Raw genomic sequence first — 461373 nt, forward strand, 5'->3', positions numbered from 1 at the left:
GCCAGGTCGGCTGGCTGGAATGTGAACTCGACGGCGGCGACTTCAGCGGCGCCTTGTTGGAGCGCACGGTGTTCCATCGCGCCGACCTGCGCCGCGCGCAGCTGGGGCCCGCGCCGCAGGCGTGGCAGTGCGTGTTCACCGAATGCGACCTGAGCGGCATGGCACTGCCCGGCAGCCGCTTCGAGCGCTGCCAGTTCATGGAAGCCAAGCTGGCCGGGTGCGACCTGTCGCAGGCCCTGCTGGACGGCAGCAACTTCAAGGGCGCCGACGTGCGCCAGGCCAACTTCGCCGGCAGCCGCGCAACCCAAAGCCTGTGGGTGCAAGCGGTGGCCGATGGCGCGCGTTTCGACGCTGCGCGCTTGACCCAGTCGGTGTGGATGGACGCGAGTGCGGTGCAGGCCAGCTTTCGCGGTGCCTGGCTCGAAGAGTCGGTGCTGCAGCGCCTGCGCGCCGCGCGAGCCGATTTCGACGGCGCCACCTTGCGCTACGCCGACCTGAGCCATGCCGACCTGAGCGGCGCGCGTTTCGAAGGTGCGGTGATCGAGCGCGCCTCGCTGCGCGGCGCGCAATGCGACCAAGCGTGGCGTTTGCGCCGCGAACAAGCGGCGCCCGACGACGCCGACCATGCTGCCGCGGAAGCGTGGCAACCGATGTTGTGACGGTGCGTGCACCGTGGACCGGGAGATCTGGATGTTGATGCAAGCCGACGACGAACTGTTCGTGCAGGGGGTGATCCACGAGATCGGGGAGGTGGAGCGCACGCTCGATGCCACCGTCACGGTGTCGACACCTTACGGCCTGCGCCGTGCCCGGCTGGCCGCTTCGTGCCTGGTCCGGCCCGGCCCCGGCGACACGGTGCTGGTGGCCGGCCGCGGCGATGCCTGCTTCGTGCTGTCGGTGCTCGAGCGCCATGCCGAGGGCCCGCTCGAACTGCACCTCGATCGCGACACCCGCCTCGACGTGCAAGGCCAGCTGAGCGTGCAGACCACCGGTGCGACCCGCTTCGGCTCGGCCACCGAGGTGGCGATCGACGCGCCCAGCGTCGAGCTGCGCGGTGACAAGGTGGCGCTGACCGGCGCGCAGGTGAGCATCGCCGCGCAAAGCCTGACCTGGATGGCCGACACGCTGGAAGCCACGGCCCGCTGGTGCCGCCAGGTGGCCGACGTCTGGTCGCTGCGCGCACGGCACCACCAGCGCGAGGTCGAGGAGATGGAGCTGGTGCGTGTCGGCCATCTCGACCTCCAGGCCCAGCAGGTGATGAATCTGCGGGCGCGCCACACGGTGCTGCGCTCCGACGAGTTGACCAAGGTCGACGGCAAACAAGTCCAGGTGGGGTGACCGACGATGTTCGCGAACAACCAGATGGGCGGCATCGACATGGCGTTCCCGGACGTCTGCCTGACGCCGATGCCGGCCCCGGTGCCAATCCCCTATCCCAACATCGCGGCCGGCCCGATGGGCGTGCCGGCGGCCTACAACGTGTTGTGGGGCCTGGCGCCGGCGCACAACCTCAGCACCATGGTGCCGCTGACCAATGGCGACAACGCCGGTGTCGCGATGGGGGTGGCGTCGGGCATGGTGATGGGGCCGTCGCGCCACCTGACGGCAGCGTTCACGGTGCTGGTCGGCGGCATGCCCGCCACCCGCATGACCAGCATGTCGCTGCAGAACAGCACCAACGCGCCAGGCATGCGCATTGCGCCGAGCCAGGTCAAGGTGCTGCTGCTCGCTCCCTGAGGCGCGAGAAACCGGCCTGCACCTAGTGAATCACCGGCGGCGGGCGCCTCGACCTCAAGTTAGGGGAGGGGCCTTGCGCCTGCCGGGGGGCTTCGTTAGCCTCGAAAGCCAACCGGGCCAGCGGTGGGACGGCATGGTGCCCGCCGAGAGGCGACACCTGACGCAGCGCGGGCCCTGAAACCGAGCCAAATTCAACCATGCTCCAGATCCGAGTTGTAAGCGTGGCCGGCCATGCACCGACGGCGCCGATGGGCGCCCAGTTCGGCCCGGCGGGCGGCACCATCGGCCGCAACGAGGGCAACACCCTGGTATTGCCCGACGACGCCAAGACGATTTCCCGGCAGCAAGCCCTGATCCAGATGCAGGGCGGGCAATACGTGCTCATCGACAAAGGCGCCAACCCGACGCTGCGCAACCGCGCACCGGTCGGCGCCGGGCAGAGCGTGCCCCTGGTGCCCGGCGACGAGCTGCGCATCGGGCCTTATGTGCTGCTGGTGGAGGGGCCGGCGACACGTCCGGTCGATCCGCACAGCACGCAGGTGAACCCGGGCGGTCTGGCCGCCGTGGCGAGCACACCGGGCCGTCCGGCGACAGCGCCGGGGGCGGCCTTCGATCCTTTCGCGCTGCCGCCGGCCGGCGCACCGGGCGGTGCGCATACCGACCCCTTCGCCGACCTGTTCAGCACGCCGCCCGCCGCGCCGGGGAGCAGCCCTCCGGCACGTCCCGCACCCGAGGCGTTCGGTCTCGGCCCTGCCCCGGCGCCGCCGGCGGTGCGTCCGCCGTCGCCGTCGGCCGGTGCGGCGGCCATCCCGGACGATTTCGACCCCTTCGCCAGTTTCTCGGGCAGGAGTGCGGGGGCGGCACCTGCGCCCGCCCCCGGCTTTGCGAGCACCGGCATCCCGACCACTGGCAGCTTCAACCCGTTGAGTTCCGGGGCGCGCCGCATGCCGCCCCCGATCCCGTTCAATCCGCAGGCAGGCCACGAAGACCTGCTCGGCCCGGCGGTCGAGAAATCGGCGTCGATCGACGAGCTGTTCGGCCTGGGCGGCGCGCCGGCCAACCCGCTCGACGTGCTCGGCCCCGGCATCGGCTCGGCGCCCGGCAATTCGCAGCCGGTGGACGACCCGCTCGCGTTGTTCGGCGGCACGCCTGCCGGCGCCCGCGGCGCCGGGGCGGCACAGCCGGATGACACGCCGGCGATCAACTCGGCCTTTGCGCTACCCGACCCGATCGCGCCGGGCGCTCCCGGTGGGCGGGCCACGGTGCCCCCGCCGCCCCCGGCGTCTCGCCCCGCCGCTGCGCCCCTCCCGCCGCCACCCGGCGGTGTGAGTGCCAAGGCGATCGACGACTTGCTGGCCTCGGTCGGCCCGCTCGACCCCAAGGGTGCCACCGGACAGTTCCGCGTGGCACAGCCCGCCCATCCGACTGCGCCCCTGCCACCCGCGGCAGCGCCGGCGCCGGCGGCACCGTCCGCGGCAGTGCCGCCGGCACCGGGTGCTGCGGCGGGCGCTGCTGCACCGGGGGCCGCAACGCCGGCCGGGTCCCAGGTCTCCGTCGACGCGTTGATGTCGGCCTTTTGCGAAGGATTGGGCAGCCCGGTGAACCTGCCGGACGGCGTGACCGAGGAGTTCATGTTTCGCATGGGCGGCCTGGTGCGCGAAGCCGTGCAGGGCACGGTGGACCTGCTCAGGGCGCGTGCCGTGACGAAACGCGAGGTCAAGGCCAGCGCGACCATGATCATGGAGCGCAACAACAACCCGCTGAAGTTCTCGCCCGACGCCAAAACGGCCATGCTGTACCTGGTGTCTGGCCGGCTCAACCCGGCCTTCATGCCCCCGATCACGGCGATGCGCGACGCGTATTACGACCTGCGCTCGCATCAGTTCGGTTTCATGGCGGGCACCAAGGCCGCGCTCGAAGGGGTGTTGGAACGCTTCGAGCCGCAGCGGCTCGAGGGGCGCCTTTCAACCCGTGGCTTGGTCGAATCGCTGATCCCGGCGGCCCGCAAGGCGCGGCTGTGGGACCTGTTCACCGAGCTGTACAAGGAGATCGCGCGCGAAGCGGAAGACGATTTCCACGCGCTGTTCGGCCAGGCTTTCCTGAAGGCCTACGAAGAACACGTCGAGGCGCTGCGGCGCGACGTGCCGCAAGAGTAAGAAGATGCTTGAACTCAACGCCCACCTCCTGCACAGCCAAGGCGGGCGGTCCTATCAAGAAGACGCCTACGGCCTGCGCACCGCCGGTGACATCGCCTGCCTGGTGGTGGCCGACGGCGCCGGCGGCCACGGAGGCGGCGACCTGGCCTCCAAGCTGGTGGTGCGCGCCATCCTCGAGCAGCATGTGCTGCGGCCGGCGTGCTCGCTCGAGGCCGCGGCGGCGCTGATCCAGCATGCCCAGCAGGTGGTGCTGGCCGGCCAGAGCCGGTTCGCCCAATACCCGGACATGCGCTCCACCGTCATCATGGCGTTGGTCGACCTGGCCAGCGGGCGCGCCGTGCTCGGCAACGTCGGCGACTCGCGGGCTTATTGGTTCCGCCATGGCGACCTGCTGTTGCAGACCCGCGACCACAGCCTGGTGCAGCAGATGGTCGAGGCCGGCATGATCCCCCCCGAGGAGATGCGCACGCGCAAGGAGCGCAGTGTGCTGACCAGCTCGCTGGGCAGCCAGATGGGGATCGAGCCCTACGTCTATGAACTGGACTCGTTGGCCGACGCCGGCGACACCTTGCTGCTGTGCACCGACGGCGTCTGGGAATATGTGAGCGAAGACGACATGCAGCAGGTGCTGCGCCTCGACCAGGGTGGCGACCGCTACCTGGCCTACTTCGAGCATTGGGTCGACCAGCGGGCGCCGCAGAACCGTGACAACTTCACCGCCTTGCTGGCCACGTTCGCGGTCCAGCCCGACGACCAGCAGACCGTGATCGACCCCGACGCCACGTTGATCGCGCGGCTCGACGCGCTGGACGGCGGGAGCGGCGTTTGACCCCCGCCGGCACGGCCCCGGCAGCCCTCAGGAGCAACCACCCGATGAGACCTACTTCGCCCCGTGCCACGCGTGCTGCGCTGGCCCTCGCCGTCGTCGCCGTGCTGGCGAGCGCCTGCGGTGACAAGCAAACAGCCGACAGCGCCTCGCCGTCGGCCACCACCGCGGCGGGCAGCACCGCGCCATCGGGCACCGCCGTGCTGTTCGAGCCGAACCAAACGGTGGCCGTCACCGGGCCCGAGTTCGTCGCGTGGCGGGACCGCATGTTGAGCGAAGGCGGCAACACCAAGCTGCTGCAGGTGACCGGCCGTGCCTATGCCAACGAGAAGGCCGGGCAGGGCGAGGACCTGGGCCGCGCGCGCGCCGAGGCGGCCAGCATCCTGTTCATGGAGGCCTTGCCACCCGAACGCATCCTGCTGCGTTCGCAGCCGGCGGCGGGCGAGGCGCCGTCCGGGCGTTTCGAGGCGGTGGCGTTCGAATGGGTGGAGGCGCCGCCGGCGGTGGTCGCCGCGGCGTCGGATGCGCAAGCGGGCACTGCGTCGGCGCCTGCCGCGAGCGTCGCAGCACCGGCTTCGGCGGGCGCTGCGCCTGCCGTGGTCGCTGCGGCGCCTGCCCCGGCAGCGCCAGCCTCGGCTGCGCCGGCTGCCGGTACGACGGCGGCCACGCCCGCGACTACCGCGGCGGCCACCAGCGCCACGCCGGCGGCGGCAGCCGAGCCGGTGCGTTCGCTGGTGCTCTATTTCAACAGCGGCAGCGGCAGTCCCAAGCTGGGCAAGGCGGAGCGGCAGCAACTGCAGGCGCTGGTGAAATCGGCCGGCGACGCTGCCATCTCGGTCGTCGGACATGCCGACAACCAGGGCGCCCGCGAGCGCAACCAGGCGCTCAGCGAAACGCGCGCACAGGCGGTGCAGCGGCTGCTGGTGCAGCTGGGGGCGCGCGCCAATACCCTGCAAGTGGCGGGTGTCGGCGACCGCGAGCCGGCGCAGGCCAACGATGCGGCCCAAGGCCGCGCGCAGAACCGTCGCGTCGAAATCAAGGTGCTGTGACGATGGCACAGCTGTCTCCGCGCCGGGCCTCACGGGCAGGCCTGGCCCTGGCGACTGCCTGCACGCTGGCGTGGAGCGGCTGCGCGACGCCTCCCTCGGCGTCCGCGCCGGCGCCTGCTGCCGCGCCGCAGGTGGCGGAGCCACGTCCCGCCGAGACGCCGGCCGCGACGGCGCCCGCTGCGGGCCTGAAGCCGATCGAGACCGACGCCGGGCGGCTGGTGCCGGTGGACTGGAGCGAGGTGCCCGATTTCGAGGTCGACCCGCTCGACGACGTGCACAAAAGCTTCCGCTTCAGCTGCCCCTATCTCAGCCGTACGCCGCACTGGCGCCCGGTGTGTGCGCAGGTCGCGAAGCTGAAGCCCAACGATGCCGCAGGCCTGCGCCAGCTGCTGCAGAGCTTGCAGCCGTATCGGCTGGAGTCGAAGCAGGGCGAGCGCTCGGGCCCGATCACCGGTTATTACGAACCGGTGCTGCGCGGCTCGCGGGTGGCGCGCAACCCGTACTTCTATCCGCTGTATTCGCGCCCGGTCGACCTGGTGCCGCTCGATGCCAAGCGCGGCAAGGGCGTGACGCGGGGCCGCCGCGAGGGCGAGCAGGTGGTGCCGTACTGGACGCGTGCGCAGATCCCGACACCGCAAGGCCAACGCTCGATGAGCGGGCGCGAGATCGTCTGGGTCGACGACCCGATGGACGTCATCCTGATCGAGGTGCAGGGCTCGGGCCGGGTGGCCCTGCCCGACGGCACGGCGCTCAGGCTGTCGTTCGCCGATCACAACGGCCATCCCTACCGGCCGCTGAGCGCTTGGTTCCGCGACAAAGGGGAGCTCCCATCGCCCGGCATGCTGCAGATCCGGCAGTGGGCGCGGCGCAATCCGCCGGCGCGGGTGCAGGAGATGTTGTACAGCAACCCGCAGGTGGTGTTCTTCCGCGCCGAGCCGGTCACCGACGTCACCGTGGGCCCGCGCGGCGCCTCGGGCGCACCGGTGGTGCCGATGCGCTCGCTCGCGGTCGACCCCAAGGCGGTGCCGCTGGGCGCGCCGATGTACATCGAGTTTGCGTCGCCGCTGGCGGGCAACGTACTGAACCGGCGTGTCGTGTTCGGCCACGACACCGGCGGCGCGATCAAGGGCCCGGTGCGGGCCGACTTCTTCTGGGGCTTCGGCGAGCATGCCGGAGAGGTGGCGGCCAAGACGCGCCAGAACGGGCGGCTGTGGGTGTTCCTGCCGAAACCGTGAGCCGCGACGGCGGGCGGCGAGGGCCGGCGCTGGGCTGATGCCCCGCACCCCGGAGGGCGGGGGCTGCCGCCAGCCGCGCTTTAGTCGGTCGGCTTGAACTTCGCGATGAAGACCCGGCACTCGATGCCCTGCGGCATCACCTCGCGCCACTCGACCTCACCGCCGAGCTGTTTGACACGCTTGCGGATGCCGCCCAGCCCCAGCCCGTGCGACCACGAGGCGGGATTCTTGCCGATGCCGTTGTCACGCACCACGAGCTCGAACCGGTCGCCGTGCAAGGTCATCGCCACATCCACCCGCGTGGCCCGCGAATGCGCGATGGCATTGTTGGCCAGCTCGCGCAGCACCCGCGTCAGCGCTGACCACTGCACCACGCCCAGCGGCACGTTGCGGTCGAGGCCGACGTTCCAGGTCAGCTCGCACTCGGCGGCGTTGAGCCGGTGCACCAGGTCGCTTTTCCATTCGGCCGCGGCGTCGGACAAATGGTGGTTCTGCGCCGCCAGGCCGCGGGTCAGCGTCTTCAGGTCCTGCAGCGTGTGGCGGATGTAGTCTTCCATTTCGGGCGACTGGGCCTGGTACATCAGCGTCAGCAGCCGCGCGCCGATGTCGTCGTGGAGGTCTTGTGCCAGCCGCATGCGCTCTTCGCTGCGGCCTTGTTCGACGGCTTTGTCGAACGCCACCGCACGACGCAGCTGCTCGAAGATGCGGTCGGTCAGCCGCGCGTCTTCGGCGGTGAACAGCTTGCGGCCGCGGTGTGCAAAGCGGATCACGATCGAGCCCATGGTCGGCGCGCTCGGCTGCGGATTGACCATGTTGGGCACCGGCACCACCAGCGTGGAGCCGTCGGCGACCACCCGTGAGCGGGCGGTGAGCTTGTCGACCACCAGGATTTCCAGCGGCTCGAACAGCTCGCGCAGCAATCGCGTCAGCAGCGAGGAGGTGCGGTCGGGCCGGGCCTCGACTTCGCGCGCGATCTTGTAGAGCTGCTCGAACATGCGTTCGGTGGTGGCCACGCTGCTGCCCATCAGGCGGTCGAGCAGCCATTGGCGCGCGCCGACGTACAGCCCGAGCGAGACGAACAGGGCCAGCGTGACCGAGGTCACCTGACCGAGCGAGAAGGTGGCCACGAACAGCAGGTCGAGCGAGGTCGCGACCGTGGTGATGGCCGCCAGCAGCGAAAACTCGCGCATCATCTGCTGCGACTTCGACAAAAACGGGATCAGCAGCAACAGCGACGCGAAGAACACGTACCAGATCATCGACCCGATGATCGAGATGTTCTGCTGCACCCCGGATTCGCCGCGCGCCATCGCGACGGCGATGCTGAGCAGCACCCAGGTGGTGACGGCGATGATGCCGAAGCGCCGCAGCACCAGCGCGAAGGGGTGCGGTTCGACGCCGTGCGACCACGTCAGCAGCGCGATGGCCGCCATGCCGAGCAGCGCGCAGGCGCCCTGGACCCACCACCAGGCGGCCGGCAACCAGTCGAGCGTGGTGAGCACGACCAGCGCGGCGGTGGCGACCCAGACCGGCAGCAGCCACCAACCCGCATGCGCGACCTTGCGTGGGTAGACCGCCGTGGCGTGCACCACCGCGGCGGCGGTCACGAGGTCGAGTGCCACGCGCCCGTAGTAGTCCCAATCGGCCAGGCCCAGCGGCCAGGCGAGATCGAGCGTCGACTCGACGGCGATGAACACCAGGTTGGCGGCCTGGCAGCAGGCCATCACGGCGTAGACGCTGTTCAGCCGGTTGGGCCGCGCCAGCAAGACGGCCATCGCGACGCCGTAGACCACCAGTGCCAACGAGCACAGCAGCCAGAACAGCAGCCCGAGCCCCATGAACCCGCGCGGATGGGTGCGCAGGTCGAGCATGGTCCCGTCTGAAAAACGCAGCTGCACCTGCTCGCTCTGCAGCAGTTGGCCCAATTGGCGCTGCGTCGACAGATAGCGCCTGCCCTCGACGTCGTCGATCAGCCAGCGGGCGGAGCGTTGCAGCGCCAGGCCGTCCACCGGCACCAGCTTGCCGTCGCGCCCGGCCAGGCCCTCCAGGGTCTTGCCCTGTGCGGGCTTGAGCAAGGGGTCGCGCGCGAGGTTGAGCTCGACCTGGCCGTTGCCGGTGAGCCGCCAGGCCGCGCCGACCAGCGGCTGCTGGGCCAGCCAGTAGGCCAGGAAAAACACGCCGAGGCAGCCGAGCAGCGCGGTGGTGACCAGCAGCCGCAGCCGCCAGCCCAGCCAGCGCGAGGTCGGCGACTGGCGGCCCAGGCTGCGGTCGAAGGCGTTCCATTGCCCGGTGCTCAGCAATGCGTCCTGCGCGAAACCGCTGGTCTGCGGGGCGGCGGTGGGCGGCGGCACCGGGGTGGGGGAGGTCGGCGGAGGGCTCATCGCAAGGCGGCCCTGCTGCAGGCTACCGCGGCACGCCGGAGGCGGCCGGCCCGCAAGGGCGTTGGCGCGGGCGGGCGTGGCAAACAGGTCGGAACGGAATGTCTCATCGGGGCAGGGCGGGGAACGCGAGCCGGCGGCGCCGCAGCGCCCACGCAGCTCAGACCAGGCCTTGCTTGCTGGCCAGCACCGCCGCCTCGGCGCGGCTGGAGACGTTGAGCTTCTTGTAGATGGACTTGATGTGGTCGTTCACGGTGAACCACTTGATGCCCATCAGGCTCGCGATTTCCTTGATTGTGAAACCCTTGCTCAGGTAGGTGAGCACCTCGTTCTCGCGCGGCGTCAGGCGCTCGTAGTCGAGTTTGTCGGCCGGGTCCATCGGGATCGGCGGATGGGCCGGCTGAGTGTGGGCGACCGGCGGTTGCGGTGCCGATTCCGCCGGGGTGAAGCCGGAATCGCCATAACGGGTGTTGCCGAAGCCGCCATGGCGGAAGTGGGTCAGCAAGCGGCGCGCGATGGCCGGCGACAACGGCGGCTGCCCGCGCACGATCTTCTGCAATTCCTCGACCAGTACCTCGAAACGGTCTTCTTTCAGCAAATAACCGTCGGCGCCGCACTGCAGCGCGGGGAACAGATGGTCGTCGTCGGAGTAGAGCGTCGTGACGACCTTGGTCGCCGGGTACTGCGTCAGCTGGGCGAGCAGCTCGAGGCCGTTGCCGTCGGGCAACTCGAGGTCGAGCAGCATCAGCTTGAAGGGATCGGGGCCGGGCGCAACGGGGCGGCCGGGTTGCAGGCCGATGTGGCGGCGTGCGGATTCGAGGTCGCCGGCTTCGGTGATCTCGATCGCGTCGCTGAAGCTGTCCCGCACGACGCGACACAGAAAGGCCCGTGCGACCGGGTTGTCTTCAACGATCAAGACCTTGACTGCCATGTTGTGCGCCTTCCCTCAATTGGCGCAATGGTAGCGCACGCCCTGCCTTGGGCGGAGCATCTGTCACATCATGCAGGGACACCGACGGCCACACGGCCGCCGGCGCACCCGCGTCACGCCTCGGGAGGGCGCGTGCGGTGGATCAGTTCGTCAACACGACTTTGCCGCGCACCTGGCGCGCCGCCATCAAGTCGAAGGCGCGCTGCAGCTCGCTCATTTGCAACTGGTGCTCGATCACCGGTTTGATCTTGCCCTGCGCATACCAGGTGGCCAGCTGGGTCAATGCCTGCACGTTGTTCTTCGGCTCGCGGCGCGCGAATTCACCCCAGAACACGCCCATGATCGACGCGCCCTTCAGCAGCGGCAGGTTCAGCGGCAACGACGGGATGGTGCCTTGCGCAAAACCGATCACCAGGTAGCGCCCGCGCCAGGCGATCGAGCGGAACACCGGCTCGGCGAGGTCGCCGCCGACCGGGTCGTAGACCACGTCCGGGCCCTTGCCGCCGGTCAGCGACTTGATCTCGTCGCGCACGTTGCCGGTGCTGTAGTTGATGGTCGCGTCGGCGCCCAACTCGCGGCACAGGGCGCACTTCTCGTCGGTCGAGGCGGCCGCGATCACCCGGGCGCCGGCGGCCTTCGCAATCTGGATCGCCGCGGTGCCCACGCCGCCGGCGGCGCCGAGCACCAGCACGGTCTCGCCGGGCTGCAGGGCGGCGCGGTCCATCAGGCCGTGGTAGGTGGTCCCATAGGTGCACAGAAATGCCGCGGCGTCGGGGAAGGAGAAACCCTTGGGCAGCGGCATCAGCAAGGCCGCCTGCACGGTGGCGTGGGTGGCGAAGCCGCCCAGGCCGGCGAAAGCCGCGACGGCGTCACCCGGCTTCAGGTGGGTGACGCCCTCGCCGACCGCTTCGACCACACCCGAATACTCGGCGCCCGGCACGAACGGCAGCGGCGGCTTCATCTGGTATTTGTTCTGGACGATCAGCAGGTCCGGGAAGTTCAGCCCGGCGGCCTTGATCGCGACGAGCACTTCGCCGGCCTTGGGGCTTGGGGTGGGCACTTCTTTCCACGTCAGCGCTTCGGGGCCGATCGGGTTGTCGCAGATCCATGCTTGCATGTCGTGTCTCCTTCAAGAGTTCACGGATCATAGGCAGCCCTCAGGTGAGCGGGCGTCACCGAGGTGACGAGTCAATACAATCGCGCCATGCGTATTCTTGTTGCCAACGACGACGGCTATCTGGCGCCCGGCCTGCAGGCGCTGGTCGAGGCCTGTCGGGGCCTGGGCGAGGTCGAGGTGGTGGCGCCCGAGCAAAATGCCAGCGGCACCTCCAACTCGCTGACCCTGCACCGCCCGCTGTCGGTCTACACGGCGTCCAACGGTTACCGGTTCATCAACGGCACGCCATCCGACTGCGTGCACGTGGCGTTGACCGGGCTGCTCGAGCAACGGCCCGACCTGGTCGTCTCGGGCATCAACAACGGCGCCAACATGGGCGAAGACACCTTGTATTCGGGCACGGTCGCGGCCGCCATGGAAGGGTTTCTGTTCGGCGTGCCGGCGATTGCCTTTTCGCTGGTCGACAAGGGCTGGGCCCACCTGGACGCCGCGGCCGCGGTGGCCCGCGACGTGATCCAGCAGGTGGTGGCGCGGCCACCGGCCACCGGCCCGTTCCTGTTGAACGTCAACATTCCCAACCGGCCTCACGCGGACTTGCGTGGCCACGCGCTGACACGCCTCGGCCGGCGCCATGCGAGCGAAGGTGTGATCCGCCAGCAAGACCCGCGCGGCGAGCCGATCTACTGGATCGGGCCAGCCGGCGGCGTTCGTGAAGCCGGCGAGGGCACCGATTTTCATGCTGTCGAACAGGGCCGCGTCTCGATCACGCCGCTGCAGATCGACCTGACCGACCACCAGCGGCTGCCGATGTGGCGCCGCTGGTTCGATGGGTCTGCCGGCGATGAATGACGCCACCAAACCGCGTGTCGCCCCCAAGGCCTTCCCGCTCAGCCTCGACAAGGTGGTGCCGGGTGGCAAGGGCGCGGCGCCCGGGCGGGCCGAGGTGACCCCCGCGCCCGCCAAGCAGCGGCCGGCGGCCGCCGCGGCGAGCGCCTTGTTGCGCCCGCAGCGTCCGCTGCACGAGGCCGCCCAGGACAAGGCGCGGGCTGTCGCGCCGGTGGGCATCGGGCTCGACTCCGAGCTGGTGCGCATGCGCATGGTGCAGAAGCTGCGCCAGCAGGGCGTGCGCGACGAACAGGTGTTGAGCGCGATGCAGCGCGTGCCGCGCCACTTGTTCGTCGACTCGGCACTCGCGACCCAGGCTTACGAGGACACCAGCCTGCCGATCGGCCTGCAGCAGACCATCTCCAAGCCCAGCGTGGTGGCGCGCATGCTCGAGTTGATGCGGGGCCCGCGCGACGCGGCGCCGCTGCCTCGCATCCTGGAGATCGGCACCGGTTGCGGTTACCAAGCAGCGGTGTTGTCGCTGCTGGGGCGCCAGGTGATCTCGGTCGAGCGGCTCAAACCCTTGCACGAGAAGGCGCGCACGCTGCTGCGCGGGATGCGGGTCGACAACGTGCGGCTGGTGTGGGGCGACGGCATGCTGGGGCACGGCCCCAACGCGCCCTACGACGGCATTGTCAGCGCCGCCGGCGGCGACGCGATTCCGCCGGCCTGGCTCGACCAGCTGGCCGTCGGGGGCCGCCTGGTGGCGCCGGTGCTGCGCGGCAGCGGGCAGGTCATCGTGCTGGTGCAGCGCACCGAGAGCGGCTACACGCGCTCGGAGCATGAGGCGGTGCACTTTGTCCCTTTAAAATCGGGCACCACCTGAGCGCCCAGTCCTCATGGTTTCCACTTCTGGAGGTTTGATGAGTTTCAAGACCGGCGTTTGCATTGCAGTCGCCTTGCTGCTGACGGCCTGCGCCACTCCTCGGCACCGGGCCCCGGTCGAAGACCGCAATTCAGCGTCTGGTCGCGCGTCGACGGGCTCTGCTGTGGCCGATCCGAACAAGCCGCCGCCGCCGGGCATCGAGAACGCGGGCAAGCCCGGTTACTACACCGTCAAGCCGGGCGACACCTTGATCCGTGTCGGCCTGGAGTCGGGTCAGAACTGGCGCGACATCATGCGATGGAACAACATCGACAACCCCAACATCCTGGAAGTGGGGCAGGTGCTGCGGGTGGTGCCGCCGGGCTTCGACCCGACCGGCGCGGCCACCAAGCCGGTGGCCGCGGCCAAGGTTGAACCTCGCCCGCTCGACGTCAAACCCGGCATCGGGGCGCTGCCTCCGGCGCTCGAGGCGAGCGCGCCGGTCGTCGTGGCATCGGCCGCGTCGGCACCGGTGGCGCCGCCGCCCGTCCTGCCGCCGCCCACGCCGCCGCGTGAGGGCGACGACAACATCAACTGGATGTGGCCGGCCGGCGGCGCCGTGGTGTCAGGCTTCGACGAGTCGCGCAACAAGGGCCTGGGCATCTCGGGCAAGCCGGGCGACCCGGTATACGCCGCGGCGGATGGGCGAGTGGTGTACGCCGGTTCGGGGTTGCGGGGATATGGCAACCTCGTGATTGTCAAGCACAATAATAGTTACCTTACCGCCTACGCGCACAATCAAACGCTTCTCGTGAAGGAGGATCAAACTGTGCGCCGCGGTCAGAAGATCGCCGAGATGGGCGCCACGGATTCCGATCGCGTGAAGCTGCATTTCGAGATACGCAAGCAGGGCAAGCCGGTCGACCCGGCCAAGTTCCTTCCACCGCGCTGAGCGCACATCGGACTCCGGAGCCGAACATGATGATGAGGAAGCACGCCGAATTGAATGGACGCGAGCTTCCTGAATCAGGACTCGAACCCTTTCTCGAGTCCGATCATGTGGTTCCGGCCGAGACCCCGCCCGATGTGGCCGATGCGGTCCCCGCAGGCCCCGCGAAGACGGTCAACGAGTTTTCCGCCGGCGAGCCGGATATCGGCAACACGCTGCAGACCTATCTGCGCGAGATCCGCCGCACACCGCTGCTGACGCCGGAAGAAGAGTTCGCCACCGCCACACGGGCGCGCAGCGGCGACTTCAGCGCCCGTCAGGCGATGATCGAGCACAACCTGCGCCTGGTCGTGAGCATCGCCAAGAACTACCTCGGCCGCGGGCTGCCGCTCACCGATTTGATCGAAGAGGGCAATCTGGGCCTGATGCATGCGATCGGCAAGTTCGAGCCCGAACGCGGCTTCCGCTTCTCGACCTATGCCTCGTGGTGGATTCGCCAAAGCATCGAGCGGGCCATCATGCATCAGGCGCGGCTGGTGCGGCTGCCGGTGCACGTGGTGCGCGAGCTCAACCAGGTGCTGAAGGCACGCCGCCACCTCGAGGCGGAACTGTCGCGGCGGCCCGACGGCGACAAGCCGGTGCGGGTGGAAGACGTCGCTGCGATGTTGGGGCGGCCGGTGCAGGAGGTGGCGGAACTGCTGAAGTTCGCCGAAACCCCGACCTCGCTCGACGCGCCGCTCGAGCGCGACAACTCCGAATCGATGATCGACATGGTGGCCGACGAACAGGCCACCGACCCGATGGGCAGCACGCTCAACCGGGAGGTCGAGCACCTGTTGAACACCTGGCTCGGTGACTTGAGCGAGCGTGAGCGCGAGGTGCTGGCCGGCCGCTACGGTCTGCACGACCGCGACCCGGAAACGCTGGAAGTGCTGGCCGAACGGCTCGGCCTGACCCGCGAGCGCATCCGGCAGATCCAGCAGGAAGCTTTGCTCAAGCTGAAGCGCCGCATGATCCGCAACGGCGTCGACCGGGACTCGATCTTCTGAGCCCGGTCTTCCGGGTTTCGCTTTCGAACCCCCGCCGGGGCGTCGCGCAGTTGGCGCCGCGCCCTGTCGTTTTCCCGTTTGTTCCCCTGTTTGTTCCCCTGTTCCTGCTGCAGTCGCAGCTTTGACGAGAGGCGCCATGGTCTGGCCGGTCCTAGTTTTCGACATTGAATCGATTCCCGACATTGCCGGCTTGCGCGCCTTGCGTGCCGCGCCGGCCGAGCAGAGCGACGAGGAGTTCTTCGCCCAGGTGCTCGCCGAACGGGCGGCGGCCGGGCAGAGCGACTTCATGCCCCACTACTTGCAACGGGTGCTGGTGATCAGCTGCGTGTTCCGCAATGCCGAGGGTTTGCGCGTGCATTCCTTCGTCGACCGGGAGCCCGACGGCGTGAGCCAGGAAGGCAAGATCATCCAGACCTTCTTCAACACGATCGAGAAGCACGTGCCCCAGCTGGTCAGCTGGAACGGCGGCGGCTTCGATCTGCCGGTGCTGCACTACCGCGGTCTGCGCCACGGCGTCACGGCCAACCGTTATTGGGATCTGGGCGAGGACGACCGCGAGTTCAAGTGGAACAACTACATCTCGCGTTACCACCTGCGCCACCTCGACCTGATGGATCTGTTGGCGCTGTACCAGCCGCGCGCCAACGCGCCGCTGGACGCAATGGCGAAGCTGTGCGGCTTTCCCGGCAAGCTGGGCATGGACGGATCGGCCGTGTTCGGCGCTTACAAGGCGGGCCAGCTGGAAGAGATCCGGCGCTATTGCGAAACCGACGTGATGAACACGTATTTGCTGTACTGCCGGTTCCAGCAGATGCGCGGCGGCTTCACCGAAGCTGAGTACGCCCGTGAAATCGAGCACGTGAAACAGACCCTGGCACAGACCGACGAGCCGCACTGGCAGGAGTACCTGGACGCCTGGGGCCGATAATTCGGTTCATGACGCAAGTAAATGAATGGCTCAAGATCGAATCGCTCGATCTCGAGGCGCAAGGCGTGGCTCACAACGCCGAAGGCAAGGTGGTGTTCGTCGAAGGCGCGCTGCCGGGCGAGGAAGTCCAGGTCAGCACGGGGCGCCGCAAGAACAACTGGGAACAGGCGACGCTGCGGGCGCTGCGGCAGGAAAGCTCGCAGCGTGTGACGCCGCGCTGTGTCTATTTCGGCACCTGCGGCGGCTGCAAGATGCAGCACTTCCATGTCGGCGCGCAGGTGGCGGTCAAGCAGCGTGTGCTGGAAGACAACCTGTGGCACCTCGGCAAAGTGAAACCCGAGACGATGCTGCGGCCGATCGAGGGGCCCACCTGGGGCTATCGCTACCGCGCCCGGCTCTCGGTGCGCCACGTGGTGAAGAAGGGCGCCGTGCTGGTGGGCTTTCACGAGCGCAAGTCGAGCTATGTGGCCGACATGCGCAGCTGCGAGGTGCTGCCGCCCCACATGAGCCGCATGTTGGTGCCGCTGCGCGAGCTGATCGCGTCGATGGACACCCGCGACCGGCTGCCGCAGATCGAAGTGGCGATCGGCAACCTCGACGGCCAGCTCATCACGGCGCTGGTGCTGCGCCATCTCGAGCCGCTCGGGCCTGCAGATCTGGCGCGGCTGCGCGAGTTCGCGGCGCAGCACGAGGTGCAATGGTGGTTGCAGCCCAAGGGCCCCGACAGCGTGCACCTGCTCGACGAACAGGTCCAGCAGCTGGCCTACACGCTGCCCGAGTTCGGCATCACGATGCCGTTCAAGCCGACCGACTTCACGCAGGTCAACCACCAGATCAACCGGGTGCTGGTCAACCGCGCCTTGCGCTTGCTCGACGCGCAGCCGCATGAGCGGGTGATCGACTGGTTTTGCGGCCTCGGCAATTTCACCTTGCCGATCGCGCGCACGGCCCGGGAGGTACTGGGCGTGGAGGGCAGCGAGGCGCTGGTGCAGCGCTCGCGTGAGAACGCGCGCTACAACGGCCTGGCCGACAAGACCCGCTTCGAGGCGCGCAACCTGTTCGAGATCGCCCCGACCGAGCTGGCAGCCTATGGCGCCGCGGACAAATGGCTGGTGGATCCGCCGCGCGAAGGTGCTTTCGCGCTGGCCAAGGCGCTGGCTGATGTGCACCAGCAACCGGACCTGACACCCGACTACCGGCCGCCGCAGCGTATCGTCTACGTGTCGTGCAATCCCGCCACGCTGGCCCGCGACGCCGGGCTGCTGGTGCACCAGGCCGGCTATCGATGCGTGGCGGCCGGCGCGGTCAACATGTTCCCGCACACGGCGCACGTTGAAAGCATGGCCGTGTTCGAGAGAAGCAGCTGAGCTTCTTCTTCTGTCGACCGGACAACGAAATCGGGGCCCGCGGGCCCCGATTTTTGTCATGCGACTGCGATGTTTCGCGTCGCGCCGACGGGCGTCAGTCGTTGTCGCCGCCGAAGATGCCGAGCAGGCTCAGCAGCGACTGGAAGACGTTGTAGACGTCCAGGTAGATGGCCAGCGTCGCGGTGACGTAGTTCGTCTCGCCGCCGTCGACCACACGCTTGATGTCGTACAGCATGAACGCCGAGAAGATCACGATCGCGAGTGCCGAGATGGTGGCCATCAGGGCGGGCATCTGCAGAAAGATGTTGGCCACGGCCGCGACGATCAGCATCACCGCACCGACCATCAGCCACTTGCCCATGCCGGACAGGTCGCGCTTGATCGTCGTCGCCAATGTCGCCATGCCGCCGAACACCAGCGCGGTGCCGCCGAAGGCCATCATGATCAACTGGGCACCATTGGAAAAGCCGAGTACCGCACCGATCAGGCGGGACAGCATCAGCCCCATGAAGAAGGTGAAGCCGAGTAGCAGCACGACGCCCAGGCTCGAATTCTTGAACTTCTCGATCGCGAAGAAGAAGCCGAAGGCCACGCCCATGAACACCATGAAGCCGATCAGCGGGCTGCCGCGGAAAAAGCTGAAGCCGGTCGTGACCCCGATCCAGGCGCCCAGCACCGTCGGTACCAGCGACAACGCCAGCAGCCAGTAGGTGTTGCGCAGCACCCGGTTGCGCTGCTCGACCAGTACGCCGGCGCCGGAATAGGCTCGCTGCAAGCTCTCGTTCATCTGTTCTCTCCTCTAGACAGTGGCCGCCATTCGACCCCTCGACGCGGATTCTAGTTCCAGTGCTGCCGGGCGGGCCAAGAGGGGGGCGCCTCGTCCGGCGCTGGTCGCGCTGGCACCATGGGGGCGCGGCAGTCGCCGCGCTGACCTTGGCCTCGCAAGAAAGGTTCCTGCCATGAAAACCAAGCCGCAAATGACCAGCTCGGACGTCGAGCGCATCGCCGCCGCAGCGCGTGCGGAAGCTCAGGCGAACGGCTGGGCCGTGTCGGTCGCCATCGTCGACGAGGGCGGTCACCTGCTGTGGTTCCAGCGCCTGGATGGCGCCTCCCCGATCTCGGCACGCCTGGCTCCCGCCAAGGCGCATGCCGCGGCAATGGGAAGACGGGAAAGTAAAGTCTACGAAGACATCGTCAACCAGGGGCGCATGTCGTTCTTGAGCGCGCCGGCGCTCGAGGGGCTGCTCGAGGGGGGGGTTCCGATCATGGCCGCCGGCGAGTGTGTCGGCGCCATCGGCGTCAGCGGAGTGAAATCGGCTGAGGATGTGCAGGTGGCCAGGGCAGGTATCGCCGCCCTGGGCCTTTGAGACAGCGCGCAGACCGAGAGGGGCCCGGTGCGCAGTTGAGGTGGCGGCGGGACGGGCTCCGCGCACCCAGAGCGTGGGGAAAAAAGAGCGTGGCTGGCGCCAGTTGCTGGCACGTGGCTGCGCAAACACGACCGGAGGCGCTCCATCAGGAGCCGCCACCGCGGTCGCCCCACGATGATCTATTTGGTCAGGATCAGCTTACCGAGTTTGGTCGTTCGCAATTGGTAGAGCGCGCCGTTGTGCTCGATCTGCACCGATTTGTGGCCGCCGAGCAGGCTGCTGCTGGGCAGGGTTGGCAGGGCCGATGGCAACGACACTGCGGAACCGGTGGCCAAGGCGCCGGGCGGCAGCGCGCCGGCCGGCATGGAAAGGGTGGACTCTCGGACGGTGGCCAGGGCGGAAGTGGATTTCATCGGGCTAGGCTTTCGTGAAGAGAGGGTGGGGTCGGATTGCTGCAGGTGCAGGCGCATGGGCTTCGCGAACCAGGGGGCTGACCGCAAGCGTCAGGGGCGCGTGACCGCCCACCAGGCGCCGACCAGCACCACGGCCAGGCTCAGCAGCAGGACCATCACGCCACCGCCAACTCGTTGCTCGCGCAACTGTTGTGGTTAGCGGCCGCGCCGCCGCGGCGATGGGCAGACTCGAGTGCATGCCGGGCGCAATCGGCGCAGCGGCCGCAGCAGGTCGCCACGCCCAACTCCATCTGCAATTCGTCGAACGACGCGCAACCCGTGCGGGCCAAACGCTCGATGTCGCGGTCCGAGACCTTGCGGCAGACGCACACAATCATTCGATGTCCTTCCGATCAACTTGTGACCAGTATAAATACGAATGATTCGCAATTCAATGGGTTGTTGCCGGCAGGGATATTAGAAGGGTGCAGCCACCATGGCGCGGCGCCGGCGAGCTCGGGGACACGTCGCCCGAGAGGGGGGTGCAAGTTCCCACCTTTGGGGGAGGCTGGCAATTGTTGCAGCTACCGCATACTCATATCCACGAGATGCTCCTCGGCAAAAAGAGTGCCGCGGCCTCGGCCGTACGCGAAAGGAACTACAACAATGACCGCGCTTGTCCGTGTGCGCCGTGCCGCTGCCGGTGGTGGCCTCGTCCGCAACCCGCGATGCCGCCCGCTGCAAGGTGCGTCTACCCAAGGCCGGCGCGTTGGTACAGCGGCATGAAACTGTTTCGAGCTGCAGCTGCTCCGCGCCATAACGCGACGGCCGGGGTGTATGGGGCGCGCTTGCGCCTGTGGTTGCCCATCCTGCTGTTCGCGTTCGTACTGGGCGTCTACGTCTGGCGGCGCGGCGAGGCGGTGCGGTGGTACGAAATCTCCTGGGCGCTGGCCTCGCTCGCGCAGTTGGCCATCCGCTGGCCGCACGTGGAGGCCAATCGTGCCAACCGGGTGGCGCGCAGCCGGGTCGGACGGGGTGAGCAGTGGCTGATGTTCCTGGTGTTTCTCACGCTGCTGGGCCTGCCGATGTTGTTCCTGGCGACACCGTGGTTCGGCCGCTTCGACTATCGCTTGCCCTCGGCCTGGCTGCCGGTGCTGGGCTCCTTGCTGATGGCGGCATCGCTGTGGCTGTTCTATCTGTCGCACGCCCATCTGGGCCGGCAGTGGTCGCCGTCGCTCGAGGTGCACGCCGAGCACCAGCTGGTCACCAGCGGCGTGTACCGGCGGGTACGCCATCCGATGTATGCGTCGATCTGGCTGTTCGCGCTCGCGCAGCCTTTGTTGATCCACAACTGGGTGGCGGGTGCGCTGGCGGTGCCCGGATTCGGGCTGCTGTACTTCCTGCGCGTGCCGCGCGAGGAGGCGTTGATGCTGGAGACGTTCGGCGAGGCGTATCGCGCTTACTTGCAGCGCACGGGGCGGGTGTGGCCCAAGCGCACGTCGTGAGAGGAAAGCGGGCCGAGGGCCTTGCGGGAGGCCCGGGGCCCGGTCTTTGCCGTCAGTTCACCTCGCCCATCACGGACTGCAGGTAGTTCTGCAGGCCCACCTTGCCGCAGAGGTCGAGCTGGGTTTCGAGGAAGTCGACATGCTCTTCGGTGTCGTCGAGGATGTCTTGCAGCAGGTCGCGCGAGACATAGTCACGCACCGACTCGCAGTAGGCAATGCCGTCCTTGATGGTGCCCTGCGCCGCCTGTTCGAGCTGCAGGTCGCACTGGAGGATCTCGACCACTTCCTCTCCCACCAGCAATTTGCCGAGGTCCTGCAGATTGGGCAGCCCGTCGAGCATCAAGATGCGCTGCATCAGGCGGTCGGCGTGTTTCATCTCGCCGATCGACTCCTCGTATTCCTTCTTCGCCAGCTTGTCGAGGCCCCAGTGCTTCAGGATGCGGTAGTGCAGGAAGTACTGGTTGACGGCGGTCAGTTCGTTCTTCAGCTGCGCGTTGAGGTATTCGATGACCTTCGGGTCGCCTTTCATCGGGGCTCCATTGCTTGTTGTAGTGGGAGGGCCCGATTGTGGCCCCAGCGGCCACCGCATCCAAGCTGCCGCGCCAATCCTGCAGAACCCTGGTTTTGCTGCGTGTGAGAGCGAGAAGCTTTCGCGTTCAAGGTGGCGTAAAGCGTGTCCCGGGTGGCCTGCAGCGCAGGCGGCGGCGGGCGAGTGAGAGCAGCAGGCTATAATCCCGCGGTTTACCCGCAACCACCCCCGCCTAGCGAAACCCTCTGCCGTTTCCTCACCGGACTCCTGCTGGCCGAGCGGAGCTGGGCGCGCACCCAAAACGGAGAGTATCCCGTGCTGCCGCAACTGCCCCTAGCACTCCTCGCACTCGCAGACGGCACGGTCTTTCGTGGCACTTCGATCGGCGCGGCCGGTCGGACCGTCGGTGAAGTCGTATTCAATACCGCACTCACCGGCTACCAAGAAATTCTCACCGACCCGAGCTACTGCCGGCAGATCGTCACGCTGACGTATCCGCACATCGGCAACGTCGGCGTCAACGAAGAGGATATCGAGGCGCCCAAAGTCCATGCCGCCGGGCTGATCATCAAGGACCTGCCGGTCCTCGAATCCAACTTCCGCATGACGCGCACGCTGCCGCAGTATCTGCAAGAGCAGGGTTGCGTCGCCATCGCCGACATCGACACGCGTCGACTGACCCGCATCCTGCGCACCAGCGGCGCGCAAAACGGCTGCATCCTCGCGCTGCCGGCCGGCCAGACGATCACGCAGCAGCACATCGACGAAGCGCTGGCCCAGGCGCGCAGCGCCCCGAGCATGGCGGGGCAGGACCTGGCCAAGGTGGTCAGTGCGACCGAGCGCTACGACTGGAGCGAAACCGAGTGGAAGCTCGGCGAGGGCTACGGCCAGGTGCAAGCCCCGCGCTTTCACGTCGTCGCCTACGACTTCGGCGTGAAACGCAACATCCTGCGCATGCTGGCGGAGCGCGGCTGCAAGGTCACCGTGGTGCCGGCCACCACGCCCGCGGCCGAAGCGCTGCAATACAACCCCGATGGCATCTTCCTGAGCAACGGCCCGGGTGACCCCGAGCCCTGCGACTACGCCATCGCCGCCTCGCGCGAGCTGATCGAGCGCGGCATCCCCACCTTCGGCATTTGTCTGGGCCACCAGATCATGGCGCTGGCGTCGGGCGCCAAGACCTTCAAGATGAAGTTCGGCCACCACGGCGCCAACCACCCGGTCAAGGACCTCGACAGCGGTCGCGTCAGCATCACCAGCCAGAACCACGGCTTCGCGGTCGACGACCAGACGCTGCCGGCGACGCTGCGGCCCACCCACGTCAGCCTGTTCGACGGCACGCTACAAGGCCTGGCCCGTACCGACAAGCCCGCGTTCTGTTTCCAGGGGCACCCCGAGGCGTCGCCCGGCCCCGGCGACATTGGATACCTCTTCGACCGCTTCGTGGCGTTGATGGAGAAGCACAATGCCTAAGCGCAACGACCTGAAGACCATCCTCATCATCGGGGCCGGCCCCATCATCATCGGCCAGGCCTGCGAATTCGACTACTCGGGTGCGCAAGCTTGCAAGGCGCTGCGCCAAGAGGGCTACAAGGTGGTGCTGGTCAACAGCAACCCGGCGACCATCATGACCGACCCCGAGATGGCCGATGTGACCTACATCGAGCCGATCACGTGGCAGGTGGTCGAGCGCATCATCGCCAAGGAGCGGCCCGACGCGATCCTGCCGACGATGGGCGGCCAGACCGCGCTGAACTGCGCGCTCGACCTGCACAAGCACGGCGTGCTGGCCAAGTACGGCGTCGAAATGATCGGCGCCAACGAACACGCGATCGAGAAGGCCGAGGACCGCCTCAAGTTCAAGGACGCGATGACCAAGATCGGCCTGGACTCGGCCAAGTCGGGCATCGCGCACTCGATGGAAGAAGCCTGGGCGGTGCAAAAGCGCATCGCCGCGGAAACCGGCAGCCCCGGCTTCCCCACGGTGATCCGGCCCAGCTTCACGCTCGGCGGCACCGGCGGCGGCATCGCCTACAACCCGGAAGAGTTCGAAGAGATCTGCAAGCGCGGGCTCGACTTGTCGCCGACGCGCGAGCTGCTGATCGAGGAATCGCTGATCGGCTGGAAAGAGTACGAGATGGAGGTCGTGCGCGACAAGGCCGACAACTGCATCATCGTCTGCTCGATCGAGAACCTCGACCCGATGGGCGTCCACACCGGTGACTCGATCACCATCGCCCCCGCGCAGACGCTGACCGACAAGGAATACCAGCTGATGCGCAACGCGTCGGTCGCGATCCTACGCGAGATCGGCGTCGACACTGGCGGCTCCAACGTCCAGTTCTCGATCAACCCGGTCAACGGCCGCATGATCGTGATCGAGATGAACCCGCGGGTGTCGCGTTCGTCGGCGCTCGCGTCCAAGGCCACCGGCTTCCCGATCGCCAAGGTGGCGGCCAAGCTGGCCGTGGGCTACACGCTCGACGAGTTGCGCAACGAGATCACCGGCGGTGCGACGCCGGCGAGCTTCGAGCCGAGCATCGATTACGTTGTCACCAAGATCCCGCGCTTCGCGTTCGAGAAGTTCCGCGAGGCCGATTCGCGCCTGACGACGCAGATGAAGTCGGTCGGCGAGGTGATGGCGATGGGCCGCACCTTCCAGGAGAGCTTCCAGAAGGCGTTGCGCGGTCTTGAGACCGGCATCGACGGGCTGACCGAGCGCAGCACCGACCGTGAAGAGATCGTCCAGGAGATCGGCGAGCCGGGCCCCGAGCGCATCCTCTTCGTCGGCGACGCCTTCCGCATCGGCATGAGCCTGCAGGAGGTCTATGAAGAGACCGCCATCGATCCGTGGTTCCTGGCCCAGATCGAGCAGATCATCAAGACCGAGCAGCAGCTGGCCGGCCGCAGCCTGACCAGCCTGAGCGCCGAGGAACTGCGTTTCCTCAAGCGCCGCGGCTTCTCGGACAAGCGTTTGGCCAAGCTGCTGGGCACCAACCAGCACGAGGTGCGCCGCCGCCGCCACGCTGAAGGTATCCGCCCGGTCTACAAGCGGGTCGACACCTGCGCCGCCGAGTTCGCCACGCAGACCGCCTACATGTACTCCAGCTACGACGAGGAGTGCGAGGCACAGCCGACCGACAAGAAGAAGATCATGGTGCTGGGCGGCGGGCCCAACCGCATCGGCCAGGGCATCGAGTTCGACTACTGCTGCGTGCACGCAGCGCTGGCGATGCGCGAAGACGGGTACGAGACCATCATGGTCAACTGCAACCCCGAGACCGTCTCGACCGACTACGACACCTCCGACCGCCTGTACTTCGAGCCGGTGACGCTGGAAGACGTGCTCGAGATCGTCGACAAGGAAAAGCCCGTCGGCGTGATCGTGCAGTACGGCGGCCAGACGCCGCTGAAGCTCGCGCTCGACCTCGAGGCCAACGGCGTGCCCATCATCGGCACCTCGCCGGACAGCATCGACATTGCCGAAGACCGCGAACGTTTCCAGCAGCTGTTGCACGGGCTGGGCCTGAAGCAGCCGCCCAACCGCACCGCTCGCACCGAAGAGCAGGCGCTGCAGCTGGCCCACGAGATCGGCTACCCGCTGGTGGTGCGCCCGAGCTACGTGCTGGGCGGCCGTGCGATGGAGATCGTGCACGGCGACCGCGACCTGGAGCGCTACATGCGCGAGGCGGTCAAGGTGTCCGAGAAGTCGCCGGTGCTGCTCGACCGCTTCCTCGACGATGCGATCGAGGTCGATGTCGATTGCATCAGCGACGGCGACGCCGTGATGATCGGCGGCATCATGGAGCACATCGAGCAGGCCGGCGTGCACTCGGGCGACTCCGCCTGCTCGCTGCCGCCGTACACACTGCCGAAGGCGCTGCAGGACGAGCTGCGCCGCCAGACCACGGTGATGGCCAAGGCCCTCAAGGTGGTCGGCCTGATGAACGTGCAGTTCGCGATCCAGGGCGAGGGCGACCAGGCGGTGGTCTACGTGCTCGAGGTCAACCCGCGCGCGTCGCGCACCGTGCCGTATGTCTCCAAGGCCACCGGCCAGCCGCTCGCCAAGATTGCGGCCCGCTGCATGGCCGGCCAGCGCCTGAAGGACCAGAAGGGCGTCAAGGGAGAGGTGATCCCGCCGTACTTCAGCGTCAAGGAAGCCGTGTTCCCGTTCAACAAGTTCCCCGGCGTCGACCCGGTGCTGGGCCCCGAGATGCGCTCCACCGGCGAGGTGATGGGCGTGGGCAAGACCTTCGGCGAGGCGATGCTCAAGAGCCAGCTGGCCGCCGGGTCACGCCTGCCGGCGCAGGGCACGGTGTGCATCACCGTGAAGAACAGCGACAAGGCGCGTGCCGTCGCGGTGGCCCGCGACCTGCACGGTCTGGGCTTCCAACTGGTCGCGACCAAGGGCACGGCCGCGGCCATCGCCGAAGCCGGCGTGCCGGTGCGCACGGTCAACAAGGTCAAGGACGGCCGCCCGCACATCGCCGACATGATCAAGGCCGGCGAGATCCAGCTGGTCTTCACGACGGTCGATGAAACGCGCACCGCGATCGCCGACTCGCGCTACATCCGCACCGCCGCGCTCGCCAACCGCGTCACCTACTACACCACCATGGCCGGCTGCGAGGCCGCTGTCGAGGCGCTCAAGCACCTGGACGACCTGGTGGTCTATTCGGTGCAGGAATTGCACAAAGAGCTAAACTAACTTCAAACTTCAAACCAGCGGCCGCCGCCGCCCTCCTGAAAAGGAGAGTGGCGGCGGCTGATTTTTTGCTGCCGGAGAGAACCTGATGGCCACCATTCCATTGACCAAGCGCGGCGCCGAAAAGCTCAAGGAAGAGCTGCACCGCCTGAAGACGGTCGAGCGCCCGGCCGTGATCAACGCGATCGCCGAGGCCCGCGCCCAGGGCGACCTGTCCGAGAACGCCGAGTACGACGCGGCGAAAGACAAACAAGGCTTCATCGAAGGCCGCATCCTCGAGATCGAAGGCAAGCTGGCCGCTGCCCAGGTGATCGACCCGTCGGCGCTGGATGCCGGTGGCCGCGTCGTGTTTGGCGCCACCGTGGACCTCGAAGAAGAGGAGTCGGGCGACGCCGTCACCTACCAGATCGTCGGCGACGACGAGGCGGACCTGAAGCACGGGCTGATTTCCGTCAGCTCGCCGATCGCCCGGGCCCTGATCGGCAAGGAAGCCGGCGATGTGGCCGAGGTGCAGGCGCCCGGCGGCATCAAGCGCTACGAGGTCGTCGAAGTCCGCTATCGCTGATCGACGACCCTCCGCACCCCTGCTGCTCGCTCTCGATGTCAGTGCAACGTTTGCGCGGCTGGCTGTCCGGCTTATGGGCCGGCATGGTGCTGTTTCTGGGTGGCGCCGCGGCACCCTCGTTGTTCGCCGCGCTCGACCGGGTCTCTGCGGGCCGGGCAGCGGCGCGTCTGTTCCAGACCGAGGCCTACGCCAGCTTGGCGCTGGCGGTGCTGCTGATCGTGGTCGAGCGTCGCTGCACCGGCGCCCGCCGGGCGGCGGAGCCGGCGCGCTCGCCGATGAGCCCGGAGTTGCTGCTGGCCCTGTTCGCCCTGTTTTGCACGGTGGCCGGCTACTTTGCGATCCAACCCATGATGGAGCAGGCGCGCGCCGGGCAGGGCAGCTGGTCGTTCGGCGCGCTGCACGCCGTCTCCAGCGCATTCTTCCTGGGGAAAGGGGCGGCGCTCCTGGTGCTGGCCTGGCGTTGTGCCCCCCGTTGAGCGCTGCCGGGTCAGGCCGACGAGGCCTTCTTCTTCAGGCTGGTGACGCGCGGCTTGGCGCGCTTGATCGTGCCGCCCGGCGTCAATCGCTGGTTGCCCAGCACCGTGAGCTTCTTCACTTCAGGCCGCTGCCCGCCGCGCTTCGAGTATTTGACGACCTTCACCGTCTTGGGCGCCGGCTTGCGGTCTTCGCGCTCTGTTTTCTCTTTCGGCGGGATGGGGCGCCACAGCACCAGCAGCTTGCCGATGTGCTGCACCGGGGCGGCGTTGAGCTGCTCGGAGAGCTGGGCGAGGATGTCTTCGCGTGTTTGCCGTTCGTCCGAGAACACACGCACCTTGATCAGGCCGTGGGCCTTGAGCGCGGCGTCGACTTCCTTGGCCACCGCGGGCGTCAGGCCGTCGGCCCCGATGAGCACGACGGGGTCGAGATGATGGGCTTCCGAGCGCTTTTCTTTGCGCTGGGCGGGGGTCAAATTGATGGCAGGCATACACGTATTATCGTTGGGCAATGAAGATCAAAACCAAAAGCAAGAAAGTGAACAAGGCGTGGCTGCACGACCACCTCACCGATCCCTATGTGCGGCTGGCCCAGAAGGAGGGGTACCGGGCGCGTGCGGCCTACAAGCTGAAAGAGATCGATGAAGAGCTGGGCCTGCTGAAGCCGGGTCAGCTGGTGGTCGACCTGGGCGCGGCGCCGGGCGCGTGGAGTCAGTACGTGCGCCGCAAGTTCGCGCCCAAGGATGCGACGGCCGCCGGTGGCGCCGCGGTGGGTGCGTTGAACGGCACCCTGATCGCGCTCGATCTGCTCGATTTCGAACCGATCGAGGGGGTGCAGTTCATCCAGGGCGATTTTCGCGAGGACACGGTGTTGCAGCAGCTGCGTGACGCGCTCGCTGGCCGTCCGGTGGACGTGGTGGTGTCGGACATGGCACCCAACCTGTCGGGCATCGAGGTGTCGGACGCCGCGCGCATCGCCCATCTGGTCGAGCTCGCGATCGAGTTTTCGGTCGCCCACCTGCGGCCGGACGGCGCGCTGGTCTGCAAGGTGTTCCACGGCAGCGGTTACAGCCAGCTGGTGGAGCTGTTCAAGCGCACCTTCCGCAGCGTCAAGCCGATCAAGCCCAAGGCTTCGCGCGACAAATCGTCGGAAACCTTTTTGGTCGGTCGGGGTCTCAAGGTGCAGAGTTGACGGTCGATAGACGGGAAGGGGCGATGGTGTGGCGCGCCGCCCGGTGCTTGCGACCTCCGCAAACACCTGTCACAAGCGTGGGAAACATCAAAGAGAGACGCCTCTTGACTCGTCTAGAATTGCCCCGATCTATTGAGTATTCGAGCTATTTTGGCTATCAGGCATCGGAGAAGGAGCCGCGGTGAACAATCAATGGTTCTCTAAAGTGGCGGTGTGGTTGGTGATTGCGCTGGTGTTGTTCACCGTGTTCAAGCAATTCGATCGCGGCGTCGCCACTTCAGGGCAAATCGGCTATTCCGATTTTCTCGAGGAAGTTCGTAACAAGCGCATCAAGGCCGTCACCTTGCAAGAGGGCACGGGCGGCACCGAGATCATCGCGGTCACCAACGACGACAAGCGCATCCGCACCACGGCCACCTACTTGGACCGTGGCCTGGTGGGCGACCTGATCAACAACAACGTCAAGTTCGACGTCAAGCCGCGCGAAGAGCCGTCGCTGCTGATGAGCATCCTGATTTCCTGGGGGCCGATGCTGCTCCTGATCGGGGTGTGGATCTATTTCATGCGACAGATGCAGGGAGGCGGCAAAGGCGGCGCCTTCAGCTTCGGCAAAAGTCGCGCGCGGATGCTCGATGAATCCAACAACTCTGTCACGTTCGCGGATGTTGCCGGCTGCGACGAAGCCAAGGAAGAAGTCAAGGAGTTGGTCGACTTCCTGAAAGACCCGCAGAAGTTCCAGAAATTGGGCGGCCGCATCCCGCGCGGCGTGCTGATGGTTGGCCCCCCGGGGACCGGCAAAACCTTGCTGGCCAAGAGCATCGCCGGCGAAGCCAAGGTGCCGTTCTTCTCGATCTCGGGCTCCGATTTCGTCGAAATGTTCGTTGGTGTCGGCGCCGCACGCGTGCGTGACATGTTCGAGCAGGCGAAGAAGAACGCGCCCTGCATCATCTTCGTCGACGAAATCGACGCCGTCGGCCGCCACCGTGGCGCCGGTCTGGGCGGCGGGAACGACGAGCGCGAGCAGACGCTGAACCAGATGCTGGTCGAGATGGACGGTTTCGAGACCAACCTCGGCGTGATCGTGATCGCCGCGACCAACCGGCCCGACATTCTCGACCCCGCGCTGCTGCGCCCGGGCCGTTTCGACCGCCAGGTCTATGTGACGCTGCCGGACGTGCGCGGCCGTGAGCAGATCCTGAACGTGCACATGCGCAAGGTGCCGATCGGCACCGACGTGCGGCCTGACATCCTGGCGCGCGGCACCCCCGGTTTCTCCGGCGCGGACCTGGCCAACCTGGTGAACGAGTCGGCCCTGTTCGCGGCTCGCCGTAACGGCCGTGTGGTGGAAATGCAGGACTTCGAGAAGGCCAAGGACAAAATCCTGATGGGCCCGGAGCGCAAGTCCATGGTGATGCCTGAGGAAGAGCGGCGCAACACGGCCTACCACGAGGCCGGCCACGCGCTGGTGGCGCGCTTGCTGCCCAAGACCGACCCGGTGCACAAGGTCACCATCATCCCGCGCGGCCGTGCGCTGGGGGTGACGATGCAGCTGCCCGAGGGCGACCGCTACAGCATGGACAAGGAGCGCATGCTCAACACGATTTCGGTGCTGTTCGGCGGGCGGATTGCGGAAGAGGTGTTCATGAACCAGATGACCACCGGCGCGAGCAACGACTTCGAGCGTGCCACCCAGATCGCGCGCGACATGGTCACGCGTTACGGCATGACCGACGAGCTCGGCCCGATGGTTTACGCCGAGAACGAGGGCGAGGTCTTCCTGGGCCGCTCGATCACCAAGCAGGTCAACGTCTCCGAGCAGACGATGCAGAAGGTCGACCACGAGATCCGCAAGATCATCGACGACCAGTACAGCACGGCGCGCAAGCTGATCGAAGACCACCAGGACAAGATGCACGCGATGGCCAAGGCCTTGCTCGAGTGGGAGACCATCGACGCCGAGCAGATCGAGGACATCATGGCCGGCCGTCCGCCGCGCCCGCCGAAAGACTGGGCCCCTTCGAGCCCGAAGAGCGGTGGCGGGGGCAGCACGCCGCCGGTCAACACCGACGGCGCACCGGCGGCCGCCTGACGCGGCGCAACACAGCGCATCTTCGCAGCGCATCTTCGCGGCCCGGCGTAGCTCGGGACGACACAACGGGGCTTCGAGCCCCGTTTTGCGTTCAAGCGTCGTTTTGATGGAGCCTTCTGCTCTGATTCTTTCCATGTTCTGGCAAACCTCGCGCTTTCGCATCGACCTCCACCGGCCCCGGGTGATGGGCATCATCAACGTCACCCCCGACTCCTTCTCGGACGGCGGGCTGCATGCCGACACCCGGGCGGCCCTGCTGCAATGTGAGCGGCTGTTGGGCGAAGGCGCCGATCTGCTGGACATCGGCGGCGAGTCGAGCCGCCCCGGCGCGGCAACCCTGCCGCTGGACGAAGAGCTGAAACGGGTGGTGCCAGTGCTGCGCGAGGCGGTGCGCCTGGGCGTGCCGATCTCGGTGGACACCTACAAGACCGAGGTGATGCAGGCGGCGCTCGACCTCGGCGTCGACATCCTCAACGACATCCATGCCCTGCGCTCGCCCGGGGCCCTCGCGCTGGCAGCGGCGCATCCCGGTTGCGGCGTCTGCCTGATGCACATGCAGGGAGAGCCGAAATCGATGCAATCGGCCCCTCGCTACGACGATGTGGTGCGGGAGGTGGCCGCTTTTCTCGAGCAGCGCGCCCGGGCACTGCAAGGCCATGGCGTGCGGGCCGAACGTATCGTGCTGGACCCGGGCATCGGTTTCGGCAAGACCGTCGAGCAAAACTTCGAGTTGCTGGCGCGCCAGCCCGAAATCGCCGCGCTCGGGTATCCGCTGCTGGCCGGCTGGTCGCGCAAGTCGTCGCTCGGGGCCGTCACCGGCCGCCCGGTCGGCGAGCGGCTCGTTGCCAGCGTCGCGGCCGCCCTCGCGGCGGTGCAACGCGGCGCGCGCATCGTGCGCGTACACGATGTCGCCGCCACTGTCGATGCCCTAAAGGTGTGGCAGCACGCCGGGCTGGCGTGACCCGAGAGCGGCGAAAATACCGATCGTTACAACAAGCACAGCACAGGCAGGAAACGCGATGAGCAGAACCTATTTCGGCACCGACGGCATCCGTGGCACGGTGGGCCAAGTGCCCATCACTCCGGACTTCATCCTCCGGCTGGGCCACGCGGTGGGACGCGTCCTCAAGCGCACCGAGCGGCGGCCCACGGTGTTGATCGGCAAAGACACGCGGATCTCCGGCTACATGCTCGAATCGGCCCTGGAGGCTGGCTTCGCCTCGGCCGGTGTCGACGTGTTGCTGAGCGGCCCCTTGCCGACGCCGGGGGTGGCCTATCTCACGCGTGCGCTGCGGCTGGATCTGGGCGTGGTGATCAGCGCGTCGCACAACCCGTTCGGCGACAACGGCATCAAGTTTTTTTCAGCCCGCGGCGAAAAGCTGCCCGACGAGTGGGAGCGTGACGTCGAGGCGGCGCTGGCCGAAGCGCCGTCATGGGTCGATTCTGCCGGCCTGGGCAAGGCGCGCCGGCTGAGCGACGCACAAGGCCGCTACATCGAGTTCTGCAAGAGCACCTTCGGCAACGATCTGTCGCTAAAAGGCCTGAAAGTGGTGGTGGACGCGGCCCACGGCGCCGCCTATCAAGTGGCGCCCGACGTCTTCCACGAGCTGGGGGCCGACGTCGTGTCGATCGGCTGCTCGCCCGACGGCTACAACATCAACGACCATGTGGGGGCGACGTCCCCGGGTGCGCTGGTCGAGGCGGTGCGGCAGCATGGCGCCGACTACGGCGTCGCGCTGGACGGCGACGCCGACCGCCTGCAATTGGTCGACCGTCACGGCCGCCTCTACAACGGCGACGAGTTGCTTTATGTGATGGTCTGCGACCGCCTAGCCCAGCAGCAGTCGGTGCCGGGGGTTGTCGGGACGCTGATGACCAACATGGCGGTCGAGTTGGCGCTGCAGGCGCGCGGGCTCGAGTTCGTGCGCGCCAAGGTCGGCGACCGTTACGTGCTCGAAGAACTGACCGCCCGCGGCTGGCAACTGGGTGGCGAAGGGTCGGGGCATCTGCTGGCGCTCGACAAGCACACCACCGGCGACGGCATCGTCAGCGCCTTGCAGGTGCTGCAGGCGACGATCCGCTCCGAGCGGTCGCTGTCGCAACTGCTCGACGGCGTCACGCTGTTTCCTCAAACGCTGATCAACGTTCGTCTGCAGCCCGGGCAGGACTGGAAGCGCAACGCCGCGCTGGCCCGTGAGCAGGAAGCCGTCACCGCCGAGTTGCACCAGCGCGGACGGGTGCTGATCCGGCCGTCGGGCACCGAGCCGCTGCTGCGGGTGATGGTCGAGGCCGAGGAGGAAGGTCTGGCCAGGCGTTGCGCAGAGCGCTTGGCAGAGACCGTGCGGGCCGGCTGAGCCCCCTCGGCAGACGCTTGCGACTTGCCGGCCGGCGCCGGTTTCCGGCGCGCGCCGCCTCGCCCGGGGCGCTCGCTGCCACCGCGCGCCGCATGAGCGGACGCCCGCGTGCATGACCGGATGGCCCGCCGAGCCGGCCATTTCAGCCCGACCCGGCAGCCCGGCAACAAATGCCCGGCAAACCGCCGGCCGGGGGGGGCGCAACGCGCTCCCGCCCTCCGCTCACTTCTTCGGCGGCACCAGCACCCGGTCGATCACGTGCACCACACCATTGCTCGCCGGCACATCGGACTGCAACACCATCGCGTCTTCCACGGTCACATAGCTGCCAGCCTTGCTCAGCGCCAATGCCGCGCCCTGCAGTGTCTTGACGCTGCCGTTCTGCACCTCCGCAGTGCTCAGTTTGCCGGCAACCACGTGATAGCTCAGCAACGACTTCAGTTGTGCCTTGTCCTGGGCCAGCGCGTCCAGGGTCGCTTTCGGCAGCTGCTTGAAGGCCTCGTCGGACGGCGCAAAGACGGTGTACGGGCCGGCGCCGCGCAAGGTGTTAGCCAGACCTGCGTCCTGCACCAGCTTGTTCAGCGTCGTCAGTTGAGGGTTGGCAGCCGTGGCGTCGGCGATCGGCGTCGACGCCGGTGACGACGCGCAGCCGATCAGCGTGGCGACCAGCGCGGCGCAGCAGGCGAGCAACCAGTTCGTTCGGTTCATGGAATCGTTCTCCTAAGCAAGGTGGTGAAGCTGCGTCCGGCCGGTCGGCGTGAGCAACACACCCGGCTGAAGGCGCCGCGGAGCTTAGAAGCGGGACATGACGGTTCCGTGACGGCGGGATGACGGTAAATGACAGCCTCCGGTGGGCCCAGCTGGCGCCGCGCCGCGCCGTGGCCCGGCCACACGTATGTCACGGGCTTGTCACAGAGCCCTTTTACAGTCCGCCCCGAGTAAGAACAACAAAGATGTTTCTTCCGTTTCCCAAAAAGGTGCAAGCAATGAACTTCTCGGTGTTTCGATCCGCTCTGGCCACCGCGGCCCTCGTCGGTGTTGCCGGCTATGCCCAGGCCCAGGACGTCACGGGCGCCGGGGCCTCTTTCCCGGCGCCTGTTTATGCCAAGTGGGCCGACGCCTACAACAAGGCGGCAGGCGTCCGTATCAATTACCAGTCCGTCGGTTCCGGCGCCGGTTTGAAGCAGATCAAGGCAAAAACGGTGGATTTCGGCGCTTCTGACGCTCCGTTGAAAGACGAAGACCTCGCCAAGGACGGTCTGGTCCAGTTTCCGACCGTGATCGGCGGTGTCGTCCCGGTGGTGAACATCAAGGGCATCGCCCCGGGCCAGATCAAGTTGACCGGCCAGGTGCTGGGTGACATCTATCTGGGCAAGATCACCAAGTGGAACGATGCCGCGGTCACCGCCCTGAACCCGGGCGTGTCGCTGCCCGACGCCACCATCGCGGTGGTGCGCCGCGCCGATGGGTCCGGCACCAGCTTCATCTTCACCAACTACCTGTCGAAGGTGAACGCCGACTGGAAGAGCAAGGTGGGCGAGGGCACCGCGGTGAACTGGCCGACCGGCGCTGGCGGCAAGGGCAACGAGGGCGTGTCGGCTTTCGTGCAGCGCCTGCCCAACTCCATCGGCTACGTCGAGTACGCCTACGCCAAGCAGAACAAGATGTCGCACGTGCTGCTGCGTAACAAGGACGGCCAGTTCGTCGCCCCCGACGAAGTGAACTTCAAGGCCGCCGCGGCCGGCGCCGACTGGTCGAAGAGCTTCTACCAAGTGCTGACCGACCAAGCCGGCAAGGACAGCTGGCCGATCACCGGCGCCACCTTCATCCTGATGCACAAGGCCCAGGACAAGCCGGCGCAAGCGGCGCACGCGCTGAAGTTCTTCGAGTGGGCCTACAGCGCCAACGGCGACAAGATGGCCTCCGACCTCGAATACGTGCCGCTGCCCGACTCGGTGAAGGCGCTGGTGCGCAAGCAGTGGGGCGAGATCAAGGACACCGGCGGCAAGACGGTCGCGTTCAAGTGAGCCGCGTCGCCCGAAGCGACACGATGATCGACGGGCCGAACTGAGGGCATAGCAGCGGGGTGGCAGCGCCACCCCGCTCGCGCATGGAGGGAAAACGGTGACCGCTACACTGCAGGCATCCCACTACAAGACTGACAATATGCAACGAACGGACCCGTTGGGCGGGCCGCCTGCCGTGCGCCGGGCTGCGCCCTGGGCGGACACGCTGTTCTCGGCGGTGGCGCACGGTGCCGCGCTGCTGACGCTCGCGTTGCTGGCCGGCATCATCATCTCGTTGTTGATCGGCGCCGCGCCTGCGATCGAGGCCTACGGCCTGAGTTTTCTGTGGCGCAGCGACTGGGACCCGGTGCAGGAGCAGTACGGCGGCCTGGTGATGATCTACGGCACGCTGATGACGTCGTTCATCGCGCTGTTGATCGCCGTGCCGGTCAGCTTCGGCATCGCCCTGTTTCTGACCGAGCTGTCGCCGCGCTGGCTGCGCCGCCCGTTGGGCACGGCGATCGAACTGCTGGCCGCGGTGCCGTCCATCGTCTACGGCATGTGGGGCTTGCTGGTGTTCGGCCCCATCCTGGCCACCTATGTCCAGCAGCCGCTGCAATCACTGGCCGGCGACGCGCCCTATCTCAGCGCCCTGGTGTCCGGCCCCCCGGTGGGCATCGGCATTCTGGCCGCCGGCATCATCCTGGCGATCATGATCATTCCCTTCATCGCCTCGGTGATGCGCGATGTGTTCGAGGTGACGCCCCCGATGCTCAAGGAGTCGGCCTACGGACTCGGTTCCACCACCTGGGAGGTGATGTGGCGGGTGGTGTTGCCCTACACCAAGACCGGTGTGATCGGCGGCATCATGCTGGGCCTCGGCCGAGCGCTCGGTGAAACCATGGCCGTGACCTTTCTGATCGGCAACATGAACCAGCTCAATTCAGCGTCGCTGTTCGAGCCGGCCAACAGCATCACCTCCGCGCTGGCGAACGAGTTCGCAGAGGCAGGCGAAGGCCTGCACCAGGCCTCGCTGATCTACCTCGGACTGGTGCTGTTCTTCATCACTTTCGTCGTGCTGTCCTGCTCCAAGATCCTGCTAATGCGCCTGAAGCGGCGTGAAGGGGCGCGGGCATGAGCCCCCGCTCGGCCGCCCCGGAGGGGGCTCGCACCGGAGTGCGCAGCACGGAGGTTTCCCGATGGAGCCCCCGCTCGGCCGCCCCGGAGGGGGCTCGCACCGGAGTGCGCAGCACGGAGGTTCTCCAATGGAGCCCCCGCTCGGCCGCCCCGGAGGGGGCTCGCACCGCAGTGCGCAGCACGGAGGTTCTCCAATGAGTTCGATCGACCGTTCTTCGCCGACCGACCTCGCCCACGCCGCCATGCCAACCGAGTCTCGGCTGTCGGAGCCTGCCCAGGCGCCTCTGTTCGATCCCGGGCGTTTGGCGATGCACCGCAGGCGCAAGCGCGTCAACGCGATCGCGCTGACGCTGTCGCTGCTGGCCATGGCGTTCGGCGTGTTCTGGCTGCTCTGGATCTTGTTCGAAACCGTGCGGCTGGGCATCGGTGGCATGACGTGGTCGTTGTTCACCGAGATGACACCGGCGCCGCAGGCCGACACCGGCGGGCTGGCCAATGCCATCTTCGGCTCGCTGGTGATGGTGACGCTGGCCACGCTGGTGGGCACGCCGGTCGGCATTCTGGCGGGCATCTACCTGGCCGAATACGGCCAGCGCGGCCTGCTCGGCAATGTCACCCGCTTCATCAACGACATCCTGCTGTCCGCACCGTCCATCGTGATCGGCCTGTTCATCTATGCCGTCATGGTCGCGCCGATGAGGGGTTTTTCCGGCTGGGCCGGGGTGCTGGCGCTGGCGCTGATCGTGATCCCGGTGGTGATCCGCACCACCGAGAACATGCTGATGCTGATTCCCAACGCGCTGCGTGAGGCCGCCTATGCGCTCGGCACGCCGAAATGGAAGGTGGTGTCCTTCGTGACGCTGAAGGCCGCCCGCGCGGGCGTCGTGACGGGCATTCTGCTGGCGGTGGCACGCATCGCGGGCGAGACCGCGCCGCTGCTGTTCACCGCGTTGAGCAACCAGTTCTGGACCGCCAACCTGAACACGCCGATGGCCAGCCTGCCGGTGACCATCTTCAAGTTCGCGATGAGCCCTTACGAGAACTGGCAGAAGCTGGCCTGGGCGGGCGTGTTCCTGATCACCCTGGGCGTGTTGCTGCTCAACATCGTCGCGCGGACGCTGTTCCGCAACAAATCCTGAGACCGAGTACCGAGGCCGCCCCATGGACAAAAAAATCGAGATGCCGGTGACCGAAAAGGCCAAGCTGTCGATCCGCAACCTCAATTTCTATTACGGCAGCTTTCGCGCGCTGAAGAACATCAACCTCGAGATTCCCGAGAAGAAGGTCACCGCCTTCATCGGCCCCTCGGGTTGCGGCAAGTCGACGCTGCTGCGCACCTTCAACCGCATGTTCGAGCTCTACCCGGAGCAGCGGGCCGAGGGCGAGATCCTGCTCGACGGCGAGAACATCCTCAAGTCCAAGCTTGACGTCTCACTGATCCGTGCCAAGGTGGGCATGGTGTTCCAGAAGCCGACGCCGTTCCCGATGTCGATCTACGACAACATCGCCTTCGGCGTGCGCTTGTTCGAGAGCCTGCCGCGCGCCGAGATGGACGAACGGGTCGAGTGGGCGCTGAAGAAGGCGGCGCTCTGGAAAGAAGTGAAAGACAAGCTCGGCCAGAGTGGCGCCGGCTTGTCGGGCGGCCAGCAGCAGCGTCTGTGCATTGCCCGCGGCATCGCGATCAAGCCCGAAGTGCTGCTGCTCGACGAACCTTGTTCTGCGCTGGACCCGATCTCGACTGGCAAGATCGAGGAGCTGATCCACGAGCTGAAGAACGACTACACGGTCGTGATCGTGACCCACAACATGCAGCAGGCGGCGCGGTGCTCGGACTACACCGCCTACATGTATTTGGGCGACCTGATCGAGTTCGGCCCCACGTCCGACCTGTTCATGAAGCCCAAGCAGAAGGACACCGAGGACTACATCACCGGCCGCTTCGGCTGAGCCGCACAGGAGACACGCGATGAGCGACAAACATCTGTCGACGCAGTTCGACGCCGAGCTGAGCGGCATCTCGACCCGGGTGCTGGAGATGGGCGGTTTGGTCGAGGCGCAGGTGGCGCAGGCCATCTATGCGCTGACGAACTTCAGCGGCGAAACCGCCAGCCAGGTGATCGCGCAGGAAGAACGCGTGAACCAGATGGAGGTCGAGATCGACCGCGATCTGTCCACCATCATCGCGCGGCGCCAACCGACCGCGCGCGACCTGCGCCTCTTGATTGCGATCTCCAAGACCATCGGCAACCTCGAGCGGGTGGGCGACGAGGCCGCCCGCATCGCCCGCACGGTGCAGCGCCTGATCAACACCGGCGTGTCGAGCCGCATGCGCTTGCCCGTGGCTGACGTGTCGTTCGAAGCCACGCTGGCCACCGAGCAGCTGCGCAAGACGCTCGACGCCTTTGCCCGCCTCGACGTGAAGAAGGCGGTCGAGGTGCTCAAGCAGGACAACCAGATCGACCAGGAGTTCGACGGCCTGATGCGCAAGCTCATCACCTACATGATGGAAGACCCGCGCACCATCTCGGCCAGCATCGACCTGGTGTTCGTCGCCAAGGCCATCGAGCGCGTGGGTGACCATGCGAAAAACCTGGCCGAGCAGATCATCTACATCGTCAAAGGCACCGACGTCCGCCACATCCCGATGGAAAGTGTCGAGTCGGTGCTGAAGTAAGCACAGCAGTCCACAACAGTCGACAGGAGAGCTCATGAGCCGTGTTCTGGTGGTGGAGGACGAAGCCGCGATCGCCGAGCTGATTTCGCTCAATCTGCGGCATACGGGCTATGAAGTCAGCGTGGCGCCTGACGCCTTGCGCGCCCAGGCCGAGGTCGACCGGGTGCTGCCCGACCTCGTGATCCTCGACTGGATGCTCCCCGGGCAGTCCGGCCTCGCGCTGGCCAAGCGCTGGCGCAGCGAAGCGCGGACCAAGGAGATGCCGGTCATCATGCTGACCGCCCGCTCCGACGAGGCCGACAAGATCGCGGGCCTCGACGCCGGCGCCGACGACTACCTCACCAAGCCGTTCTCGACCAATGAGCTGATGGCCCGCATCCGGGCCGTGCTGCGCCGCAAGGCGCCGGAAGCGCTCGATTCGGCGGTGGAAGTCGGGGCCCTGCGGCTCGACCCCGCCACCCGGCGCGTGTCGTGTGGCGAGCGCGACGTCAAGGTCGGCCCGACCGAGTTCAAGCTGCTGCACTTCTTCATGACCCATCCGGAACGTGTGCACAGCCGGGCCCAGTTGCTCGACCGGGTCTGGGGCGACCACGTGTTCATCGAGGAGCGCACGGTCGATGTCCATGTCAAGCGATTGCGTGAGGCCTTGTCACCGGTGCAGTGCGCGCAGATGATCGAGACCGTGCGCGGCGCGGGCTACCGGCTCACCCAACAGGTGTCGACCGCCGCGTGATCCGCGTCGTCGTACCCGGCCGCGAGCACTGTCACGCGGCCGCCTGGTTCACCGCCCACCGCCTCACATCCCGCAAGCGAAGGTCCCGATGAGCTGGTTGCTGTTGCGCTTGCTGTTGTCGCTGGGCGCGGTGTCGCTGGGCGGGTGGCTCGGCCATCTGGTGGGCCTCACGATGCAGTCGCCGGTGTTCGGCAGCGTCCTCGGCGGCGCGCTCGGTGCCTGCTCGGTGGTGTTGCTCGACGTCTTGCGCGGCCACCGGCTGCTGGCATGGTTGCGGGGCTCGCAAAACGGCCCGGCACCGCGCGACACCGGCTTTTGGGGTGAGTTGGGCTACCGGGTCGAGCGCGCAATCCGCACGCGTGAGATGACCGTGGTGCAGGAGAAGGCCCGGCTGGCGCAATTCCTGTCCGGGATCGAGGCCTCTCCCAACGGCGTGATGCTGCTCGACGCCAATGAGCAGATCGAGTGGTGCAACCGGCTCGCCGCCGAACATTTCGGCCTCGACCCGCAGCGCGACCTGAGCCAGCGGCTGACCAATCTGGTGCGCGCGCCGGCCTTCGTCGCCTATCTGCGTGAGCGCGATTTCACCCAGCCGGTGGTGTTCCCGAGCCCCGGCGGCCGCACCATGCTGTCGGTGCTGATCCGTCCCTATGGCGGCGGCATGAAGCTGGTGCTGTCGCAAGACATCACCGAGCGCGAGCGGACCGAAACCATGCGCCGCGACTTCGTCGCCAACGTTTCGCACGAGATGCGCACGCCGCTCACCGTGCTGTCGGGTTTCATCGAAACGCTGACCAACCTGCCGCTCACCGAAGTGGAGCGCAAGCGGGTGTTGACGCTGATGGAGCAGCAGACGACACGCATGCAAGGTCTGGTCAGCGATCTGCTGACGCTCGCGCAGCTCGAAGGCAGCCCGCGTCCGCGCGCCGACCGTTGGATCGACGTCGACAAGCTGATGCGACACGTCGAGGGCGACGCCAAGACGCTGTCGCAAGGCCGGCACCAGCTCAGCTTCACGATCGATGCACCGGCGCAACTGGCCGGTGCCGAAACCGAATTGCTGAGCGCCCTGACCAACCTCGTCACGAATGCCATCCGCTACACGCCCGATGGCGGCAGCGTGCACGTGCACTGGTTGACCAGCTCCAATGGCAGCGGCGAGTTCTGCGTCCGGGACAGCGGCATCGGCATCGAGAAAGAACACATTCCCCGCCTCACCGAGCGCTTCTACCGGGTCGACGGCAGCCGCTCCCGCGAGACCGGCGGGACTGGCCTGGGCCTGTCCATTGTGAAGCATGTGATCCAACGCCACGGCGGCGAGCTGGACGTCGAGAGCGAACCCGGCAAGGGCTCGCAGTTCAGGCTGATCTTCCCGTCGCTGCGCGTGCGCCCGGCCCAGGCCGAGCCCGCCCCGGCGCCGAGCGTGGCCGACGTCGGGTCGCAGTAGCTTTGCACGCCGGGGCGCTGCTGCGGTGCGGGCGCTATCCCACGCTGCCCGGCATGGCCACTGCGGCTTTGGCCACGCGCCGGTACAGCAGCGTCAACACCACCGACACCAGCCCCAGCGCCGTCAAATTGCCGAACCAGAAGCCGCTCGCGCCGTGCAGGATCGCGGGCACCTCACCGCCGACGTTGAAGGCCAGCGCATAACCGCCGCCCAGTCCCAAGCCCCACGAGGCGACGACATAGACGGCGGCCGGCAGCAGCGCCACGCGGAAGGACCGCAGCGCGAAGGCCGCGTTGACCTGGGTGGCGTCGAACAGCTGGTACAGCGCGATGTAGACGAACAGCGCCGCCGCGGCATCGCGCACCACCGGGTCGCGGCTGTAGACCGCCACCAGCCAGGGCCGCAGCGCGAACACGAGACCGCCGAGCAGCACCGACAAGCCCACCGCCAGCGCGATGCCTTGCCAGCCGGCCCGGCGTGCCGCGGCGACCTCGCCCGCGCCGCGCAACTGCGACACCTGTGCACCGGTGGCGATCGCGATCGACAGCGGCAGCATGTACATCACGCTGGCCAGGTTGGCCACGATCTGGTGCCCGCCCAGGGCGTTGGTGCCGAAGCGGGCGATGAACAGCGCCATCAGCGTGAAGGCGGTGACTTCGACGAAGTAGCTGGCGCCCGCAGGCAGCCCGAGCCGCAGCAGTTCTTTCTGGACCGACCAGCGCGGTCCATGCCAGCCGGTCCAGAGGGAAAACGGTCGGTAGATCGGGTGCCGCCACAACATCGTGGCGCCCACCAGCACCAACGCGGCATTGATCAGCAGCGTCGCGATGCCGCAACCTTCGATGCCCAGCGCCGGCAGGCCGGCCCCGCCGAAGATCAGCCAGGCGTTCAGGGGCAGCTTGAGCGCCAGCGCCCCGAGTTGCAGCGCCGTGACCAGCAGCGGCTTGGAGATGCCCTGGTTGAGACTGGTGTAGCAGCGAAACAGCAAGGCCAGCGGCATGCCGAAGGCCAGCCAGCCGAGATAGTCGCGCACCCGGGCCGCCACGTCCGGAGGCGCGCCGGTGAGGGCCAGCACCACGTCGGGCGAGCGCATCAGCAGCAGCCCTGGCAAGCCGAGTAGCAAGGCGAGGTAGACGGTCTGGCGGAAGGCCTCTCCGACCTCCTGGTCCTGCTGCGCGCCGCGGTGGTGGCCCACCACCGGAATCAGGGCCTGCACCACGCCGCTCGCGCCCACATAGACGCTGATGTAGATCGCCGCGCCGATCGACAAGGCCGCCAGGTCGACGCTGGCGTGGCGGCCCGCCATGATGGTGTCGGCCACGCCGAAACCGATGGTCGCCAGCTGGCCCACCAGGATGGTGGCGGCGTCACGGGCGATGCGACGCAGCGCCGGCATCAGTCCTCGTCCGCGCCGTGGCGGCGGAAGACGTAGGTGAAGTCGCTCCGGTCGGTTGGCCGCTGGGCACGCCCGAGCAGCGTCCAGCCGCCCGGCTCGGGTGCACTGCGGCCGCCCCGCACCAGCAGATAGTCACAGCGTGGCGGATACAGCGCATGGCTCGCATAGACCTGAAACCCGCCGTGCACCTCGAGCGCCGCCATCTCGCTGCGCGGCAGGCCGTGCGCCTCGAGGCACACGCCGTAGGGCAGGTAGCGGCTCAGCCGTTGCACCAGAGGCCGTTCGCTGCGGCCGTAGTCGAGTGCCGGCAACCACAGCGTCATCAGCAGCAGCCAGCCCAGCGCGACGCCGCTGGCCGGCAGCACCAGGCTGCGCCACAGCTCTTCGCGATTGCGGCCGGCACGCCAGCGCACCAGCCACAGCCATGCCAGCGTACCGGCCACCGCGAACACCAGCGCCGGCACCGAAAACAGGGGCTCGAAGCCGGGCGCGAGGCGGGCGATATTCGCCGCGGGTTTGGCCGGCACGTTGGTGTGCATCGACAAATAGATGACCCAGATCGTCAGCGCGCAGAAACTGAAGAAGAAGACCGAAAACCAGTCGATCGCCGACGCCACCCCACGGCGCAGGGTCGGCAGCGAAAAGCCGGCCAGCACCGCCAGCGACGGCAGGGCCAGCATCAAGGCACGGTCCGAGCCGTTCATCACGACACAGGCCACCAGCGCGATCAGTGCGGTGAACAGTGGCACGGCGATATGCCGCTTGAGCCAATGGCGCCGCCACACCCACAAGGTCCACGCCACCAGCGGCCAGGCGGGCCAGGTAAACCAGGCCAGCAGGCGCAACACCTGGCGCAGCTGGGGCCGCGGGTCGGCCTTCCAGGCCCAGGCATCGAAGGTGGTGGCGGTCAGCGCTGCCAGCAGCAGGGCTGCGGCCACCCAGGTGACGAAACGGCGCGTTTGCGCATCGTGCGACATCCAGCACACCGACAGGCCCACCAGCCCGAGAAACACCGCGATGTTGGGCGCGCCGCTGCCGGCCATCAACGGCAGCGCCGTCAGCACCGCCACCCGGGGCTTGAGGCTGCGGACGCCGCTGGCGGCCAGCGCGTAGATGAACAACGTGACGCCGCTGAGCTGCAGCAGCTCGGGCGTGGTTTCGTGGCCCAGTTGCAGCAGCCCGAGCGTCGCGAGCAGCGCGAGCACGGCACCGTCGGCAATCGCTCGCGCATAGTCCACCGGGGTGGCTTCGCCGCCGAACGCGAACGACACCGGCTGGGCTGCCTGCGTGCGGGCCAGGTGGTAGCAGGTGTACCAGGTCAACAGCAGCACGCCGACCAGCAGCAGGGCGAAGGGAATGCGCGCGGCCAGCGCCGGGTCGAGCACGTCGGCGAACAGCCGGATGAAGCCGGCGCCCAGCCAATACGGCAGCAGCCCGCCTTCGGGCGGCAAACCGCCGACCAGCGGATGCCACAGGTCGCTGCGGCCCGTGGCGAGGCTGTGCATGAAGCCGAACGCGGTCACGTCGGCGCTGCGCCAGGGGTCACGTCCGAACAGTCCGGGCAGCACATAGGCGGCGCAGAGCAACAGCAGCGGCAGGCGCGGCAGGCGTTGCGCGGCGCGTTGCGTGACGATGGCGGGGCTAGGGTGATTCACGTGAAGGGGGGTGCAGGGCGGTCGGCAGTCGCAAAGCCGGGATGATGCAGCAAATTGGCGCGTACGCCGGGCGGGCGACGCCCGGGGCTTGGGCACGCCGCAAACAAAAAGGGCAGCCGGTTACCCTGGCTGCCCTCTTGCAGACGATACGACGCTGCTTACTTCTTGATGCCCACGCGCGCAAACTTGTTGCGGAACTTCTCGACGCGGCCGCCGAGCGAGTCCACGCTCTTTTGCGTGCCGGTGTAGAAGGGGTGCGACTCGCTGGTGGTTTCCAGCTTGAACAGCGGCAGCTCGCGACCGTCATCCATCTTGACGGTTTCTTTGGTCTGAGCGCAAGAACGGGTCACGAACTTGAAGCCGTTGGACAGATCCACGAAGCACACTTCGCGGTAGTTGGGGTGGATGCCTTCTTTCATGCGATCGCTCTCTTTCGCTGATCCTATGCGCCGGGAGCCACCTCGACCCTTTCGAGGCACTTTCCGGAAGCGGAAAACCGCGGATTATGCCATGGAGATCAACAACTTATCCAGGGCCCAGGAGCCCGGGGAGCGCAAGGACTGCACACTCCCCTCGGGGAGGCTCGCCAGCGGCGGCGTTGTAAAGGGGCGGGCAGCGGGGCGGACCCGCCGGGTGCCGACCCGAGATTCCGCCGCGCCGGCAGGCCGCGGAAATCGCGCCCTGTAAAGCGGAAAACAGAAAAGGCCGGTCGCCCGGCCTTTTCCGCTCGATGCCCCCGGCGTTTCAGCCGCCGCGGCGCATCATGTCGAAGAAGTCCAGATTGGTCTTCGTCGACTTCATCTTGTCGAGGATGAACTCCATCGCCTCGATCTCGTCCATCGGGTAGAGCAGCTTGCGCAGGATCCAGGTCTTTTGCAGGATCTCGGGCTTGAGCAGCAGCTCTTCGCGACGCGTGCCCGACTTGTTCAGCAGGATGGACGGGTAGACGCGCTTCTCGGCCATGCGACGGTCCATGTGGATCTCGCAGTTGCCGGTGCCCTTGAACTCTTCGTAGATCACCTCGTCCATGCGGCTGCCGGTGTCGACCAGCGCGGTGCCGATGATGGTCAGCGAGCCGCCTTCCTCGATGTTGCGGGCCGCGCCGAAGAAGCGTTTGGGCCGCTGCAGCGCGTTGGCGTCGACACCGCCGGTCAACACCTTGCCCGACGAGGGCAGCACGTTGTTGTACGCACGCGCCAGACGGGTGATCGAATCGAGCAGGATCACCACGTCCTTCTTCAACTCGACCAGGCGCTTGGCACGCTCGATCACCATCTCGGCGACTTGCACGTGGCGCGCCGCCGGCTCGTCGAAGGTCGAGCTGATGACCTCGCCGCGCACGGTGCGCTGCATTTCGGTCACTTCCTCGGGCCGCTCGTCGACGAGCAGCACGATCAGGTAGACATCGGGGTGGTTGGCGATGATGGCGTGCGCGAGGTGCTGCATCATCACGGTCTTGCCGCTCTTGGGCGGCGCCACCAGCAAAGCCCGCTGGCCTTTGCCGATCGGTGCGATCAGGTCGACGATACGGCCGGTGATGTTCTCTTCGGACTTGATCTCGCGTTCGAGCTTGAACTGCTCCTTCGGGAACAGCGGCGTCAAGTTCTCGAACATGATCTTGTGCTTGTTCTCCTCGGGCGTCAGACCGTTCACGCGGTCGACCTTCACCAGCGCAAAATAGCGCTCGCCGTCCTTGGGCACGCGGACTTCGCCTTCGATGGCGTCACCGGTGTGGAGGTTGAAGCGCCGGATCTGGCTGGGCGACAGATAAATGTCGTCGGTGCTGGCCAGATAGCTCGTCTCGGGAGAGCGCAGGAAGCCAAAACCGTCCGGCAAGACCTCGAGCACGCCGTCGCCGAAGATCTGCTCGCCCTGCTTGGCGCGCCGCTTCATGATCGCGAACATCAGCTCCTGCTTGCGCATGCGGCTGGTGTTCTCGATCTCCAGCGACTCGGCCATCTTGATGAGTTCCGAGACGTGAAGGACTTTGAGTTCGGATAGTTGCATGGGTGAATACCCTTGTCGTTGACGCCGCACTGCCAACGGCGACGTCTGGATGGACTTCGGCGGCGCTCGCAGCCCGACCGGACGGATGCCGCGAGAACTGGCGCAGGACTGCGACGAGCGCGAGTCTGAAGACGCTGGAGTTGGGGGCCGAAACTACGCGGCGAACGAGGTGCGTAGTGGCGAAACTTGTGCTACCGGGAACCGGGCTTGTGGCCGCGACTCCCGATGCATTGGCAGAAATTATAGATGACCGTCGAGGAAGGCCGTCAACTGCGCTTTCGACAAAGCGCCGACCTTGGTGGCGGCGAGCTGGCCGCCCTTGAACAACATCAGGGTCGGAATGCCGCGGATGCCGAATTTGGACGGCACTTCGCGGTTTTCGTCGACGTTCATCTTGGCGATCGCGAGCCGGCCGTCATAATCCTTGGCCACTTCGTCCAGGATGGGGGCGATCATCTTGCAAGGGCCGCACCATTCGGCCCAGTAGTCCACCAGCACCGGCTTGTCGGCCTGCAGGACGTCGGCGTCAAACGACGCGTCGGAGATGTGTTTGATCAGCTCGCTGCTCATTATTCGGTCCTCGGATGGGTCGAAGCCATGCTCCGACAAAGGCACAATGATTCTGACACAAACCCTCCCGGGGCCTGCGGGGGTGGTCTGAAGTCTTTCTATCGCAGGGATATCCTTTTTCTCACAGGTACTCGAGAGCAGTCGGCATGTCGGTGCGAGAAAACTGGTCCCTGGGTGCGTCCTGCACCGATCCCTGGCCTGCCATCGTCCAGCGGGTTCGCGCCTTCGCGCAAGCGCATGCCGTGCCGCAGCGGGAATTGCTGGTGTTGCTGCCGTTTGCGCAGCACCTGCCGCTCGCGCGCAACGCCTGGGCACGCCTGGCTGGCGCCGGCTGGATGCCCCGCTTCGAAACCACCCAGACGCTGCGCGACGCACTGCCGGCGCGTCCTCAGGCGCCCGAGGGGCCCAGCGGCGATGTGGCCGCTGACCGGCTCGCGGCGGCGCGCTTGCTGGGCGAGCTGAGCTGGGCTCAGCCGGTGCGCCGCGCCGATCCGGCCCTGTTCGAGCACTGGGTGCGCGGCGTGGTCGAGATGGCGCACCAGATGCTGCACGCGGCGCATGCGCTGATGCCGGCGCGCCGTCCGGCCTACTGGGATCAAGCGCGCGAGGCGCTGCCGCCGCCGTTGGGGCCGGCGGCGACCGAGGCCGCGCTGGCGCGTGTCGCGCTCGAATGGGCCGCGCTGCAGGACGTCGGCCCGGCGGACGCGCTGTTCGACGTGCGGGCTGGCGGCTGGGTGCTGGTCAAGGCCGGCGAACCCGAGCCGTTGGCGCTGTCCCTGCTGGCGCAGGCCGACGCGCCGCAGCTGAGCATCGAAACCGACCCCGACGCACAAGCACCTTTCGCCGCGGCCGCCCCCGATGTGCAGATCCTGCAGTGCGCCGACTTCGAGCAGGAGGCGCAGGTGGCGGCCGCCCAGGTGTTGACGCATCTGTCGGCCGGCCAGGCGCCGGTGGCGGTGATTGCGCAAGACCGGGTGCTGGTGCGCCGGCTGCGGGCCCTGCTGGAACGCCGCGGAGTCGCCTTGCGCGACGAGACGGGCTGGCGGCTGTCCACCACGCGGGCCGGTGCGTGTGTCGCCGGGCTGCTCGCGCTGGCACGTTATCGCGCCAGCACCGACGACCTGCTGGACTGGCTCAAGTCGACCTTCACGGCGTGGGACGGTGAGCTGCCGGCCGGTGCCGAGGCCGGGCTCGAACAAGCGGTGCGCCGCCATCGATGGGCGCTGTTGAGCGAGGTCGTCGAGGCGCGTCTGCCAGCGCCAGCCCTGGCCCTTTGGCAACGCGTCGTGGCCTTGCGTGCCCAGCTCGGCGCGGAACCGCGGCGCGTCCGCCTGGCGGACTGGAACGCCCGGCTGCAAGCGGCCCTGCAGGCCTGCGGCGCCTGGACGACGCTGGCCGAGGACGACGCCGGACGCGAGGTGCTCGAAGCCTTGCGGCTCGACGTGGCAGGAGACGGCCTCGCGGCCGAATCGGCTTTCGAACGGCAAGCGGCCGTCACGTCGATGGACCTCGCCGACTACACCGCCTGGGTCGACAGCCTGCTCGAGGCGGGCGCCTTCATGCCGCCCGCAGCCGAAGACGCCGAGGTCGTCATCACGCCACTGGCGCGTGCGATGTTGCGGCCGTTCGCCGCGGCCGTGATGCCCGGCTGTGACGAACAACGCCTCGGCCCGGTGCCTGCATCGCTGTGGCTCAGCGAGCGCGAGCGGGCGGCGCTCGCCTTGCCGACGCGCGCGGCCGCCCAGCAGGGGCAGACCATCGCCTTTGCGCACCTGGTGCGCCAGCCCAGCGTCAGCCTGCTGTGGCGCCTCTCGCACGACGGCGAGCCGCTCGGGGCCAGCGTGCTGGTCGAGCGGCTGCTGCTCGAACGCCGCCGCGCGGCCCTGCTCGAGGCGCGCCCGGAAGACCCGCGCCCGATGCTGCTGGTGAAGCCGGCACCGACCCGGCCCAGCGCGCCGCGCGCGCCGGCGCTGGTGCCCGAACGCTTCAGTGCCACCAGCTATGAGGCGCTGCGCGACTGCCCCTACCGCTTCTTCGCGTTGCACATGCTCGGCCTGCGCGAAACGCCCGAGCTCGACGACGAGGTCGAGCGGCGCGACTACGGCACCTGGCTGCACACCGTGCTGCAGCACTTCCATCAGCAGCACGAAGAGGCGCCGCTCGACGCCGACCAGGAACTGCAGCGTTTGCTGCGCATCGGGGCCGAACAGCAGCTGGTGCTGGGGCTGGACGAGGCGGCCTTCCTCCCTTATGCCTTGCGCTTCGGCCGGGTGGCGCAGCAATACATCGATTGGCTGATGAACCACGAGCGCAACGGCGGCCACGTGCTGCGCAGTGAAGTCCCATTGCAATCGGCCTTGCCGCAGCGGCCGCAGACCCGGCTCTACGGCACGCTGGACCGGGTCGACCAGGTCCGCGGCGAGCAGGGCCCGGCGACCCTGATCCTCGACTACAAGACCGGCAACGTCGAGGCGCTCAAGCGCCGTCAGCGCGAGCCGCTCGAAGACACGCAACTGGCCTTCTATGCCGGCTTGCTGCGTCAAGCCCAGGGCGCGCCGGGCCACCAGCATCCGTTGCGCGCCTTGTACCTGGCGATGGAAGGGCGCGAGATCGAGTCGATCGAGCATGCCGACGTCGAAGCGACTGCGCAGACGCTGCTGCAAGGTCTGGCCGACGATGTCGACCGGCTGTCCGCCGGCGCCGCCTTGCCGGCACTGGGCGAAGGCGCGCTGTGCGAACACTGTGACGCGCGCGGCCTGTGTCGCAAGGCCCACTGGGCGGAAACGCCGGACCCAGCGCCGTCCGGCACGGGAGCGCAGGCATGACCGGTCCGGTTGAAACCCCTGCGGCCCACCCGCCCCAGGCCAGCCGCCCCTCCGACCCGCCACTCGGGCCCGCCTACCGCGTCAACGGCGAACTGGTCACGCGTGAGCGCTTCTATGCCTTGGCGTGCGACCCGTCGCAGAGCGTGGTGGTCGAGGCCTGCGCGGGTGCCGGCAAGACCTGGATGCTGGTGTCGCGCATCTTGCGCGGACTGCTCGACGGTTTGCAACCGCAGCAAATCCTCGCCATCACCTTCACCAAGAAGGCGGCCGCCGAGATGCGCCACCGGCTGATGTCGTGGCTCGCGCAGTTTGCCGAGTGCGGCGACGCCGAGCGCGTGCGTGCCTTGATCGACCGCGGTGTCGCGCCGGCCCAGGCGCGGGCCCAGGCCCCCGCGCTCGGCAGCCTGTACGAACGCCTGTTGGCGGGCCAGCAGCCGGTCGAGATCCGCACCTTCCACGCCTGGTTCTCGCAGCTGATGCGGGCGGCTCCGCTGCAGCTGCTCGACGAGCTGGGCCTGGCGCCTCAGGCCGAGCTGGTCGAGAACGTCGACGAGCTGAAGCCGGCCGCCTGGCGGCAGTTCCTCGGGGCAGTGGCGGGCGACGCCGACCTGCGCGCCGATTTCGAGACCCTGGTGCGCACACGCGGGCGCCATCAGGCGCAGACCTGGCTGCTGGGGGTGCTCGACAAGCGCCTCGAGTTCGAGCTGGCAGACACCGCCGGCAGCTTGCACGCCTGCGTGCCGAGCGCCGGCGAGATGGACGAGCGTTTCGCCGGCCGCGAGCATCCCGCCCTAACCCTGCGGTCGCCGGTCGTCGGCCCGTTGCTGCAGCGCGTGGCCGCTGCCTTGGGCTTGCAGCCCAAGGCCACGCCGCAAAAGTGCGGCGCTGCGCTGCAGCAAGCGCTCGAGCTGGGCAACGACCTCGCCGCCTTGTGCGCGATCGAGGCCGCCCTGTTCACCAAGGACGGCGAGCTGCGCAAGCACCTGGACGCGCCCGAACTGGACGACGCGGTGGCGTTCCTGCGTGACATCCGGCGCGCCGTGGCCCAGCAAGAGGCCCACCTGGAACATGCGCGGCTGGTGCGGCTGGTGCGCGTGCTGCTCGCCGAATACGCGCGCCTCAAACGGGCCCGCGGCCTGGCCGACATGGCCGACCTGGAACGTTGCGCGCTGCGGCTGCTGCGCGACGCCGAGCTGGCCGGCTGGGTGCTGGAGCGGCTCGACACGCGGGTCCGCCAGGTGCTGATCGACGAATTCCAGGACACCAACCCGCTGCAATGGCAGGCGCTGTCGAGCTGGCTGTCGTCATACGCTGGTGCCGGTGGCGGCGGCAGCGGCCAGCGGCCGCCGGGGGTGTTCATCGTCGGCGATCCCAAGCAGAGCATCTACCGCTTCCGGCGCGCCGAGCCGCGTGTGTTCGAGGCCGCCAAGCACCTCGTGGTCGAGGGCCTGGGGGGCGCCGTGCTGGCGTGCGACCACACCCGGCGCAATGCGCCCCAGGTGCTGCAGGCGCTCAACGGCGTTTTCACCACCGCGATGGCCGAGGCCCGCTACGCCGACTTCCGCGCGCACACCACCGAGGTCGACCCTGGCGCGCAGCCCGGGCAGGTGATGGCGCTGGAGCGTGTCGAACGCCCCCCGAAGCAGCCCAAGGAGACCGGGACGGCGGCCTGGCGCGACAGCCTGACGACACCGCGGCGCGAGCCCGAGGTGTTGTTGAAGCAGGAAGAGGCGCGCCGGGTGGCGGCGCAGATCCGGCGCTTGATCCGCGACGAGGGCTTGAAGCCGGGCCACATCTTCGTGCTCAGCCGCCGCCGCGCCCAGCTGCGCCTGGTGGCCGAGGCCTTGCGCGAGCGCCATGTGCCGTTCGCGACGCCCGAAGACACGGTGCTGATGGACGCGCTCGAGGTGCGCGACGTGGTGGCCTTGCTCGACGTGCTGGCCTCACCACAGCACGACTTGTCGCTGGCCCACGCGCTGCGCTCGCCGATCTTCGGCGCCAGCGACGACGACCTGATCGGCCTCGCACTGGCGGTGCGCGACGGCGCCGGCAGCTGGTGGGACGCGTTGCACGCCACACCGAGCGAGAGCCTCAGCCCGGCCTTGCGCCGGGCCCGAGCGCTGTTGGCGGCCTGGGCCGAGGACGCCCGCGCGCTGCCGCCGCACGATCTGCTCGACCGCATTCTTCACCAGGGCGAGTTGCGTCCCCGCTATGCCGCGGCGCTGCCGCCGGAGCTGCGCGGCGCCGCGCTGGCCCACCTCGACGCCTTGATGGCGTTGTCGCTCGAACTCGACAGCGGCCGCTATGCCACACCGTACAAGCTGGTGCGCGCGTTGCGCCGCCGGCCGCTGGCGGTCGGCGCCCGCACCGACCTGCAGGCGGTGCAGTTGCTGACCATCCACGGGGCCAAGGGGCTGGAGGCCGACGCCGTGTTCGTGGTCGATGCCGACACCCCCGCCGAGCGCAGCGAAACCGCGACGGTGCTGGTCGACTGGCCCGCCGAAGCCCCCTGGCCGACCTGTTTCGCCTTCGTCGCCAGCGAGCGCCAGATCGCGCCCAGCCTGCAGGGCGTGATGGAACGCGAGCGCCAGGCGAGGGCGCGCGAGGAGTTGAACGGCCTGTACGTGGCGATGACCCGAGCGCGCCAGCGTCTCGTGTTCAGCGCCACGCAACCCCATCTGCGGGGTGTGGAGCGCAGCTGGTGGCAACGCCTGTGCGAGGACGCGCCGCAGCTGGAACACCAGACGGCCGACGACACGGCGGAGGCGGACGGGAGCCTCTCCGCCCGCGACCCCGCGCTGCCCGTGACGCTGCGCGACCTGCCGCCGTTGCAGCGTCCGGGCGCGCCTGCCGAGGGCGCACAGGGCGAGCGCGGCCGTGCGGCGCGCAACGACCGCACTGCGCGTATCGGGGAGGCCGTGCACCGTGCCCTCGAATGGCTGACGGACCCTGCCCGGACGCCAGGGCCGCCGCCCCAGGCCGTCGCCAGCGCGGCGCGCACTTTCGGGCTCGACGCCGCCCAGCAGGCGCAAGCGCTCGACGCGGTGCGGGGGATCCTGGCCAGCCCGGCGTTTCAGCGTTTTGTCGTGCCGGGCGACACCTTGCGCTGGGCCGGCAACGAAGTGCCGCTCGCCCACGAGGGGCAGCTGCTGCGGATCGACCGCCTGGTGCAGCTGGGCAGCCCCGACGGCGACCAATGGTGGGTGCTCGATTACAAGCTCGAGCACGCGCCCGAGCAGCTGCCGGCCTACCGCGAACAGCTGGAGCGATACCGCCGTGCCGTCGCGCAGGCGATCGGCGATGGTGACACGACCCGGGTGCGCGCCGCCTTCGTGACCGGCCAGGGCGACGTGATCGAGTTGGCACCCTGAGCGTCGCCGCCTCACGCCGGCGCGAATAGCAGGAACTTTTGCCGCCACATCGGCCCACCGCGACAGGGCGGGGCAGTGTCCAATCTGGACATTCGCCCGAATTGCAACAGAACGTTTACAACGTCACCCATGTCCGCCTCCCTCCCACCCCAGCCGCCGAGCCGCACGCTAGGACGTTATGAATTGCGTCGCATGCTGGGGCAGGGCGCGCAAAGCTCGGTCTGGCGGGCCTTCGACCCGCGGCTGGACCGCGAGGTGGCGCTCAAGCTGCACCGGGCGCAGGCTTCCGACCCGCAGGCGCTGGCCCAGTGGCTGCGCGAGGCGCGGGCGGTCAGCCGGCTCACCCATCCCCACATCGTGCCGCTGTTCGAAGCCGACGTGCACGAACAGCACCCCTATTTGGTGTTCGAGCTGGTCGAAGGCGTGACGCTGGCGCAGCGGGTGCGCGACCAGGGCGCGATGCCGGCGTCCGACGCGGTGAAACTGATGCTGGGCGTGCTCGAGGGCCTGGTGCACGCGCATGCCGCCGGCGTGATCCACCGCGACCTCAAGCCCTCCAACATCCTGATCGACAGCGCCGGCCGCACGCGCGTGATGGACTTCGGCATCGCCGCCAGCCAGCGCCACGGCGGCGCCGACACCACCCTGGTCGGCACGCCCGGCTACCTCGCGCCCGAGGCGACGCACGGGCGCCTGCCGACGCCGCAGGTCGACGTCTATGCCGCCGGCCTGGTGCTGTTCGAGATGCTGGTGGGGCAGCCCGCGGTGCACGAGCGCGACCCTTACCGCGCCATCTACCGCAACGCCCATGAGGACCTGACGCTGCCGGCGCAGACCCCGCACCCGGTCGACGACGCGTTGCGCGCCATCGTGCACCGCGCCACCGCGCGCGACACCGCCGTCCGTTTCGCCAGTGCCGCCGACCTGCTCGCCGCATTGCGCCAGTGGCTGCAGCCCGGTGCCGCCGAGGCGGGCGACGACGAAGCGGCCGATGCGGCGCGCAGCGGCACGCTCGACTTTCTGCTGCGCCGCATGCGGCACAAGACCGACTTTCCGGCCCTGTCGGACTCGGTCGGCCGCATCCAGCGCATCGCCGACTCGGAGCACGAAAGCCTGCACAGCCTGGCCGACGAGGTCTTGAAGGACGTCGCGCTGACCAACAAGCTGCTGCGCCTGGTCAACAGCGCCCATTTCCGCGGCGCCGGGGGCGGCAGCATCAGCACCGTGTCGCGCGCCGCGGCGCTGGTGGGCTTCGGCGGCATCCGCAACCTGGCCTTGTCGCTGATCCTGCTCGAACACATGCAGGACAAGTCGCAGGCGGCGGTGCTGAAGGAAGACTTTTTGCGCTCGATGATGGCCGCCACGGTCGCGGCGGAACTCGCCGCCGGCAGCCGTGATGCCGAGGAAGCCTTCATCGCGGCGCTGTTCCAGAACCTCGGGCGCATGCTGACCCAGTTCTACTTCCCGGAAGAGGCCGAACAGATCCGCCGACTGGTGAGCGCCCCTGGCGACCACGATGCACCGGGTGAGGACCGCGCCGCGCTGTCGGTGCTGGGCATCGGCTTTCAGGACCTTGGCATTGCCGTCGCGCGCACCTGGGGCCTGCCGGAAACCCTGCAACGCTGCATGCGCAAGCTGCCCGCCGGCGCCCCGGTGAAGCGCGGCGACCAGCCGGGCGACCGGCTGCGTCTGCTGGCGTGCGCCGGCAATGAAGTCGCGGACGCGCTGCTGGTCACCCCCACCGCCGGCCATGCGGCCAAGGTGGCGGCGCTGGCGCAGCGTTACGCCTCGGCGCTCGGGCTGTCGTCGCAGCAGATGCAGGACGCGGTGGCCGCATCGCGCCAGCGCATGGCCGAGATGGCGCCCGCGTTGCAACTGGAGCCCAAGGCCGGCAGCCGAGCCGCCCGGTTGCTGACGACCCGCCACGGAACGGCGCCGGAAGATGCCGACACGCTGAGCCCCCACGAGCTGACCACGCTGGTGCAGGGACAGACGAACGCCGAGCTGCCGCAGGACCCGGCCGAAACCCTGGCCGCGGGTATCCAGGACATCAGCAACACCCTGGTCGAGAACTTCAAGCTCAACGAGGTGCTGCACATGATCCTCGAGACCATGTACCGGGCGCACGGTTTCCAGCGTGTCATCTTCTGCCTGCGCGACGCCCGCAGCGGCCAGTTGACCGGCCGGTTCGGGCTGGGCGCCGACGCCGAGCGGGTGGCGGCGACCTTCAAGCTGCAGTTGAGCGGTGCCAGCGACCTGTTCGCCGCGGTGTGCCTGAAAGGCGCCGACACGCTGATCGCCGACGCCAGCGCGGCCAACATCCAGCCGCGTCTGCCCGCCTGGTTTCGCCAGGGTGTCGCGGCGCCGACGTTCTTGTTGCTGCCGCTGGTGCTGCGCAACGCGCCCCTGGGCTTGATCTATGCCGACAAGGCCCAGGCCGGCGCCATCGCGGTGACGGAGCGCGAGCTGTCGCTGCTGCGCACGCTGCGCAACCAGGCCGTGATGGCCTTCAAGCAGGCCTGAGATGCAACGCCTCGCTGCGTGCCGCCCGCCCTCTGACCCTTTTTGATGCACCGTGGAAACGCTAGATCCGACCTCTGCCGCGCACCTGCCCACCCTCGGCCCTTACCGTTTGCTGCGGCCGCTGGCGCGTGGCTGGGCCAGCACCTGGTGGCAGGCACAAGACACCGACAGCCAGCGTGAGCTGCAACTGTTGGTCTGGCAACGGCTGCCCTTGCCGGGCTTGTCCAACCAGGTTTGGCGTGCCGCCTGCGGCCCGTTGATGGCGCTGCGCCATCCAAATCTGGTGACGGTGCTCGACGCCAGCATCGAGCAGGGCCAGCCCGTGCTGGTGATCGAGGCGGTGCAGGGCGTGAGCCTGGCACAGTGGCTCGCCGAGCAGGAGGCCATGGCGCCGCGCCAGGCCGTGCTGACCGTGATCGGCATGCTCGATGGGCTGGCATTTGCCCATGCCGCCGGCGTCGTGCACGGGCGGCTGGAACCCTCCTGCGTGATCCTCGACGCGGCCGGGCGTCCGCGGGTCAGCGATTTCTCGGTCCTGCCGGTGCCGGTCGATCTGCAGCAGCTGCCCACCGCGAGCGGCCTGTACCTGTCGCCGGAAGTGGTGCAGGGCGGGGCGCCCGACACGGCGGCGGACATCTTCTGCGCCGGCCTGGTGCTGTATGAGCTGCTCGCCGGCCGGCCCGCGGTGCAGGACCCCAACCCCCAGCGGGCGCGTGCGCGCCTGCTCGAGGAAGACCTGACGTTGCCGGCGGATGTGGCCAGGGGCGAACACGGGGAGGCGCAGCTGCGCAGCATCCTGGCGCACTGCCTTGCACGCGAGCCGGCACAGCGTTACGCCGGCGCCGCACAGCTGCGCGAGGCCCTGCAGGAGTGGCTGACGCCGGCGCTGCTCGAGGGCGAGGCCGACAGCCGGGGCGGGCAGACGCTGAACCGGCTGATGCAGCAGATGATGCAGCAGCCCGACCTGCCGGTGCAGGCCGAGGTGGTGCGCCGGGTGCGCCGGCTGGCCGGGGCGGAGAAGGTCAACCTCGACGAGATCAGCCGCGCGGTGCTCGACGACGTGTCGTTGACGCAGAAACTGCTGCGCATGACCAACGCCGCCTATTTCAGTTCGGTGGGCGGCGGCAGCATCACCACGGTCTCCAGGGCGGTCGCGCTGATGGGGTTCATGGCCATCCGCGACCTCGCCGGCACTTTGCCGACGCTCGAGGACATGCGCGACCGCGCGCGTGCCGAAGCGCTGCGCGAAGAGTACGAGCGCGGCCGGCTGGCCGGTCGCTACGCGGCCCGCTTGTGCCCCACCCAAGCCGAGGAAGAAGAGTCCTTCATCACCGCCTTGCTGCAGAACCTGGGTCGCACCTTGGTGCGGTTCTATCTGCCCGACGAAGCGGCCCAGATCCGGCAGCTGTCGCACAGCCAGGGAGGCAGCGAGGCGTCCGCGGTGTTGTCGGTGCTGGGCCTGAGTTTCGAGGACCTGGGCGTCAGTGTCGCCCGCAGCTGGGGGCTGCCCGAAGCGTTGGTGCGCGGCATGCGCCGGCCTGCCGCCGACCACACCCCCCGTCGGCCCGAGAAGCGTGACGACTGGTTCCGACTGCTGGCGGGCCTGGGCAACGAACTGGCCGACGTGCAAACGCGTGTGGACCGGCGTGAACACGCGCTGCGCCAGACCGCGGTGATCGACCGCTACACCAAGGCGCTGGGCGTGACCGGGTCCGAGATCTGGGCGGTCATCGACGCCTTCCAACCGCCGGCACCGCCCAAGGCGGCGGCCGGCGTGGCGGGTGCCGCCCAGCCGGCGCCCGCCATCCCGGCGGAGCAGGCCCATCCGTTGTCACGCGCCCGGGCTCGCGTGCGTGTGGCTGTGGCCCACACCCGCGAAACCGAGCTGCTGCTGAAGATCGCCGGCGAGGCGGTGTTCGATACCTTCCAGTGCCAGCATGTCGTGGTGGCCTTGCGCGAGCCGGGCACCGAGACCTTCGCGCTGCGCCTGGCCTTCGGCGTGCGCCAGGGGGTGCTGCGGCAGCACTTTCGCTTCCGCCTCGACGACGAGGGCGATCTGTTCAGCACGCTGTGCCGCAACGGGGCGGACACGCTGATCCGCGACGCCGCGTCGCCGCGCATCGCCTCGCGCCTGCCGGCCTGGTTCCACCGCCACATCCGCGCCTCCAGCCTGATGCTGCTGCCGCTGGTACAGGGCGACCGGCCGGTCGGCCTGCTGTATGCCGACAAGGTGCAGGTCGACGGCTTCCGGCTGGCCGACCGCGAACTCGCGCTGCTGCGCGGGCTGCGCGACGAACTGCAGCTCGCGCTGCCCGACAGTGTTGCCGCGACCGCGCCGCTCCGCGCTGCGCTCAAACCCGGAAATTCTTGAACTGCCAGACGTCGCTGCTGTCGACGTCTTCGCTGTAGAGGCGGTGACGCCCCTGCAGCGGCGACCAGGGCGTGTAACGCCCGCCGACCTGCCCGAGGTAGGGGCGGCAGAAGGCGAGGATCTCGTCGTAAGGCAGGTCTTCGGGTTCGACGATGCCACGGTGGGGTTCGCGTAGCGCCCAGCGCATCGCCGCGACCACCGATGCGGCCGCTTGCAGCGCGGTGGCGTTGCTGTGCGGCGCCATCCCTCGCGCTTCTTCGATCGCCAGGCGCGCGCCATACCAATAGGCGCCGCGCGCATGCCCCATCAGCAACACCCCCAGCTCCTCGCTGCCCGATTCGATCTCGTCTTGCACCACGCGGTGTTGCGGCTGGCATTCCCAATTGCGCTCGGCCAACTCGTGCAGCGACAGCAGCGCGTCGTCGCAGGGGTGGTAGGCGTAATGGACCGTGGGTCGGTAGGCCCCGCCTTCCTGGTGTGGCACCGTGAGGTAATCGGCGATCGAAATCGATTCGCCGTGGCCGAACAGATATCCGTGATAGGGGCCTGAGCCGGGGCCCCAGCTGCGCACCTGGATCGCCGCGCCCGGACGGTCGAGGTAAATCGACGCCTTGCATCCATAAGGATGGGCGCGTGCGTCGTGCGGAAACTCGTGCTCGTGCGTGCCCCATCCCAGCTCGGCCGGCTGGCAGGCGTCGCCGACAAAACCGTCGACCGACCAGGTGTTGACGAACTCGCCCGTTTTTTTGCGTGGCAGCGCCTGCTGGGTGTCCCGCTCGGCAATCTGGATCACCTTGACCTTGAGGCGGCTCGCCAAGCGCGCCCAGCCGGGGCGGTCACAAGGCCTGGGCTCGCGCGGCAGCAAGGCCGCCGCCAGGTCGACCAGGGCCTGCTTGACGAGATGCGAGACCAGGCCCGGGGCCGCCCCGTGGCCGACGATGGCGGTCGGGCCGCCCTTGAAATCGCGTCGCAACGACAGGACCTGCTCGCGCAGCGCATAGCGAGTGCGTTCGCCAGGGGGCAGGGACGTCTCCTCGGCTGCACCTGCCCAGGGGGCAAGGCCGGTGTCGAGATACAACGCGCCGAGCTGCTGGCAACGCTCGATCAACGCGTAGCTCGAGACACCGGCGGCCAGGTTGACCACGAAGTCGCCCGGCCGCAGCCGTGCCGCCAGTTCACTGCGGTAATTGCCGGGATCGAGACAGGTGTTGGTGACGGCGACGCCGTGCCGGCGCGCGTTGTTGGCGCCTGTCCCGTCGGCGGTCACCACCTGGACCCGCGCCGGGTCCAGCGCAAAATGCCGCAACAGCAGGGGAAGAACCGCTTGACCGATAGAGCCGAAACCCACCAACAGAATATTGCCGTTGAATACTGCTTCCTTCGGCATTCGGGCCTCCATGTCCATCTGCCGACTGCCGGCAGGTCATCGCAACATTTCGCGGCAACCGGCCGGTTACCGCGTGCTTACTGCATGCTGACGGGCGCGGTAATGCGTGTGGACCAAGCGCCTTGAATCAGTCGCAGTAAAACGGCCCGATTTGAAGACGCACTCTCCGACCCTTGCGCGTCGCGTCGCACTGCAGAATGGTTGCGCTGCTGGAATATGAGGCCTGAATCGTGGGAGATTCCACCAAACTTCCCCCACGCGAGGTAGCTGGAAGAAGTGCGAGGAGACAGGGGAGAAAAAAGCGGCCGCTTCAAGGCGGTTCCCGGCAGGGGTATCGGTCGAACTTCGCCGGGCGCAGCATCGCCGGCCGCACCGATCACGCGTCGACGTTCTGCAGCTTGATGCCCTTGGACGAGAGCGCTGCGAAGATGGCGTCGGTCAGCCGGACCACGGCGTCCGAGGAGGTGGTGTTACGCAGGCGGCGCAGCAGCGAGCGGTGGGGCCGCGCGAAGATGCTCCACTCGACCGGCTTGCCGGTGTATCCCGCGCCTTCCTCGGCGGCGCTGCAGCACCCCACCGTCACCTCGAGCTCGCCGTGCGTGTACTCGATGAACCAACCCCAGTCCTCTTCCATCGGATAGCTGGTGACGAAGCCTTGCGCGGCGAGCGCCCTTGCCAACCAGAACGCGAGTTCAAAACCATAGACGCCGGGGTTGGTCTGGCATTCCTCCGGCAGACAGGGCAGGAACTCATCGGAGCAGAACTCGACACGCCACATGGTTCAACTGTGAAGGGAATGCATGCCCACCAGTCTAACCATGGGCTCGTGGGGGGATGTCGAACACGCGGCAGCGCGAAGCCTGCCGTTCTCGGCTATCGGGCGATTTGAACGTGGTGCACCCCGTGCGGCAGGGGCAGCCGGCCGAGCCGCTGCAGCGTAGGCACCTCACCGCCGGTGACGCGGAACACTTCCAGGCCGGCGCCCTGCGCGCTGCCACGATGGCCCTGGAACACCGTGGCGACGAAATGCCGTCCGCTGAGGTCGAAGCTGCCGCCCTCGGGCAGCACGCCCTCGAAGTGATGGTCGCCGAGTTTGGTCAGCGAGCCGCTGGCGGGATCAAAGCGCAGCAGGCTCACGCTTGCGTCCCGGTGGTGGCGTGGCGAGTCAGGCGGAAAGCCGGTGCCGCGCATGTTGACGGTGGCGACCAGGCGCCCATCGCGGCTGACGGCCAGGCCTTCAGCGTTGTCGTCGGTCTCGACACTGCCCAGCCGTCGGTGCAGGGCGGCCGGGCCCGTGTCGTCCGCGAGGCGCACCACGCTCAGCGAGGAAGGCCGTTGCGGCAGACGTTGTTCCAACGTCTGCGCGCTGAGATCGCGTCCCCAGTCGGACGTGAGGTAGTGGCGGCCGTCGGGCGTGAACCGGCCGACGAAAGGATCACGTCCGACCTGCACCGGCGCGCCCCACGGGCGCAGCGTCGCCTCTTGCGGCGCAAGGCCGGCCTCGAAGCGCAACATCACCACGCGGTCCTGAGCCGGCACGTGGACCGCGAGCGCTTGGCCGGAAGGGTGCCACTGCACGTTGGTGGCCGAGAGGGGACCGCGCGCGGTGGCCGGGTCGCCCAAGGCGCCGAGCCCGGCGAGGGGGTAGCGGCGCACCGGGCCGAAGCGGCCGGCCTGAAACGGCACCAACTGCAATACAGGGCCGTCCCGCGGATTCGACAGCACCGCGAGCCACGCTCCGTCGGGGCTGAGCGCGAGGGCTTCGGCGAAGTCGGCCAGTGTCAGGCGGTCGGCCTGACGCACGGCCTGCGGATCCCCCAGGTCGAGTGCGATCAGTTGTCGGCCGGGCGCCAGCTCACGCACGCGCGTCTGGCCCGGCGCGCGCTGTTGCAGCCGTTCGATCACCAAGGCCCAGCGGCCGTCGCGGCTCAACGCCAGCACCTCGGGTGGCGCGGTGACCGAATTCGAGACCTCGTAGCGCAGCGTGCGCAGGTGGCCGCCCTGCAGTTTGAGCACCGTCAGGGTGTCGCGCAGGCCCTGGTCGAGCGGTGCCAGCTCGCCGGTGGCATAACCTTCGGCGCGCATGTCGCCGTCCGACACGGTGGCGATGGTGCCGGCATCGAGGTCGCGCAGGACCTCGGGCAGCGGCTCGGGCGGGACGCCGGCGCAGGCGGCCAGACCGGCGCACAGGGCCGGCGTGCACTGGCGCAGCAGACGCGGGGCGCGATGGAGCAGGGGACGAAGACGGTGCAGCAGACGCATGGCAAAGACATCGAGTGGCGGGCAGTGGCGCCATCTTCTGCGGGCGTCCTGCCGCGGGTCTAGTCATACTTTTGATCTCTGTGATTAGCATCATCGACATGGACCTCCGTACGCTCGCCTGCTTCGTTGCCGTGGTGCAGGAACTTCACTTCCGCCGTGCCGCCGAGCGGCTGCACATCACGCAACCGGCGCTGAGCATGCGCATCCGTGCACTCGAGGAGGACGTGGGCGTGCGCCTGCTGGAACGCGATCGGCGGCGTGTCAGCGTGACGGCGGCAGGTGCCGTGTTCTATGAACATGCGAGTGCCGCGGTGGCCCATGCACAGCAGGCACGGGCCGAGGCGTTGCGCGCAGCCCGCGGCGAGAGCGGGCGGCTGCGCATCGGCTTCACGGTGATTGCGCTGCACGGGTCGCTGCCACAGGCAGTGCGGGTCTATCGAGAGCGCCATCCCGGCGTGCGGGTGGAGTTGGGCGAGATGCCATCACCCGCCGTCGAAGCCGCCTTGTTGGCCGCCGAGATCGACATCGGCGTGTTGCACCCGCCAGTGCAGGCCGCCGGGCTCGTCACACAGCCCTTGCCGGACGACCCCTTGGTGCTGGCGCTGCCAGCGGGCCACGCCTTGGCTCGGCTCAAGACGGTGCCGCTGACGCGCTTGGCGGGCGAGCCCTTGCTGGTCGCCCCGCGCAGCATCGGGCCGCACATCCACGACCGGCTGATGGCGCTGTTCGACAGCGTCGGCGTGCGGCCGACCGTGGTGCAGGAGGTGAGCCCGATGACGTCCTTGATGGCGCTGGTGGCGGCGGGCCTGGGGCTCGGTTTTGTCACCCGCTCGGTGGCCGATGGGGGGCGAGCAGGCGTGCGCTTTCGGGACGTGCGCCCGCAGGCGCCACGTTTGCCACTGGCGCTTGCGTGGCGAGGGCCGGGCCCGTCGCTGGCGGCACGGCGTTTTGCCGACCTGCTGGACGAGCAGGCGCGCGAGGGAGGGGTGCCGTTCGAGCCGGTTGGAGGGACACGCTAGGGTGGGCTTGACAAGGCCACGCGCAAGGACCCGAGGATCGTGGCCGGCTTGCAGTCCGTTGCACCGGTATGCAACCGGTCCCTGGGCGTTTTTGGCACCGGCGCCCAAAGCCCGTTGCCCGAGCTGTAAAGACTCGGGAAATCACCGCTTTCAATGAACTTCAACCGCTGTAATTTGCCAGATGGCCCCGGATCCCTAGGCGCCTGCAAAGACTTGAAGCGACGCTTGCCGCTGGCCGACGGTGACGTCCGGTGTTTCATGAAGTACCGAAAACAACTCCAACGCCCTTCGCCTTTCCTGCTGCTTGCCCCGCACCGTGGGTGCGACGAGACGTGCACGACGACCCTGTGCCGCGCGATATCGGAACCGTCGCAACAACGGGAGTGACAGGGGTGGAAGAAGTTCTCTACCGCAGCGACCGTACCCTTGTCACCCGTCGACCTGCGCCGAGCACCAGCGGCGAGTGTGGCTCCAGCGCCCACCTTGTCCTCAAACAGCTGCTGGGCGCGGATGCGTCTGGTCGTCTGCGCCATGAGACCGCGATCCTGGAGCGCCTCGCCAAGGTGGACGGCGTGGTCAAGCTCGCACGTCTACCTGCGGATACACAAGTCGAGCCGAACACGCTCGCCATGCGTGATGAAGGCGGCGTACCGCTGTCCACGGTCATGCAACGCACACCTCTCGGCCTGTCCGAGGTGGTGCGCTTCGGATGTGCGCTCGCCGGGGTGCTGGCCAACGTCCACCGGGCCGGGGTCATACACAAGGACATCAACCCATCCAACATTCTGGTCAGCGGGCCACTGCAGCAACCTACGCTGATCGACTTCAGCATCTCCAGCAACGCAGCCGAAGAGCGGCCCGGCTTCACGCACCAGAGCCACATTGCCGGCACGCTGGCCTACATGTCGCCCGAGCAGACAGGACGCACCGGTCGGTCGGTCGACTCGCGCGCTGACCTGTACGCCTTGGGCGTCACGCTCTATGAACTGACCACGGGCCGCAAGCCTTTTGTGAGCGATGACCTGCTGGAGCTGGTGCATGACCATCTGGTCCAGGTGCCCGTGGCGCCGGCCAGCGTGCAACCGGACGTTCCGCAGAACTTGTCCGACGTGATCATGCGGCTGCTCGAAAAGGAGCCAGACCATCGCTACCAAAGTGCGCAAGGTCTGGCCTACGACCTGGCGCGTGTGCAAGAGGCCTTGCAGAAGGGCGACACGACACCCTTCGTGTTGGGCCAGCAAGACTTTCCCGTGCGGCTGACACCCCCTTCGCGCCTGGTCGGCCGGGACACCGAAATCGAGGCTTTGCGTGACAGCGTCGATCACTCGATCGATGGCAGCGGCTGCTGCCTGCTCGTGTCCGGTGCGCCGGGTGTCGGCAAGACCGTGCTGATCAACGAACTGCGCCCCATGGTCACCGCCCGCCACGGCTGGTTCGTGTCGGGCAAGTTCGACCAGTATCGCCAGGACGCGCCGGCGACCTCGCTGGAAGCGCTGCGCGCGCTGGGCCGACTGTTGTTGGCCGAGTCCGAAGATCAGCTCGCCAGCCACCGAGAGCGCGTCCTCGAAGGGCTGGGCAGCAACATCGGTTTCGGGCCGTCGTTGCTACCAGAGTTCGTATTGCTCCTGGGCAGGCACCCGCGCGTCACCGTCGATGACCCGCGCGAGGCGGAAGTCCGCATGATCCAGGCCACGCTGGACCTGCTGCGCAGCATCGCCTGCCCTGAACGGCCGTTGGTCATGGTGTACGACGACATGCAATGGGCGCCCAGCATCTCGCTGAGCTTCATTGACGCCGTCGTCACCGGTAGCGACCGCATCCCGGGCCTGCTCGTGGTGGTCGCCTACCGCCCCAACGAAGTGGACGCGGCGCACCCCTTGAGCGTCCTGATGGCGCGGTGGAAGGATCTGGGCCTGGCCCCGCCTCGGGTGGAGCTGAACAACCTGCCGCCGGCCGATGCCAGCACGCTGATCGGCCAAATGCTGCGTTTGCCCGAACCCGAGGCGGACAAGCTCGCCGAGACCCTCCATGAGCGCACCGAAGGCAATCCGTACGACACGGTGGAATTGATCAACGCGCTGCGCCAGGACGAGTTGCTGGTCGCGCGCAACGGCTTGTGGGAGTGGGACGCAGCCGCCATACGGCGCTATGTGGGCGACGCGAGTGTGGTGGACCTCTTGAGTCGCCGTATCGCCAAACTGCCGCCTGCCGCCAAAGCGCTGCTGGATGTCATGGCCTGCCTCGGGGGCGAAGTACAACCCGATACGCTGGCGCTGGCCGGCGGCTTGAGCGACGACGACCTGCGGCAGCGCCTGACGGCGTCCCTCGAAGATGGCTTGCTTGTCACTGAACAAGGCGACAGAACGGTGCTGCGGTTCAGGCACGATCGGGTACAGGAGGCCGTGTTCAAGGGCATGCAGCCAGCCTACCGCAGCCGATTGCACCTGGACTTGGCGCGACGTATGGTGGAGCGGCCAGAACTCGGCGCGGCCGCTGCCGAGCAGTACCTCGCGGCGGTGGATGCCCTGGAAGCATGCTGTGACGAAGCAGAACGCCGCCGGGTGGTCGGCCACTTCCACCACGCTGCGGCCCGGCTGGGCGCCCTCAACAGTGAGGTCGCCGAACGGTTTTTGAGTGCTGCAATCCGCCTGCTCAAGGCCGTTGAAACGCCTGCGGACGCCAGCTTGCTGGCCGTGCTCGAAGTCGAGCAGCACAGGGCGCTCTACAGCCTGGGCCGCCTGGACGAAGGCGACACGGTCTACACGTCCATCGTGGCCCGCGGCTCGAATCCGTTCGATCTGGTCGACCCGGCGGGTGTGCAAATGAGCAGCCTGCTCAACCGCCGCCGCTACCCGGAGTCGATGTCGATGGGCCTCGAGTTGCTGGCCGAACTGGGGTTGCCCAAGCCCGACGAGCCCGACGCGGCCATCGCCGCCGGAATTCAACGCCTGATCGCCTGGCATGGCAGCCCAGACAAGCAGCAGGACTTTGAGCGCGCCTCGGTCGATGACCCTCGCGTGCTGGCCACCGCGAAGCTCATCCTCAAGACCGCCAATGCCGCCTACTTCTGCGATGTGGTGGTGTTCGCCTGGGTGATCCTGGAAGCACACCGCCTGTGGATCGAACACGGCCCTTGCGCCGAGCTGATGCCCGGCGTTGGCGCCACACCCTTCTTGCTAGTGGGCGGGCCGCAGGACTATCGCGGCGCCTACGAAGCCGGGCGTCACCTGGTCTCGGTCGGTGATGCTCGCGGCTTCGAGCCGGGGACATCGGTCGCGCGTTGCATCTACAGCATTGCCGCGGGCCATTGGGTGGAGCCGATCGAAAACGTGGTCGATGCCTACCGCCGGGCGCGCGCTGAGCTGATGCGCGCGGGCGATTTTCCGTTTGCGTCATACACGTTTCTCGCCGGTGATTTGCTGTTTGATTGCGGCGCCACGCTGGATGCGGCCAGCGCCGAGGTGGATGCCGGGCTGGCCTTCGCGGCGCGCAGCGGCAATGAGGACTACAGGCAGCGCTACCTCCCGCGCCGCCAGCTGATTTGCGCGATGCGTGGTGAAACGCAGACGCCCGGCTGTTTCAGTGACGATGAGTTCGACGAGGTCGCCTATGTGGAAAAGCTGGGCGCTCCCGGCACCACATCGGCCACGTATCACATCGTGCGGGCAACGTCCGCAGCGATCTATGGTGATGCCGCAGCGCTGGTCCACCATGCGGGGCAAGCCATACAACTCGTGTCGCGCACACCGGGCTACTACCTCAGCGCACTCGCTCGTGTCCTTCAAGCCGTGGCCCTCGCGGAAGAAGCGCGCCGCCGGCCACTTGACGAACGTGCCCTGGTGCTGGAAGAGCTGGACCGCACCTGCCTTGAATGGCTGACCCAGCGCGCCATCGACGCGCCGCAGAACTATCGCCACTTGCAGCGCTGGGTCGAGGCTGAACGCGCCTGGGCCGCCGGCAGGACCTGGGCCGCGGGCGAGCTCTTCGATGCTGCGATGCAAGAGGTGGCGAAGCACTCGCGCCCCTGGCACCGCGCCGTGATCACGGAGCGGGCAGGGCTGTTCCACCTCGCACTCGGCATGGAGGCGACAGGGCGCCCCCTGCTGGCTCGGGCGTGCGATGTGTACGAAGCGTGGGGTGCCACGGGCAAAGCGCGTGAGATGCGCCGCGTCCATGCCTTCTTGCGCGGCGGCACCAGCCTGCTCCGTGGTGAGGGCAGCTTGCGCAGCACCATCGTGTCGACCGATGTCGTCGACATGATGGCCGTGCTGCGTGCGTCCCAAGCGCTCAGCTCGGAGACCAGCCTGGCGCGCCTGACCGACCGGGTCGGCAAGGTGCTGGGCGCGATCACGGGCGCCACCGGGGTACAACTGCTGGTGCGCCCGGACGCCGCCGCGGGCTGGTTCATGGCGGTGTCGCTGGCGAGTGGCGCCGACGCCGTCACGGTGGAGCAGGCCGGTGCGCGAGGCGATTTGCCGTTGTCGGTGTTCCGCTATGCCGAGCGCACCGGTGAAGTCTTGCTGGTCGACGATGCCACCCGTGACGATCGATTTGCTGCCGACCCGTATATTGCCAAGCTCGACCCATGCTCTTTGCTGCTGGCGCCCATCCTCAACCATGGCAAGCTGAGCGCCATGCTGATGCTGGAGAACCGCCTGCGCCGCGCGGCATTTACCGCGGAGCGGCTGGATTCGGTCACCCTGATCGCCGGGCAGCTGTCCGTGTCGCTGGACAACGCGCTGCTCTATACCTCGCTGGAGCGCAAGGTGGCCGAGCGTACGGCCGCACTCGAAGAGGCCAACCGGCGTCTGGAACAGCTCAGCCTGACCGATGCCCTCACCGGCCTCGCCAACCGCCGCCGTTTCAGCGACGCGCTCGATGCCGAATGGCTACGTGGGCTGCGCAACCGCACGCCGCTGGGCCTGGCCTTGATCGACATCGACTTCTTCAAGCCCTACAACGACCACTACGGCCATCAAGGTGGCGACGCCTGTTTGCAACTCGTGGCCAAGGCCCTGGGGACGGGCCGCCGCCGCGGCAGTGACCTGGTGGCGCGCTATGGCGGCGAAGAGTTCGTGCTCTTGCTGCCGGACACCGACCTGGTCAACACCCACATGGTGGCCGAGCGGGTGCGCGCGGCCGTCGAGGCATTGACGGAGCCGCACCTGAAGTCCCCGCTGGGGAGGGTGACCATCAGCGTCGGCGTCGCTGCCACAGTGCCTGCAGCTGACATCAAGCCCGGTGCGTTGATCGAGACGGCTGACGCCGCCCTCTATGAGGCCAAGCGCAGCGGTCGCAACTGCGTCGTCAAGGCAGCGGGCTAGGGGCGCCGGTGACGCCCGCCTGTCTGGGGCAGAGCACAGGCGGGCAACGGCGGGCGTCGACGGCACAGCGTCGGCAGGTGCTTGCGCGTGGCCTTGCCCGGCACCCAGGCAAGGCGCAGGACGGTCAGCGGTCGGCGCAGAAGCCGAACTGAACCGTGCCGCCGGCCGGCACACTGGCGTTCCAGCCGACACCCGAGGCCGTGAGGGTTTGGCCCTGTTGGCTCCACTGGGCGTTCCAGACATTCACCGCGCGGCCTTCGATGGTCAGTTGGGCCTGCCACCTCACGGCACTTCGGCCCCCGTTGCGCACATCGACGCTGGCGCAATAGCCGCTGCCCCAGTCTTTGCTCTTGGTGAGCTGCGTCGTCACGCTGCCTGGCGGTGGGGGCGGGGGCGGTGGGGGCGGTTCACCCGCCGCATCCCAGAAGCTGCGCAGCAGCGCCAGCTTGTCTTCGCGCAAGGAGACCCAGTCGTCCTTCAAGATGCCGCCGGTGTCGCCGCTGTTGGGGTTCCACGACCAATAGAAGAGGTTGCGGATGCCTTTGCGCTTGAGCCACGCGAACAGCGTGTCCTGGAAGGCCTTGTCCTTGGCCTGGCCGGTGCCGTACTGGCCGCCGGTCTCGCCGATCGCCATGGCATAACCCTGGTTCGCAAAGCGCCCGAAGTGCGCTTCCCAGACCGCCGGCAGGTTGTTCGGGAAGTCGCCGGCGTCGAAGTAGCTCTGGTGCGCGACGTCGGGGCCGTACACGTGCGGTGAGAGCACCAGGCGGTTCAGCGGGATGTCGAGGCCCGTGCAGGCCAGCGGTTCGAGGTTGCCGCCCCACCACCAGCCCGGCGTGGTGCTGCAATGGCTCTGGCCGCCGATACCTTCGACGAAGACCAGCGTGTTGGGCGCCTCGGCGAGCACGGCCTTCGATGCGCGCTCCGCCGCCAGGTTCCAGTCGGTCGCGGTGTTGCCGGTCCCCCAGGTGGCGCTGCCGTGGGGCTCGTTCTTCAGGTCGAGCCCGAGGAAATGACGGTAGCCCTTGTAGCGCTTCGCGACCGCGCGCAGGTCGGCGATCCATTGCGCCTCGGTGTAGCCGGGCACGTACCACAGCTCGGAGATCGCCTGGCAATCCGGGCGGTGGTGGTCGATCAGCACGTACATGCCGCGGCGGTCCATCTCGGCCACCAGCTTGTCGAGCACCTGCAGGCTGTTCAGGCCCTGCAGGTCCGGGTTCAGCTCGTGATCGATCGAGGTGACGGGCTCGCCGCGCAGCGAGCCCGGGCAGACGGGGATGCGCACGGCGTTGAACCCGGCCGACTGCATCTGGTCCAGCATCTGTTTCCAGTTGCGGGCCCATAGGCCTTGCACCACGCGGGTTTCGGTTTCGAAGCCGAACCAGTTCACGCCCTTGAGGGTGAGGCGGGTGCCGGCGTCGGTGTAGATCTGTCCGTCCGACACATAGAAGGCGCTGGCCGGAGGGCCGGCCAGCGTGAGCGTGGCGGCGACTGCCGCAGTGGCAGCCCAGCGAAGTCTGGATCTCATGTCTCGGTCTCCATCTAGAGTGCAAAAGTGCCGGCGAGCGGCGGCGCGGGCACGCTCAAGGCTGCGGCGGACAGCGCCAGGTTGACCGGCACCACGACCCGCCTTCAGCGACGTTGACCGACGCCGGGTCGACGACGATGGACGGCGTGCCGCTGTCGGCCACCAACGTGGCGTAGTCGGCCATCGCCAACGCGATGTCGGCCTGGGCCCAGAAGCGGTGGTAGGTCCAGCGCGGCGACGGGCCGCCGTCGAGGTAGGCCTTGAGTTTCGGCCACTGGGGGTCTTCCTGGTACTTGGGGCGGATGCTCAGGAAGGTCGCGTTCGAGTCGATCGTCGCGCCTTGCGCGTTGGTCCCGGTCCAGCCCGGCGGCACGTAGACGCCACTGCCGGTGGCAGCGTCGAAGCGGTCGTCGAAGCGCAGGTAGTCCTTGCGCTCTTCGCTGACGGCCACGCCCTTCGCATCCTGGTGTTGGTCCCACATGCGGTCGAGCAACTCCTTGGCCAGCTTTTTCGCAGCGCTGTCGTTGGCCTTGGCGCCGTAGTAGATCAAGGTGCGGGCAAAGGCGGCGGCGATGCCGACGTCGTTGGTGGTGTCGACCACCTCGACCCGCAAGCCGGCATTGGCGCCCGGCGCTGCCGCATTCCAGGTGTCGGGCTGGCCGCTCCACTTCAACGTGTTGGGGATGAGGTAGGTGCCGTCGGCGTTCAGCTGGGTGTGGCTGGAAGCCCAGCGGACCCAATTGTCGAGCACCGCCCGGGCCCGGGCGTCGCCGCTCACGTAGTAGTACTCGGCCACGCGCTGCATCGACCAGGCCTGGAAGCCGAACCAGGTGTTGGACGCCGGGTCGTGGTAGACCGGCTTCTCGTCATAGAACATGCCGTAGAAGGTGGCGGTACCGGGCGGGGGTGTGCCGTGGTCACCGCCATAACTGTTGGTGGCGCCGCCCGCGATGGCGCCGTCGGCGGATTGCAGCCAACGGTAGAACTCGAGCTGCCGCTGCAGGCTCTTGGCCCAGTCGCTCGCGCCGGTGGTCGACAGCGGCTTGAACGCGGGTTGCGTGGCCAGCGCCCAGGCCGCCAGCGGGTTCTGGTAGCCGAAGTGGGTGTGGCTGGAACTGATGCGCCACGCCCAGCCGGCATTCGTGTCGGTGGCGCCGCCCCAGGCGTAGTACCAGCTCATCAGATAGTGCTGGTTGTCGCGCAAGCCTCGTGCGTCGGGAGTGCCGGAGCCGCCGGGGCAGGCGCGCGGGTCGATGCAGTTGCCGACCTTCTTGAAGTACTTGTCGAACATGGCGTAGCGCAGGTAGTCGCCCATCTTCGACGCCTTCTTCACCAGGTCGGCCACCTCGGCCGACTTGCCTTGCTCCTTGGCCCAGACCGAGGCCCAGTAGATCGCCTGCACGGCGCGTGCGTCGGCATCGGGCGCATTGGTGTAGCGCCACTGGCGTGTGTAATTGCTGTCGCCCGTGAACAGGCTCAAGAAACCTTGCGAGCCGCCGTTGCGGCCCCAGCGGAAGGTCTCGCATGACGGGTGGGGCACCGTCTCCCACACCGACTCCTGCGATCCACGCTGGAAGGTGTTGATGTAGGCCGGACGGGTGATGCCGTCACCGCAGCGTCCGTAGCCGTACCAGTTGTCGACGTCGAGCAGCCAGTGCATGCCGTAGATGTCGCGCGTGCCATAGGCGGCTGCCAGTTCGTTGGCGAGCGGGTCCTGGCCCACCGGCACCGACCCGTCGATGGGGGAGGGGTAGTGCTGGGGCAGCGGGTGTTCCGCCGCATAGGTCGCAGGCTTGCCCGGGTTGTAGAAGCTGTTGGTGGGCTGGTCCTGGGGCGACGGGATGATGTACTGCTCCATGTTCGCCCACGCCTTCTTCAGCGGGCCCCAGTCGCCGGTGGCTCGGCCGTATTGCGCTTCCAGCCACAGCCAGAAGCTGTAGGCCTCGGAGGTGGTCTCATGGCCATGGTCGGGCGCCTCGACGATGAGCGTCTCGACCGAGTGGTAGGGCACGCCTTCGGGGCTGAAGTAGCCGTTGGCCGGGTTTTTGATCTTGTGGTACTGGGTCAGGAAGCGTTGCGCGTATTCGGCGTCGGCCGCACTGGCCTGACCGGGCAGGGTGTAGGCGAACAGCGCCAGCGAGGCCGTGGACGTCAGCGCGATGGCGCGCCGCATCCAGCGGGGAGGGCGTGTCCTCCTTGTTGTGGTCGCGGACAGGGGCGCGGCGCCACGGCGCCGTGAGGTTGCTGATGTCATGGGGTCTCCTACCTGCATGCGGATGACGTGAGAGGGCCGCGGAATGGCACTCCGATCACGTCGAAACCCATTGCCGAAGGCACTGGGCGAACACGGCGCGCGACGAGACCGCGTACCGCTCAAACTGCCGCGCTCGGTCCTCGTTCACCGACACGACAAGCAATGAAAGCGCTTTCAGAACCGTCAGCTTCGAGGGGATAGGGGGAGAGGTCAACTGACACAAATATCAGCTGCTCATGTACGTGTTTAGGAAAGGTCAGGGCGTGGGATGTGGCGTGAAAACGAACCGCCTGCCCACTCGCGTGGGCGTGGAGGGAGCGAAGGCTACGCAACTCGACCTTCTCCAGCGGCTCGACTCCAGGCCGGTGTCCAAGAAGGGGCGACTCTCCTCCGGGTGTCCTCTGTTTTTTCGTGCCGAAACGCGCGGCTACAAGCACAGAAGCGCCGGGGGCCGAGGTCGCGCCGAAGCTGCCGCAGAATGTTGCCCGTCGAGGTGACAGGGAGAGAACAACATGCCTACCTTGCTCAGCTGTGGGCCAACCATCCCAATGTGAAGGGGGATGGGCCGTTGCTCGACAAGAGCGTCTACGAGAACCAGTGCGCGATTGGCGTATCCGCTGCGCTTATGCGGTCGGGCGTCAACATGAAGGCGTACTCGGGCGTTTGGTCCTGGCAGAAGGACAAGCCCAAGTACGCGATCCGGGCCCAAGAGCTAGCCAGCTGGTTGGCAAGTGGAGCGGCTCACCTTCCGACCAGATTCCAGAAGTACACCGGAGACGATGTCAAAAACATCTGGGAAAAGGTGGAAGACAGGACCGGCGTCATCTTTTTCCGGGACTACTACGGGCCCGGCATGCAGGGAGACCACATCGACTTGCGGAACGGCAGTCGTATGACGGCCCTGAGCTCCTGGGTGCGTATCAACCTTCGCGTCGGCCCTGTCGGGCTCGGGTCAGATCACCGCAAGTCCTCTGCGGTGTGGTTCTGGGAGATGCCGTGAAGCGCCTGCTGAGCATCATTTTCGGGGCGCTGGTGGGCGGAGCAGCTGCGTTCCTAACTGCCGCGGCGCTGTCTCAATGGCACTCGTCCAGCGCCAAGAGCGAAGACGAGATGGGAACTGTGGCTCTGGTCGGCATGGCCTTTACCGTGGTGTGCTCCCTCGCGGGCGCGGGGATCGGGAACCGCCTGTACCGCAGACGGCTACGTTAGGCGGACAAAAGGGGCCAGCAGGCAGTAGGCGAATGCGTCCTCGGAGGGTATGGCGTAGATGAGCTGTGAGGGAAGCGGCTGGGAGGGGGTTGAGGGCCCGCCCGATGGCCTGGAACTTCTCAACGTACTCCACGCTTCTGCGCTGCGAGCCTGTCGGCTTCGCGGCGGTCGGAGGCATTGAGGGAGAGGAAGATTCGGGAGCGCTCCTCAAAAGGCGCCCTGACGGTCCTTGGGGATCACGATGCGGAGTTGCCAAACCCCTCCGCCGTGGACCAAGCCTAGCGGTCTTGCCATCGGCTGCGTACCAGCCGGGTCGGATCATCGAAGGAATGCAGACGAGTGAACTACAAATCGTCTTGGATACTGCGTCGGCCCTGGAAGCGCGTGCTTCCTGGCGACGCGAGAAGATGGGTGACGAGCCTTAACCCCGGCACTGGTCGCAACAGTTAGGGCTGCTTCGTTCCCGACCTGACCCGGTTGGCCGCGCTCCCATGCGGGGAGGCCCGTCACGCACGATTGTAAGCCACCTTTCATCCGCCTCGCTTTGCTTCGCCGTTTTGCTGCGGTCTGCGCCTGAGATCGCTCGGCAGCCCCACGTCCCCGGCCTCGTGCGACTGCCGCCGGCCTGGCGGCACGGCGGCGGCGGCGACGGACAAGCGGGCAGCGACTGCTGCTGCCGGCGGCCCGCAAGTCCGCCCCGTAGAATCGCGAGAATGAGTTACCTCGTGTTGGCCCGCAAATACCGACCCCGCACCTTCGAGCAGATGGTGGGTCAGGAGCATGTCGTGCAGGCCTTGAGCAATGCGCTGACGCAGCAGCGGCTGCACCATGCCTACCTGTTCACGGGCACCCGCGGTGTCGGCAAGACCACGGTGTCGCGCATCCTCGCCAAGTCGCTCAACTGCGTCGGGCCCGATGGCAGCGGCGGCATCACGGCAGCGCCTTGTGGTGCTTGCCAGGCCTGTGCCGACATCGATGCCGGCCGGTTTGTCGATTACGTCGAGTTGGACGCGGCGTCCAACCGCGGTGTCGAAGAGATCTCGCAACTGCTCGACCAGGCGGTCTACAAGCCGGTGGTGGGGCGCTTCAAGGTCTACATGATCGACGAAGTGCACATGTTGTCGAACACCGCCTTCAACGCGATGTTGAAGACGCTCGAGGAACCGCCCGAATACCTCAAGTTCGTGCTCGCGACGACCGACCCGCAAAAGGTGCCGGTGACCGTGTTGTCGCGCTGTTTGCAGTTCAACCTGCGCCCGATGGCGCCGGAAACGGTTCTCGAGCATCTGCAGCAGGTACTGCAGGCCGAGCAGATCGACGCCGACGCGGGCGCCTTGCGGCTGCTGGCGCGCGCCGCCCGCGGCTCGATGCGCGACGCGCTGTCGCTGACCGACCAGGCGATCGCCTTCGGTTCGGGCAGCTTGGGCGAGCCGAGCGTGCGTCAGATGCTGGGCGCGGTCGACCGCAGCCATGTCTACCGGCTGATCGAGGCACTCGCCGCTGGCGACGGTGCTGCCGTGGTGGAGACGGCGCAGCAGCTGCGCGCCCAAGGCCTGTCTGCCCAGGGAGCCCTCGAAGAGATGACGGTGGTGCTGCAGCAGCTCGCCGTGCTGCAGGTGGTGCCAGACGCCGCCGACCCGGCCGATCCCGAGGCCGAGGTGCTGGCCCGGCTGGCCGAACGGCTGCCGCCCGACGAGACCCAGCTGCTCTACAGCATCGCGCTGCACGGGCGCAACGAACTCGGTCTGGCACCGGACGAGTACAGCGGCCTGACCATGGTGCTGCTGCGCATGCTGGCCTTCAAGCCGGCGGCGGGGGGCAGTGCGCGGCCCCAGGCGGCTCCGCTGCAGCGCCCGCAGAACCCGGTCTTGCGCGTGGCACCGCGCAGTGCGCCGCCGGCCTCGCCGGCCCCGGCGCCCGCGGCGGCGTCTGGGGCCGCTGCGTCTGCGCCCGTGGCCAGCCCCACCGCCCGCACCTCGACCTCCGCACCGCGGTCAGTGTTGTCACCGGCGGCACCGGCGGGCGCAGCCCGTCCCCGTCCCGGCTCGGAACCGCCACCGTGGGATGACGGGCCCGCCGCAGCGCCGGCCGCGTCTCCCGCAGTGCCTGCGTCACCCGTTGCTCCGGTCGCTCGCACGGCGCCGAACGTTGCCGTGCCCCCTGTGGCGCCGGCCGTGCCCGCACCGGCCGCCGATCTGCCGGACACCCCCGGCTCGCCGCTTGGCGACCGCTGGCATGCACTGGTGCTGCAGATGTGCGAGCGTGAGTTGATCGGCGCGCTGGTGCGCGAACTGGCGATGCAGGGCGAGTGCCTGGTCGCCGGCGATGACAACGCCGCTTCGTGGCGGCTGCGGGTCGAGCGCGAGACGCTGGCCTCTGAGGCGGCGCGCGCCAAGCTGGAGGCCGCGATGAGCCAGGTGCTGGGCCATGCCGCGCGCCTGCAGTTGGAGGTCGGCCCGACCCAGGACACCCCGGCACGCCGCGAAGCCGCGAAACGTGCGCGGCGCCAGCGCCAGGCCGAAGAAGCGATCGAGAACGACCCGCTGGTCGTCGCGCTGCGACAGCAGTTCGCGACGGCACGCATCGTGCCGGGCTCGGTCAGACCGGTTTGAACCAGAATTTGCGCGGGCCGTTGCAAACCGCACCCCGCACCCCGTGACCCCGAAAGGAACACCATGCTCAAAGGACAACTCGCCGGCCTCATGAAGCAGGCCCAGCAGATGCAGGACAACCTCAAGCGCGCCCAGGACGAGCTGGCGCAGATCGAGGTCGAGGGCCAGTCGGGCGCAGGACTCGTGAAGGTCGTGATGACCTGCAAGCACGACGTCAAGCGCGTGACGATCGACCCCAGCCTGCTGGCCGACGACAAGGACATGCTCGAAGACCTGGTCGCTGCCGCCTTCAACGACGGCGTGCGGCGTGCCGAGCAGGTCAGCCAGGAAAAGATGGGCAAGCTCACCGCCGGCATGCCCTTGCCCCCCGGCATGAAGTTCCCGTTCTGATCCGCATGCCGCCGCGCACACGCCGGGAAGCTGCATGACGATGTCGTCGTTCGACGCGCTGGTGCTGGCCCTGCGCAAGCTGCCCGGCGTGGGGCCGAAGTCGTCGACGCGGATGGCGTTTCACCTGTTGCAGCATGACCGCGAGGCGGCGCACCAGATCGCGCAAGCGCTCGATGCAGCCATGCGCGACGTGCGCCACTGTCAGCGCTGCAACACCTTCACTGAGGCGGAGGTGTGCGACACCTGCCTCGACCCGCAACGCAACGCGGCGCAGCTGTGTGTTGTCGAGACGCCGGCCGACCAGGCGGCGGTCGAACGCACCGGCAGCTACCAGGGCCTGTACTTCGTGCTGATGGGCCGGCTCAGCCCCCTCGACGGCATCGGCCCGCGCGACATCGGGCTGGACCGCTTGTTCGAGCGCGCGGCCGACGGTGAGGTGCGCGAAGTGATCGTGGCGACCAATTTCACCGCCGAAGGCGAAGCGACCGCCCATGTGCTGGCCGAAGGGCTGAAGAGCCGGGGGCTCAAGGTCACGCGGCTGGCCCGCGGGGTGCCGGTCGGCAGCGAACTCGAATACGTCGATCTCGGCACCATCGCGCACGCGCTGGTCGACCGGCGATGACCCTCGTCTCCATCACGACAACCCCTCTCGGCACGACAGGAGCCACCGGATGACGATCACGCTAGGGTGTGTGCTGGCCGCGGCGATGCTGCCGATCTTGTCGGCCTGGATCGCGAAGTGGGGGCAGCTCGGCAAACGCCGCAGCGAAGGCGGCTACGACAACCACGACCCGCGCGCCTGGCTGGCACGTCAGCAAGGCTGGCGCCAACGCGCCAATGCGGCGCAGGCCAACGGCTTCGAAGCCTTGCCGTTTTTCATCGGCGCGGTGGCCATCGCGATCGCCACCGGCGCACCGGCCGGGCGCCTCGACCTGCTCGCTTCAGCCTATATCGTGTTGCGGCTGGTCTACATCGCCTGCTATGTCGGCGACCGTGCCACGTGGCGCAGCCTCGCCTGGGCACTCGCGTTCGGCGTCAACGTGGCGATCCTGTTCAGCGGCCGCGCCGGCTGAGGCCGGTGGGCATCTGGTACGACGCCTGGGTGAAACCCGCCATCCCGGGCTTTCCCTGCCCGGAAGCTCCCGAATAGGAAGGGCTGAGGTCGAGGGCTAAGCTGCCCGACCATGACAGGCCCGCGCCCCTCCGCCCTCTCGCCCGTGTTGCCCTGCGGCACCGCACGGGCGCTGGGCCGGCGCCGCGTGCTGCACACGCTCGGGCTGGGGGCCGTGTGGCTGGGGGCGCCGGGCGTCTCGCGTGCGGGCTCACGGGGCGACCGCGGCCGTTTGCGCATCAGCATGGGCCAGGAGGAGTCCTTGTGCCATCTGCCGGTCACGGTGGCGTGGCAACTGGGCTATTTCCGCGCCGAAGGCCTGGACGTGCAACTGGTCGAGCAGGCCGACCCCAAAGCGGCGGTCGCGTCGGTGGTGAGCGGCAAGGCCGAGCTGGCCTCCGGGCCCTACCTCGCGGTACTCAAGCAGCAATTGCAGGGACAGGCCCTGCAGACCATGGTGTTGCAAGGGCGCGCGCCCAAGGTCGCGTTCGGCGTGTCGACCCGCTCGCTGCCCGGCTACCGCAGCCCGGCCGATCTGCGCGGGCGGCGGGTGGGGGTGGCGGCGTCGGGCGCACTGTCGCAGGCGCTGGCGCGCGCCTGCCTGGCCAAGGGAGGCCTGCGCGCATCCGACGTGGCATGGACGGGCTACACCTCGATGGGCGAGGCGGCCCAGGCCCTGCGCCAAGGCGAGTTGGACGCCCTGAGCCATCTCGATCCGGCCATGACCCAGCTGGAGCAGCGGGGCGAGGTGAGGGTGATCGCCGACCCGCGCACACCGAAGGGCGCGCACGACGTGTTCGGCGGGCCGATGCCGGGCACCTGTGTGTTCGGGCTGCCGTCCTACATCGAGCAGCAGGCCGATGTCTGCCAGGCCGTCGTGTTCGCCGTGCTGCGAGGCCTGCGCTGGCTGCAGACGGCGCAGCCGCAGGACATCATCAAGACCGTGCCCGAGAGCCAGATGATGGGTGACCGGGCGCTGTACCTGGCGTGCTTCTACAAGGTGCGCGAGTCGTACTCGCCTAACGGCGAATTGGGCGACGCGGCGATGCGGACCGCACTGAAGGTGGCCGCGACGCTGATCGACGCCCGCGGCCACGACAGCCAGGCGCTGCTCGACCGCAGCCACACCAACGAGTTCGTGCTGAAAGCTCGGGCCCGTCTGCGGGCCTGACGCCGCCAGCCTGGCGGGGTTGCCGAGCGCCCAACAAAAAGCGCCCCGAAGGGCGCTCGTGTGGTGCCGGAGGGGGCCTCAGTTGCGGGCTACCTTGACGCGTGACTTGCCCGTCGACTTGTTGGCCTTGGCGGTGCGCCCCTTGGCGGCCGCCGCCGACGGCCGCTTCTGGGCCACCGCGCGGGTCTGCTTGGCGGCGGCTGTCCGGGTGCTGGCCGTGCGGGTGGCTGCGCCCCGCTTGGGCGTCAGATAGACCACCACCTGTTCGCCGCGCTTGAAGCGCGACGAGGGGCTGACATGGTTCCAGCGCGCCACCTGCGCGGCGTCGAGGCGGTAGCGCCTTGCGATGCTGGCGACGCTGTCGCGCGAGCCGGCCCGCACCACGGTGCGCTTCGCCGGCGGCACGTCGGGGGCCAAGGCCATCACGGCGTTGTCGGCCACCTCGGCCGACACGTCCCGGTGGTGTTTCACCGCATGGCGTTCCACCAGCAGTGTCGAGCCGCCCTTGATCAACATGAAGGGCGGGATCTTGTTCAGCTCGCGCAGTTCCTTCTCGGTCATGCCGACCTGTTTGGCGGCGACCGACGGGCGCATGGTCTTGGGCACCACCCAGGCGGTCCAGCTCGCCAGCGGGCCCTTGTGGTCGGCCAGGTTGCGGATGAATTTGCGTGCGTTGTCGTAGGGCAGCAGGATCTGGGGCGTGCCGGCGGCCAGGATGACCGGCTGGTTCATCTGCGGGTTCAGCGCGCGGAACTCGTCCTTGGCGAGGCCGGCGAGCCGCACCGCCAGGTCGACGTCCATGTCGCGCTGGATGGCGACGGTCAGGAAATAGGGGTGGTTCTCGATCGACGCGAGCGTGACGTTGTAGTCGGCCGGCTTGGCGATGATGTTCTTGATCGCCTGCAGCTTGGGCACGTAGTAGCGCGTTTCGGCCGGCATGCGCAGGCTGGCGTAGTCGGTCGGCAGGCCGTCTTTCTGGTTGCGCGCGATGGCCCGCTGCACGCTGCCTTCGCCCCAGTTGTAGGCTGCCAGCGCCAGATGCCAGTCGCCGAACATGCCGTGCAGCTTGGCCAGGTAGTCGAGCGCGGCACGCGTCGACGCCAGCACGTCACGCCGCTCGTCGCGGAAGATGTTCTGCCGCAGTTCGAAGTGGCGGCCGGTCGACGGAATGAACTGCCACATGCCCGACGCCTTGGCGACCGACATCGCCTGCGGGTTGAAGGCACTTTCGATGAAGGGCAGCAGCGCCAGCTCGGTGGGCATGCCGCGCGATTCGACTTCTTCGACGATGTGGAACAGGTAGCGGCTGGCGCGCTCGGTCATGCGCTGCAGATAGTCGGGCCGCGCCGCATACCACTGGGCGCGGTCGTGCACCAGGTCGTTGTCGAGGTTGGGCATCGCGAAGCCCTTGCGGATGCGCACCCACAAGTCGGGCACCGCGATGTCGTCCGGGGCGGGCGGCTCGGCGGAGGTGGGCGTCGAGCTGGAGCCGACGTCGGCATCGGGCACGATGACGGCAGCGTCGCCGCTGGCCGGCTGCGGCGCGGGCGCCAGCGCGTTGAGGGCGGCTTCGCTCGGTTTGGCGACAGGCGCAGGAGCGGGATTCGACGGCGCGGGAGCACTCTGCGAGACGGCGCCGGGGCCGGAGATGGGGCCGGTGGCACAGCCGGTGGCGAAAAGGCCGGCCGCCAGGCCGAGGATGGAGCCGTGGCGCAGCAGGAGATGCTTCATCGGAATTCGTTTTTCCATAGTCTGAGGGCGGCCAGCACGGCGACACCGTCGTCGCTCGTCGCGCCGTAGGCCCTCGCTGCTGCGACCACCGCCGGTTGGTCACAGCGCAAAAAAGGGTTGATCTGGAGTTCGAGGCCGAGCGTGCTGGGCAGCGTCGGCTGGCCCGCGTCGCGCAGCCGCCGGCAGTGTGCCAGGTGCTCGGCGATGTCGCGGTTGTCGGGCTCGACGGCGGCGGCGAAGCGCAGATTGCTCAAGGTGTACTCGTGTGCGCAGCACACCCGGGTGCCGCCCGGCAGGGCTGCAAGGCGGCCCAGCGAGTCGTACATCTGGGCCGGCGTGCCTTCGAACAGCCGGCCGCAGCCGGCAGAAAAGAGCGTGTCGCCACAGAACAGCACGGGCTCGTTGCCGAGCCCGTCCGTCCAGTAGGCGATGTGGCCGGCCGTGTGGCCGGGCACGTCGATCACGTCGAATCCCACCTCTCGCCACACCGCCCGATCGCCTTGCTTCAGCGCGCGGATGGCGCCGGGTATGGTTTCGCCGGCCGGGCCGAACACCGGCCCGTGCAGCAGGGGCCGCAGCGCTTGCAGGCCGCCCACATGGTCCGCGTGGTGATGGGTCACTAGAATGCCGGTCAGCTGAAGCCCGCGCGCTTGCAGGGCCTCGATCACCGGCGCAGCTTGGCCTGGATCGACGACGAGGGCCTCACGGCCATCGTGCAGCATCCAGATGTAGTTGTCGGCGAAGGCGGGTAAAGCAACCAGTTCCATGACGCAAAACGGCCGGATTATAAGTTTGGATGAGTGGTTGCTCACGCCGGCAGGCCGGTATTTGTTGGCGTGGGAGCAACAACAGCTGGACCGCACGGTGGGAGACCTGTTCGGATTTCACGCGGTGCAGCTCGGGCTGCCCCAGCTCGACGGGCTGGGCCAGAACCGCATGCCTCACCGTTGGACCGCGGTGGACCGCCTGTCACTGGGGGATCCTGCCACGATCCAGGCCCCGTGCGGACCGCCCGAGGGCGCGCCGGCCCGCGTCGCTGGACAGCCGGCGCCCCGCGCGCTCGTGACCGACTTCGACGCGTTGCCGTTCGAAACCCAGAGCCTCGACCTGGTGGTGCTGCCCCATACGCTGGAGCTGGCCCGCGACCCGCATCAGACGCTGAGGGAGGTCGACCGGGTGCTGGTGCCCGAAGGCAAGCTGGTCGCGATCGGGCTCAACCCGGCCAGCCTGTGGGGGGCCCAACAGCGCACGGCGCCGCTGTTGAGTCGGCTCGGGATGGGCACCGACTTCCTGCCACCGCGGGGCGACCTGATCGGCTACTGGCGTTTGCGCGATTGGTTGCGTCTGTTGAGCTTCGACATCGAACGCGGCCGCTTCGGTTGCTATCGCCCTGCTTTGCGCTCCCAGCAGTGGCTGGACCGTTTCGGCTGGATGGAGCCGGCCGGCGACCGCTGGTGGCCCGTGCTGGGGGCGGTCTACTTTCTGGTGGCGACCAAACGCGTGCGCGGGATGCGGTTGATCGGGCCGGCCTGGAAGCAGCGCCAGCAAAGCCAGCGTGCACGTGCCGTGGCGGCGCGGCGCGAGCCGATCAGCGAATCGAGCGATGCCAGCCGCCGTTGAGAACGCGGTCGGGCATCGCTTTTGTGCTTTATCTCTCAACATCTTTATCGGAATCGATACCACATGGCCACAACCGGCACGACAGGCATCACACGTCCCAAGGTCGTGATCTACACCGACGGCGCCTGCAAGGGCAACCCGGGGCGGGGCGGCTGGGGCGCCTGGCTGCAATCCAATGGCCACGAAAAGGAACTGTTTGGCGGCGAAGCGGTCACTACCAACAACCGCATGGAGTTGACGGCGGTCATCGAAGCGTTGGCAAGCCTAAAGCGCACCTGCGAAGTGTCGATCTACACCGACAGCGAGTACGTGCGCAAAGGCATCACCGAGTGGATCCACGGCTGGAAAAAGCGCGGCTGGAAAACAGCCGACAACAAGCCGGTGAAGAACGCGGAGTTGTGGCAGCGCCTGGAAGCCCTGGCGTCGCTGCATCACGTGCAGTGGCACTGGGTCAAAGGGCACGCCGGCGACCCGGGCAATGAGCGCGCGGACCAACTGGCCAACAAGGGCGTGGCCAGCGCGGCTTGAAACCGGGGTGCGCGGCGAGCCGCTTGCTCTGTTAAGAAGTGTGAACGCCGTCTTCGCCCAGCCACTACAGTCCACAGGGCCCCTGCTGGGCCCCATCTGATGAAGAAATTGCATGCAACCGTTGCGGTCATCGGCATCGCCGTGGCCAGCGCCGCCGCCTACTGGTGGCAACACCGCTCTGCCGCGCCCGGTGATGCCGCCGTGGCCGCCGCTGCCGTGCCCGCGTCGGGCCCGGCGCGACCAGGTAGCGCAGGCCCGCGCGCGGCTGGCGGCGGCCGGGGCGGTGGCGGGGCGGTTGCCGTCGAGGTGGCTGCAGCGCGGACGGTGAGCCTGGGCGAAGAAGCGCAGGCGGTCGGCACGCTGCGCTCGCGCCAGGGCGTGATGTTGCGGCCCGAAGTGGCAGGCCGCATTGCTGCGCTGGGGTTCAAGGACGGCCAGCCGGTGCGCCGCGGGCAGGTGCTGGTGCAACTCGACGAGACGCTGGTGGCCGCGCAGGTGCGGCAGGCCGAGGCGCAGGTGAGCATCGCCCGGGCCAACGACAAGCGCAACCGCGAGCTGCTGGCCGAGAACTTCGTCAGCCAGGCCTCGGTCGACCAGACCGCCGCCAACCTCGAAGTCGCCAACGCGCAACTCGCGCTCGCCCGGGCCCAGCAGGCACGCATGCGCATCGTCGCGCCGTTCGACGGCACGGCAGGCATTCGGCTCGTCAATGTCGGTGACTATGTCAACGCCGGAGCCGACCTGGTGAACATCGAGGACTTGCGCACCATCCTGGTCGACTTCCGCCTGCCCGAACGCTACCTGCCCCAGCTGAAGCTGGGCCAATCGGCCGACGTCACGCTCGACGCCTTGCCACAGCGCCGTTTCGAGGCCCGCATCGATGCCGTGGAGCCGCAAGTGGACGAGAACGGCCGCTCGGTGCTGGTGCGCGCGAGCATCGCCAACAGCGACGGCGTGCTGCGCCCGGGCATGTTCGCGCGCGTGGGCATCGCGCTGTCGACGCGCCAGCAGGCCGTCGTGGTGCCGGAAGAAGCCTTGCTGCCGCAAGGCGGCAAGCAATACGTCGTCAAGGCGGTCGAGGCACCGGCGGCGACTGACGGCGGTGCCGCGCCGCAGGGGCAGCGCGTGTCGCAGCGCGTGGAGGTCGCGATCGGCGCACGCCGCCAGGGCCTGGTCGAGATCGTGCGCGGCGTGAACGTGGGCGACACGGTGGTGACCGCCGGCCACCAACGGCTGGCACGCGACGGTGCGGCCTTGCGCATCGTCGAACTGGGGGCCGGCGCCGCCGAACCCGCTGCCTCTGAGCCGCAGCCGCAGCAGGGCAGCGGGGGCGCGGCGGCACGGGTGGGTGCCTTGAATGCCACGGCCACGGTGCGCTGACACGAGACGCCCGTCTTTCGACCTGTCCTGACCTCGAGACCGCACCATGCAACTCGCCGAAGTGTCTGTCCGCCGGCCGGTCTTCGCGACCGTGCTGTCGCTGTTGCTGCTGTTGATCGGCCTGGTGTCCTTCAACCGCTTGCAGGTGCGCGAATACCCGCGCATCGACGAGCCGGTGGTGACGGTGGCCACACGTTTGACCGGCGCGTCGTCGGAGGTGATCGAGTCGCAGGTGACCAAACCGCTGGAAGACTCGATCGCCGGCATCGACGGGGTGGACATCATCACCTCGATCTCGCGCTCCGAACAAAGCCAGATCTCGGTGCGCTTCAAGCTCGAGAAGAACCCCGACAACGCGGCCGCCGACGTGCGCGACCGGGTGTCCCGGGTGCGCGGCCGCCTGCCGGAGGCGGTGGACGAACCGGTCATCTCCAAGGTGGAGGCGGATGCCTCGCCGACCATCTGGCTGGCCTTCACCACCGAGGCCTTGTCGCCGCTGGAGGTCACCGACCTGGCCAACCGCATCGTCAAGCCGCGGCTCCAGACGGTGCCGGGGGTGGCCGACGTGATCGTCCGCGGTGAACGTACGCAGTCGATGCGCATCTGGCTCGACCCCGACCAATTGGCCGCCTACGCCGTCACGGTGCAGGACGTCGAAGACGCCTTGCGCAAGCAAAACCTGGAAGTGCCCGCCGGCCGCATCGAAGGCCAGCAGCGCGAGTTCAGCGTGACGGCGCAGACCGACCTGAAGACGCCGGCCCAGTTCGGCGAGGTGGCCCTGCGCCAGGTGAACGGCTACACGGTGCGGCTGCGCGACGTCGCGCGCGTCGAGCAGGGCGCCGCCAGCGAACGCTCGAGCGTGAGGTTGAACGGCAAATCGGCGGTGTCGCTCGGCGTGGTGCGCCAGGCGACCGCCAACCCGCTCGAAGTGTCGGCCGGTGTGCGCGCGATGCTGCCGCGCCTGGCCGAGGACCTGCCGCCTGGCGTGGAAGTGCAGTCCGCCAACGACAACTCCATCTTCATCGACCGCTCGGTGAAGGCGGTCTACTCGACGATCGCCGAGGCGGTGGTGCTGGTGGCGTTGGTGGTGTTCGTGTTCCTGCGCACCTTGCGCGCCTCCATCATCCCGCTGGTGACGATACCGGTCAGCCTGATCGGCGCCTTCGCGCTGATGGCGCTGGCCGGCTTCTCGATCAACACGCTGACGCTGCTGGCCCTGGTGCTCGCGATCGGCCTGGTGGTCGACGACGCCATCGTGGTGCTCGAGAACATCTATCGGCACATCGAAGAGGGCATGGCGCCGTTCGAGGCCGCCATCCGCGGGGCCAAGGAAATCGGCTTCGCGGTGGTCGCGATGACGCTGACGCTGGCCGCCGTCTATGCGCCGCTCGCCTTCACGCCGGGGCGCACCGGGCGGCTGTTCGTCGAGTTCGCGCTGACGCTGGCGGGCGCGGTGGTGGTGTCGGGTTTCGTGGCCTTGACGCTGTCGCCGATGATGTGTTCGAAGCTGCTGCGCCACAACCCCAAGCCGTCGCGCTTCGACCGCTGGATGGAGCGCAGCCTCGACCGGCTCACCGGCGCCTATGAATCGGTGCTGGGCTGGACGCTGGCCCGTCGCTGGATCGTGGTGTTGGTGATGCTGGCCAGTGCTGGCGCGAGCTGGTGGCTGTTCCAGACCACCAAAAGCGAGCTGGCGCCGATGGAGGACCGCGCGACGGTGCTTGTCAACGTCAGCGCGCCGGATGGCTCCACGCTCGGCTACACCGAGAAGTACATGCGCGAGATCGAGCGCATCGCGACGGCCTATCCCGAGTTCGACCGGGTCTTCATCGTCGCCGGCAATCCGACGGTGTCGCAGGGCATCTCCTTTCTGCGCACCCTCGACTGGGAAGACCGTGAGCGTTCCGCGATGGAACTGGCACGCGAGCTGCAGCCGAAGTTGTCCAACCTGCCGGGGGTCAACGCCTTCCCGGTGACGCCGCCATCGCTCGGCCAGGGGTTTCGGGAGCGTTCGGTCAACTTCGTGATCGTGACGTCGGACAGCTATGACAACCTGAACCAGGTGGCGCAGCAGTTCCTGGCCGAGATGAACCAGAACCCCGGCTTCGTCCAGCCCGACTCCGACCTGCGCCTGAACAAGCCCGAGATCTTCGTCGACGTGGACCGCGAACGCGCGGCCGACGCCGGCGTGGCGGTCGACCAGATCGCCCGCACCGTCGAGACCATGCTGGGCGGGCGCAACGTGACGCGGTACAAGCAGGATGCCGAGCAGTACGACGTGGTGGTGCAGACAGGGGCCGGCGGCCGGGCCCGGCCCGACGACATCGAGCGCTTGTTCGTGCGCGGCCGCGACGGCCAGATGATCCCGCTGTCGTCGCTGGTCACCGTCAAGGAGGCGGTGGCACCGCGCGAGCTGAACCACTTCAACCAGCGCCGCTCGGTCAGCCTGACCGCCAACCTGGCGCCCGGCTATTCGCTGGGCGAGGCCCTGGCCTTCATGGACGAGACCGCCGCCCGCCTGCTCGAGCCGGGCTACTCGACCGAGCTGAACGGCGTCTCGCGCGAGTTCCGGTCGTCGAGCGGGGCGCTGGCGGTGGTGTTCGTGCTGGCGCTGCTGTTCATCTTTTTGGTGCTGGCGGCGCAGTTCGAGAGCTTCGTCGACCCCTTCGTGATCCTGCTGTCGGTGCCGCTGTCGATGGCCGGCGCCTTGCTCGCGCTGAAGTTGAGCGGCGGCACGCTCAATGTCTATTCGCAGATCGGGCTGATCACGCTGGTGGGCCTGATCACCAAGCACGGCATCCTGATCGTCGAGTTCGCCAACCAGCAGCGCCAGCAGGGGCAGGGTGTGCTCGAGGCGGTGCGGCATGCCGCCGCAATGCGTTTGCGACCGATTTTGATGACCACCGGCGCCATGGTGCTGGGCGCCTTGCCGTTGGCGCTGGCCGAGGGGGCGGGCGCCGAGAGCCGTCAGCAGATCGGCTGGGTCATCGTCGGCGGCATGTCGCTCGGCACGCTGTTGACCATCTTCGTGGTGCCGACGATGTACACCTTGTTCGCACGCAAGAGCACGCCGGGCCCGATCACGACGCCCGTTGCGGTGTCGTCGGCCGAAGGGCACTGAGGCCGCGCGCCGCCCGGCTCAAGCACGGGTCACAGCAGCCCGTCGAACGGCAGCACGTCGACCCAGTCGCCGGGCGACACGCCGGCCTGGTCGTGCGGCAGCACCACCAGCGCGTTGGCCTGCGACATCGAACTGAGGATGCCCGAGCCTTGTGCGCCGGTCAGGCGCACCACCGGGACCCCGTCCTGATGGCTCAGGATGCCGCGCTGGTATTCAGTGCGCCCGGGCTTCTTGCGGATGGTGTCCTGGGACTGGGCACGCAAGCGCGGCGCCGGCGTCGGCGTGGCCCCGGCGAGCGTGAGCAAGGCGTCGCGCACGAACACATGGAACGCCACCATCGCCGCCACCGGGTTGCCGGGCAGCCCGAACAGCAGGGTGCGCCGGCCGCCGGCGTCGAGGTGGCCGGCCGCAAGCGGGCGGCCGGGCCGGATCGCCAGCTTCCAGAACGACACCTGGCCGAGGCGTTCCAGCAGCCGCCGCGTGTGATCGGCGTCACCTTCGGACACGCCGCCGGAGGTGAGCACCACGTCGACGGTCTCGGCCGCCGCGCGCAGGGTGGCCTCGAGCGCCGCCGGGTCGTCCGGCACGACCCCGAGGTCGTACGCGTCGACGACCCCCAGGCCTTGCAGCAGCGCCAGCAGCGTGTGGCGGTTGCTGTCGTGGACACAGGCCGGCGGCAGGGGTTCGCCGATGACGCGCAATTCATCGCCGGTCGAGAAGCACGCCACCTTGAGGCGCCGCCACACGGGCACCTGCGCCTGTCCGAGCGACGCCAGCAAGCCCAGGTCGGCCGGCCGCAGCCAACGGCCGGCCTTGAGCGCCGGCCGGCCCCGGGCCAGGTCTTCCCCGCGTGCGCGCACGTTGTCGCCGGGCCGAACGGCGCCCGCCGGCACCTGCAAGCGGGTGCCGGCGACGGCGACCAGTTCTTGGGGGACCACGGTGTCGACGCCTTCGGGCAGCGGCGCACCGGTCATGATGCGCACCGCTTCGCCCCGGCCCACGCGGCCGGGATAGGGCCGCCCGGCGAGCGCCGTGCCGACCACCGACAAGTCGAGCGGGACAGCGGCCGCCAGCGCGGCGCCGTCGAAGGCGTAGCCGTCCATCGCCGAGTTGTCGTGCGCCGGCACGTCGAGTTCGGACACCACGTCCGCCGCCAGGACCCGGCCGAGCGCGGCTCGCAAGCCGACCGCTTCGCGGTGCTCCACCGGGCGCAATTCCCGCGCGATCAGCGCGCGCGCCTGCTCCACGTGCAACAGGTCCGGCACGGCCCCACCGACCGGCAACAACGACACGTCGGTCATCGCCTCACAGCTCCAGCAGCATGTAGGCCTTGTCGTAGTAGTCCGCGCGCGTCCCCGATTCGACCCGGATCGCGCGCGGCAGCAGGCCGTACATGCGAAAGCCGGCGCGCTCGTACATGCGCACCGTGCGCTCGCTCGACGCGGTCACGGTCAACGTGAGGATCTCCAGGCCTTCGGCCTGCCGGGCCAACTCGATGCTGGCGGCCAGCAACTCGCGGCCGATGCCGCGGCGGGTGTGGCGTTCGCGCACATACATGCCGACGATGCTGGCCCGGTGGCGCACCTTGGGCATCAGTTCGCGCTCGCAGGCGACGGTGCCGGCCAGCTCGTCGCCGAGCCAGGCGCCGAGCAGAAAGGTGCCGCCCAGCGGTTCGGACCATCCGAGCCGGCCGAGGTAGCTCTCGGGGGACCGGACGCGTTCGGTGCGCGGGTCGGACGTGAAGGATTCGGGGTGCCGCTCGAGTGCCTCGTCGCGCAGGGCCTTGTAGGCGGACAGGTCTTCGGGATGCAGACGGCGGATCAGCACCGGTGCGGACTTATTCATGGACTCGTTCGAGCTCCTGAAGCTCTTCCAAGGTGTTGGCATTGAAAAAGGCCGATGGGGGGTCGAAGGGCACCTCGACACGGGCGTGCTGGGCGGTCCAATAGGCAATTCTGCGCTCGCCGCTGGCCAAGTAGCGCATCAGGCTGCCCGCCAGCGTTGTTTTCAGCAGGCAGAACACCGGCTGCAGTCGATCGCCGCTGCGCGCCACCGCGATGTCGGCTCCCGCATGCCCCAGGGCATCGGCCAGCCGCGCCACCAGGTCGAGCGGGAACAAAGGCGTGTCGCAGGGCACCGAGACGAGGTAGGGCGTGCGGCAGTGCTGCAGGCCCGACAGCAGGCCGGCCAGCGGGCCGGGATAGTCGGGCAGGGCGTCGGCATGCACCGGCACACCATAGCCGCGGTAGGCCGGGAGCGATCGGTTGGCGCTGATCATCAGCGCGGTGGTTTGCGGCGCGAGTCGACGCAGCGCATGGGCCACCAGCGGTTCGCCGCGAAACGGCTGCAAGCCCTTGTCGACACCACCCATGCGGGTGCCGCGACCGCCGGCCAACACGAGGCCGGTGATCTCGTGCACCGGGGGGGTGGGGTACTGCACGGCGGAGGACATGGAGCGAGAGGAGGTCTCAGCAGCCGGGCTCAACCGCCGATGTAATGCATCTCGACGCGTGGCGCTGCCGCAGCGGCCGTCGCCGGGGCCGCATCCAACGCCCCGCGCAACTCCGAATAGCGGTCGTCGCGGCCCTGCCAGATGGCCGCCAGGGTGCCGGCCAGCTGCGCATCGGACGCACCGCTGCGCAGCAGCGCCCGCAGGTCGTGGCCCTGGTGCGCGAACAAACACAGGAACAGCTGGCCCTCGGTCGACAAACGGGCCCGGTTGCAGTCGCGGCAAAAGGCCTGCGTCACGCTCGAAATCACGCCGATTTCGCCGCCGCCGTCACGGTAGGCCCAGCGCTGGGCCGTCTCGCCCTCGCGTGCGGCCGACAGCGGCTGCAGCGGATGTTCGCAATCGATGCGGCGCACCACCTCGGCCGACGGCAACACGTCGTCGAGCCGCCAGCGGTTGGTCGCGCCGACGTCCATGTATTCGATGAACCGCAGCACCATCGGTGTGCCACGGAAGTGGCGCGCCATCGGCAGGATTTCCTGGTCGTTGGTGCCGCGCTTGACCACCATGTTGATCTTGATCGGCCCCAGGCCCGCACGTTCGGCGGCTTCCAGGCCTCGCAACACCTCGGCGACCGGGAAGTCGACGTCGTTCATGCGGCGGAATACGCCGTCGTCCATCGCATCCAGGCTCACGGTGATGCGGCGCAGGCCGGCTTGCTTGAGCGCTTGCGCCTTGCGCGCGAGCAGCGAGCCGTTGGTCGTGAGGGTCAGGTCGAGGGGCTGGCCGTCGACCGTGCGCAGGTCGGCCAGCATCGCGATCAGGCGCTCGAGATCCTTGCGCAGCAACGGCTCCCCGCCCGTCAGACGGATCTTCTGCACGCCGTGCGCCACGAACACCCGGGCCAGCCGCGTGATCTCCTCGAAGCTCAGCAAGGCGCCGTGCGGCAGGAATCGATAAGACTTGTCGAACACGTCCTTCGGCATGCAGTAGCTGCAGCGGAAGTTGCACCGGTCGGTGACCGAGATGCGCAGATCGCGCAGCGGCCGGCCCAGGCTGTCCGCCAGATGCCCGTTCGGCTCCATCGGCGCGGCTGCGCGCGGCAGGGCCGCCAGGCGACGGAGGTCCGCAAGGGGAAAAACGGGGTGGGCCATACGGAGATTGTGCCGCCAATACGCCGCCCGGGCGTTGATGCGGCTCACTGGCCCTGTTTGCGCCCAGGGGGCGCGCCAGTTCGGCGGACGCCGCGGCGGGGCCTTGGCGTGGTTCGCGCCTCCGGACGCCAGCCCGACGTCGCGCCGGTCAGGGCGAGTAGTGGCTGGAGGACAAGGTGGCCTGCGGCGTCTCGGGCTCCCCCCCGGCACGCAGGCTGTTGCGCAGGCCGCTCAGCGCTTCCGCGCCCTGAACCGGCGTGCCGGCCGCTTCCAGCACCGGGGAACGCCGGGCGCCGGTGAAACGTTTGGTCCAGTACTTGATGCGCATGTCTTCGATGCGCACCTCGGACCCGCTGCGGGGGGAGTGGATGAACTTGCCTTCGCCGATGTAGATGCCGACGTGGCTGAAGGTGCGGCGCAAGGTGTTGAAGAACACCAGGTCGCCGGGTTTGAGGTCTTCGCGCTTGACCGCGATCAGGCCGGGTGCCTTGGCCTGCTCTTCGGCACGGCGCGGCAGCACCAGACCCAGGCTGTGTTCGAAGATGTAGCGGGTGAAGCCGCTGCAGTCGAAGCCTTCTTCCGCGGAGTTGCCGCCGAGGCGGTACGGCACGCCGAGGAAGTTCATCGACGTCATGACCATCTCGGACGCGGCGTCGCGCATGTGCGCCATCAACCCCTTCTTCTCGCCGGGCGCGGCGCCCGCCGGCAGCGCGGGTTGGGCGCTCCCGAACGAAGTTGGCTGCACCAGACCGCGCTCGTTCAGAAACTGGTGGACGGTGTCGGGCGTATCGGGGGCGGCCAGCACCGGCGCGCTGGCCAGCGCCAGGGCCGACAGGGCCCAGCGGACGCGTGCGAGGAGGAGGTGCTGTGACATGGGCGTGACCTTAGTCCAGCCCCTAGACAGCGTCAACCAAATATGTCGCAAACTCAAGCACTTAGAACAGATTTTTCATTCTTGTACGAAGTATGCCGGACCGATAGCGCCTTTCGCTGGACGCCCGTCGCGGGTATACCCGGGCGGGCGCGCCCCTCAGCGTCAGCGACCCGTCAGCGCCCCATCCTTCAATGGCCCGCGACTCCTCTATAAGACATAAAAGCCTTGCTCAAGGAGACGATTCGATGCACTACGAAGATTTCTATCGCCGCTCGATCGACGAGCGCGACGCCTTCTGGGCCGAACAGGCCGGCGCAATCGACTGGGAGACGCCGCCCCAGGTGATCTGTGACGACAGCCGGCCGCCCTTCGCGCGCTGGTTCGTCGGCGGCCGCACCAACCTGTGCCACAACGCGGTCGACCGCCATCTCGCCGAGCGCGCAGGCCAGAACGCGTTGATCCACGTCTCGAGCGAAACCGGGCAGGAGCGTGTCTACAGTTATGCCGAGCTGCACGCCGAGGTGGTGCGCTGCGCGGCCGTGTTGGAGTCCCTCGGGGTCGGCCTGGGCGACCGCGTGCTGATCTACATGCCGATGGTGCCCGAGGCGGTGTTCGCGATGCTGGCCTGTGTGCGGCTGGGCGCGATCCATTCGGTCGTGTTCGGCGGTTTTGCCAGCACCAGCCTGGCCAGCCGCATCGACGATGCGAAACCGTCGGTCGTGGTGGCTGCCGACGCCGGCAGCCGGGCCGGCAAGGTGCTGCCCTACAAGCCGCTGCTCGACGAGGCCATCCGCCTGGCCCGGCATGCGCCCCGCCATGTGGTGCTGGTCGACCGCGGGCTGGCGCCGGCCCCCCGAGTCGACGGCCGAGACCTCGATTACGCGGCCCTGTGCGAGGCCCAGGCGGGGAAGGATGTGCCCTGTGTGTGGGTCGACGCCACCCACCCCAGCTACACCCTCTACACCAGCGGCACGACGGGTCGGCCCAAGGGCGTGCAGCGCGACACCGGCGGGTATGCGGTGGCGCTGGCGGCGAGCATGCGCCACATCTTCTGCGGCCAGGCGGGGGAAACGTTTTTTTCCACCAGCGACATCGGCTGGGTGGTGGGGCACAGCTACATCGTCTACGGGCCGCTGTTGGCCGGCATGGCCACCATCCTGTATGAAGGCCTGCCGATCCGCCCCGACCCCGGCATCTGGTGGCAGCTGGTGGAGCGCTACCGCGTCACCGCGATGTTCAGCGCGCCCACCGCGGTGCGGGTGTTGAAGAAGCAGGACCCGAGCTTCCTCACGCGCCACGACCTGTCGTCGCTGCGCGCCTTGTTTCTGGCTGGCGAGCCCTTGGACGAGCCAACCGCCCGCTGGATCGGCGACGCCCTCGGCAAGCCGGTGGTCGACAACTACTGGCAGACCGAGACCGGCTGGCCGGTGCTGACGCTGGCGCGCGGCCTCGACCCGCGGCCCGGCAAGCCAGGCTCGCCGGGCGTGCCGATGTACGGCTACGACGTCAAGCTGCTCCACGAGGTCACCGGCGAGGAACTGACCGAGCCGCACCAGAAGGGCGTGTTGGCGATCGCCGGGCCATTGCCACCGGGCTGCATGCAGACCGTGTGGGGCGACGACGCCCGCTTCGTCGACACGTACTGGCGCAGCTTTCCCGGCCGGCTGGCCTACAACACCTTCGACTGGGGCATCCGCGATGAGGACGGCTATTTCTTCATCCTGGGGCGTACCGACGACGTGATCAACGTCGCCGGCCACCGCCTCGGCACGCGCGAGATCGAGGAGTGCATCGCCGGCCACCCGGCGGTGGCAGAAGTGGCTGTGGTGGGCGTCGCGGACACGCTCAAAGGCCAGGCCGCGATGGCCTTTGCGGTGCTGCGCGACGCTGCTGCCGCCGCCGACGCGGCCGGGCGCCAACGCCTGGAGGCCGACCTGCAGCAACATGTCGACGCGCGCCTGGGGGCGGTGGCCCGGCCCGCCGCTGTGACTTTCGTCACGGCCTTGCCGAAGACCCGTTCCGGCAAGCTGCTGCGCCGCGCCATACAGGCCTTGTGCGAAGGCCGCGACCCGGGCGACCTGACGACCATCGAGGACCCGTCGACCCTGCGGCAGATCCAGGACGCGCTGGCGGCGCGCTGAGCGTAGCGACAGGGGGCGCGGGGGGAGGGGAGAGGCGTGCCAAGTGCCCGCCTCAAGTTTTGGCGCGGCCTGCCGAAAATTCCGGAAGCTGGACTTTGACCCCTCCAGCCCTTCGGGATGAAAAACAACAACGCGCCTGCTTCTGCGATCCACGTCCACCAGCTCAAGGTCGGCATGCATGTGCATCTCGATGTCGGCTGGATGGACCACCCGTTCGCCCGCAGCAGCTTCAAGATCGCCTCGGCCGCACAGATCGAGGCGATCCGCGGCATGGGGCTGGAGCAGGTGCGTTGGGACCCACTGCGCAGCGAGCCGGGTGTGGTGCCCGAGCCGCTGCCGGCCCCGGCGCCGGCGGCCCACCCGGTGGCGGTGGTGATCGACCAGGAGGCCGCGGCCCGCGAGGCGCGCCGTGACCTGATGGCCGCCCAGCAAGCCAGCCTGGCACGGTGCGAGCGCGAGTTCGCGCAGGCCGGACGGGTGCACCGGCAGGTGTTCGAGCAGGTTCAGGCGCAGCCCGAACAGGCCGGGCGAGCCTCGGTGCAGCTGATCGACGGCTTTCTCGGTCATGTCACCGACAGCCGGGACACCTGCCTCCGCCTGCTCGGCGAGACCTCGGGTGAACGCTCTTCTTCGCACCCCGTCAACGTCGCGGTCATCGCCATGTTGCTGGGCAAGGCGATCGGCTTGTCGGGCGAAGAACTGCACGAACTGGGGGTAGGGGCCATGCTGCACGACATCGGCAAAGTCGCCTTGCCTGAACGGGTGCGATGCCGCGACGACCGCCACTCGCACGCCGACGTTCAGTTCTACCAGGAGCACGTCGCCCACGGTATCGACCTGGCCCGCAAGATGAAGCTGAGCCTGGGCGCCGCCCTCGTGATCGCGCAGCATCACGAGCATGTGGACGGCACCGGGTTCCCCCAGCGGCTGACGGGGGACCGTATCAGCAAGGCCGCGCGCATCGTGGCGCTGGCCAACTGCTTCGACAACTTGTGCAACCCGCACAACCCGATCAAGGCGCTGACGCCGCACGAGGCCTTGTCGCTGATGTTCGCTCAGATGAAGGCGCGCTTCGACGCCGTGATGCTGGGGGCTTTCATCAAGATGATGGGCGTCTACCCGCCCGGCTCGGTGGTGCAGCTGACCGACGACCGTTACGCCATGGTGGTGTCGGTCAACGCGGCCCGCCCGTTGAAGCCGCGCGTCATCGTCCACGAGCCGGGGGTGCCGCGCGAAGAGGCGCTGATCGTCGACCTCGAAGATCAGGCCGGCCTTGGCATTCGCCGCAGCCTCAAGCCGGCTCAGCTCCCCAAGGACTCGCTCGATTACCTGTCGCCGCGCGAGCGTGTGTGCTACTTCTTCGAAGGCGGCAGCCCGGTGCGCGACGAGGCAACCGAGGGGATGGCGGCATGAGCCGGGCACGACCGCCGCGAGGCGCTCGCACCGCAGTGCTTGGCACGGAGGTAACCGTATGACCCCCGCGCACCTGCAGCCCTTGCTGGACGGCATGCTCGAGGCGGCCTGGCTGGTCGACCCGGTCGAGCTGCGCGTGCTGGCCGCCAACCCCGGAGCCGCCCGGCTGCTTGGCGTCTCGGTCCAGTCGCTGGTCGGTCGTGCCGTCGTCGAGCTGGCGGCGACACCCGAAGACCTGGCTTTCTGGGAAGACGTGGCGGCGGGCCTGTCGGACCGCATCCTGTCGAACACCTTGCTGGTCCGGGCCGACGGCAGCACCGTGGCCGTCGAGCGCCGCGTGTGCCGGGTGCGCTTTCCGGACGGTACGGCCGTGTTTCTCGTCAGCGCACGCGACCGCAGCGAGCAGCAACGTGTCGAGGACGAGCTGGAAAGGCGGGTGGCCGAGCTTCGGGCCACCCTCGAATCGACGGCCGACGGGGTGCTCGCGGTCGACCTGGACGGCTCGATCCGCGGCTACAACCATCGTTTCGCCGAACTGTGGGGCCTGCCCATGCCGCTGCGCAAACGGCGCGACGGCGAGGCGGTGTCGGCCTGGATGCGCAACGCCGTGGCCGATGGCAGCGGCTATGCCGAGCGGCTGGCGCAGATCCAGGCAACCCCGCTGCTGGAGGCCACCGACACGCTGGTGCTGCGCAGCGGCAAGATCGTCGAGCGGGTCACGCTGCCGCAGTACAGCCGCGGCCAGCCGATCGGGCGCGTCTATTCGTTCCGGGACATCACGCTGCGTCTGGCCGCCGAGTCCCGTCTGCAGCTCGCCGCCAAGGTGTTCGAGGCCAGCCTCGACGCCATCGTCGTGACCGACGCCGAACACCGTCTGATGGCCGTGAACCCGAGCTGCGAGCGGCTCACCGGCTTCGCCCGCCAGGAACTGGTGGGCGGGTGCCTGCAGGACGTGCTGAGCGCCGCAGACGCGGACGTGTCGGTCGAAGCGGTCTGCACCGAACTCGGCTCGCAGGGCTATTGGGAAGGTGAGCTGCGCCACCGCCACAAGGACGGCCCCGGCGGGCCGTGCCAAGTGAGCCTGGTGCGCCTGCCCGACGAAGCCGGCAACACCCTGCACTACATCGGCTTCATCAAGGACCTGAAAGACAAGGTGGCGGCCAAGCAGCGCATCGAGGAGCTGGCTTACACCGACGCGCTCACCGGCCTGCCCAACCGGCTGGTGCTGAACGAACGGGTGGAGTTCGCGATCGCGATCGCCCGGCGCGAGCAACATCCCTTCGCGCTGCTGTTCGTCGACCTCGACCGCTTCAAGCACATCAACGATTCGCTCGGCCATGTGTTCGGCGACCGCGTGCTGGTCGAGGTGGCCGAACGCATCAAGGGCTGTGTGCGCGAGGTGGACACGCTGGCGCGGCTCGGCGGCGACGAATTCGTCCTGCTGGTGCACCAGGCCGACGCGCGCGGTGCCGAAACCGCCGCCCGGCGGGTGCTGGAGGCCTTGTCGCAGCCGTTGACGCTGGACGAGGTCAGCTTCACGGTCACGGCCAGCATCGGCATCGCGCTGTATCCCAACGACGGCGCTTCGCTCGGCGACCTGATCAAGAACGCCGATGCGGCCATGTTCCGCGTCAAGGAGCGCGGCCGGGCCAGCTTCCGCTTCTATCAGCCGCAGATGAACGTGGACCTGCTGGCCCGCATGAAGATCGACCATGCGATGCGCCAGGCCTTGCCGCGCGGGCGCTTCCGGCTGCACTACCAGCCGCAGCTCGACATGCGCGGCGGCAAGGTGATCGGCGCCGAGGCCCTGCTGCGCTGGTCCGATGACGACCTCGGCGAGGTGTCGCCAGGGCAGTTCATCCCGGTGGCCGAGGAGAGCGGCTTCATCGTGGCGCTGGGCGATTGGGTGCTGGCCGAGGCGGTGCGGCAGGCGGCCGTGTGGCATGCGCAGGGTCGCGAGCTGAGTGTCTCGATCAACGTGTCGGCACTGCAGTTCCAGCAGGCGAACTTCGTCGAGCGGGTGGCCACGGCCGTGGCGGTCTCGGGCCTGCCGCCGCAGCGGCTCGAGCTGGAGCTGACCGAATCGATCCTGGTGCAGGACGCCGACGAGGCGATGTTGCGGCTGCAGGCCCTGGCAGCGCTCGGCGTGCGCCTGTCGATCGACGATTTCGGGACCGGCTATTCGAGCCTGGGCTATCTGAAGCGTTTCCCGATCGAGAAGCTGAAGATCGACCGCTCTTTCGTGAAGGGCCTGCCGGACGACGAAAGCGACGTCGGCATCGTCACGGCCATCGTCAAGCTCGCCAAGGCCTTGCGCCTGCAAGTGATCGCGGAAGGGGTCGAGACCGAGGCCCAACGCCGCTTCCTGGTCGATGCGGGCTGCGACGAGTTCCAGGGTTTCCTGTTCTCGCCCGCGGTCGCCAGCACCGCCTTCGAAGCCTTGCTGGCCGTGCCGGCGCGCCCGCTGCTGCTGCCCGAACCCGCCGGTGCGGCCTTGCCGCCGCTGTAGAGCGCGCCGGTTTCAGCGTTGTCGTGAAGCGCGCTGCGCCGAGTCGCCAGCGCGACAGGGCGGGCGCCGCTGTGGGCCCCGGGGTGCCGCCTGCGGGTACATCCCCTCGTGGTGTGAGAAAAAGTACGCACTTCTCCCAGCTGTTGACCTCCTCAATTGACGGTATCGTTGCCGCCTTTGTCAAAAAGCCGTGATGGTTGGAGGTTGATTGTGATGGCAAACCGCAGGCAGTTTCTGCAGTCCGGCGCGAGCACCGCGGTGCTTGGGCTGGCTGCCAGCGCGGGTCTGCTCCCCGCTGCCGCTCAGGCCGCCTGGAGCAAGGCCGCATTCGAGGCCAAGGGCCTGGCCGAGGTCGCCAAGGCGCTGGGCGGTGCAGCCCCCGTCGAGAGCGCCGAGGTGCAGTTGAACGCGCCCGAAATTGCCGAGAACGGCAATGTGGTGCGGGTGGCGGCGTCCAGCAGCCTGCCCGGCACCACCCAGGTCGCGATCCTGGTCGAGAAGAACCCGAACACGCTCGCCGCGGTGTTCGACGTCGTCGACGGCACCGAAGCCAATTTCGCGACCAACATCAAGATGAGCCAGACCTCCAAGGTCTATGCGCTGGTCAAGGCGGGCGACAAGTATCACTATGCCGTCAAGGAAGTGAAGGTCACGCTCGGCGGCTGCGGCGGCTGAGCAGGCTCGGTGGAACAGGAGTAGCAAGATGGCAGATCCGATGCGCATCCGGGCACAGGCCCAGGGCGACAAGACGACGGTGCGCGTGTTGATGGCGCACGAAATGGAAAGCGGCCAGCGCAAGGACTCGGCCGGCAAGGTCATCCCCGGGTGGTACATCACCGAAGTGACCGCGCAGCACAACGGCAAGACGGTGCTGTCGGCCCAATGGGGCGGGGCCGTGTCGAAGAACCCTTACCTGCAGTTCAGCTTCAAGGGCGGCAAGGCCGGCGACAAGATCACCGTGACCTGGGTCGACAACCGCGGCGAGTCGCGCAGCGACGAAGCGGTCATCGCGTAAGCACACCGGCGGACAACCACAACAAGGAGAGACACGCGATGAAATGGCTTGCATACGGCGCAGCTTGCGCCGTCAGCTTGGCGGGCGCGAGCGCGCTCGCCCAGAAGTCGGCCGCCGACGCGATCGCCGACTACCGCGCTTCGTTGCAGGACGGCAACCCGGCCGACCTGAACGCCGCCCGTGGCGCGGCGCTCTGGAACAAGGCACGCGGACCGAAAAACGCCTCGCTGCAAGGTTGCGATCTCGGCAAAGGCCCCGGCGTGGTGGCCGGCGCCGCGGCCTCGCTGCCGCGCTACTTCGCCGATGCCGACGCGGTGATGGACGTCGAATCGCGGCTGGTGCACTGCATGGTCACGCTGCAGGGCTTCAAGCGGGAGGAGCTGACGGCCAAGCCCTATTCGTCCGACGGCCAGAAGGCGACCGAGATCGAAGACCTGGTGGCCTTCCTCTACGACGAGTCGCGCGGCATGCCGATCGCGGTGCCGACCGGGCATCCGAAAGAGCAGCAGGCCTACCAGCGCGGCAAGCAGATCTTCTTCTTCCGTGCCGGCCCCTACGACTTCTCCTGCGCTTCGTGCCACTCGGCCGATGGCCAGCGCATCCGCCTGCAGGACCTGCCCAACCTGACCAAGACTGCGCCGGCCCAGGCGGCCTTTGCCGCGTGGCCCGCATACCGCGTCTCGCAAGGGGCGGTGCGCACGATGCAATGGCGTTTGTACGACTGCTTCCGACAGCAGCGCATGCCCGAGTTGAAGTACCTCAGCCCGGCCTCGGTCGACCTGATTGCCTTCCTGGGCGTGAACGCCAACGGCGGCAAGATGGCCGCGCCGTCGATCAAGCGTTGAGGAGCGCGAGCGCATGAAAACCAACAACACCCTGATCCTGCTGGGCGCGGCGGCCATCGTGGCCGGTTGCGCGACGATGAGCGCCGGCCCCGACGTCACCGAGGTGATCAAAGCCTCGTTCCAGGAGCGCGGCATCGCCAAGCTCGACCGGCTCGAGCAGACGCCGCTGCAAAAGGCCTGCAGCCAGGCCGATGCGGCGGGCAAGCCGCTGGACGCGGCCACGGCGTCGCGCCTCGAGCAGGCCGCGCTGGCGGCGGTGAAGCCACCGGCCGACGGCACCTACCTGGGCGACTGGAAAGAGGGCGAGAAGATCGCGCAAAGCGGCCGCGGCCTGCAGTTCAACGACACGGCGCAGACCGTGGCCGGCGGCAACTGCTACGCCTGCCACCAGCTGAGCAAGGCCGAGATTTCCTTCGGCAACATCGGCCCGAGCCTGTACCAGTACGGCAAGCAGCGCGGTGTCGCCAATCCGGCCGACCCGGCCAGTGCCGAGATCGTCAAGTACACCTGGGGCAAGCTGTGGAACAGCCACGCCTACCGTGCCTGCTCGCCGATGCCCCGCTTCGGTGATGCGGGTATCCTGACCGAGGTGCAACTCAAGCACGTGATGGCGCTGCTGCTCGATCCGCAATCCCCCGTCAACACGCCCTGACCGGCGTCGGCCCCCCCGGCCGCGGGCCGGGCGGGGCTTTCCTCCTGCCGGCGCCATCGCGAGACATCCCCCATGCCTCTGTCACGCCGCGAATTCCTGAGTGTGCTGGCCGCCGCAGCGGCTGCCGGCTTTCCGCTCGACCGTGAGGCCAGCGCAGCTCAGGCCCGCTCGCTCTACGACGTCCCCCGCTACGGCAACGTGCACTTGCTGCACATGACCGACTGCCATGCGCAGTTGCTGCCGGTGTATTTCCGCGAGCCCAGCGTCAACCTGGGGCTGGGGGCTGCCGAGGGCCAGCTGCCCCACGTCGTCGGCGCGCCGCTGTTGAAGCGGCTCGGGCTGCGTCCCGGCAGCCGCGAAGCGCACGCCTTCACGTCGCTCGACTTCGAGCGCCTGGCGCGCCGCTATGGCAAGGTCGGCGGCTTCGCCCACCTGGCCACGCTGGTGCAACGCCTCAAGGCGAGCCGCCCCGGCGCCTTGCTGCTCGACGGCGGCGACACCTGGCAGGGATCTGCGACCGCGTTGTGGACCCAAGGCCAGGACATGGTCGAGGCCGCCAAGCTGCTGGGCGTCGACGTGATGACCGGGCACTGGGAGTTCACCTACGGGATGGAGCGCGTGTCCCAGTTGGTGGAACGCGAGCTGGCCGGCCACATCGATTTCATCGCCCAGAACGTCAAGACCGCCGACTTCGGCGACCCCGTGTTCAAGCCCTTCGTGATGAAGCAGGTCAACGGTGTCGACGTCGCCATCATCGGGCAGGCGTTTCCGTACACGCCGATCGCCAACCCGCGCTGGCTGATGCCCGACTGGACCTTCGGCATCCAGGAGGCCGAACTGCAGCGCCTGGTGCAGCAGGTGCGCGAGCAGGGCGCCCAGGCGGTCGTGCTGCTGTCGCACAACGGCATGGACGTCGACCTGAAGCTGGCCTCGCGCGTCAGCGGCATCGACGTGATCCTCGGCGGCCACACGCACGACGGCATGCCGGTGCCGGTGACGGTGCGCCACGAGGGCGGCCAGACGCTGGTGACCAATGCCGGCTCGAACGGCAAATTCCTCGGCGTGCTCGATCTCGACGTGCGGGGCAAGCGGGTGGCCGGCGTTCGCTACCGACTGCTGCCGGTGTTCGCCGATTTGCTACCGGCCGATACGCGGATGGCCACCTACATCGACAAGCTGCGGGAGCCCTACGCCGCCAAGCTGGCGCAGCCGCTGGCGGTGACCGAGGGCCTGCTGTGGCGCCGGGGCAATTTCAACGGCAGCTTCGACCAGCTCATCCTCGACGCGATGATGGACGTGCGAGGCGCCGAGATCGCCTTCTCGCCCGGCTTCCGCTGGGGCACCACGCTGCTGCCGGGCGAGACCATCACGCGCGAGCACCTGATGGATCAAACCGCCATCACCTACCCCTGGTGCACGCTCACCGAAATGAGCGGCGAGGCGATCAAGACCGTGCTCGAAGACGTCGCAGACAACCTCTTCAACCCCGACCCCTACTACCAGCAAGGCGGTGACATGGTGCGCGTCGGCGGGCTGACCTACACCTGCGATCCACGCGCGGCGGCCGGCCGTCGCATCCTCGACATGCGCCTCGCCGGGACGCCGATCGAGGCCGGTAAAAAGTACAAGGTCGCGGGCTGGGCGCCGGTCTCGGAGGCCGCGCGCGACAGCGGCCCGCCGATCTGGGAGGTGGTCGAAAGCTGGCTCGCGCAGCACAAGACGGTCGCGCCACGCCAGCTCAATCAGCCGCGCTTGTTGGGCGTGGACGGCAACCCGGGGCTGGCCTGATCCCCGTGTCGGCCGACGGCCGGCAGCATGACCGCGCGCCCGGCGGGGATGTGAAGAACCCCTAACATGACTGCTATGAAACGAAGCAGCCTGGTTCTCGTCATCTCTCTCGGCCTGGGGGCCTGTAGTTCGCTCGGTGTCGGTGTTTCAGTGCCCATCGGTGTGGGCAATGTCGGCATCGGCGTCGGCTCCGGTGGTCGGGTCAGCGGGGGTGTCGGCGTAGGGGTGGGCGGTGTCGGCGTCGGTGTCGGCGGCTCGACTCGGTTGCCGCCGCGTCAGCAGTCGCAGTCCGCCGTACCGGATGCGGCTTCTGCGCCGGCGACCCCGGTCTCTGCCCAACCGTGAGCAGGGCAAGAGAGAGAGAGGGAGGTGGGGTCGCGAGCCGCCCTTCGTTCAGATCAGCAGGAATCCGTTTGATGGCGATCGAATGCCATCAGTGTTAGAGTGGTAAGTCTGACAGCAGGTCCTTCCCGTCCCCTTTACTGGTTTCTGTATTGATGCCAGAGAAAGGCGGGTCGCAATCCGCCAACCGGTCAAGCCGTGTCGCGGAAGGTTGTTCAACCAGCCACAGCCCTGGAAACCGGGGTGAAAGGTGAGCGAGATGATGCAGCAATACAGGTCGAACTCGTACCTGTTCGGGGGCAATGCTCCCTACGTCGAAGAGTTGTACGAGGCCTACCTCGACAACCCCGGTTCGGTGCCCGACAACTGGCGCGCCTACTTCGACGCCCTTCAGAATGTGCCCGCGGTGGACGGCTCCGAGTCGCGCGATGTGCCGCATGCGCCGGTGATCGAGTCCTTCGCGCAGCGCGCCAAATCCAACGCCTTTGCTGTCAAGGCGAGCAGTGCCGATCTCGCGGTCGCGCGCAAACAGGTCCATGTTCAGTCGCTGATCGCTGCCTATCGTTTCCTCGGCTCGCGCTGGGCCGACCTCGATCCGCTCAAGCGCCAGGAGCGCCCCAAGATCCCCGAGCTGGAGCCGGCGTTCTACGACCTGACCGAGTCCGACATGGACATCACGTTCAGTGCGACGAACACCTACTTCACCAAAGCCGACCAGATGACCCTGCGCGAGATCGTGCAGGCCTTGCGTGAAACCTACTGCGGCACCATCGGCGCCGAGTTCATGCACATCACCGAGCCGGCCGAAAAGCGTTGGTGGCAGCAGCAGCTGGAAAGCATTCGCTCCAAGCCCACCTTCAGCGTCGAGAAGAAGAAGTCCATCCTCGAGCGCCTCACCGCCGCGGAAGGTCTCGAGCGCTACCTGCACACCAAATACGTCGGCCAGAAGCGCTTCTCGCTCGAAGGCGGCGAGTCCTTCATCGCGTCGATGGACGAGCTGATCCGCCGCGGCGGCGAGAAGGGCGTGCAGGAAATCGTGATCGGCATGGCCCACCGCGGCCGCCTCAACGTGCTGGTCAACACGCTGGGCAAGTCGCCCAAGGATTTGTTCTCGGAGTTCGAGCACACCGCGCCCGAAGACCTGCCCGCTGGCGACGTCAAGTACCACCAGGGCTTCTCGAGCGACGTGTCCACCCCCGGCGGCCCGGTGCACCTGAGCCTGGCCTTCAACCCTTCGCACCTCGAAATCGTCAACCCGGTGGTCGAAGGCTCGGTCAAGGCCCGGATGGACCGCCGCGGTGACGAGGACGGCGACCAGGTGCTGCCCGTGCTGGTGCACGGCGACGCCGCCTTCGCCGGACAGGGTGTGGTGATGGAGACGCTGGCGCTGGCGCAGACGCGCGGCTACTACACCGGCGGCACGGTGCACATCGTCATCAACAACCAGATCGGCTTCACCACCTCCGATCCGCGCGACAGCCGCTCGACGCTGTATTGCACCGACGTGGTCAAGATGATCGAAGCGCCGGTGCTGCACGTGAACGGCGACGACCCCGAAGCGGTCGTGCTCGCCACGCAGCTGGCCCTCGACTACCGCCAGGAGTTCAACAAGGACGTGGTGGTCGACATCGTGTGCTTCCGCAAGCTGGGCCACAACGAGCAGGACACGCCCTCGCTGACCCAGCCGCTGATGTACAAGAAGATCGCAGCCCACCCCGGCACCCGCAAGCTGTACGCCGACAAGCTGTCCGCCCAGGGCGCGATCCCGGCCGAAACCGCCGACGAGATGGCCAAGGCCTATCGCGCCGCGATGGACGCCGGCAAGCACACGGTCGACCCGGTGCTGACCGACTTCAAGAGCAAGTACGCGGTCGACTGGTCGCCCTTCCTCGGCAAGAAGTGGACCGACGCGGCCGACACCGCGCTGCCGCTGGCCGAGGTCAAGCGCCTGGCCGAACGCATCACCACCATCCCGAGCACCTTCAAGGTCCACCCGCTGGTCGAGAAGGTCATTGCCGACCGCGCCGCCATGGGCCGCGGCGAGATCAACGTCGACTGGGGCATGGGCGAGCACCTGGCCTATGCGTCGCTGGTCGCCAGCGGCTATCCGGTGCGGCTGTCGGGTGAAGACTGCGGCCGCGGCACCTTCGTGCACCGCCACGCCGTGCTGCACGACCAGAAGCGCGAGAAGTGGGACGAAGGCAGCTACATCCCGCTGCAGAACGTGGCCGACAACCAGGCACCGTTCGTCGTGATCGACTCCATCCTGTCGGAAGAAGCCGTGCTCGGCTTCGAGTACGGCTATGCCAGCGCCGACCCCAACACGCTGGTGATCTGGGAAGCCCAGTTCGGCGACTTCGCCAACGGCGCCCAGGTGGTGATTGACCAGTTCATCGCGTCGGGCGAGGTCAAGTGGGGCCGCGCCAACGGCCTGACGCTGATGCTGCCGCACGGCTACGAAGGCCAGGGCCCCGAGCACTCGTCGGCGCGCCTCGAGCGCTTCATGCAGCTGGCGGCAGACAACAACATCCAGGTGGTCCAGCCCACCACGGCCAGCCAGATCTTCCACGTGCTGCGCCGCCAGCAGGTGCGCATGTTCCGCAAGCCGCTGGTCATCATGACGCCCAAGTCGCTGCTGCGGAACAAGGACGCCACCTCGCCGTTGACCGAGTTCACCAAGGGTGAATTCCGCACCGTGATCGGCGAGCTGAACGCGCAGATCGACCCGGCCAAGGTCAAGCGCGTGATCGCCTGTTCGGGCAAGGTGTATTACGAGCTGGTGAAAAAGCGCGAAGAGAAGAAGTCGCAAGACGTCGCCATCCTGCGCATCGAGCAGCTCTATCCGTTCCCGCACAAGGCCTTCACCGCCGAGCTGAGGAAGTACCCCAACGTCACCGATGTCGTCTGGTGCCAAGACGAGCCGCAGAACCAGGGCGCCTGGTTCTTCGTGCAGCACTACATCCACGAGAACATGAGCGAAGGGCAGAAGCTCGGTTACGCCGGGCGTCCCGCCTCGGCCTCGCCGGCCGTGGGCTATGCCCACCTGCACCAGGAGCAGCAGAAAGCGCTGCTCGACCAGGCCTTCGCCAAGCTCAAGGGTTTCGTCCTCACCAAATAAGACCCCGGCGGTTGTCGCGAGCGCCCCGCGTCGCGATCACCGCCCGCACCGCTGCGCGCCGCTGGTTCTGGCGCCCGGTGCGGTCACACGAACATCGAAAGACAAGACATGGCAATCGTAGAAGTCAAGGTTCCGCAGCTCTCTGAATCGGTGGCCGAGGCCACCCTGCTGCAGTGGAAGAAGAAGCCCGGCGAGGCCGTGGCGCAGGACGAGATCCTGATCGAGATCGAGACCGACAAGGTCGTGCTGGAAGTCCCCGCGCCCAGCGCCGGTGTGCTGGCCGAGGTGGTGGTGGCCGACGGTGGCACCGTGGTCTCCGACCAGGTGATCGCCAAGATCGACAGCGAAGGCAAGGCCGGCGCTGCCGCCCCGGCCCCGGCGCCCGCTGCTGCGGCGCAAGCCGCGGCACCCGCGCCGGCCGCTGCGGCGACGCCGGCCGCAGGCTCGGGCAGCAAGTCGGACGTCGCGATGCCGGCGGCGGCCAAGCTGATGGCCGACAACCAGCTGGCCCCCGGCTCGGTCCCGGGCACCGGCAAGGACGGCCGCGTCACCAAGGGTGATGTGCTCGGCGTGCTCGAAGGCGGCGCTGCCGCGAAGGCCGCCCCTGCCGCGGTGCCGGCGCCCGTGCAGATCCCGCCTACCGCGGCTGCCAAGCCGCCGCTGCCGCCGGTCGCGGCCCCCGTCGCGAGCCTGGGCGACCGCCCCGAGCAGCGCGTGCCGATGAGCCGTTTGCGCGCGCGTATTGCCGAACGCCTGCTGCAGTCGCAAGCCACCAACGCCATCCTGACCACCTTCAACGAGGTCAACATGGCGCCGTTGATGGAGATGCGCAAGAAGTTCCAGGAGAAGTTCGAGAAGGAGCACGGCGTCAAGCTCGGCTTCATGAGCTTCTTCGTCAAGGCGGCGGTGCATGCGCTGAAGAAGTACCCGGTGCTGAACGCGTCGGTGGACGGCAACGACATCGTCTACCACGGCTATTTCGACATCGGCATCGCGGTCGGTTCGCCGCGCGGCCTGGTGGTGCCCATCCTGCGCAACTGCGACCAGATGACGTTCGCCGAGATCGAGAAGAAGATCGCCGAGTTCGGCCAGAAGGCCAAGGACGGCAAGCTCGGCCTCGAAGAGCTGAGCGGCGGCACGTTCTCGATCTCCAACGGCGGCGTGTTCGGCTCGATGCTGTCGACGCCCATCATCAACCCGCCGCAGTCGGCCATCCTCGGCGTGCATGCCACCAAGGACCGTGCGGTGGTCGAGAACGGCCAGATCGTCGTGCGGCCGATGAACTACCTCGCGATGTCGTATGACCACCGCATCATCGACGGCCGGGAAGCCGTGCTGGGCCTGGTGGCGATGAAAGAGGCGCTGGAAGATCCGGCCCGATTGCTGTTCGACATCTGAGAGGCGAGACGATGAGCAACAAGCAATTCGACGTCATCGTCATCGGTGGTGGTCCTGGCGGCTACATCGCCGCGATCCGCGCCGCGCAGCTGGGCTTCAACACGGCCTGCATCGACGAGTGGAAGAACGGCAAGGGCGGCCCGGCACCTGGCGGCACCTGCACCAACGTCGGCTGCATCCCGTCCAAGGCCCTGCTGCAGTCGTCCGAGCATTTCGAGCACGCCGGCCATCACTTCGCCGACCACGGCATCTCGCTGTCCAACCTGAGCATGGACGTGGCCAAGATGCTGGGCCGCAAGGACGCCGTCGTGAAGCAGAACAACGACGGCATCCTGTACCTGTTCAAGAAGAACAAGGTCAGCTTCTTCCATGGCCGCGGCTCCTTCGTGAAGGCGGGTGAGGGCGGCTACGAGATCAAGGTGGCCGGCGCGGCCGAAGAGACGCTGGTCGGCAAGCACATCATCCTGGCCACCGGCTCCAACGCCCGCGCCTTGCCGGGTGCGCCGTTCGACGAGGACAAGGTGCTGTCGAACGACGGCGCGTTGCGCATCCCGTCGGTGCCGAAGAAGTTGGGCGTGATCGGCTCCGGCGTGATCGGCCTGGAGATGGGTTCGGTCTGGCGTCGCCTGGGCGCTGACGTGACCGTGCTCGAAGCGCTGCCGACCTTCCTCGGCGCCGTCGACGAGCAGATCGCCAAAGAGGCCCACAAGGCTTTCACCAAGCAAGGCCTGAAGATCGAGCTGGGCGTGAAGATCGCCGAGGTCAAGACCGACGAGAACGGGGTCAATGTCAGCTACGTCGACAGCAAGGGCGGCTCGCAGATCCTCGAATGCGACAAGCTGATCGTGTCGATCGGCCGCGTGGCCAACACCAACGGGCTGAACCATGAGGCCGTGGGCCTGAAGCTCGACGACCGGGGTGCCATCGTCGTGGACGACGACTGCCGCACCAACCTGCCCAACGTCTGGGCGGTCGGCGATGTGGTGCGCGGGCCGATGCTGGCGCACAAGGCCGAGGAAGAGGGCGTGGCGGTGGCCGAGCGCATCGCGGGCCAGCACCCGCATGTCGACTTCAACACCGTGCCGTGGGTGATCTACACCAGCCCGGAGATTGCCTGGGTGGGCCAGACCGAGCAGCAGTTGAAGGCGGCAGGGCGTGCCTACAAGGCCGGCACCTTCCCCTTCATGGCCAACGGCCGCGCACGCGCCTTGGGTGACACGACCGGCCTGGTGAAGTTTTTGGCCGATGCCAAGACCGACGAGATCCTCGGCGTGCACATCGTCGGCCCGTATGCGTCGGAGCTGATCTCCGAGAGTGTCGTGGCCATGGAGTTCAAGGCCAGTGCCGAGGACATCGCGCGCATCTGCCACGCGCATCCGTCGCTCAGCGAAGCCACCAAGGAAGCGGCGCTGGCGGTGGACAAGCGGACGCTTAACTTCTGATCCGAAGCGGACCGCCGTCGAGCCAGGGCGACCTCACCGTCGCCCTTTTTCGTGTACGGCGGTTCAACGACTGAGTGTGGTGATGGTGACCGTCAACGAGTTGTACGAGCAGACGCTGCAGGAGCGCGGCTACAAGAGCGACCCTGCGCAGTTGCGTGCGGTGCAGGCGCTGCAGCGTTGTTATGACGAATGGGTCGACTACAAGGCGCGTCGCTCGAACGCGTTGACCAAGCTGCTGCGGCGTCCGCCGCTGCCGCGTGGCGTCTACATGTTCGGTGGTGTCGGCCGCGGCAAGAGCTTCCTGATGGACTGCTTTTTTCACGCCGTGCCGGTGCAGCGCAAGACACGGCTGCACTTCCATGAGTTCATGCGCGAGGTGCACCGCGAGCTGGCCGACCTGAAGGGCCAGCCGAACCCGCTCGACGAACTGGGGCGCCGGATCGCGCGGCGCCACCGGCTGATCTGCTTCGATGAGTTCCACGTCGCCGACGTCACCGACGCGATGATCCTGCACCGCTTGCTCGAATCGCTGTTCGAGCACCGCGTCAGCATCATCACCACCTCCAACTTCCACCCCGACGGGCTCTATCCCAACGGCCTGCACCGCGACCGCATCCTGCCGGCCATCGAGCTGCTGAAAGAGAAGCTGGAGATCATCAACGTCGACAACGGCACCGACTACCGGCGCCGCACGCTCGAGCACGTGCAGCTTTACCACACGCCGCTCGGGCCGCCCGCCGATGCGGCGATGCAGCAGGCGTTCGAGGAACTGGCCGAGCGGCGCGACGAAGACCCGCTGCTGCACATCGAACACCGCGAGATCCGTGCGCGCCGGCGCGCCGGTGGTGTGGTCTGGTTCGACTTCCAGGCGCTGTGTGGCGGCCCGCGGTCGCAGAACGACTACCTCGAGCTGGCGACCCAGTTCCACACGCTGCTGTTGTCCAACGTGCCGCGCATGCCGCCCCGGCTGGCGTCCGAGGCCCGACGCTTCACCTGGCTGGTCGACGTGCTGTACGACCGTCGGGTCAAGCTGATCTTGTCGGCCGAGGTGCCGGCGGAGCAGTTGTACACGGAGGGGCCGCTGGCGCACGAGTTCCCGCGCACCGTGTCGCGCTTGAACGAGATGCAGTCGGCGGAGTTCCTGTCTTTGGAGCACCGCGAGGTGGACACAAGGCTGACCTGAGGCACCAGAGGCAGCGCCCGACATCGCGGTGCCTGCCTTGCGGTGAAAACAGGCCGGCTTGCCGCGGGTCCGCGTGACAGAGGGGCCGGAGGGCAGCCTTGCGTGGCATCCGCCAACCCGTCACGGCCGGTCGCCCTTGGCCGGCTCCCTCCCGGATCGTCGCCCCCCTCCTGAACGGCCTCGACAACCAGCGGCAAACGGCAGTAACGTGACGCGTGTCACGCTGCCGGGCCTGGCCCTGCGCTGTGCCCGTGCGGCGCCCCGCACACGGGCCGCGTCCTCGGGTACAACGGACTGTGCGCAGCGCGACCGCGAGGTCCGTGCACAAACGCTGCGGGGTCCGGCCATGAGACTGCTCGACGAACACATCCTCAATGCCACGGCGCTGGTGGTCGATGCCAACCCGACCTCGCGCAGCATCTTGGCGGGCATGCTGCGCGACTTCGGGGTGCCCCGGGTCACGCAGACCAGCCGGGCCACGGAAGCGCGCAAGGCGCTGGAGTTCCGCCACTTCGACATCGTGCTGTGCGAGTACCACTTTCCCGACGAGCCGATGACCGGGCAGGACCTGCTGGACGATTTGCGGTTGGCGCATTTGCTCCCGCTGTCCACCGTGGTGGTGATGATCTCCAGTGAAGCCGGGTACGCGCATGTGGCCGAGGCCGCCGAGGCGGCGCTCGACGCCTACCTGATCAAACCGCACACCGAGCAGGCCCTGCGCGAGCGCCTGGTGCAGGCGCGTCAGCGCAAACGCTCGCTGCGGGACATCATCGCCTGCGTGGAAAGCGGCGACTTCCTGGGCGGTGCCGAGCTGTGTCAGGCCCGCTTCGACACTCACGGGCCGAACTGGGTGCATGCGGCCCGCATCGGCGGTGAGCTGTGGCTGCGGCTCGGCAAGCCGCACGCGGCGCAGAAGATGTTCGAGGCCATCCTCAAGATCCGTGCGCTGCCGTGGGCACGGCTCGGCGTGGCGCGCACCGAGTACGAAGCCGGGCGCGCTTTCCAGGCGCGCCGCACGCTGGAAAGCCTGCTGGGCGAGCAGCCCGGTTACGCCGATGCCTATGACGTGATGGGCCGGGTATTGCTCGACCAGGGCGAGCCAGACCAGGCCATCGACTCGCTGCGCCGCGCCTGCGGTCTGACCCCCGGATCAGTGGCCCGGCTGGTGAAGCTCGGTCTGCTGGCCTTCTACTATGGAAAGCCGAGCGAAGCTATCGACGCGCTTCAGAAGGCCAGCCGGCTGGGCGTGCAGTCGAAGGTGTTCGACTTGCAGGGACTGGTGCTGCTCGGCACGCTGCAGCACGACGCGGGTGACGCACGAGGATTGGCACGTTCGGTCGAAAGCATGCTGCAGGCTCGCGAGCAGGCGCCCGACAGTCCGCGGCTGCGACGGTTCCAGCTGGTGCTCGGTGTGCTGATGCATCTGTTGCACCGCAAGGTCGGCGACGCGCTGACCGACACGCGGCGGTTGTTGGCCGAAGTGCGTGAGCCCGACTTCGAGTTCGAAGCCGCCTGCAATCTGCTGATGTTGCTGTCCCGACTGCACTTGCAGGAGGTGCGCTTGGAAGACGCGCCGTCTCACGTCGGCGTCGTCGCACGGCGCTTTGCGGTGTCGCGGACCACGGCAGAACTGTTGGGACGAACGGTGCGGGGGCAGCCCGAGTTCGAGCAGGCGTTGCAAGCGGGCTACGCCGGCATCACGGCGGCAGCCGAGGAAGCGGTGTCGCACACGGTGGAAGGCTCGCCGCGGGAGGCGGTGCTTGCCTTGCTCGGCCATGCGCAGCAAACGCTCAACGCAAAGCTGATCGACCTGGCCAGCCACACCATCGAGCGGCACCGCGGGTCGATCGAGGAGGTCGCCACGCTGGCGGCCCAAGTGCAAGAGCTGCACGACCGCTACCGCAGCTACGGCACGCAGGTGCATCTGACCCGTGCGGAAGACCCGCGCACGATGGCGTCTGCTGCCCGGAGCCGCTAGGACGAACGGCTGCAGCGTGCGGCGCTTCGTGCCCGGATTTGTCTTCGTGTTGCAAGACCTGCCGGCGCTTGCCGCGCCGCAGGGGGCGAAAGGGGCAGGGCTCTGGGCCCGCTCGCAGGCCCTGCTCAGCTCAGCGGCTCGACCCGCACCACGGCGAGCGACAGGTTGTCGCCGCCCCCACGGGCCCGCTGACGCGCCTTGCTCACCAGCATCTCGCTCGCCTCGCGCGGCGGCAAGGTGTGGACGATGGCGCCCAACTCGCGCGGCGTGAAGTAGTGCCACAAGCCGTCGCTGCAGGCCAGCAAGGTGTCGCCCACTTCCAGGCGGGCGATGTGGTGCAGCGTCACCGGCGGGTCCTGGAAGGTACCCAGGCAGCCGGTCAGGAGGTTGGACTGCGGGTGTACGTTGGCTTCGTCTTCGGTGAGCTGGCCTTCCTCGACCAGGCGCTGCACATAGGAATGGTCGGTGGTGCGGCTCACCATGTCGGCGCCACGGAAGTGGTAGACGCGCGAATCGCCGGCGTGGATCACCGCGCACTCGCGGTTGGGGTTGACCAAAAAGGCCGCCACCGTGCTGTGAGGCTCTTCTTCCGCGGTGATCGCGGTCAACTTGATCATCAAATGCGATTCGAGCACCAGCTGCTTGAGCGTTTCCTGGGCGTCGTCGCTGGACGGCGCGTAGCGCTCAAACAACTGCCGGGCGGTCAAAATGACTTGATCGGAGGCTTTGCGACCCCCGCTTTTGCCCCCCATGCCGTCCGCCACCACCCCCATCAAACAGCCGCTGACGCGCGGGTGGGCGAGGATTTCCACCTGATCCTGCTGGTAGGCGCGGTCGCCTCGGTGGATGCCGGTGGCGGCGGTGAGGCGGTAACCTTTGGGTGGAGAGCTCATAAGCGGCCGTAGGAAAACAGTGAAAACTATAATCGACGCCGCTCGAACCCCACTCGAGTACTGACACCGATGGCCCCATGCAACAAAACCTGCACTCGCCTCAGCGTCGCCTGATCGAGCTGCGCATGGAGCACGCCGATCTCGATTGCCTGATCGACCAGACCGACGGCCAGCGTCCGATGGACGAATTCACCCTGCGCCGGCTGAAGAAGCGGCGTTTGCTGCTGCGTGACCAGATCACGCGCCTGGAGGCGCAGCTGAACCCACAAGAGCCGGCATGACGGACCCGTCGCCGAAGGTCAGCCGGCGGCCCGCCGGCCTGACCGCCGCGGGCCGGTGCCGCGCGTGTCCCAAGGAGGCCTGATGGAGGGTAATCACGAGCCGATGCCGGACGACGGCGCCCTGGTGAAGGCCGTCCTGCAGGCGTTTGCGCCCGAGGGCGCGCTGGCGCAGGCCGACCCCGGCTATCTGGAGCGGGCGCCGCAGACGGAGCTGGCGCGCGAGATCGCCCGCGCGATCGAGGCGCGCCGCCCGATCGTGGCCGAGGCCGGCACCGGGGTCGGCAAGACCTTCGCCTACCTGGTGCCAGCGCTGCTCGGCGAGGGCCGGGTGCTGGTCAGCACCGCCACCAAGAGCCTGCAGGACCAGCTGTTCCTGCGGGACCTGCCGCATGTGCGCGACGCGCTGCAGGTGCCCGTGCAGCTTGCGCTGCTGAAGGGGCGGGGCAGCTATCTGTGTTTGCACCGGCTCGAGTTGGCGCGGCGCTCGGCCGCGCTGCCGGACCGTTGGGCAGTGCGCACCTTGGCCAAGATCGAGCAGTGGTCGCAGGCCACGCGCAGCGGCGACCTGGCCGAGCTGGACGGCCTGGACGACCGCTCGCCGGTGATCCCGCTGGTGACGTCCACGCGCGACAACTGCCTCGGCTCGGAATGCCCCAGCTACCGCAGCTGCCACGTCATGAAGGCGCGTCGCGACGCTTTGGCGGCCGATGTGGTGGTGGTCAACCACCATCTGTTCTTCGCCGACCTGGCCTTGCGCGAAACCGGCGTTGCCGAGCTGCTGCCCAGCGTCGACGCGGTGATCTTCGACGAGGCGCACCAGCTGGCCGAAGCCGGGGTGCAGTTCCTGGGCAACACGCTGGCCACCGGCCAGGTGCTCGATTTCACGCGCGACCTGCTGGCTGCCGGCCTGCAACATGCGCGTGGCCTGGCGCCCTGGGCCGAGGTGGCGGGCGGCTGCGACCGCGCGGCGCGCGACCTGCGGCTGGCGGCGGCCGGGGCGCTGCGCGAGGTGCGGGGTATCGTCAAGCTGCGCTGGCAGGAGCGCGCCGGGCGCCCGGAGTTCCAACAGGCGCTGCAGGGCCTGGGCGAGAGCGCCCGGGCGGCGGTGCAAGCCTTGAAGACGGTCAGCGAGATCGCGCCCGACTTCCCGAAGCTGCAGGAACGCGCCGAACAGCTCGCGCGCAAGACCGGCACCTTTGCGGCCGACGCGGCGCTGGGCCGGGTGCGCTGGATCGACGTCGGGCCTCAACAGGCGCGTTTGGTCGAGTCACCGCTGGACATCCGCGACGCGATGCGCGAGCAGCTGGCCGGCGCGCCCAAGGCCTGGGTGTTCACGTCGGCCACGCTGGGCGAGGACGAGCGCCTGCGCTGGTTCACCGAGCCGACCGGGCTCGACGAGGCCCAGACGCTGCGCGTCGGCAGTCCCTTCGACTATGCGCAGCACGCCCGCGTCTACGTGCCCCGGGTGTTCCCGCGACCCAACGAACCCGGCCACCCGGGGGCCGTCGCCCAGCTGGCTGCGCGACTGACCGCCGCACTGGGCGGCCGCACCTTCGTGCTGACCACCACCTTGCGCGCGTTGCAGCACATCGGCGGCGAGCTGCACGATCTGCTGCAGTCGCAGCCGCGCCCGATCCAGGTGTTGGTGCAGGGCACGGCGCCCAAGCGCCAGCTGATGCAGCAGTTCCTCGCCGAGCCCCGCTCGGTGCTGGTCGGCTCGCAGAGCTTCTGGGAAGGCATCGACGTGCCGGGCGAGGCGCTGCAGTGTGTGGTGATCGACAAGCTGCCGTTCCCGCCGCCCAACGACCCGCTGGTGGAAGCGCGCGTGAAGCGGCTCGAAGGTGAGGGCCGCAGCGCCTTCAACGACTATTTCGTGCCCGAGGCCGCCGTCGCGCTCAAGCAGGGCGCCGGGCGTTTGATCCGCACTGAATCCGACCGCGGCCTGCTGGTGGTGTGCGACCCGCGTTTGGTGACGATGGGCTATGGCCGGCGGCTGTTGGCGGCCTTGCCGCCGATGGGCCGGCTGGGCACCGAGGCCGAGGCGCTCGACTGGCTGGCCGAACTGGCCGAGGTGCCCGTGTGACGTGAGGGCTGCCGCTCAGCTCAGGCGGCCGCCACGCTCACCACAGCTTCCACCACGGCTCGTCCTTCTTCGCGACGCCGCCCTTCAAATAACCGCTGTCCGGGAAGCTGGTCTTGAGCACCCGTTCGGCATCGTCGCGCAGTTGGGTCAGACCGAGCCGGTCGTAGCTGCGGCTCATCAGGTACAGCGCCTCTTCGATGGCCGGTGATTGCTGGTAGTCCAGCACCGCCTGCTGCGCCCGGTTGGCAGCCGCCAGGTAGGCACCGCGCCGGTAGTAGTAGCGCGCCACGTGCACCTCGTACGCCGCCAGCGCATTGACGATGTAGTTCATGCGCAGCCGCGCATCCGGGGCGTAGGTCGAGGCCGGAAACTGCTCGACCAGTTGCTTGAACGACTGGAAGGCGTCCTTCGAGGCTTGCTGGTCGCGTTCCGACAGGTCCTGGCGGGCCAGGTTGCCAAACAGGCCCAGGTTGTCGTTGAAGTTGATGATGCCGCGCAGGTACAGCGCGTAGTCGAGCGCCGGGCTGCTCGGGTGCAGCTTGATGAAACGGTCGATGGTGGCGAGGGCCTGGGCCTTCTCGTTGCTGCGGTAGTAGACGTAGGCCAGTTCGAGCTGGGCCTGCTGCGACAGCAAGGTGCCGGCGGCCCGGCCTTCGAGGCGTTCGTAGAACTTGGCGGCGCGTTCGTAGTTGCCGACGGCGGCCTCGTCCTTGGCCTCTGCATACAATTTCTCGGTCGACATGCCGGCCGTCTCGTCCTTCGGTGTCGAAGAACAGCCGGCCACCAGCGTTACGGCCACGACGGCAGCCCCCCAGGCAGCACCTCGAACGGTCTTCTTCGGCATTCCGGGGACGGGCTTCAGTTGAGGCATACCAGCACGCAGGCGACGCAAGCCGCCGATATCAAACCAAGGATCGCGAATTTTATATGCACCGCCTTGCGCACCCCGGGGCCGACGCAACCGAAGGCCCCACCGCCGTGCCGAATGGGCTGGCCGAGCTGGAGGACGAAGCACCGGAGCTGTCCGAGTTCGAGCGGCGCCAGGCCGTCGTCTCGGCCGAGCAGCACGGCCAGCGGCTCGACAAAGTGCTGGTGAGCCTGGCCGGCGAGTTCTCACGCAGCCATCTGCAATCGCTGATCGAGCAGGGCCTGGTCGAGCTCGACGGGCGGCAGGCCACCACCGCGAGCCGCAAGGTGCTGGCGGGCCAGCGGGTGGTCGTCGAGCTGCGGCCGACGCCGCAGAGCCAGGCCTTTCGCCCCGAGTCGATCGCGCTGTCGGTGGTGTTCGAGGACGAACACTTGATGGTGGTCGACAAGCCGGCCGGACTCGTCGTACACCCGGCAGCCGGCAACTGGTCGGGTACGCTGCTGAACGGGCTGCTGGCCCACCATGCCGGTGCCGCCGCGCTGCCGCGCGCCGGCATCGTGCACCGGCTTGACAAGGACACCAGCGGGCTGATGGTGGTCGGCAAGACGCTCGAAGCGGTGACGGCGCTGGTGCGTGCCATCGCGGCGCGCGAAGTGCACCGCGAATACCTCGCGCTGGCGCACGGCGAGGTGCTGCAACCCGAGCGGCTGGCGGTCATCGATGCACCGATCGGGCGCGATCCGCAGACACGCGTGCGGATGGCGGTGGTGCCGGGTGGCAAGACCGCCCGCACCGACGTCGAGGTGCTGGCGCGCGGGCAGGGGTGCACGGCGCTGCGCTGCCGCTTGCACACCGGCCGGACGCACCAGATCCGGGTGCATCTGGCGTCGCGTGGCTTCCCCCTGGTGGCCGATGTCCTCTACGGTGGGCGCGCTGCGCTCGACCTGGAGCGACAGGCCTTGCACGCCGCCCGCCTGGGCCTGACGCATCCTGTTTCCGGGCAGCCGCTGTCGTTCGAAGCACCGCTGCCCGGCGACCTGGCGCAGGCGTGGCAGCGTGTCACCGAGCCGCCGATGTGATGCTCCGAACCGACAAGGGACAAGCCCGCCGTGCGCCGGGCGCCGGCTTGGATACAATGCGCCCCAGGTAAGCACCACCGCCCGCCTGCGGCTTTCGCCCCTCCGGGCCACGCCAGCCAGGCCACGACCCGCCGCCCCACAGTCTCGGCGTCGTTGCTGCGGTCCCCGGAACAGCTTCCATAGACACCCGTATCCAGCGTGCGGCGCTTGTGGCCTGCGGCTGCAAGCGTCACTGCAGCCTGCCGCTCGGACCCGGATGAGGACGACACACGACAAGTCATGAACACACAGGATGCGAAGCGCGTCCTTGAGACAGCGCTGATCTGCGCTCACCAGCCGTTGCCGTTGCGCGAAATGCGCACGCTGTTCAACGACGAGCTGGGGGCCGACACCCTTCGCATGCTGCTCGATGAGCTGACACGCGACTGGGAAGATCGCGGTGTCGAGCTGGTGGCCCTGTCGAATGGCTGGCGCTTCCAGAGCCGGCCCGAAATGCGCGAATACCTCGACCGGCTCAACCCTGAAAAGCCGCCCAAGTACTCACGTGCGACGATGGAGACGCTGGCGATCATCGCCTACCGCCAGCCGGTGACCCGGGGTGACATCGAAGACATCCGAGGTGTCACGGTCAGCAGTCAGATCATCAAGCAACTCGAAGACCGCGGCTGGATCGACGCGATCGGCTACCGCGAAGCGCCCGGTCGTCCGGCCTTGTATGCGACCACCAAGCAGTTTTTGAACGACCTCGGCCTGGCGTCGCTCGACCAATTGCCGGCGCTGCAGGGGGCGACGATGACGCCGGAACTGCTGGCTCAGGGTTTGCCCGAGCAGGCCTCGCTGCTCGACGAGGTCGAAGCCGCTTCGGGCGAGGCAGCACCGGCCGGGGCCGACGAGCACTCGGCGGCACCGCCCGAGACCACGGCAGAGCCGGATGACGTCCTGCCCGCGTCCGCCGACGCCACGTCGGTGCCGTCCATGGCCGCCGAGGCGACCGAGGCAAGTGCGGAAGTGGCGGCCGACGATGGCGAGCCCGTGGTCGAGGTGTCGGACAGGCACGCCGAAGCCGAGGCGGCCGAGCCGCCGGCAGCACCGGAGCCCTCAGGCGACGACGCGCAGCCGAACCTCCACGAGACACTGTCCGCTGGTGCGGACGCGGTGATGCCGACGCCCGACACCGCGAACCCGGCTAACACCGGGGCCATAACCCCTGACCCGGCAGAGGCTGTCGCACCGCTGCCGGCACCTGCCCCCGAGCTCCCGACCGCCGATGCCGGCGGGCCGCGGAGCGACACGGCTTCGCCGGCCACGCCGGCCGAAGCCGACCCGGGTGCTCTCGCACCCGACGCAACCCAGCCCGAGGGCGACACCGCCTCCGAGGACAACCCCGCTTCCAGCGCTATCCCCCCCACTCGCCATGAACTCTGAATCGCAAGATCTGCCGCCCTCGATGCCCGAGGCCGAAGCGCCCGCCGCCCCCGCGGTGCAAGGCGAGGCGGCGGCGGCGCCGGCCGACAAGCCCAAGCGCCGCAGTCCGCGCAAGCCGAAAGCGGCGGAGGCCGCCTCTGAAACGTCGGCTGCAGCCGACGTGACGGGCGCGACCGGCGAGGCGCCGGAGACGGCAGCGCCGGTGCTCGGGATCGACCCGGCCGAAGCGACCCCGGTGCCAGCCAAGAAGGCGCCGCGTCGACGCAAACCGGCGGCTGCTACCGAAGCATCCACCGAGGCCGCCGCCGTGGCCGCACCGGCCGAGGCGGGGGCTGTACGGCAGGAGCCGCCGGCCGCCCCGCCGGTTCAGGCCGAACTCCCGCTGGAGCGGCACGCCGCCGCTGCCGAGGACGCGGGCGAGCCGCGCCATACGCCGGCGAAGGGTGACACGCAGACGGCGGTGGCTGAGGCCGGGGAGGGCGGTGCGCCGGCTGCAGGCGCCGAAGGCTCTGCGCCGACGGAAGATCAGGGCGAGGGCTCGGGGCGGCGCCGGCGCGACCGACGCGGCCGGCGGGGTGAGCGCGGGGAGCGGACGGCAGCCGCACCGGCGAACGAAGCCGGCGCAGGTGACATCGTCGGGGATCAAGCACGTGCGGGGGACGCGCCTGGCGAAGGCCGTGCAGAACGGCGCGGCGAGGGTCGCCCCGAAGGCGGCCGCGGCGGTGAGCGGCGCAACGGCGAGCCCCGCAACGGCGAAGCCCGGGGCGGTGGTCGCGGCGAGCAGCAGGGCAAGCGGGGCCAGGGGCGTGGGCCTGCCGGCCCCGGCCAGGCCGACGCGCGCCAGCGTTTTGCCGAGGTGCTGTCGGGCCAGTTCGACGTCGAGGACGAAGCGGCGCAAGAGGCCGCCAGCAAGCGCGTGCTGCAGCCCGACGCCGATGCGCCGAAGCTGCACAAGGTGCTGGCCCAGGCCGGCATCGGCTCGCGGCGCGACATGGAGCAACTGATCCTCGAAGGCCGCATCTCGGTGAACGGCGAGCCGGCGCACATCGGTCAGCGCATTTCCTTCGGCGATCAGGTGCGCGTCAACGGCAAGCCGATCAAATTCCGCATCGCCCCGCCGCCGCCCCGCGTGCTGGCCTATCACAAGCCGGTGGGCGAGGTGGTGAGCCACGACGACCCGCAGAACCGGCCCACGGTGTTCCGCCGCCTGCCCAAGCTGCCGCAAGGCAAATGGCAGTCGGTCGGGCGACTCGACCTCAACACCGAGGGTCTGTTGCTGTTCACCAGCTCGGGCGAGCTGGCCAACCAGCTGATGCATCCGCGCTTCGGCGTCGAGCGCGAGTACGCGGTGCGCGTGCTCGGCACGTTGAACGAAGAGCAGCGCGCCAAGCTGCTCGAGGGCGTAAAGATCGATGGCCAGCCGGCCAGCTTCAAGTCGATCGAAGACGGCGGCGGCGAGGGTGCCAACCACTGGTACCGTGTTGTCATCACCGAAGGTCGCAACCGCGAGGTGCGCAAGCTGTTCGACGCCGTCGGTCTGACGGTGAGCCGGCTGATTCGCATCCGCTACGGCACGGTCGTGCTGCCGCGTGGGCTCAAGCGTGGCGTCTGGGTCGAGCTCGACGAAACCGACGTGCGCTCGATGAAGCGCCTGGCGGGCGGCGAGACCGTGCGCCCACAGGAGGGCGGTCCGCGCGAGGGGCGCGGCGGCAAGCCCGGTGCCGGCGGCGGCAACAACAAGCAGCGCCAGGAGCGCGGTGGCCGCCCCGGTGGCAAAGACCGGCCGGCCGCCACGCCGCGCATCACCGGTCCCGATCCGCTGGAGCAGACCTACGACAAGCGCTTCGCCCAGTCGACCAAGGCGAAGCAGGGGCAGCCGCGTCAGCCTGACCCGATGCAGACGACCGTGGGCTATATCGGCGCCGACGCCTTCTACCGCAAGACCCATGGCAACAAGGGCGGCGGCCGTGGGGGCGGTGGCGGTGCCAACCGGGGTTTCGGCGGTGGCGGCGGCGGACCTAAGCGAGGTGGTGGCGGCGGCGGCGGCGGTGGCGGTGGCCGCGGCGGCCGCGGTCGCTGAAGCAGGGCGCGTGCAGCCGCTGCAAGCCGGCCGTACCGACGCCGCGACACAGCGCGCTCGAAGGCCTTGCCCCTGGGCGGAAAAAGCGCACGGGCAGGGGAAAACCCAGGGTTCGAGCGCTACAATTCAAAGCTTTGCCAAGTACTTGATTCAGGAGAATTTTCATGGCGGTCGAACGCACTCTGTCGATCATCAAACCCGACGCTGTGGCCAAGAATGTGATTGGCCAGATCTATGCGCGCTTCGAAGGCGCGGGTCTGAAGATCGTCGCGGCCAAGATGGCGCATCTGTCCCGCGGTGAGGCCGAGCAGTTCTATGCCGTCCACAAGGCCCGGCCCTTCTTCAAGGACCTGGTCGACTTCATGGTGTCGGGCCCGGTCATGATCCAGGTGCTCGAAGGTGAAGGCGCCATCGCCAAGAACCGCGAGCTGATGGGCGCCACCGATCCGAAGAAGGCCGACAAAGGCACCATCCGCGCCGATTTCGCCGACAGCATCGACGCCAATGCCGTGCACGGCTCCGACGCTCCCGAAACCGCCGCGGCCGAAGTGGCCTTCTTCTTCCCCGGCATGAACGTCTACAGCCGCTGAAGCAGGCTGTGGCGGCGCCGTCCCGCCTGCCTTGCAACGGGCGGGCGGCGCATGCGACGAAGGAGTGATGAACATGGCGGCCAACCTGCTGGATCACGATCTCGACGGACTGGCCGCATTTTGCGAACAGCTGGGTGAGAAGCGCTTTCGCGCGACCCAGTTGTTCCGGTGGATCCACCAGAAGGGCGCGTCGGACTTCTCCCAGATGTCCGACCTGGCCAAGTCCTTGCGCGAGAAACTCGCCGGCAAGGCCGAGATCCGCCCGCTGCCCATCCTGACCGAGCAGGCCTCGAACGACGGCACCATCAAGTGGCTGTTCGACGTCGGCGCCGGCGATGCGGTCGAGGCGGTTTTCATTCCGGAAGACGACCGGGGCACGCTGTGCGTATCGTCGCAGGCGGGCTGCGCGGTCGGCTGCCGTTTCTGTTCCACCGGCCACCAGGGCTTCAGCCGCAATCTCACCACCGGCGAGATCCTGGCCCAGCTCTGGTATGCCGAACACCACCTGCGCCAGCGCCTGAAGCTGGCGCCGGGCGAACGCGCCATCACCAACGTCGTGATGATGGGCATGGGCGAGCCGCTGCAAAACTACTCGGCGCTGGTGCCCGCACTGCGCGTGATGCTCGACGACCACGGCTATGGCCTGTCGCGGCGACGGGTGACGGTGTCGACCTCTGGCGTGGTGCCGATGATGGACCGCTTGATGGCGGACTGTCCGGTGGCGCTGGCCGTGTCGCTGCACGCGCCCAACGACGTCCTGCGCGATGAACTGGTGCCGTTGAACCGCAAGTACCCGATCGCCGAACTGCTCGACGCCTGCCGGCGCTATTTGACCGCGGCGCCGCGCGATTTCATCACCTTCGAGTACTGCATGCTCGACGGTGTCAACGACAGCGAGGCCCAGGCCCGCGAGCTGGTGGCGTTGCTGCGCGCCAAGGTGTCGTGCAAGCTGAATTTGATCCCGTTCAACCCCTTCCCGGCGTCCGGGCTCAAGTGTTCGCCGCGCGCGCAGGTGCAGGCGTTCGCCAAGGTGCTGCAGGACGCTGGTATCGTCACGACGGTCCGCAAGACGCGCGGCGATGACATCGACGCCGCCTGCGGGCAATTGGCCGGCGAGGTGCAGGATCGCACCAACGTGCAGCAGCGCCTCACCCGGCAACCCATCCGCATCCACAAGCCCGGCACCAGCCGGCAGGAGACAAGATGACCATGTTGGGGCGATGCGCATGGCCTTGGGCATCGGCGCTGGGCGTGCTGCTCGGCATCGGGCTGGTGGCCGGTTGCGCCAACCAGCCGCTTCCGGGCGGCTCGCGCGATATCGTGACCGCCTCTGACGAGACCGACGCGCAGAAGCGGGCGCGCATCCGCCTCGAGCTGGCGTCGGCCTATTACGCCCAAGGGCAGGCGACCACCGCGCTCGACGAGCTGAAGCAGGCCCTGCAGGCCGACCCCAACATGCCGCAGGCGTACAACCTGCGCGGCCTCGTCTACGCCAGCATGAACGAAGACCAGTTGGCCGAGGAAAGCTTCAGGCGCGCCTTGCAACTGAACCCTCGCGACAGCGACGTGATGCACAACTACGGCTGGTTCTTGTGCCAGCGCGGGCGCGCCCGTGATGCCGATGCGCAGTTCGACGCGGCGGTGGCGCAGCCGCAATACCGCGAGGCGACCAAAAGCCTGTTGGCCAAAGGCGTGTGCCAGGCCCGCGCGGGGGACCTGGCGGGCGCAGAGCAGACGTTGACACGCTCTTACGAACGCGACCCTGGCAACCCGGCGACGTCCGTCAACCTCGCCAACGTGTTGTTCCAGCGGCGCGAATACGAGCGCGCTCGCTTCTATATTCGACGGGTCAACAACGTGCCGCAACTCGCCAATTCCGAAACGCTTTGGCTGGCGGCTCGCATCGAACACAAGCTCGGCAATACGACGGGAGCAATGGAATACGGCAACCAATTGAAGCAGCGTTACCCCCAGTCGCGCGAGGCGGCGGCGTTTGAACGGAGGCGCTTCGATGACTGAGCCTGATCGGACCTCCGCCACCGGCGGGCAGAGCGCCGGCGAGATGCTGAAGGCGGCTCGCCTGGCCAATGGCATCCACATCGCAGCCCTCGCGGCCTCGATCAAGGTGTCGGTGCAAAAGCTCGAAGCGCTCGAGGCGGACCGCCACGAGGAATTGCCCGACCCCACCTTCGCACGCGCGCTGGCCCAGGCCGTCTGCCGCTTCTTGAAGGTGGATCCGGTGCCGGTGCTGGCCAAGTTGCCGACACCGGGCACGCCGTCCCGGCTGGAACATGTGGCGATGGGCCTGAACCAGCCCTTCCGCGATGGCGACTCGCGCCGTCGCGAGGGTTTCAAGCCCGCGGCCTTGCTGCGCCCGGCGTTCTTGCTGCCCCTCTTGCTGGTGGTGGCGGCGATCGTGCTGTGGCTGCTGCCGCAGGGCCTGCTGCGGCTGCCCGGCGTCGACACGACCACCGCCGACACGACGGCCGGGGTCGATGGCGCGTCGACCCCCGGCACCACGACGGTGACGGTGCCCGTCATGCCGCCCGGCGAAGGTGCGGCCTCCGAGACGGTTCATTCCGCCCCGCTGGTGGTCGACCCCGGTGCTTCGGCCCCGGCGTCGGCGCCCGATCCGGGTGTGCCCTTGGTCTCGGCATCGCAGGCGCTGGTGAACGTGCCGTCTACCGCACCGGTGGTGGTCAACGTCACGTCCGACAGCTGGGTCGATGCGCGCGACGCAGCCGGCAAGGTGCTGGTGTCGCGCCTGGCGCGCAAGGGCGAGATCCTGACGCTGGACGGAACCTTCCCGATGCGTGTGCGACTCGGCAATGCACGCGGCGTTGAGCTGACGGTGCGGGGTGCGCCTTTCGACATCGGCCCCCATGCGCGAGACAACGTCGCCACCCTTCAGATCAAGTAGGCACCGCCACAGGTGTTGACCATGCAAGACGCCCTTTCCGACGCCCCTGACTGTTTCACCGTGGCTGCGGCGCCTGCAGCGCGCCGTTCGCGGCAGTGCCGCGTCGCGTGGGGCGACCATGTCGTGACGGTGGGCGGTGACGCGCCGGTGCGGGTGCAGTCGATGACGAACACCGACACGGCCGACGCGATCGAGACGGCCATCCAGGTCAAGGAGCTGGCGCTGGCGGGCTCGGAGATGGTGCGCATCACCGTCAACACGCCGGAGGCAGCGCAGGCGGTGCCGGCGATCCGCGAGCAGCTCGACCGCATGGGCATCATGGTGCCGCTGATCGGCGACTTCCATTACAACGGCCACAAGCTGCTGACCGAGCACCCGGCCTGCGCCGAGGCCTTGTCGAAATACCGCATCAACCCGGGCAACGTCGGCAAGGGTGACAAGCGCGACAAGCAGTTCGCGCAGATGGTCGAGGCGGCGGCCCGCTACGGCAAGGCGGTGCGCATCGGCGTCAACTGGGGCAGCCTCGACCAGGAACTGCTGGCGGCGCTGATGGACGAGAACGCCCGCCGTGCCCGCCCCTGGGACGCCAAACAAGTGATGTACCAGGCCCTGGTGACGTCGGCGATCGAGTCGGCCCGGCGCGCCGAGGCGCTCGGCCTGCACGGCGACCAGATCACGCTGTCGTGCAAGGTCAGCGGTGTGCAGGACCTGATCTCGGTCTACCGCGCACTCGCGGCACGCTGCGACTACTCGCTGCACCTGGGCCTGACCGAAGCCGGCATGGGCACCAAAGGTACGGTGGCCTCGGCCGCGGCGCTGTCGGTGCTGCTGCAAGAGGGCATCGGCGACACCATCCGCGTCTCGCTCACGCCCCAGCCGGGCGAGGCCCGCACCCAGGAAGTGGTGGTGGCGATGGAGATCCTGCAGGCCCTGGGGCTGCGCGCCTTCGTCCCGAGCGTGACCGCCTGCCCCGGCTGCGGGCGCACCACCAGCACCGTGTTCCAGGAACTGGCCAAGCAGATCGACGACTACCTGCGGGCGCAGATGCCGGTCTGGAAGGCGCGCTTCCCGGGCGTCGAGACGATGAAAGTCGCCGTGATGGGCTGCATCGTCAACGGTCCTGGCGAGAGCAAGCATGCCGATATCGGCATCAGCCTGCCGGGCACCGGCGAAGCCCCGGCGGCGCCGGTCTTCATCGACGGCGAAAAGGCGCTCACGCTGCGCGGCGACACCATCGCGCAAGAATTCCAGAAGATCGTCGAGGACTACATCGAACGCCGTTACGGCGTCGGTGCCGAGACGGCAGCCTGAGCGCCGCGCGCGCTCGCCTTGCGTGGCGGCACCGGGTGCCGCACGGCAAGGGCCAAAAACCTCATGAAAACGACATGGCAGAACAACTCAAGGCCGAGCTGAAGGCCGTCAAGGGCATGAACGACATCCTGCCGCCGGATTCGGCGCGGTGGGAGTGGTTCGAGGACAAGGTGCGCGCGCTGATGGCCCGCTACGGCTACCTCAACCTGCGCACGCCCATTGTCGAGCCGACGACCTTGTTCGTGCGCGGCCTCGGCGAGGTGACCGACATCGTCGAGAAAGAGATGTACTCCTTCGAGGACGCGATGAACGGCGACAAGCTGACGCTGCGCCCCGAGAACACCGCGGGTGTGGTGCGCGCCGTGGCCGAACACTCCTTGCTGTACGACGGCGGCAAGCGCATCTACTACATGGGCCCCATGTTCCGGCACGAAAAGCCGCAACGCGGGCGCTACCGCCAGTTCCACCAAGTCGGCGCCGAGGCCCTCGGGTTCGCCGGCCCCGATGTCGACGCTGAACTGATCCTGATGTGCCGCGCACTGTGGCAAGACCTCGGCTTGACCGACGTGCGCCTGGAGCTCAACAGCCTGGGCCAGCCGGACGAGCGCCGCGCGCACCGGGACGCCCTGATCGCCTACTTCGAGCAGCACCGCGACCAGCTCGACGCCGACGCGCAGCGTCGCTTGCACAGCAACCCGCTGCGCATCCTCGACACCAAGAATCCGGCAATGCAAGCGCTGGTCGAGGCGGCGCCGCGGCTGATGGACTTTCTTGGCGAGGCGTCGCTGGCGCACTTCGACGCGGTGCGTGCGGTGCTCGATGCCAACGGGCTCGCCTACCGTATCAACCCGCGCCTGGTGCGCGGCATGGACTATTACAACCTGACGGTGTTCGAGTGGGTCACCGACCGGCTCGGTTCGCAAGGCACCGTCTGTGGCGGCGGCCGCTACGACTACCTGATCGAGCAGGTGGGTGGCAAGGCCGCGCCGGCGGTGGGCTGGGCGCTGGGCGTCGAGCGGGTGCTCGAACTGCTCAAGGAACTGGGCGCCGCGCCGGCGGCGCCGGTGCCCGACGCCTATGCCGTGGTGCCCGACCGGGAGTCGCTCGGCGTCGTGATGCGCACGCTCGAAGCCTTGCGCGCCGCCGGTGTTTCGGTGCTGATGCACGGCGGCGGCAAGGACGGGCAGGGCAGCATGAAGAGCCAGTTCAAGCGCGCCGACGCGAGCGGTGCCCGCTACGCGCTGGTGTTCGGCACTGACGAGCTGGCGCAAGGCATGGTGGCAGTCAAGCCCTTGCGCGACGCCACGGCAACGCAGACGTTGCGCCCCCTTGCGGACGTCTCGGCGTGGGCCGCACAGTTGCTCGACGCATAATCGCGCTTTTGGCCGCGCTGCGGCCGAAGCACTTCCATCTGCACCTGGATCGCCCGCATGGCCACCCATCTCGACTTCGAAGAACAAGAACAGCTTGAACAGTTCAAGCACTTCTGGAAGCAGTACGGCAACCTGATCACCTGGGTCTTGATCCTGGTGCTCGGTGGCTTCGCGGCCTGGAACGGCTGGAACTACTGGCAGCGCGACCAGGCCATCAAGGCCTCGGCGCTGTTCGACCAGCTCGACCAGGCGGCCCAGGCCGGCGACGCCGACAAGGTCCAGCGCGCCTTCGACGACATCAAGGAGCGTCACCCGCGCACCGTCTATGCCCAGCAGTCCGGGCTGCTGGCCGCGAAGACGCTACAGGAGAAGGGCAAGACCGACGCCGCGAAGGCAGCGCTGACCTGGGTCGCCGACAACGCCGGTGAAGACGAATACCGCGCCATCGCCCGGCTGCGCCTGGCCGCGCTGCTGATCGACCAGAAGGCCTACGACGACGCGCTCAAGCTCGTGAACAGCTCGATGCCCGAAGAGTTCGCGGCGCTGGCGGCCGACCGCCGCGGTGACGTGTTGCTCGCGCAGGGCAAGAAGGCCGAAGCCCAGGCCGAATACGAAAAAGCCTACAAGACGATGCCCGAGTCGCTCGACTACCGCCGGCTCGTCGAGGCCAAGCTGACGTCGCTCGGCGCTGCGCCCGCCCCGGACGCTGCGGCCTCCGCCGCACCTTGAGGACCGCATCGATGCGTTTGCGCTTCGAGATGATGAAACGCCTGGGGGCCGCCACGCTGCTGGCGGCCTTGCTGTCCGCCTGTTCGAGCGGCCCCGACAAACCCAAGCCGACGCCGCTGGAGATGCCGGCGCCGGCCGTGGTGCGCCTTCAGCCCCTATGGAACCAGCGCATCGGCGACGTCCGGATGCCGCTGCGCCCGGCGGTCAGCGCAGAGGTGGTGACGCTGGCTTCGAGCGACGGCACGGTGGTGGCCATGCAACTCGAGTCGGGCCGCGAGCTGTGGCGTGCGCAGCTGTCGACCCCGCTGAGTGTGGGGGTCGGCAGCGATGGGCGCTTTGCCGCTGTCGTCACGCGCGGCAATGAACTGGTCGTTCTCGAGGCCGGCAAGGTGCTCTGGCGCCAGCCCTTGAAGACGCGTGTCTACACGGCGCCCCTGGTGGCCGGCGAGCGGGTATTCGTCTATGCCGCCGACCGCTCCGTGTTGGCCTTCGACGCCGCCACCGGCGGTCGCCTGTGGACGCAACAGCGGCCGGGTGACCCGTTGATGCTGTCGCAGCCGGGTGTGCTGCTGGCGGTGCGCGACACCCTGGTGGTGGGGCAGGGGCCGCGTTTGGCCGGCCTCGATCCGCTGCGCGGCACGGTGCGCTGGGAAGTGCCGATCGCGACGCCGCGTGGCACCAACGAGGTGGAGCGGCTCGCCGACCTGGTCGGCCCGGCGGGTCGCAGTGCCGATGTGGTCTGCGCACGCGCCTTCCAGTCGGCCGTCGGCTGCGCCGATGCGCTGGGCGGCCAACTGCTCTGGTCGAAGACGTCCAGCGGTGCGGTGGGGGTGGCGACCGACGGGCGCCAGGCGTATGGCGTCGACGGCACGGACCGTGTCACCGCCTACACCCAAGGCAACGGCGACGTCGTCTGGACCTCCGAGCGCCTGCGTTTCCGGGGCCTGACGGCGCCGGTTGTGTCGGGCCGCAGTGTGATCGTCGGCGATGCCGAAGGTTATGTTCATCTGCTCGCCGTCGGTGACGGCGTCCTCCAGGGGCGCGTGGCAACCGACGGTTCGGCTATTGTTGGCGGCCCCGTGGTCGCAGGGTCCACTGTGCTCGTGGTCAGCCGCAACGGCGGCGTGTTTGCTTTCCGCGCCCCTTGAAGCCGGCAGCAGTGTCTCTTACATGGTGCGCATGAAACCCGTGATCGCCCTGGTCGGCCGGCCCAATGTCGGCAAGTCGACCTTGTTCAACCGCATGACGAAGTCGCGCGACGCGATCGTGGCCGACTTTGCCGGCCTGACCCGCGACCGCCATTACGGCGACGGTCGCCTGGGCGATCGCGAGTTCATCGTCATCGACACCGGCGGTTTCGAGCCCGACTCGTCGAGCGGCATCGTCAAGGAAATGGCCAAGCAGACCCGCCAGGCGGTCGCCGAGGCGGACGCCGTGGTGTTCGTGGTCGACGTGCGCGGCGGCCTCTCCGCGCAGGACCACGACATCGCGCGCTACCTGCGCTCGGTGAACAAGCGCGTGATCCTGGCGGTCAACAAGGCCGAGGGCATGCAGGAGTCACCGCTGCTGGCCGAGTTCTATGAGCTCGGCATCGGCGAGCCGGTGCCCATTTCGGCCGCGCACGGGCAGGGCATCCGCAGCCTGACCGAGATGGCGCTCGAACCCTTCGAATTCGAAGAAGACGAAGCGCCGGGCGACGACGACCAGGAAGGCCTGGTGGTCAAGCTCGCGGTCGCCGGCCGGCCCAACGTTGGCAAGTCGACGTTGATCAACACCTGGCTCGGTGAAGAGCGGTTGATCGCCTTCGACATGCCGGGCACCACCCGCGACGCCATCAGCGTGCCCTTTGAGCGGCATGGCCAGCGTTTCGAGCTGATCGACACCGCCGGCTTGCGCCGCAAGGGCAAGGTGTTCGAGGCGATCGAGAAGTTTTCGGTGGTCAAGACGCTGCAGGCGATCTCGGAAGCCAATGTCGTCGTGCTGCTGCTCGACGCCACCCAGGGCGTGACCGACCAGGATGCCCACATCGCCGGATACATCCTCGACAGCGGCCGCGCGGTGGTGATCGCACTCAACAAATGGGACGCGGTCGACGACTACCAGCGCGAAATGCTGCAGCGCTCGATCGAGCAGCGTTTGGCTTTTTTGAAGTTCGCCCCGATGCTTTACATCTCGGCGCTCAAACGCCAGGGGCTGGGCCCGCTTTGGAAGGCCATCGCCGACGCCCACGCCTCGGCGTTCAAGAAGATGTCAACGCCCGTGCTCACGCGCTTGCTGCACGACGCGGTGCAGCACCAGGCGCCCAAACGGGCTGGCATGTTCCGACCGAAACTGCGCTACGCTCACCAGGGCGGCATGAATCCGCCGCTGATCGTGATCCACGGCAATTCCCTCGAGCATGTGACAGATGCGTACAAGCGCTTCCTCGAAGGCCGTTTCCGGGAACACTTCAAATTGGTAGGAACCCCCTTGCGCATTGAGATGCGATCGTCTCGCAACCCCTTCATAGACAAGGATTCGTAAGGATATGGCGGGAGGGGGATAGCCCTGTGTTAACGTCCGGGTTCCAAAACTTTCAACACGGAGCATATCGTGAGTAATAAAGGGCAGCTTCTACAAGACCCCTTTCTGAACCTGCTGCGCAAAGAACATGTGCCGGTGTCGATCTATCTCGTCAACGGCATCAAGCTGCAGGGCCACATCGAGTCTTTTGATCAGTATGTGGTGCTTTTGCGCAATACCGTGACCCAGATGGTCTACAAGCACGCCATCTCCACGGTGGTTCCCGGCCGCGCGGTGAACTTCCACGCCGGCGAGTCGGCCGAGTCCAACTGAAGTGCATGAGGGCCCGGCAACGGGCCCCATGTGGACCTTCGGCGGCGCACTTTCGGCAACGGCAACGACTTTGACATCCTCTGACACGGCGAATCCGACTCCAACCCGCACGGTGCTCGTGGGCGTGGACCTCGGTCCCGGCTCGCCTTTCGATCCCACTCTCGACGAACTCGCTTTGCTGGCCGAATCGGCCGGCGACACCCCCGTTGCTCGCCTGACCGCCAAGCGCAAGGCGCCCGACGCCGCGCTGTTCGTCGGCGAGGGCAAGGCCGACGAGATCAAGGCCCTGGTCACCGCCCACGACGCCCAATCGGTGCTGTTCGACCAGGCCCTGTCCCCCGCCCAGCAACGCAATCTCGAACGCCACCTCGGCGTGCCGGTGGCGGACCGGACGATGTTGATCCTCGAGATCTTCGGCCGGCGTGCGCAAAGCCACGAAGGCAAGCTGCAGGTCGAACTGGCCCGGCTGCAATATCTGTCGACGCGGCTGGTACGCCGCTGGACCCACCTGGAGCGTCAGCGCGGCGGCGTGGGGCACCGTGGCGGCCCCGGCGAAGCGCAGATCGAACTGGACCGGCGCATGATCGCGCAGCGCATCAAGGCGCTGAAGTTCCAGCTCGAGAAGGTCAAGCGCCAGCGCAACACGCAGCGCCGCTCGCGCGAGCGCAGTGGCACCTTCCGTGTCTCGCTGGTCGGCTACACCAACGCCGGCAAGTCGACGTTGTTCAACGCGCTGGTGAAGGCGCGCAGCTACGCGGCCAACCAGCTGTTCGCGACGCTCGACACCACCACACGGCAGATGTACCTGGCCGATGCCGAGCGTTCGGTGTCGCTGTCGGACACTGTCGGCTTCATCCGCGACCTGCCGCACACGCTGGTCGAGGCTTTCCAGGCCACCCTGCAGGAGGCGGCCGATGCCGACCTGCTGCTGCATGTGGTCGACGCCGCCAGCCCGGTGTGGCGCGAGCAGATCGACGAAGTACAGCGGGTGCTGCGCGAAATCGGTGCCAACGACTTGCCGCAGCTGCTCGTGTTCAACAAGCTCGACGCCTTGCCCGACAGCCAGCGGCCTCGTCAGCGCGTCGACGCCTTCGAAATCGAACCGCACCGCCCTGCGCACCGCGTGTTCGTCAGTGCTGCCCAAGGAGAGGGGTTGGACGATTTGCGTCGTTTGATCGCCGAGGCAGCGACGGGTGCGCTGCCACTGCCCCAGCCCGGGCCGCCTGACAGCAGCGCTGAACCGCATCCAGAACAGAGCGTCGAAGGGGGCGGCGACACGGCCCCACCGGCGCAGAATTCCGTATCAAACGCACGAGCATGAACACTAGCAACTCTTATGCGTCCCGCACCTCGGCAAGCCCGCGTTTCCCAGCGCGGGCGTTGGCCGTTCTGGTCGCATTCAAAGTCGCCGTGCTGGCGACCGCGGCCCGTGGGGCGCAGCGACTGTTCAATTTGAACGACCCGCGCTGGGGCCGCAGCCTCGAGCCGCAGCGCAACGAGCCCACACGCAACCAGGGCCCGGGCGGCGGACGCAACGACGGCCCGCCCGACCTCGACGAGATCTGGCGCGACTTCAACCGCCGCCTCAGTGGCATGTTCGGCGGCCGCTCTGGCGGGCCGGGCCCGAACGGTTCGGGCGACGGTGGTTCCTTCCCTCCCGGCATGCGGGGGGCCGGCATCAGCGCCTTGTTGATCGGCGCGGTGGTGCTGCTGATCTGGCTGGTCAGCGGTTTTTTCATCGTCCAGGAAGGCCACCAGGCGGTGGTCATGTCCTTCGGCCGCTACAGCCACACGGCGGAGGCCGGGTTCAAGTGGCGCATGCCCTATCCCTTCCAGTCGCACGAGATCGTCCCCGTGACGCAGCTGCGCTCGGTCGAGGTGGGCAGCAATTCGGTGGTGCAGCAAACCGGCTTGCGCGACTCGTCGATGCTGACGCAGGACGAAAACATCGTCGACATCCGTTTCACCGTCCAATACCGCATCAAGGACGTGAAGCAGTACATCTTCGAAAACCGCCGTCCCGACGACGCAGTGGTGCAGGCAGCCGAGTCGGCGGTGCGCGAGATCGTCGGCCGCAGCAACATGGACTCGGTGCTCTATGAGCAGCGCGATGCCATCGCGGCCGATCTGGTCAAGTCCACGCAAGCGCAGCTCGACCGGCTGAATGCGGGCATCCAGGTCGCCAGCGTCAACGTGCAGAGCGTGCAGCCGCCCGAGCAGGTGCAATCCGACTTCGACGACGCCTTCCGCGCCGGCGCCGATCGCGAGCGCCTGAAGAACGAGGCGCAGGCCTACGCCAATGAAGTGATTCCCAAGGCGCAGGGCACGGCGTCGCGACTGCGCGAAGAGGCCAAGGGTTACGCGGCCCGCGTGGTGTCGCAGGCCGAAGGTGACGCCGACCGCTTCAACAGCGTGCTGACCGAGTACGCCAAGGCACCGGGCGTCACGCGCGACCGCCTCTATCTCGACACCATGACGCACATCTATTCGAATGCCACCAAGGTGTTGATCGACACGCGCAGCAACAGCAATCTGCTCTACCTGCCGCTCGACAAGCTGATCCAGCAGGCCGGTGGCGGCAATGGCAGCAGCCAGCCTGCGGCGCCGACCGCCACGCCGCCGGGCAGCACCGACCCGGTGCCCGTGCCGTCCTCGTCTGCCCCCGTCGAGACGCGTTCGCGTGACAACCAGCGCAGCCGCGAGCGCGAAAGCCGCTGAGACCGAGACCCACAAGCGAAGAGAAGCACATGAATCGCATCGGTTTGATTGTTTCGACCCTGCTGCTGCTGGTCGTCATCGCAGGCTCCACGCTGTTCGTCGTCGACCAGCGCCAGTTTGCGGTCGTCTATGCCCTAGGCGAAATCAAGGAAGTGATCGTCGCCCCCGGCCTCAAGGTCAAGATGCCGCCGCCGTTCCAGAACGTGGTCTTGCTCGACCGTCGCGTGCAGACGCTCGACAGCCCTGAAACGCGCCCCATCTTCACGGCCGAAAAGAAGAGCCTGGTGATCGACTGGCTGGTGAAGTGGCGCATCGTCGACCCGCGCCAGTTCATCCGCAACAACGGCGTCGACATGCGCAACGCCGAGTCGCGCCTGGCGCCTATCGTGCAGGCGGCCTTCAACGAAGAGGTGACGCGCCGCACCGTGCGCCAGGTGCTGGCCACCGACCGCGAGAAGGTGATGCAGGACGTGCGCAAGCGTTTGGCCGACGACGCCAAGGGCTTCGGTATCGAGATCGTCGACGTGCGCACCAAGCGCGTCGATTTCTCGTCCAACATCACCGACTCGGTCTACCGGCGTATGGGGTCCGAGCGCAAGCGCGTCGCCAGCGAGCTGCGCTCCACCGGGGCCGCCGAAGGCGAACAGATCCGCGCCGATGCCGACCGCCAGCGCGACATCATCATCGCCGAGGCGTACCGCGAGGCCGAGAAGGTCAAGGGTGAGGGCGATGCGAAGGCATCGGCCCTCTACGCCTCGGCGTTCGGGCAAGACCCCCAGTTCGCGCACTTCTACCGCAGCCTCGAGGCCTACCGCAAAAGCTTCCGCAACCGCGGCGACGTGATGGTGCTGGACCCGGCGAGCAACGACTTCTTCCGAACCATGCGCGGCGCCGGCCCCGCGGCAGCGCCACGCAAGTGATGCGCCCCAGATGACGGACGCCCTGTGGTTGGCGTTGGCGCTGGTGTTGGTCTTCGAAGGACTGCTGCCCCTGCTCAGCCCGGCGCGCTGGCGCCGCGTGTTTGAGCAGGCGCTGCGACTGCACGACGGCCAGATCCGCTTCCTGGGTCTGGCCAGTGTTTTGGCCGGCTTGCTGCTGTTGGGCCTGCTTAGCTGACGCGCCTGGCGGGGCCCGGCCTCGCGGGGTCCTTACGCCCCGGTACAATCACGTTTTCAATCCCCCGGTGGTTTTTATGTCGTCTGCTTGGCTGCTGCCCGAGCACATTGCCGATGTCTTGCCCTCCGAGGCCCGACGTATCGAGGAACTGCGCCGCACCTTGCTCGACGTGGCGCGCAGCTACGGCTATGAGCTGGTGATGCCGCCGCTGCTCGAATACCTCGAGTCGCTGCTGTCGGGCACCGGGCGCGCGCTGGATTTGCGCACCTTCAAGCTGGTGGACCAGCTCAGTGGCCGCACCATGGGTGTGCGCGCGGACACCACACCGCAAGTGGCCCGCATCGACGCCCATCTGCTGAATCGCAAAGGCGTGACGCGCTTGTGCTATTGCGGCCCGGTGCTGCACACCACACCGTCCGGCCTGCAGGCCACCCGCGAGCCGCTGCAGTTCGGGGCCGAGATCTACGGCCATGCCGGGCTGGAGGCCGACCTCGAAGCCCAGGAACTGGCCCTCGAAGGGCTGCAACGGCTCGGCCTCGGGCCGCTGATCCTCGACCTTGCCGACACCCGCATCGTGCGCGCCTTGCTGACCGGCGTGCCAGTCGATGCTGTCGTGCTCGACCAGCTCTACACGGCGCTGGCGGCCAAGGACAACGCGGTGCTCGCCGAGCTGACGCGCGACTTTCCGGCCGACAGCCGTGCTGGCCTGCTGACGCTGACACGGCTGTACGGCGACGCCGAGGTGCTGGCCGAAGCCGAGCGCGTATTGCCGGCGCACCCCGGCATCCAGGCCTCGCTGGCCGATCTGCGTTGGTTGGTCGACCGCATCCGCTATGCCCACCCCGATGTCCGCATCGGCTTCGACTTTGCCGATCTGAGCGGTTATGCCTATTACAGCGGCGCCCGTTTCGCGATCTACGCTGCGGGCTGCAGCGACGCGCTGGTGCGCGGCGGTCGCTACGACGAGGTGGGCGCGGTGTTCGGTCGCAACCGGCCGGCGGCCGGTTTCAGCACCGACCTCAAGGAATTGGCGGGTTTGGCCCGCGTCCAAGGCACCCGCGCGGCCATCCGCGCGCCGTGGGGCCAGGACGAGAGCCTTCGACAGGTGATTCGCCGACTGCGGGAGCAGGGCGAGACGGTGGTTTGCGTGCTGCCGGGGCACGAGCACGAGGTGCAAGAGTTCGAGTGCGACCGCGAGCTCGTGTCGGCGAACGGCCAATGGGCCGTTCAGCCTCTCTGAACGACGGCGGGCGTCTGCCTACCGCACACTTTCATTTTTCAGGAACGTTTCCATGACGCAGCAAGACCGTGGGCGCAACGTCGTCGTGATCGGCACCCAGTGGGGTGACGAAGGCAAGGGCAAGGTGGTGGACTGGTTGACCGACCACGCGGGTGGCGTGGTGCGCTTCCAGGGGGGGCACAACGCCGGCCATACGCTGGTCATCAAGGGCAAGAAGACCGCGCTGCAGCTGATCCCGTCGGGCATCATGCGCGACGGCGTGGCCTGCTACATCGGCAATGGTGTGGTGGTCGACCCGTCGCATCTGCTGCTCGAGATCGAGCGGCTCGAAGCCGCCGGTCTGGAGGTGCGCTCGCGCCTGTTCATCAGCGAGTCGTGCCCGCTGATCCTGCCGTTCCACGTCGAGATCGACCGTGCCCGCGAGGCGCTGCGGGAGTCGAGCGGTGCCGGCAAGATCGGCACCACCGGCAAGGGCATCGGCCCTGCCTATGAAGACAAGGTGGCCCGGCGTGCGCTGCGGGTGCAGGACCTGAAGCATCCCGAGCGTTTCGCGAAGAAGCTGCGCGAGCTGCTGGAGCTGCACAACTTCGTGCTGAAGGGCTACCTGCACGCCGAGGCGCTCGAGTTCCAACCGATCTTCGACCACGCCATGAAGGTGGCCGAGCAGCTCAAGCCCATGCTCGCCGACGTCGGCGTGCGCATCGCCGAGATCAACCAGCGCGGCGCCAACGTGCTGTTCGAAGGCGCGCAAGGCACGCTGCTGGACATCGATCACGGCACCTATCCCTACGTCACGTCGAGCAACTGCGTCGCGGGCAACGCGGCGGCCGGCTCCGGCGTCGGCCCCGACAAGCTGCACTACATCCTCGGCATCACCAAGGCCTATACCACCCGTGTGGGGAGCGGCCCGTTCCCGACCGAGTTGCCGATCGACGAGGCGGGCACGATCGGTCACCACCTGTCGACCGTGGGCCAGGAGCGGGGCACGGTGACCGGCCGCGCGCGTCGTTGCGGCTGGCTCGACGCCGCAGCCCTGAAGCGTTCGATCCTGATCAACGGCGTGTCGGGCCTGTGCATCACCAAGCTCGACGTGCTCGACGGCCTGAGCGAGATCCAGGTGTGCGTGGGCTACCAACTCGGCGCCGAACGTGTCGACATCTTGCCGTTGGATGCCGATGACATCGTGGCCTGCCGGCCGATCTACGAAAGCTTTCCGGGTTGGAGCGACAGCACCGCCGGCGTGACGCAGTGGGAGCAATTGCCGCTCAATGCACGTCGTTACCTCGAAAGGGTTCAGGAAATCGTCGGCGCGCCGATAGACATGGTGTCGACCGGCCCGGACCGCGACCACACCATCCTGCTGCGTCACCCGTACAAGGCGTGACGCGGGGCCGGCCCATCGATCCGTACGCCGCACGACGCCTGTGCTCAAGACGTTTTAGCCCGCATTAGGAATTCGCATGCTGACCGACGACGGCAAACATCTCTACGTCTCCTGGGACGAGTACCACATGCTCATCGAGCGCCTCGCGCTCAAGGTGCACAACTCGGGGTGGCAGTTCGACCAAATCCTGTGCCTGGCCCGTGGTGGCATGCGCCCCGGCGACATCCTGTCGCGCGTGTTCGACAAGCCTTTGGCCATCATGTCGACCAGTTCTTACCGGGCCGAGGCGGGCACGATCCAGGGCCGGCTCGACATGGCCAAGTACATCACGATGCCCAAGGGCGAGTTGGCCGGACGCGTGCTGCTGGTCGACGACCTGGCCGACTCCGGCATCACGCTGCGCGCGGTGGTCGAGCGCCTGCGCGGCACGCCTTCGATCCGCGAACTGCGCTCGGCGGTGATCTGGGTGAAGGGCGTGTCGACCTACACGCCCGACTATTTCGTCGAGAACCTGCCCACCAGCCCCTGGATCCATCAACCCTTCGAGGATTACGACGCGCTGCGGCCCGAGGGCTTGGCCAAGAAGTACGAAGTGTGATGCCAGCTCGGCGGTCGCTGCTGCTGCGCGATCGGGGCTGACGACGACAACAGGGCTGGTGCCGCTTGCAAGAGGGGCCCAGCCCTGTTGTCATTCGGGCCGCAGCAGAACAACGCTGATTGGCGGGCCAGCGGCGTCACCGCGCGCGGAGGTGCCGGGTGAGGAAGGAGGGCGCCGCTTGAAGGAGGGCACCGCTTCGGCACGCCGTATGCAGGCAGGGTCGTGACTTGAGCGACATCCGAGCGTCGCGCACAATCGACGCTCAGGCAGCAGCAGGAGGCTTTCGGCCCCTGCCGCCACCGGGGCAGCGCGCGCGACGACGTGCGTGTCAGCTCGGTCGCTTCCGTGTCTTTCGGACATGCTCGCTACACAAGCCGTTTTCGATGTCAGCCGCAGCCGACTCTCTCGCCCTTGGAGCCCTAGTGCTCGACGACGCACCACGAGCCCTGCTGCTCGACGACACACTAAGGTACGCCGGCCAACAAAAAAGCCCCGTATCTTGCGATACGAGGCTTTTGTGTCTGGTGCCCAGGAGAGGACTCGAACCTCCACGGAGTTACCCGCTAGTACCTGAAACTAGTGCGTCTACCAATTCCGCCACCTGGGCTATGCGGTGTTGAACTTGTTTGTTAAGCTCTGCACCGAACAGAAGGAAATTCTATCATCAAAAATTCAAACTCTGCAAGCCCCCCCGCGACGGGCGCTCTGATGAGCGAAGTCGAAGGCACAGTTCAAGGCCACCGCGATGGCCACGGCTTCTTGCTGCGGGACAATCGTGAAGCCGATGTTTATCTCTCGCCGCAGGAAATGCGCGCCGTCCTGCACCGCGACCGGGTCCGCGTGCGCATCATCCGCTACGACCGGCGCGGACGGCCCGAAGGCCGTGTGCTCGAGATCCTGGAGCGCAAGAAGTCGCCCATCATCGGCCGCCTCTTGCACGAGAGTGGCGCCTGGATCGTGGCGCCGGAAGACAAGCGCTACGGCCAGGACATCCTGATTCCGAAAAACGCCATCCTCGACGCGCAAGCCGGGCAGGTGGTGGCGGTCGAACTGACCGAGCCGCCGTCGCTGTATTCGCAACCGGTGGGCCGTGTCACCGAGGTGCTCGGCGAGATCGACGACCCGGGCATGGAGATCGAGATCGCGGTGCGCAAATACGAAGTGCCGCATCAGTTCTCGCCCGAAACGCTGGCCCAGGCCGCCAAGCTGCCCGACAGCATCCGCACCGCCGACTGCAAGCACCGCATCGACCTGCGCGACGTTCCCCTCGTGACCATCGACGGCGAAGACGCGCGCGATTTCGACGATGCCGTTTACTGCGAGCCCGCCAAGGTCGGCCGCACCAAGGGTTGGCGCCTGGTGGTGGCGATCGCCGACGTCAGCCACTATGTGAAGCCCGGCGAGCCGCTGGACGTCGACGCTTATGAGCGCGCCACCTCGGTCTACTTCCCGCGCCGCGTGATTCCCATGCTGCCCGAGAAGCTGTCCAACGGACTGTGTTCGTTGAACCCGGACGAAGACCGGCTGGCGATGGTCTGCGACATGCTGATCAACGCCAAGGGTGAGCTTCACGCCTACCAGTTCTTCCCGGCGGTGATGCGCTCGCATGCCCGCTTCACGTATACCGAAGTGGCCGCCATCCTCGGCAACACCCGAGGCCCCGAGGCCGAACGCCGTCGTGAGCTGGTGCCCCATCTGCTGCACCTGCACGAGGTCTACCGCGCGCTGCTGCGCCAGCGGGCCGAGCGCGGTGCGGTCGACTTCGAGACCACCGAAACGCAGATCGTCTGCGACGACAACGGCCGCATCGAGAAGATCGTGCCGCGGGTGCGCAACGAGGCCCACCGTCTGATCGAAGAGTCGATGCTGGCGGCCAACGTCTGCTCGGCCGACTTCATCGCCCGCGCCAACCATCCGGCGCTGTTTCGCGTGCACGAAGGCCCGACGCCCGAGAAGCGCACGATCTTGCAGAACTATCTGAAGGCGCTGGGCATCGGCATGGGCATCAGCGACGATCCCAAGCCGGCCGAGTTCCAGGCGCTGGCGCAGGCCACCAAGGAGCGGCCCGACGCCCAGCAGATCCACACCATGCTGCTGCGCTCGATGCAGCAAGCCATCTATACGCCGGCCAACAGCGGCCACTTCGGGCTGGCCTACGAGGCCTATACGCACTTCACCAGCCCGATCCGCCGCTATCCTGATCTGCTGGTGCACCGGGTCATCAAGGCCTTGCTGCTGGGCAAGCGCTACACGCTGGGCGGTGTGCCGAGCGAAGAAGCGCCCAAGCGCAGCCGCAAGACGCCCGCGCACGAGACTGCGCAGTGGGAAGCCGCTGGCATCCATTGCAGCACCTGCGAGCGGCGCGCCGACGAAGCCTCGCGTGACGTCGAAGCCTGGCTCAAGTGCAAGTTCATGCGCGAGCACCTCGGCGAGGAGTACAGCGGCACGATCAGCGCGGTCACGACCTTCGGGTTGTTTGTGCAGCTCGACGCCTTGTACGTCGAAGGCCTGGTGCACATCACCGAGCTGGGGGGCGAGTACTACCGCTTCGACGAAGTGCGCCAGGAACTGCGTGGCGAGCGCACCGGGGTGCGCTATGCCGTGGGTGGGCGGGTGCGGGTGCAGGTCAGCCGTGTCGACCTCGACGGCCGCAAGATCGACTTCCGCATGGTGCGCGAGACCGAAGACGAGCGCCTCATCTCGCGCGCGATGCGCGACAAGGGCGGTGGCAAGCAGGCCGAACTCAAGGGCGTGCAGGAGGCCGACCGTGAAGTGAAGGCGCGCGGGCGGGCGGCTGGCAAGGGCAGCACGGGCGGCAAGCGCGGGGGTGGTGCCAAGGCGCACCCGCTGCAGGCGGCCAAGAGCGCCGCGAAAAAGGCGCGCTCACGGCGGTCTTGAGAGGGCGAGAGCGACCCCCATTCGGAGTCCAGGGCGTGTCGCACATGTCGTGCGGCCTCTGGTCCCGAGACGTCGTTTGCTGCATGTTCGAGTCCCCCTTACGGGGGATCCCTCCCCTGAGGGATCGGTGGCACCCTTCATGCTTCGGTGAACCTGCATGGAACAACAAGGTGCAACACTTAGGCAAACCGGAAGCTCCCGCCGCCCTTGATTTCCAGGACGTCATGGACATCCTCGGCACCATTTTTCTTTGGTGCTTTCTCTGCCTCGTCAGCGCCATCGGCTGGTCGTGGCTCCATCAGCGCTGGATCGACGCCGAGACCATCCGCAGTGCCGAGGGCATTGCGGCGGCAGGGCTCCACGCGCTGATCGCGCTCGGCTTCTACCTGGCGGTGCAGCGGGGGCGTCTGGAGGCGTTGCGACAGAAATGTTCGATCTCATCGTTCGGGTCACTCACGAAGCGAAGCAGTGCCGAGCGACGCGGTCTGCCAGGTGCTGCCGCCACTGATCTGCCATCCGGTTCGCTCGGCGCTGGTTGAGGTACCTGAGCACGTGCTCGACGTTGTCCTGCGGGGCGGCCCATTCAACGTCTTTAGGCCCGTCCAGCGCCTGCGCCGGTCCGAGCCCGCCCTCCGACCGTTCGCACTGACACTCGCCCCAGCCGCTACCCGACGGCCCGGCCCAGCACACCGATAAGCGCACTGGCCGACAACGGGCCCCGGGTGTCTCGTCCGAGGGCCAGCCACCGGTCGGCCGCCGCGCCATGTTCGTACACCGCCAGCACCGCGGCATCGCGGGCCTCCAGGCCTTGGGCCCAGCGGCCCCCCAGCCAGCCGGCCAGCACATCGCCAGTGCCGGCGCTGGCGAGCGCGGCGTTGCCGCTGCCGTTGACGGCGGGACGTCTGCCCGGTGCCGCCACGACACTGCCCGAGCCTTTCAAGACCACCGTGCAGGTGAGCCGTTCGGCGAGCCGCACGGCCGCCTGCAGCCGGTCCGCCTGGACCTCCTGCGTGGTGCAGCCCAACAGGCGAGCGGCTTCCAATGGGTGTGGTGTCAGGATCGTCGCGAGGCCTTGCGCCGAGCGCGCCCGCAGGAGATGTGCGAGTTGGGTGTCGGCCGCCACCTGGTTGAGGGCGTCGGCATCCAGCACCACGCGAGCCGCCCGCTCCAGCACGCCGGGCAGGACGGCCGCCACCGCGTCGCCGCCCCCGCAGCCGCAGACGACGGTCAACGACGTCGCGTCCATCCGCTCGAATGCACCCGGCTCGCGAAACATCAACTCGGGTGCGAGTGCATCGTGGCGCAGGGCGGCCGGGTCGAGCAGCGCCGTGTAGACGCGTCCCGCGCCGGCGGCGAGGGCGGCCCGTGCCGCCAGCAGCGCCGCCCCCGTCATGCTCGGCGCGCCGCCCACCACCAACACGTCGCCGAAGCTGCCCTTGTGCTGCGCGTGGGCGCGTGGCGGCAGCAGGGCGAGCGCGGCAGCCTCGCCGCTCAACTCGGCAAGCGGGTCGAGGCGGGGGGTCACACCGAGATCGTCGAACCACACGGTGCCGGCGAGGTCGCGGCCGTGCCCGGTGAACAAGCCGGGCTTGAGCGTCAGCAGGGCGAGGGTATGGGTGGCCCGGACGCAGGTGGCGATGTCACCGCCCACCGGCTGGCCGGTCTCCGCGTCGAGGCCGGTCGGCAGGTCCAGGGCCAGCACCGGGCCGGGCCATGCGCGCAGCTGCGCCACAGCGCTGGCGAGCAGACCTTCCGGACGGCGGCGGCTGCTGCTGCCCAGACCCAGCAAGGCGTCGATGGCGAGGTCAGCAGGGGCGGCGGACGGCAAGGCTGCCGGGTCGCCCGGGGTGACCACCACCCCGGCCGCCCGGGCGCGCTGCAAGGCGGCTGCCGCGTCCGCCGGCAGTCGGTCGGGATCGGCCAGCAAGCTGACGCTGACCGACTTACCGGCCTGCGTGAGCCGCAGCGCCGCTTCCAGTCCGTCGCCGCCGTTGTTGCCTGGCCCGGCCGCAACCCACACCCGTCGTGCATGCGGCGCCATCGCGAGGGCGAGTCGCGCGCTGGCCTCGCCGGCCCTGCGCATCAGGGTGTGGGGTGGCAATGCCGGATGTGCGGCTGCTTCGACGGCGCGACTGTCGTCGCGGCCATACAAGGGCCACGAGCCGGTGCTGCCAGCCCCTGGTGGCAGGATGCGGCGCAGCCGCGGTGCCGAGGGCGGCGGGTCGACGGGCAGGGCCTGCAGGTCGGGTGAGTTCATGGTGCAACGATAACGCTAGGCGCCAGGCCTGCGTGCAGCGCAGTCGTCCTGGCGAACCGCTGCCGCCATGGGCACCTGCCTCCAGGCCGTTCACATGGACATGAAAGGCCCGCTCACCTCGTAGGTGATGCCGAAGCCGAAGCTGCCCCGCTGGGAGCTGAAATACAACCGGCTGCCGTCGGGGCTGAAGGCCGGCCCGGTGATCTCCGAGTCATCCTGACCCTCGACCTTGAGCAGCGGGGCCACCTTGCCGTCGGGCGCAATGACCACCACCTGCATGCTGCCACCGTCCTCGGCCACATACACCTCACCGCGACGGGACACCACCAGGTTGTCGACGCCCGACAGCACCGGGTCGGCAGCGGTGGCGGCGTCGTAGACGATGTCGAGCCGGTCGCTGGCGGTGTGCAAGGCCCACACGCGGTTGTCGCCCTTGGTCGTGAAGTAGACCGTGCCCTGGTGGTACCAGATGCCTTCACCGCCGTTGAAGGCGCTGCTGTCGGGCACTTGCCGGCGGGTGCGGAGACCGAAGGTGCGCGGGTTCGGCGACGGCACCGGCAACCACTGCAGCGCATAAGGCGCGCCAGTGCCGACGCGGCGTGCCACTTCCAGCGTGCCGGCGTCGAGACGGCCCGGTTGGGTCGGCCGGAAACGGTAGAGGCGGCCGTCGGCCTTGTCTTCGGTCAGGTACAGGTAGCCGGTGGTGGTGTCCACCGTGACGGCCTCATGATCGAACCAGCCCAGTGCGTCGCGCGCCACCGCCGGCCGTTCGCCGGTCGGGTCGCACTCGTAGACACGGCCGCGGTCGGTTTCTTCGCAGGTCAGCCAGGTGCCCCACGGCGTCGGCCCGCCGGCACAGTTGCGGTTGGTATGGCTGCAGATGCGGTAGGCCTTGCGGATGGCGCCCGTGGCGTCGAAGTCGATCGCACTGACGCCGCCTGCGCCCAGTGCACGCTCGGAGTTCGAGACGTAGATCCACCCGCCGTCGGTGCTCGGGAAGGTCGCGCCACCGTCCGGGGCGCCATGCCAGACATACGACGTCGACCCGACGCGCAGGCCGGTGCGCGCGATCACGCGCGAGGTGAAGCCGGCCGGCAGGCGCAAACCGTCGGCGTTGGGTGGCAGCAGTTCACCGAAACCGCCGGCGCCGACGATGCGCAGCAGTTGGCCGTCGACGCGCGGGTTGGCCGGCACCGCGGGCAGGCCGCTGGCCCAGGCCGTGGGGCTGCCGATCGCGAGCAGGCCGCCGGTCAACAGCGAGGTGCGCAGGAACGCGCGACGGTCGTGGGAAGGGGTCTCGAACAAGTCGCTCATGGGCTTTCGATCTGGGAGTGGAGAGCCTGCCGTCGTGCGCGGTGTGCGGTGCGGCGGCAGCGCGGGCGCCGCGGGGATTCCGGGCTGGGGCAGTGTGTCGAGGTCGTGTGACGGGACCGTGCCGAAACCCTGCAGCGCGTGGGGCAGACTGTCATGATCGAAGCGTCGCCGTGTATCGAAATGCGGGCTCGAGGTGGCGGGTGAGGCCCGCCGTGAGCAGGGTGCGCGATCGGGGCATGAGGAGCGCATGCGCGCTGTGCTGATGACAGCTTGGCGCTTGTCGGTCAACCAGGTGCCCCGCGCGTGCGGTCGTGGAACAGGGCCTCGAGGTTGTTGCCTTCCGTATCGAGCACGAAAGCGGCGTGGTCGCCGGCGTGGTCCTGCGGCCGGTAGCCGGGCGCGCCGTTGCGACGCTCACCAGGCAAACCGTCGTTCGGGGCCGCGCGATCTTGCCGCTGCCGCGTCAGCGCAGCCGCCGCAGTTCAAAGGCGGCCAGCGGCAGGTCAGGCTCGCGGCCGGCGATGCGGTCGGCCAACAGCCGGGCGGCGCCGCATGACAAGGCCCAGCCCTGCGTGCCATGGCCGAGGTTGAGCCACACGCCGGGGGCGTCGCTCTGCCCCAGCACCGGCATGCCGTCCGGCAAGGCCGGGGTCGCGCCTTTCCAGGCCTGCGCGTGGTTCTTCTGCGCCGAACCGGGGAACCAGCGGTCCAAGGCCTGGTAGAGCGGTCGCAAGCGGGCTTCGTGATGCTCGTGCGCGGCTGTGCCGATCTCGATGCCGCCGGCCACGCGGACACGCTGGCCCAGGCGCGCGATCGACACGCCGTGCTGCGCGTCGGTCACGGCCGCGCGCGGCCCGCGGTCGAGGTCGCGCAGGCTCGCGGTGATGGAGTAGCCGTAGACCGGCAACAGGGGCAGGCGCAGCCCAAGCTGCTGCAGCAAGGGCGCGGCCTGGACGCCGGCGCACAACAGCACCGCGTCGTAGGCCTCCCGTGCGTCGCGCGCGGCTTCCCGCGCGGCGGCGACGTGGCGGCTCGACATGAACGCCGTGGTCGACTGCAAGGTGATGCTGCGCAACGAGGGGCGTTCACCCGGCATGACCTCGATCACTTCGGTCGAGAAGCGGAACTCCACGCCCATGCGTTCGGCCACCTCTTTCAGCAGGTGGGCGAACTGCCGGCAGTTGCCCACTTCGTCATTGGGCAGGTAGAGGCCGCCGGCGATGTTGGCATTCAGCGGCAGCGCCGGCTCGATGACGCGGCAGGCGGTCGGATCCAGCACCCGGGCCTCGATGCCGCGCGCCTTCAGTTCGAGCAAGCTCTGCTGCGCTTCGGACAGTTGGCTGCTGCGCGATAGCAGCACCAGATGGCCTTCGGCGCGCTCGTAGTCGAGCTTGTGGCCCACCACCACCTTGCGCAGATGCTGCTGACCGTAGCGCGCCAGCTCGCCGAGGCTTTTGTGCGCCGCCGCGCGACGGCTCGGCGCCACCGCCTGTCGCGCTTGCCAAAGCCAGCGCCACGCGGCGGTGTCCCAGCCGGGGCGTAAATGGGCCTCCGGCCGCAGCCCCCAGCGCCCACCCCGCTCGGTCAGCGGCGGCGCGCCGTCGAAAGGGCCCGGCCCGGTGAGGCTCGGCGCCACCAGCCCGAGCTGGGCAAAACTGGCTTCCGCCGCCACGCTGCTGCGCCGTTCATAAACGGTCACATGGTGGCCTTGCGATGCCAGAGCATGGGCAGCGGTGACGCCGGCGATGCCGGCCCCGATCACGGCAACCCGCATCATGGCCTGCTCCCGGCGTGCTGCAAGGCCGCCTCGATGGCAAGGGAGACGTCGAGCACGGTGTCGTCACGCAAGGCGGTCGACCACACCATCAGGCCGACCGGCAACTCGTCCGGGCCGTGGCACGGCAACGACAGTGCGCAGCCGTCGAGCATGTTCACGACCGAGGGGTTGCGCAGCAGCAGGGCGTTGACGCGGAAGAACTCGGCGTCGTCGTCGGTGATTGACGCCAACGGCGGCGCCACGATGGGCACGGTGGGCGACAGCAGTGCGTCGTAGCCGTTCAACGTTTGCTGCATCGAGGCGATCCACGCCGAGCGCGCCTGCTGCAGGTCGATGTAGTCCGCGGCACTCATGGCCGCACCGCGCTCGATGCGCTGCGCCACGCGTGGGTCGTAGCGGTGGCGCTCGGTCGCCAGGCGCCGACGGTGCCATGACCAGCTCTCCGCCGCAGCAAAGCCGCCGCTCGACTGGATCTGGCTCAGCTGCTCGATGTGGCTCAGCTCGAGTTCCTCCACCCGGGCACCTTGGCGCCGCAGCGTGGCGAGGGTGCGCTCGAAGGCCGCGGCCACCGTGGTGTCCAGGCCGTCGAGCAAGGTCGTGCGCACCACCGCAAGGCGCCAGCCGGACAGCGGGCGGCAGGAGAGGGCGACGCGCCGGTCGGCCAGCACCTCGTGGAGCAAGACCGCGTCGCGCACCGAGTGGGTGATGGCACAGGCGGTGTCGAGTGTGGTCGACAGCGGCACGGCGCCGTCCAGCGGCGTCAGCCGGGCCGTGTTCTTGAAACCGACCAGTCCCTGGAGGGCAGCCGGCACGCGGATCGAGCCGCCGGTGTCGGATCCGAGCGCCGCCCATGCGGCACCTGTGCTCACCGACACCGCGGCGCCCGAGCTGGAGCCGCCGGGGATGCGCGGCGTGGCGGGGTCGAGCGCCGCGGTGACCGGGTTGGCCGGCGTGCCGTGATGCGGATTCCAGCCCACGCCGGAAAACGCGAACTCGGTCATGTTGGTGTGGCCCACGAGCGCCGCGCCGGCGCGACGCAGCCGGGCCACGGCCGCCGCGTCCCGCTCTGCAGGACGGTCTGCGGGCAGGACGATCGAGCCTGCGGTGGTCGGGTGTCCCGCCACGTCGAACAAATCCTTGATGCTGACGGCCAGGCCGGCGAGAGGGGGCAGCGGTACGCCGGCTGCACGGGCGTGGTCTGCCGCCTGCGCGGCCGCTTCCGCCTGGGGCCAGAAATGACGTAAGAACGCGTGTCGGCTGGCCGGCAGGGCAGCCGCAGCGCGTGCGCGGTCCAGCCATTCGGCAGCGCTTTCGCGGCCCGCGAGGAGGGCGTCGCGAACCGAGGTGAGGTCGGGGTGCATTGGAGCCTGTTATACTCTTCGGGTTTACCTGGACGGGGTTCTTCTACACCCCCTCGTCCGAATCGGCGGCCGTTGCGGCATCCGTACTCCTGTTGGGCCAGCTGCTCAGGCGATATCTCAGACGATAGGCCGGAGCGACGTGCAGACGGAGAGCGAGACGCAGCAGCGACTGTCTGTGACGGGGCAGGTAAGCAAATCGCGAACCCGGCCGTGTGAAGGTGTTGCAGCCCGCAAGAGCGGTTGCAATGTGCGCCGGATTTTAGACCTAACCTTTGGAGCAGTTATGCCCGTCACCATGCGTGAAATGCTGGAAGCCGGTGTCCACTTCGGTCACCAGACCCGCTTCTGGAACCCCAAGATGGCCCCGTATATCTTCGGCCATCGCAACAAGATCCACATCATCAACCTCGAGAAGACGCTGCCGCTTTTCGAGGACGCCATGAAGTTCGTGCGCCAGCTGTCGGCTCGCCGCGGCACCATCCTGATGGTCGGCACCAAGCGCCAGGCGCGTGAATTCGTCGCGCAGGAAGCCCAGCGCGCCGGCATGCCCTATGTCGACCAGCGCTGGCTGGGCGGCATGCTGACCAACTTCAAGACGGTCAAGACCTCCCTCAAGAAGCTCAAGGACATGCAGGCCCAGGTCGAGGGCGGCCTCGAGCAGATGAACAAGAAGGAAGGCCTGATGTTCCAACGCGAGATCGCCAAGCTCGAGAAGGACATCGGCGGCATCCAGGACATGAACGCGCTGCCCGACGCGCTGTTCGTGATCGACGTCGGCTATCACAAGATCGCCGTCGCAGAAGCCAAGAAGCTGGGCATTCCGGTCATCGGCGTGGTCGACAGCAACCACTCGCCGGCCGAGATCGACTACGTGATCCCCGGCAATGACGACTCGTCGAAGGCCGTGGCCCTGTACGCCCGCGCCGTCGCCGACGCCGTGCTCGAAGGCAAGGCCAACGCCGTCAACGACGTGGTGCAAGCCGCCTCGGGTGGCGGTGAAGACGAATTCGTGGAAGTCAACGAAGCCGCTTGAGCCCGTCCTCGGCGCTGAAAGAGGGGGCTGCTTCAGCCCCTTTTTTTCAGCACGATTCGAATTTGTTGGCGGGCGCAAGGCGCCCGCAGCCTGTTGAGAGAACTGGAGATACGAAATGCCCGCAATTACCGCAAGCATGGTGGCCGAACTCCGCGCGAAGACCGACGCGCCGATGATGGAGTGCAAGAAGGCGCTGACCGAAGCGGACGGCGACCTGGCCAAGGCTGAAGAGATCCTGCGCGTCAAGCTGGGCAACAAGGCCAGCAAGGCGGCCTCGCGCGTCACCGCGGAGGGCATCGTGGCGGCCTACATCGACGGTAGCACCGGCGCGCTGATCGAGTTGAACTGCGAGACCGACTTCGTTTCCAAGAACGACGACTTCCTGGCCTTCGGCAAGACCCTGGCCGAGATGATCGCGAAGCAGAACCCGGCCGACGTCGCCGCGCTGTCGGCGCTCGAGCTGAACGGCACGACCGTCGAGGCCACCCGTTCGACGCTGATCGGCAAGATCGGCGAGAACATGGCGATCCGCCGCTTCAAGCGCTTCTCTGGCGACAGCAAGCTGGTCAGCTATCTGCACGGCACCCGCATCGGCGTGATGGTCGAGTACACCGGTGACGACGTTGCCGCCAAGGACGTCGCGATGCACGTCGCGGCGATGAAGCCGGTGTCGCTGTCGTCGGACCAGGTGCCGGCCGACCTGATCGAGAAAGAGCGCTCGATCGCCCAGCAGAAGGCGGCCGAGTCCGGCAAGCCCGCTGACATCGTCGCCAAGATGGTCGAAGGCTCGGTGCAGAAGTACCTGAAGGAAGTGTCGCTGTTCAACCAGCCCTTCGTGAAGAACGACAAGCAGACCGTCGAGCAGATGCTCAAGGCTGCCAACACCACGGTGAAGGGCTTCACGCTGTTCGTCGTCGGCGAAGGCATCGAGAAGAAGCAGGACGACTTCGCTGCCGAAGTGGCGGCCCAGGTCGCTGCTGCCAAGGGCCAGTAAGCCCGCGCCATCCCCTACACTTCGCTCACCCACCGCCGCTCACTCGGAGGACCTGCATGCCGGCCTACAAGCGCATCCTGCTCAAGCTTTCTGGAGAAGCCCTGATGGGCGACGATGCCTACGGCATCAACCGCGCCACCATCGTCCGCATGGTGCGTGAAATCCAGGAGGTGACGGCGCTGGGCTGCGAAGTGGCCGTCGTGATCGGCGGCGGCAACATCTTCCGCGGCGTCGCTGGCGGCTCGGTCGGCATGGACCGCGCCACTGCTGACTACATGGGGATGCTGGCCACGGTGATGAACGCGCTGGCCCTGGCCGACACCATGCGCCAGGAGGGGATGACGGCGCGCGTGATGTCGGCCATCGGCATCGAGCAGATCGTCGAACCTTACGTGCGCCCCAAGGCACTGCAGTACCTCGAAGAGGGCAAGCTGGTCATCTTCGCCGCGGGTACCGGCAACCCCTTCTTCACGACCGACACGGCGGCGGCACTGCGTGGGGCCGAAATCGGCGCCGAGATCATGCTGAAGGCCACCAAGGTCGACGGTGTGTACACCGCCGACCCGAAGAAGGACGCGACGGCCACGCGTTACGCGAAGATCAGCTTCGACGAGGCGATCATCAAGAATTTGCAGGTGCTGGACGCGACGGCGTTTGCGTTGTGCCGCGACCAGAAGCTGCCGATCAAGGTGTTCAGCATCTTCAAGCCGGGCGCGCTGAAACAGGTCGTGCTCGGTGAAGACGAGGGCACCCTCGTCCACGTTTGAGGAGTACGAAGCACATGAGCATTGCAGACATCAAGAAGACGGCCGAACAGAAGATGCAGAAGTCGGTCGAAGCCTTCAAGCACGAGCTGACCAAGATCCGCACCGGTCGCGCCCACCCGGGCCTGCTCGACCAGGTGCAGGTCGAGTACTACGGCTCGATGGTGCCGGTCAGCCAGGTCGCCAACGTCACGCTGCTGGACGCGCGCACCATCAGCGTGCAGCCCTGGGAAAAGGGCTTGGGCGCCAAGATCGAAAAGGCCATCCGCGAGTCCGACCTGGGCCTCAACCCGGCCTCGCAGGGGGATCTGATCCGGGTGCCGATGCCGCCGCTGACCGAAGAGCGGCGCCGCGAGCTGACCAAGGTGGTCAAGCACGCCGGCGAGGACGCCAAGGTGGCGGTGCGCAACCTGCGCCGCGATGCCAACGAGCATGCCAAGAAGCTGCTCAAGGACAAGCAGATCACCGAAGACGACGAGCGCCGCTCGCAGGACGAGGTGCAGAAGCTGACCGACCGCACGATTGCCGAGATCGACAAGCTGATCACCGGCAAGGAAGCCGAGATCCTTGCGGTCTGATCCGGCGCAGCGGAACCGCAGCGGCTCCCCGATCGTGCCTGACCACACTGCCGTGATCCCGCGCCACGTCGCCATCGTGATGGATGGCAACGGGCGCTGGGCCAACAAGCGATTCCTGCCGCGTGCGGTGGGCCATGAACAAGGCGTCGAAGCGCTGGTGCGCACGGTGCGCGCCTGCGTGCAGCGCGGCATTCCCTACCTGACGGTGTTCGCATTCTCGTCTGAGAACTGGCGGCGACCCGAGGACGAAGTGTCCAAGCTGATGGGCCTGGTGCTGGTCGCCGTGTCGCGCTATGTCGAGCGCCTGGCGCAGGAGGGTGTGCGCATCCGCATCGTCGGCGACCGCGAGGCGGTCTCCGAAAAGGTGCGCGCGTCGTGGCACAAGGCCGAGACGGCGACTCAGCACAACTCCCGCCTGACCTTGTCGGTCGCCTTCAACTACGGCGGCCGCTGGGACATCGTGCAGGCGTGCCAGCGTGCGCTGGCCGACGGTGTCCCGCCTGCGGAGCTGACCGAGGCGCGCCTGGGCAGCTACCTGGCGTTGTCGCACGCCCCCGACCCTGACCTCTTCATCCGCACGGGCGGCGAGCTGCGCATCAGCAACTTCCTGCTGTGGCAGGCCGCCTATTCCGAGCTGTACTTCACCGACTGCCTGTGGCCCGATTTCGGCGACGCGGAGCTTGACGCCGCCATCGCCGATTTCGCGCGCCGCGAGCGCCGGTTCGGTGGCGTCGAGCCCGCCGCTTCCTCCATCTCGCAAGGGACCTGACCCGATGTTGCTGCAACGTGTCATCACGGCCTTGTTGTTGGTGTCCGTGCTGTTGCTGGCCCTGCTGGTGCCTCAGGTCTGGCCGTTTGCCTTGCTGACGCTGCTGGTAGTGGCCGTGGCGGGTTGGGAGTGGGGCCGTCTGAACGAAAGTGGCGCGCGTGGCGCTTTGGGCCTGGGCCTGTTGGTCGCCGTCCTGTGTGCGGTCACCTGGTGGGTCGAGGCGCCCTTGCTCGACCAGGGATGGCTTTGGTGGTGCACCACCGCGGCGTGGGTCCTGGGGGGCGGCTACGTGCTGAGCCGCGGTCCGTCGAAGTGGCCGGCCGCGCCTCGCGTCCTGCGCCTCGCCCTCGGCACTGTGATGCTGTGGTTGACCTGGATCGCGCTGACGCGCGCCAAAGAAGTCGGCATTGCGTATCTGTTGTCGGTGTTCTGCCTGGTCTGGGCCGCCGACATCGCCGCCTATTTCGGCGGTCGCGCCTTCGGGCGGCGCAAGCTCGCGCCGGCCATCAGCCCCGGGAAGAGCTGGGAAGGCGTCTGGAGCGGCATGGTCGGCGTGCTGCTGCTGGCCGCGCTGTGGACCTGGGCCGACCGGTCCTGGTCGCTCGGCTCGCCCAGCATCTACACGCAGGTGCAAGGCCGTTTCGGCTGGGCCGGGCTGGTGGTGGTGTGTTTGTTCCTGGCGGCCATGAGCGTCGTCGGCGACTTGTTCGAATCCCTGGTCAAGCGCAGTGTGGGTGCCAAAGACAGCAGCCAATTGCTGCCCGGCCACGGGGGCGTGCTCGACCGCATCGACGCCTTGTTGCCGGTGTTTCCGATCGCGCTGACCCTGAGCTTCATTTGATGCCTGTTGCCACGCCCCCCATGCAACACGTCTGCGTGCTCGGCTCGACCGGCTCGGTCGGCGCCAACACGCTGGACGTGATCGGCCGGCACCCGGGCCAATACAGCGTTTTCGCGCTCACCGCCCACAGCCGCGCGGACGCCTTGCTCGAGCAGTGTCTGCAATGGCGGCCGCGCTATGCGGTGCTGGGCGACGAGGCCTGCGCCCGCCAGCTGCGCACCCGCTTGCGCGAGGAGGGCGTGTCGACCGAAGTGCTCTCGGGGGCCCGTGCCCTCGAAGAGGTGGCGTCGCATCCCGAGGTCGACGCCGTGATGGCGGCCATCGTCGGTGCCGCCGGCCTGGCGCCCTGCATGGCCGCCGCGCGAGCCGGCAAACGGCTGCTGCTGGCCAACAAGGAAGCCCTGGTGGTGGGCGGCGCGCTCTTCATGGAGGCGGTGGCGGCCGGCGGCGCGCGGCTGTTGCCGATCGACAGCGAACATTCGGCCATCTTCCAGTGCCTGCCCGAAGACCCGGCCAGCTGGGGCGAGCGGATCGACCGTATCGTGTTGACGGCGTCCGGCGGCCCGTTCCGGGAACGCGATCCGGCGACACTGCGCGACGTGACGCCGGCGCAAGCCTGTGCGCACCCGAACTGGGTCATGGGCCGCAAGATTTCGGTCGACTCGGCGACCATGATGAACAAGGCGCTCGAGGTGATCGAGGCGCGCTGGCTGTTCGCGCTGTCACCCGAGCAGATCGAGGTGGTGATCCACCCGCAAAGCATCATCCACTCGATGGTGGTGTGCAAGGACACCTCGGTGCTGGCCCAACTCGGCACGCCCGACATGCGGGTGCCGATCGCCTACGGCCTCGCGTATCCGCACCGCATCACCTCCGGCTCGCAGTCGCTCGATTTCATGAAGCTGGCCGCGCTCACCTTCGAGGCGGTCGATCCGCAGCGTTTTCCCGGCCTGCAGCTCGCGTGGCAGACGCTGCGCAGTGCGCCGGGCAGCACGGCGGTGCTCAACGCGGCCAACGAGGAGGCCGTGTCGGCCTTTTTGGACGGCCGCATCCGCTTCGACCAGATTCACGCGGTCAACCTGGCGACGCTGGAGGCCACCTCGGTGCCTGACGGTGCCGCCGGGTCGCTCGACACGCTGCTCGCGCTCGACGCCGAGGCGCGCCGTATTGCCCGCGAACGGGTGCAAAGGTGGGCGGCATGACGACGGTTCTGGCCTTCCTCGTCACGCTGGCGATCCTGATCGTCGTGCACGAGTGGGGCCATTACCGCATGGCCCGGGCCTGCGGCGTCAAGGTGCTGCGCTTCTCGGTCGGCTTCGGCAAGGTGCTGTTTCGCCGCCAGCGCTCGCCCGACAGCACTGAATTCGTGATCTCGGCGCTGCCGCTCGGCGGCTACGTGCGCATGCTCGACGAGCGCGAGGGCCCGGTGGCCCCGCACGAAGTGCATCGCGCCTTCAATCGACAGCCGCTGCGCTCGCGCGCGCTGATCGTCTCGGCCGGGCCGGTCGCCAACCTGGTGCTCGCGGTGCTGCTCTACGCAGCGGCGGGATGGGTCGGCACCCAGGAGGCCAAGGCCTTGCTCGGCGCGCCGAGCCAAGGCAGCCTGGCCGAGCAGGCCGGGCTTCGTTCGGGTGACTGGGTCAAGACCGTGACGGTGTCGGGTGGCAGCCCGGTCGACGTGCGCTCGATGAACGACCTGCGCTGGTACCTGATCGACGCGACGGTCCACGGCCAGGATCTCGAACTCGACGTCACCGACGCGCGCGGCACACATGCGCGTTCGGTGCTGCTGCCGCTCGGCCGCATCGGCTCGCGTGCGGTGGACGAGCGGCTGATGCAGCGCATCGGCATCGGCGCTCCCTACACCGAAGCCGTGATCGGTGAGGTGGTGCCGGGCAGCGCCGCCGAGCAGGCCGGGTTGCGCACCGGCGACCGTGTGTTGCAGGTCGACGGTGTGCCGGTCGAAGATGGCTCCCGGGTGCGCGAGCGCATCCGTGCCGCCGTGCGCGACGGCCAGCCGGTGCCGATGCAGTGGCGCATCGAAAGGGCCGGGCAGGCGCTCACCTTGCAGGTGACACCCAAGGTCGAGCAGGACCCGGCGGGGGGGCCGAGCTTCGGGCGCATCGGCGCCGGCATCGGCCAGCAGATCGAGATGGTAGAGGTGTCCTACGGGCCGTTCGACGGTGTCGCGTATGGCTTGCGGCGCACCTGGGAACTGTCGGCGCTGACCCTCAAGATGCTGGGCAAGATGCTGATCGGTGACGCGTCGCTGAAGAACCTCAGCGGCCCCTTGTCGATCGCCGACTACGCCGGCCAATCGGCACGTCTCGGCCTGGCTTACTACCTGGGCTTCCTCGCAGCGGTCAGCGTCAGTCTCGGTGTGTTGAACCTGCTGCCGCTGCCGGTCCTCGATGGAGGACACCTGATGTATTATCTTTTCGAAGGGGTGACAGGGCGGCCGATCTCTGACGCTTGGCTCGATCGGCTACAGCGCGCAGGCGTGGCCATCATGCTCTTGATGACCTCACTCGCCCTCTACAACGACGTGGCCCGGCTCCTGGGTCTGCACTGACCTCATGCTGCTTTCCATACGCACGCGCGCTCGCCTGCTGTCCGCCTTTCAACAACCGGCCTTCTGCAAACCCACGCTCATTGCCGCTGCGGCGGTCGCGGCGTTGCACGCCAGCCCGGCCTGGGCCGTCCAGCCCTTCGCGCTGCGCGACATCCGTGTCGAAGGGCTGCAGCGCACCGAGCCCGGCACGGTGTTCGGCTCGCTGCCGTTTCGTGTCGGCGACACTTACAACGACGAGAAAGGCGCCGCCGCGCTGCGGTCCTTGTTCGGCACTGGCTTGTTCTCCGATGTCCGCATCGAGGTCGAAGGCGACGTCGTCGTGGTGGTGGTGCAGGAGCGCCCGATCGTCTCGGCGGTCGAGTTCGTCGGCACCAAGGAGTTCGACCAGGAGGCCCTGACCAAGGCCTTGCGCGAGGTCGGCATCGCCGAAGGGCGACCCTTCGACAAGGCACTGGTCGACCGCGCCGAGCAGGAACTCAAGCGGCAGTACCTCGCCAAGAGCCTGTACGGCGCCGAGGTCATCACGACCATCACGCCGCAAGAGCGCAACCGCGTCAACGTGACCTTCACCGTCACCGAAGGCGGCGTCGCGAAGATCAAGGACATCCGCATCGTCGGCAACAAGGCCTACTCGGAAGGCCAGCTGAAGGATTTGTTCTCGCTGACCACCGGCGGCTGGCTGACCTGGTACACCAAGTCCGATCGTTATTCCCGCGCCAAGCTCAATGCCGACCTGGAGCAGCTGCGGTCGTTCTACCTCAACCGCGGCTACCTCGAGTTCGCGGTCGAGTCGACCCAGGTGGCGATCTCGCCGGACAAGCAGGACATCACGATCACGATCAACGTCCGCGAAGGCCAGCCTTACCTGGTCAGCGGCGTGAAGCTCGAGGGGCAGTACCTCGAGAAAGAAGAAGAGTTCAAGTCGCTGGTGACCATTGACCCCGGCAAGCCGTATCGGGCCGAAGACGTGGCCGAAACCGTGCGGCGCTTCACCGAGCGTTTCGGGGCGTTCGGCTATGCCTTTGCCCGGGTCGAGCCGCGCACCGACATCGACCGCGCCAACGGCCGCGTCGCGGTGGTGCTGCAGGCCGAGCCGCAGCGTCGCGTCTACGTGCGGCGCATCAACGTGGCCGGCAACACCCGCACCCGCGACGAAGTCGTGCGCCGGGAGTTCCGCCAGTTCGAATCGTCCTGGTATGACGGCGAGAAGATCCGTCTGTCGCGCGACCGCGCCGACCGGCTGGGCTACTTCAACGAAGTCGCCATCGAGACCAACGAGGTCCCCGGCACCAACGACCAGGTCGATCTGACCCTCAACGTGGTCGAGAAGCCGACCGGCAATTTGCTGCTGGGCGCCGGTTTCTCCAGCGCCGAGAAGCTGACGCTGACCGCGTCGATCAAGCAGGACAACATCTTCGGCTCGGGCAACTACCTGGGCGTCGAGTTCAACACCAGCAAGTACAACCGCACCTTCGTCGTCAGCACCGTCGATCCCTACTTCACGGTGGACGGTGTCTCGCGTGCGCTCGACTTCTACTACCGCACGACCCAGCCGCTGTCCAGCCAGGGCAGCGACTACAAGCTGGTGACGCCGGGCGCCTCGATCCGCTTCGGCGTGCCGTTCAGCGAGTACGACACGGTGTACTTCGGCATCGGCGCCGAGAGCACCGAGATTCGAGGCGACTCGAACGCGATGCCGATTTCTTACTCGCTCTACCGCGACGAGTTCGGTGCCAGAAGCGTGTCGCTCCCGTTCACGCTGGGCTGGACCCGGGACGATCGTGACAGTGCGCTGGTGCCCTCCCGGGGCCGTTACCAGCGGGTGAACGCAGAGCTGAGCCTGATCGGCGACGCGCGCTACCTGCGCAGCAACTACCAGTTCCAGCAATACATCCCGCTCTCGCGCAGCTTCACCTTCGCGTTCAACGCGGAAATCGGCTACGGCAAGGGCTTGCAGGGACGTCCCTTCCCGGTGTTCAAGAACTTCTACAGCGGCGGCCTGGGCACGGTGCGCGGTTTCGAGCAAGGCTCGCTGGGCCCGGTGGACGCCACCGGCGCCTTCTCGGGCGGCGCCAAGCGCATCAACCTGAACACCGAGCTCTATGTGCCGTTCCCCGGCTCGGGCAGTGACCGGACGTTGCGCTTGTTCACCTACTTTGACGTCGGCAACGTGTTCGATGAACACGCCAAGGTGCGCGCCTCCGACCTGCGGGCCTCCGCCGGTATCGGCTTCAGCTGGGTCTCGCCGGTGGGTCCGCTCAAGCTCGCCTATGGCGTGCCGGTGCGCAAACAACCAGGCGATAGAATCGAACGACTGCAATTTCAGATTGGGACTGCGTTCTGATGAAGAAGAATTTTTGGGGTTCGATGCTGTCTGCGGGCCTGCTGCTGCTGGCCCTGCAGGGCGCGCAGGCGCAGGAGCTGAAGATCGGCTACGTCAACAGCGATCGGGTGCTGCGCGACGCCACGCCTGCAAAGGCTGCCCAATCGCGCCTCGAGCAGGAATTCTCGCGGCGCGAGAAGGAGCTGGCCGACATGGCGGCCAAGCTCAAGGCCGCGTCCGACAAACTCGAGAAGGAAGGCCCGGCCCTGGCCGAGTCCGAGCGCGCACGGCGCCAGCGTGACCTGGTCGAGCAGGACCGCGACTTCCAGCGTCGCCGCCGCGAGTTTCAGGAAGACCTGAACCAACGCAAGAACGAAGAGCTGGCCGCAGTCGTCGAGCGGGCCAACCGCGTGATCAAACAGATCTTCGAGCAGGAGAAGTACGACCTGATCCTGCAAGAGGCCGTGTTCGCCGGCCCGCGTGTCGACATCACCGACAAGGTGATCAAGGCTCTCAACGCCAACGGCGGCAAGTGATCGAGGCGCCGTGACCGATGTCTGTCTGGGCGACGTCACCGCGCAGCTCGGTGGCGAGCTGATCGGTCCCGCCGAACGCCGCATCAACCGTATCGGGCCACTCGAGGGCGCGACGCCTTCGACGCTGAGCTTTCTGTCCAATCCGAAGTACCAGTCGCAGCTGGCCGAAACCCAGGCCGGCTGCGTGATCGTCGCGCCGGCCTTTCGCGAGGCCGCTGCCGCGCGCGGTGCGGCCATCGTCACCGACGACCCCTACCTCTACTTCGCGCGGCTGACCCAGTGGTGGGCGCGACGTGAACGGCCGGCGCCGCCGGCCGGCATCCATCCGAGCGCGGTGGTGGCGCCGACGGCCCGTATCGGCCGCGAGGTGCGCATCGAGGCCTTCGTCGTGGTCGAGGACGACGCGGTCATCGAAGACCACGCGGTGATCGGTTCGCACTGCGTCATCGGGCAGGGCGCCCGGGTGGGCCATTCGACCCGGCTGGCGCCACGCGTGTCGCTGCTGCACGGCTGCAGCATCGGCGCGCGCGGCATCGTGCATTCGGGCGTCGTGATCGGCGCCGACGGCTTCGGGTTTGCGCCTCATCAGGGGCAATGGGTCAAGATCGAGCAACTGGGCAAGGTCCGTATCGGTGACGACGTCGAGATCGGCGCCAACAGCTGCATCGACCGTGGCGCGCTGGACGACACCGTGATCGAAGACGGCGTCAAGCTCGACAACCTGGTGCAGATCGCCCACAACGTGCACATCGGTGCTCACACCGCGATGGCCGGCTGCGTCGGCGTGGCGGGCAGCGCGCGTATCGGCGCGCATTGCACGGTGGGCGGTGGCGCGGGCATCCTCGGGCATCTGACGCTGGCCGACCATGTGCATGTGTCGTCGATGTCGCTCGTGACGCGCTCCATCCTGCAGCCGGGCCTGTACAGCGGCGTGTTCCCCATCGACGACAATAAGTCCTGGGAAAAGAACGCGGCGACCTTGCGGCAGTTGCACACACTGCGGGAGCGCATCCGCGCGCTGGAAAAGAAATTGATGCCATGAGCATGGACATTCACACCATACTGAAAAAGCTCCCGCACCGTTACCCGATCCTGCTGGTCGACCGGGTGCTGGAGGTCGAGGACGGCAAGCGCATCAAGGCGCTGAAGAACGTCACCATCAACGAGCCCTTTTTCATGGGGCACTTCCCCAATCGCCCGGTGATGCCGGGCGTGCTGATGCTCGAAGCGCTCGCCCAGGCCTCGGCGCTGCTCGCGTTCAGCGCCGACGGGCGCGACCTCGACCCGCGCGCGGTCTATTACTTCGTCGGCATCGACGGTGCGCGTTTCAAGCGTCCCGTCGAGCCGGGTGATCAGCTGATCCTCGAAGTCGGGCTGGATCGCGCCCGCGGTGGCATCTACAAGTTCAACTGCAAGGCCAGTGTCGACGGCGAGCTGGCGGTGGAAGCCGACCTGATGTGCACCATGCGCATCGTCGAGGACTGAACGGGAGGCGGCGATGGCGATCATTCATCCCACCGCAGTCGTCGACCCGAAGGCCGAGCTGGCGGCTTCGGTCACCGTTGGCGCCTATGCCGTCATCGGCCCCGACGTGCGCATCGACGAGGGCACCTCGGTGGCGCCCCACGTCGTGATCGAGGGCCACACCAGCATCGGCCGCGACAACCGCATCTTCCAGTTCTGCTCGGTCGGGGCGGTGCCGCAAGACAAGAAATACGCCGGCGAGCCGACCGAATTGCGCATCGGCGACCGCAACGTGTTCCGCGAGGGCTGCACGCTCAACGTCGGCACGGTGCAAGACGGCGGTGTCACGAGCATCGGCGATGACAACTGGATCATGGCCTATGTGCATGTGGCGCACGACTGCCACCTCGGCAACCGCATCACCATCGCCAACGGCACCCAGCTGGGGGGGCACGTGGTGGTGGGCGACTGGGTCACGCTGGGCGGCATGTCGGGCGTGCACCAGTTCGTCAAGATCGGCGCGCATGCGATGACGGCCGTCGGCAGCGTCGTGCTGCAAGACCTGCCGCCCTTCGTCATGGCCGACGGCGACAGCGCCGAAGCCAGCGGCATCAACGCCGAAGGTTTGCGCCGGCGCGGTTTTTCCGCTCAGCGCATCAGCGCGGTCAAGCAGATGTACCGGCTGCTGTACCGCCAGGGGCTGACCTTCGAAGACGCCAAGTCGCAGATCTCGGCGTTGACGGCCGAGTACCCCGAGGCCAGCGGCGACATCGAGATGATGTCCCGCTTCCTGGCCGAATCCACGCGCGGCATCGTCCGCTGACCCCGTTCGTCCGCCCGATGTTGCCCGCACCGCGGCTGGCCCTGGTGGCCGGTGAAGCCTCCGGCGATCTGCTGGCCGGCCTGATGATGGGCGGGCTGCGTGCGCGCTGGCCCGCGTTGCAGGCGCAGGGCATCGGCGGCCCCCGCATGGCCGAGCACGGTTTCGAGGCCTGGTGGCCGCACGAGAAGCTGGCGGTGCGAGGTTATGTCGAGGTGCTGCGGCACTACCGCGAAATCGCCGGCATCCGGCGCCAGCTGGGCGAGCGCTTGTTGGCCGAGCGGCCCGACGTCTTCATCGGCGTCGACGCGCCCGACTTCAACCTCGGCCTGGAAGAAAAGCTGCGGGCGGCCGGGATCAAGAGCGTTCATTTCGTCTGCCCGTCGATCTGGGCCTGGCGCGGCAAGCGCATCGAGAAAATCCGCCGGGCGGCCGACCACGTGCTGTGTTTGTTTCCGTTCGAGCCGGCGCTGCTGCAGAAGCACGGCATCGCCGCGAGCTACGTCGGCCACCCGCTGGCCGACGCGATCCCGCTCGAAGTGCCACGCGCGCAGGCCCGTGCCACCTTGCAACTGGCGCCTGACGACACCGTCGTGGCGCTGTTGCCCGGCAGCCGCCGCAGCGAGGTGCAGTACATCGCGCCCAGCCTGTATGCCGCAGCCGCCGAGCTGCAGCGGCGCCGACCCGGGCTGCGTTTCGTCTTGCCGGTGGTGCCGGGGCTGCGTACCATGGTCGACGCGGCCGCCGCCCCTTATGCAGGGCAGGTGGAGGTCACGCTGGTCGAAGGGCGCTCGCACGAGGTGCTGGCGGCGTGCGACGTGACGCTGATCGCAAGCGGCACCGCGACGTTGGAGGCCGCGCTGTTCAAGCGGCCGATGGTCATCACCTACAACATGCACTGGTTGAGCTGGCAGATGATGAAGCGCATGGGCTATTTGCCGTGGGTGGGGCTGCCCAACATCCTGTGCGAGGACTTTGTCGTCCCCGAGTTGCTGCAGCATCACGCGACGCCGGCGGCGCTGGCCGACGCCACGCTCGCCTGGCTGGACCAGCCGGCCCGCTGCCGCGCGGTCGAGCAACGTTTTCTCGAACTGCACCACCGTTTGCGCTGCAACACCGCGCAGGCTGCCACCGATGCGATCGCGAAAATCCTCCAAGCCTGAACAACTGCCCCTGACTTGGGAAGTGCAAGGCCTGATGGCCGGCGTCGACGAGGCGGGCCGTGGGCCGCTGGCGGGCCCGGTCGTGGCCGCCGCGGTCATCCTCGACGACGCGCAGCCCATCCAGGGGCTGGCCGACTCCAAGCAGCTCACCGAGCGCACCCGGGAGCGGCTGTTCGAAGAGATCCGCGCCAAGGCCTTGTGCTACGCGATCGCCGAGGCCAGCGTCGAGGAGATCGACCGCCTCAACATCTTGCAGGCCACCATGCTGGCGATGCGCCGTGCGGTCGAAGGTCTGCGGCTGAAGCCGGCCAAGGTGCTGGTCGATGGCAACCGCCTGCCGGTGCTGAAGGTGGCGGCCGAGGCCATCGTGCAGGGCGACGCCAAGGTGCCGGCCATCTCGGCGGCGTCCATTTTGGCCAAGGTGCATCGCGACCGGCTGTGTTTGCAGCTGCACGAGCTGCATCCGCAGTACGGTTTTGATGAGCACAAGGGCTATTCGACACCCGACCATCTGGCCGCGCTGCAGGCCCACGGGGCCTGCCTTGCCCACCGCCGCAGCTTTGCCCCGGTGCGGGCGGTGCTGGACCCGCCGGCATGACGATCCAGCCGCTGCAGATCACGTCGCGCGACAACCCGCTGCTGCTCAAACTGCGCAAGTTGGCGCAAGATCCGGCGGCTTACCGCAAGCTGGGCGAGATTTGGGTCGAGGGCGACCATTTGTGTGCCGCCTGTCTGACGCGCAACGTGCCAGTGCGGCAGGGCGTGTTCTCGCAGTCGGCCTGGGAGCAGCCGGCCTTGCGGGCGCTGGCGCGGGGCGCACCGCGCGTGGCGGTGGTGCCGGATGCGCTGTTCAAGGCGTTCAGCGGGCTCGAGTCGCCGACCGGCTGCGGTTACTTGCTGCCGCTCGACGAAGGCGCCGCGGTGCTGCCGGGTGTGGCGACCGTGGTGCTCGACCGGCTGCAAGATGCCGGCAATGCAGGCTCGGTGCTGCGCAGCGCGGCCGCGCTCGGCGTGCGCCAGATCGTCGCGCTCAAGGGCACCGTCGCGCTGTGGTCGCCCAAGGTGCTGCGGGCCGGCATGGGGGCGCATTTCGGGCTGCACCTCGTCGAGCAGGCCACGCTCGCCGATCTCGACCGCCTGGGCGTGCCGCTGGTCGGCACCAGCTCGCACACGCCGGCAGAACTGCACCAGACGGCGCTGCCGTCACCCTGCGCCTGGGTGCTCGGGCACGAAGGGCAGGGGATCGAGGCGGAGTTGCTGGCGCGTTGCGCGCTGACGGTGCGGATTCCGCAGCCGGGGGGCGAGGAATCGCTCAATGTGGCGGCCGCCGCCGCGATCTGCCTCTACGAATCCCTGCGCCAGCGCCCCGCGGCCTGAAGCTGCCGCCGTCGCCCCGTTGGGCGAGGCGGCCACACCTCAATAAATCAGCCGGTCCGGCCGGATGTCGCGCAGGATGGTGGTGGCGATCTCCTCGATCGACTTGTGCGTCGACGACAGCCACGAAATGCCCTCGCGACGCATCAGCGACTCGGCGGCGCTGACCTCGTAGCGGCAGTTCTCGAGGCTGGCGTATTTGCTACCGGGGCGGCGTTCGTTGCGGATCTCGGCCAGCCGGTCGGGCGCGATGGTCAGCCCGAAACATTTGCCCTTGTGCGGCACCAGCGACGACGGCATGCAGTCACGCTCGAAGTCTTCCGGAATCAGCGGGTAGTTCGCCGCCTTCACCCCGTGCTGCATGGCCAGGTACAGCGAGGTGGGCGTCTTGCCGCTGCGGCTCACGCCGACCAGGATCACGTCGGCCTCTTCGAGGTTCTTGGCCGACTGCCCGTCGTCGTGGGCGAGCGAGAAATTGATGGCCTCGATGCGGTTGTGATACTCCTGGCTCTTCGCGATGTCGGAGAAGCGGCCCACCCGGTGGTTGGACTTCATTCCGAACTCCGCTTCGAGCGGCTCGACGAAGGTCATGAACATGTCAAGCACCAGGCCCTTGCAGCCGCTTTTCACAATAGCGAGCACTTCCTCGTCGACCAGCGTCGTGAAGACGACCGGCTTGCGGCCCTCGGCTTCGGCCGTCCGGTTGATCTTGTCGACCGCCTGCTCGGCCTTCTCGACCGAGTCGATGAACGGCATGCGGACGTGGCGCGGCTGGATCGCGAACTGCTTCAGGATCGAATTGCCGAAGGTTTCGGCCGTGATGCCGGTGCCGTCGGAGACGAAGAATACGGTGCGGGTCGTCATGAATCAGATTGTTTAGCTTTGTTCAGAACTGAATGTTAAAAGCCCCGGTAGAATTCCGAGAAATATCCCTCGTCATCCGTCCATGCGCACCCCACCACACCAACCAGAATCCACAAAGTGGATCGGCGTGTGCGCACCCGTCCCTGCCGCTGCCGCCTTCGGCGAGGCTGGCCGGACGGGCTCCGCCGTGCCGGCGGGGCTGGACGCCCCAGCGCGATACGCCGCCGATCGCGCGCCGCGGGCGGACACGGGAGCACCGGTTTCTCAACATCACGGAGCTTTCCCATGTCATCCACCTCACTGGCGACCGCCCTGGTCGTACCGTTTGAAAACCTGAGGATGACCGACGTCGAGTCGGTCGGCGGCAAAAACGCCTCCCTCGGCGAGATGATCAGTCAACTGGCGGCGTCCGGCGTGCGGGTGCCGGGTGGCTTTGCGACCACGGCCCACGCGTTCCGCGAGTTCCTGGCGCAAAGCGGCCTGGCGGCCAAGATCAACGCCACGCTGTCCAAGCTCGACACCGAAGACGTGCGCGCGCTGGCCGAGGCCGGCGCGCAGATCCGCCAGTGGGTGGTCGACACCCCGCTCCCGCCGGCGCTGGAAGACGCGATCCGCACCGAATTCGTCAAGCTCACGCACGAAAACCCGGGCGCGTCGTTCGCCGTCCGCTCGTCGGCCACCGCCGAAGACCTGCCGGACGCCTCCTTCGCGGGCCAGCAGGAGACCTTCCTGAACGTCGTCGGCATCGAAGACGTGCTGCACAAGATCAAGGAAGTGTTCGCGTCGCTCTACAACGACCGGGCCATCAGCTACCGCGTGCACAAGGGTTTCGCGCACAGCGACGTGGCCTTGTCGGCCGGCATCCAGCGCATGGTGCGTTCCGATCTGGGCGCCGCCGGCGTGATGTTCACGATCGACACCGAATCGGGCTTCAAGGACGTCGTGTTCATCACCTCGAGCTACGGCCTGGGTGAGACGGTGGTGCAGGGCGCGGTCAACCCCGACGAGTTCTACGTCCACAAGCCGGCGCTGAAGAACGGCAAGCTGCCCATCATCCGCCGCAACCTCGGCTCCAAGCTGATCAAGATGGAGTTCGCCAGCCCCGAGGAGCGGGCCTCCGCCGGCAAGCTGGTGCGCACGGTCAACACCGCGCCGGAGCTGCGCAACCGTTATTCGCTGAGCGACGCCGACGTCATCGAGCTGGCCAAATACGCGCTGATCATCGAGCAGCACTACGGCCGTCCGATGGACATCGAGTGGGGCAAGGACGGCGAAGACGGCAAGCTGTACATCCTGCAGGCGCGCCCCGAGACGGTGAAGAGCCAGTCCGAGGGCAAGGTCGAGCAGCGCTACAAGCTGAAGGGGCAGGGCACCGTGCTGGCCGAGGGCCGCGCCATAGGCCAGAAGATCGGCACCGGCCCCGTGCGCCTGGTGCACTCGATCAGCGAGATGGACCGTGTGCAGCCCGGCGACGTGCTGGTGACCGACATGACCGACCCCAACTGGGAGCCGGTGATGAAACGCGCCAGCGCCATCGTCACCAACCGCGGCGGGCGCACCTGCCATGCGGCCATCATCGCGCGCGAACTCGGCATTCCCGCTGTGGTGGGCTGCGGCGACGCCACCGACGTGCTGAAGGATGGCGCGCTGGTGACGGTGGCCTGCTCGGAGGGCGACACCGGCTACATCTACGACGGCCTGCTCGAGACCGAGGTCACCGAGGTGCAGCGTGGCGAGATGCCGTACTGCCCGATCAAGATCATGATGAACGTGGGCAACCCGCAGCTCGCCTTCGACTTCGCCCAGATGCCCAACTCTGGCGTCGGCCTGGCGCGCCTCGAGTTCATCATCAACAACAACATCGGCGTGCATCCGAAGGCCATCCTCGACTATCCCAATGTCGACGCCGACCTGAAGAAGGCGGTCGAGTCGGTGGCCCGCGGTCACGCCTCGCCGCGCGCCTTCTATGTCGACAAGCTGGCCGAAGGCATCGGCACCATCGCCGCGGCGTTCTGGCCCAAGCCGGTGATCGTGCGCCTGTCCGACTTCAAGTCGAACGAGTACCGCAAGCTGATCGGTGGTTCGCGCTACGAGCCCGAGGAAGAGAACCCGATGCTGGGCTTCCGCGGTGCCTCGCGCTATGTCAGCACCGAGTTCGCCGAAGCCTTCGCGATGGAGTGTGAAGCGCTGAAGCGCGTGCGCAACGACATGGGCCTCGACAACGTCGAGATCATGGTGCCCTTCGTCCGCACCTTGAAGCAGGCCGAGCGGGTCATCCAGATGCTGGCCGAGCATGGTTTGCCACGCGGCAAGGACAACCTCAAGGTCATCATGATGTGCGAGGTGCCGAGCAACGCCATCCTGGCCGAGCAGTTCCTCGAGTACTTCGACGGCATGTCGATCGGATCGAACGACTTGACGCAGCTGACCCTCGGGCTCGACCGCGACTCCGGCCTCGAACTGCTCGCGCAAGACTTCGACGAACGCGACCCGGCGGTGAAGGCGATGATCTCGCGGGCGATCGCTGCCTGCCGCGCGGTGGGCAAATACGTCGGCATTTGCGGCCAGGGTCCCAGCGACCATGCCGATTTCGCCGAGTGGCTGGCCGACGAAGGGATCGTCTCCATGTCGTTGAACCCCGACACCGTTGTAAACACTTGGCAACGCCTGGCACAGCGCTGATCCCTGTCAGATCTACCTGATCGCTCGACAAGCGGCTCCTTCGGGAGCCGCTTGTCTTTTAGACTCGCGAGGCAAGTCCTGATCGGGATTGCTTTTATCGGTGTCGACACGACGCAGAACGCTGCAATACCGAACCGAATCTGTCCAGATCGCATGTGAGGAAGGGTGTCAGATGCTGCTGGTGGTGTCCGCGATCAAGTTGGTGGCCGAGATCGCCTTGCTGTCGCTGGCCGGGCAATGGTTGCTGGGCCTGCTCGCCGGGCCCCACCGCGAGGCCAATGTGTTCTACCAGCTGCTGTCCGTGCTCACGCGGCCCTTCGTGAAGCTCGCGCGTCTGCTCAGCCCGCGCGCCGTGCTCGACGCGCACTTGCCGCTCGTGGCCTTCCTGCTGCTGGTGCTGACCTGGGTGGCCGCGACCCTCGCCAAGGTCAGCCTGTGTGTCGAAATCGGGGTGCAGCTATGCCGCTGACACCTGGTGCGCCGGCAGATCGCACGGGCGTGCTCGCCCACCGACTGCTCAAATACCGTGCCTTGCTGTGCCTGGCCTTCGGCGCCTCCAGCGCCGCCCGGCGGGCGTTCGACCGGATGCTGTCGCGCTGGCCGGGCGACGTTTTCGCACTGGCCGGGCGCGGCCATTTGTTCGCTGCCACCGGCGACCGCGCCGCCGCCCTGCGCGACCTGCGCGAACTCACACGTTTACACCCGCGGAGCGGGGCGAACCATTGGTTCAACCTGGCGTTCCTGCTCGAGGAGGGCGGTCAATACGACGAGGCCGAGACCTGTTTTCGGCAGGCCGTCGAGCTGGACCCGCACCTGGATCGAGCGTGGTACGGCCTCGGCCTGGTCCTGATCCGCGCCCATCGTTTCGAAGAGGCGGCCGTTGCCCTCAAGCGCAACACCGAATTGCAGCCGATGAGCCCATACGGCTGGTACCAGCTGGCACGGGTCCATCTCGAGCGGCGGCGGCCGGACGAGGCGATCCAGATCATTCGTCACCTGAAGGGTTTTGAGCCCAAGGTGGCGGCGCAACTCGAGCGCGAAACGGGTCTGGCGGTGTGATCGATTCGGTGCTCTAGCTCCGGGGGGAGGGGCGGGGGCACTGTGTGGGGCAGCCGGGTGGCGCGCTCGAACATCGGGCGAGCCGGCCGCTCTTGGTACCTCGGGCTGCGCCCGGGGCTGGCTTTTAGGGAGAGCAAAGACATGCAATTGACACGCAAGCACGAAGAGTACTGGCGCAAGAACCTGAGGGTGACAGCCTTGTTGCTGGCCATCTGGTTCGTGGTGACCTTCGTGATCGGCTATTTCGCGCGTGAGCTCGACTTCAACTTTTTCGGCTGGCCGTTCAGCTTCTGGGTAGGTGCCCAGGGGGCGTTGGTGGTCTACGTGGCCATCATCGGGTACTACGCTCGCTACATGAACCGGCTGGATCAAGAACACGGCGTGGCCGAGGAGGAATGACCATGGCTGCCATCCATCCCACATCTCCGAAGCGGCTGTCGGCCTCCGCCACCGCGAACGCTGCCTTCCGCCGCCAGCTGCACAAGGTCTACGGTTGGTACACCGGCGGTTTTATCGTCTTCATCATTGGGCTGGCCTTGCTGGAGCAGGTCGGACTGCCGCGCAACTGGATCGGCTTTATCTTCCTGTTGGCCACCGTCGCGTTGTACGCCGCGATCGGCATCATGAGCCGCACGACGGACGCAGGCGAGTACTACGTCGCCGGGCGGCGGGTGCCCGCGATGTACAACGGCATGGCGACCGGGGCCGACTGGATGTCCGCCGCCTCCTTCATCGGCATGGCCGGCACGCTCTACCTGACCGGCTACAACGGGCTGGCCTTCATCATGGGCTGGACCGGCGGCTATTGCCTGGTGGCCCTGTTCCTCGCGCCCTATTTGCGCAAGTTCGGCCAGTTCACGATTCCCGACTTCCTGGGCGCCCGCTATGGCGGCAACCTGGCACGTTTCATCGGCATCTTCGCCGCCATCCTGTGCTCGTTCACCTATGTCGTCGCGCAGATCTATGGTGTGGGGTTGATCACCTCCCGCCTGTCGGGGCTGGCGTTCGAGATCGGCATCTTCGTCGGGTTGGGCGGCATTCTCGTGTGTTCATTCCTCGGCGGCATGCGGGCGGTGACGTGGACCCAGGTTGCCCAATACATCATCCTGATCATCGCCTACATGGTGCCGGTGGTCTGGCTGTCGGTGAAGCAGACCGACGTGCCGATCCCGCAGCTCGTCTACGGCGCGCAAATGGAGAAGGTGAGCGCCAGGGAGAAAGAGCTGCAGCAGGACCCGAAAGAACTCGAGGTCATCGAGATCTTCAAGCAGCGTGCTGCCGCGGCCGACGCCAAGCTCAAGGACGTGCCCGCCGCGATGGCCTCCGACCAGGCTGCGGCGCAGCTGGCCGTGGCCCGACTGCGGACCGAGAACGCGCCGCTGCACGAAATTCAGGCGGCCGAAAAGGCGGTCGCCTCGCTGCCGCCGAACGAGGCCGACGCGAAGGAGCTCTACACCAAGGAGAAGGCGGCTGCCGAGGCGCGGGCCAAGCCGCTGGGGGGCATGCCGGCGCACGGGCAGATCTACGCCGGCGATCCGCGGGGCGACGCCAAGGCGCAGGCGGCGTTCGACGATTCGCGGCGCAACTTCCTCGCGTTGGTGTTCTGTCTGATGGTCGGCACCGCGGCGTTGCCGCACATCCTGATGCGGTACTACACCACGCCCTCGGTGAAAGAGGCGCGTGAATCGGTGACCTGGTCGCTGTTCTTCATCTTCCTGCTGTACTTCACCGCCCCGGCCCTGGCGGTGCTGGTGAAGTACGAGGTGTTCACCATGGTGGTCGGCACGCCGTTCGACCAGTTGCCCACCTGGGTGTCGCAATGGGCCAAGGTCGACCCGTCCTTGCTGTCCGTCACTGACGTCAACAAGGACGGCATTCTGCAACTGGGCGAGCTGAAGATCGGCGGCGACATCGTCGTGCTGGCCACACCCGAGATCGGCGGGCTGCCGTACGTCATCTCCGGCATGGTGGCCGCGGGCGGTCTGGCGGCGGCCTTGTCGACCGCCGACGGGCTGCTGCTGACGATCGCCAACGCGTTGTCGCACGACCTCTACTACAAGATGATCGACCCGAACGCACCCACCTCGCGCCGCGTGATGATCTCCAAGATCCTGCTGTTGGTGGTGGCACTGTGCGCCGCGTATGTGGCGGCCCAGAAGCCGGCCGACATCCTGTTCCTGGTTTCGGCAGCCTTCTCGTTCGCGGCGTCCGCCTTCTTCCCGGTGCTGGTGCTCGGCATTTTCTGGAAGCGCGCTTCGGCAGCGGGCGCGGTGCTGGGCATGGTGACGGGCCTGGGGGTGACGATCTACTACATGGTGCACAACCAGCCCTGGTTGCGCACGGTGTTCGACGTCACCTCGCCGCCGGAACTGTGGTTCGGCATCCAGCCGATCTCGGCGGGCGTGTTCGGCGTGCCGGTCGGCTTTGCCGTGACGGTCATCGTCAGCCTGCTGACGCCGCCGCCGCGCCGCGAAGTGCAAGACTTCGTCGAGCACGTGCGCTATCCCAATCTGCGCCCGGTCGGGTTGCGCTGAGCCGCACCGGTCGCCTGCGCCGCGGCCCGCGCGGCGCCGAAGGGCTCGCCCACCCGGCGGGCCCTTTTCTTTCTTCAGAAGTGCTATACTCGCCGGCTTTCCTTGCCGCACCCGGTTTCGGTGCGCGCTAGTCATGCCGTTTGCGGGGCCTCCCGCCGACGGCTCCCCGGCCCTCAACCGGGGTGGCGAGCGCCGTTTTGCCGAATCGACGCCCGGGGCGGCTTCCCTGTGGAATCCAGAAGGACTGAAGGAGTCTCATGCGTCACTATGAAATCATTCTGCTGATCCATCCGGATCAAAGCGAGCAGGTCAACGCGATGGTCGAGCGCTACAAAGGCGTCGTGACCGCCGCCGGTGGCAAAGTCCACCGCGTGGAAGACTGGGGCCGCCGCCAGCTGGCCTACATGATCCAGAAGCTCGCGAAAGCCCATTACATCTGCATCAACATCGAGTGCAGCAAAGAAACGCTCGAGGAGCTGGAAACCGGTTTCCGCTTCAACGACGCGGTGCTGCGTCACCTGACGGTGCAGAGGAGCAAGGCCGAGACCGCTCCGTCGGTGATGATGAAGCTGGTCGAAAAGGAAGAGGCGAAGAAGTCTCAACAGGAAACGGCAGCCTGACGTTCACACCTCACGGTTGCCCTGAGGCTGCCGCATGAACCGCATGGTTCTGCAGGCGGCGGTGATCGAGCGAGGGGCGATGCGCTACACGCCCGCCGGGCTTCCCGCCCTCGATTTGCGCCTCGAGCACGAATCGACGGTCACCGAAGCCGGCCATCCCCGCAAGCTCCGGCTGGAGCTCAAAGCGGTGGTGATCGGGCCGCTGGCGCAGCGTGTGAACCAGGTGGAACTGGGCGTGCCCCAGCAATTCGCCGGTTTCCTGGCTTCTCAGCGCAACGGTCGAGGTGTCGTGCTGCACATCACCGAGCTTCTCTAGACGGTGCTGCACTTCTCGCGAGCTGCTCTAGTTCGTTTTGTATTCGGATCGATAGATTTAGAAGGAGGTCATCATGCCCCCACCCCGTGGTAAGTTTTCCAAGGATCGCAAAGGCAAGCGCAACCAGCAATCGCTGCTGTTCAAGCGCAAGCGCTTCTGCCGCTTCACCGTCGCCGGCGTCGAAGAGATCGACTACAAGGATGTCGACATCCTGCGCGACTTCATCGGTGAAAACGGCAAGATCATCCCGGCCCGCCTGACCGGCACCCGGGCGATCTACCAGCGCCAGTTGTCCACCGCGATCAAGCGTGCCCGTTTCCTGGCCATGCTGCCGTACAGCGACCAGCACAAGGTCTGAGGAGCCGAGACATGCAAGTGATCCTGCTCGAAAAAGTGGCCAACCTGGGCAACCTGGGTGACGTCGTCAAGGTCAAGGACGGCTACGCTCGCAACTTCCTGATCCCCACCGGTTCGGCCCGCCGTGCCACCGAAGGTGCGATCAAGGAATTCGAAGCCAAGCGTGCTGAACTCGAACGTGTGGCCGGCGAGAAGCTCGGCGCGGCGCAAGCCCAGGCTGAAAAGCTCAATGGCAAGACCGTGCAAGTGGCCCAGAAGGCTGGTGTCGATGGCCGCTTGTTCGGCTCCGTCACCAACTTCGACATCGCCGAAGGCCTGAAGGCACAAGGTTTCGAAGTGAACAAATCGCAAGTGCGCCTGCCCAACGGTCCGCTCAAGACCGTCGGCGAGCACCCCGTCTCGGTGGCGCTGCACACCGACGTGGTGGTCGACATCACGGTCGCCGTGGTGGCCGCGAACGACTGAACGTCGCGCATCCTGCAGCACTGTTTCAACAGTGCACGAAAGCCGGTCCTCGGGCCGGCTTTTTCTATTCTGGCGCCGGGTTATCCCCCGAGATCCCCAGGCGATCCACCGCTTTTCCACAGACTTGTGGACTGGTCCCGGCCCGGGTCGGGTCCTATCATTGCCGCCTATGTCCGCGATACTGTCAGGTTCTGATTTCGCCGATCGGCCTCGCGCTGCCGACGACGAAGTGGCGCGCTTGCGCATCCCTCCGCACTCGATCGAGGCCGAACAAAGTGTGCTGGGCGGGCTGCTGATCGACAACGCCGCATGGGACCGGGCCGGCGACATGCTCAGCGATGCGGACTTCTATCGCTTCGAGCACCGTTTGATCTATGCCGCCATCGCGGGGCTGATCAACGCCAGCAAGCCGGCGGACGTCATCACGGTGTACGAGCAGCTGCAAAGCCTGGGCAAGGCCGACGAGTGCGGTGGGCTGGCGTATCTCAACGCGCTCGCGCAGAGTGTGCCGAGCGCGGCCAACCTGGGCCGCTATGCCGAGATCGTCCGCGAGCGGGCTGTGCTGCGCAAGCTGGTCAGCGCGAGCGACGAGATCGCGACGGCCGCCTTCAACCCCCAGGGCCGGCCCGTGTCGGCCATCCTCGACGAGGCGGAAGGCAAGATCTTCAAGATCGGTGAAGAAGGCTCGCGGTCCAAGCAGGGCTTCCACTCGATGGACTCGCTGGTCGTCGACCTGCTGGACCGGGTGCAGGAGCTGGCCGAGAACGGCGCCGAAGATGTCACCGGCGTGCGCACCGGCTTCTTCGACCTGGACCGCATGACGGCCGGCCTGCAGCCCGGCGATCTGATCATCCTGGCGGCGCGTCCCTCGATGGGCAAGACCGCCTTCGCGCTCAACATCGGCGAGCATGTCGCGGTCAGCGAAGGCCTGCCCGTGGTGGTGTTCTCGATGGAAATGGGGGCTGCCCAGCTCGCGCTGCGGGTGGTGGGCTCGCTGGGGCGTATCGACCAATCGCATCTGCGCACCGGTTCGCTGCGGGACGACGAATGGTCGCGCCTGTCAGAGGCCGTCGAGAAGCTGCGCAACGCCAGCATCTTCATCGACGAGACGCCGGGCCTGAGCCCGACCGAGCTGCGGGCGCGGGCGCGGCGGCAGGCACGCCAATGTGGTCAGCTGGGCCTGATCATCATCGACTACCTGCAGCTGATGAGCGGCAACGGCGGCGGCAGCGAAGAGAACCGCGCGACCGTCATCGGTGAGATCTCGCGGGGCCTGAAGGCCTTGGCCAAGGAGTTGCGTTGCCCGGTGATCGCGCTGTCGCAGCTCAACCGCAGTGTCGAGACGCGCACCGACAAGCGCCCAATGATGAGTGACTTGCGCGAGTCCGGCGCCATTGAACAGGACGCCGACGTCATCATGTTCATCTACCGCGACGAGTACTACACCAAAGAGGCGTGCAAGGAGCCGGGCGTGTCCGAGATCATCATCGGCAAGCAGCGTAATGGCCCGGTGGGTACCGTCAAGCTGGCCTTCCTGAAGCCGCTGACCAAGTTCGAAAACCTCGCGCCCGGCTACACCGGGCCGGACGAATACTGACGCTAGCCCAGGCGGCTCGACGCTGAAGGCGCGAGAGCCGTCGACGTACCTCGCACAGTGCGGCACGGCAGGGCAGGCAAGGCGGACCATCGGGTAGGACCAGGCTGCCCGGCCCTCTGCGGGTCATATCGTTCACATGGCGTTCAGCGTGCAAGCGGACGCCGCCAGCTGCCCTCTGGAGGCTGCAAGACCCCGGGCGTTCCGGCGCCCGTTTCGGCAGCTTCCATCGCTTGGGTCAACTGGACGCTGGCTGGAGCGGCGCGCGGTCCCGGCAGTCGGCACACCTCCCTCCTTCAGCAGCAGACCGTCATCGACACCGGTGGCGAGCGTCGCGATGTCCAGCGGCAGGACCGAGCCCGAGTAGGGCGACGGCCGCTCACCACCGCAGCTGCCTCTTCTCACAGGCCCTGCCACCGATCTTGCGCATCGACGCTGCGTGGAAATCCGGGGTCGTGGTGCCGTTTTCCTCGGGGCAATCGTGACATCCCGTGCCTCAGAACGAGACGCTGGTCTAGATCAGCCAAACCCACCACTTGGCTCGTTGGCAATAGCGGCGCCCGAGAAGCTGATATTTCTGCTAGGTCACGGAAATTTCAGTCGCGTTTAAGCTGCGCAGGAACAAAAAAATAAACCGAGCCAAAATTTCTAAGGGTTTACCAGAGCCCGCATAACCCACCCACACCTTTTTGGTGCTGGGCTGCTTCAATTTAGTATGCCGCATCGAGCGGTATAGATGGCGTCGGTACGACGGTTTAAGTGACCGCCGAGGGTTCCCACAGGACCCTTTCCCATCCCCTACGCTTAGGGGAAACACGGTCGCGGGCGAGAAAAAGCTGGACTCTGCCTGGGTGAAGAAAAAGCACCGGAGGACCCGACAGTTCCGACCGTTCTAACGGTCTCGCTCTGAATTACCGCGCACCGCGGACTTTGATGGTTGCAATCAAGGTCCGGGTGTGCCGGTCACCGGAATTCCGTCGACCTCGAGTGCACCGTCCGAACGCGACGCCGTAAGGCCCGCCGAGGTGTTTATTCATGGATACCGCATAGAAATGCGACACCTTAGGGTGGGCGCATAGGGGATGGCATGCTTGCGCAACATTTACATTCTCCGCAACCCACCGCTGTTGAGCCCAACGGGGATTTTGATGAGCTGCTCCATGAAATTGTGTTGAAGGCGCAGAGAGCGACCAATCTGTCGCAGGCCGCGGATATCGTGCTGACCTTGGGCGGCCGTGTGGCGGGCGACGAGGCCATCAACATGTTGACCCTGGTCGAGCGGCAGCTGCTCGAGACCGGCGGAAGCCAAGCCATATTTCCCCGTATCGTAGGTCTGGGTGCGCTTGAGCCGGCGGCAACTTATCTGGGTGTGACGGGATACGGCCGCTTGCGGCTGTTCCAAGGTAAAACCTGCCCGAAGGACACCATCGCCTTCGCGAAGACGCAGATCGAGTCGGCAGCATACCGCGCACACGAAGAGCTTGATCAGCAGGACCGGGCCCATCAGCATGAATTGACACGTCGATTCTTCGAGCAGGAATATGCCCAAGACCTGAGGGCGGTGATCGACCGGGTTGAATTTGCGGTCGATCACATCGACCCCGTGGTGCTCTACATCAACGATGAGACATTCACCAACTTCGATCAATACAACAACCTGCTGGCCCGCAACGCGATCAAGATTTCGGGCTACCTGATCACCGACCTGCGGCAGAGGCCCTTGGAAGCGTGGTCCCTGAACGAGCGGGGCCTGATCTCGTCCATCTACATGCTGGCGGCCGCAGGGATCCGGATCGAGGAGGTCAACGGCCAGCAGATGAACCTCGGGGTCGTCGAGAGCCTGCTGCGCACCCGGTATGCCGACTTGTGTCAGTTGTCGGGTGAGCCGCATCAGTCGGTCGATCTGTTTGAATTGCCCGAACGCATCGTCGCGCTCCGGCGCCGCATTCGGCCTGAATATTTCGCGTTCCGCCTCGTCAACGGGCTGACATTCAACAAGCATGAACACTACATGCGCCGCGGTGAGCTGGACATTTCACTGGCGCGTCTCCCTGAGCGCATCAGCGACGAAATCAATCAGCGGTATCAGGTCGGTGTGACCGATTTCGAAAGCCTCGGTGATTATTTCGCGGCGGTCGTGAAACAGATGCCCGAATCTGAACCCGATGCTCCGAACGGTTTGACGCCGTATGAACAGTTGCTGCAGCTGATCGTTTCATCCGTGATGGAGGAAACCAGGTCGGATATCGGAATGACCCGCGGCCTGCGTGACTTTGTCCAGTGGGCCGAATGGTTCCGCACGCACAGATTCGTGGAGCTGTGCAGCATGCCGCCCACCGACTATTACTGCGCGGTCTTCGCCAGCGAGGAAGCGGAGCAGCTGCTGCGCGGGCAGGGGACGTATCAGAAGATTCTGACCGCGATCGCTGGACGGATGACGTTCAACAGCTGGCACTACACGCCCGGTCATTGCCCGGTCGACCAGGTGCCCGCCGATCGGCATTTCTACGTGCCGCCCAAAATGTCCGACATTGCGGTCTGGTCCGACAAACACCACCAAGGCCACGTACTGGCCCAGGTCCGCTACAGCATCCGCTCTCCCGGGGGGCTGCGGGTCAACGACAGCAAGCAGTACGGCACGTTCGACCTCCGATTGATGCGGCGCGAAGGCGGGTCATATGACCTGGACGATCTCAAGCGCGCCCGTGTTCACACCGCGTATTTGCGAGCCATCGTCCAGGCCGCGCTCGACCAAGGCGTCAGCGGTGGCCACCGGCAGGTGGTGCGGGCGTTTACCAAAGACTGGTACAGGAGCCTGTGATGGCAGCCGGAACGGAACGCTTCGGATACCAATCGGAAATGATGTGCGACAGGAAACGGTGGGGTTGAAGATGCCGGAAGTCCGTCAATTTGAACTGCTGGATGGCCTTACCAGCCGCCGCTCGACCGCGGCAGAGCTGGGAGGGCTGGCGAAATGGTTTCAAAACCGTTTTGCGACCAAAACACGCCCCGTGGTCGCACTGATCATCGATGACAAATTCGAATTGATCCGGGTGACCTTGGCACTCACGCAGCTCGCCGTGAACGTCATCCCCCTGAACCCGTCGGCCAGCGAGAACGAGCTCGAACCGTATCTGCGACATGCCGAGGTCTCGTTCATCGTGACGGATGCGCCGGCCCTGATGGTGGGCCACGACTGCGCCATCCTCTCGACGAACGAGCTGCCGACGGATTTGCCGGCGGCGGAGCCGGCATCGGCCGAGCACGTACAAGCGGCCTTCGTGTTCTTCACATCGGGTTCCACCGGTGTGCCGAAGGGGGTGCGGCTGGAACCGGCGATGGTGGTCGGCAACGCGCGGCTGGCGATACAGCATCTGCCCTACACCGCAGACACCGTGACGGCCAGCATCCTGCCGGGCTATCACACCTTCACCTTGATCAGCGACGTGATGACGTCGTTCATCCTCGCGACGAAGTGTGTGGTGTTGCCGAACTTCGAGTTGAAGTATCTGAGCAGCACGGTCGACGCGTTGATCCAGCACCGCGTCAACACCTTCAGCGCGGTGCCCATCATCTTCAACGTGCTGTCCAAGTTCGCCGGAGCGCTGCGCGAATCGGCGCTGCAGTTCACCACGTCCGGCGCGGCGCCTTTGACGGCGGAACTGGCACGCCAGTACACCGAGAACCTCGGCCATCCGCTCGTGCCCTGCTATGGGATGACGGAGGCGGTGTGCTTCATCACGATCAGTGACATCCGGCAGATCAAGTTCGGCTCGGCCGGAAAGCCCGTCGTGGAGCTGCGCGTTGTCGATGAGGGCGACATCCCTTTGCCTTCTCACACGGTGGGTGCGATCCAGGTCAGGGGCGACACCGTGATCGCCGACGGCTACTACCGCTCGAACCTGGAGCACACGCAGGTGTATGCCGAGGGCGGATGGCTGCGAACCGGGGACCTGGGTTACCTCGACGAAGACGGCTGTTTGTTCGTTCGCGGACGTTCCAAGAACATGGTGATCCGCGGAGGCGAGAAGATCTATCTCGAGGACGTCGAGGCCTTGTTCGAAAGCGGCACCGTGGCGGGTGTTCCGATCCTCAGGGACAACAGCGAGGCCTATGCGCTGTTCATCGAAGAGGGGCGTCACGACCCTGAACACGCGGTGCACACGATCCGCGGCGCGCTGGGTGAACGTCACGTCCCCGACCAGGTCATCATGATCCCCCGCGTACCGAAGTCGCCGACCGGCAAGCTGCTGCGTCAGGAGATTGCCAAGGAGCTTGCGCGTGGACATCGTTGATTGCCATGCGCACGTGGCCTCGTCGCGGTACATCCCGGACGAGTTCTTCGACGGCTGGATCGAGAACATCGAAGCCAATGCGCTGTCGATGAATGTCCGCCAGCGCGAGGTGCTCGCCAACGTCTTCCGCGAGATCAACAACGATCCGATGTGCGATGAGTACATCTCGCAGATGGATGCCGCCGGCATCCGCCGTTCGGTACTGCTGATCATCGATTTCAAGTATGTCTATGGCGAGCCCTTCGACGACATGCTCGAGATCTACCGTCTGCACAAGGAGGTGGTCGACCGCCACCCGGGGCGCTTCATCTGCTATGCCGGGGTGGACCCGCGCCGCGGGCAGGCGGGGGTGGACCTGCTGCAGACGGGGATACGCGACTTCGGCTTCGAAGGCCTGAAGCTGTACCCGCCGTGTGGCTTCAGCCCCAGCGACGAGCGCCTGTATCCGTACTACGAAGTTTGTGAGGCGTACGGCGTGCCGGTGTTGTCGCACATCGGGCCCACAACGCCGTCCCTCAGTTTCAGCTTCTCGCGCCCGGAAGGCATCGACGAAGCGGCTCGACGTTTTCCGAAAGTGAATTTCGTCCTCGGCCATGCGGGCTCCACCCATTACCAGGAAGCGGCCGTGTTGGCCGAATACCGGCCCAATATTTTTCTCGATGTCTCGGGCTTTCAGGCGGCCGCGCGCCGCGGCGAATTCGACGCCTTGATGAGCTTTCACAAAAAACAGGGCATCGTCAACAAACTCCTGTTCGGAACGGATTGGCCGATCCATCGGCTGCTGGGCAACCAGAAGAAGTGGGTGCAGGAGTTCATCGCGCTCCAGGAGAAAAAGATACTCTCCACCGGGGAGCTCGAGCGGATTATGGCCGGTAATTTCAACCGAATTTACACCAGCAGATTGAGGTGCGCAGCATGAACGGAGATGCGAAAACGCAGTTGTTGATCGAGGCCCTGGAGCGTCAACTCGGAGAGTCGGAACGGAAGATCCAACCGGACGACCGGCTGGAAGATATCAGTCTTGATTCCTTGCGCTTCATGCTGTTGATCGTCGATCTGCAGGAAAAGCACAGCCAATACAAGATCGACATCAAGCGTATAGGGTCGGTCGAAACCGTCAGGGACCTCACCCACATCATGGAAGAGGTCAGTTGAGCCAGGGCCTCCTGACCGCAGCCGGCAGCATCACTGAATCGGATCAAGCATGGAAATTCGACTGGTTGAAAGCAACGACGAGATATTGCGGATCTATCCCGTCCTGAAGCAACTCCGCCCGCAATACAGCGAGGACAACTTCGTCCACTTCGTGCAGACCGAATTGTTTCCACGTGGGGTGCGGCTGGCCCAGCTGAGCGACGACGGCCAGCTGGTGTGCGCCGCCGGGTTTCGGATTTCTGCGTCACTGGCCTGGGGCAAATTTGTCTACATCGATGATCTGGTGAGCCTGGAAACCAACCGGTCGAAAGGTTATGGCAAGGCCATGCTCGATTGGATCGCGGCTTACGGCAAAAGCCAAGGGTGCCACGAACTGCATCTGGATTCGGGCGTGCAGCGCCACGAAGCACACCGCTTTTATTTGCGGGAGCGGATGGACATCGTGTTCTATCACTTCAAGAAGGTGCTCTCGTGATGGACACCCTGACCACCTCTGACGTTGCCGCGAGGCTGGAAGCCTCGCCCAACCTGACGGCGGTACGGCCCTTGGTGACGGGGGCCGCCACCACCGCCGAGATATTGGCGGCCCGGGCCCGCACCCATCCGCAGGAAGTGGCCATCGTCTATCTGGGGCTGGGCCAGTTCGCAGACCAGCTGCGGACGTACGAGAGCCTCGATCAAAAAGCACGCGACGTGGCGGCGCTGTTGCTGCATCGATATCTCGACCTCGCCGCGACGGAGGTGAAGGAGTGTTTCCTGCTGGCATACCCGCCTTGCATGGAGTTTGTTGATGCCTACTACGGAGCCCTTTATGCCGGGGCGACGGCGGTCAATGTGTTCGCGCCGGAATCGCCGAAAGAGCGACGAAAAATCAAAAGTATCGTCCTCGATTGCAAACCGGCCGCCATCCTGACGCACTCGAGCAAGCTGGCTTCGCTGCAGGCCTTTCTCGACGAGGAAGGCCTTGGGCCGATCGACCTGATTGCCACCGACCTGCTCGACCGCACCGACGCTGCTGCCCCCTCGAGTCTGGGCGATATGCCTCGTTCCCGCCGAGCCCGAACCGCCTTCATTCAGTACACCTCCGGTTCGACGGGCACTCCGAAAGGCGTGCTGGTCGAGCATGAGAACCTGCTGCACAACCTGCAGATGATCGACCGCCACCTGGACGGCCGGCGCGAAGGAAGATATCTGGGCTTGGTCTGGCTGCCTGTTTTCCACGACATGGGTTTGGTGGCCGGGGTGAACTACCCGATCTACATCGGGCGCCCGCATGTCTTGTTCTCGCCCGTCGCGTTCGCGCAAAAACCGCAGCGCTGGGTGGAACTGCTGTCGTCCTATGGCGCCACGCATACCGGCGGCCCCAACTTTTCATACGAATTGTGCGGGCGGTTTGCCAAGCGGGTCGACAAGCAAAACATCGATCTTTCCAGGCTGGTCTTTGCGCTGTGCGGCGCCGAACCGATCAGGGCCCAAACCCTCACGCGTTTCGCCAAGGAGTACGAGCCCTGTGGCTTCCACCTCGACGTCTTCGCCCCGGCCTACGGCATGGCCGAAACCACGCTGATGGCGACAGGTACACCGCGGGGTGGCGGTGTTGTCATCTCGCCAGCCGACTACAAGGCGCTTGGCGAGGGCCGGTTCCGCGCCGCTGCGGAGGTGGCGTCGGAGGAGGGCGGCACGCGCGACGGCGCAGTGATTTCCCTGGTGGCCTCCGGCCGACGCTGCGATCTACAGGACATCCGCATCGTCGATCCGCAAACATTCAATGAGCTGGATCCGAACGAAATCGGCGAAATATGGGTCCGCAGCGCCAGCGTCGCCAAAGGGTACCACCAGCTGCCGGATGAGACAGAACATGCGTTCCATGCTGAATTGCGAGGGCACGGAGGAGGTTTCCTGCGAACCGGAGACCTCGGGTTTCTGGACCCTGACGACAATCTTTTCATTACCGGCCGTTCGAAGGAAATGATCATCATCAACGGCGTGAACCACTATCCGCAGGATATCGAAGCAACCGTCGAGAGCCTGGCCGAGGCCGACATTCGTCGGGCAGTGGCCTTCGGTTTCCTTCGACAGGATGGCCGGGAAGGCGTGTGCGTGGTCTGCGAAGTGGCGGGGACCAAGGACGATCAGGAGTTTGCAACCTTGTCGGAAGCCCTGGCGAAAAAGGTCCATCGTGAAAATGGCATTACCGTTTCAGAGCTGGCCTTCGTCAAAAAGGGCGAGATTCCGAGAACGTCGAGCGGCAAGCTCGAGCGCAGACTCACCCGCAGTCTCTACGAACGCAAGCAGTTGAGCACCCAATTTTCCTATCGCACATTGACCTGAAGTTTCCATCAAATTTCACCCACCTCAGGGGAGAACGATCGTGAATGCTATTCCAGTGGTGACCGCCGAGAATGTTCACCGCATCATCGCGAAAGAACTGAACCGGCCTCAGGTCAATCGGGTGCTCCACGCGCACCCTTCACCTTTGCAATGGAACAAGGAAGAAATCGATTTCTCCCAACATTGCAAAGACCGTTTGGATCTGAACAAGCAAACCAACCGCAGCATCGGGCTGTACGTTGGCATACCCTTTTGCATTCCGACCGATCCGCCCCATTGCGGGTTCTGCCTCTTTCCCACCGAAAGCTATCGTGGCAAAGACAGCATGGAAACTTATCTCAACTATCTGGAGAAAGAGGCCGAGATGTACCGGGCGTTCAACCCGGACGTCAACATCAGTTCGTTGTATGTCGGCGGCGGCACGCCCAACCTGATGCGCGAGGACCAGTACGCGCGCCTGATGGCCATCGTGAACAAGACCTTCGGGGGCCTGCGCAGCGACATCGAGATCAGTCTGGAAGGGATTCCGCAGCTGTACAAAGAAGAGCGCATCCGTGAAATCAAGGAGGCGGGTTTCAATCGGGTCAGCATGGGGGTGCAGCAGATCAATGACGACCTGATCCACTACAGCGGCCGCAACCAGACGCGGCGCCAGATCTTCGATGCCATCGAGTATTTCAACAAATACGATTTGGCCTTCAACGTCGACCTGATCTTCGGCTGGCCAGAGCAGACCGTCGAGCGCATGGTCACCGATTTGCAGGATCTGGTGAACACCGGCATTCGCCATATCACGCATTACGAACTGAACATCGGCGGCATCAGCGACTTCGCGATGATGCAACGCGACAAGCTGCCGCCCAAAGAGGTCGTCCACGAGATGTACCGTGTGGGCCGGGAGTTTCTGCTGAGCCAGGGGTTCCAGCAACGCACGATATACGACTGGGAGCGCCCTGAAATCCAGAAGAACGGCTCGAACAATGTTCGCGCACATGAGTACCAGTTCGAAGACAACCTCCGCAAGGTGTTCGAGGTGCAGGATGGCGAGATCTTGTCCCGCCATGAAATGTTGGGGCTGGGGTATGCCGGTATCAGCTTTGCGAACGGCTATCCGGAGCCGGGCAAGAGCTGGACGACGGCCAACTCCAGGGCGCTGAAAGACTATTACGACAAGCTGGACCGCGACCTCATTCCGGTCGCGGGCTATTACTTCCGATCGGATGCGGACGTGAAGTTGTCGTTCCTGTTCCAGTCGCTACAAGAGATGAAGATCAACACCGCGACCTACAAGGCGATTTTCGGTTCGGACGTCCGGGAGGAACTGGCAGAGGTCTGGTCCACGCTGACCGACAAGGGCTGGATTCAGACCGTCGGCGACGAGATCTTGGTGAACACCGAGTTCCATCTGTACATCCCCATCATCCAGACCGTGCTCGCCTCCTCGCGAACGGCGGAAATCGTCCAGGAGCACCGGAACAGACACAAGTCCAGCACCAGCGGGAGTCCGTCGGGCCGTCCCGTGATCAATATCGCGGCGGCCTGACGTGTCGCGCTGCAGCCGAACAGTGGAGTCGTTCATGAGCAAGAGATTGTTGATAACAGGCGCTTCGGGGTTTCTGGGCAGTCACTTCCTGGTGCGCGAGTTGCTGCAAGGGTCGGGTCAAATCGTGTGCCTCGGCCGCGACACCTTGCGCGCCGACGCGGAACAGCGCATCCGCAAGGCCTTGGAGACTGCGGCAAGGGATGCCGGGCAGGCCCATGAGATAGGGCGGCTGAATGAAGCCTTTACGGCCCGCTGCACGGTCCTGCGCGCCGATATCGAAAAGCCGGCCTGCGGGCTCACCCCCGAAGGGCTGGCCCGGATCAAGGTGGACGAGGTGTGGCACTTCGCCGCGATGCTGCGCTTCAGCCTCAAGCTGAAGGAATATGTTGGCAAGAGCATCTGTGTCGGTACCGCCAACGTGCTGGATGTCGCCTTGGCCGCGGGCGCCCGGGTCGTCAATTACCTGAGCAGTGCCATCGTGGCCGGCAATCAGGTGGGCTTGAATACCGAGGTCTTCCACGAAAGCCTGGACACCGCCGACACCTCGTACGAGCTGGCCAAACGGCAGGCCGAGAACCTGGTGCGCGACCGTTGCCGTGAAGTGGGACTGGCCTTCCGCATCTTCCGTCCTTCCATCGTCGTGGGCCATTCGCAGACCCATGAAGGCAAGACCGACACCGGCTTCTACGGCTTGATCACGATCTGCGCCAAGCTCAAGAACGAGATCGAAAGCAAGATCCCCAACTTTCTTTCCAAGCATCCGATCAAGCTCGTCAACACCAGCACGCATTCGGCGATGAACCTCATCCATGTGGATGACGTCATCGAGCAGATGGCGACCATCGCCGCCCACCCGGAATCGGTGGGCCAGATCTTCCACATCGTCAACAAGACGCAGCTGCCCCAGGACCAGATGCTGACCGAGATGGAAGAAGTTCTGGGCATCAAGGTCGAGCGCGTGGCGTCGATCGACGAGTTCGAGCCGCTCGACCATCTGGTGCGCAAGCAGATGGGGGAGTACGAAAAGTACTTCAGCAACTACTACGAGTTCGACACCACCAATGCCGACCGGTATCTCGAGGGCCGCCGTGCGACGCCGATCTCGCGCAGCGAAGCACGTCACCTGATGGAGGTGTACTACGCCCGATTCCAGGCCGAAGACCGCCGCGCCACGCTGTTCGAATCGCCGCTGGCGCAGTTCGAAAAGCGGGAGCTGCCGGCCGGCGAAAACGAGGTGCTCACCTATTACGTCGGGGGGCGCGGTGAGCGGCCCGTCCTCATCATCAACGCCTACGGCCAGAGCCTGCATTTCTGGACCGAGCTGTTCAATCTGATGCTGGACGACTACCGGGTCTACCTGTGGGAGATTCGCGGCACCTCGGTGGTCGAGGGCGGCATGCGCGGCAACTTCACGTTGAACCATCACGTCAGCGACGCGTGCCAGATTCTCGAAGCCGAGGGCCTGCGGGATTGCAACCTGATGGGCTGGTGCACCGGCGGCAAGATCGCGCTGGAAGTCGCGGCCCGCGTGCCGGAACGGGTTGGCAAACTGATCTGTTTGACGCCGTCGTTCAAGGGCGTGGCCGGCGAGGACATGGACACCGACTATGAAAAGAAGATGGAGCCGCTGTGCCGCGCGGTGGACCGCAATCCTGCGCTCACCAAGCTGGTCCAGGAATTCATGGGCCACTTCTTCGCCGGCGTCGACATCACGTCCGAGACCAAGGACGACAAGCTAAATGCCAACGTCAGGGGTGTGATGGGCATGGTGAACCGGAACATCCGCCCGCTGCTGGTGGCGCCTTTCGTGGCCGAGGCCAGCATCCTCAACTACGCCCGCCAGCTGTTGCAGTTCTGGGCCCACGACATCAGCCCGCTGTACGACAAGGTCGACAAACCCATCATGCTGCTCAGCGGCGAGCGGGACAACATCGCCGACCCGCGCCTGGCGCACCGGGTGTTGGGTCGCTTCAAGCAGTTTGTCGGCTTCCAGGTGATCGGTGGATCGCACTACATCCACAAAGACAACAGCCACAGCGTCAAGCGCATGCTCGACGCTTTCATCGAGCACAGCACCGAGGCCTTGCCGGAAAGCGACCGGCTCGAGATCGTGTACTGACACATCAATCGAGAGGACTGGAAATGAAGTTCAACAGCATTCAGGAAATTGAAGACTGGTTGGTGAAGGCTTTGAGCGAGGAGGCGGATATCCCCATCGAGGATATCGAGCCGAGCATGTCGTTCGCCTCCCTCGGCATCGACTCGGTCGAATCGGTCGGCCTGGCATGCCAGCTGGACGCGATGTTCGAAGACTTCACGGTGAAGCCCGACCTGTTCTGGGAAGTCAACAGCGTTCGGGAACTGGCGACGGAACTGTTCAGACGCGCCCAGGAAGCAGCCGCTCGAGCGAACGTGGCGACGGCGGCGTGAACGCCGGGGGCCGCGCGTCCGGCACAGCAGCGGGCCCGCCACCTCTCGAACAACTTGTTCAGGCCATCTTGAGGAGGTCGTCGTCGATGGAAAAGCATGTCGAGATCGGCTTGGGCCGCATGTCGTATTTGGAAGAGGGGCAAGGCCCGCCTGTGGTGTTCATCCATGGCTGGCCGATGAACAAGCAGACTTTCTTGCCGATCATCGACCTGCTCAAAGACGCCTACCGGTGTATCTCGCTGGATCTGCTCGACATCGGTGGGTCCAGGCCGGTCAAGGGCGACGCACCTTTCAGCTTCCCGCAGCATGCGCGCGCCATTCTCGAGGCGCTGGACAAGATCGGCATCCAGCGGTTCTCACTGGTGGGCCAGGACTCCGGCGGTTTCATCAGCCGGCTTGTCGCCGACATCGCCGGCGCACGGGTCGACCAGCTGATTCTGTTCAACACGGAACTGCCGGGGCATATCCCGCCGTGGGTGCCGCTGTTCCAGATGTTGACCAAGTTCCCCCTGGCGGCCACGGTCTTCAGAACCTCGTTGAAGACGAAGTTGATCGCCCGCAGCCCGATGGGGTTCGGCGGCTGTTTCATGGACAAGCGCCTCATCTTCGGCGACTTCTACGACAGAACCGCGGCACCCTTGCTGAAGCACAGAGAACAGCTCGGCGGCGCCTTGCGTTTCCTGGACGTGATGGATTGGGAAGCCTGCCGCGACCTGAAGAACGTCCATCCGCGGCTGAAGGCCAAGGTGCACTTCATCTGGGGCGACAAGGACCCGTTCTTCCCGCTGACCCTGGCGAAAGAGGTCTTCAAACAGTTCACCTACCCGGGTGAGTTCGTCGTCATCCACAACACCAAGCTGCTTCCGTATTACGAGCAGCCGCGGGTGGTGGCGGACCACATGAAACGCATGCTGGGCAGCCAGCCTGTCGAGGCCGACACGGCCACTTGCTAACGCACTGAAGCACACACCACCATAGGGAATCAACACCATGGAAAGCACGTCCGTCACTGACATCCGGTTCGACCCCAAGCATTTCGACTGCCTGGCGGTTGCGAAGGCGCTGGCACCCTTGGCTGCACAGCATGCCGACTATGCGGAAGAGCACGGCCATCTCCACGACGAGGTGGTCACGGCCTTCCAGCAGTCCGGCCTCTATTCCGTCAATGTGCCCGATGAGTTCGGGGGCGTGTCGCCGTCGCCGCGGGCCCAGTGCGAAGCCATCATCGAGTTGTCCAAGGCGGACGCGTCGGCCGGCTGGTGTTTCATGGTGTCGACCGGCTTCAACTGGCAGGTCGGCCGCGACTTCGGTAAGCTGGCCATGGGCAAGGCCTTCGCCGACCTGTCCGCCCACGTCACCGGCAGTTTTGTTCCGGCCTTCATGGGCATGCCGGTGGACGGCGGGTATCTGGTCACGGGCGAGAGCGGCTTCAACAGCAATGTCTATCGCTCTGGATACAAGGTCATCGTGGCCTTGATCAATGACGGTAGCAAGCCGGCCGACATCAGCAAAGGCGAGGTGCCGCCCCTGCGCGCCATGGTCGTGCCGGATTCGGATTGCACGGTGGTTCAGAACTGGGACGTGATCGGCCTGCGCGGCACGGGTTCGAACAACGTCCGTGTCGCCAACGTGTTCGTTCCTGTCGAGCACACGGTCGATATCGTGAGCCATGTGCATCGCAAGCCCGCGGAATTCGCCAATCCCATTTATCGCATTCCCTATATCCCCTGGACGGGCTTCCATACCGCGGCGGTGCTCATCGGGGTTGCGGAACGCGCCGTGGAGACCTTCGTCAAGCACACGTCGTCCAAGATCATGCTGACGAACAAGCTGCAGAGCCAGGCCACCTTGCCTTCGACCAAGGCGGCGATCGCGGAGGTGGCCACCTGGGTGCGGTCCGCCAAGGCGCATTTGCTGTTCACCGCGGACGAGTGTTGGGACATCTGCCAGCAAGGCCGCGACTTCACGCAGGAAGAAGAGGCCTATCTGCAGATGGCGGCGTATCACACGTCGGAGCAGAGCGTGCAGGTGGTCCAGAAGATCTTCACGGTCTGCGGTGCGGCGGCGATCTCGAGGAAGCTGCCGATCGAGAAGTTGCTGCGCGACGTGATGAGCGCGCAGCAGCACCTCTCCGTCTCTCCCGATCGTTCCAAGGCCACCATCAGCCGTCGTTTGCTGGGCCTGGCGCGCGAAAGCCACCAACCGTTCGATTGAGGCAGGCGGCCATGGACACGCTGGATGTCATCGTGCTCGGGGGCGGAATCGTCGGGCTGTCGGCAGCGGCCCATCTGCGCAAGGCCGGGCTCCGCTTCCGTGTCGTCGAGCGGGCGTACGAGGTCGGTGGCACCTGGCGTGACCACGACTATCCCGGCTGCGGCGCCGACACCGAGGCGTCGACCTATGTGCCGTCGTTCGAACCGCTGTACAGCAAGCGGCGGTTCGCCACCCGGCAGGAGTTGTTCGACTACTGCAAGCTGATTGCGGCCAAGCATGTGGGGTACGAGCACATCCTCCTGAACCACACCGTGCTCGGCGCCGAGTTCGTGTCGGAGACCAACCGTTGGAAGGTCAGCACCGATCACGGTGAGTTGTCGGCGCAGTACGTGATATGGGCCACCTTTTCGGGCGCGGACGTCACCAAGGTGAAGCGACCGCTGTTTCCCGACCAGGACCGTTTTCAAGGCATGCTCAAGCACTCGACGGAACTGGGCAGCGACCTGGACTTTTTCAAGGGCAAGAAGGTCACCCTGGTCGGATGCGGCGCAACGGCCATCCAGATGGTGCCCACCATCTATCCGGTCGTCAAAGAGCTGAACATCCTCAGTCGCACTGTTCCCTACGTCAAGAAATGCGATCTCGGCGAGGGTCCGACCACACGCTTCGGTTACCGGCTGCAGGGCGCGCTGCTGCGGTGCCGCAACGAGATGATCTCGTTCTTCGACAACCATGCCAAGCTGGAGTTCCTGTACCGCTGGCCCTACCGCTTCCATGAGTACACGTTGAAGCGGGGCAAGCTGCCGGCCGCCGCGATTCCACCGTTTGCGCAGCCCGTGCAGTGCACCCGTCGAGGCTTCGACTATCTGGGGTTCAGGGACACGCTGTCCAAACCTGGCGTCAACTTCATCGACCTGAAGCAGGGCACCGGGATCGAGGGCTATTACGAGAACGGTCTGATCGCCCATGGTCGGCGCATCGAATCAGATGTGGTGATCCTGTCGACCGGCTATCACATGGCGGAGTTGAACTTCTCGATCAAGGTCGACGGTCGCCCCTTCCATTCGGCGGCAGACAAGATGATGGGCATGTATGGCGTGATCGACGGCCTGCCCAACTCGCTGTTGACGGTCTTCGGTTCGCCGGTCTGGATCATTCCGCCGCGGCTGGCCGAGTTCAACACCAAGGTTTTCATCCGCTTGATCCACCACATGAAGAAGAAGGGGCATGAGAGGGCCGACATCAACGTCCCCACGGCCAGCAAGACGATGGCCCTGGTGCACCGGCTGAACAAAGGCCATATCGTGCTGAGCCGCGCCTGCACGTCCTATCGCTATCTGCTGTCGAACACCGGGCAGGAGAAGGCCCATCGACTGCCCGCCAAGACGCCGGCCAATCTGCCCTACGTCCCGTTTCCCAGTGTCGTCATGGAGTTGCTGACCCGGCTCACGTTCTCGTTCAAGCATTTCGACTTCGACAGTCCCGCCGCCGCCAAGCGCGACGAGCCGGGCGACTTGAAGGCCGAAGACTCTTACGCGTCGAGTTGACATGCACGCACATGACCACAAGTCGGCATTGACGCCCGAAGCGCTGAAGCAATGGCTGCGCGAGTACGCGGCGCAGCGGTTCAGTTCGCCGCTGATGGACGAGCGACGCATGATCCCGCCGGACCTCGTGCTCGATTTCGGCAACATGGGATTGCTCGGCATGCAGGTGTCACCCTCGGACGGCGGGCTGGGGTTCAGCAACCAGGCCTTCGTTGCGGTGCTGCAGCAGTTGGCCGCCATCGACCCGACGCTCTGCTTGTTCGTCGGTCTGTCGAACATCCTCGGCATACGCCCGTTGGAGCAATACGGCACCGCAGACTGTCGTCAAAGGTGGCTGGGCATGCTGGCCCAGGGCAGGCAGCTGGGCGCTTTTGCGCTGACCGAACCCGAGGCCGGCTCCAATCCCGTCGCGATGCAAACGACGGCGGTGCTGCAAGACGGCAAGTTCGTGCTCAACGGCGTCAAGCACTGGATCGGCAACGCCTCCTGGTGCAGCGTGCTCTATGTTTTCGCCAAAAGCTCGGGTGAGCAGGGCGAGTCGTTGGGCATCACGGCCTTCGCGGTGGACCGCGGTCTTCGCGGTGTCACCGTCGGGCCCGAAGCGCGCACGATGGGGATGCGGGCCGCCTCACAGAGCCGGGTCACGTTGCGCAACGTGGAAGTGCCCGAGACCTGCGTGCTGGGCACCGTCGGTGGCGGCCTCGAGGTGGCGCAGGACACCTTGATGCGAGGCCGGCTCGTCATCGCATCGGCCGCCGTCGGCACGATGAAACGGTGTGCCCAGTTGATGCTGCGCTATGCGCGGCGACGCCACATCTCGACCGGGCGTTTGCTCGACAACACCATCACGCGTGAGCGGCTGACGGTACTCAACCATCAGATCACGGCCGTGGAGGCGTTGACGGGTGCGGTCGCAGCGCATCTGGATGCCGGTGTGAACGTGCCCACCGGGGTGTTCGCCGCGTGCAAGATCGCGGCCACCGAGTACCTGGACGACGCAGCCGACAAGCTGATGCAACTGCTCGGCGGCAGGGGCTACATCGAGCCCAACATCGTGCCCCAGATCTACCGCGACGCGCGCTTGCTGCGCATCTTCGAAGGGCCCACCGAGACGCTGGCCAACTACCTGGGCTCCGTCGTCCTGAAGCAACCCGGTCTCTTGCAGGATTACCTGGCCACCCATTTCAGAACCGGCGATCTGTTCTCCGGCCACCTGGAAGTGCTGGCGCAACTCAAACACGTGTTGGCCGAACGCGCCGGCTCACTCGGCGCCGTCGACAAAAAGGTCAAGCTCAGAGACGTGGCCGGGCACCTGACCAGCCTGTTGATGCTGCAAGCGGCCGTGCCGCCGGACAGTGCCACGCGCGCCTGGTTGCAAAGCAGTTATGAACGGCACCGCGAGGAACTCGAGCAGCGCGCGGGCCTGGCGGTGTGCTCGAGTGACGAACTCGCGAGCCTGATCGCTGGTTTCGACCGCGACATCGGGGACGTCGAGCAGGCATATGCCGGGGAGGACCATCAACTGGACCCGTACCTGGCAAAGGGCGATGGCATGCAGCAAAGCAGTACGCAGCATGCCGGCGCGGATGGATGGATGTGATTTTTTAGCCTACAGAGGTTTTCATGACGAGCAAATCGGAACTCGATGTTCGGGTGGAGCGGTCGACCCGTGTCTATGACACATCCGCGCTGAACTTCTATGACATCTTCGTGCATGGCTTTTGCAACCGGTTTGCATGGCAATGTTCAACCGAGACCCTGATCGCCCAATACAACCAGCTGGTGACGGGCAATCACCTCGAGGTGGGGGTGGGCACGGCCTTCCTGATCGACAAGTGCAGGGTGCCCGGGCGCAACCCGAGGTTGGGCATCATGGACTTCAGCAAGCAGTGTTTGACCCACTCGGCGAAGCGGCTCGAGCGCTATCGTCCGGAAATCTATCAATCCGACATCCTCAAGCCGCTGGACATCAAGGGGCCGAAATTCGACAGCATCGGCATCAACTATGTGCTGCATTGCGTGCCGGGGAGCTTTGCCGAGAAGGGCGTGGCGTTCAAGAACATGAAGGCCGTGCTGACCGATCATGGTGTCTTGTTCGGCAGCACCTTGCTGGGCAAGGACGTGACCCGAAACCGTGTCGCGAGGACACTGATGGCCCTCTACAACAAGGTCGGCGCCTTCACCAATCGTGCCGACGACGTGGCGAGCCTGAGGACCGCGCTCGAGGCGAACTTCAAGCATGTCGAGATCGACGTCGTCGGCTGCTGCGCCCTGTTCAAGGCCTGGGACTGAAGCTTCGCGCGGCGCGCCTGCGCAAAGGCGAGGCGCCCCAGCGACCCCTGCACCAACCGCGGCCGATAACGGTTGAGAGTGACCGGATGAACGAGATGCTGGAAACCATCGAGGAACGAGCCGAGTACGTGCCGTGTGTCGATGCGGATCGCTTCAGGGCCGCGATGAGGAAGGTCGTGTCGGCCGTCCACATCATCACGACGGGCGGGCCCGCCGGGCGCGCCGGTTTCACGGCCAGCGCGGTCACGGCGCTGTCGGATCAGCCGGCGTCCTTGCTCGTCTGCATGAACAGGCGGACCGCCACCGCCGGTCTGTTTCTGGCCAACGCCCAGTTTTGCGTGAACACCTTGTGTGCGGGCGACGGCGCCCTGGCCGACGAGTTCGGCGGCAAGGGCGGCGCGGGCGGCCGAAACCTGACAGGGCCGCGCTGGCGGGAGGGATGGCGTGGCTTGCCGGCGCTTCAGGCCGCGGCGATTGCGCATCACTGCTTGTTGGTCAAGGCGCTGGAGTACGGCACCCATTACCTGCTGATCGGGCGGGTGGTGGACATCGACGGCGACCCGGCCGATGCGATGCTCGCCTACATCAACCGGCGGTATGAATCGATCGATCTCGCAGGCTCCTGAGGCCGACTTGTCACGCTGCGCGATCCACTACTCATTCATCAAGATGACCTACTCTGAAATCCAATATGAAACGCTGGGACCGGTGACCGTGATCCGGTTCAACCGGCCCGAGGTGCGCAACTGCATCGGGCCCACGACCCACCAGGAACTGGTGGATGCCTGGACGCGTTTCCGTGATGACGAGCAGGCCCTGGTCGCCGTGATCACCGGGGCAGGCGACCTGTCGTTCAGCACCGGCGGGGATCTCAAGGCGGGGATCGAGAACCTGCCGCACACGCCTGCCGAAATTGCGGCGCACAACCGAGGTGAACGCCCCGGCATCCTCGGGCCCAGCCGATGGACCGACATCTACAAACCGGTCATTGCCGCGGTGAATGGAACCGCTTATGCGGGCGGGCTGGAATGGGCCTGCTTTGCCGATATCCGGATCGCCGAGGAACACGCTTCGTTCGGCGTGACGTGTCGTCGCTGGAATATCGGCCTGGCCGACGGTGGTACCCAGCGCTTGCCGCGCATCGTCGGGTTGGGGCGTGCGATGGAGATGATCCTCACCGGCCGCGTTGTGCAGGTTCAGGAAGCGCTCAGCATCGGTCTTGTGAATGAGGTGGTGCCGAAGGGGCAGTCGTTCAAGCGGGCGCTCGAACTGGCCCAGTTCATCGCGTCATTGCCTCAGCAGGCGCTGCGCACCGACAAGGAAGCCGCGATCCGCGGATTCGGCCTGCCGTTGCATGAAGGTTTGCGGATAGAGGCCGAGTGTTTCAACCGCTCCATACACCACCGGGACACGGTGGAAGGCCTGCGCCGGTTCAACGAGCGGGACCATCCCGATCGCCGGCCGGATCAACAGGCCCGAACGCCCGGCATCGTGCGCGGTCAAGACGCTGCGCCTGGCAATGGGCCAGATCCAGCGTGAAGACGTGACCTGACCACGAACCTCAGGAGACAGCGTGCTATATCCCGACCTTTTCAAAGAGCTTGAGGCGACCCGTTGGAACATGGAGCGGGACATCCCCTGGGATTTGTTCGATGCGAGCCGACTCAGCGACGAGCAGGCGCACTCGATCAAGATGAACGCGATCATGGAATGGGCCGCGCTGCCCACCACCGAGATGTTCCTTCGCGACCACCGCGACGACAGCGATTTTTCGGCCTTCACGAGTATCTGGTTCTTCGAGCAGCAGAAGCACGCGATGGTGATGATGGAGTACCTGCTCCGCTTCCGCCCCGATCTCGTGCCGACGGAAGCAGAGCTGCATGAGGTGCGCTTCGAGTTCGACCCGGCGCCGGCGCTGGAAACCGTCATGCTGCACTTCTGCGGAGAAGTGCGTTTGCACCATTGGTACGCCCGTGCCGCGGAGTGGCATGCGGAACCGGTGATCACGGCGATCTACCAGACCCTCGCGCTCGACGAGGCGCGTCACGCAGCAGCCCATCTGCGCTACCTGCGCCAGGCGCTCGACCGCCGCCCCGGCGAGACCCAGGCCGCCTTCACGAAGATCGGTGCGCTGATGACGGGTGACGGCGGCGGTTCTCGGGCCTCGCATCCTGCCACCCTGCACGTCAACCAAAGTCTCTTTCCCCGCGACACCGTTCAATCCCGGATGCCGGACCCCGGGTGGCTGGCAAGATGGTTGGACACGCAGATTCGGTTTGACCGGGCCTGCGAAGGCAGGGTCGTTGCTGCCATCCTTCGAGACCTGAGCACGTTGATGGGGCAGGGGAGTGCGAGCCCAGAGGCATGGAATCGAGGCGAGAAGGAAGTTGCGCAGGCAGCAGACTAAGAGGCGCCGTACTTCGCGCCTTTGTCCGGCTCTGTTGCTTCAAGGCCATCCCGAAGATCGCGGTCAGCACGTCACCATTCGCCACGCCATGAACCGGGAGGTGGGTACGGTTGCTGTGTGCCGTGTGGGCACACAACCACGGCGGACCAGGTCATCATCATGTTGTCGTTGATGATGGGGACCTTGGGTGTCTTGACCGTTGCGGCGCTCGACAGCGTTGCAAGACGGTCAGTTTGAGCCATACGGCGACGCGCGACCGTCATCGGCACACCGAGCGCGGGCCTGTTCATACTCGTCGCGCCGCCGCCCTCGGCCGAGTGTGAACAGGGGCTAGTGCAGCAACACCAGCCACAAGCCGGTCGTGAGAAACGACAAAGGGATGCCCACGCCGATCAGCACCTGCGTCAGCGGCGGATCGAGACGCCGCTCGGTGGCGATCAACCCGGCGATGATCATCGGTGGCATCGCGGCCTGAAGCACCGAGGTCGTGAAAGCCAGGTCGCGAAGGTCGCTCACCTGACTCCACAGCAGCAGCACCAGTGCCGGCACCATTAGCAGCTTGATGCAGGCACCCACGAGGAAGTTGCGCACGACTCCCAGTTCGCGCGGCCAGTGCAGGCTGGCACCGACAGAAATCAACGCGATCGGCGTCAAGGTGGCACCCAGTACCGACAGGGTCTGATCCAGCCACATCGGAAACTCGATCGGCCGCAACAGGAGGGCCAGGACCAGCATCTGCAGTGGCCGGTAGCCGAGCATCTGACGCACGATACGTTGCCCGTCCGGCCGGTCCTCTGAATAGAGGCTCGCCGCGACCATGCCCAGCGTGCACATCACGACGAAGTTCGATTGATCGATGACGACCGCGTAGCCCACCGCCGGCACGCCGATGAATGCCTGTACCAAAGGGATGCCGACGATCGATGTATTGCCTGTCCCGCATACCAGCGTCAGGCAGCCGATGGTGTCGCGTCTGAGCCCCCAGAAACGCCCGGCCAGTTGAGCTGCGGCGGCGGACAGCGCAAACACGACCCAAGGTGTCAGCAGGGGCAACCACAGGGTCGCATCGAACACGATGGCATGTATATGTTTGAGCACCAGAGCCGGCAAGGCGACGCGCACCGCAAACAGGTTGAGCACCGCGCAGAAGTTGTCCGGCAGGCGCTCGCTGCGGGCCAGGCCCACGCCGATCAACAAGCAAACCGCAATGAGCGCCAGTCCGTGCATCTCGATCCCTTGATGAATATGTACGGCCCGCTGACTCCGACCGCGCCGTGCGCCGCACACCTTGGGCGTCACCCACGTCAGACACGTCAGACACGTCAGGCGGGCCGGTAGAAGCGCCGCGAGCTGGCATTGTGGTGTAGCTCGCGGCTGCCTTGGAGCCTTTCGTCGCGAACTCTCGACCCCGACCCGCTGTTGGCACGGCCTCACACAGGGGCCGCACCGCCCGTCCTGTTGCTTCTCTGTGGGCCGGGTGTGAACAGGCCCTAAGGCTGCAGCAGCAGTTCACGGAACTGACCGCGCAGGCAATGGTTGGAGCTCATGGACGATGCGTAGCCGCCGGCGTTCAGCAAGGCCACTGCGTCGCCATGCTCCACCGGCGGCAAGGGCACGTCGGTCGCCCACACGTCGAGCGCCTCGTTGATATTGCCGGCCAGCGTTACTGCTTCCACCGCGCCCTGTCGAGGGCAACACGGCACGGGTTCGCAGGGCAGGTCATAGAAGGCAGGTTCGACCGCCAAGTTGAATCCGCCGTTGAGGCCAACAAAACGGGGAGCCGGGCGACTTCATCGTGGCGGGCAGCCCGAACATCAGGGGCCGAAAGCACTCCCAAGCGAAAAACACGTTGACGCCTTCGCGCTCGCCTTCCTGGTAGGGATAGAGGCTCTGGCGCGCCAGGAAGCAGAAGCTGGTGCCCCGATGGGTGGTGAGCACGGCCTTGGGTTTGCCTGTGGAACCGCTCGTGAGCGAGACGAATGCAACGTCGTCGCCCCGGCATGGCGCAGGCGTCAAGCGTGTCGCCTCGCTGGGCGCGGTGAGCGGCGACACGGCGAGGCAGGGCAGCGGCGACAGCAGCGCCTGCACGCGCACCAGTTCGGTGGGCAGGGTCAAGACCAGGCGCACTTTGCAGCTCGCGACAAACTCCTTCAGCAGCGCGTCGGACCAGTTCTTCTCCAGCAGGCAGACGGCGGCGCGGACAGACCAGGCAGCCAGCAGCGATAAGGTGTACTCGGCACCGTGGGGCAGGAACACGCCCACGACATCGCCGGCCTGGACATTCGCGGTTTCGAGCGACTCGGCCAGTTGTGCGGCGGCGGACGACAGTTGGCGGTAGGTCCAGCGGCGCTCGCCGTCGACCAGTGCCAGGGTGTTGTGGGGTAGACGCTCGACTTGGCGGCAGACGTGAGCCAGCACCGAGTGCCGGGCATTCCAACACTGGACCTGCCAGGAGGGGTCGGCCAGCAGCGACCCGGGCTGCGGGCGGGCCTCTAGCACCGACGGTGACAGCGCGCGCAGCCACTGCTCCATGTGATGCATCACACGCTCAGCCAGCGCGTCGGCAGCCGCCGGTTGTTGGAGATAGAAATGCCCACCCTCGAAATGCTCGACGGAAAAGGCGCTCTCCGGCGCCAGCTGGGCCTGCCACGCCGCCAAGCTTTCAGGGGGCACGCTGTGATCGCCGGTGCTGCCGAACACAACGGCGGGAATCGGCAGTGCAGCGCCCGACGAGTAGCGATAGGTTTCGTCCAGCCGCAAATCGGCGCGAAGCGCGGCCGCGCCGTACTGCAGCAGGGCCTCTTGCTGCGCCGACTCGTGCTGTCGGTTGAAGTTGGTGCTGAAAAATCCCCATTCGCGGACCACGGCAACGAACTCTGGTTCGGGCAGCGTGTGCGTTTGACGACCGGGCAGGCTGCGCGGGTTGACGAGGTGGGGCGCGGGATAGGACGAGACAAACAGGCCCAGGGGGAGAGGCATATTGCGCAGCACCAGTGCGCGGCAAACCTCGAATGCCTGCAGGGCACCGAAGCTGTGCCCAAACAGTGCAAACGGGGCGCCGCCGGTGTGCTGAACAAGCTCTTGGATCAGATCGTCTATGAGCGATGGCCACTCGTCATAGGGCTCGACATCGTGCAGCGGCCCGCGTCCGGGCAAACTTAGCGTGACGAGGCTGATGCTGTCCTTCAACCTGTTGGCGAGCGCCTCGTAGCTGGACTCCCCGCCGCCCGCAAAAGGGAAGGCGATCAGCATCACCGCGCTATCCAGAGAACCGGTAACAGTCGACCTGATCCGCGACATGAGACCCTCCGCCGACACCCGGGCCGCGTGCCTCTGCTCTAGTGGCAAGCAGACCGCCCTCGGTGTCATTCGATTGAAGCGCTGCGCCGCACTTGGAACGAATTCACGCCGAACGAGCCTCGCAAATCAACACGAGGCAGCAGGCGGTTCGATCAGGGGGGAGGAACTGGCGGCGCTAAGCGCGATGCACGTTGTTCGATATTTGGTCTTCTTGGATGCGATCATGCCGGCATAGATACCGCGCCAACACTGTGAGTGTCTGCAATCACCCCGAGGAGGGGAGCGACCTCAATCACAGCAGGTCAAGTCGGTCTCCTTTCGATGTGAAGCATCGGAGCGCCACACGACAGACGACCGCTTCCGAACCGCCCCCCGGAATCGTGGAGCGTCCACGCTTTGAAAGGATGGAGGTCAGAACCAGTTGAGCAGGTTCTCGCCGGCGGTGTGTGAGCGCGCCGTGCGTCCGGTGCAGGAGCACCGGGTGGTGTATACGTCGCCGTCGGCGGCCGTTGAATCGGTTGCGCCGAAGATCGGCTGTGTGCCGCAGGCCTCGTTAAAGTGAGTCATTCGCGTCGATGTCGATCGGGTGTACACCGTTGCCGTTCGGGACGTACTGTCGCAGCAGCCCGTTCGTGTTCTCATTGATTCCGAGTTGCGATGGCCTGCGCGTCCCGGAAATGGATTTAAAGACCGATGCCTATGGGCTGCTGCACATTGACCCTGTCCCAGCTTTCCGAACCGTTTGGTCAGTGGCGCATCTGGCATGACGAAGGCCCGAGGATGAGCCGGGAAAGCATGGCGGGAGGCCGAGCAGGTCCACTGACGAGCAGATCGCGTTTGCGCTGAAGCAGGCCGAGCTACTGTCCTGTCTCAGCGTCTGGGCGGTGTGCCGCGAGATGGGGATCGGCGACGCGACCTCTTAGGTGTGGCGGAAGATGTACAGCAGACAAGTGGGCGCACGCGCGTGACGTCGTGCGCTACCCTCGCCGGATTCGCCCGCCGTTGCTGCCTGCGGGAAGCAACGGCGACGTCACGCACAGGAGCCGGAAATTCCAACTCCTGAACCGTGCTGAAACGGGTACAGGGTCACCTGGAGCCCAGGCGCCCCTGTTGCACCGGCGTCCGCCTAAAGCACTTCGCTCGCAAAGTCGGCCAGCCGCGACCGTTCACCGCGGGCCAACGTGACGTGCCCGCTGTGCGGCCACCCCTTGAAGCGGTCGACCGAGTAGGTCAAGCCCGAACTGCCCTCGGTGAGGTAGGGTGTGTCGATCTGCGCGAGGTTGCCGAGGCAAACGATCTTTGTGCCGGGGCCGGCGCGGGTGATCAGCGTCTTCATCTGCTTGGGCGTCAGGTTCTGCGCTTCGTCGATGATGACGTATTTGTTCAGGAAGGTGCGGCCGCGCATGAAGTTCAAGCTCTTGATCTTGATCTTCGAGCGCACCAGTTCGTTGGTCGCGGCCCGACCCCATTCGCCGGCGCTCGAGTCGGACCGCGCCAGCACTTCGAGGTTGTCGTCGAGGGCGCCCATCCACGGCGACATCTTCTCTTCTTCGGTGCCTGGCAGGTAGCCAATGTCTTCGCCAACCGGCACCGTCACCCGGGTCACGATGATCTCGCTGTAGCGCCGGTCGTCCAGCACCTGGCTCAAACCTGCGGCCAGCGTCATCAGCGTCTTGCCCGTGCCGGCCGTGCCGGTCAGTGTGACGAAGTCGCACTCCGGGTCCATCAGCAGGTTGAGCGCAAAGTTCTGCTCGCGGTTGCGCGCCACCACGCCCCACACCGCGTTCTTCTGGTGGGTGTATTCCTTCAGCGTGCGCAGCACCGCCGTCTTGCCGGTGATCTCGGTGACCTTGGCGTACAGCGGCGCCACGCCGGGCGCTTCGAGATAGACGAACTGGTTGATCAGCAGCGACGGCACCAGCGGGCCGCTGATGCGGTAGTAGGTGAGCCCGCCTTGCTGCCAGCTCTCCATCGTCTTGCCGTGGCGCTCCCAGAAGTCGGCCGGCAGCGACAGCACGCCGGTGTACATCAGGTCGACGTCGTCCAGCGTCTTGTCGCTGGTGTAGTCCTCCGCGGGCAGGCCGAGCGCACGCGCCTTGATGCGCATGTTGATGTCTTTCGACACCAGCACGACGTCGCGGTTGGCGTGCTGCTTGCGCAGCGACTGCACCACGCCCAGGATCTGGTTGTCCGCCTTGCCTTGCGGCAGCCCTTCCGGCAGTTGCACGTCGAGCAGCTGGGTCTGGAAGAACAAGCAGCCGGCGGCGTCCTTGTGGCCGGTCTTGGACAAGGAGATGCCTTCGGGCATCTCGCTGCCGGTGCTGGCCACCAGCGCGTCCAGTTCCCGGCTCACCTGGCGTGCATTGCGAGCCACTTCCGACATGCCGCGCTTGTGGCTGTCGAGCTCTTCCAGCGTGACCATGGGCAGGTAGACGTCGTGTTCGTCGAAGCGGAACAGCGACATCGGGTCGTGCATCAGCACATTGGTGTCGAGCACGAACAACCGCGGCGGCCCCTCGGAGCGGGCGCGTTTGGCCGGTCGGGCCGGGGCGCGGGGTTGGGCAGCCGCCGCGACCACCGGCGCTGCCGTTTTGGCGGCCGGCCGTACCGGCTGGACCGGCGGAGATTTCTCGGCAGCGGGGTCGAACAGGTCGAGCACGGCCGGGGAGGCAGGCTCCGCCTTGGAAGAGCGTTTGCTGGGCCGCGGCGCCGCCTGGGCGTCGAGGTCGGCGAGCGAAAGAACGGTGGCTTTTTTGGCGGGCGGTTTCGGCAGTGGCATTGGATAGCGACGTGGCGTCAGGCTGCGAAAACAAAAAAGCCGCACAGCAACCCGTGCGGCTTTGCGGTCATGCAGGAGGTCCAACTCAACAGCATGGGCCCATTATGCACAACTCGTTCCAGCGATCAACGCGGCGCGCCGCCTCGCGGCGCCCGCCGCCACGGCCCTCAGCCGCCTTTTTTCAGCCCCTTGACGGCTTTCAGCACTTCGTCCACATGACCGGCGACCTTGATGCCGCGCCACTCATGGCGCAGGATCCCTTCGGGATCGATCACGAAGGTGCTGCGCTCGATGCCCTTGACCTTCTTGCCGTACATGATCTTGTTTTTCACGACGCCGAACATGTGACACATCTTTTCTTCGGTGTCGGCGATCAGGTCGAACGGTAGTTCCAGGCTCTGCTTGAACTTGTCGTGCGACGCCATGTTGTCGCGCGAGACACCGAACAAGACTGCGCCAGCTTTCACGAAGTCTTTGTGCTTGTCGCGAAATTGCATCGCTTCGGTGGTGCAGCCCGGGGTATTGTCTTTAGGATAGAAGTACAGGACGACGGTTTGCCCCGCAAATGCCTGCGGCGAGTACTTCACGCCACCGGTCGCGAGCGCTTCAAATTCCGGGAGGGGTTTATTGAGGGCAGGCGTCATGTAGATTTTTTGGAGGGTTGCGCCGGTCAGGCGTAGCCCTAAATTATACGGCCTCTCGCCTTCTCACCGAAGCCCGCGGGCCCTTGGCCGTTGCGCTTCGAAAGCCCATCGGGTGCCGCCCGGCGCCGGGCAGGCCGTCAGGCCGGCGGCTGGATCAGCAGCGCCGCCACGACCGAGCGGCCTTCGGACACCAGGACGTTGTAGGTGCGGCAGGCCGCCGGCGTGTCCATTGTTTCCATGCCGATGCCCGCCTCCACCAGCGGGCGCAGCGCCTCGGGCCGCACGAAGCGCAGCCGCGTGCCGCTGCCGAACAGCACCACCTCGGGTTTGAGCCGCGCCACCTGCTCGAAATGCTCGGCGCGCAGATCTTCCAGCGCCGAACAGGGCCAGGGCAGCACTTCGCCGGTCCAGGGCACGATCACGCTGCTGGTGTGCAGCTGGCCGTTGATGGTGACGCCGTCGGCGGCGTGGGCGCCGATGACGTTGGCGGAATCGATGCGGTCAGGTTGAAGCTTCACGGCGCGACGCAGACTGGGCTGGGGGGAGGAAAACACCGACGGCAAGCTGCCAAAAAAGGCGGCACCAGGGCGCCAAGGCCGCGCCGGCACTAGGGTGGCTGTGGTTAAATTATAGGTTTTGCGCCGCAGCAATTCCCCACAGCCGGCGCGGTTCCCTACGCCCGGAGGTCTCCTTGAAACCCGTCTCCAAGTCCGCCAAGCTGGCCAATGTCTGCTACGACATCCGAGGCCCGGTCCTGGAGAAGGCCCGGGAGATGGAGGAAGAAGGGCACAAGATCATCAAGCTGAACATCGGCAATCTGGCGGTGTTCGGCCTGGAGCCGCCGGACGAGATCGTGCAGGACATGATCCGCAACATGCCCCACACGGCCGGTTACACCGACTCCAAGGGCCTGTTCGCGCCGCGCAAGGCGGTGGTGCACTACACGCAGGAGAAGGGCGTGCACGGCGTCAGCGTCGACGACGTCTACCTCGGCAACGGCGCCTCCGAACTGATCGGCATGTCGATGAACGCGCTGCTGAACAACGGCGACGAAGTGCTGATCCCGGCCCCCGACTACCCGCTGTACACCGCCGTGGTGGCGCTGTCGGGCGGCACGCCGGTGCACTATATCTGCGACGAGCAGTCGGGCTGGTTGCCCGACCTCGACGACATCCGGCGCAAGATCACGCCCAACACCAAGGCGCTGGTCGTCATCAACCCGAACAACCCGACCGGGGCCCTCTATCCCGAGTCGCTGCTGCTCGAGCTGGTCGAGATCGCGCGGCAGCACCAGCTGATCGTGTTCGCCGACGAGATCTACGACAAGACGCTCTACGACGGCGAGACCCACACCAGCATCGCCTCGCTCGCCGACGACGTGCTGACCGTCACCTTCAACGGGCTGTCGAAAAACTACCGCTCGTGCGGCTACCGCGCCGGCTGGATGGTGGTGTCGGGCGAGAAGAAGCACGCAAAGGACTACATCGAGGGCCTGAACATGCTCGCCTCGATGCGCTTGTGCGCCAACACGCCAGGCCAGCTCGCGATCCAGACCGCGCTGGGCGGCTACCAGAGCATCAAGGACCTGGTGGCGCCGGGCGGGCGTTTGTGCCGTCAGCGCGACCTGGCGCACCAGCTGCTGACCGACATCCCCGGCGTCACCTGCGTCAAGCCGAAGGCCGCGCTCTACATGTTCCCGCGGCTCGACCCGAAGCTGTATCCGATCCAGGACGACCAGCAGTTCGCCTATGAGCTGCTGGCCGAGGAGAAGGTGCTGATCGTGCAGGGCACCGGCTTCAACTGGGCCCAGCCCGACCACTTCCGGCTCGTCTTCCTGCCCAACTCGGACGACCTGACGGAGGCCGTGGGCCGCATTGCGCGCTTCCTCGAGCATTACCGCAAGCGCCACTCCTACTGACCGTTCTTCCTCACACCACCCGAGTTCCTATGAATCCCATTCGCATCGGCCTGCTCGGCGCAGGCGTCGTCTCCAGCGGTGTCGTGAAGGTGCTCGAGCGCAACCAGGCCGAGATCCGCCGCCGCGCCGGCCGCGGCATCGAGGTGGCCCAGGTCGGCGCTCGCTCGCTCGACAAGGCCCGCGCGGCGCTCGGCTCCGGGGTCGCCATCACGGCCGACCTGGACGCCGTGGCCACCGACCCGTCGATCGACATCATCGTCGAGCTGATCGGCGGCACCACCCGGGCCAAGGAACTGGTGCTGAAGGCGATCGCCGCGGGCAAGCATGTGGTCACCGCCAACAAGGCGCTGCTCGCGGTGCACGGCACCGAAATCTTCGCGGCGGCCAGCGAGCGCGGCGTGATGGTGGCCTTCGAGGCGGCGGTGGCGGGTGGCGTGCCCATCATCAAGGCGCTGCGCGAGGGCCTGACGGCCAACCGCATCCAGTGGATCGCCGGCATCATCAACGGCACCACCAACTTCATCCTGAGCGAGATGCGCTCCAAGGGCCTGGACTTCGACGTGGTGCTGAAAGAAGCCCAGCGCCTCGGCTATGCCGAAGCCGACCCCACCTTCGACATCGAAGGCGTCGACGCGGCGCACAAGGCCACCATCATGAGCGCGATCGCGTTCGGCATCCCGGTGCAGTTCGACAAGGCCTATGTCGAAGGCATCTCCAAGCTGCAGGCGGCCGACATCACCTACGCCGAGCAGCTGGGTTACCGCATCAAGCTGCTGGGCATCACCAAGCGTCGCGACGACCTTCCCGGCGGCGGCATCGAACTGCGTGTGCACCCGACGCTGGTGCCCGAGAAACGTCTGATCGCCAATGTCGAAGGCGCGATGAACGCCGTCGTCGTGCATGGCGACGCGGTCGGCTCGACGCTCTACTACGGCAAGGGCGCCGGCTCCGAGCCCACCGCCTCGGCGGTGGTGGCCGACCTGGTCGACGTCACCCGGCTGCATACCGCCGACCCCGACCACCGCGTGCCGCATCTGGCTTTCCAGCCCGACGCGCTCGACAGCACGCCCATCCTGCCGATCGAGGACGTGGTCACCTCGTTCTACCTGCGGTTGCGGGTGGCCGACGAGGCCGGCGTGCTGGCGCGCATCACCGGCATCCTGGCCGAACACGGCATTTCGATCGACGCAGTGCTGCAGCGCGAGGCGGGCGACAACGAGAACCAGACCGACCTGATCATCCTGACCCACGACACCGCCGAGGGCCGCATGAACAAGGCTACCGTGCAGATGCAAGCGCTGCCCACCGTGCTGCAGCCCATCGTGCGCATCCGCAAGGAAGATCTGAACTGACCCCCGATTGAGCCCCGGCGTGCCCTGCAAGGCCCGCCGGGCGTGCAGGGGGAAAAACCCCCGCCGAACCCGACGCGGCACCGCGGAGACCGACTTGAAATACATCAGCACGCGCGCAGACAAGACCGAGCGCGGTTTTTCCGAGATCCTGCTGGAAGGCCTGGCGCCCGATGGCGGCCTCTACCTGCCCCAGCACTACCCCCAGGTCGACGCCGCCACCCTGCAGCGCTGGCGTGGCCTGTCGTATGCCGAACTGGCGTTCGAGGTGCTGTCGCTGTACATCGACGACATCCCGGCCGACGATTTGCGCGACATCGTCCGCCGCACCTACACCGAGCAGGTGTTCGGCACGCCGCAGATCACGCCGCTCAAGCCGCTCGAGCCCGGGCTGTGGCTGCAGGCCTTGTCCAATGGCCCCACGCTGGCCTTCAAGGACATGGCGATGCAGCTGCTGGGCAATCTGTTCGAGTACGAACTGGCGCGCCGCGGCGAGCAGCTCAACATCCTCGGCGCGACTTCCGGCGACACCGGCAGCGCGGCCGAGTACGCGATGCGCGGCAAGCAGGGCGTGCGCGTCTTCATGCTGTCGCCGAACGGCCGCATGAGCCCCTTCCAGCAGGCCCAGATGTTCAGCCTGCAGGACGAGAACATCCACAACCTAGCGGTCGAAGGTGTGTTCGACGACTGCCAGGACATCGTCAAGGCGGTGTCCAACGACCTCGAGTTCAAGCGCCGCTACAAGATCGGCACGGTCAACTCGATCAACTGGGCGCGCCTGGTGGCGCAGGTGGTCTACTACTTCGCCGGTTACTTCCAGGCCACGCGCTCGAATGACGAGGTGGTCAGCTTCGCCGTGCCCTCCGGCAACTTCGGCAACATCTGCGCCGGCCACGTCGCCCGCATGATGGGCTTGCCGATCCACCGCCTGGTGCTGGCCACCAACGAGAACGACGTGCTCGACGAGTTCTTCCGCACCGGCACCTACCGGGTGCGCCAGGGCGCCGAGACCTACGAGACGTCGAGCCCGTCGATGGACATCTCCAAGGCGTCCAACTTCGAGCGTTTCGTGTTCGACCTGCTGGGCCGCGACGGCGAGCGCACGCGCCGGTTGTTCAAGACCGAGGTCGAGCAGCACGGCTCGTTCCAGCTGGCGCCGCACGAGTTCGCGCGGGTGGCCGAATACGGCTTTGTCTCGGGCCGCAGCACACATGCCGACCGCATCGCCACCATCCGCACCACCTTCGAGCAGCACGGCGTGATGATCGACACGCACACCGCCGACGGCCTGAAGGTGGCACGCGAGCGCCGCACCCCCGGCGAGGCGATGCTGGTGCTCGAAACCGCCTTGCCGGTCAAGTTCGCCGCCGCGATCCGCGAGGCGCTGGGCCGCGAGCCGGAGCGTCCGAGCGCGCTCGAAGGCATCGAGCAGTTGCCCAAGCGCTACACCGTGGTGCCGCCCAAGGCGCAGACCGTCAAGGACTACATCGCCGCCCACTGCTGAGCGGCGATGAAGGTTCTCGGCTTCTGCGGCTACTCGGGCTCCGGCAAGACCACCTTGCTGGAGCAGCTGATCCCGCGGCTGCGTCACGCGGGGCAGCGGGTGTCCGTGGTGAAACACGCGCACCACCGGTTCGACATCGACCACCCCGGCAAAGACTCCTGGCGCCACCGCCAGGCGGGCGCCTATGAGGTGGTGGTCGCCTCCGACCGGCGGCTGGCCAAGATCCGCGAATACGAGGTCGAGGCCGAGCCGACGGTGCACCAGCTGATCGCCGAGCTGAGCGATTGCGACTGGGTGCTGGTCGAGGGTTTCAAGCACGCGGCCGACATCTGCAAGATCGAGGTGTGGCGCCCAGCCTGCGGCCATCCCGTGCAGTACCCCGGCAACCCGTCCATCGTCGCCGTCGTCACCGACGCGGCGACAGCGCTGCCGCAGCCGCCGCACTGCCCGGTGCTGGCTCTCGACGATGTCGACGCCGTGACGGCACATCTGCTGCAGAATGCTGCACGATATGAGTACCGTCCCCCGTCCGCCCTTGTTGAGCCTGGAAGAGGCCCTGGCGAGGCTGCTCGCCCCGGTACGCCCGCTCGCTGACACCGAAACGCTGCCGTGCGTCGCGGCGCTCGGCCGGGTGCTCGCCGAAGACCTGATCTCGCCGCTCGACGTGCCGCCGCTGGCGAACAGCTCGATGGACGGCTACGCGGTGCGCCGCGCCGACATCCCCGAGCCCGGATCCGTGCTGCCGTTGTCCCAACGTGTCGCCGCCGGCCAGGTCGGCCAGCCGCTGGCGGCCGGCACGGCGGCCCGCATCTTCACCGGTGCGCCGCTGCCGCCGGGCGCGGACGCCGTCGTGATGCAGGAGCAGTGCACGGTGCTCGAGGGCGGCGGCCAGGTGCGTTTCGACGTCGTGCCCGAGCCGCGCCAGTGGGTGCGCGAGCAGGGTGAGGACGTGAAGCGCGGCGCCGTCGTGTTGCCGCGCGGCACCCGTCTGACCCCTCAGGCGCTGGGCCTGGCCGCCACCGTCGGCGCGGCCCGGCTGTCGGTGGTGCGGCGCCCCCGGGTGGCGCTGTTCTCGACCGGCGACGAACTGGTGATGCCCGGCGAGCCGCTGCGCCCCGGCGCCATCTACAACTCCAATCGCTACACGCTGCAGGGCCTGCTGGCGCAGTTCGGCTGCGACTGCACCGATCTCGGCATCGTGCCCGACAGCCGCGAGGCCACGCGCAGCGCCTTGCGCCGCGCCGCCGAGGGCCACGACCTGATCCTGACCTCGGGCGGCGTTTCGGTCGGTGAAGAAGATCATTTGCGGCCGGCGGTCGAGGCCGAAGGCCGGCTCGAGCTGTGGCAGGTGGCGATCAAGCCCGGCAAGCCGCTCGCGTTCGGCCAGGTGAACACCGCTGCCGGCGCCTCGGCGTGGTTCGTGGGCTTGCCCGGCAACCCGGTCGCCAGCTTCATGACCTTCTTGCTGGCGGTGCGGCCGCTGCTGCTGGCGCTGCAGGGTGCCCCCACCGCAGCGCCGACCCCGGTGCTGCTCGAAGCCGGCTTCGACTGGCCCCGGCCGGACCGGCGGCGCGAGTTCCTGCGGGTGAGGCGCGCCGGCGAGGGCCGCCTCGAGCTCTACACCAATCAGAGTTCGGGCGTGCTCAGCTCGACGGTGTGGGGCGACGGTGTGGTCGACAATCCACCGGGCCAGCCGATCCGGGCCGGCGAACGCGTGCGCTACCTTGGCTTTGCAGAATGGCTGCTTACATGAAGATCTCGGTCAAATACTTCGCGTCCATCCGCGAGGAACTGGGCGCGGGCGAGCACGTGGAGCTGATGCAGGGCGCCACCGTCGGCGCGCTGCGCGACCTGCTCATCATGCGGTCGCAGGCGCATGCCGAGGCGCTGGCGCGCGGGCGGGCGGTGCGGATGGCACTGCAGCAAACGATGTGCGACGAAAGCGCGCGGCTCGCGGACGGCGTCGAGGTGGCGTTTTTCCCGCCGGTCACCGGAGGCTGACGAACATGGGCGAGCCGCGTGTGCGCATCCAGAGCGCCGACTTCGATCTCTCTACTGAGGTGGCGGCCTTGCGGGCGGCCGACCGGGGTGTCGGCGCCGTGGTCAGCTTCGTCGGCACCGTGCGGGACCACAGCGACGGCGCGTCGGTCGCGACGATGGAGCTGGAGCACTACCCCGGCATGACCGAAAAGGCCATCGACGGCATGATCGACCAGGCGTTCGCCCGCTTCCGCATCCGGGCCGCCCGGGTGGTGCACCGGGTCGGCCGGCTGCAGCCGGCCGACCAGATCGTGCTGGTCGCCGTGGCGTCCGCCCACCGGGCCGACGCCTTCCAGGCCTGCGAGTTCCTGATGGACTATCTCAAGACGCAGGCGCCGTTCTGGAAGAAAGAGCAGACGCCGGACGGCGCACGCTGGGTCGACGCACGCACCAGCGATGACGCGGCCTTGGCGCGCTGGGGCGTCGAGGCGGGCAATGCGGCCGCCGCCGCCGGCGAGCCGGCCGCGTGATGCAGCCGATCAGCTGGGCGCACCCCGCCGCCGTCGCCGCGGGCGCCGCCGTCGGCGCGCTGCTGCGCTGGCGGCTCAGCGTGTGGCTCAACCCCGTGTGGCCGGGCTTGCCGGTCGGCACGCTGCTGGTCAATTGTGTCGGGGGTGTGCTGATCGGCGCCGCCCTGATGTGGTTCAGCCGCGTGCCCGACGAGTTCTGGCGCTTGCTGCTGGTCACCGGGTTTCTCGGCGGGCTGACCACCTTCTCGGCCTTTTCCGCCGAGTCGCTGCAGTTGCTGCAGCACCAGCGCTGGGCCGCGGCGGTCTTGCACACGGTCGCGCATGTCGCCGGCGCCTTGGGCGGCGCCGCGCTCGGCTTCCGGCTGATGCGCCTGGTGGTCGGCTGAGGGGCGCCGCCCAGCTGGAGTGCCAGGGTGGCCGCCGGGCCGCGGCGGGTGCAGCGATTGCACTTGAAATGTGGGCGGCCCGCCTCATTTTTCATCGCAATCGGAGGTTCTCCCCATGCGACTCGACAAACTCACCACCAAGTTCCAGGAAGCGCTGGCTGACGCCCAGAGCCTGGCGCTGGCGCACGACAACCCGTACATCGAGCCGCCCCACATCCTGCTCGCGATGCTGCAGCAGGAAGAGGGGCCGAAGGCGCTGCTCGCGCGCGCCGGCGTCAACACCGGCGGCCTGCAGAAGGCCGCCGAAGCCGCCCTCAAGCGCCTGCCCGAAGTGCAGGGCGCCGAGCAGGTGCAGGCCGGCCGCGACACCGTCTCGCTGCTGCAGGCGGCCGAGAAAGAAGCGCTCAAGCGCGGTGACCAGTTCATCGCCAGCGAGATGTTTCTGCTCGCGCTGACCGACAGCAAGACGGACATGGCGCAGACCGCGCGCGAGTTCGGCCTGACGCGCAAGTCGCTCGAATCGGCCATTGACGCGGTGCGGGGTGGCCAGAAGGTCGACAACGCCGAGGCCGAAGGCCAGCGCGAGGCGCTGAAGAAATACACGCTCGACCTCACCGAGCGCGCCCGCCACGGTAAGCTCGACCCGGTGATCGGCCGCGACGACGAGATCCGCCGCGCCATCCAGGTGCTGCAGCGCCGCTCCAAGAACAACCCGGTGCTGATCGGCGAGCCGGGCGTCGGCAAGACCGCCATCGTCGAAGGCCTGGCGCAGCGGATCGTCGCCGGCGAAGTGCCCGAAACGCTGAAGAACAAGCGCGTGCTGGTGCTCGACATGGCCGGACTGCTGGCCGGCGCCAAATACCGCGGCGACTTCGAAGAGCGCCTGAAGGCGGTGCTCAAGGAGGTGTCGCAGGACGAAGGCCGCATCATCCTGTTCATCGACGAGCTGCACACCATGGTCGGGGCCGGCAAGGCCGAAGGTGCGATCGACGCGGGCAACATGCTCAAGCCTGCGCTCGCGCGCGGCGAGCTGCACTGCATCGGCGCGACCACGCTCGATGAATATCGCAAGTACATCGAGAAGGACGCGGCGCTCGAGCGGCGCTTCCAGAAGATCCTGGTGGACGAGCCCTCGGTCGAGGCCACCATCGCGATCCTGCGCGGCCTGCAAGAGAAGTACGAGGTGCACCACGGCGTCGAGATCACCGACCCCGCCATCGTCGCGGCGGCCGAGCTGTCGAACCGCTACATCACCGATCGCTTCCTGCCCGACAAGGCGATCGATTTGATCGACGAAGCGGCTGCCAAGATCAAGATCGAGATCGACTCCAAGCCCGAGGCGATGGACAAGCTCGACCGCCGCTTGATCCAGCTCAAGATCGAACGCGAGGCGGTCCGCAAGGAGACCGACGAAGCGTCGCAGAAGCGGCTCGGCCTGATCGAGGAAGAGATCGCCAAGCTGGAGCGCGAGTACGCCGACCTCGAAGAGATCTGGAAGTCCGAGAAAGCCACGGCGCAGGGCTCGGCCCACGTCAAGGAAGAGATCGACCGCATCAAGTTCCAGATCGAGGAGCTCAAGCGCAAGGGCGATTTCAACAAGGTGGCCGAGCTGCAGTACGGCAAGCTGCCCGAGCTCGAGAAGAAGCTCAAGGACGCGCAGGCCAAGGAAGCCGGCAAGGCCGAGACCGGCAAGCCGCAGCTGCTGCGCACGCTGGTCGGCGCCGAAGAGATCGCCGAGGTGGTGGCACGCGCCACCGGCATCCCGGTCAGCAAGTTGATGCAGGGCGAGCGCGACAAGCTGCTGCAGATGGAGGACAAGCTGCACCAGCGGGTGGTGGGTCAGGACGAGGCCATCGTCGCGGTCAGCGATGCGATCCGCCGTTCGCGGGCAGGCCTGAGCGATCCCAACCGTCCGTACGGCTCCTTCCTGTTCCTCGGCCCCACCGGTGTCGGCAAGACCGAGCTGTGCAAGGCGCTGGCGAGCTTCTTGTTCGACAGCGAAGAGCATTTGATCCGCATCGACATGAGCGAGTTCATGGAGAAGCACTCGGTGTCGCGGCTGATCGGCGCGCCGCCGGGCTATGTGGGCTACGACGAAGGCGGCTACCTGACCGAGGCGGTGCGGCGCAAGCCCTATGCGGTGGTGCTGCTCGACGAGGTCGAGAAGGCGCACCCGGACGTCTTCAACGTGCTGCTGCAGGTGCTCGATGACGGCCGCCTGACCGACGGCCAGGGCCGCACGGTCGACTTCAAGAACACCGTGATCGTGATGACCAGCAACCTCGGGTCCCACCTGATCATGCAGATGCAGGGGCAAGACCCGGAGCTGATCCGCGACGCCGTGTGGGCCGAGGTGAAGGGCCATTTCCGCCCCGAGTTCCTCAACCGCATCGACGAGACCGTGGTGTTCCATGCGCTCGACCAGCAGCACATCGAGTCGATTGCGAAGATCCAGCTCAAGGGCCTGGAAACCCGGCTCGAGAAGATGGAGATGAAGCTCGACGTGTCGCCGGCCGCGCTGGTCGAACTGGCCAAGGTGGGCTTCGACCCGGTGTTCGGTGCGCGGCCGCTGAAGCGCGCCATCCAGCACCGCATCGAGAACCCGGTGGCCAAGCTGATCCTGCAGGGCCGCTTCGGGCCGAAGGACGTGATCCCGGTCGACGTCGCGACCACTGACGAAGGCCAGGTGCAGTTCTCGTTCGAACGCGTGGTGCACTGAGCCTGGTTCGCTCGACCCCTGAAAGCCGCCGGCGCCGCAAGGCCCGGCGGCTTTTTCGATGGCGCCGATAGAATCGACCGGTCACGGCCGGCGGGCGACCCCTGCCTTGTGATGTCGCTGCTTCGGCGCGCGTCGGGCACAGACACACGCGGGGCCGCACCGTCCCCTCGAACGAACAACAGGATCCTCAGGCATGCAAGCGAATCTCGGAGCCCCGGTGGTGATCGTCGGGGCCGGTCTGGCCGGTCTCACGGTGGCCCTGCACCTGGCCGACCACCAACCGGTGGTGGTGCTCGCCAAGCGCAACTTCGAAGAGGCGGCCACCGCGTGGGCGCAAGGCGGCATCGTCGGCGTGCTGGGCTCCGACGACAGCATCGACAGCCATGTGCGCGACACCCAAGACGCCGGCGCCGGCCTGGTCGACGAGCACACCGCGCGCTTCATCGCCGCCCACAGTGCCGAGGCGATCGAGTGGCTGGTCGAACGCGGCGTACCGTTCTCGCCCGACCCCACCGGCCCGATGGGCCTGCACCTGACGCGCGAAGGTGGCCACGCGGTGCGCCGCATCGCCCATGCTGCCGACGCCACCGGCAAGGCCATCCACGACGTGCTGCTGGCCGAGGTCAAGGCGCACCCCAACATCCAGCTGCGCGAACGCTGGATGGCGGTCGACCTGATCACCTCGCGCCATCTGAGGCGTGAAGAAGCGCCGCGCTGTTATGGCGTGTATGCGCTCGACATCGACGGCGGGCGTGTCGAGACGCTGCCCGCCTCGGCGGTGCTGCTCGCCACCGGCGGTGTCGGCAAGGTCTATCGCTACACGAGCAACCCCGAGACCGCCACCGGCGACGGCATTGCCATGGCGTGGCGGGCCGGCTGCCGGGTCGGGAACATGGAGTTCATCCAGTTCCACCCGACCTGCTTGTACCACCCCCAGGAGCGCAGCTTTCTGATCACCGAAGCCTTGCGCGGCGAGGGCGGCCACCTGAAGCTGCCCGACGGCACCCGCTTCATGGCGGCGCACGATGCCCGCGGTGAACTGGCGCCACGCGACATCGTCGCGCGCGCAATCGACTTCGAGATGAAAAAGCACGGCCTCGACCATGTGTGGCTGGACGCCACCCACCTCGGCGCCGACTTCCTGAAAGAACACTTCCCGACCATCTACGCGCGCTGCCTCAAGCTGGGCATCGACATCACACGCCAGGCCATCCCCGTGGTGCCGGCGGCCCATTACACCTGCGGCGGTGTCGTCACCGACCTCTTCGGCCGCACCGACCTGCCCGGCCTTTATGCCGTGGGCGAGGCGACCTACACCGGGCTGCACGGCGCCAACCGGCTGGCCAGCAACTCGCTGCTCGAATGTGTGGTGCTGGGCCGCACCGCCGCGCAGCACATCCGCGAGCATGCAAGGCCCGACACCACGACGCTGCCGCCGTGGGACGAAAGCCAGGTCGAGAACGCCGACGAGCAGGTGGTGATCGCGCACAACTGGGACGAGCTGCGCTTGCTGATGTGGAACTACGTCGGCATCGTGCGCACCACCAAACGGCTCGAGCGTGCGCTGACCCGCATCAAGCTGCTGCGCAGCGAGATCGACGATTACTACGCCAACTTCCGGGTCAGCCGCGACCTGCTCGAGCTGCGCAACCTGGTCGACTGTGCCGAGCTGATCGTGCGCTCGGCGCTGATGCGGCACGAAAGCCGCGGTTTGCACTACAGCCGCGACTTTCCGCAGACGCTGCCGGTGAGCTTTCCGACCATCCTGGTGCGGCCGGCGGGGAGGCGGGGTGGCAATGGTGCGCCGGTGCCGAACTTTCTGGGCATTTGAGGCGCAACGAGGGCGCGATGAGCGGGCAACGCGCCAGCGGGCGAACGGCGCATCGGTGTGTTTCCCGCCGCCGCTCCCGTTCGACCTCATGACCGGGCAACCCTGCACCTGATCGGCACCCATGCTCCACCATTTGTCTTTCGGCGTGCACGAGCTGTCGCGTTCGATGCACTTCTACGATGCGGTGCTGTCGTCGCTCGGCTATGTTCGCGTCTGGGCCGACGACGAGGCCGCCGGCTACGGCCGCCAGGGGGGCGAAGACTTGTTCGCGATCAAACTGCGGGCAGGCGAGGCGAGGGCGCCGGGCGCGGGGTTTCATCTGGCGTTTGCGGCCCCATCGCGAGAGGCGGTGCGCCACTTCCATCAAGCCGCCTTGCTGAACGGCGGCATGGACAACGGCCCGCCCGGGCTACGCGCGGACTATGGCCCCGACTACTATGCCGCCTTCGTGATCGACCCGGACGGGCACTGGATCGAGGCGGTGATCAACACGCCGGAGTAGGCCGAACGGGCCGATCAGGCCGATCAGCAGATCCGTCGGTCAAGGCGCGGAGACCGACGTCGACGGCCCCCAGCAGGCCCGGTGCGAGAAGCGCACGGCGAGGAGGCCGCAGCTCCTACATCGATCGGGTTGCCGCCTGTCCCTCGCTCACGGTCAGCTCCAACGCGTCTCCCCGATAGCTCAGCGCGGCGCTCAAGCTCCCGCGAAGAGGCGAACAGGTGAAGGACTTGAACTCGCCGGTGAGGGTCGACGCCCGCAGCAGCGTCCACCTGCCCGGGCCGATGCCGTCGGGCAGGGTCACCGCCAGGGTGCCGCCGCGCAGCGTGACCGGGCCGCGCACCTCCAAGGTGGCACAGCGCTCCGCGTCGAGCACCGGGATTTCCAGTGTGCCGCCGGCCAGCGTCGTCAGCGCGCCGGAGAAGATGCCGCCGCTTGCCGCGGTCGCCAGGCGCCCGGACATGAGCATGAGTTCCGGCGCCGCGAGTTCGCCCGCCAGTTGCACCGTCCCTCGCTGCGACGTCTGCTCGAAACTCTCTGCGCCGAGGTAGCTGCCGGGGTCGATGATGATGGTGCCGGCGTTGCGCACGGCGGGCGTATCAATGCGGGCATCGACCAGCTCGAGGCGACCGTAGCCCTCCAGCCCCGGGTGGGCGATCTCATACCTGCCGGTGAACAGCGCTTGACCGTTGTAGTGGACGCCGCGGAAGAGGCGGCTCTGTGGCGCATCACCCGAGGCACGGGTGAACACCAGCCGCCCCTCCTGGCCGACGCGCCAACGCGCGATGCCGTGCAGCGCCCCGGCGTCGACATCCACCCGCATGCGGCCGTCGATGCCGACGTCGCCCTCGATCCAGAGCTGCGAAGCAGGGCCGCCGGACAGCACCAACTCCGCTCCCGCGCGGACCTGCACTTGTCCGGCGTTTTCCCAGGCCGGCCCGGCCACCTCCCGCATGTCGAAGCGAAGCCGGCCCTGCTCCACGTCCAGCCGGCCCCGGTTGCGGAAACGGCCCGTCGGCGTGAGCTTGATCTCGGTCGCACCGGGGCCCGTCTTGCAGTAGGCGCTCTGGATCTCGAGCTGGTCGTGGACCGTGCAATCGTGCCCACCTCGCGGGGCCTCGTCGAGGAAGCGGCTGCCCTGGCAGAAGATGGTCTTGCTCTCGAAGGCGGCGATCGGCCGGTCCGGCGGCCAGTGCGCGTGCCGGTGGACGCGCAGTTCCCTCGTCTCCGCGGGCGGGTGCCAGGCATTGTTCATGTTCGATTTCCCCTGATGATCTTGAAGTAGGCGCGAGTCAGCGCGTGGCCTGCCAGAGCTCCGGCGGCGGCGGGCTGCATTGTCAGCGGGTGAAAAGAGGGCGCCACTGTCTGAATTGACAAGCGCACCGCGCCACGGCCGGGCTGCGGGTGAGCGCACGCACGGGCGCCCTGAGGACTCGCCGCCTGACATCCGTCACAGCTTGCCTGCGCAGTCGGCAGCTTCTATGGTGCGCGCCACCGACAAGAACGCACCAACAAGGAAGAGGGTCGAATGAAAGACGACATCTGGGACCGCCTGGAGCCATGGCTGGCCCGGCACGCGAAGGAACTGTGGGCGGTGATGAACCCACCTGCCACGATGGCGCAAATCGAGGCGGCCGAGCGCCGGATCGGGCATGAGCTTCCCGCCGATGTGCGGGCCGCCTACCTGCGGCACAACGGCACGGCCGATTCGACCCGCCTGCACGGGCCCTATTTCTTCCACTATGCCGCCTGGTGCAGCCTCGACGCCATGGTGGACGGCTGGGAATCCCGCTGCGAACTCATCCAGCGCTTCAGGGAGGGCCCCGACAGCGAATATTTGTTCCCCGAAGAGGACGAGTCGTGGCGTGAGTTGGAGGTGCGGCTCGACTGGTCGAATCCCAACTGGATCCCCCTGGGCCACACCAACACGGCGAGTACCTTGTTGATCGACCTGCAACCCGCAGGGATGGGCACGCGCGGACAATTGCTGGAAGATGGCGGTGCCGGTGGCGTGACGGCGGTGGTACCCAGCCTGGGCCAGTACTTGCAGACCCTCTGGGACCGCATCGAGCAGGGCGAGATCTGGTGGCATCCCGACAAGGGTTGGGTCATCGCCGCCAGCGGTGCCGCTGTCCTCCAATGGGACCCTCTGGAGGGCTTCTTCTGGCCGTAGGCTCGGCCTTGTGGCCTGCGACGGGGCGTCAGGCCGCTTTCGCACGACTCTCCGTGCTCGACAACACCCTGCTTTTGAGCGCGTCAAGGGTGACCCTGGCAACTGGAACCGAGCACTTCGACGATCTCCAGCATCCCGACCTGACGCTTTCTGTTTTTCAACCCGCATCTCGACCACCCGGGCGAGCACGACGAGAGGACTGCTTTCGCACTCTACACGCATCCGCTCTTCGTTCGTCGGCCAGCTTGGGGGCGGGGCGGCCAGGGGGCGAAGGTGCCCAACAGGGTCAGCAGCAGGAACGCAGAGATGCACCGGATGAGGAAGGACATTCAACGATGTCCGTGAGGGGCACGTAGCAGAAGTCGCTCAGCTACCGCCGGAGGCGTAAGCAAGGCTCGGACGGCGAATCGACAGGTTCCATGGACGACCTCCTCGGGACACTCACTTCGAAGGCGCTTCTTGAGAGGACAGGTCGCGGCCGCACTGCTCAAGCGATGGGACACGGTAAGACACAGCCGTGACCTTGCCTGCCTCGACTGAAATGCGAGCCGTTCGCTCGAACACCGGCTTGCCTGCCTGGGATACGCACTCGACCTTGCCCAACTCGGCGGTCAACTCGCCGGTGACCCAGGTAGCAGCCCACGGTGACCTTGCGTCGGGGTACACAGACGACAGCTCGATCGCACCTCGGCAACGATAGAGCGCGTGCAGCCAAAGAACACCATCGGCGACCTTGAACTGGCCGCGAGGGCCGCCGATGGCGCTGCACCGCTCCGCCTGCACCATCGCCCGCAGCTGTTCGCTTTCGGGTAGCGCCAGCCAACCGCGGGCGTTGTCGTGCAAACGACCCGACCGACCTTCGATTTCGATTTTGTCGAACAAAGGTTCGGTGGCCGAGCAGGGTGCCGATGCCGTGGCGAGGAGCACGACGGCAGCCAGCAGCAGAGATGGGGTGTGGGTGTGTCGCACTCGATGTTCCGCGGTCAGCCGCCGCGCGCGGCCGCTTCGCGCAGTTTGTCCTTCTTGCTCTTGCGCCGGCCCTTGATGCCGCCTTCTGGTGGTGACGCGGGCGGCGCGGCGTCTCGCGGCTCGAAGCCCGCGATGCGCTCGCGTGGCACACGCTGGCCCTGGCGCTTTTCAATCAGCCGAAAATGCGCCTCGGTCGTTGCGCTGACAAAACTCACGGCCAGGCCGGTGGCGCCGGCGCGGCCCGTGCGCCCGATACGGTGGACATAGTCCTGGGGCGAGCGCGGCAGGTCGTAGTTGACCACCACGGGCAGGCCGGGGATGTGCAGGCCACGCGCCGCCATGTCGGTGGCCAGCACGACCCGCAGCGCACCGCTGTTCAGGTCGGCCAGCACACGGGTGCGCGCACCTTGGCTGAGGTCGCCGTGGAAGGCGGCGGCCGCAAGGCCGCTGCGCCGCAGTTTGTCGGCCACATGCTCGCTGGCGTAGCGTGTGGCCACGAACACCAGCACGCGCGACCACTGCCCTTGCTCGATGAGATGCCGCAACAGCGGCGTGCGCTGCGCCGCGTCCACCTCCACGGCATGCTGCTCGATGGCGGGAGGGGCGCCGCCGCTGGGCGTGTTGGTTGGCACCTCCACACGCACAGGATCACACAGCAAGGCATCCGCCAGCCCCTGCACCGCGGGCGGGAAGGTGGCCGAGAAGAACAGGCTTTGTCGACGCGCGGGCAACAGCGCCGTGAGCCGTGCGAGTTCGTCGGCGAAGCCTTCGTCGAGCAGCCGGTCGGCTTCGTCCAGCACCAGTAGGTTGACGTCGTCGAACTGGATGGCATTGCGGTCGGCGAGGTCGAGCAGTCGCCCCGGCGTGGCCACGACCACCTCCGCACCGCGCCGCAGGCTGAGCATCTGCGGGTTGACGGAGACACCGCCGAAGACGACCGCCACCTTGACCGGATCGGCAAGGTGGCGAGACAAGGCGCGGATCGTTTCGCCGACCTGGGCGGCGAGTTCGCGGGTGGGCACCAGCACCAGGGCGTAGGTGCGGCGCCAGGCGGGGCGCCAGGTGTCGAGGCGGTGCAGCAAGGGCAGCGCGAAGGCAGCTGTCTTGCCGGAGCCCGTCTGCGCGCAGCCGATGACATCACGGCCCTGCAGCGCGAGCGGAATGGCCGCGGCCTGGATCGGCGTGGGCTCGACATAGCCGCGCTCGGCTGCGGCGCGCACCAGGGCCGCGCTCAAGCCCAGCTCGGCAAACGATGAACTCACGGACGGCAATTTCACAGGTGACTCACTTTCGCCACGCGCCCCTGCACCTGGCCGGCGTTCAATCCGGGCAAGGCCAGATCGGTCGCGTCACGCCGCGAGGCCATGTCAGTGGAGAAATCATGGACGTTGCGCTTGCCGATGCAGGCGGCGTTCAAGCCGAGGACGGCGGGGGATACGGTCATGCGCTGATTATCGGCCCCCTTGCGATGCGGGCAGTGCCGGCGCCGGGACCGTCGGCGTGCGCTTGGTTCGGATGCAAAGGCCGGGTGTCGATCGGCAGGGTTGAAGAAACCGCCGGCGATCCAGACGTCGATTCGAAGACAATGGGAACCGCGTCGCGCGGCGTTCGGTGTAAGCCACGCCAGCGAGTGCGAAACCAGTGTTGACCCAGCGGCGAGACCGGACGGCCGCCTTCTGCAGCAGCACTGCTTAAGAGATGTAGGACTTGTCATGCACTACCTGCTTTTTATCGGGGCGTTTTTCTTCTTTGCCTTCACCGCACCGTTGAAGGTCACGCTCGCAACCTGCATCCTGTTGCTGCTCGTCACGACCATCATCCGGTTCACCACCAGGGCCGTGGCCGGCATTGAGCCTTCATATGGAGAGGCGCTCAAGGCCGTGGGTCTGTCCTTCTTCTTTCTCGTACTGGCTTTCGCTGCCCTCTTGAGCTTCGCTGCGGGGACTGGCATCTCGAACTTCACCGGCCTGGCGGGCCATCTCGTCTTCTTCGCCTTCTTTGCGGCCTATGTGCTGGGCTTCAAACTCAGCCTCGGGATCTCCGCCGGCGCGAGTGCCGTGGTGGCCATCGTTGCAACCGTCGCGTCGACTGCGCTCTTTGTGGCGTTTCGGACTCTGGGCTGACCGGCCCTCGCAGTCGGCTGGGCGCGCGCGCCGCGGAACTGCTTCCTCACGGGTGAAGCGTACCGTCAACGGCCGGTTGAACGACGGCCCTCGGCCGGGGTGGCATAGGCGAGCGCCTACGTGGAGGTCACGCCCAGCCGCGAGGCCGCAAAGACCTGGGGTCAAGGGCCTTGACGCCCCAGCTTCTCGATGCGATCGAATGCAGTGTCCAGATCTCGCTGCAATTCAGGCGGCGGGGGGTGGGTTGCCCGTGCATCGGCCATGGGTAGCGTCATCAGCACACGAACGACGCCGGCGGCTTGTACGCTGGCAAAGTAGAGATTGGTGGAGCCAAGCGACGGGTATGTGTTCCAACGCTTGTAGGAAGGACAAGGGGATGGCCGTACATCAAGCTCGAACCGGTAGGCTGTCGCTGGTGCGCCCTTATATGTCTTCTCCACTTTGAGGGTGATCAAAAAGTGATCCGCATCGTCGGGCTTCAAGGCCGTCGACATGACCTTGCCGATGAACACCGAGTCAGCCTGCTCGAATGCGCTGTCCACGCTCTCTTCGAAAGTCGGTGCTTCGCCGTCGGTCGCGCGAGGGGGGCACGCCTGGGCGGCTGTCGCGTGAGCAGAAAACAGGAGGCACAGTGAGGCGGTCAGGTAGGAGCGCATACGGCAATTCTGCCCCTTGGGCTAAGTTGGCCTCCCACACCACGCCGTTGGAGTCCGAAAAGACGGGGATCACCGCCGTGGACGGTCCTGTTTGGTGATGCGCGTGAGCGCGGTGTCAATCTCGCGCCGTTGCTCAGGGGATAGTGGGTGAGCCCTCGGCTCGGGGTACGCCTTTAGGAGTGTCATCAGCCGGTAGACCGGCCCGGCAGCTTGTACTTTGGCGAAGTAGAGACCGGTGGCGCCAAGTGTTGGATTTTCGTTCCGTACGAGAGAAGGACAAAGTGGTGGACGTACCTCAATCTCGAACTGCTCGGTCGCCCCGGCCAAGCCCTTATATGTCGTCTCGACCTTCAGGGTAATCAGAAAATGGTCCGGGTCGGAGGGCTTTACAGTCATCAAGATGACCTTGCCGACGAAGACCAAATCTGCCTGCTCGAACGCACGATCGACGCTCTCTTCCAGCGTCGGCCAAATGTGACCTGGCCCGGGAGGGGCGCATGCGTGCGCGGCAGACAAGTGAGCTGCCAGCACCAGACTGAGGCTGGCCGTGAGGTAGGAGCGCATGTGGCAATTGTGCCTGGTCGCGATTCCCACAGTCCCTGGCGGTCACATCGATCCCGATGAAGATCGCCATGCATGCGCTCGGCGCCTGGCTCGGTCGAGGTTGTCCCATTCGCCCAGACCAGCCCCTGGTGCACCAGCTGATGTAATGTAGAACGATGGAAAAGCAAGACCAGGTTCAGACCAATAACGCTGCGCTCCCATCGCTCGAGGTAAACGCCGTCAAGGACAACGTCCGAGTGTCAGAGCTGGCCCGACTTCTGAACCAACACGCGCCCCGCAAGGGCGTCGGCGCGACGGCCATCCCTCGGCTGTCGGTCATCAAGCTGTCCACACCGAGCGATGAGCTGGTTCATGCGCTTCATGAACCGGCCGTTTGCATCATCGCCCAAGGCGCGAAGCGGGTGATGCTGCGCGACGAGGTGTACTGCTACGACACCTCACGCTTCCTGGTCTTCTCCACTGACCTCCCCATCAGCGCCCAGGTGACCGACGCCACCTTCGAGCGGCCCTACCTTTGCTTCCGCCTCGACCTCGACCCGAAGGAGGTGTCGGAGCTCGTCCTTCAGCTAGGCGCCCCGCCCGCGACGCGCAATGCGACATCGCGCGGACTGTTCCTCAGTGCCGCCACCGACGCCATGCTGGATGCCGCGGTGCGTCTCTTGCGGCTGCTCGACACCCCCGAGGATGTGCCGGCGCTGGCGCCTTTGGCCACCCGGGAACTGGTCTATCGCTTGCTGAAAAGCGAGCAGGGTGAGCGTTTGGCCCAGGTGGCGCGAGCCGACAGCCCTGGACATCGCGTGACGCGTGCCATCGCCTGGCTGAAAGCGAACTATGCCGAGCCTTTGAAGGTCGACGAGTTGGCTCGCTGCTGCTGCATGAGCACCTCATCCCTGCATCACCACTTCCGCGTGCTGACCTCGATGAGTCCGCTTCAGTACCAAAAGCAACTGCGCCTGCAAGAGGCGCGGCGGCTGATGCTGTCTGAGGGCATCGAGGTCTCCAAGGCGGCCTACACGGTGGGGTACGAAAGCGCGTCCCAGTTCAGTCGGGAGTACAGCCGCCTGTATGGCATTGCCCCCTCGAAGGACACCTGGCCGTTGGGCGCATCGGCTCAGGGGACGTGAGTCGAGATCCCGTCTTCGGGACGACCGTGGGGCGCAATACCTCGCTCCCGAAAGAGCTCTTGTAGTGCCTGCGACGCTTCGATGGCCCGAGGAAACCCGGCCGGAACCGTGATGAGGTAGACGACCTCCTTGAGCTCATCGGGCGGCACGCCGGCGTCCAACGCATAGCCCGCATGGATCTTGAAGAACGGGCGCAGCCCGAGAGACGCAAAGGCGGCCATTGCGGCCAACTGCCTGGTCCGCGCATCGAGCACTTTGCGGCCCCACACGTCACCCAGCGCGTACCCGGCGGTGGCCTCTGCCAAGAAGGGAAACTCTTGTCTCATCGCCTCAAACGTCGGCTGAGGTCGACCGTGGTTCAGGTCCATCAGCACCTGCTCACCCCGGGTGACCCGTGGGTCCTTGGCGGCACTCTGTGCCAGGCAGGCTTGAACGGCGATCAGCAGGCAGATCGAAACGATGCCCCGGGTCCGGTAGCAGAGGGCGGGTCGATGTTTCATGGGGACCTCCCGTCAAATGTGGGCGACGCCCGCGTCGCCCAGGTGGAACATGAGGTCGCGCCTAGTGGCCTGTCACCCTGGAATCGGAAGTCGCTGTCCACGCGATACGAGGCACGTTGCGGCGTTGCAAATGCTCGCGATGCCAACGGGCATCGCTGTGCTTTGCGCCTTGCACCGCACCCCGTCTCGCGCGTCCCTCGACTCCCATTCCAGGGTGACAGGCCACTAGAACGCGCCGTCGGTGGTGACGGAAAGCTGCGCGTGCTGATCCATCTCCTTGCGCCTGCGTTCGAAGGCGCCGGACGCGTAGCCAAGGGCATCGGTGCCCGCGAGGAAGTGCAGGGGCGGCTCCGGCATCGCGGCCAGCTCGACGACCACACGGCCGAGCTTTACCGGGTCACCGGGCTGCTGATGGTTGTAGTCCTCATAGGTCGAACGCGAGTGGTTCGACACCTCGGCATACTCGGCGACCTTGCGCGTGCCGTACTGGACCGAGCGCTGATCCAGGAAGTCGGTGCGGAAGAACCCGGGCTCGATGACGGTCACCTTGATGTTGAACGGCGCGACCTCGAGCGCGAGGGACTCCGAGAACCCTTCCACCGCAAACTTGGCCGCGCAATAGATGGACGAGGCCTCGAACCCCATGAACCCGCCCACCGAGGACAGGCTCATGATGTGGCCGCGTCGCTGCTTGCGCATCACGGGCAGTACCGCGCGGGTGACATGCATCAGCCCGAACACGTTGGTCTGGAACTGCCGCTCGACCTCGGCGCTCGCGACCTCCTCGAACAGGCCCAACTGCCCATACCCCGCGTTGTTGACCAGCACGTCGATGGCACCGAAGCGGCTCTGCGCGACCTCGACTGCCGAGGCCGCGTCCTGCTCTCGGGCAACGTCCAACGGCAGGCAGAGGACACGCTCGCCATACGCGGCATAGGCCTCTGAAAGCTGATCGACGTGACGGCCAGTGGCGACGACCCGGTCGCCGACCGCAAGTGCCGCCTGTGCGATCCGGGCGCCGATGCCGCGCCCTGCGCCGGTGATGAACCAAACCTTGCTCATGTCTATCTCCTGATGGCTGTGTGAAGCACACGCTTGCTGAACATGAGAGGCATCGTAGAAAGCATGACCCGACGGCACATGCCTGATTCTCTTCAGGGCTTGCACGATGCACCGCGTCTGCATCCGCGACGGCGCCGCGGCGATCGTGATCGGCGAGACACGCCCTGCCAAAGCCGCGGCGCAATCATCAGTCGCAAGACCTAGGAGGCGGCCGAGTGGCAGCTCTGAAGCTGCCATACGTCCAGGTTGTTTACGTTTGCTTGCAGCGACATCGCGCAGGTTCGACCAAGTTGTTCCATCAGCACAGGTTCGACCCGCTCTCAACTGCAACAGGAGCACACGCCATGCGGTACACGTTCGTGAGACACGTTTTCGGCTGTTTGATGTTCGCGATGCTTTGCGCCGCGGCGAAGGCGACCACGCCGATCACCTATGACTTCACGGTGCGCTGGGACCACGCACCCCAGGTTTGGGGCAGCTTTGCGATCGAGCCGGACGCGGCGCCGCCGGGTGGTGGCCCGTTGAAAGCGACCGATTTGCTGCTCGATCTGTCGTTCAACGTCGCCGGCCGTGCTTATGACGAGAGGAGCGCGACCACCGGCTACCTCGAGTTCGCGCCGTCGGGCGAACTGCTGTATGCAGTGCTGGGCAACAACTGCTGGGCCGGCGGCTGCCAGACGACCGGGGAGCCCGGCCGCTTCGACTGGACGTTCTCCTTCTACACCTACCAGACCGGCTGGTTGCCGCCCAGCCAGCGCGGCATTGCGCACTGGGTCGACAACGGCCGCTCGCAAGTCGACCGTTTCGAAGAGGACTGGGGTGAGGTCTACGCGGGCCATCTGCCCCCGGTCCCGGAGCCCGGCACCCTTCCGCTATTGCTTGCGGGGGTGGCCGGGCTCGGGCTGTGGCGGCACCGACGACGCCGGCTGCGCTGAGGGCCGGGCGGGGCGGGCCGGTCGGGTGCGTCAGCGGCGCGCCCGCATGGAATGGCGTGCCTGGACGAATTCGAAAGCGAAGCTGACGGCCTCCGCCACCGCTTGTTCGATCTCGCCCCTTTCCTTCTCGGTCAGGTAGAAGACCAAGTCGACTTCGTGGCGGATGTAGCGCGGCGGCAGCCGGTTCAACGCGACGCACGCGACGTCGGGCAACTGCTCGGGCGCGACGGCCGGATAGCGTCCGGTGGCATCGGCAATGGCCTCCATCACCGGGCGTTCGTAGTAATTGCGGATCGACGTGAAGTCGGCTGTGGTGCTCATACGGACAACTCCTGAAACCGGGCCACAAGTATCGCGCAGTGCCCGGTGTCCCTCGCAACGGAAGGCGCCACCAGCCGAGAAGGGGCCGACCCAGCGGTGGCTAAAAGGCAAGTCCGGCTGATGTGATCGATGGCGTTGATCAGCGATCCATCAAATGCACAGGTGAAGTATCAGCAAACCTTCCTTCCGAGTGTGCTGTCGCGTATGGTCGTGCACCAGCAGAGCAGGGCGGCGCATCCGCCACTCGGTGAGGCAAGGTGACGTCGACTCACCGAGACCGAACGCGGCGTCTTCTACAAGATCTGTCGACGCAGGCGCCCATCAGCTTTACGGAACGCTTACGCCCAGACGGCCCTTCTGGCATTCGCAGTCGAAGGGCACGATCACGATGCTCTCGCCATACTGAAGGTGCATGAGCGAAAGGCATGCGGGTCGCCTCGGCCTGCGCAGTCCGCATCGATGCCATCACCGCGCAACGCTGCATCGTCGCGAGATGGAGCACCGCGACTGCACCTTCGCATCCACATCCGGACTGCCTGTTCATGCAGGGCGGTTCATCCCTTGGAGAGAACATGTTGCATACCGCAATCAAGACGGCTGCCATCCTTTTGCTGGCGGCTTCATTCAACGCCGGCGCTGCGCCCGTGCCCACGGTCGAGACGGTGACCACCGTCGAAGGTCGAACCGGTTGGTGTGGCCCTCTGGCGCCGGCCGGGCCCTGGTGTGCTGCCCACGCTGATTGATCAGCGCCTGTAGCGCCTGACGGCAGAGGATCCGGTTAGCGCTGATCGGGTCCTCACACGTGAGCCGCTGCACGGCGTGTGGGGACGGAGCCGCGCGACGAGCCGAGAGCTTGTCGAGGTCAGACGTCGGCCGAGAGCGAAAGCAGCGCGGGGCGACCCGCAAGCTCAGCGGGCCCGACGTGCGTCGCCCGGCGGCCTTGCCCGGTGGATGGATCGATGCGGGCAGGAGGTGTCGTGCAGGCGACCAACCAGGGATCGTCGGGTCGTCCGCCGAAGCTCGTCACGAGGAAGTGCACGAAGGCCTGCGTGCTCCCCGGGTTGGGCCCGTGGTCTGGCATGGCGGCATACAAGGTGTAGGGCGTGGTCCGCCACTCCGGCAACAGGCGAACCAAGGCGCCGCGTTGCAGCGCGTGGCGGACCATGAAGGTGGGCAGCGAGGCGATGCCCATCCCGGCCAGTGCCGCGGCCAGCAGCGACTCGCCGTGTCGGGCCTGCAGCGCGATGCGAGGCTCGAGCTCGATCGCCTCGTTGTCGCGCTCGAAACGCCACACCTGCGGCACGCCGGGCACGTCCGCCACGAGGCAGTCGCGTTCGAGCAGCTCGCGCGGGTGCGCCACCGGCCCGGTGCGCCGGAGGTAGCTGGGAGATGCGCAAGGGATGAGGTGCGTCTGCACCAGCTGGCGCACCGCCAGGTCGTCCTGCAGCCGGCTGTCTTCCTTTGCGATCTCGATCGACACGTCATAGCGACTGTCTACATCCAGGCCGTATCCCCGCGGCGTGACCTCGAGCGACACGCCGGGGTATCTCTCGGTGAAGGCCGGCAGGCGTCGGGCCACCTCATACACCAGAAAGGCCGAGGGGCCGACCAGACGCAGCTTGCCCCTCGGCTCCGCGGCCATCGCCGCCACCGCGGCGTCCGCCTCGTCGACCTCGCGCAGGATGCGCCGCGCCCGGTCGAGATAGATCTCTCCGGCGACCGTGAGCGCGAGGCGACGGGTCGTGCGTTGCAGCAGGCGCGCACCGAGTTCTGCCTCGAGGCCGGCCAACGTACGGCTCAAGGCCGCGCTCGTCAGTCCGAGCGCACTGGCCGCTCGGGAAAAACTGCCGGTGTCCACCACCTTGGTGAACACGGACAGCGCGTGCAGTTTGTCCATTCGACATCTGAAGCGTGTGATGTGGGCAGCAGCAGGGCTGCGAGGCTGGCTTGCACCTGTCACGGCCTCTTCCCGTCGCAGGTTGCGCGCCGCCGCGCGTCTATCGACCGGTCATCAACCGATCCACCAACTGCTTGACGGTGGGCGTGAAACCATTCGCATAGAAAGGATCCGAGGCAAAGCGATAGGCGTTGTGTCCGCCGAACATCAGGTTCCGGTCCAGCATCGCGTCATCGGCATGTTCGTCGCGCACCTCCTGCAGCGTTTTCTGGATGCAGAAGCTGCGAGGGTCGGCTTTCGCGCCGCTGCTGAAACTCGGCGTGTGCTGCGACCAGCTCGAGAACCGGCACTGGCTGAGGCAACCGATGCAGTTCTTCTGGTCGCGCCGGATCTCGTCGGCCTTCTCCGGTGTCACGAAGATCAGCGTTTGGTCCGGCGTGCGCAGGTCCTCGGTGAACCCCGAGCGCCGCCATACCTCGGCCCGCTCCAGTTCGGAGGGCGTCACGTAGTAGACCTGATGCGGGCCGACCTGCAAGGGCGCGGGTTGTGCCTGCGTCGGCTCGGTCGCATAGGGGATCTCGTGTTCGAGCCGCTGATACAGCTCTTGCAGAAAGCCGTTGTGGACCGCGCTGGAATAGAACCCGGTGGGGCTGAAGCGGTTCAACAGCACGTCTCCCTGCTTCAAGGTCCTGAGCCGCTGTTTCCAGGCCTGGCCGATCGGGCTTTCCTGGGTGAGCAGCGGACGGGTGCCGAGCTGAAAGGCGATCGGGCCGAGCTCGGGGTTGTCGATCCAGTGCTCCCACTCTTCCAGCCACCAGACGCCGCCAGCCATGATGATCGGCGTCGAGTCGAGGCCGAAGCCGCGCATGGACTTGCGCAGCTCCAGCACGCGGGGATAGGGGTCGGCCGGCTGGTCGGGGTCTTCGCTGTTGGACAGCCCGTTGTGGCCGCCTGCGAGCCAAGGGTCTTCATACACCACCGCCCCCAGCAGCTCGGCCGTCTTCGCATAGGCGCGCTTCCACAAGGCATTGAACGCGCGCGCGGAAGACACGATGGGGTAGTAGTGCACGCCGTACTTCGCGGCGATCTCGCTCAGTCGGTAGGGCATGCCGGCGCCGCAGGTCACGCCGTGGATCAGCCCCGCGGCGCCCTCCAGCATGCCGTCGAGGATGCGCTCGGCACCGCCCATCTCCCACAGCACGTTGACATGCACACGACCGTTCGGGCCAGCGATGTCGTGAGCGCGCCGGGCCTGCGCGATGGCGCCGCGGATGGACTGGGCAATCAGTGTTTCGTGGCGCTCCTGTCGGGTGCGCCCCGGAGCATCCGCGCGCACCGGGCGGCCCCCTTCGTCGAAGCTGTCGGGCAGCGCGGCACTGAAGGTGCCGACGCCGCCCGCCCGTGCCCAGTGGCCCGCGGACACACCGTTGGAGACACCGACGCCCTTGCCGCCTTCAACGAGGGGCAGCAGCTCGACGCCGCCCATGCGGATCGCGTTGACAGCTTTCATGGTCGTCATCCATTCGGGAGTGGTGAATACAGATCGTGATGGGGCAGGGCCCCGCCGCTTGGACCTTGCCGTTCACGTCGGCTTGCTCGCATGGGACTTGAAGTAGTCGCTGAGCAGCGTGATCTTTCCGCCGGTCGCCTCGACCAGCGTCGCGCCGGCGTTGCGGTACGGACCGGCGCCCTTCCAGACACCCTCGTTCTCCCAGAAGACGCAGGCCCGGGCACCGTCGGACAGCACGCCGGTCTGGGTGAACGTCAGGTATTCGAAGTTGCCGTAGAGCCGCTGCAGGAAGAACAGCACGGTCTTCTTGCCCTGCATCGGACGCAGCCCGGGGAAATCAAAGCTCACGCCCTCGTCGAAGATCTCGCCCAAGGCGTGAAGGTCCTGATCGTTCATCGCACGGAACAGGTGTTGGGTCAGCAGCAGCACAGATGTCATCGTCAGCTTTCCTCTGTCTGGGGGTTGGGCGCCGGCCTCACGACCGCACCGTGTCGGCCTCGCGGCGCAGGTCTGCGGGTGAAGAGGGCACGGGTGCCGGGCGGTTCTCGGTCAGTCGCAGCGCTTCGATGCGGCGGGTCAGCGCCGCGACGCTGGGCGACGAGAACAGGTCCCGAATCGACAGCTCCACCGTGAAGACCGTACGCAAACGGTTGATGGCCCGCATCGCCAGCAACGAGTCGCCGCCGAGCTCAAAAAAGCTGTCATCGGGGCCCACCGCCTCGACGTTCAGCAGCTCGGCAAACAAGCCGCACACCGCCTCTTCCAGGGCGCTGCCCGGTGCTCGGTCGCTGCGGCTGGTGAACACCGGCGCGGGCAGCGCACCTCGATCGAGCTTGCCATTCGCGGTCAGGGGCAGGGTGTCCAGCACCACCACGGCCGCCGGCACCATGTGCTCAGGCAGTTCCGCCGCCGCCTGGGCGCGCACCACCTGCGGGTCGACGCTGCTGCCTGCTGCCGGCACGACATATGCGACCAGGCGCTTGTCACCCGGCTGGTCTTCTCGCACCACCACTTCTGCTTGGGCCACCGCCGGATGCCGAGCCAGCACGAGCGCGATCTCGCCGAGCTCGATGCGGAAGCCGCGCACCTTGACCTGCTCGTCCGCGCGTCCGAGGAAGTCGAGCCCGCCGTCGGCACGCCAGCGGGCCAGGTCGCCGGTGCGGTACATGCGAGAGCCGCTGGCGCCGAAGGGGTCGGCCACGAAGCGTTGTGCCGTCAGCGCCGGGCGTCCGAGATAGCCGCGCGCCAGCCCGGCACCGGCCACGTACAGCTCGCCGGTGGCGCCCACCGGCACGGGGCGCAAGGCGGCGTCCAGCACATAGGTGCGCAGATCGGGGATGCGGTGGCCGATCTGGTGCTGAGCCTGCCCGTGAGCGATCTCCCGGGTCACCGGCAGGTAGCTGACATGGACGGTGGTTTCGGTGATGCCGTACATGTTGACCAGCTGCGGCGCCGTGTCGGCATGGCGCGTGTACCAGTCCTGCAGGCGCCGCACATCGAGGGCTTCGCCGCCGAAGATCACAAAGCGCAGCTGCAGCCGCTGCCCCAGCGTCGGGTCGTCCCGGTCGGCCTGCATCAGCTGCTGGAAGGCCGACGGGGTCTGGTTCAGCACCGTCACGCCTTCATGCACCAGCAGGCGCAGGAACTCGGCCGGCGACCGGCTGACCTCGTAGGGCACCACCACCAGCCGGCCGCCACGCAGCAGCGCACCCCAGCATTCCCACACCGAAAAGTCGAAGGCATAGGAATGGAACAGTGTCCAGACATCGCCGGGTCCGAAACCGAACCACGCCTCGGTGCTGTCCAGCAGTCGCACCACGTTTTGATGCGGAACCACCACCCCCTTGGGTTTCCCGGTGGAGCCCGAGGTGTAGATGACGTAGGCCGGATGCTCGGGGTCGAGCGGGCGGATGCGCTCCGCATCGCTCGGGTCATGGGCTGGTTGTCGCCGCAGGGCGTCGACCAGCGCGGGATCGTCGAGGTGCACGCGCGTGCCGTCGCCCGGCGCCTGCGATGCCAGCCCGGCCGTGGTGACGGTCGCGGCGGGGCGGGCATCGGCCAGCATGAAGCCGAGGCGGGCGGCCGGATAGTGCGGGTCGAGCGGCAGGTAGGCGGCGCCGGTCTTCAGGATCGCGAGCAGGCTCACGACGAGGTCCGCGCTGCGCTCGAGGCATACCGCGACGATGTCTTCCGGGCCGACCCCCAGGCCGATCAGGTGGTGCGCCAGGCGGTTGGCGCGCTCGTTGAGCGCGGCATAGGTGAGGCGCTCTTCTGACGCGACCAGTGCCACGGCGTCCGGTGCCCGCCCCGCTTGCTGTTCGAACAGCGACGCGAGCGTGGTGCGGCGGGGGCTCGGCTCCGCCACGTTCCAGTCGGTGAGCAGCCGTTGACGCTCCTCTGCCGCCATCAGGTCGACCGCTGCGATCGGTGCGCCGAGGTCGGCGACCAGCGTGTTCGCGAGGCGGATGAAGCGCTCGCGGTGGCCGCTCAGCTCGTCCTCGGTGTAGAGCGCCGCGGGCGCGTCGAAGGCAATGCGCAGGCCTTTGCCTTCGCCGTCGTCGTAGATCGTGAGGGACAGATCGTCGACCGGGCCATTCGAGAGATTGCAGGTCCGCCCCGCATGCCCGGCGAACCACACCTCGCTGTCGAAGGCCATCACGTTGACGTTGTGCGCGTACAGGCGCGCCACCGCACCGGCCTGCTGCAGGTCCCGCAACATCGTTTCACCCCGGTATCGCTGATGGCGCAGCGCCTGGCGGACCTCGCGGGCCGTTTGCTGGAACAAGGCGCCGAAGCCGAGGTTGGGCGTCATCTCGAAACGCAGCGGCAGCACATTGGCCAGCATGCCGGGAATACGGCGCAGTTCGCGCCCGGGCCTGCCGGTCACCGGCAAGCCGAGCACCAGATCCTCCTGCCCGGTCATGCGGTACAGGTAGGCCGCCACCAGGGCGATCAGCAGGGGCGGCACGCCCGCGCCGTTGTCGCGCGCGATGGCCCGCAGGGCGTCACCGGTCGCGGCCGGCAGCTCGGCCCACTGGCGGTGGAACTTGCCCGGGGGCGCAGCGGCCGCCGCTGCCGTCCCGGTGGAGAGGCTGACCGCCTCGGGGCAACCGGCCAAGCGGCTGATCCAGTAGGTGCGGTCGTGTTCGAGGGCGTCCGACGTGTGGTAGTCGCGGTCGGCCGCAATCATGTCCTCGAGCTTGCCGAACCACGCCGGCGGGGGAGCTTGCTGCAGCATCAGCGCGCTGTAGATCTCCGCAAGGCGGTGCATCAGCAAGGTCAGGCCGAAGGCGTCGGCCACCAGGTGATGGCCGCACAAGTACCAGAAGAACCGGTCCGGCGCGGCGCGAAACAGCGCCATGCGGAACAGCGGGCCGTGTGCGAAGTCGGGCGGCTGCGCCAGGTCGGCCTGCATCCAGGCTTCCGCCGCCGCCTGTGGGTCGGGCTCCCCGCTGACGTCGATCAGCGGGAAGGGCCAGGCCATCGTGTCGTTCGGCGTTTGCCGCGGGCCTTCGCCGTGGTCGTGGAACACCGCCCGCAGGCAGTCGGCCTCGGCCATTGTCTGTCGCAGCGCCGCGCCGAACCGCGCCACATCGACCGGCCCGCGGATGTCGGCATAGCCGGCGGTGTTGTAGACGCCGGTGCCGGGGTTCAGTTGCTCGGCGATCCAGATCTCTTGCTGGGCCGGCGACAACGGATAGGACGGGGTGTTGTGATTCGCTTGCATGTCCTCAGGCCTCCGGTTGGGCGTGTGCGCGGCGGGCCACGCTGCGTGGGCGCAGGTCGGTCCAGTGCGCCTCGATGTAGTCCAGGCAGGCCGGCCGCGTCTCGCTCCCGAACGCGATCTCCCAGCCGGCCGGGACTTGCAGCGATGCGGGCCACAGCGAGTGCTGGCCCTCTGCGTTGACCAGGACCAGAAACGCGCCGTCGACGTCGTCAAGTAGATGGGTCATCGATATCCTCTTGTTGCGGTGGAAGGTGTTGCGCGAGCGTTGCGGGATTGCGCAAGGCCCTGCAGCGCAGCACGGCGACGAAGGCCGCGCCGTAGAGCGCCGCGGCGAGCAGAAACGGCGCGCCCGGGAAGAACAAGGCCGGTGTGTTCGCCTGCGTGAAAAACTCGAACGAGCGGGCGCCGACCAGCGGCGCCAGCGACGCCGCCAACCCGCTCAGGCACACCAGCGCGCCCTGGTACTCGCCTTGCCGCCCGGCGCCGGCCCGTACCGACACGAGCGCACGCAAGGGTGGGTCGCTCAGCAGCGCCAGCGAGTGCAGACCGATCGCCATCGCAAGCCATGCGAAGGAGCCGGCGCCGCTGTAGACCACGTACGCGGCGACAAACAGCGCATAGCCGATCAGCGCAGATCGGTACTCGCCCAGGCGACGCAGCACCTTGGGCAGCAGCAGGCTTTGTGTCATGACGATGCCCAGGCCCAGCGCCGCCAGGGCCAGCCCGTTCTCGGCTGGTCCCCAGCCGAGCCGCAGCTGGTTGGACACCACGAAGCAGGCCAGGAAGATGCCGTAGGCGGTCATGCCCAGGCAGATCGCACCGGCCAGGGTGCGGAACACCTTGTCGTCCCGCACCAGCGCCAGGCTGCCGAAGGGATGCGCGCGCCGCCATGCGAACGGCGTTCTGCGCTGGGGCGGCAGGCTTTCGGTCAGCAGGAAGACCGCGCCGAGGAAGTTGAGGACGGCCAGCACACCGGCCGCGACGAATGGCACGCGTGGACCCAGCGCCCCTAGCAGCCCGCCGAACGCCGGGCCGGCGATCAAGCCCAAGCCAAGCACCGCGCCGGCCAACCCGAAGCGCCGCGACCGGTCGGCCGGCGGCGTCACGTCGGCCAGGTAGGCGGTGGCCGCCGCCGCCCCGGCCGCGGTGCAGCCGGCCAACAGGTGCGCGGCCAGCAGGCCGCCGAAGCTGTGGGCGCTGGCGCCGAGCGCAAAGGCGGCGGCGGTGCCGAACAGGGTCAGCAGCAGGACCGGCCGGCGGCCCCATGCATCGCTCAGCGTGCCCCACAGCGACCCGAACACGAACTGCATGAAGGCAAAGCCGGTCAGCAGTGTGCCGAGCGTCGTCGGCACGTCGGCGGCCGCGACACCGGCGGCCTTCAGCAGGTCGGGCAGCACCGGTGTCGCGACACCGAGCCCGATCGCGTCGAGCGCCAAGGTCGCCAGGACGATCCCCAGCTGTCGGCGCGTCTGCACGGCAGGTGGCTGCAAGCCGAGCGAGGGTGCGGTGTCCACGCTCATCGGCTCGACCCCTTCGTGGCCTGGGCGAGCGCCAGGCGCAGCGGCGTGGCCACCTGCTCGACGTGCTCGCTCATCAAACAGGTGTAGTGGTTGCCCGGCACCTCGACGATCTCGATCGGCAGGTCGGTGAAGTGCTCCCAGCCCCAGGCGTGGCTGTCGCGGATCTCCGGCAGGTGGATGCCCTGCGGCATCGGCTCCACTGCCTTGACCAGCAACATCGGGATCGGCAGCTTGACCCGGGGCGGGTTGTACTTCGGCGACAGGTCGGCCGCCGCGCGGTAGACGTTGAACAGGCCGCGTATGGAACTGTTGTCGCTGTGCGCCTGCACCAGCTCGAAGCGTGCGAGACGCTCGCCGATGAAGTCGAGCAGCTGCGGCCGTGACAGCTGCCGCAAGGCCGCTTCGTCGACCCCCTCCATCATCTCCAGCTTGCCGGAGTAGTAGGCGAAGATGCCGAGGATCACGCTGGCGATCGCAGCATCGTCCTGGTGGGGCACGTACGAGTAGGGCGGGGCCGCAGAATCGACCAGCGCCAGCAAGCCCACTGTGTCGCCCGCCGACTGCAGTTGGCGCGCCATCTCGTAGGCGACCTTGCCGCCCAGCGAATGGCCGCCGAAGTGATACGGGCCGTGCGGCTGGACCGAGTGCAAACACTGCACATAGTGGGCGGCAATCTGCTCGACCGAGGTGTGCGGCTCGTGCAGACCGTCCAGCCCCAGGTACTGCAGCCCGATGACCGGGCGGTCGGCCTTGAGCGCGGTGGCCAGCGGCAGCAGCTGGGTGATGTTGCCGCCCATGCCGGGCAGGCAGAAGAACGGCGCTTGGGTGCCCGCCTTGCTCAAGGGCACGACGCAATAGCGGACGGCCGCATTGTCGGTTTGGTGCGTCGCCGCGTCGGCCTCCAGCGAGCGCAGGATGCGGGCGAGCGTCGGTTGGTCGAGGAACTCGCCCAAGGTCAGACAGCGGTCATACAGGTCGCGCACCCGCGAGATCAGCTGGGTCGCCAGCAGCGAGTGGCCGCCCAGCTCGAAGAAGTCGTCCTCGAGGCCGATCTGTTCGACGCCGAGCAACTCTTGCCACAGCGCCGTCAGCACCTGCTCGGCATCGGTGCCTGTCGGCGGGCTCGATGGCACCCGGGCCGCCTTCGCCTGGCGGGCCGGAGTCCGGGGTGCCGCGCCGCCGAAGTCGGCGGCGTTGACCACCAGCTGCGGGTGGGTCAAGCCGAGCGCCAGATCGAAGACCAGACGGCCTTGTCGATTCGTCAGCCCCTGCACCGCCGTGGCGCCTTGCTTCGCGGTGCGGGCGGCATAGGCCACCGCCATGCCGGTCTCCGACCAGGCGTCCCAGTTGACCGACACCGCCGCCAGGCCCTGCCCACGCCAATGACGGGCGACGGCATCGAGGTAGGCGTTGGCCGCAGCGTAGTCGGCCTGGCCCAGGCCGCCCACCACCGAGGCCAGCGACGAGCACAGCACCACGAAATCGGGCCTATCGTGCTCGATGAGGTCGCGCAGGTGGTCGATGCCGTCCACCTTGGCGCCCAGGACCCGGCGCCATGCGGCCGGGCTGCCGGTTTCGATCAGGCCGCTGGCCTCGACGCCCGCCGCGTGCACGACCCCGTGCACACGGCCGTAGCGTTGCCGCAACCGGTCCACCGCGTCGGCCACCTGCGCCGCATCGGCCACATCGGCTTGCAGCACCAGCACTTCGGCGCCGGCTTCTTCCAGCAGGCGCACGCAGGCATCACGATCGGTGGCGACAGCGCGACCGGGCGATGTTGGCGCCGCACCGTCCAGACCCGTACGGCTCATCAGCGCCAGCTTCACGCCCCGTCGGCGGGTCGCGATGTGCCGCGCCAGCTCGAAGCCGATGCCGCCCAAGCCGCCGGTGATGAGGTAGACGCCGCCGTCGACCAGCCGGTCGCTCTCGACCGGCTGAGGCAGCGCCACGTACTGCGGCGTCTCGCGCTTGCCCTGGCCGAGCGTGACGGACGACACCGGGTCGACGCTGCCGGTCGCCGCCGCGGAGGCGCTCCAGCCGGACAGCTCGGCGTGCAGCAGCGCCTGCGTGGCCGCCTCGGTGTCTTCGAGATCGATGTGCCGGCAGGCGATGTCCGGAAACTCCCATTGCACCGCCTTCAGCAAGCCCACCGCCGTGGCCGCATGGCAGGCGGCCAGGGTGCGGGCGGCGCGCAGGCCGCGGGTCAGCAGCGACAGCCGCAGCGGGCCGCGTCGGCGCGCCAGCACCTGCAGCAGCGTGATCAGCGTCTCGAAGACCTCGCCACCGCCTTCGGCCGCGGCACCGGCCCACGTGTAGACCACGTGCTGCGGCACCCCGCCGTGCGGTTCCAGCGCCGTCAGCAGCTGCCGCAAGTCGTCGGCGTGGCCCGGGCGAAGGCCGAACTGCCGCTCGCCGAAATGCCGGAAGCCGTCGCTCCGCCGCACCACGACACTGCCTTGCGGCGCCTGTGCCACCAGGTCGGGCAGATCACCGCCTTCGTCGGCGAACAGCAGCCAGGGCGCCGGGGCAGGCGTGTGCGCGCCCAGCGGCGACGCCACCCACTGCACCACCCGGCAGCCGCGGGCCACCTCGGGTGCGTCCCGACGCAGCGCCCGCAGGCCGAAGCCCTGGATGTGCACCAGCACCACAGAACGCTGCGTCTGCTCGTCCCAGGCGAACACGGTGACGTCGTACACCCGCGGGGCGGTTTCGATCGCCAGGCTGTAGCACTGCGGCCGCAGCGGCTGGTGGATGGTCAGACGCTCGTAATGGAAGGGGATGGCGCCGTCCTCGGGTCGCAGCCAGGCCTGCAGGAACGAGGTGGCGAGGTCGAGCAGGGCCGGATGGAGCACGAAGTCCGGCAGGTCGTCGGTGTAGGCGGTGGGCAGTGCCAACTGCGCCAGGCCGCAGCCGTCTCCCAGCCACAGCGCGCTGACCGAGCGCCACCGGGGCCCGTAGTCGGCAAAGGCCTGTGCCAGGCGGGCCGGGCCGTCGTCGACCGGCTGCAACGCGAAGCGCTCGCGGATCGCGTCGGGTGAGCCGAACGCGGGTGTGGCGGCCGTGGTGGTGAACTGGCCGTTGGCGTGCAGCTGCCAGTGGGTCGGCGTTTCGTGGGTCGCGCTCTCGAGCGCGAACTCCAGGGCGCCGGCACGCTGTGTGAACACCACGCGGACGCGGCGCCGCGCGCCGGGCTCGAACACCAGCGGCGAAGGGAAATAGACATCGCACAGCGTCTGACCTGCCACCCCCGGGCCCGTGGCATGCGCGCGGCGCACCAGCTCCAGGCAGGCGGTGCCGGGGAGCACCCCCTGGCCGTCGAAGATGCGGTGTTCGTCGATGAACCAGGGCCGGTCGTCGAGCACACAACTGACCGTGGTGACGCCGCCGCCGCTGTCTTCACGCTGGAACGACAACGAGGCCGTGCCCTCGGGAGCGACGTGCAGATAGCCGCCGTCGGGCCGGTCCAGCCAGTGGCGGCTGCGCTCGAACGGATAGGTGGGCAGCGGCACGCGCCGCCCCGGCGTCGGCTGCTGCAGGCCGTCCCAAGCTACGTTCACCCCGCGCGCCCACAGTGTGCCCACGCTGCGCAGCAAGACCGCTTCATCCGAGGTCTGCTCCCGCGCGTGGCGCATGGTGGTCAGCAGCCGGGACCGCTCCAGCCCCTCGCGCCCGGTGAGCATCGAGCTGAGCGTGCGGCCCGGCCCGATTTCGAGCAGGACGACGTCGTCGAAGGTCGCCAGCACCGTCGAGATGCCGTCGGCGAACTGCACCGGCTGGCGCAGCTGGTCGCCCCAGTACGCCGGGTCGCGACGATCGCGCTCGTCGAACCATCCACCGCTGCGGTTCGAGATCATCGGGATGCGCGGCAGGCGGCTGGCCAAGCGGGCGCCAGCCCGGCCGACCCGCTCGGCGGCGCCTTGCATCGATGCAGAGTGAAAGGCGTGGGAGGTCGCCAGGCGCTGGCAGCCGATGCCGGCGGTGATGCAACGGTCTTCGAGCGCCGCCACCACCGACGGCGCACCGGCCAGCACGAACTGCTCAGGCCCGTTCACCGCTGCCAGTTCGCCGCCGATACGCAACAGGTCGGCCAGCTCCTCGCGCGACGCGGCGACGGCCAGCATCGCACCGGCGGGCTGGGCCTGCATCGTGGCGCCGCGCAGCGCGACCAGCGCGAGTGCGTCGTCCAGCGTGATCACGCCGCTCACGCAGGCGGCAACGAGCTCGCCCAGGCTGTGGCCGATCACGGCTTGCGGCACGATGCCCCAGGCTTCGAGCTGGCAGCTCAGCGCGTACTCGACGACGAACAGGGCTGGCTGCGTGTAGCGGGTCTGTGCGAGCCGTTGCGGGTCTGCCGGCTCGGCGGGCGAGCCGTACATCAGTTCGCGGACATCCAGGCCGAGAGAGGGGCGCAGCAGCTCGGCGCAGCGGTCCACCTCACGACGAAAGACACCCTCGCGTGTGTAGAGGTCGCGGCCCATGCCGACGTACTGGCTGCCCTGGCCGGGGAACATGAACACCAACGGGACCTGCGATCGCGACTCGCTGACCGGCAAGGTCTCGATCGAGGCGAGTTGGGTCGCGAGCTCCGCAACGCTGTGGCCGACCGCGAAGGTCCGGTGCTGGAAGGCGCTGCGCCCTTTTTGCAAGGTATGGGCGACGTCGCGCAACCGGCTGTCCGACACGGCCAGATGTGCCGCCAGGCGGGCCGCTTGCTGCCCGAGCGCGGCCTTCGACCGGGCCGACACCGGCAGGAGCTGCCAGCCTTCGTCGGTGCCGTTCGCGCCGTCTTCAACCGCACGTGGCGCTTCTTCCAGCACCACATGCGCATTGGTGCCGCCGACACCGAAGGAGCTGACGCCGGCACGGCGCGGCGCGGTGCCTCGCGGCCAAGGCCGGGCGGCGCGCACCACGTCGAAAGGCGTTTCGTCGAAGCGGATCTGCGGATGCGGTTGCTCGCAGTTGAGGCTGGGCGGGAGGGTCTCGTGCTGCAGCGCCAGGATGGTCTTGATCAACCCGGCAATGCCGGCCGCCGCATCGAGGTGGCCGATGTTGCCCTTGACCGACCCCAGCCCGCAGCTCCCGGCGGGCAGCGCGGCCTCGCCGGCGGCGTCCCGGAACGCCTGGGTCAACGCGCGCACTTCGATCGGGTCGCCCAGCGGCGTGCCGGTGCCATGCGCTTCGACATAGCCGATCGTTTGCGGGCTCACACCCGCGGCTTGCAGCGCGGCCTGGATCACGGCCGCCTGACCGGCGACGCTGGGCGCCGTGTAGCTCACCTTGCCGGCACCGTCGTTGTTGACCGCCGAGCCCTTGATCACGGCCTGCACGGTGTCGCCGTCGCGCAGCGCCGCGGACAGCGGCTTCAGCAGCACCAGGCCGCCGCCGCTGCCGTTCGCGGTGCCCCGGGCCTTCGCATCGAAGGGCCGGCAGCGGCCGTCGGGCGACAGGATGCCGCCTTCGGCATGGACATAACCGGCCTGCTCGGCATCGAGCGCCATCCCGCCCGCCAGGGCCATCTCGCATTCCCCGGCGCGCAGGCTGGCGCAGGCCAGGTGCACGGCGGACAGCGACGAAGAGCAGGCGGTGCCGACGCTGAGCGCGGGCCCGCGCAGATTGAGCTTGTAGGCGGTGCGGGTGGCGATGAAGTCCTTGTCGTTGCCGATCAGCCACTGGCCCGGCTCCAGGTGCAGGGCCTGTGCGTTCGGCATCACGTTTTGCAGCAGGTAGTAGCTGAAGGCCGCGCTGCCGAACACGCCCACCGAACGCGGGCTGCCGTGGTCGCCGTAGCCCGCTTGTTCGAGGACTTCCCAGGCCATCTCGAGGAACAAGCGCTGCTGGGGGTCCATCAGCTGCGCTTCACGCGGCGAGTAGCCGAAGAAGCCGGCGTCGAAGTCGGCCACCCCGTCCATCACTTTCACGCGGCGCACGAAGCGGGGGTTCTCGATCAGCTCCGCGGGGACACCGCGCGCCCTCAGCTGCGCGTCGGTCAGGTCCACCCCGGCCTCGTCGCCGGCCATCAGGCGTTGCCAAAAAGTCTGCAGATCGGGCGCCGACGGGAAGCGCCCGACCATCCCGATCACGGCGATCGCGTTCGGGTCGATCTCGGTCGCCGGCGCTTCGGCCGGCACGTTGTTCTGCGGCGTCGCTGGGGTGTTCAGGCGCAACAAGGCATCCAGCCGGGCCGACAAGGTGTGCAGCGTCGGATACTCGAAAACGTCGGTCAGCGAGAGCAGGTCGCCAAACACTTCGCCGATACGTTGGTGCAGCGCGACCGCGCGCAAGGAATGGCCGCCAGCGTCGAAGAAGTTCTCGTCGGCGCCGATCTCGTCGCGTTCCAGCAGCTCGCACCAGATCCGCGTGAGCCGCTGCAGCGTGGTCGACGGCAGCGCGACCGGCGGCACGACGACCGGCTCGACCGGCGACACAGCGGGAGCTGCGCCCGGCTTCAAGGCCTTCAACGCCCGCAGGTCGACCTTGCCGGTACTGCCGGTCGGCAGTTGGTCGAGGAACACCAAGGCCGACGGCACCATGACCTCCGGCACCGTGCGCCGCAACGCCTCCAGCAGCTCGGCTTTGGTGCCGCTACCCACCACGTAGCCCACCAGTTGCGCTTGCCCCTGGCGGTCGGGCTGGACCAAGGCTTCGGCGGCCCGCACGCCGGGCAGCTGGAGCAGTGCTGCGCGCACCGCGTCCAGCTCGACGCGGAAGCCGCGGATCTTCACCTGGCGGTCGACCCGACCGATGAACTGGATGCTGCCGTCGTCCAGGCGCCGCACGACGTCGCCGGTGCGGTACAGGCGCGCGCCCGTGTTGCCGCTGCAGGGGTCGGCGATGAAGGTGTGGGCGGTGCGACCCGGCAAGCCCAGATAGCCCTGCGCCACGCAGATGCCGCCGAGGAACAGCTCACCGGCGGCGCCCGCCGGAACCTCGCGGAACGCCTCGTCCAACACATACAACTGCGCGCCGCCCATCGGCCGCAGCACCAGGCGCTCACCCTCGGCCCAGTAGTCGGTCAGCGAGACGACGATGGCGCATTCGGTCGGGCCGTAGCCGTTGAGCAGGCGCCGCCCGCCGGCCCAGCGCCGCGCTACTTCAGGCGGGCAGGCTTCGCCGGCCACGATGAGGACTTGCAGATCGGGCAGGGGGGCGGCCGGCACCATGGCGAGCGCCGACGGCACGATCCACCAATGCGTGATGCGCTCGCTGGCCAGCCATTCGATCAGGCCGGGCCCCGGCAGCAAACGCTGCCGATCGCCGAACACGACTGCCGCGCCCGAGGCCAACGCCGGGAAGATCTCGCCGAGCACGACATCGAAGATGGGCGAGACATATTGCGCCATGCGCGACGTGTTCGTCAGCCGCATTTCGTCGCGCATCGCCAGCACGTTGTGGCAGACGCTCTCATGCGAGACGGCCACGCCTTTGGGGCGACCCGTCGAGCCCGAGGTGTAGATCACATAGGCACATTCGCCCGCCAGGTCGCGGGCGACCGGCTCGGGCGCCGCGGCCGCGGTATCCGCCAGGCGGGCGGTCACCACGGGCAGGCCGAACCGTTCGGCCGACGCGACGAGTCCGTCGCGGCACACCAGCGCCGACAGCGCGGCGTCTTCGACGATGTGCCGGTTCCACTCGAGCGTGTGGTCCGGGTCGAGCGGTACGAAGGCGGCGCCGAGGCGGTTGATCGCCAGCATCGCCGTCACGGTATGGGGGTGACGGCCCATGTAGATGCCGACCCGATCGCCGCGGCGCACGCCCACACCTTGCAAGGCCGCCGCCGTCGCGGCAGCGGCCGCCTCCAGTTCACGGTAGCGGAGCTTCAGGTCCGGCGCGTCGAGCGCGAGCCGGTCGCCGCCATCGACCAGACGCTCGGCAAACAGGCGGTAGAGGTCGCGCGGCGTGCTGGAGGCCGTGTCCTGCGCTGCCAGGTCCTCGCGGCGCGGCAGCGCCTCCAGGCGCAAGGCCGGGTTGTGCGACACCGCGCTCGCGAGAGCCAGGAAGGACTGCTGCATCGCGGCGAGCGCAGCTTCGCCGAAGCCGCCCGCGCGCGACATCAGGTGGGCGTGAACGACACCGCCCGACCGGTTGAGGGCGAACTCGAGATCGAGCTTCGCGGCATAGGCGTCCAGCGGCACCGGCTCGGCGGCGAGGCCTTCCAGCTGGAGGGGCGGGGTGTCGTCCAGCTCACACGAGAAGATCACCTGGTAGACGGGGTTGCGTCCCTGCACGCGCGGGGGCTTCAGCTCCTGAACCAGCCGTTCGAACGGCAGCTCGGCGTTTTCGTAGACGTCCAGGCAGACCTGTTTGGTGGTGAGCAGCAGGTCTTCGAAGCGGTTCAGCCCGTCCAGGCGGATCCGCAACGGCAGCGTGTTGGCAAACAACCCGATCACCGAGTCGAAGGCGGCCGACGGCCGCAGCGAGATCGGCGTGCCGATCACCACGTCGGTGTCTCCGGTGGCCTGGCTCAGCACCAGCGCGAACAGGCTGCAATAGAACATGTAGGGCGTGCAGCCGTGCTGCCGCGACCACCGCTCGATACCGCTGACCACCTCGGCGGCCAGCGGGAAGCTGAGCGATGCGGGGGCCGCGGCGTGGGTGGGTGAGGGGGGCGTTGTCTCGGGCAGCCGGAGGGGCGCCGGCAGGGCGTGCAGGCGGTCGCGCCAGAACGCCAGCTGGCGCTGTGCGGCGGGCCGGCGCAGCTGCTCGCGCTGCCAGGCGACGAAGTCGGCATAACGTGCGCCGGCAGCGGCCAGCGTCGGCGTGCGGCCGTGCAGCCGGGCCTGGTAAGCCGCCTGCAGGTCGGCCCAGAACAGGGGCAGCGAGGGCCCGTCCACGACGATGTGGTGCAGCGTGACGCACAGCACATGCTGCTGGTCGTCGAGTGTGAACAGCGCAGCGCGGACCAGGGGGCCGCGGCTGAGGTCGAACGCGATCTTCTGCTCCTCGCGCAGCCGCCGCGACAGGTCCGCGTCCGGCATGGTGCTCAGGTCGACGACGCGAAGCTCGACCGGCGTCGCGTCGTGGGCCGCCCGCACGGGTTCGAGCGAAACGGCGCCGGTGTCGTCCTGCAGCCTCTGCAAGGACGACGAGAACACGCTGCCCAGTGCCGGGTGGTGGTGCACGACGTCCTGGATCGCCTGCTGCAGGGCGGCGCGGTCGAGCCTGCCGACGAGGCGCCAGACGACGGGGATGTGGTAGCTGATGTCGTCGCGCTGCTTCATCGCGGCGAGCCAGAGGCTTTGTTGCGCGAAGGACAGCCAACGGGCGTCGGCATGCGCCGGCACCGAGGTCGGCACCGGCGCACCTTGCGAGGCCGCCGCTGCAGACTCGTCGATCCGCTGCGCCAGTTGCGCGACGGTCGGAAAGTTGAAGAGGGCCGACACCCCCAGCTCCACGCCGAAGGCCGTGTTCACCTTCGCGATCAAACGTGTCGCCAGCAGCGAATGCCCGCCGCAGAGGAAGAAGTTCTGGTCCACGCCGCCGACAGGGGCCGGCAGCACCGACTGCCACAGCGTCAGCAGGCGCCGCTCGGTGTCGGTGCCCGGCGCCGCCCGCGAGGGCTGCTGCGGCGCCGACAGGTCGAAGGTCTTGAGACGCTTGCGGTCGATCTTGCCGCTGGGCGTCAGCGGTAGCCGCTCGAGGCGTTCGATGTGGCCGGGCACCATGTGCGCGGCCAGACGTTCTGTGAGGTGTCGGTGCAGGGACTCCACCGGCGCGTCGGTGACGGCAAAGGCCACCAGCACCGTCTCTTCGAACCGCTCGTTGCGGGCGATCACGGCGCATTGACGCACTTCGGGGTGCGCCGACAAGGCGCTTTCGATCTCGCCGAGTTCGACGCGCAGCCCGCGCACCTTCACCTGGTGATCGCGGCGGCCCATGAACTCGATGGTGCCGTCGGGCAGGAGGCGGCACAGGTCGCCGGTGCGGTAGAAGCGGGTCGGCCCGTCGGCCCGCACCACACAACCGCTCGCATCGATGCTGCCGGACAGGAATTTATCGGCCGTCAACGCCGGGTTGTTGAGGTAGCGCTGCGAGACGGCGGGGCCGGCGATCAGCAGCTCCCCCGGCACGCCGATGGGCGTGAGCTGCAGTCGTTCGTCCACCACATACAGCTCACAACTCGGCAAAGGGCGGCCGATGGGCACCACGTCGCCGGGGGCGAGTGGATGAAGCGCGGGGTCGAACACCGAGCTGTCGATGGTCGCCTCAGTCACGCCGTAGGAGCCGAGCACGCGCGCGTGCGGGCCGCACAAGGCCTGCGCTGCGTGCAGCTCATGCCCGAACCAGACGTCGGCACCGCACACCAGCGTGTCCAGGCCGTCCAGACGTTGGCCGGTCTGCGAGCAATAGCGGATCAGCTCGCGCAGCACGACCGGCGGAAAGTCGCCGAAGGTGACCTTCTCGCGCGTCATCAGGCCGTGGACTTTTTCGGCGTCGAGCAGCCAGTCTCGCGGGCACAGGATCAAACAACCGCCGCAGCCGAGCGTGCGGCTCACGTCGCCGATGAACAGGTCGAAGGTCGGCCCGGCGAGCTGCAGCGTGACCGGGCGGCCCGGGGTGTCGAAGCGGTAGGCCTGGCACCACGCCAGATAGGACAAATTCAAGTTGCCGTGCGACACCTCCACGCCCTTGGGCGTGCCGGTGGAGCCGGAGGTGTAGATCACATAGGCCGCGTCGCCCTCCCGCAGCTCGGGGCCGTCGAACGGCATGTCCTTGCCCTCGTCAATGCCGAGCAGTTCATCGAGCAGGACGGCCTGCGCAGCGAGCGCGTCGCCGAGATGGGCCCGGTCTTGCGTGGTGGTCAGGATCAGCCGCGGTGCCGCGTCGTCGATCTTTTCGGGGACACGGGGATCGGTGGGGCCCAACGGCAGGTAGACACCGCCGGCCTTCAGCACTGCGACGAAGGCGATGATGAGCTCGTGCGAATAGGAGATGAGGGTGGCGACCGGCTGGCCCTGGGTGACACCGCGGGCGCGCAGGCCGGCGGCCACGCGGTTGGCGCGCCGGTCCAGCTCGGCGTAGGTGAGTCGGTGGTCGCCGTAAACAACGGCCTCGGCGTGTGGCGTGCGGCGCACCGAGGCGCGAATGCGCTCGACGATCGAGAGGTAGCCGGTCGAGACGAGCGGCTCGTCGGGCTGTGCCCACTGCAGCAGCTGCGTCAACTCGGCGGGGGGCACGAGCGATCCCTGCGTGAGGGGAGACTGCGGCGCCGCCAACAGCGTTTGCAGCAGCTGTTCGAAGTGGCTGGCGAGCCGTGCCACGGTGGTGTGGTCGAACAGCTCGGTGTCGTACTCGAAGATGCCGGCCAACTCGGTTCCGCTGTCTTCCAGCGACAGCGTGAGGTCGTACTTGGCGGTGCCGGTGTGCACCAGCGTGCCGCTGACGTCCAGCCCCTGCAGCTGCAACTTCCGTGGCGAGCCTTTCAGGTAATCGAACATCACCTGGAAGATCGGCGTGTGGCTCAGCGAGCGCGGCGGCCGCACCACTTCGACGATCTCGTCGAAGGGCAGGCGCGCGTTCTCGAAGGCGTCCAGCATCGTTTCCCGCACACGCTGGAGCAGCGTCAGGAAGCTGTCGGCACCCTGGAAGTCGAAGCGCAGCGGGATCAGGTTGATGAAAAAACCGATCAGCCGCTGCTGCTCCTCGGTGGCCCGGTTGGCGAACGGGCTGCCGATGACGATCTCGTCTTCCAGCGAATACCGATGCAGCAGCGTCGCGAAGGCCGCCATGCCGACCATGTAGGGCGTCACGCCGGTGCTGCGGCACAGCTTGGCGATGCCCGGTGCGATGCTCGGTCCGAAGGTGTGCTTCAACACCGCGCCGGCCTGCTGGCGTTGCGCGGGGCGCTGGCGATCGGTGGGAATCTTGTGAACGGTCGGCGCGCCCTCCAGCTGCCGGGCCCAATAGTCCCGCAGCCGGATCGTCTGCTGGGGGTCGAGCGGTGCGCCAACATCGGCCGTCTCGTATCGCACGGCAGGCAGCTGGGGCTCCGTGCCTGCGCGGAAGGCGTCGTAGGCCACACCCAGTTCGCTGAAGAACACCGTGGTGGACCAGTCGTCGAACACCATGTGGTGAATGTTCACCAGCAACTGGTGCTCGAATTCGTCGAGGCGCAGCAGCAGTGCGCGGATGGGCCGTTCGTGCTCCAGATCGAACACATGGGTGGCGTGCTGCTGCCCGTGTTCCGCGGCCTGTGCGAGTCGGTGCTCCGGCGGGAGATGGCTCAGATCCAGCGAGCGCAAGAGCTGCGACGGCGGCGCCAGCGAGATGCGCAGCTGACCGTCGTGCGTGTGGAAGCGCGAGCGCAGCACCGGGTGCCGCAGCACCAGAAAGTCGATCGCTTGTTCGAGCGCCTGCGTGTCGAGCGGCCCGGTCAGCTTGAACGACGCCGGCACGTTGTAGGTCGCCGAGCGCAGGTCGCCGCCGGTGACGAACCAGAGCCGGCGCTGCGCAGCCGTGGGCTCCAGCGAGACGACGGTGGTGGCGCCGGTGGTGTCGTGGCGATCGGGGCTGGCGGAGGAGGAGATGTCAGAACGTTGGCTCACGGTGGTCGATTCCGGTTCTCGATCGATGAATGGGTCAGGTGGGTTGCGCGCTGGACGCAGGGTTCAAGGGCGAGAAGTCGATCAAGATCACGGTGCGCGTGCCGTGTGAGGCGCCGGGGCTGCAGCTGACAGCCGTGACCTGGTGGCAGATGGCCGCGTCATCGATGATGTAGCTCTGCAGCGGCGAGCCCAGCACGAAGGCCGACAGCAGATGGCTGGGCACTTCGTCGAACTGGCGTCCCGTGTACCGCGGCGGCGCAATGAAGTTGACGCCGCCTTCGGCATGGCTGCGTTCGACCAAGTGCACCGCGGTGAACGGCTGCCCGTCCTGGTGCAGGCAGTCCGGCGTGATCCTGGCGACGGCGCCCGGCGTGGCCTGCATGCGGATCATGTGGAAACCGCACAGCAAATCGCCCTCGGCGTCGAACATCGGCGTGAGGCTCAGGTCGTACCAGATGAGCCGGTGGACGAGCGGCAACGCCAGGATGTCCTCGCGGGTGCGCGCGAAGTTGCGCACCACCCCTCCATGCTCCGGCTGGAACTCGCTGTGCTGCACATAGGCGATCTCGACACGGCCGTCCGGCGTGCGAGCGCCGGCCTTCCATGCAATCGTCTTGCGGCGCGGCGTGAGAATGCCTTCCGCATAGCTGCGATGGCGGCCCCCGGTGCCGAAGCGGTCGACCGGCAGGCTTCGGGCGTATTCCGTCAAGCGCTGCAAGTCAGCCGCTTCGTCGACCGCGACTTGCATGTCGGTCGCGTCGAACCTGGCCCATCCGCGTTGCTGCAAGGCTGCGCGCACGTCGCCGGGTTCCGTTTCCGGTGCTGCGGCAGCCCATTCCTGTCCTGTCATTTTTGACATGCTTTCCCGTTTTAAAAAAGGCACGCCCAACTGCATGGCACCGGTTGCCCGGCGGCAGATAAGAAGTTCAAAGGGCACCGGCACGTGACCGGCAGGACGGAGCGGCGCGCCGCTGCATAGCGCAGCGCCGGCTCCTGTGCGTCGACGTTGTGGGTTGAGGCTCGCGGTCAAGACCGCGGGCGCTTGCCTGCTGCTTGTGTTGTCGACTTGTTGGACATCTTTACGGACTCGTTAAGCTGTAGCAATCGCGGCGGCCACAATGCGTTCGTTACCGGGATGCAAGAATGTGAGAGCCAAGTATTGACAACGAGCAACGGACGATCAGACGCGGGCGCGCGCAAGCCGGTGTCGGTGTGACGCCGGTCTGGGGTGCGCCGCGCGAGGTCGCGGCGAGGCGAGGCGGGAAGGGGAGGTGTCGGCGGGGTCAGCGGCGCCGGGCGGCGCTGTGGCGGACGCGCTTGCCGAATGCAGTGCCCGCGCCGTCGTGCGAGACGGCCGGCGTCGAGCCACGGGTGGTGGCGGCTGCAAGCCATGGATCATGGTCGGGGCCGCCGAAGGTGGTCGTCAAGAACTGAACGAAGGCGCGCGTACTGGCGGGGATGTACCGATAGGTCGGCAGAACGGCATAGATCGTCTGCGGCGCGATGCGCCACTGCGGCAGCACGCGAACCAGGCTGTTGCGCTGCAATGCGTCGTGAACCATGAAGGTGGGCAGTGTGGCGATGCCGAGTTCTGCCAGCGCTGCCGCATACAGAGACTCGCCGTGATCGGACCTCAGTGCGGCCCGCGGTTCTATCTCGACCACATCGGCGGCGCCTTCGAAACGCCACACGGGCGGCATGCCCGACGTCGCGAACACGAGGCAGTCGCGCTGCAGGAGATCGGTGGGGTGCTCGACCGGGCCGCAACGTTCGAGGTAGCCCGGGGCGGCGCAGGGAAGGCAGTGCACCTGTGCGAGGGGGCGCGCCACCACGTCGTCGCGCAGGATGCTGCCGCCGACGCCGGCGACCTGGATCGACACGTCGTAGGCGCTGTCCGCCTCCAGGTCACAGTCGCCGGCGACGACGTCGATCGACACGTCGGGGTAGCGGGCGACGAAGACGGGCAGCTGCCGGGCCAGTTGGTGCACCACGAAGGATGACGGCGCCAGCACGCGCAGCTTGCCTTTGGGCTCCGCCACCAGGGCGGCCACGGTGGCATCGGCTGCGTCGACCTCGCGCAGGATGCGACGCGCCCGTTCGAGATAGACCCCGCCGGCGGGGGTGAGGGCAACGCTGCGGGTGGTGCGTTGCAGGAGTCGCACGCCGAGCTGGGCCTCCAGGCCGGCCACCGTGCGGCTGACGGCGGCGCTTGACAGCCCGAGCGATTCGGCGGCCTTCGTCAAGGCGCCCAGGTCGACAACCTTCGTGAAGACGTGCATAGCATGCAGCTTGTCCATGAGGATTCAACGAGGAGGTGCAGTGGCAGGAAGGGCAGGCGACCGGCGGCTCGACATGCCGCTATCTGTCCCATTAGAGGGCCCAGGCGTTCTGGATGCAGCGACGATGCGGCTGCAAGCGCGTGCAGATCAAATCGATTGCGATCTCGGCGTCATGAATGCGAATTGAAGTGCAGGTGCCAGAGAGTGTAGATGCATGTAGTGTCCTGAGACAGGACACTAGCTTGTGTGTGCGAGGCCCGGGCCGATCGCGGCAGGTGCGCGGGTTGGGCGAGGGAGCCTACCCGCCTGAGAGAGTCGACACGGCCAATCAGCCGCCGGGCGGCAGCGTGGCGGGGCCCGCTCGACTATGTCAGCTCTGCGGCCGGCGGTGCATCCCGGCGAGGTCGGCGATCAGGCGCAGCAACCGGCGCGGCTCGACCGGTTTGGTCAGGTGATGGTCGAAACCCGCCTGGGCCGCCTTGCGCTGGTCCTCCAGGCTGCCCCAGCCGGTGAGCGCGACCAGCCGCGCCGCTTGCAAACGCGGGTCGGCGCGCAGCCGTTGGGCCAGTTCGTAGCCGCTCATGCCCGGCATGCCGATGTCGAGCAGCACGATGTCGGGGCGAAAGCGGGCGGCCGCATCGAGTGCGGCAAGGCCGTCCTGCGCGCCGTGCACCTCGCAACCGCTGGCCTCGAGCAGCGCGACCAGCGTCGCCAGCCCTTCCGGGTTGTCTTCGGCCACCAGCACACGCACGCCGGCACCGTCGACCGGCAGCTCGTCCACCAGGGTGTCCTCGGGCTCTCGAGCCGGCGACACCTCGGGGGCCAGCGGGAGCGAGACGGTGAAGCAGCTGCCCCGGTCCACCCCCCCGCTGTGCACGCCTATGCTGCCGCCGTGCATCTCGACCAGCTGCTTGGCCAAGGCCAGCCCGATGCCGAGTCCGCCCTGGCCACGCTGCCACTGGTGCGCCTCCCGCTGCGAGCGGACGAACATGTTGAACAAGTGCTTCTGCTCGCCGGGCACGATGCCGATGCCGTTGTCCGCCACCTCCAGCAGCACCTGCGACCCGACCTGCCGCACCGACACGCGGATATGGCCTGCTGCAGGTGTGTACTTGGCGGCGTTGTTCAACAGGTTGCTCAGCACCTGCGACAAGCGCGTCGCGTCACCCATCACCAGCAGGTCGGCGCCCGGCACCGCCACTTCCAGCTGGTGCCGCGCCGCCTCGATCAACGGCCGGCTGGTCTCCAGCGCCGACTCGACCACCTGCCCCACGCTGACCGGTTCGTGCTTCAGTTCGATCAAGCCGCGGCTGACGCGCGACAGGTCGAGCAGATCGTCGATCAGCCTCGCCATGGTCGTGACCTGCCGGTCGATGATGGCGCAGGCCTCGGCAGCAGGCGCCGCAGTGCCGGGCTGCAGCTTGAGGATGGCGATGGCATAGCGCACCGGTGCCAGCGGATTGCGCAGCTCGTGCGCCAGCGTGGCGAGGAACTCGTCCTTGCGGCGGTCTTGTTCGCGCAGCGCGGCCGCATCGCGGATGCGCTCGATGTGGGCCCAGCAACGCTCGACCACCTCCTGCACCAGCAGCACCTCGTCGGTCGCCCAGCCGCGGGGCTGGGCCTGGTGCACCGCCATCATCGCGGTCAAACGGCCGTCTTTCACCAGCGGTGAGCAGATGATGGCCTTGATGCCGATCGAGTTGAACATCGCGCCGCCGTCGTCCGGGCCCAGTTCGGCGTCGACATCGCGGACGATCAGCGTGCGTCCGTGGCGCAGATCGGAGGTGGCCTGCGAGCCGAACAGGTCGAGCGAATAGTCGCCGCGTGCGCTGCTCGCGACACCGGGCGCCGACCAGTCGCTGCGGATCGTGAAGGCGTCGTTGTCGGGCTCCACATCCGCATAGGCGCAGCGCGAGGCGCCGAGATGTTCGCCGAGCAGCTGCGCCGTCTGGCGCATCACCTCATAGGGGTCGGTGGTCTCGCGGGTGGCCTGGCCCAGCCGGTCGAGAAAGCGGAAGCGCTCTTCGCTGGCACGCAGCTGTTGCGCGGCCTGCTGGGTCTCGGTGACATCGCTGCAGCTGCCGATCCATTCGACGACGTGGCCCTCGTCGTCCAGCACCGGTGCGCCGCGCGCCAGCATGTGTCGGTACTCACCGTCGTGCCGGCGCAAGCGGTAGGGCAGGCCGCTCAGCTCACCTCGCGCCAGCCCCTCCAGCCACACGCGCTGCACCCGCTCACGGTCGTCTTGGTGGATCGCGTCGAGCCACCCCCACCCGGTGTAGTCGTCGTAAACCTGTCCGGTGAAGGCTTGCCAGGACGGGTTGGCGACGGTGGCGCGACCGTCGGGGGCGGTGAGCCAGATCACCGCCGAGGTGGTGGTCGCCAACGTGCGGAAGCGCCGCTCGCTGCGTCGCAGTTCGCTGGCGGCGTCCAGCGCCGGGGCCGGGTCGAGTGCGAGGCCGGCTGGCGGGGAGAGAGTGGGGGAGGTCACGTCGGGTACTGCAGGGTGGTGCCGCCACTCTAACTGGCTTCGACGCCCGCCGTGGCCTGTCCTACAGCGAGGGCGGGCCGGCGCGAAGCCGGCCTGCAGGCCCCCACTCAGTTGGGATGCCGCACCAGCAGCTGCCCCTGCCGCCAGGACGCGCGCAAGGGGTTGAAGCCGAACTGGCAGACGAGGTCGCGCGGATGGTCGATGGCCCACCAGGCCAGGTCTGCGTCGAGCCCGACGCGCAAACGGCCGGTGCGCTGTTGCAGGCCGAGCGCTTGCGCGGCATGCCGCGTCACGCCGGCAAGCGCTTCGGCGGGGGTCAGGCCGAACAGCGTGCAGGCCATGTGCAGCATCAGCAGCAAGGAGGTGCAGGGGCTGGTGCCGGGGTTGCAGTCGGTCGAGACAGCCATCGGCACCCGGCGGGCCCGCAGTGCGTCGACCGGCGGCCGGCGCTGCTCGCGCAGGCAGTAGTACGCGCCGGGCAGCAGCACGGCGACCGTGCCGGCCCGTGCCATCGCCTCGATCGAGGCGGGCGAGCTGTATTCGATGTGGTCGGCCGACAGTGCGTGGTATTCGGCCGCCAGTGCCGCCCCGCCCAGGTCCGACAACTGGTCGGCGTGCAGCTTGACCGGCAGGCCCAGTGCCTGCGCCGCCTCGAACACGCGGCGGGTTTGCGCCGGGCTGAAGCCGATGCCTTCGCAATAGGCGTCCACCGCGTCGGCCAGGCCTTCGGCGTGCACGGCGGGCAGCATGCGGTGGCAGACCTCGTCGACGTAGGCGTCGGCCTGCCCCCGGTATTCGGGCGGCAGCGCATGGGCGCCGAGGAAGGTGGTGCGCACCTGCACACCGTGGCGGCGCCCCAGTTCGCGGGCCACCCGCAGCAAACGCAGTTCGGCGGCGACCTCCAGGCCGTAGCCCGATTTGATCTCGACCGTCGTGACACCTTCGCCGCGCAAGGCCAGCAGGCGAGGCGCCGCGGCCTCGAGCAGCTGCGCTTCGGACGCGGCCCGGGTGGCGGCCACGGTCGAGACGATGCCGCCGCCGGCGCGGGCGATCTCTTCGTAGCTCGCGCCCTGCCAGCGTCGCTCGATCTCGGCGGCCCGGCTGCCGGCCCAGACCAGATGGGTGTGGCAGTCGATCAACCCCGGGGTCAGCCAGCCGCCGCCCAGGTCGAGCACCTGCTGGGCCTGCAGCTGTGCAGGCCGCTCGCGGGCCGGACCGAGCCATGCGATGCGGCCGTCGGCAATGGCGATGGCCGCGTCGTGCAGTTCGCCGTATCCCTCGTCGGTGTCCAGCGTCGCGACGTGCACGCCGTGCAGCAGCAGGTCGGCCTTCATGCGGTCGCCGCGGTGGTGGCGGCCTGCCAGGCCGAGACGATCTGCCAGGCCAGGCGGGCCGCCGTGCGTGCGGTGCGTCCGTCCGGGTCCAGCGGCGGGCACAACTCGGCGATGTCGGCCAGCCGCAGTCGGCCGCAGCCGGCCACGCTGCACACCAACGGCTCCAGCAGCTCCATCGCCAGCCCGCGGGCGGCTGGCGCACTGACACCAGGCGCGACGGCCGCGGGCAGCACGTCGAGGCACAGGCTGAGGTAGACGTGGTCGTAGCCGTCGAGCCAGTCGCGCAACTCATTCAGGTGGGCGTCGAGCGTGAGCAGGTTGAGCTGGTGGTCTTCGGCCCAATCGACTCCCCGGGTGTGCGCGGTGTCGTACAGCGCGCGCGTGTTGGCAGTGGCGCTGATGCCGTAGCAACGGTAGGCGACGGTGCGGCCGCGCTGCGCGGCCTCGTCGAGCGCCTGGCGAAACGGCGTACCCGAGGTGGCCTCGGGCGCCACGCGCAAATCGAAATGGGCGTCGAAGTTGACGATCGCCAACTTGCCTTCGGCGGCCGCGCTGCCGGGCGCCGTCAGGCCGCTGTAGCTGGCCCAGGCGATCTCGTGGCCGCCGCCCAGGCCCAGCACCAGCTGCCCGTCGGCCAGCAAGGCGGCGGCGCGCTGCGCATAGGCCTGCTGCGCGGCTTCGAGGCGGCCGTCGTCGCAGCCGATGTCGCCCGCGTCCTGCAGCGCGAGTGGGGGGTGCCAGGGCAGGTTGGCCATCGCCCGGCGCAGCGCCTGCGGGCCTTGTGCCGCGCCCACGCGGCCCTGGTTGCGGCGCACGCCTTCGTCGCTGGCCAGGCCCAGCATCACCACGCCGCCGGGTCGGCCGGGGCGCCACGGCACCACCACCTGGTGCCAGCGCCGGCCGGCTTCGCCGTCGAGCGCGTCGACGCGGCCTTGCCAGGGGCCATCGCTCATGACCGGCTCCACGATGGCAGCACCTGCCCCGCGTAGGGCGTGAAGCTGCCGGCGTCGATCAACTGCTCGACGGCCGCGATGTCGGGTGCGAAGTAGCGGTCCTGCGTGTAGTGGGGCACGCGACGCCGGATCGCCGCATGCGCTTCTTCCAAGGGTTGCGAGCTGCGCAAGGGACGGTGGAAGTCGATGCCTTGTGCGGCCGCCAGCAGCTCGATCGCGATGATGTGCCGCACGTTGAGGGCCATGTCGGCCAGCTTGCGCGCGGCGAAGGTGGCCATGCTGACATGGTCCTCCTGGTTGGCCGAGGTGGGCAGTGAGTCGACGCTGGCCGGGTGCGCCAGCGTCTTGTTTTCGCTCGCCAGGGCCGCGGCCGTGACATGCGCGATCATGAAGCCCGAGTTGAGGCCCGGCTCCTGCACCAGGAAGGGTGGCAGCCCCGACAGCGACGCGTCGATCAGCAAGGCGATGCGGCGTTCGCTCAACGCGCCCACCTCGGCGATCGCCAAGGCCAGCGTGTCGGCGGCGAACGCCACCGGCTCGGCGTGGAAGTTGCCGCCGGAGAGCACTTCACCGCTGTCGGCAAACACCAGCGGGTTGTCCGAGACCGCATTGGCTTCGATCACCAGCGTCGCGGCGGCATTGCGGATCAGCTCCAGGCAAGCCCCCATCACCTGCGGCTGGCAGCGCAGCGAATACGGGTCTTGCACACGGTCGTCGCCGGTGCGGTGCGAGGCGCGGATGGCGCTGCCGGCCAGCAGGTCACGGTAGAGGGCGGCCACCTCGATCTGTCCGCGGTGGCCGCGCACCTGCTGGATGCGGTCGTCGAACGGCGCATCCGACCCTTTGGCCGCGTCGACACTGAGCGCGCCGGCCACCACCGCGGCGGCGAACACCTGCTCGGCCCGCAGCAAGCCCATCAGCGCGATGCCGGTCGACACCTGGGTGCCGTTGAGCAGCGCCAGCCCTTCCTTGGGGGCGAAGCGCACCGGCTGCAGCCCGGCGCGCTGCAAGGCCTGGGCGGCCGGCACGATACGCCCGTCGACGCGCACCTCACCTTCGCCCATCAGCGGCAGCGTCAAATGGGCCAGCGGTGCCAGGTCGCCTGAAGCCCCGACCGAACCTTGCGACGGGATGCAGGGCCAGATCTGCGCGTTGAACATCGCCACCAAGGCGTCGATCACCTCGGGCCGCACGCCGGAATAGCCCCGCGCCAGCGACGCGATCTTGAGCGCCAGCACCAGACGCACGGTGTCGTCGTCGAGCAGCGGGCCGACGCCGACCGCATGCGAGCGCACCAGGTTGGCTTGCAGCTGGGCCAGCTGGTCGTGGGGGATCTGCACCTTGGCCAGTTTGCCGAAGCCGGTGTTGATGCCGTAGGCCGGCTCCGCGCCGGCGCTGATGCGCTGCACGGTGGCGGCGCTGGCGGCGATGCCGGCGCGGCATTCGAGGTCGAGTTCGATGGGCTGGAAGGCTGCGGCGATGCCGCGCAGGTCGAGCAGCCCGAGGCGGCCGGGGTGCAGGGTGAGTCGTTCGCTCGGGCTCATCGGGCGCCTCCGGTCGCGGTGGTCTGTGAAGGCAGGTGTAGCCGATGGGCTCGGGCCGTCGTCTCGGCGAGTTCGTAGCCGGCGTCCGCGTGGCGTACCACCCCGAGCGCCGGGTCGTTCCACAGCACCCGCTCGAGCCGGCGGTCGGCCTCGGGCGTGCCGTCGCAGACGATCACGACACCGGCATGCTGCGAATAGCCCATGCCGACGCCGCCGCCATGGTGGAGGCTGACCCAGGTGGCGCCGCTGGCGGTGGCGGTGAGGGCGTTCAGCAGCGGCCAGTCCGACACGGCGTCGGAGCCGTCGCGCATCGCCTCGGTCTCGCGGTTGGGGCTGGCCACCGAGCCGCAATCGAGGTGGTCGCGGCCGATCACGATGGGGGCCTTCAGCTCGCCGCGGCGCACCATCTCGTTGAAGGCCAGCGCCGCCCGGTGCCGCTCGCCCAGGCCCAGCCAGCAGATGCGCGCCGGCAGGCCCTGGAAGGCGATGCGCTCGCGCGCCTGGTCGAGCCAGCGGTGCAGATGGGGGTTGTCGGGGAACAGCGCCTTGACCTTGGCATCGGTCTTGTAGATGTCGTCCGGGTCGCCCGACAACGCGACCCAGCGGAACGGCCCCTTGCCCTCGCAGAACAGCGGACGGATGCAGGCCGGCACGAAGCCCGGGAAGGCAAAGGCGTCGGCCACACCGTGGTCGAGCGCGACCTGGCGGATGTTATTGCCGTAGTCGATGGTGGGCACGCCCATCTGGTGGAAGGCCAGCATCGCGCGCACATGTTCGGCGCAAGACGAGGCCGCCGCCTCGGTCAGCCGGCGGCGCTCGGCCTCGCTGCCCTGGCGCGCCGCTTCCCACTGGGCCACGCTCCAGCCCCGCGGCAGGTAGCCGTTGACGAGGTCGTGCGCCGAGGTCTGGTCGGTCACTGCGCCCGGGCGCGCACCACCGGCTCGGGCACGCTCGACGAACTGCGGCAGCAGCTCGGCCGCGTTGCCCAGCAGCGCCACCGAGGTGGGACGGGTGGCGCGCTCGATCAGCGCCAGCGCTTCGTCGATGCTGTGCGCCTTGTGATCGACGTAGCGCGTGCGCAGCCGGAAATCGATGCGCGACTCCTGGCATTCGACGACGATGCAATGAGCCCCGGCCAGCACCGCGGCCAGGGGTTGGGCGCCGCCCATGCCGCCGAGGCCGGCCGTCAGAATCCACTTGCCGGCCCAGTCGCCACCGTAGTGCTGGCGGCCCAGCTCGACGAAGGTTTCGTAGGTGCCCTGCACGATGCCTTGGGTGCCGATGTAGATCCACGAGCCGGCGGTCATTTGGCCGTACATCATCAAGCCCTTGCGGTCCAACTCGTGAAAGTGCTCCCAGGTGGCCCAACGCGGCACCAGGTTGGAATTGGCCAGCAGCACGCGTGGGGCGTCTTCATGGGTGCGGAACACCGCGACCGGCTTGCCGGACTGCACCAGCAGCGTCTCGTCGGGCTCGAGGCGGCGCAGCGTTTCCAGGATGGCGTCGAAGGCCGGCCAGTTGCGCGCTGCGCGGCCGATGCCGCCGTAGACGACCAGGTCTTGCGGCCGCTCGGCCACCTCGGGGTCGAGGTTGTTCTGGATCATGCGGTAGGCCGCTTCGATCAACCAGTTCTTGCAGTGCAGCTGGGCGCTCCGCGGGGCGCGCACGACACGGGCGGCTGTCATGCCGGCACCTTGCGGGTCGCAAGCACGCAACGGCCTTCGCGGCGAGCAGGAAGGGGTGGGGACGACGGTCTCATGTTGTGTCTCCTCGTGAGAGCGGTGCGGTCAGCCGTGGTGGGGCTGGGCAAACGAGAAACGCCCGCTCAGGCGGTAGCGGCGGGCGGGGTGGATCAGCCGGGCGACGCTCACGACCCGGCCGTGCGACCAGGTGCGGCGGTTGAGGATCAACACCGGCTCGTGGGCACCGAGTTGCAGCTGGCGCGCCCAGTCGGGCGTCGCCGCGTCGGCTTCGATGACGTGCTCGGCCTGCTCCAGCGGCGCAACGCGGGACAGGTAGTGGTGCGGCGTGTCGCTCGCGAAGTCTTGTTCGAGGTAGCCCGGCGCGGCCGCCGGCGCGACGTGCCGATCCTCCAGTTGCAGCGGCTGGCCGTCGGCGTAGTGCAGCAGCAGTGAATGGAACAACGGTGCGCCGAGCGCGACGCCGAAAGCTTGGGCCAGCCGGGCGTCGGCCGGCACCGACGCGAGGCTCAGCACATCGGCCCGGTGTTGCTGACCGCGCTGCTGGATCTCGTCGCGGATGCCGTGCACTTCGACCAGCGTCGACTCGGCCTTCGGGCCGGCCACGAACGACCCGACACCCTGCACCCGTGTGATGGCCCCGCTCGCGGCGAGCTCACGCAGCGCCCGGTTGACCGTCATGCGCGACAGACCGAACTCGCGCGTCAGCTCGCCTTCGCTGGGAATGCGGTCGCCGGTGCGCCAGCGGCCGGCGGCGATCTGCGCCAGCACGTGGCGTTTGAGCTGGAGGTAGGCGGGGGCGGCGGCGGACATCGGGTGGCGATGGTGGGGGCAATGCCGGCCATCATAGCTACTTGTCTATACAGGTCAATACATCAGAACCCGGCGCGGGGCTGAGCCGTTGGGGGATGTGTTCGACCAGCGTGTCGATGGCCAAACGGGTCTTGGCCGACAGGTACCGGCTGCGTGGCCAGACCGCCTGCACCTCAGCTGACAGCACGCGCCGGCTGTCGAACACCAGCTCCAGCTGGCCGCTGCGCAGGTAGGGAGCCATCATCCAACAGGGCAGCCAGGTCAGACCGACGCCGGCCACCGCGGCATCGGCGATCGCCTGCAGGTCGTCGAGCCGCACCCGGGCCTGCACCCGGATCTCTCGCAGGCGGCCTTGTTCGTCCTCGATCCGCCACGGCTTGTCGCCGCCGGGGCGGCTGTAGAGGATGCCCGTGTGGGCCGACAAGTCGTCGACACCGGTAGGGCGGCCATGGCGGGCCAGGTAGGCCGGCGACGCGCAAATGCCCATGCGTTGCACGCCCAGCAGGCGCGAGGCGAGGGTGGTGCTGTCGGCCAGCGGGCCGATGCGCACGCCCAGGTCGAAGCCTTCCTCGACCAGGTCGACCACCCGGTCGTTGAACGACATCTCGATTTCGAGCTTGGGATGGCGGGCCGCCAAGGGCAGCAGCAAGGGCGCCACACAGTGGCGTCCGAACAGCACCGGCGCGCTGACGCGCAGCCGCCCGCTCGGCTCGCGCCGCCCGGAGTCCAGCTCCGCCTCGGCGGCTTCCAGCTCGCCGAGCGCGCGCACGCAGCGTTCGTAGAAGGCTTGGCCGTGCTCGGTCAGGCTTTGCGAACGGGTGGTGCGGTGAAACAAGCGGGTGCCGAGCCGCTCCTCCATGCGGGCGATGGTCTTCGCCACCGCGGAGCGGGTCAGGTGCAAACGGTCGGCCGCGAGCGAAAAGCTGCCGGCCTCGACGCTCGCGACGAACACGTGGATGCCATTCAATCGGTCGTTCATCGCCCGATTATTGGCGCCTCTGTGGCAACAGTGTGGCGCTCAAATGCCGCCACTGTAGATAGGGTGGAGCCAATAGAGTTCGCTGGTCCCGTCCTCGACGGGCCCACATCACCCTTACAGGAGAGAATTCATGAAGGCTTATCGCACAGGGACCGGCGCCGAAGCCGGCTTGCAGTGGGTCGACCTGGCCCCCCGGGCGCTTGGTGCACACGAGGTGCGCGTGCGCATGCAGGCGGTGTCGCTCAACTACCGTGACGTGATGGTGGCCTCGGGCCACTACCCGGTGGCGGTCGGGCAACCCATCCTCGCGTCGGACGGTGCCGGCGAGGTCGTGGAAGTGGGGTCCGAAGTCAGCCGCTTTCGGGTCGGCGACCGCGTCGTGACCACCTTCTTCCAGGACTGGGCCTCCGGCCCGCAGCCGGCACGCGCCGAACTCACCGCGTTGGGCGCCGCCATCGATGGTGTGCTGGCCGAGGAGGTGGTGCTCGGCGAGCAGGGGCTGCTGCCGGTGCCCGCACATTTCAACGCCCGCCAGGCCGCCACGCTGCCGGTGGCCGGGGTCACCGCCTGGACCTCGCTGTTCGTCCATGGCGGGGCGCGGCCCGGTGACACCGTGCTGTTGCTGGGCACCGGTGGCGTGTCGATCTGGGCACTGCAACTGGCCAAGGCGGCCGGGCTGCGGGTCATCATCACATCGTCCAGCGACGACAAGCTGGCGCAGGCCCGCGCGCTGGGGGCCGACCGGACGGTCAATTACCGGCGCCACCCGGAGTGGCAGGACGAGGTGCTGAAGCTGACCGATGGCCTCGGCGCTGACCTCACCGTCGAGGTGGGCGGGGCCGGCACGCTGCCGCGCTCGATCGCGGCCACCCGGGTCGGCGGCACCATCGCGCTGGTGGGCGTGTTGACCGGCATGGGCGAGAGCATCAACCCCTTGCCCTTGCTGATCGGCGCGAAGCGGCTGCAAGGTGTGCTGGTGGGCAGCCGCGAGCACCAGGAGCAGCTGCAGCGTTTCGTGGCGACCTCGGGTCTGGCGCCGGTGATCGACCGGGTGTTTCCGTTCGCGCAGGCCCCCGAGGCTCTGGCCTACCTGAAGTCAGGCCAGCACTTCGGCAAGGTGCTGATCGAGATCGGCTAAGCGCCGGGCGCGGGGGCTCAGAGCCGTTCGAGCACCCGCATCGAGTAGTCGACCGCCTTCACGTCCTTGGTCAGCCGGCCGATCGAGATGCGGTCGACGCCGGTCTCGGCGATGGCCCGCACCTGGTCCAGTCGGACGCTGCCCGAGACCTCGAGCAGCGCGCGGCCCTGGTTGAGCGCCACCGCCTCGCGCATCTGTTCGAGCGAGAAGTTGTCGAGCAGCACGCTGCGGGCGCCGGCCGCCAGCGCCTCGGCCAGTTGCTCCAGGGTTTCGACTTCGACCTGGATGTCGACACCGGCGTCGAGCGCCTGCGCATTGCGCAGCGCCTGCGTCACGCCCCCGGCGGCGGCGATGTGGTTTTCCTTGATCAGGATGCCGTGGTAGAGCGCCAGCCGCTGGTTCTGCCCGCCGCCCACCCGCACCGCGTATTTCTGTGCCAGTCGCAGGCCGGGCAGCGTCTTGCGTGTGTCGAGGATGGCGCAGCCGCGCGGGTTGGGCGAGGCGCCGGCGATGGCGTCGACATGCTGGTGCGTCAGTGTCGCGGTGGCCGACAGCAGCTGCAGGAAGTTGAGGGCCGGGCGTTCGGCCGACAGCAGCGCGCGGGCGTCGGATTCGATGTGGCAGACCAGCGTGTCGGCGGCCATCCGGGCGCCTTCGTCGTAGTGCCAGTCGACGCGCGCCTGGGGGTCGAGCGCCCGCACGCAGCCATCGAACCAGTCGCGCCCGCACAGCACCGCGTCTTCGCGCACCAGCACGCGCGCCTTGACACGCTGGCCGGCGGGCACCAGCTCGGCCGTCCAGTCGCGCCGCCCGATGTCTTCCATCAGGGCGTCGCGGATGTTGCGCTCGCGCGCCTGTTCCAGGGTTTCGTTGGAATCGAACATGTTCTTCTTTTCTGACGGGCCGGGCTCAGGCAGCGCCGACGTTGGGAACGAACCCCTGCGCCGGCCGCGCGATGCTGGCCGGGTTGCGGGCGACGAAATCGAGCATGCGTTGGATGCAGCCGAGCGCCTCGCTGCGCACCGGCTCCGGCACGGTGATCTCGCCGCTGCCGTGTTCGAGGCAGCCCACCACACCCTGCAGCGCGTTCATCGCCATCCAGGGGCAGTGCGCGCAGCTCTTGCAGGTCGCGCTGTTGCCGGCCGTCGGGGCCTCGATCAGCGTCTTGTGCGGCGCCAACTGGCGCATGCGGTGCAGGATGCCGTTGTCGGTCGCGACGATGAAGGTCTGCGCCTCGGACTGCACCACCGCGTTGAGCAATTGCGAGGTCGAGCCGACCACGTCGGCCAGCGCTACCACACTGCGCGGCGACTCGGGGTGCACCAGCACCTTGGCGCCCGGGTGTTCCTGGCGCAGCAACTCGAGCTCCACGCCCTTGAATTCGTCGTGCACGATGCAGGCGCCGTTCCACATCAGCATGTCGGCGCCGGTCTGCTCCTGGATGTAGCGGCCCAGGTGACGGTCGGGCGCCCACAGGATCTTCTCGCCCTGGTCTTTCAGGTGCTGCACGATGGCCAGCGCGCAAGAGCTGGTCACCATCCAGTCGGCGCGCGCCTTCACGGCGGCACTGGTGTTGGCATACACCACCACCTTGCGGTCGGGGTGGGCGTCGCAGAAGGCCGCGAAGTCTTCCGGCGGGCAGCCCAGGTCGAGCGAGCAGGTGGCGTCGAGGTCGGGCATCAGCACACGCTTGTCGGGCGACAAGATCTTGGCCGATTCGCCCATGAAGCGCACGCCGGCGACGACCAGCGTCTTGCTGGGGTGGTCGCGGCCGAAACGCGCCATCTCGAGCGAGTCGGCCACGCAGCCGCCGGTCTCGAGCGCGAGGTCCTGCAGGTCACCGTCGACGTAGTAGTGCGCCACCAGCACCGCATCGTGTTGCTTGAGCAGCGCCTTGGCGCGCTCTTTCCACTGCTCTTTCTGGTCGCCGGTCAGGGGTTCGGGCACCTTGGCCCAGGCGTGGGCGGTGCAACTCGCGCCACTGGCGTCCTGGCGCGTGTAGTCGAAGATCACTTGGTTCATGGCGCGGGGGCGGGCCGGCAGGCCCGCGCGGCTTCGTTGCGTGGGTCCGGCAATGGTAGCGGAGCCCACGTGGCGGGGCCGGCTCAGGGGTATCGGCCCCGGGCAGGGCGCCCGGGCCCGTCCCGGGCGGTGGGAGACCGCCGGGTGCGTTCAGCCGAGCGCCTTTTCGGCGTCCATGATCTTGTAGCGGGCCAGCGCGAGGTTGACACGCTGCTTGTCGAGCACCGCGAGCACGAACAGTTCCGGGTGGGCCGTGACCGTGCGCAGCACCAGGTGGCGCCGCCCGTGCGTGACGAAAATCTCGTCGACGCGCTCGCCGCAGCCCATGTCGCGCGCCGCGCGGCGATGTGCCTTCATCACCTCGGTCTGGCTGGCGGCCGCCAGTTCCAGATGCAGGGACTCGACGTCGGGCGCCACTTCGCTGCCCAGCAACAGCCCGGTGGTCATGTCTGCGATGCAGCAGCCGAGCACACCTTCCACCTGCATCAGCTGCGACAGCGTGCGGGCGACACGCGTGGCATCGGGCGCGTTGTGCAGTGTGTCGACCTGCACTGCAACAGGGGCAACAGCCGCCGCGGCGTCGACTGCCTTCACGGTGCCGATGATGGGCATGCCCAGCTCGGCCACCTTGATCGGGAACTCGGACACGCCCAGCGCGGGCGCCGGTTTGCTTTGGTCCCACTGGGAGCGGGTCTTGACCCGGTTCCAGGTGCTCAACACGCTGTTCCAGACACCCGAGGCGCTGGTCATCGGCTCGTTCGTGACCTGCACGTTGAGCCGGTTCGGCCAGCGCATTTCGGCGATACGGGCTGCCAGGTGACCGGTTTGGGCGCACAGCATGAACAGCAGGTTGGGGCAGCGCCAGTGCACGTCCTTGGTGGCTGCGTGCAGCATGCCCAGCATGTCGTCCAGCTCGTGGGCCGACGCGGGGGTGACCACCACCGCGGTCAGGTGGCTGCTCTCCATCAACGCGATCGGCACCGCCAGCGCCTCGGCGCTGAGCTGCCGCACGTCGGTGTGGTAGATCTTCAGCGGTTCGTCGACGCGGCGCGGCAGCGAGGTGCGTTCGATCTGGGCGATCGTCGCGAGGGTGGTCTGGTGGCGCAGGTGCAAACGCTCGATCGGCTGGCCCGAGGCGTCCGACAAGGCCTTGATCACGCTGCCGGCCCACAAGCGGGCCGGGTCGAACAACGTGATCTGCCGGCTGGCGACGCCGAGGTCGGAACGCGTGGCGACCAGGTGCTGGCGTATGGCCTCGGCCGGCGAGCCGACGACGAACAGGTCGCGTGTGTGTTTGTCGACCATCTGGCCGCGGTCGTTGACCTCGGTCGCGACACTTTCGAGGATGGCGGTGGCGGCAAAGTCGCTGCCTTCCGGGGAGGGGCGGCGGACGCGGCGGGGCGGATGGGCCGGGGCCCCGAGGTCGCCGAAAAGGGAAGTCAGCATGTCGTCCTCGATCGAGCGGTTGTACTGCAATGTCGGTCAGCCGAGCAAACGGAATGCCTGCCCCCTGTCGAACGCCCCACACGCCTGTTCAGCCCGTGGGGCAGCTACCCATTCTGCGGTGCAGGCCAGTTTGGGCGGCCGACAGGTCTTGGAGCCCGGTAATCTTGTCAGTGTAGGCAGGAGGTCTTGCCGCACCATCCCCTAAAAGCGGGGCGAAGCAGCGCAAGCGGTGTCAGGACGGGGACAGCTCGTCCTGTGTTTCGGACGGGCCCGGCCGGATGTCCGCCTGCCCGAAAAACCGGCTCGGTGGCGCCCCCACCGAGCGGCGCACCATCGCGCTGAAGGCGCTGGCGCTCGCATAGCCCAGCTCCGCCGCGATATGGCTCATCGGCACTTTGCGGGCGGCCATCGACAAGGCCTTGGCGAGCAAGACCTGCTGCCGCCATTGCACAAACGTCGTCCCGAGTTCCTGCCGGAACAAGCGGGCGACGGTGCGCACGCTGGCGCCGACGTCCTGCGCCCACGCGTCCAGGCTCTCGTGGCGCGTGGGGTCCTCCAGCACCGCAGCGCACAAGGCCCGCAGCCGCTTGTCGGTCGGCAGGTCCACGCCGAGCCGCACCGGGCGGGCGCGCCGCAATTCGTCCAGCAGCAAGGCGCCGAGGTGCTGTTGGCGTCGAGCTTCGTCCGGGTCGGGCTGGGGCGGCGCCTGATCGTCGGGGGTGGTGTCGAGTTCCAGCACCAGCGCGCGCAGCAGCGGCGACACCTCGAGCACGCGGCAATGCTGCCACTCGGCGTCGCGCCCGGCCGCAGCGGCGATGCCGGCAGTGCCCTCCGGCGCGTAGACGTAGACGGTGCGCATGTCGGCATCTTCCAGCACGGTCACGGTGTGCTCGACGCCGGGTGGCACCCACACCGCGCGGGTCGGCGGCACGATATAGGTGCTGTGCGGTGTGCCGAGGCGCAGCACGCCGGTGGCCGAGAAGGTCAACTGGCCCCAGGCGTGCGCGTGCGGAACCACTTCGGTGTCGGCGCGCATCAGGTGGGCCTTGCCGCGCACAGGGCGTGCGGCGGTCGGCACGTAAAGATGTGGGGTCAGGGGCCCCACCGTGGCAACGGCGCGGGCGCCGGTGGCGCGGGAGCGGGGCGGGTTTGGCATGTTCTCGACAAAGTTTGGCCCGCTATCGTAAGCCGGTCGGAACCAGCCTGCCTACCATGACAGGTATTCCTCCTTGCCTCGCAGGCCCACACGCAGATGACCACCGCCGCACCCCCCGTCGTTCCCTTGCAGCAGGACGCGCACACCATCGGCCTGATCGGCCTGGCACATGCCAGCTCGCACTTTTTTCACATGCTGCTGCCGCCGCTGTTCCCGTGGTTCATTCGCGATTTCGGGCTCAGCTACTCCGAGTTGGGCTTTCTGGTGACGGTGTTTTTCGTGATTTCCGGCATCGGCCAGGCCCTGTCGGGCTTTCTGGTCGACCGGGTCGGGGCGCGTCCGGTGTTGTTCGTCGCGCTCGGCTGTTTCCTCGCCGCGGCGCTCGCGGCTGCGGGTGCCGGCGGCTACGGCGGCCTGTTGATCGCGTCGGCACTGGCGGGCTTGGGCAATGCGCCGTTCCACCCGGTCGACTTCACCATCCTGAACAAGCGCATTTCGTCGGCGCGCCTCGGCCATGCGTTTTCGGTCCATGGCATCAGCGGCAACCTCGGCTGGGCCTCGGCGCCGGTGTTCCTGGCCGGGCTCACGCATGCGACCGGGTCATGGCGCATCGCCTGCCTCGGGGCGGCCGGCGTGGCGGCCGTCGTGCTGGCGGTGTTGTGGTGGCAGCGTGAGGCGGTGGACGACCGCGTCGGCGCCTGGGCGCACGAGTCGCAGCGGGCCGCTGGGGCGGCGCCCGAGCATCCGCTCGCGTTCCTGCTGCTGCCGTCCGTGTGGCTGTGCTTTTCGTTCTTCTTCTGGTCGACCTGCGCCTTGAGCGCGGTGCAGAGTTTTGCCAGCCCGGCGCTGCAGAAGTTGTACGGGCTGCCGCTGTCGCTCACCTCGCTGGTGGTCACCGGCTACATGCTGGCGGGCGCCGTGGGGATGGTGTTCGGCGGTTTCCTGGTGGCCCGCGTGCAGCGCCTTGAAGCGACCATCGCCGTGGCCTTGTTGTCCGGCGCCGCGATGCTCGCGCTGGCCGGCTCGGGCCTGCTCCCCGGTCTCAGCGCAGCGCTGATCGCCTGTCTGGCCGGCTTCGGCACCGGGCTGGCCGGGCCCTCGCGCGACATGTTGATCAAGCGGGCTTCGCCCGCGGGGGCCACCGGCCGCGTCTACGGCACGGTGTACTCAGGGCTCGACATCGGGTTTGCGGTGGCCGCGCCGGTGTTCGGCGGTTTGCTCGACCGTGGCCAGAGCGACTGGGTGTTCTACGGCGCCGCGCTGGCGTTGGCCTTTGGCGTGGGCTCGGCAGGGCTGGTGGGCAGACGTCAGCGTGTGCCGAGCCGGGCCGAGGCGGCACAGGCAGCGTGAGCACCGCCGGCCGCGCTTGATAATGGGGTGAACTGCATCAGGAGACCCGCCCCATGGCCCCTATTGCCCCCCGTCCGGCCGGCCACGCTTTGGTCGAAGCGTTGATCGAGCAAGGTGTCGACACGGTGTTCGGCGTGCCGGGCGAAAGTTTTCTGGCGGTGCTCGACGGCTTTTACGAGCACGACGACCAGATCCGCTTCGTCGCCTGCCGGCAGGAGGGTGGGGCGGCCTTCATGGCCGAGGCGCAAGGCAAGCTGAGCGGCCGCCCCGGCATTTGCTTCGTGACGCGAGGGCCGGGGGCCACCAATGCGAGCATCGGCTTGCACACCGCGTTCCAGGACTCGACGCCGATGATCCTGTTCGTCGGCCAGGTCGGCTCCGACATGCGCGACCGCGAGGCCTTCCAAGAGGTCGACTATCGCGCCATGTTCGGCCCCAACAGCGGCGCCTTCGCCAAATGGGTGGCCGAGGTCGACAGTGCCGACCGGCTGCCGGAGTACGTCGCGCGTGCCTTTCACGTCGCGATGCAGGGCCGCCCGGGGCCGGTCGTGCTGGCCCTGCCCGAAGACATGCTGACCCGTTCCACCGCAGCCCCGGTGCTGCCGCGTGTGACGCCGGCGCTGGCGTGGCCGGCCCCTGGCGCCTTGCGCGAGGTGCGCGAGGCGCTGTTGCAGGCCGAACGGCCCTTCGTGATCGTCGGCGGCAGCGGCTGGGATGTGGAAGCCTGCCGGGCGCTGCAGCGGTTTGCCGAAGCGTGGCAGCTGCCGGTCGGTTGTGCCTTCCGCTTCCAGGACCTGTTCGACAACCGGCACCCCTTGTATGCCGGGGATGTGGGCATCGGCATCAATCCCCGGCTGGCCCAACGGATCGGCGAGGCCGACCTGGTGCTGGCGATCGGCGCCCGGCTGGGCGAGATGACGACCGGCGGCTACACCTTGCTCGAGGCGCCGCGTCCACGGCAGCGGTTGATCCACATCCATGCCGGCGCCGAGGAACTGGGCCGCGTCTATGCGGCCGACCTGCTGTTGCAGGCCTCGATGGCCTGCGCCGCGAAGGCGCTGGACAGCCTCAGCCCGCCGCCGTCGTTGCCCTGGGGCGCATGGTCGGCGGCGGCGCACGCCGACTACGACGCCAACTGCGTGCCGACGCCTTCACCGGGCCCGCTCGACATGGCCGAGGTGGTCAAGACCCTGCAGCGCGTGCTGCACGAGTCGGGCCTGCACGACGACGCCGTGCTCACCAACGGCGCGGGCAACTACTCGGGCTGGCTGCACCGCTATTACCAATACCCGGGCCTGGCCGGCGGGCGCCGCACCCAGCTCGCACCCACCTCGGGCGCGATGGGGTATGGCGTGCCTGCCGCGGTGGCGGCCAGCCTGCTGGCGCCCGGGCGCACAGTCATCAACATCGCCGGCGACGGCGATTTCCTGATGACGGGGCAAGAGCTGGCGACGGCCATCGGCTACGGCGGCCGGCCCATCGTGATCGTGGTCGACAACGGCACCTACGGCACCATCCGCATGCACCAGGAGCGCGAGTACCCCGGCCGGGTGTCGGGCAGTGACCTGTTCAACCCCGACTTCGTGATGCTTGCTCGCGCCTATGGTTTCGAGGCCTCGCTGGTGGCCCAGACCGCCGAGTTCGAACCGGCCTTCCGCGCGGCACTCGAGCGCAGCGTGCCGACCCTGCTGCACCTCAAGCTCGATGCGGAAGTGAGCACCTCGCGGGCGACCTTGAGTGCGATCCGGGCGGCGGCGCTGGTTCGCCGGGCGCAAGCGTCGTCGCGCTGAAGGCCTGCAACGTGGAACTGCAGATGGATCGAGGCCGCACCGGCAACATGCAGCCGGCACCCATTGTTACATGTCAACGACGTCTGACACCTCGACTCGTCATCACAATCCGGCGCATATCAGAAAAAGCCCACACAGGGCGCAGGGTACGAAACGGAGGGTGACGAATGAGCGCGAGTGTCGTGCTGGAACTGCTGGTGTCAACCGTGCTGCTGGCTTGGGGCAGTATCTTGCTCGCCGGTCGGCTGCCGATGGCATTGCTGGCCCGGCGGGCGGCACAGTGGCAGAAGGCGCCAGCCATCCTTCGGCTGACCAGCCTGCAGGCCGCGCAAGGCCGCAGCACCTGCTTCCGCGTGCAGGTGCGCTACAGCTACCAGGTCAACGGCACCGCAGTGGTGGGCGAGCGCATCCACCATTGCTACAGCCCGTCGCGGCACCGCCAGCTGCACAAAGGCATCTTCAACCGCTTGCAGTCCGGCTCGGTGATCGCCGTGCACGTCGACCCCAGCCAACCGCATGAATCGACCATCCTCGCGGGGGTCAATCGTGACTGTCTGTTGTACGCGCTGGCCGGGGTGCCGTTGCTGCTCGCCGGCCTCTTGCTGACGGTGCATGCGCTGGCCGCCGTGTCCCGGGTCGATATGCCGGGGTGGCTCGGTGCGCTGGGCCTGCTGATCGTGCTGGGTTGCGTTGCGATGGCGATGTGGAGCCGCTTCGCGCAGCACCGCTTGCTGTCGGACGTCGCCAAGGTGTTGTAGCCGCCGCGGCGCGGCGGTCGCTCAAGTCAGCGCCATCGCGCGTGGCGCACCACCGACGACGCCGAAGGCGTGTTGCAGCGACGAACTGCTCAGGGCCGCCTCGGTCGCATCGGCCAGCCGCTGCAGGCTGGCGTCGCGCAAGGCGCCCAGGTCGATCGGGCGCCGGTCTTCCAGTCCGGCCCAGGCGAGCAACGCATCCAGTGCCGCGGGATGGTCGAACAGCCCGTGCACATAGGTCGCCAACAACTGGCCGTCCGGGTCGCACACACCGTCGTGCCGCCCGTCGTCTAACTCGACCATCGGGTGGGCCAGCGCCGGGCCGCGGCTGACACCGGCGTGGATTTCATAGCCGGCCACTGCGGCGCCGCCGGCGCGCAGCCGGCCGGCCACACGCGCCAGCTGCTTGTCGCGGGCCATCGTGGTCTCGAAGTCCAGCAACCCCAGGCCCGGCAACGACCCCGGCGGGCCTTCCAGGCCGTGCGGGTCGTGCAACCACTGCCCGAGCATCTGCATGCCGCCGCAGATGCCGATCATCTTGCCGCCGTAGCGCAGGTGGCGGCGCAACGCGCTCTCCCAGCCGCGCCGGCGCAACTCCTGCAGGTCGGACTGCACGCTCTTGCTGCCGGCCAGCACGATCAGGTCGGCGGCGGGCAGCGGGGCGGCGGGGCCGGCGAACACCAGCTCGACCTGCGGATGGTGGCGCAGCGCATCGAAATCGGTGTGGTTGGAGATGCGCGGCAACACCGGCACCACCACCTTCAGCCGGCGCTCCGCCGTGGGGGTCGAGGCCTCGCGCGGCAACGCGTCTTCGGCATCGAGCATCAAGCCCTGCAGATAGGGCAGCACCCCCAGCACGGGCTTGCCGGTGCGCTGCGTGAGCCACTGCAAGCCGGGTTCGAGCAGCCGCAGGTCGCCGCGGAAGCGGTTGATCACGAAGCCGCGCACGCGGGCCCGCTCCGACTCGCTCAGGCATTCCAACGTGCCGAGCAGGTGCGCGAACACGCCGCCGCGGTCGATGTCGGCCACCAGCAGCACCGGGCAGTCCGCGGCCTCGGCGAAGCCCATGTTGGCGATGTCGCGCTCGCGCAGATTCACCTCGGCCGGGCTGCCGGCGCCTTCGACCAGTACCACCTCGTGCGCGGCGCGCAGCCGCTCGTAACTCTCGAGCACGTAGGGCAGCGCCATCGGCTTGTAGTCGTGGTAGTGGCGGGCATCGGCATTGAAACGGGCGCGGCCCTGGATGATCACCTGGGCGCCGGTGTCGCTGTTGGGCTTGAGCAGCACCGGGTTCATGTCGGTGTGCGGCGCCAGGCCGCAGGCCTCGGCCTGCAGTGCCTGGGCGCGGCCGATCTCGCCGCCGTCGGCCGTCACGGCCGAGTTGAGCGCCATGTTCTGCGGCTTGAAGGGCGCCACGCGGCGGCCGTGGCGGTGGAAGATGCGGCCCAGTGCCGCCACCAGGGTCGACTTGCCGGCGTCGCTGGTGCAGCCCTGCACCATCAGCGTGCCGCAATAGGTGTCGAAGAAGTTGTCGGAAGTCGGGAGGGAAGGGGGCATGGGCCGATTATGATTTCCGCCTCCATCATGTTGGCGCCTCTTCGCACAGGCGCCTCTTTTTTGCCTGTCACGGCGCCTTGTTCGTCGCCGATCGTCGCTGCCCTCGATGCTCTTCGACCTCTACCTCTCTTTGGCCGATCGGGAATGGGCCTGGGCGCTGCTGCTGGGCGTGGCGGCCGACGTGCTGCTCGGCGAGCCGCGTCGCTGGCACCCGCTGGTCGGCTTCGGCCGCGTGGCCGCAGGTGTGGAGGCACGGCTGAACCGGGCCCGCCGGTGGCAGGGCGTGCTGGCGGTCGGGCTGATGCTGGCGCTGCCGCTGGCGTTGCTGAGCTTGCTGCGGAGCCGGCTGCCGGGCGGCCAGTGGCTGGTCGACGGCGTGTTGCTGTATTTCGCGCTCGGCGCGCGCAGCCTGCACGAGCATGTGAGGCCGGTGGGGCAGGCGCTGCAGGCCGGCGACCTGGCGGCCGCCCGCGCGGCGGTGCAGCGGGTGGTGTCGCGTGATTGCGGCTCGCTGGATGCGGCGGGCGTTGCCGGCGCGGCGGTCGAATCGACGCTGGAAAACGGCAACGATGCGGTGTTCGGCACGCTGTTCTGGTTTGCCGTCGGCGGCGGCGCCGGGGCCTTGCTGTACCGCCTCGCCAACACGCTCGACGCCATGTGGGGCTATCGCACCGAGCGGCTGCGCGCCTTCGGCTGGGCGGCGGCGCGGCTCGACGATGGGCTGAACTGGCTGCCGGCCCGGCTGACCGCCCTGAGTTATGCCGGCCTGGGCTACACCAAGCTGGCGTTGTGGTGCTGGCGCCACCAGGCGCCGCGCTGGGACAGCCCGAACGCCGGCCCGGTGATGGCCGCCGGTGCGGGGGCCCTCGGCCTCAAACTCGGCGGCCCTGCGTCCTACCACGGTCGTGTCGAGCAGCGGCCGGTGCTCGGCGCGGGCCGGCTGCCGGCGGCGGGCGACATCGGACGGGCGCTCGCGCTGGTGGCCAGTGTGTTGCTGTTGTGGCTGGTGGTGTTGACTGTGCTGCATGCGGGGCTGACACGATGACTTCTGCTTCGCGGCTGGGCTCCCATATGGAACCTCCCAATCCTGCTGCAGCCTGGCCTTGGCCTGCCGTGCCGCACGGCGCGGACCTGGCGCGGGCCCGCCAGCTCTACCCGGCGCCGGCGGCCGGCTGGCTCGACCTGTCCACGGGGCTCAACCCGCGGCCGTGGCCGGTGGCTGGCGAACTGGATCGAGTCGCCGCGTCGGTCTGGCGCGACCTGCCCGACATCGAGGCCGACGTGGCGCAGCGCTTCGAGCGTTACTACGGCGCCCCCGCCTTGCCGGTACCCGGCTCGCAAGCGGCGATCCAGGCCTTGCCGCGCATCTGGCGGCGCCTGTACGGCACGGCCCGATGCCACGTCTTGGCCCCTGGCTACGGTGAACATGCGGCGCGCTGGTCGCTCGAAGGTCACACCGTGGTGGCCTGCGACTCGCAAGCGCTGGGGCAGGGCGAGCCCGACGTGATCGTGCTGGCACGGCCCAACAATCCCACCGGCGAGTGGTTCGAGGCGGACACGCTGCAGGCGCTGGCCCGGTGTTGCCGCTTGCTGGTGGTGGACGAGACCTTTCTCGATGCGGACGTCCACGCCAGCGTGGCCGCGCTGCGTGAACCCCGGGTGGTGGTCTTGCGCTCGCTCGGCAAGTTTTTCGGCCTGGCGGGTCTGCGCGTCGGCGCGGTGCTGGCCTGCGCGCCGTGGCTCGACGCCTTGCGCGCCGAACTCGGGCCCTGGAGCGTCAATGGCCCCGGCCTGCACCTGGCTGCCGCGGCGCTCGCCGACGAAGACTGGCAGCGCGATACCCGCGACTGGCTGGCGCAGCAGGCGCAGCGGCTCACGGCCTTGCTCGCCGCGCGCGGCCTGGTGTCGCACGGGACCTCGCTGTTCCGGACCGTGGCCACCCCCGCTGCCCGCGGGCTCCACGAGGGCCTCGCGCGGCGCGGCATCTGGACGCGCTTGTTCTGGCTCGACACGCCGCAGCCCTTTCGGGCGGTGCGCTTCGGGCTGCCGGCCAACGACGCCGGCTTGCAGCGGCTGGCGCAGGCGCTCGCCGACGTGTTGGACAAAGATTGCGAATCGCGATGAACCCTTGCTTGTCGAAGGCGCTGCGCCGCCTGTCCCTGGTCCCCCCGACGCTGCTGGCGGCCGTCGCCTGCGCCGCGGCGCCCGTCAGCGCGGTCGACGACCATGGCCTGACCGTGACCCTGCCGGCACCGGCCCGTCGTGTGATCAGCGTCGCCCCGCATGTCACCGAACTGGTGTTCGCGGCCGGGGGCGGCGAGCGGCTGGTGGGTGTGGTCGAGTACAGCGACTTCCCCCCGGCGGCCAAGGCGATCCGCCGTGTCGGCGACAACAAGGCGCTCGACCTCGAAACCATCGCCGCGCTCAAGCCCGACCTGATCGTCGTCTGGCGGCACGGCAACGCGCAACGCCAGCTCGACAAGCTCAAGAGCCTCGGGGTGCCGATGTACCAAAGCGAGCCCAAGCGGCTGGAGCACATCCCCGAGTCGATCGAGCGGCTGGGCCGGTTGCTCGGCAGCGAGGCGGCCGCGGCGGGCGAGGGCGCACGCTTCCGCGAACGGGCCGCGGCGCTGCGCCGGCAGTATGCCGGGCGGCCGCCGGTGCGCAGCTTCTATCAGGTCTGGCACCAGCCCTTGATGACCCTGAACGACACCCACATGGTGAGCGACGTGATCCGCTTGTGCGGCGGCGTCAACGTCTTCGGCAGCCTCGACCGGCTGGTGCCGACGCTGGCCGAGGAGGCGGTGCTGCAGGCCGACCCGGAGGTGATCCTGACCGCCTCGATGGGCGCCACGTCGAGCGGCAAGGCGCTGGCGGGGCTGGACGCGTGGAAGCGGTATCCGCGCTTGCAGGCCGTGGCGCGCGGCAACCTGGTCAGCATCGACGGCGACCTGCTGAACCGGCCGACGCCGCGGCTGCTGCAAGGTGCCTCGCAGGTCTGCGAGGCGCTCGAGGCCGCCCGTCGCAAACGGCCGGCTGACCAGCCCTGAGGACGATCGGCGACTGCCCGCGGCTCAGCAGCTGAACAGCGCGGCCGCCGCCGCCGGGCACGAGCGGTAATAGCCGTGGAAGAACGAGGCCGTGAGCGAGCCGGCCCGGTAGACCGCTTCCGGCCCGCCATAGCGGCGCGGCTGCGTCAGGTGGGCGGGCGTGAAGCCGGGCTGCACTTCGAGCCGGCCGTAGTGGAAGACATGCCCGCGCAACTCACCATGGTCGGTACGCCAGCTGTGCAGGCCGATGCCGGCCAGGCGGTCGCCCATCACGGCGGTTGCCGGCAGCAGGCCGGCCATCGGGAACTCACGGCCGTCGAGCACGCGCAGTGTCTCGGCACACACCATCATGCCGCCGCACTCGGCCACCACCGGCAGCCCGCGGCCATGGTGCTCACGCAAGCTGTCGAGAAACCGACGGCAGCCGCTCAAGGCCTCGGCCTGCAGCTCCGGGTAGCCGCCCGGCAGGTAGACCGCATGCGAGTCGGCCGGCACTGGCTCGTCGGCCAGCGGCGAGAACGGCTGCAGCCGGGCGCCGAGGGCGCTCAGCAGTTCCAGGTTGGCCTGGTAGCAGAACGAGAAGGCCTCGTCACGGGCGTAGGCGATGGTGCGGCCTTGCAGCAGGCCGCCGGCGGCGGGCGGGCGCCGCGCCGACGCCGGCCGGGCATGCTCCGGCGGGCTCCATTCCGGCAGCGCCCTCAGCACGCTGATGTCGAGATGCAGGCCCGCGTCCAGGTCGTGCCAGATCCCGGCCAGACCGGCGCGCAGTTCCTGGGCCTGCACCAGGCCGAGGTGGCGCTCGGGCAAGGGATGGTCGCAGCGCTGCAAATGCCCGGCCCAGGTCAGACCGGGCGGCAGGCTCTCGCGCAGCATGCGCGCGTGGCCGGGGCTGGCGACCCGGTTGGCCACCACGCCGGCCCAGCTGAGGGTGCGGCCGCGGCCGTATTCATGCAGGCCCAGCGCCAGTGCGCCGAAGGTTTCGGCCATCGCGCCGGCATCGATCAGCGTCAGCACCGGCACCGCGAAGGCGGCGGCGAAGTCGGCCGGGCTGGGGTCGCCGTCGTACAGGCCCATGGCCCCTTCGATGACCAGCCAGTCGGCCTCTTGCGCGGCGGCCTCGAGCCTGCGCGCGCTTTCGGCCTTGCCGACCATCCACAGGTCGAGGTTGTGCACCGGCGCGCCGGTGGCCTCGGCCAGAAAGGCCGGGTCGATGAAATCGGGCCCGATCTTGAAGCCGCGCACCCGTTGGCCGCCGGCCGACAGCCGGCGCGCGAGCGCGCAGGTAAACGACGTCTTGCCCTGGCCCGAGGCCGGACCGGCGATCAGCAGGGCACGCGCCACGGCCTTACAGCTCCACGCCCGGCTGGGCCCGGATGCCTTGGGCAAAGGCGTGCTTGACGACGCCCATCTCGGTCACCGTGTGGGCGATCTCGATCAGCTCGGGCGGCGCGGCCCGGCCGGTGATGACGACATGCTGCATCTCGGGCCGCGACAGCAGGTCGTCGATCACCTGTTGCACGTCGATCAGACGGTACTTGAGCGCGATGTTCAATTCGTCGAGCAGCACCAGGCCGAGCGACGGGTCGCTGAGCATCTCGCGTGCGACCGCCCAGGCCGCCTGTGCCCTTTGCATGTCGCGTTCGCGGTCCTGGGTGTCCCAGGTGTAACCCTCGCCCATCACATGCAGCCGTACCTCGTCCGGGAAGCGCCGGAAGAAGCTTTCCTCGCCGGTCGGCACCGCCCCTTTGATGAATTGCACCACCCCGACCTTCATGCCGTGGCCCAGTGCGCGGGCCACCATGCCGAAGCCGCTCGAACTCTTGCCCTTGCCATTGCCGGTGGTCACGACGATCACGCCGCAATCGCGCTGGGCGGCTGCGATCTTGGCGTCGATCAGTTCCTTTTTGCGCTGCATGCGGCGCCGGTGGCGCTCGTCGAGGTCGGGAGTGTCGGTGGTCACGGTTTTGTCTTTCATGTTCAGGGCGCCGGCACGAAATAGGTCTGACCTTGCAAGGTCACCGGCAGCATGTGACAGGCATACGCCTGCTCGAGGTGGGCGGGGTTGAGCACCTCGTGCAGCGCGCCGGCCAGCCAGCGCGGGCCGCCGGCGCTGCCCCCTTGCAGGCACAGCAGCGCATGGGTGCAGCAGCGTTGTGCGAGGTTGACGTCGTGCAAGGACATCACGATGGCCTGCTCGCGCCGGGTCGTCAACAGACGGCCCAGCGCAAGCTGGTGGTTGACATCTAGGTGGGCGGTCGGCTCGTCGAGCAGCAGCAGCGGTGTCTGCTGTGCCAGCGCGGCGGCCAGTGCGACCCGCTGGCGTTCGCCGCCCGACAGGCTGCGCACGTCCTGGTCGGCCAGGTGTGCCGCGTCGCATTGCGCCAGGCACGCCGCCGCGATCGCACGGTCGTCCGGCCCCAGCCAGCCGAGCCGGCCGGCATAGGGCTGGCGGCCGGCCAGCACCACGTCGAGCACGGACATCGCAAACACGTCGTGGTGCTGTTGCGGGCACCAGGCGCGGTGGGTCGCCAGCTCGCGCGTGCGGATGTGGGCCAGCGACTGACCCAACAAGCGCACCTCGCCGCCGGCCGGCGCGCTCAGGCCGGCCAGCGTGCGCAGCAGCGTGGTCTTGCCGCAGCCGTTCTGGCCGAGCAAGGCCCAGCGTTGCCCTGGCAACACCTGCCAGTCGAGGGCCGGCACCAGCGTGCGCTGGCCGGCGCGCACGACCAGCGCATGGGTCGACAGCAGCGGGGTGTCTGCGGTCATTGGGTAACCTCCGTGCTGCGCACTGCGGTGCGAGCCCCTTCGGGCGGCCGGGCGGGGCTCATTCGGAAACCTCCGTGCTGCGCACTGCGGTGCGAGCCCCTTCGGGCGGCCGTGCGGCGCTCATTGGGTAACCTCCGTGCTGCGCACTGCGGTGCGAGCCCCTTCGGACGGCCGTGCGGGGCTCATGCCCTTGCCCCGTGATGCCGCAGCAGCAGCCACAAAAACACCGGGACGCCGATCAAGGCGGTGAGCACGCCCACCGGCAGCTGCATCGGCGCGACCAGCGTGCGGGCCAGCGTGTCGGCGATCACCAGAAAGGCGCCGCCGGCGACGGTGCAGGCCGGCAGCAGCCAGCGCTGGTCGTTGCCCAGCCACAGGCGCAAGGCGTGCGGTACCACCAGGCCGACGAAGCCGATGCTGCCGGCGACCGAGATGGCCAGCCCGGCCGCGACCGAGGCCAGCACGACCACGGCGACCCGTACCCGCCGCACCTCGACGCCCAGTGCATAGGCCTGCGCGTCGCCCAGCAGCATCAGGTTCAGGTCGCGTGCCAGCGGCAGCGTCAGGGCCAGCAACAGGAACAGGCCGGCCAGCGGCAGGCCATAACGGTCGGCACCGTTGAGGTCGCCGAGCATCCAGAACACCATGCTGCGCAGCTGGCTCTCGGGCGCGATCGACAAAATGAAGGCGACCATCGCGCCGAAGCCGGCGCCGAGGATCACCCCGACCAGCAGCAGATGTACGCCGGCGCCGCTGCTGTCGACGCTGCGCCGAAACGCTTGCGCGCCGAGCAGGAACACCAACCCGGTGGCCAGCATGGCACCCGCCGAGGCGCTCGCCGTCACACCGTAGCTGCCCAGGCCGGCCCACAAGGCAAGCAGCGCCGCCACCGAGGCACCGCCGGACACACCGAGCACGTAAGGCTCGGCGAGCGGGTTGCGCAGCAAGGCCTGCAGCAGCGCGCCGGACAAGGCCAGCAGGCTGCCGCACGCCAGTGCGCTGAGCGCACGCGGCAGTCGCAGGCTGAGCACGATGTCGGCCTGGACCTGGTCGGTGCGGCCCAGCAGTGCGGCCAGCACGTCGGCGAGCGGGATGCGCGCGCTGCCGAGCGCGAGCGCCGCGGCCAGGCCGAAGGCGGCCACGAGCAGCAGCAGACCCAGCGAGGACAGAGCGGCAGTCGGACGCATCGAGACGCTCAAGGCCTCAGCGGGGTGACCACTTGAGGGCCAGGTAGACGGTGCGCCCGGCGGTGGCGTAGTCCTTGGCCATCTCGTAGTCCTTGTCGCCCAGGTTGTCGACCCGCGCGATCAAGGTCCAGTCCTTGGCGACCGTCCTGCTGGCGCTGAGGTCGACCAGGCCGTAGCCGCCCAGGCGTGTCAGGTTGTCAACCCGGTCGTAGCGGTAGCTGGACAAACGCCAGTCGGCGCCGACGGTCCAGTCGGCCCAGAGGGTCCGGGCGCCCAGCGTGGCGTGGCGGGGAGCCCGGCGCGCCAGCAGGTTGTCGGTGGCACGGTCTCGCGGGCGCTGGAAGTCGACCGAGGCCGACAGGTCGACGCGCCCAAGGCGGTGGTTGCCTTGCAGGCTGAGGCCGGCGTACTCGGCCTTGCCAACGTTGGCGTAACAGCCCAGCGAGAAAGGTTCGCCGGCACCGGGGCAAGGCCCGGGGCCAAAGACGAAATCGATCAGGTCGCGCACCCGGTTGCGGTAAACCGCGACGGAGAAGGCGCTGCTGCCCTGGGCATAGCGCAATCCCGCCTCCACGTTGTGAGACGACTGAGGTTGTAGCGTCGGCGCCCCGTATTCGCTGAAGCGCTGGTAGAGCGATGGTGCTCGAAACGCGCTGCCGTAGGACAGCGTGCCTCGCCAGCCTTGTGCCAGGGCGAGCGCGTAGGCGATGCTGCCGGTGGTCTTGCCGCCGAACTCGCTGTCGTCGTCATGGCGGGCGTTCAACTGCAGCGTGTGGGCCCCTTGGCGCAGGCCGTAGCCGAGGGCCAGCGCGTTCTGGGCACGCGACAAGGTCTGCCCCTCGACCGCACTGCTCTCGAGCCGGTCCTCGCGCCGCTCGGCTGCGACGGTGAACAGCTGCGCACCCAGGCGGATCTCGTTCTGCCACAGGTGGCTGCGCACCCGTGTCTTTGTCTGGTAGGGCGAGGGGGACGTGGCGTAGCGGTCCTGGCTTTCCGACACGCTGACGCGGGTGGTGTAGTGCTTGGACCAGACCGCGGTCCAGTGCAGCCCGAGGCTGCGCAAGTCGGATGCGCTGCGATCGTCCTGGGTTCGCGAGCCGTCGTAGTCGGCGTCGAGATCGTGGTCGAGCCAGGTCGCCTCCAGACGCTGGCCCTCGGCGAGCTTCACGCCGAGCCGGGCCGAGCCGGACAAGCTGCGATAGCCGTCGCGGTCGGGGTTGAAGGTGGGGCGGGCGTCGAAGCCGTCGCTCGACTCGCGTGCCAGGCCGATTGCGTAGTCCAGTCGGCCCTTCGTGCCGGTCGCGCTCAGATCGAGTGCGCGCCGGTGGTGCGTGCCCACCGCCGCCGTGACGGAGGGGTTGAAGGCCCCTTCGCCCTTGCGCGTGAAGATCTGGACCACGCCGGCGATGGCGTCTGAGCCATAGACCGCCGCGGCCGGGCCGCGCACGACCTCGATGCGGTCGACCTGCGCCAGCGGGAGGGCGTTCCACGACGCTCCGCCGTCGCCCGCCTGGCTGTCGATGCGCACCCCGTCGAGGTACACCGCGGTGAAGCGGCTCTCGGCGCCGCGCAGGAACAGGCTGGTGTTGCCGGCCGGTCCGCCGTTGCGCACCAACTCGACCCCGGGCAGACGCGACAGCACCTCGCCGAGCGAGGCCGCGCCGCTGCGCTCGATGGTCTCGCGATCGACCACCGACACATCGGCGACCACGTCGGTCAAGGGCTGCGGAACGCGCGTGGCGGTCACCACCGTCGGCGGCAGCGGCTGTGGGGCGGACGATTGGCCATGAGCCGGCAGCGTGGCGGCGAGCGCCAGCGGCCACAGACCCTGGGGCAGGACAAACAAACGGAAGTTCATGTCGGCAGTGCAGTCTGACACCCGGCGCTGCGTCCCCGCAGGCCCAGGCTCTTTGGGCGTGCCCTCTCGTGCACGCCCCCCTGTTGGCCGGTATCCGGGCTGACAGAACAGCTGTGGAGGCCTTCCCAGCTCTCGAGAGCCAGTGGCCGTGAACCACAGTGAGACCGCGCGTGCGCGGCTTCGTCTGCTGACCGTTGCGGGGGCAGCGCAGGCCGGGGTGTCGCCTGTCGCGTGGCGACGACTCTTCCTGCTTCCCGTTTAACTGCACAGCCGACCGGCCGTGCGAGCACCAACGGGCAGATTGTATGAGAGCGTTGCTGCGTACACGTTTGATCACAGTGGAAGCAAACGCATCAGCAATTGACACACCGCCATCAGTGTGCAGGTGGCCCCTGAGTGGGTGGTGCGCGAGCGCCCACCTTTGGCCCTAAGGTGCGGCTTCCAACAAACGTCACAGGAGGACACGGTAGTTGCTGCAGGGCGACATGATCGACCTTGCGGGATCGCCGTGGCCTCCTCCAACAGGGAGTTCACCATGCTGAGACCGACGCGGTGTCGCGCGTTGCTGCGCCATGCCCCATCCTTGCTGATGGCCTTGACCCTGGCCGCCTGCGGTGGCGGCGGGGGCGACGATGCTGCCTCTGCTGACCACGCCGAGGCCGACCCGGCCGCCGATGTGCCGGCCGCGAAAGCGCCACAAAGGGCCCGCAGCCAAGGCCTGGCAACCGCGGCTGCCGATGTACCGGCCGCGAAAGCGTCACAAAGGGCCGGCAGCCAAGGTCTGGCAACCGCGGCGGCCGACGCGCTGCCCGAGCCGACGCCCGACGCCGATGTGGTCGGCATGTGGACGCCGCTGGCCGACTGGCCCTTTCTCGCGGTCCATGCCAGCGTGCTACCGAACGGCAAGGTGCTGACCTACGGCACCCAGAGCAACGACAGCGACCAGACCGCCTTGTTCTTCGACGAGTGGGACCCGGAGCAGGGGCTGACCGAGGCCGCGCACGTGCAGGTGCCGAGCCCGACCGAAGTCGATTCCTTCTGCAGCGCGAGTGTGCTGGGCCCGGACGGCATGCTGCTGATCGTCGGCGGCAACACCCATTGGCAAACCTCGCAATGGGACCCGGCGCGCCGTGAGCTGTTGATCCGGGCCAGCCAGATGCACCAGCCGCGCTGGTACGGCACGCTGGTGACCCTGCCCGACCAGCGTGTGCTGGTGGTCGGCGGCAAGAGCTACAAGGTCGACCCGGTGCAGTACGCCGACACACCCGAAGTGTTCAGCCCGTCCGAAGGCTGGCGGCCCTTGACGGGCGCCAGCAGCCCCACGGCTTTCGGCGAGACCGACCACCGCTGGTGGTATCCGCACGCCTACGTGGCCCCCGACGGCCGTGTGTTCGGCGTCTCCAACGACCAGATGTGGCGCCTCGACCCGCGAGGCGAGGGCAAGCTGGAGATGCTGGGCCCCACGGGCCACCGGCTCGGCGTGTCGGGCAGCAGCGTGATGTACCGGCCCGGCAAGGTGTTGCTGCTCGGCGGCGGCGAGACGTATTTCGACCGCACGCCGGCGACCCGGCAAGCGACTATCGTCGACCTGACCGGCGAGACGCCGACCGTGACGGCGGCCGCTTTGCAGACGCGCGGACGCAACTACGGCACGTCGCTGATGCTGCCGACCGGCGACGTGCTGGTGACCGGTGGCACCGGGTTCGGCAACTCCGCGCGCGGCAGCGTCCGGCCGCCCGAGATGTGGAACCCCGACACCAACACCTGGCGCACCCTCGCGCCCGCGGCAGAAACGCGGCTCTATCACTCCAACGCCTTGCTGCTGCCCAGCGGCGCCGTCCTCGACACATCGGGTGGTGCGCCCGGCCCGGTGTTTGCGAAGAACGCACAGATCTACTACCCGCCGTATTTCTTCCGCAAGAACAGCGAGGGCGTGGTGGAGTGGGCGAGCCGGCCGGCCATCGAGTACGTGACACGGCGCTTCACCTACGACCGCGACCTCAACGCGGTGCTGAAGCTCGCCGACGGCCGCCGCATCGGCTCGGTGGCGCTGATCTCGGTCGGCTCGATGACCCACAGCCACGGCACCGACCTGCGCTACATGCCGGTGCCGTTCCGGCAGTCGGGCCGGCGTTTGCAACTGCAGCTGGGTGGCATGACACCGACGAATCTGCCGCCCGGGCACTACCAACTGCACGTGGTCGACGCTCGCGGCGTGCCGTCCCCGGCCGCTATCGTCGAGTTCCGCCCCGATGGCAGCCGCCTCGCGGCAGCCGGCCGCGCCAGCCAGTCTCGTACCGAGCGGCGGGAGCAATCGGCCGACGTCGCCGTCGACGGTACCTTCGAAACCGCCAGCCGCATCGAGGGTCGGGAACCCTGGTGGCGGCTCGATTTCCGCGAGCCGCGCGCCTTGGCCGGCATCGGTTTGTTCGAGGGGGATGAGGACTGCGGCGACGACGGCCCGTGCCCCAGCCTGTTCGAGGGCGTGACCGTGACGGTGCTGGATGAGCGGGGCGAGCCGGTGTGGCGCTCCGAGACGGTGTCGGGGGAGGCTCCGGCTGTGCTGGGGCGCTTGCAGTTCGACCTGACGCGGCAGGACGGCAATGCGGTGATCGGCCGCAGCATCGTGGTGCAGGCCGGCGCCGGCAAGGCGGGCGCCGCGCACTGGCCATGGCCATGGCCCGGCCGGGACCACGACCGCCCGGCGCTGCGCCTGGCCGAAGTGCAGGTGGAAGGCGGGCCGCTCAATCTCGCGCTCAAGCGGCCGGCGAAACAATCGGCCACGGCGCATGACGCGGCGGCGGCTTTGGCGGTGGATGGCCGCCTCGACGCCACCTGGAAGTCGGGCCGCGTCACCCTCACGCCCAACAGCCCGCAGCCGTGGTGGGAGGTCGACCTGGAGTCGGTGCAGAAATTGAAGCAGGTGAGGCTGTGGAACCGGGTCGATCCGTGTTGCAAGGACACCCTGGCCGATTTCGAGGTGCTGGTGTCCGACCATCCTTTCGGTGAGGGACCACTGGAAGTCGAGCGTCAGCGGCCCGGCGTGCGCAGCTACCACGTGGTGTCGCTCGAAGGACGCCGCGCCCTCGAACTGCCGCTCGACCCTGGGCAGACCGGGCGTTATCTGCGGGTATGGCTGCGGGGGAGCGGGGCGCTGTCGCTGGCTGAGGTGCAGGTGATGGGAGCGCGTTGAACGGCCCCCTTCACCCTGTCCCGGTGCATCGGAGCACTGCCTAACAGACACGGCCGGCGCCACGACGGGATTCCATCCCGACCGGCGCCGGCTTCAACGTGCCTCGGCCATCATCGCCACGGCGTCCGCGCCAGCCGGGAGGCGCACCGGGCTCGAGGGGTCGTTCGCCGCGCGCCACACGGCTTCTGCCACGTCCTGTGCCAGGGTGACGGGCCACGGTTGCTGCATTCCCGCGAAGACGCTTTGGGTGATGCCGGCGTACGCCTCGGGGATGTCGCCCTGCATCCGGGGCCGTGCGTTTTCGCCGAAGCGGGTCTCAGGCGAGCGCCCCGGCAGCACCAGCCTCACCCGCACATTGAAGGGCTGGAGTTCCAGTGCCAGCGACTCGGTGAACGCTTCGACGGCCGTCTTGCTCGCGGTGTACACGGAAAGCAGAGGGAGCGGCTGCATCGTCACAGCCGAGGTGACGTTCACGATGACGCCTGCCTTGCGCCGCCTGAACTGAGGCAACACCGCCTGGGTCATCGCGATCGTCCCGAGGGTGTTCGTCTCGAAGACCTCACGGGCGGTTGCCATCGACGTGCTTTCCAGGGCTCCCAACACGCCGATCCCTGCGTTGTTGACCAAGACGTCGATCGGCCCTGCGGCTTCGACGGCGCGACGAATGGTTTGCGCATCGGTCACGTCGAGGGCCAACAAGCGCAGGCGCTCGGAGCCGGGCAGAACGTCCGCCCGCGGCTGGCGCATCGTGGCGATGACCTGCCAGTCGCGGTCGAGGAAGTACTGCGCGGTGGCGAGGCCGAACCCGGACGAACATCCGGTGATCAGGACGGTTTTCATCAAAACTCCTGCGGGTGGTTTGGGGTCCGGAGACGATAGGGCGGCGCGGCCGGACTGACTACAATCGAAAGTCCAGTTCTCATTCGCAGGAGTCCGGCTGTGGTCGACCCGCTGGCCGAGGTGGTCACGCTGCTCCAACCGGGCGCGCCGTACTCGAAAGTCGTCCTCGGGGCAGGACCTTGGATGGTTCGGCGCTCCGAAATCGGGCAGCCTTTCTATTGCGTGATCCTCGACGGCTCGTGCCGCCTCGCGGTCGACGGACATGAGCCGATGGCCCTCCAGGAGGGCGACTTTGTTTTGATTCCCTCAGCGCATGGCTTCTCGATGTCCAGCCTCGAGGTCGCGGCATCGGAGAGCATCGATCCCTCGAGCATCTCGGTGCGCAACGGCGAAGTCCGACTCGGCATTCAAAGCGGACCACCCGACGTTCGGCTGCTGGTCGGCCACTGTGTCTTCGGTTCGGCGGACGCCGCCTTGCTGGTGTCGCTGCTCCCGCAACTCGTGCATGTGCGCGGCGAAAGGAGGCTGGCCACTTTGGTGCAACTGGTCAGCGAAGAAGCGCGCGAGCAACGGCCCGCGCGCGATGTCATCCTGGCTCGACTCCTGGAGGTGCTGCTCATCGAAGCCCTCCGATCCATGCCGGGGACCGGGGCGTCGCCGGGGCTCTTGCGCGGGCTGGCCGACGCACGCCTTGCGGTCGCGATACGAAGGATGCACGAAAGTCCGACGCGACCCTGGACGGTGGCGCAGCTTGCGAAGGAAGCAGCGCTGTCCCGCTCGGCGTTCTTCGAGCGGTTCAGCCGCGCCGTGGGTGTCGCCCCGATGGCGTACCTGCTCGCTTGGCGCATGGCCTTGGCAAAAAACCTGCTGCGTCGGAACGAAGGCAGCGTCGCCGAAGTTGCGGAACGTGTCGGCTACAGTTCCGCCAGCACGTTCAGCGTCGCATTCACCCGCCATGTCGGAGTGCCGCCCACCCGGTATGCGCGGGAGCAGATGGAATCGCAACGCACGTAGTGCGCCGCGGCGACGCAAAATGCCGGGCAAAGGCAACCGCGCCCCAACGCAACACCTTATTCCGCTAACGACCTCGCATGCGATCCCTCATCCTCACGGCGCTAGTCTGCGCCTTCACTTCGGCGGCCACCTCGGCGCCGCTCCCCGCAGCAACACGATCGGAGATCGGCGCCCTGCTGAACCGCCTCGAGTCTTCGGGCTGTCGCTTCAACCGCAACGGCTCCTGGCATGCGGCGGCGGAGGCCAAGCAACACCTGCTGCGCAAACTGGATTACCTCGAAGGCAAGAACGCCGTGACGTCGACCGAACGGTTCATAGAACTCGGGGCGTCGAGCAGCAGTTCCAGTGGCAAGCCCTATCTGGTGCAGTGCGGAACGGCGCCGGCGGTCGAAAGCGCCAAGTGGCTACGCACCGAACTGAACGAGCTTCGCAAATCCGGGCCAGCCGCGTCGCGGGCGGAGTGAATGCGTCGGTGCAGTCATCGTGCACACGACGTGTCCGTGTTGCCTCGCGCGCTCATGCCGCCATCGGCTCGCGGCTGCGCATGAAAGCAGTCGCGGGCCCTCGCGTGAGCTCGGCTTGGATCACCTTCGCCACCTGAACCCCCTGGGCGTAGGACGTCGCCACACAAGGGTGCCAGTAGTTCGTGACCTCGCCGGCTGCGAACAGGCCAGGCATGTGAGCGACGGCACCACCCCGGTCGACTTGAAGATAGCCGTGCTCCGTCGGAAGATCCAAAGCGCCTGGCAAGCACGCCTGGAAGCCAAACTGCACCCCGATCACGTCGTAGGCCGCCGCGTTGACGGTCATCGTCTGTTGGTTCGCAACAAAAGGACCGACGTAGACCGACTCTCGGGGGATGCGCTCCTGCAGGATAGGCAAGGCATGGGGGGGCCGCCGGCAGTAGATGTGGACCTCTCGTGCGCCGCGCTGCAGCGCAAAGGCGGCCTGGTCGTACGCATTGTCGCCTCCGCCCAGGATCGCAACCCGCTTGCCTTTCACCTCGATGCGCTCCATGGCGAGGCCGGGGCCGACACCCACGCAAGCTGAGTTGACGAAGCCCGCGCCTCTGGGCTTCGAACCCGTCGCCAACACGACATACCGCGAAGCAAAGCGCTTCACACCGTCGGACACTTCCCAGCTCCCGCAGGTTGTTTGTCGACGGATGGACACGACGCGGTAGTCCACCTGGTATGGCACCTCGGCAAGGTCGAGGTGCGATTGCAAAGAGGCCGCCACCTGCTGACCCGTTTTGCCCGGCAGCCCGGGCAACCAGCGGTTGGTGTAGGGGCTGAGCAGTTGCAGGCCCCCGATGGCGGAGGCCGCTTCGAGCAGGCGTACACGCAGGCCCAGTTGATGACACCACAGGGCACAAGCGGCACCGGCCGGACCGCCCCCGACGACCAGCACGTCTTCTGTCGGGAGCGATTGGGAACTCGTGAGGCAGGCGTTCTTCATAGCGTCCCAGTCTGTTCCCGGGCGCCCGGACCGGAGGCGGTCGGCCCGAAGATGCATCGACGAACCCGAAGCGAGAGGCGGTGGCCCCTGTCCGGGTGACGCACGGTTTCGACGCGAAGTCGGCGCCGCTCAACCCCCTCGCAACGCCGCGCCGCGCAGCATCAGCACCACGCCGCACAACACGACGCCGGCCGCGCTCCACTCGAAGGCGGTGATGTGTTCGCCCGCCACCACCACGCCGAGCAGCATCGCGATGACCGGGTTCACGAAGGTGTAGCTCGAGGCCAGCCCGGCGCTGGCCTGGCTCAACAGCAGCATGTAGGCGTTGAAGGCGATCAGCGAGCCGAACACGACCAGGTAGGCCCATGCGGCCGCCGACACCGGCTGGGGCGGCCACTCGGGGGATTCACCCGTCAGCAGCGACAACAGCATCAACACCGCGCCGCCGCAGATCATCTCGCTGGCGAAGCCCATCGCACCCGGGGCGAGCGGCAAACTGCGTTGGCTCAGCACACTGCCGACCGACCAGGTCAGGCACGCGACCGCGATCGCGGTGAGCCCGGCCGGCGACGCCTGGAAGCCGGCGCCTTGCGTCAGCAACAGCACACCGCCGAGGCCGACCACGATGCCAGCCAGCTCGGCCCGCCCGGGGTAGATGCCCCAGAACAGATTGAGCGCGGCGATCATCAGTGGCACCACCGCGATGAAGGCCACCACCAGGCCAGAGCCCACGCTTTGCTCGGCATAGGCGGTGCCGCCCATGCCGCCGCCGAGCATCAAGGTGCCGACCACCAGCGCGTTGCGCCACTGCGCCCCGCCGGGCAGCGGCTTGCCGCGCCAACGCAGCCACGCGAGCAGCAGCAGGCCGGCCGTGAGGAAGCGCGTCCCCATCTGGAAGAACGGGGGCAGGCTGATCAGCGCGTACTTGATGGCCAGATAGGTGGAGCCCCAGACCAGCCAGGTTGCGGCCAGGCATACCAGGACAAGTGGGCTGAGGGGAGCAGGGCGGGCAGCGGTCGGGACGGCAGCGGACATGGGTGCGACAGACAGATCAGGGTGGAACGGCGGTGCCGAAGGGCATCGGCGATGACAAGATCGTAAGAAAGGCCGGCCCGCGAGACCAGTGGCTTTTGAAGGAAGTTCGCCGGATAATCTTTGCATTCACAAAGCCGAGCGGAACGACGCCTTGAATCCCGACTTGGACCTCCACGACACGCGCATCCTGGCCGAGCTGCAAGCCGATGCGCGCTTGTCGATGGCCGAACTGGGCCGCCGTGTGCACCTGAGCCAACCGGCGGTGACCGAGCGGGTGCGCAAGCTCGAAGCGGCAGGCGTCATCACCGGCTATCGCGCCACCGTCAATCTGCAAAAACTGGGCTACGGCATCCGCGCCATCGTGCGCGTCGGGCGGGCCGACTACGCGCGTGTGGTGCGGCTGATTCAACAGACGCCCGAGGTGGTCACTGCCTACAACGTGACCGGCGAGGACAGCTGGATCCTCGAGATCGCGGTGCTCGACGTCGGCCACCTCGATGCCGTGGTGACGAAGTTCTGCCTCCTGACCGAAACGTCGACTTCCATCATCCTCAACGCCGCGCGCGAGCACCAACCCATGTTGCCGCCGCGCCGCGAAGACATCAAACCTCCGATCAAGAAAGTGGACAACGCATGAGCACTGCTGCCTCTCTCGATTTCGCCACCTGCGACCTGTGCGACGCGCACAAGAACGACAGCGACGGCGCCTTCCGCGTGCTACCGCCGGTGTTTCGCGACTTCGGCGGGCGCCGCAAGTTCGCGGGGCCGGTGTCCACCGTCAAGTGCCATGAAGACAACTCGCTCGTGAAGGCCGCGGTCGATTCGCCGGGGCAGGGCCGGGTGCTGGTGGTCGACGGCGGTGGCTCGCTGCGGCGGGCGCTGGTCGGTGGCAATCTGGGCGCTGCGGCCGCGAAGAACGGCTGGGCCGGGGTGGTGGTGGACGGCTGCGTCCGCGATGTGGCCGAACTGGCCCAGTGCGACACCGGCATCCGCGCCTTGGCGTCGATGCCGCTGCCGACCGAAAAGCGCAACGAAGGTCAGCGCGACGTGCCGGTCCAGGTGCAAGGGGTGTGGGTGCGCCCTGGCGAGTGGCTGTATGCCGACGAGGACGGCATCGTGGTGATGCCGACGCCGGCCAGCTGACACGGCGGGCAGGGCGGGGGCGGCCCTGGCCCCCGTCAGCCCACGTGCACCACTTCCAGCAGCCGGTCGAGCCCACCTTCGTGGATGGCGACCATGGCCTGCTCGCGCACCTTCGGTTTGGCGTGATAGGCCACGCTCAGGCCGGCCGCGCTCATCATCGGCAAGTCGTTGGCGCCGTCGCCCACCGCGATCGCTTCCAGCGGTGAACAGCCGAGCCGCTCGCACATCGCCAGCAGCTGGCGTTTTTTCTCTTCGCCGTCGACGATGTCGCCGAGCACGCGGCCGGTCAGGCGGCCGTCGACGATCTCCAGTTCGTTGGACTTGGCGTGGTCCAGCCCCAGCCGCGCCTTGACGCGGTCCGCGAAGAAGGTGAAGCCGCCCGACACCAGCAGCGTGGCCAGGCCGGCCGCCTGCGCCGCCTTCACCAGGGCTTCGGCGCCCGGGTTCAGCTGCAGGCGTTCGTCATACACCTGCTGCAGCGCCTCGGCGGGCAGGCCTTGCAGCAGCGCCAGCCGGCGTCGCAGGCTGTCCTTGAAGTCGGTGATCTCGCCGCGCATTGCGGCTTCGGTGATCGCCGCCACCTCGGCCTTCTTGTTGGCGACTGCCGCGATCTCGTCGATGCACTCGATGTTGATCAGCGTCGAATCCATGTCGAAGGCGATCAGCTTGAAGGCGCGCAGCGACAGCGGCGGCGTGAAGATCTGGACCGTCAGGCCGGGGGCGAACTCGGTGGGCATTGGATGGCGTGGAGGGCTAGGAAGGGTGGGGCGGGCTCAGCTCGGTCAACTCGGCTGCGGCGTCGGCGTGCCCAGGGTGCGCAGCACGTCGCGGATGTACTGGACGCGGTCCTTGGGGTTCTCGGTGGCTTTTTCGATGCGCAGCTTCTCGTTGCCGGCCAGCTTGATGTGGCGGTTCTTCTGCACCAGCTCGATGATGCGCAGCGGCTCGACCGGCGGGTTGGGCCGGAAGGTGATGTGGGTGGCGGCCGGCCCGGCGTCGATCTTCTGCACGCCATACGGCTTGGCCAGCACCCGCAGCCGGTGCACGTCGAACAGCGTTTGGCCTTGCGGCGGCAGCTTGCCGAAGCGGTCGGTCACCTCTTCGAGCAGCGCGTCGATCTGGTCGAGCTTGTCGGCCGACGCGAGGCGCTTGTAGAGGTTCAAACGCACGTGCACGTCGCCGCAATAGCTGTCGGGCAGCAAGGCCGGCGCATGCAGATTGATCTCGGTGGTGGCCGACAACGGCGACAGCAGATCCGGCTCGCGACCGGCCTTGAGCGAGCGCACCGCCTCGCTCAGCATGTCGTTGTAGAGCTGGAAGCCGACCTCCTGCATGTTGCCGCTCTGGTGCTCGCCCAGCACCTCGCCGGCGCCGCGGATCTCGAGGTCGTGCATCGCGAGGTAGAAGCCGGAGCCGAGTTCTTCCATGTTCTGGATCGCTTCCAGGCGCTGGGCCGCCTGTTTGGTCAGGCCTTCGACATCGGGCACCAGCAGATACGCGTAGGCCTGGTGGTGCGACCGGCCGACACGGCCGCGCAGCTGGTGCAGCTGGGCCAGGCCGAACTTGTCGGCGCGCGAGATCACGATGGTGTTGGCGGTCGGCACGTCGATGCCGGTCTCGATGATGGTCGAGCACAGCAGCACGTTGTAGCGCTGGCCGACGAAGTCGCGCATCACGCGTTCCAGCTCGCGCTCGGGCATCTGGCCGTGGGCCACCGCGATGCGGGCTTCGGGCAGCAGCTCATGCAGTTTCTCGCGCCGGTTCTCGATGGTCTCGACTTCGTTGTGCAGGAAGTAGACCTGGCCGCCGCGCTTCAGCTCCCGCAACACCGCCTCGCGGATGGTGCCGCTGCTCTCGTTGCGCACGAAGGTCTTGATGGCCAGGCGCCGCTGCGGCGCGGTGGCGATCACGCTAAGGTCGCGCAAGCCCTCGAGTGCCATGCCCAGTGTGCGCGGGATCGGCGTGGCGGTGAGCGTGAGCACGTCCACCTCGGAGCGCATCGCCTTGATGGCCTCCTTGTGGCGCACGCCGAAGCGGTGCTCCTCGTCGATGACCAGCAGCCCCAGCCGCGCGAACTTGACGTCCTGCGACAGCAGCTTGTGGGTGCCCACGACGATGTCGACCGTGCCGTCGGCCAAACCCTTGAGCGCCTGGTTGATCTCTTTGGTCGAGCGAAAGCGCGACAGCTCCGCCACTTTGATCGGCCAGTTGCCGAAGCGGTCGGTGATGGTCTGGTAGTGCTGCTCGGCCAGCAGCGTGGTGGGGGCGAGCAAGGCCACCTGCTTGCCGCCCGTGACGGCGACGAAGGCGGCGCGTAGCGCCACCTCGGTCTTGCCGAAGCCGACGTCGCCGCACACCAGGCGGTCCATCGGGCGCGGCGAGATCAGGTCCTGGATGACGGCGTGGATGGCGGCGTTCTGGTCGGGCGTTTCCTCGAAACCGAAGCTGGCGGCGAAGGCCTCGTAGTCGTGCGGCGAGAAGCGGAACGCATACCCCTCGCGGGCCGCTCGGCGGGCATACAGGTTGAGCAGTTCGGCGGCCGTGTCGCGCACCTGTTCGGCGGCCTTGCGCTTGGCTTTTTCCCACTGGCCCGAGCCCAGCCTGTGCAGCGGCGCCTCGTCGGGGCTGACGCCGGTGTAGCGGCTGATCAGGTGCAGCTGGGCCACCGGCACGTAGAGCGTCGCCTTGTCGGCGTAGACCAGGTGCAGGAACTCGGTCGGGCCGTCGCCGAGGTCGAGGTTGACCAGGCCCTGGTAGCGGCCGATGCCGTGGTTGACATGCACCACCGGGTCGCCGACCTTCAGCTCCGACAGGTCCTTGATCAGCGCGTCGACGTTGCTGACCTGCTCCTGCTTGCGGCGCCGCCGGGTGCTGGGGCCGGTGGCGAACAGCTCGGTCTCGGTGATGAACTGCAAGCCGGTCGCCTGGCCCTCGGGCAGCCAGTGGAAGCCGGCCGCGAGCGGTGCGACCGCGATCGCGAAACGTTCGTCGCCGGCCTGGAACGCCGCCAGTGAATCGACGCTGGGCGGCTCGATGCGGTTGTCGCGCAGCAGTTCGAGCAGGCTCTCGCGGCGCCCGGCGGATTCGGCGATCAACAGCACCCGGTGAGGCGTGGTGCCGACGTGGATCTGCAGCTTGCGCAGCGGCTCCTGCGCGCCGCGCTCGGCCGACAGGTCGGGCAGCGGCCGGGCCCAGTCGCTCGCCTCGCTGCCGCGCACGGCCAACTGAGCGTGCGCATTGCACAAGGTGAAGAAGTCCTCGGCCTTCAGGAACAGGTCTTCCGGCGGCAGGATGGGCCGCTCGGGGTCGTGCTGCAGAAAACGATGGCGCTCGCGCGTGTCGGTCCAGAAGCGCTTGAGCGCCTCGTCGATCTCGCCGTGCAGCGCCAGCACCGCCTTGTCGCCCAGGTATTCGAAGATGGTCGCGGTGCTGTCGAAGAACAGCGGCAGGTAGTACTCGATGCCGGCGGTGGCGATGCCGCTGCCGACGTCCTTGTAGACGCGCGCCTTGCTCGGGTCGCCCTCGATGCGCTGGCGCCAGCGGTTGCGAAACTGCGCCCGTGCTTCTTCGTCCATCGGGAACTCGCGGCCGGGCAGCAGCCGCACCTCGGGCACCGGGTAGAGGCTGCGCTGGCTGTCGGGGTCGAAGGTGCGGATCGAATCGACCTCGTCGCCGAACAGGTCGACGCGGTAAGGCACGGTCGAGCCCATTGGGAACAGATCGATCAGGCCGCCACGCACCGCGTATTCGCCCGGCGACACCACCTGGCTCACGTGCTGGTAGCCGGCCAGTGTCAGCTGCGCCTTGAGCGACGCCTCGTCGAGCTTTTCCTTTTGCTTGAAGTGAAAGGTGTAGGCCGCCATGAACGACGGCGGCGCCAGCCGCACCAAGGCGGTGGCGGCCGGCAGCAGCACCACGTCGACCTCGCCCTGGCGCACGCGCCACAGGGTGGCCAGGCGTTCGGAGATCAGGTCCTGGTGCGGCGAGAAAGTGTCGTAGGGCAGTGTTTCCCAGTCGGGAAACACGGCGCAGCGCAACTCGGGCGCGAAGAAGGCCAGCTCGTCGTGCAGCCGCTGCGCGTCGGCCGGCTCGGCCGTGACGATGGCGGTGAGCACCTTGCCCTCGGCCTGTCGGCGCGCGAACTGCGCCAGCAGCAAGGCGTCGGCCGAACCGGGCGGGCGGGGCAGGGTGTAGCGCTTGCCGGGCGCGATGGAGGGGAAGTGCATGCGAGCCGTCGACAACAAAAGCAAATCGCCCCGGGCGGTCGGTATGCCTGGGGCGACGAGAGCGGTCGAATTATAGAATCCGGGCTCTTTGCTGTCCGTCACCGTGATGTATTCCACCGAGCCGCCTCGTCTTTTCGCCCTCGTGCCTTGCGCAGGCGTCGGCGAACGTGCCGGTGCGGGCGGCCCCAAACAATATGCGCCGCTGGCCGGGCGCCCATTGGTCGGCCACACGCTGGCGGCGCTGGCGCAGGTGTCGCGCCTCTCGGGGGTGCTGGTGGTGCTGTCGCCGGACGACACGCAGTTCGAGCAGGTCGTGCCGCAAACCTCCGCCTGGGTCGAGCGGGTGGGCGGCGCCTCGCGTGCCGCCTCGGTCGCCAACGGGCTGGCTGCACTGCAGGCGCGCGGCGCTCAGCCGCACGATTGGGTGCTGGTGCACGACGCCGCGCGCTGTTTGCTGCGGCCCGAGTGGGTCGACCACCTCATCGATGCCTGCCTCGACGACGAAGTGGGCGGCCTGCTGGCGCTGCCGCTGGCCGACACCCTCAAGCACGAGGTCGACGGCCGGGTCGACACGACGCTCGACCGCGGCGGCAAGTGGCAGGCGCAAACGCCGCAGATGTTCCGTCTGGGCCTGCTGCGGCCAGCGCTGGTTCAGGCCGGCGATGCGGTCACCGACGAAGCCAGCGCCGTCGAGGCCTTGGGCCACCGCCCGAAGCTGGTGCGCGGGGCTCTGGAAAACTTCAAGATCACCTACCCGCCCGATTTCGAACTGGCGGCCCGTTTGCTGACATCACGTTGACGACCATGGACATACGAGTGGGCGAGGGCTGGGACACGCATGCCCTGGTGAGCGGGCGCAAGCTGATCCTCGGCGGTGTCGAAGTGCCCCACGACAAGGGGCTGCTGGGGCACTCGGATGCCGACGCGCTGCTGCATGCGATCACCGATGCGATGCTGGGCGCCGCGGCGCTCGGCGACATCGGCCGCCACTTCCCCGACACCGACGCGCGCTTCAAAGGCGCCGATTCGACGGTCTTGCTCGCGGAGGCGCATGCCCGCGTGTGCGCACAAGGCTGGCGGCTGTCCAACGTCGACAGCACCATCGTCGCGCAGGCGCCCAAGATGGCGCCCCACATCCCGGCCATGCGCCAGCGAATTGCCGACGTGCTCGGCTGCGATGTCTCGCAGGTGAATGTGAAAGCGAAGACCGCAGAAAAACTCGGGCCGGTGGGCCGGCAAGAGTCGATCGAAGCCCGGGCGGTGGTGCTGCTGACGCGCGGCTGACGGTCGCCGACCGGCCCCGTCCTCCAGCCTGCTGCTCAAGGCGCTCGCTTCAACCGGATGCGGGCCACCAGCCCGGTGTCCGGCGGTGGTGAGTTGCTCAACTCGAAGGTGCCGCCCATGCGCAGCACCGTCTTCTCGACCACCGCGAGGCCCAGCCCGGCGCCGGTCACCGCGGTGCGCGCGACATCACCCCGGAAGAACGGCGTGGTCAGCTGCGACAACTTTTCGGGCGGCACGCCGGGGCCGTGGTCGCGCACGGTGATGATCACCCACGGCCCGGTGCGCGCATAGGTCAACTCCACATGCGCGATGCCGCTGCCCGGCGTGCGGCCGTAGCGGCGCGCGTTCTCGAACAGGTTGGCCAGCACGCGGCCCAGCTCGGTGTCGTCGGCCAGCACCTTGGTGTCGATCGCCACCCGAGACGTGATGCGTATCTGGTTGCCGTCGCGGAAGCCGGCGATCTCGCGGTCGACCACGCTGCTGAGGTGCACCGGCACCAGCTTGACCTCGCCGGGGCGGGCGTAGTCCATGAATTTGTCGATGATGGCGTCGAGCTGGTCGATGTCGGCCGCCATGTTGCGGCGCGCCTCTTCGTCCTGCACGCTCATCTCGGCTTCGAGCCGCAGGCGCGCCAGCGGCGTGCGCAGATCGTGCGAGATGCCGGCCAGCATCACCGCGCGGTCTTCCTCGACCTTGGCCAACTCGCGGGCCATCCGGTTGAAGCCCATGTTGACCTCGCGTATCTCGCTGGTCAGCGTTTCTTCGTCGAGGCGCGATTCATATTCACCTTCGCGGATGCGGCTGGCCGCGAACGACAGCTGCTTGAGCGGCTGGTTGATCAGCCGCGCGACACCGGCCGAGCCGAGGATGGTGGCCAGCAGCGCGATGCTGACCCAGATGAACCAGGTCCGGCCTTGCACCGCCTGCACCCGGCCCGGGTCGACCTGCAGCCAATAGCGGTCGTTCTCGATCGCGAAGTCGATCCACAACCCCTGGGCCCCGTTGACGCTGGTGGCGACCAAGGTCGTGGGCCCCAGCCGCGAGCGCAGTTCCTGGCCGATGCGGCGGGAGAAGCGGTCGGTTTCGAAGGCTTCGTAGCGGTCGCCTTTCTCGCGCGGCTGCAGCTTGATCGACTCTTGCTCCGAAATCGTCTTCAGCAGCGTCACCCGGTTGATGCTGTCGGCATAGCGCAGGGCGGCCCGCGACAGGTTGACCAGGCTCGCGAGCTGCTGCGCGGCCTGCACCGCGCGAGGCTCGAATTCGAGGGCCCGAAAGGTCTGCACCCACGCAAAAATGCCAAAGCCCAGCAACACGCCGAGCAGGATGAACGTCCGCCAGAACAGACTGAGGGTGACGCGTTTTCGGGCCATGCACAACAAATAGCGGCGGCCACGTCGCGAGGCCGAAAGCCGAGGAGGCCCCCCGGCCGACGCCGCGCGACGGCGTGGCGCATCCCGGGCGGGAGGCTGCAGCGGGGCGACGCCAGCGCGTCAACCCCTGGGGGAAAGATCAGGCGGCGCCGTCCGGCACGAAGACGTAGCCCACACCCCACACGGTCTGGATGTATCTGGGCTGGGACGGATCGGGCTCGATCATCTTGCGCAGGCGCGAAATCTGCACATCGAGGCTGCGGTCGAACGGCTCGAATTCGCGGCCGCGTGCCAACTGCGCCAGCTTGTCGCGCGACAGCGGCTGGCGGGGGTGGCGCACCAGCGCCTTGAGCATCGAGAACTCGCCGGTGGTCAGCGGCATCGGCTCACCATCCTTGGTCAGGCGGCGCAACGCCAGGTCGAATTCGAAGGGGCCGAACACGACACTCTGCGGTTCCTTGGCCGGCGCCCCGGGAGCCTCCAGGGTCGGGCGGCGGCGCAGCACGGCGTGGATGCGGGCCAGCAGTTCGCGCGGGTTGAACGGCTTCGGCAAATAGTCGTCGGCGCCGACTTCCAGGCCCACGATGCGGTCCACGTCCTCGACTTTGGCGGTCAGCATGATGATCGGCGTGGCGTCGTTGGCGGCCCGCAGGCGGCGGCAGATCGACAGGCCGTCTTCACCGGGCAGCATCAGGTCCAGTACGATCAGGTCCACCGTTTCTCGAGTCAGCACGCGGTTGAGCGCCTTGGCGTCTTCCGCGAGCAAGACTTCGAAGCCCTCCTGCGTCAGATAGCGGCGAAGCAGGTCGCGGATACGCGCATCGTCGTCGACGACAACAATGCGGTCCATGCGGGCGTTGGGGGTCTGAGATGTCATGAGCGAGGCTCCCTAACTTGTAACAGGCGGGATTTTGTGCGGCGCAAACGCGCATTTTTGCCCACCCTGACCAACTGTTACAAATATTGCGCGCTGTCCGGCCCCCTTGTAAAGAGGATTTCTCCGAGTGAGGGTGCAGATGGGAAAGCCGGCCAATCGGCCGGCAGCCCGCGCCAGTCGGCGAATGCGGGCAGTGCCGCGTTATCCCTGTAGACCTCTTCAGGAGGACGGATTTGCGTCCCGGAGGGGTCGGGAGGCCAACGGCCGGCGACAGGGCTGGCCGTTGTTTTTAAACCAGGAAGGACATGATGAAGAACCAAAAGAGATGCGGCCGCGCCGCGGTGGCCGCGCTGGCCCTGCTGGCCGGCGGCGCCGGCGCCGGCGCCCAGACGCTGCCCGAGCCCCAGAACGTGGTGAGCTTCTCGGCCAGCGCCAGCATCGAGGTCACGCACGACCTGCTCACCGTCACGCTCAGCACCACCAAGGAAGGCGCCGACGCCGCCAACGTGCAGAACGCGCTGAAGCAGGCCGTCGACGCCGCGCTGGCCGAGGCGAAAAAGGCGGCGCAGCCGGGCCAGATGGAGGTGCGCACCGGCAATTTCTCGCTCTACCCGCGCTACAGCCAGCAAGGCAAGATCGCCAGCTGGCAGGGCAGCGCCGAACTGGTGCTCGAAGGCCGCGACATGCCGCGCATCGCGCAGACCGCCGGCCGATTGACGACGCTGACCGTGGCCGGCGTGTCGCAGAGCCTGTCGCGCGAAGCCCGCCAGCGCCACGAGGGCGAAGCGACCACCCGCGCCATCGCGGCCTACCGGGCCAAGGCGCAGGACTATGCCAAGCAGTTCGGCTTTGCCAGCCATGTGCTGCGAGAAGTGAACATCAGCAGCAACGAAGGCGGCGACCACTACCGGCCGATGATGGCGCGCGCCAAGGCCGCGATGGCCGAAGACGCCTCGCCGATGCCGGTCGAGGCGGGCAAGGGCCTGGTGACGGTCACGGTCAGCGGCAGCGTGGTGCTGAAGTAGCCGAGGTGGGGCGCCGGGCGGCCCCGGGTCGCCGGTCGCCCCCCGTCCCGGCGCGGCGCATGCCGACGCATCGCCGCGCCGCTGGACCCGTGCTGCCGACTACTGCGCCACCCAGGCGCCATCCATGTTCCACGCCACGCCGCGCACGTTGGACGCCGCATCGGAACACAAGAACACCGCCAGTTCGCCCAGTTGTTCCGGCGTCACGAACTGCAGCGACGGCTGCTTTTCACCCAGCAGGCGGCGCTTGGCCTCTTCGATGGACACGCCTTCACGCTCGGCACGCGCTTCGACCTGCCGCTGCACCAGCGGGGTCAGCACCCAGCCGGGGCAGATCGCGTTGACGGTCACGCCGGTGGTGGCGGTCTCGAGCGCGACCGCCTTCGTGAAGCCGACCAGGCCGTGCTTGGCGGCTACATAGGCGGACTTCTGCGCCGACGCCACCAGACCGTGGGCCGAGGCCACGTTGATCACCCGGCCCCAGTTGCGGGCCTTCATGCCGGGAATCGCCAGCCGGGTGGTATGGAACGCGGAGCTGAGATTGATCGCGAGGATCGCGTCCCACTTCTCGACCGGGAAGTCCTGCACATCGGCAACATATTGGATGCCGGCGTTGTTGACGAGGATGTCGACGCCGCCGAAGTCGGCCTCGGCATAACGCATCAGGTCTTCGATCTCGGCCGGCTTACTCATGTCTGCGCCGTGATAGCCGCAGCGCACACCCGCCAACCCTGCAAATTCGGCCTTGGCCGTTTCGATGTCGCCGAAGCCATTGAGCACGATGTTCGCTCCCCGGCGTGCGAGCGACAGCGCGATGCCGAGCCCGATCCCGCTGGTCGAGCCGGTGACGACGGCAGTTTTTCCTTCCAACATGGTCTGTCCTCTTTGCTATGGTTCAGGTAGCGACAAGCACCGGCCATTATGAAGAAGGACGTTGAACGATGACTGAACCGCGCCTGGAGTACGTGCAATGCCTGGACACCCAGGGCTTGCATCGGATGGCGTACTGGGAATGGGGCGAGCCAACAAATCCGAAGGTGCTGGTCTGCGTGCATGGCCTGTCGCGCCAGGGGCGTGACTTCGATGCGCTGGCGCAGACGCTGTGCAAGCACTACCGGGTGGTCTGTCCCGACGTCGTCGGCCGCGGGCGTTCCGACTGGCTGGGCGACCCGATGGGCTACCAGATCCCGACTTACGTGGCCGACATGGTGACCTTGCTGGCGCGGCTCAATGCCAAGACGCTGGACTGGCTCGGCACGTCGATGGGCGGCGTGATCGGCATGGCGGTCGCGTCGCTGTCGGGCAGCCCGGTGCGGCAGTTGGTGCTCAACGACGTCGGCCCGGCCATCGAGCCGCAGGGCCTGGAGCGCATCGGCGCCTACGTCGGCCGGGCGCCGCGCTTCGCGTCGGTCGACGAGGCGGCCGACTACATGTGGTCGATCTCGACCAGCTTCGGCGAGCACACACGTGAACAATGGCTGGCGCTGACGCGGCCGATGCTGCGCAGTGTCGACGACGAGCAGGGCGGCTTCGTGCCGCACTACGACCCGCGCATCGCGGTGCCGCTGCACGGCACCACGCCCGAGATGGCAACGGCCGCACAAGGCTTGCTGTGGCAGCGCTACGACGCGGTGCGGGCGCGCACGCTGGTGCTGCGCGGCGCCTTGTCCGACATCCTGAAGCCGCACACCGTCGAAGAGATGGCGCGGCGCGGCCCCAAGGCCAGTGTCCACGAGTTCCCCGCGGTGGGGCATGCGCCCACCCTGGTCACGCCCGAGCAGATCGCCGTGGTGCAGGAGTTCTTGCTGGCGGGCGCATGAAAACGGGATTGCTGGATCACGGGCCGCAGCCCGCGACGATTGTTCAACTGGCGGGCGAGGCGGCCCGCCCCCACTTGCCGGACGCCGAGGCGCTCGACCTCGAGCTCAAGCGCCTGGCGCGCGCACGCGCGTTCTCCGAGCCGCTGCTCGCCGGGCAGCGGCTGGACACGGGTGAGGACGCGTTGCACCACGCCGAGGGCGTCGCGGGCATCCTGCAGGGCATCGGCGCCTCACCCTCGGTGCTGGCGGCGGTCTATCTTGTCTATGTCGGCGACTACCTCAACAAGCCGGAGGAGGTGATCGCGAAGGCCTTCGGCGAGTCGTACGCCAGCCTGGTGGGCGCCGCGCGCAAGTTGCTGCAAATCCAGCGCAACGCGCGGGACGCCCTGGTCGACGAGGAGATGCGGGCCGAGCAGACCGAGCGTGTGCGCAAGATGCTGCTGGCGTTTTCCAAAGACCTGCGCGTGGTGCTGCTGCGCCTGGCGTCACGGCTGCAGACGCTGCGCTACTACGCGCAGGAGAAGCGTCCCTGCCCGCTGGTGCTCGCGCGCGAGTCGCTGCAGGTGTTCGCGCCGCTGGCCAACCGACTCGGCATCTGGCAGATCAAGTGGGAGCTGGAGGACCTGTCGTTCCGCTTCCTCGAGCCGGAGCAGTACAAGACGGTGGCGCGGATGCTCGACGAGAAGCGCGTCGAGCGAGAGCAGATGGTCGAGACGCTGCGGCAGGAGCTGGGCGTGCTGCTGCGCCGGCACCAGATTGCGGCCGAGGTGCAGGGCCGGCCCAAGCACATCTACAGCATCTGGAAGAAGATGCGGGGCAAGCAGCTCGATTTCGACCATGTGTTCGACATCCGCGCCTTGCGCGTGATCGTGCCCAGCGTGCGCGACTGCTATGCCACGCTCAGTGTCGTGCACGAAGCCTACAAGCCGCTGCCGGAGGAGTTCGACGACTACATCGCCAAGCCCAAGGCCAATGGCTACCAGTCGCTGCACACCGTGGTCTATGGCCCGAACGGACGGCCGATCGAGATCCAGATCCGCACGCGCGAGATGCATGAGCACGCCGAGCATGGTGTCGCGGCGCACTGGGCCTACAAGGAGGCCGGCACCAAAGGTTATGCGGGTGTGGTCGCGGCCGGCGACTTCGAGGCCCAGGTCGCCGAGGCGCGCAAGGCGGTGCTGCGGCAGCTGCTCGCATGGGAGCGCGACTTCGCCGGGCAGGGTGAAGACGCCACGCAGGCGGTGTTCGATGACCGCATCTATGTCTTCACGCCACAGGCCTCGATCGTCGAGCTGCCGAAAGACGCGACGCCGGTCGACTTCGCCTACACCGTGCACACCGACCTCGGCCACCGCTGTCGCGGCGCCAAGGTCGACGGCGCCATGGTGCCGCTGAACACGCCGCTGCGCAGCGGGCAGACGGTCGAGATCATCTCCGTCAAAGAGGGCGGCCCGTCGATGGACTGGCTCAACCCCGAGCTCGCCTATCTGAAAAGCTCGCGTGCCAAGGCCAAGGTGCGCGCCTGGTTCAACGCACTCGCGCAGCAGCAGACGATCGCCAAGGGCCGCGACCTGGTCGAGAAGCTGCTGCAGCGCGAAGGGCGTACCGCGATCAAGCTCGAAGACCTGGCGAGCCAGCTCGGCTTCAAGAATGCCGATGCGCTGTTCGACGTGGTGGGCAAGGACGAGTACTCGTTGCGCAACATCGAGAATGTGCTGCGCCCGAGCGAGCCGCCGGCCCCGCCCGACGACTTCATCTCGCTGAAGAAGTCGCGCGCCGACGGCAGCACGCCCAAGGGCGGCGTGCTGGTGGTGGGGGTCGAGTCCTTGCTGACGCAGCTGGCGCGCTGCTGCAAGCCGGCCCCGCCCGACACCATCGGCGGCTTCGTCACCCGCGGCAAAGGCGTCGCGATCCACCGCGCCGATTGCTCCAACTTCCGACAGCTGGCCGGGCGTTCGCCGGAACGCGTGATCCCGGTCGAGTGGGGCATGCCGTCCGACGAGAAGCCGGCGGTCTACCCGGTCGACGTGACGGTGCAGGCCCACGACCGGCAGGGGCTGTTGCGCGACATTTCGGAGGTGTTCGCGAAAGAGAAGATGAACGTCACCGGGGTGCACACGCAGACGCTGAAGCACATCGCATGGATGACGTTCACCGTTGAAGTGTCCGATTCGGCCCGCTTGGCGCATGTGCTGGGGCTGGTGTCGCAGATCAACGGCGTGCAGCTCGCGAGAAGGAAGTAGCGGGCACTAGAAAAAACATGCTATAGTCACGGCTTCTCCAGGCGCGTAGCTCAGCTGGTTAGAGCACCACCTTGACATGGTGGGGGTCGTTGGTTCGAGTCCAATCGCGCCTACCAAATACGAAGCCCCGGTCTTTCATCAAGGCCGGGGCTTTTTCGTTTTCGAACGAGGCGGCAAGCATCGCCTTCGGTCTATAAAATTCAGCCGCGGGGACGGCCCTGTGTTGCATCGGCAGGGGACGGCCCCTGGAGGAACAGTCTCTTGGCGTGGATCATCCTTTTCGTGGCCGGTCTCCTCGAGATCGCCTGGGCCATCGGCCTCAAGTACACCGAAGGGTTCACCCGGCTCGGGCCGACACTGGCAACCGTCACTGCGATGGTGCTCAGTGTCATCTTGCTCGGTCTCGCGATGAAGCAACTCCCGGTCGGCACGGCCTACGCCGTCTGGACCGGCATCGGGGCGGTGGGAACGGCCATCCTGGGCATCGTGCTCTTCGGCGAGTCCGCGGCCGTGGCGCGCCTGCTGTGTCTGTGCCTGATCGTGGCCGGCATTGTCGGCCTGAAGGTCGTGTCGCCCGACTGACGCCCTCGGGTCATCACGAGCGCACGAAAAGCTCCGGCGCTCGTTTCCTCAGGCTGCGCCGGCCCTCGCTTCGCTGTGCGCCACGGCCGCTTGCGAAAACCGCATGCTGCCGTCGTCGATGCGCCCGAAGCGGAGTGTCAACAGGTCCAGCACATAGTTCTGATACAGCCGCCACGGTTTCTTCGAGCCTTGCTTGGGGAGCAGGTCGACCGCACGCACCACGTACCCCGACGTGAAGTCGAGGAAAGGCCGCGGCTCGACCGACGCGTCGGGTGTCGGCACGGCGCTCACATAGCCGTGCCGGTCCATGTGCTGCAGCAGACGGCAGACATAGCGGGCGGTCAGGTCGGCCTTGAGGGTCCATGAAGCGTTGGTGTAGCCGAAGGTGTAGGCCAGGTTGGGCACGCCGCTGAACATCATGGCCTTGTAGGCCAGCGTCTTCGAGAAGTCGCAGCGCCGTCCGTCGACGTGGAACTCGACGTCGCCCAGCACGTTCAGCTTCAAACCGGTGGCGGTGACGATGATGTCGGCTTCCAGTTCCTGGCCGGACTTCAGCCGGATGCCGCGCTCGGTGAAGGTGTCGATCTGGTCCGTCACCACCGACGCGCGGCCGGTCTTGATGGCATCGAACATGTCGCCGTCGGGCACTGCGCACAGACGTTGGTCCCAGGGGTTGTAGCGCGGGGTGAAATGCGGAGCGTGATCGTCGGCGCGCGGGCCCAATTGCTCTCGCGCCTTGCGCACCAGGAAGTCCTTGGCCTGCCGGGGGCGCTGCCGGGCCAGCCGGTACAACACGACCCCGAGCAGGACGTTCTTCGTGCGCACCAGCCGGTAGGCGAGCAGCGGTGGCAACCAGCGCTTCAGGGTCTCGGCGATCGCATCGCGCGAAGGCAGCGCGAACACATAGGTGGGCGAGCGCTGCAGCATGGTGACGTGGGCGGCGGTTTTGGCCATCTCGGGCACCAGGGTCACGGCGGTGGCGCCACTGCCGATCACGACCACACGCTTGCCGGCGTGGTCGAGTTGTTCGGGCCAGAACTGCGGATGGACGATCGTGCCCTGGAACCGCGCCTCGCCCGGGAACTCGGGACGATGCCCTTCACGATAGGAGTAGTAGCCGCTGCAGATGCTGAGGAAGCGGCAGGTGTAGCGGTGCCGTTCGCGCTGTTCGCCGTGTCCCACGTCGACGTCCACACGCCAGCACGCGTCCTGGCTCGACCATTCGGCCCTGACCACTCGGTGGTGGTAGCGGATGTGCTGGTCGATGCCATGCTCGGCCGCCGTTTCCTCGACGTAGCGACGGATCGACGGCCCGTCGGCGATCGCCTTCGGGTTGGCCCACGGCTTGAAGGCATAGCCGAGCGTGTACATGTCGGAGTCGGAGCGGATGCCCGGGTAGCGGAACAAGTCCCAGGTGCCGCCCAGCGCGCCGCGCGCCTCGAGTACCGCATAGCGCTTCGACGGGCAGCGTGTCTGCAGGTGCACTGCGGCACCGATGCCCGACAGACCGGCCCCGACGATCAGCACATCGACATGCCGGGAGGAGGCATCGGCAGGTGTGGGACCCGCCTCGCTCAGGTCACCCAACGCCGGCTTGACGCGCCGACGCACCCCAAACGCGGCCGCACAGGCCTGCCAACTCGCCATGTCGTCTGTCTCCTGTTGGCCCGCCGCCGTCATGGGACGGGGGGCTGTGTTTGGGCTGGCCCAGGCGTCTGTCTGCAGACGCCCCGTGGCGCGGGGGCGAACAACGGCAGGTGGCACACGCGACCTGCCTGCCTGCCTGCCCGTCCCGATGCCACCGCTGTGGTACCAGTCGATCTGACGATGCGTGTCGTCAAAATCTTAGGGGTGGGTGGGTTTGGTGTCAAATGTGGGCATGACGGTCCCGACCAAGACGCGGCGTCGCACTGCCGCGCACGCCGTGCTGCCGAGAGACGACACCGACACTGCGACCAGCCCGACGGTGGGGCGGGCCTATGGCGGCCTGGCTCCGCAAGACCGCGTGGCGGCGCGGCGGGCGCGGTTCATCGAGGCCGGCGTCGAGCTGTTCGGCACCCAGGGGTTCCGCAACACGACGGTGCGCGGCCTGTGCGCCGCCGCGCGGCTGACCGACCGCTATTTCTATGAGTCGTTCGACAGCCTCGAAGCCTTGCTGATGGCCGTCTATCGCACGCTGATGGCGCAACTGCGCGAACGCTTGATCGGCGTGGCGATGCCCGCCGAGCCGGCCAGCGGCACACCGGGAGACCTGGAGCCGCGTGCGATGGCGGGCTACGACATCTGGTTCGACATGGTGCGCGACCGGCGCTTTGCCCGCATCGTCCTGCACGAGGTGCTGGGCGTCAGCGCGGAGGTCGACGCGCTGTATGAGGAGTGCACGCGCGAGTTTGCGGAGCTCACGGTCGCGCCGCTGCAGGCGGCTTTGCCGCGGCTGCACCTGTCGGCCGAACGGCGTGCTTTGCTCGGCCGCGCCTTGGTCGGCGCCGCCGTGCAGGTGGCCACGATGTGGGTGATCAGCGAGTATCGGCAGCCGCAGCGCGAAGTGGTGCGCACCTGCGTGCTGGTGATGATGGGCACGTTGGGCGCGCTGGAGGGTGAGGCGGGGCAGGGGCCGCGCCCCGCCTGATCGATCTCATCCTGCGCTCCGGATCGGCGCCGGTGCTGCGTTCAATACGGCGGCGCCTTACGCGCACGCTGCGCCTGCGCCGCTTCGGTCCACCACGCCAGGTCGTCGGCGAAACGCCCGAAGGCCCTCTCCAACGACTCGCCAGCCGATCCGGTCGGCCGCCCGTCCGCATCGAGTGTCGCGGAGATGGGGCCGACCGCCAACGTGCTCGAGACGACCACCATGCCCATCTCGGACAGGATGCTGTGCCAGGTCGATCCCGACCGCACGCCCGAGAAGCGGCCGGCCGAGTAACTCGCGATCGCCGCCGGTCGCCAGAACCATTCTTCGAGGAAGTGGTCGGTGAGGTTTTTCAACCCCGGCTGCGGTCCCCAGTTGTATTCCCCGGTCACGAACACGAAGGCGTCGGCCGAGCGGATCTTGCCGGCGAGAGATTCCATCGCCTCCGGTGCCGTCCCCGGCGCGTACTCCTTGTACATGCGGTCCAGCATCGGCAAACCGATCTCCTTCGCGTCGATCAGTTCGGCCGCGTTGCCCTTGGCCGTCAGGCCGCCGACCAGGTAGTTCGCCAAGCGGATGCCCATGCGGTCGGCGCGATATGAGCCGTAGAGGACGAGGATCTTGTGAGCCATGGCACCTCCTGAAGGGATGGGGAGGAGTCTAGGGCCTGTCGGCCCTTGAACTGGGGGGGCTCACAGCAGATCCAGCCTGCAGCCTGCGCCGTATAAGTCCTCGCGGGTCGTGGGGGGTCCACTGCGCCGCTGTCATCACAACACCAAGGAATCGAACATGCCAGTTGCCTATTACCGTTGGATCCGTACCGGGTCCGCTGATCTGCTGCTTGCGATGGACAAGCAGCAACTGCGATCGCACCGCTTGAAAGACGGCCAGTTGGAAGAGTTGAGGACGGCCCTGTGGGTGTTCCGGATGGACAAGAACTACCGGCCGGGAGGCGGCATTTCGGCCGACCGCGAACTGGTGAAGATCTCACTCACCGCGGAGGGGGAGGCCATCCTGGAGAGCCCCGAGAATCACATCGATTTCGAGGACGAGAAATTCAACGGTGAGGCCGGGCACGCGATGCAGATCATCGTCAAGAGCAACGAGCCCGGGGCACGCGGCATCGGCGCGGGGCTGCTGGAGTTTGTCAACGCGCGGGTCGTGAAGATCGAGATGGCGACGGACGCAGACAAGCGCAAGGCGTAGATCAAGGCCGAGCGTCGGGGGCGCGGGCTGTTTCGCACGGGCTCGGCTCGGCGCAGCGAGGGGCTCGGTATTCCGGTCATCGGAATACAATTCCGTTCTGTCCCCCGTGTGGCTTGGCCGCCGGGCTGCAGTCCGTGTGCCGGCGGCGATCTACGTCGGTGCCGAGGCTCGGCGCTGTCATGCCGAGCCTCGGGTCGTATCCCGCATACTCCGCGCCCATGAGCACCACCAAGCCCGCCTCAGACGAACCGACCATCGAGCGCGTCGCCCTATCCACGGCTTCGGGCGAGCCCCGGGAGGACGACCCGAAAGAAGGCAAGGACTTCGTCACCGCGCTGGCGCGCGGGCTGCAGGTGCTCTCCTGCTTCCGCTCCGGACACAAGCTGCTGGGCAATCAGGAGTTGGCCGAGCGGTGCAAGCTGCCGAAATCGACCGTGTCGCGCCTGACCGCCACGCTGACCCAGCTGGGCTATCTGGTGCAAGTGAAGGACAGCGCCAAGTACCGCCTTGGCACCGCGACGCTGGCGCTTGGCACGGCGATGCTGTCGCAGCTCGACGTGCGGCAGCTGGCCCGCCCGCTGATGCAGGAGCTGGCCGGGTTTGCGCATGGGACCGTCTCGCTCGGCGCACGCGACCGGTTTTCGATGATCTACATCGAGAACTGCCGCAGCAGCGCACCCTTGACGCTCAGCATGGACGTCGGCTCGCGCATTCCCATCGCCACCTCGGCGATGGGCCGCGCCTACCTCGCGGTGGTCGGCGAGCGCGAACGCCGCGAGGTGATGGAGCGGGTGCAGGAGTACGACGAACTGGCGTGGCCGGCCATCCGCGCAGGCATCGAGAAGGCGATGGCCGACCATGCCACGCTCGGTGTCACCTGCTCCTTCGGAGACTGGCAAAAAGATGTCAACGGCATCGCCCGGGCGTTCAACCCCGGCGGCGGCCTGCCGCCCATGGTGATCAACTGTGGTGGGCCCGCGTCGAGTCTGTCGCCGCAGTTCCTGCTCGAGGAGGTGCGGCCGCGGCTGGTCGAGCTGATTGCGCGGCTCGAAACCTCGTTGCCTGGCTGAGCGGGTCGAGCAAGCAGCTTCTCGACCGCCGGGTGCCCGGGCAGGGCCGGGCTCCCCGGCTTTACAGCCTCAGGACCGGCAGATAGCATCCAGGCGATCGTCGGAACGAAGTTCCACCCGGTGGAACAACAGCTTTTGTTTCTGACTTCCGTAGGCGCCTCGGCGCCTACGGCCCACACCCCATCGCAGGAGCAGCCTCAGATGAGCAGCGCACAGTACGGCGTCCGCGGCCAGACGGCCGTCATCACGCTCGACAACCCTCCCGTCAACGGCCTCGGAGCAGCCTTGCGCGCCGGCATCGTCGAGTCGCTCGAGCGGGCCTTGGCCGACGTCGCCGTGCGCGCGGTGGTCATCACCGGCTCCCCGCGCGCGTTCTCCGGCGGCGCGGACGTGAAGGAGTTCGGCACCCCGAAGTCAGGCATGGAGCCCAGTCTGCCCACCGTGATCCGGGTGCTCGAAACGTCGACCAAACCGGTCATCGCCGCGGTGGCGGGCGTGTGCATGGGCGGCGGCCTGGAGCTGGCGCTGGGTGCGCACTTCCGGGTGGCCCGCCGCGATGCGCAAATCGCCTTGCCCGAGGTGAAGCTGGGGCTGTTGCCCGGGGCCGGCGGCACGCAGCGACTGCCGCGCTTGATCGGCCTGGAGGCGGCACTCAACCTCATCGTGACCGGCGACACCGTGCCGGCCGCGCGCTTCGAGGGCACGCCGCTGTTCGACTTGCTGGTCGACACCGATGTACTCGACGCCGCACTCTCGTTCGCCGACCAGGTGGTGGCAGAGAACCGGCCGCTGCAGCGTGTGCGCGACCGGCAGGTCCAGGAGCCCCAGGCTGAGGCCTTCCTGGCCTTTGCCCGCAACACGGTGGCGGCGACCGCCAAGCACTTCCCGGCACCGCTGAAGTGTGTCGACGCGGTAGCCGCCAGCGTGGCCCAGCCGTTCGATGAGGGACTGCGCGTCGAGCGGGAAGCCTTTCTGGCGTTGATGAACACACCCGAGTCGCGGGCACTGCGGCACGTGTTCCAGGCCGAGCGCGCCGCGGCCAAGATTCCCGACGTGCCGGCCGACACGCCGCTGCGCAAGATCGCCAAGGTCGGCGTGATCGGCGCCGGCACCATGGGCGGCGGCATCACGATGAACTTCATCAACGTCGGCATTCCGGTGGTGCTGCTCGAAACCCGGCAAGAAGCACTCGACCGGGGCCTCGCGACGATCCGCAGGAACTACGAAAACTCGATGAAGAAGGGCAAGCTGACGCAGGCCCAACTCGATGAGCGGCTGGCGCGTGTGACGCCGACGCTGGGGTATGAGGCGCTGCGCGACGTCGACCTCGTGATCGAAGCGGTGTTCGAGGACATGGGCGTCAAGGAAACGGTGTTCAAGACGCTGGATGATGTGGTCAAGCCGGGCGCCATCCTCGCCTCCAACACCTCGGCGCTCGATCTCGACCAGATCGCGGCCTTCACCCGGCGACCGCAGGACGTCATCGGACTGCATTTCTTCAGCCCGGCCAACGTCATGCGTTTGCTCGAGGTCGTGCGTGGCGCGCGCACGGCGCCGGACGTATTGGCCACCTGCATGCAGCTGGCCAAACAAATCAAGAAAGTGGCCGTGGTGTCGGGCGTGTGCGACGGCTTCATCGGCAACCGCATGCTGGCTCGCTACGGTGCGGCCGCCAACCAGCTGGTGCACCAGGGTGCGTTGCCCCAGCAGGTGGACGGCGCCTTGCAGACCTTCGGACTGGCGATGGGGCCGTTCCGGATGGGCGACCTGGCCGGGCTCGACATCGGCTGGGCCGGCCGCAAGCGCCGCCAGGCGGCCAACCCGCAGGCCTACACGCGCATCGTGGCGGATGCCTTGTGCGAGGCTGGCCGCTTCGGCCAGAAGACGGGCGCGGGTTGGTACCGTTATGAGCCGGGTCGGCGCGACCCGATCCCCGACCCGGCGGTCGAGACGCTGATTGCCGATTTCCGCCGCGAGAAGGGCATCACGCCGCGGCGCATCGATGACGACGAGGTGGTCGAGCGCTGCATCTATGCGCTGGTCAACGAAGGTGCCCGCATCCTCGAAGAAGGTATTGCCGCGCGGGCCTCGGACATCGACATCGTTTATCTCAACGGCTATGGCTTTCCGCTGCACCGCGGCGGCCCGATGCTGTATGCGGACATGGTGGGCCTGCCCAACGTGGTGCGCAGCCTGCGCCGCTTCGCGGCCGAGCCCGGGGCCGACCCGTCGTGGCAACCCGCACCGCTGCTGGTGAAGCTTGCCGAGGAAGGCAAGACCTTCAACTGACGCACTGGGCTCACGCCACGGAGACCTTTGGAGCCCGTGGCGACGACCTCAACGCCGCAGAGGCACCACCACGGTTCCCGCGATGTAGTCGCCCAACCGGCGCCGCGAGCGGCCGAGCACGAACACGGCGTCCAGGAGCAGGAACACGTGGGTGACGTTGCGCGTCACCGACTGCGGCCAGGTGCAGGAGCGACCCGAGTCCACCTGCACCGTCCGTATGCCCATCAGCCGTTTCCCGAGGCCCAGCCCCGGGATGCTGTCGCGCAGCAGGAAATAGGTGAGCCAGACCGCCAAGAAGATGGGCACGTGCGCCGACTCCGAGACGGCGCGCAGCGGGAGCAACACGACCGCCGCCAGCGACAAGCAGCCGCAGACGTCGATCGCGTAGGCGAGGGCACGGCGAGGCAAGGAGGCGAGGTGGGGTTGTGCGTCGGCTTCGGCTTGCGCGTCGCGCACGCCGTCGGTTCGAGCCGTCGTCCCGGGTGTCACCTCCGGCACGCCGGGGGCCGACAAGACGGTCTGCCACACACCGCCGGTTGTTTCACCGGGGGCCTGGCGGGCCGTCTCCGGAAGCTCCTCGGTGTCTTGGTGGCGGTCGTGTTCCTTGAGTTGCTGCATCTCGAGCGCGAGTCAGGGGCGGCTTTCGGCGAAGCAAAGATTCTGGGGCGTGGGGTGCACCCGTCCCTGTTTGCGCTTCGCCGTTTCCGTGACTTGCTTCACATCCTTGGCCGGCGCGATCGCTGCACGGCCATGGCGGGGGTCGTACCGGCGACAAACGAGTCCGGTAAGGCGTGTCGTGCGCCTTGACCGCCCATCAGCGCCGGATGGGCGCGACCACCGTCCCCGCGATGTAATCACCCAACCTGCGCTGCGCACGACCCAGCGCAAAGATCGCGTCCAGCACGAAGAAGACATGCGTCACGTTGCGCGTGACCGACTGCGGCCAGGTGCAGGATCGGCGCGAGTCGACCTGTACGCAGCGCAGGCCCATCAGGCGCTTGCCCAGCCCTTGGCCCGGGATGCTGTCGCGCAGCAGGAAGTAGGTGAGCCAGACCACCACGAAGACGGGCTCGTGCAGCGACTCGGAGACCGCACGCAGCGGCAGCAGCACGAGGGCCGCCAGCGACAGACCGCCTGCGACGTCGATGGCGTAGGCCAAACCCCGGCGCGGCAACGGGGCGAGGGGGCGGCCCGTCTCCGCCCTCGCAGAGGCTCCCCAGCCCGCGTTGGCTGCAGCCGGCATGGCCGCAGTGCCGTGGCCCGACAAGATTGTTTGCCACACGCCGGAGGGGCCGTCGGTCATCTCTTCGGAAGCCGTCTCCGGAGGTGCCTCGGGGTCTTGGCGGCAGTCGTGTTCTTTGAGTTGCTGCATGTCGATCGCGAGTCAAAGGTCGGCCTTCGGAGAAACGCCTTGCCGCGTCGCGGTCCACGCGAGCAGAGGGCAGGGCGCCGCTGTCGGTGCGCAGTGTCGACCTCGCCGCGGCATCGCCGTGGGCCGCTCCGATAGCCGGTGGTTCGGGCAGGAAGTGCGGTCAGCGCGCAGCACCGCCGCGCTCGCACGCTCGGGGTAACCCTAGTGGCCGCTGGTGCAGCGCAGCACGCAGGCGGCCCGCGACCCCACCCCGCTTGACCCTGACGCTGCGTCAGGGTACACACTCGCGGCCCTCACCCACAGGAGCGCCGCGATGCGCATCGGCGAACTGGCCCGGCACGCCGGGCTCACCATCAGAACCCTGCATCACTACGACGCGATCGGCCTGCTGCGGCCGTCGGCGCGCTCGCCTGCCGGCTACCGGTTGTACGGGCCGGACGACATCGCGCGGCTGCACGCCATCCAGGCCTTGCGTCAGCTCGGCCTCGCGCTCGACGACATCCGCCGTCTGCTGGCAGAGGGTGGGGCGTCGTTGCCGGTCATCGTCGAGCAGCAGATCCACGCACTGGACCGCCAGATCGAGCAGGCGACCGAGTTGCGCAGCCGGCTGAGCCTGCTGCGCGCCAAGTTTTCGGCCGGCGACGCGCCGGAGGCGTCCGACTGGCTGGCGTCCTTGCAGCTGATGAACACCTGCAACAAATACTTCAGCAGTGCCGAGCTGCGCATCATCTTCAGCAACTGGGCGCGCATCGCGGGGGACTGGCCGCCACTGATGCAGGACGTGCGCCGCGCGATGGAGCAGGGCACGCCGCCCGAGAGCCTCGCCGTCCAGCCACTCGCCTACCGCTGGATGCAGCTGATGGGGGTCTGGATGGAAGGCAATTTCGACCTGATCCGGCGCTGGGGCGACATGTACAAGCGCGAGCCGGCCGCGCTGCATGGTTCCGGACCCGATCTGGCGATGATCGAGTACGTCGAACGTGCCGTCGGGGTCCGCATCGCAGCCCTCTGCAAATACCTCAGCCTCGAGCAGTTGATGGGTTTGGCCGCGTTGCCGCCACAGCCGTGGCACGACCTGTCCGACGCCGTGCACCAGCTGATCCGCCGTGGTGTGCCGCCGGACAGCGACGCCGCGCGGGCGCTGGTGCGCCACTGGTTGGCACTGATGGACCGCGTCGCAGGTGGCGACACGGCTGTGCGCGACAAGCTGCTCACCGCCTACCGGCGCGAGCCGCTGCTCGCCGCCGCAGCCGTGATCGATGCGTCCGTCCGCAACTATCTGGAACAGGCCCGTCGCACGCTTGACCCTGTCGCTGCGTGAGGCTGCACAGTGCGGGTCGAGCGCGGCCCGGCCGGGCGCGCACACCGCAACAGGACCTCATGCATGTCTGAAACGACCTCTTTGCCGGACGGCACCCGCTCGGCCGCGGCGCCCGACCGCAGTTTCCACTGGCTGTTGGCCGGTTCGCTGCTGTCGATGCTGGGCGACCAGTTCACCTTGATCGCGCTGCCCTGGCTGGTGCTGCGCATGACCGGCGACACCCTGATGCTGGGCCTGGTGCTCGGCGTGATGAGCGTGCCGCGCGCCTTGTTCATGCTGGTCGGCGGCGCGATGGTCGACCGCTATTCGCCCAAGCGTGTGCTGATGTGGACCAAACACGTCAGCACCGTGCTGCTGCTGGTGCTGGCGGCCGTGGTCTACAGCGGCACTCCGCAACCGTGGATGATCTACACCCTGGCCTTCGGGCTCGGGCTGGCCAGCGCCTTCAGCATCCCGTCAGGTACGTCCATCCTGCCCCGGGTGGTGCCGCCGCAGCGCCTGCAAGCCGCCAACGGTGTGCTGCTCGGCCTGCGCCAGCTGTCGATGTTTGTCGGCCCGCTGCTCGCCGGCGGGTTGATCGTGGTGTTCGGCGACGGCGAGCGTGACCGGGTGTCCGACGCCCAAGGCCTCGCCGCGGCGTTCGCGTTCGATGCTCTCACGTTCATCGTGTCGGCCTGGACGCTGGCGCAGGTGCGCACGATCCAGCCCCCCCGCGAGCCGGGCGCCGCGGCCGGCCAGGCGGTGCTGGCGTCGGTGGTGGCGGGTTTGCGGCACTGCTGGGGTGACCGGGAATTGCGCGCCTGCTATCTGTACTGGGGCGCCGTGGCGCTGCTCATCATGGGGCCCGTCCACATCGCCTTGCCGCTGCTGGCCGACACCCGTCCCGGGCTGGGCGCTGCGGCCTTCGGTGTGCTGGTCGGGTCGCATGGCGCCGGCACGCTGCTCGGCATGGCCGTCGCGGCGTTGAAACCACGCTGGCGCGTGCGCAATCTCGGCATCACCTTGCTGCTGGCCGACGCCACCGTGGGCCTGTTGTTCATGCCGATGGGCCACATCGCCGCGTTGTGGCAGGGCGCGGCGCTGCTGCTGGCGATCGGCACATTGGGCGGCTATTTGCAGGTGGCCATCTTCACCTGGATACAGCACCGTGTGCCGGCGTCCCTGCTGGGCCGGGCGATGAGCTTGTTCATGTTCATCTTCCTGGGCCTGGTGCCGCTGTCGGCGGCCGTGACCGGCGCCTTGCTGCGCCACATCGCGCTGGCCGACCTGTTCGTCGGCAGCGGCGTGGTGCTGGTGGGCCTCGTCGCGCTCGCGCTGGCGGTGTCGCCGTTGCGCCATCTCCGCGACGCGCCGGTCGCCGCCCCCAGGTGAGCGGGCGGGGCTGCCCATTGCACAAGAACAAGGCAGATTGATGTAAACCCTTGTCGGCGTTCAGCCCCTCGGCGTCGCCGACAGCTTGTCCACAGGGTCACCCACATCCACTGTGAACAACGACAGGGCGCAAACGGTGCCGACGGGGCGGCGTGGGGCGGGCGCAGGCACCCGCCGGGGCCCGTCGGGCAGCGCCGGTGGGGCGACGTCGGCGTACCGGCGCCGGCCGTGAAATAGTTCCCTCAGCTTGCGGCCGCCCTGGCCGATAACGCCTGGAAGGGCCGCAGCGCCGGCCCTGCTGCCACCCCATCTCCTGCCTGCTAGCGCCCGGACCGGATTCACGCCATGCCACGCGACCTCATCTGCCTGCGCGGCCGCCTACTTGCCCCGAGCGGCCCGTGTCGAATGCCGGTCCCCGCGGGGCGGCGACGGTTGCTGCCGATGTTGTCGCTGCTGCTGCTGCTGCTGCCGGGCCTGCAAGCGGCCCGCGCGCACGACCTGAAGGTCGTGACCGAGGAGTACCCGCCGTACAACCTGGTCGAGAACGGCAAGGTCACCGGGTTCAGCACCGAGGTGGTCGAAGCGGTGCTGAAAGAGCTGGGGCTCGCCGTGCCCATCCAGGTGATGCCCTGGGCCCGCGCCTATGACGTCGCCCGCAATGCCGACAACGTGCTGATCTACTCGATCGCGCGCACGCCCGAGCGCGAGAAGCTCTTCAAATGGGTGGGCGTGGTGGCGCCGTCGGAGTGGGCGCTGTACGCGATGCGCAGCAGCAGCATCAAGCTGCAGACCCTGGACGACGCCCGGAAGTACCAGATCGCGACCGTCAACGAGGACGTGGGCGAGCAATTCCTCGTCTCCAAGGGGTTCGTGATCGGCAAGAACCTGCAGTCCAGCAACAAATACGAATTCAACTACGACAAGCTGAAGGTCGGCCGTGTCGACCTGTGGGTTGCCAACGACCTGGTGGCCCACCACCTGGTCCGCCGCGACGGTGGCGACCCGGCCCAGTTGCTGGCGCGCACGCTTGCGCTGCCCGATTTGGGCGGGCCCGGCCTGTACATGGCCTTCGGTGCCAAGACATCCGACGCGATGGTCGAGCGGTTCAAGAAGGGCCTCGAGACGATCAAGAAGAACGGCAAGTACGAGGCCCTGAAGAAAAAATGGCTGTAGCGGGAAACGTCGAGACAGTGCGCCGCCACCACGGCGGGTCGGGCCGGCCATGAAAGGCTCGAGACCAGCCGTCGGTTCGTTGGGCCGCCGGGTCGCGCTGGCGACGATCGGCTTCTGCCTGGTCTTCACGGTGCTGGCCGTGGCGCTGCGCACCGCCTGGGCGTGGCAGGCCAGCGTGGCGGCGATGCGCCAGGAACTCGCGCAGGTCGACCAGGTGTTCAACCGGACCCTGGCCAAAGCGATCTGGGAGATGGACCGCGACGCCTTGTACACCCACCTGGCCAGTGCCGGCCAGGTGACATCGGTGGGACGGGTGACGTTGAAGATCCGCCAGGCCAACCGGTCGGGCGAGATGCTGGAACACCGCCAGCCGGGCTGGTCTCATTCGCCTCGCATGCCGTCGCTGCTGCGCACCTTGAGCTACGAACCGTATGCCGGCGCGAAAGAGGACGTGGGTGAGCTGACGCTCGAAGGCGATGAGCGCGTGTTGCTGGAACGCCTGCGCGACGAGGTGGCGAGCATCGTGATCACCCAGTTGATCCAGTCCGTCCTGTTGGCCGGCCTGATCATGTGGATGTTCAACCGTTCGGTGACGGTGCACGTTCAGCACATCGCCCGCCATCTTGCAGCGCTGTCACCCGAAACCCTGGACGACCGTCTGGTGCTGGCCCGCCGTCCGTCTCGTCCCGACGAACTGAGCAAGCTTGAGGCGGGCGTCAACGATCTGCAGGGCAGCCTGCGCGACTACCTGGCGCGGCAGCGCCGCGACGAACGCGAACTGGCGGCCCACCGCGACCGGCTCGCCGAGCTGGTACACGACCGGACCAGGGAACTGGAAGAGGCCAACGCGCGCCTGCAGACCTTGTCGCGCAGCGACCCGCTGACCAGCCTGCCCAACCGCCGCCACTTCGACGAACTGAAGGATGTGGAGATGCGCCGCTCGCATCGCTCGGGGCAGCCGTTGTCGCTGCTGCTGTGCGACGTGGACTTCTTCAAGCGCTACAACGATGCCTACGGCCACGCCTGCGGCGACCGCTGCCTGCAGGCCGTGGCGCAGGTCCTGCGCGAGAGTTTCGTGCGGGCCGGGGAACTGCCCGCCCGCATCGGGGGGGAGGAGTTCGCGGTGCTGTTGCCGGGTGTCGACCTGGCAGGCGCCTTGAGGTTGGGCGAGCGCCTGTGCAAGGCGGTCGAGGCACGGGCCATTCCCCACAAGGCCTCGGAGGTCGCGCCGCATGTCTCGCTCAGCGTTGGCGTGGCGCAGTTCGACGCCGTGACGATGGAGCGCTTCGACGCGCTGCTGCAGCAGGCGGACGAGGCGTTGTACCGCGCCAAGAGCGGCGGGCGCAACAGGGTGGCGTCATGAGCGTTACCCTGCAATGGAGTGCCAGAACATGAAGATGCGACTGTTGATGGCCGGGCTGCTGGCGTTGCAAGTCCACGCCGCTGCCCAGGCCCAGACGATCCAGGTGGTCACCGAAGCCACCTCCTTCGCGTACGTGCGCGACGGCAAGGTTGCCGGGCCGGCGACCGAGATTGCTGAAGCCACGCTGCGCGGCGCCGGCCTGCACGACTTTCGCGTCATGCTGTACCCCTGGGCGCGGGCCTACGACCTGGCGCGCAACGAGCCCAATGTCCTGATCTACCTGATCGCCCGCACGCCGGCACGCGAGACTCAATTCAAGTGGGTCGGCGAGGTGATCAAGATGAAGTACCACCTCTACAAGCTGAAAGAGCGCGCCGACATCATGGTGACCGGGCTGGAGCAGGCCAAGCGCTACACCGTGGGGGTCACGCGGGACGACATGCGGCACGACTACCTGCGGGCCAAAGGGTTCAGCAAGATCGTGGTGTCGGCCCACAACATCGACAACTTCCGCAAGCTGATGAGCGGCCAGGTCCAGCTGATCCCGATGCCCGAGACCGACGTCGTGGCCTTGTGCCAGGAAGCCCGCTTCGACTGCTCGCGCCTCGAACGCACGTACAACCTCGACGAGTTGAGCACCGGGTTGTATCTTGCCTACGGCAACCCGACATCGGACGCCGTCGTCGAGCGCACCCGCGCCGCGTTCCAGAAGCTGAAGGCCGACGGCAGCGTGGCCCGGGTGATGGCGACCAGGCCCTGAAACGCCGACGGCGCCGTTTCCGAAGACTGCTCCCGCGGTCCCCGCCGGCAGGCCGGGACCGCGGCCGCCTTTGAGCCCCTGAGTGAGCCCGTGAACCTTGATTCCTTCGCGTCGACCATCGGCGACAGCGTGTTGGCTGCCGTGCTGCTCGGCCTCTTCATCTTTGCCAGCCGGCTCTCGCCCGGCTTGCGCGGCATTGCGCTGTGGGGCTGGTGCCACTTTTTCTACACGGTGGGCTCCGCGATTGCGAGCGTCGCGGCTGCGGCCGGGGCGGGGGGCCGGACGGACGCCGACCGCGCGGCGGTGTTCGGGGCGTTCCTGGCCTGCCTCAGCGTCGCCGGTCTGGCCGCGTCGGTTGCGATCTTCGTGCGTCAGCGGCCGCTGCGGCCGCGCCAGCGATGGGGGCTGGCGGCGGCATTGCCGGTGCTGTGTGTCGCCCTGTGGATCGCCTACCGTGGCGACCAGAGTTCCGGTATCCCGGCGGTTCAGAGCTGGTGTGAGGTCGTGATGCTGAGCTGGATGGCGTGGGCGCTGCGCCGGCTGCGCCAGCCGCCGTATCGGGTGCCGGCGCGGCTGATGCAGGCCGCCGCCTCGGCGCTGATCGCACTCTACCTGGTCGAATGGACCGTGCAGATGCGCGTCGGCCAGGCCTCGCCGCTGAGCGACCTGTCCTGGTCGCACGCCGACGTCAGCCTGTGGTTCCTGCTCAACTTCTGCATGCTGATGCTGGCGAGCTTCCGGGCCGTCGAGGCCTATCAGCGCACCGCCAACCTCGATCCCTTGACCGGCGTGCTCAACCGCCGTGGGCTGGAGGACGCCTTGCTGCGCCATGCCACCGGCAAGCCGCGTGGCCGCCACGACGCGCCGGCGTTGATGGTGTTGGCCATCGACCTCGATCATTTCAAGCGCATCAACGACAGCCACGGCCATGCGGCCGGCGACGCCGTGCTGCGAGCGGTCGCGCAGTGCCTGCAATCGAGCGTGCGGGCCGAAGACGCGGTGGGCCGGCTGGGCGGCGAAGAGTTCGTCGTGGTGGGCGCCGAGACCGACCCGGCGCGCTCGCTGCGGGTGGCCGAGCGGGTGCGCGAGCGAGCCGCAGCGCTGCGCTTCCCGGCCGTGGCCCCGTCGCTGCGGGTCACGGTCAGCATCGGCGTCGCCTGCGGGCCACGCGAGGCCTGGCAGGAACTGCTGGCGCGTGCCGACGAGGCGCTCTATCAGGCGAAGGGGCAGGGCCGCAATCGGGTGGTGGCGGCTCAGGCGCCGTCGGCTCCGGCCTGAACCGGGCCCTGCCGTGGCAGCCGCACGGTGAAGGTCGTGCCGCGCTCACTGCTCGACTCGAGGTGCACCTCACCCCGGTGCGCGCTGACGATCTGGCGCACGATGAACAAGCCCAGCCCGATGCTGCCTTGTCCCTGTCCCGCCGCGGCGGGGCCCTGACGCAGCGGCTCGAACAGGCTGTCGCGCAAGGCGTCGGGTATCGGCTCGCCCCAGTTGTGCACCACCAGCTGCACATCGTCGGCGCGGCCCTCGATCCGGACCGTGATCGGTGTGTCGGCGGTACCGTAGACCACGGCGTTGAGGAGCAGGTTGGAGACCACCTGCGCGATGCGGTGCGGGTCCCACACGCCGCCGCCGTCGCCCCGCCGATCGACCGTGATGCTGCGGTCCGGGTAGGCCTGGTGCACTTCTTCCACCATCTGCTCGACGATGGGGTGCAAGTCGCTGGCCACCGGGGCCACGCGCAGCCCCGATCCCAGGCGCACCTGGGTGAAGTCGAGCAGATCGGCGATCAGTTTGTTGGCGCGGTGGCCGCTGCGCTTGATGCGCTCGATGCACGGTCGCAAGGCCGGCGGCAGCGGTGCGCCGCGTTCCAGCAGCGCGGCATTCAGCAGGATCACGTTGACCGGGTTGCGCAAGTCGTGCGAGACGATGCCCACCAACATCTCGGCGAACTCGTTCTGGCGCTGCAGCGCCGCGTGGGCCTGGCGCGCGGCGTCCTCGGCTTCCTTGAGCTGCACGGCGGCCAGCACCGCCTTGGCGAGGCGCTTCGGGCTCAGCGACTGCTTGGCCAGGTAGTCCGCCGCGCCGGCTTTCATCAGCTCGACGGCCAGTTGCTCGTCGCCCTGGCCGGTCAGCATGATGGCGGGCGTGTGGATATGCAACGAGCGCATGCGCTGCAGCACGGCGAGCCCGTCGATCCCCGGCAGGTGGAAGTCGAGCAGCATGCAATCGAAGGGGCGCGCCTGCAGCAGGTCGACTGCCTCGGCGGCGGTGTCGGCATGGGCCAGCGTGAGGTCGAGCGAGGTGGCGCGCAGGGCCCGTTCGACCGCCATCCGGTCGAGCAGGTCGTCGTCCACCACGAGCACGTCGAGGCGGCGTTGCCCTGTCGTGGTCGGGATCGCAAGTGCGGTCATCACGGCAACTCCGTCGTCGCCCAGCCGCGCTCGACGCCGGCCATCAGGTCGACGAAGGCCGCGAGGCCGACCGGCTTGAGCAGGTAGCCGGCGACGTTCAGGTGGTTCGCGCTGACCTTGTCACGGTCGTCGTCGGAGGTGGTCAGCACCACCACCGGCAACGACCGCAGCGACGGGTCGGCTCGCAGTTCGTGCAAAAACTCGATGCCGTTCATGCACGGCATGTTGAGGTCCAGCAGCACCAGGCGGCGGCCGGGCGGCACCTGGCCGCCGCGCAACATCGCAAGGGCCTCGACGCCGTTGGACGCCAGGTGCAGCGGGTGGGGGAGCTGCGCCTTGGCGAAGGCGCGCTGGACGTTCATCACGTCGATCGTGTCATCGTCGACCAGCAGGATGTGCAAGGCGCGCGCTTCGTCCATCGATGGGGCCTCCGCGAGTTGGCAGGTTGCCTCGGCTGTCAATCCTTGGGCCAGGTGAAGCCGAAGGTCGCACCGTGCCCGGGCTCCGAGCGCACCCAGGCTTGACCGCCCCGGCTCTCCACCAGCTTGCGCACCACGGCGAGGCCGATGCCGGCACCTTCGACCTTGTCGCGCGGCTGCAACGTCTGGAAGATGCCCCAGATGCGTTCGTGGTACGCCGGCGCGATGCCTGGACCATTGTCCGTGATCGAAAACTCCCAGTGCTGCGGAAGGTCACGGCACGACAGGGAAATGTGGCCAGACGGCGACGCTGCATGCTTGACCGCATTGCCGACGAGGTTGAGGAAGACCTGCTGCAGCGCGGTGCGGTCGGCTCGCACCACAGGCCAACTGGCGTCGGTCTCGATGACCACGCCCGGCGGAGGCGACAACAGCTCCAGCACCTCGGTGATCAGCTCCCCGACGTCGACCGGCTGGGGCGGCGTCGCGGTCCGGCCGGCCCGGCTGTACTGCAGGATGCCGTCGATCAGCGCATCCATGCGGTGCACCCGGCCTTGCAGCAGCTGCAGGTGCTGCGCGACCTGCGGCGTCAGGTGAACGCCGAGGTCCTCCGCGATCCATTGCGACAGGTTGGCCAGGCCGCGCAAAGGCGCTTTGAGGTCGTGGCTGGCGACGTAGGCGAACTGATCAAGTTCCTGGTTGCTGCGCTCCAGCGCTTGCAACAGCGCTTCGCGCTCCTGCTCGGCGTGCAGGCGTTCGGTGTCGTCGTGGGCGATCAGCACCGCGCCGGCGTTCGATCCGTCGGCTCGCTGCAGCGGCGTGGCGGTGCCGAGCAGGGTGCGCCACACGCCGTCGGGCCGGCGCACGCGCCAGCGGCTGTTCTGCACCACCTGGCCGTGCAAGGCCAGGTAGAGCGGCGTTTGCGCCAGCGGCAATGGCGACCCCTCCAGCGTGTACAGCCCGTAGCGGCTGTGCCACTCGGCTGCGGGCACCTCTTGCCGGCCGACGCCGTGCAGGCGCTCCGCGGCGGGGTTGAACAAGCGGATCACCCCCTCTGCGTCGGCCGCGATGATGGCTTCGCCGCTTTGCTCGATGATCAGGTCGAGCAAGGCCTTCTGGTCTTCGACCAGGCGGTGGGTCTGGCGCTCGCTTTGCAGCAATTGCGCGTTCTCCAGCACCACCGCGGCCTGCGCCGCCAGGCCTTCGACCAGCCGCTCGTGCTCGGGCCGGAAGCGTCCGGGCTCGGGGTGCCCGAGGAACAGGCCACCGAGCACCCGACCGTCGCGCGCCTTCACGGACACGCCCAGGTAGCTGACCACTTTGAGGTGGCCGGCCGGCATGCCCTGGTACGGCGGGTTGCGGCCAAACAGCTCGCTGCGCGTCACGTCGTCCAGGCGTACCGTCTGTCCGCTGAAGGTCGCGCCGAACAGCGGTGTGGGGCGCAACGGCGGAAAGTGCGCGAAAGCCTCGCGCGGCGCACCCGACAAGGTGTAGAGGCCGTAGTGCCCGGCGTCGTCCGGGGTGTTCTGGAAGTAGGCGCCGAACGACGCGCCGGTGAGCCGGGTGGCTTCGTCGGTGACACGCTGGATCACCTGGGCGGGCTCTTGCCGGGTGCCGAGCGAGAGCGCGATCTCCGACAGGGTTTCGGCCACCGTCCGATGGGCCTTCTCGCGATCGAGTGCGGCACCGCGCTCCTGCCCCGCGCGTTCGAGCGCGCGCCCCGCACGCACCTGGATCAGCACCAGTCCGAACAGCAGGGCACTGCTCAGGCAACCGAGCAGCAGGATCAGGGTCGCGCGCTGCGCCGTACTGCCGCCCTCGAACCCCTCCCGCGGGCCGGCGAACTGCAGCAACCATTGCTGGCCGCCGAAGTCGAGCACGCGCTGGCTTTGCAGGGCAGGGGGCTGCGCGGCGGGCGCTTCCGCCCTGTCGTAGAGCAAGGCCTGAGGCTGCGCCCGGCGCGAATAGACGCGCAGCTCGAGCCCTGCCGGTAGGGTGCCGACCACGGCCGCGAAGAAGTCGTGTGCGCGGAACGGTGCGAACACGAAGCCGCGCAGACGCCCCATGCGGTCGGCAGGGGCAGCGGGTGCCGGGCCGTGGTAGAGCGGCAGGAAGACCAGGAAGCCGGGTTGCTTGCGCGCGTCGATCTCCTGCTTCAGCGTCACGAGGTCGGTGGCGGCAACTTGCGACGACAGGGCCGCGCGTTCCATGGCCTCGCGGCGCAACGGCTCCGAATACATGTCGTAGCCCAGCGCGGCCCGGTTGCGGGCATCGGCGGGCTCGAGGTAGAGGACGGTGAACAAGGGGTCGCGCCGGCCTTCGGGCACGACCTTGAACCCCGTGACACCTTCGCGGCGCGCCAACTGCTCCACCGCGGTGCGTTCATCGGGTCGCACCCGCGGGCTGTAGCCGATGCCCTGCACGCCCGGATAGCGCTCGCGCAGTGACAACCGGCTGACGAAGGTCGCGAAACTCTCGCGCGAGACGTAGGCCGACTCGATGAAGGCCCGGGTGGCAACCAGCAGCGACAGGTGGGCGTCGACCGCCGAGCCGACCCGTCGCATCGAAACCTCGACCTGTTCGTTGAAGTGGGCCTGTTCGCGCAGGACGGCGGCATTGTGCGCAAAGTTGGCGGCCAGCAACGTCAAGCCCAGGCAGGCGAGTAGCACCACCCAGGGGTAAGGCGAGCGCAGGCTGCTTTTCATGTTGCTGTTGGGTCCGCACCGTGGGCAGCCTCGATCGCCCGCCGTCAGCTGGCCGCCGCCGCCGGCTCAGTCCTTCAGGTCGGCCGGCACCTTGCCACCGTTTTCGGCCAGCTTGCGCATCACCTGCTTGTGCAGCCAGACGTTCATCGCCGCCGAATCCTGGGTGTCGCCGCTGTACTGCAGTTCCTGCGCCAGTTCCTTGCGCGCCGCCAGGCTGCTGTCGAGATCGAGCAGCTTCAGCAGGTCGACGATGGAGGTGCGCCAGTTCAGCTTCTGCGGGTTGTTCTGGGCCAGCCCGTTGAGGACGGCTTCGACGTCGACCTGGGGGATGGCGGCCGGGGCGGGAGCGGTGGCCGTTGCAGTGGGCGTGGCCGCAGCACTGCCGACCTGAGCCGCGGGCGCTGTCTCAGGGGCGGGGGTGGTGGGAGCGGCAGAGGCAGAGGGGGCGGGGGCCCGCGCGGCCTGCGCCGATGGGAAGATCTTCTTGAAGATGTTGCCGAGTATGCTCATGGTGTTTCCTTCCTGATTTATGGAGCGCCCCACGGGGCCGGGCGCCGCGCTCAGCCTAGTGGAGCCGGCAGGCCGGCCTTGTAGGACGGCGGTCCCGCGGCAGTGGGCGCTGCGCCGACACACGACGCAAGTGCAGTGCCCGCTGCGGCTCGAAGCGGCGGGCGCACCGCATGCTGAGCCAAAGGCAGACCCCGACCGCCAGCATGAAGATCGCGACCTACAACATCAACGGCATCAACGGGCGCTTGCCGCGGCTGCTCGAATGGCTGCACGAATCCGAGCCCGACGTCGTCTGCCTGCAGGAACTGAAAACCTCGGATGCGACCTTCCCGGCCGAGGCCTTGCGTGAGGCCGGCTACCACGCCGCATGGCGCGGCCAGCGGGCGTACAACGGCGTGGCCATCCTGGCCCGCCATGCCGAGCCGGTGGTGACCCGCCGCGGCCTGCCCGGCGACGTGGCCGACCCCGAGAGCCGCTACCTCGAAGCCGCGGTCGAAGGCGTGCTGATCGCGTGCCTGTACCTGCCCAACGGCAATCCGCAACCAGGGCCCAAATTCGACTACAAGCTGGCCTGGTTCGAGCGGCTCATCACCCATGCCCAGGGCCTGCTGGACTCGGGCGCCCCGGTCGTGCTGGCCGGCGACTTCAACGTGGTGCCGACCGATGCCGACATCTACGCCACCCGCTCATGGCTCGACGATGCGCTGCTGCAACCCGAAAGCCGCGCCGCCTTCGCCCGGCTGCTCGAGCAGGGCTGGACCGACGCGGTGCGCCGGCTGCATCCGACCGCGCCGATCTACACCTATTGGGACTACAAGCGCAACCGCTGGCAGCGCGATGCCGGCCTGCGCATCGACCATCTGTTGCTGAGCCCGAGCCTTGCGCAACGGCTCAAGCGGGCCGAAGTGGAGAAGGCCGTGCGCGGGCGCGAAGGCGCGAGCGACCATGCGCCGGTCTGGATTGAACTGCGCTGAGCAGCGGCGAACTACCGCCGTGTCGGCGGATGGCGCAACAGCGAGCGCAACGTCGTTTGCAATTGCTCCGGGTCGACCGGCTTGATCAAGTGGCTGGCAAAGCCGGCGGCCCGCGTCGACCGCAGATCTTCCTCGCTGCCGTAGCCCGACAACGCGACCACCGGCACGCCGGGCGCGAAGGCGCGCGCCACTTCGACGCCGCTGCCGCCGGGCAGGCCGAGGTCGGTGATGATGAGGTCGAAGCGGTCGCTGCGGCCGCATTCCAGGGCTTCCTGCAGCGAACGCGCCAGCGTCACCTCGTAGTCCAGGTCCTCGAGCAGGAGCTTCATCACCTGGGCGGCGTCTTCATGATCTTCGACCAGCAGCAGACGGTGCCGCAGCGGTGCGCTCGGGGAGGGGGCCGGCGTTGCCGCGGCAGGAGTGCCGGCGGGACGGGTCGCCGCGGTGCCGGTCGGCAGCAGGATGCGGAACGTGGCGCCCTGGTGCCGCCCGTCACTGTGCGCCTCCAGCGAGCCGCCGTGGCGCGCCACCAGGCTGCGCGCGATGGTCAGGCCCAGCCCGAGTCCGCCAAACTGCTCCGCGACCTCCTGGTCGGCCTGCTCGAAGGCGACAAAAATGCGCGACAGCGATTCCGGCGCGATGCCGATGCCCGAGTCGGTGCATTCCAGGCACAGCCGGCCGGCCTCGTCGTTGTAGGAGCGCAAGCGGATCGACCCGCCGTCGGGCGTGAACTTGACGGCGTTGCGCACGATGTTCCAGACCACCTGCTGCAGCCGCGCCTCGTCGCCCTGCACCACCGTGTCTTGCGCCTGCAGCTCGAGCTGCAGGCGCAGGCCCTTGGCCTGGATGTCGTTGCCCAGCATCTCGATCACCGTGGGCACGACGCGGTGCACGTCGAGCGGCTGCAGCTTCAGGTGCAGCTTGCCTTCCTCGATCGCCGTCATGTCGAGCAGGTCGTCGATCAAGCGCGCTTCGAGCGCCACGTTACGGCGGATCATCGGCAACAGGTCTTCGCATTCCGGCGGCACTTTGGCGACCCGCTGCAACACGAAGGTGGCCGCGGTGATCGGTGCGAGCGGCGTGCGCAGCTCGTGCGACAGCACCGCCAGGAACCGGTCCTTGGCGCGGTTGGCGCGCTCGGCTTCCTCCTTGGCGCGCCGCACCGCGCTGGCGGCTTCATGCGCCTCGGTGGCGTCGCGCACGATCTTGGAGTAGCCGCTCGGTTCGGCGGCGCCGTCGCTGTAGAGCGGCGTCATCACGCCTTCGGCCCACAGCCGCCGGCCATCCTTGTGCAACAACCAGCGGTCGTCGCTGGCACTGCCGTCGGCCGCCGCGGTGTGCATCTCGGCCTGCAGCACGCCGGCGGCCCGGTCCTCGGGGGTCAGCAGCAGCTCGCACGAGCGGCCCAGCACCTCGTCGACGGCGTAGCCGAAGATCAACGATGCCGCGGCGTTCCAGGCGCGGATCTGCCCCTGCACGTCGAGCAGGATCACCGCATAGTCCTTCAACGAGTCGACCACCCGCGCATACAAGGCGTCGGCCTCGCGCAGCTGGCGTTCGGCCAGTTTGCGCTGGCGTTCCTGGCGCACTTCGCGCATCGCGCGCTCGATCACCATCGGCAGCCGGCCCATGCGTTCCTTGAGCACGTAGTCGGTCGCGCCGCGGCGCAGCATCTCCACTGCGTTCTCTTCGCCGATGACGCCGGAAACGAACACGAAAGGTGTGCCCGGCCGCCGGCGCAGCGCTTGCTCGAGCGCCTCGACGCCGGAAAACCCGGGCAGCTCGTAGTCGGACAGCACGAGGTCGAAACCGCCGCGCTCAAGCGCCGCCAGGAACTCGCTTTCGTTGCGCGTCCATTCGATGCGCCAGCGCGGTTGGGCCAGGCCCAGCGAGTCGATCAGCAGCTCGGCGTCGCGCGGCGAATCTTCCAACAGCAGCAACTGCAGCTCGTTGTCGGCTGCCTCCGCAACGGCGGCCGTCGTCGTCTCACTCATAACGCCGCTGCACCTTCGCCGAGCCAGGGGGCGGCTCGTTGAGGACGGCCCAGAAGATGCCGAGGTCGGCGATCGCCGCGACGAACTGCTTGAAGTCGACCGGTTTCACCACATAGGCATTGACACCCAGCTCGTAGCTGCGCAGCACGTCCGATTCTTCATGCGACGACGTCAGCATGACGACCGGGATGGCGCGCAGCGCCTCGCTGGCGCGCACAGCCTGCAGGACTTCCAGGCCGTTGACCTTGGGCAGCTTGAGGTCGAGCAGGATCACGGCCGGATTGCCGGCCGTGCGGCCCGCGTAGGTGCCCTCGCGCAGCAGGTAGTCGAGCGCCTGGGCGCCGTCGCGCACCGTGATGACGTCATTGGCCAGCTGGCTGCGTTCCAGCGCCACCAGGGTGAGTTCGAGGTCGCGGGCGTCGTCTTCGACGAGAAGGATGGGCTTGAGCATCAGAGCTTCCCTCCGGGAGGGACTGGATTCGAGAGAACACCTGTACTTGGCGACCGCGGAAGCAAAATCGTAAAGGCCGCGCCGACGTCGGGCTCACCCCGCGCGCTCACGCTGCCGCCATGCCGCTCGACCACCCGCCGCACGTTGGCCAGGCCGATGCCGCTGCCTTCGAACTCTTCGGCGGTGTGCAAACGCTGGAACACGCCGAACAGCTTGTTGGCGTATTTCATCGAGAAACCGACGCCGTTGTCGGCCACTTCGAAGCCATCCTGCCTGTCATTGCCCGCGCCGCGGATGCGGATCACCGCCGGGTCGCGCCCGCGCGTGTATTTGACAGCGTTGCCGATCAGGTTGCGGGCCGCCATCTGCAGGAACACCGGGTCGGCCCACAAGCGCGGCAGCGGCTGCTCGATGTGCCATTCGATACGGCGGTCGGCGTGTTCCGAGCTGAGCTGCTGCACCAGGTCGTGCACCAGGCCGTCCAGGTCCACCTCGGCGGGCTTCAGGGCGGCCCGTCCCATGCGCGAGAAGTCGAGCAGGGCGTCGACCAACTCGCCGGCAAACTTGGCCGCTCCTTTCACATGGTCGAGGTAGCGGCGGGTGCGCTCGCTCAGCGCCCCGCCTTCCAGCTCGAGGACCAGGTCGACATAACCGGCGATGTGGCGCATCGGCGCGCGCAGGTCGTGCGAGACCGAGTAGGAGAACGCCTCCAGCTCCTTGTTGACACGGCCCAGTTCGCCGGCCAGTTCGGCCAGCTCTTCGGCGCGTCGCAGCACGATGCCGACCAGGGCCTGTCGCAGTTCCAGCGCGGCGGCGACTTCGCCCCCCCGCCAGGCCAGCGAGCGGCCCCGCACCTGCTCGCGCCAGGTGGCGAAGCTGCGCCGCGGGTGCAGCTGGCCGTCACGCTCGACCGGCTGCTTGCGCGGGTCGCCGGCCCATTCGATCGTCTGCACCATCTCCGGGCGGAACCAGATCAGCAGGTGGCGGTGCACTTTCGAGATCGACACCGCGAGCACGCCACATCCGGCCTCGGCGAAGGCGCCCGCCGCTGGATACGCTTCGGGCAGCCGGTCGGTGTGGAACACGTCGCCGATACGGGACGCGAGCCATTGCGCCAGGCGCAGGACTTCGGGCGGGGGCGGCGTCTTGCCGACCATCCAGCAGCTTTCGTCGAGCACCACGGCGGCGCCGCCGGCGCGGGCAATGCGCAGCAGCGAGGCCGGCTCGCGCACCAGCTGTTGCAAGGTGGCGTCGCTGTCGGTCAGCTGGGACACCAGGTCGAGCGTGATACGGCGTAACTCGAGGCGGTCGGCGACTTCGGCGTTGTCTTCCTTGGCCTCGATCTGCAGCGACAGCAACTGCCCGAGGTGCTCACAGGCGACACGGGTCTGGAAAGACACGAAGCGCGGTGCGTGGTCGTGGCAGGAGATCAGCCCCCAAAGACGGCCGCGTACCACGACCGACACCGACATCGACGCGGCGGTGCCCATGTTGCGCATGTATTCCAGGTGCACCGGCGAGACGCTGCGCAGCGCCGCGAACGACAGGTCGAGCGGGGCCTGTGCCGCGTCGGGCACCGTACTGCGCAGCGGCACGGGCACATAGTCGGCCGACGCAATCAGGCGGATGCGGTTTTGCAGGTACAGCTCGCGGGCCTGGGCCGGCACGTCGGAGGCCGGGAACCGATGCCCCGCATACGACTCGTAGCCGGGCTCTATCGTTTCCGCCAGCACCTCGCCATGGCCTTCGGCGTCGAAGCGATAGACGAGCGTGCGGCCAAAGCCCGTCAACCGTTGGATCTCTTCGGCTGCCAGCGCGCACAGCGCCTCGACGCTGGTGGCCTGCTGCAGCAAGGGTACGAACTGCCGCACCAGCGTGTAGAGCGGCGCGCGCAGCCCGTCGTCGGGGACGGCGGGCTCGAATTCGACGAACACGCGTGCTGCGCTGCGGTGCGCGATCATGTCCAGGCGGCGCCCAGCGACGCTCACCGAGCCGATCGCTGCCGGCCCGACAGTGTCCGGCAGGCCGCGCAGCTTCGGCTGCACCGGCGTCAGCAGGGCGGGCAGCAGGGCCGCAAGGCTGGCCGGCAGGTCGGCGTCGCCGACCAGATCGCGCCAGTTCTCGCTGTAGGCGAGCAATTGAAGGTCGTCCGCGCCCAGCGCGACCATCCAGCCGTGCGGCTGGATCGCGCCCGGCACGCGGATGGGCTCCGAGGCGCAGGCGGCCAGGTCCAATCGGGTCGGCTGAGTCATGGCAGCTGCGAGAAAACGGTGATCAAGGCCGCGAAGGTGGCGCAAGCGGCAGTGCAGGCGGCGGCCCGATCGACGGGACCAGGGCCCACCTCGTGCTCCAGGGCCATGCAGAATTCGCGCCACAAGGCGCCGCTCGCATCACCGTGGCCGTGGAAGTACGCGGCGCCGGTCTCGGGTGTCAGGTTCAGCTGCCGCTGCAGGTGCGGCACGATCACGCGGGCTCCGAGGGTCGAGCCTTCCAGCACGTAGAGGGAGCCGAACACCTGGCTCAGCCGGTCGAGGGGGACGCGGGCAGCCGCCTCGGCAGCTTGCTGCTGCCGTGCGCTGTCGGGTGTCACGCCCAGGCGTTGCAGGTCGTGATGCAGCAGGTGGCCGCGCCGGCGGCGGGCAAAGGCGTCTTGCCAGCGCTGTGGCAGCGCGGCGGCGACACGCGGCTCCCAAACGTCGAGGAAGCCGGCAAAACCTTGCAGTACGGCGTGGTAACGCCCCGGCGTCAGCGCGCCGGTCAGGCCCAGCAGGTCTTCGAGCTGCTGGTGCTGAGGCCGCGAGGCGGCGCGCAAGGCCTCCCGCACGGAGGTGCCGGAGGCGACAGGGGGCGGGTGGGGCGTGCCGGCAAGCGCGGTCTCGGGGTACAGCAACATCGCGCGGGATTATCTGCGATGTGCAGGGAGGTCGTTTGTATCAAACTCGCAGGCCGCCCGCCAGGGACACCGCCCTCAATACACTTCCAGCTCCCGGATCGAGAAGCCCCACTGGGTCGCCCGGTTCACCCCATAGATCTTGACGTAACGGGCGGTTTCATCGAGGCCGGTGATGTCGTTGGTGAGGCTGGTGTTGTTGCCCACGTCCCGCACGGTTTTCCAGGTGCGGCCGTCGACCGAGGTCTGGACCTGGAAGTAGCGGGCATAGGCGGTTTCCCACACCACCTTGACCCGGCGGATGCGGCGGTTGCTGCCCAGGTCGACATACAGGTGCTGCTTGTCCGCGTAGGCTGACGACCAGCGCGACTCGACGCTGCCGTCGACGGCGTTGGCGCCCGGGTAGCCGTTTTCGGTCGACGACACCGTCACCGGCCGCCCGCGTGCCAAGTTGCCCGCGCTGACGCCGCCCCAGCCCGGCATCTCGCTCTGGTCGACGACACGCGGCGAGTTGTACAGGCGCTGGATGTCCTCGCGGCTGTTGCGCTCGAACACCAGTTCGGCCCAGCCCATGAAGAAGGTCCAGCGCGGCTGGGCCGCCAGTTCTTCGGGCTTGGGCAGCTTGTCGAACTCGCCGATCGCGATCGGCTTGCCGCGCGAGGCCCGCACCATCGCGTCATATTTGTCTTGCGTGTAGCCGCGCCCGTCCGACCAATAGACGTCGAGCGCCAGCACGTCCCAATAGCCTTCGCCCGGGTCGTAGTTGGCCAGGTCGGAGGCGAGCGAGGCGAAATCCTGGACGTCCCAGACCCAGATCAGGTTGCTCAGGCCCTTGGTGCGGGTCATGTAGTCGTGGATGTAGCGGTACAGCTTGGCGGTGCCGTTCGGCCCGGGCCGGCCGCCCCACCAGAACGCGCCCTGGTTCATTTCGTGCAGCGGCCGGAACAGCACCTCGACGCCGCCGTCCTCCAGCACCTGTAAATGGGCCGCGAGGGCGTCCAGGCGGGAGCGCAGCACGCCGTTGAGCCACGTGCCTTCGGTCAGCAACTGCTTCCATTCGTCGTCCGACAGCTTGCGCTGCACACTCGACTCCCAGCCGCAGGGCTCGGGTGTCGCCGGCGAGCAGGTGTGCCACATGATGTTGACCAGCGAACCGTTGCGCCATTCGGTCTTGGCCTGTTCGATCATCGTCGCCCGGTGCTGGATGTCGTGCTGCGAGAACAGGAAGTCGCCGCTCCACAGGCCGGGGTAGCGGCCGGTGACGTTCTTGACCTCGGCGGTCCATTTGGCCGGGTCGCTGTTGGGCTCGCGGTTGTGTTGACCGGCCACGGTCTTCTGGCCGGAGATACTGTAGAGATAGTTGAGCGACTTGTGCCGGGTCTGGCCGAAGGCGGTGGCGGACATCGCCAGCGCCAGGGCGGCGATGGCGAGGCTCTTGCACGCGAAGCGCATCTTGGGAGTCTCCTGTGGAGTCGGGGTGGCGGGACTGATGTGCGACCCGCGGGGCTGGCGGTGCAGCGGCGGCAGGCGTGCCGCCGCGGTGTCGGCCCGGGCTGGGTGAAGTACAGGGCCGCCACGCTAACAAGATGCAACGTCGCTCATTGTGTGGAAGCGATTCAGGACGTATGGCGCCGTTCGGCCCGGTGGGCTACGGCGTCGGGAAGCTGAAGACAGCCCGGAAAGGAGAAGGCCATGCTGGAACTGGAAGGCAGCTGCCACTGCAAGGCGGTGAGATTTCGTGTGCAGTCCTCATCCCCGTGCCCGTTCATGCGGTGCTATTGCTCGATCTGCCGCAAGACCGCCGGCGGGGGCGGTTATGCGATCAACCTCGGGGCGGACCACCGCACGCTGCAGGTGGCGGGGCGCGAGCACCTGTCCGTCTATCGCGCGCGGATGCCCGACGGCAGCACCAGCAGCGCCGAGCGGCACTTTTGCAGCCGCTGCGGCAGCGCGCTGTGGCTGTACGACCCGACCTGGCCGGACCTGGTGCATCCGCACGCCTCGGCGATCGACACGCCACTGCCCGAGCCGCCCGAGCGCACGCACATGATGCTGGGCTCGCGCGCCTCGTGGGCCGTGCCGGACCTGTTGCCCGGCGACCAGCAGTTCGATGAATATCCGGATGTCTCGCTGGCGGAATGGCATGCGCGGCATGGGATGGCGTGATCGGGTAGGGCGCCAACCCGCGCTCCTGCCGTCATTCATTGGCGAGGGACATCATGAGCACGACCACCATCCATCTCGATGACGAGTTGAAGCGACGCGTGGCGAACGCTGCTGAGCAATGCGGCAAGACAGTGGACGAATTCATCCTCGACGCGATCGCGCAGCACGTAGCGCAGGTCGAACACGACGACGAATTTCATCACCTGGCGGATCGACGCTGGGCAAGACTGACGGCCGGCGGGGAGTCGGTGGCCTGGGAGCAGGCCAAGGCCTACCTGGAAGCCCGCGCACGTGGCGAGCAGCCGAACCGGCCCGCGGGCCGAAGACGGGTGCGTTGACCGCGCAGGCCGGGCCTCACGCCACCACCGCCTCCTCCAGCCGGAACCTGAGCTTGAGCAGCAAGGCCTCGGCGTGCTCGCGCGCATCGCCGCACAAGCCGCTCATCAGGCGGTGCACCTCTTTGATACGGTGGCGCAGGTCGGGCGCAGGCGTCTGGTCGGCGCGGTCTTCGAGTTGCCGCAACACTTCGGTGATGTCCTGGGGAGCGAGCGGTGCTGTCATGACGAACCTCTTGAGAGAACGAGATGTCCGTCACGGTAGCCGGCCAGCGCCGCCTCTCGAGGGGCTGTAGGCGATGCGGCGTGCGTGAACGCGAAGCACCTTCGCTTGGCATACCACTTGCCAGAAGTTGGCCTAGAACATGGCCTGGAAAATGCCGCCATACCGGCGCGGCAAACTGCATCAAGGGGCAGGACGTATGGGCAACCGGACAGAGCAAACCGCCGCGACGCCGTGGTGGAAACGTAGCGTCGTCTACCAGATCTATCCGCGCAGCTTCTGCGACGGCAACGGGGACGGCATAGGCGATTTGCGCGGCATCATCGGCAAACTCGACCATCTGCAAGCGCTCGGGATCGACGTGGTGTGGCTGTCGCCGGTGTATGCCTCGCCGAACGACGACAACGGCTACGACATCAGCGACTACCGGGCCATCATGCCGGAGTTCGGCACCATGGCCGATTTCGACGAGATGCTCGACGGGCTGCACCGCCGCGGCATCAAGCTGATGATGGACCTGGTGGTGAACCACACGTCGGACGAGCACGACTGGTTCGTCCAGGCCTGCCGCTCGTGCGACAACCCCTACCGCGATTACTACATCTGGCGAGCGCCGCGCGAAGACGGCAGCGAGCCGAACAACTGGGAATCCGCCTTCGGCGGCTCGGCCTGGCAGTTCCATGAGCCGACCGGCGAGTACTACCTGCATCTGTTCTCGAAGAAACAGCCCGATCTGAACTGGGACAACCCCAAGGTGCGCGAAGAGGTCTACGACCTGATGCACTTCTGGCTGCGCAAGGGCGTCGACGGCTTCCGGATGGACGTGATCAACATGATCGCCAAGACGCCGGGCCTGCCCGACGCGCCGGTCTGCGACCCGTCCAGCCGCTGGCAACCGGCCTTCACCACTGCCGCGGACGAAGATCGGCTGTTGCTCTATCTGCGCGAGATGAAGGAGCGCGTGCTGTCGCACTACGACATCATCACCGTGGGCGAAACCCCCACGGTGACGACCCGCTTGGGCCTGGCCCTGACCCACCAGGAGACCGGCGCGCTGCACATGCTGTTCCAGTTCGAGCACATGGACCTCGACCACCAGGGCAGCAAGTGGATGGGGCGCGAACTGGACCTGTACGAGCTGAAGCGCGTGACCAGCCGCTGGCAGACCGAGCTGGCGGTGCACGGCTGGAACAGCCTGTACCTGTCCAACCACGACCAGCCGCGCCCGGTCTCGCGCTTCGGCGACGACGAGGAATACCGGGTCGAGTCGGCCAAGCTGCTCGCGACCTTTTTGCATCTGCAGCAGGGCACGCCCTTCATCTACCAGGGCGAGGAACTGGGCATGACCAACGTGCGCTTCGACTCGATCGACGACTATCGCGACATCGAGACGCTGAACATGTACCGCATCGCCGTGCACGAGCGGGGTGAGGACCCGCAGCAGGTCCTGTCATGGATCCATGCCAAGAGCCGCGACAACGCGCGCACGCCGTTCCAGTGGGACGACAGCGAACATGCGGGCTTCTCGACGGTGCGGCCGTGGATCGGCGTCAATCCCAACTATCGGTATGTCAACGCCGCCCAAGCCTTGGCCGATCCGGACTCGGTGTTTCGCTACTACCGCTGTCTGATCGAATTGCGCAAGGCCCACGCGATCCTGGTCGACGGCCGTTACGACCTGCTGAACGACACCCCTGACGAGGTCTTCGCTTTCACCCGCACGCTCGGCGAGCAACGGCTGCTGGTGGCGCTCAACTTCTCGCCGGACACCGTGCCGTGGCGGCGGCCGGACCGCCTGGAACTGGGCCCGGTGTTGATCGGCAACCTCCCGGATGAACCGGCAGTGTCGGACGGCGTCGTGAGCTTGCGTCCTTACGAAGCCCGCGTCTGGTGGGTGGGCTGAGCCGCCGCGGCACGGGCCCGGGCATCGGCTGCCGGCGGATGGCGCCGGCCCGCCGACGCACCGGTCAGTGATGGTGGTGGCCGTGGCCCGCATCGGCTGGACTCACCTCCAGCGTGGGCGCGGGCGTGGCACTGTCAGCGGGGCCGTTCCAGTCGACTTCCCCTTTCTCGCAGGTCTGCACGACCCGGAACGCGAGCTTCCCCTTCGCGCCGTCGGCAATCCGGCCATGCAGGCTGAACTCGTCGAAGAAGTCGCCCGGCACGGCCCCGCCTTCCCAGCGGATCACCGAGGTCGTTTCGTTGATGCTGCGGCCATGCAGGACGGCCGGCTTGTCGAGGCGGGTTTTCTCGACGCGCACCGACCAGCCCGGCTTGACCGCCGGCTTGGCGACCAGGAAGGCCGGTGGCACATGGACGGCGAGGGCCACCGTCGCGCTGCCGGCACAGCCGTGGGGCACTTGCAGCGTGACCTTGTGGTAGCTGCCGGCCTGCGCCTTCGGGTCGGCGATCGTGACATGCGCATCGGCGCACACGGCGGCGGCGGCCAGCAGGGCGCCGAGGCCCAGACGGGGCAGGGTGGTCATCAGTTGAATCTCCAATCAATGCCCGCGAAGAGCGAGCGCCCGTCGCCGGGCAGGAACTGCGCCGAGTCGGCGCCACGGGTGTCGCGCACCACCTGGGTGGTGGCGGCATAGGAACGGTTGCTGAGGTTGCGGCCCTCGACGAACCAGCTGAGGCCGGCGGCGTGCCATTCGCCACTCGCCTTCAGGCCCCACACGGCATAGCGGTCGGCGCTGAAGCTGCCGGTGAAGTCGACCGGATAGGCGCTGGCGCCCTCGGCTGCGACGGCCAGCAAGGTGCCTCCCGCCAGGCGGTATCCCAGCTGCGCCCGCGCGCTGTAGCGCGGCACACCGGGCAGGCGGCGGTTGCCGTACTGGGGATCGTCACGAAAGCGGAAGTCGTTCCACAAGCCGGTGAGCCACCATTCGACACGGCCGGCCGCACTCCGCCAGCCCGCGCCCTTCAGCCCGAGTTCGAGGCCGCGGTGGAGCGTGCGAGGTGCATTCACCGTCTGCGACGCGCCGAGCGTGTTGGTCGCCAGCTGCAGCAGTTCGTCGCGCACATGCGCTTCATAGAAGCTCACGTCCCACTCGACGTCCGCGGTGGTGCCGCGGGTGCCGACTTCGAGGGTGGTGGCGCGCTGGGCGTCGTTCAAGGTCGGCCGCAGCCCGCCACTGAGTTCGCCGAAGCTGGGCGGCTCGAAACTGCGCGAAAGATTGGCGTACGCCTGCTGGCGCGGCGAGACGTCCCAGCGCAGGCCCAGCTTGGGGTTGCTGCCGCGGTAGTGCATCTCGAAGCCTTCGTCGGCCGGGTCTTGCGCCGGCATGTGGCGGTCGGCCAGGCGGCGCATCGAGCGCACCCCTTGCCAGGCGGTCACGGCGGTCCAGCGCGGCACGATCTCGTGCTGGTTCTCGATGTGGAATTCCACATTGCGCGCCTTTTGCTCGCTGCGGTTGGTCAGCGCGCCGCTTGCGCCACCCACGTTGACGTACCGGTCCTCGTCGGTCTTGCCGACACTCGACGACAACCCGAGCGCCAGCCGGTTGGGCCGGCCCGCCAGCGTGCCCTGCAGTTCGTAGCGCAGCTCCGCGCCGTAGTCGCGGCTTTGCTGGTCGAGCACCTGGAAGATCGGGTGGTGCAAACGCTTGTCGGCGGCGTAGAGGAACAGCTCCAACTGGTGCCCGCCGGTGCGGTAGACGGTCTTGCTGGACGCGCGCGTCCAACGGATGTCGCGGCGCTGGTCGGCGCTGATGCTGGCGGGTTGGGCCTGCCGGGGGTCGTCGTTCAACTGGGCCTTCGTCAGCGCGCCGGGCAGTTCGGAATCGCTGTGTACGTAGCCCAGATAGACCCGGGTCTCGAGTTCGGGCGTCAAACGATAGCCGAGGTTGGCGCTGGCGCGGCGGCTGTCCTGCTTGGCATGGTCACGAAAGCCGTCCTGGCGAAACCCGCTGACCGACAGATAGTGGTCGGCGGCGCCGTGAACCCCGCCGGTCGACACCTGGGCGCGGCCGTAGCCGAAGCTGCCGGTCTCCGCGCGCACCCGCCAGGGCTCGGCGTTGTAGCCGTTGGGCGAGACGAAGTTGATCGCACCGCCCAAGGTGCTGGCGCCGTACGCCAGCGCATTGGCGCCGCGCCACACCTCCACATGCCGCGCCGACAAGGCCTCCACCGCCTGGAAGTCGAAGCTGCCGTCGGCCAAGTTCAGCGGCACGCCGTCTTGCATCAACTTGATGCCGCGGCCGTGGAAGGTGCGCTGCAGGCCGGAGCCGCGGATCGACAAGCGGGCCTCTTCGGCGCCGAAGCGTGGTTGCACGAACACGCCGGTGGCGCGCCCGAGGGCGTCGGCCAGCGTCGCCACCCGGCCTTCGCTGTAATCGGCGGCGTCGAGCACTGCCGCACCGCCGGGGGTTTGCGAGATGCGTCGGCGGGCGGTCGCCGTATCGGGTTGCGTCAGGGTCGAGGCGTCGTCGCTCTGGCGGCCGGTGACGACCACGCCCGGCAGGCTGCGGGCGGCGGCCGCATCGGCCGGGCCTGCTTCGGTTTGTGCCCACAAGGGCAGGGCCGCGCACAGCGGCAGCACGGCCCAGGCGGGCCGGTGCAAAGAAGTCATGAGGGGCTCCTGATATGCCGCGAGCCAGTTTGCAGGGCTCGCGCAAGGCAGTCGACGGCGCCGCGTGGTGCCGTTGCGATAGATCAGATCAGGAGCGCGTGGGCGGGCCGCGCGACAAGGCGCCGAGCCATTCGGCGCCGATGCGACCGGCGGTCAGCAGCGGCGCGGCGCGGGTGGCGATCTGCGCGGTCGTGAGGGTCGAGATGGCGGCAGGGGGCAGGGAGAGGTCGGCTGCAGCGCAACAATCGCCGGCGACATGCGCATGGTCCGCATCGACGCTGTTGCCATGGCGGTCGACACGTTGGGTCCCGGCGACGCTGCACAGTTCGAGGCCGGCGACCGCGACCGTGGCCTGATAGGCCGCCGCCCAGGGTTGCCAGAACACCACCAACACCAGCCACCATGCCGTCGCCAGCCGCAAGGCGGAACGGGAGGTGAAAAGGCGCTGAGTGCCGGGCATGGGTCGAGATTCTAGGCGCCGGCGCCTGTGCAGCGCGGCAACAACGGCAACAAGATCGCCCCCCGTTCGCGGGCCGCCGGCACGCCACAAAAAAGAAAACCCGCCTGGGGCGGGTTGTCGTGGAGGTGGCGCGGCGCCCTCACATCGGGGCCGGGCGCGGCGCGCAGCGGCGCCGCATGGCTGATGTGGAACGCTCAGCCGCCGGTGCCGACGGGCGCGGCAGGACGCAGTGCGCTTTCGCGCTTGCTGTCTTCACGCTTCTTGGCGACGGCCTTGGGCGTCGCGTTGGGAGCGGCGCTGGCTTCGCCCTCGAACACCGGCAGCACCTGGCCTTCGGCGCGCGCTTGTTCCAGTTCGGCGCGCACTTCGGCGCGCGTCTTGCCGCGCGGCTGGGTGTCGGCGGTTTGCTGAGCAAAGGCACCGGTGGCAGCGAGCGCGGTGACCAGCGTGGCGATCAGTTTCTTGTTGGCAATCATGATGTTCTCTCCGTAGGCAGTTGGACAGGTCGGGTCGGCGGCGACGCCACCAGGCCCCTCGCTGAGTCGCAAGCGCATTCGTTTGTGCTCACCGATGGGTGAACTTTAAGTAGAAACCCTGACCCGATAAACGGGCCGGCCCAGAATGGACAGTTGCTGAAACCGCAATAAAAGCAGGGAACGTCAGTTGCTTGAACTGCGGATCACCTCCTGGAGTACCGAATGCATGCACTGCAACGAGGCATGAACATCCGTCTCGGGCCGGCACCCGGCCACCTTTGCGTTCCGTGTCCCGCCACTGCTGCTGCCACGGCGGGCCGGGGCGGGTGGCGGGCGCTGTCGTATCGGATCTGCTCCGGCGCATGCAAGCGGCCTTGACACCCGATGTGTTGATCGTCGGTGCAGGCGTCGCCGGACTGGCCTGCGGCGTCGCGCTGAGCGACGCCGGGTTGCGGGTGACGGTCGTCGAACGCTCCGCGCTGCTTGGCGGGCGCGCGGCGAGCTGGCGCGAGCCGACGACGGGCGTCACGGTCGACATCGGACCGCACGTGTTGACCAGCGAGCATCACAACCTGCTCGCGTTGATGCGTCGGCTCGGCACCGAAACCCAGGTGCTGTGGCAGCCGCAGCCGCTGATCACCCTGCTCGACGAAGACCGCCGCTTGGCGATGCGCGGTTCGCGGCTGCCGCCGCCGCTGCATGGCTTGCCAAATCTGCCGCAGGCACTGAAGAGCGTGTCCTGGCGCGACCTGTGGTCGAACCGGCGAGTTGCGTGGCGCGCCTTGCGCATCAACGAACAGCAATCGCTCGAACTCGACGAGATCGATGCACGGCAGTGGCTGCAGGACATGGGCGTGCGGGCCGATTTCATCGAGTGGTTCTGGCGCCCGGCCTGCCTGGCGATTCTGAACGTGCCGCTCGAGCGCTGTTCGGCCACAGCGCTGGTGCGTGTGTTCCGGCTGATGGCGGGGCGCAATGGCTATTGTTTCGGTTTTCCGAAGCAAGGCCTGGCCGATCTCTATGCGCCGGGGTGCCGAGGTGTCATCGAAGCCGCGGGTGGGCAGGTGCTGCTGAACACCGAGGTCAAGCAGGTGCTGCTGCGTGACGGTCGCTTCGACGCGGTGGTGCTGGCCGACGGCAGCCGCCTCCAGGCACGGTCAGCGGTGGTCGCGGTGCCGCCCGAGAACCTGGCCGAGATGGCCCCGCCCGACTGGCGCGAAATCGATCCCGCACCGACCCTGGCGGCGCAACTCGAGCCGTGCCCCTACGTCAGCAGCTACCTGTGGTTCGACCGCAAGCTCACGCGTCAGCACTTCTGGGCCCGCACCTGGTCGCCAGGCGACCTCAACCTCGATTTCTACGACCTGTCGAACATCCGCGAGGGGGACACCGAGGCGGGAGCTGAAACGCCGTCGCTGATCGCCAGCAACAGCATCTATGCGCATGCCGCCGCAGAGCTGAGCGACGACGAGATCGTGCGGCGCACGGTGGCCGAGATTGCCGAATTTGCGCCCGAGGCGGCGCAGGCCAGGGTGGTGCATGCCGACGTGCACCGCATCTCGATGGCGGTGGTGTGCCCCCAGCCGGGGACCGAAACGGCCCGGCCGGCGGCCGCCACACCTTTCGAGAACCTGTGGCTGGCGGGGGACTGGACCCGCACCGGCTTGCCGTCGTCGATGGAGAGTGCGGCCCGGTCCGGCGCACTCGCCGCCGAGCAGGCGGGCGCCTGGCTGGGCCGCCCGCTGCTCGCGGCGCAACCGGTGCCCGAGACACGCGGCCTGCCCGCGATGCTGCGCTCGCGCAGCTTGTCCTGACCGGCGTCACGCCGGCCCAGGACGCTAGTAGCGCGGCAGCGCGTCGCGCGACAGCTGCGGGACCGTGCCGTCGTGCAGCCAGGCTTGCAGCACCGGCGTCATGTCGCGCGCCTGCGCGGCGTGCCAGACGAGTTCGGGCGGCACCACCCGGGTGCCCGGGCGCGCCTCTGGCAGCAGCAGCGACAGCTGCACCACCACGCGGGCCGCGGTGGTGGCGACCACGGGTTGGTCCTGCTTGGGCACCATCAGGTGCAACTGACCGAGCATCCAGAACGCGAGCCGCTGCAGGGGTGACCCGGCCGAGCGCTGCGGCGCCTGCGCGGACCGCACGAACAAGGCGTGTTCGAACCCGAGGGCCGCGACGGCTTGCTCGTCGAGCGACGCGAGGCCGAGCTTGAGGGCCGTCGGCAACAGGGCGGCGGCATGCGGCAGCACCACCAGCAGGCGGCGCACCCCAGCCTGCTTGAGCGCCCCGGCCAGCGCGGCCAGCTGGTCGGGCTCGGGCCGCACGAAGGCGGCGTCCCGCCCGTTGGCGTGTCGGGGTCGGTCGAAGATGATGAAGGCCGTGTCGGCCCGAGCACTTTGGCTGCCGCTGCCGGTGGCTTCGAGCTGCGCCAAGGTGATGGCCTCGAAGCCGCGCAGCGCCGGTGCGACCGGGGTGCGCACCAGGGTCTGGACTTGTGCATAGCGGCCGCAGCCCAGCGCTTGCTCGAGCACGGCCGCACCGAGCGCACCGCCGGCCCCGACGACGAGGGCCGACGCCTGCGCCGCGGCGGGCGCGGCAGGGCCGGGGGTTTGGCCGGCGCGGAGGGCGTGCTGCATCAGCGACATCGTGGCAGTATGCCGTCTGCGCCCCTGGCGCGATGCACCCGCCCACCGTCGGGCGCTGTCCGCCCGCCCTGATCACCCAAGATGGAGTCGAGCCGATGTTCGGCACACAAGATCTCGCCCTGTTCGTCGTGTCCGGTTTGCTGCTCAACATCGCCCCCGGACCCGATTCGCTGTTGATCATGAGCCGCAGTGCCGTCCACGGCTGGCGTTCGGGCTCCGCCGCCGCATTGGGCATCGGCGCCGGCACGCTGGTACACGTGCTGGCGGCGGCGCTCGGTTTGTCGGCCTTGTTGTCGACCTCCGCGACCGCATTCGCCGTCGTCAAATACGTCGGCGCGGCCTATTTGGTGTGGGTCGGCTTCGGCATGTTGCGCCGGCGCGCCACCGCACCGGGCGCTGGTGGCGGCAGCGGCAAGGTGCCCGCGCTGACCCACGCCCAAGTCTTTCGGCAGGGGTTTCTGACCAATGTGCTGAACCCCAAGGTGGCGGTGTTCTTCCTGGCCTTCGTGCCCCAGTTCATCGCACCCGACGCCGAACACAAGGCGCTCGCCTTCATCGTGCTCGGCTGCATCTTCAACTTCAATGGGATGTTGTGGTGCCACTTCCTGGCGTTCGCCACCGCCTACGCCAGCCGCCGCGTGCGGCCCAGCCAGCGGGTGGCGCTGTGGCTCAACCGACTGATCGGCGCGGTGTTCGTCTCGTTCGGGTTGAGGCTCGCGCTCGGAACGCGCAGCTGACGCCACCGCACGCCGGCCTGCCGGTCGCGCCGGCTGGTCGGCCGGCCCGCCATCGCAGGCCTGCATCCGCTATCCTGTGCGGTGACCGCGAGTCGACTTCCGTGGTCTGCCACCACGGCGGGGGCCGGTGCGACGACCGCGCTCCTGCGTGACTTTGCTGCGTCCTGTCCACTGCCATCTTGATCACGCCTGTCGCCTTTTTCGCCTTCGCCGTCCTGATGATCCTGGTGATTGCGGCCGGGCTGCACGGTCTGCTGCTGCGCCGGCTGACGTCGGCACGACGGCAACGCTGGGTGCCCATGCTGGAACTGGCAGGCCATGGCTTGCTGGCCCTCACGGTGGCGGGCCTGCTGACCGGCTATGTCGGGCTGCAGGCGAGCCTGACGCCCTTGCAAGCCCAGCCGCCCTCCGCGGTGGCCGTCCGCGAAGCCGCCCGGCTCAAACGCGACGCCGCCACTTTGCTGGCCTACGAGTGCGAGAGCGAGACGGCGGGGCGGCGCGCGCTGCGCATCGGCTTTTGCCCCGAGCTTGCCGGGGGGGCCGAGCGCGCTTTGATGCCCACCGCCGAGCACAGCCCGGCCAACTGTCCGCCGGCCGTCGACGAGTTTCTGCAGTGCCGCAACTACTTGCCGCCCCATGCGCAACTGTGCAGCGCGGCACGGCGCACGGCACAGGCGGCCGACCCGGCGGCACATGCCGCCGCCTTAGGGCAGGTGCTGCGCGGCCAGACCCGCTTCACGCTGTGCCCGCCCTCGGGCGTCGCACTCGGCAGGGCGCTGGTCTCGATCAAGCGCCTCGAGGCCGAGCGACGCAGCGCCGAATGGCAGCGGCAGCAGGCCCGGGCCGCGCGTGATCCGCGTTCGATGTCGTGGGTGTTGTGGATCACCGTGGTGTGTGGGGTGCTGGCGGCGGCGCTGAAGGCGGCCCTGGCCTTCGACACGTATTACGTGCAAAGCGCGCCGGCCCCGGCAGGGCGCCGGTGAAGCGGCGCGTGGCGCGTCACCACACCGGGCCTCGGCATCTGCCGCCTACCTGACCCACGTATTTTCCCAACAGGAGGCCGAATGCTCGTCACCCATCTCGGAACATCACCCCGGATCCACCCCACCGCCTATGTCGCGCCGAATGCCGTCGTGTGCGGCGACGTCACGGTCGGCCCCGGTTGTCGCATCCTGTTTGGCGCGCAGGTGGTGGCCGAAGGCGGCTCGATCGTCCTCGGGCGCGACGTCATCGTGATGGAGAACGCGGTCTTGCGGGCCACGGCGCGCCACTCATTGCGCATCGGCGACCACTGCCTGGTGGGGCCGCAAGCACACGTTGTCGGCTGCACCGTCGAAGACGAGGTCTTCATCGCCACCGGCGCGTCGGTGTTCCATGCCGCCCATGTCGGCCGTGGCAGTGAAGTGCGCATCAACGCAGTGGTGCATTTGAAGACCGAACTGCCATCGGGCTCGACGGTCCCGATCGGATGGGTCGCGGTGGGCCAGCCGGCCGAGATCCTGCCGGCCCACGAACACGAGCGCATCTGGGCCCTGCAGAAGCCGCTCGACTTTCCCCTCACCGTCTACGGCCTCGATCGGTCGGACGCCGACATGGTGAAGATCACGCGCGGGCTGTCCGAGGCCCTGGCGTCGCATCTCGGCGACGAGGTGCAGGGCGGTTGACACGTCGTGTCCTGTCTTGTGAGACAGGGCACTCGGGGTCACCGCACCACCTGCACCCAGCGGCGCTGGGTCATGTAGGAGGGCGGCATGCCGAACTTCCGCTTCCAGGTGCGCGACAGATGGGCCGAGTCGGCGAAGCCGGCGGTCAGGGCCGCATCGGTCATGCGGGCGCCGGCGAAGATCGCCTCGGCGGCCACCGCCAGGCGCCGGCCGGCACGGTACAGCGGAAACGGCACGCCGATGCCCTCGTACACCAGTCGGCCGACGCGCGCGCTGGGAACGCCGAGCCAGCGCGCGAGTTCTGCCGGCGCGGCGTCGGGATGGGCGGCGAGCACGTCGAGCACCGCGGCCGGGCGGGTGTCGGTGCGCCAGCCCATGCCGGACTGCGAGACCGCTTCGGCCACGAGGTCTTCGAACAGGGCGCGCGCCCGGGCGGCGCTGAGCGCGCCGTGGTAGGCCAGCAGCATCTCGTGTTGCAGAAAGCCGAAGCCGGCGCGGTCGAGCGGCACCACACCGGCGGGCATGAGGCTGCGCAGCCATGGGTAGCAGGGGTGGTGCGGCGCCACGTTGCAGCTGATCAAGGCGACGTCGAACGCCCGCAGGCGGCGGCGGACCGACGGCGGCACCAGCGCGGCCGGTGTCGTTAGGTGCCGTCCGTCCGACTCGACGTCGAAACAGCGCCCGGTCGCCGAGACGAGGATGGTGGCGACATGCCGTACGGTGGCACCGGTCGACACCCAGGGACTCGCGAACAGAAAACCCACGAGGCCGAGCGGGTAGGCATGGTCCGGCACCGTGTCGGCCAGAAAGCCGAACGCTGGCGCGCCTTCGTGCGACGGCGGCTCGCCGATGATCTTCACCACGCTGTCCTCCTTGGTGATCTCATGGCCTGAACGGGACGAGGCGCGCGCAAGCGTGGCAGGCACGCCCGGCCGTTGCACGTCGGACCTCAGTACGGGCAGCTCTCGCGGTACTCCGAGAGGCGGCTGCTGCGCAGGTCGGCCTGATGTGGTGCGCCGCAGAGGAAGGGGCTGTAGCGTGTGTCGTTGTCGACGAAGCGCTTGATCCACGCCACACCGTATTTGCCGATCAGGGCCTGGTTGCTGTTGCCGGTGTTGGCGCAGGTGTGCGAGCCGTTGTTGATCTCGAGATAGGCCTTGGCGAGCGAGCTCGAAAAGCTGTTGTAGAAGGACGAGGCATGTCGCGAGATCGGGGCGACGGTGTCGTTTTCGCAAGCGATCACGAGCGTCGGCACTTGCACGCCCGAGAAGTTGGCGGTGTTGTGCCACGGGGCGAATGGCACGGCGGCCTTCAAGCTGGGGTTGTCGCGCGCAGAGATCAGCGTGCCGCCTCCGCCCATCGACCAGCCCATCACCGCGAGACGGTTGGGATCGACCTTGCCGTAGATCGGGCTGCTGCGCGTCTCGCTGAGCGCCACCACCTGCCGCAGCGCCGCCATCTGTTGAGCGGAACGGCTGGCGGGCTGGTCGGAGGTCGAGCGGGTGTCGAGGGTGATGACGACAAACCCGTGCGAGGCCAGGCGCGGCCCCCACCAGCGGATGCTGGACTGGCGGGCGAGGTAGCCGGGCACCACCGCCACCGCGCCGACGCTGCCGCTGACGTCGGTGGGGTAGTAGATCGTGCCCGCGCCATAACCGCTGGGCGAGCGCACGTTGGTGCTGGCGTAGCGGAACGGCCCTCGGCTGTCTTCCAGGTCGCGGGTCGTCGGGTCCGGGCCTCGCTGGTAGGGGTTGGTCTGAGCCGCGGCCGACAGCGGCACAAGTGTCGCGCTCGCGAGGAGCGCGGCCGCGGCGAGGCGGCGGGGAAGGACGCAATCCGGTGGCATGGTGTGCTCCATTCGAAGGGGTGGCGAGTGGCGCAGCCGCTTGGACAGACAGCCGAGCCCCCGGTCTCGCCCGTCGTAGCGGTCGAGAGATGGAAGCGGGGCGCGGCATCTTCCCGGAGGAGGCCGTTTGAAGCCCGCGGGAGATCTTCGGCGGCGGATCGCGTGGCGGCGATAGGCGCTAATCAGGAGGCCCACGTTCAAGCGGTCGCCACGCGTTTGTGCTAGGGCCGAGCGAGCCGCTTCTGCACCGCGGGCGAGCGCTTGCACGCGGGGTGTGTTTCGGCGCACCATGACGAGCCCATGGACGGCCGCGCTCGAGGTGGGCGCAGGCCGTCTTGCGAGCCCGCTTGCGCGGGAATCAGAGGCCGCCCTTGCCAGAAGGAGTGCCGCCATGTCGTGGAGATACGTGAAGCGCCCCTGGATGTGGGGCGGGATCACTGCCTTGGCGGTGGGCGCCGCCGTGCTGTATGAAGGTCCGCCGTCCGACCCGGGTCGGGCGAGCGCGGAGACGGCGCCACCTGTGTCGCGCGGCGCGAGCCCAGGCGTCGGTGCCCGCTCGGCGGCCGGACCCGGCTCTGCGCTGCGCGTCAGCGTGATGGGCATCGACCTCGACCTTGCCCAGCTGTTCGAGATCGGCTACGCCGGCGGCCTCAAGGTCAACGAAGACACCCGGGCGGCGCTGGAGGCCCTGATGGACGTGCTACCGGCACCGCTCTCGCAAGACGATCTGCAGCGGATCGAGTGGACCTTGCGCGACGGGCTGCCGAAGGCCGATGCGGACCGGGCCATCGCGCTGGTGCGAGGCTACCGGGGCTATGTGGACGAGCTGTCGCAAGAGGCGGACCGCGGCGCCATCCCCGACACCTTGGCTGCCGCGCGGGAGCAGTTCGCCCGGCTCGAGGCGATGCGGCAGCGTCACTTCGACGTGGCCACGGCGGACGCCTTGTTCGGCCCCCACGACCGGCATGCGATGGTGACGTTGGAAGCGATGTTCGTCGCCCAGGATGCGAGCCTACCGGTCGACGAAAAGAGGGCCCGGCTGGCGACGTTGCGGGCGGCGCTGCCGGCCGAGTTGCAGTCGCAAATCCCCGAGCCTGAGCAGACGTCGCCGCCTGGGGACGCGCTGCCGCTTTCCGGCGCAACGGGCGGTTGAGACGCGTCGCCTCGGGCACTCACAAGAAAGGACTCGAACCGATGAGCTCCCCATCCCCCGTGCTGGTGCGCGTCACGCATGTGTTCGCAGCGTCCCCGAGCGTGTGTTCGACGCGTGGCTGCGTCCTGACGCGCTGTCGCACTGGATGTTCGGGCCGGCGGTGCGCGACGAACACATCGTGCGGCTGCAACTCGACCCGGTCGTCGGCGGGCGCTTTTCGTTCACGGTGCAACGGCAGCAGGCCAACATCGATCATGTCGGGGTGTACCTCGCCATCGAGCGGCCGCGCCGGCTGTCGTTCACCTGGGGCACGTGCCAGGCGGAAGACGCCCGGGTCACGGTGGCGCTGCAGGCCGACGGCGGCGCCACCACGTTGGAGCTGACGCACGAGATCGATGCCGCCTGGGCCGAGCACGCCGACCGCATCGAACACAGCTGGCGGTCGATGCTGCTGGCGCTGGAGCGGCACTTGGGCGAGCGTGAGCTGTATGCCGAGGTGGTGGCTCCCGGCACGCTGCGGCTGACGCGCTGGCTGCCGGGGCCACTGGAGCGCGTCTGGGCCTATCTGACCGAACCGGACAAGCGGGCGCTGTGGCTGGCCGGCGGCCCCCTGCAGCTGCAGCGCGGCGGGCGGGTGGAACTGCAGTTTCGGCATGCCGACCTGTCGTCGGTGCTGGAGCCGACGCCGGCGCGTTACGCCCATCTCGAGGGCGGAGCGCGCCTGCTCGGTGAGGTCACGGTGTGCGACCCGCCGCACCGGCTCGCCTACACCTGGACCGGCGACGCCGGCGAGCCGTCGGAGGTGCGCTTCGAGCTGACGTCGCACGGCGAGCGGGTGCTGCTGGTGCTCACGCATATGCGGCTGTCGGGTCGGGCGGCGATGGTGAGCGTGGCAGGTGGCTGGCACACGCATCTGGACTTGCTCGCCGACCGGCTGCAAGGCCGCCCGCCCGCGCCGTTCTGGTCGTCGCATGCGGTGCTCGAAGCCTGGTACGAGCAGCATCTGCCGGAGTGCTGAAGACCGGCCGCCGGGAGGGCGGTCCGCCACCATGCTATCGTCAGCAAGGTTTTCAAAGTCACCCCAGGAGTGAGTCGATGAGCAGTAGGCGTCGGTGCCGTGGTGGCGGCTCCACCTCGTGCGCGATGGGTTGTATTCAGTCATCGGAGGCATCATGGCCGTGCGCACGCTGACACCGCTGGAAGCACGCGTGCTGGCCGTGCTGGTCGAGAAGCAGCACACGGTGCCGGACAGCTACCCCTTGTCCCTCAATGCACTGACGCTGGGCTGCAATCAGAAGACGGCGCGTGAGCCGGTGATGAACGTGACCGAGGCCGAGGTGCTGCAGGCCCTCGAAGGCCTGAAGGAACAGAGCCTCGTCAACACCGTCAGCGGCAGCCGGGTGGCGCGTTTCGAGCACAACGCGGCGCGGGCGCTCGGCCTGCCGGGCCAGTCGGTCGCGTTGCTGACCCTGCTGATCCTGCGCGGCCCGCAGACGGCGGCGGAGTTGCGGCTGCACACCGAGCGGCTGCACCGCTTTGCCGACGTCTCGTCGGTCGAAGGTTTTCTCGACGAATTGGCCGAGCGCGAGCCCAAGCGGGTGGTGAAGCTGCCGCGCGGCCCGGGCGAACGCGAGGCGCGCTGGGCTCATCTGCTGTGCGGAGAGGTGCAGTTGCCGGTCGGGTTCGACAGCGCTCGCACCCTCGCGGCGCCTCGGGCCGTGGCCGACGACGAGCTGGCGCAGCTGAAGGCCGAACAGGCACGGATGGCGGCCGAGCTGGCCCAGCTGCGCGCGCTGGTGCAACGGCTGGCGAGCGAATTGGGCATCTCGCCGGACGGAGCCTGAGCGGTCAAGCGGCTGCGGCAGGGCACCGTGCCGATCGCGGCGGTGCCGCTGACCGCGCCGTCAGCACGCGGTAGCGGCTCAGGCGGCGGCTGCCGTCACGACTTCTTCAAGCACTCGCTCATGAATTTCTTGCGCTCGTCGCCCTTCAGGTCCTGGGCGTCGGCATTGCAGGTTTTCATCTTGTTCTGCTGCGCCTTCTTCTTGTCGGTGAGGCAGTCTTTCATGAAGGCCTTGCGCTCGTCGCCCTTCTTGTCGGCGGCGGCCTTGTTGCATACGGCCATCTTGTTTTGTTGTGCGGTGGGGGCCGCGGCCGAGGCCGGCGCCGCCGGCGTTGCCGCGTTGTTCTGGGCTGCGCACCAGCTGGTCGTGAGGGCCAGCAGCAAGGCGAGGGACAAAGACTTGTATTGCATGTAAACGACTCGGTCCTGAACTGAAGACAAACGCGAACGTGGCGACCCGTGGCGACCACAAGGGCGGGTCGGCGCCTGCGATGTTAGCGGTGCTGACGGGCGAGGGCCGGCCGCCGGTCGGGTCGGGTGCGCCTTCAGTGGGCGCCTTGCCGCTTGACGGGGCACGAAGGCAGGTCGGCGTAGCCGCCCCCCGTGCAGGGTCGCCCGCCACTCAGGTGACGGCTGGCCGGCCTGCGCGGCACAATCGGCGCTTCTTCTGCTTCGCTTCGCCCTCCCTGGCGGTTTGCGCTCTGCACCCGCGGGCGCTGAGCCGGGACCTTCCGGCCACGCATGTCCGACACCTCCGACCCATTGCCCGCGCTGCCGCCGCTGCCCGACCCTCGCCATGCCGAGCGCATCCCCCCGCACCTTGGCCCCGAGCAAGTCCAGCGCATCCGCAAGGCGGCTTACAACCTGCCGCAGGTCGTGAAGCCCGCTGACCTCGATGACGATGGCGACGCGGGCGCGGTCGACGACGAGCGCCTTGATCGGGAGGGTTTGATCCTGCTGCAAAAAGGGGTGCCGGGGTCGCGGCCGAGCCGCTGGATCGCACCGCAGTTGATGGACGAAGCCCTGCGCCACCTCGATGCCTTGGGCAGCGGGCGGGAACTGCGCGCGGCGCTCACCGACGGCACGGTCGCGCTCGAAGCACACGGCCTGCTGCGCAAGGGCCAGGGCTGGGTGCGCTTGGCCTTGCACGAGCTGCCCTTGGACGGCTTGGCCGAGCGCTTGCCGGTGGCGTACACGCTGCCGGTCGACGCCGCGCCGATCTGGGCGTTCTACCGCAGCGGCGACCTCAAAGACCTGCAGGCGGTCCTGTCGCACCGGGCCGACTACGCGCACGCCGAGGCCTTGAAGGCCCACCTCGACAGCCTGCTGGCACAAGCGCGCGGGCAAAGCGAACAGCAACTACCGTCCTTGCTGGCGGGCTGGCGCGTGGCGTGCAGCAAGCCGCAGCCGCTGGACGCCCTGAAGGCCGCGTGCACACGGGCCTACGAGCGCTGGCAGCGCCGCGCGGTCGAGCTCGACACGCTGGAAGACCTGAACAGCGAACTCGCGTTCCAGGGCTATCCCGACAGTTTCCCGTTGGCGCGCCGGCTGCAGCGCAAGGTGCGCTTGTTCGTCGGGCCGCCCAACAGCGGCAAGACGCACGCTGCCTTCGAACATCTCGCCACGGTCGAGTCGGGCGCTTATCTGGCGCCGCTGCGCTTGCTGGCCCTCGAAGGGCGCGACCGGCTGGTGGCGCGTGGCGTGCCGTGCTCGCTGCGCACCGGCGAAGAGAACGTGCCGGCCACAGGCGCGCGGGTGGTGTCGAGCACGATCGAGATGGTCAACACGCACGATCGTATCGACATGGCCGTCATCGACGAGGCCCAGATGATCTTCGACCCGTCGCGGGGTTGGGCCTGGACCCAGGCCATCGTCGGCGTACCGGCGCGTGAGGTGCTGATCATCTGCTCGGCCTTTGCCGTGCCCGCGATCGAGAACCTGCTGGGCCTGTGCGGCGAGCGCTGCGAGGTGCAGCGCTTCGAGCGCAAGCAGCATGTCGAATGGCTGCCGTCGCCGGTGCCCTTGAAGTCGCTCAAGAAGGGCGACGCGGTGGTGGCCTTCAGCCGCAAGGAGGTGCTGATGCTGCGCGACCAGATCGGCGGCAACGGCCGGGCGGTGTCGGTGATCTATGGCGCCTTGCCGCCCGAGGTGCGGCGCCGCGAGGCGGAGCGGTTCGCCTCTGGCGAGTCGCACATCCTGGTCGCGACCGACGCGATCGGCATGGGGTTGAACCTGCCGATCCGCCGGGTGCTGTTCAGCACGCTGACCAAGTTCGACGGCTGGGCCGAACGCTCGCTCGACGTCTCCGAGGTGCACCAGATCGCCGGTCGCGCCGGCCGTTTCGGGCTGCACGAGGAGGGCTATGCGGGGGTGTTGCAAGAGGCCGAGCCGGAGGCCTTGCGCAATCTGCGCGACCTGCTGGCGAAGACGCCGCGCGCGCCGCGGCAGTTCAAGGCGCCGGTGGCGCCGAGCTGGTGGCATGTGGAGACCATCGCGGTGCGGCTGGGGCGGACCCGGTTGCGCGAGGTGTTGGGCGTGTTCATGGACCAGCTGAAACTCGACACCGCCCACTTCCAGGTGGCCGAGCTGGAGCAGATGCTGGAACTGGCCGACCAGCTCGACCGCTGCGCGACCCAGTTGTCACTGCGCGAGCGTTTTGTCTATGCACAGGCGCCGGTCGACACGCGGACCGAATCGCAGGTGCAGGAGTTCTTGGGCTGGACGCAGAGCCACGCGCTGCGCGGCCATGCCGGGCGGCCCTGGTTCCTCGACGACGTCGACGAGCACAGCCGGCTCGACCAGATGGAGCAGGCGCTCAGGTCGTGCACCTTGTGGTTGTGGCTGGATCAGCGCTTCCACGACGTCTACGGCTATCTGGAAGAGGTGGAAGACCTGCGCCAGCGTCTCAACGACGGCATCGAGCGGCAGCTCAAGGCGAAGCGGCCGCTGTGGCGCTTGCGCGGGCGGGGCGGCTCGAGGGGGCGTTGACCGGTCGCAGCACCGTCCGCCGCCGGGCCGCCTAAAAGACGCCAGCGCCGGGCGCCGGCGGTGCCGCCAGCGGCGCGACCGGCCGCCTGCCGTCCCACGAGGCCGGGTCGACCCGGTAGAAGCGGCTGAGTTCGCCGTACAAGGCCGGGCTTTCCTGTGCGAGCAACTCGCCCTGCTCGAAGAACACTTCGGTCGCCACCGCAAAGAATTCGGCCGGGTCGGTCGCGGCGTAGTCGCTCAGCAGGCCAGGTTCGCCGGGCCCGCGCTGTTGCAGCCGAGCGTATTCGGCGGCCAGCACCCGGGACCAACGGGCATAGTCGCGGGCCGAGTCCAGATAGGGGGCCCCGCTCGCATAGCCTTTCTCCTGGTCGAGCTGGTGGGCGAACTCGTGGATCACGACGTTGCGGCCATCGTCGGCGATGGCGGCGCCGGCCAGCGTGTCTTGCCACGACAGCACCACCTGGCCCTGCGACCACGACTCGCCCGACAACACCTGGCGCTCCTCGCGCTGCACCGCGCCCGCCTCGGTGCGCACCCGGTCGACCACGAAGGCGCCCGGGTAGACCAGGATCTGGCGCAAGGTGGGGAAGGGGTCGGGCGCACGGTTGAGCAGCAGCAGACAGGCCTGGGCGGCGATGACGACGCGCATCTCGTCGGTGACCCGCAGGCCGCCACAGCCGATGAAGGCTTTTTCGGCCAAGAACACCTGCATGTGGCGCTTGAGCTGCAACTGCAAGTCGGGCGGCAAGCGTGCGAACATCGGCACGCGCCGACGCAACACGGTGCGCCAGGCGGCCGGGAAGGGCCGCGCGGCCCAACGCTCGCGGCGCCGCCGTTGCCGCCACGGCGCACTCAGCGCCCAGCCGATGTAGAGCATCGCCAGGCCGAACAGGACAAGGAGGGGCATGACGATCTCTTTGCCGGGTGGTGGATGGGCTGCAGCTGAGTGCGGCGGCTAGCTTTTCAATGGCGGTGATGGCCGACTTTGGTGTCCGCCGGTGACGCCGGTCGGTGCAGCACTTGGCTACAAAGCTGCCTTGCGCTTTACTCTAGAGTGAATCGCCCGGTGTCGCATGGCCAGCCTTTCGGCCCTGGCGCCCGGCGTGGAGAAAGGCCGACGATGACCTCAAACGTGCCCGCCACCGCGGCGGCGCCGCTGCGTCCTGATTCGAAGACGGCTGCCGCCGTGGCGTTGCGTTGCCTCGACCTCACGTCGCTGCGCGACGACGACACCACCGCTTCCATCCAGGCCCTGGCGGCGCGGGCGGCCACACCCCATGGCGCCCCGGCGGCGCTGTGCATCCATGCGCCTTTCGTCGCGGTCGCCCGTGCGGCGTTGCATGCGCACGGGCTCGACGGCGTGCGTGTCGCGACCGTCGTCAACTTTCCGCACGGGCAAGGCCGGCCCGACGAGGTGGTGCACGACATCGAAGCCGCCCGTGCTGCCGGTGCGGACGAGATCGACATGGTGTTTCCCTGGCGCGCCTTGCTGGCCGGCGACCGCCAGGCTGGCAGCACGCTGGTGGCGGCAGCGCGGCGGGCGTGTGATGTCGGGCCGAAGCCGGCCTGCCTCAAGGTGATCCTCGAAACCGGCGAACTGCGCGAGCCGCGGCACATCCGCGAGGCGGCGGAGATCGCCGCGGCGCAGGGCGCCGATTTCCTGAAAACGTCCACCGGCAAGGTCGCCGTCCATGCGACCCCCGAAGCGGCCGCCTGTTTGCTCGACGTCATCCGTGCCCATGGCGGCCGCCGAGTCGGCTTGAAGGTATCAGGCGGCCTCGCCAACGTCGAGGATGTGCAAACCTATCTGGCCTTGGCCGCCGAGACCTTCGGCCCCGACGGCCTCACGCCCGACCGGCTGCGCTTCGGCGCTTCGAGTCTGCTGACGTCGCTGTTGGCGGTGCTGGACGGGCGGGCCGCGGGCGCGCCCGCGGCGGGGTACTGAGGTGGCCGTCGCGATCCCCGCGCCGCTGCCGCAGGAAACGATACGGCGCAAGCGCGACGCCGAGACGCTCACCGACGCGGAGCTGGCGGCCTTTGTGGCCGGGCTGGTCGACGGCGGCGTCAGCGATGCGCAAGCCGCGGCCTTTGCGATGGCGGTGTGCTGCCGCGGCATGAGCCGGGCCGAATGTGTGGCGCTGACGCGGGCGATGCGCGACAGCGGCGAATGCCTGCAATGGCACCCGGCCGAGATGTCCGGCCCGGTGGTGGACAAGCACTCGACCGGCGGCGTCGGCGACACGGTGTCGCTGATGCTCGCGCCGATGCTCGCGGCCTGCGGTGCGCACGTGCCGATGATCTCGGGCCGCGGGCTCGGCCATACCGGCGGCACGCTGGACAAGCTGGAAGCCATCCCGGGCTACCGCGTGCAACCCGGCGTGGACGTGTTTCGGCGCATCGTGCGCGAGGTCGGCGTGGCCATCGTGGGGGCGGGGGAACGGCTGGCGCCGGCGGACCGGCGACTCTACGCGGTGCGCGACGTCACGGCCACGGTCGAGTCGCTGCACTTGATCACCGCGTCCATCCTGTCGAAGAAACTCGCGGCCGGTCTGCAGTCGCTGGTGCTCGACGTGAAGGTGGGCTGCGGCGCCTTCATGCCGACCCGCGACGCGGCGCGCGAGCTGGCCTGCAGCCTGGTTGAAGTGGGCCAGGGGGCGGGGCTGCCGACGCGCGCGCTGCTGACCGACATGGAGCAGCCGCTGGCGCCTTGTGCAGGCAATACGCTGGAAGTGCAGCTGACGCTGGACTACCTGAGCGGACGGCAACGGCCGCAGCGCCTGCATGAGGTGGTGCTGGCGTTGGGGGCTACCTTGCTGCTGCAGGCCGGCCTCGCGGCCGACGCTGCCGACGCTTGCGCACGGCTCGAGCAAACGCTGGCGAGCGGCGCGGCGGCCGAGCGGTTTGCGCGGATGGTGGCGGCGCTCGGCGGGCCTGCGAGCCTGTTCGAGCAGAGTGCCCAACATCTTGCGGCCGCGCCGGTGACGCGCGCCGTGCTGCGGCCCGGCACTGCCCGCGTGACGGGCATCGACACCCGGGCGCTTGGCTGGGTGGTGGTCGGACTGGGCGGTGGGCGTCGCCATGCGAGCGACCGTGTCGACCCGGCGGTCGGCTTGAGTGCACTGGCGCCGTTGGGTGTCGTGATCGAGGCGGACCAGCCGATCGCGTGGGTGCATGCCCGCGATGCAGGCGCTGCAGACGCAGCCGCGGCGGCCGTGCAGGCGGCGTATCGCTGGGGCGATGCGGCGCAGCCAGTGGCGGTCGGGCCGGTGGTCTTGGACGTGGTGGCGGCGTCGAACCGGGCGGAGGCGCACGATGACCGATGACGAACTGGTCGCGGCGGCCTTGAACGCGCGCACGTTGGCGTATGCGCCGTACTCGAACTTTGCCGTCGGTGCCGCGGTGCTGGCGGACGACGGGCGGGTGTTTGTCGGCTGCAACATCGAGAACGCGTCCTACGGACTGACGAATTGCGCCGAACGCACCGCCTTGTTCAATGCGATTGCTGGGGGCGTCCCGGCGCGGACCCTGCATCGCCTTGCGGTGGTCGGCGACACCGGCCGGCCCCTCGCGCCGTGCGGCGCCTGCCGGCAAGTGATGCTGGAGTTGGGTGGGCCCCAACTGGAGGTGGTGCTGGCCAACCTGCAGGGTGCGCGCGAGCGGACCACCGCCGCGGCGCTGCTGCCCGGTGCCTTCGACGCCGGCGCCTTGCCATGATCGCCGGCTCGCCCTCTGTCATTCCGTTTGCTCAGGAGACTCGATGAACCGCCATTCCCTGATCCGCCGTGCTGGCCTCCTCGCGTTGCAGTCCGCCGCCGCTGCCCTGGCCTGCGCCGGGGCGCTGGCCCAACCGGCCGTGGTCTACGACGCCGGCGGCAAGTTCGACAAGTCGTTCAACGAAGCGGCCTACCAGGGCATCGAGCGCTACAAGAAGGAGACCGGCACGGCCTACCTCGAGTTCGAGATCACCAACGACACGCAGCGCGAGCAGGCCTTGCGGCGCATGGCCCAGAAGGGGGCCGACCCCATCATCGCGATCGGGTTCGCGCACACCTCGGCGCTGGAGAAGGTGGCCAAGCAGTTTCCGAAGTCGCGCTTCACGCTGATCGACAGCGTGGTGGAGGCGCCCAACGTGCAGTCGGTGGTGTTCAAGGACCAGGAGGGCAGTTTCCTCGCCGGGCTGCTGGCGGGGCTGGCCAGCAAGTCGGGCAAGGTGGGCTTCATCGGTGGCATGGACGTGCCGCTGATCCGGCGCTTCCAGTGCGGCTATGAACACGGGGTGCGCTACGCCAATCCGCGCGCCGAGGTGCTGAGCAACATGACCGGCACCACGCCCACGGCCTGGAACGACCCGACCCGGGGTGGTGAGCTTGCCAAGAGCCAGTTCTCGCGCGGTGTCGACGTCGTGTTCGCGGCGGCCGGTGCGACGGGGCTCGGGGTCTACCAGGCGGCCAAGGACCAGGGCAAGCTCGCGATCGGCGTCGACAGCAACCAGAACCATCTGCAACCGGGCACCATGCTGACCTCGATGGTCAAGCGCGTCGACGTTGCGGTGTACACCGCGGCGATGGCGGTCAAGCAGGGCAGCTGGAAGCCGGGCACCACCGTGTTGGGCGTCAAGGAGCAGGGTGTGGGCGTGGCGCTGGACGCCCACAACGCCCGGCTGTTGACGCCGGAGATGAAGCAGCGGCTCGAGGCGGCGCAGGCCGCCATCGTGTCGGGCAAGCTCAAGGTGGCGCTGCACAGCCAGGCCGGCGGTTGCAAGTTCTGAGGCCGGTGCCGGTGCAGCAGGGACAGCCAGCGCCGACACACGTGGTGCCCCTTGCGGTGCAGTTGCGCGGCATCCGCAAGCGCTTCGGCAACGTCTGGGCCAATGACGGCGTCGACCTCGAGGTGGCGCGCGGCAGCATCCACGGGCTGGTGGGCGAGAACGGCGCCGGCAAGTCGACCTTGATGGGCATCCTCTACGGCTTGCACGAGGCCGACGAGGGCGAGGTGTGCCTCGACGGACGGCCGGTGCGGCTGCGCAGTGCACAGGAGGCCCTCCGGCACGGCGTGGGCATGGTGCACCAGCACTTCATGCTGGTCGACCGTTTCACGGTGCTCGAGAACGTGGTGCTGGGGGCCGAAGGCGGTTTCGCATTGCGCCGCGGCATGGCCCAGGCGCAGCGAGAGCTGGAGCGGCTGGGGCGCGAATTCGGCCTCGCGGTGGACCCGCGCTCGCGCGTCGCGGACCTGCCCGTCGGCGCGCTGCAGCGCGTCGAGATCCTCAAGGCCTTGTACCGCGGGGCGCGCATCCTGATCCTCGACGAGCCGACCGGCGTGCTGACGCCGGCCGAGACCGAACAGCTGTTCGCCGTGCTGCGCGACCTCAAGGCGCGTGGCGTCACGGTGCTGCTGGTGACGCACAAGCTGAAGGAGATCCTGGCGGTGACCGATGGCGTCACGGTGATGCGGGCAGGGCGGGTGGTGGCGACCTGCCGCACCGCGGACACCCGCGAGCAGCAGCTGGCGCAGTGGATGGTGGGGCGCCAGGTGCTGCCGGTGGCGCGCAGCACCGAGCCGCGGGGGCCGGGTGAGGTGCGCCTGCAGGCCGACGGGCTGTGGTGGCACGACACGCACGGCGTGGCGCGTTTGCGAGACGTGACGTTGACGCTGCGGGCCGGCGAGATCGTCGGTGTGGCCGGTGTGGCCGGCAATGGGCAGAGCGAGTTGCTTGCGGTGCTGGCCGGGCTGCTCGCCGCCGAAAAGGGGCGCTTGTGCTGGACGCTAGGCGATGGCCGGCAGCGCGAGCTCCACGCGCCGCAGCGCCTGAGCCCGCGTGAGCTGCGCCACCTCGGCGTGGCGCATGTGCCGGAAGACCGGCACCGGCTCGGCCTGGTGCTGGGGCTGCCGGCGTGGGAGTCGGCGCTGCTCGGCTATGAAGACGACCCGGCGGTGCACCGCGGCCGGTGGCTGAGCCCGGCGGCGATGCGGGCACAGTGCCGCCGCCTGATGGCAGCCTTCGACGTGCGCCCGCCCGAGCCGTCGCTGCAGACCTCGAAGTTCTCGGGCGGCAACCAGCAGAAGCTGATCCTGGCACGCGAGTTCGCACGCGCCCCTCGGGTGCTGTTGATCGGCCAGCCCACCCGCGGGGTCGACATCGGGGCCATCGAGTACATCCACCGCCAGATCGCTGCGTTGCGTGAGGCCGGCTGCGCGGTGCTGCTGGTGTCGACCGAACTCGACGAGATTCTGGCGTTGGCCGACCGGATCGTCGTGATGTCCGGCGGGCGCATCACCGGCAACCTGGCGCGCGAGGAGGCGAGCGAGGCGCGGCTGGGGGCCTTGATGGGCACCAGCGGCGGGGGTGGCCCTGCTGAGGTGGCGGCATGAGGTCGGACGCGTCGCTGCCGCTGCCGACCTGGATCGAAGTGGGCGTGTTGCCGCTGTTGAACGTGGCGCTCGCGCTGGTCGCCGCCGGCTTGCTCGTTTGGGCCCTGGGGCAGGACCCGTGGCTGGCGGTGCGGCTGCTGGTCGACGGGGCCTTCGGCAGCCCGCTGGCCTGGGGCTACACGCTGTACTACACCACCAACTATCTCTGCACCGGCCTGGCGGTGGCGGTGGCGTTTCGGGGCGGGCATTTCAACATCGGCGCCGAGGGGCAGGCGACGCTGGGCGGGCTGGGTGCCGGTTTGTTGTTGCTGGGTCTGGACGCCTGGCTGCCGGCGCCGTTGCTGCTGCCGCTCGGGGTGCTGGCGGGTGCGGCCGCCGGCGGCCTGTGGGCTTTCGTGCCGGCGCTGCTGCAGTCCTGGCGCGGCAGCCACGTGGTGGTGACCACCATCATGTTCAATTTTTTGGCGGCGGCGCTGATGGTGTGGCTGCTGGTCGACGTGGTGGGCGTCAGCACGGGGCTGGCGGTGGAGTCGCGGCGCTTTGCCCCGGATGCGGCGCTGCCGGGAGCCCAGGCGCTGTTGGCGCAGGTCGGCATCGACGTGCCGGACACCCCGCTGAATCTTGCCTTCGTGCTCGCCTTGCTGGCCTGCGCCGGCGTGTGGCTGCTGCTGTGGCGCACCGGTCTGGGCCTTGCGGTGCGCACGGTCGGGCTGGCGCCCGATGCGGCGCGTTATGCGGGGCACGACCCGAAGCGCTTGACCCTGCTGTCGTTGACGCTCTCGGGCGCCTTGGCGGGGCTGGCTGGCGTGAATGAGATCGTCGGCGTGCACCACAAACTCTTGCTCGATTTTGTCGCCGGCGCCGGCTACACCGGCATTGCGGTGGCGCTGCTGGGCCGCAACCACCCGCTGGGTATCGTGCTGGCGGCGCTGTTGTTCGGCGCGCTGGCGCAGGGCGGATCGGAGCTGGTGTTCGAGATGCCGGCTTTCACGCGTGACATGTCGTTGGCGGTGCAGGGCCTGGTGGTGTTGTTTTGCGGCGCGCTGGCCGCGATGCCGAGGCCGTGGGTGGCGCGTGCCTGGGCCGGCTGGGGCCGCTGGCGGGCCGCAGGGAGGCGCGATGGATGAGGCGTTGCTGACGCTGGCGGCGCTGCTCGGCGCCACCTTGCGGGTGGCGGTGCCGCTGGTGCTGTGCGCACTGGCTGGCGTGTGCAGTGAACGCGCCGGCGTGATCGACATCGGCCTGGAAGGCAAGATGCTGGCGGCCGCCTTCACGGCGGCCTGCCTCGGCGCGCTGGGGTGGCCGGCGCCGCTGGCCTTGCTCGGGGCGTGTGGCGTGGCGGTCGCTCTCTCGATGGTGCACGGCTTTGCCTGCATCACCCACCGTGGCGACCAGATTGTGTCCGGCGTCGCGCTCAACCTGATCGCCGCCGGCTTGACGGCGGTGCTGGGGCTGGTGTGGTTTGGGCAGGGCGGGCGCACGCCGGACGTGGCGGCCGAGCACCGCTACACCGCGTTGTTTCCGGAGGCGGCGCAGGCCGTGCGCGGCTGGTCGGGCGTCGGGCCGCTGCTGGCCGAGGGGGTGCTGCAGCACGACGCGCTGGTCTGGATCGCGTTCGCCGCCGTGCCGCTGCTGGGCTGGCTGCTCTACCGGACCCGCTTCGGCCTGCGCCTGCGCGCCGCGGGCGAGAATCCGGCGACGCTGGAAGCAGCCGGAGTGTCGGTGGCCTGGCTGCGCTATCGGGCGACGTTGCTCGCTGGCGTCTTGTGCGGCGTGGCGGGCGCCTATCTGACGCTGGCGCAAAACGCGGCTTTCTCGCCCAACATGACGGCGGGCCGCGGCTTCATGGCGCTTGCCGCCATGGTGTTCGGACAGTGGCGACCGGGGCGCGCCGCAGCGGCGTGTCTGCTGTTCGGCTTTCTCGACGCCTTGGCGATCCGCCTGCAGGGCGCGTCCGTGGGGCTGCTGTCAGCGGTGCCGGTGCAACTGCTGCAGGCCTTGCCCTATCTGCTGACGGTGGTGCTGCTGGCGGGCTTTTTCGGGCGGGCCGAGGCGCCGGCCGCGTTGGGGCGGCCTTACTCGAAGGAACGCTGAGCCAGGACGTGCGCCGGCAGCGGCAGAATCGGGCGCAAGGCCGGGCCCTCCTTCGGGCGCCGGCGAGTGACCCAGGACTGCCGATGCCACCGATGACCTCATGATGATGAACGAAGCCGATCTTGCGTTGGCCGCGGCCGCGATGGCGCTGCTGCGCTCGAAGCGGGCCGCCTTGGCGCAGGTGCAAACGCTGTTGCGGACCCCGCCCGCTGCCGGCGACCGGGCCGACCTGGCGCTGCTGGAGGCCGCGGGCGTGGGCTATGGCGAGCTGAACGCCACCTTGTCGCAGGCGCGCGGCGAACTCGAACGCAGCGTGGAATTGGGCATCGAGGTGCTGCACTACGGCTCGCCGCGCTACCCCGCGTCCCTTGCAGCGTGCAACGATGCGCCGGCCGTGCTGTTCGCGCGGGGCGATCTGTCGGCCCTGCCACCCGGCGTGGCGGTGGCGGGGACACGACGCGCCACCGCGCACGGGATGGCGATCGCCCAGCGGTTGGGTGCCACCCTCGCGCAAGCCGGTTGGCCGGTGGTGGGCAGCCTGGTGCCCGGCATTGCCGTCGCTGCACTCGAAGGGGCCACGCAGGCCGGCGCGCCGCCGGTGGCCGTGCTCCCGCATGGCCTGGAAAAGTCGCCGCCCAAGGCGCTGCGGCAGGTGGCCGACGAGGTGCTCGCCCGCGGCGGCGTGTGGGTGTCGGCGCTATCGGGTGCTGCGGCGGCCACGTCGGACTCGCTGGTGCAGGCGCAGCATGTCGAGGTCGGGCTGGTGTGCGCCTCGGTGGTGGTGGAGGGGGCGGCGCAGAGCGCGGCGCTCGAACTGGCCGAGCGGTGTGTCGCGCAACAGCGCGCCTTGTACGCGGTGCTGCCCGACGACAGCGCGGGTGTCATCACGCAACGCGCGCTGCCCGAGCTGCTGGTGGCGCGCCACGGAGCGTCCGTCATCCGCTCGCGTGACGACTATCCACGCCTGCTCGCGTCGCTGGTGCAGTGGCAAAGGCCGTGGCGACCGGCGGCGGCCGATTGAGCACCGTGCGAGCAGCGGCCGGGTCGGGCGCGCGACCGGGCACACGAGCGTCGGGCACACGAGCGTGGCGGCCGGGCGGCGGACCGCGCGGGTCGCGCAACACAGTGGCCGGAGACCTGGCGCGCTGAACGCACAGCTTCGGGGCTCGTGCAAGTCAAGCGAGCTTCCGTTAGGCTACGAGGTTTTGCCGGGCGGCAGACACCGCACGCACCGGCCGACGCCGCATGCGCCACCTTGCATGCGGTGCAGCGCTCGTCCACCACCCCCGACGGAGAAGCCGTGTTTCGTGCATTCGAAAAGCTGGTGCATCCCTATCCCGATGCACTGCCGCAGACGCCTCCGCAGGCGTTCTTCCCTTTCATCTGGGCCTGCACGAAGGGCATGCGCCCTTATCTGCTGGGCATGACGCTGTTCACGGCAGCCATCGCCGCGTTCGAGGCGCTGTTGTTCAGCATGATGGGCCGCATCATCGACGGGCTGTCGCAGGTGGCACCGGCGCGGCTGTGGGCGGAAGAGGGTCGCACCTTGCTGGTGCTGGCCGCGGTGATGGCAGGCAGTACCGGCCTGGTGGCCCTGCAGTCGTTGTTGAAGCAGCAAACGTTGGCGGGCAACTTCCCGATGCGGCTGCGCTGGAACTTCCACCGTCTGATGCTGACCCAGAGCCTGACTTTTTATCAGGACGAGTTCGCCGGGCGGGTGGCCGCCAAGGTGATGCAGACAGCGCTGGCGGTGCGCGACACCTGGATGGTGTTCGCCGAGCTGCTGGTGTTCGTGATCATCTATTTCGTCACGCTGCTCGGCGTGCTGGGCGGTTTCGACCTGATGCTGGTGCTGCCCTTTGTCGTGTGGGTCGGACTCTACGTGGTCGCGTTGCGCTACTTCGTGCCCCGACTCGGACGCGTGGCCAAGGAGCAGGCCGATGCGCGGTCGCTGATGACCGGCCGGATCACCGACGCCTACACCAACATCGCGACCGTCAAGTTGTTCTCGCATGCCGGCCGCGAGGCGGGCTACGCGCGCGGCGCGATGCAGGACTTCATGGTCACGGTGCATGCGCAGATGCGGCTGGTGACGCTGTTCGAGATCGTCAACCACGTGCTGACCATCGGCCTGGTGCTGGCCACCACCGGCGTCGCGCTGTGGGCGTGGGTGCGTGGGCAGGCGGGCGTGGGCGCGGTGGCCGCGGCGACCGCGATGGCGCTGCGCCTCAACGGCATTTCTCATTGGGTGATGTGGGAGATGGCGTCGCTGTTCGAATACATCGGCACGGTGCAAGACGGCATCACGACGTTGTCACGTCCGCATACCGTGCTCGACAAGCCCGACGCCCCACCTCTCGAAGTGAGCCGGGGTGAGATCCGCTTCGAGCAGGTGAGCTTCGGCTATGGCGGCGACAAGCCCGTCATCGACGACCTGAGCCTGCATATCCGGGCAGGCGAGAAGATCGGGCTGGTCGGGCGTTCGGGTGCCGGTAAGAGCACGGTGATCAATCTGCTGCTGCGCTTCTACGACGTCGAGCGGGGGCGCATCCTGATCGACGGGCAGGACGTGGCCGAGGTGCAGCAGGAGAGCCTTCGCACCCAGGTGGGCATGGTGACCCAGGACACCTCGCTGCTGCACCGGTCGGTGCGCGACAACATCCTGTACGGGCGGCCCAACGCGAGCGACGCCGAGATGGTGGCCGCAGCCCGACGCGCCGAGGCGCATGAGTTCATTCAGCAGTTGGCCGACGCGAGCGGGCGCACCGGCTACGACGCGCACGTCGGCGAGCGGGGCGTCAAGCTGTCGGGTGGCCAGCGACAGCGCATCGCGATCGCCCGGGTGATGTTGAAGGACGCGCCCATCCTGCTGCTCGACGAAGCCACCAGCGCGCTCGACTCGGAAGTGGAAGCCGCCATCCAGTCCAGCCTGTACCGGCTGATGGAGGGCAAGACGGTGGTGGCGATCGCCCACCGCTTGTCGACCATCGCCGCGATGGACCGCCTGATCGTGCTGGACCAGGGCCGTATCGTCGAGCAGGGCGACCATCGCAGTCTGCTGGCGAAGGGCGGGTTGTATGCCCGGCTGTGGGCGCACCAGAGCGGCGGGTTCCTGGGCGAGAACGACGACGATGAAGCGCCGCGAGATGCCAGCGCGGCGGCCGTGCCGCGTCAGGCCGCGGGGCTGGCGCAGCCTGCGGAGCGCGCGACGGGGTGAGCCAGGACCGGGGAGGGCGGAGGCCGACACGGGTTGTCAGTGCGACGAGGCGGCACGCCGCTTGCCTCGCCACGACACCTCATGCCCATGACCGGGAGGTCTCATGCTCACTGACTTCTTCGACGGCATCGCACGATGGGAGTTGCCGCAGTACGGCACGCTCGCCCCGCTGTTCTTCCAGGACCTCGGCTGCATCACGGCGGTGTACACGGCAGCGACCGACGCGGTCCGCGCCTTGTTGCCTCGCACTGAAATGCGGCCGATTGAGTTGCTGCCGGGCCGCTGCCTGATGGTCTTCACCGCGCTCGAATATCGGCAGTGCGATCTCGATCCGTACAACGAGTTGGCGATGGCAGTCCCGATCGCCTTCGGCCAGCACGTGCTGCCAGTGGCCGATGCGCTGAAGCAGGCGTTGCAGATGACGATGAGCGCCTATATCTGGCAGTTGCCGGTGACCACCGAACGCGCCCGCGTCGCTGGCGTCGACATTGCCGGCTATCCCAAGTTCGTGGCCGACATCGATTTCGAGGAACTGCCCGGGCGGCGCGCATGCACACTGGCACGCGATGGGCGCCGCATTCTCCGCCTGAGCTGCGAGACCGGTGCGGCACGCGACCAGCGGGACGTCCGCCTGCGGAGTTACACGCTGCGCGACGGTATCCCACTGGTGTCGAATCTGCTGGTTCGGCAGTTGCGCTGCGAAGAACATCTCCATGGCCGGGCGGCGACGCTCGAACTGGGCGATGACCCGTTGGCCGATACGTTGCGAGGGCTGCGTCTGAGCGACAACCCGGTGGCGAGTCAATACAGCCCGCAAGCCCAGGCCATACTCTTCTTCCCTCGAAACCTGGCGGACGCGTAGTACCGCGTGCCGCATCCCGGCCTGGGCCAGGCGCGCCCCCGTGCAGCGCCTGCGCCTTCCGTGAAGGGATACGCGGTCTAAGCCTGGCGGGTAAGCCATGAGGGCTCGACTTCGTGACGCAGTTCACGGTTTTCAGGGGTGCGGTGGTAAGGCCGCGGGTCGGATGAAAAAGTCAGCGGAGAGCTGTTGCGTTTCTTACTCCAAGCCTGCTATAGTCGCGTCCTTCGCTGATCACGGCGCTGCAAACGAAGTCCCGAAGAAGAAATTCTGGAGGGAACCAAGGGCAGCAAAGTCGAATCGTAGAGAGTTCTCCGGTAACGGAGCTTGAGCGGCAGACTGAAGTGGTGAGTGAAGAAAGTGAAGCAGAGTAGTTGACAGGGTTTTAAAAATTCTTCATAATCTCGCTTCTTTGCTGATGACGACGAAAGACGAATCAGCGAGCTGAGAAGTGTGCAGTGTCACCGAGGTGGCGCGAGACGCGGATCAGATGCTCTTTAACAAATAACAGCCGATAAGCGTGGGCGTTTGAAGGCGAGTGCCAAGGCTACCCGGTCGCAAGACTGGGTGCCACAAACGCTCACGGAGAAGAAGTGAAGTTCACTTCAATTCCGTTTTGAGCAAAATTTCAAGATCGAACTGAAGAGTTTGATCCTGGCTCAGATTGAACGCTGGCGGCATGCCTTACACATGCAAGTCGAACGGCAGCACGGGAGCAATCCTGGTGGCGAGTGGCGAACGGGTGAGTAATACATCGGAACGTGCCCAGTAGTGGGGGATAGCCCGGCGAAAGCCGGATTAATACCGCATACGACCTGAGGGTGAAAGCGGGGGATCGCAAGACCTCGCGCTATTGGAGCGGCCGATGTCAGATTAGCTAGTTGGTGGGGTAAAGGCCTACCAAGGCGACGATCTGTAGCTGGTCTGAGAGGACGACCAGCCACACTGGGACTGAGACACGGCCCAGACTCCTACGGGAGGCAGCAGTGGGGAATTTTGGACAATGGGCGCAAGCCTGATCCAGCCATGCCGCGTGCGGGAAGAAGGCCTTCGGGTTGTAAACCGCTTTTGTCAGGGAAGAAAAGTTCTGGGCTAATACCCCGGAGCGATGACGGTACCTGAAGAATAAGCACCGGCTAACTACGTGCCAGCAGCCGCGGTAATACGTAGGGTGCGAGCGTTAATCGGAATTACTGGGCGTAAAGCGTGCGCAGGCGGTTGTGCAAGACAGATGTGAAATCCCCGGGCTCAACCTGGGAACTGCATTTGTGACTGCACGGCTAGAGTGCGGCAGAGGGAGATGGAATTCCGCGTGTAGCAGTGAAATGCGTAGATATGCGGAGGAACACCGATGGCGAAGGCAATCTCCTGGGCCTGCACTGACGCTCATGCACGAAAGCGTGGGGAGCAAACAGGATTAGATACCCTGGTAGTCCACGCCCTAAACGATGTCAACTAGTTGTTGGACGGCTTGCTGTTCAGTAACGAAGCTAACGCGTGAAGTTGACCGCCTGGGGAGTACGGCCGCAAGGTTGAAACTCAAAGGAATTGACGGGGACCCGCACAAGCGGTGGATGATGTGGTTTAATTCGATGCAACGCGAAAAACCTTACCTACCCTTGACATGCCAGGAATCCTGCAGAGATGTGGGAGTGCTCGAAAGAGAACCTGGACACAGGTGCTGCATGGCCGTCGTCAGCTCGTGTCGTGAGATGTTGGGTTAAGTCCCGCAACGAGCGCAACCCTTGTCATTAGTTGCTACGAAAGGGCACTCTAATGAGACTGCCGGTGACAAACCGGAGGAAGGTGGGGATGACGTCAGGTCATCATGGCCCTTATGGGTAGGGCTACACACGTCATACAATGGCCGGTACAGAGGGCTGCCAACCCGCGAGGGGGAGCTAATCCCAGAAAACCGGTCGTAGTCCGGATCGCAGTCTGCAACTCGACTGCGTGAAGTCGGAATCGCTAGTAATCGCGGATCAGCATGCCGCGGTGAATACGTTCCCGGGTCTTGTACACACCGCCCGTCACACCATGGGAGCGGGTTCTGCCAGAAGTGGTTAGCCTAACCGCAAGGAGGGCGATCACCACGGCAGGGTTCGTGACTGGGGTGAAGTCGTAACAAGGTAGCCGTATCGGAAGGTGCGGCTGGATCACCTCCTTTCTGGTAACACAGAAGCACTCAAATTCTTGCGCCCACACTTATCGGCTGTTGTTGTTGACGACAGTGAGTGAACGTGAACCGGCAGGCGGAAGCTGGCGGGGCTGACGAGAGTTGGTCCTGGGTTGACGCGAGCCGCAGACGCGCTTCACGCAGAAGTGAAAACGGGTCTGTAGCTCAGTCGGTTAGAGCACCGTCTTGATAAGGCGGGGGTCGTTGGTTCGAATCCAACCAGACCCACCATCCTTCTGCATGAGACATGTTGGGGGATTAGCTCAGCTGGGAGAGCACCTGCTTTGCAAGCAGGGGGTCGTCGGTTCGATCCCGTCATCCTCCACCACCGCCGCCAAAAGGGCGGTCACTCTGTTCAGAACGTTAACGCGAGCAATTGGAAGATTGCTGGCGTTAGCGGTTCGTGAGAACGGCTGTTGTTCTTTAACAATTCGTAGAGTCGAATCAGCGTTGTTGGCGGAAACCGCTTCATGGCGGACCGTGCCGCCAACAACATTTGATTGCGTCACCAGACTTCAATTCGTGAATTAAAAGCGAGTTTGAAGACGGCATAACGCGTAAATACTCAACTGAGCGAGCCATCGCTCAGACAGTCCTTGACGACGCTGAGAGGCGTCAAAGTTATAGGGTCAAGTGACTAAGTGCATGTGGTGGATGCCTTGGCGATTACAGGCGACGAAGGACGTGATAGCCTGCGATAAGCTTCGGGGAGCTGGCAAATTAGCTGTGATCCGGAGATTTCCGAATGGGGAAACCCACCCTTAGGGGTATCGCATACTGAATACATAGGTATGCGAGGCGAACCGGGTGAACTGAAACATCTCAGTAGCTCGAGGAAAAGACATCAACCGAGATTCCGAAAGTAGTGGCGAGCGAAATCGGACCAGCCTGCACGTTTTAGCAGTCGACTTATCAGAACGGCATGGAAAGGCCGGCCATAGCAGGTGATAGCCCTGTATGAAAAAAGTTGGTTGTGGAACTAGGCGTGCGACAAGTAGGGCGGGACACGTGAAATCCTGTCTGAAGATGGGGGGACCATCCTCCAAGGCTAAATACTCGTAATCGACCGATAGTGAACTAGTACCGTGAGGGAAAGGCGAAAAGAACCCCGGGAGGGGAGTGAAATAGATCCTGAAACCGCATGCATACAAAAAGTCGGAGCCCTCCGGGGTGACGGCGTACCTTTTGTATAATGGGTCAGCGACTTACATTCAGTGGCAAGCTTAACCGAATAGGGAAGGCGCAGGGAAACCGAGTCCGAATAGGGCGTTCAGTCGCTGGGTGTAGACCCGAAACCAAGTGATCTATCCATGGCCAGGATGAAGGTGAGGTAACACTTACTGGAGGTCCGAACCGACTAGTGTTGCAAAACTAGCGGATGAGCTGTGGATAGGGGTGAAAGGCTAAACAAACTTGGAAATAGCTGGTTCTCTCCGAAAACTATTTAGGTAGTGCCTCAAGTATTACCATCGGGGGTAGAGCACTGTTATGGCTAGGGGGTCATGGCGACTTACCAAACCATTGCAAACTCCGAATACCGATGAGTACAGCTTGGGAGACAGTGCACCGGGTGCTAACGTCCGGACACAAGAGGGAAACAACCCAGACCGCCAGCTAAGGTCCCTAAAATTGGCTAAGTGGGAAACGAAGTGGGAAGGCTAAAACAGTCAGGATGTTGGCTTAGAAGCAGCCATCATTTAAAGAAAGCGTAATAGCTCACTGATCGAGTCGTCCTGCGCGGAAGATGTAACGGGGCTAAGCCAGTTACCGAAGCTGCGGGTGCACAGCAATGTGCGCGGTAGGAGAGCGTTCTGTAAGCCTGTGAAGGTGTCTCGAGAGGGATGCTGGAGGTATCAGAAGTGCGAATGCTGACATGAGTAGCGTTAAAGGGGGTGAAAAGCCCCCTCGCCGTAAGCGCAAGGTTTCCTACGCAACGTTCATCGGCGTAGGGTGAGTCGGCCCCTAAGGCGAGGCAGAGATGCGTAGCTGATGGGAAACAGGTCAATATTCCTGTACCGATGTGTAGTGCGATGTGGGGACGGAGAAGGTTAGCTCAGCCGGGTGTTGGATGTCCCGGTTTAAGCCTGTAGTCGTGCCTGGTAGGCAAATCCGCCGGGCTTAGATGAGGGGTGATGACGAGGCGGCTTGCCGCTGAAGTGAGTGATACCCTGCTTCCAGGAAAAGCCACTAAGCTCCAGCTACACACGACCGTACCGCAAACCGACACTGGTGCGCGTGATGAGTATTCTCAGGCGCTTGAGAGAACTCTGGAGAAGGAACTCGGCAAATTGACACCGTAACTTCGGAAGAAGGTGTGCCCTTAGTAGGTGAACCTGTACAAGGGGAGCCAAACGGGGTCGCAGAGAATCGGTGGCTGCGACTGTTTAATAAAAACACAGCACTCTGCAAAGACGAAAGTCGACGTATAGGGTGTGACGCCTGCCCGGTGCCGGAAGGTTAAGTGATGGGGTGCAAGCTCTTGATCGAAGCCCCGGTAAACGGCGGCCGTAACTATAACGGTCCTAAGGTAGCGAAATTCCTTGTCGGGTAAGTTCCGACCTGCACGAATGGCGTAACGATGGCCACACTGTCTCCTCCAGAGACTCAGCGAAGTTGAAATGTTTGTGATGATGCAATCTCCCCGCGGAAAGACGGAAAGACCCCATGAACCTTTACTGTAGCTTTACATTGGACTTTGAACAGATCTGTGTAGGATAGGTGGGAGGCTTTGAAGCGGTGCCGCTAGGTGCCGTGGAGCCGTCCTTGAAATACCACCCTGGTGTGTTTGAGGTTCTAACCTTGGCCCGTGATCCGGGTTGGGGACAGTGTATGGTAGGCAGTTTGACTGGGGCGGTCTCCTCCCAAAGCGTAACGGAGGAGTTCGAAGGTACGCTAGGCACGGTCGGAAATCGTGCTGATAGTGCATAGGCAAAAGCGTGCTTAACTGCGAGACTGACAAGTCGAGCAGATACGAAAGTAGGACTAAGTGATCCGGTGGTTCTGTATGGAAGGGCCATCGCTCAACGGATAAAAGGTACTCTGGGGATAACAGGCTGATACCGCCCAAGAGTTCATATCGACGGCGGTGTTTGGCACCTCGATGTCGGCTCATCTCATCCTGGGGCTGTAGCCGGTCCCAAGGGTATGGCTGTTCGCCATTTAAAGAGGTACGTGAGCTGGGTTTAAAACGTCGTGAGACAGTTTGGTCCCTATCTTCCGTGGGCGCTGCAAGATTGAGAGAGCCTGCTCCTAGTACGAGAGGACCGGAGTGGACGCACCTCTGGTGTATCGGTTGTCACGCCAGTGGCATTGCCGAGTAGCTAAGTGCGGAAGAGATAACCGCTGAAAGCATCTAAGCGGGAAACTCGTCTCAAGATGAGTCTTGCCGGGGCCTTGAGCCCCCTGAAGAGTCGTTCAAGACCAGGACGTTGATAGGCTGGGTGTGGAAGCGCAGTAATGCGTTAAGCTAACCAGTACTAATTGCTCGTGCGGCTTGACCCTATAACTTTGATGTGCCTCACAGCCTTCAAGGTGGAGTCTTTAAGCTGTTATGCCAGGTAGCACGCCAACGCGTCGCTCACCTCTGGTACGCAATCAAATTCTGCTGATTCACTGCAGCGCCATTAAAGAGCGCTGCAGTTCAAACTCTACGAATTGGTCGTCTTGCACCACGCCGCCTCCCGCGGCGCCGCACGACGGCAACCAGTTATGCCTGATGACCATAGCGAGGTGGTCCCACTCCTTCCCATCCCGAACAGGACAGTGAAACGCCTCAGCGCCGATGATAGTGCGGATTCCCGTGTGAAAGTAGGACATCGTCAGGCTGTTATCCCTCAAAACCCCACCCACTCTCGCAGTCGGTGGGGTTTTGCTTTTGCGGGTCCATATTCGTCTTTGCTTTCGCCGGCTACCGAACCGACGCGTGGAGCACAAAAACCGTGAATGTGCCGACCATCGTTCGCGGGCCGCGGAAAAGGCCCCGGTAACGCCACGGGGCGTCCCGGCTTGTGCTGGTGGCGAGTCCTGGCGGCAGCGCTTGCTGGTGCCGCTGGAACCGATCCGCCTGCCGCGGTATGAAGCGTGGTGGAGTCTCGGGCGAAGCCTGAGTGAAGCCACAGGTGCTCACGCCCCTCTTTGCGACGGATTCCCTGCAGCGTTCCCGTCTGCATATTTGCTCTTGGGGTCGATCGCCGAATCCTTGCCTCTCAACCGAGAACTGGGGCAGGGGATGCCGTGCTAGCGCTCCGGCCCACAAGCGTCCGGATTTGCCCTGAGTGATCCGAGTGTCGGACGGCGGTCAAAACCGCACTTTTCCAGCCGCCGCGGGTTCGGGCTCGACATTTTCTACAGCCAGCCACGGGGAAACCCTTCTCCAAGGTGCGCGGGTGCCCCCCCTAGAATCCTTGTGCTGTGCACCACGCTGCACGTCGTTGGAGATTGAGACATGGCACAAGCCAAACGCAGTGCGGCTGCGGGGCAGGACGCAGCCGAACCGGGCGTGCGCACCCTGAAGAAGTACCCGAACCGCAGGTTGTACGATACCGAGACCAGCAGTTACATCACGCTGGCGGACGTCAAGGAAATGGTGCTGGCGGGTGAAAACTTCGTGGTGCGTGACGCGAAGACGAATGAAGACCTGACGCGCAGCATCCTGCTGCAGATCATTCTCGAAGAGGAAACGGGCGGCGTGCCCATGTTTTCCACCCGCATGCTGGCCCACATCATCCGCTTCTATGGCCACACCATGCAGGGCCTGATGGGCACCTATCTAGAGAAGAACATTCAGGCCTTCATCGACATGCAAAGCCGGTTCGCCGAGCAATCCAAGGGCGTGTACGACCCCAAAGGCCTGAATGCCGAGATGTGGACCCAGTTCATGAACGTGCAGGCGCCGATGATGCAGGGTCTGATGACGAACTACCTCGAGCAGTCGAAGAACATGTTCGTGCAGATGCAGGAGCAAATGCAGAAGCAGGCGGAGTCGTTGATTCCTGGCTTCCCGGGTTTTCCTCCACAGAACCGTTGACAGCGGTGCCCGCGGGCGGCCCGGATCGGCGAAAATCGCGGGATGACTCAAGATACCGCCACGGCCGTACTGCCCCCGACCACGGCCGCCCCCAAAATCGGCTTCGTCAGCCTCGGCTGCCCGAAGGCTTTGACCGATTCCGAATTGATCCTGACGCAGCTACGCGCCGAGGGATACGACACCTCCAAGACCTTCCAGGGCGCTGACCTGGTGATTGTCAACACCTGCGGCTTCATCGACGACGCGGTGAAAGAGAGCCTCGACACCATCGGCGAGGCGCTTGCCGAAAACGGCAAGGTGATCGTCACCGGCTGCCTGGGCGCCAAGGCGGGGGAGGGCGGCGGCAACCTGGTGCAGCAGGTGCACCCGAAGGTGCTGGCCGTCACCGGGCCGCATGCGACGAACGAGGTGATGGACGCGGTGCACCTGCACGTGCCGAAGCCGCATGACCCGTTCATCGATCTGGTGCCGGCGGCAGGCGTCAAGCTGACCCCCCGGCACTACGCCTACCTGAAGATCAGCGAAGGTTGCAACCACCGCTGTTCGTTCTGCATCATTCCCAGCATGCGCGGCGATCTGGTGTCGCGGCCGATCGGCGATGTGCTGGGCGAGGCGCAGCGGCTGTTCGAATCGGGCGTCAAGGAACTGCTGGTGATCAGCCAGGACACCAGCGCCTACGGTGTCGACGTCAAGTACCGCACCGGGTTCTGGGACGGCAAACCGGTCAAGACGCGGATGCTGGACATGGTGCAGGCGCTCGGCGAAATGGCAGAGCGGCACGGCGCCTGGGTGCGCTTGCATTACGTCTACCCGTATCCGCATGTCGACGACGTGGTGCCGCTGATGGCCGAAGGCAAGTTGTTGCCTTACCTGGACGTGCCGTTCCAGCATGCGCATCCCGATGTCCTGAAGCGCATGAAGCGCCCCGCCAACGGCGAGAAAAACCTGGAGCGCATCCTGCGCTGGCGCGAGCTGTGCCCGGAAATCGTCATCCGCAGCACCTTCATTGCCGGCTTCCCGGGCGAGACCGAGGCGGAGTTCGAATACCTGCTCGACTTTTTGCGCGAGGCCGAAATCGACCGCGCCGGTTGCTTCGCCTACTCGCCGGTCGAAGGCGCGAGTGCCAACGAACTGGCCGGCGCCTTGCCCGACGAAGTACGCCAGGAACGGCAGGCGCGGTTCATGGCCGTCGCCGAGGAAGTCTCGATCCAGAAACTCAAGCGCCGGGTCGGCGCGACCATGCAGGTGCTGGTCGATTCGGCCCCGGCGCTGGGCCGCAAGGGTGGCGTGGGGCGCAGCTATGCCGACGCGCCCGAGATCGACGGCACCGTGAAGCTGTTGCCGCCCGAAAAAGCCTCCAAGACGCTCAAGGTCGGCGAGTTCACGCGCGCGCGCATCGTCGGCGTGCAGGGCCACGACCTGATCGGCATGCCGATCTGAGCGGCGCAACGGCGATGACGGAAAAAGCGGCAGAACCGCCGGTGTCCAGCACCGCGCTGATCCACCATGCCTACCAGCCGCCCGCAGGCTTCGAGGGGCTGGCGCCGGGAGTCTACAAGGCTTCCACGGTCGTGTTCCCCAACGTGGCTGCGCTGCGCGCGCGCAACTGGCGGGAGAAGACCGGCTACACCTACGGGCTGCACGGTACCCCCACCACGTTCACGCTGGAGGAGCGCATCGCGACGCTCGAGGGGGGCCGCCAGACCTTGCTGGCGCCGAGCGGCCTGGCCGCCATCGCGCTGGTCAACGCCGCCTTGCTGCGCCAGGGCGACGAAGTGCTGATACCGGACAACGCCTACGGCCCCAACAAGGAGCTGGCCCGCCACGAGCTCGAAGCTTGGGGTGTGCGTCACCGGTTCTACGACCCGATGGACGCCGGCGCCTTCGCGGCGCTGATCGGTCCTCACACCCGCCTGGCCTGGCTCGAAGCGCCCGGCTCGGTGACGATGGAGTTCCCCGACCTGGTCGGCTTGGTGCGCGCCTGCCGCGAGCGGGGCGTGACCGTGGCGTTGGACAACACCTGGGGCGCCGGCCTCGCGTTCAATCCGTTCGCCTTGGGCGCCGCCGGCCCCGCGCCGTCGGGTGTCGACATCTCGGTTCACGCACTCACCAAATACCCCTCGGGGGGCGGTGACGTGCTGATGGGCGCCGTCACCACCGTCGACGAAGCCTTGCATCTGAAGCTGAAGTTTGCGCACATGCGCCTGGGTTTGGGCGTCGGCGCCAACGACGTCGAACTGGTGCTGCGCGGCCTGCCGACGCTCGCGCTGCGCTACCAGGCGCACGACGCGGCGGCTCGGCAGGTGGCCGACTTCCTGCGCCAGCGGCCCGAGGTGACGCAGCTGCTGCACCCGGCTTTCCCCGAGTCCCCCGGCCACACGCATTGGGCGCGCCTGTGCCACGGTGCTGCAGGGCTGTTCTCGGTCGTCTTCGACGAGCGTTTTGCGCCGGCCCGCGTCGACGCCTTCGTCGACGCGCTCAAATTGTTCCGCATCGGCTATTCGTGGGGCGGCCCGGTCAGCCTGGCCGTGCCCTACGACGTCCCGGCCATGCGCAGCGCCACCCGGTGGCCGTGGCGCGGCACCCTGGTGCGGTTCTCGATCGGCCTGGAACGGCCGGATGACTTGATCGAAGACCTGCGCGCCGCGCTCGACGCGCTACACGGCTGAGAAGGAGGAGGAGCAGGGCGCGTCCTCAGCCCTCGCTCTTCGGGCCCGACGACACCTTGTGCCGCATCAAACGGCCCTTTTCGCGCTCCCAGTCGCGCTTCTTCTCGGTTTCGCGCTTGTCGTGCTGCTGCTTGCCCTTGGCCAGCGCAATCTCGGCCTTGACCAGGCCGGCCTTGTAATGCAGGTCGAGCGGCACCAGCGTGTAGCCCTTTTGCTCGACCTTGCCGATCAGGCGGCGGATCTGATCCTTGTGCATCAGCAGCTTCTTGGTCCGGTCGGCCTCGGGCTTCACATGGGTCGACGCCGAGCGCAACGCGTTGATGCGGCAGCCGATCAGGTACAGCTCGCCGTCGCGCACCACCACATAGCCGTCGGTCAGTTGCACCTGGCCCGAGCGGATCGCCTTGACCTCCCAGCCTTCGAGCACGACACCGGTCTCGAAGCGCTCCTCGATCAGGTAGTCGAACCGGGCTTTCCTGTTTTCAGCAATGGACATGGGTCAGAAGTTGGGGGGTTGGGTCTAGGGCCGGCTGGTTGACACTCATAGCCCGCACGCGGGCTATTAGAACCCATCTCGAAATCGCTTGAGCAGCCAGCCCCGTGATGCAGGCAAGCTGCGCGCTGACGAGGACCTGGCCGCGGCGGTACTCCCACCGGACGAGCGCTTGGCGCTTCCACAGCAACCCTGCCGGGTTCAGCCGGCGACGAGCTCGGGCACGCTGGCTGCTGCTGCGTCTGCAGAGAGCTGGGCGACCGCCCTTTTGGGGAAACCCGAGGTCACGTCGCGATAGATGCCACGTTCGCTGTACGACCCGTCCTCGACGTCGAGCGCCACCACCGAATTGCGTCGGCTGCCCTATCACGTGGGCCGGCCCCTGACACGGCACACGCGGGGAACAGGTGCGCTGCCACTCATTCTGCCGGTGCCGCGGTGAGGGCCACCTTGCCTCTCTCCACCGTTCCGCTACCCATCTTCCGACCCTTGGGGATGTGTGTCCCCGTACAGCAGTGCTCACGCACCTTGGCGCCTGGCGGGTCGCACCGCGTCCCTGGTCCGCTCCGCAACCTCCGAGGATCCTCTCCATGAAACCGTTCATCCCAAAGCCTTGGCATGTCGTCGGGCTGATGGCCGTCAGCACGGGACTGGTTCTCAGCTTCTGGCAGGACAAAAGCGTCGCCGATCGGTTACTGCCGCACGGTTACTGCTTCACTTGGAGCCCCACGCTGCTCAGCATGCATGTGATCAGCGACGCGGTGATCGGGCTGGCCTACGTGACGATCCCGCTGACCCTGATGCACCTGGTGCGCCGACGAGGAGACCTGCCCTTCAACTGGATGTTCCTGCTGTTCGCGTTGTTCATCGTGAGCTGCGGTACCACTCATTTCATGGAGGTGTGGACGGTGTGGCGGCCGAACTACTGGTTGTCCGGCAGCGTGAAAGTGGTCACCGCGGCCGCGTCCGTGCTCACTGCGTTCGCGCTCATCCGGTTGGTGCCACAAGCCTTGGGTCTCCCGTCGGTGCATCACCTGAAGGAAGCGATGGCCGCGCTAGAGGACGAGGCCACCCGCCGCGAGCAGATGCTGGCAGAGGCCGAGCGGCTGCGCGTGGCCGCCGAAGCGGCGAGCCGCGCCAAGTCTGACTTTCTGGCAACGATGAGCCATGAGATCCGCACGCCGATGAACGGCATCCTGGGCACTGCCGACTTGCTCGTGCGGGCGCCGCTGGGCGAACGCGAGCGCGCCCTCGCCGAAACGCTGCTGCGTTCGAGCCGGTCGCTGCTCGGCATCCTCAACGACATCCTCGATCTGTCCAAGATCGAGGCCAACGAGCTGCATGTGGGCGCGGAAGCGTTCGACCCCCGGCACTTGCTGGAGGAAGTCCGCGACCTGTTTCTGAGCTATGCCGGCAGCAAAGGCCTGGAGCTCACAATCGACATCGACCCCGGGGTGCCGCACGGTGTGATCGGCGACCCCGACCGTGTGCGGCAAGTGTTGAGCAACTTGGTCAGCAATGCCGTCAAGTTCGCGTCCACCGGCACCGTCCATCTGCGCCTGACGGCCCGCTTCGGCAGCGGCGAGGGAGTCAGCGAGCCGCCCACGCTGCGCTTCCAGGTCGACGATCCAGGTCCGGGGATTCCACCTGAAGCCCGGGAGCGCCTGTTCCAGCCCTTCCGCCAACTGGACAGCTCGATTGCCCGGCGTCATGGCGGCACAGGCTTGGGGCTCGCCATTTCTCAACGTCTCGTGCAACTGATGGGCGGCAGCATCGATTTCTGCAGCACCCCGGGCGAAGGCACGAGTTTCTGGTTCGAGTTGCCGACGCCCCTTGCCCAGGCTGTGCCGGTGCCTGGCCCGCGGCAGGAGCCCCCGGAACTGCGCTTTGCGCACAGCGGTGCCGCTCCGCTCGTGCCAGCCGACCCGTTACAGCCTCTGCCCGAAGTCGGGGCACCGCGCATCTTGGTCGTCGAAGACAACCCGGTGAATGGACTTGTGCTCGAGGCGCAGCTGGCCGGGCTGGGTTGCGCTTGCGACGTTGCGACCGACGGAGAGGAGGCCCTGCGTCGCCTCGAGGCCGACGGGTACGACCTGGTGCTGATGGACTGCATGTTGCCGGGCCTGTCGGGCTACGAGGTGTGCCAACGCTGGCGCACCATCGAGCGGGAGCGCGGGCGGGGCCGTGTACCGATCATTGCGCTCACCGCCAATGCGCTTGCAAGCAACGCCGAGGAGGCACGTGCCGCCGGCATGGATGACTTTCTGACAAAACCCTGTACGGTGGACAAACTCGGGCGGACCGTGCGGCGTTGGCTGCTCGGCGAGGGCGGGAACACATTGCGACGGTCGAAGCTGTAGCGCCGCTGGGCTGAACCCGGCTGGCCCGGGCTGCAGTGGCAGCCCCGAGGGCTCGTACGGGCTTCGTGCAGTTGGCCTGCCTCACGACACTGCGCAGGCGATTTCGCGATACGTTCCTGTGCGGACAGGCCCTCACTACAATCCGTGCATTCTATGAAGCACGTCAAGAAGTCCGTCCTGCTCTGGTACTCCGCGCAGGAAATGTACGAGCTGGTCACCCGGGTCAGCGACTATCCCAAGTTCCTGCCCTGGTGCGAGAAGGCGGAAGTGCTGGCGGAGGCCGACCACGAGATGACGGCCCGGCTCACGCTCGCCTATGCCGGCATGCGCCACGCGTTCACCACCCGCAACACGCACGATCCCGGGCGCAGTGTGGTGGTGACGCTGGTCGACGGCCCATTCTCGCTGCTGGAGGGCAATTGGCGTTTCAACGGCCTGAGCGGCGGCGCTTCGGGGCCGCCCGCATGCAAGGTCGAGCTCGACCTGCGCTACGCCTTCTCCAGCGGCGCGCTGCAAGCGCTCGTCAGCCCGGTGTTCGACCGCATCGCCAACACCCTGGTCGACTCCTTCGTGCGTCGCGCCGAGCAAGTCTATGGCCCCCGATGAGGGTTCGGGCGACCGGTGCCGCGTCGAGGTGGTCTACAGCCCCGCGCCCGGTGAGATCGACAGCGTCAACCTCACGCTCGCGCCAGGCGCCACCGTGTTGCACGCGCTGCGCGCCAGCGGTGTCCTGGCGCGGCACCCGGAGATCGACCTCGCGCAACCACGGGTGGGTGTGTGGGGGCGTCTGAAGGGCTTGAGCGACCCCCTGCGCGACCGCGACCGTGTCGAGGTCTACCGGCCCCTGAAAGTCGATCCGAAAGAGGCGCGGCGCTTGCGCTATCGCGGCCACCGCGAGCGCAAGGCCGGGACGAGGACGCAGGGCAGCTGAAAGAAGCTGCCTCCACGCCGCCGGAGCGCGGGTCTACCGACGACTACTTGCAGTCGCTCGCAATGACCTGCTTCGCGCGTTCGACTTCCTTGGCGCGGGCCGCGTCGTCGAGGATTTCGCGCTCGCCCTTTTCATTGGTGCGGGCGATGCGGATGCCGCTGTCCAGCGTCTGCTGGTAGTTCTTGGCACGCGTGCAGTTCTCGGCACGTGCCTTGGCGAGGCGCTCTTCCTCGGCCTTGGCCTTGGCTTCTTGCTCCTGCGCTTCCTTCTTGCGCCGCTCTTCCAGTTCCTTGTCGACGCCCGGCGCGGCCGGCTTGGCCACCGGGGCCGCGGGCGCGGAGGCTTCGGTCGCTGGTACGGGCGGCGTCGCCTTGCGTGCGCCGGCCGGTCGCTGCAGCACGTCTTTGTCGGTCACTGAAGCCGGTGGCGGGCGGTCGCTGTACTGAACCTTGCCGCTGGCGTCGCGCCACTTCCATTGAGCCGCCGCGGGCAGGCTGGCGGCGAGGCCGAGCGTCATGCCGACGACGGCGGTCAGCACGCGAAGCGAGACGTTTTTCATGCGGGGCAGTGTAGCGGCCGGGGCAGGGCCGACCAAGGCCCGCCGGGCTGCCGGGCACGTCCTGTGTGACCAATGCCACGCTTGGCGCCGCCAAGGCAGCGCGGGGCCCGGCTGCACGCGATGCCCCCACATCCGTATAATTCGCTTTTGCGTCTGGAGCTTTCTCATGCGCCTGCTCGGTAAAGCGCTCACCTTCGACGACGTTCTGTTGGTGCCGGCTTTCTCCCAAGTGTTGCCCCGCGACACGTCTCTTGCGACCCGCCTTTCCCGCAATATCACGCTGAACCTGCCACTCGTGTCCGCCGCGATGGACACGGTGACCGAGGCGCGCCTTGCGATCGCGATCGCCCAGGAAGGCGGCATCGGCATCGTCCACAAGAACCTGAGCGCCAAGCTGCAGGCGGCCGAGGTGGCCAAGGTCAAGCGTTACGAGTCGGGCGTGCTGCGCGACCCGATCACCATCCCGCCCACGCTCAGCGTGCGCCAGGTCATGGAGCTGTCGCGCCAGCATGGCGTGTCGGGCTTCCCGGTGCTCGAGGGCAAGACCGTGGTGGGCATCGTCACCGGCCGTGACCTGCGTTTCGAGACCCGCCTCGACGTGCCGGTGCGCGACATCATGACGCCGCGTGAGCGGCTCGTCACCGTCAGCGAAACCGCCTCGCTCGCCGAGGGCAAGGCCCTGATGCACAAGCACAAGCTCGAGCGCGTGCTGGTGGTCAACGAAGCCTTCGAGTTGCGCGGCCTGATGACCGTCAAGGACATCACCAAGCAGACCACCTTCCCGAACGCCGCCCGCGACTCGCACGGCAAGCTGCGCGTCGGCGCCGCGGTCGGTGTGGGCGAGGGCACCGAAGAGCGCGTCGAACTGCTGGTCAAGGCCGGTGTCGACGCGATCGTGGTCGACACCGCGCACGGCCACAGCAAGGGCGTGCTCGACCGGGTGCGCTGGGTCAAGCAGAACTTCCCCGACGTCGACGTCATCGGCGGCAACATCGCCACCGGTGCCGCCGCGCTGGCGCTGGTCGAGCATGGTGCCGACGCCGTCAAGGTCGGCATCGGCCCCGGCTCCATCTGCACCACCCGCATCGTCGCCGGTGTCGGCGTGCCGCAGATCACTGCGATCGACAATGTCGCCACCGCGCTCAAAGGCTCCGGCGTGCCCCTGATCGCCGACGGCGGCATCCGCTATTCGGGCGACATCGCCAAGGCCATCGCGGCCGGTGCCAGCACCGTGATGATGGGCGGCATGTTCGCCGGCACCGAAGAGGCGCCCGGCGAGGTCATCCTCTACCAGGGACGCAGCTACAAGAGCTACCGGGGCATGGGCTCGATCGGCGCGATGAAGGCCGGTTCGGCCGACCGCTACTTCCAAGAGAACGACGAAGCCGTCAACCCCAACGCCGACAAGTTCGTGCCCGAGGGCATCGAGGGCCGCGTGCCCTACAAGGGCTCGGTGGTCGCCATCCTGTACCAGATGGCCGGCGGCCTGCGCGCCTCGATGGGCTATTGCGGCTGTGCCGGCATCGAAGAGATGCGCAACCGGGCCGAGTTCGTCGAAATCACCGCGGCCGGCATCCGCGAGAGCCACGTCCACGACGTGCAGATCACCAAGGAAGCGCCCAACTATCGCGTCGAATGAGCGCGCGCTTGCGCGAGCTGCAGGCAGCACCGGGTGCTGCCTTTTCCTTTTCTTGAACAGGCCCCGACCGTGCACGACAAGATCCTCATCCTCGACTTCGGCTCCCAGGTCACGCAGCTGATCGCACGGCGCGTGCGCGAAGCGCATGTCTATTGCGAGATCCATCCCAACGACGTCTCCGACGACTTCGTGCGCCAGTTCGCACCCAAGGGCATCATCCTGTCGGGCAGCCACGGCAGCACCTACGAGGCGCACGACCTGCGCGCCCCGCAAGCGGTGTTCGAGCTGGGCGTGCCGGTGTTCGGCATCTGCTACGGCATGCAGACCATGGCCAACCAGCTGGGCGGCAAGGTCGAGTGGAGCGACCACCGCGAGTTCGGCTATGCCGAGGTGCGGGCCCACGGCCACACCAAGCTGCTCGAAGCCATCGAGGACTTCTCGACCGCCGAGGGCCACGGCATGCTCAAGGTCTGGATGAGCCACGGCGACAAGGTCACCGGCCTGCCGCCCGGCTTCAAGCGCATGGCCTCAACGCCGTCGTGCGAGATCGCCGGCATGGCCGACGAAGACCGGCGCTTCTATGCGGTGCAGTTCCACCCCGAGGTCACGCACACCCTCAAGGGCCGCGACATGCTCAACCGCTTCGTGCTGCAGATCTGCGGCGCCAAGCCCGATTGGGTGATGGGCGACTACATCGCCGAGGCGGTCGAGCGCATCCGCCAGCAGGTCGGTGACGAAGAGGTCATCCTGGGCCTGTCGGGCGGTGTCGATTCGAGCGTCGCCGCTGCGCTGATCCACCGCGCCATCGGCGACCAGCTCACCTGCGTGTTCGTCGACCATGGCCTGCTGCGCCTGAACGAAGGCCACATGGTGATGGAGATGTTCGCCCGCAACCTCGGCGTCAAGGTCGTGCATGTCGACGCGAGCGAGCAGTTCATGGGCCATCTGCAGGGCGTGACCGACCCCGAGGCCAAGCGCAAGATCATCGGCCGCGAGTTCGTCGAGGTGTTCCAGGCCGAGGCCAAGAAGCTGACCAACGCGAAGTGGCTGGCGCAGGGCACCATCTACCCCGACGTCATCGAGTCGGCCGGCGGCAAGACCAAGAAGGCCACCACGATCAAGAGCCACCACAACGTCGGCGGCTTGCCCGAGACGCTGGGCCTGAAGCTGCTCGAGCCGCTGCGCGAGCTGTTCAAGGACGAGGTGCGCGAGCTGGGCGTCGCGCTCGGCCTGCCGCACGAGATGGTCTACCGCCACCCGTTCCCCGGCCCCGGTCTCGGCGTGCGCATCCTCGGCGAGGTCAAGCGCGAGTATGCCGAGCTGCTGCGCCGCGCCGATGCGATCTTCATCGAAGAGCTGCGCGCCACCGTCGACGGGCCCAGCGGCAAGAGCTGGTACGACCTGACCAGCCAGGCCTTTGCGGTGTTTTTGCCGGTCAAGAGCGTTGGCGTGATGGGCGACGGCCGCACCTACGACTATGTCGTCGCGCTGCGCGCTGTCCAGACCAGCGACTTCATGACGGCCGACTGGGCCGAGCTGCCGTACAGCCTGCTCAAGCGCGTCTCCGGCCGCATCATCAACGAGGTGCGTGGCATCAACCGCGTCACCTACGACGTGTCGTCCAAGCCGCCTGCCACCATTGAATGGGAGTAAGGCCGGCGTCGTCCCGCCGACTTCCGGCGGGGCGGCGGCGACCGGTGGTCTCGGCGCTGCTGTAGCGCCGTGCTACAACATCTGCTCGGTCCTTGTTTGTCATCGAAAGCTTCGCATGCGTGCCTTGTTCAGTCTCGTGATGCTCGTCGCGCTCGTGATCGTGGTCGCCGTGGCGGCCAAGCGGCAGCTGGCCTCGGGCCCGCTGGCCGAGTTGCCCCAGCTGGAGGTGGCGCCGGCCGCCGCCGCGGCTGCCGCAGCCTCCCTGAAGGGGCCGTCCCCGGAACAGATCGAGCAGTTGCGTGACGCTGTCGACCAGGCGACGCAGCAGCGCATGGGCGCCCTCGACGCGGCCGTCGACGGCAAGTAAAGGCTAGTCCAATGAAACCGGAGATCGCGCCGGCCGACGAATACGCGATGCGCATCGCGCTCGACCAGGCGCAAAACGCCTGGCTGGTCGGCGAAGTGCCGGTGGGGGCGGTGATCATGCGCCAAGGCACGGTGATCGCCACTGGCTACAACCGCCCCATCACCGAACACGACCCCACCGCGCATGCCGAAATCGTCGCCTTGCGGCATGCGGCACAGCTGCTGGGCAACTACCGCTTGCCCGAGTGCGAGCTGTACGTGACGCTGGAGCCCTGCGCGATGTGCGCGATGGCGTTGATGCACGCCCGCTTCAAACGTGTGGTGTTCGGCGCGCTCGACCCCAAGACCGGCGCCGCCGGCTCGGTCGTCGACCTGTTCGCGCAGCGCCAGCTCAACCACCATACGCAGGTCATCGGCGGCGTGCTGGCCGACGCCTGCGGCGACATGCTGCGGCGCTTCTTCGCGGAGCGTCGTGCGCTGCACAAGACACGGCGCGCGCCGGCCACCCCGGCCGTCTTCGATGACGCCGCGGCGCCGCCCGACGAGCCCATCCCCACCGGCGATGCGAGTGAACTGACCGACCCGGAGAACTACTCTTGACCGTTCCAGCCCCCGTCCACACCCACGCTCACGACGACCACGAGTGTGGCCACGGCTGCCAGCACGACCACGACGGCCCCTTGTCGCTCACCGTTTTCTCGGCCGCCGGTGTCATCGCCAAGGCAGCCACGCTGCGGCTCGCCGTCAAGCGCCTGCGGGCCCACGGCTTCGACACGCAACTGGACGACAGCGCGCTGGCCAAGTCGCAGCGTTTTGCCGGCGACGATGCCACCCGCCTGGCGGCGTTGCACCGCGTCGCCGCGAGCGGCGTCTCGATCGCGATGTCCTCGCGCGGCGGCTACGGCTTCACCCGGCTGTTGGACGGCGTCGACTATGCTGCGCTGCAGCGCAGCATCGAGGCCGGCACCCGCTGGGTCGGCCACAGTGATTTCACGGCGCTGCAACTCGCCTTGTTGGCGCACAGCAAAGGCGCTGTCACCTATGCCGGCCCGATGGCCAACTACGATTTCGGCGGCGAAAGCGTCGACGAGGTCACCGAAGCCTGCTTTGTCGAAGCGATGCGCGGCGAACTCGAGGCGGTCGGGTTCAAGACCGAGGCCGGTTTCGACGGCCTCGACCTGAAGGGCACCTTGTGGGGCGGCAACCTCTGGATGGTCTGCTCGCTGCTCGGCACCCGGCACATGCCGCGCATCAAGGGCGGCATCCTGTTCGTCGAGGACGTCAACGAGCATCCCTACCGGGTGGAGCGCAACCTGCTGCACTTGCACCAGGCCGGTGTGCTCGATGCCCAGAAAGCCATCGTGCTCGGCCGTTTTACCGATTACAAACCTTCGCCGCTCGACCGCGGCTACACGCTCAAGACCGTCGTCGACTATTTGCGCAGCGTGACAAGCACGCCCATCCTGACGGGGCTGCCGTTCGGCCATGTGCCGACCAAGGTGACGCTGCCGGTGGGCGCCAAGGTGCAACTCGTCGTGCAGGGGCGGGACGTCTTGATGGCCTGGTAGGGAAGTTGCATGGCCGGGCGGCGGCGGGGCTTTATCATGCCCCGCGTTCAGGAGGATGCCGATGCCATCTTGTTGTTGTCCCGGACTGTCCGACCCGCGCGCCGCGATGTGGCTCCGGCGCCTCACCCCGCGATGGCTGTGGTGGATCGTTTTCGCCGTGCTGGCCCTGACCGTGCTGGCGGGCTGCAACAACAGCCCGCAGCCGATCGGCAGCGCCGAGACCAACACCTTGTTCTCGGCCTTCACCGAACGTTCGCCGCGCTACCTCGACCCGACCGCGTCCTATTCCAACAACGAGACGCCCTACACCTACCAGATCTATGAGCCGCTCTACGGGTACCACTACCTGAAGCGGCCCTACGAGCTGATCCCCAAGACCGCAGCGGCCCTCGTCACGCCGCGCTACCTCGACCGCAACGGCCAGCCCTTGCCCGACAACGCGCCGGGCGAGCAGGTGGCCGAGAGCATCTACGACATTCCCCTCAAGCGCGGCGTCAAATATGCGCCGCACCCCGCCTTCGCCAAGGACGAGCAGGGCCGCTACCTCTACCATGCCCTGCAGCGTGAAGACGTGGCCGACAAGCGCTCGCCGTGGGACTTCGAGCAGCAGGGCACGCGCGAGCTGGTGGCCGACGATTTCGTCTATGCGCTGAAGCGGCACGCGACCACGCGCATCCAGGCGCCCGTGTTCGGCATCTTTTCCGAACATGTGATCGGCCTGAAGGAGTACGGCGAACTGATCCGCACCGAGGATGCGAAGCTGCGCCAAGGGCTCGACCCCGCCAGCCTCGACCTGCCGTTCCTCGACTTCCGCAAGTACCCGCTGGCCGGTGCCGAGGCGCCCGACCCCTACACCTTTCGGGTGCGCTTGAAGGGCAAGTACCCGCAGTGGAAGTACTGGCTGGCAATGGTCTTCATGGCCCCGGTGCCCTGGGAGGCCGACCGCTTCTACGCGCAGCCCGGCATGGCCGCGCAAGGCTTGACGCTCAATGTCTGGCCGGTCGGCACCGGCCCCTACATGATGGCCGAGTACGTGCAAGACCGACGCCACGTGCTCAAGCGCAATCCGCACTACCACGCCGACCCCTATCCCTGCGAAGGCCAGCCCAGCGACCGCGAGGCCGGCTTGCTCGCCGACTGCGGCAAGCCCATGCCCTTCATCGACACCCTGGTGTTCTCGCTCGAGAAAGAGGGCGTGCCGCTGAAGGCCAAGTTCCGCCAGGGCCATTACGACGTGCCCGAGATCGAGCGGCCCGAGTACGGCATCGAGTTCGCGCTCGAGAAGCAGGACTCGCCGGCGGTCGAGCGCGAGTACACCGAGAAGGGCTTCAAGCTGCCGCGCACGGTCGACATGACCAACTGGTACATCGGCTTCAACTGGCTCGACCCGGTGGTGGGCAAGGGCGACACGCCCGAGCAAGCGCAGCGCAACCGCAAACTGCGCCACGCCTTGTCGATCGCGCTCGACTGGGAGGAGTACGCGCGCGTGTTTCCCCGCAAGGGTGGCGAAACGGCGATGTCGCCGCTGCCGGCGGGCTTGTTCGGCTCGCGCCACGGCACGCCGGCCGGCATCAACCCGGTGACCCACGAGCTGGTGAACGGACAGCCGGTGCGGCGCGCGCTCGCGCAGGCGAAGCAGCTGCTGGCCGAGGCCGGCTATCCGAACGGGCGCGATGCCAAGACCGGGCGGCCGCTGGTGCTGTACTACGACTACCAGCGGGTGCCGACGCCGGAGCTGAAGTCCGAGATCGACTGGGTGGTCAAGCAGTTCGGCAAGCTGGGCGTGCAGCTGGAGGTGCGCGCGACCGACTACAACCAGTTCCAGGACAAGATGCGCAAGGGTGGCCAGCAGATCTTCTGGTGGGGCTGGCTGGCCGACTACCCCGATGCCGAGAACTTTTTGTTCCTGCTTTATGGCCCCAACGCGAAGGCCAAGCACGACGGCGAAAACGCGGCCAACTATGCCAACCCCGAGTACGACCGCCGTTATGCGCAGCTGCGCCTGATGGACGACGGCCCCGAGAAGCAGAAGGTGATCGACGAGATGGTCGCCATCCTGCAGCAGGACGCGCCGTGGGCGTTCGGCTTTTTCCCATACTCGTCGGGCGCCTACCAGCAATGGGTCTACAACGCCAAACCTGGCTTGATGCTGCGCGACCAGGCCCGCTACTACCGCATCGACCCGGCTCAACGCGCCGCGCTGCAGGCGCAATGGAACCGGCCGGTCTGGTGGCCCCTGGTGTTGCTGGCGCTCGGCGTGGTCCTGCTGGTGTGGCGCGCGCGGGCCAGCTTCCGCGAGCGCGACCTGCGCACCGCCCGGGGCGAAGTGCTGAAGGAGGCGTGAGATGCTCAACTACCTCATCCGCCGCATCGGCTACGGCTTTTTGATCCTGCTGGGCGTCAACCTGCTGACCTTCGTCCTGTTCTTCACGGTCAACACGCCCGACGACATGGCGCGCTTGAACATCGGCGGCAAGCGTGTCACCGCCGAGCAGATCACCAAGTGGAAGGCACAGCGCGGCTATGACAAGCCGCTGTACTGGAATGCCGAGAGCGAAGGGCTGGACAAGCTGACCGACACCGTGTTCTGGGACCGTTCGGTGTCGTTGTTCGCGCTCGACTTCGGCCGCGCCGACGCCGAAAGCGCCGGCAACATCGGCCACCAGGTGGCCACCCGCATGGGCGTCAGCCTGCAGCTCGCGGTGCCGCTGTTCTTGCTGCAAGTGGTGGTCAGCACGGCGTTTGCGCTCTTGCTCGTGTTCTTCCGGCACAGCCGCATCGACTTCTGGGGTGTGGTGCTGTGCGTGCTGATGCTGTCGATTTCCAGCCTGTTCTACATCATCTTCGGGCAGTTTTTGTTCTCGAAGGTGATGCGGCTGGTGCCCATATCCGGCTACGACGGCGGGCTGGACGCGGTGAAGTTCTTGATCCTGCCGGTGCTGCTGTCGCTGCTGTCGCGCCTGGGCGGCGAGGCCCGTTTGTACCGGGCCATGTTCCTCGAAGAGGTCGGCAAGGACTATGTACGCACCGCGCGCGCCAAAGGCCTCGCCGAGCATGTCGTGTTGATGCGGCACGTGCTGCGCAACGCCTTGATTCCCATCATCACGAGCGCCGGCTCCTACCTGCCTTACGTCTTCCTCGGCAGCCTGGTGTTCGAGAGCTTCTTCGGCATCCCGGGGCTGGGCACTTACGTCATCGAGGCCATCGGCTCGCAGGACTTCGCGATCGTGCGCACGATGGTGTTCCTCGGCTCCTTGCTCTACATCGCGACCTACGTGCTGATCGACGTGGCCTACACCTGGGTCGATCCCCGCGTGCGGCTGGGCTGAAGCCCGAACAACCAGGAAGAAGGTCATCATCCATGGGTTTCAAGTTCGTCTGGTTGTGGACCGACGTGGTGCTGTGGGCGCTCGTCGCATGTCTCGCTTTCTATGTCGCGCGGGTGCGGCGCAGCCCGCCGCAGCGCGCCAAGTGGGCCTCGGTGTTTCGCGATGCCGCCGCGGCGTGCTCGGCCGTGGTGCTGCTGGTGTTCCTGGTCGTCGCACTGGCCGACAGCCTGCATTTCCGCCGCGCCTTGCCCAGCAGCGGCAGCCAGCAGGCCGAACAGGCCTACGACCCGCGCGTCGAGTCGGTGCTCGACCTGGCGTTGGCGCGCCAGATCGCGATGCGCGAGCCGTCCTACTCCGAGCCCTTGGCGTACCGCGGTTTTGTCAAGGAAACGGTGGAGGTCGATGGCCGGCCCACGCGCGCGTTTCCGCGCCTGCCGCACGGCGGCGCGCACTTGAAGGACCCGGCGGCCGAGTGGGGCGGCGATGTCGTCTCGCGCGGGCTCACCGGCGCGCTGCTGGGACTGGTGTCGACCGCGGTGCTGGTCGGCCTGATCGCCGTCGGCGTGGCGCGGCGCGACGCGAGTAGCGTTCGTGTGGTGCTGGCCCGGCTCGCTCGCGACCAGACCGACCTGCCATGGCGCGCCGCGACCGTGACCGTCGCGCTGATCGCCCTCGTGGCGGGCGCGGTGATCGGCTGGATGGATCACTACCACGTGCTGGGCACCGACCGCACCGGCAACGATGTGCTGTACCAGGCCCTGAAGAGTGTGCGCACGGCCTTCGTGATCGGCTCGCTCGCCACCATCGCGACCTTGCCGTTCGCGATCGCGCTGGGCATTGCTGCGGGGTATTTCAAGGGCTGGGTCGACGAAGTGATCCAGTACCTCTACACCACGCTCTCGTCGGTGCCGAATGTGCTGTTGATCGCCGCCTGTGTGCTGATGGTGCAGGTCTTCATCGACAAGAACCCCGAGTTGTTCCAGACCGGCGCCGAGCGCTCCGACGTACGCATCCTGCTGCTGTGTTTGATCCTGGGCGTCACCGGCTGGGCGTCGCTGTGCCGGCTGCTGCGGGCCGAGACGCTCAAGCTGCGCGAGCTGGACTTCGTCCAGGCGGCCACCGCCTTCGGTGTCGGGCCGCTGCGCATCATGGGCCGCCACATCCTGCCCAACGTGATGCATCTGGTGCTGATCACCACCGTGCTCGAGTTTTCGTCGCTGATCCTCTACGAGGCCGTGCTCTCGTACGTGGGCGTCGGTGTCGACCCGTCGATGAACAGCTTCGGCGGCATGATCAACCTGGCGCGCAGCGAGCTGTCGCGCGAGCCCACGGTGTGGTGGTCGGTGAGCGCCGCGTTCGCCTTCATGGTCACGCTGGTGTTGGCGGCCAACCTGTTCGCCGACGGCGTGCGCGAGGCCTTCGACCCGCGCGGGCGCTCGTTCCGCGCCCGCCTGGCCACCCGCACGCGTCCCGCCGCCTGAGGAGTGACCACGATGCTGAAAATCAAGGACTTGACGGTCGAACTCGAGGCCGACGCCGGCCTGGTGCGCGCGGTGGATGGCCTGCAGCTGTCGTTCGAGCGCGGCGAAACCTTTGCGCTGGTCGGCGAGTCGGGCTGCGGCAAGAGCATGACGGCGCTGGCGCTGATGCGCTTGCTGCCCGACAACGGCCGTGTCGCCGCCGGCCGGCTGGAGCTGGGCGGCGACGAGTTGTTCGGCTGGCCCGAGGCCCGTATGCGCAGCGTGCGCGGCGGTCGCATCGCGATGATCTTCCAGGAGCCGTCGACGAGCTTGAACCCGGTAATGCGGGTGGGCGACCAGATCATCGAGGCGATCGAGACGCACACGCCTTTGCGCGGTGCGGCGGCGCGCGCCAAGGCGATCGAGTGGTTGCGGCGGGTCGGCCTGCCAGAGCCCGAGCGCCGCATCGACGAATATCCGTTCCGCCTCAGCGGCGGCCAGAAGCAGCGCGTGATGATCGCGATCGCGCTGGCCGGCGAGCCCGAGTTCATCGTCGCCGACGAGCCCACGACCGCACTCGACGTGACGATCCAGGCGCAGATCCTCGACCTGCTGAGGGAACTGCAGCGCGAGCGCGGCCTCGGGCTGCTGTTGATCACGCACGACCTCGGCATCGTGGCCGGGATGGCCCATCGGGTCGCCCTCATGTATGCCGGGCAGATCGTCGAAGTGGCGCCGGCCGACGAGTTCTTTGCGGCGCCCAAGCACCCCTATGCGCGGCTGCTGCTGAGCGCCTTGCCGGATGCGAGCAAGCGCGGCGAGCCGCTGGCGGCGATCCGCGGCAGCGTGCCGCCGCTGTGGATGGAGTTTTCCGGCTGCCGCTTCGAGCCCCGCTGCGATCGGGCGATGCCGCACTGTCGCACCGTGCTTCCGCCGATGGAGCGGGTGGCGCCGGCCCATATGGTGCGCTGCGTGCTGTACGAGCCCAACGCTCCGCAGTCCGCACCCCATGAGCCGCGCGCGGCGGCCGCCGAGTCGCCAGCCGGGGGCGGTCGGGTCGAGGTGGTGACGACCACAGGGCAGGGCGGCAGTCCGTCGGCTCCCTTGCTGAAGGTCGAGCAGCTCACCGTGCGCTTTCCGCTGCGCCGCGGCCTGCTGCAACGGGTGCACAGCCATTTCGAGGCCGTGAAACAGGTGTCGCTCGAGATCGCCGAGGGCGAGACCCTGGCCTTGGTCGGCGAATCGGGCAGCGGCAAGACGACCACCGGCAAGGCCATCGTCCAGCTGCTGCGCGGCCAGGCCTTGATCGAAGGGCGCGCCGAGTGGCGCGGGCGCGATCTGTTCAGCTTGCAGGGCGACGATTTGCGTGCCGCACGCCGCGACGTGCAGATCATCTTCCAGGACCCGTATGCGTCGTTGAACCCGCGCATGCGGGTGGCCGAGATCCTCGAAGAGGGGCTGCTGTCGCTGCGGCCGGAGTGGGATGCGAACGCCCGGCGTGCGCAGATCGAGCGGCTGGTCGAGCAGGTGGGCTTGCGGCCCGATGCCTTGCAGCGGTGGCCGCACGAGTTCTCGGGTGGTCAGCGGCAACGGCTGGCGATCGCAAGGGCGCTGGCGGTCGAGCCGCGCCTTATCGTTTGCGACGAGCCGACCTCGGCGCTCGACGTGTCGGTACAGGCGCAGATCCTCAACCTGCTGCGCGAGCTGCAGGCGAGCATGGGTCTGTCGTTTCTGTTCATCACCCACAACATCGGGGCGGTCGAATATGTCGCGCACCGGGTGGCCGTGATGCAAGCCGGCCGGATTGTCGAGACGGGGCCGGCGGCGCAAGTGTTGGAGACGCCGCGCGATCCCTACACCCGCACCTTGCTTGCCGCGGTGCCTCGGGTGCATCGAAGGGAGATGGGCGCCTCGGTGACCTGACCGAGTGGCTTGAATGGTTGATTGGGCGCGAGAGCTGTCCACTGGTTCTCGACTTCGAGAATTTCTGCATGGTCGGCGCGCGCGCGTCGATCGCACGGTACCGAGTGGACGGAAAATGGCGAAGCGCCGGTTTCGCACGGTGGTTCTCGCCGCTGCGTCCAATAGCGGGAGCAGTCCTGGTCGAGGCCGGAGTTTTAAGTCATCCAGTCGGGGTTAGCCTGCTTCGTCCCAAGAGATGTGGCACGTCACTTCGATGCCAACAAACAATATGTCCACTGGACCTTCCCTTTGCAGTCACGTGATGGGACTTTGCACTTCCTATCTTGCACTTCAGCTTTTCCCATGCAGGTTGTGACTTATCTGACTTCAACCCTGCTGATCGCGGTATCAGTAGGTCTGGTGCTTCTTGCCTTCCGCTATGAGGTCAGGAGGCGACGGAGCCTGCACGAGCTGGTGAACTCGCGAGAGCTCGTTGTGCTTGACGATTCAGAAATCGAGCGGGACCGCGAGGTCTCAGTGCCGCACGCGGGGGTCGCAGCGCATACGGCGGATTTGAGTTCTGCACCCCCATGGCACGGGCTTGAGGGGTTTCATTGTCAGCACACCCCGGCAGAGGAGTGCCTGCATGTTCACTCCAAACTCGCATTGTTCTCTCCCGCCCTTGCAGGCGTCGTTGTCCATAAGGGAGGGGAGCTGAGACTGTTCGGTCCCTGCGTGGGCAGCGTGACGGTGCGGGTGGGAGGAACATGCTTCTCCTATGGCACGGTCACCGGTGACGCCTTGAATGAAGGGGGCGTGTTGCGCGTCTACGGCACGATCATAGGGGAAGTGAAAACGAAGCAGGGCGCCACCTTCATCAGGGGCGATGAAGGTAGTGAGTCACGGCGCTAACCCGTCTGACCATGTCCCCCGTGATGGCAGGTCGCCCGACCCCAAATTGGTCGGCTGCGGTCACCTGAGCCTCTGGCCGGCAGAACTGCCGACGCGAACCTTGGAGGTGGTCGCCGACGGCACGGGGTTGAGTTCAAGGCGATGGTCGTCGAGGAGTGCCTGCGACCCGGCGTCTCCATCGCTGCAGTGGCCCTGGCGCATGGGCTGAACGCGAATATGCTGCGCAAGTGGGTTACTGATGCGCAGCATGCAGAACCTCGGATGGCGAAGGTGGAGCCGCCGCAGCTTGACCGCCCGCAAGTCAGCCCGGCCTTCGTTCCCTTGGCGCTGACGGCACCGGTGGCCGAGGGCGAGATCCGCATCGAACTGCAGCGGACGGGTACGACGGTGAACATCGTCTGGCCGGCCGCAGCAGCGCGAGAGTGCGCGGCCTGGCTGCGGGACTGGTTGCGGTGATCCGCGTCGACGCGGTGTGGATGGCCACGACGCCGTTGGACATGCGAGCCGGGACCGACACGGCGCTGGCCCGCGTGGTCAAGGTCTTCGGCAGCGCCCGGCCTCATCACGCGTACCTCTTCGCCAATCGTAAGCGTCTGGGCACACCGTCTTGACGACGGCGGGAGACCTCGATCCGTCGGCGCGTGTCAAGGTAATTGTCGCCTCAGTCATGCAGCCAACGGTTGAATGTCTTGGCGACACGAAGCCGTTGAAACAGCGCAGTCGCGCTCAGCGTTCAGCGTGACCTTGGTGATGTGCGACCAATAGTCCCGCGTGTCGCCGGTGGGGCAGCGCCCCCAAGCAACGACCAGAGTCAGGTTTTCGCCCGGCTACGGGCGCTGCCGAGGGCCGTCGTGGTAGGGTGGCCTGTGATCTCTGGCAGCGTCAGCAACGACTCATGCAGCGTGGTCAACGCAGCGAAAGGGAAGCCACAATGGATATTGGCATCATTGGTTCGGGGAACATCGGCAGCACGCTCGCTCGAAACTTGAGAGCCCTCGGGCATCGGGTATCGATCGCTAACTCGCGAGGCCCTGCTTCCCTCGCATCGCTCGCTGCAGAAACGGGCGCGAGGGCAGCAACTGTGGAGCAGGCTGCTGGGGCAAAAGATCTCGCCATCATCACCATTCCTCAAAGCGCGGTGCTAAACCTGCCTCGGGAGGTCATCCGTTCGACGCCAGCAATCGTCGTCGACACGGGGAACTACTATCCCTCTCGGGACGGACGGATCGCTGAAATCGACGAGGGCTTAACCGATAGCGAATGGGTGGCACGCGTTCTGGGCAGGCCGGTGGTTAAAGCATTCAACAACATCGTTGCCGGAAGTCTGGCTACGCGCGGAGTCCCAGTTGGTGACCCGCGTCGCGTTTGCCTCTCCGTCGCCGGAGATGTGCCTCAAGCCAAAGAGACCGTCCAGGACCTGATTCGGGCGCTCGGGTTCGACGTTATCGACGCCGGTACGTTGGCCGACTCGTGGCGGCAGCAACCAGGCGCACCTGCGTACTGTCGGGATCTCGATATGGAAGGACTGAAGGCCGCGCTGGCACAAGCCGATGCACTTCAAATCGCGGCCTACCGCCTAAAGGCAGACCAAGAGGCGGCTCCGTACTTCGTCCGTTGATTCGCCCTCGGAGGCGCGGCGTCAGGCAGCTGGCTTCCAGCGGTGAGGCAGCAGTTCTTCGATGCGATGGTTCGGATGTACGAGCAGCCCCTCGAGCACGTCCTTGAGGTAAAGCCACGGGTCATGCCCATGCAGTCTGGCTGACTGCACCAGACTCATCACCATGGCCGCGCGCGGGCCGGCCAGTTCGCTGCCCGCGAAGAGCCACGCCTTGCGACCCATTGCCGTTGCTGCCGCATCGGTGGACTCTCGCCGGCTACAACTGCCAATCTACGGGTGCTCGGGATTCACACGCGCTGCCAGTAAGGTAGGCGCGGCACATCAGCACCAGTTGCCGTTGCAGCTCCTGAGCTGCCGACGATGGCAAGTTTCGCTCGAATGCGTTGCGCACCGTGCCGAAGATGACGGTCAGCAAGGTGAGATTCACTCCCTTCAGGTCCTTGAACGTCACATCTGTCGCGCTTTCGAGCATTGCCATCGTTGCAGCATCGACCCGGCGTGCGAACGCGTCTATCAACGGTTGGTTGTCGAGTTCTGCAACGGAACGGTACAACGCCCGGGTCACATCCGCTTTTTCGGTTTTGGCGCGCCAATACGTCTCTACGAGCGCTTCGACCATGTCACCGATGGGTGCTCCCAGCTGGCTTGCGCAGGCGGTTTCTATCCTGTCGGCCAAAGCCTCGAGGTAACGCTCGTTAAGCGCGTAGACCAAAGACTCCTTGTGCGGAAAATATTGGTACATCGTCCCGACTGAGACGCCTGCGCGCTCGGCCACACGCGTGGTGGTGAGTCGATGAATTCCACTTGCAACCAAAAGCTGAATGGTGGCTTCGAAAATCGCGTCCAGCGTCGCTGCGGCCCGGGCCTGAAGTGGCTTCTTTCGCGGGTTGAGAGAGGGTTGGGCACGCTTGGCCAAAAGCGAATTCCAGAGGTGAAGAATGACTCATATATTAGTTCCACTTCGCCACGCAAAGGACTTCTCTCATGACTGACCAACGTATCGCCCTGGTCACCGGCGCCAACAAAGGCATTGGATTTGAAATCGCACGACAGCTCGCCCAAGCAGGCGTGCGAGTCATCCTCGGTGCAAGGGATGCCGAACGCGCCCGGGCCGCAGTGGAGGCCCTGAACGCGCATGGGCTGGCTGTCAGCGCCATCGCCCTCGACCTCAACGACCAGGCCAGCATTTCCGCTGCGGCATCCCACATCCAGTCCGAGCACGGCAAGCTGGACATCCTCGTCAACAACGCCGGCGTTTTCGAGTCTGTCGATGGGCCTCCGAGCAAGGCTTCTCTCGACGCTGTGCGCCGAGTGCTGGACACCAATTTCATCGGCACCCTGGCCGTAACGCAGTCGATGCTGCCTCTGCTGCGGATGGCGCCTTCGGCCCGCATCGTGAACGTGTCCAGTTCGCTGGGTTCGCTGACGCTCAATGGAGACCCCACCTCCAGCTACTATTCGGCTCAGTTCATCGGCTACAACGCGTCCAAGGCAGCCTTGAACATGCTCACGGTGCAGCTCAATGAGGAGTTGAAAGACACTGGCATCGTCGTCAATTCAGTCAGTCCAGGCTTTGTGAAAACGGACTTGACGGGCTACGGCACGATGACGCCGGATGAAGGCGCAAAGCTACCGGTCCAGTACGCGTTGGAAGGCAAGGAATCCGGCCTCTTCGTTGAGCCTGGCCACCTGACTCCCTGGTAACCCGAAGGCGTTAGGCAGTATCAACGCTCGGCTGACGGATGACTGCAAGCTGGGTTTGCCGGACGCTTACGGCTTGCCACCTTCCACCGCAGTAGATTCGTCGGATTGGATGCAAGCCGGTGGCGCGGACGTGCAAGCAGGCGCGCTGATCGGTCTGGTCGCCTTTGCAATCACCTTGAGGATGGTCGCGGCAAGACCGATCGAAACCACTAAACCGTGCACTGGGTAGGCGATGATCGATTCGATCATCAGCGCCATGCAGTACTGAAACTTCGAGCGCATCTTCAATCCTCTGAGCTGCTCTCTAATCTCGAGCACCTGCTCCCTGCTGGGCCACGGAGGGAACCATGTAGCGGCGCAGAACAAAACCCAAACAAGGGTGGCGATGAGTAGCACAAAGAGAATCGAAGACATCTGAACCCTTGACCCCATCCCATCTGTGATCTCCCCTCCGAGACCACTCGCCTCGTCGTGGGGAGCGGGCCGACCTTTAGGACGCTGTTCTTCAAGGGCCGATGAGTGTGGGGTGGGAGCAGGCCGCATCGATGGCGCGCAAAGAGATCGTGATCGAGGCGTTGGGCACCGAACTGTCGCGCCCGATCCATCTTTCGAGATGGATGACGGCTTGGACCTTGGCGACAGTTCACTTTTCGAACTGCTTGCCGATGAAATAAGCCGCGGCCGCAAGTGCAGCGAAGCACCCGATGATGCCGATTCGAATGATGCGCTGCGTCTTCAGGTGATCAGCCAGCATCGCCTTTGACTCGCGCTCGGCATCACCTCTGGCCTGGATGCCGTCGGGATGAAAATAGGTTCGATCGACGGTTTCGTAGGTCTCGAACTCATCACCGCGCACGCGTGCGCCCAGCCGTTTCGCGAGGTCGAGGAGGGCTTCCAGCATCCAAGGTTCCGGCCTCTCAGTCCACAGTTCTCCGTTCTCGTACCAAAGAACCAGAACCTCGTCGCCGCGCTCCTTGACGAAGGCAGCGTCCTGCTCGACGTAGCGCCAGTCGCTGCTCGATCCGGTCGCAGCGAACACTTCATCTGGGTGTAGGGGCACCTGAGCGCCATCGAGTGTCCGGAGGATCGTGATGTGGTAACTCATGGAGCGGGCCTGGGGCAGGTGATTCGCTGGCGCCGGCATTCGGCCATGTGGACTGGTCCGGGCTATCTCGCACGCTCGCCGCTTGCCGAAGCCACCGTCGGCCGCTATAGCTGACAGCAAGACGCCGGGGTGGCCCGTGTCGCCGACGCGGGCCCCTGCGCCTTGAACCGTTCAGGAAGGAGGTATGACATGCCGCGTCCCTCTCAGCTTCTGCGTTACTTGACGCTGGCCATTGCCGGGGCTGCCGCCATGCCCGCCTTCGGGGTGGACACAGCACCGGGACATCCGGGCTGGAGTGCCCGAGGGCCTCAGCCATCACAAGCGACGACCGCGGATTGGAGTCCGCTTCCGGAATGCGCGGGATTCCCGCTCGGTGAGACGTATGACTATCAGGGCCTGTCGGGTACCTACATGGCGCGCGGTGCGGGCGTTCCCGGCGAAGCGCTGCAATTGACTTTGCTGGTCACGCGCATGGATCAAGTGCCCCGGGTCGAGGGGCAGTACGGAGGCTGGTTCTCCACCGCCTCCGGCCCCGTCTGGCGAATCGGGCCTTTTTCGGGCATCTCTTCGAATCCGGCGTCTGGCAACGGCTTCTTGCTGTTCTACGCCGGCTCGGACAAACCCGAGCGCCTATACATCGTCGCCAGCGTGATCAAGCACCCGACAACAAAGCAAATCAGCGCCCTGTGCCTCTACGACAGCAGCGACTGGTGGCCCCCGGACAGCCGTCCCTTCACGATGTGGCGGGTAATGTAATCAACCTCATCGCCGCAATGTCTCAACTCCGGTCGTGCTCCTAGTTGTGTGTGTACGACGCCTCACACCGTTTGGCACTCACATTGCCATGGCAGCAGAAGTGGAGCAGGACCGCGAGTCTCAGGGCACCACCTTGGTGGTAGCAAAGCATCAGGCAGATTCCAGTTCTGCACCCCCCCGCGCTGGCTCGAGTGGTCTTCGGGCTGGCACGGCTGACGATGAACCATGCCATGTAGACGGCGATGGATGCGGCGTGCCAGTCGATCGTGTGGCGGATTGCTGCGAGCGGCTCGCTCACTGTCTCCGGCAGAAACGGGGTTGGCTTTGACTTCGCGCATCTCACGCCGGAGGGCCAAGAGATCCTGGAATACCGGTTCGTTCCGTCACCGACCGACCCCACTTAGCTACGCGCAGCGCCGTGAAGATGGTGCAACCAGCCGCTTACCACGCGTCGGCTTACGGGTGGGAGCATGCTCGCGACACTGCTGCTGCTGCTGCTGCTGCTGCTGCTGCTGCTGCTGCTGCTGGCGCTTGCTTGCATCTCTGCAATCGCCTCTCAACGGAAAGTCCGCTCGGTGCCACAACGAGTGAAATGGGAGCGTTTGGGCACTACGCCTTGACTAGACGGTCACGAAGATCCCGCAATCTCATCGCTTGAATTTTGAGCGAAACAATTGACGGCAGAGGAAGGGCGACGCGGCCGTGCCGGCACCGAGGCCGAGGGTCTGGAGCGCAGAAGGAAGCCCGGGCATGTCAGCGGCAACCGCGACGACAACTCCCCAGACTGACGAGAAGGTGAAAGTGAGGCCAATGAAGACAAGCAGCCCGAAGGGCCAATTCCTCCACGGCTTCAGCCAAAGTGACGGACCCTCCAATTGCCTGCCGAGCGGCAGTGTTCGAATCTCTCCTATCCAGAGCATTAGGACGCCACCGAGAAGCGCCAGTGGAAAGGCTCCGGCAACCTGAACCGATGAGGGGCTGGTGGGGCCGACGCCCTGCGCCAGGAGAGCGCCCCACCCGGAACAGACGAAGAACCAGAAGGCATAGAAAAGTCGAATTTACGGAGCTGACTGGCAGGACTATGAACTCCAAGTATCCCATTCACCTCTGCGGAGCCAGCCAGCAGTGTGCACGTCCGCTGGCCCATGCCTACTTCCGGACGTCTACACTGACTCGCACACATCAGGCCTCGCGCAGGCCCACACATTTCAGGAGAGTTCATGTTTGACCACGTCAAATTCGGCGTCAGCGACTATGCCGCGAGCAAAGCGTTCTTCCTCAAGGCACTCGAACCGCTCGGCATCGCGGTTGTCTCGGAGGGGCCGCCCACGTACGGCGTCGAGCTGAGCTCGAAGGGTATGGCTTCATTGTGTTTGTACCAAACCGAAGAGAAGCCGGCGCATCTTCACCTGGCGTTCACGGCCGAGAATCGACAGCAAGTCGAAGCCTTCTATCGGGCGGCGCTGGAGGCGGGCGGCAAAGACAACGGGGCGCCTGGTCTGCGCGCGCATTACCACGCGGACTACTACGCAGCTTTCGTCATCGGTCCGGACGGGCACAACATCGAAGTGGTTTGCCACGAACCCGAGGCCTGATCCTTCCATGGAGGGGGAGCAGGGCAGCGGCTCGCGTCAGAAGAGAACTCCTCGCCGTGTTGCCTGCCAAAGTAGATGTCAAATCCCGGCTCGACGCCGTGGCGTACCAACGCCCCCATCTAAGGGGGCTTGCCGTCGGGCCTGCCTGCCCAGCCGAGAGCCAGTAGCACCAAACCAGTATCTTGTACCCGGAGGATCTGAGTTCGGCGAACACTCGTCATGAAGGCTGGATCTTCTATGCAACACGTCGGTCGGTTTTCTGTAGAGTTCGGACTGCAGTGGCACGAGGATCAGCAACAGGATGGCAAGCCATCTTTGCCGTCGTCGAGTCGCTAGTGTTGGCTGACCTGTTCGTCTTTCATGACGCGGGGCACCCGATCAAGAATCGACGACCCAACGGGCCGAGCATCGGAGGTGTAATGCCCACGGCACCTGATTCCTGGGTTGGTTTCAATTGCATCTATTCCGGCCTCAGCATCCCTGTCGACCTGTCCGCTTGTTGCTGCGTAAGCGGCTAGGCATTCCACCTTGAACGGGGCGAGGTGTGGCTTCATGATGGTGTCCAACTTTCGGGGGGCAGTTCACTTTTTGGTGGACACGTGGACACAGTCTCGAACCAAGTTGCCGGCCAGCGTCGACGCCGCCGTCAGCACAGTGACGAATTCAAGGCCGAAGCGGTGGCGGTATGTGCTCAGCCCGGCGTGTCGATGGCCGCCGTGGCGCTGTCTCGTGGGATCAATGCGAACCTGATGCGCAACCGCTGCCGCAGCACCTGCGGCGTGTCGAACACCGCCACGAGCCCGAGGACACGTTCTGCCCGAACGAAGGCTGCGGCCGCCCGGTGGGGCGCATCGGCGAAGACGTGCAGCTTACTCCTTGGTTGCAGCTCACCCTGTTGAACACAGAAATCCTGATAGGCCCCGGTTGTCAGCCTCCCCTTGCGAGCTTCCCGTAGCCCGAGGGCGGCTCCCCGCGCCGCTGGGTCGGCACTTCGCCTTCCGACCCAGCACTTCGTCTTCGCCTTGCCATCGTGCGCCCGACCACGGTACGGTGAAGCATCCTCCATCGGGCCGACACCTGCTGCGCGGTCAAGTCATGAAGAAGATTTTCTCTTGCCTGTCCAGGTCCGCCGTGACGGACGCACTCCCTGGCTCCAGGCCGTCGTCCCCTGATGCACCCCGACCGGTACAACCGGGCCCGAGGTCGGAGGGCAGCAGACTCGGCTTTCTCACCGGGCTGAGCGCCGCGCCCAGACGCGCCATCGGTGCACCGCCTCCGCCCAGCACCGCCGTGCTGCCGCGAACCCACACCCCCTCGTCCTCGCCGCTGCGCGCCGATGTGCGGCTCTCCGCCTTGCCGGGACTTGCTCCCCTCCAACCTTCGCCAGCAGCCAGCGAGGCGAAGGCATCTCTGAAGCAGGTCTTCGGGGCCGGTGAAGATGGGGTCAAGCAGGTTTCCCCTGAACAGATGCGCACGCTGCATACGGGGCAGGAGTCGATTCAAATCACGAAGCGTCTGCTCCCTTATGGCTCGGGCAACCAGGAACTGGATGTGCTCCGCACCCAGGGCGAGGCCGCCCGTCGCAGCGCCGCCGTGCATGCTTTGAAAGGGCACTATACGCAGCAAGACATGAGCCACATCCGCAACAAAACGGACGTCACACCCGAAGAACAGGCCTTGCTCGAGATCAAGAACAGCGCGCGTCTCGCAGTCTCTTTCGGTGCAGGCAACTGCGGCGAACAAGCGGACGTGGCGCTCGCCGTCCTGTCCAACATGCCGCGCGATGTCCCGATCCACAAAGTGCAGTTCGAGTTCATGGACCACGCGCTCCTCATCGCGGGCGACCTCAACTCGAAGAAGAATCAGGTCGTGATCGATCCCTGGCCCACGCACGCGACCTCGCACATGATGCGCGACGGCCTGGCCGACGGCTTGCCGTACAAGCGGTTGTACACGCTCAACCCCGCTGACCCGTCCCTGTTCTCCCAGGCGCAGCTAGAGGCGTTCAGGCAGCAAGGCGTGCCGCCGGCACGAGTCGACGAGCACAATCAGGGCCGGCCGGTGGGCTCGGAACTCGTGCAGTCCCTGTTGGACAGCAACACCGTGCATTGTCAGCCGCACAGCCTCAAAAACCCGGGTCTGACCTACGAGTCGGCGGGCCAGGACGGCGAGGTGAAAAAGAAGTCCCACGAAGTGCCCCAGTCCCAGCATCAGCAATACCAGGCGAGCATGGCGGCGGGTGCCACCCGGAAGCCGGCCTTGATGCGCCCGGAGGATGACGACGCTTGACGGGAGAGCTTTCGGGCGGGGCCGAGAACCGCTGCAGCTTACGGTTCTCCGGCCGCCCCACGATGTAGTCGATGCCCTATGCGTCCAAGCGCCACCGGCGCTCAGGCCACATACCGAGTCCACATAGGACGCCGACAGCACGGCGTGCGCCATTGAGCTGAGATGCCTTTGGTCGTCGCGGTAGGCGACGACCAGGACTATTTCAACAAGGCGTTAGGCGCGCCATCTGTTCTAGGGGCGCGGCCGCAGAAACGGCACCGTGTCAGCACGTCGACGCACAACACGTTGACCATGTCGCCACGCTTGCCCGGAAGACGAACACGTGGCCAGAGTACGGGTTGTCGGCCAGTGCGGTCTGCACCAGCGGCGCCAGGCCGTCGAAGCCCTTGCGCATGTCCAGCCGCTGCGCCGCCGAGCACGGCTGCCTGGAGGTCTCCCATCACGCTGCGGACCGCGACATCCAAACCGTCGCCTCAGGAGGGCAACGGTTGCCCGCCTACTCGCACGACACCCGCGGCGAGCGCACCGCCGCGTTCTATCGTCTGGCCGACACCGCCACACATCAACAGGATGTATCCGCAGGCGAACCTCACGAATGCTCCGTTGCGCCTTGTGGTGCTGGCGGGCGCGCGGGCGCTTGACCTTGACGCAGCGTCAACCTCTACAGTCTTGCCATGAGCTCTCCACGCACTTGGTCGATCACACAAGTGGCGCGCCTTTCCGGCGTCACCAGTCGAGCCCTGCGCCACTACGAAGCACTCGGTCTGCTCAAGACCGTTCGTGCCGGGGACGGTCAGTACCGGCTGTATGACGAGCACGGCGTGCTGCGTCTGATGCGCATCCTGCTGTTGCGCGACATGGGCATCCCCCTGAGTGAAATCGGGCGCCTGCTGGACGCACAAGAACCGGATCTGCCCGCGGCGCTACGGCAGCACATGGACGAGCTCATGCTGGAACGCGCCCGTATCGAGCGCAGGCTCTCAGCGGTGCGTTGGACGCTGGATCAACTTTCAAAGGGAGAACCCCTCATGGCAGAGAACATGCTCGACGGCTTCGACCAACACCAGTACCGCAAGGAAGTGGAGCAACGCTGGGGTCCAGACGCCTGGAACCGTTCGCACCAATGGTGGAGCACGCTGACACCGACGGACGCGCAGCGCATTCGCGCGCAATGGGCCGAGATCGGGCGCGGCTATGCGGCGGCCAAAGCGGCGGGGCTCACGCCTGACCATCACGTTGCCCAGGAAGCCGCCCGCCGGCATGTCGAGCTGCTGGCCGCCATCCCGGCCACGCAGAAAGACCCGGAGGGTCAACCGGAAAGGGGCTACCTGTTGGGTTTGGCCGATCTCTACGCGAACGACAGCCGCTATGTCACGTTCACCGGCTCCAGCGATCCGGACATCGGCACCTATCTGCAGGAGGCGATGCGGCACTATCTCGGCGCGGCTGATGGCACGGCTGTTCAAGCAGTTCACCTTCCAGAGTAAGCGTCGCTGGCCGACGCCTTGATATCAGGCCGCGGGCGTCCATCCCATTGCGACGAAACGTCGATCGCCGTGTCGCAGCGATCAGGCCGGGCACGGTGTCCCGTGCCGGCCTGCGGAGTGGCGCTTATCTCGGGTAAAGCAGCAGGCCGTAGGTGCGGTACAGGTCCTGGTCCGAGTTGGTCGGCCCGCCCTGCACGGTGAGACCGCCCTGCACCTTGATCCACACCAGGTTGTTGGCCCGGTCCTGCCAGATCAGGTTGCCGGAGGAAGCCTGCATCTCGGCATAGCTGTTGGCCGGGCTGAAGCGCCGCACGATGTCGGGTCGATCGCCTGGGGCCCAGTTGCGCGGCTCCCTGCGGTTGCCCGAGGACGTGAGGTAGCCGGTGGCATTGAGCGAGCCGTCGAAGCTCACGGCCAGGATGAAGCTATCCGTCGCGCGGTAGACATTGGTGATGCTCGCCTCGAAGTAGCGCGGCAGCGGGCGCTCGGGGAAGCGCAGCACGTAGCGGCCGCCGGTGCGTGCCGCGAAGTGCCGCATGTGGCCCAAGAACGTCGAGACGTTGCCGTCAGCGATCGCCCAGGTGCCGATGGTGTTGCCCGCAGCGTCCAGCCGGGTCGCTTCGATGGGCGACATGAACATGTAGTCGCGGTTGTCGAAGTCGGTGTTGTAGTTCTCCACCCCGTAGAACTCGCCATTGCAGCTGACGCTGTTGCGGCCGGCCGGCGCCACCGGCTGGCAATTGGCGCCCGTGGTGAGGAAGGGCACGTCGACGACCCAATAGTTGCCCCTGGGACCCCAGTAGCCGTGCGGGTCCCACAAGGCGCCGGCCAAGGTCCAATGGCGCCGGTTCAAAGGCTGGCCGTCCAGGTGGGGCGGCAGCGTGCGGTAGCCCGCGGAGCTGTTGATCAGGCGGTTGTTGGGGTTGCGCACCGGGCCCTTGTCGACGGCCGTGATGTAGTAGTCGTCCGTCTTGAACACGCCGCTGGGCCGGCCGTCAGCGAAGGGGAAGTTGACCACCGTGTTGCTGAACAGGTTCAGGGTCGAGTGATAACTGGCGAACGCGGCGGACGGATCATTCGACGGGTAGGGCGTCGGGTTGTTCAGGCTGGTGCCGACGACCAGGGCACGTGTCAGGTTGCCGTTCTGCACGGCGCCGGAGAAGTGGATGCCGGCGTTGTCGGCCGTGACCCATTCCACGTACTGTGGGCCGCGTGCGCGGTTGCGGTAGGCGCCGCCGTTGTTCTTGTACGAGGTGATGCGCTTGAGCGTGAACTGCAGTTCGGGCCCACCGTCGGTGCCGGTGGACGTGGGGATGTAGTAGTTGGGCTGCACGTTGCCGGCGGCATCGATGGGGGCGTGTTCGAGCAGGATGCCCGAGGCACGCGCGCTGTGCCCGGTGTTGTTTTCGAACACGCCGTGCGCCATGCGGTCCGGCCGCAGTGGCACGCTGGCCGAGAGCCCCAGCGGGCGGGGCGGGAAGGCCATCCACAAGCCGGTGCCCTCGGCATCGCCCGCCAGGTTGTTGCGCACGATGTTGTCCGGGTTGGTCAGCCAGAAGCCGGAGGGACCGCCCTCGTGGACCACACCCTCGTGCACCTGCAGACGGCGCGCGGCAGGCGGCGCGCGCATCTTCAGCGCCAGGTTGCCGTCGAACACATTGCGGCGCTCCACCGCGTCTTCGAGGAAGTAGGCGTGGCCGGCGATGTCCTGGCAGATGTTGTTGAGCACCTGCACGCCGTTGGTGCCGTGGATCACGATGCAACGCTGCGAGGAGTTCCAGATGCTGCTGTTTCGGATCACGTGGCCGAGGGCGTCTCCCAGCACCTGGCCCTGCGTGTTGTAGCTCAGCATGTGCCAGTGGAAGGGGTAGCGCCCGAGCGCTCCGGCCTGGCCCGCGCGGCGGATTTCGACGCCGTCGACCACCACCTTGGAGGCCAGGTTCATGATCATCACGTGCACGCCATAACCGCTGTTGCGCCAGGCCTCGTCGTCGGGAGCCTGGATGACGATGTTGCGGCTGAGGTTGCCCACCGCGGCGCGCTCGTCCAGCTCGGTCGGCGCCGGAGTGGCCGGCGGAACGTAGCCGGGATCTTCCGTCAGGCTCATGCCGTTGTGGGTGATGTACTGCAGCTTGCCCCAGCGGGACTTGGCTAGCGGCGTGCTCAGGCTCAGCTGGGTGCCGGTGGCGCCGGACAGGGTCAGGCGCTCGGTCTCCGTCTGGCCGTAGAAGTCGGTCGGTGCAATGGCGATGGTGTCGCCCGAACGCCAGCCCGTGGTGCTGTCCTTCAGCCGCAGGGTGGTGGCGCCGGCGGTGGCGTGGTCGCCCAGCTTGGTCCACACCGGCTGAGGCACGGCGCCATAGATTTCCAGCCGGCCGCCGCTCACGTTCAGTCCGCGCGAGACGCCGTCGTTGGGGGTGCGGGGTGCGCCGGTCAGCGTGATGGTGGCCCGTTGGGTGTAGGGCGCAGCGGCCGTGCCGATCTCCAGCGCGCCGGTGACGTCGATGGACGCGGCCGTCAGCGCGACGTTTTGGCGTGCGAAGCGCAGGGTGCCGTCGATTTGCAGATGACCCAGCGGCGGGGTGTTGGCGTCCAGCGTGATGACCTTGCCGGCCGGGATCACCACCGTGGCACCGGCCGGGGGCAGGGTGCCGCCCCAGGTGCTGGGCGCGGACCAGAGCTGAGAGCCGTCGCTACCGGGTGGCGTGGGAGCGGGTGCAGGTGTGGGTGCAGGTGTGGGTGCAGGTGTGGGCGCCGGGGCGGGTGTCGGCCCTTCCACCCGGACTTGACACTGCTTGAAGGTCCCTACCAGCGGGTCGCGGCCGAAGAAGGGGGTGGTGCACCACCCGTCGCCGGAAACCGTCTTCTCGATCCAGGTCGAGCCCGCGCCATAGCGAACCACCCGGCTGCCTTGCACGGCGAAGCGGTCCTGTTCGTTGGCGATCTTGACCCAGCTTCCCGGCGCAGGGGTCGGCGCAGGGGCTGGGGCCGGGGTCGGCGCAGGGGCTGCTTGCTGGACCTGACACTGCTTGACGGTCCCTGCCAGCGGGTCGCGGCCGAAGAAGGGGTTGGTGCACCATCCGTCGCCAGAAACCGTCTTCTCGATCCAAGTCGAGCCCGCGCCGTAGCGAACCACCCGGCTACCTTGTATGACGAAGCGGTCCTGTTCGTTGGCGATCTTGACCCAGCCTCCCGACACGGGTGTCGCTGCCAATGCCTCAGTCGACTCTTCCGCTGAGGTCGCTGTTGACGTTTGCGTTGTCTCTGCCATCGCCGCCGAGTCACTGGGCTGGCCGTCCTTGTTGCCGCCGCCGCAGCCCGTCAAGGCAGTCGCCATGAACAGGGCCGTCAAGGTGGCGGAAATCGGGGACAACTGGGGCGGGGTGTCCGCTGGGGTCATAAGGCCTCCCTCTCCACGAGGTGTTGTAAGTGGTGCGACATCGCCGGCTCGTCCAGCCCGTGGCTTGGAGGTCATGGCATGTGTGAAATACGTACTTGCCGCTTTGTGGATGCGATTGCACTGGCACGGCCCGATAGGGTCAATGGGACCCGACGCAACTCCAAGTAACGGCTGCCGTTGGCACGCGCCGTGATTGCTGCGCCGCCATAAGCCATGTCCTGGGGCCGCCAACCACACCAGCCAGCAAGCATTCACAAGCCCAGGCGTTGTCAGTGCTCGCTTAGCTTCGGCGGGTTCGCTGGGACAGGGCCACGCGGCCCGCGTGTTTAGTTACGGCTTGGCCGCCCCGGGCGTGAACTCGGGATTGCTGACGCACGGTCAACGGAGAACCAGGCGGACTTGCAGCTCATGGCCGCTCCTGAAATGCCTGCCGCATCTACGTTTCGAGGGCAGCGGTTGGGAAAGCGACGAGCTGCAGGCGCAGACAAGGCAGCGACGAACGGTGTGATCGAGGCGGCAGGGCCTGGGCGTCGTGGCGGATCGGATCATGCCGCCATCCCAACGATGGAGATTCGCATGAACGACGTCACCGTGATCGGCCTGGGCGCGATGGGCGAGACCCTCGCGCGGCTCCAGCTCCAGCAAGGGCACCAGGTCACCGTTTGGAACCGCACTGCGGCCAAGGCCGGCGCGCGCTCCGCGCAAGGGGCGCAGGTCGCCGCAAGCGCGGCAGAGGCTTCACTGCCAGTCCCGTCGTGCTGATGTGCGTCTACGACCACCTGGCGGTCAACGGCATCCTGGAGCAGCCCGGGGGTGGCGGCAGCGGCGCAGGGCAGGACGCTGGTGCAGCTGACCACCGGGCGCATCTCGGTGGCCGCGACAAAACAGCGCATCCAGGCATTCTCCCGGGCTCAGGGGCTCAACACCGAGCTGTCGGGCCTGCTCGTGTCATGGCTGCAGCGGGCCGAAGCCGCGGGACTGGCGGGCGAGGAGCCGGCCGCGGTGGTCAAAGTGCTTCGGCGGCCGTCCGGTCCGCAATGAACTCAGCTCCATAGAGGGGCGCAGCGCGGCAAAGGGGGCGCCAGCACTGCGGACGGTCAGAAGCGCAGCGGCGGCAGCGTGACCCGCGGCCTCGCTCAAGCTACAACCGGGCCTCCAGTGCGCGCATACGGACCGTCGGTGCGAATTGGCTGTTCGCCGGCAGCTTGCGCGCGGGCAAGCGAGCTGCTGCCGGCATGAGCTTGATCCAGTCGGCCAAGCTCAATGACATCGATCCGTGGCACTACCTGCGCGACGTGATGGAGCGCTTGCCCACCAACGAGGAAGATCCGCCGCGGCAAGTCAGCCAAGCATGGACTCATAAACCTTAGCCACGGCATCCGATGCATCTTGGGCTTGGTCTTATCGCATGTTCAGCGGGACTCTGTGGTGCATCGCGTCATTCTTGCTTATCAAGTTGAACAGTACTTCCCGATGACGCCTTCACCTGTGTTCGGCGGACGCTTACGGATCTTCTATGCAACACGTCGGTCGCTTTTCTGTAGAGTTCGGACTCCAGAGGCACGAGGATCAGCAGCAGGAAGCTCTGTCAGAAGTTGTCTAGCATGACGGCACAAGTACCAGATCACCTTTGTCACGAGAATCAGGAGTACCGGATATGCGCCCGCAGCGGGGATAGCCCGCTCTTCGACCCGTTGATTTACGGCCTGAACCCTGCGGCACCCTCGACAGCAAGCTACCGGGGTTGGCAAGCCATGTTTGCCGTCATCGAGTCGCTAGTGTTGGCTGACCTGCTCGTATTTCATGACGCGGGGCACCCGATCAAGAATCAACGACCCAACGGGCCGAGCATCGGAGGCGTCATGCCGACGGCGCCTGATTCCTGGGTTGGTTTTAATTGCGTCTATTCCGGCCTCAGCATCCCTATCGAGTTTACCGGCGGGCTAGTGGTTAGCCGAGATTTGGTCAGGGGACTGGCCAGCAACTCGTTGTCTCGACCGTTTTGGGCGTTCGAGCAGGTGAAGGAACTCTTGTTTGAGCACGGGGTACTAGTGGCTGCCCAAGACCTATCTCACGTTGCAGCAACCGTACGCAAGGAGCACCTCGTCCAAGGCATTCTAGGTCGCGCCGCGTTCACCGAGGATGAGGCAACGAGAGCGCAGATCGAGGGCGAATTCTCGGCCCACTACGACTACCTGCTCTGAGCATTGCGAGCGCGCCCGCCCATGCGGCTCGTCGCTCGCGAGCGGCCAACAATAGGATGATGAGTTCAGAAGCTATCGACATGAAGGTCGCAGTTGCGATGCGTCCCTCCAAGGGCTGGGGGGTACCGGTGCCGCGATTGCCTATCGTCGTGTCCCTGCAATCGGATGAGGGAATCGAGTTGCAGGGGGAGCCCGTGGTGAACGGTGGTTTGCTGGTGTCACGGGATGACCGGTCACTTGTGTTCGGGGGGGCGGCGTGCATTACTCGCTTCCCCGGTCATCCTATTCCGATCTCCGCTACGTCTCCCTGGCATACCGTGGTTGACGTTCTATCCGACGCCGAAGACGAAGATCCGCCTCCGGGGAAGTACGAGCTCAGCGTGAGCGTGTCCTTCTTTCGCACAAACGGGGAAGGACGGATCATTTCTCAGTGTCTGATGCACAAGATGGTTGTGGAACTAGACAGCAATGGTTGGCATGTCGTTCGAGATGAGATGTCGACACCCACACGCTAGTCGCCTGTCATCCTGATCGGAAGTCGCTCCGTGTGCCGCGAACGGGGCACATCCCGCCCCGCAGGGTTATCCCGTAGAACCTCCGCACTCCAGGCGGCACAGTTCGCAGCCGGCGTTGCGACTTCAGAAACAAAGGCACACAAATAGACGACTTGTCCTTGACGGTGACCGTCTCATTTGTTTCGTTTGGAAGCAAGTCCGCCTTTTGCCGGCATTTCGACTGCCATTTTTGTGATTTTGTGAAAGTAAATGTTCGATTTTTGCGGAACTCGCACGAACTGAAAGTCAGCTGAATTCGGCTTGTACGAAGGCCTCGGTGGGCTGTCCTACAGAGACAAAAAGGCCGCTCAGCCCATCGATCCTCGCCCGCGGCTCGCATCGGTTTTGTCCCGCCGTGGCATGCCCTTTGCTCAAAGACCCTCCAACTTGAAGGGAGTGGTCATGTCACTGGGCCTGTCGAATGTCGGCCATCGCGCCGGCCCCCTGTCGCGGCGTCGCGATCGGGCGGTTGCCGGTGGCGCTTGGTACAGCCGCCAGGAAGCCATCATGGGCACGCCCGTGCGGGTCGAGCTGTGGAGCGAGACCCGGGCCGCAGCCGAAGCGGCGATGGCGGCCGTGATGGCCGAGATGCACCGCATCGACCGCGCCATGAGCCCGCACAAGGCCGACTCCGAGCTGTCGCGCCTCAACCGCGACGCGGCGAACGGACCAGTGCCCGTCAGCGATGAGCTGTACGAACTGATCGCGCGCTCGATGGCCTTCTCCGAACTCTCCGGCGGCGCCTTCGACATCACCTACGCGGCCGTGGGCCACCTGTACGACTACCGACGCCGGGTCAGGCCCACCGAGGAAGCCGTCGAGCAGGCGCGCGCCGCCGTCGGCTATCGCCATCTCCTCCTCGACCCTCACAGCCGCAGCGTGCGTTTCGCGCGTGCCGGCGTGCGCATCGATCTCGGCGGTTTTGCGAAGGGCCATGCGGTCGACAAAAGCATCGCCATCCTCAAGGCCGCCGGTATCCGCCATGCCATGGTCTCCGCCGGCGGCGATAGCCACGTGTTGGGCGATCGCCGCGGGCGGCCTTGGACGATCGCGGTGCGCGATCCCCGGCGGCCCGGCGAGGTGGTGGCGGTGCTGCCGCTGGAGGACGTCTCCATCTCGACCTCGGGCGACTACGAGCGCTTTTTCGAGCACGGCCAGGTGCGCTTCCACCATCTCATCGACCCACGCACCGGCAGGTCGCCCAGCAGCGTGCGCAGCGTCACCATCCTCGCGCCCGACGGGCTCACCAGCGAAGGCCTGTCGAAGAGCGTGTTCATGCTCGGGGTCGAGCAGGGGCTGCAGCTGGTCGAGTCCATGCCCGGCGTGGATGCCGTGGTGGTCGATGCCGACGGCGTGCTGCACAGCTCGTCGGGTTTGCTGCCAGGAGGCGGCACCCCCCAACCGTGATGCATGTGTTCCCGCATCGAAACCAAGCAATAAGAAAGTCTTCAGGAGAGGCACGATGGACACGACGCAATCGAGAACAAAAAGAAGAGGCGGGCTCGCTTTCGCTTCCGCGGCCGCGGCCGCGGCACTGAGCCTGTGGCTGGCCGCCTGCGGCAGCGGCGGCGACAGTGGCGCCGACTCGGGCACCGTGGAGGGCGACGTCGCGATCGCCTATGTGATGCGGCCCAGCACGGTCAACATGAACCCCACCAACGGCGCGCCGAGCGCGGCCGGCGGTGACTTGTTCATCCGCGAGAAATCGTCCCCCAGCGCGCCCGAGCACAACCTCACGCGGCGCTTCACGCAAGGGGTCGGCGACGCGTCGGACCCGGAGGTCTCCTACGACGGCAAGAAGATCGTGTTCGCGATGCGCTGCCCGGCCGCGAACACCGCCACCGTCGACGGCCGTCCCGCCTGCACCGGCCGCTGGAACATCTGGGAATACGACATGAGCAGCGGCGGGCTCACCAACGGCAGCTTCCGGCGCCTGACCAGCTCCATCGAAGACGACGACGTCGACCCCGCCTACCTGCCAGCCGGGCGCGGCTTCGTGTTCTCGTCCAACCGCCAGGCCAAGTCGAAGGTCAACCAGGCCCTGGGCCGCAGCTACTACGCGCTCGACGAATACGAGCGCGAGCGGGTGTTCAACCTGCACACGATGGACACCAAGGGCGGCAACGTCCAACAGATCTCCTTCAACCAGAGCCACGACCGCAACCCGGTGGTGCGCCCCAACGGCGACATCATGTTCTCGCGCTGGGAACACCTGGGCGACCGCAACCGCTTCGCGATCTTCCGCACCAAGCCCGACGGCACCGACATGTTCGTGCTGTACGGCGCCCACAGCCCGGGCAACAGCTTCCTGCACCCGCGCGACATGGCGCCCACCGGCCGCTACGCCGGCTTCGTCTCGTCGTCGTTGATGCCGCTGTCGGGCACTGACGAAGGCGGCGCGCTGATGTTCATCGACATCAAGAACTACTCCGAGCAGAACACGCCGGCCAACCGCACCGTGCCGACCGCGGGCGGGCAGCGCGAGCTGACCGAACGCAGCCTGAACATGGACGAAGGCCTGTCGCTCTACGGGCGGGTCAGCGCGCCGTATCCGCTGTGGGACGGCACCGACCGCGTGCTGGTGGCCTACCGTCCTTGCGAGGTCATGCGCGAGGGCAAGGTGGTGCCCTGCGCCACGCTGACGCCCGCCGAGGCCGAACGCCTGGGCAACCGCGACCGTTCCGAGGCCGAGGAGGCGGCCGACACGGTGCAGGACAACGTGCCGCCGAACTACGCCATCTACATGTTCAACCCGGCCAAGCAGACCTGGCTGCCGGTGGCGTCGCCTCCGCAGGGCTTCATGTACACCGACCCGGTCGCGCTGCAACCCCGGCCCGAGCCCAACGCCACCCCGCCGACCAACGTCGACCCCGCGCTGGCCGCCGACAACATGGCCCTGATCGAGGTGCGCAGTGTCTATGACACCGACGGCCTCCAACGGATGGGCGAGCAGATGCTGACCGCGGCGGACCTTCCGACCGGCTGCACACAAGGCATCGCGCTGACCAACCCCACCGAGCCCAACGACACCCGGGCACAGGTGCCCGACCTGCTGCGCATCAAAGACCCGGCGCAACCGGCTTATCACTGTGCCCCGGCGCGCTTCGTGCGGGCCACCCGTGCCGTGCCGCCGCCGGCCACGACGATGGGCTTGCGCTCGGCCATCGGTGAAACCGAGTTCGAGCAGCAGCAGATCCTCGGCTATGCGCCGATCGAGCCCGACGGCTCCTTCAAGCTGCACGTACCGGCCGACGTGCCGCTGGCCCTGTCCATCGTCGATGCCAAGGGCCGTGCCTTCCAGACCCACGCCAACTGGATCCAGGTCCGCCCCGGCGAACGGCGCACCTGCGACGGCTGCCACAGCCCGCGCCGCGGCGGTGCCTTGAACTCGGGCGCCGTCGTCGACACGGTGCCGGCTGCGTTGCGCCCCGCAATGGCCAGCGCGCATCTGGCAGGTGAGACCATGGCGTCCACCCGCACCCGGCTCGACCCCGCGGCCCTGCGGTTGTTGGCTGACCTGTCGTACACCGACGTGTGGGCCGACACCAGCAAGGCCGGCGTGACCGCGCGCCCCTCGATCACCATCCGGTATACCGGCAACGCCAATCCCGCGGACGACCTGGCCACGCCGGCACCGACCAACGGGGTCATCAACTATCCCGACCACATCCAGCCGCTGTGGACCCGCGACCGCGGCGCCAACACCTGCGTCAACTGCCACGCCGACACCGCCAAGCTCGACTTGCGCGCCACCCTCGGCGGCACCGGCCGGCTCACGTCCTATGAAGAGCTGCTGATCGGCGACCCGCTGATCGAAAACGGCGTCCCCGTCACGCGGGTCCGCGAAGGGGTGCCGATGGTCGAGCGCGGCGCGCCGCTGGTCGAGGCGAGCTCCGGCGCCGCCAACAGCGCCGGCATCGCGCGCAAGAGCCGGCTCGGCGAAATCCTGTTCGGCGATGTCTTGCTGGCCGGCGAAGCGGCCCGCACCGCACACCCGAATCCCCCCGCCGGCGCGCCCAACCACGCCACCCTGCTCAACGCCGCCGAGAAGCGCCTGGCGGCCGAATGGATGGACCTGGGCGGCCAGTACTACAACGATCCGTTCAACGGCGCCAGCGGCGTGCGCACCGTCACCACGCTGAGCCAGAGCAGCTTCGAAGCGCGGGTCTTGCCGGTGCTGCGCAGCACTTGCATGGGCTGCCACCGCCCCGACAGCGGCTCCAACTTCCGCGGCAACCGCTTCGTGCTCACCGGCGATGCCGACGGCGATTACAACGTCACGCTGACGATGGTCTCCAACACCTGCAACGCGTCTGCCAACGCGCTGCTGGCCCGGCCGTCGACCGCGCCGCATCCGTCCGGCGCGACGGGCCAGACCACCGCGGTCTTGCCGGTCGGCAGCGCGGGCTACACCGCCATCGCCAACTGGATCGCCACGGGGTGTCCCAACCCATGATCATGCTGCAGCAAGCCCGGCGCCTCTTGAGCACCCGGTGGCGCACCGGCGGGTGCCTCGCCTTCCTCGCGCTGACAGCGTGCGGGGGAGGGGGCTCCAATCCGCTCGACAACCCGCCCAACGTCAGCAACCCGCGCGGCACCGTTGGCCAGAAGTTGTCGTACGTCTACTTCCAGAAGTGCATCAACCCAATCTTTCTGAAGCAGCTGCCGGTGCATCAGAACGGCACGGTGTCGAACAACACCTGCGCCGGCTCGGGGTGCCATGACAACACCAGCGGCACCGGCGGCGCGTTCCGCATCGTCTCGGGTGCGCAGTCGGTGGACCTGGGCAGCCCGGCGAACACGCCCGACGTGGTGCGTGAGACCGACATGTACAAGAACTTCTATTCGGCGCAGGGCGAGGTGGTGTTCGGCGCGCCGATGGAGAGCCGGCTGCTGACCAAACCGATGGTGCTCAACGTGCTGCACGGCGGTGGCCTGGTGTTCGAAAACGCCGACGACCCGAACGTGAAGCTGATCGAGTACTGGATCAACCATCCGATGCCGGAGGGCCAGGACGAGTTCAGCAGCGCCGGCCACAACATGTTCACGCCGGCCGACCCCGAGACCGGATCCTGCAATATCGAGTGAGGGGTCTGATGGCCTTTGTTGTTGCTTCGCGCGGGCACCTAACGCGCGCTCTGTTGCGGGCCGGCCTGCTCGCCTGCTGGGTCGCCTCCGCGCCGGTGCAGGCAGCCGACAGCGCGCCCGAGCGCCTGCAAGTGACCGAGCCCTACATCGAACTGCACACCGGCCCCGGGCGCGGCTACCCGGTCGCGCATGTGGCCGAGCGCCATGAGTGGATCGAGGTCGAGCTGCGCCGCACCGATTGGTTCAAGGTGCGCACGGCCGGCGGCAAGCAGGGCTGGGTGCGTCGCCAGCAGCTGGAAAGCACCTTGACCGAGGCGGGAGGCCAGAAGACCTTCCGCGACATCTTGCTGGACGACTACCTGCAGCGCCGCGTGCAGCTCGGTGGCGCCTGGGGCCGCTTCGAATCCGAGCCCATGCTCAAGCTCACGACGGCCTACCGCTTCTCGCCGTCGCTCAGCGTGGAAGGCAGCATCGGGCAAGTGCAGGGCGTGTTCTCCGGCACCGACTTCTGGCACGTCAACCTGGCCGCCGAGCCGTGGTCGGACCGGCGCTTGTCGCCGTTTTTCGGCATCGGCGTCGGCCGCTTCAAGAACGTGCCCAACTCGAGCCTGGTCGGGGCCACCAAGACCAACGCCAACCTGGCGGACGCCATCGTGGGCCTGCGGTGGCATTTGAGCGATCGCTTCGTGGTCTCGGCCGATTACGCGTTCTATACCGCCTTCGTCAACGAGCAGCGCTCAATCGAATACCGCGCGATCACCGCCGGCATCTCCTTCTTCTTCTAACGTCACCCACGATCTCTATGCGCACACAGGTCCTTGCCCTTCCGCTGCTGACGACCGCCTTGGCGATGGCGTCGCTCGCCGCCCCTGCCGCAGAACCCGCGCCCGCCACCGAGCAGGTGGTCGTGCCCGAGGTCGACCGGCGCGACGTCAAGCGCCCGCGCATCCCGTCCAACGACTTCGAGGCGGGCCTGTTCACCGGCGTCTATTCCACCGAGAACTTCGGCAGCAGCGTGGTCGCCGGGTTGCGGCTGGGCTATCACATCACCGAAGATTTTTTCGTCGAGGCGGCCTACGGGCGCACCAAGGTCAGCGACGAGTCGTTCCGGCAGGTGCTGCCCGGTGGCATCTTCGGGGGCGAGAAGGAGACGCTGAGCTACTACAACCTGTCGGTCGGCTACAACGTGCTGCCCGGCGAAGTGTTCATCGGCAGCCAGCGCGCCAAGGCGTCGGCGCTCTACCTGATTGCCGGTGTCGGCAGCACCCGCTTCAACGACCAGCGCAACCAGACCATCAACCTCGGCCTCGGCTCGCGCGTGTTCCTGGCCGACTGGGCGGCGCTGCAAGTCGACCTGCGCGACCACATGTTCTCGCTCGACCTGCTCGGCAAGCGCCAGAGCACCCACAACCTCGAGTTGACCGCCGGTCTCACGTTCTTCTTCTGAGCCACCCCTGCAGGAGTACCGCATGCAACACCTTGGCTATCGAATGCTACGACACCTGCTGCTGGGGTCGGCGCTGGCGCTGTGCGCCGCTTTGCCCGTCGCGGCCGTCGGCCCGCAGGCCGCGGCGCCCGACTTCACGCTGCGCACACTGAAGGGCGACAACCTGCGCCTGCAGGAGCAGCGAGGCCGAGTCGTGATGATCAATTTCTGGGCCACCTGGTGCGGCCCCTGTCGGGAGGAAATGCCGCACCTGAACCGGCTCTACGACAAGTACCGCGGCTCGGGCTTCACGGTGCTGGCCGTCAACGTCGACGAAGACGGCCGCAACGCGGCCAGCATGGCGTCCAAGCTGGGGGTGAAGTTCCCAGTGCTGTTCGACAGCGAAAAGAAGGTGAGCCGTCTGTATGACGTCAAGGCCATGCCGTCGACCCTCATCGTCGACCGCGACGGACGCGTGCGCTATCTCCACCGCGGCTATCTGAGCGGCTACGAGAACACCTATGACGAGCAGATCCGCGCATTGCTGAAGGAATGAAGATGCCCGCGTCGCTTTGCCGTCTTGTGGTGCCCGCGCTGCTGGGCGTCACCTCGCTGCTGGCCGGCTGTGCCACGGAGCCGTGGGTCAGGCCCTACGAGCGTGAACGCCTGGCCGATCCCATCATGCAGGTCTCGCGCGATGCCCTGGCCGCAAAACACTTCGAACACATACATGACGTACGCGAGGGTGCGCGCGGTGCCACCGGCGTCCAAGGAGGCGGATGTGGCTGCAATTAGTCGGCGGCGCTTCTGGGCGGCCCACTGGCGACGCGCGGTGAGGGCGCTGCGGGGGCAGCTCGCGCAGCGCGGCGAGCCCCTGCGTCGGTCGGTCGTGACCCGGGCCCATGTGGCCGGTTTGGTCGGCGGTGTGCTCGCCGGCGGTGCCGCGCACGCGGTCAACCTGCCGGAAGACCGCGCCGAGGCGCTGTTCCATGTCTACGACGGCGGCGGCGTGAAGGCCACCGGCCCGGCGCTGCTGGTGCGCAAGAGCATGGCCGACCGGGTGTCGCTGTCGGCCTCCTACTATGTGGATGCCGTCAGCAACGCGTCGATCGACGTCATCACGACGGCCAGCCCCTTCGACGAGCGACGCACCGAGTACGGCCTGGGGGCGGATTACGTCTACCAGGATTCGCTCATCACCTTGTCGACCTCGCACAGCAAGGAGCCCGACTACGTGGCCGACGGCGCCAGCCTGGACCTGTCGCAAGACGTCTTCGGCGGCATGACAACCGTGAGCCTGGGCTTTTCGCGCGGGTCGGACAAGGTGGGCCGCTCCGACACCGGGTTTTTCGACAGCGCGCGGCACTGGCGCTACCGGCTCGGCGTCACGCAGATCCTGACGCCGCGCTGGGTGGCGAGTGCGAATTTCGAGATGGTGTCCGACAGCGGCTACCTCGGCAGCCCCTACCGGTCGGCACGTGTGTTCGGCGCCGCGGTGCCCGAGCGCAACCCCCGCACGCGGTCGAGCCGGGCGGTGAAGTTCCGCACCGTCGGCGCCATCGGCACTGCCGGGGCCGTACACGCCGAGTACCGCTATTTCTGGGACACCTGGGACATCCAGGCCCACACCGCCGAGGTCGGCTACAGCCGCTATTTCGGCGAGGCCTGGTTGGGCGATGCCTACCTGCGCTACCACACGCAGTCGAACGCGCTGTTCTACAGCGACAACGCCCGCACCGAAACCACCTACATCTCGCGCAACCGTCAGCTCAGCAGCTTCAACTCGATCGGGCTGGGCGGGAAGGTGTCGCGTCGCCTGGCGAAGGTGCCGGGCGAGTACGAGATCAAGGCGCACGCCACCTATGAGTTCAAGCGCTTCAAGTACAGCGATTTCACCGACGTCCGCACCGGCGCTCCCTATGCCTTTAACGCGAACGTATTCCAGATCTATGTGTCGGCAACTTATTGAGAGAGTGGGCCTCATGTCGAGTCGCAACTGCAGGGCCTGGGCCCTCGGGTTCCTGATGTCGATCGCCGCGGTGTCCGCAGCGTGGAGCGCCGACGCGCCGCCGCCGCCCGCAGCCGCCGCGAGCGCGCCGACCGGGGCCGGGCAGGGCGGCCTGGACGAGCGCATCCAGACCCTCAAGCACGACGTCATCCAGCTCAACCGCGACCTGCTGGTGTTGGAGGAAGAACTGCTGTTCCCCGCCAGCACCCAAGTGGCGGTGTTCGTCTCGATGGACGTGGGCAAGATGTTCGCGCTCGATTCGGTGCAGCTGAAGCTGGACGACAAGGTGGTGGCCAACTACCTGTACACGCCAGCGGAGGTGTTGGCATTGCACCGCGGCGGCGTGCAGCGTGTCTACCTCGGCAACCTGCGGGCGGGCACGCACGAGCTGGTGGCCTTCTTCACCGGCGTGGGGCCGCACGAACGCGACTACCGACGCGGGGCCACGGTGAAGTTCGAGAAGGGCAACGACGCCAAGTACATCGAGCTGCGCATCAAGGACTCCACCGGCAAACTGCAGCCGGAGTTCGACGTCAAGGTCTGGCAGTAAGGGCGGCGGGCACATGCAGTCGCGGTCTTTACTCCGCTCCAGGCTCAGACGCTGCGCCGTGGCCTTGGCCGTGGCCTCCACGCTCGGCGCGGCCGCGCCGGCGGGTGCGGCCGATACGGCGGCACGCGTCGTCAAGGACCCGCATTACGGCGACGGTCTGTTCTACTTTTTCCAGGACCGCTATTTCACGTCGCTGACCACGCTGATGGTGTCGCAGCACTTCGAGCGCGTGCCGCAGCACGCCGACGAGGCCGAGGTCCTGCGCGGCGGCATGCTGCTGTCCTATGGGCTGCACCGCGAAGCCGGCAAGATCTTCGAGCAGCTGATCGACCAGGGCGCCGCCCCGTCGGTGCGCGACCGCGCCTGGTTCTACCTGGCCAAGATCCGCTACCAGCGCGGCTTCCTGGCAGAGGCCGAGCAGGCGCTGGACCGCGTCGAGCAGCACCTGCCGTCCGAGCTGGAGGAGGAGCGCAGCCTGCTGAAAGCCCAGTTGCTGATGGCGCGGGCCGACTACCCGGGGGCGGCCGAGGTCTTGAAGGGCCTGACGCAACAGGACGGCGCCGGGCGGTACGCCCGCTACAACCTCGGCGTGGCGCTGATCAAGAGCGGCGACACGGCCGGCGGCAGTGTCTGGCTCGACGAGCTGGGCCGGGCGCCGGCGGCCAACGAGGAAGACCGCAGCCTGCGTGACAAAGCCAACGTCGCGCTCGGCTTCGCGGCGCTGCAGGAGCAGCGCGCCGAGCCGGCACGGGTGTACCTCGAGCGGGTGCGCCTGGCGAGCCCGCACGCCAACAAGGCGCTGCTCGGCTTCGGCTGGGCCGCGGCGGCGCTGGAGCAGCCCAAGCAGGCACTGGCGCCGTGGACCGAACTGAGCCAGCGCGACAGCAGCGACGCGGCGGTGTTGGAAGCCAAGATCGCGGTTGCCTACGTGTACGCCGAACTGGGCGCCTATGGCCAGTCGCTGCAGCGCTACAACGAAGCGATCGAAGCCTTCGAGCGTGAAAGTACCGCGCTCGACGAGTCCATCGCCGCCATCCGCGCGGGCCGCCTTGTCGAGGGCTTGATGGACCGCAACCCGGGCGAGGAGATGGGCTGGTTCTGGCGTCTGCGCGAGCTGCCCGAGATGCCGCATGCGGGCCATTTGACCCAGGTGTTGGCGGGGCACGAGTTCCAGGAAGCGTTCAAGAACTACCGCGACCTGCAGTTCCTGCTCCACAACCTGCAGTCGTGGCAGAGCAAGCTGGGCGTGTTCGACGACATGCTGACCCATCGTCGCCGCGCCTTTGCCGGGCGGCTGCCGCAGATCCTCGCGAGTGCCCGGCACAGCGAGAGCGGGCACGCCGCGCTGTTGCGCCGCCACGGTGAACTCGAGGCCGAGCTGACGCGGGTGGAGGCCGAGGCCGACGCCAGCGCGTTCGCCGACGCGAAACAGCGTGATCTGCTGGCCCGCTTGAACCGGGTCAAAGCGGGCCTGGAGCATGCCGGCGCCGACCCCGAACTGGACAGCGCGCGCGAGCGCTACCGGCTCGCGGCCGGGGTGTTGAACTGGCAGCTGGCGCAAGAGTTCCCGGTGCGCTTGTGGGCGGCGAAAAAGGCCTACCAGGGTGTGGCCGCCGAGCTGGCCGAAGCCGAGCGGCGCACAGAGGCGCTGGCACAGGCGCAGCGCGACGAACCGGCACGGTTCGAGCGTTACGCCGAGCGCATCCCCGAACTGTCACGCCGCCTCGACGCACTGCTGCCCCGCGTGGCGTCGCTCAGCGGCGAGCAGCAACGGGTCGTCGAAGACCTGGCGGCGGCGGCCCTGGTGCGCCAGAAGGAGCGCCTTGCCGTGTACACGACCCAGGCGCGCTTTGCGGTCGCGCAGCTTTATGACCATGCCCAGCTCAAGCAGGAAGAAGGCAATGATGCGGCCCAGAAATAGCCTGCTGACGCTGCTGATCGCCAGCGGGCTGTGCGCCTGCTCGGTGGTGCGCAAGCCGGCGTCGCCCGACAACGAGCCGACGCTCAAGACGCTGGCGAGCCGCGAAGTGGCGGTCGAGCCCGACCCGGGCATCCAGGGCAGCGACGAGCAGACCATCGCCGCCTACCGCCAGTTCCTGGCGGTGGCTCCCAAGGCGCCCCAACGTGCCGAAGCGATGCGCCGGCTCGGCGACCTGGAGATGGGGGTGGCCGACCAACGCAGTGCCGACGCGACCGGGGCGAACGGCCCCGACTACCGCGCCGCCATCGCGCGCTACGAGGAGTTCTTGAAGGCCTATCCGCAGGACCCCGGCAACGACCGCGTGCTCTACCAGCTGGCCCGCGCCCACGAGCAGGGCGGCGAATTGGAGGCGGCCCTGCAGACCCTGGACCGGCTGGTGCGCGACTTCCCGCAGACCGGTTATCGCGACGAGGCGCACTTCCGCCGCGGTGAACTGCTGTTCGCCGGGCGCCATTACCCGAAGGCCGAGCAGGCTTACGCCGCGGTGATCGACGGCGATCAGGGCAACCCTTATCGCGAGCGCGCGCTCTACATGCACGGCTGGTCGCTCTTCAAGCAAGGGCGGCTGGACGAGGCCTTGGGCTCGTTCTTCGGCGTGCTCGACCTGAAGCTCGGGGTAGGGGCCGGCGACGGCGATCTCGACAGCCTGGCAGGCCTGAGCCGCGCCGACCGCGAGCTGGTCGAAGACACCTTCCGCGTCACCAGCTTGTCGCTGCAGAACCTGCAGGGCGCCGAGTCCATCCCGCCTTACATGGACTCCGACGCACGCCGGGCTTACGAGTTCCGGGTCTACCAGCAGCTGGGTGAGCTGTACATCAAGCAGGACCGCACCAAGGACGCGGCCGACACGCTGGGCGCCTTCACGCGGCGCCACCCCTTGCATGCACAGGCGCCGGTGCTGCAGGCCCGCGTGATCGAGATCTACCAGCAGGCCGGCTTCGCCACGCTGGCGCTGGACGCCAAGAAGGCCTACGTGGCGCACTACGGCATCGACAGCGAGTTCCGCCGCGCCAACCCGGCGGGCTGGGAACACGCCCAGCCGCTGGTGAAAACGCACCTCAGCGAGCTGGCGCGCCACTATCACGCGAGCGCGCAGAAGAGCAAGAACACCGCCGACTACCAGGAAGCGGTGCGCTGGTACCGGGCGTATATCGCGTCCTTCCCGTCCGACCCGGAAGCGGCGCAGAACCACTTCCTGCTGGCCGAGCTGCTGTTCGAGGACCGCCGGTTCGACGAGGCCGCCGCCGAGTACGAGAAGGTGGCCTACCACTACCCGCCGCACCCCAAGAGTGCCGACGCCGGCTACGCGGCCCTGCTGAGCTATGCCGAGCAGGAGAAGCGGGGGGCACCGGCCCAGGCAGCGGCGCTGCGGGGGGCCGCGGTGGAGAGCGCGCTGCGTTTTGCCAAGGCCTTCCCGACCGATACCCGCACGGGCCCGGTGCTGACCCATGCGGCCGAGACCCTGTACGCGCTGCGCGACGCCGAACGTGCCGCGAAGGTCGCGCAGCAGGTGCTGGCGCTCGAACCCGCGGCGGCGGCGCCGCAGCGCAAGGTGGCCTGGACCGTGGTGGGGCACACCGCCTTCGAGCGCGGCGACTTCGCGACGGCCGAACGGGCCTACGGCGAAGTGCTGGGCCTGACCCCCGAGAAAGACCCGGCCCGCGGCGACCTGCAGGAGCGGCAGGCGGCCGCGATCTACAAGCAGGGGGAGCAAGCGCGCGCGGCGGGGCAGCCGCGCGATGCGGTCGCGCATTTCCAGCGTGTCGCCACCGTCGCGCCCCAGTCGGCCGTGCGGGCCACTGCCCAGTACGACGCCGCCGCCTCGCTGATCGGCCTGAAGGACTGGGCTGCCGCTGCCCAGTCGCTGGAAGACTTCCGACAGCGCCATCCGAACCATCCGCTGCAAGGTGAGGTGGCCGGCAAACTGGCCGTCGTCTACCTCGAGCAGGGGCGGTGGGCGCAAGCGGCCGGCGAACTTGAGCGTCTGGCGGCCGACAAGAAAGACCCCCGTTTGGCGCGCGAAGCGCACTGGCAGGCCGCCGAGCTGTATGAGAAGGCGGCCGACAAGACCGGCGAGAAGACAGCCGCCCGTGCCGCGGCGGCCAAGGCCTACGAGCGTTACCTGCAGCAGTACCCGCAGCCGCTGGAGCCGGCGGTGGAAGCGCGCTTCCGGCTCGCCCGTCTCGCCAAGGCCGACGGCAATGCCCCCCGCGAGTTGGCGTGGATGCAAGAGGTGCTGCAGGCCGACCAGCGTGGTGGTGGCGCCCGCACCGACCGCACCCGCTATCTGGGCGCCCGTGCCGCGCTGGCAGTGGCCGAACCGAGCTTCGAGGCCTACCGCAAGGTGGCGCTGGTGGAGCCGCTCGCCAAGCAGCTCAAGCTCAAGAAGACCAAGATGGAAGAGACGCTGAAAGCCTATGGCGTGGCCGCCGACTACGGCGTGGCCGAGGTCACCACCGCGGCCACCTTCCACACCGCCGCGCTCTACCAGGACTTCGGCCGTGCGCTGCTGGGCTCGCAGCGGCCCAAGCGCTTGTCCAAGGCCGAGCTGGAACAGTACGACGTGCTGCTCGAGGAGCAGGCCTATCCGTTCGAAGAGAAGGCCACCGAACTGCACGAGGTGAACGCACGCCGGGCCGCCAGCGGTCTCTATGACGAATGGGTGCGGCGCAGCTACTCGGCGCTGGCCCAGCTGCAGCCGGTGCGCTACGGCAAGAGCGAACGAAGCGAGGGCGTGATCGATGCGATACGCTGACATGCGACCTTGGCGGGTCTGCGGCCTCGCGGTTCTATGTGCGAGCCTTGCGGCTTGCTCGTCGCTGAGCGGGCTGTTGCCTTCGCAGGCACCCGCAGCGCCGGGCGCCAGCGGCACGGCAGGGGCAGCGCCTGCGGCGGCCGCATCTCCGACGGCTCAGGCGGCAAGCCCCGTCGATGCAAGCGTGCAACGTGCGTTCGACGAGGCCTGTCGTGCCCTCGCCGCGGGGCGCACAGAAGAGGCCGAGCGGGGCTTTCGGGCACTGGCACGTTCGCATCCCGAGTTGGGCGGGCCGCACGCCAACCTGGGCCTCATCTACCGGCGTGCCGGCAAGCTCGATCCAGCAGTGGCCGAACTCGAACAGGCGGTACGCGTCAGCCCGGCTCAGGCCGCGTATTTCAACCAGCTGGGCATTGCGTACCGCCAGCAAGGCGACTTCGCCAAGGCGCGCAGCGCCTACGAGCGGGCGATGGCGCTCGCCCCGGGTTATGCCGCGCCCTATCTGAACCTCGGCATCCTGCACGACCTGTACCTGGGGGACGGGCCGCGCGCGCTGGAACTCTACGACCGCTATCTCGCCTTGTCGCCTGGCGGTGACGCCACGGTGACGAAGTGGGTCGCGGAGCTGAAGAACCGCAAGTCCTCACCGGTGACGGCGAGCCGCAAGGAGAAGGAATGAAACCGACCCAAGGCGTCGCGCTCGCCCTGGCCGCCGCATGTGCCACCGCAGCCTACCCGCAAGACCGGGCCGACATCGACCGCACCCAGATCATCGGCAACCGCGAGCTGCCGAAGGTCCTGTACATCGTGCCCTGGAAGAAACCGATGCCCGGCGAGCTGTCGGGCAGGCCGGTCGAGAGTGTGCTCGACGAGGCGCTGGCGCCGGTCGACCGCGACGTGTTCCGCCGCCACGTGCACTACGACGGCCAACTGCGTGCACGCGCCGCAGCGTCTAAGAACTGACCCGACAACACCGACATCTGTTTGAGGAGAGAAATCGATGAATGCCTTTCAAACCGCCGTGAAGTTCTTCCAGGACAGCGGTCTGTTCATCTACCCGAGCATCTTGATCATGGCCCTGGGCCTGGCGATCGCGATCGAGCGTTTCGTGTTCCTGCAGCGCGCGCGCAGCCAGAACCGCAAGCTGTGGGCCCAGGTGCTGCCGCTGCTGCAGGGCGGGCGCTTCAAGGAGGTGTACGGCCTGGCCTCCAACTCCGATGCCGCCATCGGCAAGATCGTCAGCAACGGCCTGTCGCGCCTGCAGAGCGCCAGCCGTCGCGAGGACATCGACGCGGCGATGGAGGAGGGCATGATGGAGATCGTGCCGCGGCTGGAAAAGCGCACCCACTACATCGCCACCTTCGCCAACGTCATCACGCTGGTCGGCCTGCTGGGCACCATCATCGGCCTGATCAAGGGCTTCACCGCGGTGGCGCAGGTCAACCCGGCCGAGAAGGCCGAGCTGCTGTCGGCCAGCATCTCGATCGCGATGAACAACACCGCCTTCGCGCTGATGGTGGCCATTCCCTTCCTGCTGATCCACGCCTTTCTGCAGGCGCGCACCAGCGAGATCGTCGACGGGCTGGAAGCGGCCAAGATCAGCTTCCTCAACCTGGTGCAGCGCGTGAAGGCCGAAGCGGCGCCTTCGTCGAGGTAAGCCCATGCGCGTGCGACGCCTACGCAAACACCCGGCAGCGCTCGAAGTCACCGCGTTCATCAGCCTGATCGTGGTGCTGGTGCCCTTTTTGCTGTCGACCGCCGTGTTCACGCGCCTGTCGGTGCTGGACGTGGCGCTGCCGGCGCAGACCTCCGGCGTCGAACAGCTGAAGGTGGACGACCTCAAGCTCGAGATCGTGATCCGGCCCGACGCGCTGGAGGTCGGCGACCGCATCGGTGGCCTGATCCAGCGTATACCCGACACCGCCGGCGGCCATGATCTCAAGACGCTGGCCGCGGTCATGTACCGCATCAAACAGCGCTTTCCGACCGAGACCGATGCCACCGTGATGGCCCAGCCCAACACCTCCTATGACGTGCTGGTGCAGGTGATGGACGCGGTGCGGGCCACCTACACCGCCAACGGCATCGAGCTGGTGCGCACCGATTTGTTCCCCGCCATCTCGATCGGCGATGCGCCGGTGGTCAAGCGATAAGGGCAGCAGCGCATGAAACTCACACCACTGCAAAAGCGCGCCGCCCGGCTGGAGCGCAACAAGTCCGAGGTCGACGTCAACCTGGTGTCGTTGATCGACATCTTCACCATCTTGCTGTTCTTCCTGCTGTCGAGCGCGACGGGGGTCGAAACCCTTTCCAGCCCGAAGGCGGTGAAGCTGCCGCAGTCGACCGCCGAGACCAGCCCGCGCGAGACCGTCGTGGTGGTGGTCAGCCACGACGACATCCTCGTCAGTGGGCGGCGGGTCGCGACGGTGGCGGAGGCGATGGCCACCGAAGGCGACCTGATCGCGTCGCTCAAGGCCGAGCTGGAGGGGCTGCCGGGCGCCGCGCCCGAGCAGCCCCCGGCCCAGAGCAAGTCGGTCACGATCATGGGCGACAAAGACATTCCCTACCGCTTGCTGCGCAAGGTGATGTACACGGCCGCCCGCGCCAACTTCAGCGACGTGTCGTTCGCGGTGATCAGGAAGTACGAAGCGTCATGAGGTACCGGATGCCTATCCCGACCGAGGGGCAACGATGAGCACCGTTGCTGCTGTTTCTTTCCGCCGGCCGCTGCTGCCCTGGGCGGTGGCGCACGAGGACGAAGCGCGCTTTCGCCGCATCCTGCACACCGTGCTGGGCGTCAGCGCGCTGGTGTGCCTGCTGTTGCTGCTGTGGCCGCGCCCGCCCGAGGAACGTGCCGAGCCGCGCCCCTTGCCGCTGCCGGTGGCCAAGCTGATGCTGGAGCGCGAGCCACCACCTCCGCCGCCGCCCGTGGTCAAGCGTGAACCGCAGCCCACGCCCGCGGCCCCGTCCACGGCCGCTGCGCAGCCACCAGCCTCCACCGTCAAACCGGAAGGCCGCAAGCCGCAACCCGACAAGCCGGCGACGGTGAAAAAGCCGGTACCCGAGGCGCGCAACCCGCAACCCGGCAAAGCGCCCGGTGAGATCGGCGAAGCCCGACGCAAGGCGGCGGGTGTGGGCCTGCTGGCGATGAAGGACGACCTGGCCGAACTGCGCGGCGCCCCGGTGGCGGTGCAGCTGAAGCAGGACATCAAGCCCGGCCGCGGCGTGGGCACCGGGGCCGGCGTCGGCGTGGGGGCGGGCAACGAGCCCGGCATCCCGACGCGTGCCTTGATCACCTCCAATGCCACCGGCGGCAGCGGCGGCATCAACACCGCCGCCTACAGCCGCAACACCGGCGGCGGTGGGCTGGCGGGCCGCGCCACCACGCTGGTCGAAGGTGTGGCTGGCGGTGGTGGCGGCGGCGGGCCCGGGGTCGGCGGGGTCAAGGGTGACGGCACCGGCACCGGCACGGGCAACGGCACAGGAGGCGGCGGCGGTGGCCGCGGCGGCACGGTGCAGCGCGGCGGCAGCGGCAAGGCCTCGCGTTCGATCGAGGAGATCAAGCTCGTCTTCGAGCGCCACAAGGGCGCCATCTACGCCCTCTACAACCGGGCACTGCGCGAAGACCCGTCGCTGCAGGGCAAGGTGGTGCTGAAGCTGACCATCTCACCGTCGGGCAGTGTGGTGGACTGCCGCATCGTCTCGAGCGAGCTGCAGGCGGCCGAGCTGGAAAGCAAGCTGCTGGCGCGCGTGCGGCAATTCGACTTCGGCGCCAAGGACGTCGACCAGATGGTCGTGACCTGGCCGGTCGATTTTCTGCCCTCTTGATGTCGACACCGGCCGTGTCCCATGCCGAGCCGCCGCGCCTGGCCACCGTGCAACTCGCGTGCCGCCGCGCCGGCCGCCTGCTGTTCCAGGCCTTGGACCTGCAGGTGCCCGCCGGCCAGGTGGTGTGGGTGCGCGGGCGCAACGGCAGTGGCAAGACCAGCTTGCTGCGCCTGGCGGCCGGGCTGGTCGCGCCCGAGGCCGGGCAGGTGTTGTGGGGCGGCGTGCCGGTGCGCGAAGGCGCCCGCGCCGGGGCGCGGCCGGCATTTGTCGGCCATGCGCACGCACTGCAGCAAGACTTCACCGTGACCCAGGCGCTGCAGTTTTTGCTGCGCTTGCAGGGCGGCCCGAGCGACACCGCCACCGTGCACGGCGCGCTGCACCGCATGGGGCTGCAGGGGCACCGCGAGACGCCGGTGCGCAGCCTGTCGCAAGGGCAGCGGCGGCGCGCTGCGCTCGCGCGCCTGGCGGTGCCGGAGCCGGCGCCGCTGTGGTTGCTCGACGAACCTTATGACGCGCTCGACGCGGACGGCATCGAACGGCTGAACGCGCTGTTGTGCGATCAGCTGCTGCGCGGCGGCAGTGTCCTGTTGACCAGCCACCAAGCGGTGGACCTGGGCCCAATGCGTGTGGGCGAAATCGATCTCGATGGGTACCACTGAGAACGACGACCCCATGCCTGCGCTGTTCATCACCCTCTACCTGCGCGAGCTGCGGCTGGCGCGGCGCCGGCCTGTCGAGGTGGTGCTGCCGCTGGTCTTCTGCGCCGCCGCGGTGAGCCTGTTCCCGCTCGCCGTCGGGCCGGAGCCGCAGACGCTGCGCCAGATCGCGCCGGGTGTCGTGTGGGCCTGCGCGCTGCTGGCCGCGATGCTGTCGGTCACGCAGCTGTATGCGCTCGATGGGGCCGACGGCACGCTGGAGCAGATGCTGCTCGGCGACCCGGGCGGCGGTGTCATCGCCGTCGCCAAGGCGGCCGCGCACTGGAGTCTCACCGGGCTGCCGCTGGTGCTGTTGGCGCCGTTGTTCGGGCTGCTGCTCGGCCTGCGGGGGGCGGCGCTGGGCGTGCTGGCGGTCTCGCTGTTGCTGGGCACGCCGGTGCTGAGCCTGCTGGGCAATGTCGCCGCGGCCCTGACGCAGGGCCTGCGCAGCGCCGCGATGCTGATCGTGCTGCTGGTGCTGCCGCTGTCGATCCCGGCGCTGGTGTTCGGCACCGGCGCGGTCGCCGCCGTCGAGGGGGGGCAGTCGCCCGGCGCGCACTACTCGCTGCTGGGCGCCTTGCTCATCTTCAGCGCGCTGACGGCGCTGCCCGCCACGGCCGCGGCCTTGCGCATTTCGATGGAGTGAGGGCGACATGGCACCGCAGCCGCAACGCCTACGCTGGTTCACCTTCGCCGCGCCGTCACGCTTCTACACGCTGGCGGGGGCGCTCGTGCCCTGGTTGTGGGCCGCCGCTGCCGTGCTGGGCGCCGCCGGGCTCTACATCGGCTTTTTCGTCGCGCCCACCGACGCGCAGCAGGGCGAGGCCTACCGGATCATCTTCATCCACGTGCCCGCCGCCTGGATGTCGATGCTGATCTACGCGGTCATGGCCGGCTGGGCTGCGCTCGGCTATGTCTTCAACGCCCGGATGGCGGCGATGCTCGCGCGTGCGCTCGCACCCACCGGGGCGCTCGCCACCTGCGTCGCGCTCGTCACCGGCGCCTTCTGGGGCCAGCCGACCTGGGGCACCTGGTGGGTGTGGGACGCGCGGCTCACCTCCGAGTTGATGCTGCTGTTTCTCTACCTCGCCTACATGGCGCTGGTGACGTCGATCGACGACCCGCGCCGCGCCGACCAGGCCGGCGCGCTGCTCGCCATCGTCGGGGTGGCCAACCTGCCCGTCATCTACTTTTCGGTGCGTTGGTGGAACACGCTGCACCAGGGTGCGAGCGTCAGCATGACGGCCGCGCCCAAGATGGCGGACACCATGTTCGCGGCCTTGCTGCTGATGAGTCTGGCCTTCTGGGCCTATGCCGCCGCGGTGAGCCTGACCCGCGCCCGAGCCATCGTGCTGGAGCGCGAGGCAGACGCCGAGTGGGTGCGCGAGCGTGTTGCCGCAGGCCGGGAGCGGGCCGCATGAACTGGGGCAGTGTGGCCGTGTTTTTCGAGATGGGCGGGCACGGGCTGTACGTGTGGGGTGCCTATGGCGTGACCGCGGTGCTGATGGCGATCGAACCCTGGTCGGCCTGGCGGCGGCGCCGGCGGGCCGCGGCACAAGCGGTGGCCGCTGCGGCGAGCGGGGAGCCGGCGAGATGACACCCCGGCAGCGGCGTTGGGCGATCTGTCTCGGCCTCGTGGCCGCCGTCGGCGTGGCCGGTGCGTTGGTGATCAACGCCTTGCGCAGCAACCTGGTGTTCTTCTACTCCCCCTCCCAGGTGGCGGCCCAGCAAGTGCCGCTGGGCCGTGCCTTTCGCGTCGGCGGCTTGGTGGCGCCGGGCAGCGTGCAGCGGGATGGCCTGATGGTGCGTTTTGTGGTGACCGACACGGCCCACTCGATCGCCGTGCGTTACCAGGGTGGCCTGCCCGATCTGTTCAGGGAAGGCAAGGGTGTGGTGGCGCAGGGCAGGGTGGGCGAGGACGGTGTGTTCCAGGCGCAGGAGGTGCTGGCCAAACACGACGAGAACTACATGCCGCCCGAGGCCGCCGATGCGCTGCGGCACGCCGGCGCGGCGGCGCAGCCGCCCGCCGCGACCGGCGCTGCCCGGGAGGCCCGATGATCCCCGAACTGGGTCAGGTGGCACTGCTGTTGGCGCTGGCCGTGGCGCTCATCCAGGGTGGCTTGCCGTTGCTCGGTGCAGCACGCGGGCGGCAGGACTGGATGTCGCTGGCGCGTCCCGCGGCGCGCGCCCAGTTTGTCCTGGTCAGCCTTGCCTTTGCCTGTCTGGCCGCTGGTTTCGTGCGCCACGACTTCTCGGTGCTCTATGTCGCACAGCACTCCAACACCGCCTTGCCGCTGGTCTACCGGTTGGCCGCGGTGTGGGGCGGGCACGAGGGCTCCTTGCTGTTGTGGGTGTGGATGCTGGCCGCCTGGGGGCTGGCGGTGGCGCGCTTCAGCCGCGAACTTCCCGAGGCACTGACGGCGCGCATCCTCGCGGTGATGGGCCTGATCAGCGCCGGATTTCTGCTGTTCATGCTGTTCACGTCCAACCCCTTCGAGCGGCTGTCGCCGGTGCCGCCGGACGGGCGCGACCTCAACCCGCTGCTGCAGGACCCCGGCATGGTGGTGCATCCACCGCTGCTCTACATGGGCTATGTCGGGTTCTCGGTGGCCTTCTCGTTCGCGGTGGCGGCGCTGCTCGGCGGCCAGCTGGACGCGGCCTGGGCCCGCTGGACACGACCGTGGACCACGGCCGCCTGGAGCTTCCTCACGCTGGGCATCTTGTTCGGCAGCCTGTGGGCGTACGACGTGCTCGGCTGGGGCGGCTGGTGGTTCTGGGACCCGGTGGAAAACGCCTCTTTCATGCCCTGGCTGGCCGGCACCGCGCTGATCCACTCGCTGGCCGTGACGGAAAAGCGCGGCGCCTTCAAGGCGTGGACGGTGCTGCTGGCCATCCTGGCCTTCTCGCTGTCGCTGCTCGGCACCTTTTTGGTCCGCTCGGGCGTGCTGTCGTCGGTCCATGCGTTCGCGACCGATCCACGCCGTGGCCTGTTCATCCTGGTCTTTCTGGTGCTGGCCGTCGGCGGCTCCCTGGCGCTGTACGCGTGGCGTGCGCCCAAGCTCGGGCTGGGCGGGCGTTTCGGCCTGGTGTCACGCGAGTCCTTGCTGCTCGCGAACAACGTGCTGTGGGTCGTCGCGACGCTGTCGGTGCTGTTGGGCACGCTCTATCCGCTGCTGATCGAGAGCCTGGGACTCGGCAAGATCTCGGTCGGGCCGCCGTACTTCGACAGCGTGTTCGTGCCGCTGATGGTGCCGGCCGTGCTGCTGCTCGGTTTCGGGCCGCTGGCACGCTGGAAACACACCGAACTGCATACGCTCGTGTGGCGTTTGCGCTGGGCGGCAGTCGTCACGGTGGTGGCCGCGCTGGCGACGGAGGCAGGAGCCGGCCGCGTCAGCTTGAGCGCGACGCTGGGTTTGGCGATGAGCTTCTGGATCGCCACCTCGATCGGCACCGACCTGTGGGAGCGCTTGCGGCCTGCCGAGCGCTCGCCCGCGCGGCTTTGGGCGCGCCTGCGCCAGCTGCCGTGCGCGCTGGTCGGCATGCTGCTGGCGCATCTCGGCGTCGCGGTGTTTGCTTTCGGCGTGAGCATGGTCAGCAGCTACCAGGTCGAGCGTGAGGTGCAGATGGGCTGGGACCAGAGCCGCGAGCTGGCGGGTTATCGGTTCACGCTGCGGGGGGTGCGCGACGTGCAGGGGCCCAACTATCAGGCCGTGCAGGCGTTGATCGAGGTGACCCGTGCGGGGCAGCCGGTGGCCCGGCTGTATCCCGAGAAGCGGGTGTACCGGGTGCAGCGCAACCCGATCACCGAAGTCGCGATCGACCGCGGCATCACGCGCGACCTGTATGTGTCGCTGGGCGAGCCGGTCGAGGGGGGGCGGGCCTGGATCGTCCGTCTGTACGTGAAGCCATTCGTCAACTGCATCTGGGCCGGTTGTGTCCTGATGGCGCTGGGGGGCGCGGTCGCGGTGGGTGACCGGCGCTATCGGACGCAGCGTCGCCAGGTGCCGGCCGGCGCCGCGCTGGAAGCCGCCGGAGCGCCGGCATGAAAGGGCTTCGTTATGCCGTGCCGCTGGCGGTGTTCGCGCTGCTGGTGTGGGGCCTCGCGCGTGGGCTGGCGCTCGATCCGCGGGCCGTGCCGTCGCCGCTGATCGGCAAAGCGGCGCCGGCCTTTGCGCTCGCGCGGCTGGACGAGCCCGGCCAGCAACTGCGCCTCGACGACCTTCGAGGCCAGGTGTGGGTGCTGAACGTGTGGGCCTCGTGGTGTACGGCCTGTTTGCAGGAGCACGCGACGCTGGTCGAGTTCTCGCGCACGCACGCGGCACCTGTCATCGGTTTGAACTACAAGGACCAGCGGGCCGAGGCGCTGGCGTGGCTGGACCGCCACGGCAATCCGTATCGAACCTCGGTGGTGGATGTCGACGGGCGTGTCGGTCTCGACTTCGGTGTCTACGGGGTGCCCGAGACCTTCGTGATCGACCGACAAGGACGGGTGCGCTTCAAGCACGCCGGGCCGCTGACGCCGGAGCTGGTCCGGTCACGGATCGAACCGTTGTTGAAGGAAATCGGTGGCGCCTAGTGTCGTCTTCCACTGGACCCGTGTGTGGGCCGCGGCGCTGTGTTGTGCCGTCGCCCTGCAGGCGGCGGCGCAAGAGGCGGCCCCCAGCGCCGCCGACCCGGCACTCGAAGCCCGCGTGCGGCAGATCACAGCCGAGCTGCGCTGCCTGGTCTGTCAGAACGAAACCATTGCCGAGTCGAGCGCCGATCTGGCGCGCGACCTGCGCGCCGAAGTCACCCGCATGTTGCGCGCAGGGCGCAGCGAGGCGGAGATCCAGCAGTTCATGACCGACCGCTACGGTGACTTCGTGCGCTACCGGCCGCCGCTGAAGCCGTCCACGCTGCTGCTGTGGTGGGGACCGCCCGCGCTGCTGGCCGGTGGGTTGCTCACGCTGTGGGCGGTGCTGCAGCGGCGCTCGCGCTTGAGCGATGACTGCTTCGAGCCCGATGAGGAGCCCGATGCACCCGCGGGAGTGGACGAGGGCGGCCCGCCATGATGGCCTTGTTTGTTCTCGTGGCAGGCTTGCTGTGCCTCCTCACGCTCGCCCTGTTGGCGGGGGCACGATGGCGGCGGTCGCGCGCCGGTGTTCCGGAGGGGGCTACCGCGGTGGGCCCGTCGCCCCGGCTGCTCGCGGCGCTGGCGGTGTTCGTGCTCGGCGTGGTGGGCGGTGGATATGCGTGGCTGGGCGCGCCGCGCCATCTGGACCTCGGTCCCGCGGCCTCCGTGGCCCTCGGGACCGCAGAACCGCCGCAACGCGCGGCCTCGGCTCCCGACCGTCTGAGTCCGGAGCAGGTCTTGGCCTTGGCCGAGCGCCTGGAGCGGCAGCTGCAAGGTCAACCGGACGATGCGTCGAGCTGGGCTCTGCTCGCACGCGCGCACGCCGCCCTCGGCCGCCGGGCCCAGGCCGCCGCGGCCCTCGAACAGGCGGCGCGGCGGCGGCCGCATGACGCTGGTCTGCTGACCGACCATGCCGACTTCCTCGCCCGGCTGAACGGGCCCAGCCTGCAAGGTGAGCCGACCCGCCTCATCGAACGCGCCTTGGCGCTCGACCCGACACATGCCAAGGCGCTCGCCTTGGCCGGTGCGGCGGCCTACGACCGGCAGGACTTCGAGGCGGCGGCCCGGTACTGGGAGCGGCTGGCCGAGGTCGAGCGGCGCAACGAGCCGCTGTATCGGCAGATCCGCGAGCGTGTCGACCAGGCGCGCCGGCTCGCCGCGAGCCCCGCCCGGGTGGGGGTCACGGTGACGTTGACACCGGCGCTGCAGGGCAGTGTGGGACCGAACGACATCTTGTTCATCTTCGCACGGGCGGCCGATGCTCGGCCCGGTACACCGCCGCTCGCGGTGCTGCGCAAGCGCGCCCGCGACCTGCCGATCAGCGTGACGCTCGACGACAGCCTGGCGATGTCGCCGACCGCGAAACTGTCGGACGCGTCGCGGGTGCTGGTCGTCGCCCGCATCTCGAAAAGCGGCAGTGCGACACCGCGCAGCGGCGATCTGCAAAGCCACGCTGAGCCGGTTGCCGTCGGAGCGAGCGGGGTGCGGCTGGAGATCGACGCACGGGTCGCACCGTAAGGCGGGCCGGCGGCGCAGCCGCCGCAGCGTGGGCTGCGCCCATAAGGGCATCAAGCTTCGACCACCGTCACGCGGTTTTGGCTTTGTTCAGTTCCTGCGCGAGTTGTGCGAACTGCTTGCGCTTGCTCAGGTCTTCGACATGCAAGCCGTCGCTGCCGGTGCTCAGTGCGTTTGCATACTTCTTGTTGAAGTCGTCGCCCTTCATCGTGCCCTGCAGCATGTACTGGCTCAAGTCCTGGCGCAGTTGATCGAGATCGACACCGCGCTCTCGCAGCGCCGAGATCCACTGATCGCGCGGCATGCTGCCGATCGAGACCGGCGGGTGCTGAGGTTTGGAGCTGCCGGTGCTGTCCGAGGTGGCCTGGGGTTGTGAAGGCCGCCCGGCACCTTGCCCCGCCTGCGGACGCGGCGGTGTGCCTGAGGCGCCTTCCGGCCGGGGCGGGGTGCCCGACGAGGTATTTTCAGTTCGGGGCGGCGTGCCGGAAGCGCTGTGCGGGCGCGGCGGTGTCCCCCCGGCACCTTGTGCGTGAGGCGGTGTTCCCGAACCTGCCTGGGGACGGGGCGGCGTTCCAGAAGCTGTTTGCGGACGCGGCGGCGTACCCCCGGTACCTTGCGCGTGAGGCGGTGTTCCGAAACCTGCCTGGGGCCGAGGTGGCGTGCCGGAAGCTGTGTGCGGGCGCGGTGGTGTGCCGCCTGCGCCACCGAAGGGCTGGGCCCCCGCCGGGCCGCCGTTGGCGTGAGGGAAGGAGCCGGGCCGCTGCGGTTGCTGCGGTGGCGTCCACTGAGGCGGTCTGAACGCGCCGGCGAACGGATTGAACTGCGGCTGATGATGATGACCGGGCATGAAACCCGGCTGTGCACCGGGCCCCGCGAAGGGATGCGAGGGCCCGGGCGCACCATAGAACCCGGGCTGGAAGCTGCTCCCCGGGTGGGGCCCGGCCGCCGGTCGAGGCGGCATGAAACCTCCGGCGTTGGGATGGAAGGCACCGTGGCCGAAGGATGATGGCTGACCGGCGTATTGCGGGCCTGCAGCGAATGGCGATGGCCGAAAAGCGCCGGGAAAGGGATGGAACTGCGGCGGACGGGTATAGGCCCCCTGCTGGAATGCCATGCCCGGGTGCTGTGTGTAGGTCACGTGCTGCGGCGGCCGGAACCCACCTTGCGGTGCGCCGAACGGCGTATGGCCCGCATAGGCGGGCTGAAAGCCCGCGCCCTGTTGCGGGCGCCATCCCGCCGCCCCTTGGAAGCTGGCGAGCGCCGGCATGTTGAGCGCGGCGGCCAGGTTGTTCAACAGGCCTTGCCCCATCTGCGCCGCGAGCATCGCGGGGCGTTGCAGCAGCGCGCCCAGCGCGGCCCGTGGCGGCAGGTTGGCGGTGCCAGCCGCCAGCGACGAAGGGCGACGCGCCATGCCGGCCAAGCCCGTTTGCTGCGCCATCCGCGACGCCTCGCGGCCCAACTGCTGCAGGGTGCCCGGCGCCTGCGACGCGACCTGCCCGGCGAGACGGCCCAAGGTATTGGCGGCGATCTTGATGCTCATGGTGGTTCACGCGGATAAGAGGGTGCCGTCAAGGTAGGGCCGGGTGCCGGAGCCGGGCGCGCAGGCATGCGAAGTGACGTGAGCCTGCGCGAAGGTACAGGAAGCGTGGCAGGCGTTCAAAGAGAGCGCTGCAACGGGGTCAGAAACTCCAGAATTTGGGCATACGCGCACCTGGAACGTGATGGATGGGCAAGGCGCTTGTTCGGCGCCGCTCACTCGCTACGCGTCCGAATCCGAATCGTTGGCGTATTGCGGGGCGCCGGTGATCACCCGGTTGTGCGACACCTGACCTGTCGTGGGATGCTGCCAACCGGGGAAGCGTTGGCCATGCGTGCCGCGCAGATCGCTGTTGCGACCGACTTCGGACGCGTAGTCGTCGCAATCGCCGCACGACAGCTTGCTGACGCCGATGGGACTGGGGACGGACTGCGCCAACAAGGCGGTTTCGCCATGGACGACACCGCGCCCGGCCGGCGGCATCGTCAAATTCACGGCATTGATCGGCTTGGGTTCCTCGCGCGTGCCGAACACGTTGTGCAACGCCTGCTTCAGGCGTGCGCCGCCGCGTTCGTCGTCGTTGCCGTCGTAGGTCGAGCGCAGCTTGCGCAAATCTTTGGCCAAGCGGTCTTGCGCGCCCAGATTGCCGTGGTGCGAACGCCGCGGCAGCCCGCTATCGGGTGCCAGATAGGCCGCGGTCTCAGCCGAAGAAGTGCGCCCGACCACCACATCGCGAACCAATTTCAACCGCGCCAGATCGTCTGCGTGTTGCTGGGCATCCTGGGTGTTGTGGGCGATGGCCAGCCGGTAGTTCTTGCTGACATTGTTCTGCTGCAAGCCCACCGCGGTGACGACCGGATTGGGCCGCTCCCCATTCGCCATCTCGGCGGTGTACGAATGGGTCAGCCGGGCCAGGCTGTCCATCCGCCGATTGATCAGCCGCGGTTCGGTCTGCGCTGGGGGGGGCCGTCGGCGTGGACGATTGCGGTGCGAGTCCTTCGAGCCTGCCCCGCTGGCGCGAAGTCGAGGAAGAGGAAGAGGTGTTGCCTGTGTTCGACGTCTGCCGTGTGTTGCCAGCATTGGAAGACGAACTGCTGACGTGGTGACGGTTGGAGTGGTTGCGAATTTCCGGCATCGGAAAGCTCCTTTGTGCGCCATGCAGCGCGTAGAGCCACCTCTACCGCCCCGCTGCAATCGAGTCGATTCCAGTGTGCGGGGACGTTTTTCATCCGCCTCGACGAGAGGCGAAGTGGGCGCGGAAAAAGCGAAGCCGCGGGCAGGCTTCGTCTCGATACGCCGAAACGGGAGTCACCACCCGGCGCTGAACCACCAGGACTTGCGATGTCTGCGGGAAGAAAGCGGGCACACCGACTGGCTTTGAGCCCCCCCGCCGGTGGTCGCCCTGGGGCCAAGTTGGGCCCGCTGTGGAAGGGCGCGTTGGAAGACGAAGCGGTCTTACCCGTCAGCGATAAGGCGTTGGCATCGAACCAGCGGGCCGCGCGTTTATCGGCGCGGGCCCGCTGTTGCGCCCTTAATGAGCCACCACCAGGCGGCAGGGGGGGCGGTTCGGTTCCGCAGCACGCTCGAGCGCGGCCAAGCGCTCCAGCTCGCGGCACACCTCGACGAAAGAGCCGCTGAGCATCGTGCGGCGGTGATCGCTCGGGTCTTGCACCACCCGCAAGTGCCGCACCGGGGCCGGGCCCAATGCCGGCACGCGCACCGTGGGCGCGGCGCCGCCGGCCTGCAGGTGCACCCGCACTTCCCAGCGGCCGCCCTTGCCGGCGATCAAGCTGACGCGCAGATCGGCTTCGCTGTCGTCCCAGTGGGCCACCCACGGCCGCACGACAAACACCATGCTGCGGGCCCGGCGCGCCACCCGCTGCAAATCACGCAGCTGAGCCGGACGGAATTCGGGCAGCCAGACCGCCAGCACGCCGTCCTTGCCTTGGCGCAGCCAGGCCAACGCCAGGGCCAGGGTATCGGGGCGGCCGGTTTCGCTCGACGACGCTGCTGCATCGCTGCCCCCGGTCGCCGGTGTATGCCTCGCGACCAACGGCATGGCCGCCGTCACCGCCGTATCGGCGGCTGCCGATGGCACGAGAGGCGACGCCGGCCCCGTTGCGCACGCGCTGTCCGCTCCGTGCACCGCCGGCGCCTTGCTGCCGCCCTCCGAGGTGTCGAAAGCCGCATCCGGCGGTTGCCCGATCAGCGCGTGGCGGCGACCCTGCGCGGCGGCTTCGCTCAGCACCGGGTTCAGCAAGGCCAGCTCCGGACGGCCGGGTTGTGGTGCCAGCACCTCGATCACGCCCGCCGCCGGCCAGCCGCCCGCAGGCAACACGGCGTCGAGGGAGGGAAAGCCAGTCGGGGTGGCAGCACTGGCCTGGTTGGCCGCGCGCCAGTCACGCAAGCTCGGCCCAACCGGCAGGCCCAGCTGTTCGACCAGCCGTGTCCACCACGAGGTGGCGCCGGTGCGGGGCGCAGCGTCGAACGCCGCAGGGGAGGAGGGCTGGGCCGGGCGGTGAAGCTCCGGCTTCGGTGCGGTCGAGGGGGTGGCCGGGGATGCCGGCGAGTGCGGGTGGGCAGGGGTCATGTCCGTCTCCGAAAATCAAGAAGCTATGCAATGACGTTCGGCAGGATTGAGGGTGAAAGTCGACAGCCTTCGAGGGGTCGCGCTTTCGGCCTGCTGCACGGGGCTCGCGAACCAGGGTTCGCGAAACGCCCGCCACCCGTGCAGCGGCTGAGAAGGGGGTGGTTGCGTCGTCGGGTGATGCGTGATGGGTGTGATGGGTTGACAGATGAGCGGCTGGTGCTGAGGTGGTGCGGGTGGTTGCCGTGACGGGCCTCAAGACCGCGCCGCACCTCGTGCACTGCCGCCCGGACGGCTGCGGAGATGCGCCGCATCAGCGCCCGGGTCGTCGGTGTGGGCCTGGCCATAGAGCAGCTTGCGCTGTGCGGTGTAGTGCCACCAGGGCGCTGCGGGCGCCCCCCGCATGAAGTCGACGGCGGCCATGAAGCTGTCGAGCACGCACGGGTCGTGGCGGTGCCCGGTCTTGGCACACAGTTCCTGGTAGAGCACGAAGGCGTCGCGCCCGACGAGGTCGCGTGGCGCATGCACGCCGATCAGCTGCAAATCGGCAGCGAGTGCGGGGCCGATGTTGGGCACCAGCTCGAGCGCAGCCGTTGCATGCAGGCAGTCGGTATGGCGCAAGGCTTTCATCGACGAGGCCTCGATCATCGGCTCACATCAGCAGCGTGTTGCGGATCAGCCCGACCGCGATGCCTTCGAGCTCGAAATCCTGGCCGGGCTCGACCACGATGGTCTTGAACTCGGGGTTTTCGGCGATCAGCTCGATCGACTGGCGTGTCTTGCGGAAGCGCTTGACGGTGACATCGTCGCCCAAACGGGCCACGACGATCTGGCCGTTCTTGGCCTCCTTGGCCTTTTGCACCGCGAGCAGATCGCCGTCGAGGATGCCCGCATCGCGCATGCTCATGCCGCGCACCTTCAGCAGGTAGTCGGGCTGCCGCGCGAACATGCTGGCGCCCACGTGGTAGGTCTGCTCGATGTGCTCTTGCGCGAGGATGGGGCTGCCGGCTGCGACCCGGCCCACCAGCGGCAGTGCGAGCTGCGCGAGGCCTGGCAGCGGCAGCATCGCCTGCTGGCCCTGGTAGAGGCGGCGCGATTCGTTGACCGAGCGCAATGTGTCAGACTTCAAGCGGATGCCGCGCGAGGTGCCGCCCACCAGCTCGATGACACCTTTGCGGGCCAGCGCCTGCAGATGCTCCTCTGCTGCATTGGCCGAACGAAAGCCCAGCTCGGCCGCGATCTCAGCGCGCGTCGGCGGGGCGCCGGTCTGCTCGATCGACTGGCGGATCAGCTCCAGAATCTGCTGCTGACGGGCGGTGAGCTTGGGGCTTTCTGGCAGAAGGGGGTCCACGGGCGCCTCGCGTTCAAGGTGATGTTCATGCTGCCCGCGCGGCTAGGGCGCTGGCCGACGCCGGCATCGGCGGCTGCCAGGACGACTACTGTTTGGGCATCCAGTAGCTGTATTTTTATCCAGGCCGAGAAAAAATGCAAAGCCGTTCGCAATCAAGCACCGTCGTCCTCGGCACCGGGGGCACCATTGCCGGCACCGCCGCCACGCGCGGCGACCACATCGGCTACCAGGCGGCGCAACTCGGCGTCGGGGCGCTGCTGGGTGGCGTGCCGGGGCTGTCGGAGGTGGCGCTCGAGAGCGAGCAGGTGGCTCAAGTCGACAGCAAGGACATGGAGCCGGCCGTCTGGCAGGCCCTGGCCCGGCGGGTGGCGCACCACCTCGGTCGACCCGAGGTCAGCGGTGTGGTGATCACCCACGGGACCGACACCCTCGAGGAAACCGCCTATCTGCTGCAGCGGGTGCTGGCACCGGCCAAACCGGTCGTGCTGACCGCGGCGATGCGGCCGGCGACGGCCTTGCACCCGGACGGCCCTCAGAATTTGCTGGATGCCGTGCACCTGGCGCGTGAACCCGGCGTGCAAGGGGTGGTGGCCGTGCTCGCCGGCCAGGTGTACAGCGGCCTGGAGGTGCGCAAGCAACACACCTACCGGCTCGACGCCTTCGGGGCGGGCGATGCCGGGCCGCTGGCCTTACTCGAAGCCGGCCGGCTGCACACGCTGCGGCCCTGGCCGGCCGGCGTGCCGCTCGGTCTGGACGTGATCGATGTCGACCCGGCGCTGTGGCCGCGCGTCGAACTCGTGAGCAGCCATAGCGGTGCCGACGGCAGCCTGGTGGCGGCGCTGCAGCAGATGGGCGTGGCGGGGGTGGTCGTGGTGGGCACCGGCAATGGCACGGTGCATCAGCGGCTGGAAGCTGCGCTGCTGGCGGCGCAGGCCGCGGGCATGAAGGTCTGGCGCAGCACGCGCTGCGCCGAGGGTCGCGTGCTCGGCAAGCCGGACGATGTCTTGCCCGCTGCCGGCACGCTCACGCCTTATCAGGCCCGGGTGGAGCTGCTGCTGCAGCTCCTCGCCGAGCGGAAGGGTCTCAGACCAGGCTGAGGCGCACTTCGATGTTGTTGCGGGTGGCGTTGGAATACGGGCAGACCTTGTGCGCGGTCTCGACCAGTGCCTGGGCTGCTTCGCGCTCCATGCCGGGCAGCGACACGGCGAGGTCGACTTCCAGGCCGTAACCGGCTGCGATCGGGCCGATGCCGACCTTGGCCGTCACCGACGCATCGGCCGGCAGGGCCTTCTTCTGCTGGCCCGCGACGACCTTCATCGCGCTCAGGAAACAAGCCGAGTAGCCGGCGGCGAACAACTGCTCCGGGTTGGTGGCTGCACCACCGGCGCCGCCCAGCTCTTTCGGGGTGCCCAGCTTGACGTCCAGCACGCCGTCGGCGGTGGCGGCACGGCCATCACGGCCCCCGGTGGCGGTGGCTTCGGTCTTGTACAGCACTTTGTCGAGTTTCATGCGAGGCTCCTTGAGCAGTGAGGGAAGCGTGAATGTAAAGAGTGCTATTAAATAGCACGCAATGTATCCGGTGACCGATGGCAGCGGTGATGGCTCATGCCGCTTCCACCTTGTGGGTGGCCGGGTCGGAACCCGGCGCATCGGACACCGCTTGAGGCGCGAGACGGCGCCTCAAGTCGTGCAGCCGACGGCGCAGATCGTGCAATTCGTCGGCGCTGCATTGGGCCGCGCCGGAGACCTGGCGCGGCACTGAGATGGCCGACTGGCGCAACGCCTGCCCGGCCGGCGTGAGACTGACCACCACGCGCCGTTCGTCTTCTTTGGCACGGGTGCGGGTCAGCCACCCGCTGCTTTCCATCCGCTTGAGCAAAGGCGTCAGCGTTCCGGAATCGAGAAACAGTCGTTCGCCCAGGGCGCCAACGGTGAGGTGGTCTTGCTCCCACAACACCAGCATCACCAGGTACTGGGGATAGGTGAGGCCCAGCGCGTCGAGCAGCGGCTTGTAGAGCTTGGTCATCGCCAGCGAGGTCGAATACAAGGCGAAGCAGAGCTGGTTGTCGAGCTGCAGCAACGCACGGTCGCCGGCCGACAGGGGGGTCGGGGCTGGTGAGGACGATGGAGCTTGCGACATGGGTTCTATTCTAGCTCTCAATTCAATTGAGTGCAATTTAATTGTGCGGGGAAAGGAAAACGGGATGGCGCATCCGTGTTCCGGCGAGGCCGCATCGCTTGCAGGCCCGCCGCTTGCAGCAGTTGACGAAGCCCGGAGACATTCCGGCGAGCCCACGAGGCGCAGCGTCCGCGGGGAGGGCTTTTTTGCGGCGTTTGCGCTGCTCGCCTTCCTGACCCGCTCGGCGAGATGCACGGGATCGGGAGACGCCATGTCCCTCTCTGACCTGATTCAAAGCCACGTCGACGCCATCGTTGACGAGTGGGCGGAATTCGCCAAAACGAATTTGCCGACGGCGCGCGAGTTGGCACCAGAGGAACTGCGTGACCACGCCAAGTTGCTGCTGCAGCACGTCGCGTCCGACATCCGGGCACCGCAGAGCGACAGCGAACAGCACGAAAAGTCGCGCGGCAACCGCCCCAGCAATGCGCCCGAGCTCACGGCGACGGCCAGGGCAGACGCGGAGCAGCGCTTCCGGCAAGGCTTCACGCTGAAGGAGGTGGTGGCGGAGTACCGCGCCCTGAGAGCCAGTGTCGTGCGCCGGTGGTTCGATCAGCTCGAGACGGCCGACCTCGACACGCTCGCCGAGTTGATCCGGTTCAACGAAGCCATCGACCAGGCCATCAGCGAGTCGCTCGCTTGGTACGTGGACCGCGTCGAGGAGTCTCGAGACCTGATGTTGGGTGTCCTGGGACACGATTTGCGCAATCCCCTGGGCGCAGCTGGCAACTCCGTCCACTACCTGTTGGTCACCGATGGATTGACGGGCACCCAAACCAAGGCCGTGGTCCGCATCCAGTCGAGCGTGGACCGCATGCGCAAGATGGTCGACGACCTGCTCGACTTCACCCGAACGCGACTGGGATTGAGCCTGGCCCTCGCGCCCAGACGCGCGAACCTGGGTCAGGTCTGCCGCGAGACGGTGGATGAGTTGCGCGCGTTCCACCCGGATCGCACCTTGCAGATGGATTGCTCCGGCGATCTGAGCGGCGAATGGGACGTGTCCCGGATCGGCCAGTTGGTGTCCAACCTTGTGGCCAATGCGATGCAGCACGGCCGCCCCGACACGCCGGTGTCGGTCAGCCTGCGCGGCGAGGGCGGCGAGATCAGCCTGAAAGTGCACAACGAGGGGCCACCGATCGCCCCGCAAGCGCAGCGCACGCTGTTCGACCCGCTGATGCGCCCGCTGGTGCAGGAGGCGGAGCGTCGCGAGGGGTCCTCGGGGCTCGGGCTGGGGCTCTATATCGTGCGCGAGATCTCGCTGGCGCACGGGGGAGAGATACAAGTGGCGTCCTCCGAACGCGACGGCACCACCTTCACGGTACGCCTGCCGCGCCAGCCGCCTTCCACGCCGGCGTGACCAGGGCCGGCGAGCGTTCGATCTTTCGTAGTCGCCGGCACCGCGCCGCCCGGCTTCAGGCGCCGAGTTGCTCGATCTGCTCCGACAGTTCGAGCCAACGCTCTTCGAGCGTCTCCACCTCGTCGCCGATCGCCTTCAGGCGGCGGCCGTGTTCGGCCAGTTGCGCCGGCGTCAGGCTGCCGCCGGCCAAGGCTTCTTCCAGCCCCGCCTTCTCGGTGCCGAGCGCCGCCAGCCGCTGGTCGATGCCGGCCAGTTCCTTCTTGAGCGGCTTGGCCTGTTCGGCCAGCCGCTGGCGCGCCTGAGCCTGGGCCTTGCGTTCGTCGCGGCGGTTGGCTCCACCGGCTTCCGCTGACGTATTGGGCGACGCGGTGGCAGGCGCGGAAGCCGAAGCGGCCTCGCGTTGCTGCTTGGCCTGGTCGAGCAGCCAGCGCTGGTAGTCGTCGAGGTCACCGTCGAAGGGCGCGATGCCGCCGCGGCTGACCAGCCAGAACTCGTCGCACACCTCGCGCAGCAAGGCGCGGTCGTGGCTCACCAGCATCACGCTGCCGTCGAACTCGTTGAGCGCCAGGCTGAGCGCCTCGCGGGTGGCGAGGTCGAGGTGGTTGGTCGGTTCGTCGAGCAGCAGCAGGTTGGGGCGCTGCCACACCAGCATCGCCAGCACCAAACGCGCCTTCTCGCCGCCGCTCATCGTGCCGACCGGCTGGTACGCCATCTCGGCGACGAAGCGGAAGCTGCCGAGGAAGTCGCGCAGCTCCTGCTCGCGCGCCTGCGGGCTCACCTCTTTCGCGAGCCGGATCATGTGGTCCAGCGGCGAGTCGTCCGGCCGCAGCACGTCCATCTCCTGCTGCGCGAAGTAGCCGATCGCCAGGCCCTTGCCCTCGGTGATCTGCCCGCCCAACGGCGGCAGCGCCCGGGCGATGGTCTTCACCAGCGTCGACTTGCCCTGGCCGTTGGCGCCCAGGATGCCGATGCGCTGGCCGGCCAGCACCGAGCGGTGGACGTTGCGCACGATCACCGTCTCGCTGGCCTCGCCTCGGTAGCCGCAGCTGACGTCCTTGAGCGAGAGCATCGGGTTGGGCAGGCTCTCGGGCTCGCGGAACTCGAAGCTGAAATCGGCCGCGGTTAGCACCGGCGCGAGCTTTTCCATGCGCTCCAGTGCCTTGACGCGGCTTTGCGCCTGCTTGGCCTTGGTGGCCTTGGCCTTGAAGCGGTCGATGAAACGCGTCAGCTGTTGGATGCGGTCCTGCTGGCGCTCGAAGGCGGATTGCTGCTGCATCAGCCGCTCGGCCCGCATGGCCTCGAAGGCACTGTAGTTGCCGCTGTAGCGTGTCAGTTGCGCGTTGTCGAGGTGCAGCGTGACGCGGGTGATGGCGTCGAGAAACTCGCGGTCGTGGCTGATCACGAGCATGGTGCCCTCGAAGCGCTTGAGCCAGCTTTCCAGCCACACCAGCGCATCGAGGTCCAGGTGGTTGGTCGGCTCGTCCAGCAGCAGCAGATCGGCCGGGCACATCAACGCGCGCGCCAGCTGCAGCCGCATGCGCCAGCCGCCCGAGAAGCTGTTGACGGGCTGGTCGAGCTGGTCGGGCTTGAAGCCGAGGCCCAACAACAGGGCCTGGGCGCGGGCCGGCGCGTCGAAACCGGCGGCTTCTTCAAAGCGCTGGTGGGCCTCGGCGATCGCATGGCCGTCGCCCGTCGCTTCCGCTGCGGCCAGCGCCTCGCGCGCTTCCATCAGCGGGGTGTCGCCCTGCAGCACGAATTCGGTTGCCGCCTCGTCGGTCTCGGGCATGTTTTGCGCGACCTCGGCCAGCCGCCAGCGCGGCGGCAGCTCGGCGTCGCCGCTGTCGGGGTGCAGCTTGCCGGTCAGCAGCGCGAACAGCGACGACTTGCCGGCGCCGTTGCGCCCGACCAGGCTGACCTTCTCGCCGGCATGCAGCGTGACGCTGGCATCTTGCAGCACCACCTTGGCACCGCGGCGCAGCGTGAGGTTCTTGAGGTTGATCATGGGCCCGTGCTCTCCAGCAGCGCGCTGCGCGTCACCAGCAGCACCTGGTCTTCACCGGCGCTGGTTTCGAGCCACACCACTTCCAGGCGCGGGAAGGCTGCTTCGAAGTGGGGCCGTTCGTTGCCGATCTCGAGCACCAGCACGGCGTCTTCGCTCATCTTCCCGGGGGCCTGGGCCAGCAGCCGGCGCACCAGGTCCATGCCGTCGGTGCCGCCGGCCAGCGCGAGGGCCGGCTCTGCCTGGTATTCGGCCGGCAGCGATTGCATCGTCGTGGCGTTGACGTAGGGCGGGTTGCACAGGATCAGGTCGTAGGGGCCGCTCAGCTGCTCGAGCAGGTCGCTTTGCTGCAGCCGCACGCGCTCCGCCAGCCCGTGGCGGTCGACGTTGATGCGGGCCACCGCGAGCGCGTCGGTCGAGACGTCGGCGCCGTCCACCTCGACCTCCGGGTAGGCCATGGCCGCCAGCACGGCCAGGCTGCCGTTGCCGGTGCACAGGTCGAGCACACGCCGGGTGCGGTCGGACAGCCAGGGGTCGATGCTGCCGTCGGCCAGCAGTTCGGCGATGAACGAGCGCGGCACGATGGTGCGTTCGTCGACGTAGAAGGGCACCCCCTGCAGCCAGGCTTCACGGGTCAGGTAGGCGGCCGGCTTGCGGGTGCTGATACGTTGCTCGATCAAGGTCTCGACCCGTGCCGCGTCGGGCTCGGCCACCGGCCGGTCGGCCACCGCGTCGAGGTCGTCCAGCGGCAGCGACAAACCCCACAGCACCAGCCACGCCGCCTCGTCGAAGGCGCTCGCGGTGCCATGCCCAAACGAAACGCCCGCCTGTTCGAGGCGGGCGCTGCTGCGCTCGATCAGTTCGATGACCGTCATGCGATCAAGCCTTCCATGGTCTTGCGATAGATGTTCTTGAGCGGCTCGATGTAGGCGACCTCGACGTGTTCGTCGATCTTGTGGATGGTGGCGTTGGGCGGGCCGAACTCGATCACCTGGGGGCAGATGCGCGCGATGAAGCGCCCATCGGAGGTGCCGCCGGTGGTGGACAGCTCGGGCGTGAGCCCGCATTCGTTTTCGATGGCCGCCACCAGGGCCTGGCTCAGCGTGCCCGGCTCGGTCAGAAACGGCAGGCCGCCGAGCGTCCACTGCAGGTCGTACTCGAGGCCGTGCCGGTCGAGGATCGCGTGCAGCCGCTCTTTCAGGCCGTCGGGCGTCGACGCGGTCGAGTATCGGAAGTTGAAATCGACGGTCATCTCGCCCGGGATCACGTTGGTCGCCCCCGTGCCGGCGTGGATGTTCGAGATCTGCCAGCTGGTGGGCGGGAAGAAGGTGTTGCCGGCGTCCCACTCGACCGTCGTCAGCTCGGCCAAGGCGGCCGACGCGAGATGCACCGGGTTGCGCGCCAGCTGCGGGTAGGCGATGTGGCCTTGCACGCCCTTCACGACCAGGCGGCCCGACAACGAGCCGCGCCGGCCGTTCTTGACCGTGTCACCGAGCCGGTCGACCGAGGTCGGCTCGCCGACGATGCAGTAGTCCAGCCGTTCGTCGCGCTCGCGCAGCCACTCGCAGACCTTGACCGTGCCGTCGTTGGCCGGCCCTTCCTCGTCGCTGGTGAACAGCACCGCCAGCGAGCCGCGGTGGCGAGGGTGGGCGGCGACGAATTCTTCGATCGCCACCACCATCGCCGCCAGCGACGTCTTCATGTCGGCGGCGCCCCGGCCGTAGAGTTTGCCGTCGCGGTGGGTCGGCACGAAGGGGTTGCTTTGCCACTTCTCGATCGGGCCGGTGGGCACCACGTCGGTGTGGCCGGCGAGCACCAGGGTCTTGGCTTCGGCGCCGGCGCTGCCGGACCGCTTGGCCCACAGATTCGTCACGCGAAAGTCGTCCGGCCCCGAGACCAGCGTCTCGCAAGCAAAGCCGATCGCTTCGAGGCGCTCGCGGATCAACGCCTGGCATCCACCGTCGTCCGGCGTGACGGAGCGGCGGGCGATCAGGGCTTCGGTGAGCCGCAGGGTGGCAGACATCGTCCCGGGGGCCCTCATCGGATCGAGCCGAAGCCGGTGGTACCGAAGCCGGTCGTCCCGAACCCGGTGGTGCCGAAGCCGCTCGGGCGCTCTTCGCGCACGTCCAGCGTGATCTCGGTGAAGGAGGGGCCTTCCTCGACCTCTTCCTTCTTGGGCGCCGCCTTGGTCTGGCCGGCCATGTCGTTTTGCAGCCGCCACATCAAGTTGGTCGGCGAGTCGGCGTAGGTCAGGCCTTCTTCGCGCGTCACGCGGCCTTCGTTGATCAGGCGCGCAATGTCGGCTTCGAAGGTTTGCGAGCCTTCGGCCATCGACTTCTCGACCGCTTCCTTGACGCCGGCGATGTCGCCCTTTTCGATCAGCTCCGACACCAGCTTGGTGTTCAGCAGCACTTCCACCGCCGGCACCCGCCCGCCCGTCACCGCCTTCAGCAAGCGCTGCGAGACGATGGCCTTGAGGCCGGAGGCCAGGTCGGACAGCAGAGCGGGGCGCGCTTCCGGCGTGTAGAACGACAAGATGCGGCCCAGCGAGTGGTAGCTGTTGTTGGCGTGCATGGTGGCCAGCACCAAATGGCCCGACAACGCGTACGACAGCGCCGCCGTCATCGTCTCGCGGTCGCGGATCTCGCCGATCAGGATGCAATCGGGCGCCTGGCGCAGCGCGTTCTTCAGGCCCACCTGCAGCGACTGCGTGTCGCGGCCGACCTCGCGCTGGTTGATGACCGACTTCTTGTTGCTGAACAGGAATTCGATCGGGTCTTCGATGGTCAGGATGTGGCCGGTCGAGAGCTGGTTGCGGTGTTCCAGCATCGAAGCCAGCGTGGTGCTCTTGCCGGTGCCGGTGGCGCCCACCATCAGGATCAGCCCGCGCTTTTCCATCACCAGGCTGGTCAGGATCTCGGGCACGTTGAGGGTGTCGATCGACGGGATGTCGCTTGGGATGCAGCGGAACACCGCCGCCACCGAACCGCGCTGCTTGAAGGCGCTCAAGCGGTAGCTCGCGACACCCGGCAGCACCAGGCCGACGTTCAGCTCGCCGGTGTCGTCCAGCTCTTCGAGCTGGGTGGGGGTGAGCAGTTCGGCCAACAGCTGGCGTGGCTGGCCCGGGGTCAGGGCCTGGTCGCTGACCTGCAGGATCTGCCCGTGGATCTTGATCAGGATGGGCGTCTTCGCGGACAGGTAGACGTCCGATGCTTTTTTCTCCGCCATCAGCCGGAGCACGCGCTCCATGTTGCCGCTCGTCGCCATCGTGAGTTCCTTTGAAGGTCAGATCCTGCTGGTCGCGGCGCCGGTCAGGCGCGCAGCAGTTCGTTGAGGCTGGTCTTCGAGCGCGTTTGCGCGTCGACGCGCTTGACGATCACCGCGCAGTACAGGCTGTAGGCGCCGCCGTCGCGCGGCAGCGAGCCGCTGATGACGACCGAGCCGGCGGGGATGCGGCCATAGGTGGTTTCGCCGGTCGCGCGGTCGTAGATCGGGGTGCTCTGGCCGATGTAGACGCCCATCGAGATCACCGAGTTCTCTTCGACGATCACGCCTTCGACGATCTCGGAGCGGGCGCCGATGAAGCAGTTGTCCTCGATGATGGTCGGGTTGGCCTGCAGCGGCTCCAGCACGCCGCCGATGCCGACGCCGCCCGAGAGGTGCACGTTCTTGCCGATCTGGGCGCACGAGCCAACGGTGGCCCAGGTGTCGACCATCGTGCCTTCGTCGACGTAGGCGCCGATGTTGACATAGGAGGGCATCAGCACCACGTTCTTGGCCAGATAGCTGCCGTGGCGGGCCACCGCGGGCGGCACCACGCGCACGCCGGTGGCGCGCATCTCGTCTTCGCTCAGTTTCGAAAACTTGGTCGGCACCTTGTCGAAGAAGCCCAGCTCGCCCGAACGCATCAGCACGTTGTCGTTGAGGCGGAAGCTCAGCAGCACCGCCTTTTTCAGCCACTGATGGGTGGTCCAGCTGCCATCGATTTTCTCGGCCACGCGGCGCTTGCCAGTGTTGAGGTCGGCGATCACCTGCTCGACGGCCTGACGCACGTCGGCGGGCGCGGCGGCGGCGGACAGGCTCGCGCGGTCGTCCCACGCCTGGTTGATGAGGGCTTCGAGTTGTTGCGTCATGGAAAAGACAGACTGAGGAAGAAGGATCAGGAGAGGGATGACACGTAGGCGACGATCCGTTCGGCCGCTTCGACACATTCGTCGACCTCGGCCACCAGCGCCATCCGCACACGTCCGGCGCCCGGGTTGACGCCGTGGGCCTCGCGGGCGAGGAAGCTGCCGGGCAGGACCGTCACATTGTATTGAGCCAGCAGGCCACGCGCGAACTCGCAGTCGGCCGCCGGGCCGCGGCCGGGCACCTTGGCCCACAGGTAAAAACCGGCGTCGGGCAACTGCACGTCCAGCACCTCGGCGAGCATAGGCGTGACCCGCGCGAACTTGCTACGGTATTTCTCACGGTTCTCGATCACGTGTTGTTCGTCGTTCCACGCCGCGATGCTGGCCTGTTGCACCACCGGGCTCATCGCGCTGCCGTGGTAGGTGCGGTAGAGCAAGAACTGCTTGATCAAGGCCGCGTCGCCGGCCACGAAACCCGAGCGCATGCCGGGCACGTTGGAGCGCTTGGACAGGCTGGTGAAGGCGATCAAACGGCGGAAGTCGGGCCGGCCCAGCCGCACCGCGGCCTCCAGCCCGCCGAGCGGCGGCTCGTCACGGAAGTAGATCTCGGAGTAACACTCGTCGGAGGCGATCACGAAGCCGTAGCGGTCGCTCAGCTCGAACAGCCGCTGCCATTCGGCCAGCGGCATCACCGCGCCGGTCGGGTTGCCGGGCGAGCAGACGTAGAGCAGCTGCGTCGCGGCCCAGGTGGCTTCGGGGATGCTCGCCAGGTCGGGGGCGAAATTGCGCGCCGGGTCGCTGTTGGCGTAGACGATGCGGGCGCCGGCCAGCAGCGCCGCACCTTCGTAGATCTGATAGAACGGGTTGGGGCTGACCACCACCGGGCCGCCCTGGTCGCGGTGTTGCGTGGGGTCGATCACGGTCTGGGCCAGTGCGAACAAGGCTTCGCGCGAGCCGTTCACCGGCAGCACCTGCGTCGCGGCGTCCACCGCAATGCCGTAACGCCGGTTCAGCCAGCCGCTCATGGCCTCGCGCAGCTTCAGGTCGCCGGCCGTGGCCGGGTAGCTGGCCAGGCCCGAGAGGGCGCCGCGCAGGGCGTCCTGGATCAGGGCCGGGGTCGGGTGCTTGGGCTCGCCGATGCCCAGGCTGATGGGGCGCAGCGCTGGGTTGGGGGTGATGTCGCGGGTGAGGTCGCGCAGCCGCTCGAAGGGGTAGGGCTGCAGGCGGGAGAGCAGGGGATTCATCCTGGCGATTATCCGCGCTGCCGGCCGCGGCCGATCAGCGCAGCAGGCCCGATTCGGCGGCGTGCTGCGGCAGTTGCACGGGTTCTACCGGCTTCCAGCCCTTTTGCCGGTGCTCGGCGACCACGTTGGTGTAGATACCCCCGCGCACGTACCACTTGGCGACGATGCGCGCATAGCGCGGCTGCACCGCCTTGACGATGTCGGTCAGGATGTCGTTGGTCACCTTCTCGTGGAAGGCGCCTTCGTTGCGGAAGCTCCACATGTACATCTTCAAGCTCTTCAATTCGATACAGAGCTGGTCGGCGATGTAGTCGATCGTGAAATGGGCGAAGTCGGGCTGGCCGGTCAGCGGACAGTGGCAGGTGAACTCGGGGATCTGGAACTGGATCACGTAGTCCCGCTCGGGCGCCGGGTTGTCGAACACGTGCAGCTCTTTCGACGGCGCTGACGGCGGGTTGGCCGGCATCGGGCGTTGCTTGGGGGCGGCCGCTGGCTTGGCGGCGGCCTTGTTCACGTTCTTGGCCATGTCTGGGTGGTCTTTCGGGCAAGGGGCGGATGGTATCATCCCGCCTCGGTTGTTCCTCGGCCAAAGAGCAGATTCACGAGGAAAATCAAACACTTAAGAACGCGCTGAGCGAGCGGGGCCGGGGTTGCGCCGGGCACCGCACGGCGCGTCCACCCCATGCGTCTGAATTCGATCAAGCTGTCCGGCTTCAAGTCTTTCGCCGAGCCGACCCATTTCCAGCTGCCCGGCCAGCTGGTCGGCGTGGTCGGCCCGAACGGGTGCGGCAAGTCCAACATCATGGACGCGGTGCGGTGGGTGCTGGGGGAGTCCAAGGCCTCCGAGCTGCGCGGCGAGTCGATGCAGGACGTGATCTTCAACGGCTCGGGCAACCGCAAGCCGTCGAGCCGCGCCAGCGTCGAGCTGGTGTTCAGCAACGAAGACGCGCGCGCCGGCGGCCAGTGGAACCAGTTCGCCGAGATCGCCGTCAAGCGCGTGCTGACGCGCGACGGCACTTCCAGCTACTTCATCAACAACCAGCCGGTGCGCCGGCGCGACGTGCAGGACGTGTTCCTCGGCACCGGCCTGGGGCCGCGCGCCTACGCCATCATCGGCCAGGGCACCATCAGCCGCATCATCGAGTCCAAGCCCGAGGAACTGCGCATGTTCCTCGAAGAGGCGGCCGGCGTCTCGAAGTACAAGGAGCGCCGCCGCGAGACCGAGAACCGGCTCAAGGACACGCGCGAGAACCTGACCCGCGTCGAAGACATCCTGCGCGAGCTGAACGCCAACCTCGACAAGCTGGAGCGCCAGGCCGAAGTGGCGTCGCGCTACCGCCACCTGCAAGAGCAGGGCACGCTGAAGCTGCACCAGCTGTGGTTCTTGAAACACCGCGACGCCGCCACCGAGGAAGAGCGGGTGCGCAAGGACGTGCTGGAAGCCACCAACGCGCTCGAATCGCGCATGGCCGAGCTGCGGCATGTCGAGGCCGAGCTGGAGACGGTGCGCCAGGCGCACTACACCGCGAGCGACGAGCTGCACGTGGCCCAGGGCGCCTTGGCCGAGGCCAGCCTCGAGGTGAGCCGGCTGGAAGAGCGCATCCGCTACGTGGTCGAAGGCCGCCAGCGGGTCGAGCAGCGTTTGGTCGAACTGCGGGCCCAGAGCGAGCAGTGGGCCGATCGGCGTGCGGGTGCCGAACAGGAACTGGAAACCATCGCCGAGCAGATCGCGGCGGCCGAAGAACAGTCCGAGATCCTGGCCGCGCAGGCCGAGGAGCAGGCGGCCAACCTGCCCGGCTACGACGACGCGGTGCGGGCCGCCAGCCAAAAGGCCAATGAACAGCGCAATGTCGCGGCCGGCGTGCAGCAGCAGATCCAACTGCTGGCCGCCGAGTCGCGCAACGTCGAGGAGCAGACGCGCCAGTTCTCGCTGCGGCGCGAACGCCTGAGCACCGAGGTCAAGGCGCTGGCCGCGCCAGACGAAGCCCGGCTGGTCGAGCTGACCCGGCAGAACGAGCAGGCCGCCGAGGCGCAGGCCATCGCCGAGGAGCGTCTGCACGAGCTGACCGAGCAGGTGCCGCAGCTCGACGAGGAACGCCGCGCCAAGCAGGAGCAGGTCAACGCCGAGTCGGCCAAGCAGGCCGATCTGGCGGCCCGGCTGGACGCGTTGCGTGCGCTGCAGGAAAAGGTGCAGACCGAGGGCAAGCTCAAGCCCTGGCTCGCCAAACACGGTCTGGAAGGCCTGCAGGGCCTGTGGACCCGGGTGCACATCGAAACCGGCTGGGAAACCGCGCTCGAATCGGCGCTGCGCGAGCGCCTGAACGCGCTGGAAGTGGGCCGGGTCGAGACGGTGCGCGCCTTCGCGGCCGACGCGCCACCGGCCAAGCTGGCCTTCTACACGCTGCCGCCGGCCGGCATCGCCAACACCCACCAGACGCTGCCGCGCTTGTCCGAACTGCTGCGGCTGAACGACGCCGGCCTGAAGGCCTTGCTGAACGACTGGCTGGAGGGGGTCTACACCGCCAGCTCGCTGGACGAGGCCCTGGCCGAGCGCGGCAAGCTGACGCACGGCGAGGTCATCATGACGCGCGAGGGCCACGCGGTCTCGCAGTTCGCGGTGGCCTTCTATGCCCCCGATTCAGAGCAGGCCGGCATGCTGGCGCGGGCGCAGGAGATCGAAAACCTGGAGCGCCAGGTGCGCGCCCAGGCGCTGATCGCCGAAGACTCGCGCACCGCGCTGGTGCGCGCGGAGGCCGCCTACACCGACGCGTCGCAGCGGCTGGTGAGCGCCCGCCGCGAGGCCGCCGAGTTGCAGAGCCGCCATCACCAGTTGCAGGTGGAAGTGCTGCGTTTGAGCCAGCAGGCCGAGCAGGCCAGCGCGCGGCGCGGGCAGATCCAGGGCGAGCTGGCCGAGATCGACGCGCAGCTGGAAGAGCTGAACGAACGCCGCGCCACCGGCGAGGCCCGCTTCGAAGAGCTGGACATGGCGCTGGCCAACGAACAGGAGCGTCACGCCGAGCTGGAAGAGGCCGTGATCGAGGCCGAACGCCGGCTGTCGCAGGCGCGCGAGCAACTGCGCTCGCTCGAGCGTGAGGCGCAGGAAGCGCAGTTCTCGGCGCGCGCGCTGGCGGCCCGGCGCGGCGAGCTGCAGCGCTCGATCGAAACCGCGGCGCAGCAGATCCAGGCCAATGAGCAGACTGCGGCGCAGCTGCAGTCCGAGCTCGACAGCTTCAACGACCAGGCCGCCCAGGCCGGTTTGCAGGAGGCCCTCGCGCTCAAGCTCGACCGCGAATCGGCGCTGGCGGCCAAGCGCAGCGAATACGACGATTTGTCGCTCAAGCTGCGGCGGGCCGAAGAGCAGCGGCTGGAGTTCGAGCGCAGCCTGCAGCCGCTGCGCGACCGCATCACCAAGCTGCAGCTGGAGCAGCAGGCGGCGTCGCTGGGCGGCGCGCAGTTCCTCGAGCAGCTGACGGCGGCCGAAGTCGACCTCGAAGCCATCGCCAAGAGTGTCGAGGAGGGCAGCGTCAAGCTCTACGGCCTGCAAGGCGAGATCGACCGCATCAACCGCGAGATCACCGCCTTGGGCGCGGTGAACCTGGCCGCGCTCGACGAATTGACCGCCGCCCGCGAGCGCAAGACCTTCCTCGACGCCCAGTCGGCCGACCTCAACGAGGCCATCACGACGCTGGAAGACGCGATCCACAAGATCGACCTGGAAACGCGCGACCTGCTGAAGAAGACCTTCGATTTCGTCAACGAACACTTCGGCAAGATGTTCCCCAGCCTGTTCGGCGGCGGCACCGCCAAGCTGGTGATGACGGGCGACGAGATCCTCGACTCGGGCGTGCAGGTGATGGCCCAGCCGCCGGGCAAGAAGAACAGCACCATCCATTTGCTGTCGGGCGGCGAGAAGGCGCTGACGGCCATCGCGCTGGTGTTCGCGATGTTCCAGCTCAACCCGGCGCCGTTCTGCTTGCTCGACGAAGTGGACGCGCCGCTGGACGACGCCAACACCGAGCGCTATGCCAACCTGGTGCGCAGCATGTCCAAGGGCACGCAGTTCTTGTTCATCTCGCACAACAAGATCGCGATGGAAATGGCCGAGCAACTGATCGGCGTGACGATGCAGGAGCAGGGCGTTTCGCGTATCGTCGCGGTCGACATGGAAGCCGCGCTCGGCATGGCGGAGGCCGCCTGAGCCGCGGCGCGCGGCAGCCGGTGCCGGGAGGGCGCTGTCGCGCCGTCCGGGTTCACCCCCGACACGCTATAGACGAAGGACAACAGGCCCGATGAGCAGCTTGCAGGTTGCGTTGGCCGTGCTGGGCGGCCTGGTGCTCGCCGGCGTGGTCGCCCACGGCGCGTGGCAGTCGCGCAAGGCGGGCTTTCGCCAGCCGCTGATGCGCACGCCCAAGGAGCCGCCGCCGGCGATCGAGCCCACGTTCGGCCCGATGGAGCCGATCGAGCCGGCCGCCGCACCCGAGCCCGGCGACGACGAAATGCCGTCGATGCCGCCGCTGATCCCGCCGGTGGCGGTGCGGCGCCAGCACGGCGTGCGGCTCGACCCGCTGATCGACGCAATGGCCACGCTGAGCCTGGACAACCGCGTCAGCGGCGACAACGTGCTGGCCCATCTGCCGCCCACGCGGCGCGCCGGCAGCAAACCGTTTTTCATCGAGGGCCTGAACGAGGCCACCGGTGAATGGGAAGCGCCGCAGCCGGGCCACACCTACCGCGAGTTCCAGGCCGGTGTGCAGCTGGCCAACCGCACCGGCGCGCTCAACGAGATCGAATATTCCGAGTTCGTCCAGAAGGTGCAGGGGTTTGCCGACGCGCTGGGCGGGGCGGTCGATTTCCCTGACATGCTCGACGAGGTGGCGCGGGCGCGCGAGCTCGACCAGTTCGCGGGGCAGCACGATGCCCAGCTGGCCTGCCATCTGCACGCCCGTGGTGCGGCGTGGGCCGTGTCTTATATCCAGCAGCACGCGGCGCGGCACGGCTTTGTGCCGGGTGTGGTGCCCGGGCGGCTGGTGCTGCCGGCCCGCGAAGAGGGCGGCCCTCCGGTGCTCAGCCTGCAGTTCGACTCGCAGGCGGCGTTTGCTGACGATCCCAACCTGGTGGCGGTGCGCGACGTCACCTTGTCGTTCGACGTGCCGCAGACCGCGGCGGCCGAAGCGCCCTTCCGTGCCTGGCAGGCGAGCGCGCAGGCCTTGGCGGCCGACATGGAAGCGGTGGTGGTCGACGACAACGGGCACCCGCTGAGCGACCCGGGTTTCGAGGCCATCGGCCGCGAGCTGGAGCACTTGTACCGCACGCTCGAGGAGCGTGGGCTGGCGGCGGGGTCGCCGGCGGCGCGGCGGGTGTTCAGCTAGACACCCCGGCCGCGGGCACCAAGGGCCCGTCCTCAGCCTTCCATGCCTTTGGCGCGTAGTTGCAGCTGCGTCAGCTCGGTGATCATGGCCCGGTAGATCGCCTGCACCGTGGCTTCATGGCCACCGGCCTCGCGCGCCCGCACCGCCACGCGGTCGAGCACCTCACGAACCCGGTCTTCCCCCTTCACTTCGCTGACGGTGTGCTTGAGGCGGCTGGCTTGCAAGGCCAACGCAGTGCGTCGGACCAGCAGGGGGACCAACTGGGCGTCGATGTCGTCGATCTGGGCTCGGACGTGGGCAAGGTCGGGATGGGAGTTCATGGGTGTGCGCGGCTTGGAAGTCGCATGGGGCCGTCCGGCAAGGCGGTCGCGGACGCGTCGACCTGCCATCAGCCTGGCACGGCGCTCGCCCCCGGTCTCGGCGGCGTCGACCGGATCAGGTCGGAAACGGCCGCGGCCGCGCCGCTGAGGGCAAGCGCCCCGAACAGCAGGCCGGTCGCGAAGTTGAAACGGGCGGCGAACCGAGGACCGGAAAACAGGTGGGAGATCTGGGTGCCGAGCCCGGCATAAAGCAGACAGCCGGCCAAGGAGATCAGCGCCAAGGGCGTCAGCGTCGCGCCTGCCGACGCCGCGAGGCCCCGGTGGGGCGTGACGAATTGGGGGAACAGCGACGAGAAGAACAAGATGGCCTTCGGGTTCAGGATCGCGACAGCAAAACCTTGGCGGAACAGGCTGAACCAGGACACCCGCGCTGCGAGGCCGGCGCCACCGGCCGCATCGGCACGCCAGGCGCCGGGCGAGGAGCGCATCAAGACCAGACCGAGGTAGGCCAGGTAGACCGCGCCGAGCAGCTGGAGCCAGGCGAATGCGCCGCTCCACACACTGTGGGCCTGGACGATGAGGAACAGCGCCGCCGCCCCCTGGAGCAGGGACGCGATCATGTTGCCGAGCGCCGAGAACACCGACGAGCGCAGGCCATGCTGCATGCCATGCGACAGCGCCAACATCATGCTGGGGCCCGGGATAAGGGTGGCCAGCAGCACCGTGGTCCAGTAGGCGAGGTGGCTGTCGGACAGGTCCATGCGGTCTCCGTTGTGCGTGCGACGGGAGCGCCGTGAGCCGCGCGGGGCCGGCGCGCGGGCCGCCTGCACGTCGCCGCTCTCGACACGCACGGCAGTTTGCGACAGATCCTGCGTGTCTCCCAGTCCGGATTTCCGGAATGTCGAGCGTCGGGGCCGCACCGCGCCGCTGCCGCCTGACCTCTGCCTGAGCGGCGAGTCTGCTTGCGTCCCCTGGCCTGACAGATCGTTGCAAATATCCCCTGGACAGGTGACTTCGCCTCGACAGGCCGGTCGCACTTTCGCTCTTACACTCCGCCGCGTCTACCACGAGCAGAGACGACAAACGCCGTCGTGGTCCTGCGCGTCCGCGCTCTGCGGCGCGTCACTTCAGGGAGTGTTGCTGTGAACAACCGTGTATTGCGATGGCTGGCCGGCGCCAAGGCGGCCGCGCTGATCCTGGCCCTGGCCGCGTGCGGCGGTGGGGGCGGGGATGATGATGACGATGGCCCGCCGCCGGCCGCGACCGCTTCGATCAGCGGTGTCGCCTTGGCGAGCGCCGATGCCAAACCGGTCGTCGACGCCCGTGCCAGCGCGGCCGGCGTGGAGGTGCGCAGTGGTGCCGACGGGCGCTTCCAGTTCACCGCCTTGCCGGCCGGCCGTCGGCAGGTCGTGAAGGTGGAGGCCGAAGGTTATGCCGATGGCTTCCTCGCGCTCGACCTGACGGCCGGCAAGACCGCCAAAGGCGAAGTGCGGCTCGTGAAGGTGGCGGCCACGGTCCAGATCGACCCCGCGCAAGCCAATACGGTCAGCGTGCCGGGCACCTCGGCGCAGGTGCAACTGCCCGCCGCCGGCCTGCAAGGCCCGGGCGGCGAGCCGCCGCGCGGGCAGGTGAGCGTCGACCTGACGCCCATCGATCCGGGCGCCGACCCGGCCAGCATGCCGGGCGACTACACGACGTCGAACAACGAGCGTATGGAGAGCTTCGGTGCACTGCAGGTGCGGCTGCGCGATGCTGATGGCCGGCGCCTCAACCTGAAGCCGGGGACGACGGCGCAGATCCGCATTCCGCTCGCGTCGCGCTCGGCCGACGCGCCGCCCACCGTTCCGCTGTTTTACTTTGATGAGCAGGCCGGCCGCTGGGTGCAGGAGGGCGAGGCGACGCTCAAGGGCAGCGGGGCCAACCGCTACTACGAAGGCAGCGTCAAGCACTTCACCTATTGGAACGCCGACATCGTCGCCGACACCATCTATGTGCACGGCTGCGTGAAGGACCAGGATGGCCGCCTGGTGGACGGTGCCTGGGTGCAGAGCGAAGGTGTCGACTACTCCGGCAACGGGTTCGCGGAGACCGATGCCCAGGGCCGGTTTTCGGTGCCGATCCGCCGCAACAGCCGCGCCCTGGTCAACGCCCGTGACTTCTTGAGTGAGGCCAGCGCGAGCGTGCTGGTCGGCCCGTCGGGCGTGGACATCACGCTGCCGGAGTGTTTGGTGCTGCCGCTGGACAGCGTGGCGCCGAGCGTGGTGGTGCAGCCCACGACGCCGGCGGCCACGGTGGGCGACCGCGTGTTCCTTTACGCGCTGGCGCAAGGCAGCTGGCCGCTGCAGTACCAGTGGCTGCGCAACGGTGTCGAGATCGCCGGCGCCACCTATCCCTGGCTGGAACTGCCGTCGGTCACGCCGTTCGACCACGGCGCCCGGTTCACGGTGCGTGTGAGCAACCGGGTGGACACCGTGGTCAGTGACCCGGCCGTCCTGACCGTCACCGCCGCCCAGCCGCCCAAGCTGCTGGTGCAACCCTTCGATCAGACCGCCGCGGTGGGCGAGACGGCACGCTTTGCCGTGGTCGCCGAGGGCGGCCAGGGGCTGCGCTACCAGTGGCGGCGCAACGGCACGGCGCTGCCCGGTGCCACCCAGGCGTTCTACCAGACGCCGCCGCTCACCGAGGCGGACAACGGCGCGCTGTACAGCGTCGTCGTGAGCAATGCGCAGGGCGATGTGACCAGCCAGGAGGCGAAGCTCACCATCACTGCCGACAGCCAGGAGCAGAAGGCCAACCTGATCCGTCTGGTCACGCTGGCCTTCGAGGCCTACCAGGCCGCGGCGGCGCCGATGCTGTTCATCGACGAAGAGATGCGCGGCAAAAGCGCCGCGGCTGTCTGCAGCAGCGGTTCGGCGAGCGCGACGCTGTCGGGCGCGAGCCTGCCGGTCGGCCAGCCCTTGCCGCTCAGCGGCGAGCTGGCGGCGAGCTTCCAGGGTTGTGTCAACGCCGGGACGCGCCACAACGGCAGCGCCAAGCTGAGCTACAACATCACCTCGCTCCACCCGCAGACCGGCTCGATGTCGTCCCAGGTGACGGCCTTGCGCCTGCAGGACGTGGACTCCGCTTCGCCGGAGGCGCAGGACATCACCGTGACCGGCACGGTGGGCGCGACGTACACCGGCAGTTCGACGGCCGACGAGTCGACGCAACGCTCCGTCATCACGCTGCATGCCGGCACCACGTTGCTGAGCGCCACCAGCGGCCTGACGGCGAGCTTCCAGCAGAGCACCCTGGTGTCCGAGGTGATCACGCCGAAGGCCGGCGGCAACCCGCGCTGGAGCACCGGCTACCAGAACGTCAGCTTCACCGCGGGCGGCGCGAGCTACACGGCGGACGGAACGCTCGAGTTCGGCGGCACGTCGCTCGCGGTCACCGGGGAGGTGATCGTCAAGCGCAACGGCGCAGTGCTGGGGCGGATGTTCGGCTCGCCCGCCGGCCTGCAGATCGAGGTCGACGGCAAGGTGCAGCCCTTCTGACCCTCGGCGGGTGCCGGCGCGCTTCGGCGGGCCGGCACCCGCCGGCCGCGCTTCTCGTGGCATGCTTGTGTTTTCGCATGCCCTGGCTTGTTTTCACGCATGGCTTCCACTTCTGTCCCCGCCCGCGACGCGGCCCTGCGGCGCGCCGCGGAGCTGCACACGCTGCTGCACCACCACGCCCACCGTTACTACGTGCTGGATGATCCGGAGATCCCGGACGCCGAGTACGACCGGCTGTTCCAGGAGTTGCAGGCCCTCGAAGCGCAATATCCCGAGCTGCAAACGCCCGACTCGCCGACACAACGCGTCGGCGGCGCCTTGCTGGCCGAACTGGCCGCGGTGCGCCACAGCGTGCCGATGCTGTCGATCCAGACCGAGACCGACACCACGGCCGAAGGCGCGGTCGCGTTTGACACCCGCATCCGCAAACGCCTGGGTCTGGGGCCGGACGATCCGCCGGTGCGCTACTCGGCCGAGCTGAAGTTCGACGGACTGGCGATCAGCCTGCGCTACGAGCAGGGCGTGCTGGTGCGGGGTGTCACCCGCGGCAATGGCGAGCAGGGCGAAGACGTGACCGCCAACGTGCGCACGATCGGCCAGGTCCCGCTGCGGCTGCACGGCACGGGCGTGCCGCCGGTGCTGGAAGTTCGCGGCGAGATCTACATGCGCCGCGACGATTTCGAGCGCCTCAACGCGCGCCAGCGCGAGGCCGGCGAGCGCACCTACATCAACCCCCGCAACACGGCGGCCGGCGCGGTGCGGCAGCTGGACCCGAAGATCACGGCGCAGCGCCCGCTGTCGTTCTATGCCTATGGCCTGGGTGAGGTGGCCGGGTGGGACGAGCAGCCCGACACCCACTCCGGCACCCTCGACGCGCTGGCCCGCTTCGGCGTGCCGGTGAGCGCCGAACGGGCGGTGGCCGAAGGGGCGCCGGGCCTGATCGCCTTTCACCAGCGGGTGGCCGACAAGCGCGACAGCCTGCCGTTCGACATCGACGGCGTGGTCTACAAGGTCGACAGCCTGGCCCTGCAGCGCCAGCTCGGGTTTCGCAACCGCGAGCCGGTGTGGGCGGTGGCGCACAAATACCCGGCCCAGGAGCAGACCACGACCGTGCGCGACATCGATGTGCAGGTGGGCCGCACCGGCAAGATGACGCCGGTGGCCAAGCTGGCGCCGGTGTTCGTCGGCGGTGTCACGGTGACCAACGCGACGCTGCACAACCAGGACGAGATCTCGCGCAAGGACGTGCGCATCGGCGACACGGTGGTGGTGCGGCGCGCCGGCGACGTGATCCCCGAGGTGGTGTCGGTCGTGCTCGACGCCCGCCCGCCGGAGGTGGCCGAGGCGGCGCCCTGGGACCTGTATCAGCGCCTGGGCGGCAAGTGCCCGGTGTGCGGCTCCGACATCGTGCGCGAGGAGGGCGAGGTCGACTGGCGCTGCACCGGCGGGCTGTTTTGCGGCGCGCAGCGCAAGCAGGCGCTGCTGCACTTCGCGCAGCGCCGGGCGATGGACATCGAGGGCCTGGGCGAGAAGATCGTCGACCAGCTGGTCGACCAGGAGCTGATCCGCACCTTGCCCGACCTCTACAAGCTCGGCGTCGCCAAGTTGGCGGTGCTGGAGCGCATGGCCGACAAATCGGCCCAAAACCTGGTGGCGGCGCTCGAGAAGTCCAAACAGACGACGCTCGGCCGCTTTTTGTTCGCGCTCGGCATTCGCCATGTGGGCGAGGCGACCGCGAAAGACCTGGCGCGCCACTTCGGCTCGCTCGACCGCATCATGGATGCGAGCGTCGACCAGTTGCTCGAGGTCAACGACGTCGGCCCGGTGGTGGCGCAGAGCATCCACACGTTTTTCGAGCAGCCGCACAACCGCGAGGTGGCCGAGCAGCTGCGTGCCGCCGGCGTGTACTGGGATGAACACGAGGGCAGCGCGAGCCAGGCCCCCAAGCCGCTGACCGGCAAGACGCTGGTGTTGACCGGCACGCTGCCGACACTCAGCCGCGACGAGGCGAAAGACCTGATCGAGGCGGCCGGCGGCAAGGTGGCGGGCTCGGTCTCGAAGAAGACCGACTACGTGGTCGCCGGCGCCGAGGCGGGCAGCAAGCTGGCCAAGGCACAGGAGCTGGGCGTGACGGTGCTGGACGAAGACGGGCTGCGCGCGCTGCTGCAAGGCTGAACCAAACAGCGCCTTGTGCGGCCTCGGGCGGCGCAAGGTTGGAAGCGAGAGGAACACGATGGCGATCCGAGAGATTCTGAAGATGGGCGACCCGCGCCTGCTGCGCGTGGCGCCGCCGGTGACGCAGTTCGACACGCCGGAGCTGCACGCCCTGGTGGCCGACATGTTCGAAACCATGCACGCCGTCAACGGTGCCGGGCTCGCCGCACCGCAGATCGGCGTCGACCTGGCCCTGGTCATCTTCGGCTTCGGCAGCAACCAGCGCTACCCCGACGCGCCCCCGGTGCCCGAGACGGTGCTGCTCAACCCGCGCATCGAGCCGCTCGACGCCGAAGAAGAAGAGGGCTGGGAGGGCTGCTTGTCGGTGCCCGGGTTGCGCGGTGTGGTGCCACGCTACAAGCGCATCCGCTACAGCGGTTTCGACGTGCGCGGCGGCAAGATCGAGCGTGAAGCCGAGGGCTTTCACGCGCGGGTGGTGCAGCATGAATGTGACCACCTGATCGGCAAGCTCTACCCGATGCGCATCCGCGATTTCAGCCGCTTCGGCTACACCTCGGTGCTGTTTCCGGGGTTGGATGCGAGCGGCGACGACTGAGGTCGCGGCTTTGCAGGCACCAAGGCCCTGCACACCCGCTTGCCCGTTCCGCCCGCCGCACTATCTGCCGGCGTTTTTCGCGCAGCAGCCGTACTCCAGTTGTTCGTCCGCGGCTGGGCGCCCGCCGGGCGTCAAGTCGAACAGCGTCCACAAGGGCTCCACGGTGCCGAGATGTCGCATGTCCTGCCCGGGGTCCGCCGGCTCGAAGACAAGCTCGCTGGCCCAATGCAGGCGCATCGTTCCGTCAGGCGACCGCTTGAACACCGTCATGATCGGGACCGGTTCGCCTTGCGCGTCATCGCCGCCATAGTCTTTGCGAAACCGGCTTGCGCCAGCGGACAGCAAACGAACGTTCTTCCAACCCTTGTCGCGTGCGAAGGCTGCCACTTGCTCGATCGGCGCTTTGGCAACGATCGCAAGATTGCCGCCCAGACCTTCGAAGTGCGGCATCGTGCCTTCCCACATGTCGACGAGCGCCGTGCACGACGGGCAAGGCCCCTCGGTGAGCGGCGCGGTCGCCATTGAGCCTTTCGTGGGGCCTGGGCGCGGGTCCTGCGAGTGGCGAGGGAACATGTAGTGATAGATCATCAGCGTGTCCCCGCCGCGAAACAGCTCGGACATCCTCACGTCCTCCGGCGAGCCTGAGGCTCCAAGCCGCTGGAAGACGTAGTCCTCCGGCACCTGGCCCCCATCGGGCAGTGACCGCAGTTGCGCCGCGACCGCCTCCATCTGCCGGCGCAGATCGAGCTCACGGGAGAGCAACTGATGGCGTGCCGCGCGGTATTCCGCCGATTCGTTCGGGAAACAAATGCTCATCGGTTGCTCCTTCGCATCCTGTGGCGTCCGGGCGTTCGCGGCCATGATGCAGTGATTGGTTGATCATCGCAACGTCGGCTCTTGACGGTAGTAGCTAGGCTCCGGGTTCGGCACAGCACAACGGGCAAGCGCGCGATCCCCGCGGTGCCCGCCTTGGGCCGCTGTTTGACGCTGATCAATGTTGCGCTCCTCCAGGTCCCGCACGCGACAGGGCCCGCCCTCGGTGCTGCCCAGAATGGGCTCGAACCTCCACTGCCCCGACAGACGCGCACACGCCCATGGACTTCGCCCTCACCCCCCGCGCGCAAGCACTGCAGCCCCGCCTGCAGCGGTTCATCGACGACCTCGTGCTGCCCTCTTGCAGCGACTGGCACCGCTATGCCGATGCCGGGGTCTACCCGAGCGACGTCATCGAACCGCTCAAGGACCAGGCTCGCGACCTGGGCCTGTGGAACCTGTTCCTGCCCAGCCTGCGTGACGACCAGCCCGGCACGCGTTTGGATCACCTCGATTACGCCCCACTGGCCGAGACCATGGGCCGGGTGCCGTGGTCGGCCGAGGTCTTCAACTGCAATGCGCCCGACAGCGGCAACATCGAATTGCTGCAGCTGTTCGCCACGGCCGAGCAGCGCGAGGCCTGGCTCGACCCCTTGTTGCGCGGCGAGATCCGCTCGTGCTTCGCGATGAGCGAGCCCGACGTCGCGTCGTCTGACGCCACCAACATGCAAACGCGCATCACGCGCGAGGGCGACCACTACGTGATCAACGGCCGCAAGTGGTTCATCACGGGCGCCGCACATCCGAAGTGCCGCCTGGTCGTGCTGATGGGGCGGAACGACGCTGCCGACACGGCAGGCGGTGGCACATCCTCGCATCAACAGCACAGCGTCGTCCTGGTGCCGATGGACACGCCCGGCCTGACCGTTGAGCGCAACATCCCGGTGATGGATCACCAAGCGATCGAAGGCCACTGCGAGTTGGTGTTCCGCGATGTGCGCGTGCCGCTGCAGCAGCGGTTGGGGCAGGAGGGGGCGGGGTTCGCGATGGCGCAGGCGCGGCTCGGCCCGGGCCGGGTGCACCATTGCATGCGCACGATCGGCCAATGCGAGCTGGCATTGGAGCTGATGTGCGAGCGGGCGCTCGAGCGCAAGGCGTTTGGCCAGCGCATCGGCGATTTCGCCAACGTGCAGGACTGGATCGCTCAGAGCCGTGTCGAGATCGACCAGGCGCGCTTGCTGGTGTTGCGCGCCGCATGGCGGATGGATCGTGAAGGGCTGGCCGCGGCACGCACCGATGTTTCTGCCATCAAGCTTGTCGCCGCGCAGCTGCAAACGCGGGTGCTCGACCGGGCCATGCAGGTCTTCGGCGCGATGGGGCTGACGCCCGACACGCCGCTGGCCCGACTGTGGAGCTGGGGGCGCGCGCTGCGTTTCCTCGACGGGCCGGACGAAGTGCACCTGCGCACCATCGCACGCGACGAGCTGTCGAAGGCCAAGGCGCAGCGCGGCCGCAATGCGCTGCATCTGCGGCGTTGGATGCCGGCGCCGCAGGGCGTCTGAGGGCGGCGACCCTGCACGCCCTCGAGCATTGACCCGGCGCACGCGCTCACGACGCCAGCGCGTCCAGCAGGTCCGACTCCATGTCCAGTTGCACGCGCGACTGCCGCAAGGACGGGCCGTCGATCAAGAAGGTGTCCTCGACCCGCTCGCCGAGCGTCGTGACCTTGGCCAGCTGCAGGTTCACGCCGTATTTCGCGAGCACCCGCGCGATCGAATACAGCAGACCCGAACGGTCGCTCGCCGACACGCTCAGCAGCCAGCGCTGGCCGCGCTCGTCGGGTCGCAACATCACCCGCGGCTGCACCGGGAACGACTTGACCCGGCGCGACAAACGCCCGCGCCCGGTGTCGGGCAAGGGGCCTTCGGCCACCAGCGCCAGCCCGAGCTGGTTTTCGACCAGCGAGATCAGATCGCGGTAGTGGTGGTCGAGCTGCGGCGAGATGACCTGGAAGGTGTCGAGCGCGTAGCCGGTCTTGGTGGTGTGGATCTTCGCGTCCAGGATGCTGAAGCCGGCCGAATCGAAGTAGCCGCAAATGCGGGCGAACAGGTCGGGCCGGTCGGGCGCATACACCAGCACCTGCAGGCCTTCGCCGACCGGTGACAAACGGGCCCGCACGACTGGTTTGTCGGTGGCGATATAGCGCCACAACGAGCGGGTGTGCCAGGCGATGTCGCCGGCGTCGTGGCGGGCGAAGTAGCTCAGCTCGAGCGTCTTCCACAGCGCCTCCTGGGTGCCGGGCAGCATCGAATACAGGTTGAGCGTGTGCAGGGCTTCCTGCTTGCGGGCCTCGATCTCGGTGTCCAGATTGGGCTTGGCGCCGCCCAGCGCACGCAAGGTCAGCCGGTACAGGTCTTCGAGCAGCTTGCCTTTCCAGGCGTTCCAGACCTTGGGGCTGGTGCCGCGGATGTCGGCCACGGTCAGCAGGTACAGCGCCGTCAGGTAGCGCTGGTCGCCCAGCTTGTCGGCGAAGGCCTGGATCACGTCCGGGTCGCTCAGGTCTTCCTTCTGCGCGATGCGCGACATCGTCAGGTGGTGCAGCACCAGGAACTCGATCAGGCGCGCGTCTTCCTTGGGGATGCCGTGGTCGCGGCAAAAACGCCGCACTTCCTCGGCGCCGAGATCGGAGTGGTCGCCGCCGCGGCCTTTGGCGACGTCGTGGAACAGGGCCGCCACGTACAGCACATACGGATTCTCGAACTGCGCCGCCAGCTGCGAGCAGAACGGATATTCGTGCGCATGCTCGGGCACGAAAAAGCGCCGCACGTTGCGCAGCACCATCAGGATGTGCTGGTCGACCGTGTAGACGTGGAACAGGTCATGTTGCATGCGCCCGACGATGCGCCGGAACACCCACAGGTAGCGCCCCAGCACGCTGGTCTGGTTCATCAACCGGAACGCGTGCGTCTGGCCCAGCGGTTCCTTCAGGATCTGCAAAAAAGTCTGCCGGTTGACCGGGTCGCGGCGGAACTCGCCGTCCATCAGCTCGCGGGCGTTGTACAGCGCCCGCAGCGTGCGCGCCGACAGCCCCTTGACGCCGGGCGTCTGCTGGTAGATCAAGAAGGTGCGCAGGATGGCGTGGCGGTCTTGCTCGTAGAGGTCGTCGCTCGCCACTTCCAGCATGCCGCCGCGGTCGAAGAACTGCTCGGTGATCGGGCGCATCGGCGCATCCTGCGAGCCGTTGATGCGTTCCTCGATGTTGAGCATCAGGATCTGGTTCAGCTGCGCCACCGCCTTGGCGGCCCAGTAATAGCGGTGCATCAGCGCTTCGGAGGCGCGCCGCGCCTTGGTGCCGTGGTAGCCGAAGCTCTCGGCCACCGAGGTCTGCAGGTCGAACACCAGCCGGTCTTCGCGCCGGCCGGCGATCAGGTGCAGCCGGGCGCGGATCAGCTTCAGCATGCCTTCGTTGCGCTGCAGCTGCTTGACTTCGAACGGCGTCACCAGGCCGCGGGTGGCCAGCTCGGTCCAGGTTTTGCCGAGGCCGGCGGCGCGCGCCACCCACATCACCACCTGCAGGTCGCGCAAACCGCCCGGGCTTTCCTTGCAGTTGGGCTCGAGCGAATAGGGCGTGTCTTCGTACTTCTGGTGGCGCTGGCGCATCTCCAGCGTCTTGGCGCGCAAGAAGGCGCGCGGGTCGAGCTGGCGCTCGTAGGCGCGCCGGAACTGCTGATACACCGGCTTGGCGCCGCACAGGAAGCGCGATTCCAGCAAGGCCGTCTGCACCGTCACGTCGCGCTCGGCCTCTTCCAGGCATTCGGCCACCGTGCGCACGCTGGAGCCGATTTCGACGCCGATGTCCCAGCACGCGGTGATGAAACCTTCGATGCCCGATTTCAGCGCGGCATTGGCGTCGTGGGTCAGCGAGGTGTCGGTCGGCAGCAGCACCAGCACGTCGACGTCCGAATACGGAAACAGCTCGCCGCGGCCGTAGCCGCCGACGGCCAGCAGGGCGGCGCCCTTGGGCAGGTAGGCATGCTCCCACAGGCCTTGCAGCGTCTCGTCGACGTGGCGGCTCAGGCTTTTCAGCAGCCGGCGCGCCGCCGCGGCGCTCGGGCGGGCCTGGCGGAACACCTCCAGGATGTCGGCCTTGCCTTTGCGGAAGCGGCTGCGCAGGTCGGAAACGTTGGCGAGCCCGGGGGCCGGGCCGGCGGGCTCGTGGGGCAGGGCGGCCATGCGGACAGGGCCGCTCAGGCGGCCGGCGCCGCCAAGGCCGCAGTGACGAACTCAGGCAGCGGTGGGTATCCGGCCGACAGCGTCAGCACCTCGAAGCCGGACTCGGTGACCAGCACCGTGTGCTCCCACTGGGCCGACAGCGAACGGTCCTTGGTGACGATGGTCCAGCCGTCGGGCATCTCGCGGATTTCGCGCTTGCCGGCGTTGATCATCGGCTCGATCGTGAACACCATGCCGGGCTTCAACTCGTCGAGCGTGCCGGGCCGGCCGTAGTGCAGCACCTGCGGCTCTTCGTGGAACTTGCGCCCGATGCCGTGGCCGCAGAACTCGCGCACCACCGAGAAGCCGGCGTTCTCGGCAAAGGTCTGGATGGTGTGGCCGATGTCACCCAGGCGGGCGCCCGGCTTGACCTTCAAAATGCCCTTCCACATCGCCTCGAAGGTGATCTGGCACAGGCGTTTGGCCTGGATCGACGCGTCGCCGACGATGAACATCCGGCTGGTGTCGCCATGCCAGCCGTCTTTGATGACGGTGACGTCGATGTTGACGATGTCGCCGCTCTTGAGCGGCCGGTCGTTCGGGATGCCGTGGCAGATCTGGTGGTTGATCGAGGTGCAGATCGACTTCGGGTAGGGCGTGTAGCCGGGCGGCGCGTAGTTCAGCGGCGCCGGCACGGCCCCCTGGACGTCGACGATGTAGTCGTGCGCCAGCTTGTCGAGGTATTCGGTGGTGACGCCCGGCTTGACGTGCGGCGTGAGGTGATCCAGCACTTCAGAGGCCAGGCGCCCGGCCAGGCGCATGCCGTCGATGTCGCTGCCGGATTTGATCGTGATGCTCATGGGGCGGGATTATCTCAGGCGCGGGCGGGGGCTGCAGCCCGGCGCCCGGTAAAATCGCCAGCTCCGTGGGCTTGCCCCACCGCCTCCACCCCCCATCCGAGTTCCAGCGTGACCGCGACAGCCCACCACCTCTTCCATTTCGAGGGCGGCAATGCCCTTTCCGCGTTCCGAGCCCAGGCCTTGTTGCCGCAGTTGCAGGCGGTATCGCCGCGCATCACCGCCGTTTCGGCCCGTTTTGTGCATTGGGTGTGGGCGCCGCAGCCGCTGGCGACGGCCGAACAGGACAAGCTGGCGGCGCTGCTGAACTACGGCGAACCCTATGCCGGCGCCGCCGATGGCGAGCTGATCGTGGTGACGCCGCGCCTGGGCACCGTGTCGCCATGGGCGTCGAAGGCGACCGACATCGCGCACAACTGCGGGCTGGCGATCAAGCGGGTCGAGCGTGTCACCGAGTATCGGTTGACGGTCAAGACCGGCCTGCTCGGCGGCGTCAAACGGCTGGAACGGGCCGAACTGGAGGCCGCCGCGCGCCTGTTGCACGACCGCATGACCGAGAGCGTGCTGTTCGAGCGCGGGGGCGCCGGCCATCTGTTCGACGAGCAGCCGGGCAAGCCGATGCAGCATGTCGACGTGCTGGGCCAGGGCCGGGCGGCGCTGGAAGCCGCCAACCGCGATTTCGGCCTGGCGCTGTCGGGCGACGAGATCGACTACCTGGTGGAGGCCTTCACGGCGCTCAAGCGCAACCCCAGCGACGTCGAGCTGATGATGTTCGCCCAGGCCAACAGCGAACACTGCCGCCACAAGATCTTCAACGCGCGCTTCACGATCGACGGCGTCGAGCAAGAGCGCTCGATGTTCCAGATGATCCGCAACACCCACCAGCTGGCGCCCCAGCACACCGTGGTGGCCTATTCCGACAACGCGGCGGTGATGGAAGGCGGCCCGATCGAGCGCTGGGCGCCGCAGGGTTACCTGAACGCCCCGGCCTACGGCGCGCGGCCTGAAGTGGCGCATGTGCTGATGAAGGTCGAGACGCACAACCATCCGACCGCGATTTCGCCCTTTCCCGGTGCCTCCACCGGGGCCGGCGGCGAGATCCGCGACGAAGGCGCGACCGGCCGCGGCGCCAAGCCCAAGGCCGGTCTGGCGGGCTTTTCGGTGTCCAACCTCCACCTGCCCGGCACCTCGGAGCCCTGGGAGCGCGAGCCCTACGGCAAGCCTGAGCACATCGCCAGCGCCTTGCAGATCATGATCGACGGGCCGCTCGGCGGCGCCGCCTTCAACAATGAGTTCGGCCGGCCCAACCTGGGCGGGTACTTCCGCGTCTACGAGCAGACGGTCGACGGCGTGCGCCGCGGCTACCACAAGCCGATCATGATCGCCGGCGGCATCGGCAGCATCGCCGACGGCCAGACGCACAAGCTGCCGTTCGGCGCCGGCACGCTGCTGATCCAGCTGGGCGGGCCCGGCATGCGCATCGGCATGGGCGGCGGCGCGGCCAGCTCGATGGCGGCCGGCGTCAATGCCGCCGAGCTCGATTTCGACTCGGTGCAGCGCGGCAACCCCGAGATCCAGCGGCGTGCGCAGGAGGTCATCAACCACTGCTGGTCGCTGGGCGAACAAAACCCGGTCCTCGCGATCCACGACGTCGGCGCCGGGGGCATTTCGAACGCCTTCCC

At 67.6% G+C, this 461373-nt stretch carries 387 protein-coding genes, 4 tRNA genes, 3 rRNA genes, 1 other RNA gene, 3 pseudogenes and 1 riboswitch (2 of these 399 only partly in view); of the genes and pseudogenes, 263 read left to right on the forward strand and 135 right to left on the reverse strand.

Annotated elements, in window-relative coordinates; all coding sequences use genetic code 11:
• From AAW51_RS10950 to mltA, 7 genes are all read left to right on the forward strand, one after another.
• Nucleotides 1-659 carry the 3' portion of a pentapeptide repeat-containing protein gene (locus tag AAW51_RS10950; protein WP_047194649.1) on the forward strand. Its footprint begins 403 nt before the window's first position, so 659 of the gene's 1062 nt are visible here — the last part of the coding sequence; the start codon falls outside the window, past its left edge; the stop codon is at nt 657-659.
• A gap of 31 nt (nt 660-690) precedes the next feature.
• Nucleotides 691-1338 (forward strand): DUF3540 domain-containing protein, encoded by a 648-nt coding sequence (locus AAW51_RS10955; protein ID WP_169788007.1) that lies wholly within the window; start codon nt 691-693, stop codon nt 1336-1338.
• A 6-nt stretch (nt 1339-1344) separates the two neighbouring features.
• Nucleotides 1345-1737, forward strand: coding sequence for a DUF4150 domain-containing protein (locus AAW51_RS10960; protein ID WP_047194651.1), 393 nt, complete (start codon nt 1345-1347; stop codon nt 1735-1737).
• 197 nt (nt 1738-1934) lie between these two features.
• Entirely contained in the window at nt 1935-3893 is a 1959-nt protein-coding gene (gene tagH / locus AAW51_RS10965) for a type VI secretion system-associated FHA domain protein TagH (RefSeq protein WP_083438216.1), read from the forward strand.
• 4 nt (nt 3894-3897) lie between these two features.
• On the forward strand, nt 3898-4722 hold the full coding sequence (locus tag AAW51_RS10970; protein WP_047194653.1) for a PP2C family protein-serine/threonine phosphatase: 825 nt from the start codon (nt 3898-3900) through the stop codon (nt 4720-4722).
• A 44-nt stretch (nt 4723-4766) separates the two neighbouring features.
• Nucleotides 4767-5768: an OmpA family protein gene (locus AAW51_RS28060; protein ID WP_053013481.1), complete on the forward strand. Its 1002-nt coding sequence runs from the start codon at nt 4767-4769 to the stop codon at nt 5766-5768.
• 2 nt (nt 5769-5770) lie between these two features.
• Nucleotides 5771-7003 carry a murein transglycosylase A gene (mltA, locus tag AAW51_RS10980; RefSeq protein WP_047194654.1) on the forward strand — a complete coding sequence of 411 codons (1233 nt, stop codon included), beginning with the start codon at nt 5771-5773 and terminating at the stop codon, nt 7001-7003.
• Between the two features lie 80 nt (nt 7004-7083).
• Here mltA and AAW51_RS10985 read toward each other — a convergent pair whose 3' ends face one another.
• From AAW51_RS10985 to AAW51_RS10995, 3 genes are all read right to left on the reverse strand, one after another.
• On the reverse strand, nt 7084-9384 hold the full coding sequence (locus AAW51_RS10985) for a sensor histidine kinase (RefSeq protein WP_238947828.1): 2301 nt from the start codon (nt 9382-9384) through the stop codon (nt 7084-7086).
• Between the two features lie 157 nt (nt 9385-9541).
• Nucleotides 9542-10312 carry a LuxR C-terminal-related transcriptional regulator gene (locus AAW51_RS10990; protein WP_047194655.1) on the reverse strand — a complete coding sequence of 257 codons (771 nt, stop codon included), beginning with the start codon at nt 10310-10312 and terminating at the stop codon, nt 9542-9544.
• A gap of 142 nt (nt 10313-10454) precedes the next feature.
• The gene (locus tag AAW51_RS10995) at nt 10455-11429 is read right to left on the reverse strand and encodes an NADPH:quinone oxidoreductase family protein (RefSeq protein ID WP_047194656.1); all 975 of its coding nucleotides are present in this window, start codon (nt 11427-11429) and stop codon (nt 10455-10457) included.
• A gap of 87 nt (nt 11430-11516) precedes the next feature.
• Between AAW51_RS10995 and surE the strand changes: the two genes are divergently transcribed.
• The 6 genes from surE (at nt 11517) to rlmD (ending at nt 17412) form a co-directional block, all read left to right on the forward strand.
• A complete protein-coding gene (gene surE, locus AAW51_RS11000; RefSeq protein ID WP_047194657.1) occupies nt 11517-12278 on the forward strand; it encodes a 5'/3'-nucleotidase SurE in 762 nt (253 codons plus the stop codon).
• Nucleotides 12271-13140 (forward strand): protein-L-isoaspartate(D-aspartate) O-methyltransferase, encoded by an 870-nt coding sequence (locus AAW51_RS11005; protein WP_083438684.1) that lies wholly within the window; start codon nt 12271-12273, stop codon nt 13138-13140. Before surE ends, AAW51_RS11005 begins: the two co-directional genes overlap by 8 nt.
• A gap of 37 nt (nt 13141-13177) precedes the next feature.
• The gene (locus AAW51_RS11010; RefSeq protein WP_238947829.1) at nt 13178-14071 is read left to right on the forward strand and encodes a peptidoglycan DD-metalloendopeptidase family protein; all 894 of its coding nucleotides are present in this window, start codon (nt 13178-13180) and stop codon (nt 14069-14071) included.
• A 26-nt stretch (nt 14072-14097) separates the two neighbouring features.
• Nucleotides 14098-15117, forward strand: a complete 1020-nt coding sequence (gene rpoS / locus AAW51_RS11015) for an RNA polymerase sigma factor RpoS (protein WP_047194659.1) — start codon at nt 14098-14100, stop codon at nt 15115-15117.
• A gap of 136 nt (nt 15118-15253) precedes the next feature.
• On the forward strand, nt 15254-16045 hold the full coding sequence (locus AAW51_RS11020) for a 3'-5' exonuclease (RefSeq protein ID WP_047194660.1): 792 nt from the start codon (nt 15254-15256) through the stop codon (nt 16043-16045).
• An 8-nt stretch (nt 16046-16053) separates the two neighbouring features.
• Entirely contained in the window at nt 16054-17412 is a 1359-nt protein-coding gene (gene rlmD / locus AAW51_RS11025) for a 23S rRNA (uracil(1939)-C(5))-methyltransferase RlmD (protein WP_047194661.1), read from the forward strand.
• Between the two features lie 94 nt (nt 17413-17506).
• On the opposite strand, the gene AAW51_RS11030 is transcribed toward rlmD, so the two are convergent.
• Nucleotides 17507-18199, reverse strand: coding sequence for a Bax inhibitor-1/YccA family protein (locus AAW51_RS11030; RefSeq protein ID WP_047194662.1), 693 nt, complete (start codon nt 18197-18199; stop codon nt 17507-17509).
• A 172-nt stretch (nt 18200-18371) separates the two neighbouring features.
• Here AAW51_RS11030 and AAW51_RS11035 point away from each other — a divergent pair, with 172 nt between their 5' ends.
• Nucleotides 18372-18779, forward strand: coding sequence for a GlcG/HbpS family heme-binding protein (locus tag AAW51_RS11035; RefSeq protein ID WP_047194663.1), 408 nt, complete (start codon nt 18372-18374; stop codon nt 18777-18779).
• Between the two features lie 179 nt (nt 18780-18958).
• Here AAW51_RS11035 and hemP read toward each other — a convergent pair whose 3' ends face one another.
• Together hemP and AAW51_RS11045 are read right to left on the reverse strand one after the other, a co-directional pair.
• Entirely contained in the window at nt 18959-19192 is a 234-nt protein-coding gene (gene hemP, locus AAW51_RS11040) for a hemin uptake protein HemP (protein WP_047194664.1), read from the reverse strand.
• Between the two features lie 155 nt (nt 19193-19347).
• On the reverse strand, nt 19348-19569 hold the full coding sequence (locus AAW51_RS11045) for a (2Fe-2S)-binding protein (protein WP_047194665.1): 222 nt from the start codon (nt 19567-19569) through the stop codon (nt 19348-19350).
• A gap of 384 nt (nt 19570-19953) precedes the next feature.
• On the opposite strand from AAW51_RS11045, the gene AAW51_RS11050 reads away from it, so the two are divergent.
• Nucleotides 19954-20676: a protein-S-isoprenylcysteine O-methyltransferase gene (locus tag AAW51_RS11050; protein ID WP_169788008.1), complete on the forward strand. Its 723-nt coding sequence runs from the start codon at nt 19954-19956 to the stop codon at nt 20674-20676.
• A gap of 52 nt (nt 20677-20728) precedes the next feature.
• On the opposite strand, the gene bfr is transcribed toward AAW51_RS11050, so the two are convergent.
• Nucleotides 20729-21205 carry a bacterioferritin gene (gene bfr / locus AAW51_RS11055; RefSeq protein WP_047194666.1) on the reverse strand — a complete coding sequence of 159 codons (477 nt, stop codon included), beginning with the start codon at nt 21203-21205 and terminating at the stop codon, nt 20729-20731.
• A 315-nt stretch (nt 21206-21520) separates the two neighbouring features.
• Here bfr and carA point away from each other — a divergent pair, with 315 nt between their 5' ends.
• The 4 genes from carA (at nt 21521) to AAW51_RS11075 (ending at nt 26951) form a co-directional block, all read left to right on the forward strand.
• On the forward strand, nt 21521-22678 hold the full coding sequence (gene carA / locus AAW51_RS11060; RefSeq protein ID WP_047194667.1) for a glutamine-hydrolyzing carbamoyl-phosphate synthase small subunit: 1158 nt from the start codon (nt 21521-21523) through the stop codon (nt 22676-22678).
• Nucleotides 22671-25913 (forward strand): carbamoyl-phosphate synthase large subunit, encoded by a 3243-nt coding sequence (gene carB, locus AAW51_RS11065; RefSeq protein WP_047194668.1) that lies wholly within the window; start codon nt 22671-22673, stop codon nt 25911-25913. The genes carA and carB overlap by 8 nt, the downstream gene beginning before the upstream one ends.
• An 85-nt stretch (nt 25914-25998) precedes the next feature.
• The gene (greA, locus tag AAW51_RS11070) at nt 25999-26475 is read left to right on the forward strand and encodes a transcription elongation factor GreA (protein ID WP_047194669.1); all 477 of its coding nucleotides are present in this window, start codon (nt 25999-26001) and stop codon (nt 26473-26475) included.
• A 35-nt stretch (nt 26476-26510) separates the two neighbouring features.
• A complete protein-coding gene (locus AAW51_RS11075) occupies nt 26511-26951 on the forward strand; it encodes a DUF4149 domain-containing protein (RefSeq protein ID WP_047194670.1) in 441 nt (146 codons plus the stop codon).
• Nucleotides 26952-26962: 11 nt separating this feature from the next.
• Here AAW51_RS11075 and AAW51_RS11080 read toward each other — a convergent pair whose 3' ends face one another.
• Nucleotides 26963-27439 (reverse strand): YhbY family RNA-binding protein, encoded by a 477-nt coding sequence (locus AAW51_RS11080; protein WP_047194671.1) that lies wholly within the window; start codon nt 27437-27439, stop codon nt 26963-26965.
• Nucleotides 27440-27459: 20 nt separating this feature from the next.
• Here AAW51_RS11080 and AAW51_RS11085 point away from each other — a divergent pair, with 20 nt between their 5' ends.
• The 4 genes from AAW51_RS11085 to glmM all read left to right on the forward strand — a co-directional run bounded on the left by AAW51_RS11085 (nt 27460) and on the right by glmM (nt 32583).
• Entirely contained in the window at nt 27460-28140 is a 681-nt protein-coding gene (locus AAW51_RS11085) for an RlmE family RNA methyltransferase (RefSeq protein ID WP_047194672.1), read from the forward strand.
• 181 nt (nt 28141-28321) lie between these two features.
• Entirely contained in the window at nt 28322-30229 is a 1908-nt protein-coding gene (gene ftsH, locus AAW51_RS11090; protein ID WP_047194673.1) for an ATP-dependent zinc metalloprotease FtsH, read from the forward strand.
• Between the two features lie 133 nt (nt 30230-30362).
• Entirely contained in the window at nt 30363-31190 is an 828-nt protein-coding gene (gene folP / locus AAW51_RS11095; RefSeq protein ID WP_047194674.1) for a dihydropteroate synthase, read from the forward strand.
• A 58-nt stretch (nt 31191-31248) separates the two neighbouring features.
• Nucleotides 31249-32583 (forward strand): phosphoglucosamine mutase, encoded by a 1335-nt coding sequence (gene glmM / locus AAW51_RS11100; protein WP_047194675.1) that lies wholly within the window; start codon nt 31249-31251, stop codon nt 32581-32583.
• Between the two features lie 222 nt (nt 32584-32805).
• On the opposite strand, the gene AAW51_RS11105 is transcribed toward glmM, so the two are convergent.
• Nucleotides 32806-33291 carry a fasciclin domain-containing protein gene (locus tag AAW51_RS11105; protein ID WP_047194676.1) on the reverse strand — a complete coding sequence of 162 codons (486 nt, stop codon included), beginning with the start codon at nt 33289-33291 and terminating at the stop codon, nt 32806-32808.
• A 278-nt stretch (nt 33292-33569) separates the two neighbouring features.
• Here AAW51_RS11105 and pstS point away from each other — a divergent pair, with 278 nt between their 5' ends.
• From pstS to phoR, 7 genes are all read left to right on the forward strand, one after another.
• The gene (pstS, locus tag AAW51_RS11110) at nt 33570-34610 is read left to right on the forward strand and encodes a phosphate ABC transporter substrate-binding protein PstS (protein WP_047194677.1); all 1041 of its coding nucleotides are present in this window, start codon (nt 33570-33572) and stop codon (nt 34608-34610) included.
• A 139-nt stretch (nt 34611-34749) separates the two neighbouring features.
• On the forward strand, nt 34750-35727 hold the full coding sequence (gene pstC, locus AAW51_RS11115) for a phosphate ABC transporter permease PstC (protein WP_047194678.1): 978 nt from the start codon (nt 34750-34752) through the stop codon (nt 35725-35727).
• Between the two features lie 241 nt (nt 35728-35968).
• The gene (pstA, locus tag AAW51_RS11120) at nt 35969-36865 is read left to right on the forward strand and encodes a phosphate ABC transporter permease PstA (protein ID WP_083438685.1); all 897 of its coding nucleotides are present in this window, start codon (nt 35969-35971) and stop codon (nt 36863-36865) included.
• Between the two features lie 22 nt (nt 36866-36887).
• The gene (gene pstB / locus AAW51_RS11125) at nt 36888-37673 is read left to right on the forward strand and encodes a phosphate ABC transporter ATP-binding protein PstB (RefSeq protein ID WP_047194679.1); all 786 of its coding nucleotides are present in this window, start codon (nt 36888-36890) and stop codon (nt 37671-37673) included.
• Nucleotides 37674-37692: 19 nt separating this feature from the next.
• Entirely contained in the window at nt 37693-38400 is a 708-nt protein-coding gene (gene phoU, locus AAW51_RS11130) for a phosphate signaling complex protein PhoU (RefSeq protein ID WP_047194680.1), read from the forward strand.
• Nucleotides 38401-38434: 34 nt separating this feature from the next.
• Nucleotides 38435-39133, forward strand: a complete 699-nt coding sequence (gene phoB / locus AAW51_RS11135) for a phosphate regulon transcriptional regulator PhoB (protein WP_047194681.1) — start codon at nt 38435-38437, stop codon at nt 39131-39133.
• An 88-nt stretch (nt 39134-39221) separates the two neighbouring features.
• Complete coding sequence (gene phoR / locus AAW51_RS11140; RefSeq protein ID WP_047194682.1) at nt 39222-40580, forward strand: phosphate regulon sensor histidine kinase PhoR; 1359 nt, start codon at nt 39222-39224, stop codon at nt 40578-40580.
• Between the two features lie 34 nt (nt 40581-40614).
• On the opposite strand, the gene AAW51_RS11145 is transcribed toward phoR, so the two are convergent.
• The 5 genes from AAW51_RS11145 to trxA form a co-directional block, all read right to left on the reverse strand.
• Nucleotides 40615-41976 carry an MATE family efflux transporter gene (locus AAW51_RS11145; protein ID WP_047194683.1) on the reverse strand — a complete coding sequence of 454 codons (1362 nt, stop codon included), beginning with the start codon at nt 41974-41976 and terminating at the stop codon, nt 40615-40617.
• Nucleotides 41976-43631: a hypothetical protein gene (locus AAW51_RS11150; protein WP_047194684.1), complete on the reverse strand. Its 1656-nt coding sequence runs from the start codon at nt 43629-43631 to the stop codon at nt 41976-41978. The genes AAW51_RS11145 and AAW51_RS11150 overlap by 1 nt, the downstream gene beginning before the upstream one ends.
• Nucleotides 43632-43789: 158 nt before the next feature.
• Entirely contained in the window at nt 43790-44050 is a 261-nt protein-coding gene (locus AAW51_RS11155) for a type B 50S ribosomal protein L31 (RefSeq protein WP_047194685.1), read from the reverse strand.
• A gap of 325 nt (nt 44051-44375) precedes the next feature.
• Complete coding sequence (gene rho, locus AAW51_RS11160) at nt 44376-45638, reverse strand: transcription termination factor Rho (RefSeq protein ID WP_047194686.1); 1263 nt, start codon at nt 45636-45638, stop codon at nt 44376-44378.
• A gap of 240 nt (nt 45639-45878) precedes the next feature.
• Complete coding sequence (gene trxA, locus AAW51_RS11165; RefSeq protein ID WP_047194687.1) at nt 45879-46208, reverse strand: thioredoxin TrxA; 330 nt, start codon at nt 46206-46208, stop codon at nt 45879-45881.
• 146 nt (nt 46209-46354) lie between these two features.
• Between trxA and AAW51_RS31155 the strand changes: the two genes are divergently transcribed.
• From AAW51_RS31155 to AAW51_RS11185, 4 genes are all read left to right on the forward strand, one after another.
• Nucleotides 46355-49033, forward strand: a complete 2679-nt coding sequence (locus AAW51_RS31155; RefSeq protein WP_047194688.1) for a PD-(D/E)XK nuclease family protein — start codon at nt 46355-46357, stop codon at nt 49031-49033.
• On the forward strand, nt 49030-52404 hold the full coding sequence (locus AAW51_RS11175; protein ID WP_053013484.1) for a UvrD-helicase domain-containing protein: 3375 nt from the start codon (nt 49030-49032) through the stop codon (nt 52402-52404). The genes AAW51_RS31155 and AAW51_RS11175 overlap by 4 nt, the downstream gene beginning before the upstream one ends.
• Before the next feature lie 129 nt (nt 52405-52533).
• Nucleotides 52534-54927, forward strand: coding sequence for a serine/threonine protein kinase (locus AAW51_RS11180; protein ID WP_047194689.1), 2394 nt, complete (start codon nt 52534-52536; stop codon nt 54925-54927).
• Between the two features lie 52 nt (nt 54928-54979).
• On the forward strand, nt 54980-57298 hold the full coding sequence (locus tag AAW51_RS11185) for a serine/threonine protein kinase (RefSeq protein WP_047194690.1): 2319 nt from the start codon (nt 54980-54982) through the stop codon (nt 57296-57298).
• Here the strand turns inward: AAW51_RS11185 and AAW51_RS11190 are convergent.
• The 3 genes from AAW51_RS11190 to AAW51_RS11200 all read right to left on the reverse strand — a co-directional run bounded on the left by AAW51_RS11190 (nt 57279) and on the right by AAW51_RS11200 (nt 60947).
• On the reverse strand, nt 57279-58685 hold the full coding sequence (locus AAW51_RS11190) for a homospermidine synthase (RefSeq protein ID WP_047194691.1): 1407 nt from the start codon (nt 58683-58685) through the stop codon (nt 57279-57281). The genes AAW51_RS11185 and AAW51_RS11190 overlap by 20 nt on opposite strands.
• A gap of 376 nt (nt 58686-59061) precedes the next feature.
• Nucleotides 59062-59463 carry a hypothetical protein gene (locus AAW51_RS11195; RefSeq protein ID WP_047194692.1) on the reverse strand — a complete coding sequence of 134 codons (402 nt, stop codon included), beginning with the start codon at nt 59461-59463 and terminating at the stop codon, nt 59062-59064.
• Between the two features lie 95 nt (nt 59464-59558).
• Nucleotides 59559-60947, reverse strand: coding sequence for a lactonase family protein (locus AAW51_RS11200; RefSeq protein WP_238947830.1), 1389 nt, complete (start codon nt 60945-60947; stop codon nt 59559-59561).
• A gap of 98 nt (nt 60948-61045) precedes the next feature.
• Between AAW51_RS11200 and AAW51_RS11205 the strand changes: the two genes are divergently transcribed.
• Together AAW51_RS11205 and AAW51_RS11210 are read left to right on the forward strand one after the other, a co-directional pair.
• Nucleotides 61046-61966, forward strand: coding sequence for a LysR family transcriptional regulator (locus AAW51_RS11205; RefSeq protein WP_047197665.1), 921 nt, complete (start codon nt 61046-61048; stop codon nt 61964-61966).
• Nucleotides 61967-62358: 392 nt separating this feature from the next.
• Nucleotides 62359-67290, forward strand: a complete 4932-nt coding sequence (locus tag AAW51_RS11210; protein ID WP_169788009.1) for a diguanylate cyclase — start codon at nt 62359-62361, stop codon at nt 67288-67290.
• Nucleotides 67291-67414: 124 nt separating this feature from the next.
• On the opposite strand, the gene AAW51_RS11215 is transcribed toward AAW51_RS11210, so the two are convergent.
• On the reverse strand, nt 67415-68818 hold the full coding sequence (locus AAW51_RS11215; RefSeq protein WP_047194693.1) for a glycoside hydrolase family 5 protein: 1404 nt from the start codon (nt 68816-68818) through the stop codon (nt 67415-67417).
• Between the two features lie 55 nt (nt 68819-68873).
• Nucleotides 68874-71072: a glycoside hydrolase family 48 protein gene (locus tag AAW51_RS11220; protein ID WP_238947831.1), complete on the reverse strand. Its 2199-nt coding sequence runs from the start codon at nt 71070-71072 to the stop codon at nt 68874-68876.
• Between the two features lie 478 nt (nt 71073-71550).
• Between AAW51_RS11220 and AAW51_RS11225 the strand changes: the two genes are divergently transcribed.
• Complete coding sequence (locus tag AAW51_RS11225) at nt 71551-72072, forward strand: type VI secretion system amidase effector protein Tae4 (protein ID WP_047194694.1); 522 nt, start codon at nt 71551-71553, stop codon at nt 72070-72072.
• Nucleotides 72073-72691: 619 nt separating this feature from the next.
• Here AAW51_RS11225 and ffs read toward each other — a convergent pair.
• An RNA gene (gene ffs / locus AAW51_RS29080) (signal recognition particle sRNA small type) lies at nt 72692-72789 on the reverse strand.
• Nucleotides 72790-72994: 205 nt separating this feature from the next.
• On the opposite strand from ffs, the gene dnaX reads away from it, so the two are divergent.
• The 5 genes from dnaX (at nt 72995) to AAW51_RS11255 (ending at nt 77565) form a co-directional block, all read left to right on the forward strand.
• On the forward strand, nt 72995-74893 hold the full coding sequence (gene dnaX, locus AAW51_RS11235; protein WP_047194696.1) for a DNA polymerase III subunit gamma/tau: 1899 nt from the start codon (nt 72995-72997) through the stop codon (nt 74891-74893).
• A 63-nt stretch (nt 74894-74956) separates the two neighbouring features.
• A complete protein-coding gene (locus AAW51_RS11240; protein WP_047194697.1) occupies nt 74957-75283 on the forward strand; it encodes a YbaB/EbfC family nucleoid-associated protein in 327 nt (108 codons plus the stop codon).
• Nucleotides 75284-75317: 34 nt separating this feature from the next.
• Nucleotides 75318-75905, forward strand: coding sequence for a recombination mediator RecR (recR, locus tag AAW51_RS11245; protein ID WP_047194698.1), 588 nt, complete (start codon nt 75318-75320; stop codon nt 75903-75905).
• A 49-nt stretch (nt 75906-75954) separates the two neighbouring features.
• A complete protein-coding gene (locus AAW51_RS11250; RefSeq protein ID WP_047194699.1) occupies nt 75955-76356 on the forward strand; it encodes an MAPEG family protein in 402 nt (133 codons plus the stop codon).
• Between the two features lie 111 nt (nt 76357-76467).
• Nucleotides 76468-77565 (forward strand): ABC transporter substrate-binding protein, encoded by a 1098-nt coding sequence (locus tag AAW51_RS11255; RefSeq protein ID WP_083438220.1) that lies wholly within the window; start codon nt 76468-76470, stop codon nt 77563-77565.
• A 78-nt stretch (nt 77566-77643) separates the two neighbouring features.
• Here AAW51_RS11255 and AAW51_RS11260 read toward each other — a convergent pair whose 3' ends face one another.
• Nucleotides 77644-79296 carry a transglycosylase SLT domain-containing protein gene (locus AAW51_RS11260; RefSeq protein WP_083438221.1) on the reverse strand — a complete coding sequence of 551 codons (1653 nt, stop codon included), beginning with the start codon at nt 79294-79296 and terminating at the stop codon, nt 77644-77646.
• Nucleotides 79293-80063, reverse strand: coding sequence for a hydroxyacylglutathione hydrolase (gloB, locus tag AAW51_RS11265; protein ID WP_047194700.1), 771 nt, complete (start codon nt 80061-80063; stop codon nt 79293-79295). The genes AAW51_RS11260 and gloB overlap by 4 nt, the downstream gene beginning before the upstream one ends.
• On the opposite strand from gloB, the gene AAW51_RS11270 reads away from it, so the two are divergent.
• The 4 genes from AAW51_RS11270 (at nt 80062) to AAW51_RS11285 (ending at nt 85945) form a co-directional block, all read left to right on the forward strand.
• Nucleotides 80062-80916: a class I SAM-dependent methyltransferase gene (locus tag AAW51_RS11270; RefSeq protein WP_053013488.1), complete on the forward strand. Its 855-nt coding sequence runs from the start codon at nt 80062-80064 to the stop codon at nt 80914-80916. The genes gloB and AAW51_RS11270 overlap by 2 nt on opposite strands.
• A 63-nt stretch (nt 80917-80979) precedes the next feature.
• Entirely contained in the window at nt 80980-81444 is a 465-nt protein-coding gene (gene rnhA / locus AAW51_RS11275) for a ribonuclease HI (RefSeq protein ID WP_047194702.1), read from the forward strand.
• A 99-nt stretch (nt 81445-81543) separates the two neighbouring features.
• Entirely contained in the window at nt 81544-82824 is a 1281-nt protein-coding gene (locus tag AAW51_RS11280; RefSeq protein ID WP_083438222.1) for an efflux RND transporter periplasmic adaptor subunit, read from the forward strand.
• A 46-nt stretch (nt 82825-82870) separates the two neighbouring features.
• Nucleotides 82871-85945: an efflux RND transporter permease subunit gene (locus tag AAW51_RS11285; protein WP_047194703.1), complete on the forward strand. Its 3075-nt coding sequence runs from the start codon at nt 82871-82873 to the stop codon at nt 85943-85945.
• Between the two features lie 29 nt (nt 85946-85974).
• On the opposite strand, the gene moeA is transcribed toward AAW51_RS11285, so the two are convergent.
• The 5 genes from moeA to AAW51_RS11310 form a co-directional block, all read right to left on the reverse strand.
• Nucleotides 85975-87246: a molybdopterin molybdotransferase MoeA gene (moeA, locus tag AAW51_RS11290; RefSeq protein ID WP_047194704.1), complete on the reverse strand. Its 1272-nt coding sequence runs from the start codon at nt 87244-87246 to the stop codon at nt 85975-85977.
• Nucleotides 87247-87250: 4 nt separating this feature from the next.
• The gene (locus AAW51_RS11295; RefSeq protein WP_047194705.1) at nt 87251-87790 is read right to left on the reverse strand and encodes a GNAT family N-acetyltransferase; all 540 of its coding nucleotides are present in this window, start codon (nt 87788-87790) and stop codon (nt 87251-87253) included.
• On the reverse strand, nt 87783-88397 hold the full coding sequence (mobA, locus tag AAW51_RS11300) for a molybdenum cofactor guanylyltransferase MobA (protein ID WP_047194706.1): 615 nt from the start codon (nt 88395-88397) through the stop codon (nt 87783-87785). Before mobA ends, AAW51_RS11295 begins: the two co-directional genes overlap by 8 nt.
• A gap of 29 nt (nt 88398-88426) precedes the next feature.
• The gene (gene moaA / locus AAW51_RS11305; RefSeq protein WP_047194707.1) at nt 88427-89548 is read right to left on the reverse strand and encodes a GTP 3',8-cyclase MoaA; all 1122 of its coding nucleotides are present in this window, start codon (nt 89546-89548) and stop codon (nt 88427-88429) included.
• A 148-nt stretch (nt 89549-89696) separates the two neighbouring features.
• Nucleotides 89697-90422 carry a C40 family peptidase gene (locus AAW51_RS11310; RefSeq protein ID WP_083438224.1) on the reverse strand — a complete coding sequence of 242 codons (726 nt, stop codon included), beginning with the start codon at nt 90420-90422 and terminating at the stop codon, nt 89697-89699.
• 245 nt (nt 90423-90667) lie between these two features.
• Between AAW51_RS11310 and AAW51_RS11315 the strand changes: the two genes are divergently transcribed.
• The 13 genes from AAW51_RS11315 to AAW51_RS11375 all read left to right on the forward strand — a co-directional run bounded on the left by AAW51_RS11315 (nt 90668) and on the right by AAW51_RS11375 (nt 110246).
• Nucleotides 90668-92563 carry a propionate--CoA ligase gene (locus AAW51_RS11315; protein WP_047194708.1) on the forward strand — a complete coding sequence of 632 codons (1896 nt, stop codon included), beginning with the start codon at nt 90668-90670 and terminating at the stop codon, nt 92561-92563.
• Between the two features lie 117 nt (nt 92564-92680).
• Nucleotides 92681-93976 carry an HD-GYP domain-containing protein gene (locus AAW51_RS11320; protein ID WP_047194709.1) on the forward strand — a complete coding sequence of 432 codons (1296 nt, stop codon included), beginning with the start codon at nt 92681-92683 and terminating at the stop codon, nt 93974-93976.
• A 58-nt stretch (nt 93977-94034) separates the two neighbouring features.
• Complete coding sequence (locus AAW51_RS11325; protein WP_047194710.1) at nt 94035-96485, forward strand: sensor domain-containing protein; 2451 nt, start codon at nt 94035-94037, stop codon at nt 96483-96485.
• Nucleotides 96486-96695: 210 nt separating this feature from the next.
• Nucleotides 96696-97160 (forward strand): thiosulfate oxidation carrier protein SoxY, encoded by a 465-nt coding sequence (gene soxY / locus AAW51_RS11330; RefSeq protein ID WP_417903601.1) that lies wholly within the window; start codon nt 96696-96698, stop codon nt 97158-97160.
• A 28-nt stretch (nt 97161-97188) separates the two neighbouring features.
• Nucleotides 97189-97500, forward strand: a complete 312-nt coding sequence (soxZ, locus tag AAW51_RS11335) for a thiosulfate oxidation carrier complex protein SoxZ (protein ID WP_047194712.1) — start codon at nt 97189-97191, stop codon at nt 97498-97500.
• Between the two features lie 38 nt (nt 97501-97538).
• Nucleotides 97539-98345: a sulfur oxidation c-type cytochrome SoxA gene (soxA, locus tag AAW51_RS11340; RefSeq protein ID WP_047194713.1), complete on the forward strand. Its 807-nt coding sequence runs from the start codon at nt 97539-97541 to the stop codon at nt 98343-98345.
• Between the two features lie 13 nt (nt 98346-98358).
• Nucleotides 98359-98997 carry a sulfur oxidation c-type cytochrome SoxX gene (gene soxX, locus AAW51_RS11345; protein WP_047194714.1) on the forward strand — a complete coding sequence of 213 codons (639 nt, stop codon included), beginning with the start codon at nt 98359-98361 and terminating at the stop codon, nt 98995-98997.
• Nucleotides 98998-99069: 72 nt separating this feature from the next.
• The gene (gene soxB, locus AAW51_RS11350; RefSeq protein WP_238947832.1) at nt 99070-100785 is read left to right on the forward strand and encodes a thiosulfohydrolase SoxB; all 1716 of its coding nucleotides are present in this window, start codon (nt 99070-99072) and stop codon (nt 100783-100785) included.
• 601 nt (nt 100786-101386) lie between these two features.
• Complete coding sequence (locus AAW51_RS11355) at nt 101387-104245, forward strand: 2-oxoglutarate dehydrogenase E1 component (protein ID WP_417903602.1); 2859 nt, start codon at nt 101387-101389, stop codon at nt 104243-104245.
• A gap of 108 nt (nt 104246-104353) precedes the next feature.
• The gene (gene odhB / locus AAW51_RS11360; protein ID WP_047194716.1) at nt 104354-105643 is read left to right on the forward strand and encodes a 2-oxoglutarate dehydrogenase complex dihydrolipoyllysine-residue succinyltransferase; all 1290 of its coding nucleotides are present in this window, start codon (nt 104354-104356) and stop codon (nt 105641-105643) included.
• An 11-nt stretch (nt 105644-105654) separates the two neighbouring features.
• On the forward strand, nt 105655-107085 hold the full coding sequence (lpdA, locus tag AAW51_RS11365; RefSeq protein ID WP_047194717.1) for a dihydrolipoyl dehydrogenase: 1431 nt from the start codon (nt 105655-105657) through the stop codon (nt 107083-107085).
• An 82-nt stretch (nt 107086-107167) separates the two neighbouring features.
• Nucleotides 107168-108268, forward strand: a complete 1101-nt coding sequence (gene zapE / locus AAW51_RS11370; RefSeq protein WP_157359798.1) for a cell division protein ZapE — start codon at nt 107168-107170, stop codon at nt 108266-108268.
• 346 nt (nt 108269-108614) lie between these two features.
• Nucleotides 108615-110246: a response regulator gene (locus AAW51_RS11375; protein WP_047194718.1), complete on the forward strand. Its 1632-nt coding sequence runs from the start codon at nt 108615-108617 to the stop codon at nt 110244-110246.
• 125 nt (nt 110247-110371) lie between these two features.
• Here the strand turns inward: AAW51_RS11375 and AAW51_RS11380 are convergent, their stop codons facing one another.
• Nucleotides 110372-111139 (reverse strand): PP2C family protein-serine/threonine phosphatase, encoded by a 768-nt coding sequence (locus AAW51_RS11380; RefSeq protein WP_047194719.1) that lies wholly within the window; start codon nt 111137-111139, stop codon nt 110372-110374.
• 77 nt (nt 111140-111216) lie between these two features.
• On the opposite strand from AAW51_RS11380, the gene AAW51_RS11385 reads away from it, so the two are divergent.
• Both AAW51_RS11385 and AAW51_RS11390 read left to right on the forward strand, forming a co-directional pair.
• The gene (locus AAW51_RS11385; protein WP_047194720.1) at nt 111217-111420 is read left to right on the forward strand and encodes a DUF465 domain-containing protein; all 204 of its coding nucleotides are present in this window, start codon (nt 111217-111219) and stop codon (nt 111418-111420) included.
• A gap of 82 nt (nt 111421-111502) precedes the next feature.
• Nucleotides 111503-113503, forward strand: coding sequence for a DNA repair helicase YoaA (locus AAW51_RS11390; protein ID WP_238947833.1), 2001 nt, complete (start codon nt 111503-111505; stop codon nt 113501-113503).
• 37 nt (nt 113504-113540) lie between these two features.
• Here AAW51_RS11390 and AAW51_RS11395 read toward each other — a convergent pair whose 3' ends face one another.
• Entirely contained in the window at nt 113541-114347 is an 807-nt protein-coding gene (locus tag AAW51_RS11395; RefSeq protein ID WP_047194721.1) for an outer membrane protein assembly factor BamD, read from the reverse strand.
• A gap of 83 nt (nt 114348-114430) precedes the next feature.
• Here AAW51_RS11395 and AAW51_RS11400 point away from each other — a divergent pair, with 83 nt between their 5' ends.
• From AAW51_RS11400 to AAW51_RS11495, 20 genes are all read left to right on the forward strand, one after another.
• The gene (locus AAW51_RS11400; protein ID WP_083438227.1) at nt 114431-115450 is read left to right on the forward strand and encodes an RluA family pseudouridine synthase; all 1020 of its coding nucleotides are present in this window, start codon (nt 114431-114433) and stop codon (nt 115448-115450) included.
• 279 nt (nt 115451-115729) lie between these two features.
• Nucleotides 115730-116875, forward strand: coding sequence for an SMC-Scp complex subunit ScpB (gene scpB / locus AAW51_RS29090; RefSeq protein WP_083438228.1), 1146 nt, complete (start codon nt 115730-115732; stop codon nt 116873-116875).
• The gene (locus AAW51_RS11410; protein WP_238947834.1) at nt 116865-118955 is read left to right on the forward strand and encodes a pseudouridine synthase; all 2091 of its coding nucleotides are present in this window, start codon (nt 116865-116867) and stop codon (nt 118953-118955) included. Before scpB ends, AAW51_RS11410 begins: the two co-directional genes overlap by 11 nt.
• Nucleotides 118956-119119: 164 nt before the next feature.
• Entirely contained in the window at nt 119120-119545 is a 426-nt protein-coding gene (gene ndk, locus AAW51_RS11415; protein ID WP_047194722.1) for a nucleoside-diphosphate kinase, read from the forward strand.
• 73 nt (nt 119546-119618) lie between these two features.
• Nucleotides 119619-120752, forward strand: coding sequence for a dual-specificity RNA methyltransferase RlmN (rlmN, locus tag AAW51_RS11420; protein ID WP_047197678.1), 1134 nt, complete (start codon nt 119619-119621; stop codon nt 120750-120752).
• The gene (pilW, locus tag AAW51_RS11425) at nt 120749-121564 is read left to right on the forward strand and encodes a type IV pilus biogenesis/stability protein PilW (protein ID WP_083438229.1); all 816 of its coding nucleotides are present in this window, start codon (nt 120749-120751) and stop codon (nt 121562-121564) included. Before rlmN ends, pilW begins: the two co-directional genes overlap by 4 nt.
• Entirely contained in the window at nt 121557-122465 is a 909-nt protein-coding gene (locus tag AAW51_RS11430; protein ID WP_047194723.1) for a helix-turn-helix domain-containing protein, read from the forward strand. Before pilW ends, AAW51_RS11430 begins: the two co-directional genes overlap by 8 nt.
• A gap of 21 nt (nt 122466-122486) precedes the next feature.
• Nucleotides 122487-123776 (forward strand): flavodoxin-dependent (E)-4-hydroxy-3-methylbut-2-enyl-diphosphate synthase, encoded by a 1290-nt coding sequence (gene ispG, locus AAW51_RS11435; RefSeq protein ID WP_047197680.1) that lies wholly within the window; start codon nt 122487-122489, stop codon nt 123774-123776.
• Between the two features lie 74 nt (nt 123777-123850).
• Nucleotides 123851-125149 (forward strand): histidine--tRNA ligase, encoded by a 1299-nt coding sequence (gene hisS, locus AAW51_RS11440; RefSeq protein ID WP_047194724.1) that lies wholly within the window; start codon nt 123851-123853, stop codon nt 125147-125149.
• 57 nt (nt 125150-125206) lie between these two features.
• Nucleotides 125207-125878, forward strand: coding sequence for a YfgM family protein (locus AAW51_RS11445; protein WP_047194725.1), 672 nt, complete (start codon nt 125207-125209; stop codon nt 125876-125878).
• A gap of 11 nt (nt 125879-125889) precedes the next feature.
• Complete coding sequence (gene bamB / locus AAW51_RS11450; RefSeq protein WP_238947835.1) at nt 125890-127026, forward strand: outer membrane protein assembly factor BamB; 1137 nt, start codon at nt 125890-125892, stop codon at nt 127024-127026.
• Nucleotides 127027-127057: 31 nt separating this feature from the next.
• A complete protein-coding gene (der, locus tag AAW51_RS11455) occupies nt 127058-128401 on the forward strand; it encodes a ribosome biogenesis GTPase Der (RefSeq protein WP_047197682.1) in 1344 nt (447 codons plus the stop codon).
• A 69-nt stretch (nt 128402-128470) separates the two neighbouring features.
• Nucleotides 128471-128713, forward strand: a complete 243-nt coding sequence (hfq, locus tag AAW51_RS11460) for an RNA chaperone Hfq (protein ID WP_047194726.1) — start codon at nt 128471-128473, stop codon at nt 128711-128713.
• A gap of 70 nt (nt 128714-128783) precedes the next feature.
• On the forward strand, nt 128784-130034 hold the full coding sequence (gene hflX / locus AAW51_RS11465; protein WP_047197683.1) for a GTPase HflX: 1251 nt from the start codon (nt 128784-128786) through the stop codon (nt 130032-130034).
• On the forward strand, nt 130031-131431 hold the full coding sequence (gene hflK, locus AAW51_RS11470) for an FtsH protease activity modulator HflK (RefSeq protein ID WP_083438230.1): 1401 nt from the start codon (nt 130031-130033) through the stop codon (nt 131429-131431). Before hflX ends, hflK begins: the two co-directional genes overlap by 4 nt.
• A 29-nt stretch (nt 131432-131460) precedes the next feature.
• Nucleotides 131461-132351 (forward strand): protease modulator HflC, encoded by an 891-nt coding sequence (hflC, locus tag AAW51_RS11475; protein ID WP_047194728.1) that lies wholly within the window; start codon nt 131461-131463, stop codon nt 132349-132351.
• A 10-nt stretch (nt 132352-132361) separates the two neighbouring features.
• Nucleotides 132362-132547, forward strand: coding sequence for a DUF2065 domain-containing protein (locus tag AAW51_RS11480; RefSeq protein WP_047194729.1), 186 nt, complete (start codon nt 132362-132364; stop codon nt 132545-132547).
• A gap of 76 nt (nt 132548-132623) precedes the next feature.
• Nucleotides 132624-133787 (forward strand): ATP phosphoribosyltransferase regulatory subunit, encoded by a 1164-nt coding sequence (locus AAW51_RS11485; RefSeq protein ID WP_047194730.1) that lies wholly within the window; start codon nt 132624-132626, stop codon nt 133785-133787.
• 52 nt (nt 133788-133839) lie between these two features.
• Nucleotides 133840-135171: an adenylosuccinate synthase gene (locus AAW51_RS11490; protein WP_047194731.1), complete on the forward strand. Its 1332-nt coding sequence runs from the start codon at nt 133840-133842 to the stop codon at nt 135169-135171.
• A gap of 76 nt (nt 135172-135247) precedes the next feature.
• A complete protein-coding gene (locus AAW51_RS11495) occupies nt 135248-135769 on the forward strand; it encodes a phosphoribosyltransferase (RefSeq protein WP_047194732.1) in 522 nt (173 codons plus the stop codon).
• Between the two features lie 522 nt (nt 135770-136291).
• On the opposite strand, the gene AAW51_RS11500 is transcribed toward AAW51_RS11495, so the two are convergent.
• Nucleotides 136292-136376 (reverse strand) — tRNA-Leu (locus AAW51_RS11500).
• 101 nt (nt 136377-136477) lie between these two features.
• Here AAW51_RS11500 and rnr point away from each other — a divergent pair.
• Together rnr and AAW51_RS11510 are read left to right on the forward strand one after the other, a co-directional pair.
• A complete protein-coding gene (gene rnr, locus AAW51_RS11505) occupies nt 136478-138667 on the forward strand; it encodes a ribonuclease R (protein WP_047194733.1) in 2190 nt (729 codons plus the stop codon).
• Nucleotides 138668-138837: 170 nt separating this feature from the next.
• Nucleotides 138838-139206: a hypothetical protein gene (locus AAW51_RS11510; protein ID WP_047194734.1), complete on the forward strand. Its 369-nt coding sequence runs from the start codon at nt 138838-138840 to the stop codon at nt 139204-139206.
• Between the two features lie 125 nt (nt 139207-139331).
• On the opposite strand, the gene AAW51_RS11515 is transcribed toward AAW51_RS11510, so the two are convergent.
• From AAW51_RS11515 to AAW51_RS11535, 4 genes are all read right to left on the reverse strand, one after another.
• Nucleotides 139332-140924 carry an NAD(P)H-hydrate dehydratase gene (locus AAW51_RS11515; RefSeq protein WP_083438231.1) on the reverse strand — a complete coding sequence of 531 codons (1593 nt, stop codon included), beginning with the start codon at nt 140922-140924 and terminating at the stop codon, nt 139332-139334.
• 90 nt (nt 140925-141014) lie between these two features.
• Nucleotides 141015-142238, reverse strand: coding sequence for an alkaline phosphatase PhoX (locus AAW51_RS11520; protein WP_047194735.1), 1224 nt, complete (start codon nt 142236-142238; stop codon nt 141015-141017).
• Nucleotides 142239-142701: 463 nt separating this feature from the next.
• A complete protein-coding gene (locus AAW51_RS11530) occupies nt 142702-144015 on the reverse strand; it encodes an FAD-dependent oxidoreductase (protein ID WP_083438232.1) in 1314 nt (437 codons plus the stop codon).
• Nucleotides 144012-145376: an amidase gene (locus tag AAW51_RS11535; protein WP_047194737.1), complete on the reverse strand. Its 1365-nt coding sequence runs from the start codon at nt 145374-145376 to the stop codon at nt 144012-144014. The genes AAW51_RS11530 and AAW51_RS11535 overlap by 4 nt, the downstream gene beginning before the upstream one ends.
• 283 nt (nt 145377-145659) lie before the next feature.
• On the opposite strand from AAW51_RS11535, the gene rpsB reads away from it, so the two are divergent.
• From rpsB to AAW51_RS11615, 16 genes are all read left to right on the forward strand, one after another.
• Complete coding sequence (gene rpsB / locus AAW51_RS11540; RefSeq protein ID WP_047194738.1) at nt 145660-146409, forward strand: 30S ribosomal protein S2; 750 nt, start codon at nt 145660-145662, stop codon at nt 146407-146409.
• A 115-nt stretch (nt 146410-146524) separates the two neighbouring features.
• The gene (gene tsf, locus AAW51_RS11545) at nt 146525-147403 is read left to right on the forward strand and encodes a translation elongation factor Ts (protein WP_047194739.1); all 879 of its coding nucleotides are present in this window, start codon (nt 146525-146527) and stop codon (nt 147401-147403) included.
• A gap of 56 nt (nt 147404-147459) precedes the next feature.
• Entirely contained in the window at nt 147460-148170 is a 711-nt protein-coding gene (pyrH, locus tag AAW51_RS11550; RefSeq protein ID WP_047194740.1) for a UMP kinase, read from the forward strand.
• A 14-nt stretch (nt 148171-148184) separates the two neighbouring features.
• Nucleotides 148185-148745, forward strand: coding sequence for a ribosome recycling factor (frr, locus tag AAW51_RS11555; protein WP_047194741.1), 561 nt, complete (start codon nt 148185-148187; stop codon nt 148743-148745).
• Nucleotides 148746-148776: 31 nt separating this feature from the next.
• Nucleotides 148777-149514: a polyprenyl diphosphate synthase gene (gene uppS / locus AAW51_RS11560; protein ID WP_417903617.1), complete on the forward strand. Its 738-nt coding sequence runs from the start codon at nt 148777-148779 to the stop codon at nt 149512-149514.
• Nucleotides 149515-149518: 4 nt separating this feature from the next.
• Nucleotides 149519-150355, forward strand: a complete 837-nt coding sequence (locus tag AAW51_RS11565) for a phosphatidate cytidylyltransferase (protein WP_047194742.1) — start codon at nt 149519-149521, stop codon at nt 150353-150355.
• 20 nt (nt 150356-150375) lie between these two features.
• A complete protein-coding gene (gene ispC, locus AAW51_RS11570; protein ID WP_047194743.1) occupies nt 150376-151557 on the forward strand; it encodes a 1-deoxy-D-xylulose-5-phosphate reductoisomerase in 1182 nt (393 codons plus the stop codon).
• Entirely contained in the window at nt 151554-152927 is a 1374-nt protein-coding gene (rseP, locus tag AAW51_RS11575; protein ID WP_047197687.1) for an RIP metalloprotease RseP, read from the forward strand. The genes ispC and rseP overlap by 4 nt, the downstream gene beginning before the upstream one ends.
• Before the next feature lie 4 nt (nt 152928-152931).
• The gene (gene bamA / locus AAW51_RS11580) at nt 152932-155271 is read left to right on the forward strand and encodes an outer membrane protein assembly factor BamA (protein ID WP_083438233.1); all 2340 of its coding nucleotides are present in this window, start codon (nt 152932-152934) and stop codon (nt 155269-155271) included.
• Nucleotides 155272-155294: 23 nt separating this feature from the next.
• On the forward strand, nt 155295-155786 hold the full coding sequence (locus AAW51_RS11585; protein ID WP_238947901.1) for an OmpH/Skp family outer membrane protein: 492 nt from the start codon (nt 155295-155297) through the stop codon (nt 155784-155786).
• Between the two features lie 10 nt (nt 155787-155796).
• A complete protein-coding gene (gene lpxD / locus AAW51_RS11590; protein ID WP_047194745.1) occupies nt 155797-156828 on the forward strand; it encodes a UDP-3-O-(3-hydroxymyristoyl)glucosamine N-acyltransferase in 1032 nt (343 codons plus the stop codon).
• A 2-nt stretch (nt 156829-156830) separates the two neighbouring features.
• Nucleotides 156831-157271, forward strand: a complete 441-nt coding sequence (gene fabZ / locus AAW51_RS11595; RefSeq protein WP_047194746.1) for a 3-hydroxyacyl-ACP dehydratase FabZ — start codon at nt 156831-156833, stop codon at nt 157269-157271.
• Nucleotides 157272-157284: 13 nt separating this feature from the next.
• Entirely contained in the window at nt 157285-158073 is a 789-nt protein-coding gene (gene lpxA, locus AAW51_RS11600; protein WP_047194747.1) for an acyl-ACP--UDP-N-acetylglucosamine O-acyltransferase, read from the forward strand.
• A 17-nt stretch (nt 158074-158090) separates the two neighbouring features.
• Nucleotides 158091-159233 carry a lipid-A-disaccharide synthase gene (lpxB, locus tag AAW51_RS11605; RefSeq protein WP_047194748.1) on the forward strand — a complete coding sequence of 381 codons (1143 nt, stop codon included), beginning with the start codon at nt 158091-158093 and terminating at the stop codon, nt 159231-159233.
• Entirely contained in the window at nt 159205-159831 is a 627-nt protein-coding gene (gene rnhB / locus AAW51_RS11610; RefSeq protein ID WP_047194749.1) for a ribonuclease HII, read from the forward strand. Before lpxB ends, rnhB begins: the two co-directional genes overlap by 29 nt.
• The gene (locus tag AAW51_RS11615; RefSeq protein WP_047194750.1) at nt 159828-160610 is read left to right on the forward strand and encodes a TrmH family RNA methyltransferase; all 783 of its coding nucleotides are present in this window, start codon (nt 159828-159830) and stop codon (nt 160608-160610) included. The genes rnhB and AAW51_RS11615 overlap by 4 nt, the downstream gene beginning before the upstream one ends.
• Nucleotides 160611-160649: 39 nt before the next feature.
• On the opposite strand, the gene ppsR is transcribed toward AAW51_RS11615, so the two are convergent.
• Nucleotides 160650-161471 (reverse strand): posphoenolpyruvate synthetase regulatory kinase/phosphorylase PpsR, encoded by an 822-nt coding sequence (ppsR, locus tag AAW51_RS11620; protein ID WP_047194751.1) that lies wholly within the window; start codon nt 161469-161471, stop codon nt 160650-160652.
• A gap of 285 nt (nt 161472-161756) precedes the next feature.
• On the opposite strand from ppsR, the gene ppsA reads away from it, so the two are divergent.
• From ppsA to AAW51_RS11755, 27 genes are all read left to right on the forward strand, one after another.
• Nucleotides 161757-164153 (forward strand): phosphoenolpyruvate synthase, encoded by a 2397-nt coding sequence (gene ppsA, locus AAW51_RS11625; RefSeq protein WP_047194752.1) that lies wholly within the window; start codon nt 161757-161759, stop codon nt 164151-164153.
• A 172-nt stretch (nt 164154-164325) separates the two neighbouring features.
• Entirely contained in the window at nt 164326-164622 is a 297-nt protein-coding gene (locus AAW51_RS11630) for a hypothetical protein (protein WP_047194753.1), read from the forward strand.
• Nucleotides 164613-165212, forward strand: coding sequence for a tetratricopeptide repeat protein (locus tag AAW51_RS11635; protein ID WP_047194754.1), 600 nt, complete (start codon nt 164613-164615; stop codon nt 165210-165212). Before AAW51_RS11630 ends, AAW51_RS11635 begins: the two co-directional genes overlap by 10 nt.
• Nucleotides 165213-165353: 141 nt before the next feature.
• Nucleotides 165354-165611: a DUF4212 domain-containing protein gene (locus AAW51_RS11640; RefSeq protein WP_047194755.1), complete on the forward strand. Its 258-nt coding sequence runs from the start codon at nt 165354-165356 to the stop codon at nt 165609-165611.
• Between the two features lie 2 nt (nt 165612-165613).
• Nucleotides 165614-167746 (forward strand): sodium:solute symporter family protein, encoded by a 2133-nt coding sequence (locus AAW51_RS11645; RefSeq protein ID WP_047194756.1) that lies wholly within the window; start codon nt 165614-165616, stop codon nt 167744-167746.
• Between the two features lie 257 nt (nt 167747-168003).
• The gene (rpsF, locus tag AAW51_RS11650; RefSeq protein ID WP_047194757.1) at nt 168004-168366 is read left to right on the forward strand and encodes a 30S ribosomal protein S6; all 363 of its coding nucleotides are present in this window, start codon (nt 168004-168006) and stop codon (nt 168364-168366) included.
• A 34-nt stretch (nt 168367-168400) separates the two neighbouring features.
• On the forward strand, nt 168401-168682 hold the full coding sequence (gene priB / locus AAW51_RS11655; RefSeq protein WP_047194758.1) for a primosomal replication protein N: 282 nt from the start codon (nt 168401-168403) through the stop codon (nt 168680-168682).
• A 73-nt stretch (nt 168683-168755) separates the two neighbouring features.
• Nucleotides 168756-169040 (forward strand): 30S ribosomal protein S18, encoded by a 285-nt coding sequence (gene rpsR, locus AAW51_RS11660; RefSeq protein WP_047194759.1) that lies wholly within the window; start codon nt 168756-168758, stop codon nt 169038-169040.
• An 11-nt stretch (nt 169041-169051) separates the two neighbouring features.
• Nucleotides 169052-169504 carry a 50S ribosomal protein L9 gene (rplI, locus tag AAW51_RS11665; protein ID WP_047194760.1) on the forward strand — a complete coding sequence of 151 codons (453 nt, stop codon included), beginning with the start codon at nt 169052-169054 and terminating at the stop codon, nt 169502-169504.
• Nucleotides 169505-169673: 169 nt separating this feature from the next.
• Nucleotides 169674-171101, forward strand: a complete 1428-nt coding sequence (gene dnaB, locus AAW51_RS11670) for a replicative DNA helicase (protein WP_047194761.1) — start codon at nt 169674-169676, stop codon at nt 171099-171101.
• Between the two features lie 1084 nt (nt 171102-172185).
• The gene (locus tag AAW51_RS30440; protein WP_169788010.1) at nt 172186-173919 is read left to right on the forward strand and encodes a hypothetical protein; all 1734 of its coding nucleotides are present in this window, start codon (nt 172186-172188) and stop codon (nt 173917-173919) included.
• Nucleotides 173864-175393, forward strand: coding sequence for a class I adenylate-forming enzyme family protein (locus AAW51_RS11680; RefSeq protein ID WP_169788011.1), 1530 nt, complete (start codon nt 173864-173866; stop codon nt 175391-175393). The genes AAW51_RS30440 and AAW51_RS11680 overlap by 56 nt, the downstream gene beginning before the upstream one ends.
• Nucleotides 175380-176312, forward strand: coding sequence for an amidohydrolase family protein (locus AAW51_RS11685; RefSeq protein ID WP_169788012.1), 933 nt, complete (start codon nt 175380-175382; stop codon nt 176310-176312). The genes AAW51_RS11680 and AAW51_RS11685 overlap by 14 nt, the downstream gene beginning before the upstream one ends.
• Nucleotides 176309-176548, forward strand: coding sequence for an acyl carrier protein (locus AAW51_RS11690; RefSeq protein WP_047194765.1), 240 nt, complete (start codon nt 176309-176311; stop codon nt 176546-176548). The genes AAW51_RS11685 and AAW51_RS11690 overlap by 4 nt, the downstream gene beginning before the upstream one ends.
• 49 nt (nt 176549-176597) lie before the next feature.
• Nucleotides 176598-177023: a GNAT family N-acetyltransferase gene (locus AAW51_RS11695; protein WP_047194766.1), complete on the forward strand. Its 426-nt coding sequence runs from the start codon at nt 176598-176600 to the stop codon at nt 177021-177023.
• Entirely contained in the window at nt 177023-178879 is a 1857-nt protein-coding gene (locus AAW51_RS11700) for a fatty acyl-AMP ligase (protein ID WP_053013491.1), read from the forward strand. Before AAW51_RS11695 ends, AAW51_RS11700 begins: the two co-directional genes overlap by 1 nt.
• Nucleotides 178880-178919: 40 nt before the next feature.
• Entirely contained in the window at nt 178920-180422 is a 1503-nt protein-coding gene (locus AAW51_RS11705; protein WP_169788013.1) for a coproporphyrinogen-III oxidase family protein, read from the forward strand.
• A 34-nt stretch (nt 180423-180456) separates the two neighbouring features.
• Nucleotides 180457-182541, forward strand: a complete 2085-nt coding sequence (locus AAW51_RS11710) for an alpha/beta fold hydrolase (RefSeq protein ID WP_083438237.1) — start codon at nt 180457-180459, stop codon at nt 182539-182541.
• A gap of 23 nt (nt 182542-182564) precedes the next feature.
• Complete coding sequence (locus AAW51_RS11715) at nt 182565-182852, forward strand: acyl carrier protein (protein ID WP_047194768.1); 288 nt, start codon at nt 182565-182567, stop codon at nt 182850-182852.
• A gap of 86 nt (nt 182853-182938) precedes the next feature.
• Nucleotides 182939-183805 carry an alpha/beta fold hydrolase gene (locus AAW51_RS11720; protein ID WP_047194769.1) on the forward strand — a complete coding sequence of 289 codons (867 nt, stop codon included), beginning with the start codon at nt 182939-182941 and terminating at the stop codon, nt 183803-183805.
• 37 nt (nt 183806-183842) lie between these two features.
• Entirely contained in the window at nt 183843-185066 is a 1224-nt protein-coding gene (locus AAW51_RS11725; RefSeq protein WP_047194770.1) for an acyl-CoA dehydrogenase family protein, read from the forward strand.
• Nucleotides 185067-185077: 11 nt separating this feature from the next.
• Entirely contained in the window at nt 185078-186613 is a 1536-nt protein-coding gene (locus AAW51_RS11730; protein ID WP_047194771.1) for a flavin-containing monooxygenase, read from the forward strand.
• 1 nt (nt 186614) lies between these two features.
• Nucleotides 186615-188213 (forward strand): acyl-CoA dehydrogenase family protein, encoded by a 1599-nt coding sequence (locus tag AAW51_RS11735; RefSeq protein ID WP_047194772.1) that lies wholly within the window; start codon nt 186615-186617, stop codon nt 188211-188213.
• Between the two features lie 23 nt (nt 188214-188236).
• Nucleotides 188237-188905: a class I SAM-dependent methyltransferase gene (locus AAW51_RS30445; protein ID WP_047194773.1), complete on the forward strand. Its 669-nt coding sequence runs from the start codon at nt 188237-188239 to the stop codon at nt 188903-188905.
• Nucleotides 188906-189000: 95 nt separating this feature from the next.
• The gene (locus AAW51_RS30450; protein WP_047197691.1) at nt 189001-189531 is read left to right on the forward strand and encodes a flavin reductase family protein; all 531 of its coding nucleotides are present in this window, start codon (nt 189001-189003) and stop codon (nt 189529-189531) included.
• Nucleotides 189503-190444 carry an enoyl-CoA hydratase-related protein gene (locus tag AAW51_RS11750; RefSeq protein WP_238947836.1) on the forward strand — a complete coding sequence of 314 codons (942 nt, stop codon included), beginning with the start codon at nt 189503-189505 and terminating at the stop codon, nt 190442-190444. The genes AAW51_RS30450 and AAW51_RS11750 overlap by 29 nt, the downstream gene beginning before the upstream one ends.
• 34 nt (nt 190445-190478) lie before the next feature.
• Nucleotides 190479-191312 (forward strand): ferritin family protein, encoded by an 834-nt coding sequence (locus AAW51_RS11755; RefSeq protein WP_047194774.1) that lies wholly within the window; start codon nt 190479-190481, stop codon nt 191310-191312.
• A gap of 330 nt (nt 191313-191642) precedes the next feature.
• Here the strand turns inward: AAW51_RS11755 and AAW51_RS11760 are convergent, their stop codons facing one another.
• The 6 genes and pseudogenes from AAW51_RS11760 to AAW51_RS11785 all read right to left on the reverse strand — a co-directional run bounded on the left by AAW51_RS11760 (nt 191643) and on the right by AAW51_RS11785 (nt 198553).
• The gene (locus AAW51_RS11760) at nt 191643-192611 is read right to left on the reverse strand and encodes an AEC family transporter (RefSeq protein WP_238947837.1); all 969 of its coding nucleotides are present in this window, start codon (nt 192609-192611) and stop codon (nt 191643-191645) included.
• 191 nt (nt 192612-192802) lie between these two features.
• Nucleotides 192803-193087: pseudogene (locus AAW51_RS11765) on the reverse strand (diaminopimelate decarboxylase); the annotation flags it as partial.
• Nucleotides 193032-194681, reverse strand: coding sequence for an alpha/beta fold hydrolase (locus AAW51_RS11770; protein WP_083438239.1), 1650 nt, complete (start codon nt 194679-194681; stop codon nt 193032-193034). The gene AAW51_RS11770 and the pseudogene AAW51_RS11765, both read right to left, overlap by 56 nt.
• A 1057-nt stretch (nt 194682-195738) precedes the next feature.
• The gene (locus AAW51_RS11775) at nt 195739-197391 is read right to left on the reverse strand and encodes a PhoH family protein (RefSeq protein ID WP_047194777.1); all 1653 of its coding nucleotides are present in this window, start codon (nt 197389-197391) and stop codon (nt 195739-195741) included.
• Between the two features lie 167 nt (nt 197392-197558).
• A complete protein-coding gene (locus tag AAW51_RS11780; RefSeq protein ID WP_047194778.1) occupies nt 197559-198035 on the reverse strand; it encodes a peroxiredoxin in 477 nt (158 codons plus the stop codon).
• A gap of 137 nt (nt 198036-198172) precedes the next feature.
• Nucleotides 198173-198553: an Mth938-like domain-containing protein gene (locus tag AAW51_RS11785; protein WP_047194779.1), complete on the reverse strand. Its 381-nt coding sequence runs from the start codon at nt 198551-198553 to the stop codon at nt 198173-198175.
• Nucleotides 198554-198726: 173 nt separating this feature from the next.
• On the opposite strand from AAW51_RS11785, the gene AAW51_RS11790 reads away from it, so the two are divergent.
• The 11 genes from AAW51_RS11790 (at nt 198727) to AAW51_RS11840 (ending at nt 210754) form a co-directional block, all read left to right on the forward strand.
• Entirely contained in the window at nt 198727-199953 is a 1227-nt protein-coding gene (locus tag AAW51_RS11790) for a pyridoxal phosphate-dependent aminotransferase (protein WP_047194780.1), read from the forward strand.
• A gap of 29 nt (nt 199954-199982) precedes the next feature.
• Nucleotides 199983-201305, forward strand: coding sequence for a homoserine dehydrogenase (locus AAW51_RS11795; protein WP_047194781.1), 1323 nt, complete (start codon nt 199983-199985; stop codon nt 201303-201305).
• 94 nt (nt 201306-201399) lie between these two features.
• The gene (thrC, locus tag AAW51_RS11800) at nt 201400-202806 is read left to right on the forward strand and encodes a threonine synthase (RefSeq protein WP_047194782.1); all 1407 of its coding nucleotides are present in this window, start codon (nt 201400-201402) and stop codon (nt 202804-202806) included.
• 6 nt (nt 202807-202812) lie between these two features.
• Nucleotides 202813-203400 (forward strand): molybdopterin-guanine dinucleotide biosynthesis protein B, encoded by a 588-nt coding sequence (mobB, locus tag AAW51_RS11805; RefSeq protein ID WP_047197694.1) that lies wholly within the window; start codon nt 202813-202815, stop codon nt 203398-203400.
• Nucleotides 203318-204559, forward strand: coding sequence for a molybdopterin molybdotransferase MoeA (locus AAW51_RS11810; protein ID WP_157359803.1), 1242 nt, complete (start codon nt 203318-203320; stop codon nt 204557-204559). Before mobB ends, AAW51_RS11810 begins: the two co-directional genes overlap by 83 nt.
• Nucleotides 204556-204807 (forward strand): molybdopterin converting factor subunit 1, encoded by a 252-nt coding sequence (gene moaD, locus AAW51_RS11815; protein WP_047194784.1) that lies wholly within the window; start codon nt 204556-204558, stop codon nt 204805-204807. Before AAW51_RS11810 ends, moaD begins: the two co-directional genes overlap by 4 nt.
• Before the next feature lie 5 nt (nt 204808-204812).
• Nucleotides 204813-205316: a molybdopterin synthase catalytic subunit MoaE gene (gene moaE / locus AAW51_RS11820; RefSeq protein ID WP_047194785.1), complete on the forward strand. Its 504-nt coding sequence runs from the start codon at nt 204813-204815 to the stop codon at nt 205314-205316.
• Nucleotides 205316-205702, forward strand: a complete 387-nt coding sequence (crcB, locus tag AAW51_RS11825; RefSeq protein WP_047194786.1) for a fluoride efflux transporter CrcB — start codon at nt 205316-205318, stop codon at nt 205700-205702. The genes moaE and crcB overlap by 1 nt, the downstream gene beginning before the upstream one ends.
• A 115-nt stretch (nt 205703-205817) precedes the next feature.
• Complete coding sequence (clpB, locus tag AAW51_RS11830; RefSeq protein ID WP_047194787.1) at nt 205818-208421, forward strand: ATP-dependent chaperone ClpB; 2604 nt, start codon at nt 205818-205820, stop codon at nt 208419-208421.
• Between the two features lie 193 nt (nt 208422-208614).
• Nucleotides 208615-210252: an L-aspartate oxidase gene (nadB, locus tag AAW51_RS11835; RefSeq protein ID WP_047194788.1), complete on the forward strand. Its 1638-nt coding sequence runs from the start codon at nt 208615-208617 to the stop codon at nt 210250-210252.
• 121 nt (nt 210253-210373) lie between these two features.
• On the forward strand, nt 210374-210754 hold the full coding sequence (locus AAW51_RS11840; RefSeq protein ID WP_047194789.1) for a VOC family protein: 381 nt from the start codon (nt 210374-210376) through the stop codon (nt 210752-210754).
• 115 nt (nt 210755-210869) lie between these two features.
• Here the strand turns inward: AAW51_RS11840 and AAW51_RS11845 are convergent, their stop codons facing one another.
• Nucleotides 210870-212006 carry a translocation/assembly module TamB domain-containing protein gene (locus tag AAW51_RS11845; RefSeq protein WP_047194790.1) on the reverse strand — a complete coding sequence of 379 codons (1137 nt, stop codon included), beginning with the start codon at nt 212004-212006 and terminating at the stop codon, nt 210870-210872.
• A gap of 273 nt (nt 212007-212279) precedes the next feature.
• Here AAW51_RS11845 and AAW51_RS11850 point away from each other — a divergent pair, with 273 nt between their 5' ends.
• Complete coding sequence (locus AAW51_RS11850) at nt 212280-212924, forward strand: SMI1/KNR4 family protein (protein WP_047194791.1); 645 nt, start codon at nt 212280-212282, stop codon at nt 212922-212924.
• Between the two features lie 441 nt (nt 212925-213365).
• On the opposite strand, the gene AAW51_RS11855 is transcribed toward AAW51_RS11850, so the two are convergent.
• The 3 genes from AAW51_RS11855 to AAW51_RS29895 are packed head-to-tail and all read right to left on the reverse strand — an operon-like array spanning nt 213366 to nt 215337.
• Complete coding sequence (locus AAW51_RS11855; protein ID WP_047194792.1) at nt 213366-213893, reverse strand: hypothetical protein; 528 nt, start codon at nt 213891-213893, stop codon at nt 213366-213368.
• 14 nt (nt 213894-213907) lie between these two features.
• Nucleotides 213908-215155, reverse strand: coding sequence for a DEAD/DEAH box helicase (locus AAW51_RS11860; protein WP_047197695.1), 1248 nt, complete (start codon nt 215153-215155; stop codon nt 213908-213910).
• A gap of 11 nt (nt 215156-215166) precedes the next feature.
• A complete protein-coding gene (locus tag AAW51_RS29895) occupies nt 215167-215337 on the reverse strand; it encodes an RNA-binding protein (RefSeq protein WP_157359805.1) in 171 nt (56 codons plus the stop codon).
• A gap of 268 nt (nt 215338-215605) precedes the next feature.
• Between AAW51_RS29895 and AAW51_RS11865 the strand changes: the two genes are divergently transcribed.
• On the forward strand, nt 215606-216016 hold the full coding sequence (locus AAW51_RS11865; protein WP_047194793.1) for a hypothetical protein: 411 nt from the start codon (nt 215606-215608) through the stop codon (nt 216014-216016).
• Between the two features lie 161 nt (nt 216017-216177).
• Here AAW51_RS11865 and AAW51_RS11870 read toward each other — a convergent pair whose 3' ends face one another.
• Together AAW51_RS11870 and AAW51_RS11875 are read right to left on the reverse strand one after the other, a co-directional pair.
• A complete protein-coding gene (locus tag AAW51_RS11870) occupies nt 216178-216672 on the reverse strand; it encodes a hypothetical protein (protein ID WP_047194794.1) in 495 nt (164 codons plus the stop codon).
• A gap of 69 nt (nt 216673-216741) precedes the next feature.
• A complete protein-coding gene (locus tag AAW51_RS11875; RefSeq protein ID WP_047194795.1) occupies nt 216742-217236 on the reverse strand; it encodes a hypothetical protein in 495 nt (164 codons plus the stop codon).
• Between the two features lie 155 nt (nt 217237-217391).
• Here AAW51_RS11875 and AAW51_RS11880 point away from each other — a divergent pair, with 155 nt between their 5' ends.
• Nucleotides 217392-218360 carry an AraC family transcriptional regulator gene (locus AAW51_RS11880; RefSeq protein ID WP_047194796.1) on the forward strand — a complete coding sequence of 323 codons (969 nt, stop codon included), beginning with the start codon at nt 217392-217394 and terminating at the stop codon, nt 218358-218360.
• Here AAW51_RS11880 and AAW51_RS11885 read toward each other — a convergent pair.
• Nucleotides 218348-218860: a carboxymuconolactone decarboxylase family protein gene (locus AAW51_RS11885; protein ID WP_047194797.1), complete on the reverse strand. Its 513-nt coding sequence runs from the start codon at nt 218858-218860 to the stop codon at nt 218348-218350. The genes AAW51_RS11880 and AAW51_RS11885 overlap by 13 nt on opposite strands.
• A gap of 225 nt (nt 218861-219085) precedes the next feature.
• Nucleotides 219086-220159, reverse strand: coding sequence for an oxidoreductase (locus AAW51_RS11890; RefSeq protein WP_238947838.1), 1074 nt, complete (start codon nt 220157-220159; stop codon nt 219086-219088).
• A 107-nt stretch (nt 220160-220266) separates the two neighbouring features.
• Between AAW51_RS11890 and AAW51_RS11895 the strand changes: the two genes are divergently transcribed.
• Nucleotides 220267-220857, forward strand: coding sequence for a PEP-CTERM sorting domain-containing protein (locus AAW51_RS11895; protein WP_047194799.1), 591 nt, complete (start codon nt 220267-220269; stop codon nt 220855-220857).
• 30 nt (nt 220858-220887) lie between these two features.
• Here the strand turns inward: AAW51_RS11895 and AAW51_RS11900 are convergent, their stop codons facing one another.
• Nucleotides 220888-221178, reverse strand: a complete 291-nt coding sequence (locus AAW51_RS11900) for a late competence development ComFB family protein (protein ID WP_047194800.1) — start codon at nt 221176-221178, stop codon at nt 220888-220890.
• A gap of 425 nt (nt 221179-221603) precedes the next feature.
• Here AAW51_RS11900 and AAW51_RS29900 point away from each other — a divergent pair, with 425 nt between their 5' ends.
• Nucleotides 221604-221921, forward strand: coding sequence for a hypothetical protein (locus tag AAW51_RS29900; RefSeq protein WP_157359807.1), 318 nt, complete (start codon nt 221604-221606; stop codon nt 221919-221921).
• 119 nt (nt 221922-222040) lie between these two features.
• Here the strand turns inward: AAW51_RS29900 and AAW51_RS11905 are convergent, their stop codons facing one another.
• The 16 genes from AAW51_RS11905 to AAW51_RS11980 form a co-directional block, all read right to left on the reverse strand.
• A complete protein-coding gene (locus AAW51_RS11905) occupies nt 222041-223075 on the reverse strand; it encodes a LysR family transcriptional regulator (RefSeq protein ID WP_053013496.1) in 1035 nt (344 codons plus the stop codon).
• Nucleotides 223076-223175: 100 nt separating this feature from the next.
• Nucleotides 223176-224585, reverse strand: a complete 1410-nt coding sequence (locus tag AAW51_RS11910) for an NAD(P)H-dependent flavin oxidoreductase (RefSeq protein WP_047194801.1) — start codon at nt 224583-224585, stop codon at nt 223176-223178.
• 72 nt (nt 224586-224657) lie between these two features.
• Nucleotides 224658-225023, reverse strand: coding sequence for a nuclear transport factor 2 family protein (locus AAW51_RS11915; RefSeq protein ID WP_047194802.1), 366 nt, complete (start codon nt 225021-225023; stop codon nt 224658-224660).
• A gap of 37 nt (nt 225024-225060) precedes the next feature.
• Nucleotides 225061-228312 carry a non-ribosomal peptide synthetase gene (locus tag AAW51_RS11920; protein ID WP_083438240.1) on the reverse strand — a complete coding sequence of 1084 codons (3252 nt, stop codon included), beginning with the start codon at nt 228310-228312 and terminating at the stop codon, nt 225061-225063.
• Between the two features lie 4 nt (nt 228313-228316).
• Nucleotides 228317-228538 (reverse strand): MbtH family protein, encoded by a 222-nt coding sequence (locus AAW51_RS11925; protein WP_047194803.1) that lies wholly within the window; start codon nt 228536-228538, stop codon nt 228317-228319.
• A complete protein-coding gene (locus tag AAW51_RS11930) occupies nt 228522-229832 on the reverse strand; it encodes an MFS transporter (RefSeq protein ID WP_083438241.1) in 1311 nt (436 codons plus the stop codon). Before AAW51_RS11930 ends, AAW51_RS11925 begins: the two co-directional genes overlap by 17 nt.
• Nucleotides 229829-242374, reverse strand: coding sequence for a hybrid non-ribosomal peptide synthetase/type I polyketide synthase (locus AAW51_RS11935; RefSeq protein ID WP_053013497.1), 12546 nt, complete (start codon nt 242372-242374; stop codon nt 229829-229831). The genes AAW51_RS11930 and AAW51_RS11935 overlap by 4 nt, the downstream gene beginning before the upstream one ends.
• Nucleotides 242375-242408: 34 nt before the next feature.
• Entirely contained in the window at nt 242409-243224 is an 816-nt protein-coding gene (locus tag AAW51_RS11940) for a 2OG-Fe dioxygenase family protein (protein WP_238947839.1), read from the reverse strand.
• A gap of 433 nt (nt 243225-243657) precedes the next feature.
• Entirely contained in the window at nt 243658-244653 is a 996-nt protein-coding gene (locus AAW51_RS11945) for a LysR family transcriptional regulator (RefSeq protein ID WP_169788015.1), read from the reverse strand.
• Nucleotides 244654-245023: 370 nt separating this feature from the next.
• On the reverse strand, nt 245024-247144 hold the full coding sequence (locus tag AAW51_RS28065) for a hybrid sensor histidine kinase/response regulator (protein ID WP_053013499.1): 2121 nt from the start codon (nt 247142-247144) through the stop codon (nt 245024-245026).
• Between the two features lie 107 nt (nt 247145-247251).
• Nucleotides 247252-248478, reverse strand: coding sequence for an imidazolonepropionase (gene hutI, locus AAW51_RS11955; protein ID WP_047194805.1), 1227 nt, complete (start codon nt 248476-248478; stop codon nt 247252-247254).
• Nucleotides 248475-249431: a formimidoylglutamase gene (hutG, locus tag AAW51_RS11960; RefSeq protein WP_047194806.1), complete on the reverse strand. Its 957-nt coding sequence runs from the start codon at nt 249429-249431 to the stop codon at nt 248475-248477. Before hutG ends, hutI begins: the two co-directional genes overlap by 4 nt.
• Complete coding sequence (gene hutH / locus AAW51_RS11965) at nt 249428-250975, reverse strand: histidine ammonia-lyase (RefSeq protein WP_047194807.1); 1548 nt, start codon at nt 250973-250975, stop codon at nt 249428-249430. Before hutH ends, hutG begins: the two co-directional genes overlap by 4 nt.
• Nucleotides 250972-252660, reverse strand: coding sequence for a urocanate hydratase (gene hutU, locus AAW51_RS11970; protein WP_047194808.1), 1689 nt, complete (start codon nt 252658-252660; stop codon nt 250972-250974). The genes hutH and hutU overlap by 4 nt, the downstream gene beginning before the upstream one ends.
• Before the next feature lie 102 nt (nt 252661-252762).
• The gene (gene hutC, locus AAW51_RS11975; RefSeq protein WP_047194809.1) at nt 252763-253488 is read right to left on the reverse strand and encodes a histidine utilization repressor; all 726 of its coding nucleotides are present in this window, start codon (nt 253486-253488) and stop codon (nt 252763-252765) included.
• Nucleotides 253489-253525: 37 nt separating this feature from the next.
• Nucleotides 253526-254467, reverse strand: a complete 942-nt coding sequence (locus AAW51_RS11980; protein ID WP_047194810.1) for a LysR family transcriptional regulator — start codon at nt 254465-254467, stop codon at nt 253526-253528.
• 130 nt (nt 254468-254597) lie between these two features.
• Between AAW51_RS11980 and AAW51_RS11985 the strand changes: the two genes are divergently transcribed.
• The gene (locus AAW51_RS11985) at nt 254598-255605 is read left to right on the forward strand and encodes a zinc-dependent alcohol dehydrogenase family protein (protein WP_047194811.1); all 1008 of its coding nucleotides are present in this window, start codon (nt 254598-254600) and stop codon (nt 255603-255605) included.
• A 17-nt stretch (nt 255606-255622) separates the two neighbouring features.
• On the opposite strand, the gene nadC is transcribed toward AAW51_RS11985, so the two are convergent.
• The 4 genes from nadC to AAW51_RS12005 form a co-directional block, all read right to left on the reverse strand.
• Entirely contained in the window at nt 255623-256489 is an 867-nt protein-coding gene (gene nadC, locus AAW51_RS11990) for a carboxylating nicotinate-nucleotide diphosphorylase (RefSeq protein WP_047194812.1), read from the reverse strand.
• Nucleotides 256490-256514: 25 nt separating this feature from the next.
• The gene (nadA, locus tag AAW51_RS11995; RefSeq protein ID WP_047194813.1) at nt 256515-257627 is read right to left on the reverse strand and encodes a quinolinate synthase NadA; all 1113 of its coding nucleotides are present in this window, start codon (nt 257625-257627) and stop codon (nt 256515-256517) included.
• 150 nt (nt 257628-257777) lie between these two features.
• Complete coding sequence (locus tag AAW51_RS12000) at nt 257778-259073, reverse strand: roadblock/LC7 domain-containing protein (protein ID WP_157359809.1); 1296 nt, start codon at nt 259071-259073, stop codon at nt 257778-257780.
• A gap of 232 nt (nt 259074-259305) precedes the next feature.
• Nucleotides 259306-260229, reverse strand: a complete 924-nt coding sequence (locus AAW51_RS12005; RefSeq protein WP_047194815.1) for an AraC family transcriptional regulator — start codon at nt 260227-260229, stop codon at nt 259306-259308.
• Between the two features lie 96 nt (nt 260230-260325).
• On the opposite strand from AAW51_RS12005, the gene AAW51_RS12010 reads away from it, so the two are divergent.
• The 3 genes from AAW51_RS12010 to AAW51_RS12020 all read left to right on the forward strand — a co-directional run bounded on the left by AAW51_RS12010 (nt 260326) and on the right by AAW51_RS12020 (nt 264127).
• On the forward strand, nt 260326-261579 hold the full coding sequence (locus AAW51_RS12010) for an MFS transporter (protein ID WP_047194816.1): 1254 nt from the start codon (nt 260326-260328) through the stop codon (nt 261577-261579).
• Between the two features lie 53 nt (nt 261580-261632).
• Nucleotides 261633-263369: a thiamine pyrophosphate-binding protein gene (locus AAW51_RS12015; protein ID WP_047194817.1), complete on the forward strand. Its 1737-nt coding sequence runs from the start codon at nt 261633-261635 to the stop codon at nt 263367-263369.
• Nucleotides 263370-263536: 167 nt separating this feature from the next.
• Nucleotides 263537-264127, forward strand: a complete 591-nt coding sequence (locus AAW51_RS12020; protein WP_047194818.1) for a DUF3592 domain-containing protein — start codon at nt 263537-263539, stop codon at nt 264125-264127.
• A gap of 21 nt (nt 264128-264148) precedes the next feature.
• Here the strand turns inward: AAW51_RS12020 and AAW51_RS12025 are convergent, their stop codons facing one another.
• Entirely contained in the window at nt 264149-265681 is a 1533-nt protein-coding gene (locus AAW51_RS12025) for a cobyric acid synthase (protein ID WP_238947840.1), read from the reverse strand.
• Nucleotides 265682-265787: 106 nt separating this feature from the next.
• Here AAW51_RS12025 and cbiB point away from each other — a divergent pair, with 106 nt between their 5' ends.
• The 3 genes from cbiB to AAW51_RS12040 are packed head-to-tail and all read left to right on the forward strand — an operon-like array spanning nt 265788 to nt 268731.
• A complete protein-coding gene (gene cbiB, locus AAW51_RS12030) occupies nt 265788-266726 on the forward strand; it encodes an adenosylcobinamide-phosphate synthase CbiB (RefSeq protein WP_047194819.1) in 939 nt (312 codons plus the stop codon).
• Nucleotides 266723-267805, forward strand: a complete 1083-nt coding sequence (gene cobD, locus AAW51_RS12035; protein WP_238947841.1) for a threonine-phosphate decarboxylase CobD — start codon at nt 266723-266725, stop codon at nt 267803-267805. The genes cbiB and cobD overlap by 4 nt, the downstream gene beginning before the upstream one ends.
• Nucleotides 267802-268731 carry a cobalamin-binding protein gene (locus AAW51_RS12040; protein WP_047194821.1) on the forward strand — a complete coding sequence of 310 codons (930 nt, stop codon included), beginning with the start codon at nt 267802-267804 and terminating at the stop codon, nt 268729-268731. Before cobD ends, AAW51_RS12040 begins: the two co-directional genes overlap by 4 nt.
• 24 nt (nt 268732-268755) lie before the next feature.
• Here the strand turns inward: AAW51_RS12040 and AAW51_RS12045 are convergent, their stop codons facing one another.
• The 5 genes from AAW51_RS12045 to AAW51_RS12065 form a co-directional block, all read right to left on the reverse strand.
• The gene (locus AAW51_RS12045) at nt 268756-270072 is read right to left on the reverse strand and encodes a cobyrinate a,c-diamide synthase (protein WP_047194822.1); all 1317 of its coding nucleotides are present in this window, start codon (nt 270070-270072) and stop codon (nt 268756-268758) included.
• Between the two features lie 4 nt (nt 270073-270076).
• Complete coding sequence (cobO, locus tag AAW51_RS12050; protein ID WP_047194823.1) at nt 270077-270706, reverse strand: cob(I)yrinic acid a,c-diamide adenosyltransferase; 630 nt, start codon at nt 270704-270706, stop codon at nt 270077-270079.
• A gap of 2 nt (nt 270707-270708) precedes the next feature.
• Nucleotides 270709-271497 (reverse strand): ABC transporter ATP-binding protein, encoded by a 789-nt coding sequence (locus AAW51_RS12055; RefSeq protein WP_047194824.1) that lies wholly within the window; start codon nt 271495-271497, stop codon nt 270709-270711.
• A gap of 182 nt (nt 271498-271679) precedes the next feature.
• A complete protein-coding gene (locus AAW51_RS12060; protein ID WP_053013501.1) occupies nt 271680-272684 on the reverse strand; it encodes a FecCD family ABC transporter permease in 1005 nt (334 codons plus the stop codon).
• Between the two features lie 16 nt (nt 272685-272700).
• Nucleotides 272701-274542, reverse strand: a complete 1842-nt coding sequence (locus tag AAW51_RS12065) for a TonB-dependent receptor domain-containing protein (protein ID WP_047194825.1) — start codon at nt 274540-274542, stop codon at nt 272701-272703.
• Nucleotides 274543-274610: 68 nt separating this feature from the next.
• Nucleotides 274611-274851, reverse strand: a riboswitch (cobalamin riboswitch).
• A 226-nt stretch (nt 274852-275077) separates the two neighbouring features.
• On the opposite strand from AAW51_RS12065, the gene AAW51_RS28070 reads away from it, so the two are divergent.
• A complete protein-coding gene (locus tag AAW51_RS28070) occupies nt 275078-277735 on the forward strand; it encodes a galactose-binding domain-containing protein (protein WP_157359811.1) in 2658 nt (885 codons plus the stop codon).
• Between the two features lie 93 nt (nt 277736-277828).
• Here the strand turns inward: AAW51_RS28070 and AAW51_RS12075 are convergent, their stop codons facing one another.
• Nucleotides 277829-278575, reverse strand: coding sequence for an SDR family oxidoreductase (locus AAW51_RS12075; RefSeq protein WP_047194826.1), 747 nt, complete (start codon nt 278573-278575; stop codon nt 277829-277831).
• Between the two features lie 99 nt (nt 278576-278674).
• Between AAW51_RS12075 and AAW51_RS12080 the strand changes: the two genes are divergently transcribed.
• Together AAW51_RS12080 and AAW51_RS12085 are read left to right on the forward strand one after the other, a co-directional pair.
• Nucleotides 278675-279589 (forward strand): AraC family transcriptional regulator, encoded by a 915-nt coding sequence (locus AAW51_RS12080; RefSeq protein ID WP_047194827.1) that lies wholly within the window; start codon nt 278675-278677, stop codon nt 279587-279589.
• 77 nt (nt 279590-279666) lie between these two features.
• The gene (locus tag AAW51_RS12085; protein WP_047194828.1) at nt 279667-280053 is read left to right on the forward strand and encodes a YfeK family protein; all 387 of its coding nucleotides are present in this window, start codon (nt 279667-279669) and stop codon (nt 280051-280053) included.
• 52 nt (nt 280054-280105) lie between these two features.
• Here the strand turns inward: AAW51_RS12085 and AAW51_RS12090 are convergent, their stop codons facing one another.
• Both AAW51_RS12090 and yedA read right to left on the reverse strand, forming a co-directional pair.
• Nucleotides 280106-281104, reverse strand: a complete 999-nt coding sequence (locus AAW51_RS12090; protein ID WP_238947842.1) for an FAD-dependent oxidoreductase — start codon at nt 281102-281104, stop codon at nt 280106-280108.
• Between the two features lie 72 nt (nt 281105-281176).
• Nucleotides 281177-282082 carry a drug/metabolite exporter YedA gene (gene yedA, locus AAW51_RS12095; RefSeq protein WP_047194830.1) on the reverse strand — a complete coding sequence of 302 codons (906 nt, stop codon included), beginning with the start codon at nt 282080-282082 and terminating at the stop codon, nt 281177-281179.
• Nucleotides 282083-282302: 220 nt separating this feature from the next.
• On the opposite strand from yedA, the gene AAW51_RS12100 reads away from it, so the two are divergent.
• The gene (locus tag AAW51_RS12100; RefSeq protein ID WP_238947902.1) at nt 282303-282719 is read left to right on the forward strand and encodes an Lrp/AsnC family transcriptional regulator; all 417 of its coding nucleotides are present in this window, start codon (nt 282303-282305) and stop codon (nt 282717-282719) included.
• Entirely contained in the window at nt 282716-283225 is a 510-nt protein-coding gene (gene rraA, locus AAW51_RS12105; RefSeq protein WP_047194832.1) for a ribonuclease E activity regulator RraA, read from the forward strand. The genes AAW51_RS12100 and rraA overlap by 4 nt, the downstream gene beginning before the upstream one ends.
• A gap of 35 nt (nt 283226-283260) precedes the next feature.
• On the opposite strand, the gene serB is transcribed toward rraA, so the two are convergent.
• Together serB and mfd are read right to left on the reverse strand one after the other, a co-directional pair.
• The gene (gene serB / locus AAW51_RS12110) at nt 283261-283962 is read right to left on the reverse strand and encodes a phosphoserine phosphatase SerB (protein WP_047194833.1); all 702 of its coding nucleotides are present in this window, start codon (nt 283960-283962) and stop codon (nt 283261-283263) included.
• 45 nt (nt 283963-284007) lie between these two features.
• Nucleotides 284008-287451, reverse strand: a complete 3444-nt coding sequence (gene mfd / locus AAW51_RS12115; protein ID WP_047194834.1) for a transcription-repair coupling factor — start codon at nt 287449-287451, stop codon at nt 284008-284010.
• 106 nt (nt 287452-287557) lie between these two features.
• Between mfd and ispD the strand changes: the two genes are divergently transcribed.
• Together ispD and ispF are read left to right on the forward strand one after the other, a co-directional pair.
• Nucleotides 287558-288250: a 2-C-methyl-D-erythritol 4-phosphate cytidylyltransferase gene (gene ispD / locus AAW51_RS12120; RefSeq protein WP_047197705.1), complete on the forward strand. Its 693-nt coding sequence runs from the start codon at nt 287558-287560 to the stop codon at nt 288248-288250.
• Nucleotides 288251-288255: 5 nt separating this feature from the next.
• A complete protein-coding gene (ispF, locus tag AAW51_RS12125; RefSeq protein ID WP_047194835.1) occupies nt 288256-288735 on the forward strand; it encodes a 2-C-methyl-D-erythritol 2,4-cyclodiphosphate synthase in 480 nt (159 codons plus the stop codon).
• Between the two features lie 35 nt (nt 288736-288770).
• On the opposite strand, the gene AAW51_RS12130 is transcribed toward ispF, so the two are convergent.
• The gene (locus AAW51_RS12130) at nt 288771-290105 is read right to left on the reverse strand and encodes a sensor histidine kinase (RefSeq protein WP_047194836.1); all 1335 of its coding nucleotides are present in this window, start codon (nt 290103-290105) and stop codon (nt 288771-288773) included.
• Nucleotides 290106-290244: 139 nt separating this feature from the next.
• Complete coding sequence (gene ompR / locus AAW51_RS12135) at nt 290245-290982, reverse strand: osmolarity response regulator transcription factor OmpR (protein ID WP_047194837.1); 738 nt, start codon at nt 290980-290982, stop codon at nt 290245-290247.
• A 308-nt stretch (nt 290983-291290) separates the two neighbouring features.
• Between ompR and AAW51_RS12140 the strand changes: the two genes are divergently transcribed.
• Nucleotides 291291-292007, forward strand: a complete 717-nt coding sequence (locus AAW51_RS12140; RefSeq protein ID WP_047197706.1) for an SIMPL domain-containing protein — start codon at nt 291291-291293, stop codon at nt 292005-292007.
• 99 nt (nt 292008-292106) lie between these two features.
• Here AAW51_RS12140 and AAW51_RS12145 read toward each other — a convergent pair whose 3' ends face one another.
• Nucleotides 292107-292880: a 3-hydroxybutyrate dehydrogenase gene (locus tag AAW51_RS12145; RefSeq protein ID WP_047194838.1), complete on the reverse strand. Its 774-nt coding sequence runs from the start codon at nt 292878-292880 to the stop codon at nt 292107-292109.
• Between the two features lie 68 nt (nt 292881-292948).
• Here AAW51_RS12145 and AAW51_RS12150 point away from each other — a divergent pair, with 68 nt between their 5' ends.
• From AAW51_RS12150 to sugE, 4 genes are all read left to right on the forward strand, one after another.
• Nucleotides 292949-293827 carry an alpha/beta fold hydrolase gene (locus AAW51_RS12150; protein ID WP_047194839.1) on the forward strand — a complete coding sequence of 293 codons (879 nt, stop codon included), beginning with the start codon at nt 292949-292951 and terminating at the stop codon, nt 293825-293827.
• Nucleotides 293824-296070, forward strand: coding sequence for a RelA/SpoT family protein (locus AAW51_RS12155; RefSeq protein WP_053013503.1), 2247 nt, complete (start codon nt 293824-293826; stop codon nt 296068-296070). The genes AAW51_RS12150 and AAW51_RS12155 overlap by 4 nt, the downstream gene beginning before the upstream one ends.
• A 39-nt stretch (nt 296071-296109) precedes the next feature.
• Nucleotides 296110-296186 (forward strand) — tRNA-Val (locus AAW51_RS12160).
• Nucleotides 296187-296331: 145 nt separating this feature from the next.
• Nucleotides 296332-296652, forward strand: coding sequence for a quaternary ammonium compound efflux SMR transporter SugE (gene sugE, locus AAW51_RS12165; protein ID WP_047194840.1), 321 nt, complete (start codon nt 296332-296334; stop codon nt 296650-296652).
• Between the two features lie 48 nt (nt 296653-296700).
• Here the strand turns inward: sugE and AAW51_RS12170 are convergent, their stop codons facing one another.
• On the reverse strand, nt 296701-298299 hold the full coding sequence (locus tag AAW51_RS12170) for a flavin-containing monooxygenase (protein WP_083438243.1): 1599 nt from the start codon (nt 298297-298299) through the stop codon (nt 296701-296703).
• Between the two features lie 232 nt (nt 298300-298531).
• Here AAW51_RS12170 and AAW51_RS12175 point away from each other — a divergent pair, with 232 nt between their 5' ends.
• Nucleotides 298532-299281 (forward strand): TetR/AcrR family transcriptional regulator, encoded by a 750-nt coding sequence (locus tag AAW51_RS12175; RefSeq protein ID WP_053013504.1) that lies wholly within the window; start codon nt 298532-298534, stop codon nt 299279-299281.
• Between the two features lie 41 nt (nt 299282-299322).
• Here the strand turns inward: AAW51_RS12175 and AAW51_RS12180 are convergent, their stop codons facing one another.
• Complete coding sequence (locus tag AAW51_RS12180) at nt 299323-299913, reverse strand: NADPH-dependent FMN reductase (RefSeq protein WP_047194841.1); 591 nt, start codon at nt 299911-299913, stop codon at nt 299323-299325.
• Between the two features lie 157 nt (nt 299914-300070).
• Between AAW51_RS12180 and AAW51_RS12185 the strand changes: the two genes are divergently transcribed.
• The 3 genes from AAW51_RS12185 (at nt 300071) to AAW51_RS12195 (ending at nt 303846) form a co-directional block, all read left to right on the forward strand.
• Complete coding sequence (locus AAW51_RS12185) at nt 300071-300487, forward strand: hypothetical protein (protein WP_047194842.1); 417 nt, start codon at nt 300071-300073, stop codon at nt 300485-300487.
• Between the two features lie 218 nt (nt 300488-300705).
• Nucleotides 300706-301557, forward strand: coding sequence for an IclR family transcriptional regulator (locus AAW51_RS12190; protein WP_083438244.1), 852 nt, complete (start codon nt 300706-300708; stop codon nt 301555-301557).
• Between the two features lie 201 nt (nt 301558-301758).
• On the forward strand, nt 301759-303846 hold the full coding sequence (locus tag AAW51_RS12195) for a 3-hydroxyacyl-CoA dehydrogenase NAD-binding domain-containing protein (protein ID WP_047194843.1): 2088 nt from the start codon (nt 301759-301761) through the stop codon (nt 303844-303846).
• Nucleotides 303847-303894: 48 nt separating this feature from the next.
• On the opposite strand, the gene AAW51_RS12200 is transcribed toward AAW51_RS12195, so the two are convergent.
• Both AAW51_RS12200 and AAW51_RS28075 read right to left on the reverse strand, forming a co-directional pair.
• Nucleotides 303895-304464, reverse strand: coding sequence for an RDD family protein (locus tag AAW51_RS12200; protein ID WP_053013505.1), 570 nt, complete (start codon nt 304462-304464; stop codon nt 303895-303897).
• 196 nt (nt 304465-304660) lie between these two features.
• On the reverse strand, nt 304661-305218 hold the full coding sequence (locus AAW51_RS28075) for an RDD family protein (RefSeq protein ID WP_053013506.1): 558 nt from the start codon (nt 305216-305218) through the stop codon (nt 304661-304663).
• Nucleotides 305219-305531: 313 nt separating this feature from the next.
• Here AAW51_RS28075 and AAW51_RS12210 point away from each other — a divergent pair, with 313 nt between their 5' ends.
• The 6 genes from AAW51_RS12210 (at nt 305532) to AAW51_RS30740 (ending at nt 312484) form a co-directional block, all read left to right on the forward strand.
• Complete coding sequence (locus AAW51_RS12210) at nt 305532-306539, forward strand: MerR family transcriptional regulator (protein ID WP_047194844.1); 1008 nt, start codon at nt 305532-305534, stop codon at nt 306537-306539.
• 63 nt (nt 306540-306602) lie between these two features.
• The gene (locus AAW51_RS12215) at nt 306603-307910 is read left to right on the forward strand and encodes an MFS transporter (RefSeq protein WP_047194845.1); all 1308 of its coding nucleotides are present in this window, start codon (nt 306603-306605) and stop codon (nt 307908-307910) included.
• 441 nt (nt 307911-308351) lie between these two features.
• A complete protein-coding gene (locus tag AAW51_RS12220) occupies nt 308352-309083 on the forward strand; it encodes a substrate-binding periplasmic protein (RefSeq protein WP_157359813.1) in 732 nt (243 codons plus the stop codon).
• A gap of 49 nt (nt 309084-309132) precedes the next feature.
• Nucleotides 309133-310446 (forward strand): GGDEF domain-containing protein, encoded by a 1314-nt coding sequence (locus AAW51_RS12225; RefSeq protein WP_047194847.1) that lies wholly within the window; start codon nt 309133-309135, stop codon nt 310444-310446.
• A gap of 28 nt (nt 310447-310474) precedes the next feature.
• Nucleotides 310475-311206, forward strand: coding sequence for a substrate-binding periplasmic protein (locus AAW51_RS12230; protein WP_047197713.1), 732 nt, complete (start codon nt 310475-310477; stop codon nt 311204-311206).
• Between the two features lie 90 nt (nt 311207-311296).
• Nucleotides 311297-312484, forward strand: a complete 1188-nt coding sequence (locus tag AAW51_RS30740; protein ID WP_053013507.1) for a GGDEF domain-containing protein — start codon at nt 311297-311299, stop codon at nt 312482-312484.
• Here the strand turns inward: AAW51_RS30740 and AAW51_RS12240 are convergent.
• From AAW51_RS12240 to AAW51_RS12255, 4 genes are all read right to left on the reverse strand, one after another.
• Nucleotides 312460-313620 carry a hybrid sensor histidine kinase/response regulator gene (locus AAW51_RS12240; RefSeq protein WP_053013508.1) on the reverse strand — a complete coding sequence of 387 codons (1161 nt, stop codon included), beginning with the start codon at nt 313618-313620 and terminating at the stop codon, nt 312460-312462. The genes AAW51_RS30740 and AAW51_RS12240 overlap by 25 nt on opposite strands.
• Complete coding sequence (locus AAW51_RS12245; protein ID WP_047194848.1) at nt 313620-314039, reverse strand: response regulator; 420 nt, start codon at nt 314037-314039, stop codon at nt 313620-313622. Before AAW51_RS12245 ends, AAW51_RS12240 begins: the two co-directional genes overlap by 1 nt.
• A gap of 38 nt (nt 314040-314077) precedes the next feature.
• Nucleotides 314078-316744, reverse strand: a complete 2667-nt coding sequence (locus AAW51_RS28085) for a CHASE domain-containing protein (protein ID WP_053013509.1) — start codon at nt 316742-316744, stop codon at nt 314078-314080.
• Nucleotides 316745-316810: 66 nt separating this feature from the next.
• Nucleotides 316811-317254 (reverse strand): DUF3597 domain-containing protein, encoded by a 444-nt coding sequence (locus AAW51_RS12255; RefSeq protein ID WP_047194849.1) that lies wholly within the window; start codon nt 317252-317254, stop codon nt 316811-316813.
• A 203-nt stretch (nt 317255-317457) separates the two neighbouring features.
• Here AAW51_RS12255 and xth point away from each other — a divergent pair, with 203 nt between their 5' ends.
• On the forward strand, nt 317458-318228 hold the full coding sequence (gene xth, locus AAW51_RS12260; protein ID WP_047197717.1) for an exodeoxyribonuclease III: 771 nt from the start codon (nt 317458-317460) through the stop codon (nt 318226-318228).
• Between the two features lie 11 nt (nt 318229-318239).
• Here the strand turns inward: xth and AAW51_RS12265 are convergent, their stop codons facing one another.
• The 5 genes from AAW51_RS12265 to AAW51_RS12285 all read right to left on the reverse strand — a co-directional run bounded on the left by AAW51_RS12265 (nt 318240) and on the right by AAW51_RS12285 (nt 325015).
• On the reverse strand, nt 318240-320222 hold the full coding sequence (locus tag AAW51_RS12265; RefSeq protein ID WP_047194850.1) for a hybrid sensor histidine kinase/response regulator: 1983 nt from the start codon (nt 320220-320222) through the stop codon (nt 318240-318242).
• On the reverse strand, nt 320215-320673 hold the full coding sequence (locus AAW51_RS12270; RefSeq protein ID WP_047194851.1) for a response regulator: 459 nt from the start codon (nt 320671-320673) through the stop codon (nt 320215-320217). The genes AAW51_RS12265 and AAW51_RS12270 overlap by 8 nt, the downstream gene beginning before the upstream one ends.
• Complete coding sequence (locus tag AAW51_RS12275; RefSeq protein ID WP_047194852.1) at nt 320673-322925, reverse strand: ATP-binding protein; 2253 nt, start codon at nt 322923-322925, stop codon at nt 320673-320675. Before AAW51_RS12275 ends, AAW51_RS12270 begins: the two co-directional genes overlap by 1 nt.
• Entirely contained in the window at nt 322922-323566 is a 645-nt protein-coding gene (locus AAW51_RS12280) for a biliverdin-producing heme oxygenase (protein WP_053013510.1), read from the reverse strand. The genes AAW51_RS12275 and AAW51_RS12280 overlap by 4 nt, the downstream gene beginning before the upstream one ends.
• Before the next feature lie 75 nt (nt 323567-323641).
• Complete coding sequence (locus AAW51_RS12285; protein ID WP_083438245.1) at nt 323642-325015, reverse strand: glycosyl hydrolase; 1374 nt, start codon at nt 325013-325015, stop codon at nt 323642-323644.
• Between the two features lie 243 nt (nt 325016-325258).
• Between AAW51_RS12285 and AAW51_RS12290 the strand changes: the two genes are divergently transcribed.
• Together AAW51_RS12290 and AAW51_RS12295 are read left to right on the forward strand one after the other, a co-directional pair.
• Entirely contained in the window at nt 325259-325729 is a 471-nt protein-coding gene (locus tag AAW51_RS12290; protein ID WP_047197720.1) for a GFA family protein, read from the forward strand.
• Nucleotides 325730-325782: 53 nt separating this feature from the next.
• Nucleotides 325783-326067, forward strand: coding sequence for a ribbon-helix-helix protein, CopG family (locus AAW51_RS12295; protein ID WP_047194853.1), 285 nt, complete (start codon nt 325783-325785; stop codon nt 326065-326067).
• A 16-nt stretch (nt 326068-326083) separates the two neighbouring features.
• On the opposite strand, the gene AAW51_RS12300 is transcribed toward AAW51_RS12295, so the two are convergent.
• A complete protein-coding gene (locus AAW51_RS12300) occupies nt 326084-326290 on the reverse strand; it encodes a hypothetical protein (RefSeq protein ID WP_047194854.1) in 207 nt (68 codons plus the stop codon).
• A gap of 196 nt (nt 326291-326486) precedes the next feature.
• On the opposite strand from AAW51_RS12300, the gene AAW51_RS12305 reads away from it, so the two are divergent.
• Nucleotides 326487-328190, forward strand: a complete 1704-nt coding sequence (locus tag AAW51_RS12305) for a glycoside hydrolase family 13 protein (protein WP_047194855.1) — start codon at nt 326487-326489, stop codon at nt 328188-328190.
• Between the two features lie 64 nt (nt 328191-328254).
• On the opposite strand, the gene AAW51_RS12310 is transcribed toward AAW51_RS12305, so the two are convergent.
• The 4 genes from AAW51_RS12310 to AAW51_RS12325 form a co-directional block, all read right to left on the reverse strand.
• Nucleotides 328255-328773, reverse strand: a complete 519-nt coding sequence (locus AAW51_RS12310; RefSeq protein WP_047194856.1) for a YcnI family protein — start codon at nt 328771-328773, stop codon at nt 328255-328257.
• Nucleotides 328773-330860 carry a TonB-dependent receptor family protein gene (locus AAW51_RS12315; protein ID WP_053013511.1) on the reverse strand — a complete coding sequence of 696 codons (2088 nt, stop codon included), beginning with the start codon at nt 330858-330860 and terminating at the stop codon, nt 328773-328775. The genes AAW51_RS12310 and AAW51_RS12315 overlap by 1 nt, the downstream gene beginning before the upstream one ends.
• An 88-nt stretch (nt 330861-330948) precedes the next feature.
• Nucleotides 330949-331320, reverse strand: coding sequence for a DUF2946 family protein (locus AAW51_RS12320; protein WP_047194857.1), 372 nt, complete (start codon nt 331318-331320; stop codon nt 330949-330951).
• A gap of 194 nt (nt 331321-331514) precedes the next feature.
• Complete coding sequence (locus AAW51_RS12325) at nt 331515-331796, reverse strand: DUF4148 domain-containing protein (RefSeq protein WP_047194858.1); 282 nt, start codon at nt 331794-331796, stop codon at nt 331515-331517.
• A gap of 362 nt (nt 331797-332158) precedes the next feature.
• On the opposite strand from AAW51_RS12325, the gene hpnE reads away from it, so the two are divergent.
• The gene (gene hpnE, locus AAW51_RS12330) at nt 332159-333610 is read left to right on the forward strand and encodes a hydroxysqualene dehydroxylase HpnE (RefSeq protein ID WP_047194859.1); all 1452 of its coding nucleotides are present in this window, start codon (nt 332159-332161) and stop codon (nt 333608-333610) included.
• Between the two features lie 24 nt (nt 333611-333634).
• Here hpnE and AAW51_RS12335 read toward each other — a convergent pair whose 3' ends face one another.
• Entirely contained in the window at nt 333635-334432 is a 798-nt protein-coding gene (locus AAW51_RS12335; RefSeq protein ID WP_157359815.1) for a Rossmann-fold NAD(P)-binding domain-containing protein, read from the reverse strand.
• 104 nt (nt 334433-334536) lie between these two features.
• Between AAW51_RS12335 and AAW51_RS12340 the strand changes: the two genes are divergently transcribed.
• The 3 genes from AAW51_RS12340 to AAW51_RS12350 all read left to right on the forward strand — a co-directional run bounded on the left by AAW51_RS12340 (nt 334537) and on the right by AAW51_RS12350 (nt 336842).
• A complete protein-coding gene (locus tag AAW51_RS12340) occupies nt 334537-335178 on the forward strand; it encodes a LysE family translocator (protein ID WP_047194861.1) in 642 nt (213 codons plus the stop codon).
• Between the two features lie 179 nt (nt 335179-335357).
• Nucleotides 335358-336161, forward strand: a complete 804-nt coding sequence (locus AAW51_RS12345) for a hypothetical protein (protein ID WP_047194862.1) — start codon at nt 335358-335360, stop codon at nt 336159-336161.
• 81 nt (nt 336162-336242) lie between these two features.
• On the forward strand, nt 336243-336842 hold the full coding sequence (locus tag AAW51_RS12350) for a gamma carbonic anhydrase family protein (protein WP_047194863.1): 600 nt from the start codon (nt 336243-336245) through the stop codon (nt 336840-336842).
• A 38-nt stretch (nt 336843-336880) separates the two neighbouring features.
• On the opposite strand, the gene AAW51_RS28090 is transcribed toward AAW51_RS12350, so the two are convergent.
• The gene (locus AAW51_RS28090; protein WP_157359817.1) at nt 336881-337705 is read right to left on the reverse strand and encodes an AraC family transcriptional regulator; all 825 of its coding nucleotides are present in this window, start codon (nt 337703-337705) and stop codon (nt 336881-336883) included.
• A gap of 86 nt (nt 337706-337791) precedes the next feature.
• The gene (locus tag AAW51_RS12360; protein ID WP_047194864.1) at nt 337792-338688 is read right to left on the reverse strand and encodes a dienelactone hydrolase family protein; all 897 of its coding nucleotides are present in this window, start codon (nt 338686-338688) and stop codon (nt 337792-337794) included.
• A gap of 391 nt (nt 338689-339079) precedes the next feature.
• Between AAW51_RS12360 and AAW51_RS12365 the strand changes: the two genes are divergently transcribed.
• From AAW51_RS12365 to AAW51_RS12375, 3 genes are all read left to right on the forward strand, one after another.
• Complete coding sequence (locus tag AAW51_RS12365) at nt 339080-339841, forward strand: lipase secretion chaperone (RefSeq protein ID WP_169788016.1); 762 nt, start codon at nt 339080-339082, stop codon at nt 339839-339841.
• 103 nt (nt 339842-339944) lie between these two features.
• The gene (locus AAW51_RS31340) at nt 339945-340859 is read left to right on the forward strand and encodes an SRPBCC domain-containing protein (RefSeq protein WP_417903603.1); all 915 of its coding nucleotides are present in this window, start codon (nt 339945-339947) and stop codon (nt 340857-340859) included.
• A gap of 154 nt (nt 340860-341013) precedes the next feature.
• The gene (locus tag AAW51_RS12375; protein WP_047194866.1) at nt 341014-341685 is read left to right on the forward strand and encodes a YceH family protein; all 672 of its coding nucleotides are present in this window, start codon (nt 341014-341016) and stop codon (nt 341683-341685) included.
• Between the two features lie 95 nt (nt 341686-341780).
• On the opposite strand, the gene AAW51_RS12380 is transcribed toward AAW51_RS12375, so the two are convergent.
• Nucleotides 341781-342095: a PsiF family protein gene (locus tag AAW51_RS12380; RefSeq protein WP_053013513.1), complete on the reverse strand. Its 315-nt coding sequence runs from the start codon at nt 342093-342095 to the stop codon at nt 341781-341783.
• 330 nt (nt 342096-342425) lie between these two features.
• Here AAW51_RS12380 and AAW51_RS12385 point away from each other — a divergent pair, with 330 nt between their 5' ends.
• Nucleotides 342426-344672: a helicase-related protein gene (locus AAW51_RS12385; RefSeq protein WP_047194867.1), complete on the forward strand. Its 2247-nt coding sequence runs from the start codon at nt 342426-342428 to the stop codon at nt 344670-344672.
• Nucleotides 344673-344703: 31 nt separating this feature from the next.
• On the opposite strand, the gene AAW51_RS12390 is transcribed toward AAW51_RS12385, so the two are convergent.
• Nucleotides 344704-345579 (reverse strand): M90 family metallopeptidase, encoded by an 876-nt coding sequence (locus AAW51_RS12390; protein WP_047194868.1) that lies wholly within the window; start codon nt 345577-345579, stop codon nt 344704-344706.
• A 213-nt stretch (nt 345580-345792) separates the two neighbouring features.
• Between AAW51_RS12390 and deoC the strand changes: the two genes are divergently transcribed.
• The 18 genes from deoC to AAW51_RS12480 all read left to right on the forward strand — a co-directional run bounded on the left by deoC (nt 345793) and on the right by AAW51_RS12480 (nt 367085).
• Nucleotides 345793-346617 carry a deoxyribose-phosphate aldolase gene (deoC, locus tag AAW51_RS12395; protein ID WP_047194869.1) on the forward strand — a complete coding sequence of 275 codons (825 nt, stop codon included), beginning with the start codon at nt 345793-345795 and terminating at the stop codon, nt 346615-346617.
• Between the two features lies 1 nt (nt 346618).
• Nucleotides 346619-347995, forward strand: a complete 1377-nt coding sequence (gene deoA / locus AAW51_RS12400; protein WP_238947844.1) for a thymidine phosphorylase — start codon at nt 346619-346621, stop codon at nt 347993-347995.
• The gene (locus AAW51_RS12405) at nt 347985-348386 is read left to right on the forward strand and encodes a cytidine deaminase (protein WP_047194870.1); all 402 of its coding nucleotides are present in this window, start codon (nt 347985-347987) and stop codon (nt 348384-348386) included. The genes deoA and AAW51_RS12405 overlap by 11 nt, the downstream gene beginning before the upstream one ends.
• A gap of 43 nt (nt 348387-348429) precedes the next feature.
• On the forward strand, nt 348430-349440 hold the full coding sequence (locus AAW51_RS12410) for a BMP family lipoprotein (RefSeq protein ID WP_047194871.1): 1011 nt from the start codon (nt 348430-348432) through the stop codon (nt 349438-349440).
• Nucleotides 349428-351044 (forward strand): ABC transporter ATP-binding protein, encoded by a 1617-nt coding sequence (locus AAW51_RS12415; RefSeq protein WP_335337679.1) that lies wholly within the window; start codon nt 349428-349430, stop codon nt 351042-351044. Before AAW51_RS12410 ends, AAW51_RS12415 begins: the two co-directional genes overlap by 13 nt.
• On the forward strand, nt 351041-352171 hold the full coding sequence (locus AAW51_RS12420) for an ABC transporter permease (RefSeq protein ID WP_047194872.1): 1131 nt from the start codon (nt 351041-351043) through the stop codon (nt 352169-352171). Before AAW51_RS12415 ends, AAW51_RS12420 begins: the two co-directional genes overlap by 4 nt.
• Nucleotides 352164-353138, forward strand: a complete 975-nt coding sequence (locus tag AAW51_RS12425; RefSeq protein WP_047194873.1) for an ABC transporter permease — start codon at nt 352164-352166, stop codon at nt 353136-353138. The genes AAW51_RS12420 and AAW51_RS12425 overlap by 8 nt, the downstream gene beginning before the upstream one ends.
• 100 nt (nt 353139-353238) lie before the next feature.
• Complete coding sequence (locus tag AAW51_RS28095) at nt 353239-354159, forward strand: DNA-processing protein DprA (RefSeq protein ID WP_053013514.1); 921 nt, start codon at nt 353239-353241, stop codon at nt 354157-354159.
• A 279-nt stretch (nt 354160-354438) separates the two neighbouring features.
• The gene (locus tag AAW51_RS12435; RefSeq protein WP_047197728.1) at nt 354439-356355 is read left to right on the forward strand and encodes an ABC transporter ATP-binding protein; all 1917 of its coding nucleotides are present in this window, start codon (nt 354439-354441) and stop codon (nt 356353-356355) included.
• A gap of 103 nt (nt 356356-356458) precedes the next feature.
• Nucleotides 356459-357217 (forward strand): acetoacetate decarboxylase family protein, encoded by a 759-nt coding sequence (locus AAW51_RS12440; RefSeq protein WP_047194874.1) that lies wholly within the window; start codon nt 356459-356461, stop codon nt 357215-357217.
• Nucleotides 357218-357850: 633 nt separating this feature from the next.
• A 16S ribosomal RNA gene (locus AAW51_RS12445) occupies nt 357851-359381 on the forward strand.
• Nucleotides 359382-359544: 163 nt separating this feature from the next.
• A tRNA-Ile gene (locus tag AAW51_RS12450) sits at nt 359545-359621 on the forward strand.
• A gap of 21 nt (nt 359622-359642) precedes the next feature.
• A tRNA-Ala gene (locus tag AAW51_RS12455) sits at nt 359643-359718 on the forward strand.
• A 299-nt stretch (nt 359719-360017) separates the two neighbouring features.
• Nucleotides 360018-362891, forward strand: a 23S ribosomal RNA gene (locus tag AAW51_RS12460).
• Nucleotides 362892-363101: 210 nt separating this feature from the next.
• Nucleotides 363102-363214: ribosomal RNA gene (rrf, locus tag AAW51_RS12465) — 5S ribosomal RNA — on the forward strand.
• The 16S, 23S and 5S rRNA genes sit together here with 2 tRNA genes alongside, the layout of an rRNA operon.
• 620 nt (nt 363215-363834) lie before the next feature.
• A complete protein-coding gene (gene phaR / locus AAW51_RS12470) occupies nt 363835-364416 on the forward strand; it encodes a polyhydroxyalkanoate synthesis repressor PhaR (RefSeq protein ID WP_047194875.1) in 582 nt (193 codons plus the stop codon).
• Between the two features lie 42 nt (nt 364417-364458).
• Nucleotides 364459-365856, forward strand: coding sequence for a 30S ribosomal protein S12 methylthiotransferase RimO (gene rimO, locus AAW51_RS12475; protein WP_047194876.1), 1398 nt, complete (start codon nt 364459-364461; stop codon nt 365854-365856).
• Nucleotides 365857-365870: 14 nt separating this feature from the next.
• Nucleotides 365871-367085 (forward strand): cystathionine beta-lyase, encoded by a 1215-nt coding sequence (locus AAW51_RS12480; protein WP_047194877.1) that lies wholly within the window; start codon nt 365871-365873, stop codon nt 367083-367085.
• 25 nt (nt 367086-367110) lie between these two features.
• Here the strand turns inward: AAW51_RS12480 and smpB are convergent, their stop codons facing one another.
• Nucleotides 367111-367581, reverse strand: a complete 471-nt coding sequence (gene smpB / locus AAW51_RS12485) for an SsrA-binding protein SmpB (RefSeq protein WP_047194878.1) — start codon at nt 367579-367581, stop codon at nt 367111-367113.
• Nucleotides 367582-367779: 198 nt separating this feature from the next.
• Nucleotides 367780-367920, reverse strand: a complete 141-nt coding sequence (locus tag AAW51_RS29910) for a hypothetical protein (protein WP_157359824.1) — start codon at nt 367918-367920, stop codon at nt 367780-367782.
• A gap of 248 nt (nt 367921-368168) precedes the next feature.
• Here AAW51_RS29910 and AAW51_RS12490 point away from each other — a divergent pair, with 248 nt between their 5' ends.
• The 3 genes from AAW51_RS12490 to AAW51_RS12500 all read left to right on the forward strand — a co-directional run bounded on the left by AAW51_RS12490 (nt 368169) and on the right by AAW51_RS12500 (nt 370869).
• Nucleotides 368169-369938, forward strand: a complete 1770-nt coding sequence (locus tag AAW51_RS12490; RefSeq protein ID WP_083438248.1) for an ATP-binding protein — start codon at nt 368169-368171, stop codon at nt 369936-369938.
• 153 nt (nt 369939-370091) lie between these two features.
• The gene (locus AAW51_RS12495) at nt 370092-370544 is read left to right on the forward strand and encodes a type II toxin-antitoxin system RatA family toxin (RefSeq protein WP_047194879.1); all 453 of its coding nucleotides are present in this window, start codon (nt 370092-370094) and stop codon (nt 370542-370544) included.
• Nucleotides 370531-370869: an RnfH family protein gene (locus tag AAW51_RS12500; protein WP_047194880.1), complete on the forward strand. Its 339-nt coding sequence runs from the start codon at nt 370531-370533 to the stop codon at nt 370867-370869. The genes AAW51_RS12495 and AAW51_RS12500 overlap by 14 nt, the downstream gene beginning before the upstream one ends.
• 43 nt (nt 370870-370912) lie before the next feature.
• Here the strand turns inward: AAW51_RS12500 and AAW51_RS12505 are convergent, their stop codons facing one another.
• Nucleotides 370913-371428 (reverse strand): DUF4124 domain-containing protein, encoded by a 516-nt coding sequence (locus AAW51_RS12505; protein ID WP_238947845.1) that lies wholly within the window; start codon nt 371426-371428, stop codon nt 370913-370915.
• Between the two features lie 166 nt (nt 371429-371594).
• Between AAW51_RS12505 and guaB the strand changes: the two genes are divergently transcribed.
• The 13 genes from guaB (at nt 371595) to AAW51_RS12570 (ending at nt 385875) form a co-directional block, all read left to right on the forward strand.
• Complete coding sequence (gene guaB, locus AAW51_RS12510; RefSeq protein WP_047194881.1) at nt 371595-373067, forward strand: IMP dehydrogenase; 1473 nt, start codon at nt 371595-371597, stop codon at nt 373065-373067.
• A 69-nt stretch (nt 373068-373136) separates the two neighbouring features.
• The gene (guaA, locus tag AAW51_RS12515; protein WP_047197731.1) at nt 373137-374720 is read left to right on the forward strand and encodes a glutamine-hydrolyzing GMP synthase; all 1584 of its coding nucleotides are present in this window, start codon (nt 373137-373139) and stop codon (nt 374718-374720) included.
• A gap of 115 nt (nt 374721-374835) precedes the next feature.
• Nucleotides 374836-375087: a hypothetical protein gene (locus AAW51_RS12520; RefSeq protein ID WP_047194882.1), complete on the forward strand. Its 252-nt coding sequence runs from the start codon at nt 374836-374838 to the stop codon at nt 375085-375087.
• Between the two features lie 11 nt (nt 375088-375098).
• Nucleotides 375099-375686 carry a tRNA adenosine(34) deaminase TadA gene (gene tadA / locus AAW51_RS12525; RefSeq protein ID WP_047194883.1) on the forward strand — a complete coding sequence of 196 codons (588 nt, stop codon included), beginning with the start codon at nt 375099-375101 and terminating at the stop codon, nt 375684-375686.
• Nucleotides 375683-376654 (forward strand): LD-carboxypeptidase, encoded by a 972-nt coding sequence (locus AAW51_RS12530; protein ID WP_083438249.1) that lies wholly within the window; start codon nt 375683-375685, stop codon nt 376652-376654. The genes tadA and AAW51_RS12530 overlap by 4 nt, the downstream gene beginning before the upstream one ends.
• 106 nt (nt 376655-376760) lie before the next feature.
• Nucleotides 376761-378998, forward strand: coding sequence for an ABC transporter substrate-binding protein (locus tag AAW51_RS12535; RefSeq protein ID WP_047194884.1), 2238 nt, complete (start codon nt 376761-376763; stop codon nt 378996-378998).
• Between the two features lies 1 nt (nt 378999).
• Entirely contained in the window at nt 379000-379983 is a 984-nt protein-coding gene (locus AAW51_RS12540; RefSeq protein WP_047194885.1) for an ABC transporter permease, read from the forward strand.
• A gap of 32 nt (nt 379984-380015) precedes the next feature.
• Entirely contained in the window at nt 380016-381464 is a 1449-nt protein-coding gene (locus AAW51_RS12545; RefSeq protein WP_047194886.1) for an ABC transporter permease, read from the forward strand.
• A 12-nt stretch (nt 381465-381476) separates the two neighbouring features.
• Nucleotides 381477-383366 (forward strand): ABC transporter ATP-binding protein, encoded by a 1890-nt coding sequence (locus AAW51_RS12550; RefSeq protein WP_047194887.1) that lies wholly within the window; start codon nt 381477-381479, stop codon nt 383364-383366.
• A 342-nt stretch (nt 383367-383708) separates the two neighbouring features.
• A complete protein-coding gene (locus AAW51_RS12555; RefSeq protein WP_047194888.1) occupies nt 383709-384257 on the forward strand; it encodes a hypothetical protein in 549 nt (182 codons plus the stop codon).
• 141 nt (nt 384258-384398) lie between these two features.
• On the forward strand, nt 384399-384713 hold the full coding sequence (locus AAW51_RS12560; protein WP_083438250.1) for a transposase: 315 nt from the start codon (nt 384399-384401) through the stop codon (nt 384711-384713).
• Entirely contained in the window at nt 384710-384868 is a 159-nt protein-coding gene (gene tnpB / locus AAW51_RS12565) for an IS66 family insertion sequence element accessory protein TnpB (protein WP_238947846.1), read from the forward strand. Before AAW51_RS12560 ends, tnpB (AAW51_RS12565) begins: the two co-directional genes overlap by 4 nt.
• A gap of 284 nt (nt 384869-385152) precedes the next feature.
• Entirely contained in the window at nt 385153-385875 is a 723-nt protein-coding gene (locus AAW51_RS12570; protein WP_157359826.1) for an NADPH-dependent F420 reductase, read from the forward strand.
• Nucleotides 385876-385896: 21 nt separating this feature from the next.
• Here the strand turns inward: AAW51_RS12570 and AAW51_RS12575 are convergent.
• Both AAW51_RS12575 and AAW51_RS12580 read right to left on the reverse strand, forming a co-directional pair.
• Nucleotides 385897-386100 (reverse strand): annotated as a pseudogene (locus tag AAW51_RS12575) (transposase domain-containing protein); the annotation flags it as partial.
• A 31-nt stretch (nt 386101-386131) separates the two neighbouring features.
• Entirely contained in the window at nt 386132-386791 is a 660-nt protein-coding gene (locus AAW51_RS12580; protein WP_047194890.1) for a TetR/AcrR family transcriptional regulator, read from the reverse strand.
• A gap of 68 nt (nt 386792-386859) precedes the next feature.
• Here AAW51_RS12580 and AAW51_RS12585 point away from each other — a divergent pair, with 68 nt between their 5' ends.
• On the forward strand, nt 386860-387579 hold the full coding sequence (locus AAW51_RS12585; RefSeq protein WP_047194891.1) for an SDR family oxidoreductase: 720 nt from the start codon (nt 386860-386862) through the stop codon (nt 387577-387579).
• 66 nt (nt 387580-387645) lie between these two features.
• Here AAW51_RS12585 and AAW51_RS12590 read toward each other — a convergent pair whose 3' ends face one another.
• Both AAW51_RS12590 and AAW51_RS12595 read right to left on the reverse strand, forming a co-directional pair.
• Nucleotides 387646-387993 carry a hypothetical protein gene (locus AAW51_RS12590; protein ID WP_157359828.1) on the reverse strand — a complete coding sequence of 116 codons (348 nt, stop codon included), beginning with the start codon at nt 387991-387993 and terminating at the stop codon, nt 387646-387648.
• Between the two features lie 229 nt (nt 387994-388222).
• Complete coding sequence (locus AAW51_RS12595; protein WP_157359830.1) at nt 388223-388684, reverse strand: hypothetical protein; 462 nt, start codon at nt 388682-388684, stop codon at nt 388223-388225.
• Nucleotides 388685-388873: 189 nt separating this feature from the next.
• On the opposite strand from AAW51_RS12595, the gene AAW51_RS12600 reads away from it, so the two are divergent.
• The 5 genes from AAW51_RS12600 (at nt 388874) to AAW51_RS12610 (ending at nt 393324) form a co-directional block, all read left to right on the forward strand.
• Entirely contained in the window at nt 388874-389440 is a 567-nt protein-coding gene (locus AAW51_RS12600) for a hypothetical protein (protein WP_047194893.1), read from the forward strand.
• Nucleotides 389441-389910: 470 nt separating this feature from the next.
• On the forward strand, nt 389911-390060 hold the full coding sequence (locus AAW51_RS29915; RefSeq protein ID WP_157359832.1) for a hypothetical protein: 150 nt from the start codon (nt 389911-389913) through the stop codon (nt 390058-390060).
• Nucleotides 390061-390660: 600 nt separating this feature from the next.
• On the forward strand, nt 390661-391035 hold the full coding sequence (locus tag AAW51_RS12605) for a VOC family protein (RefSeq protein ID WP_047194894.1): 375 nt from the start codon (nt 390661-390663) through the stop codon (nt 391033-391035).
• 677 nt (nt 391036-391712) lie between these two features.
• Nucleotides 391713-391934: a hypothetical protein gene (locus AAW51_RS31345; protein ID WP_417903618.1), complete on the forward strand. Its 222-nt coding sequence runs from the start codon at nt 391713-391715 to the stop codon at nt 391932-391934.
• Nucleotides 391935-392325: 391 nt separating this feature from the next.
• Entirely contained in the window at nt 392326-393324 is a 999-nt protein-coding gene (locus AAW51_RS12610) for a hypothetical protein (RefSeq protein ID WP_157359834.1), read from the forward strand.
• A gap of 262 nt (nt 393325-393586) precedes the next feature.
• On the opposite strand, the gene tnpB (AAW51_RS30755) is transcribed toward AAW51_RS12610, so the two are convergent.
• Nucleotides 393587-393718 carry an IS66 family insertion sequence element accessory protein TnpB gene (gene tnpB, locus AAW51_RS30755; RefSeq protein WP_083438254.1) on the reverse strand — a complete coding sequence of 44 codons (132 nt, stop codon included), beginning with the start codon at nt 393716-393718 and terminating at the stop codon, nt 393587-393589.
• A 280-nt stretch (nt 393719-393998) separates the two neighbouring features.
• On the opposite strand from tnpB (AAW51_RS30755), the gene AAW51_RS12615 reads away from it, so the two are divergent.
• Nucleotides 393999-394811 (forward strand): MerR family transcriptional regulator, encoded by an 813-nt coding sequence (locus AAW51_RS12615; protein ID WP_047194896.1) that lies wholly within the window; start codon nt 393999-394001, stop codon nt 394809-394811.
• 124 nt (nt 394812-394935) lie between these two features.
• On the opposite strand, the gene AAW51_RS12620 is transcribed toward AAW51_RS12615, so the two are convergent.
• Nucleotides 394936-398025: a G8 domain-containing protein gene (locus tag AAW51_RS12620; RefSeq protein ID WP_169788018.1), complete on the reverse strand. Its 3090-nt coding sequence runs from the start codon at nt 398023-398025 to the stop codon at nt 394936-394938.
• 762 nt (nt 398026-398787) lie between these two features.
• On the opposite strand from AAW51_RS12620, the gene AAW51_RS29920 reads away from it, so the two are divergent.
• The 30 genes and pseudogenes from AAW51_RS29920 to AAW51_RS12765 all read left to right on the forward strand — a co-directional run bounded on the left by AAW51_RS29920 (nt 398788) and on the right by AAW51_RS12765 (nt 425430).
• Complete coding sequence (locus tag AAW51_RS29920; protein ID WP_047194897.1) at nt 398788-398973, forward strand: NAD(P)-binding domain-containing protein; 186 nt, start codon at nt 398788-398790, stop codon at nt 398971-398973.
• A gap of 81 nt (nt 398974-399054) precedes the next feature.
• On the forward strand, nt 399055-399252 hold the full coding sequence (locus AAW51_RS12630; RefSeq protein WP_157359836.1) for a hypothetical protein: 198 nt from the start codon (nt 399055-399057) through the stop codon (nt 399250-399252).
• A 143-nt stretch (nt 399253-399395) separates the two neighbouring features.
• Nucleotides 399396-399581: pseudogene (locus AAW51_RS29120) on the forward strand (transposase domain-containing protein); the annotation flags it as partial.
• Nucleotides 399582-399815: 234 nt separating this feature from the next.
• On the forward strand, nt 399816-400415 hold the full coding sequence (locus tag AAW51_RS12635; RefSeq protein WP_157359838.1) for a hypothetical protein: 600 nt from the start codon (nt 399816-399818) through the stop codon (nt 400413-400415).
• A gap of 956 nt (nt 400416-401371) precedes the next feature.
• A complete protein-coding gene (locus AAW51_RS12640; protein ID WP_047194900.1) occupies nt 401372-402376 on the forward strand; it encodes an FAD:protein FMN transferase in 1005 nt (334 codons plus the stop codon).
• A gap of 55 nt (nt 402377-402431) precedes the next feature.
• A complete protein-coding gene (locus AAW51_RS12645) occupies nt 402432-405425 on the forward strand; it encodes an HzsA-related protein (protein WP_047194901.1) in 2994 nt (997 codons plus the stop codon).
• Entirely contained in the window at nt 405410-406057 is a 648-nt protein-coding gene (locus AAW51_RS12650; protein ID WP_157359840.1) for a hypothetical protein, read from the forward strand. The genes AAW51_RS12645 and AAW51_RS12650 overlap by 16 nt, the downstream gene beginning before the upstream one ends.
• A gap of 8 nt (nt 406058-406065) precedes the next feature.
• Entirely contained in the window at nt 406066-406842 is a 777-nt protein-coding gene (locus AAW51_RS12655) for an SH3 domain-containing protein (protein WP_047194903.1), read from the forward strand.
• A 17-nt stretch (nt 406843-406859) separates the two neighbouring features.
• Nucleotides 406860-407504, forward strand: coding sequence for an outer membrane beta-barrel domain-containing protein (locus AAW51_RS12660; protein WP_047194904.1), 645 nt, complete (start codon nt 406860-406862; stop codon nt 407502-407504).
• A gap of 22 nt (nt 407505-407526) precedes the next feature.
• Nucleotides 407527-408039 (forward strand): TlpA family protein disulfide reductase, encoded by a 513-nt coding sequence (locus tag AAW51_RS12665; RefSeq protein WP_053013519.1) that lies wholly within the window; start codon nt 407527-407529, stop codon nt 408037-408039.
• Between the two features lie 2 nt (nt 408040-408041).
• Nucleotides 408042-408278 (forward strand): DUF4266 domain-containing protein, encoded by a 237-nt coding sequence (locus AAW51_RS12670; protein WP_157359842.1) that lies wholly within the window; start codon nt 408042-408044, stop codon nt 408276-408278.
• Nucleotides 408265-409452: a DUF3570 domain-containing protein gene (locus AAW51_RS12675; protein ID WP_169788019.1), complete on the forward strand. Its 1188-nt coding sequence runs from the start codon at nt 408265-408267 to the stop codon at nt 409450-409452. Before AAW51_RS12670 ends, AAW51_RS12675 begins: the two co-directional genes overlap by 14 nt.
• 13 nt (nt 409453-409465) lie before the next feature.
• Entirely contained in the window at nt 409466-410041 is a 576-nt protein-coding gene (locus tag AAW51_RS12680; protein ID WP_047194906.1) for a hypothetical protein, read from the forward strand.
• 58 nt (nt 410042-410099) lie between these two features.
• Nucleotides 410100-411962 (forward strand): tetratricopeptide repeat protein, encoded by a 1863-nt coding sequence (locus AAW51_RS12685; protein WP_238947847.1) that lies wholly within the window; start codon nt 410100-410102, stop codon nt 411960-411962.
• Nucleotides 411943-414777 carry a tetratricopeptide repeat protein gene (locus AAW51_RS12690; protein ID WP_238947848.1) on the forward strand — a complete coding sequence of 945 codons (2835 nt, stop codon included), beginning with the start codon at nt 411943-411945 and terminating at the stop codon, nt 414775-414777. Before AAW51_RS12685 ends, AAW51_RS12690 begins: the two co-directional genes overlap by 20 nt.
• Nucleotides 414778-414961: 184 nt before the next feature.
• Entirely contained in the window at nt 414962-415456 is a 495-nt protein-coding gene (locus tag AAW51_RS28100; protein WP_053013522.1) for a tetratricopeptide repeat protein, read from the forward strand.
• Complete coding sequence (locus tag AAW51_RS12700; protein WP_047194907.1) at nt 415453-415740, forward strand: hypothetical protein; 288 nt, start codon at nt 415453-415455, stop codon at nt 415738-415740. Before AAW51_RS28100 ends, AAW51_RS12700 begins: the two co-directional genes overlap by 4 nt.
• A 37-nt stretch (nt 415741-415777) precedes the next feature.
• Nucleotides 415778-416434 (forward strand): MotA/TolQ/ExbB proton channel family protein, encoded by a 657-nt coding sequence (locus AAW51_RS12705; RefSeq protein ID WP_047194908.1) that lies wholly within the window; start codon nt 415778-415780, stop codon nt 416432-416434.
• A gap of 4 nt (nt 416435-416438) precedes the next feature.
• Nucleotides 416439-416930, forward strand: a complete 492-nt coding sequence (locus AAW51_RS12710; RefSeq protein ID WP_047194909.1) for a biopolymer transporter ExbD — start codon at nt 416439-416441, stop codon at nt 416928-416930.
• Between the two features lie 12 nt (nt 416931-416942).
• Nucleotides 416943-417434 (forward strand): ExbD/TolR family protein, encoded by a 492-nt coding sequence (locus AAW51_RS12715; RefSeq protein WP_047194910.1) that lies wholly within the window; start codon nt 416943-416945, stop codon nt 417432-417434.
• Between the two features lie 34 nt (nt 417435-417468).
• The gene (locus AAW51_RS12720) at nt 417469-418605 is read left to right on the forward strand and encodes a TonB family protein (protein WP_047194911.1); all 1137 of its coding nucleotides are present in this window, start codon (nt 417469-417471) and stop codon (nt 418603-418605) included.
• A 14-nt stretch (nt 418606-418619) separates the two neighbouring features.
• Nucleotides 418620-419264 carry a cytochrome c biogenesis heme-transporting ATPase CcmA gene (ccmA, locus tag AAW51_RS12725; RefSeq protein ID WP_238947849.1) on the forward strand — a complete coding sequence of 215 codons (645 nt, stop codon included), beginning with the start codon at nt 418620-418622 and terminating at the stop codon, nt 419262-419264.
• A gap of 13 nt (nt 419265-419277) precedes the next feature.
• A complete protein-coding gene (ccmB, locus tag AAW51_RS12730) occupies nt 419278-419946 on the forward strand; it encodes a heme exporter protein CcmB (RefSeq protein ID WP_047194913.1) in 669 nt (222 codons plus the stop codon).
• Nucleotides 419947-419953: 7 nt separating this feature from the next.
• Nucleotides 419954-420721 (forward strand): heme ABC transporter permease CcmC, encoded by a 768-nt coding sequence (gene ccmC / locus AAW51_RS12735; protein ID WP_047194914.1) that lies wholly within the window; start codon nt 419954-419956, stop codon nt 420719-420721.
• Nucleotides 420718-420897 carry a heme exporter protein CcmD gene (gene ccmD, locus AAW51_RS12740; RefSeq protein WP_047194915.1) on the forward strand — a complete coding sequence of 60 codons (180 nt, stop codon included), beginning with the start codon at nt 420718-420720 and terminating at the stop codon, nt 420895-420897. The genes ccmC and ccmD overlap by 4 nt, the downstream gene beginning before the upstream one ends.
• Nucleotides 420894-421358: a cytochrome c maturation protein CcmE gene (gene ccmE, locus AAW51_RS12745; protein WP_047194916.1), complete on the forward strand. Its 465-nt coding sequence runs from the start codon at nt 420894-420896 to the stop codon at nt 421356-421358. Before ccmD ends, ccmE begins: the two co-directional genes overlap by 4 nt.
• Nucleotides 421355-423346, forward strand: coding sequence for a heme lyase CcmF/NrfE family subunit (locus tag AAW51_RS12750; RefSeq protein WP_047194917.1), 1992 nt, complete (start codon nt 421355-421357; stop codon nt 423344-423346). Before ccmE ends, AAW51_RS12750 begins: the two co-directional genes overlap by 4 nt.
• Nucleotides 423343-423876: a DsbE family thiol:disulfide interchange protein gene (locus AAW51_RS12755; RefSeq protein WP_047194918.1), complete on the forward strand. Its 534-nt coding sequence runs from the start codon at nt 423343-423345 to the stop codon at nt 423874-423876. The genes AAW51_RS12750 and AAW51_RS12755 overlap by 4 nt, the downstream gene beginning before the upstream one ends.
• On the forward strand, nt 423866-424351 hold the full coding sequence (locus tag AAW51_RS12760; protein WP_047194919.1) for a cytochrome c-type biogenesis protein: 486 nt from the start codon (nt 423866-423868) through the stop codon (nt 424349-424351). Before AAW51_RS12755 ends, AAW51_RS12760 begins: the two co-directional genes overlap by 11 nt.
• A gap of 110 nt (nt 424352-424461) precedes the next feature.
• Nucleotides 424462-425430: a tetratricopeptide repeat protein gene (locus tag AAW51_RS12765; RefSeq protein ID WP_157359844.1), complete on the forward strand. Its 969-nt coding sequence runs from the start codon at nt 424462-424464 to the stop codon at nt 425428-425430.
• Nucleotides 425431-425497: 67 nt separating this feature from the next.
• Here AAW51_RS12765 and AAW51_RS29925 read toward each other — a convergent pair whose 3' ends face one another.
• The 5 genes from AAW51_RS29925 to lexA form a co-directional block, all read right to left on the reverse strand.
• Nucleotides 425498-426967, reverse strand: a complete 1470-nt coding sequence (locus AAW51_RS29925) for a hypothetical protein (RefSeq protein ID WP_157359846.1) — start codon at nt 426965-426967, stop codon at nt 425498-425500.
• 219 nt (nt 426968-427186) lie between these two features.
• On the reverse strand, nt 427187-427888 hold the full coding sequence (locus AAW51_RS12785; protein WP_047194923.1) for a hypothetical protein: 702 nt from the start codon (nt 427886-427888) through the stop codon (nt 427187-427189).
• Nucleotides 427889-428495: 607 nt separating this feature from the next.
• The gene (locus AAW51_RS12790; protein WP_047194924.1) at nt 428496-429554 is read right to left on the reverse strand and encodes a hypothetical protein; all 1059 of its coding nucleotides are present in this window, start codon (nt 429552-429554) and stop codon (nt 428496-428498) included.
• Between the two features lie 252 nt (nt 429555-429806).
• A complete protein-coding gene (locus tag AAW51_RS12795) occupies nt 429807-430181 on the reverse strand; it encodes a helix-hairpin-helix domain-containing protein (RefSeq protein WP_083438690.1) in 375 nt (124 codons plus the stop codon).
• A 22-nt stretch (nt 430182-430203) separates the two neighbouring features.
• Complete coding sequence (lexA, locus tag AAW51_RS12800) at nt 430204-430890, reverse strand: transcriptional repressor LexA (RefSeq protein WP_047197743.1); 687 nt, start codon at nt 430888-430890, stop codon at nt 430204-430206.
• 146 nt (nt 430891-431036) lie between these two features.
• Between lexA and AAW51_RS12805 the strand changes: the two genes are divergently transcribed.
• The gene (locus AAW51_RS12805) at nt 431037-431999 is read left to right on the forward strand and encodes an asparaginase (protein WP_047194925.1); all 963 of its coding nucleotides are present in this window, start codon (nt 431037-431039) and stop codon (nt 431997-431999) included.
• Here the strand turns inward: AAW51_RS12805 and AAW51_RS12810 are convergent.
• Both AAW51_RS12810 and AAW51_RS12815 read right to left on the reverse strand, forming a co-directional pair.
• Nucleotides 431986-432411 (reverse strand): organic hydroperoxide resistance protein, encoded by a 426-nt coding sequence (locus AAW51_RS12810; RefSeq protein WP_047194926.1) that lies wholly within the window; start codon nt 432409-432411, stop codon nt 431986-431988. The genes AAW51_RS12805 and AAW51_RS12810 overlap by 14 nt on opposite strands.
• Before the next feature lie 94 nt (nt 432412-432505).
• Nucleotides 432506-433042, reverse strand: coding sequence for a MarR family winged helix-turn-helix transcriptional regulator (locus AAW51_RS12815; RefSeq protein ID WP_047194927.1), 537 nt, complete (start codon nt 433040-433042; stop codon nt 432506-432508).
• Nucleotides 433043-433106: 64 nt separating this feature from the next.
• Between AAW51_RS12815 and AAW51_RS12820 the strand changes: the two genes are divergently transcribed.
• On the forward strand, nt 433107-434441 hold the full coding sequence (locus AAW51_RS12820; RefSeq protein ID WP_169788020.1) for a sensor histidine kinase: 1335 nt from the start codon (nt 433107-433109) through the stop codon (nt 434439-434441).
• A 55-nt stretch (nt 434442-434496) separates the two neighbouring features.
• On the opposite strand, the gene AAW51_RS12825 is transcribed toward AAW51_RS12820, so the two are convergent.
• From AAW51_RS12825 to queF, 7 genes are read right to left on the reverse strand one after another with little or no spacing between them, the layout of a single operon-like run.
• On the reverse strand, nt 434497-436443 hold the full coding sequence (locus AAW51_RS12825) for an ABC-F family ATP-binding cassette domain-containing protein (protein WP_047194929.1): 1947 nt from the start codon (nt 436441-436443) through the stop codon (nt 434497-434499).
• Nucleotides 436440-437315, reverse strand: coding sequence for a 50S ribosomal protein L3 N(5)-glutamine methyltransferase (gene prmB / locus AAW51_RS12830; protein ID WP_047194930.1), 876 nt, complete (start codon nt 437313-437315; stop codon nt 436440-436442). Before prmB ends, AAW51_RS12825 begins: the two co-directional genes overlap by 4 nt.
• The gene (gene dapE, locus AAW51_RS12835; RefSeq protein ID WP_047194931.1) at nt 437312-438463 is read right to left on the reverse strand and encodes a succinyl-diaminopimelate desuccinylase; all 1152 of its coding nucleotides are present in this window, start codon (nt 438461-438463) and stop codon (nt 437312-437314) included. Before dapE ends, prmB begins: the two co-directional genes overlap by 4 nt.
• A 14-nt stretch (nt 438464-438477) precedes the next feature.
• Nucleotides 438478-439707 (reverse strand): PilT/PilU family type 4a pilus ATPase, encoded by a 1230-nt coding sequence (locus tag AAW51_RS12840; RefSeq protein WP_238947850.1) that lies wholly within the window; start codon nt 439705-439707, stop codon nt 438478-438480.
• A gap of 44 nt (nt 439708-439751) precedes the next feature.
• On the reverse strand, nt 439752-440573 hold the full coding sequence (dapD, locus tag AAW51_RS12845; protein WP_047194932.1) for a 2,3,4,5-tetrahydropyridine-2,6-dicarboxylate N-succinyltransferase: 822 nt from the start codon (nt 440571-440573) through the stop codon (nt 439752-439754).
• Nucleotides 440574-440599: 26 nt separating this feature from the next.
• Nucleotides 440600-441814 carry a succinyldiaminopimelate transaminase gene (dapC, locus tag AAW51_RS12850; RefSeq protein WP_047194933.1) on the reverse strand — a complete coding sequence of 405 codons (1215 nt, stop codon included), beginning with the start codon at nt 441812-441814 and terminating at the stop codon, nt 440600-440602.
• 34 nt (nt 441815-441848) lie between these two features.
• Nucleotides 441849-442280, reverse strand: a complete 432-nt coding sequence (queF, locus tag AAW51_RS12855) for a preQ(1) synthase (protein WP_047197745.1) — start codon at nt 442278-442280, stop codon at nt 441849-441851.
• A gap of 216 nt (nt 442281-442496) precedes the next feature.
• Between queF and smc the strand changes: the two genes are divergently transcribed.
• Nucleotides 442497-446012, forward strand: a complete 3516-nt coding sequence (smc, locus tag AAW51_RS12860; RefSeq protein ID WP_047194934.1) for a chromosome segregation protein SMC — start codon at nt 442497-442499, stop codon at nt 446010-446012.
• A 91-nt stretch (nt 446013-446103) separates the two neighbouring features.
• Nucleotides 446104-447183, forward strand: coding sequence for a cell division protein ZipA C-terminal FtsZ-binding domain-containing protein (locus tag AAW51_RS12865; protein ID WP_047194935.1), 1080 nt, complete (start codon nt 446104-446106; stop codon nt 447181-447183).
• 32 nt (nt 447184-447215) lie between these two features.
• Here AAW51_RS12865 and AAW51_RS12870 read toward each other — a convergent pair whose 3' ends face one another.
• Nucleotides 447216-447503, reverse strand: coding sequence for a chorismate mutase (locus AAW51_RS12870; protein WP_047194936.1), 288 nt, complete (start codon nt 447501-447503; stop codon nt 447216-447218).
• Nucleotides 447504-447571: 68 nt separating this feature from the next.
• Complete coding sequence (locus tag AAW51_RS28105; protein WP_157359849.1) at nt 447572-448423, reverse strand: LysE family translocator; 852 nt, start codon at nt 448421-448423, stop codon at nt 447572-447574.
• A gap of 222 nt (nt 448424-448645) precedes the next feature.
• Between AAW51_RS28105 and AAW51_RS12880 the strand changes: the two genes are divergently transcribed.
• The 3 genes from AAW51_RS12880 to def all read left to right on the forward strand — a co-directional run bounded on the left by AAW51_RS12880 (nt 448646) and on the right by def (nt 453809).
• Entirely contained in the window at nt 448646-451039 is a 2394-nt protein-coding gene (locus AAW51_RS12880) for a hypothetical protein (protein ID WP_047194937.1), read from the forward strand.
• Nucleotides 451040-451138: 99 nt separating this feature from the next.
• Nucleotides 451139-453214 (forward strand): NAD-dependent DNA ligase LigA, encoded by a 2076-nt coding sequence (gene ligA / locus AAW51_RS12885; protein WP_047194938.1) that lies wholly within the window; start codon nt 451139-451141, stop codon nt 453212-453214.
• A gap of 58 nt (nt 453215-453272) precedes the next feature.
• The gene (gene def / locus AAW51_RS12890) at nt 453273-453809 is read left to right on the forward strand and encodes a peptide deformylase (protein ID WP_047194939.1); all 537 of its coding nucleotides are present in this window, start codon (nt 453273-453275) and stop codon (nt 453807-453809) included.
• 60 nt (nt 453810-453869) lie between these two features.
• Here def and AAW51_RS12895 read toward each other — a convergent pair whose 3' ends face one another.
• Nucleotides 453870-454670, reverse strand: a complete 801-nt coding sequence (locus tag AAW51_RS12895) for a DUF899 family protein (RefSeq protein WP_238947851.1) — start codon at nt 454668-454670, stop codon at nt 453870-453872.
• Nucleotides 454671-454903: 233 nt separating this feature from the next.
• On the opposite strand from AAW51_RS12895, the gene AAW51_RS12900 reads away from it, so the two are divergent.
• Nucleotides 454904-456184, forward strand: coding sequence for an acyl-CoA dehydrogenase family protein (locus AAW51_RS12900; RefSeq protein ID WP_047194941.1), 1281 nt, complete (start codon nt 454904-454906; stop codon nt 456182-456184).
• Nucleotides 456185-456230: 46 nt separating this feature from the next.
• Here the strand turns inward: AAW51_RS12900 and AAW51_RS12905 are convergent, their stop codons facing one another.
• A complete protein-coding gene (locus AAW51_RS12905; RefSeq protein WP_047194942.1) occupies nt 456231-458855 on the reverse strand; it encodes a [protein-PII] uridylyltransferase in 2625 nt (874 codons plus the stop codon).
• A 14-nt stretch (nt 458856-458869) separates the two neighbouring features.
• Complete coding sequence (gene map / locus AAW51_RS12910; RefSeq protein WP_047194943.1) at nt 458870-459694, reverse strand: type I methionyl aminopeptidase; 825 nt, start codon at nt 459692-459694, stop codon at nt 458870-458872.
• 108 nt (nt 459695-459802) lie between these two features.
• Here map and purL point away from each other — a divergent pair, with 108 nt between their 5' ends.
• A protein-coding gene (purL, locus tag AAW51_RS12915) for a phosphoribosylformylglycinamidine synthase (RefSeq protein ID WP_047194944.1) crosses the window boundary here: on the forward strand, nt 459803-461373 show its 5' end (the start). 2422 nt of this gene lie beyond the right edge of the window; only the first 1571 of its 3993 coding nucleotides appear in the window; it begins with the start codon at nt 459803-459805; its stop codon lies beyond the right edge, outside the window.

This window comes from Caldimonas brevitalea, from assembly GCF_001017435.1.
Taxonomy (GTDB): domain Bacteria; phylum Pseudomonadota; class Gammaproteobacteria; order Burkholderiales; family Burkholderiaceae_C; genus Caldimonas; species Caldimonas brevitalea.

Excerpts from the sequence above, each read along its gene's own strand:
- AAW51_RS12245 (WP_047194848.1), bottom strand. The coding sequence starts at position 314,039 with ATGGACGAAGCGCGCGCCTTGCACATCCTGCTGGTCGACGATGACACG.
- AAW51_RS11385 (WP_047194720.1), top strand. The coding sequence starts at position 111,217 with ATGCAACAAAACCTGCACTCGCCTCAGCGTCGCCTGATCGAGCTGCGC.
- bfr (WP_047194666.1), bottom strand. The coding sequence starts at position 21,205 with ATGAAAGGCGACCCGAAGGTCATCGAATACCTCAACGCGCAGCTGAAG.
- phaR (WP_047194875.1), top strand. The coding sequence starts at position 363,835 with ATGGCACAAGCCAAACGCAGTGCGGCTGCGGGGCAGGACGCAGCCGAA.
- AAW51_RS11400 (WP_083438227.1), top strand. The coding sequence starts at position 114,431 with ATGCACCGCCTTGCGCACCCCGGGGCCGACGCAACCGAAGGCCCCACC.
- gloB (WP_047194700.1), bottom strand. The coding sequence starts at position 80,063 with ATGGAACTGGTTGCTTTACCCGCCTTCGCCGACAACTACATCTGGATG.
- pilW (WP_083438229.1), top strand. The coding sequence starts at position 120,749 with ATGACCATGTTGGGGCGATGCGCATGGCCTTGGGCATCGGCGCTGGGC.
- ispG (WP_047197680.1), top strand. The coding sequence starts at position 122,487 with ATGCAAGACGCCCTTTCCGACGCCCCTGACTGTTTCACCGTGGCTGCG.
- AAW51_RS11530 (WP_083438232.1), bottom strand. The coding sequence starts at position 144,015 with ATGATGCGGGTTGCCGTGATCGGGGCCGGCATCGCCGGCGTCACCGCT.
- dnaX (WP_047194696.1), top strand. The coding sequence starts at position 72,995 with ATGAGTTACCTCGTGTTGGCCCGCAAATACCGACCCCGCACCTTCGAG.
- moaE (WP_047194785.1), top strand. The coding sequence starts at position 204,813 with ATGGGCGAGCCGCGTGTGCGCATCCAGAGCGCCGACTTCGATCTCTCT.
- AAW51_RS11980 (WP_047194810.1), bottom strand. The coding sequence starts at position 254,467 with ATGAACGACCGATTGAATGGCATCCACGTGTTCGTCGCGAGCGTCGAG.
- surE (WP_047194657.1), top strand. The coding sequence starts at position 11,517 with ATGCGTATTCTTGTTGCCAACGACGACGGCTATCTGGCGCCCGGCCTG.
- ccmD (WP_047194915.1), top strand. The coding sequence starts at position 420,718 with ATGAACTGGGGCAGTGTGGCCGTGTTTTTCGAGATGGGCGGGCACGGG.
- AAW51_RS12215 (WP_047194845.1), top strand. The coding sequence starts at position 306,603 with ATGTCTGAAACGACCTCTTTGCCGGACGGCACCCGCTCGGCCGCGGCG.
- mobA (WP_047194706.1), bottom strand. The coding sequence starts at position 88,397 with ATGTCCTCCGCCGTGCAGTACCCCACCCCCCCGGTGCACGAGATCACC.
- hutU (WP_047194808.1), bottom strand. The coding sequence starts at position 252,660 with ATGACAGCCGCCCGTGTCGTGCGCGCCCCGCGGAGCGCCCAGCTGCAC.
- AAW51_RS11885 (WP_047194797.1), bottom strand. The coding sequence starts at position 218,860 with ATGAAACATCGACCCGCCCTCTGCTACCGGACCCGGGGCATCGTTTCG.
- AAW51_RS12500 (WP_047194880.1), top strand. The coding sequence starts at position 370,531 with ATGGCCCCCGATGAGGGTTCGGGCGACCGGTGCCGCGTCGAGGTGGTC.
- AAW51_RS12145 (WP_047194838.1), bottom strand. The coding sequence starts at position 292,880 with ATGTTGGAAGGAAAAACTGCCGTCGTCACCGGCTCGACCAGCGGGATC.
- AAW51_RS11635 (WP_047194754.1), top strand. The coding sequence starts at position 164,613 with ATGCCGCTGACACCTGGTGCGCCGGCAGATCGCACGGGCGTGCTCGCC.
- AAW51_RS11225 (WP_047194694.1), top strand. The coding sequence starts at position 71,551 with ATGTTGCCCGTCGAGGTGACAGGGAGAGAACAACATGCCTACCTTGCT.
- dnaB (WP_047194761.1), top strand. The coding sequence starts at position 169,674 with ATGTCCGCGATACTGTCAGGTTCTGATTTCGCCGATCGGCCTCGCGCT.
- AAW51_RS12280 (WP_053013510.1), bottom strand. The coding sequence starts at position 323,566 with ATGTTGCTGTACCCCGAGACCGCGCTTGCCGGCACGCCCCACCCGCCC.
- AAW51_RS11725 (WP_047194770.1), top strand. The coding sequence starts at position 183,843 with ATGGAAAGCACGTCCGTCACTGACATCCGGTTCGACCCCAAGCATTTC.
- AAW51_RS12495 (WP_047194879.1), top strand. The coding sequence starts at position 370,092 with ATGAAGCACGTCAAGAAGTCCGTCCTGCTCTGGTACTCCGCGCAGGAA.
- AAW51_RS11720 (WP_047194769.1), top strand. The coding sequence starts at position 182,939 with ATGGAAAAGCATGTCGAGATCGGCTTGGGCCGCATGTCGTATTTGGAA.
- hutI (WP_047194805.1), bottom strand. The coding sequence starts at position 248,478 with ATGAAGGCCGACCTGCTGCTGCACGGCGTGCACGTCGCGACGCTGGAC.
- AAW51_RS11180 (WP_047194689.1), top strand. The coding sequence starts at position 52,534 with ATGTCCGCCTCCCTCCCACCCCAGCCGCCGAGCCGCACGCTAGGACGT.
- rraA (WP_047194832.1), top strand. The coding sequence starts at position 282,716 with ATGAGCACTGCTGCCTCTCTCGATTTCGCCACCTGCGACCTGTGCGAC.
- prmB (WP_047194930.1), bottom strand. The coding sequence starts at position 437,315 with ATGACGGTCATCGAACTGATCGAGCGCAGCAGCGCCCGCCTCGAACAG.
- AAW51_RS12375 (WP_047194866.1), top strand. The coding sequence starts at position 341,014 with ATGGCCGTGCGCACGCTGACACCGCTGGAAGCACGCGTGCTGGCCGTG.
- AAW51_RS11030 (WP_047194662.1), bottom strand. The coding sequence starts at position 18,199 with ATGAACGAGAGCTTGCAGCGAGCCTATTCCGGCGCCGGCGTACTGGTC.
- ccmE (WP_047194916.1), top strand. The coding sequence starts at position 420,894 with ATGACACCCCGGCAGCGGCGTTGGGCGATCTGTCTCGGCCTCGTGGCC.
- tsf (WP_047194739.1), top strand. The coding sequence starts at position 146,525 with ATGCCCGCAATTACCGCAAGCATGGTGGCCGAACTCCGCGCGAAGACC.
- AAW51_RS12140 (WP_047197706.1), top strand. The coding sequence starts at position 291,291 with ATGAAGAACCAAAAGAGATGCGGCCGCGCCGCGGTGGCCGCGCTGGCC.
- AAW51_RS12240 (WP_053013508.1), bottom strand. The coding sequence starts at position 313,620 with ATGACCGCACTTGCGATCCCGACCACGACAGGGCAACGCCGCCTCGAC.
- AAW51_RS11640 (WP_047194755.1), top strand. The coding sequence starts at position 165,354 with ATGCAATTGACACGCAAGCACGAAGAGTACTGGCGCAAGAACCTGAGG.
- frr (WP_047194741.1), top strand. The coding sequence starts at position 148,185 with ATGAGCATTGCAGACATCAAGAAGACGGCCGAACAGAAGATGCAGAAG.
- rseP (WP_047197687.1), top strand. The coding sequence starts at position 151,554 with ATGACGACGGTTCTGGCCTTCCTCGTCACGCTGGCGATCCTGATCGTC.
- AAW51_RS11020 (WP_047194660.1), top strand. The coding sequence starts at position 15,254 with ATGGTCTGGCCGGTCCTAGTTTTCGACATTGAATCGATTCCCGACATT.
- AAW51_RS11490 (WP_047194731.1), top strand. The coding sequence starts at position 133,840 with ATGACGCAGCAAGACCGTGGGCGCAACGTCGTCGTGATCGGCACCCAG.
- AAW51_RS12590 (WP_157359828.1), bottom strand. The coding sequence starts at position 387,993 with ATGTCTTCGATTCTCTTTGTGCTACTCATCGCCACCCTTGTTTGGGTT.
- hflC (WP_047194728.1), top strand. The coding sequence starts at position 131,461 with ATGAATCGCATCGGTTTGATTGTTTCGACCCTGCTGCTGCTGGTCGTC.
- carB (WP_047194668.1), top strand. The coding sequence starts at position 22,671 with ATGCCTAAGCGCAACGACCTGAAGACCATCCTCATCATCGGGGCCGGC.
- AAW51_RS11395 (WP_047194721.1), bottom strand. The coding sequence starts at position 114,347 with ATGCCGAAGAAGACCGTTCGAGGTGCTGCCTGGGGGGCTGCCGTCGTG.
- ispD (WP_047197705.1), top strand. The coding sequence starts at position 287,558 with ATGTATTCCACCGAGCCGCCTCGTCTTTTCGCCCTCGTGCCTTGCGCA.
- nadA (WP_047194813.1), bottom strand. The coding sequence starts at position 257,627 with ATGAACCAAGTGATCTTCGACTACACGCGCCAGGACGCCAGTGGCGCG.
- AAW51_RS12275 (WP_047194852.1), bottom strand. The coding sequence starts at position 322,925 with ATGACTCAGCCGACCCGATTGGACCTGGCCGCCTGCGCCTCGGAGCCC.
- AAW51_RS12055 (WP_047194824.1), bottom strand. The coding sequence starts at position 271,497 with ATGACCGCAGACACCCCGCTGCTGTCGACCCATGCGCTGGTCGTGCGC.
- AAW51_RS11495 (WP_047194732.1), top strand. The coding sequence starts at position 135,248 with ATGCTGACCGACGACGGCAAACATCTCTACGTCTCCTGGGACGAGTAC.
- AAW51_RS12265 (WP_047194850.1), bottom strand. The coding sequence starts at position 320,222 with ATGAGTGAGACGACGACGGCCGCCGTTGCGGAGGCAGCCGACAACGAG.
- scpB (WP_083438228.1), top strand. The coding sequence starts at position 115,730 with ATGAACACACAGGATGCGAAGCGCGTCCTTGAGACAGCGCTGATCTGC.
- AAW51_RS12385 (WP_047194867.1), top strand. The coding sequence starts at position 342,426 with ATGTCCGACACCTCCGACCCATTGCCCGCGCTGCCGCCGCTGCCCGAC.
- AAW51_RS11485 (WP_047194730.1), top strand. The coding sequence starts at position 132,624 with ATGTCGTCTGCTTGGCTGCTGCCCGAGCACATTGCCGATGTCTTGCCC.
- AAW51_RS12340 (WP_047194861.1), top strand. The coding sequence starts at position 334,537 with ATGTTCGGCACACAAGATCTCGCCCTGTTCGTCGTGTCCGGTTTGCTG.
- glmM (WP_047194675.1), top strand. The coding sequence starts at position 31,249 with ATGAGCAGAACCTATTTCGGCACCGACGGCATCCGTGGCACGGTGGGC.
- rho (WP_047194686.1), bottom strand. The coding sequence starts at position 45,638 with ATGCAACTATCCGAACTCAAAGTCCTTCACGTCTCGGAACTCATCAAG.
- AAW51_RS11515 (WP_083438231.1), bottom strand. The coding sequence starts at position 140,924 with ATGAACTCACCCGACCTGCAGGCCCTGCCCGTCGACCCGCCGCCCTCG.
- pstB (WP_047194679.1), top strand. The coding sequence starts at position 36,888 with ATGGACAAAAAAATCGAGATGCCGGTGACCGAAAAGGCCAAGCTGTCG.
- AAW51_RS28095 (WP_053013514.1), top strand. The coding sequence starts at position 353,239 with ATGATGATGAACGAAGCCGATCTTGCGTTGGCCGCGGCCGCGATGGCG.
- AAW51_RS12815 (WP_047194927.1), bottom strand. The coding sequence starts at position 433,042 with ATGTCGCAAGCTCCATCGTCCTCACCAGCCCCGACCCCCCTGTCGGCC.
- AAW51_RS11205 (WP_047197665.1), top strand. The coding sequence starts at position 61,046 with ATGGACCTCCGTACGCTCGCCTGCTTCGTTGCCGTGGTGCAGGAACTT.
- AAW51_RS12750 (WP_047194917.1), top strand. The coding sequence starts at position 421,355 with ATGATCCCCGAACTGGGTCAGGTGGCACTGCTGTTGGCGCTGGCCGTG.
- AAW51_RS12700 (WP_047194907.1), top strand. The coding sequence starts at position 415,453 with ATGAAACCGACCCAAGGCGTCGCGCTCGCCCTGGCCGCCGCATGTGCC.
- AAW51_RS11220 (WP_238947831.1), bottom strand. The coding sequence starts at position 71,072 with ATGACATCAGCAACCTCACGGCGCCGTGGCGCCGCGCCCCTGTCCGCG.
- ompR (WP_047194837.1), bottom strand. The coding sequence starts at position 290,982 with ATGACATCTCAGACCCCCAACGCCCGCATGGACCGCATTGTTGTCGTC.
- AAW51_RS11925 (WP_047194803.1), bottom strand. The coding sequence starts at position 228,538 with ATGACCCATCTACTTGACGACGTCGACGGCGCGTTTCTGGTCCTGGTC.
- hutH (WP_047194807.1), bottom strand. The coding sequence starts at position 250,975 with ATGAGCCCGAGCGAACGACTCACCCTGCACCCCGGCCGCCTCGGGCTG.
- dapC (WP_047194933.1), bottom strand. The coding sequence starts at position 441,814 with ATGAATCCCCTGCTCTCCCGCCTGCAGCCCTACCCCTTCGAGCGGCTG.
- AAW51_RS12640 (WP_047194900.1), top strand. The coding sequence starts at position 401,372 with ATGTCACTGGGCCTGTCGAATGTCGGCCATCGCGCCGGCCCCCTGTCG.
- AAW51_RS12655 (WP_047194903.1), top strand. The coding sequence starts at position 406,066 with ATGGCCTTTGTTGTTGCTTCGCGCGGGCACCTAACGCGCGCTCTGTTG.
- AAW51_RS11845 (WP_047194790.1), bottom strand. The coding sequence starts at position 212,006 with ATGAACAATGCCTGGCACCCGCCCGCGGAGACGAGGGAACTGCGCGTC.
- soxB (WP_238947832.1), top strand. The coding sequence starts at position 99,070 with ATGCCTCTGTCACGCCGCGAATTCCTGAGTGTGCTGGCCGCCGCAGCG.
- AAW51_RS12210 (WP_047194844.1), top strand. The coding sequence starts at position 305,532 with ATGCGCATCGGCGAACTGGCCCGGCACGCCGGGCTCACCATCAGAACC.
- AAW51_RS11380 (WP_047194719.1), bottom strand. The coding sequence starts at position 111,139 with ATGAGCTCTCCACCCAAAGGTTACCGCCTCACCGCCGCCACCGGCATC.
- AAW51_RS30450 (WP_047197691.1), top strand. The coding sequence starts at position 189,001 with ATGCTGGAAACCATCGAGGAACGAGCCGAGTACGTGCCGTGTGTCGAT.
- AAW51_RS12305 (WP_047194855.1), top strand. The coding sequence starts at position 326,487 with ATGGGCAACCGGACAGAGCAAACCGCCGCGACGCCGTGGTGGAAACGT.
- AAW51_RS10985 (WP_238947828.1), bottom strand. The coding sequence starts at position 9,384 with ATGAGCCCTCCGCCGACCTCCCCCACCCCGGTGCCGCCGCCCACCGCC.
- AAW51_RS12040 (WP_047194821.1), top strand. The coding sequence starts at position 267,802 with ATGAACCCTTGCTTGTCGAAGGCGCTGCGCCGCCTGTCCCTGGTCCCC.
- nadB (WP_047194788.1), top strand. The coding sequence starts at position 208,615 with ATGCAAGCGAATCTCGGAGCCCCGGTGGTGATCGTCGGGGCCGGTCTG.
- AAW51_RS11010 (WP_238947829.1), top strand. The coding sequence starts at position 13,178 with ATGAGTTTCAAGACCGGCGTTTGCATTGCAGTCGCCTTGCTGCTGACG.
- AAW51_RS12895 (WP_238947851.1), bottom strand. The coding sequence starts at position 454,670 with ATGGCCGCGAACGCCCGGACGCCACAGGATGCGAAGGAGCAACCGATG.
- AAW51_RS12335 (WP_157359815.1), bottom strand. The coding sequence starts at position 334,432 with ATGCAGCACGCCCTCCGCGCCGGCCAAACCCCCGGCCCTGCCGCGCCC.
- AAW51_RS30440 (WP_169788010.1), top strand. The coding sequence starts at position 172,186 with ATGCTTGCGCAACATTTACATTCTCCGCAACCCACCGCTGTTGAGCCC.
- rpsF (WP_047194757.1), top strand. The coding sequence starts at position 168,004 with ATGCGTCACTATGAAATCATTCTGCTGATCCATCCGGATCAAAGCGAG.
- hpnE (WP_047194859.1), top strand. The coding sequence starts at position 332,159 with ATGCAAGCGGCCTTGACACCCGATGTGTTGATCGTCGGTGCAGGCGTC.
- AAW51_RS11175 (WP_053013484.1), top strand. The coding sequence starts at position 49,030 with ATGACCGGTCCGGTTGAAACCCCTGCGGCCCACCCGCCCCAGGCCAGC.
- AAW51_RS11310 (WP_083438224.1), bottom strand. The coding sequence starts at position 90,422 with ATGTCACAGCACCTCCTCCTCGCACGCGTCCGCTGGGCCCTGTCGGCC.
- AAW51_RS12665 (WP_053013519.1), top strand. The coding sequence starts at position 407,527 with ATGCAACACCTTGGCTATCGAATGCTACGACACCTGCTGCTGGGGTCG.
- rpoS (WP_047194659.1), top strand. The coding sequence starts at position 14,098 with ATGATGATGAGGAAGCACGCCGAATTGAATGGACGCGAGCTTCCTGAA.
- AAW51_RS12360 (WP_047194864.1), bottom strand. The coding sequence starts at position 338,688 with ATGCCACCGGATTGCGTCCTTCCCCGCCGCCTCGCCGCGGCCGCGCTC.
- AAW51_RS11930 (WP_083438241.1), bottom strand. The coding sequence starts at position 229,832 with ATGAGCGTGGACACCGCACCCTCGCTCGGCTTGCAGCCACCTGCCGTG.
- AAW51_RS11285 (WP_047194703.1), top strand. The coding sequence starts at position 82,871 with ATGCAACTCGCCGAAGTGTCTGTCCGCCGGCCGGTCTTCGCGACCGTG.
- AAW51_RS11870 (WP_047194794.1), bottom strand. The coding sequence starts at position 216,672 with ATGCGCTCCTACCTGACCGCCTCACTGTGCCTCCTGTTTTCTGCTCAC.
- AAW51_RS11085 (WP_047194672.1), top strand. The coding sequence starts at position 27,460 with ATGAAGATCAAAACCAAAAGCAAGAAAGTGAACAAGGCGTGGCTGCAC.
- AAW51_RS12585 (WP_047194891.1), top strand. The coding sequence starts at position 386,860 with ATGACTGACCAACGTATCGCCCTGGTCACCGGCGCCAACAAAGGCATT.
- AAW51_RS11195 (WP_047194692.1), bottom strand. The coding sequence starts at position 59,463 with ATGTGGCGTGTCGAGTTCTGCTCCGATGAGTTCCTGCCCTGTCTGCCG.
- AAW51_RS12795 (WP_083438690.1), bottom strand. The coding sequence starts at position 430,181 with ATGAAAGCCTTGCGCCATACCGACTGCCTGCATGCAACGGCTGCGCTC.
- AAW51_RS12805 (WP_047194925.1), top strand. The coding sequence starts at position 431,037 with ATGCAAAGCCGTTCGCAATCAAGCACCGTCGTCCTCGGCACCGGGGGC.
- phoB (WP_047194681.1), top strand. The coding sequence starts at position 38,435 with ATGAGCCGTGTTCTGGTGGTGGAGGACGAAGCCGCGATCGCCGAGCTG.
- AAW51_RS12000 (WP_157359809.1), bottom strand. The coding sequence starts at position 259,073 with ATGCTGACTTCCCTTTTCGGCGACCTCGGGGCCCCGGCCCATCCGCCC.
- AAW51_RS12130 (WP_047194836.1), bottom strand. The coding sequence starts at position 290,105 with ATGGCCCGAAAACGCGTCACCCTCAGTCTGTTCTGGCGGACGTTCATC.
- hflK (WP_083438230.1), top strand. The coding sequence starts at position 130,031 with ATGAACACTAGCAACTCTTATGCGTCCCGCACCTCGGCAAGCCCGCGT.
- AAW51_RS12320 (WP_047194857.1), bottom strand. The coding sequence starts at position 331,320 with ATGCCCGGCACTCAGCGCCTTTTCACCTCCCGTTCCGCCTTGCGGCTG.
- ispF (WP_047194835.1), top strand. The coding sequence starts at position 288,256 with ATGGACATACGAGTGGGCGAGGGCTGGGACACGCATGCCCTGGTGAGC.
- mobB (WP_047197694.1), top strand. The coding sequence starts at position 202,813 with ATGAAGGTTCTCGGCTTCTGCGGCTACTCGGGCTCCGGCAAGACCACC.
- AAW51_RS12325 (WP_047194858.1), bottom strand. The coding sequence starts at position 331,796 with ATGATTGCCAACAAGAAACTGATCGCCACGCTGGTCACCGCGCTCGCT.
- AAW51_RS11295 (WP_047194705.1), bottom strand. The coding sequence starts at position 87,790 with ATGAATAAGTCCGCACCGGTGCTGATCCGCCGTCTGCATCCCGAAGAC.
- AAW51_RS12790 (WP_047194924.1), bottom strand. The coding sequence starts at position 429,554 with ATGACCCCTGCCCACCCGCACTCGCCGGCATCCCCGGCCACCCCCTCG.
- AAW51_RS12230 (WP_047197713.1), top strand. The coding sequence starts at position 310,475 with ATGAAGATGCGACTGTTGATGGCCGGGCTGCTGGCGTTGCAAGTCCAC.
- AAW51_RS12200 (WP_053013505.1), bottom strand. The coding sequence starts at position 304,464 with ATGCAGCAACTCAAGGAACACGACCGCCACCAAGACACCGAGGAGCTT.
- AAW51_RS29920 (WP_047194897.1), top strand. The coding sequence starts at position 398,788 with ATGAACGACGTCACCGTGATCGGCCTGGGCGCGATGGGCGAGACCCTC.
- AAW51_RS11780 (WP_047194778.1), bottom strand. The coding sequence starts at position 198,035 with ATGACGCCTGCCCTCAATAAACCCCTCCCGGAATTTGAAGCGCTCGCG.
- AAW51_RS11155 (WP_047194685.1), bottom strand. The coding sequence starts at position 44,050 with ATGAAAGAAGGCATCCACCCCAACTACCGCGAAGTGTGCTTCGTGGAT.
- AAW51_RS12420 (WP_047194872.1), top strand. The coding sequence starts at position 351,041 with ATGAGGTCGGACGCGTCGCTGCCGCTGCCGACCTGGATCGAAGTGGGC.
- bamB (WP_238947835.1), top strand. The coding sequence starts at position 125,890 with ATGCGTTTGCGCTTCGAGATGATGAAACGCCTGGGGGCCGCCACGCTG.
- mfd (WP_047194834.1), bottom strand. The coding sequence starts at position 287,451 with ATGCACTTCCCCTCCATCGCGCCCGGCAAGCGCTACACCCTGCCCCGC.
- AAW51_RS29895 (WP_157359805.1), bottom strand. The coding sequence starts at position 215,337 with ATGACCGTATCCCCCGCCGTCCTCGGCTTGAACGCCGCCTGCATCGGC.
- lpxB (WP_047194748.1), top strand. The coding sequence starts at position 158,091 with ATGTTGCCCGCACCGCGGCTGGCCCTGGTGGCCGGTGAAGCCTCCGGC.
- fabZ (WP_047194746.1), top strand. The coding sequence starts at position 156,831 with ATGGACATTCACACCATACTGAAAAAGCTCCCGCACCGTTACCCGATC.
- AAW51_RS11315 (WP_047194708.1), top strand. The coding sequence starts at position 90,668 with ATGCACTACGAAGATTTCTATCGCCGCTCGATCGACGAGCGCGACGCC.
- AAW51_RS12865 (WP_047194935.1), top strand. The coding sequence starts at position 446,104 with ATGAGCAGCTTGCAGGTTGCGTTGGCCGTGCTGGGCGGCCTGGTGCTC.
- AAW51_RS11535 (WP_047194737.1), bottom strand. The coding sequence starts at position 145,376 with ATGCACCCCGACCTCACCTCGGTTCGCGACGCCCTCCTCGCGGGCCGC.
- AAW51_RS12185 (WP_047194842.1), top strand. The coding sequence starts at position 300,071 with ATGCCAGTTGCCTATTACCGTTGGATCCGTACCGGGTCCGCTGATCTG.
- AAW51_RS12645 (WP_047194901.1), top strand. The coding sequence starts at position 402,432 with ATGGACACGACGCAATCGAGAACAAAAAGAAGAGGCGGGCTCGCTTTC.
- AAW51_RS11710 (WP_083438237.1), top strand. The coding sequence starts at position 180,457 with ATGAGCAAGAGATTGTTGATAACAGGCGCTTCGGGGTTTCTGGGCAGT.
- AAW51_RS11875 (WP_047194795.1), bottom strand. The coding sequence starts at position 217,236 with ATGCGCTCCTACCTCACGGCCAGCCTCAGTCTGGTGCTGGCAGCTCAC.
- AAW51_RS11585 (WP_238947901.1), top strand. The coding sequence starts at position 155,295 with ATGCTGTCTGCGGGCCTGCTGCTGCTGGCCCTGCAGGGCGCGCAGGCG.
- AAW51_RS12315 (WP_053013511.1), bottom strand. The coding sequence starts at position 330,860 with ATGACTTCTTTGCACCGGCCCGCCTGGGCCGTGCTGCCGCTGTGCGCG.
- crcB (WP_047194786.1), top strand. The coding sequence starts at position 205,316 with ATGCAGCCGATCAGCTGGGCGCACCCCGCCGCCGTCGCCGCGGGCGCC.
- AAW51_RS12710 (WP_047194909.1), top strand. The coding sequence starts at position 416,439 with ATGCGCGTGCGACGCCTACGCAAACACCCGGCAGCGCTCGAAGTCACC.
- AAW51_RS12010 (WP_047194816.1), top strand. The coding sequence starts at position 260,326 with ATGACCACCGCCGCACCCCCCGTCGTTCCCTTGCAGCAGGACGCGCAC.
- def (WP_047194939.1), top strand. The coding sequence starts at position 453,273 with ATGGCGATCCGAGAGATTCTGAAGATGGGCGACCCGCGCCTGCTGCGC.
- AAW51_RS11645 (WP_047194756.1), top strand. The coding sequence starts at position 165,614 with ATGGCTGCCATCCATCCCACATCTCCGAAGCGGCTGTCGGCCTCCGCC.
- cobO (WP_047194823.1), bottom strand. The coding sequence starts at position 270,706 with ATGAAAGACAAAACCGTGACCACCGACACTCCCGACCTCGACGAGCGC.
- AAW51_RS12900 (WP_047194941.1), top strand. The coding sequence starts at position 454,904 with ATGGACTTCGCCCTCACCCCCCGCGCGCAAGCACTGCAGCCCCGCCTG.
- ligA (WP_047194938.1), top strand. The coding sequence starts at position 451,139 with ATGGCTTCCACTTCTGTCCCCGCCCGCGACGCGGCCCTGCGGCGCGCC.
- AAW51_RS30445 (WP_047194773.1), top strand. The coding sequence starts at position 188,237 with ATGACGAGCAAATCGGAACTCGATGTTCGGGTGGAGCGGTCGACCCGT.
- AAW51_RS11355 (WP_417903602.1), top strand. The coding sequence starts at position 101,387 with ATGATGCAGCAATACAGGTCGAACTCGTACCTGTTCGGGGGCAATGCT.
- cbiB (WP_047194819.1), top strand. The coding sequence starts at position 265,788 with ATGCTCTTCGACCTCTACCTCTCTTTGGCCGATCGGGAATGGGCCTGG.
- AAW51_RS11390 (WP_238947833.1), top strand. The coding sequence starts at position 111,503 with ATGGAGGGTAATCACGAGCCGATGCCGGACGACGGCGCCCTGGTGAAG.
- map (WP_047194943.1), bottom strand. The coding sequence starts at position 459,694 with ATGAGCATCACGATCAAATCCGGCAGCGACATCGACGGCATGCGCCTG.
- AAW51_RS12550 (WP_047194887.1), top strand. The coding sequence starts at position 381,477 with ATGCTGAAAATCAAGGACTTGACGGTCGAACTCGAGGCCGACGCCGGC.
- AAW51_RS10970 (WP_047194653.1), top strand. The coding sequence starts at position 3,898 with ATGCTTGAACTCAACGCCCACCTCCTGCACAGCCAAGGCGGGCGGTCC.
- AAW51_RS12840 (WP_238947850.1), bottom strand. The coding sequence starts at position 439,707 with ATGGCGACGAGCGGCAACATGGAGCGCGTGCTCCGGCTGATGGCGGAG.
- soxZ (WP_047194712.1), top strand. The coding sequence starts at position 97,189 with ATGGCAGATCCGATGCGCATCCGGGCACAGGCCCAGGGCGACAAGACG.
- AAW51_RS11215 (WP_047194693.1), bottom strand. The coding sequence starts at position 68,818 with ATGAGATCCAGACTTCGCTGGGCTGCCACTGCGGCAGTCGCCGCCACG.
- AAW51_RS11410 (WP_238947834.1), top strand. The coding sequence starts at position 116,865 with ATGAACTCTGAATCGCAAGATCTGCCGCCCTCGATGCCCGAGGCCGAA.
- AAW51_RS11320 (WP_047194709.1), top strand. The coding sequence starts at position 92,681 with ATGAAAAACAACAACGCGCCTGCTTCTGCGATCCACGTCCACCAGCTC.
- AAW51_RS12690 (WP_238947848.1), top strand. The coding sequence starts at position 411,943 with ATGATGCGGCCCAGAAATAGCCTGCTGACGCTGCTGATCGCCAGCGGG.
- AAW51_RS11920 (WP_083438240.1), bottom strand. The coding sequence starts at position 228,312 with ATGCAAGCGAATCACAACACCCCGTCCTATCCGTTGTCGCCGGCCCAG.
- AAW51_RS12680 (WP_047194906.1), top strand. The coding sequence starts at position 409,466 with ATGTCGAGTCGCAACTGCAGGGCCTGGGCCCTCGGGTTCCTGATGTCG.
- lpxA (WP_047194747.1), top strand. The coding sequence starts at position 157,285 with ATGGCGATCATTCATCCCACCGCAGTCGTCGACCCGAAGGCCGAGCTG.
- recR (WP_047194698.1), top strand. The coding sequence starts at position 75,318 with ATGACGATGTCGTCGTTCGACGCGCTGGTGCTGGCCCTGCGCAAGCTG.
- smpB (WP_047194878.1), bottom strand. The coding sequence starts at position 367,581 with ATGTCCATTGCTGAAAACAGGAAAGCCCGGTTCGACTACCTGATCGAG.
- smc (WP_047194934.1), top strand. The coding sequence starts at position 442,497 with ATGCGTCTGAATTCGATCAAGCTGTCCGGCTTCAAGTCTTTCGCCGAG.
- soxX (WP_047194714.1), top strand. The coding sequence starts at position 98,359 with ATGAAAACCAACAACACCCTGATCCTGCTGGGCGCGGCGGCCATCGTG.
- AAW51_RS11910 (WP_047194801.1), bottom strand. The coding sequence starts at position 224,585 with ATGAAAGCTGTCAACGCGATCCGCATGGGCGGCGTCGAGCTGCTGCCC.
- AAW51_RS12825 (WP_047194929.1), bottom strand. The coding sequence starts at position 436,443 with ATGATCAACCTCAAGAACCTCACGCTGCGCCGCGGTGCCAAGGTGGTG.
- greA (WP_047194669.1), top strand. The coding sequence starts at position 25,999 with ATGGCCACCATTCCATTGACCAAGCGCGGCGCCGAAAAGCTCAAGGAA.
- AAW51_RS12170 (WP_083438243.1), bottom strand. The coding sequence starts at position 298,299 with ATGGCGAGTTGGCAGGCCTGTGCGGCCGCGTTTGGGGTGCGTCGGCGC.
- AAW51_RS11615 (WP_047194750.1), top strand. The coding sequence starts at position 159,828 with ATGACGATCCAGCCGCTGCAGATCACGTCGCGCGACAACCCGCTGCTG.
- lpdA (WP_047194717.1), top strand. The coding sequence starts at position 105,655 with ATGAGCAACAAGCAATTCGACGTCATCGTCATCGGTGGTGGTCCTGGC.
- AAW51_RS12755 (WP_047194918.1), top strand. The coding sequence starts at position 423,343 with ATGAAAGGGCTTCGTTATGCCGTGCCGCTGGCGGTGTTCGCGCTGCTG.
- AAW51_RS12615 (WP_047194896.1), top strand. The coding sequence starts at position 393,999 with ATGAGCTCTCCACGCACTTGGTCGATCACACAAGTGGCGCGCCTTTCC.
- AAW51_RS11945 (WP_169788015.1), bottom strand. The coding sequence starts at position 244,653 with ATGCACGTCTTCACGAAGGTTGTCGACCTGGGCGCCTTGACGAAGGCC.
- AAW51_RS28060 (WP_053013481.1), top strand. The coding sequence starts at position 4,767 with ATGAGACCTACTTCGCCCCGTGCCACGCGTGCTGCGCTGGCCCTCGCC.
- AAW51_RS11075 (WP_047194670.1), top strand. The coding sequence starts at position 26,511 with ATGTCAGTGCAACGTTTGCGCGGCTGGCTGTCCGGCTTATGGGCCGGC.
- bamA (WP_083438233.1), top strand. The coding sequence starts at position 152,932 with ATGCTGCTTTCCATACGCACGCGCGCTCGCCTGCTGTCCGCCTTTCAA.
- AAW51_RS28070 (WP_157359811.1), top strand. The coding sequence starts at position 275,078 with ATGCTGAGACCGACGCGGTGTCGCGCGTTGCTGCGCCATGCCCCATCC.
- AAW51_RS11200 (WP_238947830.1), bottom strand. The coding sequence starts at position 60,947 with ATGCGTCTGCTGCACCGTCTTCGTCCCCTGCTCCATCGCGCCCCGCGT.
- AAW51_RS12870 (WP_047194936.1), bottom strand. The coding sequence starts at position 447,503 with ATGAACTCCCATCCCGACCTTGCCCACGTCCGAGCCCAGATCGACGAC.
- rnhA (WP_047194702.1), top strand. The coding sequence starts at position 80,980 with ATGGCCACAACCGGCACGACAGGCATCACACGTCCCAAGGTCGTGATC.
- pstS (WP_047194677.1), top strand. The coding sequence starts at position 33,570 with ATGAACTTCTCGGTGTTTCGATCCGCTCTGGCCACCGCGGCCCTCGTC.
- AAW51_RS11565 (WP_047194742.1), top strand. The coding sequence starts at position 149,519 with ATGTTGCTGCAACGTGTCATCACGGCCTTGTTGTTGGTGTCCGTGCTG.
- hemP (WP_047194664.1), bottom strand. The coding sequence starts at position 19,192 with ATGAAATCCACTTCCGCCCTGGCCACCGTCCGAGAGTCCACCCTTTCC.
- AAW51_RS12715 (WP_047194910.1), top strand. The coding sequence starts at position 416,943 with ATGAAACTCACACCACTGCAAAAGCGCGCCGCCCGGCTGGAGCGCAAC.
- AAW51_RS11280 (WP_083438222.1), top strand. The coding sequence starts at position 81,544 with ATGAAGAAATTGCATGCAACCGTTGCGGTCATCGGCATCGCCGTGGCC.
- AAW51_RS10955 (WP_169788007.1), top strand. The coding sequence starts at position 691 with ATGTTGATGCAAGCCGACGACGAACTGTTCGTGCAGGGGGTGATCCAC.
- AAW51_RS11770 (WP_083438239.1), bottom strand. The coding sequence starts at position 194,681 with ATGACACCGAGGGCGGTCTGCTTGCCACTAGAGCAGAGGCACGCGGCC.
- guaB (WP_047194881.1), top strand. The coding sequence starts at position 371,595 with ATGCGCCTGCTCGGTAAAGCGCTCACCTTCGACGACGTTCTGTTGGTG.
- AAW51_RS12295 (WP_047194853.1), top strand. The coding sequence starts at position 325,783 with ATGAGCACGACCACCATCCATCTCGATGACGAGTTGAAGCGACGCGTG.
- AAW51_RS12660 (WP_047194904.1), top strand. The coding sequence starts at position 406,860 with ATGCGCACACAGGTCCTTGCCCTTCCGCTGCTGACGACCGCCTTGGCG.
- queF (WP_047197745.1), bottom strand. The coding sequence starts at position 442,280 with ATGCCGGCCAACCCGCCGTCAGCGCCGTCGAAAGAGCTGCACGTGTTC.
- AAW51_RS11895 (WP_047194799.1), top strand. The coding sequence starts at position 220,267 with ATGCGGTACACGTTCGTGAGACACGTTTTCGGCTGTTTGATGTTCGCG.
- AAW51_RS12720 (WP_047194911.1), top strand. The coding sequence starts at position 417,469 with ATGAGCACCGTTGCTGCTGTTTCTTTCCGCCGGCCGCTGCTGCCCTGG.
- AAW51_RS11630 (WP_047194753.1), top strand. The coding sequence starts at position 164,326 with ATGCTGCTGGTGGTGTCCGCGATCAAGTTGGTGGCCGAGATCGCCTTG.
- AAW51_RS12155 (WP_053013503.1), top strand. The coding sequence starts at position 293,824 with ATGAAAACGGGATTGCTGGATCACGGGCCGCAGCCCGCGACGATTGTT.
- AAW51_RS11715 (WP_047194768.1), top strand. The coding sequence starts at position 182,565 with ATGAAGTTCAACAGCATTCAGGAAATTGAAGACTGGTTGGTGAAGGCT.
- pstA (WP_083438685.1), top strand. The coding sequence starts at position 35,969 with ATGCCAACCGAGTCTCGGCTGTCGGAGCCTGCCCAGGCGCCTCTGTTC.
- AAW51_RS12220 (WP_157359813.1), top strand. The coding sequence starts at position 308,352 with ATGTTGTCGCTGCTGCTGCTGCTGCTGCCGGGCCTGCAAGCGGCCCGC.
- AAW51_RS11240 (WP_047194697.1), top strand. The coding sequence starts at position 74,957 with ATGCTCAAAGGACAACTCGCCGGCCTCATGAAGCAGGCCCAGCAGATG.
- AAW51_RS31155 (WP_047194688.1), top strand. The coding sequence starts at position 46,355 with ATGTCGGTGCGAGAAAACTGGTCCCTGGGTGCGTCCTGCACCGATCCC.
- deoC (WP_047194869.1), top strand. The coding sequence starts at position 345,793 with ATGACCTCAAACGTGCCCGCCACCGCGGCGGCGCCGCTGCGTCCTGAT.
- AAW51_RS12255 (WP_047194849.1), bottom strand. The coding sequence starts at position 317,254 with ATGAGCATACTCGGCAACATCTTCAAGAAGATCTTCCCATCGGCGCAG.
- AAW51_RS12190 (WP_083438244.1), top strand. The coding sequence starts at position 300,706 with ATGAGCACCACCAAGCCCGCCTCAGACGAACCGACCATCGAGCGCGTC.
- AAW51_RS12225 (WP_047194847.1), top strand. The coding sequence starts at position 309,133 with ATGAAAGGCTCGAGACCAGCCGTCGGTTCGTTGGGCCGCCGGGTCGCG.
- tnpB (WP_083438254.1), bottom strand. The coding sequence starts at position 393,718 with ATGCGCAAGGGCTTCGACGGCCTGGCGCCGCTGGTGCAGACCGCACTG.
- ppsR (WP_047194751.1), bottom strand. The coding sequence starts at position 161,471 with ATGACGACCCGCACCGTATTCTTCGTCTCCGACGGCACCGGCATCACG.
- ndk (WP_047194722.1), top strand. The coding sequence starts at position 119,120 with ATGGCGGTCGAACGCACTCTGTCGATCATCAAACCCGACGCTGTGGCC.
- AAW51_RS12535 (WP_047194884.1), top strand. The coding sequence starts at position 376,761 with ATGTGGCTCCGGCGCCTCACCCCGCGATGGCTGTGGTGGATCGTTTTC.
- AAW51_RS12505 (WP_238947845.1), bottom strand. The coding sequence starts at position 371,428 with ATGAAAAACGTCTCGCTTCGCGTGCTGACCGCCGTCGTCGGCATGACG.
- AAW51_RS11045 (WP_047194665.1), bottom strand. The coding sequence starts at position 19,569 with ATGATTGTGTGCGTCTGCCGCAAGGTCTCGGACCGCGACATCGAGCGT.
- pyrH (WP_047194740.1), top strand. The coding sequence starts at position 147,460 with ATGCCGGCCTACAAGCGCATCCTGCTCAAGCTTTCTGGAGAAGCCCTG.
- dapE (WP_047194931.1), bottom strand. The coding sequence starts at position 438,463 with ATGTCTGCCACCCTGCGGCTCACCGAAGCCCTGATCGCCCGCCGCTCC.
- ccmB (WP_047194913.1), top strand. The coding sequence starts at position 419,278 with ATGCCTGCGCTGTTCATCACCCTCTACCTGCGCGAGCTGCGGCTGGCG.
- AAW51_RS11730 (WP_047194771.1), top strand. The coding sequence starts at position 185,078 with ATGGACACGCTGGATGTCATCGTGCTCGGGGGCGGAATCGTCGGGCTG.
- mltA (WP_047194654.1), top strand. The coding sequence starts at position 5,771 with ATGGCACAGCTGTCTCCGCGCCGGGCCTCACGGGCAGGCCTGGCCCTG.
- AAW51_RS12600 (WP_047194893.1), top strand. The coding sequence starts at position 388,874 with ATGCCGCGTCCCTCTCAGCTTCTGCGTTACTTGACGCTGGCCATTGCC.
- AAW51_RS10995 (WP_047194656.1), bottom strand. The coding sequence starts at position 11,429 with ATGCAAGCATGGATCTGCGACAACCCGATCGGCCCCGAAGCGCTGACG.
- AAW51_RS11255 (WP_083438220.1), top strand. The coding sequence starts at position 76,468 with ATGACAGGCCCGCGCCCCTCCGCCCTCTCGCCCGTGTTGCCCTGCGGC.
- priB (WP_047194758.1), top strand. The coding sequence starts at position 168,401 with ATGAACCGCATGGTTCTGCAGGCGGCGGTGATCGAGCGAGGGGCGATG.
- AAW51_RS11005 (WP_083438684.1), top strand. The coding sequence starts at position 12,271 with ATGAATGACGCCACCAAACCGCGTGTCGCCCCCAAGGCCTTCCCGCTC.
- folP (WP_047194674.1), top strand. The coding sequence starts at position 30,363 with ATGTTCTGGCAAACCTCGCGCTTTCGCATCGACCTCCACCGGCCCCGG.
- AAW51_RS12060 (WP_053013501.1), bottom strand. The coding sequence starts at position 272,684 with ATGCGTCCGACTGCCGCTCTGTCCTCGCTGGGTCTGCTGCTGCTCGTG.
- AAW51_RS11105 (WP_047194676.1), bottom strand. The coding sequence starts at position 33,291 with ATGAACCGAACGAACTGGTTGCTCGCCTGCTGCGCCGCGCTGGTCGCC.
- der (WP_047197682.1), top strand. The coding sequence starts at position 127,058 with ATGAAACCCGTGATCGCCCTGGTCGGCCGGCCCAATGTCGGCAAGTCG.
- ccmC (WP_047194914.1), top strand. The coding sequence starts at position 419,954 with ATGGCACCGCAGCCGCAACGCCTACGCTGGTTCACCTTCGCCGCGCCG.
- AAW51_RS12670 (WP_157359842.1), top strand. The coding sequence starts at position 408,042 with ATGCCCGCGTCGCTTTGCCGTCTTGTGGTGCCCGCGCTGCTGGGCGTC.
- AAW51_RS12310 (WP_047194856.1), bottom strand. The coding sequence starts at position 328,773 with ATGACCACCCTGCCCCGTCTGGGCCTCGGCGCCCTGCTGGCCGCCGCC.
- AAW51_RS11080 (WP_047194671.1), bottom strand. The coding sequence starts at position 27,439 with ATGCCTGCCATCAATTTGACCCCCGCCCAGCGCAAAGAAAAGCGCTCG.
- phoU (WP_047194680.1), top strand. The coding sequence starts at position 37,693 with ATGAGCGACAAACATCTGTCGACGCAGTTCGACGCCGAGCTGAGCGGC.
- AAW51_RS11480 (WP_047194729.1), top strand. The coding sequence starts at position 132,362 with ATGACGGACGCCCTGTGGTTGGCGTTGGCGCTGGTGTTGGTCTTCGAA.
- AAW51_RS11325 (WP_047194710.1), top strand. The coding sequence starts at position 94,035 with ATGACCCCCGCGCACCTGCAGCCCTTGCTGGACGGCATGCTCGAGGCG.
- AAW51_RS12635 (WP_157359838.1), top strand. The coding sequence starts at position 399,816 with ATGACGGCACAAGTACCAGATCACCTTTGTCACGAGAATCAGGAGTAC.
- AAW51_RS12085 (WP_047194828.1), top strand. The coding sequence starts at position 279,667 with ATGCGATCCCTCATCCTCACGGCGCTAGTCTGCGCCTTCACTTCGGCG.
- clpB (WP_047194787.1), top strand. The coding sequence starts at position 205,818 with ATGCGACTCGACAAACTCACCACCAAGTTCCAGGAAGCGCTGGCTGAC.
- AAW51_RS12195 (WP_047194843.1), top strand. The coding sequence starts at position 301,759 with ATGAGCAGCGCACAGTACGGCGTCCGCGGCCAGACGGCCGTCATCACG.
- AAW51_RS12555 (WP_047194888.1), top strand. The coding sequence starts at position 383,709 with ATGCAGGTTGTGACTTATCTGACTTCAACCCTGCTGATCGCGGTATCA.
- AAW51_RS11690 (WP_047194765.1), top strand. The coding sequence starts at position 176,309 with ATGAACGGAGATGCGAAAACGCAGTTGTTGATCGAGGCCCTGGAGCGT.
- AAW51_RS11810 (WP_157359803.1), top strand. The coding sequence starts at position 203,318 with ATGAGTACCGTCCCCCGTCCGCCCTTGTTGAGCCTGGAAGAGGCCCTG.
- AAW51_RS11035 (WP_047194663.1), top strand. The coding sequence starts at position 18,372 with ATGAAAACCAAGCCGCAAATGACCAGCTCGGACGTCGAGCGCATCGCC.
- AAW51_RS12705 (WP_047194908.1), top strand. The coding sequence starts at position 415,778 with ATGAATGCCTTTCAAACCGCCGTGAAGTTCTTCCAGGACAGCGGTCTG.
- AAW51_RS12380 (WP_053013513.1), bottom strand. The coding sequence starts at position 342,095 with ATGCAATACAAGTCTTTGTCCCTCGCCTTGCTGCTGGCCCTCACGACC.
- AAW51_RS12180 (WP_047194841.1), bottom strand. The coding sequence starts at position 299,913 with ATGGCTCACAAGATCCTCGTCCTCTACGGCTCATATCGCGCCGACCGC.
- AAW51_RS11795 (WP_047194781.1), top strand. The coding sequence starts at position 199,983 with ATGAATCCCATTCGCATCGGCCTGCTCGGCGCAGGCGTCGTCTCCAGC.
- AAW51_RS12490 (WP_083438248.1), top strand. The coding sequence starts at position 368,169 with ATGAAACCGTTCATCCCAAAGCCTTGGCATGTCGTCGGGCTGATGGCC.
- AAW51_RS11985 (WP_047194811.1), top strand. The coding sequence starts at position 254,598 with ATGAAGGCTTATCGCACAGGGACCGGCGCCGAAGCCGGCTTGCAGTGG.
- AAW51_RS11050 (WP_169788008.1), top strand. The coding sequence starts at position 19,954 with ATGAAACTGTTTCGAGCTGCAGCTGCTCCGCGCCATAACGCGACGGCC.
- moeA (WP_047194704.1), bottom strand. The coding sequence starts at position 87,246 with ATGACCGACGTGTCGTTGTTGCCGGTCGGTGGGGCCGTGCCGGACCTG.
- dapD (WP_047194932.1), bottom strand. The coding sequence starts at position 440,573 with ATGACGCAACAACTCGAAGCCCTCATCAACCAGGCGTGGGACGACCGC.
- AAW51_RS11700 (WP_053013491.1), top strand. The coding sequence starts at position 177,023 with ATGGACACCCTGACCACCTCTGACGTTGCCGCGAGGCTGGAAGCCTCG.
- AAW51_RS11445 (WP_047194725.1), top strand. The coding sequence starts at position 125,207 with ATGGCCACCCATCTCGACTTCGAAGAACAAGAACAGCTTGAACAGTTC.
- AAW51_RS12540 (WP_047194885.1), top strand. The coding sequence starts at position 379,000 with ATGCTCAACTACCTCATCCGCCGCATCGGCTACGGCTTTTTGATCCTG.
- ispC (WP_047194743.1), top strand. The coding sequence starts at position 150,376 with ATGCAACACGTCTGCGTGCTCGGCTCGACCGGCTCGGTCGGCGCCAAC.
- AAW51_RS11735 (WP_047194772.1), top strand. The coding sequence starts at position 186,615 with ATGCACGCACATGACCACAAGTCGGCATTGACGCCCGAAGCGCTGAAG.
- AAW51_RS12820 (WP_169788020.1), top strand. The coding sequence starts at position 433,107 with ATGGCGCATCCGTGTTCCGGCGAGGCCGCATCGCTTGCAGGCCCGCCG.
- tagH (WP_083438216.1), top strand. The coding sequence starts at position 1,935 with ATGCTCCAGATCCGAGTTGTAAGCGTGGCCGGCCATGCACCGACGGCG.
- AAW51_RS12480 (WP_047194877.1), top strand. The coding sequence starts at position 365,871 with ATGACGGAAAAAGCGGCAGAACCGCCGGTGTCCAGCACCGCGCTGATC.
- AAW51_RS12570 (WP_157359826.1), top strand. The coding sequence starts at position 385,153 with ATGCAGCGTGGTCAACGCAGCGAAAGGGAAGCCACAATGGATATTGGC.
- AAW51_RS12410 (WP_047194871.1), top strand. The coding sequence starts at position 348,430 with ATGAACCGCCATTCCCTGATCCGCCGTGCTGGCCTCCTCGCGTTGCAG.
- AAW51_RS29915 (WP_157359832.1), top strand. The coding sequence starts at position 389,911 with ATGCTCGCGACACTGCTGCTGCTGCTGCTGCTGCTGCTGCTGCTGCTG.
- AAW51_RS12005 (WP_047194815.1), bottom strand. The coding sequence starts at position 260,229 with ATGCCAAACCCGCCCCGCTCCCGCGCCACCGGCGCCCGCGCCGTTGCC.
- serB (WP_047194833.1), bottom strand. The coding sequence starts at position 283,962 with ATGCCCACCGAGTTCGCCCCCGGCCTGACGGTCCAGATCTTCACGCCG.
- AAW51_RS12065 (WP_047194825.1), bottom strand. The coding sequence starts at position 274,542 with ATGAACTTCCGTTTGTTTGTCCTGCCCCAGGGTCTGTGGCCGCTGGCG.
- AAW51_RS12365 (WP_169788016.1), top strand. The coding sequence starts at position 339,080 with ATGTCGTGGAGATACGTGAAGCGCCCCTGGATGTGGGGCGGGATCACT.
- AAW51_RS28075 (WP_053013506.1), bottom strand. The coding sequence starts at position 305,218 with ATGCAGCAACTCAAAGAACACGACTGCCGCCAAGACCCCGAGGCACCT.
- AAW51_RS12425 (WP_047194873.1), top strand. The coding sequence starts at position 352,164 with ATGGATGAGGCGTTGCTGACGCTGGCGGCGCTGCTCGGCGCCACCTTG.
- hisS (WP_047194724.1), top strand. The coding sequence starts at position 123,851 with ATGGCAGAACAACTCAAGGCCGAGCTGAAGGCCGTCAAGGGCATGAAC.
- AAW51_RS12150 (WP_047194839.1), top strand. The coding sequence starts at position 292,949 with ATGACTGAACCGCGCCTGGAGTACGTGCAATGCCTGGACACCCAGGGC.
- AAW51_RS29925 (WP_157359846.1), bottom strand. The coding sequence starts at position 426,967 with ATGAGCATCAAGATCGCCGCCAATACCTTGGGCCGTCTCGCCGGGCAG.
- AAW51_RS12810 (WP_047194926.1), bottom strand. The coding sequence starts at position 432,411 with ATGAAACTCGACAAAGTGCTGTACAAGACCGAAGCCACCGCCACCGGG.
- AAW51_RS12285 (WP_083438245.1), bottom strand. The coding sequence starts at position 325,015 with ATGCGCTTCGCGTGCAAGAGCCTCGCCATCGCCGCCCTGGCGCTGGCG.
- AAW51_RS12905 (WP_047194942.1), bottom strand. The coding sequence starts at position 458,855 with ATGGCCGCCCTGCCCCACGAGCCCGCCGGCCCGGCCCCCGGGCTCGCC.
- hutC (WP_047194809.1), bottom strand. The coding sequence starts at position 253,488 with ATGTCCGCCGCCGCCCCCGCCTACCTCCAGCTCAAACGCCACGTGCTG.
- AAW51_RS12015 (WP_047194817.1), top strand. The coding sequence starts at position 261,633 with ATGGCCCCTATTGCCCCCCGTCCGGCCGGCCACGCTTTGGTCGAAGCG.
- AAW51_RS11850 (WP_047194791.1), top strand. The coding sequence starts at position 212,280 with ATGAAAGACGACATCTGGGACCGCCTGGAGCCATGGCTGGCCCGGCAC.
- AAW51_RS11905 (WP_053013496.1), bottom strand. The coding sequence starts at position 223,075 with ATGGACAAACTGCACGCGCTGTCCGTGTTCACCAAGGTGGTGGACACC.
- moaA (WP_047194707.1), bottom strand. The coding sequence starts at position 89,548 with ATGGCCCACCCCGTTTTTCCCCTTGCGGACCTCCGTCGCCTGGCGGCC.
- zapE (WP_157359798.1), top strand. The coding sequence starts at position 107,168 with ATGGTGACCGTCAACGAGTTGTACGAGCAGACGCTGCAGGAGCGCGGC.
- AAW51_RS11775 (WP_047194777.1), bottom strand. The coding sequence starts at position 197,391 with ATGCCACTGCCGAAACCGCCCGCCAAAAAAGCCACCGTTCTTTCGCTC.
- ppsA (WP_047194752.1), top strand. The coding sequence starts at position 161,757 with ATGTCATCCACCTCACTGGCGACCGCCCTGGTCGTACCGTTTGAAAAC.
- hutG (WP_047194806.1), bottom strand. The coding sequence starts at position 249,431 with ATGAGCGATGGCCCCTGGCAAGGCCGCGTCGACGCGCTCGACGGCGAA.
- AAW51_RS12520 (WP_047194882.1), top strand. The coding sequence starts at position 374,836 with ATGCGTGCCTTGTTCAGTCTCGTGATGCTCGTCGCGCTCGTGATCGTG.
- yedA (WP_047194830.1), bottom strand. The coding sequence starts at position 282,082 with ATGTCCGCTGCCGTCCCGACCGCTGCCCGCCCTGCTCCCCTCAGCCCA.
- cobD (WP_238947841.1), top strand. The coding sequence starts at position 266,723 with ATGACTTCTGCTTCGCGGCTGGGCTCCCATATGGAACCTCCCAATCCT.
- AAW51_RS12350 (WP_047194863.1), top strand. The coding sequence starts at position 336,243 with ATGCTCGTCACCCATCTCGGAACATCACCCCGGATCCACCCCACCGCC.
- trxA (WP_047194687.1), bottom strand. The coding sequence starts at position 46,208 with ATGAGCAGCGAGCTGATCAAACACATCTCCGACGCGTCGTTTGACGCC.
- rlmN (WP_047197678.1), top strand. The coding sequence starts at position 119,619 with ATGGCGGCCAACCTGCTGGATCACGATCTCGACGGACTGGCCGCATTT.
- AAW51_RS12390 (WP_047194868.1), bottom strand. The coding sequence starts at position 345,579 with ATGCCCCTCCTTGTCCTGTTCGGCCTGGCGATGCTCTACATCGGCTGG.
- nadC (WP_047194812.1), bottom strand. The coding sequence starts at position 256,489 with ATGTTCGATTCCAACGAAACCCTGGAACAGGCGCGCGAGCGCAACATC.
- rimO (WP_047194876.1), top strand. The coding sequence starts at position 364,459 with ATGACTCAAGATACCGCCACGGCCGTACTGCCCCCGACCACGGCCGCC.
- AAW51_RS11190 (WP_047194691.1), bottom strand. The coding sequence starts at position 58,685 with ATGCCGAAGGAAGCAGTATTCAACGGCAATATTCTGTTGGTGGGTTTC.
- AAW51_RS11880 (WP_047194796.1), top strand. The coding sequence starts at position 217,392 with ATGGAAAAGCAAGACCAGGTTCAGACCAATAACGCTGCGCTCCCATCG.
- AAW51_RS11250 (WP_047194699.1), top strand. The coding sequence starts at position 75,955 with ATGACGATCACGCTAGGGTGTGTGCTGGCCGCGGCGATGCTGCCGATC.
- AAW51_RS11270 (WP_053013488.1), top strand. The coding sequence starts at position 80,062 with ATGACGCAAAACGGCCGGATTATAAGTTTGGATGAGTGGTTGCTCACG.
- soxA (WP_047194713.1), top strand. The coding sequence starts at position 97,539 with ATGAAATGGCTTGCATACGGCGCAGCTTGCGCCGTCAGCTTGGCGGGC.
- AAW51_RS29900 (WP_157359807.1), top strand. The coding sequence starts at position 221,604 with ATGCGGGTCGCCTCGGCCTGCGCAGTCCGCATCGATGCCATCACCGCG.
- AAW51_RS12100 (WP_238947902.1), top strand. The coding sequence starts at position 282,303 with ATGGCCGAACTGGGCCGCCGTGTGCACCTGAGCCAACCGGCGGTGACC.
- AAW51_RS11900 (WP_047194800.1), bottom strand. The coding sequence starts at position 221,178 with ATGAGCACCACAGCCGACTTCACGTCGATCCGCAATTACTACGAACGC.
- AAW51_RS12605 (WP_047194894.1), top strand. The coding sequence starts at position 390,661 with ATGTTTGACCACGTCAAATTCGGCGTCAGCGACTATGCCGCGAGCAAA.
- rpsR (WP_047194759.1), top strand. The coding sequence starts at position 168,756 with ATGCCCCCACCCCGTGGTAAGTTTTCCAAGGATCGCAAAGGCAAGCGC.
- AAW51_RS12440 (WP_047194874.1), top strand. The coding sequence starts at position 356,459 with ATGCTCACTGACTTCTTCGACGGCATCGCACGATGGGAGTTGCCGCAG.
- AAW51_RS11145 (WP_047194683.1), bottom strand. The coding sequence starts at position 41,976 with ATGCCGGCGCTGCGTCGCATCGCCCGTGACGCCGCCACCATCCTGGTG.
- AAW51_RS11520 (WP_047194735.1), bottom strand. The coding sequence starts at position 142,238 with ATGAGCGACTTGTTCGAGACCCCTTCCCACGACCGTCGCGCGTTCCTG.
- xth (WP_047197717.1), top strand. The coding sequence starts at position 317,458 with ATGAAGATCGCGACCTACAACATCAACGGCATCAACGGGCGCTTGCCG.
- AAW51_RS12020 (WP_047194818.1), top strand. The coding sequence starts at position 263,537 with ATGAGCGCGAGTGTCGTGCTGGAACTGCTGGTGTCAACCGTGCTGCTG.
- AAW51_RS11915 (WP_047194802.1), bottom strand. The coding sequence starts at position 225,023 with ATGACATCTGTGCTGCTGCTGACCCAACACCTGTTCCGTGCGATGAAC.
- AAW51_RS10960 (WP_047194651.1), top strand. The coding sequence starts at position 1,345 with ATGTTCGCGAACAACCAGATGGGCGGCATCGACATGGCGTTCCCGGAC.
- odhB (WP_047194716.1), top strand. The coding sequence starts at position 104,354 with ATGGCAATCGTAGAAGTCAAGGTTCCGCAGCTCTCTGAATCGGTGGCC.
- AAW51_RS12595 (WP_157359830.1), bottom strand. The coding sequence starts at position 388,684 with ATGAGTTACCACATCACGATCCTCCGGACACTCGATGGCGCTCAGGTG.
- AAW51_RS10990 (WP_047194655.1), bottom strand. The coding sequence starts at position 10,312 with ATGGCAGTCAAGGTCTTGATCGTTGAAGACAACCCGGTCGCACGGGCC.
- AAW51_RS11430 (WP_047194723.1), top strand. The coding sequence starts at position 121,557 with ATGACTGAGCCTGATCGGACCTCCGCCACCGGCGGGCAGAGCGCCGGC.
- AAW51_RS12405 (WP_047194870.1), top strand. The coding sequence starts at position 347,985 with ATGACCGATGACGAACTGGTCGCGGCGGCCTTGAACGCGCGCACGTTG.
- tadA (WP_047194883.1), top strand. The coding sequence starts at position 375,099 with ATGAAACCGGAGATCGCGCCGGCCGACGAATACGCGATGCGCATCGCG.
- AAW51_RS12175 (WP_053013504.1), top strand. The coding sequence starts at position 298,532 with ATGACGGTCCCGACCAAGACGCGGCGTCGCACTGCCGCGCACGCCGTG.
- AAW51_RS12090 (WP_238947842.1), bottom strand. The coding sequence starts at position 281,104 with ATGCATCTTCGGGCCGACCGCCTCCGGTCCGGGCGCCCGGGAACAGAC.
- AAW51_RS12785 (WP_047194923.1), bottom strand. The coding sequence starts at position 427,888 with ATGGACAGCCTGGCCCGGCTGACCCATTCGTACACCGCCGAGATGGCG.
- AAW51_RS11890 (WP_238947838.1), bottom strand. The coding sequence starts at position 220,159 with ATGGCAGCTTCAGAGCTGCCACTCGGCCGCCTCCTAGGTCTTGCGACT.
- rplI (WP_047194760.1), top strand. The coding sequence starts at position 169,052 with ATGCAAGTGATCCTGCTCGAAAAAGTGGCCAACCTGGGCAACCTGGGT.
- AAW51_RS12560 (WP_083438250.1), top strand. The coding sequence starts at position 384,399 with ATGGTCGTCGAGGAGTGCCTGCGACCCGGCGTCTCCATCGCTGCAGTG.
- AAW51_RS11695 (WP_047194766.1), top strand. The coding sequence starts at position 176,598 with ATGGAAATTCGACTGGTTGAAAGCAACGACGAGATATTGCGGATCTAT.
- rlmD (WP_047194661.1), top strand. The coding sequence starts at position 16,054 with ATGACGCAAGTAAATGAATGGCTCAAGATCGAATCGCTCGATCTCGAG.
- AAW51_RS12300 (WP_047194854.1), bottom strand. The coding sequence starts at position 326,290 with ATGACAGCACCGCTCGCTCCCCAGGACATCACCGAAGTGTTGCGGCAA.
- phoR (WP_047194682.1), top strand. The coding sequence starts at position 39,222 with ATGAGCTGGTTGCTGTTGCGCTTGCTGTTGTCGCTGGGCGCGGTGTCG.
- AAW51_RS11375 (WP_047194718.1), top strand. The coding sequence starts at position 108,615 with ATGAGACTGCTCGACGAACACATCCTCAATGCCACGGCGCTGGTGGTC.
- rnr (WP_047194733.1), top strand. The coding sequence starts at position 136,478 with ATGAGCGAAGTCGAAGGCACAGTTCAAGGCCACCGCGATGGCCACGGC.
- rpsB (WP_047194738.1), top strand. The coding sequence starts at position 145,660 with ATGCCCGTCACCATGCGTGAAATGCTGGAAGCCGGTGTCCACTTCGGT.
- AAW51_RS11865 (WP_047194793.1), top strand. The coding sequence starts at position 215,606 with ATGCACTACCTGCTTTTTATCGGGGCGTTTTTCTTCTTTGCCTTCACC.
- rnhB (WP_047194749.1), top strand. The coding sequence starts at position 159,205 with ATGCGATCGCGAAAATCCTCCAAGCCTGAACAACTGCCCCTGACTTGG.
- moaD (WP_047194784.1), top strand. The coding sequence starts at position 204,556 with ATGAAGATCTCGGTCAAATACTTCGCGTCCATCCGCGAGGAACTGGGC.
- AAW51_RS12075 (WP_047194826.1), bottom strand. The coding sequence starts at position 278,575 with ATGAAAACCGTCCTGATCACCGGATGTTCGTCCGGGTTCGGCCTCGCC.
- AAW51_RS12270 (WP_047194851.1), bottom strand. The coding sequence starts at position 320,673 with ATGCTCAAGCCCATCCTTCTCGTCGAAGACGACGCCCGCGACCTCGAA.
- AAW51_RS12545 (WP_047194886.1), top strand. The coding sequence starts at position 380,016 with ATGGGTTTCAAGTTCGTCTGGTTGTGGACCGACGTGGTGCTGTGGGCG.
- AAW51_RS11750 (WP_238947836.1), top strand. The coding sequence starts at position 189,503 with ATGAATCGATCGATCTCGCAGGCTCCTGAGGCCGACTTGTCACGCTGC.
- AAW51_RS11260 (WP_083438221.1), bottom strand. The coding sequence starts at position 79,296 with ATGAAGCATCTCCTGCTGCGCCACGGCTCCATCCTCGGCCTGGCGGCC.
- pstC (WP_047194678.1), top strand. The coding sequence starts at position 34,750 with ATGCAACGAACGGACCCGTTGGGCGGGCCGCCTGCCGTGCGCCGGGCT.
- AAW51_RS11940 (WP_238947839.1), bottom strand. The coding sequence starts at position 243,224 with ATGACAGGACAGGAATGGGCTGCCGCAGCACCGGAAACGGAACCCGGC.
- AAW51_RS12025 (WP_238947840.1), bottom strand. The coding sequence starts at position 265,681 with ATGCCCCCTTCCCTCCCGACTTCCGACAACTTCTTCGACACCTATTGC.
- AAW51_RS28085 (WP_053013509.1), bottom strand. The coding sequence starts at position 316,744 with ATGAAAAGCAGCCTGCGCTCGCCTTACCCCTGGGTGGTGCTACTCGCC.
- AAW51_RS11840 (WP_047194789.1), top strand. The coding sequence starts at position 210,374 with ATGCTCCACCATTTGTCTTTCGGCGTGCACGAGCTGTCGCGTTCGATG.